Consider the following 461,373-nt stretch of genomic DNA (forward strand, 5'->3'; position numbering starts at 1 on the left):
TGAAAAAATATCAATTCAAGAGATTGCTAACCAATCAGGATATAATCGCAGTACATTTTATCAATACTTTACGGATATCTATGAGTTGTTGGACTGCGTTGAAGAGCGTGTCTTTAAATCCATTAACGAGGAAATGGCAAGCAGAGAGTTTTCTACACATACTTTCCAAGATGCACTTCAATGCTTGGAAAATGCAGAGGAAATTTCAGTTCTTAAAGCCCTCTTGGGCGACTATGGTTCTGTTCATTTTGTTGAACGCCTGAAAAGAGAAATTCCCTTTGAGAGATTGATTGTGGACTTTCCAACAAATGATGTTTTAGCACCATACATAATTGAGTTTTACATATCAACATTAATATCTATGTTTCGCCTTTGGATACGCAACGGCAAAGATCTATCGTCGGAAGAATTGGTCAAGTTGGTAGATAGCCTATTTGCAAATGGGATAACACCATATCATATCTTTGGCACGGTCAATCCGCGGCGCCCTGATTCGAATAAAAAGTAAGGGGACTAGGAGAAAGAGAATGAGGGACTTTAATATCGGCTCATCTTGCCATTTGGCGGGTATCATTGGCGCATTCTTGATATACAGGGCAATGCGGCCTTGATTTTAACTGAACACATGATCGAACAACACTCCTATATTACTGACAATGAAAAAAATACGGTGAGCGGCAGTAAGAAGTTGATTTTATCAATCAAACGGCAAAATAAATAAATAAATTACGAAACCCGCACATGTGGAGCCGGTGGCGTGGATGACTCAAAAAAACTGATGTCAAAAAGGAGCCGGTTAGGCTCCTTTTTGACATCAGGGTTGAAAGATATTGTGTATGCTAATGCTTTCGTTTGAGAACATTTCAACTTTGGTATTCAAGAAAGAACATTATTTCTTAATAACGGGGATCCATATTTCGCTTTTATAGTCAGACGAGCTCTGGTCACCGTTTGAGTACCACTCCACTTCTGGTGCTTCTACGTGTTTATTACCGGATGCTGGAAACCAATCGGTAAAATCCGTCTCCATATCTCTGCCATTGCTGCAGGCAGGGGGGCCGGGTATTTCAAATATTGCCCACCGGCGATTTGCTCGAATGTTTCATCCGGTGTATGCTCCATTCTGTAGTTCATCTCAACAACTCCTACTAGTGATAAAGAGAATGTCATACGAGGATACGCCTTTAAGGATATACCTTTCTTCTCTTGCTTATGACGGTATAAATTGTTATTCCCAATACGGAACACCTGTGAAGAGAAACGATTCATTGTTTACATAGGCATTAATTTCTCTACTGGCTAATTTACTGATATGGTCTGGTAACCACTCCTGCGAGTCGGGCAGACCCAGCCAGAAATTCATGGTCTCAAGCTGTGCTGCAACGAAAAAACCTTCCAATAGCTCAATATAGTTATCCGGTAATGAATGATACTTAGAATATGATTTCAGTAACTGTTCTCTGAATGAAGGATGTATATATGAGAACGTCCAGCCCAGATCAACCAAATAGTAACCAAACCCGCAAGCGCCAAAATCGATGGGCCGCGCCTCTTTTTCATGAAACACAATATTACTTGGAATCAAATCGGCATGAATCATTCCCCAATTACCGGACGTTCTCTCAATAGAGTTCATCATTGTAATTACCTGCCCACCTGCAATCTGAAGAAGTTCGGTATCACTTGTATTAAGCAGACCTGCATTAGCCCGCTCCTTAAGCTTGCCCAGTGATTGTAATATACGGGAACTATCAAAGGCAGGACGTTCAAATAAACTTGGGATTTGCCAGTTAGAGGCTTGCCTATGTAATTTACCGGTCATTTCACCTATATATTTAGCGTCATCTATTGTAAGGATAAAAGGTTTCTGCTCACCTTCCACCCATTGTAGTAAAGTGCAGTTTGTATTGTTTACGGTCGTAATGAATTCTCCGCGGGTATTCTTGTAAGGTGAAGGCAGGGTTAAATCTGTATCTAAGGCTAAGGCGTGAAGCCAGACCATTTCGGAGTGGATCACTTCCTGCTTACTCCAAAAACTTTCAAGAGCGTCACCTTTGGATATATGCAATCGGAGGCTATAACTGTTGTTATCCAGGTCAGTGATTTTGTAGATCGTATTTCCGCTTTGTGCAATGAAATCAATCGATTTACATGTTATGGAGTAGTTACTTAATGCTTTCTTTGCTATACTTAAGTTTTTATCCAATCGCAGATCTCTCCTCGTTATCATTGTATAAAATTACAATATTACATCTATTTTTTGGAAAAAATGTAATGGTTAATTATATTTGTTTTTGACTACTTCCTTCTTGTTAAAAAGGTGAAAACAGCCACATCATAGTTTATTCTACCGTCAGCACTCATCCCATGTGGAGGTTACAGTAAGACTTAAAACAAAGGATAGCAGCCGAATAGACTGTACCTTAGTTGGTAGCGTAAGGATTGGAAAGGTTATAGTGAATCTTAATCCTTTCACCAAGCTTCTGCTGTTCGATAATGTGGGACGAACAGAAAGCGGACGTATGCTTAACGTAACCGCCGCAAATATACGCCCCATTACGCCTGTCGGGTTTGAAGTGCATCCCGCACCAAGCTTGATACGTTCCAGTTGATCGGCGTCTTTTCTTTTCCCGAAATGTCAGGTTCCAATATTGCCCATTTCCCGCTATACTGAAATAACCTTTCGGAAAAGAAGACTTGAACATTCTAGAAGCGAATAGTTGAGGAGAGATTAAATGAAATCACAAATTAAGTGTGTGCTTCTTATGTTTCTGTTAAGTATTTCAATAACTGCGTGTTCCACCAATAAAAGCAGCTCAAACCTGAATAATGACAGTAGCTCAAGTAGTAATAAAATTTCTGACACCAGTGTTCCAACAATTACTTCTTCTGCACATATTACTCCTTCTGAAAGTAAACCTGAGAACAATAAGAGTTTAGCAATGGAAGCATATAAGATAGTATTGCAAAATAAGATTGAATTTTACAGCACAGAAACTAAGAAAAAGGTATATTTGAATGATTTTTTAACTAATAACGAGATTTATGGAACTACATCTAAAATTAAAATAAATCACTTTGCCGTGCTTGATATGGATGGTGACAGAATACCTGAAGTTGTTCTTGGATTAACAGTAGATGAGAATCCAAATTTTGTTGAAGTCCTGCATTATATGAACGGTGAAGTCTATGGCTACTTTTTTGGAAACGACCAGATACGTTTTCTTAAAACTGACGGGACATTTAGATGGTTAAGCGGCGGGTTAACTTACAACGGATATGGAAAATTAAGATTCCAAACCAATTTCTGTGAAATTGACGATTTAGCTTATCATGAATCAAGTGCTACTGATGAATCATCCACCACATTCGCCATAGCATACTACATCAATAATAAACTAGTTACTATAGATTCATATAATGCTTTTGTTAAAGAAGAAGAAGCTAAAAGGGATGTAACGTGGTATGAATTTTCTCAAGAGAATATATCAACAGTGACGTCAAAAACAAGATAGAGATATTACGTGATATATTTTATGCCGTCAGACGCCGAATTTGGCAGTATAGCGTTTCGTGTATTCTCCCGCGCAAAAGAAAAGACGCCGTATTAGGGCGCCTAGAAGTTGTGGGTAAATGCCATTCCATTAGTATTAAAAGCCTGTACTCCCTGTCTACTCGTCACATGTGGAGTGCTGTTCACTGTTGGTCAGGAAAGACGAATAGTTGAGATGTATTGGCGTATACAGCAACGCAGCGGGAGAAATCCCGCTTCTTTTTTTGTCCATAAGTTTAGTTGGGGCGGCTATTGATAGTCGTCCTTTGTAGTATCCCCCACCCAGTGCCTAATGAACAAATTATTGCTTCTGAGCCGATGTTAAGGCTTGTCATACCCGTCTAGCTCCAAAAAGACATTGATAATTACATACATTTTTACAATTACGAACGGTTACAGGCAAAACTAAACGGCCTCAGTCCCAATGAATTCAGGACTAAGGCCGCTTAAGGATCTTTTATTATTTACGCTGTCTATTTGACGGGGTGCAGTTCAAAGTAGGCTTGCACTACTTTTTGAACAGCCTTTTTACTTTAACATCTGTTTTCTATCAAGTCATATCATCCCGAAGCGCATCAATAATATTTTCCTTTTTGATCTTGCTAATGGCATACAGCATTGTAGTGAACACCACAAAGAACACACTGAACACGCTGATTCCGATACTGCCCCACGGGAACACAAAATCGATATTGTCCGCCCCGCCGCCCATCCCTTTGTAAATCAGCCAAGAAGAGATTGCGCCTATGGGAAGCCCGAAGATTAGCGCCCTCATGCCATAAAAGGCACACTCGAAATTCATCATCTTCTGGAAACCGCGTTCAGACATCCCCACAGAGCGGAGCATGGCAAGCTCCCGCCGGCGCAGCTTGATATTCGTGGAAATCGTGTTGAACACATTGGCAACCGCAATCAGCGAAATCATAATGATAAAAGTATAAGCGAACACGTTGGCAATGAATATCATATTGCGGTTCTGATCAAGCATTTCAGAGAAATTGATCAGGGTGTAACTGGATGTAATCCCCACATCCTGAATCATCGTTTTCATTTCAGCCATCGACTGTGTGGGATGCTTTGACCGAAAGGTCAAGCCCTTAATAGCCAGATGGGTATCGGAGGTTTCAAACTTCTCTTTGAGCGAATAGGGGGCCATCACCTTAAAAATGAACGGATTCTTCGACCCGGAGTTTCCTGGGATCGGGGGGCCATCAGGCGGCACGGTATTGACAAACTTAATACTTACGTTTCGCCCCTGTTCCATCTTCGGCTTGCCATTGGTTTCGGGAGCGATGGTAAAATTCATGGAAGAACTCTTGAACATATCTATAAACTCGTCAAGCTCATGCTCCCGATTGGCTTTCATGTGGTTTGTCAGTTTGGCAACGGCGATGATTTTCGCATTTTGCCCGGTATATTCCTCTTCGGGCAAGCCCAAGCCTTTGATAATGTTCAGATAGGCGCTGTCATCAAGAAACTGAACTTCCATTGGCAGATTAACCGTTTCATCTGGCGAATGTGAACCCGCGTCCTCCCAGTAAGCGTCTGAAAGATCGCTTGCTTTGGCAACGCCTGAATACTTCATGAGCGCTTGATAAGAGCTTTCGTAAACCCCGTCGGCGGTTTTTAGTTTGTCGTAAAGCGACAAGATTTCTCTATCGTCCATGTCCTGCGTGGCCAAACTGATGTCAATGTCAGTAGCCACTACTGCCCGCTCTGACGCCTGCTTCAGATCCGTTACAAAAGCACTGGCCGATATAAACAGTACTACGCTTAGAACAAGTGATAGCACAATGCTGCGATAGCGTTTCTTGTTTCTTTTGAAATTCTTTAGGGCAAGGGTTCCCTCCAAACCGTAAATACGCTGAGCCTGTTTTGATGTTTTCACGGCTTTGGATTCAACTTTGACCTCGTTTGACTGGCGAATACTCTCCATTACGGGAGTGTTTGCGGCCTTCCTGGCCGGGATATAGGCCGAAATCAGAATCGTAACCATGCTGACCGCCGCCGCAACGACAATGGCGGGGATGGACACCGTTAAGGTAAAAGGGACGTTGCTGTAGATAATGCTTTCAAAATTCTTGGCTACAACGGAAATCACAAGCCCGATGCTGCCTATGCCAACGATAACGCCAATGGGTATACCGGCCGCACCGATACAAAGCCCCTCAAACAGCACCGAATTTCGCAGCTGCTTTGCTGTGGCTCCCACCGACGAGAGAATCCCGAATTGATGTGTGCGTTCGTTCAGCGAGATGGTGAATGCGTTATAAATCAGAAAAATCGAGCCGATCATGATGATGGCGACCACAATGCCGCCAACCGCGTACAGAAGCGTGTTGAAAATATTATCGTCCGAAAGACCCATGAAGCGCAACACATTATCGTTAAAGACGTAAGCTTGGCTTCCGGCTGTGCTGCTTGAGTAAGCGTGAACACCACGCGGGTTTTTAAGCGTGACAAATAGGCTGAAACTGTCCGCTTTATCTCCAGCATCTGCTTTCGTTATCAAGGTATAGCCTGGCGCGGAAGATTCCTCAAAGTAGGCTTTTTGGTAGATACCGACAACCGTGTAAGTTCTCTTGGCTTTTGGCACAAGAGTTTCTTGCCCCGAAAGGTAAGGGGTGTGTTGACCGAGTGTCTTGTCGCCATTCATGCGGCTTCCAACACCAAGTGAAAGCTTGTCACCCACCGCAAATTTAACGCCGCCCTTTACTTCGACGCTCATCGGAACAAGAATCTCTCCGTTGTTTTCAGGCAGCCTGCCGGACATCAGGTTGATGGGCAAGGTATCAAAGGTTCTCTTGCTAAATCCGGCTATAAAAAGATACGGCTTGTTGGGGCTTTGCCCGTCCTTAAGTGCAGCGTAGCCGATATTTTCAAATGCAGCGGTGTTAGCGACCCCCTTGTCGTGGGTTCGTTCCTGTACGAAAGAAGAATCAACGTCCAAGAACTCAACGTGCCAATCGCCGTATTTCTGGGCCGCGCCGTTTGTCATATAGTTCAGCAGGGAAATGCCAAAGGTGAGTACGCCCGTGATCATAGCAGCGGACAGAACAACTCCGATAATCGTGACAATCGTTCGGGTACGGCTTTTTTTCAAGCTTTGCAGGGTAACTTTGTTTAAAATGTTCATGGCCGTACCCTCTCGTCTCGCACTACTTTGCCGTCTGATATGCCGATAATGCGGTCTGCTTGCAGGGCGATATTTTCGTCATGGGTGACGAGGAGCAGGGTCTGCCCATATTTTTTATTGCTTTCTTTCAGCAGTTTGATGATTTCATGTCCATTTCGGCTGTCCAGACTGCCCGTGGGTTCGTCAGCAAGCATGACCGCCGGAGCGTTCATCAAAGCGCGTCCTATGGAAACACGCTGTTGCTGACCGCCCGAAAGCTGATTGGGTAAATGCGTTTTGCGGTCTTTTAGCCCAAGCATTTCGAGTAGGTCATTCAGCCGTTCCTCGTTGACCTTGCGCTTGTCCATCAGGATAGGCAAGGTGATGTTTTCCACCACATTCAGGGTGGGAATGAGGTTGTGAAACTGGTAAATCAGTCCGACCTGCCGCCTGCGGAAGATGGCGAGTTTTTCATTGTTTTTGGCATATACATCCTGCCCGTCCAAATACACCTTTCCGCCTGTCGGCACATCCACGCCGCCGATGATGTGAAGCAATGTGGATTTGCCGGAGCCGGAGGAGCCGATAATTGCGGTAAACTCCCCCTTTTCGATGGTAAGTGAAACATGATCAAGCGCAGTTACTTGGTTTTCGCCCTTGCCGTAGACCTTGCATAAATTTTCGATTTTTAAAAACTCCATTATGTAAGTCCCCTATCTCATGGTTTACCCACATAGTAGCACCTTCAACTTACATCACTGTGACTTTCAGGTGAGAGATTCGTCACTTTGGGAAACGAATGGCAAAGTTCGCGCCGCCCTGGGGGTGGTTTTTTGCGGTAATCGTCCCTCCTTGACGGGTTATAATCATCCTGCAGAGAGAAAGTCCAATCCCGTAGCCTGTAGCGTTTGGGTTTTTCCCGCGATAGAACCTGTCAAACAGGCAGGGTAAATCTTCTTTGTCAAAGCCCGGGCCGCTGTCGTGGATGGCAATCTCGGTAAACAAGGGGTTGTCCTTACATACAATCTCAATCCTCCCGTTCTCGCCTGCGCTTTCTATGCAATTTTTGAGGATGTTTTGAATGGCTTCCGAAAGCCAACCTGAATCGCCCTGAATAATCATCCCTTTCGGTACATCTATTTGCAAATCAATATCGTGCAGCTCCATTGGGATAAGGAACGGGCGAAGCGCGGCACATACAAGAGCGTTTACATCGGTCTGCCCGCTTTGAAACACCACAATGCCCGCGTCCAGGCGGGATAATTTCAACAGGGAAGTAAGCAGCCAATCCATCTGTACAAGCAGTTTCTCTGTTTCCCGCACAAATGCTTTCCGGTCATTTTCGTCAGGGCTATTCTCTAACAATGACAGAATAAGGTTCACGGATGTGAGAGGGGTGCGGAGTTGGTGGGCTATGTCGGCCAGCGAATCGGCAAGATGTTCTTTTTCTTTTTTCAGTGCGTCGTTTTGCTCCCGAATACGCAGCGTCATTTTTGTTATCTCGCTGTGCAGAATGGAAAGTTCGCCCTCGTCCGATTCACCAATATACAGATGGTCAGCGTTATGAAGCACAAGATCGATTTGATCTGAAATCTGCGCAATGCTTGTATATCGGGCTTTGGTAAACACGAAAAACGCTGTGCCAAAGGCGGCGGCAGAAGCAATGGCAAGGATTCCAGCCGCTGTATTGATTGCAAATCCCAGCGTCACCGTCGCGGCAGCTATTAAGGAGAACCAAATGACAAGCTGCCGAAACTCTCTATTCCGAAGCATACCCGTCCCCCAATCTATATCCTGTCCCGCGGACGGTCAGAATGATTTGCGGGCTGGCCGGGTCGTTCTCTATCTTCTCCCGCAAGCGTTTGATGTACACGGTAAGTGTATTGTCATTGACAAACTCGCCCGCCGCGTCCCACAATTCGTCAAGTAGCTTGCCCCTCGTGATAATACTTTTTGGGTTGCTAATAAACACCAGCAACAAGCGGTATTCTAATGCTGAAAGAAAAACCTCGTTGCCGTTTTTTTTCACAACGCCGCTTGCCGTATCGACATGAAGCCCGCAAATTTCAAAATCCGCCCCGGAACGCCCGCTTTTTCGCAGGGCGGTTCCAATTCGCGCAATCAATTCACGCGGACGAAAGGGCTTGGTGATATAGTCGTCCGCGCCCATGTTCAGCCCGGTAACAACACTCGCCTCATCGCCGGAAGCCGTCAGAAAGATAACGGGAACATCCCCTGTTTCTTTGATTTCCGTGCAAACCGTGAAGCCATTTCCGTCAGGCAAAGAAATATCAATCAACGCCAAGTCAAATTTATTCCCGGCAAGTGCGGCAAGGGCTTCACTCCGCGAAGGGGCGTGGATGACTGTAAATCCCTCCGAGCGGAGCAAAAGTATAAGGTTTCTGGCGATTGCCTTATCGTCCTCAACCAAAAATATCCGTTTCATTTATGTTCACCATCCTTTACTTTATTAAATTTCTTTTGACGGAAATATACAAGTAGAGGTATAAAAGCAATCCGGGAGCGTGAAAAAGAGCGTGGTATGGCTTATAAAAATATAGACGGTGTGCAGGTCTGGGGGGCTGGGGTAATCCCGACCGCTGGCTCAGGCAAAAACGTGCGCTGAAACAGGAAATGTCGTTCAAACCCTGCTCATGGCAGATCATCATAAAGGCTACAGTCAGCCGAAAGGCGGGGATTATGGACGAGGAGTAGGCCCGTGTCAATAATGGAAAGGTCGACCATATCTTTTTGTGTGTGGATTGCCAATCCATTCGGGAGCAGAGGGTTCGGGCTAAAACGGGGAGCGGTGGACCAACCGCTCATACTGCTTGATCTGAGTAGTGAGCTTGGCGATATGTATTACAGAGCAATGAAGCTGGCCGGACGCTACGCCTTTTACATCGGGTCCCGCATCACCTTCCTCAACACTATGCGAAAAGCAGACCTTAAATCTAACTTCTCATATTTTCAAGTGTTCCGAATAGTCCCTGGGAACTTGATTGTAACCACCCCACCAGAATTGCAGTTGCGCAGCTCTAGTTGTCCTGCGTGCGTTTTTGCTACTTGTGCTGCAAACCAAAGGCCAAGGCCATTGTGTCCATCGGCGCCACGCGCTGCATCACCACGCCATAGGCGCTCTGTTGCATGGTGTAACGCCGCCTTGCTAAAGCCGGGGCCTTCATCACACACAGTGACTTGCCAGCCGCCATCTATCATGCTGCCTTCCAAACACACCTTTCCACCCGCCGGTGTATGCTCGATGGCATTCTGCACCACATTACCGAGGGCGCGAAGTAAATGGTCTTTCTGAATGCTCGCAGCACCCTCCAGGCCGTTTTGGGTTTGCAGGCAAACCCTCTTGGCTTCTGCAATGGCCATTGTGCTCTGGCAAAGCTCGTCAAACATGGCGGGCAGGCTGGTGTTTTCAAATGCCTCATCCGCACCGGCGGAGGTTTCCAGCAGGCTGGCAACATACTGCTTGGCCCGGTCGTTGCTTGCCCCAATTGTTTCCACCATTTTGCGGCTGCTCTCAGGCAGTTCTTCATCCAGCAGAAGTTCGGCGTTGCCTCCCACCAGGGTGAGCGGGGTTTTTAAATCATGCGCGAGTGCTGCTATTTCCGCCTCGCGTTCTTGCTGTGCCGCCCATTGGGAGGACAGGGAGCTGTACAATGCCTCCCGCATATGCTCCATAGCACCGAGCGCCTGGTCGTACTCCCGTATGCCCGCGTGGGGAATTGCGAAATCCAGTTCCTGCGCGCCTACCTTCTCGCTCACCTCGCTGAACAGCTTCAGCTTGGCGGCGAGGTGCCGGCGGAGCCACAGGGTGTTAAACAGCAGACAAAGCACTAACGCTACACCAAGTGTGGCCATCCCCAGGTATTCTGCGGGGGGCAGCATGCCGCGCAGCGCAGGGTTGACAAACTCTGCCCTGTAATGCCAGCGAAAGATTACGGTGCTTCCATTCGTGTAGGTGTATCGCGAAACATTTATGCTGTAGGCGTCCCCCTGTAAAAACCCGGCCAGGCCTTCCAGCCTCTTTCCCTCTACGTTGCTTTTCAACACTTCGCCGTTCCGGCCAAACAATGCGTACTCGGCCAGAAAATCGTCACCAGGAGAAACGAAGGTTTTTGGCTCTCCTGCCAGCATTTGCTCCACCTGTTGGTTGGAGACGGCTCCCTGGTAAGTAATGCCGGTCTTTTGAAACCGCACCATGACGACGTACCATGCCAGGCAGCATAACAGCATACAGCCAAGCATAACTATGGCAAAGCGCAAAAGCACAAAGGAAAGGCTTACAGAACGATGTCTTTTCGCCATTTGTAGCCTACCCCCCAAACGGTTTCTATGGGGCTGAGGCCACCCGCCTTCAGCTTGGCGCGGATATTTTTGATGTGCTCCGCAATGGCCGACGAATCACCCTCGGCATCAAGGCCGAAAACCGCTTCGTATAATTGTTCTTTGGTAAACACCTGTCCGGCGCGCAGGGCCAGGTGCTCACAGATGGCGTATTCGCCCTTGGTAAAGGGCAGTGTGTGTTCGCCCGCGATGGCCACCTTTGCCTGCATATCAAAGAGCACACCGCCTCGGCTCAGGGTGCGGGTCTGGCGCACCCTGAGCCGCAGATGGGCGTTTACCCGTGCGCGCAGCTCCGCAATACTGAATGGCTTTTTAATGTAATCATCGGCGCCCAGGCCAAAGCCCTGTACAAGGGCCGCATCTTCCGCCTTGGCGGTTAAGAACAGGATGGGACAATCCACCTCGGCACGGATACGGCTGCAAAGGGAGAAGCCATCCTCACCGGGCATCATCACATCGAGCAGCAGAAGATCGTACAGCTGGCACCGGGCGGGCTGCACGGCAGCGGAATCCGCTTCGGTGTCTACCTGGTGGCCGTCCTTTTCCAGGGCGGCGCGCACCAGGGCCAGCATATCAAGGTCATCATCGACCACCAACAGTTTCGGCATAGTCTATCCTCCTCGTTTTATTCTTGTATGACTTTACCCTCCCATCTGCTAAACCATAGGATTGATAAAACCAGAACAATCGAAGTAATCATGATCAGAGAAATAATTCCAGGAAAAATAGGTGCACTTGAAAAGTCAAAATAATTATCCAAAAACCGAACACCCCATTCCCAAGGAATGATCGGCCAGATTTTATCACCGATCGCATTTTCAAAGTAACCTGCTAAAATTGTACCAGATATCCCTAACAGAACAGAGATACTTGAACCAAACCGAAAAGCAACCGGAACGTGTAATATATATAAAAATAAGTTGCTGAACAAAAATATATAAAATATGACAAGATATGAACCAAAGGGTGTTATGGTGATATCCAGAAAAAAATCGACTCCAATATAGAAACAAAGTCCATATATTATCATACTTATGGCTGAAAGAAACAGTAGAAAGAACAATTTCCCCAGGTATACGCTTCTTCGGGACTCCACTAAACCTAGAGCATTTTGAATATTGTTTATATTCCTATCTAAATGAATGAAAATTGGCACAACGATACTAACAAAAATCGGATAACAGATTTGTAATATAACGAAAAACAACCTCACATCAGGAATAATATGGTATCCGGCATAAGCGTAATAAACTAAAAATAATGCTGTAATCACGATAGGCAGTAACAAATGCAATAAAATAATTGGAGTTCGTTTGATTTTGGTAAAGTTGGAAAGGAACTCTCTTATAATCGTCATTTGCGATACACCTGCCTTCCGTACCAGCGCGAAAACAATGCTGAAAGAACCAGCACAGCAAGCAAGGATATCAATACCAGCAATGAGCTTTCTCCTAAATTTAAAATGTATCTTGAATCTGCTTCGACTAATAATCCGTTTGGCAAAACTCCAAATATTGTAACCATAAACCTCGCAGCCCAGCTATATGGGAAGAACCAAAACAAAGGCGTCAAAGAAAAAAATAAACCACCTGTCGCACTGGCAAACAAATTTATGATCACAGAACCAACAAATCCGGCTTTTTGATCCAAAAATAAACAGAAAGGGATCTGCCATAATAAAGAGAGCCACAATAAGCAGTATCCTAAAAGATAATATCCGCTATGACCAATTGCAACTGAAACACCTGACAATATGCACTCAGAGATAACAGTGATAAACGATAGCAATAATGATATTATCAAAAGATTAAGTGCTATCAAAATTGTTTTAGAAATAAATGTCTTCTTCAAGTCGACGGGCAAACTATAAAGAGTCCGGTATTTGTGTTTTTGATCCTTATTATTCACTAAATGACATAAAAGCATAATGGACAAAGACGCAATAGGCATACACCAATTGCAAACTATAGAGCTTGAAAACCCACCTAAACCAATACCAATAAATATAAATATCATTGATATTAAAATTAAAGCTACTGGAATATATATAATAAGATTTCTAAATAGGGAGCGTCTGAATTTCAAGTTTTCTGCTTTTAAATATGTTCGTAACATCAGGATTCACGCTCCTTTCTGACGATATCCATAAACAGTTGTTCCAGATTTTCATTTGCATCAATTTTATCTTGATACAGGAGCGAACCATTGTATATGATCCCTATGTCATCGGCAACTTGTTGGACCTCGCTTAAAATATGACTTGATATAATTACAGAAATCCCAGACTCCGCAAATGTTCGAATCATTTCCCTTAATTCTTCAATACCAAAAGGGTCTAACCCGTTTGTAGGTTCATCTAAGACTAATAATTTGGGGTTATTTAGCAGCGCTAATGCTATACCCAATCTCTGTTTCATTCCCAATGAAAAATCAGAGGTCTTTTTATTTTTAGTATCCATTAAGTCCATTTTTTGTAAAACTTCATTACATTTATTTGTTGAAATCCCCATAAGAGTCGCCCGCACTTTTAAATTCTCAAATGCCGTTAAATTCTCATACAGTGGAGGTGATTCGATTAATGAACCAATATTCAATAAATCTTTTCGAGTCCAAGGGTAATTGTTGAATAATATTTCACCTGAAGTCGGTCTTATAATTCCTGTAATCATCTTCAATAATGTTGATTTGCCAGCACCATTAGGTCCTAATAAACCGTAGACAGAATTTTTTCTTACAGACATAGATAAATCTTTTATTGCATATGTCTTTTTGAATTTTTTAGAAATATTATTGGTTTTTATTATGTACTCATACATCTTAAATTCCTCCATTTTAAATTCCAGTTTGTACACTATTGATTTGTTACTGCTATGGTAACAGCCATTTTTAAGGATTTTATAAAGAAGCGGGTGTTTACTCGAAAATTCACCACGCCCCCTCCTTTTTTGAATTTTTTGGGATATGTATGCCTTTCTCGGGGTTATGATATACTTTGATTTAACATGCTGTAAGTGAAGAAGAAGTAAAGGCATATACAGGTTAGTTTTACCACTACGGGATAAGGATTTGTCCTGGTATCTATAGAGAGGTTTTTGAGATGACAAATAATTTCTGGCGTGATTTACCACGCCCCTTTTTCATACTGGCACCCATGGAGGATGTGACGGATGTTGTGTTTCGCCATGTCGTAAGTAATGCTGCCAGACCGGATGTGTTTTTTACGGAGTTTGCGAATACAGAGAGTTATTGTCACCCGGAGGGGAAGCATGCTGTGCGCGGGCGTTTGACTTTTACAGAGGATGAACAGCCGATTGTAGCTCATATCTGGGGAGACAAGCCGGAATACTTCCGTCAGATGAGCATCGGTATGGCCGAGGAAGGCTTCAAAGGCATTGATATTAATATGGGTTGTCCTGTATCAAATGTTGCAGAGAATGGGAAGGGAAGCGGCCTGATCTGCCGTCCGGAAACCGCAGCCGAAATCATCCAAGCCGCCAAAGCCGGGGGACTGCCTGTCAGTGTGAAAACAAGACTCGGTTTCAGTGACTTAGACGAATGGCGCGGCTGGTTGACCCATATTTTGCAGCAAGACATTGTGAATCTGTCCATTCATCTGCGCACCAGAGAGGAAATGAGTAAAGTTGATGCTCACTGGGAACTGATTCCGGAGATTAAAAAGCTTCGTGATGAGGTGGCACCCCATACACTGCTGACCATCAACGGGGATATCCCTGACCGTCAGACTGGCCTGAGGCTCGCTGAAGAGTACGGTGTGGATGGAATTATGATTGGTCGCGGTATTTTTCAGAATCCATTTGCTTTTGAGCAGGAGCCGAAGGAGCACAGTAGTGAGGAATTGCTTGATCTGCTGCGGCTGCATCTGGATCTCTATGATAAATACTCCGTACAGGAACCACGTAAGTTCAGCCCTCTTCAACGATTCTTCAAAATATATGTCCGCGGATTTCGCGGGGCAAGTGAATTAAGAAATAACTTAATGAACACTAAGTCCACAAGTGAAGTGCGTGCGCTGCTCGATGAGTTTGGGAGTAGGGAGCAGGACGGGGCGGAGGGACTTGGGGATTAAGCTGCCAAGTAAGAATAGAAAAAGATGTGAAAAGATGGAGGATCGGCTGAATGGGAGGGGATAAACCCGGAGCCAGCAAGCCTTTCCTCTGTTTTTTATATATATTCTCCACAATGATTTGACTTCTAAAATAACTTTGTTTACACTTTGTTTATACATTCTGGGAGGCGGTTCTATGTTTCAGGTTCGAAAATGGGGCAACAGCTTGGGCATTCGCATTCCGAAATCCCTTGCCCTAAAGGTCGGTATTGAGGAAGGCTCCGAAGTCGATCTTGATGTGGAAGATGGACATCTTATTATCAAGCCGAAGTCGGCTACACTGGACGAAATCCTGTCCCAGGTCACCCCGGAAAATCTCCATAATGAGGTCTCTACAGGCGAACAACAAGGACGGGAAGTATGGTAACGGGCGGGTATGTGCCGGATCGAGGCGACTTGGTATGGTTGCAGTTCAACCCGCAAGCGGGGCATGAACAGGCAGGCAAACGTCCGGCCTTGGTCGTGTCTCCTGCTTCCTATAATGGTAAGGTCGGACTTTCCTTGCTCTGTCCGGTAACTTCTAAACAAAAGGGCTACCCGTTTGAAGTAGTCATTCCGCAGGATCTGCCCATCGAAGGGGTTATCCTTGCCGATCAAGTAAAGAGTCTTGATTGGCAATCCCGACAGGCAGCGTTCATCTGTAAAGTACCACAGATCATACTGTCAGATGTCGTTGCCAAACTCGACTTACTGATTCGCTGACCTACAATTGTAGGCAGCAATAAGAGAAGTGGTGCCCAGTAAATGAATAACATAAACTCTCATCATTGTAATCTCAATATATGGTATCATCTACCTGATGAAGTATGGAGTAAAGTTGCTGCTATATATAAGTCTATGCCCGGTTGGATGGGGTATAAAGACGGGATTCCATATTGGTTCGGGCAGGAAGATGATGATGTTTTTATTGAAGCATCCGTTGAGCCGGGCGGATTGTCATTTTATGCCCAGATGAATCAGAGCGATTGGGATTCCTGGATAACAAGGTTTAAATCAGAAGCAACAAAGGTATTAGATTTTGACGTTGGTGAACCTGAAGATGGATTTATGTGAAAGGATTGTAACTTCAAATAAACGATGCGAACCTTTTACGTGTTGCGCTAGGGTTGACTGAGAGTCCGTTTGTTGGGTGATGAAATTAGTGTATACGCTTGAATGTTATTCAGGCTCGGAATTGCCATTCCGAGAGAAATGAAGCTGTGCGCGGGCGTTTGGCTTAAATAGAAATTGAAGCGAAATGATTGAGGATCGGATGATGGAGAGGGGATAAACCCGGAGCCAACAAGCCTTTCCTCTGTTTGTATATGGAGGGGAATTACATGTCCTGGAGCAAATTGAAGCAACAACTGGAGGGTTTTCTCTGTCCTGCGTTAAATGGAAGGGTAGAATACCGCGCACCAGGGTACCGTTATCTGCCTGATAAATCAGGGATTTGTTATATTTCGGTAGATAAAAAGAACGTACTCAATATGAGCGATAAAACGAACGCTATCAGATGGTATCAAACAGAGCTGGAAATTAAGAATAATCCGGATATCCAGATTCCTATTAGCAATGACGACATTGAAGCGGTCAGACAAGCTACCAAGGGGCCAGTGCCGGAGGATCGTCTAATCGTAATGGCCAGAAGCAGAAAAAGTACAGAACATGCCAAAGAGCTAATGTCAGCACAGGCTGCATTAAGTAAATCGAATTTTATCGTTGTCGCTAATAAGTTTCTGACTACTCCTATAGAGGAGAGCTTGGAGAGCAGTGATATGGTATTGAATATACTGGCTTTGGTGGACAGAAGGGTTGGGAAGAAGCGGATCTTGAGCATGGCGGAGAAGATGGAGTTGAAGCATCCGGTTGTGCGGTATTTTTATGAGTTGCGGCGTGGTAGGTTGTAAAATATAAAATTACCCTCTAGTGATCCCTAGATGGGCAAAGGGGAGGAGAGTGATAATCAAGTACCTACTTCTAAATAGCTAATAATTAGAAGTATTAATAATGCCCATTTTTGTTCCGTGAAACAATAGGACATACATTTCCTTATACTTTCTTCTAATATAATCGTTAATAACATTCGCATGAAGTAAACCTTTTCATATTTCGAAAAGATTTTCTGCTTCCATAAACCAAACCAGTCACTTCTGTTTACTTCATATCGAGAATTTCCAATTATTTTTTAGTGAAAATATTTATTTTCAAGAAAATAATCAGCATTGGATTCTAATAAATTAGGTAAGCCATCCAAAACCATGTGTCGCCATTCTAACATTTCGGGACCGCAACCAATTATTCTTTTGTTTCGAGTATCCGTATTTAACCGAAGGAGTTGGAAACTACTGCATTAAGGTGCAGGGGAGATTTATTAGGAAAGAACAATGGCTTTAAGATACTATATCTCAAGAAACGTCGCATCAAAAAGTCTTTTACTCGTCGGGACCGAACGGTTTCTCCTTTTAAAGAAAAAAATCTTTGTTTAATACAGGTTTTGGAATGTATTTTTGGTAAAGTTCCAAATCAATAGTCTTATCCCTTATGATTGAATAGGTAGAATATTAACATTCGTCTTGTCGAAGAACGTAGTATAATTAGGAATAAAGGTTTTATTTAATTTAACCATAACCTAATATTGGGTAATTATGAGAAGAAATGAGAGATAAACAAAAATGAACATACTCCAATATGAATCTAAAATCTGGGCTACGGCTGATCTGCTTCGAGGAAGCGGAATCAAAGAATCTGAGTGGCCGTCTTATATGATGCCTTTTTTTGCACTAACTATGATCGAAAGTAGACTTGTTAGGATGTTTGATAATTTAAAAGCTGAAATTGGTGAAGAAGCTTTTGCCAGTATTAATAAAGACGATCTATATGAAATGATTAAAGATCAAGGACAAGGCTACAACATCTATATTTTTGAGAAGAATCAAACCCTCACTGACATCTGTATGAACGATAAATCCTTTGAAATTGATTTTGACGCCTACCTGCATGGGTTTGACGGCGAAACCAAAGACTTGCTTGGTGTGGACGCAACAGAAGGAGAGAAGTTTCTTGATATTAAAGGAATTATTTCCAAGCTTAAAGCCAAGAAAGTGCTATTGGGTTATACCAAGTTGTGGAGTGAGATCGACCTAAAGCCGTTTAATAACTCGGAGATTACTACACTGGAAGAGCACATCAAGCGCAAATGGGCAGATATTTCGGCGGAAACGGCAGGGGAGCAGTACACTCCAGACGATGTGATTGCGCTAATTGCTGATATCATTGCCTCAAAAATTGAAGAATCCGACAAACTTCTGAAGATATACGATTGTACCTGCGGCGGTGGGAACTTGCTATTCGGGGTGGAAGACCGGATTAATGCCAAATTTAAACGTCTGACACAAACCTATGGACAAGATTGGAATGACGCACTTTACGCTCTTGCTAAGATTGAAAGTCGTTTTCGACCCGATTCAAAGATTGAGCATGGTAATACTTTAGTGGAAGATAAGTTCTATAATGAAGAGTTTGATGTTGTCATTGCCAATCCTCCCTATGGTGTGAGCTGGAAAGGCTATCAGAAGGATATTGAAAATGATAAGACCGATAGGTTTAAATATCTGCCTTCTGTATCCGATGGTCAATTGTTATTCATGCAGCATCTGATATCGAAGCTTGATTCCGTTGGTATGGGTGTAGTGGTACATAATGGATCAACTTTGTTTAGTGGTGAGGCTGGATCTGCTGAAAGTAATATTCGCAAATGGATGCTCGATAGTGACATTGTAGAAGCCGTCATTCAATTGCCGACTGACGAGTTTTTTAACACTGGCATTTACACCTATCTATGGGTATTAAATAAAAACAAACAGCTGCAACACAAAGACAAAGTGATACTAATCAATGCAAGTGAGAAATTCAAGCCACTGAAGAAGAGCAAAGGATCCAAACGTAAAGAAGTGGACGAAGCTAGTCGCTTAGAAATTGTTGATGCAATCACACAATACAAAGATACTGATTACGCTAAGGTATTCGATAAGGAATTTTTCTATTTTAACAAACAAACGATCATGCTTACCAATATAGACGAATACGGAAATAGCTTTGAAGCGAAGCTAAAAGAAGGCAAAACGAGTGAAAAACTCATACCGACTAAACTTAGCGTTGGGGAGCGTGAGCTCACAGAGTTTGTTATTACTAATTTTGATGCTTATCTATTTACCTCATTAGAAGATGTCTATAATCAAGATATTAAGCCCTTTATTGCTTCATTAGATTATAGAGAACAGCCATTGGTGGTTAGCGTCAATTCAGTGAAATATTGGTTTGATTCCGGGCAGGAAACATTGATCAAAGAAGTGAATGGAAAGCAAGAACTACTGGGCTGTGGAAAAATCGCTGTGAAGTCTGTATATAAACGCGCTAACAAAACACAGCCAGAACGAATTGAAATTAGTGTGGAACTTACGCCGGACTATGAGAAGGATTACGAGATTATCCCTTTCTATAGAGACGCGACCGAAAATAAAGAAGCAATTCAAATCTTCATGACCAAATATATTAGCAAGCCATTTGAGTTTTTGGGAAATGTTGTAGGTGTTGAACTAAACTTCAATAAAGTCTTCTATAAGCCGGAAAATTTACGAGCAGTCGTAGATATTTTGGCTGAGATTGAGTTGATTGAGAATGAGTTAAAGGTTTTGGAATTGGGGCTAGTGCTATGAGGGATATCAAGAATATTAATTATAATTGTTATAAAAAAAGTAGCATTACTTTTACGGAATATATACCCTCACATTGGTCTGTCCACCGTATCAAGGATGTAATTCATGGCATTGATCAAGGATGGAGTCCTAATGCTGAGAATAGAATGGTTACAGAGAATGAATGGGGAGTACTTAAACTATCAGCAATTAATAATGGGAAATATTATGAAAACAAGCATAAAGCATTGCCAAGTTACGAAATTCCAAAGCATCAATACTTAGTAAAACGTGGTGATTTTCTTTTGACAAGATCCAACACCCCGATTTTAGTAGGTGATTGTTGTTTGGTTGCGGCAGAGCCTACTCTAAAAATGATGTATTCGGATCTCATTTATAATTTGAAAATTAACAAGAGAATGTCATTGGATAGATACTTGAATTATTTACTTTCCTGTGAATCTTTTAGATGGCTCAAAACTGTTTCTGCTAGGGGTTTAAATGATTCAATGGTGAAAATATCACAAGGGATTATTCGTGGATGGCCGGTATGTTCTCCGCCAGCTTCAGAGCAAAAGAACATTGCCGATTACCTGGACAACAAAACTGAGCAAATTGATCACCAAACAGATCTGCTTACCCAAAAGTTGATACAATACGGTAACCTAAAACAATCCCTAATTAGCGAAACTGTAACTCAGGGTTTAGATAAGAACGTGACGATGAAGAATAGTGGCATTGATTGGCTGGGTAAGGTGCCAGAGAGATGGAAAGTAAAGCGAGTCAAAGATCTTTTTGTAGAATCTAAAAAAAAGAGTACAACTGGTGATGAGGCATTGCTTTCGGTTTCTGAATATAGTGGCGTAACTCTAAAAAAAGATAACATAGAAGAAGAGGAGTTTTTGACAAGAGCCGAAACACTTATTGGATACAAAATTTGTAACATTGGTGAATTGGTTATCAATATTATGCTTGCCTGGAAAAGAGGGCTTGGGATTTCATCCTTTGACGGAATAGTAAGTCCTTCTTATGCAGTATATTCCCCTCGTAAGTCAGTGTATTCACCTTATTTTCATTATTTATTTCGCTCTGAAAGAGCTATAGCGGAATTTAAGCGTAATTCAACAGGAATAATTGAATCGCGATTAAGATTGTATACAGATAGCTTCTTTGCGTTAGAAGTTGCTATTCCTGATTATAAGGAACAAAAGGCCATAGCGGATTTTCTAGATGAGAAAACAGCACATATAGATCGTATCGTCGAAACCATCAACATTCAAATCAATAAGCTCAAAGAACTCCGGAAAACCCTTATTAACGATGTCGTTACAGGAAAAATAAAGGTCACAAAGGAGGAGGTAACAGTATGAACGAACTCCATTTGCAAGATAAATTTCTGTTGCCTTTCTTCCGAGAAGACCTTGGTTATCGCGAAGTGAAAGCCAATACGGTGACAAACGAGCTAATTATAGAAGAAGATTTGCAAGAATTTATCTCTCAGACCGAGTTAAACAAGAAACCCTACGAAGCTTTGCTAAGAAAATATAAAGGCAACAAGAGTAAGTTACTCAAAGATTTGATTGAACTCATCAGGGAACGCAGCACCAGCAGCCGTAATATGGCGTTATTTATCAACGCGAATAAATCGATTACTTTACAGGGAATAAAGCTACACCTCTTCTATACGGGAGATAGTGTAATCCATAACAATACGCTGTTTGAGGAGAATATTTTTTCCGTAGTGCAAGAACTGCCATATAAATTTCATTATGAAGGGACTCAGGTATTCTCCTTCCGTCCAGATCTTGTGCTGTTTGTGAACGGGATATATCTGGGCTACAGCGAACTGAAGTCTAATTACACCAACCAGAGCGCCAGCAAGAACGGCCGTGGCAAGGTAATTAAAGACTATTTCGAAGCGGTCAAAATTTATCATCAGCATATTGATAGTAGTTATATGTTAAGTGATAAGGACAAAGAGTCCATTCGTAAAGACTTTTTGAAAATCTTCGAAAAAGCCATTCATATCACCACGACAGATATTGGAGAAACATTCGTTATACGAACGCTTTCTGACTATTTTGAAGAGATTCTTGCGACTTGCCGCGAAGGTAAGTTTGATCGTGAAGAGATTGAGAAGAAAGCCAAAAGCGTGTTTAAGCCGTATCCACTTCTGAATCCCGATGCAGAAAAGAAAGAGAAATTGAAAGAGTTGTTTACTGCTCTCTACGGGAAGGCACTTATTGAAAAAGAAATTCTCTACTACAATTTTATCGAGCGCGATGTCTACTTTACGAATAATGGCAAAGAGCTAAAGAACGAGCAAGGGGTTTTAATTTCTCCACGGCCCAAGCAGAAATTCGGAACGGATAAAATTATGGCTAAGATTGATGAATTTCTTGCGCATGAACAGGATGATCAATATTTTGAAAAGTTGTTAGAGAAGCAGCTTGTCGGCGTATCTGAAGCCAAGAAGAAAGAATTACTTGAGAAACGAAAAGCGTATTCAAACAATAAAAATGTATACTCCCTGCTGATGCAGTATGCTGCTGGATTCGGTAAATCCAATATTATTGGATGGTCCGCTTTACAGCTGAAAGACTTGCGTAGAGATGGACAATATGTATATGACAAAATCATGATTGTGGTGGACCGCTTACAGCTTCGTGGACAAATTGATTCTAAGATGCTTAACATGAACATCGATAATCGGATGTTCATGGAAGCAAACAACAAAAAAACTTTTTTAGAGGCGTTGGCTTCCGATACTCGCCTAGTTATTGTGAATTTACAGAAGTTTGGTTCTGTACGTGAGATGCTCGATGCTGAGGTTATAAATAAGCTTGCTCATATGCGTATTGTCTTCCTAATTGATGAAATTCATCGATCCAATAGCGGCGACCAGCATGAAGAGATGATAAGTATATTTGATGAGTTACAATCCCCGTTCGATAATCATATGCAGGTAGCCGGGACAACTAAAAAGAAGAATTTGATAATAGGGTTTACAGCTACACCTGATGACCATACGCTTGCGCGTTTTGGAGAATTTAGCGGTTATGCGGAAAGCGAGAAACTGTGGCGACCGTTTGACTCCTATACGATGAAGGAAGCGATTGAGGACGGGTTTATTCTTAATCCGCTCAAGAATATTGTTCCAGTAGCGTCCAAGATGTTGTTTGATCTGCCAAGCAACCTACTGGAAGGCTTTACGGAGAAAGAATATAAAGATGCTCAGAAAAAGCAAGTTTATGAAAATCGTGAACGAATAGATGCAATCGCTAAATATATTGCAGATCTGCTCGTTAAAGACGTATATCGTCAGATCCGTGGAACAGGTAAGGCGATGTTAGCAGTGCATTCCATAAAAGCTGCAATAGCTTATCAGCAAGCAGTGAACAAACATTTTAGTGCCTTGGTTCAAGAAGAAAAATATAAAAAGTATGCCGAAGCTCCGATTCACGTAGTTTATTCTAACAACCAGGATGAACAAAGTGCATCGGGTCTTAATGGAGGCTTAAGTGAAGAAAAGGTATTGGAAAGTTTTGCGCTGAAAAAAAATGGTCTGATGATCGTAGTGGCCAAGCTGCAAACGGGATTCGATGAGAAGAAGCTACATACGCTATTCTTGGATAAAGAGATTAAAGGCATCAGTGCAATTCAGACGATCTCCCGCGTAAACCGGACCGCCAAATATAAGAATGACTGCAAAATTGTTGACTTCTCCTATAACAATGTAAATGTGCAAAATATAAAAGATGCATTCGAGCATTTTTCGGATGTGGTCGTTAGTGATTTCGACCCCTTTGGCGACAAAAAAGTACTAGATATTTTGCTTGTCGAGCTTAGAAAGTCATATACCTATGACAAGTTTTTTACCGTGTTCACCTCGATCTACAAAGATCAAACAAAAAGGGATAATGCTGAGAGCTATTTAGATTTGGAGAGTAGCTTAAAGAAGTACATTGATGCAAACCCTCAGCATACAGCAGATACTAAAGCTAAGGCCGGGCAGTATTTTACAATCCTAAATCGAATTGAATATGTGATTGATCTGGATGCTAAGTATAGCGAGTCCAGTTTCTTATTGTTTTGGCGTAAATTCAATACACTATATAACTTGATGCACCGCAGTAAGGATATTAAAGATCCGATAGAAGTTTATTTTGATAATCAAATCGGCATTATTGAAGTGGAGACTGGAGCACCCAAGGAGAAGAAGAACAAGCCTACCAAAGTAGCTGAAGGTAAGGAGCGTTATGGTCCCCACCAATTTGATATTCTAGCTATCATTGAAGCTCGTAATGAGTTAGAGGCTAAAAAAGGTTCTCTTATTCAAGATTTTGAATCAAAGATAGAGGATTTTTTCCTATATGTACGAAGTGCTAATGAAGGCATACGGTTAATTGTGAAAATCCATTCTCATGTTTCTGAGGAAGAAATCTATCATGACTTTGCAGTAATTTATCGCAGATATAGAGCGCTTAACCGTCAAAGAGTGGGTGACTACTTCTTCAAAGAAATGGATGATTTAGTAGATAAGCTGTGTGATGATTTTGAGAAGGTAATTTCAAAATAATATCCTGTTCATCAAGCATCGCCGAATTGTATTCAACTATGCACTGTTCGACTATACAAAAATAATGGGCTCGTATTTTGATTATAAAAAAAGTAATTATACCTGATTTAAATATGAATGAAAATTAAATACAGCCACACTCTAATCTAGTAAGCCAGTATAAATAGGCTTGTCCCTAAAGGGAAGACGGAACAGTCTATGTTTGTGAGAAATTAGTGTGGAGTGCCCTTTCTTCGATGAAAGGGTATTATTTTGTCATAACAAGGGAAAATGAAATTAGTACTATAATAATTTCATTTGATTCGATTCAGAATTGCAAATAATTCATCTAATGTTTTCTCCACTAACGATCCGTTTTAGGAGCATATTTAACAGAACATCTAGATTTACTATCTTCTTGCTATCACTGCTCCACGATATTCGGAATAGGTTCGGTTCAGATCTGATCACATTTCAGATGAGAATAGTTTTTTTACTTACAAGCCAAGTGGAAAATCATCGTTTCATCACAGAAAGTATGTTCCTTCGAATCCATTTCGTGTGCACCAATAGCGTTGAGGATTGTCTTGTAGCATTCTGTCCTTATATCGTGCTGGGACTGGATATTAATATTATTTTTTAAGTTACTATCGCATCAAATACATAAGTATTATTCATTCTAAAGTAAATGTCCTTATGGCCTTTCCAATTCCAATAAAACATTTCATCATTTTCGTTATAACTTGCAGTAAGTCTGTTGAAATTTAAAGCTTGTGAGAATTCTTTGCGTACTAAATCAAATTGAGATTCTTCGAGCCACTTTTTCCAATGAACGGGTAAAAGATCTTTATGATTGTCAAGTGAATTTGATAATGAATCGGAAAGCATTGATTCATATTTCATTTTTCGATATAAAAATATTTCACCTTCTTTATTAGAAATAATGATTAAAGCATGATCAGAATAAAAGTTAAAGGCTACTATTGTGGTAGAAGTTTCTGTTTTATAGCTGTTAATGTACTGCTGAATTAACAGTTGAGTAATATGATCTTTAATAAAGTTGTCAGGTCTTTCATTAAAAATTTTTTCGTTTACGGAAAGTTCAAGCATGTTATTCCTCCTTAAAAAAAGCCAAAACAAGAACGTTAGTTCCTGTTTTGGCTTAATTATAGCATTGTAATCCATAAATTGGAACTCTATTTTTTTCTTCCTGTCAATTTTTTTGTAATATTAGACGTATCTAAAATAGAATAACTTCTTGCTGCAATTTCTACGTCTTCGAGTTTTTCATCAATATATTTTTTAGTAATTAGGATTTCATCGGTTGAGAAGATAGCAGCTAATTGTTTGTAGAATATATCAGGAACCTTATCTATTTTATTTTTATTATATATAAATTGGTCATATAAATAAGATAGGTCTTTAGAGTTAATAAAAACTGGTTTTGTATAATGGCCATTAGCAATTTCTTTACGGATAAATTTAGCCATAGCTTGTACTTGGCGTTCTCTAAACTTGTTTCCAACAAAAATGTGAGAAGTTAACTCTCTCGAAGAACAGTAATAAGATATATCGACTAATTCATTGAGAAGCTTAATATAATGAAGAGCTTTACGATTTTCAGAAGATCCTAGCTTGTATCCGGATCTATCTAATGTGAATTTGCAGTCGTAGGTAAACCCATGTTTGTTTTCGACAGATATTGCCCCGCTATTTTCTTTGTATTGAATAGTAAAAATCCCCTCTGGGACAGTTGAACCGGAATATTCCTTTCCCCATTTTTCAGAGTTAGGGAATAAGTGTTTAATAAGTGTATAAACGTCATCTTCCAGCATGTCTTCATCATATATTTCTTTAAGTTCAACAGTTTTATCTCCAATAAATGAGAGGCTTTTAGTGGCTTTAGTAGCAGCAGAAACGACTTGATGATGTGTGCGTTTTTCCAAATCATTAAGATACTCCTCAAAAATCTCATGAATTTGTGCCTTCTCTTTATAAATATATAGCTCACCAAAAGTAACTTGTTCAATTGTATCAAGAGCATAACGGTTACTTGTTTGCTTATCAATCCCATAACATACAATAAGTGTGGGAACTAACTTCTTTTCAATCCATTCCAGCGTTTTTTTTGATAATAGGCTATCTGTAACGAGCAATTGATAAGGGTGGTTTTTGTATGAAAATTGCTTAAATGTAAATTCTTTTTTCTTGAATTTTTGTTTGGATATTTTCGCATTTTTAAAATTTTCTTGCTCAATGGTTAAATCATCTACTAGTGAATGAATGAATTTGTTGATATTTTCACTAATCGGATTTAATTCTTTCGTCATTTTTTGGTAAATGGGCTCATCACATTCAGGACATATCGAACTACCTTTATCGTTTTGACCAAGCAATTTAGTATCGTTTGTTGTGAAGCTACAGTGTGAACAACTGTAGGAAATTTCTTCAGTTTCATCTAGTAGCTTTGAGAAGTATAGCTTATCGTAGATTTCTTTGTGATCATTAGTAATTTGGTTAATATTTGCAAATCTAAATATTTGATCCACTTTAAACGCTTCTCCGCCATCAAATTTGTTTTGCACTGGTTGGTCAAGAGGGAATCCAAATTTCATCGAAAATTTCTTTTTAATTGCATTTCTGGTTTGTTCACTTAAACTACTATCGTTAAGTTTGAATATAACACTACCATCTTCAAGGGGAATTGAAAGGATTGATTTTGAATGTTGTTCTGAGCGGAAATTTATCTTTTTAATGTCTTTTAGGTTATAAAGATTAATAATCCCCCTTCTAAATGCATCATTAATACTAGGCCAGATATCGCTGCCTTTAAGTTGTAACTTCACATCTGGGGATTTAATCAGTAATGAATTAGAAAATGTAATAGAGTCAATGGTGAAATCTTCGGGCTCCTCATCTCCTACAGGAGTTCCTTCCTTAAAAAGCTGAACTACATCATCGATTTTGTATTGAACGAATAATTCGTTTTCCATTTTACGCAGTGCAGTATTAAATTGCTGGTCAAAATACTTTTTAATGCCGAAAACGTCATTGTGTGGTGCCTTGACTTCCAAGGATTGTTTTTTTATATCAACAGAAAACATTATCTGATCTCGATCTTTGATGCGCTTGTTCTGATCATACCCAGGCTTCTTGGAATCTTTTAAAAGTTTATACAGAAGATAGATGGTATGTTTTTCACCAACATCACAATGCGCGACAACTCTGTAATCATTGCTATATCCAGAATTCTGGCGCAGAGTGTCTACAAGTTTCAAGTGAAAATTATGGTCCTGGCTCAATTTGTTTCTCATGTCATTTAACTTTTTCTCTGCAATGTAAAGATCACCAGAAGCCTTAGTTCTCCACTCATGAAGGACGAAAATTTCAAACAGCCAGTTAGAATCTGTATAGAATATAATAATAAGTTTTATTAGTGGAGAGACGGATGAGAATGAATAGTCAGGCATCTTTAATTTGAAAATTTCTTCAACGGTTTTTTTCTTTCTTTGTAGAAAATCTTTTAAATATAAAAAGTTAAGGAAATCAGAACGTTCACTTAGGTTTTGTTTCCATTTTTCAGCCTCATCAAAGTTAGAAAGTTGAAACATGGATTGTAAAGCTTCTATATCGATAGTGCTAAGTAAGGAGGTGAAAGCAATTTTGTCTGTTTCAGTATAGTTCTCTTTGATCCTTTCATGACTAACAAGTAGTTCATCCCAGTAAGCTTCTGAAACAGCAGGGTTGTCCTCAAGACTTAATGAGTTCGACATGAATCTCATTCCTCCACAATCAATTTCTCCAAAGTTGCGTTAAAAACTAAGGGGCGTATTTCCTTTATACTATAATTATGTAAAAAAACCAATGATTTTAGTTTCTTAGCTATGCTAAGGCAAATACACTTAGGAATAATAGTTGAAGTTATTGAGCATTGAGTGGAAGAAGCATGTGAACGTTCTACATGTCTTAGCGGCATAATGCACAGTAAAAGTACTGGATGGGTCGCTCCGAGAGACAGGACGTTTAGAGATGCACCGAAGTATGGGATTTACCATGTATGGATAGAGGAAATTACCGATAATACCTTGTTAAGACTGCCTGAGCCGGAAGGGATTCATTTCTCCATATCCTTAGTACGTTAAGTTACGTACATTATTCCTTATTCATAAGTGCCAAATCTCTTACAGCTTCAGGTTCCACCGCCAGCCCCTTCATTTACGCCCCCCCACCTCCAGCAACTCCCGAATCCCAAAACAACCAGCGTTTTTGCAACGACACCTCCTAATCTTGGCAGAATACAAGTAAACTCGATGGGGTGAGGCCCAATCCGGAGGTTTGCAACTTAGCGCAATGTTTTTTTTTTGTAGACGATGAATAGACATTCAAACGTTTATCGATTTTATTTTATTTAAATTCGATATTCGCATTAAAATAACATTTTCATAGTATACAATTTGGCTATAGGTGATACCGAAATAAAGCATCGAAAAGATTCACCAGTGACAAAAAATTCATTGGAGTGGAGTTGTAGCCATTTGAAAGCTTAGCTAATAAAAATAGCTTTGCCAGAAAGGTGAGGATGCAATGCACAATCTGATGCACAAATATGAGGAGGAGAAGCGAAAGCTGAATGAACTGGGGCAGTGGTCACTGGAGCAGGGAATTCCGTTAAGCAGCAATGAGGCGCTTCAAGCTCAGAGTCGTAGAGTGGACGATCTCATTAATCAGATGTATCAAGAAAAAAGTAGACATGCAGTGTCATTTCATATGAACTTCTGTCTTGGAGGTGATGTGGTGAGCTTTCCAGCATGGTTTATAGAAACGATTCAAGGTCGCTTGGTTGAGGTAAGCGCAATGATTGAACATCAGTCCGAGCCTAGACAAGCTTTTGAAGAAGAGCACAAAGCTTTTCAAGTGTTGTTTGCCTCCATGGATATTGCACGTAAGCCAGAGTTTGAGGATTGGGAGGATAAGCTTTCTATAAAGCAATCCGTTCTTTATGAACGTCTATATCTACAAGGACTACAGGATGGAATGCAGCTTGCTAGTGCATTTGCTGCTCCTTCTGTTCTCTCGGATTAAGAGGGAATCCAAGGTATACGTTAACTTTATGTTGGGGCCGTCCATGCGACAGTCCTTTTTTCTTGTGTGCATGTTTGGAAGGAATACATTCCCATATTGTCGAATTACCATACATATTGTAAATCTAGTTGATATCGAGGTTTTGCTATGTTTAAAGCGTTATTATCTCTCTTCAAAAAATCAGACCCTAAGCCGCTCCAAGCTGTGCGTAAGGCACCAACTCCCAAGTCGAAACCGAAGGTTGCCTCCACACGAATTGGAGAGCTAGGCGAGCATAAAATCAATATCCAACTTGACCAGCTACCTAAGGAGTGTAAATCGTTAAGTAATTTATTGCTCGCTAACCCAAAGTCTCGAACAGGTTACACCCAGATTGATCATGTTGTTATTTCTCCGTATTGCTTATTTGTCATTGAGACAAAAAACTACAATGGAGAAATTAAAGGTGGACGAATAGATCAACAATAGACAGTCAGCAACCGTTACAAGATGTACAATCCGCTGAAGCAAAACTATGGACATATAAAGGCCATCGAGAGTCTGATAAAGGATGTAGCTGCAGTAAAGTTTGTTTCTATGATTTCATTTACGATGAGATGTCGGTTCAGTATTGACCCGGAGCTTCGGAAAATCCACTCGGACGAACTGGTTGTCTATGATGTGAAACTAAGTGAGTTTATCTCTAGGAAGCTGATCAGTTTGAAAACGGGAACTCCTGAACCTCCGATATCTGCGGCGCAGGCCCAAACCATATACGATTATTTGGTTCAGGCTAATATCACCGATGCCGAGATTTGTAAGCTTCATGTACAAAGAATAAAGGGAGGTCTACTATGAGAAGTATGTGGCTTGTTCGAGCGGGAGAAAGGGCATATCTTATTGACGAATTTAAAGAAAAGCAAGCTGTGGCGATTGGTTGGGCTCAATTGGGAGATATCGGTGCAATGAACACATTACAAGAGATGAAGAGGCTTTTGAAGGTAACGTACCCTGGATATAAAGAAGGTAAGATCAATATTACTGCAGGCCAGATTTTTCGTTTTGTAAGTGAATTTAGAATAGATGATCAGGTAATCACTTATAATCCTGAAGAACGCCTCTACTACATAGGAAGAATCAATTCCAATTATGAATATAAGCCTAATTATATTACGGATAAGCCTCATATCCGCAGAATAGAGTGGGAGGGAACTGTATCCAGAGATGTTTTGACGGCCAGTGCTCGGAATACACTTGGTTCCATTATGACTATTATTTCTATACCGAATGATGTTCAGAAGGAACTGCTCAAGCAAATGGTAACCGGACAGACAGGAAGTAGCCAATCAAGGATTCAAGTAGAGCTTGTGCAAGCCGAGACGGAGGAAGAAGCTGAAGAATTAGAACTAATCAAGGAAGACGTCATTGAGAAGTCCAATGAATTTATCAAAGATAAGATTGCAAAGTTAGACTGGGAGCAGATGCAGGAACTTGTTGCGGGCATCCTAAGAGGAATGGGCTACAAGACACGAATATCACCCAAAGGGCCGGACCGAGGAAGAGATATTTTTGCATCCCCAGATGGTCTAGGGCTTGAAGAACCCAGAATTATAGTGGAAGTGAAGCATCGTTCAGGACACATGGGAGCTAATGAAATACGTAGTTTTACTGGAGGATTAAGAGTAGGGGATCGGGGCATCTATGTGTCTACTGGTGGATTCACCAAAGAAGCCAAGTATGAAGCGGAAAGATCTAATATTCCTTTATCGTTAATAGACTTGGATCTGCTCGCGGAATTAGTAACGCAACACTATGATCAATTTGATTCAGAGACACGGACATTAATACCGTTAAGAAAAATATATTGGCCGTTATAAGTTTGAATGTTTTTCTATATAGACATTCTTTTGAAGAAGAGAGTAAGGCGTTTCAGGCCTTGTTTGACTCCATGGATATTGCACGCATGCCAGAGTTTGAGCATTGGGAGGATAAGCTTCAATTGAAGCAATCTGTTCTTAATGAACGTCTGTATCTACAAGGCTTAAAAGATGGAATGCAACTTGCTAATGCATTTGCTGCTCCTTCTCTTCTCTCGGATTAAGAAACAATTAAAAAAACGTATACTAATGCCTAGGCTGTCCGTGCGACAGTCTTTTCTTATGTGTTGTGTTAGAAGGGATACATTCCCATATTGTCGAATAACCATACATATTGTAATTCTAGATAGGTAATCATTAATCACCCTGGAGGACTCCATGCCATTACCGGAAACAGTGACACAAATTTTTAAACGTAAGCAAAAATCATATAAGATGGTCCTAATCCTATCCTTAATTGAAGAGCTTAGAGCGTCCAAGCGGGAGCGAGTGTCTTATGATCGCGTTAAAAAGCGGTTCCTTAACTATTTCATAGCTGAACAAGAAAGAGGAAACCGGGTAGATTTGCCACAAGGGCGGAAGTTATGGAGAGAGGCATCTAAAAGTCGGTTGAAAGATATCCTTAACAGTCCTGTTAATGCACTTTCGCATATTTTGTTTGTGGATTTGAAAGATAACACTATTGGGTTTCATAGCCAGATTCATAGACAGCTAGGGGACGAGGGGCTTTCGCAGTTAGAGCGGCTTGCCAACGAAGAGCTCCAATCATATAATGCTGCTTTGCAGCGCTTCTCTTTGCAAGGTTATCTAGAGAAGATTATGAACGAATACACGGCTGCTAAAACGGAAGCCTTCGCGGGCCATTCACTTGGCACATTGTTTCGGCAGACTCTTCCTTCCGAGCTTAAAGCATTACCCTTCATAGATGAGCAATACAAGGTTCAAGGCTCGGTTGGGCAAGGGAATTGGGCAACGGTTCCATGGCTGGCAGTTCTGGATAAACGAATCACCGAAACGACTCAGCATGGGGAATATGTTGTGTATCTGTTTGCCGAGGATATGAGTGCTGTGTATCTTACGTTTAATCAGGGCGTAACGAAACCAATTCAAGAGAAGGGGCGAAGAGACGGCTATGCTTATCTGAGAGACCGCAAAGAAGCGCTTCTAGACCTTCTTGCTCTGACTAATATGAATAAGGATGAGAACATTCGTCTCGTGGATAGCGGTCTAGGACAAGACTATCAGGTATCGACGGTTGCTTACATTAAGTACGAAAGAGGAAACGTCCCGAACGATGAGCAGCTCATTCAAGATCTTGAGAATGTAATCGAAGATTACCGTCTATATGTGGAATCGGTGATTGCTCCCAGTGATGACGAAGCCAATGACGAGGAAGTGGAAATATTGCCACAAGAAGCGGAGCCTTTGAAGGACGAGCAAGTAACAAGTATCCTCCACCAAATCCAATCCCACATCCGCCGCCAAGGCTTCTTTTTCCCTGAGCACCTGATTGAGAACTTCTACCTCTCGTTAAAGGCCAAGCCTTTTGTTATTTTGGCGGGCATATCGGGCACAGGAAAGACTCGGCTAGTGAAGCTCTTTGCGGAGGCGCTTGGAGCAACGAGGGATAATGGTCAGTTTACCTTGATCCCAGTCCGGCCGGATTGGAGTGATCCTGCGGATCTGCTGGGGTACAAGGACCTCTCGGGCAGGTTCCAACCGGGTCCGATTACGAAGGTGTTCGTGGATGCGCGGAAGCTGGAGAATCAGCATAAGCCTTATTTTATCTGCCTGGATGAGATGAATTTGGCACGGGTCGAGCATTATTTCAGTGATCTGTTAAGTGTGCTGGAAACACAGGAGTGGCGGGAGGGAAGGATTACGACGCAGGACCTTATCTCGCCTACCTTGCTGGATACACCTGAGGATCAAGAGGAGTATGGCAGTCTTGGCATCCCGGAGAATGTGTTCTTGATCGGGACGGTGAACATGGACGAGACCACACATCCTTTTAGCAAAAAAGTACTCGACCGCGCCAACACGCTAGAGTTCAATTACATCAATCTAGAGCAGTATCCGGATTTGAGTGAGCAGATAGAGGCTAGTGATAGCTTTGACGCTGCCGAACTGAATCATCTTTTCCTGCGCTCCGATTATTTGCAGCTAGTTGATGCCTATGATGTCAACAAAGAGCTCGTTGTCCGGACGACAGAAAGATTGGTTAAGATCAATGCCTTGCTTGAGGATATTCATGCTCATGTGGGCTTCCGGGTGCGGGATGCGATTTGCTTCTATATGATTTATAACGATCGGTACAAGCTGATGAGTGAGGAAGAAGCCTTTGACTGGCAGCTGCTGCAAAAGATACTACCTCGCATCCAAGGGAGCCACTCCTCGGTTCGCCGAGTCCTGCTGAACTTGATTAAGGGGGCTATTGGTAGTGGTGCTGGCGTGACGGTAAATATTGAAGATCTCATGGAGGACGCTACTCCACTCTATATGAAATGGGCTGCTGGCCAAACTCCGCCTACGGCCAAGCATCCGCAAAGTGCTCGTAAATTGGCTTTTATGCTCAGGAGGCTGGAGGAAGATGGATTCACCTCATTCTGGCTCTCTTAATGGGGCGGCCGAGTTGCTCCGTATCGAAACGGAGCTTTTTACGCTTTATGTGCAGGGGCGGCCTTATCATCCTACTGTAGAGACATTGCAGCTTCATCGTTCCTCTAGTCAGGAGTGGGTGAGTGCACAGCTTGGGCTAGATTGCTCCGAACGGCTGGGTAATGTGCAGATCAAAGTCTTCTCACCTGAGCTGGGCGGGATGGTGGAGTGGCAGCCGGGGGAGTCTGTGTTTCCATGTTTTTATGAGACACAGTCGTATGAATTGGTTATCCAGAATAAGAGCATTGATAGCCTCTCCTTTTATCATGAGAATGTGCTGCTGCGGCAGGCGGTTAAGCCTCTAGGGGACTCTATTCTTGCGGGTGTTCTGAACTTTGGGAATGAGGTTGGTTTGACGGAGTGGGAGGTCCGAAGCGCGGGACAGACTTTACTGCGGGTAGAAATGGAGATTTTCCCCTCCAAGATGGATTACAAGCTGGATTACCAGAATATTTTGAATGAAGTAAACGCACAGATTTATAATTTGGCCTTTGATTTTTTGCGCCGAACCTACCAGCTAACAGGCCTGCGGGAGACGCAGCATCAGAGCCTGACGGAGTTCTTCACCATACTACAGCATGTCTTTAGACAGCTCTTGGATGCGGTTGAGCGGATTAACAAGAATCCTAATTACGCGCTACTCCAGGATCGCCGACTAGTGGATGCCAATCGGGTCAAAAAGGCAGGAAGAGAGAATATCCGCGAGCTCGCGAAGCATCCCGAACGATTGAGAGAAGATACGAACCGGGGATTCATAAAAATCGGCAGCCGAAATTATACAGCTACACATTTAATAGAGACACGTAAACGCCTAGCCTATGATACTAATGAGAATCGGTTCATCCGCTGGATGCTGGAACGTATTCATGGGAAGCTGAAGGAGCTCAAAGGTCGCTGGAAGATGAACAGCCGAACCCCAGATCCATTACTTATCAAAAGGTTAGACGCCATGCTCACTCAGCTAGAGCGGGTGCTCAAGATGGATTTCTTGCGTGAGGCTGGAGTGCTGAAGCAGATGTCCGTTACGCTTGTGCTGCAGATGGCCCCGGGATACCGCGAGGTTTATCGCTGTTATCTGATGCTGCTTAAAGGCCTGTCTATCCAAGGCGACCTGCTCCGCTTATCGATGAAGGATGTTGCTCAGCTCTATGAGTATTGGTGCTTTCTCAAGCTGAATCAGCTTCTGGGTCAGAAGTATAAGCTGGTGAAGCAGGATATTATAAAAGTGAATCGGAACGGTATCTTTGTTACGCTGGATCGCTCGCAGAGCGCTAAGATGGTCTATGAGAATCCAATCAATGGCGAGCAGTTCATCCTGTATTATAATGCGATTCCTGGAACGGACAAGACGCCGACGCTGAGTCAACGCCCGGATAATGTGCTAACCCTGAAGAAGAAGGATGCGGGCACAATCAAAGAGTACAAGTATGTATTTGATGCCAAGTATCGCTTAAACCCTGCTTACGAGGGGACTTCCTATCATCGGACTTATAGACAGCCTGGGCCGGAAGAGGATGACATTAATACGATGCATCGCTATCGGGACGCTATTGTGTACCAGGAAAAAGGCTCAGGGGAATATGAACGAAGCATGTTTGGGGCGTATGTGTTATTTCCGTATCCGGATGAGGAGCGCTACAAGACACACCATTTTTACAAAAGTATTGAGCTATTGAATATCGGCGCGTTACCGTTCCTACCGAATTCTACAAGCTTGGTGGAGCAATTCTTAGATGAGATTATTCAGGATAGTCCGGAAAAAGCTTTTGAGCGCTCCACACGTCCACGGGGGACGAGAGAATACTATGCCAATCAGCTTGCGGGCAAGAATGTGCTGGTCGGTTCTGTTCGCGGACCCGGGCAGGTGGAGGTGTCGTTGCAGAAAGCTTTTTATCATATGCCATTAAAAAACCTTTCAGATGTAAAGATCCTCACTCAGCTCGAATACGTGGCAATGTGCCAATCCAGAAAAAAATTCTATGATCCTGCGAAAACGGGGATTCACTGGGTTGGGAAAGTAGCCGATTGGAAGGTGCTGCGGCGTAAGGAGATCAAGGAGGTTCCTTCTCGCCCGGGTACAGAAGAAGAGCTGTATATACGCTTCACGATTGAGGCCTGGCAGCGGTTAGCGGTGCCTGTCTTGCTGGGAGGACAAGGGATTTATACGGTGCTCTATACCAGTAAGTATATCCTGGACCGGGCCTTGGAGCTTGCAGAGCTCCGTTTAGAAACGGAGGAAGATATTCGCGAATGGCGTGAGAAACGCCGCAGGGGTAAAGTAAAAGTGAAGCTGGATCATGAGCAGTATGTGGATCTAGGGAAGGTTGTGGAGGTTCGGAATATTTGAAGTAACGGGAGGCCAAATCATCATGATAATCAGCAACTTCCTGATTACCGTGATGGCTGCACGTTCCCGTTAATTGTTGTTGTATGTGTTGACTCTGCTTACTCCACACATGTGGAATCGTGTTCAATGTTGGGAGTACATGGAGACTGCAGTTTTTTTGATATTATACGTGCTTATGGGTGGGGGGCCGCTTACAATTATGCTTACAGATCAGTCTCCCCCTAGAGATGAGAAAGAGCGGTGTCCTGATTTTGCTCAGCTGAGCGTTTACACAGGGAAGAATCATTCCCAGCCAAACGCTCAGTTGGGCAATAAGATCTCAATTATCGTGCCTTGCCACACTTTGGATTTTACCTGGATTTCGCCGCTATGCGCTTCCACGATGGTTTTGGCGATGCTCATCCCGAGCCCGGAGCCTTCCGTCGATTCATCGGAATTCGTTCCCCGGTAGTAGCGATTGAACAAATGATGTAGTGTTTCCTCGTCCATCCCTTTGCCATTATCGATTACTCGTATGCATGCCTTGTCGTTCATCCTGCCGACATAGACGTTGACAATCACGCCAGGCGGGTTATGCTTCACGGCGTTGGACAGCAAATTGTCCATCAACCGCATCAGCCAGGTTTCATCGGCCTGTATCAGCAAGGGACAATCCTCCCCAACATAGTGAAACTGATACTCAGACATCATGGCGTCGTTGACGTACTTCAGTACGGAGCAGCGCACCAGCTCAACCAAGTCGATCTCCCGAAACTTCATGATCGAATCGCCCTGCTTGAGCTGATGAATCAATGAGAAGTCGGAGATCAACTCCAGCATATAATCCCCCTTTTCCCGGATCGTCGAGCCCATGATGCGCATCTCCTCCTGGCTCCATTGCTCAGGCAAGCTCTCCCACATATACCCATAACCTTGAATTGTGGCCAGTGGCGTGCGCAGATCGTGGGAAATCCCTGACATCCACTCCGCTTGCGCCTTTTCCAGCCTCTCGCGTTCCTTCTCGATCTGAGCCAATTGATGAGTCATCTGATAGAAGGATTCAATCACTTCCTTATAGAGCCTGTAGCGGATGCGCATCATGCCATTGCGGCGGAATACCTTGCGCATGTCCTTGGCGGTCAGTACCTGGTCGTACTGTCCCCGGCCCATACGTTCGAACCAGCCTGCGAACAGAATCAGCGGCTGACCGTAGCGGTAGCCATGCCAGATGGAGATCGGCAGCGCCAAGAACAGGATCAGAACTGTAATCCGGACGAGTCCACGCGTTGCCTTTTCCATCACAGGATGCTTCAGAGGGGCTCCCGCTGCATGGGGGGTATAGAGAATCCACGTCATTCCGCTCAGCTTGTCCCGATGGGCGACAATATTCGTGTCATAGTTGCTGGGCGATTGCTGGATGGCCAGGATATCCAGCTGTCGATACGCCTTCTGCACGTATGCTCCATCGCCGATGCCCTGTACGATATGGCTCTCGGGGTCGATCACCTGCAGATAGCTGCCGGTTTTGCGCAGTCGCTGGTCCAAGTGGGAAACCGCTTCGCTACGCACGATTCCATGCTGCCCGTAGGCATCAAACCAGGCAACGAGCTGGTCAAGGTCAGGACTAGGATAGCCCAGTATATACAGAAGCGGGTCTTGGAAAGCAAAATTAAGCTGAGTGTGTACGGCGTACGTCCCAAACGTCCGTGTCTCTTGGATATCGAGCAGTTGAGCGATGGAGTAGGAGGCCGGCAGCGTATGATGTGGAGTTGTATTGACGGCGTAGATCACCTCTCCTTCGGCACTGACAATCTGTAGCCACATGCCTTTTTCCTCGATGAGCTTGTCCCACTCGGGGGAGATCTGAATCGTCCCGTCCTTGTAATGAGCTTCTTGAGCGATCTGTTGCAGGACGCCAACCGGAAAGTTCCGGCGTATCTCATTACTCGTCATGTTCTGGAAAAACAAGATGCAGGCAACCAGAGTAATAGCCACCATAAGCAGGGCATAAAAAATCAATTGATACGTGAAGTGGAAGGCCATGCGCTGTTGGATCTTCATCGCTCCTGCGGCTCCTTCACCAGCTTGTAGCCAAGCCCGCGTACGGTAAGCAGCAGCTTCGGATTACCGGGGTCGATCTCGATCCGCTCTCGGATGCGCCGGATATGCACCATTACCGTCGAATCATCGCCCTGTCCGTTGATCCCCCAAACCTTGTCGTAGAGCTGTGTTTTGGAAAATACGATGCCGGGAAACTTACAGAAGTGCAGCAGCAGCTGGAACTCCTGCGCGGGGCAAGGAACTGGCTGTCCCTCCACGATTAGTTCGCCCTCCACCTCGTTGACGGTGAAGCGGCCAAACCGGTAAATCCCCGGATCGGGCCGTTTCGCCGGACTGGACGTCGAGGTTTCTGGCTCCAGTCGGCGTATGCGTGCCTGAATTCTTGCGGCCACCTCCAGAGGATTGAAGGGCTTCGTGATATAATCGTCCCCGCCCATAGCGAAGCCTCGCAGGACATCGAGATCGGAAGCCTTGGCCGTCAGAAACAAAATATGCGGATTCCCGTATTTGCGGAGCTTGGAGCAGAGCTCCAGGCCGCTGCCGTCGGGGAGCATGATGTCGAGCAGGAGGATATCGGGGGCTTCACGCTTCGCTAAATCGAGAGCTTCCGCACAGGTGGAAGCCGTGTACAGCTGATGAAACCCTTCCCTGCGAAGCACCATTTGCAGCATCGTGACAATCGAAGGCTCGTCGTCGACGATTGCGATTTTAAAATCGGATAGATTTGTCATTGTTTTCACCCATTTCCATAGTAGCATAATCACTTTAACAGAACCTAAACGGCGGGAGTGAAATTAAGCTGATGTTTGTCTATCCGTTTAGGTTCTGTTTCATTGGGGCTGGTAGGATAGGGGTGAGAAAGCTATTCGAACATACAAAGGATTGGTTTATGAGAAGATCGTCCATAGTCACCGCCGCTCTTGTTGTATTCATGTCATCCGAAAAAGGCCGGTTGGCGCCTGAAGCGGAAAACAGCAACAAAAGTATTACCCTATAGCCAGGCCAATTGAGGAGGATAAATTATGATTATAACCACTACATCAACTATTGAAGGTTCCCCGATAAGGCAGTATCTGGGCATTGCCACCGGTGAAGTCATTATAGGAGCCAACGTATTCAGAGACTTCAAGGCTTCGATTACCGACCTCGTAGGGGGGCGTTCGGGCGCTTACGAGGGCAAGCTTCAGGAAGCGAGAGATACGGCATTTGCTGAGATGACTCAGAAAGCTTCAGGGATGGGAGCTAATACGATTGTCGGAGTCGACATTGATTATGAAGTCATTCGCGATGGCATGCTGATGGTTGCCGTAAGCGGGACGGCCGTGATCGTTTAACACCACGATGTTTGCCTGTTGTCTGGATGACACGTTGCTTGCCTTTGAGAAACCACGTATGCTGAAGCGCTTGGTAATCGCGGATCATCGACTCATCTTTGAAGAGCAAATGAGCGATTTTCTCGTCCATTCACCTTATTTCAAAGTAGGAAAAGTTACTTCTGTGAAGGCTTGTTGCTTGACTTCATCCACCGCAGCTAGCGTATAGGTGATACGATGGTCTGCTTCAGTTGTTCTTGCTGTTCCTTCGTCAGTCGCAAATATTTATAGACCGTTCGTTCCGTTCTGCCGATAATCTCTGAAATCTCTAGCGTATCAACTTATATACTAAATAAGTCGTTATCTACGCATAACGATGCAAAGAGGTGTACACCCGTGAAAAATGTTCAAAAATTGTCTGAAACTGAAAAGGAACTCATGGAGGTAATTAGCTCTTCCACGTCCACTATGCCCCAAGCCCGACCTGGCTGGCCAGAGACCCTAACTGCACTGGGTCTCTATCTGATCGGCATTGTTATGCTCGGTCTTTGGATGGCGCAAATCCCTGACGAGCAAGCCATCTTGCGAATTAACATCGGGGGTGTAGGCAATGGTCTCGTTGGCCTCGCCTCCTTGTTCGCAGCCTACGCCCTGCGGGTTCGCGATCTGCGCGCTTTCGGTTTCCGGGCGGTCGAACGGAAATGGCTGCTTGTGGGAGCCGGCCTCGGTGTTGTCGCGTTCGGCGGATGCTTCGTTATAGAGGGGGTGTATTTTCACTTCATCACCGAGCTGAACAACCAAGCGGACTTCCAGACGGCGGCGCAAGGCGGTGCGCTCTCACTCTTCGTTCTGCTTATCACTGGCGCTATCCTCACGCCGCTCGGCGAGGAGTTTGTATTCCGTGGCGTTATTGCCAATGCCCTGAACCGTTACGGAGCATGGGCCGGCGTGGTTGGCAGCGCTGCGATCTTCGGCGTCGTTCATGGATTCAACGTCATCCTGTTCGACGCATTCATGGTCGGCATCCTGAATGGTATACTGTTCCGTAAGACGGGTTCCATCTGGCCCGGGGTCGTGGTGCATATCGTGTATAACGGCCTCAATCTTCTCTACTATTCTACGCTATAGATCTAATTTCATGAGACATCGTGGCAGAGACAAACAGCTCGGTCAGCTGCGCGCGACCGTGGCTGTCTATGATCGTAGCGTTTTAGCATAGATGTAGTGCTCATCATCGTCGGGCGTGCTCGCGGAATTCGCGGATGTGGAGAAGCTCAGACAGAATCTTGCACAACTGCATATTTTACAATAGAGAATGCTATAATGATAACAATAGGTAAGGCTATTTTGACTGTTAAGATACATGGAATCATTCTGAATTTACTGGGAGAAATGTGGATGAAATATGAAACATTAATAGAGCTCTTACAGGAAGAAATGAAGATGGGGCTTAAAGGAGGGCTGTACCATCAGACCCAAATTAAGCTTGCCTATAACTCCAACCGGATCGAAGGCAGTCGGTTATCTGAGGATCAGACACGATATATTTTTGAAACCAACACAATAAACGTAGAACCTGAAGAAACAGCAAGTGTTGACGATATTATTGAGACGGTAAACCACTTCGCCTGCTTTGACTATATGTTGAACCTTGCACATGAAGACTTATCCGAAGAAATGATCAAGGAATTCCATAGAATCTTAAAAAGAAATACTTCAGATGAAAGAAAAGACTGGTTCCGCGTGGGGGATTACAAAGTCAGGCCCAATGTGGTAGGAGATATGAAAACAACTGCTCCGGGAAAAGTGGCAAGCGCGATGGGGAAGCTGCTCACCATGTATCACCAAAAACCCGGAATTTCGTTTGAGGACATCGTAGACTTCCATCATGAATTTGAAAGCATCCACCCTTTTCAGGACGGAAACGGTCGTGTCGGCAGGATCATCCTGTTCAAGGAATGTTTGAAAAATGGTATACTCCCCTTTATCATCGACCATGAGTATAAGCTGTTTTATTACCGCGGCCTGAAGGAGTACTCTTCGGAAAAAGGATATTTGCTGGACACCTGCCTGTCGGCACAGGACAGATATGAAGCGGAGGTTGCTTATTTCTTTCCGGAATTGAAGCGTCTTCCGTGATAACCGCTCAAGGCATGTGGAATCCGTTGCGGTATTGGTTATGATACCCGAACTTTTCTAAGTTCGGGTTGTTGTTTATATAGTTCGCCTTTAAGAAGGCTATAATAGCTATTTATTTCCTTAGAAAGCTAAGATACTCATTATACCTTTTAACTATAACCAGATATTACTTTTAAGTGTTATGTAGATAATATTCCTCCATGCTAGAATCTAACCATTAGAGAAAGACATGTGGTTAAATGGAGGAGGATTTTACATGTGCAATAGATTTCAAATCGTAGGCAGCCTGTTGCGTCCGTCGAATTTATTAGAATATAAACATCAGATTGAGCATCGTGATGATATCAGTTATCCTTTTTACCAAGATTTCCAAGGGTATGAGCAGTGTGAAGCTGAGGCGATTGAGGCTGTAGTTGATAAAGAAATTAACAATGGTTTGTCCATTCTTACGGATGGGGAACATTCCAAATCTATGTGGCATTTGGATTTTGTCTGGGGCTTCCAAGGAATTAGCCGCTATATAGCGGATCATGGATATTTTTTCAGAGATACAGATGGGGCTTCAAAATATGAGACCCGAAAAGATATTGGTTTGCGCATCACAGGTGAATTAGGTGGAAAGAACCATCATTTTATTGATGTATTTAAGAAACTTCAAGCCCTAGCGGGCGACCGTGAAACCAAGCTGTGCGTACCTTCTCCATCCCATATTTTTGGTGAGTTATCGTGGTCGGATAACATTGGCGGCACAGAAGCGGTTTATAAGGACAGACATGAGCTTAAAGACGGTCTGGTTAAGGCTTATAAGGAATTCGTTGCGGATTTTGCCGCCGCTGGAGGACAAATCCTGCAATTCGACGATTGCTTATGGGAGCTATTTGCAGATGATAACCCGAACTCTCCATATACTGGCGAGAATATCAATCAAGAGGAAGTACAGGCTCTGGCTACAGAATTTATTGACATTAACAATACAATCATTGATTTTGGTCATAGCTTAGGCCTCAAAATGTGGACTCATAACTGCCGTGGTAACTATGATTCCCGTAATATGGGTGGTGGCTCCTATGCCAAAATTGCTAATCTGTTCTTGAAGCAGCTGAAATACGACCGCTTTTTCCTGGAATGGGATGATGACCGTGCAGGCTCCCTTGAGGCGCTTGCGGTGTTCAAAGATAAGCCTGATACAGAAATTGTACTTGGATTGTTGTCTTCTAAGACCAATACACTCGACGACGAGGCCCGTGTAGTTCAAATGCTTGATGAAGCCTCGAAAATTATTGATAAGGATAGATTATTACTTTCTCATCAATGCGGGTTTGCGTCCTGTGATGGCGGCAATGAATTAACGGAAGATGAACAGTGGGCGAAAATTAAACAAGGACAACAGATTGCCCAGCAATATTGGGGTAATTAATATTTAACTTAGTTAATAAGGGGAGCAGGTCCCCTTCCTTAAGACTGTCGATGGTATTGTCGGCAGTCTTTTTATATTGGATTATCGGAATCGCGAAGGGATACTGTGTAAAAGGAAACATGCTCCTATGGAGCACAATGTCGCATTAATCCGGCTGCAATGTCGCAAAAGTACATGGAAACGGAGTATGTGGATCGATTATACTCGCTTTATATAATATGATAATGAAAATCATTATCATGCAAAAGGGGGAGTCAGCATGAACAGAGCAACAAAGAGGCAGGCAACCGGTAGCAAGATAAACGCCGCCCGAAAATGTGGACCATTAATGGTATGGATGCTGGCACTGGTACTTGTGCTGACGGCTTGCGGCAATGGAGGGGGCACCAATGAAGGCTCAGCCGCACAGTCGTCTGCTGCTGCTTCAGCCGAGCCGTCTCCAGCGTCTGAAACTCAGGCTCAGACATCGCCGGAGGCGCAGGCTGCTGCAGCCTTCCCGGTTACCATCCAGCACATGAAGGGCGAATATACGCTGACCGGGAAGCCGAAGGTGATTGCTACGCTTGATGTGAAATTTGTCGATCAATTGATAGCGATTGGTGAGCACCCGGCAGGCAGCGTTGTGGCTGGAGGGAAGGACGCCAAGTTTCCAGAATATTTAAGCGACCAACTGGGTGAGGTGAAGGTCCTCGGTACACGCGATGAGCCCAATCTTGAGGCTATTGTTGCGTTGAATCCGGATCTTATATTGATGACCGACTTTCAGGAGCAGGTGTATGACAGCGTCAGTAAAATTGCGCCTACCATAGTACTCGACTTCTACGAGGATTGGCAGGATACGTTGGCTACCATCGGTAAGATAACAGGCAAGCAGGCGGAGGCGGAGGTAGTGCGTCAGGCTTACGAGGACAAAATCGTCGGACTGCGGGAGAAATTGTCGGCGAAGCTGGGCGACGAAACGGTAGCGCTGATTCGCCCTAGACCGGAAGGTATTCGTGTACATGGTCCCGGGCATCGGACCGGAAGCATTCTTTATGAGGATTTGGGGTTAAATGTTCCTGCATTCGTTCAGGAGATTAAAGATGACACCTCCGTTGAAATTTCGATGGAGAGAGTCGCTGATATCGGAGCAGATCACTATTTCCTGCTGTCGGATGAATTGTTTGCCAAAGAGGCAGAGGCTCTGGCAAGCAGTCCGGTCTGGAAATCCCTTGATGCAGTCAAGAATAACCGTGCATATAACGTGAATTCAACGCTCTGGATCGCTTACTATGGTCCCATTGCTCTTAACATTATCGTAGATCAGGCCTCGGAAGCGCTGCTGGGATCGCATTGAAATGGACAACTATCTGTCGTCTGTCTCCTGGAAGCAAATAGCGGAAGAATACCGGCTGTGGCTAGGCGAGCCGCCTAAAGGCAGCGTCCGTACTATTGCCCTGAGCCAGTTGCATGAAGAAGCTGCATGCCGTGAATATGTAAGCTGGCTTAAGGATTATATCGGCGCGCCGGATATGCAGGTTGCCGCTTCCATGCTGGCCAAGCGGATCGGCTATCTGTGGATCGCGCCGCTTCTGACAGCTATGACCTTTCATAATCGGGAAGTCTCCTTCCCGATGGAGAACAGCTTCCTTTATCATCCGGCTTCCCCGGCTTTTAAAGTGGATACGCCTTTTCCTTTCCTGGCGCTGAACGGACTTCGGGCTGCATCGCCACCGGAAGACAGGGAAGCGTGGCGGGAAGAGGTCGTAGAGGAGATTTTTGCGGTAAGACTTGCGCCGCTGCTGCAGACGCTTGCCGCCATTGGCCCCGTCTCTATAGCGGTGCTTTGGGAGAATATTATGGTGCGTATTGCTCCGCTGTATTCTCCTGGAGCAGACGAATCCAGACAAGAAAGGCAGCGGATGCATGCAGATTTTACGTTCCTGACCCGGATGGCCCCCGGGCAACTGTTTGGCGAAAGGCGGAATCCGTTTACCCGTTTTACAGAGAACAATGATCGGGTACAGGTTGCGAAGAACAAGCGCATCACCTGCTGCTTTTATTACCGGATGTCAGGAGAATATTGCGTAAAGTGTCCGAAAATTGACAATGAGAATGAATCTCAATTAAAATGACAATAGAAACATTGTCAGGAGATGAGAGGAATGCCGCTGCAAGAGCAGGCAAGTTTATGGAGTGATACGACAATCAAAACGCTTGACGTGCGCAGCGGTACTTTGCCGCCTGGCGGTGTGATGAGCGAAACGGGATTGACAGCCAATCTGCTGCTGCTGGCAGGCGGCGGAGAAGTGGGGCTTGTGATGAATGGTGAAGTTTGCCATATCCGGGCCTCTTTTGCTTGTCATGCTGTCAAGGGATCAGCTTTTACTTTGACTGCCGGATCAGAAAACATTCATTATACCATTATTATCTACAAGGCAATTCCTATGACGGGAGCCGCCCATGTTCTGTTCCCGCAGCGTAATCACCCGCTGCGCACTTCGTTTGTTCATTATCCTGTGCTCCCGGCGGAGCTGCATCAGGCGGCGGACAAGATCGTAGCCAAATGGAGCCGGGGAGAGGGGCTGGAACGTTTCCATGCCAATGCGCTGCTGCAAGGAGTGCTGTATGAGCTTATTATGGAGCATGAACGCGGCCGGGGCGGCGCAGCGCCGGACATGGTGGATGTTGTGTCTGCCTATATAGCGGGGCATTATCGTCAGGAGCTGAAGCTTAAAGAGCTGGCTGCGCTTGCCGGCTGCGGCGCGAGACAGCTGCAGCGGCGGTTCAAACAGGAGAAGCTGCTCGGACCGATGGAATATGTGATCCAGCTGCGGATGGAGAATGCAGAGCGGATGCTGCGTCATACGGACGCTCCCATCGGCGAAATCGCTGAAAGAACAGGCTACCACGACATGTATTACTTCAGCAGAGCGTTCAAGAAATATTATGGAGTTCCCCCACAGCTCTACAGGCGCACTGCCGCTTCCGGGACCGGTGCGCTCTCCGCTTGTTCCGGGCTGCCGGACCGCTTGGCCTGCTCGTACGAGTCGCTGCAGGGACCGGTGATATGCCATATGCGAGGCGAATATTGCGTTACAGCCTCTCCGCGGCGGATCGCCGTACTCGACGTTCAATATGCTGACCATTTGCTTGCGCTTGAGATGCTACCGGCAGGAAGTGTAGGACTAGGCAGTGCGGCGTTAAATTTCCCCCCATATATCAGGGACAGGCTTAAGGCAACGGAAATGCTCGGAACCTATGAGTACCCGGACCTGCAGGCTGTGGAACGGCTGCAGCCGGATTTGATTATCTGTACCGAGGTGCATGATCAGCACTATGAACGCTTAAGCCGGATTGCTCCAACTATAATGTTTAAGCGTAATGAGAGCTGGCAGAGAATTCTGAGCCTGTTCGGCGAACTGACGGGCAAGCGGGCGGAGGCGGAACGTATTATTACGGATTACATTCGCCGGACGGCATTACTGTCAGAAGAACTTGCCCCGGTACTGGCGGGGAAGAGCGTGGCTCTGATCCGCCCGCGTGAGTCAGTGGTTCGGGTACATACTGCCTCTCATCGCACAGGCGCCGTGCTGTACCGGGACCTTGGTCTGCCTGCTCCGCTATTTGTCGCAGACACCTCCGACACGGCTTATCATATTTCAGTCGACAGACTACCGGCTGTGCATGCTAACCACTACTTTTTACTTAGCAACGAGATGATGCAGGAGGGAATATCTGTGACAGAGCAAAGCGTCTGGGGCATGCTGGATGCAGACAGGCGGCAGCATATATATCCGGTGGATGCCGCTACATGGATCGGCTGCTATGGACCGACAGGCATCAATTGCATTGTGGATCAGGTGGCCCGCGCCCTGCTGGCCTGAGCGGCAAGCCAAGGAACCTCAGCTTAGTGCGGAGCCACTGAATAAATTTGTTATTAATTCACAAGCACCTGTCATTGGCAGGTGTTTTGAGCTTTTTACATACGAACATTTGTGCTACAATATCCTTTGTGAATATATGGAAAGCGGTGAGTTTATGACAAAAAGGCAATGGGTCACTAAATTTATGCTGATGCACAAATGGGTACTTGTATGCGGGTTCATAATCACTACATTAATGACGATGATCAATCTGATTTATCCGTTCCTGGGCGGGAAAATCATCAATATCGCATTTTATGATAAAGACATGAGCGCCTTTTTGAATTTGTGCTTAATCTATGCCGGCATACTCATTTTCAATCAGTTTGTCGTTGCGACGTTAAATAATCTCATTTCGTCGCAATTGATGACGGGTTTTGTCTTTGATATACGGCGGGCGCTTTTCAAAAAGATATTACATAAAAAAGGGAAGGACCTTTCCGGGATGTACAGCGGAGATATGATCAGCCGGATGAACCACGACGCCGCGGATATTATGAATCTCATTTTCTGGAGCGGACTTTGGGGATATTCCAACCTTCTGCATATCCTATTCGCTGTCTGCTTTATGTTTTACTACAATATCTTTCTGGGGGCTTTTACGGTCGTGCTGGTTCCCGTCGTATTTTTTACCTCGAAATATTTCAAGGCAAGAGCGCAGAAGGTCAACAAAGATATTGCAGCGGAACAGGGTAAACTATCCTCTTACTTATTTGAGATTGTGAAAAATTTGCGGGAGATAAAAATCCTTAACGCAAGTAAAAAAGTAAGGAGCGTTTATTTAAGAAAAACGACATCCATTAATAAAATGAACGTAGAAAACGGAAGAATCGAAGTGACGACAGAAAGGCTTAATTCGTTCATCACGCTTATCGCACAGCTGCTGATATTTGTGATCTGCGCCTATTTCATCGTTAAAGGCCAAATGCAGCTCGGCGTTTTTGTAGCCGCCATAAGCTATTTCAATATAGCCGTGAACTACTTCAGCTCCATTAACAGCAAAATTGTCGATGTCTGGGGACAGACCGTCTCCTTACAACGTGTCGTGGATATATTGAATGAAGAGGAAGAAGATTATAAAGAAAACCATCCTCCAAAACAAATAAAGGAGGGCAAGATCGAATTTAACAATGTCACCTTTGGATACACCGAAGACAGACCTATTCTGAACGGATTCAATCTCCGCGTGGATGCAGGAAGCACGATTGGCATTGTCGGGAAGAGCGGCGCAGGTAAAACAACGATGGGGAACCTGCTCTACAATTTATATAACGTTGACAGCGGCGAGCTTCTGATCGACGGGATGAATGTCAATGAGTATAACCTGCATAGCTTGCGGAGCCAGGTGGGGATTGTCCATCAGGAGACCATCCTTTACGATAATACCCTGCGTTACAATCTTTCATTTACCAACAACAAGGATAATGATAACGCATTAATGGAAGCTATTAAGAAAGCCGCCCTTTATGATGTTGTCCTGACATTCCCTGACGGACTGGACACGCTGCTTGGGACTGAAGGGCAAGAATTATCCGGCGGGCAGAAGCAGCGTCTGGCTATCGCAAGGATACTAGTCAAGAATCCTAAGATTCTGGTCTTCGACGAAGCCACAGCATTCCTCGACAGCCGGAACGAAGCGCTTATCCGGAACGTGATGAGTGAGTTGTCACAAGACCGGACGCTTATTATCATTGCCCACCGTTTTTCCACCATTAAAAGCTGTGATAAAATCGCGGTTTTAGCGGATGGCGTTGTCAAAGGCTTTGATACTCACGACGTACTGATTAGAAACAATAAAACGTATATAGACTTATTCAGCGAACAGTGTTTAGGAGGTGAGGCTGTATGAAACGCTTGGACACCTTTAAGGCATTAACCCGGGATATAGACGGTATTAACAAGCCGTTGATTGTGCTCGGATTTTTCAAGCTGTGGAACTTAATTTTCGGGCTTATCCCTCTGTTCTTGTATTCGTTTTTGGTTAATCGCGTTTTAGTAGATAAGAATATGAACGAGCTGTGGCCGGTCATCACCGGTTATCTGGCTGTTTTCCTGTTCGCGACAATCGGAGTTGCGGTCAGTAAGCGGTTCTCCAACCGGTTAATACTAAAATATGACCTGAGAATAAAGAATAAATTGCTGAAAAAGTATATCAGCCTTGATAATGATGTATATAGCAAATATAGCATTGGCGACGTTAGAAGCCGGATTGAAAACGATTCTACTGCTGCCGGGAACTTTTTTACGACCCATATATTGGAATTTATCTATGCTGTCGTTTACGCTGCTGCGCTGGCAGTTATTTTATTATGCTACGACTGGCGAATCGCGCTCCTCAGTTTTGTTTTTGTTCCGGTCTCTTTATTTACGGTTAATTTTTTGGGAGTGAAGACGAAGACAACCGGAGAGGAACTATGGAAACTGCAAATAAAATATGAATCCTTCCTACACTCGAATTTTCAAAACTGGAAGGATGTTAAGACCAATAACCTTGAAGACGCACAATTGGATGAATTAAACGGACACTACAAGAAAATAAGGCATATTTGGTTCCTCAACCAGTTCTATTTGCATCTGGGGATTACCTATTCATTCTTCACGAAAAACTTCATTACCCAGCTGTTTATCTACTTTATTGGCGGATTATTTGTAATTAAGGGCTACTCGGAAGTCGGTGTGCTGCTCGTTTTTATCAGCTTTTACGGGCAGTTTTTCGGGTACATAGAAAGCATTAGTAATTCCATGATGAATTATAAGAATGATTCGGTGAATATCGAAAAGGTTATCGGGATATTAAATTTAGAAGCAGGCAATAGACCCTATAAGAAAATTGACGGAACAGATCTAAACGTTGAAAATCTGAAATTTACCTATGAGGGAAACAATTCATTTGCTCTTGACGGTATTTCGTTCTCCGTGAGTAAGGGCGAACATCTGGCCATCGTTGGAGAAAGCGGCAGCGGCAAATCTACAATCGCTAAACTGTTGACCGGGCAGATTAACCCGCAAGGGGGGACTGTACAGATTGGCGGCATTGATATCTATACGGTTAACAGCGAGAGTGTGTCAGAAAAAGTTAGTATAGTTGTGCAGGAACCCGTTCTTTTCAATATGACGATCAGAGAAAACTTATTGCTGGCAAAGGCCGGCGCAACCGATGCGGAATTGATAGAGTGCTGCCGCAGAGCGAGTATTTATGACTTCATTGAAACCTTGCAGAATCAATTGGATACGATAATCGGAGAAAAAGGTGTACAGCTTTCAGGAGGCCAGAGACAGCGCTTATCGATTGCCCGTGCTTTTTTACAGGACAGGGACATCATCATTTTTGACGAAAGTACCAGCGCGCTTGACAACGAAAATGAGAATGACATCATTACAGAACTCAAGAGCCTTTCATCGGGAAAAACCATGATTTCCATTGCTCATCGTTTATCTACTATTCTGGACTGCGACAAGGTAATGGTTCTAAAAGATGGCAGGGTGGTAGCCTTTGATACCCATCAAAACCTATATAACAGAAACGAAACCTATGATTTGCTTTTCCAAAGTCAGTATATGGCAGGTTGATTTAAGGGAAATTGAAGCTTAAGGAATGGAGCGGGCGTATGCTCGCTTCATTTTTTTGAAATATAATTTATATGCTTCACGCTATAAATTATCCTTCTATTTCTCGCTGAAACGGATACCGTTCTTTTGAGGACGGCGAAGCCGTTTCCGCTTGGTTTATTTGTCATTCAAATGATAGATTAGTTGCACAACGCCGGAGGAGAACTTTCTTGTATTAACCATTTTTAAATTCAATCTCTGCTTAATATCAATAAACAACGGTTTTCCTTCTCCCAGAACGACTGGGTGAACAGATAATCTAAACTCATCAACAAGCCCTAAATTGATAAAAGTTGTAATAAGACTTGCTCCACCATATAGCCAGATGTCTTTGCCAGGCGTATTCTTTAATGTATTTACTTCTTCAAGAATATTATCATTTATGAATATTGCTTTATTAGCAGTCCCTTTTTGTGTCCCGGAAAACACGTATTTCTCTTTACTGTGAATTGATTCCCAAATTTCTTTTTCAGCATCATCTTGTTCAATTCCTGGAGTATATTGTCCCCATAAATCATAGCTTGTTCTTCCATACAAAATAGTGTCAATCTGATTTAAGAAATGAATAAATCCCATCTCAGAATCCATAATGCACCAATCAAGTTCCCCGTTTGTCCCTTCAATAAAACCATCTAAAGTAACTGCTAAATCTAAAATTATTTTCCGTTTCATGATTTGTTACTCCTTTCGTTGATCTATTACCCATTATAAACCTCAAATATGTCATCCTATGTCATATTAAAAGAAAGGGTGCGGTATGAATATTATGGCATGTAAAGTTGAAGCATAGGACAAAGGGAGCATTCGGGGTATTTGATTAAATGTGTCTAAATTTAATAATAATTGGCAGACAATTACTATAAAAACCATATATGAGATATAATTGTGTAATACAAAATTTAAGGAGGTTTTTTTGTGGTTTTTATAAGCTTTTTAGAAATAAGGTCATGTATAACTTAGCAGCTGAAATTGTTTCCACAAAGGAATTGCATCGAAAGCTAACTCTGAATAGAAACCTTGAATCTACCAAACAACTTTTCAGTTGACCATCTCATCTGCTAATCGGAAAATAATCATTTCTTTCATATCTTAAAATGAAAAGAGGAAGTGTTTTATGGTTAAAGTGGCGATATGTGATGAAAGTTATTTGTGTGAAATGATAAGGTCTCGTATAGATTTCTTTTTTAAAGGTGAAAATACGAAATATGAAATTAAAGTATATAAAGACAGTTTTGATTTTTTAAAAGATAATCGAAAAAATGATTTTGATGTTTTTTTTGTTAACCTCATTGAATTGGAGAATGTTTTGAAAACGCTAATGGATTTTCAGTATTTTTCAGATAATAAGATTTCAATAATAGCTTTCTCATTAAATAATGATTTCAATGTTGCATTTGAATTTGTTAAAACTGAACATACGCTTGATGGAGTAATAGAATTTCTACTTAATAAGCTAGATACAAATAAAAAATATAAATTTGAATTAAAAGATGGTGTTCAATATGTAAAAGCAGAAGACATTATATATGTTTATAAAGAAGGTAGAAATGTAGCAATTAAATTAAAAAAAGAGGTGTTGATTTTAAAAAGTAGGTCATTGGAGGAAATCTATAAAACACTCTATGGTCATAATTTTGCAATGATTCATAGAGGAATGATTATTAATTTTAATTACGTTAAAAACGTAAAAAAGGTAGAAAGATTATTGAGTGTAGAAATGGAGGATGGACAAGTATTTTTTGTTTCAAGGAATCAATGTGATCCAATTAAAAGATTAATAAAAGACATATAATTTGCTCCCTTATGTGAAAAAATGTACAATTCAGTCCACGAAAAAACCTTTATATGCCAAAAATGAAAAATATACTTTGTTTTGTGCTAAGTTTGAATTAGAAATAACGCCATGAATTATTTAAACATTAGTCTATAGATAGGAGGAAGTAATTGATGAAAGTAAGTTATAACACTAATGGGTTAAGGCATTTAACTATTAAGGAAGCGCTTAAAACAGTTAGAAATCATAATTATGATGGTGTTGAATTATCATTTCATGAAAACCATTTACATCCTTTAATGACTACAAGAAAAGAAGTGGAAGAATTAAAAAACTTCTGCTCAGACCACAATATTATTATTTCTTGTATTTCTGCTGGTGCGGATAATTTATTGGGCGAGATGCCTTTTGAACCATCACTCATAAATCCTAATAAAGCATGCAGATCTATTAGAAAAGACTTTTTAAAGAGATCTATAGAAATTGCTAATAATTTGAATTCACCTTACTTAGTTTTTGCTAGTGGTAAACTGAAAGACAATATAGACAGGGGTATGGCCTATAATTGGCTAATAGAATCGATTGAAGAATTGCTCAGTGAATGTGGCGGTTTAACTATGTTAATTGAACCAGAGCCTGAATTTTTAATTAGCACTAGTACCGGAGCCATTCAATTAATAAAAGATATTAATCATGAACATTTCAAAATGAATCTTGACATAGGGCACGTAAATTGTTGTGAGGACGACTACTTAAATGCCATTGATAAAGCACTCCCCTTCACAAAACACATTCATATTGAAGATATTAAAGATCGTATTCATTATCATGAAATACTAGGACAAGGTCATCTGGATTTCCCACAAATTTTCAGCATTCTTAGTAAACATAACTATGATGGATTTGTAAGTGTTGAACTATATAATCACACAGGTGTTCATCAAAAGGCATTAAAAGAAAGTTATGATTTTATAAATAAACATATTGAATTAGTTCCAAAAGGACAGTTAATTTGATGTTCAATGACAAGATTATATTAATTACGGGTTCGTCAAGGGGCATAGGCAGGGAAGTTGCAATTGAATTTTCTAAAAGAAAAGCAATTGTAATTATGAACTATAAAAATGACACAGCTATGGCACGCGAGACCTTCGAAATTATTAAAGCCTTCTCTCCAAATTCGATTCAAATTCAAGCGGATATATCCGATCCTGAACAAGTTAAGGCAATGTTCGAGAACATTAAAAAGAAGTTTGGGAGAATTGATATTTTAGTCAATAACGCTGGGATTAGTAACGATAAATTATTTATCAATAGTACAGAAGAAGATTGGATTACATGCATAAACACGAATGTTATAGGATTGATGAGTTGTTGTCATGCGGCTATGAAACGAATGATCAGACAAAAGGCTGGGAAAATCATTAATATCTCTTCAGTAAGTATATATGATAGTAAAATAGGTCAAACATACTATGCGGCTTCAAAGGCAGCTGTAGTAGCCTTCTCAAAAGCTTTGGCTAAAGAAGCAGCAAAATGGAAGATTAATGTGAATGTGGTAGTTCCGGGTTTGATTTCTACAGATATGACCGATCAGACTATAAAAGATATGGATTCGGAAATAAAAAAGATACCGCTTGGAAGAATAGGAACTCCTCAAGATGTAACATCGTTAATTCTATTTTTATCCGGTGACCAATCAGACTACATTACAGGAGGGGTGTTTACGGTGGATGGTGGGCTGTCCGCATGAAAAAAATGATTGAAGGGTTTGTGTATGATCCAGGTTACCACTGCATTTCCACAACCTTGCAAAACTATTTTAATTATTGGGGATTTAACTTTACGGAAGCAATGGCATTTGGTTTAGACAGTAGTTTAGGCTTTTGCTATAGAAAGCACGATGTGTTAACCAGCATACCGGCATTCTATACAGGAGGTCGAAATTACACTTGGGTCGATAATATTTGTGAAGTTCTTGAGTTGAGCCACAAAAGACTATTCGAAACGAATGGTGAGAAAGCATGGCAGGAGACAAAGGCTTCAATTAATAATAACATTCCAGTTATTGTTGAACTTGATAAATCTAAGCTTGATTACTGGAAGGGAATATTGAGAGAAGTTCCTTTCCATATGGTGCTTCTCGTAGGGTATGACGATAAGCATGTTTGGCTAGGGGAAGTTTATGACAAAAAAATCAACGACAAAAGACAGTCAAATAATTTACATGTTACCTCAATTGATTGTGTTAAAAAAGCTAGAGGTGCTGATCTATATTGGGGAAATACCCACAATGCACAGCACATAATTGATGTACCTCAAAATTATAAATTGAGACTGAAAGAAGCAATTTATAAAGCGATTAAAAAGAATACTTTGAGTTACTTAAAAGATACAAATGAAGGAAGCTATAGGGAACTTCAATTATTCACCAATGAGTTAGAGAGTTGGCCTGAAATTTTACCACTAAAAAAGTTTGATAGTAATAGACAGTCTTATGTTTCTCCCTTACGAGCACAACTTATTATAACTGGTAAAATGTTTGACGAAGTTGGTACTGGTGGTGGGAATTTTAGATCATTATATTCTAAGTATTTATATGAAGTTTCAAAAATATTCTCAAATGATCACTTGTTATTGAAGGCTGCAAAAATGATGCACCAATCAAGCCTAAATTGGATAGAGATATCAAAATACTTTCATTATTCAAGTCGATTAGATCATTCGGGAATCTTCATACAATTATTGAAGGTTAAAAAGCTGCTTGAAGAGACTGTTGAACTAGAGGCGAAAGCGTTTTATTTACTTGAACAATGGGAGGGAACGTAATGTGAGACAAATAGGCTTAAATAGTAATGAGATTATGAAAGAAATACTTGATATTAGAAAAGCAGATGTACAATGGCCATTTGTTTTTAATTCAATTTGTTCCGAGCCCTTACATATTGGTGTGGAAGCTTTTATTAAGGGACTAGATACTAACTTGGGAGATAATAGAATCTTTAAAGGAACTGCTAAAGTCGAGAATAAAGTAATTGAGCTCTTGAAAGAGGTATTTCACGGGCCAGACATGGTTGGAAATATTGTCTCAGGGGGAACAGAAGCGAATTTTCTAGCTCTCCAAGTTGCAAAAAAGATGCGGCCGGAAGTAGAAAAACCTGAAATTCTGTTTACAGCAACTACTCACTATTCTGTATTAAAAGCGATAGAATTTATGGGCCTAAAATACAAAATTGTTGAGACTGATGAAAATTTCTCAATGGATATTAGTGATTTGATTCACAAAATTGGAAAAGATACGATTGCAATTGTTGTAAATGCCGGGAGTAGTGAGTTGGGTTGCATTGATCCTATAGAGCAAATTGCTGAAATTGCACGCGAAAATAAAATCTATCTTCATGTTGATGCAGCTACAGGCGGTTTCATCATCCCATTTGCCAAAAAATTAGGATATTCATTGCCGGAATTTGATTTTGCTATAGATGGAGTTAGTTCAATCACAGTGGATCCACATAAATATGGACTTGCTCCCATTCCTGCTGGCGGTATTCTCTTTAAGAACAAAGATATCCAAAACTACTTAACTTTTAATTCATATTTTTATGGGACACAAGCACATACAACGTTATCTGGCACTAGAGGTGGGGCTAGTGTACTAGCGGTATATGCAATTTTAGAATATTTGGGAATGGAAGGGTTCATCCAGATAACAAAAAAAAATTATGAAAGTACGGAATATTTGATTAAACGATTAGAACAGTTGGGTTATACACTAGTCTGCACTCCTCAATTAAATATCGTTACCTTTTATGTAGATAATGCACATAATCTGATGAATCAACTAGAAACAAAAGGGTTTATTGTATCCGTTTCAAGAAGATTTAAAAATGCATTAAGAATAGTTATAAATAATCATTTGAGTATAGATTTAATAGATAAGTTTGTAGAGATGCTAATAACAATTGATGTTAAGGAGACGAGTCAATGAAAAAGGAAAACACTATAAAAAGTTATTCCTCTCAAGAACTGGAAAAAGTGATTCATTATTTGGATGGTCCTTTAAGAATCGCTTTAAAGGAAAATGAAGCTGTAATTTTACATGCGGATCTAAAAGAAGGTGATTGTGTCCTTGATATAGGATGTGGAACTGGCTTTTTAAGTTTGATAGCTGCTCAAAAGGTTAATGCAAGCGGGAAAGTGATTGGAATGGATTCGAGACAAGAAATGCTTGATGTAATGCAAAAAAAAGCAGAGAAGCGGGGGCTTGATCATATTATTAAGCCTTGTTTAGGGGATGCTTGTTCTTTGGAGTTTTCTGATAATTGCTTTGATGCTGTAGTTATGTCCTATGTACTTCATGAAAATAGTGAACGTACTGAGGTTATATTAAGAGAAATCTATCGTGTTTTGAAACCTGGAAAAAAACTAGTGATCTCTGATTTTATTAAAGTAGCAGATCCTGAACGTAATAAGGAAATCGAAGCTTGGCATAAAGGAACGGATCCTGAATCAGATGCAGATGAAGTGCACTTGAAATTTTCACTATCCGACTATATTAGCTTATTTGAGAAAAATAATTTTAAAGATGTAAAGGGTGAGGTTTGGATTGAGTTTCAGGGAATTGTTGAAGGGAGAAAATAAGAATGCCAACTGTTGATTCACGTATAGATATGTTGAAATACAGTTTGGAGCTAAAACTGGAAATGATTGAATCATTAGCATCAGGAATTAACGAAAAAAAGAAAACAAACTTTTATGATTTCGAAGCCACATTTTTAGAGAAAATAAATTATTTTATTAACAACTCTGACTTTTATAAAAAATATTATGAACTTGATGCAACTCAGATAGTAAAAATAGAAAATATAAAACAATTTCAAGAACTACCTTTACTTCCTCGAAAGAAACTTGAAGAATCCTACCCTTTAAAGGCATTGTCAGCTAAAGTTTCGGATTTAAGTCACTATTCGGAATCAGTTTCAGCAGATTGCCCTATTTCCTTTTTTTATTCCAGACACAGTTGGTTTCACGATCATATTACCGTTTCAAACGAATTACTGGGTAAAATTACACCCAAAGATATAGTCGTAGTGGCATCACCATATGAACTGTCTATTGCAGCCCAAGAGTTAGAGCGAGTATTTGAGATTTTAGGTGCTACGATAATTTCGTGTGGAATATTTAACGAAGTTTGTCCATGGGATAGGTTTTTTAACTTATTAGCTTCAGTGAAACCTAATGTACTGGTTTGTTCAGCTACTCATTCTTTTATAATAGCGGATGTTGCAACTAAAATGGGGTTTGATCTAAAAAGGGATTTCAATATAAATAAAGTTATTAACGTATCAGAAAATCTATGTAAAGCAAAACGGAATAGAGTTGCGAAGATATGGGATGCAACCATCTTTGATTTGTATTCAATTGATGGGCTTCCTCCATTGGGTGTTTCAGATGAAAATGGAGATATTTTATTGATGGATGAAAAGTTTTATTTTGAGATTATAGATATGTATTCCAATCAAGTGCTAGGTGAAAATCAAGCAGGAGAGCTTGTCATAACCTCTTTAGATAATGAGGCATTGCCTCTAATCAGATATAGAACTGGCGAATTAGCATCTTTATCTTATAAGAAAGATGAATTCGATAATAGTCGGACTGTTCTCAAACGTTATGGTAAATCGAGCAATAAGATCTCGGTCCATAATCAAACGCTCACCTATCAGGAAATTGAAAATATTTTGTTTAGCAGTGAGCTCCAAGACAAGTATTATGATGTTGAATATAACGAAAATAGCCTATCAATTTATATGGATATTATTAATCCAGAGCTGTTCGAAAGTAGTAAAGAGGATATATTATACCGATTCCCAAGCTCATTGAGAGATTGTGTGAAGCTAAAAGCTTATACACAAGAAGAGCGGGAATTAAAGTTAGCAAGTATGCAAAATATTAATTCTAATCAGAAGTCCTTTAATTTTCATAAAATTCATTAAAAGGAGCTTAAAGATGATTAAAGAAATTGTTTTAGAAACGTTTTTGCAGGAGTCAACCCCTATTTATTTAGGTAGTAAGATCTGGGATAGCGTTTTGCCCGAAAAAATGAATGAGTTAAAAACAGATAAGTATTTCTTAATAACAGATTTTAATATACTGAATATTTATGGCCAAACACTTTATGATTTTTTGAGTAAGAATTATCCAGTGGAATTAATTGTTTTGCCTGCAGGTGAAGTAAACAAAAATAATATGACCTGCAATTATTTAATTGAGGAGCTATTTGAAAGAAACATAACTAAAAGTTCAGTTTTGATTGCTTTTGGAGGAGGAGTAATAGGAAATATAGTTGGGTTAGCTGCTGCTTTAATTTTTAGAGGAATAAGATTTTTTCATATTCCTATTACTTTTATGTCACAAACGGATAGTATACTGAGCCGGAAACAAGCTATTAATTCTATGTCTGGGAAAAACATGATTGGATCTTATTACACACCACTTTTTAATTTTGTGGATACTTCCTTTCTGCTTAGTGAGCCTGAGAGACTTGTCAGGGGGGCTTTGGTAGAAACAATTAAGAATGGATTGATATTTAATAGAAATTTCTTTTATGAGATGAAAGAGAGAATAAATAAGGGGCTGGTCTTTAATGAAGAGAACTTATTTGATCTCGTTAAAATAAGTATCTTGTCAAAGTTACCAATTATTAAAAATGATCCATCCGAAAAGGCTCTTGGAATGATACTTGAATACGGCCATACCACAGGGCATGCGATAGAAAGATTATTAAAAGGAAAATACTCCCATGGAGAATGCGTATCTATAGGGATGATAATTGCTGCTCGTATTAGTAATAAATTAGGTCTTTTAAGTCATGATGAAGTAGAAGAGCATCTCGATATATTACAGGCACTGGGAACTCCAACGAAAGTTCCGGATGTGCTTAATGCTGAGACAATAATGAGACGTATGGAACTAGACAATAAAAAGGATATTCATGGTATTAGATTTGTTCTGCTAAATGAAATAGGCTCCTGCATTGAAGGACCGGAACAAAGTTATATGGTAGAGGTAAACCCGGAGATTCAGAAAGAAGCGATCAATGAATCCTTTTAATTTAGGAGGGCGCTCGGCTGATGATTACTAAAAATAGCATAGATCAACTTAAAAGGGAATCTGAATTAAAACTGGACTCCTTAAAAAATCTGGAGGATACACAAGGTTTATCTAAAGAACAAAAAAAATCGTATATTGAGCAGAAGCTGATTAAAGAAATTCATTATGCTGCTGAAAACTCGCATTTTTATTCTAAATTCTACAAAGATAACTTTATTGATATTCAATCTATTCAAAAGGAATCAGATCTGCAAAAATTACCATTCACAACAAAGGAACATTTACGGGAACAATATCCATTTGGATTGTTGGCTTCGAGTCTTGAAAAAGTTAGTCATTACGCGGAAAGCACCGGAACAACGGGTGTTCCGACCTCCGCATATTTTTCTCAGAAAGATTGGTTCCAAAATAATATTTATGTAGCCTACAGACTAATGGATTTATTCTCAGAGGACGATATCGCCATAATTTCAGCACCGTATGAATTATCTGTTCCAGCCCAGGATCTTGAGAAAACATTTGATTTGATAGGAATTACTCAAGTGGCATGTGGTGTACTTAATGAATTTTGTTCATGGGAAAAGACAGTAGATCTTATATATAAAGTTCAGCCTACAATTATGGTGGCTTCAGGAACTAGAGTGCTGCTGCTGTCAGAAGTTGCTCAAAAAATGGGATACTGTGCGAAAAAGGATTTTTCCGTTAAAAAGATTTTAAACATCGGAGAAACAGCGAATCAATCCAAAGCAAAGAAAATTAAAGAAATATGGGGAGCCGATGTTTTTAATGCTTATGGAATGACCGAAACCTGTTCTTTGGCAATTACTTGTCATCATGGAAACATGCATATTATGGATGATAGATATAATTACGAGGTTATTGATGTTCATAGCGGACATAACATAAAAGGTGAGGGCAAAGGAGAACTGGTTATAACTAGTTTGGAAAATGAGGTGATGCCCTTAATTAGATATAAAACAAATGACCAAGTGAGTATTAGCACTCAGCCCTGCGAATGTGGCAACACAGCGGATATTATGGAGCATTATGGGAGGATCGATGATGTAATTCGTATAGGTGAATGGCAGATTTCATATTTGAAATTAGAAGAGCTAATTATGAGTTGTGAGAGCCATAATAAGTTCTATCGTGTGGAATATGATAATAAGCAAATGAACATAACGGTTGATTTAAAAGAAAGCTATAGTGCCGATTTTATATCAGAAGAATTACAAAGTAACTTTCCTGAATCTGTTAGAGACAACATTATAATAAATATCTTCGATAAGGAAGAAAGGGAAGAATATATTGAATACTTGAAAAGAAGTTTAAAACCATTCTCGAAAATGTTTGTGAAGAAGTGAACGAGGTGATGAAATGGTTAATGTTGGAATGGTTCAGTTAAATATTAATACCTACAAACAAGAGGAATTCTTTAATAAATGTGAGATCTATATTGAGGAATGCTCACGGAATAATGTGCAATTAGTATGTTTTCCAGAGTGTTTTAATTATCAGCTTGAATTGGGAAGTTCGCTTAATAATCAATTCGATTCAGAAGATTCAAAGAAGTGCATTGATTTTATCCTTAAAATGGCAAGGGAATACAAATTATATATAGTCTGTGGCACTTTAATTTCAGAAAATAGTAAATTGTACAACACCGCTATTGTAGTATCTCCAGAAGGGGAATTACTCGGTATGCACAAAAAAATCAATCTTACTTTTTTCGAGAAGGAAATTATTACTGCCGGCGAAAATGTACATTGTTATGAGACACATGTTGGAAAAATCGGATTGTTGCTTGGTAATGATATTAATTCATTTACAATATGCCAAAAATTGTTGGATGAAAATGTAGAGGTTCTGATTTGTCTAGTTCAAATTCCATCAGAATTTTCGGACTCGTATTTATCGATAGTAAAAGCAAGGACAATTGATTTAGATTGTTTTATAGTTGTCGCTTCTGGTTGTGGGATAAAAGATAATACAAATTTAACTTTTAAAGGGATAAGCAATGTTTATAGTAATCCGCATCTATCCGGCAATAATAAATTATTTGAAATGGATCATGGAAAAGATGCCTTTTTTGAAGGAGTAGTTTATGGGAGTTATGATTTGGAGTCATTTAGAAATAAAAGAAATCAAGTGTATAGACCAAATAAAATAACGATAAGTTAGGAGAATATAATCCATGCAGAAAAATATGTTTTTTCTAAAAGAACAAGATCTCCCTACTCAATGGTTAAATATAAAATCTGTGCTACCAGACAAACTTCCTCCATTAAAGGAACCGAATGATGACAGAGGGTCAAGGCTGGATGTTATCAAGAAAATAAGAACAAAAGCTATGTTAGATCAGGATAGTACTGAAGAGAAGTGGGTCGACATTCCAGGTGAAGTATTAGATAAATATATACAAGTTGGCAGATCAACTCCGTTAATGAGAGCGGTAGAATTAGAGCAATATTTAGATACCCCAGCAAAAATATATATAAAAAGAGAAGATTTTTTACCTACACATAGTTTTAAATTGAACACGGCAATACCACAAGCATACTACGCAAAAAAAGAGAACGTAAAAGGATTAATAAGCGAGACCGGTGCAGGTCAGTGGGGGTTAGGTCTGTCATATGCATGTAACATGTTTAATATTGAAGCCATTGTGTTCTGGGTGAGAATTTCAATGGAGCAAAAACCATTCCGGAAATACTGGAGTGAAATGCTTGGGGGAAAAATATATCCTTCGCCTAGCAAGTTAACAAGTTCAGGGCGGATTTTGTTGGAAAAAGACCCTGATAGCTATGGTTCTTTAGGGACAGCAATTGGTGATGCAATTAGTTATACGTTGGAGAATGAAGAATACAAATATGCGTCAGGTAGTAATTTAAATCATGTATTACTGCACCAATCTATAATAGGGTTAGAAACCTATAGACAATTGGAGATAGCAGGGGATATGCCTGATACAGTTATTGCTTGCTGTGGCGGGGGCAGTAATCTCGGCGGAATTATGGCTCCATTCATACAGACAAAAGCGGAGAACCCTTCAAATATTAAACTTTTAGCTGTAGAATCGAATGCTTCTCCAAGATTAAGCAAGGGTGAATACAAATACGACTTTTCAGATCCATTAGGAATTACTCCACTAACTCTATCCTATACAATGGGAAATGATTTTATGCCCCCAGCCTCTCATGTAGGCGGATTACGTCAACATAATGGCTCCCCTATGGTAGGTATGCTCAGACATAAGGGAATACTTGATGCGGTTTCTTATGATCAAGAGGAGATCTTTGAAGCTGGAAGGTTATTTACCAAATTGTATGGCAGCATTCCCGCACCTGAAACTTGTCATGCTATTAAAGCAACGATCGACGAGGCACTTTCTGCAAAAGTAAATAATGAAAAAAAGACAATCTTAATGTGTTTTAGCGGGAATGGACTGCTTGACTTAAATGGGTACATTGAGAGTCCGGATAAAAAGCGGTGAGGGGTGATAATATGAATAACCTCTCTTTGGTGATAGAAACCAAACAACAGTTAAAGTGTATAAATAAACCAATTGATGATCATTTACTTCCAGATGAAGTGCTCATCAAAGTTCATTATGTGGCTCTTTGTGGATCAGATATTAAATTATATAAGGGTCAATATACAGCTCCGCATCGATATCCTATAATTTTAGGCCATGAATGGATAGGGGAAGTAGTTGCAACTGGCACAAGTGCAGAATCAAAATGGTGCGAAAAAGATATAGTTACAGGAGACTGCTCAATCTATTGTGGCAGCTGCGAGCAATGTAAAAAAAATAAAAATTTATGTGAAAGAGTTCAAAAGCGGGGAATTACAATAGATGGGGCAGGCTCTCAATATGTTAAGGTTTCATCGAAATATTTATATAAATGTCCTAAAACTGCTGTTACCCTGCCCTATGTTTTAACAGAACCATTGGCGGTGGCCGTTGAAGGAATTAAAAAAATAGGCAGTCAAAAATTATCTGAAGCCAAAGAAGTTCTTATTTTGGGCGCAGGTGGCATTGGTGCACTGAGTGCAATTGCATTAATTGATCAGGGAGTCTCCAATATTACAATCTCAGATGTGGAAGAAGTGAATATTCGTACTATTCAATCAATGGGACTGACAAATGCAACCCCTATTCATGCAGATATGACCAAGAATGTATCGGAGTATGTAAACCACTTTGATCTTATTATTGAAGCATCAGGTAACGAAAATGCTATAGTCTCTTCACTTCACTTATTGAGACCAGGGGGGACTTTGCTATGTCTTGGCCATCAGAATTCTATTCATATAGATTTTGGGATGGTTATAAAAAAGTCCTTAAATATTATTGGAAGTATTGGTGGAACAGGTGGATTTCAAGAAGCTATTAGAATAATTGAACGGAATGAGAAATGTATTACGAAGCTGATCACAAGAATGGTGCCGATAGATTCAGTACAGCATTTCTTTTCAAAGGAACTGGACTTGCAGAAGAATGTTAAAATTGTAATCGAAATGAACTGAGGAGAGGTAGAAATGACAATTCTTGAGTTGTTAAAGAGGGGCGTTGAGACAAAGAAAAATAATCTCGCACTAGTATACAGGGAGCAACATATAACCTATGGTCAACTTTATGAGTCCATTCAACAGACGATCCGGGAGTTCAAAAAATTAGGCCTTAGAAAAGGTGATAAGGTTGTTCTTCTTGTAAACAGTGACTACTCATTCGTGAATTACTTTTTTTCATTAACTTCTATAGGTTGTATAGTTATCCCATTAGATTTAAATATTAGAGAAGAATTGTATTCTATTATTCATGATTCCGAAGCAACGGCAATTGTCATATATGAAGCGCTAGTGGACGAAAGGGTCATTTCCAAGCTTAGTAGTTCCAAGCTTAGATATTTAATCAATGAAAATTATATTCATAGCAACTATAAAGACTATCAGATTTTAGGTAATTTATTATTGACTCCTGATGGTATAGGTGAATCTGAAGAAGTTGTATCGGATGATCTGTTATGTTTTATTTATACATCGGGAACAATTAAAGAACCTAAAGGCGTAATGTTAACACATCATAATTTATTATTTAACATACAAGAGCTCAGAGATGTAATAGATGTAGATGAAAAGGACGTTTTCTTTAATGTATTACCCTTCTTTCACTGCTATGGATTATGTACAAATTTATTATTACCATTATCCATAGGGGCAACAATTGTCCTGCATGAGAATAAAAACTTAAATGATATCGTTAGACATATTCAGAAATGGAATACTACTGTCTTTTCTTGTGTACCTACAATGCTCGAAAAAATAAAAAATATGATTAATCAAGATATGAAGCACATAAAGTTTATCTCTTCCGGTGCTCCATTGCCATATAGTGTTGTGAAATATTATTACGATAAAAATGATATTCAAATTATTAATGCATATGGTTCAAGTGAAACTAATACGATAGCAGTTAACAAAAACTGTTATTACAGTAAGCAACATTCAGTTGGTACGTTGTTACCTTCATTGCAAACGAAGATTGTAGATGAGGATGGAAATGAATTGGCCTATGGTCAAGAAGGCGAAATATTACTGAAAACACCTAAATTAATGAGGGGCTACTATAATTTAACGAAAGAGACTGAAGAAGTATTAAGAGACAACTGGTTTTACACTGGTGATATCGGTTATGTCTTGGAAAGTAGAGAATTATTTATCACCGGCAGAAAAAAAGAAATGTTTTGTGTGGCAGGGAAAAAAGTATTTAAGCACGATGTTGAGGAAATTTTAATGCAGAGTGGATACTTCAAAGATGTATTAGTAGAGGCGGAAAGCAATGTTTCAAGGGGAGACTTAATAATCGCTAAAGTTGTACTTAACGATGAAACAACAATAAATGAGGAACAAATATTAAGGTATTGCCGCAGTAAAATGTCAGCACATAAAGTACCTAAAAAAATTATTATATGTGAACATCTCATCAAAAAAAAGACCTGGAAAATGATGGTTTGAGAAATGGAGTGATGTTTCTGGCATGGAAGAAAATATAACACTCAATTTAATGGAACAAGATGAAATTTTGAAATTGATTCCTCATAGAAGTCCGTTCTTGTTTGTAGATAAAATAGTTGGTTTTACTCAAGAGCAAATTGTATGTGAGAAATTGTTCAGAGGTGATGAACAGTTCTTTATTGGGCACTTTCCTGGTAATCCAATTGTTCCCGGCGTCATTTTAATAGAAACCTTGGCTCAAGCAGCTGCAGTTTTAAATGCGATTCGATGGAACAAAAGCCAAGAGGGATATTTGATGAAGGTAAATCATTTTACATTTAGAAAATTTGTTTTGCCAGATCAGTTACTTCGGATACAAGTAAAGCATGTAAGAAAAATTAGCAAAAGTGATGTTTTTAATGGTGAGATATATCGTAACGAACAATTAGTGGCAGAGGGAAGTATTACTGTTGTAATGAAGGAGGATTAGAAATGGGAAGAGCCGTTGTATCTGGTTTAGGTGTAGTATCTGCTCTTGGGAATGATGCCGATACTTTTTTTTCACGCCTGGCTCAAGGAGTTTCAGGAGTTACAGAGAAATCCATTTCCATTTTAGGAGAAACAAAAACTATCTTGTGCGCAGCAACAGATTCAAATCCTTTAGAGGAGCCTCTTAAAGCATTCAAGCTTGCTGAAAGCGTACTTCAGGATGCACTCAAAATGAGTCATCTACTAGATTCTTACAAGAATGGTGAACGGGTAGGTTTGTTTATTGGTACTGCTACTGGAATTATACCTGTATTAGAAGGTGAAAGGGGATTAATATGTCATACTAATCGTTTGAAGGACAAATCTTTAAAACCATACAATGGCATCGCTGAATACTTAACTGGGAAACTACCCTTTAAACCTATGTTTGTAACTACTTTTACGTCTGCATGCGCATCTAGTACGATTGCCCTTATTGAAGCGGCTAAAATGATCAGGAAAGAAATGTTGGATTGTGTAATAGTGATTGGCACTGAGGCTTTATCCTCCTATGATTTTTTAGGATTCGAATCTTTGGGTATTATTTCCAAAACAAACATTAAACCTTTTGATGACGATCGGGATGGGATAGTTTTAGGGGAGGGTGCTGCGGCCATAATTATTGAGAATGAGGAGAGCGTAAAAAAAAGAAAGATACCTTATCTAGTAGAAATAGCTGGAGGTGGGATAAGTAATGATGCATATCGTTTGGCTACACCGGATCCAGAAGGAACAGGAGCAGCCAAGTGTATGAATGCCGCATTACAACAATCCAATTTGAGTTATGGAGCTATTGACTACATCAACGCGCACGGCACCGGGACAAAATTAAACGATCGGATGGAAACAAAGGCGATTAAACAAGTGTTTAAGGAAAATTCAAAAGAAATTCCAATAAGCTCTTCAAAGTCGATGCTTGGACATACAAGAGGAGCCTCTGGTGCATTAGAAGGGCTGATAAGTATTTTATCAATAGTTAATGAATTTATTCCCCCTACGATTAATTACAACACTCCTGATAAAGAGTGTGACCTTGATTATGTACCTAATATTGGTAGAGCAGCTCCAATTCAACATGTAATGTCAAACTCGTTTGGATTTGGAGGGCATAATAGTAGTGTTATTTTTTCAAAGGTTTAATATGAAGAAGTTGGGAGGATGAATAGGTTGCAGGACGAAAAAATAGTTGTCACAGGTGTCGCTGCAATTACTGCTTCGTACCCTAGTTTGGATGATCTTATAGATTTTTATTTAAATCGGATAGAGAAGAAATCGTTGAAAATATCGGAAGCTATTAATATTGATAATTTGAATATTGATGTTGGCAAATATATAAACAAATTCAAAATAAAAAAAATGAGTAATGCCTCTGTGTTATCCGTTATTGCTGCAGGTCAAGCCATTCATGACGCTAATGTTGAAAAGGAAGTTTTGGAAAATAGCGGTGTTGTATTTAACTCGCTTTTTTCAACTTTTGATAAAGCTATGGAATTTTACGATATGGCTTGTGAAACAAAGTGTGAGAAGGTAAATTCATCAAAGTTTGCAAATTCGACTAGTTGTGCTCCAACCGGTGAAATATCTGCGGAGTGGGGGATGAGAGGTTCAAGTATTATGCTTTCCGGAGATAAGGAATCATCTTTCAGCGCTATTCATCTTGGTTATAATAATTTGAAAGATTGTGAACAAACCCCCTTTTTTTTAGTTGGAGGTGTTGACGTTTATTTTAACAACAAAAGTTATTTCTATTCCAATGAACCCGGCACTGAAAAGAGGGAGGGTGTTGCTGCAATTTTATTAGAGAAAAGTACAAATGCATTTTTAAGAAGTGCAAAAGTATATGGGGAAATTCAGATTATAAATTCGATCCATATTAAGGATAAGATAAATAATGATGACTACTCATATGTAATCAGTAATGATTTCACTCTTAATGAGAAACTGGATACTAATAAATTTATGATGTTGGAGGATTATGAAGGAGCGACGGCAAGTATAGCTGTAGTTATAGCTTGCAAAATCGTTGAGTCAATTAAAGTGAAACGGACGGTAGTTCCAGATAAACCGCTACAAGTTCTAATTCATTTGAAAGAAGGAAATACATGTATTTTAGTTAAAGAGGAGGTAAGGTAATGGAGAAAACGGATGTTATTAGCAAATTAAAACAAATTATTGTGCGGACTCTTGATGTTGATGTGGAGGTGGATGATATAAAAGATGATTCTTTGTTATATGACGAACTGGGGATTGATTCGGTGGACTCATTGGATTTGATCGTCAATGTTGAAGAAGAATTCAAATTAGATCTATCAGAAGAAGGGAATGATTTTTTATATTCTATTGATACTTTTGCTGAAAAGATATTATCCGTTTTGAAACCGGAGTTGTAATGAATGAAGGAGTTAAACAGGAAGGTAATTGAAACCTTTGATAATAAGCCCGGTCAGCATTGTATAAGTACATCACTCAGGGATATTTTTCAATACAATGGTTTTAGTGTCTCAGAAGAAATGATATTTGGATTGGATGGCGGTTTAGGTTTTCATTTATGTGAAGACACCCATAAGTTGGGTTCGCTATTTGTAGGAGGTAAAAGCAATCTCTTTGAAGGTAATATCTGTAATAATCTAGGGATTAAGTTAATACAAAATGAACCTCAGGATGATATGTCTGCTTGGTTAGAGGTAAAAGAATTTATCGATAAGAATACCCCGGTTATGGTATTCGCAGATATGTATTATCTTGATTATTTTCAAAAGAAACAAAATCCCTTTGGTGGACATATGATTGTTATTATTGGGTACGATCTGGAAAAAGAAGAGGTATATGTATCTGAAAGGTTGGATGATCAGCTTATAGAAAAAGATCGGAATGAACTACTATCTATTAGTTTTTCTAATCTACAATTAGCACGTTCTTCAGAAAAAGATTATATAAACAAACCAAACAGAAGATGGTTTGTTTTAGAGTTTCCCCCGGAATTAAACATCAAGTTAGGTATAAAGAAATCTATTAAACAAAATGCCGAACGTTTTCTGAATTCGGAAGAAAATGGTATTAAAAATCTGCACTTATTTCCTTCGAAGCTTAGAATTTGTCTCGATAGAATCTTAGAGAGTAGCCTGTCGTATAAAGAGCTAATCTATGAAACTAAAAAGCAGTTACTGTTCATATATGCTTGTATAGAAAAGAATGGAACAGGTGGAGGACTATTCAGAAAAATGTACTCTGGGTTTCTAAGCGAAATTTATAAGAACTATTATACTGACCCACTCATATATAAAGCATATCATGATTTAGTTGTTGCATCTGAAAAGTGGTCTGAATTAGCTAGTAATATATATAAAGATGTGATGAACTTAAATATTAAAATTCAAAGGGATACGTTAGAAAGTAGAATTAGCTCAATTTGTGAAAGTGCAAATATTCACATACATGATATTGAGAACATCGAGAAGCGAGCTTTCCTCAGTTTAGCACAGTGGATAGGAGGAGATCAATGAAAACAAATCATTCACAATCAAGTTTAATGGAGGTCCTTGGGAATTATAAAACTATTAAAAGCTCCCATTGTATTACTAAATCTTTAGCAGAAATCATGCTGAATTGTTCAAAGCTTATTCCAGAAAAACTATGTAATGATGCTATGATGTTTGGTTTGGATAGCGGTTTGGATTTTGTATATAGAGTTCTCGGAAAAGACAAGTATCCTCCGGTTTTTATAGGGGGGAGATTTTGCAATTGGATAGACAACTTTGCTGACACAACTACAATTAGGATTAATAAAAAATCTACGAATAATAATGCTCAAGCCTGGCAATCACTGAAGAACTCTCTTGATTCAGGAATTCCTGTTATGTTAGAAGTCGATAAATACTGCCTTCAACATTGGAAACAGAAAGTGGGGTATGAAGATTATGGTGGACATTTTGTAGTGGCTGTCTCTTATGAGGAGAATTATGTTTATATTTCTGATGAATGTGGTAAAGAGGAGAAATTTCAGAAGATTCCTCTTGATGAGCTATCAGCAGCGAGAAATTCATCTTTATTCTGGAAGCAGCCTAATAATATATGGTATGAATTCGATTTCCAAAAAGAAATCCCTAGTATAGAAACTATGATTAAAACCAGCATAAAAAAGAATGTTGAAAGAATGTTGAATCCTCCTAGAATAGAAGCACAAACTGGAATAAACGCAATGAGACAGTGTGCAAAGGATTTGTTATCATGGGTGGATTGGTTTGATTTCTCCATATACGTTCATAAAGATAAGATTGAAGTTCCGGCATTAGACTACGAATTATTCAAGATCATGAAAATTATTCATGGCGGGAATATAGGTGGGGGAGGGAATTTTCGCTTCCTTTATGCAAACTTTCTAAAACAATCCGCTGATATTATTCAATCTGATCGGGTTAGAGAAGCTTCGTATGATTTTTCTTTGTCAGGAGAAAATTGGATAAAAATACATGATATGATTAATAGAAATGAAGTTAGACCTCTCTGTTATGAGTATAAGCAAGAGCTGCTTGAGTCCATTAGTCAAGTAATCTTGGAGATTGCAGATATTGAAGAGGGTGCGCTTTGGAAGTTAAATGAAAAAATCTAATTAGGAGGCTTTGCGATGAAGGAAAGAGTTATTGAAACAGTGGATGGTATACAGGAGATTGGTAGTGTTCAAAAGTATAATTTAATGCAGAGAGAAACCAGAGATCATGGGCATATAATGGAAAAAGTAGATCGGTTAGTTAAAAATGGTCTTGTTAGTGGGCATGCATTAGAAATCGGTCCGGGTCCAGGGTATTTCGGATTAGAATGGTTAAAGGTAACCGATAACTCGACGCTAAACGGAATTGAAATTAGTCAGCCGATGATTGCAATGGCTGAAGAAAATGCTGCTGAGTATGGATTGCAAAACAGAGTTAAGTATGTGCATGGAGATGCTAAGCAAATGGAATTTGAAGATGAAACTTTTGATTTAGTTATTTCATGTTTCTCTTTGCATGAATGGGAATATCCAGAGGCTATTATTAAAGAAGCAAGTAGAGTGTTGAAAAAAGGCGGCCATTTCTTTTCTCTGGATTGGAGAAGAGATGTTGATTTAAACGCTATTAGTTTTATACCTAACAGTGTAAAAGATGAAAAAATGCGGGAAGGTTTATTTCGCTCTATAGATGCAAGTTATCATGTTGATGAAATCAAACAGTTCTTCTCGATTGCAGATAATCAAATGAGATTAAAGGTGTATGAAGAATTAATTTATGGAATGTATGTAATTGCTCAAAAAGTATAATCTACCTGTCCAAAATATTAAGGAAGGGGATTTAATATCTATGAAATGGGATTTATTTATAGATAAGGGATGGATTCCTTTGACAGATGAGATTGAACAAACATGGGGCGATATCCTTAATAATCACACCTGCAACATGCAATGCCATATTGACGAAGTAATCAAAGACGTTTTGGGGAAGGTTACTGAAGATATAGCAGGGTTATGGTCAGATGTCAATCACCTCGCTTTTTATATTGGTGATTATTCAGAGAATAGTCAGGTTTATGAATTTGCTTCTTGTCTGAAGAAAAAGAAGGATAAAGGAGAAATTGTTGATTTTGATTATGGAGCCTCTCATTTAGCAGTTAAATATCACGGAACACAGGGTTGGTGGTTTTCAGCTAATGTTGATAATAACATAAAGCTTGAGTTGTTTACTTTTTTAAGATTCGGTGATTGGGCTGAAATCAATCTAAATATGAAAAGCAAACATATTTCACATTTTGCAATCAATGTTTCTAGTAAAGCAAACTTAGATGAAATAATAAACAAATGTAAAGATCCGAATATTGAAATTATTAGTTATGTTATTGATGATGAAATAGGCCATACTTATGCGCACTTTAGAAACATAAATTCAAGTGAATTAATAGAGTTCGTATTTGAACAATAAAAGGAAAAAATATGAATAAGGGGAAAAGTATGGAGATTCGTAAGAAAATTGGTGTTTTGGGTGTAGGGAGGATGGGAAAGTGTATTGTTCAAGCTTTACCCCGATGTGAAAAATTAATTTTAGTCGATAAAATTGTTACCCCGCAGTTACAAACTATAGCTGCAGAAAAAGCAGCTCTTCTTTCTAATGACATTAAGCAATTAGATGAAGTGAATATTCTGATTATTGCCATACCATACAGTGAATTTTCCTATATAAAAGAAGATTTGTTGATGATCTCAAATAATAAACAAATCATAAATATTGCTACTTTGCTGAGAAGGCAAGAGCTAGAGTCGGTATTTCAATTTAATGAAATCTTGAATATCAAAATTATCGGTGAATCAACAGAGATCGAAAATGGAAATAAGGCATTATTAGTTGTTCAGGATATTAATTTAAGTGATGAGCAGAAATTCAATATTGAATGGCTGTTTAAAGATTTCGGTGACATTATATATTCAGAGAATGATTTTGTTTCAGAGATTAATAGTTTCGTAGCAGAGCAAACAATTAAAATGATTCTTCATGTTGAAAAGAAACTTAGCTCTGAAGACATAGAGCCCAAGATAGTGGAAAAGGCAGTCAAGAATGTTATGAAGGGAACATGTGCTACATATCCATGGGCGGCGGATGATGATTTTATCAACCAAATCAAAGCCAGACTACCAAAATGATTTGAACATTAATGAGGTTTTATAGATGAAAATAGTCACCTGTAGCGAGCTATATATGCTCATACAGGTGACTATTAATTTGTGGTATTATCAGCCAAAGATCTTTATTATCCTAAGATATTTGTCTTTTTCTTTATAGGAAAACAAATTTCCGTTAATAAGTTGGCAGCTTCGTTAGCCTCTTCAGGGGAGATATGATAAATATTAAAAGGGGAGCCGTTCAGTTCATAATCATTATCTAATATCCATCGGGCGACTGTTTCATTCACTTCACTAAGTTTGTTATAATTTCCTTCATAGATAAATGAAGCCACGGTTTGCTCCTTTTCTATTTTAATATTTGCTTCTTGCAGATTTTCATAATCCCCTGAAATGCATTTTTGGACTTCAATATCAATCCTTTGATTTTGAACATCCTCTTCGTAAAAAACTGTTATATTAAAATGCGGATAGCTTAGTCGTACATTCTGGCCATGAACGATCCTGGATAGTTTTTTCCATAGCAGAGTTTCATCCTGATACTGCTTGATCTGTGCACGTAAATAAATGACCCGTCGTTGTGGTATTTTCTTTGCCGTTACTGTATATTTTGATGACTCTTTCTGAGCGTTTAGGTGTTTAATCATGGAGTTTATCAACAATATTTTATCTTGCTTCTCATTTATTTCCTCCTGCAATTGTGCCGCTTGCATATTCAAAAACTTCATCAGATGAATATCCTCATCATATTCATATAAAATCTTTTTTATTAGATGCAGACTGAGTCCCATGGTTTTCAACATGTTTATTTTGTTAGCTACTGCTAGCTGATGTTCATAATAATACCGGTAACCCGTACTTTCATCAATAAAGCCTGGAGGAAGTAAATCAATGTCAGCATAATGCCTAAGCATCTTAGTGCTTAACTGCGAAAGAATGGAAAAGTCACTAATTCTAAGCACCGAAATCCTCCCTAACATTATCTAATTTCTGGTTTTCAATAAATGTAAAGCGAGCAGAAATGCCGAAACGCCCAAGATCAGAAATAGTAAGAAAGTACCTAATATAGAGTTCCAGTTGATAGAGTTTTGTAAAATAAGATCCCTTATACTATTTATAACATATGTGAAAGGATTTAACGATACCGGGATTTTGAAAGCGGCCGGGATATATTCATAAGACATCAATGAAGTACTCACAAAAAAGATGGGAAGGGTGAATGTATTAACAATGGCTAAAAAGGAATTTTCCGTTTTGAAAATCATACTAAGAGCATAGGAGAGGCTTGCTACAAAAAAAACGCAAAAGAAAATTAAACAAAGAATGAGTAGGCACCCGAGTATTCCGGTTGCTATTTTGACTGACAGGAAAAAAGAAAAAATAAGGAGTATAAAAACTTCGACAAAAGTTAAAATAGCTGCATCAAAAATATGTCCTAATACAATAGAGCTTCTTTTCACAGGAGAGATGAATATCCGATAGAAAATCCCTTCGGATTTCCAGGAGTAATTTGAAATTCCGCTCATACCGGATGATGTAAGTGTTACGAGAATCAGAATTCCAGGAAGCGTATAAGCCGTATAATTATCTCCAACATACGTTTCCGATTGGAATATCGTCGTAAATAATAGCAGCCAAATTAACGGCTGTATGAGTGTCATAATTATAGTTTCCATATTTTTGAATCGCCATTTTACATTTCTTAAGACAATGCTGAAGGTTCTCATTTTAATTCCTCCCTGTATAATCATTCAAAAGCTCATTTCTTATGGGCTTACTAGTGAATTTCAGGAAAATATCGGACAATGAAGGATTTTGAATTTCTATGGCACAAAAACCAATGTTATTCTCGGTTAATAATAAATTCGTTTTAGCAAAGCCTTCAGAACTGTCATCTACAGAAATATATAATGTCTTTTCCTCGACTCTTATATGTTTGAAAAAATTCTGAGCATTCAAACGTTCTACAATAGCAGCAATGTTTTCAACGGTATTAAGTTCAACTCTAATAACAGGCTCGCTGAAATATTGTCTAAGTTCTTCCATGCTGCCTTGAATTAGAGGTTGACCATCTTTCATGATGCAAATTGTGTTGCTTAATAATTGAGCTTCTTCCAAATAATGGGTTGTCAAAAATATAGTCGTGTTAAACTTCTCTTGAATTGTCTTAATCATTTGCCACAAAATCTGTCTTGATTCTATATCCAAGCCAACGGTCGGCTCATCTAAAAATAAAACTTTTGGATGGGATATCATACTCATTGCAATATCGAGCCGTCTTGCTACCCCTCCTGAATATTCGGATACATTGAAATCACAATATTCTGTTAGGTTGAAGGCTTGTATTAGTTCTTCACTGCGAGCGTGGATGGCGGTAGAATCCAGACCGAACAGTCTGCCTTGAAATTCTAAATTCTCCTTAAGTGACATGTGTTTGTCTATGGATGTATGTTGAGCGACACAGGAGATGCAGTTTCGGATGTTTTGGCTTTCATTCTTTAAATTATGGCCCATAATTGTAATTTCACCGGAAGTTGGTAAGATGAAAGTGGTAAGGATGTTAATCAATGTAGATTTTCCCGCCCCGTTTTGGCCAAGCAGAGAAAAAATTTCTCCTTGAGAGACAGTTAAGTTGAAATTGCTTAAAGCCTTTTTTCCATTTTTAAATATCTTACTCAGTTCCTTTACTATAATGGCTTCCAATTATTCCACTCCCTTACTGGTTATGTAAAGCGATCATAAACTATCCTATAATAGGAAAGTCAAGGGCCTATGAAATGATTTATTTTAAGAAAACGTATGGTAACCAGCCCAAAACAGTATGTTTGGGGAATTTATGTTTCTTTATTCGGGGCCTTTAATGTTGTTAAGTTCACAGACAATCGGCGGCTTATTCCGATATGATGGTGGCCTGAGGAACAACATAGGGTTCGGGAGGGCTAGGATGAAGGGCAGATCGCTTCGAGGCATATGGTTTATGTTTGTCATATTTGTCGTTATCTTTATATTGAATATGGTTGTGATATCGGATATTAATGCAACACAGCGGATGTGGCTTGTAATGGATGTATGGTCGCTGATCTTATCCATTGTACTGCTTTTCCGGCATCGGCTGCCGTCGGCCAAGCAAATCTGTATCTCGTTGATTTTGGGTGGGCTGGTATCCCTGTCCTATCTTCAAGGAAGTGCCTACTCTATAATCAGCAGCTTTCTGGTTACCGTGATGGCTGCACTTGCTGTATTCAGTACATTTGCAATATATCGGGAGAGTCCGGTTCAATTTTTGAGAGTGAATGGAAAGGGCGGGGTGACGGGCAGTATTATATGGGGGCTGCTTTTCGGGCTGGCGTTGGGTGCTGTAAATGTGGGACTGATGCTCTCCAATAATGAACTCGATGTTCAGGTTTCGCTGTCACGCGTTCTCGTATCGCTAAGTCCGGCAGTTCTTGAAGAGATCGCCATGCGAACCTTGTTTTTTGCCTTTTGTCTTAGTCTGCTGCAAGGAAGAATTACTACGAAGGGGCAGCGGTTTGCCTGCTGGTTTATGATGGTCATCCCGCATGTGCTGATTCATACGCCAGAGGCTTTTATGAGCCAAGGAGTGATTTCTGGTCTTGTTTTTGTCATACTGTACACGGTTATTTTCGGACTGCCCTTTGCTTATTTGCAATGGAAGCGGGATGTGACTTCAGCGATGCTTGCGCATGGCGTGGTTGATTTTATCCGGTTCTGCTTGTTCGGTTTGCCGTTCTAAATAGCGTAAAAAGTTATGTTAAGAGCCGCGCGAAATTCAGGGTCACACTCCTGTTTTTCCCCGGCTTTTTCTTGTTGTATAAAAGTTATGACGAGTTGTCACTCGGCTTTATGACAATGCTTCTGTTAGGTTGGGGATGTCCCGGATCAACCCGCAATTCATGAAAAGGAGTGATGTTATTGCCGTTATTACAGCTTGGCGAGCTCACAAAGGAATAGACAGCAAGACGATTGTTGACAAGTCCGGCCCGCTTGCTATTGATAACCGGGTCGGGGGCATAAACGTTCATTCAAAAACAGGAGGCAGTCTAATGCATATTCGTACATTCGTACATCGGAAGGTTATTTTGCCCGTATTAAGCAGTTTGCTCATAGCTTCGTTTGTCCCGCAGCCGCCAGCCTCTGCATCCGCCCTAAAACAACAAGCCACCGGGGTAACGGACGCGAAGGAAGCAGAAGTTTTTGCAGACCAATTCTTCAATCAGCCGAAAATCAAGGAGCAGCTTACAGGGGCTGCCGTTGTTTTGGTCAAGAATGATCAGGTTTTGCTTGAAAAAGGCTATGGCTACGCCGATATCAGCAGTAAGAAGCCCATTGATCCGGAAAAGACTGTTTTCCGTGTTGCTTCCATTTCGAAATTGTTCACCGCAACAGCTGTCATGCAGTTGGCCGAACAGGGAGCCGTTGATTTACAGGCTGATCTCCAAACTTATCTGGGAGACTTGAAAATTGTTAACAAAACCAATAAACCGCTCACCATGGAGCATTTGTTGACTCACACCTCCGGATTTGATTATACGGATAGCGCCGGCGGCTCAGCAAAAGAGGTTCCCAATAGTCAGTTTATCAAGGAAAATGTGCCTACCATTGTCCGGGAGCCCGGTGAAGCTTACCGGTATGATAATTATGCCTTTAATTTGCAGGGATATATCGTGGAGCGGTTGTCCGGTGTTCCGTTTCCCCAATATGTTCAGGAGCATATTTTCAAGCCGCTTGGCATGGGGAACAGCAGCTTTAAGCTGACGCCTGAGCTGCGGAAGTATCTAGCCGTACCTTATACGGCTCAAAAAGAAGCGATACCCGAATACCCATCCAGGCCCGCCGAGTCACCGGATGGCGGCATGTTCTCTACCGGAAGGGACATGGCTAAATTTATGATTGCGCAGTTGAATGGCGGACAACTGGCAGGGGCTCAAATTTTGAGCCGGGATTCGGTCAAGGAGATGCAGCAGATTCACCATCAAATTCATCCGCAGGTTTCTGGCACAGGCTACGGCTTTGAATCCTTTTATCAAAATAGCTACAACGGCCAGCAAGTTATAGGTAAGGGCGGGGATTTGCCTGGGTACCACTCCTGGATGTGGCTTATGCCGGAACAGAAAGTAGGCGGTTTCGTTATTTTTAACGGTGACGGACCGGATTTGCGGGAGGCGTTTTTCAAAGCTTTTATGGATCATTATTATCCCGGAACGCCAACAACTACTTCTACTCCAGACGCATCCCAGGCGGAACTGGACCAGTTGACAGGGATTTATCAGGATCTGCGGCTTCCCTTTTGGATTCTTCAGGTTTCCGTTACGGACGATGGCAAGCTGACAATCAAGGACCCCTATGGCTCGCATATACTCCGGGAAATAGCCCCCTTGTTGTTTGAAGATGAGCTCGGGAATAAGGCGGCCTTTAAAGTCAATTCCCACGGTACCCAATATGCCTTTTACAATAAGATGGATAGCTGGGCGAAAAAAGTTCCTGAACCCAACGTCTATACGGATGTGGGAAATGAGCATCCTTATGCGTCATGGATTCATGAAGCCGATCAGCTCGGTGTATTGACTCCTAAAGGGGGCAGCGCTTTTCATCCGGAGCAAAAAATGACCCGGGCGGAGTTTATTGCGGGGCTTATGCATTTGACAGGGGTGGCCCCTTCAAAAGATACGTCATTAACGATTAAACCGGAAGAGAAGGACTACCTGGGCTATGTGCAGAAAGCCATTGAGCTGGGGCTTGTGCAAGGGCGCGGCCCGAAACAAAGCTTTGCTGTCACTGCGGCCATTACGCGCCAGGAGGCTGCTGTTTTGATGTGGCGGGCGGCGATGATGGCCGGAGTGAATATGAGCAAGTCCTCCGGGTTCAAGCTTGCGGGGGACACGGCGCCTTGGGCCGTAGATGCCGTGCAATATATTGTGAATAATGGCATGTACGGGCCGGAAATTGCGCAGAATTCCGCCGGAACCTTGGACTACCGGTCAAGCGAACCCCTTTTACGGCAGGAAGCTGCCGTTTTGCTGAGCCTATTTTGCAATCGGCTGTCCTTGAAATGAAATTGCGACGTCGGGGTATCCGGGAGCCTTGAAGAGAAGTAATGCGTTGGTGGAGAAGATCACGATTCTCTCACCAGCGCATGTTGTTTTCACCTAAAAAAGTGGGATGAGCATAGAGTAAGTATTGGACTAATGAAATCATAGGTTAATGTCATTAAAAGGCTAATTAAAAAAGCCCAATCTCGTATGGAAAAAGTACTCCATCCCAGTAAGTTCCGTCTTCTAGAGCTTTGGAATCTATACCTGAATACTATTTTGGATAAGTCGCGTGTCGTATATAATTCCAAAAAAATCCTTGAATATGATCTGACTTGATATCTTTTTATCTGGTAATCCAACTGAACATAAAAATTGTATTGTGTCTTCATTAAATTTAAAGTTTCTTAAATCGTCTTGTGTGTACCTTATCAGCTCATTACTCCAAAAAAGTTTGATTTCCCCATTTGAAATGACCAATACATTCGCACTCCTTTAGCCGACGACAATTATGACTTTCCAGATCACTTTTTAATTCTATTTGTACTGCATCTTATCTGAGAAAGTGTAAGTAAGAATATCCCAATTGTGCTATGCTAGTCTGGGATGTTTGAAGATTTGAAGGGGATGTATATGAGAACTGAAAAAGAAATGTTTGATTTAATCCTAGGAGTTGCTCAAAAGGATGAACGAATCCGTGCGGTATACATGAACGGTTCGCGTACCAATCCTAATGCTCCTAAAGATATTTTTCAGGATTATGATATTGTTTACGTAGTAACTGAAACTCCATCTTTTATACAAGACGAGACATGGGTAAATGTATTTGGTGAATTGCTTATGCTGCAGGAGCCTGATAAAAATAACCAGTCTATGGGTATAAATATGGATTTTACTCGGTCCTACGGATATTTAATGCTATTTACAGATGGAAATCGTATAGACCTTCACATAGAAACTAAAGAATCTATGCTTGAAGGGTATGTTAGTGATAAATTGACAGTTTCTCTATTAGATAAGGATAACTGCTTGCCAAGCATTCCTGCCCCCACGGATATCGACTATCATGTTAAAGAGCCTACAGAGCAATTATATTTGGGTTGTTGTAATAATTTTTGGTGGTGCCTGCAGAATGTTGCTAAAGGAATTTGGCGTGATGAATTACCGTATGCGAAACAAATGTTTGAGCACGTTATCAGACCTCTCTTGGACGAAATGATTTCATGGTGGGTGGGTACCAAAAAGGATTTTCAAGTTTCTACAGGGAAAATGGGGAAGTATATGAAAAAGTATCTCCCCCAATCATATTGGGAAATGTATAAGGAAACTTATTCCGACAGTAATTATGAAAATATGTGGCACTCGATATTCGCTTCGTGTGAATTGTTTAGGGTTTTAGCCAAGGATGTCGCTGAGTATTTTGGGTATACTTACAATGCCAAAGATGATGCCAATATGACTAATTATCTTAAGCGTGTTAGGGAATTGCCTATTGATGCAAAAGGTATTCACTGATTGTCATTGAGTCGCTGGATCCACATTATTACTTTATTAATTTATCTGTGGTATAGTAAAGGCAGATAAGGCGTACAATGCAAAGAGAGCCGTGCTGGTAACACGACTCCCCATGCAACAGCCGCTTTTAAGGGCGGTAGGCCTCAACAAACAGGACACGACAAATAGACCGCAGACCTTTGCTGGGAGGGCGGTCTATTTGCGTTTATTGGACAGCAGCGCTACGATAAGCGAACCAAAGGTTAGCATAACCATCATTGCTTCAAACACTGTCACAAGGCATTCCTCCCTTCTTAGAGAGGTAGCCGACCGACCCTTTAAGCCTATTCTATTGCTCACCAAGTATAGCATATTTCGATCTTGGAAATGGAAGTTTTATGGAATTGAGTTTGCAAAAAGAAGGGCTGAGTTAAGTATTGAACTATTTTTGCTGATTTATTTCCTGAAACTTCTAACCCTCACTGTTAAAGCGTATATACGCGATGCAGTGGGGGTTCTTTTGTTAATGCAAACCAGTTTCTTCCTATATATAGTGAAATTAAGAATCTAACTTGCTGTATGGATGAAATTCTTATCTGATACGGTCTGTTTGGATCAGCTACCCCTCTGTTTTAGGTTCTACTTATATCGTAGAGCAGTTAGTTGTACTTTGTGCAGCTATCTTCACTCTTTTTTGCATAGTCGTACACTATAACTGCACTTCGTGCAATTAACTTTACCATTTTTCCGATAACAACGTGATATCTGTAATTATAGTTGTACAAACTGCAACTAGTCGCTAATTTCTTCGCTACAGCACTAAAATAAGTGTATAAAGTGCAACTGCGTAGACCGCACTTACATGTATTCTTTGACGAGCAGACGATCCATTGTTTCTAACGGCTGCTTGTTGATTCGCTTCATCAAGGGACTGACATGAAGCCCAATCTTATATATCTTGTTAGTTTCTCAATTGCGTTCTATATAGATGGATAAGATTCTACTATGGATTTGTTTATTTTTTGCTAGAATGGATGTAACTATGATAGGATTTGGCAACTACGATGGGTTTGACAAATCTCAAGCCGTGCCTTACATTAATAATGAATAACTTATTCACTATTAAGGAGCATCCCTCATGCAGGCCAAAAAAGATGAAGTGAAAAAGGAGATCGAATCCGCCGCTTTGAAGGTGTTTTTCCGAAAAGGCTTTGCGGATGCCAAAATGAACGATATTGCCGATGAGATCCACATTTCCGTCGGAAATATTTATACGTACTTCAAAAATAAAAAAGAGCTGTTTTATTCAGTGGTTCCGCCGTCATTAGTGGACTATTTGAAGAATGTGTTAGTGGAGAGCATTCGTATCGATAACCAGACTTTTTTTGATGATGCCAATAATGATATGAAATCAGCCATCGTACAGGAGCAAATGAACCTGTTAACGCAATATAGCATGCAGATCGTCATTATTTTTGAAAAAAATAAAGGGACCGTCTATAGCAATGCCAAAAACGAGCTGATCGATCTAATGATCGAGACGAAGAAGCCCTACTTAAAAGACCATTATAAAAGATATGAAATCGGAACCGAAGAGAATATGATTCTGCTGAACATCATCGCGAGCAATGTCATTAATATGATTCTGGATTTATTGAAGCGCGAGATGAGCGCCGATAGCCGGAAGCGGATTTTTGAGGCGCTGAGCTTATACTGGCTGCATGGAGTAAAGGGTATAAATGAATAACGCCGATGGGCGTAAATAAAGCTGGAGCTGGAACTGGGGCGCAGCGCAACAATCGGGGATATCCAAGTCAGGGATAGGCACATTGTGCATCTGCAGGAGTCCCTATCTTTTTAAACTAATAATGAATTATTGATTCACTATTGAGCTGCGTATTCACAACAAGGAGGAAGAAACGATGAAGACTGGTTATGCATTTAAGGATTGCAATGTGATTTATGGAGACGCCGAAAGAGGCGTAGATACTCATATGACGATTCTGATCCATGAGAACGGACTGATTCAGGAGATCGGAAAAGCAAGTGAGGTGGCCATCCCAAGCCATTATCAAACGATCGATTGTTTGGGGAAATATGTGATGCCCGGTCTGATCAATGCGCATGTCCATCTTTTTGCTGACGGTAAGCCGTTTACGCTGTCTGCCAGCGAAGGACTGCTGAATTTTGCGTTTCATCATCTTTTGGATACGAGGCTGGGCAGAAGCGTGCTGAAAAAACGGATGAAGCGAAATGCCCTGACCGCACTGCATTCCGGTGTAACCACTATGCGCAGCGTAGGGGAGTTCTTTTATACCGATGTGCAGTTGAGGGATGAAATTAAGGCGAATCAGTTTGTGGGACCCAACCTTCTGGTGTCCGGTTATTTCCTGAGCGTCACGGGCGGTCATGGTGCACCTTATTTGGCCTTGATTGGCGATTCACCCTGGGAAGCGAGAAGAAATGTAAGGATCAACGTGAAAAACGGAGTAGACCTAATCAAAATCTGTGTGACCGGCGGGGTTACCGATGCCAAAGTGGTCGGAGAAGCAGGCCGCTTGCAAATGACAGAGGAAGAGGTTACCGCTATTTGCGAGGAAGCTCATAAAGTCGGCATACGTGTGGCAGCCCATGTGGAAAGTACCGAAGGGGTGAGAATCGCGCTAAAGGGCGGGGTTGATACCATTGAACACGGTGCGGAGATGGATGAGGAGATTATCAGCCTGTACCAGAATAATCCTAGGGCATTAAAGGGTTACACTGCATTGATCCCAACTTTGCAGGCTGCGTATCCCAGTGCAAAATTGGACCTGAGCCTGACGAAAGTCAATGAAACCGTTAAGGAAAATTCCCGGCTTGTGTATGATTCCATGCTGAAGGGGCTGCGGCAGGCTGTAGAACATGATATCAAAATTGGCATTGGAACAGATGCTGCGATGTCCTATGTCACTCACTATGATCTATGGCGGGAGCTGGACCATTACATGAGACAACCGAAGCTGAACTCGAGCCAAGTCATTGAACTGGTAACCAAATCTAATGCGGAAATTCTAGGAATCGATCACCTGACAGGGAGCATAGATATCGGCAAACAGGCGGATTTAATCGTGATGGAGCAGAATCCGCTGGACAACATACAAGCTTTGTCGGATGTAGCTATGGTTATGGTCAAAGGAAATCTTATACGGACACCATCGGTGACCAGAATTCAGGCAGTAGACGAGCTGCTTGATTCGGTTTGGGGCGTTCGGGAGTAAGGTTTTAGCGGACGTGGGCTTGGCCATGAAATATGCGGATCGCTGGCATTGTAATGGCGGAATGTATTGTAGTAGTACTACATTTTTGAAATCAAAGTATTGTATAATGAGTTCAGAAATAGCGTAAAATGCGCAGAGAGCCGTGCTGGTAACACGACTCTCTGCGCAATTGCCGCTTTTAACAGCGGAGGCTTAAAGGGTTTATCCATTGAAATAGGACCGTAACCTTAAGCAGGGCGGATTATTTCTTTTTGTCGCCCATATTAGCCTTCTATCGCTTCTGCTAATATACCATGTTGTTAAGGTAAAGAACGTCTTGATTAGGCGTTCTTTTTTGCATAATAGATCAAATCCCATATTCACCAAAAATACCCGCATACTTCTTTTCAAATATCGCCCAGCGCTTCTCGGCTCCGTATTTCGATTGTAACATATAACCGGAGATGCGAAACCGGAAAAGTGAGCATTACTTGTATTTTGGCCAGCATCTAATGCCCGCTCGTATCTTTTCTTATAACAACGTCTGCACATTGGGTAAGAATATAGTAGATCTGAGAAAGGATGCGTTGATGAATGAAGAAGAATGCCATTGTTCTATTAGTTGTCTTTGTGTTTGCAGCCACTATGGTGCTGTTGATTGGATGGGTCTTGCCTGTAGTCTTACAAATGTATCTACATAACGGTTACATAAGGGGCCTTACTTTGCTGGTGATTTTTACTGGGGTGGTGCTTGGTAAACGGTTTACGTGGAGTAATCATATTGTCTATGTCATCGCTGTAGTTACAGTGGTGGGCATGATGTTTGATACTTCAGGCAACCCCGTGTACAATAAGCCGCTTGAATGGATCGTGTCTCCTATCGGGGAATTGCAGGTCATGCAGGATATAAATAATTATGCACCCGGTGAATATGCCATTTCTGATGACATAGCGATCCTGAAGCAGGATGGAGAGATCATAGAGCTCAGCACGGTATGGCTGTATCTGTACCGCCTTGTGCAGTATTTGGCCCTCTATTCGATTGTCGGGACCATACTTGGGGCGGTTAACAGAAGATTGCCGGAACGGGAGTATAAGCTAATTCAGACGGTAGACGAGACGTTGCCGGCAGAACTGGAGCAGAAAGTAGCCGCTGAACTGAAACGCAGAGAGGAAGCAGCCAGCGCAGGGCGGGTTCTCCCCGATGATATCCAAGCCTCTGTATGGAAATTGAAGCAGGACGGTAAGCTCATTCCGGCAATCAAATTGGTTCGTATGCATACTAATCTGTCTCTGGGCGAAGCGAAGCAATATGTTGAGAAGTTATAGCGGAGCGCTGAATCTCCCGGTAAATGCCTGTGACGATCCGTTACGGGTATTTTGCCAGCTGAAATATATTTAACAAAATCCGTCCTTACCATTTCCCTTCCTTTTCATTTATACTGAATAAAGTCATTACACATCTAAGGAGCCGCCGAACCCATTATGAATAAAAAAGAAGTCGCACACATACGCAAGCAGTTTAAGCTGGATCATGATCTTATGAACATCTACGACATTCTTAACGTGTATATTATGAAGGAAAGCAACGAGATCTATCATTGGGAGCGCCTGCCGTTTGGCCTCGTGGACAGAGAGAAGCAGGAGCTGTATATGGGTAATTTCAAAAAACTGCTAACCGGTGAGCTGGACCATAAGCTGTTCGAGCTGAAGTTTCAGGAGGAAGCGGAGGACCCGACGCGGGTAATGCTTCACCAAGGTCTGGTGACAGGTGATGCTGAAGAATGGCAGGACCTGATGATGCTGCTCGTGGACAAGATGCTGGTAGATGTTAAGTATGAGAAGGATATGGTGATCACTTTTGTCCGCGGGCAGTATTACCGGCCGACTAAGGCCAGGAATGAAGAAGCCGAAGAAAGTGAGAAGGACGAGATGTTCGCGCATCCGTTCATTCTGTGCAGCGTGAATTCCACAGAACAGCAGCGCAAAAACCTTATGTTCGATTATGTGGAGCGGGAATTCAAGTACAATATCATTGTCGATCCGATTATTAAGCTGAGTTCGCCGGAGCAAGGGTTCTTTTTTCCCAGTGTAACGGACAACTATTCTGATGTGAACCGCATTCTGTATTGTACGGGAAAATCGAATTATCCGGATCCTCAGTTCATCGAGCAGGTCCTGAATGCCGAGAGATCTGTAACAGCCTTGGAAGAGAGAAGCTTCTTCGAGGATATCGTGAAGGAATTGACGGGTGAACAGCTCGATACAACCACTCTCGCCCAGGTGTATGAGGAAATCCAACAGGTCATTGAAGATGGTCAAGGGGAGGAAGAACCTCCTAAGCTGGATTACAAGGATGTGGAACGCGTCCTGGCGGTAAGCGGCGTAGAGAACGTGACGGCGGAAAAGGTTGAGCGGGCGTTCGAAACGGTCGTTGACGATAAGTATTATGAAATGAAGGCAAGCAGCGTCATCCCGAAATACACTTCAAAATCGATTAAGATCGAGACGAAGGTAGCCACGATTTCGGTCAGCCCGCAGGATCTAAGATATGTGAAGCAGGTGAATTATCAAGGGAAACGCTGCATCATGATCGAGGTTGACGAGGAAGTCGTGATTGAAGGATTTACGCTCAGTACGGAAACGTTGTAGTTCAAAACCGGAGGCTACCGAATGATCCAGTTGGAATGCATCTACCGGTTAAAGAAAGGTTGCGAGGGTTCAACCTGCTTAGCCGTTCTCTAATGGGTAGGGCTCAGAACGCTTCTTCTACCGTCAGTTAACTCCAGTTAACATCTGCCAATCTCTGTGGTATACTCGACTCAGAAACAGCGTACAATGCAAAGAGAGCCGTGCGACCAACACGACTCTCCGTTTGCAACAGCCGCTTTTAAGGGCGGAGGCTTGGAACAGGTTTAGGCAGAAATAGACCGTCTCCTTTGACCAGGGCGGTCTATTTCTTTTTGAGGTAGTTCAGCAAAGCAATAATGAACATGCCGAACATGAACATCAGTGACAACGCTTGATAAACCTCCATTGCCTCACCTCCCTTCCGGGAGATTAGCCGACCGCCCTTGCAAGCCTTCTATTGCTTCTGCGATTATAGCATGAGACCTCTTTATTTGGAATATTATGTTATCGGAAAGACGCTAGGAATCACCTCCCGGAGCGTCTCTGTTTTCCTTTAGTGAGAATCCGAGCCCATCCCCATCTTCTTACTCTTACCTCAGACCCACCCCGTAAACTCCAATATCGACGCCTTCGCTGACTGCGCTTCGGACTGTGCCCCTTTACGCCATTGTTTGGGCGACTCTCCCATGAGCCTGGAGAAGCAGCGGTTGAAGCTGGAAATAGAACGAAATCCGACCTGCTCAGAGATCGAAAGAATGGAATCATCCGTGCTTTTTAGCTGCTTGCAGGCCTCTTCGATTCGGGTGCTGCTCAGGAAATCGAGAGGTGCCGTTCCCATGATTTCGTGGAATTTTCTGCGGAAATGCGTTGTGCTTAAGTGGCATGAATCCGCCAGGAAATCAATGGTGATGGGGGTCATATAGTTTTTCGTGATATACTCCAGAGCTGGAGAAATAGCGAAATAGCCCTTCATACTATGCTCTGTTTCTTGTTCGGCCAGCGCTTCATTTGTGGAATGAATTCTAAGCAATTCTATATAAAGAGACAACAATAATCCGTAAGCGCTTTCCTGGTAGTAAGGCTTCTGCTCCTTGAGCTCCTCCACGACCGATGTGGCAAGGGAATAGACTTTGGGATATTGCTCCTTGTTCAAAATACAGTTCTTTCCCTGCACTCTCCACAGGTTCGGCTCGAAGCTGCTGTAGGCACTTTTGAAGGAATGCTGAAACAGCTCCTCTGGTGAAAAAAAGAGATAGGACCACAGACTCGCTGTATCCGGCGAACTGTACGTGGTATGGGGCAAGTATCTGGGAAGGAAGGTCACATCTCCGGCTTTAAAGGGGACGTCTTCTCCTTTGATCTCCATGATGCCGCTATCTGAATAGCAAATGCCAATCTCCAAATGGTTATGGAAATGGAGATGTTCGCTTTTGATATCGGAAATCCTCCAGCGGTCCCCGCTTAACAGCAGGACAGGGAAATGGATAGGCAAGCTATAATGGCGGTACTCAATGACAGGCTTCTTTTTTCTGGGCATATTCGCTGCTCCCATTCCATAACGTGAATTTGTGTGGGTTGGAGGTAGGTAACTTCAACTATATAGATTGAATTTATGAATATAAACTTAGGGAAAAGTGGCGGAAGGGAATTTTGGAACTGTAGGAGCGATAGCGTCCGCCTTTAGGTTTGGATTTCTACCGCGAATCGCGGTTAAATTCAGGAAATCCAAACCTAACAGCGGCCGAAAGTCCAAACATTCTCTGGAGTCACTGCCAACCCCAAAGTAGAAAAACCACAAGTTCAATCTTTATACCTCTCTTCAACAAATGGTTGAAATTGCGCAGTTTTGCTGCGAATGTGCTTAGATGTATACCATTATACTGCTTACAATAGAATCTATAAAGCGTTTACAATAAGACGGACGGCTCTAAAGGCGCCTTTGGGGGCGTGTGCGAAGGAGAGGGGAATACAGATGCTTCAAATCAATTATGACAGGAAAGAAATATTAAGCGTTATCGACAAAGTCACCAGAAAAACACTTGCGATGGATTTAACGTGGGAATGGCCTTGCGGGGTGGCATATTATGGGGTATCCAGAGCCTATCAGACCACAGGGAATAAAGAGTATTTGGATATGCTTGTCCAGTGGGCAGATGAATATATCGAGCTGGGCCTGCCGGACTGGACAGTGAACACCTGTGCCATGGGCCACATGCTGATCACCTTGTATGAAGAGACTGGCAACCAGAAATATTGGGATATTGTGATGAGCAAGGTGGATTATCTCCGCAGCAATGCGCTGAGGTTTGGGGACAATGTGCTGCAGCATACCGTATCTGTGTCGAATGATTTTCCGGAACAGGCCTGGGCGGATACGTTGTTTATGGCGGCATTTTTTCTGCTCCGTGTAGGAAGCAAGCTAAATGATCAGGAAATGATCCAGGATGCCCTGAATCAATATTACTGGCATATCAAATACCTGCAGGACCCTAGCAGCGGTTTCTGGTACCACGGCTACAATAACATCAAGCAGGATCACATGTCGGGATTATATTGGGGTAGAGCGAATGCTTGGGGCGCCTACACCATGTCGCAGGTCAAACCGCTTTTGAAGGACTGGTATTTGTACCCTCAGTGTATGGACGTGGAGTGTTCACTCCGGGATCAGCTGGCGGCACTCAAGCTTGTTCAGACGGAGAACGGTTTGTGGCGGACGGTGCTGGATGACGAAGAGTCCTATGAAGAAGTATCCGCCTCTTGCGGGATTGCGGCGGCTATGATCAATAACGGTAATCCGCTGCATACCAAATATGTGCAAAAGGCCCTGAAAGGCATATTGGACAATATCAGCGAAGATGGACGGGTGCTGGGTGTATCGGGCGGAACAGCGGTGATGAAGGACCGGGAAGGGTATCGCAATATCCCCAAAGAATGGATTCAAGGCTGGGGTCAAGGTCTAGCACTCGCTTTTCTATCAGATATGCTTAAATAGGAGGGAACCAGGTTGTCCAATCTAACTAAGGGGGCCTTTACCCTGCCGGGAGAATCCGGTTATGAGGCGCTGACCCTGAAACTCGCTGAACGGTGGGGAGCCGATGTCATCCGTGACAGTGACGGCACACAATTGTCCGATGAGATTATCAATGCAGGGTACGGTATCTACTCTACAATCTGTATCATTAGGGAACATAATGTGTGGGCGTCGCAAAATCCGGATAAGCTGCAGCAGTGTTTTTTAATTACGAATCCAAAGGTGGCTGTACTAGATTATGTATCCATCTATCTGATGGAGGATTTTTTTGCTGAACAATTCAGAGTGAATGATTCCAAAGAGGCGTTTAAGTATTGGCAGGTTGTAGACCGGACGACCGGGGAGGAAGTTCCGAGAGAACAGTGGAATTATGACCGGGAATCGGGAAATGTAGTCCTTACCGGAATTGCACCTTGGCATAAATACACGGTCAGCTTCATGGCCTACCGGATCTGGGAAGAGATCTCCATGTACAATCATACGACGAACAACTGGGATAAAGAGCATTTGATGCAGATTGATCCCATCTATCCGGAAACGCAGGCATATCTGCTGGACTGGATGGAAGACTGGTGTGTACAGCATAAGGAAACAACGGTTGTCCGGTTTACTTCGCTTTTTTATAATTTCGCCTGGATCTGGGGCAGCAATGAGCGCAACCGCCATTTGTTCTCGGACTGGGGTTCATATGATTTCACGGTAAGTTCAAGAGCGCTTGATCTGTTCGCTAAGAGATATGGCTATTCGCTGACGGCCGAGGATTTTGTGAATGGCGGCAACTATCGCGTCAGTCACATCCCGGCTAAGCAGCGCAAGCTCGACTGGATGGCCTTCATCAATGATTTTGTAATCGGATTTGGCAAGCAATTGATTGACATTGTGCATCGGCACGACAAACTGGCGTATGTCTTCTATGATGATAGCTGGGTTGGCGTAGAGCCTTACAATGACCGCTTTCAGGAGTTTGGCTTTGACGGGATGATTAAATGCGTGTTCTCGGGTTATGAGGCACGGCTGTGTTCAGGTGTAAAAGTGGATACACATGAGATCCGGCTGCATCCGTATCTTTTTCCGGTCGGGCTAGGCGGACTTCCTACCTTTATGGAGGGCGGCGACCCCACGCTGGATGCCAAAAAGTACTGGATCAACATCCGGCGCGCGCTCCTGCGGGAGTCTATTGACCGGATCGGACTGGGCGGGTATTTGCATCTGGTAGAGCCTTACCCGGATTTCTGCGATTACATCGAAAAGATTGCGGGTGAATTTAGACAAATTAAAGAGCTGCATCAACAAGGCAAGCCTTATCAAATAAAGACGAGAGTAGCCATTCTGCACAGCTGGGGCAAATTAAGATCGTGGACATTGTCCGGCCATTTCCATGAAACGTATATGCATGATTTGATTCATATTAATGAAGCTTTATCCGGATTGCCGGTTGACGTGCAGTTCATTGATTTTGAGGATATCCGTCAGGGCGTATTGCAGGATTGTGATGTAGTGATCAATGCCGGCTCTGCCGGATCTGCCTGGAGCGGCGGGGACTACTGGAAAGACAACAAGTGTGTGGATATATTGACCCAATGGGTGTATGAGGGCGGTACCTTTATCGGGATTAACCAGCCTTCGGCGGTCGATGGCTATGACAGCTACTTCAGAATGGCACATGTTCTCGGTCTGGATGAGGATACCGGCTCCAGGGTCGCTCATGGCAAATGGGCTTATGAGACCCGGGACGAGCACAGCTTGGTGCCTGAAGGGGCCAGCATAACACCTAAGAATAGCATTTATCTTACCGACGGGTCAGCTGCGGTAGTGGATGAAACGGGCGGCAAGATCACACTGTCTACTCATGCCTTTGGTAAAGGCAAGGGGATCTACCTTCCTTCGTTTGAATTTAGTTTTGCGAATACAAGATTGCTGCTGAATCTAATTCGCTTTGCGGGCAATGAGCTGCATGAAACGAAGTACATTACGGATAACTTATTTACAGAGTGTGCCTATTATCCGGAAAGTAAAATACTTGTTGTGATTAACAATAGTGATCAACTTCAAAGCACTACGATTGATACGGAGTATGGGCAACAAACGATGGAGTTAGCTCCGTATGACACAATTATCTCAACTATTGGCGAATAAATAACATTCAAAAAGCTCAAGCCTGCGGTTATACTGCCGATGCTTGAGCTTTTTGCTGCAATGCAGCGGTTCGCCATCGCTAATAAATAGTAGGGAGGCCCTATGAGAGTGAATTGTGATAGGATAAGGGTACATTATTTTCCCCACGGGGCAAGAAAAGGGAGCAACATGAGAATTATTATTTCGCCTGCCAAAAAGATGAAGCCGGACACGGATGTCTTTACTAGCCGCCAGATGCCGCAGTTTATAAACGAGTCGGAAATTCTGCTGGCCACATTAAAAAAGCTGAACTATGAAGAAGCAAAATCCCTATGGAAATGCAATGATGCTATCACCACGCTGAATGCCCAGCGGATTGAGAATATGGATTTAACCCGCAATTTGGTACCTGCTCTCTTCGCCTACGAAGGGATTCAGTACCAATACATGGCACCGGGGGTGCTACAAACGGAAGAGCTGGAGTATCTTCAGCAGCATTTACGGATCTTGTCAGGGTTCTACGGGATACTCCGGCCGTTTGACGGGGTTGTTCCATACAGACTGGAAATGCAGGCCAAGCTGGCCGGACCGGGCTTCAGTTCGATTTATGGATTTTGGGGCAGAAAACTGGCCGATCAGCTTCTTGCGGAGAGCGGCTGCATTCTGAATTTAGCCTCTAAGGAATACAGCAAATGCATTTCCCCTTATCTGGGCAGAGATGTTCGAATGGTTACTTGTGTATTCGGGCAGCACATCGGTGGTAAGGTGATCGAAAAAGCAACCCTGGTCAAGATGGCCCGGGGTGAAATGGTACGCTTCATTGCTGAACGGCAAATCAGGTGCGTGGAGGATATCAAAGGTTTTACCGGGTTTGATTTCGAATTTGTAGATGAGTTGTCAAATGAGTGCACCTATGTGTTTATACAAAAAGCTACGAAAACTGGTGGTAATAAAGTCCGCACAGGAACAGGAAATTGATTGAAGGAATTAAAACAGTTAAAAAGCTCAAGCCTGCGGCTATATGCCTGGTGCTTGAGCTTTTTGCTGCAATAGCCCCGTTCATTCTCACTTATGTATCAGCACTTATAATGGGTGCAAATAGTGTATAATTTTGGTAATCTGATTTTAGTAAATGATAAATACTTAGATATTGGGGAATTGATAGATGAATAATGACTATTTTAATAGAATTGATAACGTAATTAAATACATTAAGGAAAATAGCAATCAAAAACTCACTCTCGATAACTTGGCCGGCGTTTCAAATTTTTCGAAATATCATTTTGCAAGAATATTTACATCCATAGTCGGTGTGACTCCAGTTGCGTTTGTAAATCAAGAGCGTCTACAAAAGGCTGTTTTTCTTTTAGCTGAAACTAACAAGACTATTTTGGCAATATCGAATCAATGCGGTTTCGAATCGGTATCCACCTTCAATGCTCTCTTTAAGAAGCACTATAGCAAGACCCCAAGTGACGTTAGAAATAGCGTAAAGAAGAATCGCAATATTTCATTATACTTCAGCAATAAGCAAGAAGAGTTCTCCCAGTTTGAGGCTTACAATGGGATTGGGAGAAATCACATTCTGAAGAGGGCGTGGAAAAACGTGATCACAATCAAAGAACTTCCTGAATATGAAGTGGCATATGTTAGGCATGTCGGGAGTTACATGGATACTCATGTTGCATGGGACAAGTTGGGACGTTGGGCAAGCTTGCAGGGACTTACTCCGAACAATCATTATTTTATCGGCATATCGTTGGATGATGGAAATCTCGTAGAAGAATTTGCTTGCCGCTACGATGCTTGTGTCACATTGCCAAATGGATTCGAGAGATCCGGACATACAAAACATGTGGAATTCAAAACATTACCCGGTGGAATGTATGCTGTATATCCATTCTACGACACAATCGATAAATTTGTTCTCGCCTATCAAAATGTATTCAGTCTATGGTTACCGGATAGTGAGTATGATGCCGACGATAGGCCATGCCTAGAATTCTGTATGAATGATCCTGCTAAAGATGTGGAAGGGAAATGCAAAGTTGATTTATATATACCGGTCAAGAAGAGAATATGAATAACCGTATGGAAGGAAGATGATGATTGGGATCTCCTATAGGGATCGTGGATTGGGTAGAAAAAAATGAAAAAATAGAGGAATTATTAAATCAAGAGAATACCTTGACCATACATGCAATGGATCATGGATTTGAAGCTGAAGTCATGAAGATAAGTTCAGATCATGAGAGCTTTGTATTGAAAGTATGGAATAAGAGCTCAAGACCTGATGTTAGTTTTCAATTTCATTTATTGAATGCCCTTTTTGAAAGAGGATTATCAGTCTCTAAGCCATTGGGCTGGGGGGTAAATCCAAATGCAGATAAGGTGCTGTTGACTACCTTTGACGGGATGCCGGTTAACGAACTGAATGAAAAGAAAATGATTGAGATTGCGAATATATTATCAAGGATACATCAAATTCATTTAGAAGAGATTGGAAATATACATCTACCCAAGTACGATTTCATTGATTATTTTTTTCCTGGAGTAAGGGAACATGATGACTTAAATAGCGCATTAATTTCTCTTGTGCATATCAGTCAAATGAAGCTGGATCGGATCATTCATGGTGATTTCCATTTAGGAAATATTCTAGAGGAAAATGACCGATACACCGTAATTGATTGGACGAACGGACAATTAGGGGATTCCAGATATGATTTTGCGTGGTCACTTACTCTACAAAAAATATACATCTCAGAGCGATATGCACATGTGTTTCGTTCCGCTTATCTGTTAGATAATGATATTCAGCAGAATGAGCTTGAAGTTTTTGAGGCGTTGGCTTGTCTTAGGTGGATATTACTTCATAGAAATGGTGGCGTACCCAAAGGGATTAATACGATAGAGAGGGTAAAAGGGTTAATAGCCCAAAATTCATTCTTAAAAGAGCTGGAGTTTAGAGATTTATCAATTATAAAGAAGATATGGAGCGGTGATGGAATGAACATTGAAGCAGTTTATGAGCAGTTTCCTAGCCTGAAGTCAGATAATTTCGTATTGAAGAAGATTGAAGATCATCATTTTAACGAAGTCTTTGAAATCTATAACAATGACAAAGTATTTGAATACTGTGGCATAATACCCAAACACAATAAAGATACTGTGAGAAGCATGATCGGGCATTTCGAGAGAGATTATAATAAAAGATCAAGGGTTAAGTGGGGGATATTTGCCAGCCCTGACCCTGACCGGTTGCTTGGAATTATTGAAGCTGTCGACTTTAATCAAAAGGTAAATGCTGTGACGATTGGCTACTTTTTGTCGGAAGCACATTGGGGCAAAGGTATTGCTAGCGAAGCGGTAAAAATATTAATCGATTTTTTGTTTAGGGATGTCAACGTCAACAGAATTCAGGCTGAAGTGATGCCTCAAAATGAGACTTCAAAAAAGGTATTGTTGAAGAATAGCTTCATCAAAGAAGGAACATTAAGACAAGCGACACTATGGGCAGGTAAAGGAATCGTCGATTTAGAGATATACAGTATTTTAAAAAAAGACTATGTAAAATGATAAAAAGCTTCTCCATTCGGGTTCCATGCCAGTGGAGACAACCGGAAGCACCGGCCTGAAAGGCCGGTGCTTCACTCTGAAGGCCTGAGCCCAATCCCAGGCGGGTTTGACACACTCGGAAGATACCCTTACCATTTTGCAGTATAATAGGATGGAAAATGGAGGGAATGGCGATGAACGATGCGATTTTGATTATAGAAGATGAGGCAGGAATTGCCTGCATGCTGGAACTGCTGCTGTCCAGGGAAGGGTATTCTTCCGTCCTTACCGCTTCTACCGGGGCGGAGGCGATGAGCCTGCTGGACAGCCGGGAACCGGATATAATTTTACTGGATGTGATGCTCCCGGACTGTAACGGCTTCGAGCTGTGTCTGGAGCTGCGCAAAAAAACAAACGCCCCGATCTTATTCCTGACTTCGCGGGCTGCCGATTATGACAAGCTGACCGGATTTGCGATGGGCGGGGACGATTATATTACAAAGCCGTTCAACTCCCTGGAGGTGGTGGCGCGGATCAAAGCCCAGCTTGCCAGAAGAAGACTGTATCAGCAGGAGGCTCCATCTGCCTGTTATACTTTTGCTGATTTTGAAATCAGCAAGGATACCGGAGGGTTGACGGTGCGCGGCCAGCAGCTTCACTGTACGGCTAAGGAGTTTGCGCTGCTGCTGTTTTTTGCCGAGCATCCGAGCCGCCTGTTTACAACGGCCCAGCTCTATGAACAGGTCTGGGGTGAAATGCAGCTGGGCGATGAGAAAACGGTTGTTATTTATATTTCCAAAATCAGAAACAAAATAGAGCAGGACCCGAAGCAGCCCCGTTACATTGTCAACTTCCGTGGATTAGGCTACAAATTTATACCGAACCCTGTACCGGCTGGTCAAATATGAAAGGGGTCGTTCGTGTTGGCCTCCGGCTGCTGCTTTTTTTGCTTGCCCTGGTTATAGGTGTTATCGCCGCCTGGCTTGTTCTGTTTATCCTTTTTATTTTTATGCGGCAAATGGTTCCATGGCTGAAGGGCCTTGAGTACATACAGTTTCAAATCTGGAGTTTCCTGATCGTGTGCCTGGCTGCGCTTGTCTTCTATCTGTGGAGCCTGACGAAATCGATTTTTTATATGCTGACCTGGCTGAAGCGGCTGGCACAAGGTCAATATGACGAACCTTCGCGGAGTAATTGGCGCGGCCGCCCCATTCCCGGAAATCAGCTCAAGCTGCCTTATGCTCTCTTTAAAGAAATCATCGGGCAGTTGTCCACGTTGACCCTTGCACTGCAGCAAACAGAGAAAGAAAGACACGAATTGGATGAGAAACGAAAAAGCTGGATTGCGGGCGTGCGGCATGATCTGAAAACCCCTTTGGCCTATATTCGCGGTTACAGCTCCATGATTGCAGCCGCTGATCAATATGCGTGGTCTACTGCGGAAATAATCCAGTTCGGCTCCTTAATGGAACAAAAGACGATCCAGGTAGAGCAGCTTATTGAAGATATGAATGCTTTCTATCAACTGGACGGCAGCGAGGTTCCGCTCTCGCGGGAATCTACGGAGATGGCAGAATTTATCAGGCAGATCGTTACCGATGTTGCTGATCATCCGCTTGCTGCACAGCATACCTTTGCCTTCAATACGGACGGGGAGAAATACCTTGATATCGATCAACGCATGATTCGGCGGGCGCTGCACAATTTGCTGTGGAATGCCGTGGTTCACAATCCCGCAGGGTGCCATATTGAAACCGGGCTACGCTGGGATCAGTACGGACTGACGGTCGAAATTCGCGACAATGGGACGGGAATCGATGCGGCGGTGCTAGAGCGGCTGAACGCAACAGAGGACAATATGTTGTCGGCGCGGGCCAGATTGGCGGGCTCCGGCCTGGGCATGGCGCTGGCAAAGGGTTTTGTAACAAGGCATGGCGGCAAAATGGCTGTACATAGCAAACCGCAGCAAGGAACGCAAATCACACTTTTTTTTCTTTATTGAATGCAGGCCGGACATCCGCTTTTTGTGGTGTTGGCCTGTTTTTTTACTTAATTTTTACTTTTCTTTACCCCGCTGCTACTTCCAGCGCCTATTATTGTCCCTATATCAAAGATATGAGGTGACAGGAGATGCCACAACTTATAGTGGAGACAAAAGGGCTGACCCGCCGCTTCGGCGAGCAGGTGTCGGTGAATGAGGTAAACCTGGAGGTTCCCGAGGGGAAAATATACGGTTTTCTAGGGCCAAACGGTGCAGGGAAAACTACAACGATCAAAATGCTGCTGGGTTTGCTCTGGGCCGATAGCGGGACGATCCGTATTTTTGGACAAGAGATGCCGGGCAACAGTCAGGACATTTTGCGCAAGGTAGGCTCATTAGTAGAGAACCCATCCTATTACGGGCATTTGACCGGGTACAAAAATTTGAAAATACTAAGCACACTGCTGAAGCTGCCCGACCGGCGCATCGGTGAGGTGCTGGAAATTGTGCGGTTGACGTCCAGTGCAAACCGTAAAGTGAGCGGATATTCCCTTGGTATGAAGCAGCGGCTCGGCATAGCAGCAGCCTTGCTGCGGGATCCGCAGCTGCTGATCCTGGATGAGCCGACCAACGGCCTGGACCCGGCCGGTATCCAAGAAATACGGCATCTGATGCTGTCACTGGCCCATGATCAGGGAATGACGATCATGCTGTCCAGCCATCTGCTGAGCGAGGTGGATACGATTGCAGATGAGATCGGAATAATCAGCAGCGGCAAACTCGTCTATCAGGGAGCACTAGAAATGCTGGAGCGGCGCAGGGGCAAAGTCATGGGATTTGCAGTGGAGCGGCCGGAGGAAGCGCTTCGCACGCTAATGCTGCAAGGATTCGCCGTGGAGCGGGAAGGCAATATGCTGTCAATTTCAGCAGAGAATGTCAGTATGTCGCAGGCAGAATTGTTCAAACTGCTGGGCCCTTACGGGATTATGAATGTACGGGAAAGCAGCAAATCGCTGGAAGAGCTGTTCATGGAGTTGACCGGAAAAGGAGTAAGCTTATGATGTGGCGGGCCCTGCGGGCCGAAGGCATGAGGCTCAAACCTGCGGCCCGCTGGCTGCCGGTTATCAGCGCCGGGCTGTTCATCGCATTTATGTCGCTGGAATGGTATCTCTATTTCAAAGGCCCGGCAGGGGTATACAGCGTATTTAATGTGATGTATTTGTTTCTAGGTTTCGTATTGCTGCTAAACACCGCGTTACTCACGGGTATGATTGCCGGTTTGGAACACGAATCCAATAGTTGGAAGCAACTGCTGACCCTGCCCGTTTCCCGCTCTGTTCTTTATTGGGCCAAGGCGCTGTGGGTTCTTTTTCTGCTGTTGTGTACGGCCTTGCTGATTATTGCCGGCCTGATCCTGCTCTGGATTTGCTACACTTCCGAACCGCTGCCGTTCCAGCTTCTAATCAAGCAAATTATGTACAGCTTTCTCGCATCAACTGCGGTGCTGGGGCTGCAGATGTGGCTGTCTATCCAATTCTCGAACCCGGCCATTCCGATGTCCATCGGCTTCCTGGGCGCTGTTTCTGGCCTATTCATAGCGCGGGACAGCGGAGCAGCATTGTGGACCTGGCTGTGGCCATGGGCCTATCCGACGATGTCCAGTCCGTTCATGGCACATCCCGAGAGGTGGATTGGCATCAGTGCAGGCCTGGGAACGGTGCTGCTAGCCGCCGGGACCTTGCATTTTAAAAACAAACAATTTTAATTAACAGGGGTGTGATTATGGAAAATTTGATGAAAGCCGAACGAATGAAGCTGCAGTATTCCGTCATCTTCATCCTGTTCCTCCTCGGTGCGCTGGGAACTGTGATGCTCGGAATGAACAGTTTAAATTCGGAGAATTTTGTAGGTTTTTTTGAGCGCGGATGGAAAACCTTTTATCTGCATATGGCCAGCTTTCACGGTTTGTTTTTTTATCCGCTTTATGCCGGGGTACTAGCTTCTTTTATCTGCCGTTATGAGCATACAAACGGGGGCTGGAAACAACTGTTTTGTCTGCCCATTCCCCGTTACCGTGTCTATTATGCCAAATTGGGAACGCTGATGCTGCTGATGGGGTTGATTCAACTGCTTTTTGCCGGATCATATCTGCTCGCGGGAGTACTGCTTCAATTGGGGGACGATTTGGATTTTACCGAATTGATCATCGGTACGGTTGGGGGATGGCTGGCCATACTGCCGTTTGCGGCGCTGCAGTTATGGGTGTCCATGCGCTTGAAGTCGTTTGTTTCCTCATTGATTTTATCGGCTTCGATCGTGATAGCCAACATTGTGCTTACCGGGCTTCATGCCTCGATCGGTGCCTGGTTTCCTTCTACAACGGCCTACTACGCGATGTATCCAAGGGGGACGGCTTTGTCGCCCCGGCTGGATGTGATCCCCTTCATTCTCATTGTGGCTGTAACCTCTGCTGTTTACATCTGGGCGGGACGCCGTTCGCTTATGCGCAGGGCCTAGCTTTTTGAACAAGACAAACTCCTGAGTTCCATTAGGAACAAAGGAGTTTGTCTGCGAATAAGGTTTCGTATTAACTGTCTTTGTAAAGCTTATAAAACTTTATCAAAGTGGCGTAAGGAAAATAATTCAATTGCATTTCGCATAAAAATTGCAATTAACGAATATAGCAACACTCTATCAAGACCAATACTAAATTGAATATCGAAGATTGTTGTTATAAAAACTCCAATGCAAATTGCAAAGCCAAGTGCACTATAGTAGTGCATTGCCACGTGGTTCGCCTTATTCTGAACCAATTGCCAACGTTCATCATTTCTATATTCTTTCATTTTTACAGCTTGGAAGCATGGAAGGGCAATAGTGCATATACCTAATACGACCAACACCACTAACATTACGAATTGATAAATCATAATTTTTCATCCTCCTCAAGTACAAATACTTCATTGATAGATACATTAAATGCTTTGGCAATTTTGAAAGCCAACTCCAACGAAGGTGTATATTTATATTTTTCAATGGATATAACTGCTTGTCGTGAAATCCCGACATGTTCTGCCAAATCAGCCTGTGTCCAGTCTCGTTCAGCTCTCAAAACTTTAATACGATTAGTAACCAATGTAATGGACTCCTTCCTATATGTAATCAACCAGTTACATTGTCATTGTAACCACCTAGTTACATATTGTCAATAAAAGGATACGTTATAGATAATAATCTAATGGATTTTTGCCGATGTAAAAGAAAGCATGGTATGAGATTTTTTTAAAGGGTATGGATTGATATATATAGAATAAAGTTTGGATGGAACAAGAACAGGTGAAGGAGGGGACTTATGATTTTCAGAAAAGATCCAATGGATAAAAAAGGTTTGCTTAAAGAATTAGACTCACTAGGTTATTCAGACAGGATCCATAAAATTGTCACACTAGGCCGTGAAAATCATGGATCCACCCAATATTCAAAATTGCTCGCTTCATTACTGAAAGGCGGTGTCTATGAGACACAGCTAGCTTTAATGGGGGCTATTGCCACACAGGATGCAAAGATTATTGTGTCTGCGTTAAAGCATCCTATGGCTACTATTAGAAATCAGGCAGCCGGTCTTTTGGCCAAAGTGGCTTCAGATATTGATATTGAACGTGAACTCCCGGAGCTGTCCCATGATTGCCGCCGCAAAGTACTGCGCAGTATTTCATTTATCCATCGTCAAGAATTAGCGGAGAGGTTACTGCCTGTTGTGTATGCCCGATGGGGGGCGGAGGAGGCCTCTATTCTGCTGCCAGCATGTTCTAAGGAAACGGTCAGTAAATGGCTTGAAGAGCTTGGATATATCATTATCAACTGGAAGAAATTCGCTAGCCGTCATCTTGATGCCGTTGCGGAGTATTTTAAAACAACGTTAGAAGGCACCCCCCTTAGGGAAAAGGGATATGTGTGGTGGAGATTTTCATCAGCTATCGAAGCTTTATGCAAGGTAAAGCCGGATTTCATTCTCGAATGTGCCATGAATCATGGACCCCTGGGTATCATCCATCCTGTACTTAAAAAACATCTGGGTACATTAGTCCGAATCTATCCTGAAGCAGTGTATAAGCTGCTAACCCGGAAGGAGTCGCGAAGTGACCTGCTCTCTCATGGTGTGCCGGATGGCGTTTTAAGAAGGGGGAAATATTTTTCCATAGATCAATGGATTGAATTAGCCAAGCTGCTTGCAGATACCCCCATACATATAGCGAAATTGCTTGAGTGTATGGCTCCTTCAAAGCGTAAAGCGATTTTTGAGTCGGTCTATGAAGAGGACAAACGTAAAGAGCGCATTTTTCCAGAGACATTACTGTATCAGTTACCGCATACATTACGCGACAAGGAAGCAACCCGAATGCTTGGTCTGCGTGAAATCTATGATAGCCGGGACAAAACGATTAGGATTTCAGCTTGCCGTTCTATTCATCATTCAAGAGAGCTGCTTGAAAAAGCGGCATATGCCTCTAATGCAGATGAACGCGCAATGGCACTTGTGCAGCTGATTAAAAGTACTGCGCTATCAAGACAAGGTATGAATGAGACTTTGGTGTATTTAGGCCGCATCAAAAATGATCAGGATCCTGTACGATCTGCAGTGATTAGAGAGCTTGCAAACAGTCCGGCATCTATGTTTACGGATGAGAATGTAAAGGAGCTTACTTTACTCGTTGATAGTGTTATTGAGGCTAGAGATACTTCCTATGCTACAAGGTTTGCCACTCAGGAATTAGCATTTGTGATTATGCGGTTTAATGCAGTAAATCCCGGAAGTGAGATCTTTAAGTTCGCTTTAAGCACGATCGTAAAGTTAGCCAAGCAGAGCGGACAGCTTACACTTCCATCCTTCCAGGAAAATATACCTCGGGGTATAGAAGAGCGAATATTTGAAGTGGTTTATCCGTTAGCTGTGGCGGCAAATCGAAGAGAAGACTACAATTTGGTGATCAGCCTGGCGGACTCCTTTGGCAAAAGAGGCTTTGGCATCTCTAAGCTTCAAAATTTACTAAGCGATGCGGTACAGGAGAAAACAGCTTCTATCGCAGTACGGGCGGCAAGACATTGGCTTGCCCCTCCTAAAACACGGGATGAGAGAGTCAGAGAATTATTAACCCTGGATAAATCGTTTATTACCGTAAACGAAGTGTTCCTGCATCTGCATCGGAAACGTCAAGAATGGCTGGATCCATTTATATCGGGTGAGGTTATTAAAGGCAGGTTCTTAACGGGGAAAACCATTTATGTTGTGCCGGCTGCGGATGGGTTCCATAGGTGGTTGCCGCGTCAGCAACAATCTTTTAGAACCTCAATAGAAAGCATTGCGTCAGATGCCAAACGCAGTTTTTATGAACGTTCAACAGCTATAAAGCTAATGGCAAGAATGCCTGATGTCAGTCCGGATAAGCTGGTAGGGTATTTAAAAGATAAGGAAGTAGCTGTAGTAGAAGCTGCAGTTTATGCACTTTCATTTTTGGAAGAACCTGAAAAGGCACTTCCCGTTCTGCTCGAGAATTTAGATGGAGACAGAGCCCGTGTAGCCATGTACTCGATACCCAGATGCATTCGTAGAGTGAATCCGGCTGTATTGACTTCAATACTTAAAGAACTGTTAAACCGGGACAAGCTTAAAATCACTGTCAGAAAAGAGGCCATCCGGTTACTGGGTGCTTATAGAAGCAGTGACAGCATTCCGCTATTGATGAACGAGTTTGAAAAGCCTAATGCGCATAAGGACGTAATCATTGCCATAGGGCATGCTGCGAGACAGCTTTTAGATGATGAATGCGGATGGAAGATTTTAAGCAAAATGGCCATTTCATCACAAAGTGATATTGCGAAAAGTGTACTATTGCAACAGCCCAATGAACTTCCGGTAAATTATAGATCCCGGTATTTAGAATTAATCATTAGAATAGCCGGTCATGCAGATCCGGATGTTGGAAGATATGCCTTGAATAGTATGGTCCGTTGGACAAATGGACATGAAGAAATCATTGCGGCTGCCGCTGCAAAGGTTATTCTGGATTTAGAAGATAACGCCAGATGGAATATTGCAATGAACACGCTGACAGAAACAAGCCGTGATGGCAAGGTCAATGAGAGGGTAATTGGTGTGTTTAAGGATTTGGCCAGTGTAGAAATAAGAGATGATTGGAATGCTAATGCCAAAAGAGATTTGCCTCACAGGCAACGTCTGTTGAAATTTGCTGACCAACTGACCTCTTTGCCAAAGAACACTCGCGTAAACCTTGTGCCTCTGTATATGGGTATTATTGACTGTCTGGCAGCGGATGAGACCTTAAAGCAGGTTGTAATGAAATTGTATGTAGCCTCAATAGACTGGAATAATGTTCAGGAATCCGTTGCTTACCTAACTAAAATAGTTCATTGCATTTCAAATCAGCCACATCGTTTAGGCGATGCCTATAAGCAGGTTGCGCAAAATTTAAAAGACAGCAAAGGCTACTGGAATCCAGAAACCCTATTAGAAATTGTAGATGTTATAGGGTCGGAAGATAGTTATGAATCTCAGTTTATTGGACTTTCTTTGCTTGAGGTTGCAGGAAATGTTTTATTATGGAGTCCGGAGTGTGCCCGGCTTTTAAGATTATATAGAAATCACACGAACCTTGCGATTCGCTCCCTTGCGTTAGACATTTGGACAGCAATTGATTAATTCTGATAATAGTAAACGGATAAGGCCATGAATTTCTACGTCAGTAGAGTTCATGGCCTATTTGGATATCGTAGTTATCCGCCGGATTGCGCATTGTGCGCGGCTTTATTTTTTCTTTAGATTTATACCGCTTTTTTCTCCATATTGCCGTTGTACCATGGTCCTATAGGGTGTTAATAGAGACAGGAGTGGGAGCATGAGAACAGGGTTATGGATCAAAATAGGGCTGGTGGCGGCGATTTTGGCGCAACCAGTGGCGATGCAGCCGGAGTCTGCGCAGGCACAAGCGGTGAAGGTGCAGCCGAAGGAGGCGCAGTCGCTATCGTCTGCAGCGGCCACCGCGCCGGAGCAGCATGAGGAAGCAGCCGCTTCCGGGGAACGGGAGCGGTATGAACAGCAGACCGATGAATTTATGAAGACAGCAATGGACAAGTACCATGTGCCAGGCGTAACTTTGGCGGTGGTCAAGGATGGCGCTGTCTGGCTGGAGAAGGGCTACGGCTATGCGGATGTGGAGGCCAAGGTGCCGGTAGATCCGCTCAAGACCCGCTTCAGCATCGCTTCGGTCTCCAAGGTTTTTACGGCTACAGCAGCCATGCAGCTGGCGGAGCAGGGGAAGCTGGACTTGGCGGCGGATGTGAACCAGTATTTGCCGGATTCCCTGCAAGTGGCCAACTCGTACAAAACTCCGCTAACCATGAAACATTTGCTGTCCAATACCGGGGGATTCGCCAATGCCGAACAGCGCGAAGGGGCTTGGTCGAACACGGTGCCGGAGCAGCGGGTTCCGCTGGAGCAGACTCTGCAAAAGCTGCTGCCGCCGCTGGTGAGGGCGCCGGGAGATGCGGTGCAGTATAGCAATGAAGGCTTCACCCTCGCCGGATATATTGTGGAAAGAGCAAGCGGCCTGTCCTACGATGATTATATCCGCCAGCATATTTTTGCTCCTCTGCATATGGACAACAGCTTGACCTATCTTACGCCGGAGCGTTTGAACCAGCAATTGGCCCAGGGATATTCTTATGATAAGGGGTTTGTAAAAATGAAGCAGGGGGAGGTTTTGACCTACCCCGCCGGCTCCATCTGGTCAACCGCTGACGACATGAGCAAGTTTGTATTGGCCCATCTGCAGGGTCGGGGCCAAGGGGAAAGCTCGATTTTACAACAAGATACCGCCAAGCAGATGTACTCGCAGCAATATTCCACGCATCCCCTAATGCCCGGTTATGCCTATGGCTTTTTTCAAAACTACAAAAATCCTGCCATTCTGGTTCACCCCGGAGATACTGAGGCTTTTTCCAGTCTGATATCGATCATGCCGTCCAAGGGACTCGGGTTTTTCGTTGGCTGTAACTCCCAATACGAAGGAGACGACGGGACCTTCCGGGATGCCTTTGAGGAACAGTTCTACTCCTTCTTCGGAGTAAGTCTGGATCAGCCGCTGGCCGAATCGACCGGGGAGGCGACAGAGCCCGCTGCAAGTATTCAAGCCTACGCGGGCACATACGCCATGGTGATTAGTGAGGGACTGGGCCCGGGGGTTTCCAAGCTGCGTTACCAGATGGTTACACCAAAAGTGGCCGTCAGTGAGCAAGGGGAGGTTACCCTGAAATCGGCGGGTGAGGAGCTGAACGGGCAATACACGCAGATTGGCAAGCAGATTTTTTACAATAAAAAGGCCAATAAATATCTTGTGCTTAAAGAAGGGGAAGGCGGGAGCAAATATGTCGTGCTGGATACGACAGTGCCCTTCCAGGCGTTTGTTAAGCTGAATCCCTGGGAAGCAGGGGCGGGAGGATTGGCTTGGAAAGTAGCGCTGGCTGGCGCATTGCTGGGTCTTATAGCGGGAATGATTGCCATTTGCAGACGCGAAAAATCGGGACCCCAGCGGATGTGCCTGCGGCACAGGCTTCCTGCCTATCTTATAGCTCCGCTTATTCTTGGTGCGGCGGTAGTTACGATGCTGGGCGTTTTCTCTGAAAGCCGTGCGGTACAGGGCCACTGGCTGCTGGCAGCCAACCTCCTTGCAGCGGGGATCGCAGCAGGCATAGCGTGTTCGGCTGGATTTGCGGTAAAATATGGGCGAAGCAAAAAACTGCATCTCCTTGACGCAACGGTCATACTGGGAATGGGACTGGCCGGAACGAGCGGAATCTTTTACATGTATCTGATGAAGCTGCTGCTTATTGCTTAGAGGAGACAGGGAACGAAAGGCGGCTGGCCGAAATGGGCGCCCGGATTTTAATTGTGGATGATGACCGGACGATTGTGGAATTTTTATCAATATTTTTGGAACGGGAAGGGTACTGCATTTTGTCCTGTTATGATGGGGAAAAGGCGCTGGAATACATTCGGAACGAGGTCTTTCAGCTCATTTTACTAGATATTATGATGCCGGTCATGAATGGTTTTGACCTGATTGGCCGGATTAGGGAAATCTCGGAGGTTCCGGTAATTTTCCTGACCGCCAAGGATCAGCAGGAGGATAAGATCAGGGGATTCATTGCCGGCTGCGATGATTATGTGACGAAACCTTTTGATTTGACGGAGCTTTCCTTGCGAATCTCGGCGATTTTAAAGCGCAGGCCGGCGGCTGCGGAAGAGACGGCTGTAGCCCCGGGGGAACTGCAGATTAAGGATCTCACTCTGTTGCCGGAGGAGCATGCGGTGTCCAAAAATGGCGTGGAAATCAACATGACGCCAAAAGAATATGGGATATTGCTGCTGCTGGCCAGGAACAAGGGCCGGGTGTTTACCTCACGCGATATTTATGAGCTGGTCTGGGAGGATACCTATCTGGAGAGCGACAACACCGTGCTTACCCATATCCGCAATCTGCGGGACAAGCTGGGGGATACCGTCAAAAATTCCAAGTACATCAGAACGGTCTGGGGTGTTGGTTATAAAGTGGACAAAGAAGCTTAAAACAGGGCTAGTCGGAGAACTGGTCCTGATTTTTATTCTGTCACTGGCAGCCACGCTGGTCGCAGTTTCGTTGACAGCCCATTTTCTGAAAGGCTCGGCATTATTTTATCCGGCTCAGACCGATGCGGAGCGGATGATGAGCTACAGGGAGAAGGTTGGCAATCCGCTGGCGGCTTGGCTGGAGGCCCGGGCAGGCGAGGCGGCTATTCCCCATCGGCTGGAGCAGGAGCTGCGGGTCAAGTTTCCCTTGGACTACAATAAAAGCTTTAGGGCTGCAGAGGAAGTAGTCGTGTCTGTGGTAAACGGGCAGGGGGAGCTGCTTCAAGCCAATTCGCATGTTGTCATTGTCCGCTCCGGGGAGACATTGCCGGGGGGAAAGGCGTTGCTGTCTACCGCAGATTATTCCCCTGCGCCGGAGGCTGGAGGTTTCGTGATCGGCAATCCCGAGGAGGAGCAGGTCTACAATATCGTTTTCTTTTCACCAAAGGAAGGCATCAGCATCAGCTATAACAACGGCTCCGGCACGAAATTACAGGAAACGCGGAAGCTCGGAAACGGGCTCTATCTGGTGGCTGCAAGCACGATTACTTATACCGAGAGTCCTGTATCTTTGCTGGGTGTTATTGTGTTTTTGCTGCTTTTTTATCTGGGTGTCCGGGGGAGAATCCGGTATATGCGCACTCTCGAACGGGGCACGCATACGCTGTATGCGACTGATTTTCAGGCTCGTATCCCGTTAAAATACAACAATGAGCTTACCACGATGGCTGCAGCACTGAATGATATGGCCGAGCAAATCGTGGCAAGCCGGAGCAAGGAGAAGGATTTTTTGCTCAATATTTCCCATGACCTGCGCACGCCGTTAACTTCCATCATGGGGTTTCTCAGTTTGCTTAAAGAGAAATCGTATGGCAGTGAGCAGGAAAGGGAGCGGTATGTCGAGGTTCTGGAGGAGCGGACCGGGTACTTAAAGAAGCTGATTGATGAGTTTTTTGAAATTTCGAAGCTGAAATGGAAACTGCCGGTAATAAATAAGAGCAGGGTGAATATGCAGGAGCTGCTGCGCCAGGTTGTGGAGGGGTACCATCCCCAAAGCAGGGACACGCATATTGAGACGGTTCTGCTGCTGCCGGATCAGTCGGTTTATGTGGAGGTGGATGCTGACCTTTTCGTCCGGGTGCTGGAAAATCTGTTGTCCAACGCCTTCAAATACAGCCGCGCAGATACGGAGCTTGTCATCCGCCTCCGGGAACCGGTGGCAGAGAGCCGCCGTCCAATTCCGTTACGGCTGGAATTGTGGAGCACACCGGCTCAAGCGATGGACAGCGGGGAGCTGCAGCGGTTGTTTGAACGATTCTACAAGCGGGATTCGTCGCGGGCCGGCGAAGGTGCGGGGTTGGGCCTGTCCATTGCTGCCGAGATCATAAGGCTGCATGGGGGCAAGCTGGACGCGCGGATCGAGGGTGAACGCCTAGGGATGATTATTGAACTGGAGCGTTCGCCGTGCAACAGCTGAACTACATGAACGCTGGAAGGCGCTCGGGGAATTGCTCCCCGCAGCGTCTTTTTTTTGGATACAAGGCACAATAGGGCTCTGTTAGGCGGGGGACTTCGACCCTTCCGATTTTCATTGAATATTCAGGTTGGGTGTTTATAATACGTCTATGAATCGGGGCAAGAGAATATAAAGCGTTGAACTATTACGCATAGGAGGTTTTCCATGGTAAGGGGAACTCAAAGAATACTGTATATCCTGCTTGCTTTCTGTATAGGACTTTTTATCGCATCCTCCTTTTTTATCCGGGCAAAGTATACCTACTCTGTGTACGGTGATACCACGGTTCTGGAGAAACAACAATGGGTTCTGTTTATCCTGGCGGCTGCGGCCGTTCTGGCTGTAAGCTTTGTGCTGTACAGAATGTGCTTAAAGCTTAACCGGTACAGCAGGAAAATCGTAATTCCGGCTGTGCTGCTGTTTTCGTTTGCGATCCAGCTCGTGATCATTTTCCTGTTCCCCCGGATGCCGACGGATGATTCGCAAACGGTGCTGTCGCTGGCGATGGATATGCTGTATGAGCAGGATTATTCCTCTTTTCAAACGGGGGGATATCTGTATATGTTTCCGTTTAATTTCTCCATGGTCCTGTACCTGAAAACATTACTGTTCTTATTTCCGGATAATTATCTGGTGATCAAAATATTCAACATCCTGTTCTCGCTCGTTACAACGTTAATGGTCTATTTGCTGTATAAAGAGCTTAATGCCCGGTCGAAAGAAAATGATTATGGGGTTTTGATAATTGCTGCAACCTATATTCCTTCCTTGTTCATGAGCAATTTTATATATAACGATGTGATTGCTACAGCTTTACTGACCAGCGCTTTATATTTTGCCGTCAGGTTCCTCCAAAGAATGTCCATGAAGGATATCCTGCTGGCTGCCATTCTGCTGGCTATCGGCAACTATTTCAGAAGCACCGGGATGATCTTTCTGATTGCAGTCCTGATCTGCCTGCTCTTCAGAATCCGGACCCTTGGGCTTAAGAAGGCCTTAGCTTCTATAGGCATAACAGTATTGCTGTTCAATGTACCCGGCTGGACCCAGAATGCTGTACTGCAGGCAACGCATGTCGTAGATGAGCCGGTGAACAAGAATTCCGCTCCCGTCTACATGTGGCTGAATATGGGCATCAATCTGGAGACCCTTGGGTTCTGGGACAATCAGCAGAGCTACAATATATACCAGAGAGAGGCAAACTATAATAAAGTTGACAGCGTAGAGCTGTTCAAGGCATCCATCGGCGATAAGCTCTCTGAGGCCAGTCTGGGTGAACTCGCCGAAATGTATTATAGAAAGCTGGTGTGGACCTGGACAGAAGGGACGTACCAGATGGAGAGATACGGCATTGGAAATGACGGATCGTCCAGAAGCGGAGGGAGAGCCGGATTTGTGATGGACCGCTATAGTTATACTACCTTTGCCACGGATTTGTTTAAAGGAGATTCGAAGTATAGAAGCGGTCTGCTCTGGGTGCTGTATGTCCAGAATTTCCTGATGTATGGCTTTATTCTCATTCGATTGTTTGGCGGCATAAGGGCTAAAAGGTTTGAGGAAACCTCTTTAATTCTGGTGGTTCTGGGTTTTATCGCATTCTATCTGCTGTGGGAAATAAAGTCCCGTTATATCTATCCGGTGTATCCGCTATTGATCGTGCTGTCGTACATGGGATTCAAAGACGTATATGATTATATGTTGAACAGAAAGAGGTGATTGAAGTTGCGAACCAAGAGATACTCAATCTTCTTACTTGCAGCAGTGCTGGGTTGTTCACTGGTGCTCACCTCATGCGAGGCCATAACCGCTCAAAAAATCACAAAAACGGACTCCGGCTCAAGAATGAACGGGTTCCCGGGAGTGAACGGCGGCACGGACCGGGGTGGGGGCGGCCAGGGGATAAATGGTGGGGGTCCGGGAAGAAGCGGCAGTCAAGGGACGGACGGCGGGCAAGGCGGGAGACGGTGAGCACTCCCTGCCTTGTACTGTCCGCTGCGGGAGGCCGCTGAAGTCTCATGCGTAATCCCAAGGCAAGCTATAGGGTTCTTCGGATGTCCTTCTTCTTCAGGCCGTTCTTCTTGGCGGTGGCGTTCCAGAAAGAGTGGGTCGCGGCAAATTTCCAGGCGAAGCGCGGGAAATTTGGACTGAAGAGCATAGATTCATCTTTACTTTGCGATTGTACATTATGAGCCAGGCTTTCCATTGCTTTGCCCAGATTCTTAAGCGGGCCCGTTCCAAGGGGAACCTTCTCGATAAAGTCCATCATTTCACCGGCGCCTTGACCGAGACCCTGCCCGAAAATTAGACCGGAACGGATGCACCAGTTCTGAATGATCTCAAGGGCAATGTGATTCTGCTTCCCTTCAAAAAAACCATTGTTCATCAGGGTATAAACGTAAATATCCTTCTCACGCCGCGTTTTCATGTATTCCTCAAGGGTAACAAGCATTCTGAATAGATGGGACGGGACTCCATCCACATAAAGCGGGAAGGCAATAATCAATATATCCATGCCGCATAGTTCGCTGTATTGCCCGGGGGTCAGCGGTTTTTTGTTAATGTTATAATGGGTGATTTCATGCCCGGTGCTTATGAGCGGTTCCAGTGTCTTCAGCAGGAGGTCTGAATTGCTTTTTCGCAGCTTGGGGCTTCCGTTGATCATTGCAATGTTCATGCCAGTACCTCCTTGACGGCTTGCAGGCCGTTATGAAAATAGACTAAATTCCCTGAGGAATACAAATTTAAGCTATTTGCTGCGACCAGCTTTTGTGCTGTTCCTTTCTCGGCTTCCGTGATGTCTTCACCGTAAAAATGTACGGTCAGGGCAAATTCATGGTCATAACGGTTGCGGTGATGGGTTTCACCATTCTTGGTTACAAAATAAGGAAGCACGTAGGAAATGCTCCGGTTCAACACATTGAGGATGAAAGGGCTGTAGCTTCCATATTCACATTTACTGATAATCATCAGTTCATCGCATTTCGAGAGAAGCTCCCCCATGTTGTTATAGCCGTCCTTCAGAACACAGACTCCAGGCGTCCGGACCCAGCACCCGAAGCAGCCGATACAATGACGGATAGTACCATTGTCGGAGATTACAGTTACGTCGGGGGTGTTGTCTTCAACCAATGCCGCAAATTGTTGCGGATTCAAGTCGTGAATAATCATTTTCATGGGTTATCCTCCTAAAATACAGGTTTGAGCGTAAAGATATCCCGCCAATCTCCGGAATACCGGACCCCGTTATTGGTGAGCAGTGAGGCCATTCCGTGCACCATTGACCATAGGGCAACCAGCTGCTTCGCATATTCTTCTTCCGGCAGGCCAAAGCTCTCAAACAACTGATAGGCTGTTGTGCGGAATAGAGCAAACGGCGGATAATTATCCGAATTATAATGGTCCAGGTCAATGGTGATGTCCGAATGGTAGAAAAGAAATTGAAAATACTGCGGATGGTCAACGAAAAAGTCAATGTAGGCCTGCCCCAGCAAGGAAATCGCCTCCTGAGTGCCCTCCTTTCCGTGAATGGATGTACGCAGTGTGTCCGTGAATTGCGCAGTGACATGCTCGCCCATAGCGTAGATCAATTCGTCAATATTCTTAAAATGGCTGTACGGTGCGGTATGGCTGACACTGCATTTCGCTGCGACCTTGCGCAAGGAAAAGCTCTTCAAACCATCTTCATTAATAAGTGTGATGCCGGCTTCTATAAGCTGATTTCGCAGATTGCCGTGGTGATAGGGTTTGTCTTTCATGTGCTGGATGCATCCTTCCCTTAATCTTAGCGCTGTAAAGATTGTAGCATATAATCTTTACAGTGTTAAGATGCGAAATCAGTTTTAGAATTCAGCTGTGTCAAACTCCGCGTTTAGGTGAGAGGAACATTCTATATCCATAAAAAAATCCCTTCCAGATTCCTGAAAGGGATTTGACAGCTATAGAATAATGTCTAAGTTTGATTTAGTGGCTATGCTTCCATCTTCTGTGCCGTATAAAGCCGGTAATAGTGGCCCTTGCGTGCTATAAGCTCGTCATGCGACCCGCTTTCCGCGATACCTTTGTTTGCGACATACATAATGCGGTCGCAGTTTTTTACGGTGGACAGGCGATGCGCGATAATGAACGAGGTGCGTCCCTTGAGCAGCTCATTGAGGCCCTTCTGGAGCAGACGTTCAGTTTTCGCGTCGATGGAAGAAGTCGCTTCATCCAGGATCAGAATGCGCGGATCAGCCAGCAGCGTTCTGGCGAACGAAATGAGCTGCCGCTGTCCTTGCGAGAGCTTGGAGCCACGTTCATTAACCTCTGTCAGGTAACCCTGATCAAACTCACGGATGAATTCGTCGGCACAAACGGTCTTGGCCGCAGCGATCACTTCTTCCTCGGTAGCATCGAGTTTGCCGTAACGGATATTATCCAGGATGGTCCCGGAGAAAATGAAGCTGTCCTGCAGCATGATCCCCATCTGGCCGCGAAGGGATTTCAGCGTAACCTGCGAGATATCCTGTCCGTCCATAAGAATCCTGCCGCCAGTAAGATTGTAGAAGCGGGAGATCAGATTGACGACCGTTGTTTTGCCTGCGCCTGTCGGTCCCACCAGGGCGATGCTTTGTCCTGCCAGTACATCGAAGGAGATATTCTCCAGAATGTTAAGCCCCGGATCATAGGCGAAGGTTACGTTGTCGAAGGTGACATGGCCCTGTACAGGCGGCAGTGCCTTCGCATCCGGAATATCGCTGACGGTAACCGGCTCATCCAGCGTTTCGAAGATACGCTCCAGGTAGGCGACGGCATTGATAAAGTTATTGTACAGGTTCGAAAGATTCAGAATCGGCTGCCAGAAGCGGGCTGCATAGCTGCTCATGGCAAGAATCACACCAAAGGTGACATTTACAGGGTCCAGTGTCAGGAGACCCACCAGGAAGATCATCGTTGTAACGATGGTGCTCAGGTTGTCAACGCTAAACGGGATCAGCATGTTGAAACGCACTGCTGTTATCCATTCCTTGCGGAAATTGCCGGCCAGACGCGTAAAAATCCCCTCATTGCGCTGTTCCCGGTTGAACATTTGTGTGACGCCGATGCCGCTGATGCTTTCCTGCAGGTAGGCGTTCAGATTGGAGCTTTTGTTGGACACCGCCTGCCATGCCCGGCGCTGCCGGGTTTTGATCAGCAGCATGATGCCGAAGAATACGGGCAGTCCTGCCAGAATAACGAACGAGAGCCGTACATCGACGGCGAACATGAATGCGGCGATAAAGACCAGATTCACGATTTCCAGAACAAAGTTGATAATACCGTTGGACAGCACATCCGAAACCGAATTGACGTAATTCACGACCCGGATCAGGATTTTGCCCTGCGGCCGGTCATCATAATATTTGAAAGGCAAATCCTGCAGATGCTTAAACAAATCCGTGCGGATGTCAAAAATAATGTCCTGTCCGACGCTTGTCATGATGCGTGAGCGATAGGTAGCCAGAATAACACTGACCACGATAGTCACAAGCATCAGCGCGGACCAGCCCAGCAGCGGAAGTTTGGCTTTGGCGGGAATGGTCACGTCGACGACATGCTGCATGATCAGTGGAGCGGACAGTGAAATGGCCGCTGAAATCGCGCTGAGCACAAACGCAAAGATCATGGGCTTTTTCTTCCGTTTGATATACACCATTGCACGACGGAAGTGTTTGATATTAAACGGCGATTCCAGATTCTCATCGACGTCGAATTTATTCCTTGCCATTAGCGGTCACCAGCCTTCCAATACCCTCGTTCTGCAGCATAAACACATCGTAGTAGTAGCCCCGTTTCGCCAGCAGTTCGGCGTGGGTACCCTCTTCAATCAGGCGTCCGCCATCCAGAATGAGAATGCGGTCAGCCTGCGAGGTAGTAGACACCCGCTGCGCGATAATGATCTTCGTGCAGGGATAATCCAGCTCGCGCAGACTTTTCTGAATGTGTTCCTCCGTCTCAAGGTCAACGGCAGAAGTCGTATCGTCCAGAATCAGAATAGGACGGTGGACCGCCAAGGCCCGCGCCAGCGCAATACGCTGCTTTTGCCCTCCGGACAGTCCAACCCCACGTTCCCCGACAACGGTGTCATACCCTTCGGGCATTTTGGAGATGAAATCGTGGGCAGCTGCGAGCCCGGCATAGGACATGGCCTCTTCCTCCGGAAGATCGGGGTCGCCATAGGCGATGTTCCCGTCGATGGTATCGGAGAACAAGAGTACATCCTGGGTTGCCATGCCGATATTGTCGCGGAGCTCATCGAGCTCAAGCTGGCGGACATCCACGCCGTCTACCAGCACACGTCCTGCGGATACGTCGTAGAAGCGGGGGATCAGGTTGATGATTGTCGTTTTTCCCGATCCCGTCGAGCCCATGATCGCTATCGTTTCACCGGGTTCAACTGTAAAGCTGACATCGTCCAGCACGGTAGCGCTATCATATTTGAAACGCACCTGATCGAACTCAATGCGGCCTTCGTAACGGCGTTTCTGTATGGACTTATGTTCGTTTACAATATTAGGCCGGGCATAATAGATGTCGATGATTTTAGTCAAGCTGGCAAAAAAGCGCTGAATGTCGTTGATAATAATCCCAATGTTGCGCATCGGGTTGGATATGGCCCAGATGAGCGAAGAGAAGGCAGCGAATTCACCAAAAGTGATCCGGCCTTCCATAAGGAACAGCCCGCCGGCCAGCATCAGGATGACGTTGAAGCCCTGTGCGAAGGATTCCAGATAAGGAAAGTAATCAAGCCATACCAGGGCAGCCTTTTTGTTAGCTGTTGAATAGTTGACATTCTTCTCTGTGAATTTTTCGATCTCGAACTCCTCGCGGGCAAAAGCCTTGACTACACGGTTGCCTGAAATATTCTCCTGTGTAGTGGTGTTAAGCTGGGACAGCCGCTCGCGCAGGTCAATATACATCGGACGGACGCGTTTGGCGAAAATGAAGGCCACGATAAAAATCGGTGGCGACAGGATAAGCATCCACAGCGTTAACTCCGCATCTATTGTGAAAAAATAGATAACGGCAGCAAGGAAAATCGTTAACGATTCAATGATCGTCTTAAAAATCCATGCCATAGAGTGCCGGACCATGTCCAGATCGCCGGTCATCTTGGTCATGAGGTCGCCGGTGCGGTTATGGTCGTAATATTCCCTGTCTTGTCCCTGGATCTTGTTGTACAAATAAATACGGATGTTGTACATCATGTTCTGCGAGGACTTTTCGTACTGCATGGTTGTCAAATAAGCAAGACCGGTGCGGAGCAGGGAAAAGCCGATCATGCCCAGGCAGAGCGCGATCAAGAGCCCCCGCTCTTGTGTGAGATTCTGCTGCGCATTGTCGCCGGCTATGAACGTGTCGACAATGCGCTGACTGATGTACGGATTCACGATCGTAAGACTTGAGCCTACCACCGAGAGGCAGAGCGCCAGAATGTACCGCGTACGGTTTCCCTCCAGGTTCTGCCACAGCCATTTTAGTTCGAACATCTAATCACCTGTTTCTGAATGTTCTTTCACTCTTGCTGGAAAAAGAATGAATAAATCAAGGTGATTATAACATTATCAAACGGCCAAGTATCGGCTACTGGAATATTTTCTTGTTACAATCGATTGAACTCTTTGGACAGTCATAGAAAAAACAGGAAAATAAAGTTTGTTGACTAGTGTACGCCGCACAGTACTGTGTGGTATTATAGTAGTGTAAGGGGGGATGGCTTTGGATATGTCGGAATGGATTTCTCAGGTGCGCCGGGGGCTGCTGGAATATTGCATCCTGCAGCTGATCAGCAGCCAGCCCCGTTACGGTTATGAGCTGGTAATGGCGCTGGGTCAATGGGAGGTGCTGGCCGTTAATGAAGGGACGCTTTATCCTCTTTTGCGGCGGCTGCTTAAGGAGAATTATTTAGAAGCCTTTTGGAAGGAGTCGGAGACCGGTCCGCGCCGCAAATATTATTCGCTCACCCCGCCTGGACGAGAGCTGCTTGCTTCCATGACAGAGGAATGGAGCAAGGTTGTAGGTGCTATCGGGCAAATTCAGCGGTATTAATTAGGTAATCAGGTTCGGTAAATACATGTTCAGTTGGAGGGAAACACAAATGGAGACAAACTCGAATGATTATCTTCGCAGGTTTTATGAGGCATTGGATTTTTTGCCTGAGGAGGAACGGGTAGATGCTGTCCGGGAAATTGAAAGCAGCATAGCCGACGGCATGGCGAGCGGCCAGCCGGAGGCGGTCATATTGGCTCGACTCGGCAATCCGCGCAAGCTGGCCAAGGCTTACCAAAGTGAATATATGATGGGCCGGGGCGGGGGGCTGTCGCTGAAAACCCTGTGGCAGATGGTGACTTTTTATTGCACTACCGGATTGCTGAGTATCATGATTATTCCGATCCTGGCTACTGTCGCTTATGGCTTTGGCCTTAGCGCAGTATTGATCTTACTGGCAGGGGTGATCCGCAGCTTTGGCGTTTCCTGGATCAATATGAACCTGGGCAACGGATACGATGTTCCCTACGCGTGGAGCATCCCTGTTGCCCTTCTGTTCAGCCTGTTTGTTGGTGGGATTGCCTTCATCAGCCGCAAATACTTGCTGATCTATATGAAGTTTCTCTCCAGACAATACAGCCGGCTCATTCCCCGCAAAAATTAATATGAAAAGGCGGTGTGGTCTAAATGACATATGGGAAGATCATTGGTGAGGGGAATACGGCGACCGTATATGAATGGGAAGAAGGGAAAGTGCTTAAGCTTTTCGCTGCGGGTTACCCCCAAAGTGATGTGGAAACAGAGTTTCAAAACACCAGAATGATCAATGATATGGGCTTTGCCAAAGCAAAGGCCTATGAAATGATTAGCTGCGAAGAGCGCATGGGCATTATATATGAGAAGGTGGATGGCGAATCCCTGTTGGATTGGGTTTTGAGGACAGGCGACCTTCAGAGCTGCGCTGAATATATGGCAAGACTGCATAAGACAATCCTTCAGAACAAAGTCAGTGATGTATTGAATTACAAAGAATTTCTAAAATATCATCTATTAAATGTTCCGTTGTCTAAAAGAATGGATCACGGACAAATATGCGGGATTCTGGATAAACTTAAGGATGGAGACACCCTTTGCCATGGCGATCTTCATCCCGGTAATATATTGCTCGTAAGCGGGCAGCCCGTTGTTATTGACTTCATGAACGTGTGTCATGGAGATTTACTATATGATGTGGCGAGAACAGTGTTTTTGGTACAGTATACTCCGGTCCCCGAAGCTGCTGAAGACCGGGAGATGCTGTTGCGGTTCAAAAAAACACTGGCCGATTTATATCTTAACGAAATGAATATTAGCCGAAGCATGATAGAAGATTATCTGTCCGTTATTATCGCGGCGAGAGCGGGAGAGTGCCCCGACGAATAGCCGGGGGAGCACTCTTCATAGTCTACTGGCGGTCAGGTTCAATGCTAACTCAACTTACCGTTTCGCCCGGTTATTGCCTCTTCTAATTCCTTATATTCACTAGACTGGGGGTCCACATTGCTTCCTGACAGTCTGAGCTTCTTCAAATGAGGGAGGTTCAGGAGTAGGCCGGGATCCGAAAATGAGGTTTTGCATAAATCCAGTGTTTCAAGCCCGGTCAGGGTGGAGATGAATTCCCATGATTTTGGCTTAAGCATAGTCAGATCCAGATTGATTAACGACGACATCCCGGTCAGTGCTTCCAGATTCTTTACTTTGGTTTCCCATATCCAGAGTAGCTCCAAATGGGGGAATTGCTCCCCTATGCCTTCGATGGAATTCAGTTTTGTTTTTTCCAGATACAATGTTTTTAGGTTTGGACAAATCCCCATTTCTTGAAGACTCTCCACAGATGAGCCTCTAAGCCGTATTTCCTCAATGCTGTCATGCTGGTAGAAGGGACTTAGATCACTGGCAGCAGCAAAATTAGCGTCCAGAATCTTCAGTTTCCTTAGCTGTGAAACATATGAAAGATCCACAAGCTTTTTAGGTGCGAGCAATCTGATTTCCTCTACATTTGGAAAAACCCTGAAAGAATCTAGGCTTTCCAGCTGGCAGGTTTGCCCTCCCAAAGAAACCTTCTTCACACCCGCGGCGGGTGCAAAGCCTGGCACAGCCTCAATCTCATCAAAGCTCATACTGATAGTCTCCAGGCTGTCCGGGAGAACGGTTTGACTGTCATAATTATGCTTGGAGAAACTGACCGACTTTAAGGATTTAAGAGGGGACAGTAATTGATCGGGCAGCGTGTGCTGGACATAGAACATTTGCAGAGATTCCAGATGTTCAAGCCGGGAAAGGGTCTCTATATTCTTTTTAATCGTTGTTTTACTTATGAAGCTTAGATGTTCCAGACTCGTGGCGGAGTCCAGGCCGGCAAGATCAGGCAGGGTCAGCCTGGAATTTGTGGTGCCGAATTCAAGCTTCTTGAGATTTGCGAATTCTTTTAAAGGCTCGTAGGTTGTGATCTGTTTGACCTGGAGAAGTTTCAGTGTGTCCAGCTCATAAATGGAACGGGGCTGATGAAACCATGCGTACTTTTTATAGTTCTCGACGTATGAAGCTGCTTCGTCCGCAAGGGCAGCTTTTGACTTGGCGTAATCCATTTCATGGCCTCCTAGCAAAATAAAATGATATAAACAGATATTGCTAACTTAGCATACGGTCTCTCCTATAACAAATCACACGATGCCGGATCGGGGAACCTGCCGAGCCCCGGCGGGCCTCGACTTTGTATTTGTGATAAACTGAAACCATATACAGCCGCACCGGACAGTGTATTGGAATGTACATAGAGTGAAGACTGGGCTTGGTCCGGATAGAGACAGGAGGATGGGCATGAGCTTTGTTGCCGTAAAGGGTGAGTACAAGCGTTATAAGATGGGCGAGAATGTGATTGTCGCCAACGACGGGATTGATTTTGAGATTAATAAAGGTGAATTTGCCGTTATTGTCGGTCCCAGCGGGGCGGGTAAATCGACCGTGCTTAATATTCTTGGCGGAATGGATTCCGCTGACGAAGGCCAGGTCATTGTGGACGGTACGGACATTGCCAAGTTCAGTGCCAGGGAGTTAACAGGCTACCGCCGCAATGACGTGGGTTTTGTGTTTCAGTTCTACAACCTGGTGCCCAATCTGACAACGCTGGAGAATGTCGAGCTTGCTTCGCAGATTTCCCCGCGTGCCTTGGATGCTCGTAAGGTGCTGGAGGATGTAGGACTGGGGGCTCGGCTGGATAATTTTCCGGCTCAGCTGTCCGGCGGCGAGCAGCAACGCGTTGCGATTGCCAGAGCGCTGGCTAAGCAGCCGAAGCTGCTGCTCTGCGACGAGCCGACAGGCGCGCTTGACTACAACACCGGCAAGCAGGTGCTGAAGCTGCTGCAGGATACCTGCCGCAATACCGGAACTACGGTCATCGTAATCACGCATAATCTGGCGATTGCCCCGATGGCAGACCGGGTCATTGAGATCAACAACGCTAAGGTACGGAAGATGGTAACCAATCCTTCGCCGGTATCCGTTGATGATATCGAATGGTAAGGAGAAGGCATCCATGAAAAAACGAGCGCTATGGAAAGATATTTTTCGTGAAATCGGGCACACCAAGGCCCGCTTTATTTCAATATTTGCAATTATTATGCTGGGCGTCAGCTTTTTCTCCGGAATCAAGGCAGCCGGGCCGGATATGCTGGATACCGCCGGAACCTTTTACCGGGAGACGGGGCTGATGGATCTGAAAGTGCAGAGCACCTACGGTTTGACCGAAGACAACCTTAAGCTGCTGAAGGATGTGCCGGGGATCGGTGAGATTCAGCCGGGGTACAGCGCAGATGTGTTCGCCGGCGACAATGCTTTGATCCTTAAGGTCTTTTCCTACAATACAGATACAACGCTTAACCAATACCGCATGATCGAAGGACATCTACCGGAGCATTCCGGAGAAATCGTGCTGGATGACGTGCTGGCCGGAGAATATGCGCTGGGCGACAAGGTAACGTTTAGCGGAAACGGTAAGGATACGGAGCTGTCAGACGACTTCGGGACACTGGATTATACCGTAGTGGGCTTTGTGCGGAGTCCCCAGTTTATTGAGAAGAACAACCGGGGGACCAGTACGATTGGCAAAGGCACGGCGGATGCGTTCGCCGCCATCCCGGAGGCAGACTTTAAGCTGCCGGTTTATACGGAAGCCTATCTGTCCTTTACAGATACTGCCGGGCTGAAGGCTTATTCGCCGAAGTATGAGGCGCTGATCGAACAGCATACCCAAGCGGTAGAGCAGGCGTTATCCGGCGTGCCGGAAGCGCGGCTTGCGGAGCTGCGGGCGGAAGGCGGGAAGGCGTTATCCGGCGGCCCCCTGGAGGTGGCTGCTGCCAAGCAGCAGCTCGCAGAGCTGGAGCTGCCCAAGATCTATGTCACAGACCGGAATGTAAGTCCGGGGTATACCGAATATAAAGACAACGCTGACCGGTTGTCGGCGATTGCGAGCGTGTTTCCGGTGTTCTTTTTCCTGATTGCTGCGCTGGTCAGCTTGACGACCATGACACGGATGGTTGAGGAGCACCGCCTGCAGATCGGAACACTTAAAGCACTTGGTTATGGCAACCGTGACATTATGGCCAAATTCATGGTCTATGGCACGCTTGCCAGTCTGGCGGCTTCGGTAGTTGGGCTTGCCGTGGGCTTCACCCTGTTGCCTACCATTATCTATAATGCGTACAGTTCACTCTATAACCTGCCGGATATCGTCAAGAGCTTCTATCCTTCGTATTCCATCCTCTCCGTTATTGTGGCGCTGATTTGCACTACGCTTACGGCTTGGATCGCTTCCCGGGTAGAGCTGCGCAGCAACGCTTCCGTATTGATGCGTCCGAAGGCGCCGAAGAGCGGGCAGCGGATTATATTGGAGCGGATATCCTTTGTCTGGAAACGGCTGAATTTTGTCCAGAAGGTTACCGCACGGAATCTGTTCCGCTACAAGCAGCGGATGTTCATGACTGTGTTCGGTGTAGCCGGCTGTACGGCGCTGATCCTGACCGGGTTTGGCCTCAAGGACTCGATCGGCAGCATCGCCGGAGAGCAATTCGGCACGATTATGAAATATGATGCGCTTGTAGCGCTGCATAATGATGTGCCTGCCGGTTCACGGGATGCCTATGAGCAGTTGATCACTGGGGAGTCCGCCATTACCGGGACGCTGAATGTGGCGCAGGAAACGATGACCGCACGCGCCAGCGGTGTAAATGACCAGGATGTGAATCTGTTCATACCAGCAGCTGTTGATTCTTTATCCGAATATGTAGAGCTGCGGGACCGGATAAGTGGAGAAGGGCGAAAGCTTACGGACGAGGGGGCTATTGTCTCGGAGAAGCTGGCTAAGCTGTACGGGCTGGAGCCGGGCGGCAAGTTGACCGTCGTGGACAACAAGAACGAAACCTTCAAGATTCAGGTCGCGGGGATTACGGAGAACTATGTGATGCACTATGTGTACATGACACCGGCGTATTATTCTTCTGTATTCGGGAAAGAGCCGGTATTCAACACAGAACTGCTGAACTATGGCGTGCAGGATGCAGCCTGGGAAGACGGACTCAGTGAAAAGCTGACGGCTAGTGAGCGTGTTGCTGCGGTAAGCTTCTCCAGCAGTGTAGGCTCCGCCTTCGACGATACCATGAAGAGCATGGACGTTGTGACCTTGGTGCTCATTGTGTCAGCGGCGGCACTGGCTTTTGTCGTGCTTTACAACTTAACCAATATCAATGTGTCCGAGCGGATCCGCGAGCTGTCGACGATCAAGGTTCTGGGCTTTTATGATAAGGAAGTAACGTTGTATATTTACCGCGAGAATATTCTGCTGAGTGTACTCGGCATTGCGGCCGGTTCCGGCCTCGGCATATTGCTGCATAGCTTCGTTCTAAGGACGGCTGAGCTGGATGCGACGATGTTCGCTCCAGTCATCAAGTGGCCCAGCTATGTGTATGCCGCGCTGTTAACCTTGTTGTTCTCGGGGATTGTTATGGTTTTCATGCATATCAAGCTCAAACGGATTCATATGATTGAGGCGCTCAAGTCAGTGGAATAGCGCTTGATAACAATATGAGCAAAGCCAGCCGATATCGGCTGGCTTTTTGTCAAGTAAGGGACGATAATTTCATATGCAGGATAGGGAAAGGATTTCCCTGCTCATCCAATGCAGACCGGTCAACCACTTGAAATCCCATATGCTCGTAGAACCCTGCAGCTTGGGGATTCTGCTCATTCACGTCCACCTCGTGTACATCCAGTGCTTCAATAACCCGGGCAACCAGCTTTCTGCCGATGCCTTGCCCTATCGCCTCTGGGGCTACGAACAGCATCTCAATCTTATGATCCTGCACCCCTATGAAGCCCAGCAGCTGCTCCTGTTCATCAGTGAACACAAGCAAATGGCCGATTTCCCGGAGTCCTTCAAGAACCACAGGCCGAAGAGCAGCGATAGCCTGTTCGGAGAGAAAAAGATGGGTAAGGCGTACCGATGCTTCCCAAATGCCCAATAGACCGGATAGCAGAGCTTCCGTTCTGGTTGTGATCCGGCGTATGCGTTCCCGGTCTTCCCATGTCATCAGCTTGACGAGGCCGCGGCAGCCGAAGCAGCCGCAGCTACGGTGATTGCAGTCTGCTGGGCAATGATAATGTTGGTAATGCTGGTGGAGAGCACCGTGTTCAGGATACCGTTTTGCACTTCATCCACCGCTTTGAGCGCTGCCAGCGCAGCAGACAGCAGCAGCAGCTCCTGCTCGGTAATCGACCATTTGCCGAACCCCTTTTGCGTGCGGAGAAATTCGAAGGTTCCGGAGACATCGTTCACAATGTCTTCCCTGCTTAGGGGAAGCAGGGACAGCACGCCAAGCGAAGATAGGGTGAATTGTTTGTCCATGTGGATATTCTGTGCAAGGAAGGCATCGCGCAAGGCCAGTACACGGTCCGCCGCCTCCTTGGCTTGATCGCCAAGAACCAGCACTTGTGTCAAACCTTGCACGCTGTTGCCGGACCGGAATTCGGGCTTAAGCGTGGTAAAGAGCTGCTCCATCCGTTCCACGCCGCTTTCGATATCGATATCGGACAGGCCGAGCATGGCGGCGAAGATGTAATCATCCTGCCCCGTAAGGAAACGGTGCTTCGCCTTCATGCTGTCATAAAACCGCTTTGCCCGCTCTACTGTGCGATGATATTGATCCGGCGTTTGATGTGCGGCGATTTGATAAGCCGCCACGACCAGATAATCGGAGCCATAGAATTTGATATCCTTCAACATGTCATATACGGACAGCGTGTTTCTAAGCTGTCCTTCCCTGTCGGCAGAAAGGGAGAGCAGGGCGGAAATGCTGATTGCAGAAGACCCCCTGAATGAAGAGAAGAGGCCGGTGTTTTCCTTGATCAGCTCATAGCTGGCACGGATCGCCCCTTCATCTGCAACCTTATCCTCTGTTGTGTACAGTAATGCCGCTAACCGGCTGACCAGCGCATTTTGCCAAGGGAACTCCTTTTTGATTATCTGTGCGTTTTGTGCGAACAGCACAAGCCTTGCTGTATACGGCTCCTTCATTAGCAACCACCTCTCACTAAACTGTGTTTTATCTCTAATAGATATTTTACTATACCATGCAAAAATGAAGAAAAACAAAAGCTATAGATGACTATATTTAAAGTCTACCTTGCAGGGTGCAGTGCACTCCGTCAATATTGAATTAGTAAAGTAAGCGGTACCCGAGAAAATTGGAGGGCGATGCCAGTAATGAAGGAGTTTGTAATCCGAAATCCGAAAGAAGAAGACGCAGAGCAGATCGGGAGCCTGGATTTTGTTCTTAATATGACCTATCTGTATCATGGCGATCTGGATAAGAGAAATATGTTCTGCGCAGTGAATGGGGAAGATAAAATTATAGCGGTTGCCCACCTGATGGAGCATGAGACCTTTCATGCGGCCGGACATGATGAAGATAAGGATTTCATCCGATATCTAAAGTTTCAAATCCTATTTGCGGACGATGTTGAGGATGAACAGATCAAAGATGCCCTGACGGATGCGTTAATTAGACGGTCCAGAGAAATTAAAGCCGGGCATCCGGACAAGCGCATTGTACTGGCTGAATATTTAGATGCGGATAATCTCAAGGATTTGAGCTACTACCTGGCCCGCGGATTTACCATCCGGGACACGATTGTTGTATTTAAATTCGACCTCAGTCAGGATATTCCCCGCTATCCTTTACCGGAGGGAGTTCAGGTGCTTCCATTTGCACTAGATAACACTCAGGCTTTGGAACAGTATCATCAAGCTGAGCTTGCCTCCTTTGACGGTGTCGCCTGGAGTATGAACCATTTAAGCTGGATGCAGGGATCGCCGGAAATGGTCAATTTTTGTGCGTTTGCTGGCAATCAATTGATCGGCAACACGTCCACATGGCGTATCACGGATGAGCGGAGCGCAACGGAAAGTGTTTTTGTCATACCGGAATGGCAGAAACAAGGCGTCGCCCGGAGCATGATATGCACAGCTCTGGAGCATCTGAAGCAGCAGGGCAAATCAATCGCCACCTTGGGCACACATGGAAACAATCAGAAGGCCATTCGCCTATATACTCAGATTGGCTATGAGCTGTACGGGTTCATCCTGACGATCGGCTATGCAATTGATTAAAATACGCTTCAAAGCGAATTATACAACTAGGATGCTGCCATCGTAAAAGTGGAATTAACCAGGCAGCGTTGTGCTTCGAGCCAAGTTTTTCGTCGGGATCATCACAATTGGTTGTTCAGCTGGATGCGCTGGAATACTTGTGGAGGCTGCGGTTGAAGAAGAGTGTCGCAACTGTAAAAAGGATGACCATAAGCACGGCTCCTGCCGCAAGCATAAGGGGCTCAGCTTTCTGGACAAGTGCTTCAGCCGGAACCGATACAATGAACCCGACAGGCAGCACCCATGTCAAGACCAACCGGAGCGGGCGCGGATAGATGCCGATCGGATACCACCCCGCTTGCAGGATATCTTCCATGATCCACAACATGTATGTCCCTCTATACCAAAAAGCGACAGAGCTCAGAATCAGCATCACGGAATACAGAATTCCGAGAGAAATAACTAGTGCAAGCAGAAACTGAGCAGCAGCTAGGAGGGTTATTTCGCTGTTCATGCCGTCTATCGCGAAAAGGACTACACCTGCGGCAACGGCGATATGCAAAACCGACCAGAGAGACCATTCCCGCACACTGATATAATATTGAGTCGATATGGGTTTCAATAGGGTATAATCAAACGTCCCGCTTTCAATCTCGCCGTCCATGCCGCCAAGCTTATTCATGCTGGGGCCGATCACAACATTTTTCACGGCTTGCACCAGCATGTAAACGCCGAGTACAGCCAGAGTCTCCGGCATCGTCCAGCCGTTAAGGACCTCATTGTTGACGTACAGAATATAAATCCCCCCAATACCGCCTGCCAGACCTAACACCGCACTTAAAAAATTCATAACAAAGTTCAGCCGATATGCTGACTCATTCTGAAACGCCGCCTTCATGAAGGTAAAGATTAGTCTGAAATAACTCATGAATTATCCTCCCACTGCCGAATATTTACGCTGGCCGTACCGGTTTACACCATAACACATAAGCATCAATACAGCAGTCCAAAGCAGCTGCATGGTGAAGCCCCGGATCATGCTCTCACGGTGTAATGTGCCCATAAGCGCCTCCACCGGGAAAGAGATCATGTACCGGTAGGGCAGAAAATGCGTAAGCTGGTTAAGCTGGCCGGGGAACAAGGCAAGCGGAGCCACCTGTCCGCCGAACAGAAAGATGAAGGTATCGTTGACACTGAGCAGTGCCGAGGAATGCTGTGTCCAAAAAGCGAGAAGGGACAGGATGTAGGCGAGCAGAAAGCGAATCATGAGTGCGAGCATAAGGGCCGCAAGGCCGGCAGCTACGGACACTAATGTAAAACTGGCCTGCACGCCCAGCAATAACCCGAGTAGCATAACTACAACCGCAACAAACGGGATGCACACCATTTTGACAGCCGCTTCTTGTCCGACCGCTCCATAAATAAGCGGCAACGGGCGCAGCAGCGCTGAGGATATCGAGCCATTATGTATCGCCTGAGCCGTTGACCAGTGTGTCGTCGGATACGTCATTTGATTGATGAGAATGAGGGACAGATAGTATAGAACAAAGGCATTCCTGTCATATCCCCCGATCGTGCCGGATGACGCAGCCGTCGACCAGACGATCATATAGATCACAGGTCCGATCATCCAGCCGAGTGCAAGCGTCCAGAAGAATCCTTTTTCCGACATGAAATTGAAGAGCTGGCCCCGAATCATCGCTATTCCGCCGCGGATATTCATACAGTGATCCCCTCTGCGTATATAGTGTCAATCACTGATTCAATGGGGGGATCAGCGATTCCGAAATCAATGAGGATATACCTGCTCATCAGCATTCCGCTGGCCCTCACGACATCCTCTTTCTTTACCCGGAGGGTGTACTCATTTCCGCTATTCTCAATCCATTCTGCCGGAATTCCATCTATTTGAAGGCTCTCCGGGCTCAGCGGAGGATTCTCTTCTTCAAGGGTCAGCTTGATGATCCGGTACGGTGTGATCTTGTCCGTCAGGCTGGACAGCTTACCGTCATAGACCAAATGTCCGCCGTTGATCAGCATCACCCTGGAGCAAAGCGAAGTGATATCGGACATATAATGGCTTGTCAGCATAACCGTTGTACCAAATTTCTGGTTATATTCCTTCATATATTGCCGCAGCCTTAATTGCATTGTCACGTCCATCCCAAGCGTCGGCTCATCCAGATACAGGATTTCCGGCTTATGCAGAAGGGTGACTATAAATTCGCATTTGGACCGTTCACCGAGCGAGAGGTTGCGGGCGCGTTTCTGCATAAGCTTACCTACATCGAACATGTCCCCAAGCTCTACAAGATGTCTTTTGAAATCCGCTGTGGGCACTCCGTAGATCTCTTTGAAAATGTGCATCGTATCATACACGGTGTTATTCCACTGCATTTGGCTGCGATTGCCCATGAGCATGCTGATCTTCTTGAGATATTGGGGTTTGCGCTGCCACGGGGTAAACCCCGCAGCCGTTGCACTGCCTGAAGTCGGGTAGAGCAGCCCGGAGAGCATTTTGAGTGTCGTGGTCTTGCCTGCGCCATTCGGCCCGATGAACCCGACCATTTCACCGCGTTCTATGGCAAAGCTCACCTCGTCTACAGCTTTAACTTCATTAAAATGCGGACGGAACAAGCTGCCAAACGCCGAACGAAGGCCGGCCTCCCTAACCGGAATGCGGTATATTTTTGATAATCCGTTTGCTTCGATATGATACGCCATAGATTCATCCTCCTTTGATGACAGGAGTTTATCATGCCGGGGGAGGGGTGGTGCAAAGCTGGAGGGTTCTATTTGATAGCTGTTGTTCTCTGTGGTATAACAGATGTATCTTTTTTCCAGAGGGGGTTGTTGCATGCCGGAACAGTGGGGACACTTCGATATTATCCTTGGGTCAGTCATGAGCAGCAAAGGCATTGACAGCGGGAAGCTGGCTCAGCTTGCGCACGTTCAGAGAAGCCAGCTGAATCTGTATATCACCAATGAAATCAAGCGTCCCGATCTTGGCGTTCTGGCCCGGATTTGCACAGCGCTTGCTTGTGACATTGGAGAGATTATGAAGTTTATCCCCGATGAATCAGCCGCGAAACCCAAGCCGATTCTTAATACATCCGGTGAAGCATTTTATAGGACAGGACAAATCGCTCAGGAGCTGGGCGTACATCCCAATACGATAAGGTTTTATGAAAAAATAGGGCTGATCTCACCGGTAGAACGTACGGAAAACCGCTATCGGCAGTTTACATACAGACATCTTACACAGCTTCGGGTTTGCCGTTTGATCTTTGGTACCCCCTATACCAACCGCACTCTAAGAAACACCGCCTTTTCGGTTGCAGCTGCCCTTAAATCATGGGATGTGGAGCTGGCGTTAACCAATGCTGAAGCCTATCAGCATCTATTGGAGAAGGAATACGCCTCTGCACTGGAAACAGCGTCGCTGCTTAAGAATTGGACCGAGAAAGGTCAGCTGCCCGGCACAGGGAATGTGTATAGCCATAAGGAAGCCGCCTCTTTGTTAGGAGTCACACCGGAAGTGCTGCGCAATTGGGAGCGCAACGGGCTGATCTGTGTTCCGCGGCAGCCTGATCAATCCCGCGTCTATGGAGATGAAGAAATTGCAAGGCTACGTATCATCTATATGCTGAGGCAAAATCATTACAGCATATCCGCTATCCAGCGCAGTATGCTCATTTTCGACAGTGGCAACAGCGCCGGAGCTGTTCTTGCGCTTAACCAGCCAGCGGCGGATTTGGAAATTGAATTTGTCAGTGCAGGCGATCATTGGCTGGACACCCTTGCCAGCCTGACTATAAGCGCAGCTGCAATCAAACAAATTGTAGTGGAGATTAGATAGGAAGGCTCCAATTGTTCACCACCCGATAGCCATCTCAAGATAGCAGCCTTCACTTGCTGCAAATAACTTTATAAAGAGTGACATCAGGGTTGACGAAGCGCAGCAGAAACCCAATCCAACCGGGAACAATAAACAAGCAGGAGCCCAAGGTCTCCTGCTTGTTTTTATCTAAAGATAAGAATTTATATGTTTCACGCTATAAATTATCCTTCTATTTCTCGCTGAAACGGATACCGTCCTTTTGAGGACGGCGAAGCCGTTTCCACTTGACACTATTTATTGGGTATTAATCACAAATTCCACGCCTTCTTTGCGATTTTTTGCATATTCAGCGGTTGCTGTGAATAGTAAGTCGGAAGATGAGTTAAGCGCAGTCTCGAAAGAGTCCTGCAGAACACCGATGATGAAACCTACACCAACGACTTGAATCGCAATATCATTCGGAATGCCGAAGACGCTGCATGCTAGAGGAATCAATAAGAGCGATCCTCCGGCAACACCTGAGGCACCCGCAGCAGATATAGCAGACAGCACGCTAAGAACAAGCGCCATACCAAAATCCACTTCAATGCCGACCGTGTGAACAGCAGCGAGGGTCAAGACAGAGATCGTAACAGCTGCACCCGCCATATTAATCGTAGCACCTAAGGGAATGGACACAGAATACGTATCTGCATCCAGATCGAGCTTTTCACATAATCTCATGTTGATGGGAATGTTTGCGGCTGAGCTGCGAGTAAAGAATGCGGTAATCCCGCTTTCCTTCAGGCAATGGAACACAAGAGGGTAAGGATTTCTACGAATATTCAGATATACAATTAACGGATTAATCACAAGCGCCATGAATAACATACATCCAATGAGAACAAGAAGGAGTTTACCATAATCAAGCAGGGATGAAAGTCCCTTTGCTGTAATAGAATCAAAGACAAGACCCATGATGCCTAATGGTGCCAAGCTGATTACCCACTTGACGATTTGCGAGACAGCATCTGAAAAATTAGTAAGCGTGTCTTTGGTGTTATCATTGGCATTTCTAAGAGCAAAGCCAAGTAATATAGCCCATGTTAGGATACCGATATAGTTGGCATTCATTAGGGCGTTTACCGGGTTATCGACCACATTAAACAGCAAAGCCTTGAGTACTTCTACAATTCCATCAGGTGGAGTCAGGTCGCTCACACCCTTTACAAGTGATAGGCGTACCGGAAACATAAAACTTACGATAACTGCAATCAGTCCTGCCAAAAATGTACTTAAACCATACAGAACAAGAATCGCTTTCATATTCGTTTGTTGGCCTTTTTTATGTTTGGATATGGCCGACATGACTAAGAGCAAGACCAATACAGGTGCGACTGCCTTTAATGCCAGTACAAACAAGGAGCCGAAAATGCTGACTCCAGTTGCATCAGGAATCAATACAGCTAAAATTATACCAATTACAATCCCCACAAGTATTCGTTGTACTAGGCTCACTTGGTTCCACTTGAGCAATGCTGTCTTCATTACTTCCCCCCGGTTTCAATATGGAAATATAACTAAGCCCTGACGCCTGCTTTATTACGGCAGCGTATGTAAGTTTATCACGAAAAATGTCGATTGTGTGCAACTGTAAAAATTTGCACACCGTTATCCGATCCTCCGCTATTTGATAGTGTCCGCTGAAAATGGGCGGCTTGTCAGGTGCAAATGCCATTTAGCCACTTACCCGATTGGGGGGAGTAAACGGGACTCTATGGTCTGTATTTCTTCCACTTTCTGATTTTGGCGCGGAAGTTGGTGAACGGGGCGACTGAATTGATGTGAATCCAGCGGGCCATCGGCCAGTTGTCCTTGCTGCCGGTCCATTTGCGAGTGCCTTGGGTGAACAGCTCTTCTTCGGTTAAAGTACCGATCCATTCCAGCCACTCCTGCTCCCTCTGACGGAATAGGTCTCGCAGCTCGGCGAGGGATAATGCGGCATATTGCTCGTAGAAGGACTGGTAAAGTCCGCCAAGCTGGTTCCATTTATAGCCGGGTGACGGCATATGGACTTCACGGCCTTCCCGTTCATCCTTGTCCCAGCCCATGATGAGCGGAAGCCAGCCAAGCTGGTAGGCGATAATTTCGGCGGGTGTCTTATCCACCTCAGGTATTCTTGCATCCCTCTGGCTGTCGTCGATCCCGTCAAATTCTGCATCCAGCAGCACATATTTGGAATGAATGGTCTCGATTAATTTCTCTTTGGACGAATATTCATAGCTTGCCATAGCAGCGCACCTCGTTTTTATTCTAGTTATACCATAGAGCAGTGACGGCAGTATGTCATATTTAACCAAAGCAGGATCATTGCGAAAATCTATAATCGTATATAATGAAGTTCATATGGAAGGAAGTGACACCATGATTATTGTCCTGGTTATAGCTATTATTTTGTTAATGGCCCAAACTATTTACCTGCTGTATTATAAAAGCCAGATTAGGGATATCGGGAATCAGCTGTCTTTTATTATGGAACATAATTCTTTTAAGTTTATAGGAACACAATTAAAGCCTAAGGAAATCGATAGCTTAATCCACCGCTGCAATGCTTTGTTAAGCCGTCAAAGAGCCCTGGATCAGCAATTCAGCCGGAAAAATGAAGAGATGAATTCTACGATCATCAGCCTGTCGCATGATATCAGAACCCCGCTTACTTCATTAGATGGTTATCTCCAATTAGCTCTGCGCTCAGAACAACTTCAAGACAAGACACAATATGTAACACTAGCCCAATCCAGAATTCAGCAGATCATCAAGTTGGTTGACGAGTTGTTTTTATACACCAAGCTGCAGAATCCGGAATATAGCCTTGAACTTGAATCCGTTGACGTTATGGATGTGCTGAAGCGGAACTTATTTCATTTCATTGATGATTTTTCCCGGGCCGGTGATGAACCCATGCTCAATCTTCCGGAGTTGCCCGTTTCTATCGTAGGGAATGTAAATGCCGTGGAGCGGGTATTTGCGAATATCGTCGGCAACTATTTTATACATGGGGGAGGTTCGTTATCTATTGGTTATGAGGATAAGCAGGATACCGTGTGTATCCATTTCACCAATCTGCTGAAGGCAGGGACCCAGGTCAATATGGAGCGGATTTTCACCCGTTTCTATAAAGAAGATCCTTCACGTACCGTTCATTCCTCCGGTTTGGGTCTATCAATTGTGAAATCACTTATGGAAAAGATGAACGGAGATACGGAGGCCGAATGCATCGGCGATACCTTTTGCCTAAAAACAGAATTTATGAAAACAGCGAAGGAGAATGCAGATGTGCGGGAACGGGAACAATCAGCGGGTCCTGATTATTGAGGATGATGAACATATTAACGGGATTATTTATGACGGTCTTACAGCAGACAAGTTTCATTGCACACAAGCATATTCCGGCAGTGAAGGGAAGATGAATCTGGCTCACCGCGAGTACCAACTCATTGTGCTGGATCTGATGCTGCCCGGTTTATCGGGGGAAGAATTCATGCATTATTTGCGGAAGGATTTAAAGTCTGGGGTCCCGGTGATCATTCTGTCGGCTAAGGACCAGTTGGATCATAAGTTGAACCTGTTCGCTTTGGGAGCAGACGATTATATCACCAAGCCTTTTGAAATAGAAGAGCTGATTGCCCGCATCCATGTCCATATCAAAAGAAACGCGGCAGATGAATCCTCCAAGGAGTACAAGCATAAAAACCTGCTGCTGGACAGCACGGCATACAGTGTCAAAGTAAAGGATAAGACACTTAGTCTGACGAGACAGGAGTATAAAATTGTTGAACTGCTGGTGAGGAACCCAACGCGGGTATTCACGAAGCAGGATTTGTACGAGCTGGCATGGGATGAAATCTATATGGGAGAAGACAAAACGATAACGGTGCATATCAGCAATATCCGCAATAAAATTAAGCGCTATGATAGTGACCCTTATATTGATACGATCTGGGGAATCGGCTTCAGGCTGAGTAAGTGAAACGCTTTGACATTTCTTAACCTTTTATTAGCGATGTCTTAGCCTTCATCCTGTTAACTTATGGTGAAGGAGGGTGCTACCATGTCAGATTGTATTATTGAAATGAGCGGACTTACGAAAAGGTACAAATCAAAAACCGCTGTGCTGAATGCCGATCTCAAAATATTCAAAGGTGAGATTGTGGGATTAATCGGGAAAAACGGGGCGGGGAAATCGACGCTGCTGAAAATGATCGGCGGATTAATTTATCCGACGTCGGGAGAACTTCATTTTTTTAACCGGGCTTCGGGTGAGAATCAGTCTTTCTTCGAGCGGATGGGCGTGCTGATTGAAAATGCCGGACTCTATCCCCATTATTCGGCCTATGAGAACTTGAATCTATTGGCCATGGCTTATGGCCTCAAGGATAGGAACAAGCAGATAGAGAAATTGCTGCAGCTGGTTGGACTAGATCATAAGAATACAGCTAAAGTCAAAAGCTATTCCATGGGGATGAAACAACGGCTCGGCATAGCGATTGCTTTACTCGGAAGTCCGGATGTCCTGATACTCGATGAGCCGATCAACGGGCTTGACCCGGAAGGTATTGTTGAGATTAGACAGTTGATCCTGGAGCTGAACAAAGCCGGCTTAACCATTATCATTTCGAGTCATTTTCTTGAGGAGTTATCCAAAATCGCGACTAAGTATGCAATTATTCATCAGGGTGAGATTGTTGAGGTGATCTCCAGAGAAGAACTGCTGCAGAAATGTGAGGAACGGATTGAGATCGGGGTGGATGAAGCCAAAACGGCCATTCCGGTTTTGGAGCGGGAACTGCAAATCTCAAAGTACAAGGTTGCCTACGGTCAAACGCTGTATGTCTATGACCGGAACATTGAAATCCGGCAAATAACGAAGGTGCTGGTGGATCATGGGGTAGCGGTAGATTCAATTTATAAGCATAAGCAGAGCCTGGAGCAATACTTCCTGGAACGGACGGAAAGTGCGGGTGATCACTATGATTAATATCCTTAAGATGGATTTTCACCGCTTCAGAAATAATAAAATCATGTATTTGCTGCTGCTGCTGTTCTGTGCTTTTCAAATCTTCGGCATCTTTATGATGCAGCAATACTCACAGTCGATTGAAGAGGGAGGCGTTGTGGTCAGCAGCATGAATGAGAGCGAGTTTATCCAATATAATATTTCACAGCCCTCCTCCTGGATGCTGATTTACATTGCGGTCTTCAGTATTTATTTCTATATGAGTGAATATAACTCCGGATTCCACAAAAATTATATCTCGATGAGAAACGCAAGAATCTATTCTGTCTTGTCGAAAATGTTGATCCTGGCCGTGTTTATAATCCTTCTGTTCATCACGCTGCTGATGTCTGACTGGATTGGAAGAAGCCTATTCTTTGGTAATGCCAGCCTTGGTGATCTTGGTTTTTTCGTTAAACTGCTGGTCGGCCAGTTTTTGCTGCATTGGGCATTTTCGATCCTGATTCTCTGTATTGCAATGATCGCCAAAAACCTGCTGGTAAGTTTGACCGCTGGATTTATCCTGGCCCTAAATGTTGTGGGAATGTCGCTGGCTGCACTGGAATCGCTTGTTGAGGGAATTCACCTGTCGAAATACCTGCTTATCAATACGCTGGTCCGCATAAAGGACTTCAATAATACCGGCGAAGTTATGCATACGACTTTTGTTGCGGTTGCAGCTATTGCAGTATTCACGTTCATTGCAGTCCGTTATAAAATTAAGGAAGACCTGAATGTATGAGCAGGCTGAATCGAGTGTCCATTTAAATGCTGAAAGATCCCGATCCGCTCAAAGCGCAGAGAGTTACAGAGGCGACACTTCCAGACTAAATAAGGTAAAATAGAACTGGGTGCAAGCGCGTTTGCGTCTTCAACATAATAGAGTGCAGCCCGCTTGGGGATTGCACGACACAAAGGAGAAGAGTAACGATGACTGAAAGAATCCCGGAAATTGAATTGAACGATGGACTAAAGGTGCCTGCGATTGGATTTGGGACTTACCGCTTGAAGGGTGAGGCTGGTGTGAAAAGTCTTACAACAGCGATTGATGCCGGCTATCGCTTGCTGGATAGCGCCTTTAATTATGAGAATGAAGGAACGATTGGCGAAGCGGTTCGCCAAAGCTCTGTGCCGAGGGATCAGCTGTTCATTACGTCCAAGCTGCCGGGGCGCCATCACGCTTATGACAAAGCGGTGGAAACGATCCAGGAATCCTTATATCGGGCCGGGTTGGACTATTATGATTTCTATCTCATCCATTGGCCGAACCCCAATGTGAATTTATACGTTGAGGCCTGGCAGGCGATGATCGAGGCCAAGAAACAAGGGCTGATCCGTTCCATAGGGGTCTGCAACTTTTTGCCGGAGCATATAGAGCGTTTGATCAAGGAAACCGGAGTTGCGCCAAGCATGAACCAAATCGAGCTGCATCCCTTGTTTAACCAGGAAGAGCAGCGCCGATGGCATAAAGAGCACGGAATCGTGACCGAATCTTGGAGTCCGCTCGGACGCGGCAGCAGTATTCTGGAGAATGACAAGCTTGCTGAAATTGCCGGAAGATATAACAAGTCAATCTCCCAGGTCATCCTGCGCTGGCATGTCCAGCTTGGAGCGGTTCCGATTCCCAAAGCAGGATCTGTAGAGCATCAGCGGGATAACCTGAACGTGTTTGATTTCGCTCTGACTGAAGCGGAAATGGAGACGGTTTCGGGACTAAGCTCAGCATCCGGGCGTATCGCGGATCAAGATCCGGCGACCTATGAGGAATTCTAAACGTACTTAACGCATGTGCATTCACAATGCTATAGATCGGACAACCCTATCCGCAGTAATGGATAGGTTTTTTTTATGTGCAGGCGGGCAAAAGGGTTCGATTCATAATTAAGCGGGCGCGGGCATTTAACCGATAAATAAATATAGTTGAAAGGACACGGAGGATTTATTGAACGTTGAAAAATATACTCAAAGTCGCATCCACGATCATACTGCCGTTTGCACTGCTTGTGCTGGCATACTTCTTTGCCAATAACGCACATACCTTGTCCCAGCCGCAGCTGGAGCTTGTGAGGCTTGCCCCCTATCCCATCTTTCTGATCGGAGGCGTCCTCTCCTGGAAGTTCAACCGCAGCCGGGAGTTTTTCCTGCTCCTTATTTTTACGCTCAGCCTGGCCTCACTGCAATATTTGCGGGAGCTGCCCGGCTCGGGTGGCAAGGTATCGGTGTCCGAGCTGCACTCCGTTCTCTGCCTGGTGATTCCTGTCAATGTCCTAATCTTCTCTTTCTTTAAGGAGCGCGGGATATTCAGTGTGTGGGGGCTTCTGCGCATTGGATTTATATTGGCTCAGGCAGCCGCCGCTGTGTGGTTGTTGAACCCGGACCAAAGCGCCATTCTGCACCGGATCGGCAAGGATCTGCTGCCTTTAACGCTGCGTGATTTCACCCCGCTGTCGCAAGCCTCGCTGATTGCTTTTGTCTTGGCGGGGATAAGACTTATCATCAGGCAAGTTTCCCAGAAGTCATCGCAGGATATTTCTTTCATTGCGGTACTGGCGGGAATGTTATATGTGCTGCACAGCGAGTATGATCCTATCTGGTATGCCATATTATGGGGCGTGTCGGGGATCATTCTGATCACCTCGATCATTCAGGATTCGTATTCGATGGCGTTCTCCGATGAGCTGACCGGACTTCCTTCCAGGCGGGCCTTGAAGCAGGATATGATGAAGCTGGGAATGAATTATGCGATTGCCATGCTGGACATCGATCACTTTAAGAAATTCAATGATACTTATGGCCATGATACGGGGGATGAAGTGCTAAGGCTGGTCGCTTCTACCTTAAGAGAGGTTGCCGGAGGCGGAAGGCCCTTCCGCTATGGCGGTGAGGAATTTACGATCCTGTTCCCGGGTAAAAGCATTCAGGATGCTTTGCCGCATCTGGAAGAGCTGCGCGAGAAAGTGGCTAAGCGTGCTTTTACACTGCGGGGGAAGAGCAGAGGAAAAGGCAAAACAAAGCGCAAATCGAAATCAGCAAGCTCAAGATCAGCCAGGCCCATATACATAACGATAAGCATCGGCGTCGCCCAAAAAAATGAAAAATACAAATCGCCGGATGCGGTCATGAAGTCTGCGGACACCGCCTTATACCGGGCCAAGAAAAAAGGAAGAAACTGTGTAAGTAAGTGAATATTCTATTCCATAAGGCACCAAAGCAACAAAAACATACATAGTATAGCGGTTCTTAGACCAAGCAGAAACGGGGGCGTTCGGTAAGGTTCAATGTTGGAGCAGGCAGGAGTATTCTTAGCAAAATTATAGTCGATGGGGGAAACAACGAATGAAAAAGTTATTTAGTCTGCTGCTTATATTGTTATTGGTTACACCAGCCTTTGGCAGCACAACCTTTGCGGACAATACGGTGAAGGCTAAGGTTGCAGAGAGCAGCACGTTTTTTAATGGAGAAGAGAAGCATTCTAACGGATTCGCGATACTCGGCAATAATTATTACAGCCTGAGGGATATCGCCGAACATTTCTCGGGAACCTCCAGCCAGTTTGATATTACCTGGAATAAGAAAAACAACGCGATTGAGATCATAACCGGACAGGCCTATACGCCTGAGGAGAGCAGAGGCAGTAAATATTACAGCCAGAGCAGCAGCTATAGCGCTACGCTGTCCAATTCCAAGGTGGTGCTTGACGGGCAGTTGCAGTCTATTAAGGCCTACACGATTGACGGCAGGAATTATTTTCAGTTGAGAGATTTGGCCGCCAAGATCCCCTTTGAGCTCGAATACGACAATAAGCTGAACCAGCTGGCGATGTTCTCTAAGGTTCCGGACCATGCGTACCGAGTGAAGACGGGGGCTGCGGTGGAGAGCAATGCCGAATCGTCTAATTTCCCCAGATGGAAAAGTACAGTAGAGTCCTACCTTGTCAACAATAGCGACGGGACAGTAAGCGTTATTGAGGCGGACAAGGAGGTTGCAATTGAAACGTACAATGCCAAATATGAATTGACAGCAACTCAAAAAGTAGCATATGAGCTTCCGCTGTTCGGCGGCTTCTACAGTGGTGTGAAGTACAACTATATTGCGTTCGGACAAGAGAACCGTGAAGAGGATAACAGCAAAGAGGTCATTCGCATTGTCCGTTATGATAAAAGCTTCAACCGTATCGACAGTGTATCCGTTAAAGGCGGGGAGAGCTACACGGTAGTACCTTTTGATGCAGCCTCCGGAAGGATGGCCGAGCAGGGAGATACGCTTGTCTTCCACACCAGCCGTGAAAGATACACGACAGAAGACGGATTAAATCATCAGTCCCAGCTCACAATTATCGTGAACACCGGCACCATGACCGTGACCAATGATATGGGAAGATTTCAGAAAAATCATGTCAGCCACTCCTTCGATCAATATGTGCTGTTCGATGGAAGCAGCCATGTGCTTGTGGATCATGGCGATGCCTATCCCCGTTCAATTGTCCTGAATAAAGGCGACGGCAAGAGTTACAGCGAGGTGGACCTGTTCCAGATTCCGGGGAGAACCGGGGCGAATGCCACCGGGGTTTCGGTTGGCGGATTCGAAATGTCCGCAGGCAATTATATTGTCGCTATGAACAGCATCGACCATTCCTTGGTTAAAGACTACACCTCTTATGAGATGGTTGGGCTGGAGAAGGATCAGCGGGATATTATGCTGAATGTATTGCCCAAGAACAGCCTTGCCAGTGCTTCCGTTAACCATATCACCCTGGCTAAGTATGTAGGCACCGATCGTATTGCCTCCATACCGAAACTGGTGAAGATAGCGGATGACAAATTCATGGTGCTGTGGCAGGAATTTGATAAGGACAATCATCCGGGTGATTTGAAATATGTATTCATCGATGGTTCGGGGCAAGCCGCAGGTGCGATCCAGACGATTAAGCATTTTGTATTATCCGAATGCAATCCGGTCGTCAGCGGGGGCAATATTGTCTGGTACACCAACAGCAACGGCTCTCGGCTGTTCTATACAATTCCGGTGAACTAGGCAGCAAATTATAGCGGGACTGTCTCCCGACCCTAACAGCATCAGGCCGCTTCCTTATTCGTAAGGGCGGCCTTTTTGCTGTGCCTTTTGCTGCGGAATGGAAATAATCTTCCGTTTAGAGAGCCCAGTTCTGGTTACATAAAGAGAAAAGAGCCGAATCATTTTGGACTGAGGAGGAATTTACGATGAGTGATCAATATACGATTCAAGACCCTGTCAAACAATATCAGAAAGCTACGCCGGAGTTCCAGCAGCAGCAGCCCGCTCCGGGACTGGAGAAGGCGATGCATCCGAAGCCGGATGACGGTGCGGAAACTTACCGCGGCACCGGACGGCTTACCGGCCGCAAGGCGATTGTTACCGGAGCGGACAGCGGAATTGGCCGCGCGGTAGCGATTGCTTTTGCCCGCGAAGGTGCTGATATAGTCTTGTCCTACATGCCGGAGGAGGAGGCTGATGCGAAGGAAGTGGTCAAGCTTGTAGAGGAGGCCGGCCGCAAGGCAGTCGCCCTGCCGGGCGATCTCAAGGATGAGGGCTACTGCGAGCAGGTCATTGCCGCCGCTGTCGAACAACTGGGCGGAGTCGATATTCTGGCCAATATTGCGGGCAAGCAGCAATTCGTCACCGATATCGCCGATCTCACCACGGAGCAGTTCGACGCGACTTTTAAGACGAATGTTTATTCCCTGTTCTGGCTCTGCAAGGCGGCGATCAAGCACATGAAGCCGGGCAGCACGATCATCAATACTTCTTCGATTCAGGCGTATCAGCCTGCGCCGATTCTGCTGGACTACGCAACCACCAAGGCTGCGATTAATACATTCAGCAAATCGCTCGCCCAGCAGGTGGCGGGCAAGGGCATCCGGGTGAACGTTGTGGCTCCCGGCCCGGTGTGGACCCCGCTTCAGGTCAGCGGCGGCCAGCCGGAAGAGGTGCTGAAGGACTTCGGGGCGAAGACGCCGCTGAACCGTCCGGGCCAGCCCGCCGAAATGGCTCCGGCCTATGTCTTCCTGGCCAGCCAGGAATCCAGCTACATCAGTGGTGAAACGCTGAATGCCAATGGCGGGATGCCGACGCCGTAAGTAGGATAGTCCAAAAAGCAGACGCCGTTATGTAATCGGCGTCTGCTTTTTTCGTTATTATAGCTATGAATAATGGGGGATTCACGCCCCTCCGTACTCTACACCCCGAACCTTGGCAAATATCATAGTATGTCTTAAAGTACCCGTTACATCACATTTGTTGTTGCGCAGCGTTCCTTCCAAGGTAAAGCCTGAGCGCTCAGCGATTCTTGCACTCTGCACATTGCGGGAATCACAACGGATTTCAATCCGGTTCGCCTGCAGCTCCTGAATCGCGTATTTCGTAATGGCATCTACGGCTTCTGTGATGTACCCCTGTCTAGCGAAAGCGGAATGAACCCAGTATCCAATCTCGAACTTGCGTGATTGCCAATCGATCCGGTGCAGGCCGCTGCTGCCGATAAATTCCCCCGTTTCCTTCAGAAATAAGAGCAGCCTCAGATCTGCACGCTCCAGGAATTCCAGCCGCGAGCGGCGGATGCTTGCTTCCGATTCCTCAACGGTAGGCACCTTGTTTGCCCAAGGCATCCACGGACGCAATTCCTCAATGCTTTCTTTGACGGCCTCGTTTACAGCAAGACCATCTCCCCAATGTGGGGCGCGGATCAGCAGGCGTTCACTTTCAAAGCCTTCAGGTATGGATAACATAATAAGGCTGCTATCTGCGGTGCCCATAGGTCCAACTCCTTGATTAGATTTCACTAGACTATATTCTATCGTAATTGTTCTATACTATGAATTAATGCACTCGGAAAACAAATAGTAACGATAAAATAACTATATAGATTGAACTTAAGGTTTTAGAGTACAGGATCAGTCGCAACTACGGTGAATATTTGGACTTCCGGCCGCTGTTGTCGTAAGAATTTCTTGATTTTAACCGCTATTAGCGGTAGAAATCCGAAGACAAAGGCGGACACTACCGCTCCTCCAGTTCCAAAATCCCCCTCCGTTGCTCCTTTTCCTTATCTCAAGTTTTTAAGTTCATTCTATATAAAATTTTAGATTAGGAGGTATAAACCATGAAGTTATCCAGAGGTATCCCCGATCATCACGGGATATCTTCCAGAAACCTCTTAGATTTCTTCACTGAGATCGAACAACGGGAGCTTGAGGTGAACCAGTTTATGCTGCTGCGGAACGGTGTAGTAACGGCTGAGTTTTCACGGACACCGTATCGCCCGGATTGCCCGCAATTGCTGTATTCGCTGAGCAAAAGCGTCACCTCCACAGCTATAGGCATCGCCTGTGACGAGGGGCTCATGGAACTGGAGGCCCCGGTGATCTCCTTCTTTCCGGACAAGCTGCCGCAGCGGATCTCTGCCAACTTGGCGAAAATGACGGTGCACCATCTTTTATCCATGAACGCAGGCCACCATGATAATATCTATGCTGCTGTGGCCAGGGAGCAGGACTTTGTGCGGGCATTTCTGGCCCAGGACGTTCCGCATGAGCCGGGAAGTTATTATGTGTACAGCACGCATTCCACCTATATGTTGTCTGCCATTATGGAGCAGGTTGCTGGACAGGGCATGGTTGATTTTTTGATGCCAAGATTGTTTGAGCCTTTGGGTATACCCCGCCCATCATGGGAGACTTGTCCGCTGGGCATTACAGCAGGCGGGATGGGATTAAGCTTATCGATTGAAAGTATCGCGAAATTTGGTCAGTTGCTCCTGAATAAAGGACTGTATGCGGGAAAAAGAATTGTGTCTCAGCGCTATATCGAATTAGCCACTATGGAACAAAGTGACAACCGCCGCCTCGCCAGAGCAGACCGGGTCGACTCGGCACAAGGCTACGGATACCAATTTCATCTGTGCCGGCGTAGGGCGTATCGGGGGGACGGCTCTTTTGGCCAGCTCTGTTTTGTGGCTCCTGAACAGCAAATAGTCATTGCCGCCACCTCGGCCTTTGAGAATATGACGAAGCTGCAGCGTCTTTTAGACTTGATTTATGATTACATTATCGATCGATTAGATCAAGGTGGGGTCAAACGGATTTCTATTCACTCTGAGGATACGCTCATGCTGCAGCGCCGGTTGGCTGCTATGGCTTATCCTGTTCCTGCCTTCAAGCCTATACCGGAAAATATACCGAATCTGGTTAACAGATGTTATTTAATCAATGAAAATCCCCACGGTCTCCAAAAAATCATTTTCGAGTGGAAAGACGAACAACTGGAGCTTCATATGTTCTATGGGGATGAGCGGGATAACGTCATTCTGTTTCATTTTTCCAAGCCGCTTCATGGGGCAGATGTGTTCCCTAAAGACTTATCCCAAGAGCGGCAAGAGGTGGTCACGTATGCGCTCTGGGAAAATGCCAGAAAGCTTCAACTCATCCTGTTCTATATCGAAACGCCATACGTGGTCACCTATACAATAGCCTTCCATGACAACAAAATCGACTTTGCGTTCAACATTAATGTATCGCTTGATATACCGAACTATAGGGTTACGGGACGATTCCAGCAATAATACAGCGGATTTAAAGCTTAATGTGCTTGTGAAGATTGCTGTTGTCCCGTAACACAAGCAGTTTATCCTGATACGGCTTCAAGGTTGCGAAAATTTCAGGCCGCTCTTTCCGTTGATGTCCGTAATTCCATGTGTACATTTTTTTCAGCATTTCAAAGGATTGTTTATAATTCCCTTTTTGAAACCCCAGTTTTTGTATGGCGAATCGTTTGAATATGCGGTAATTCCTTTTCCAGATATGCGTGTCCAGATACATAATCATCTCTGCCTGCTCGAAGGATTGCATTACCCATTTATGATGCACGCCTTCAATGATCCACTTGTCAGAGGCAAGGATATTATTCAGTATCTGGTCTCTGTCTTCCACGCTGTTCCTGACATCACCGCCTTCTGTCCGCCTCCATACGATGTTGTCGAGCTCGTAATAAGGAATATCTAATGAGGAGGACAGATTTCTTGCTAAGGTGGATTTGCCGCTGCCGACGGGACCAATGATATGAATCCTGTTTGGCTTTACTCGTTCCATTGTCTGGGTCCGATCACATGGAAAAGTTGCTGGCTGGCGGGATTCAGCGCGTGCAGGATTCTTTGCACTGTGAAATCGCTAATGGGCCGGGGTAGGTCGTCTACAGCACAATATTTGCACTCCACAATCTCCGGCGAGCAGGGCTTAGGTGCTTGATCGGAGTCTTCTTTGCAAGTGAATACAAAATGGTGCATGTCATTACCCGGGTCGTAGTAGACCCCGGTTAAAGACTCTTGAGTGATAGTAAGACCTGTCTCCTCCAGCACTTCGCGCCGCGCGCTTTCCTCTGCCGACTCTTGTGCCTCGGACAACCCTCCGGGCAGTTCCCAATTGTATTTACCATAGCTGTGTTTAACCAGAAGGACATGCCTTTCCAGATTCAGGATGACTGCTGCCGCGCCGATCAGTTTATCTTCAAAAGCCGAAAAGACTCTGACCTCTATAGGCGGAGATGAATCAGCGGTTTTTAAACTATTCAGCGAACATATGTGCTATACTGTAAAAAAATACTACAAAAGGGGGTGTCGCACATGATCGTTCATCAAGCCTATAAATACCGCATCTACCCGAATACCGGGCAACAGCAACTCATTCGTCGAATGTTTGGCTGCTGCCGCTTTGTGTTCAATCATTTCCTGGAAGAGTGGAACCAAACTTATGCCGAGACAGGAAAGGGTTTGTCCTATCAGACCTGTGCGACACAGCTCCCCGTCCTAAAAACCCAATATGACTGGCTCAAAGAAGTCGATGGTATTGCTTTACAGTCCGCCGTTCGGCATGTGGCAGATAGCTTTGACCGCTTTTTCAAAAAGCAAAATCAAGCGCCTCGCTTCAAAAGCCGGAAGCATCCAGTACAAAGCTACACCACGAAATTCACGAACGGAAATATCGCCATTGAAGGCAACCGATTGAAGCTTCCCAAGTTCGGCTGGATGCGTTTCGCCAGCTCTCGGAAGCTGGAGGGTCGTATACTGTCCGCTACGGTACGGCAAAACGCCAGCGATAAGTATTTTGTCTCCCTGGTTTGCGAGGTCGAAAAGACCCCGCTTCCACAAGCAGATGTACATATCGGCATTGACTTGGGGCTTAAGGAATACGCTGTGAGCTCAAGCGGCGAGCATTTTGCCAACCCCAGGTTTTACCGTCAATACGAGAAAAAGCTTGCGCTGTGGCAGCGGCGTTTGGCAAGACGTACACCAGGGGGCTCCAACTGGAAGAAAGCCAAGAAACACATTGCCCGTATTCACGAACACATTGCAAATTCCCGGAACGATTTTCTCCACAAGCTGACAACGAAGCTGATCCGTGAGTGCCAAACGATCAGCATCGAACATCTGCGTGTGGGGAATATGATTCAAAATCCCAAACTCTCCAAGTCCATCGCTGATGCGTCCTGGGGCGAATGGGTGCGTCAACTGACGTATAAAGCATCCTGGTATGGACGAACCCTCCGGGTTGCCGGCACCTTTGAGCCGACCAGTCAGCAGTGCCACGTATGCGGAACGATCCATCCCGAAGTGAAGAACCTCTCGATTCGAGAATGGACATGTGTAGCTTGCGGAACACACCATGATCGGGATGAAAATGCGGCTCATAATATCAAACAGGTAGCGGTATAGCTATTACCTATAAAAATAAAACGTAGAACTGCGGGAACGCAGGGATCGCTTGCCCATAAAAGGAGGCTGCTCCTCTGTTCGCAAGAATCCACCCCTTCAAGCGTCAGCTAAGTGGTGGAGATTCAATTGACACAATAGCCACTCCTTAATCCTTATATTTAGGATGTTGCTTGTCTGGTGGCTGACTGATCAGGTTGCCGATACTATTAATTATAGTAAGCAATGGCCGAACAACAATCAACCGACGGCACTAACTATTCCCGGAAGCAGTAATATCGAACTTACTACCAACGGAGACATGTACTCTCACCGTCCCGGGATCTCTCCTGGACGGTTTTTCTATGTGGAAATAATATCCTGTTGTCCCTCTGACATGCAATCTAGAACCCGTTACGGTCAAAAGTGTTATTTTGTCATACCACAAAAGTCTACTGAGGTCAATACGCTAAAGGATACCTAAAAGTAGTCTTAGGTGCTATTCACAATGAATGGCAATACCGTTATCTTATATATTAAGAAGTGTTCTTTATTAAGAACTATTAAAATATAAACGCTGGAAAACTCCTGCCGGGTTTTAAGAGCCGAGTGGAGATTTTTTATACAGGTGGAGGCCACAAAATGAGCGCAATCGCCGGTATCTGCCAATTGCAGCACCATAATCTTAATCCTGATCAGGGACCGGGTCTTATGCAGCAGCTGAGCCGTTATCCTGCGGATGATGCGAGGGGCTGGCAGGGTCAGGGGATTTTCCTCGGTTGCCGTGCGCAGTGGATTACTCCACAATCCTTGAACGAAAAGCTGCCGTTTTATGATCCCGAGCGGAGGCTGGCAATTACAGCGGATGCCATTATCGACAACCGCAGCGAGCTGTTTGGGCAGCTTCAGGTGCCCTATGAAGACCGGGACACCATACCCGACAGCTTGCTCATCCTGCTCGCCTACGAGAAGTGGGGAGATCAGACACCTGTTCACCTGATAGGAGACTTTGCCTTCATGATTTGGGACGAGCGCAAGCGATCTCTTTTCGGAGCCAGAGATTTCTCCGGCAACCGGACGCTCTATTTTCATAGATCCACTGAAAGTTTCGCTTTTTGCACAGTTATTCATCCGCTGCTGTCTTTGCCGGGTGTAAGCCATAAGCTGAATGAAGAATGGGTCTCAGAGTTTCTGGCTATTCAGAATAGAGTCGATGCCACGGACTGCTTTTCAACGGTATATCAAGCTATTGAACAGCTGCCTCCTTCACATTCCATGACCATCACCGGGGAGAAAATCACATTCTCCCGTTACTTTATATTGCAGGCACCGCCTAAACTGCGTCTTGGCTCCAACGGGGAATACGAGGAAGCCTTCCGCGAAGTATTCGGACAGGCGGTCAAAGACAGGCTTCGGACCCATCTTGCCGCCGGTGCCAACCTGAGCGGGGGGCTTGACTCCGGCTCGGTAGTCAGCTTCGCTGCTGAAGAGCTCCGTCGCCGCGGGAAACCATTGCATACCTTCAGTTATTATCCTGTAGACGGCTTTACCGGTTTTAATCTGGGCAAAAGGGTAGCTGATGAGCGTCCCTTTATTCAGGAGACGATTGATCATGTAGGGAATATTCAGCCGAGCTTTCTGAACTTTCCCGAGCAGAGTCCTTATACCGAGATTGACGAATGGCTGGATATTCTGGAGATGCCCTACAAGTTCATTGAAAATTCTTACTGGCTTAAAGGCATATTTGAACAGGCACAACAGCAGGGACTTGGTGTTCTGCTGAGTGGACAAAGAGGCAATTGGAGTGTTTCCTGGGGACCTGCACTGGATTATCAGGCCAAGCTGATTCGTGAATTCCGGTGGCTCTCTTTCTACCGTGAGAATAAGCAATACAATCAGTCAATGGAAGCGAACCGCAGAAAGGTGCTGCAGATTGTCGGCAAAAAGGCCTTTCCGTCGCTTGAGCGGCTGCTGCCCCGCAAACGGGAGATGCAGCTTGAGCTGATTCATCCCGATTTTGCTAAACGAACGGAGGTCCATGAACGTCTTCGGGAATTCAATATGGACCGTAGGCCCTCTTCGCAGACTGTTTATGATATCCGTCAGAAGCATTTTGAGCAGCCGCATATCTGGAATGTCAACGGAACGGTGGCTACCAAGATGTCGCTGAAGTACCGGGTATGGGACCGTGATCCCACGAATGACTTGCGCGTGATCCGCTTCTGCCTGTCCGTGCCGGAGGGACAGTTTGTCCAGAACGGTGTGGACCGTTCCCTGATTCGCAGGGCTATGGAGGGACGTCTGCCGGATGAGGTCAGAATGAACCGGAAGCAGCGCGGGGTGCAGGGGGCAGACGGGATTCTCCGGATGCTGCCGCAGTGGGATACCTTCCTCGAAGAGCTTCGGGAAATGATTAAGGATCCCCGGACTGAAGCCTACTTGAACAACAATGGGCTTGCGGGATGTTTGGACCGGATTAGTGAGCCTAAACCGGAGATGATTTACAATTCGGAGTTCCGCCTCCTTACACGGGGACTTGTATTTTACCGCTTTCTGAAATCATTATCCTGATAGCAAGACGCCTGAAAGGGGGTGAAAGAATATGAAAAAGGAATACAGCAAGCCTGCTTTGGAAGTGCTCGACGTTAAAATGACTATGGCTGGACCAGGATTTAAACTCGCCGACTCCTTCCAAGATGATCCGGATGAGATCGTGCACTACTCCTAAGACTGCTTTTGGTCGTGCGGCCCTCATCCCCCTATGCTTGCTGAAGGGGGAGAAGGGCTATCTTTTCATCATCAGCTTTTAGAACATGTGAATTTACAGGATGGAGTGAATCGTATGGCGAGTATCGTTCAAGGCTTGGCTTATAAAGCATTTGGCCTGCAAATTCATAGTGAATTTCCCTTGCCGGAGCTTCCTCTTTCGGACCAGCCGGGGTTGATCGGCAGTGTGTCGGTCATTCAAGAAGACTTGTCGGAGCGTTGGCAGGCCATTCCGAAGGTCACACCCAGCCTGGGTGTATCAGGGAACGAAGTTATGTTTGAGGCCAAGGACACCGCTATTTTCTCCATTCGGGACGGCAGTACGATTACAGTGTCACCTGCACCAGGTGCGGACGGCGACTGTGTACGGCTCTTTATTCTGGGAAGCTGCATGGGCGTTCTGCTGATGCAAAAAAAAATTCTCCCTCTTCACGGCAGTGCGCTTGTACTGGACAACAAGGCTTACGCGCTGGTTGGGCGTTCAGGGGCAGGTAAATCGACACTCGCCTCCTATTTGATGGATCAGGGCCACCTGCTGATCAGCGACGACGTTATTCCCGTTATGGTGCAAAATGGACATCCATTAGCAGTTCCAGGCTATCCGCAGCAAAAGCTATGGCAGCAGAGCTTGGACTATTTGGGAATGAATTCGTCCTCTTACCGCCCGTTATTCGAACGTGAAACCAAATTTGCCGTTCCCGTGCATGACCGCTTCCAGGCTGAACCGCTGCCGCTCGCAGGTGTGTTTGAACTGTCGGCGGCCGGAGAAAGCCCGGTAGCTCTACAGGCCATCAGCGGCCTGGAACGGTTCCATACTTTATTTAATCACACTTATCAAAAGGCAATGATTGACCGGATTGGGATCCGCGAATGGCATTTTGGCATGTTGGCCTCTTTCGTTAACCGGCTGCCGATGTACCGGCTTACCCGTCCTGAAGCAGGCTTCAGTGCCCCGGCACAAGCTTCGCTTATATATGAAACGATCCAACATCAAGTGGAGGAGAGATGAACCTATGAGTACTACAAATATTTTGTCCCTCGAAACGGTCCTTGTGCAGCGTGAGGGCAATATCGCCAGTGACATGGACGGCGAGAAAGTCATGCTGAACGTGAAGAATGGCAAGTACTACAATCTGGGTGAGGTTGGCGGAGAGATTTGGTCGGCGCTGGCATCACCGGTTACCGTAACACGGATTGTGGAGACCATTCAGGAGATTTTTGAAGTTTCGGCGGAGCTTGCCGAGCAGGATGTGGTTGCTTTTGTGCAAAGTTTGCTGGATGAGGATCTCGTCGTAATTGTCAGCGGATCATGACAACCCTCCGTCGCATCCGCCTGTTGCTGACCGTTGACAAGGCTGCTGTGGCGCTGATTCCAGAGGCATTATGGAGGCTTTTTCTGGTGAGAATCCAACTTCTTTTTCCGTTTGCAAGAACGGCTCCACGGCTGGGGATACAGTCTCAGGAGACCTCTGCGGTGTCCAATGCAGCCGATATTCCCCGGATTAAGCATATTACGAAAGCGATTCGTGTCATCAGCCGTTATACGCCCTGGAAGAGCACCTGTATGGTCCGTGCAGTGGCTGGACTACAGATGTTAGAGAGACGCGGGATTGAAAGCACACTCTATATGGGGGTTGCCAGAGATAAGCAAGGTCAAATGATCGCCCATGCCTGGCTGCGCAGCGGAGCTCATTATGTCTCCGGCGATGATGCCATGCAGGGTTTTGTAGTTGTGGAGAAGTTTGCCAAAGTGTTACAAGCCGAGTAATCGAGGTGGGACCATGCAAGCCATAATCTATTACATCCGGCAGCTTCAGCGCTTGTCCGGAGTCAAACTGTACCTTAACCTGCTTGGCATGGTCATCAGCGGACTGCTGGAGAGCTCAGCCATTCTGCTGCTTGTACCGATGCTGGGAATGGCCGGTATTCAGCTAGGCGGAACAGGAGCGGGGTACAGTATTCCTATGCTCGGTTTCCTGTCAGAGCTGCCGCAGACGACGGCGCTTGGGATTGTGCTCGGCGGGTATGTCTTTATCGTGCTCTGTCAAAATTTGATTTCGCGTTTCGTCGCCGTCCGTAATGTGGAGATTCAGCAGAGCTACAGCCGGCAGCTGCGGTATGATGTTTACAGCGCACTTTTGCAGTCGGAGTGGGCCTTTTTCCTCAAAAAGCGCACGTCGGACCTTATTAACGTAATGACCACGGAAATGGCGAGGGTGCTCGCTGGAATCAGCTGTTTTCTGCAGTTTCTCACCTCGCTCCTGTTCACACTGGTACAGATCGGCTTCGCCTTCTGGCTGTCCCCTAAGATGACTCTCTCTGTACTGGTATGTGCGGTCCTGCTGTCCTTGTTCTCCCGCAGATTCATCCGCAAAGCCAAGAGGCTGGGCAGTCGCAGCTCTCAGCTCGGCCAGATGTATCTAGCCGGAATCACGGACCAACTGAACGGAATTAAGGATATCAAAAGCAATAATCTGGAGCATTCCCGGTTGGAATGGCTTCATGGGTTTACCGCTGAGGTCAAAAACGAGCAGCTGGACTATACAAGACTGCGCTCGAATTCCCAGCTGCTGTACAAAATGTCGTCGACGCTCCTGATCGCTGCGTTTATCTTCGTGTCTTTCCGGTTTCTGCACGCAGAGGGCCCAGCTTTCCTGTTGGTTATCCTCGTGTTTGCCCGGCTGTGGCCGACCTTTGCTGCCCTTCAGTCGCTGATGGAGCAGCTCGCCTCCGTACTGCCTTCCTTCAAGCAGCTTCAGGCGCTGCAGGAAGAATGCCTGCAGGCTGCTGAACATGGTGCGGAAGGGGAAAGTGCGAAGCAAGTTGCACCTATGGCTTTGAAGCAAAGCCTGGAAGCCCGGAACGTGAACTTCCGTTATGATCCGCAGGAGCCGCAATATTCGCTCCAGGGGGTGAATGTGGTGATTCCGGCTAATAAGATGACGGCGATTGTCGGACGTTCGGGCGCAGGGAAAAGCACGCTAGTCGATCTGCTCATGGGCCTGATGCAGCCGGAAGCGGGCGAGATCTTGGCCGACGGTCAGTCTGTTTCAGGAGACAACCTGCTGTCTTACCGGCGCTCCATCGGTTATGTAGCGCAGGATCCTTTTCTTTACAACGCGACGATCCGCGATAATCTGACGATGATCAAACCGGATGCCAGCGAGGAAGAACTGTGGGAAGCGCTGGAGTTTGCTTCTTCGGCCGATTTTGTCCGCAAGCTGCCGGAAGGACTGGATACGCTGATCGGTGACCGGGGCATCCGCCTGTCCGGCGGCGAAAGGCAGCGTCTGGTGCTGGCACGCGCGATTATCCGCAAGCCTTCCATCCTGGTCCTGGATGAGGCAACAAGCGCGCTCGATACTGAGAACGAGAAGCGGATTCAGGAAGCGCTCGAACGGCTAAAGCATTCCGTTACGGTAATCGTGATCGCCCACCGGTTGTCCACCATCCGGGGAGCCGATCAGATTCTGGTCATCGACCAGGGGCGGGTCATCCAGCAGGGCGTGTTCGGCGGTCTGGCCTCAGAAAAGGGCGGCATGTTCAGCCGGTTGCTCAGCAGTCAGGAAGAGGCGATGTAGGCGACGCACAGTTTCGGTTGAAGCTGGCGAGGCATGTGCTCGGATAGCAGTCTGTTGTATTCCTACACTAGATTTCACAGATATAGCTGCATATCGGCGGTTCTTCGAAATTTGACTGCAAAAAAGTACAGTAGAATCGAATATACCTGCTTTCGGTGGAATTCTGCTGTACAAAGTGCAATCATCTTCAAACACCATACCAAATTGGCTGATAGATAGGATACCAAAAGCCCCTCGCTGCCGATTTTCGGTAGCGAGAGGCCATGCTATTTGTCTATTTGTCTATTCATTCATTCATTCATTCATTCATTCGTCCATTCGTCTACTCATCTATTCGTCCATTCGCCCGTCATCTATCAATCCCTCTAAGATATCCCAGTCGTCCCCGCACTTGCAACGCTCGGCTCATCCTAAAATTAGTTTACCCAACGTTCCGCACACGCAATGCTCGGCTTATCCTAAAATTAGTTTACCCAACATCCCGCACATGCAACGCTCGGCACATCCTAAACTCAGTTTACCCACCCTGCACACGCGATACCCAGCTCACCCAATGCCCCCCACATCCTTCTCCTGTGTCTTCCTCCATTAAGCACACGAAATCATCACTCCGCCGGAATCTCAAGGTTAGCTTATATAGATGAAGGTTTGATTTGGACAGCAGCCGAGTTAGATGTAGTTACTGCAGCTATTTGGTGCGACTTGATGGTCTGAATCAGCCCGGCGCCGAAGTCTGTCGAGTTAGATGTAGTTACTGCAGCTATTTGGTGCGACAGCGGCTGTTTCTGAGAGTTAGATGTAGTCTGTGCAACTAAAAACAGGAATTTGCTCACTTTTAGCCAAATTCCTTAAAATAGATGTAAGGAGTGCAATTATATCCATATCGAACACGAAAAGCTGGAGTATAACTGCACGAAATACAACTAACCAAACAGAGGGGAAACCCCAACTCGCACCAGTACTCGCACCGGCACCCGCACTATGAACCCGCACCCGCACTATGAACTCGCACCCGCACCCGCACTCGCACTCGCACTCGCACCCAAACCCAAACCCAAACCCAAACCCAAACCCAAACCCAAACCCAAACCCAAACCACAGGCGTGTATCTTCAGTCCACGTTGTACAATTGGTTCTGGCCCGCCCTGTAGCAGCTGCCTTATCACAGTTATGTAAATATGTTAATTCTCTTTGCCGGTTAGTTTTCGCCAAGTCCATAAGAAGGGGCGTAGGGGGAAATAAAGAAAATGCAGTGGCTTCGGCAGGGGCAGCGTTTTCTCATCCACCGCGTAAGGATAAAGGAAGCCCGCTGCATACAGGAACTGATGCCACGGCGTAAGAATCGCCGGTTGATAATATTTGTAATGCCGCTCCACCTCGGGCTCCAGGGGCGGATTGTGCAGATTAACCATTCGTGCCACATAGAAAAGTGCAAGCTGTGCCAACCGGCGGGGCTTCGGCTTGTCCGTCAACCCGGACAGACCGGGAGCAATCGGCGCCTCCAGCAAATCCGCCGCGAGGATCAAGGCTTGCCCACCAACGCTGTCGTAATTATAACGCCGGAGCAGCCCGGTCAACACGCCGGCGTCGGGCTCTTGCAGAAGCAGCTGTTTGATATCCAGCAGCCATCGCAGCCTCGACCAGCCATGCCTTGCGCCATGCGCAGCCAGAAACAGGAACAAATCCTCCCTGCCCAAGTAATGGACGTTTTGTCCGAGCTGGCTGCTTGTCCGTGCATGTTTCCAAAGCTCATCAAAATCAGGCTCCTTAGAAGGCCCGGGACTTAATCGCCAATGAACCTCAACCTTGATGTATTTGGCGGGGTGATTGAAGGTGTTGTGATGTTCGCGCCACTTCCAGTCTCCCAATATACTCTCGAATTCCTCTTCTTTCACGTAACCGAGAGACACCAGCAATGCTTCCGTCTCGGTCAGCTGTTCCATCGGCACAATAAAATCGAGGTCACGCGAGGTTCGCAGCGAGATATCACCGTATAAATCCTGTGCAAGCACCGGACCCTTCAGAAACAGAGAACGGATATTCAGCCGGGCCAGCGATTCGCCGATATTCCCCATTTCACCGCTGAGCTGAAGCATCTGGACGGTATTTCTGCGGTACTCCCATTTCAAACGCTGGGTAACCAAAGACGGTACAGCTTCACCTTGCATGCGGCTAAGCTTAGGATATAAAAAAGGATAAACGCGGTGATGCAGCGATAGCCGGATCATCAGCTCCCAGTCGATATCCGCGAACTGCTCCGGATTCTGTTCCGCCATATCATCGATGTTGTCAGCTGTAAGCAGTGCAAGAAGAAGTAATACTTCCTTAGATAAGCTCCTTTTATCAAGGGTATACCGGTCAGTCATAGAGACTCTCCTTAGTGGAATGTGAACAGATCCGTTGGCGGATTTGTTCTATTTAAAGAACGCATTGTGAGCGTAACACCGTCATCCGAAATTTGTCAATTTTTATGTGGAAGATGTGTATTGTCCTTGCATTGGGCATGTCTTTAATTAAACACACAATGTGCAATAGAAGCATGTAAGAAACTCTATGATTGCCCAAATCCACAATGAAAATTCAAACACTGGAAGCAGTCTGTCGGCGTTTTTGCCATTCTCCATCTCTTTATAGAGCACACGGTTGCCTCTTTATGACTGCCGATTTCTTTCCCGGGAAAAGAGGTCTGTTGTACCATTTGCTCCGTTTCTACCGTTTGCCCTAATCCCTTCGATCCATTGTGCTGTATGATCCACGTTCCAGGCGGCAGCTTCTTCGTGCTCTCCCGAGAGATAGCTGATACGGAGCAGGGAGGAACCTGCTTTTCCGGTTTTGCCCAGATGGGTACGCACGGCCTCCACCCTGTTTATCGTTTCAAGGGGAATGGTTAAGCTTTTGGCCGGAAAATACATCTTGAACATCAGGGAATCTTTGGTCAAGGCCAGCCAGCCGTTTCCGCGGAATTGACCTGGGCCCAGTGAAGAAAGACCATAGAAGTTAGCCGAACGCTCAGAAAATATGATCTCACAGGCGCTCATCTGCTTCCGTACCTGTAGGAATCTCAAGACTAGTCCGACCAATGCAAGGACTGCAATGCAGCCTGCTGTAATAACTGCTGGAATGAGTACCACCTTCTCCTGTTTCTTATTTCGAACAGATTAGGGCTGAAGTGAATCCGTCCCGTACAAAGATTTTACCACTTTCATCCATTACAGGGGAATGAGAGCCCCCACTTTCCGGGTGGATAATTCTGGTTTCTGCCAGTCCGTACTGGATTTCCAGTAGCGTCCATTTATGCTAAGATATTGTTGCCTGAACTGGCGGGAAAAATAATTATAAGCAGAAGCTTGTTTGGGGAATCTCTGTCTTCTAGATCTTAAGGGGGAGAGGAAATTGCATGAGGAGCTAAGCGGAATTCACGGGGCAGAATCGTGGACAATCATTGAACCGGTACTTAAGGGCTGGTCGGAGGATAAAAAGTATTATGTTGAGGATGAGGCCGGGCGCAAGCTGCTGCTGAGGATCTCAGGCATTGAAGCCTTCCAGCGGAAGCAGGCAGAGCATCAGGTTCTAAAACTGTTTAATGAGCTTGATTTTCCGATGTCGCGGGTGATTGATTTCGGAACATGCGGCCAAGGCAGGTATACCTATATGCTGCTGACGTGGGTAGAGGGGCGTCCGCTGGAGGAGTGTCTGCTTATGCTAACAGCTAAGGAACAGTATGAGCTTGGCGTGGAGGCGGGAAAGATATTGAAGCTGATGCACTCCATCCCGAATAGCAATGACCTCCCTCAATGGGAAGAACAGATGCAGGCCAAAATTCTGGCCCGCATCAAAGAATATGAAGACTGCCCGTATTATTTGGAGGGTGATGAGCAAGCTATTGCTTATGTAAAAGAAAATATCGGGCTGATCCATAACGTGAAAAAGGTCTACCAGCACGGAGACTTTCACATGGGCAATCTCATCTACACTCCTGAAGGCGGGATTGGAGTTATTGATTTCAACCGCTGGGACAACGGAGATTATGTTGAAGAGTTCTATAAGTTGCAGTTTTTTGACAGAGACCGGAGCGTTCCGTTTGCCGTAGGCAAGCTTGAAGGATATTTCGAAGGAACGCCTCCAGAGGAATTTTGGAACAGGCAGGCACTGTACGTGGCTTACAGCTCACTTTTTTCGATTAAGTGGTCGATCCCCTTTGGGGCAGCCGACATTGAATGCATGATGACACGCGGCAGAATGGCGCTGGAGGACTATGATTATTTCTGTAGAGTCATTCCGCGCTGGTATCAGGCATAAGGCACATCGAAGATGCCTGCAATCTATAGAAGACGAGGGTGATTCTGTAGGATTTTTTTTACGGCGTATTAATGTTTGGCCAAAAGATTGAAATCAAGGAGTGCAGTACGGTAGAATTGCACTATCAGCAGATTTAACCAAGAAGGGGATTGTATCGTTTGAATAATGAAGAAGTGAACCAAGAGCTGCCCGAGAATTACGAGGAGCTGAAGAAAGCCGCCGGCCGTTCGGCGGATTGGAGAGCGCGTCTTGCTGCAGTGGAAGAGCTGGGACAGACGAAGCACAAACAAATTATCGATATTCTGAATCGCCTGATGATTAGCGATCCTGTATATACCGTTCAAGAAGCTGCATATGAGAAGCTGAAAGCCTTCGGTGAAGATGTGAAGGTGCCGTCGAAGAATAAGGCAGAGCTGTTCAGAGGCGTATCCAAGATTGCGCTGCGCATCAAGAAGAGTCTCCCTAAAGACCATTCGTATGAAGAGTTCAAGGAAAAGCTGAAGAAGATGAGAATCGACGTCTACGATGCTTACGAAGGTGAGAAGGGCGAGGATTTCGATCAATGGCTGGAGAAGTTGTGGATTTCAGCGACCAAATAGTTAGTAGTGATATAGCGGGGCCAAGGACTGGACAAGTCCTTGGCTCTTCGTTTTTAGTTCCAGCCGATCACTCCATTGCTAAGCCCGGCGGATATATAGTAAGGTGGCAAGAGGAAGAGAACGGAACATTGCAGCAGTAATCTTTTCCTATATCAATTACACAAAGGATGACAACATGAACACTAACCCATCAACCGAAATGCTCTCTGAGCAATTTCAGGAATTTCTTAAGCTCTCCGGGGAATTGCGCCCCAATTATATTGCCAGCCTGGGAAGCCGTCCGGAAGACAGTAACTCTTCAATCAGCAGCATAGTGCCCGAAGTGCCGGAGCTTCTAGAAGTAATCTACAGCACGGTTTCCGGTACCGGCAGCGATGAGGAAGAACCGAGCCTGATTGAGTTCATACCGGGATACAGACTGATTCATATCAAGGAATATAAGCAGGAAATGCAGGTGCTGGCAGGCATTCTGGAGGAGAAGGGCCACCAGACCGACGGAGTGATTCTTCCGGTTCTGACCAATTATGGCAGCGACTTTATTTGCTACTACCGGTCCACTGACGGAACGGAGCGGATTTGCGACCTGCTGCATGACTACGGCGATCTGGTTGTGATGTATGATTCGCCACAGAAATTTCTGGAGACGTTATGTGAATTCTATGAGCAGGAAGTTTATTTTTTGGATGAGGAGGGGTATCTCGACTGCGATTTGGTCAAAGAAGGCGAGGTAGGTGCTGCCCTCAATCCGGCTGCGGAATATTGGGCGGAATAAACCAAATCTGTTGCAGGGTTTATTCCTTTTTTTACCGTCTAATGGACAGACTGGTAATGGGAAGGTGCAGATCAGATGCAAAATCTATTCAGAAATAAAAACCGCCAAATCAGAGCAGGATGGGAGATACTGCTGCTGACAGCGGCAATATTTGCTATTACAATGATTGTCTCGTTTGGGGTCTCGCTGCGGGTGGATTCCCGGCAATGGTTCGACCAAGACGGCTGGGTGAGGATATTCAAATCAGATGGTCTTTATACGTTTATCACTGTATGGTTCACGATGCGTGTCCTGCATAAACTTCCCTTAACCTCTATCGGATTTTCGCGGCCTGACGGAGCCAGATTCATTCAAGGATTCATTAGCGGTGTGCTACTCTTGACATGTATTGCTCTGCTGCTGTGGGGCCTCGGCTCAGCAACTTTTCAGGGGGAGTGGGCCAATCCTCAATTTATGCGGCTAGATATCGTTGATCTGGTCATCACCGCAATCCTAGCTGGAATCTGCGAAGAAATTCTGTTCAGAGGATTTATTCAGCATCTGCTGGCTAGTCGCGTGGGCCTTTATTGGGCCGTGGCCATCACCTCTGTACTGTTCTCACTGGCGCATATGGCCAATCCGGGCTACAACGGGATCTGCTTTCTTAATATTGTGTTGATAGCCCTTATCTTCTCAACGATGGTCATCCGGACAGGAAACTTATATTTTGCGATAGCTCTGCACATCTCGTGGAATCTGTTTCAAGGGTATGTACTGGGCATCGCAGTCAGCGGAAATATACCACATGGGTTGTATTCGCTGAAATTAACGGGTGCCGATTGGATGACCGGAGGAGAGTTTGGAGTAGAGGGAAGTCTTGTAACAACGCTTGTGCTTGGGTTGGTTTTTGTTTTTATGCTATTGGCCGTCAAACGCGTAGCGGGAATGAGGAATACGATGGGCGGGGGCTTCGGTTCAGTTACTCGTTGATGTCGCTGCTGCTTTAAGCAGTCCGAATGATAAAATTGATACTGTACCCGCAATAAAGAGCAGCCTGAATCCGGGCTGCTCTTTGTTAGGATTGTATACTGATACGATACTTAGCTACTGTCATCTATTACCCCTGCACAGACCGCTTCTCCTGCTCCCGCAGCTCAATTCTCCGTATTTTGCCGGAGGTAGTCTTCGGAAGATCCGTGATGAATTCAATTTTGCGCGGATACTTATAAGGGGCTGTCATTTCCTTGACATGACTCTGCAATTCCTTAATCAGCTCCGGTGTGCCTGCGCTGTTGTCCTTCAGCACGACAAAGGCTTTTACGATCGAGCCGCGGATCTCGTCAGGGCTGGCCACAACTGCGCATTCTTTAACCATGGCATGCTTCATCAGGGCTTCTTCCACTTCAAAAGGACCGATGGTGTAGCCTGAGCTGATGATGATATCGTCTCCCCGGCCTTCAAACCAGAAATAGCCATCCTCATCTTTGCGCGCCCGGTCTCCGGTGACAAAATATTCTCCGTGGGAGCAATTCGCCTTGCGTTCAGGGTCTTTGTAATAGTTCTGGAACAGGGCAGGCATGCTTAAATGCACGGCGATATCGCCGACAACACCCGCAGGAACCGGCTGCCCTTCCTCATTAATCACCTCGACAATGCCCGGCGCGATGGATTGGCCCATAGACCCGACACGGATAGGCTGATCTTTCAGCGCAGCAATGATCAGCGTGCTTTCCGTCTGGCCGTAGCCGTCGCGGATGGTAATGTCAAAATGCTGTTGGAAGGTCCGGATGACCTCCTCGTTCAGAGGTTCGCCGGCGGATACGGCACAGCGCAGTTTTGACAGGTCATATTGCGGCAGTCCTTCAGCCTTGGCCATTAAGCGGTATTCCGTCGGAGTGCAGCATAATACCTGAATGGCTTGATCCTGAAGCAGCTGCAGATACCGGTCCGGATGGAATGGACCATTGTAGACAAAGCCGGTGGCTCCATTGCCGAGCACAGTTAAGAACGGACTCCAGATCCATTTTTGCCAGCCCGGTGCTGCAGTTGCCCAGACGGTATCTGATTCGCGGATGTCCAGCCATAGGGATGAGGTGATCCGCAGGTGCGCATATCCCCAGCCATGTGTATGAACTACGGCTTTAGGGTTGCCGGTAGTGCCGGAGGTATAAGCAAGGATGGCAATATCGTCGCGGCGGCTGGCTACGGCCGGGAAAGTATCCGGCTTGTCCGCCATAAGGCTCTCCAAACTGATCCAGCCTTCACCAAGGTCATCTTCATGTCCGGATACGGAGAGACGGTAATCTAAGGCCGGCAGATCTTCGGCGATTTTGTTAACTTCTGCGGTAACTTCAGACCAGACGATTACAGCTCTCGCTTCCGAATGGCGCAGGCGGTAGGATAAATCCTTCGCCCGGAGCATCTCGGAGGAAGGGATAACGGCGAGCCCGAGCTTCAGGCAGGCGAGATAGATTGCGTAGGCAATAATGCGGCGCGGAACCATGACCAGCACACGGTCACCTTGTTGAAGTCCGAGTTCTTTAAGGCCGCCGGCAAGCCGGTTAGCTTGTCCTAGCAGCTTTCCGTAGGTAATTTCCTCGTACCCGCCATCCTCATGCAACCATTTAAGCGCAATCTTATCGGAAGGATGCTGCTCCATTTCCGAAGTCAGATTGTAGAATTCCGGTGCGATCCAATGCTGATTGTCCAAATGAACCTCTCCTATATAAACGTAATGGTATATCCATACTCTATAGTATAGCACTTTACTTAGTACCAGATGCTAATTTGAGGTGATGTGAAGATGGGTAAGAGAAGGTTCTGTGACTATTTTGTTATAATGCCTATATAAAGGCGTGAGAGTTATTCGCAGATCCGTGCGCTGGTTACCCCTCCTGAGCGAAGCGGAAGCCTGGATTTAGGTGTAACGCCATCCGCAGTTGCAGTACAAGGACATCTGAGAGGGGAAAAATGTAATTTATAGTCATATTTTGAGAAAAATTATCAAAATTTAGACCATTCAAGCTTTGGAAGACTTATAATATATAGATTAAAGAACTTCACGAAAGATAAGGAGACTCCAGCATGCTTTTTAAACCGATCCCTGTTATAACGGGATTCTTAACAATGTCCTGCTTATTGTCAGCCTGCAGTAGCCGGCCTGTGGCTGCCGGTAATCTTTCAGCGGATTCTTCGTCCATTCCGTCACCTTTCGTTTCACAGGGGGCACAAGCTAATCCTGGCGCTTCCGTCATACCGGCTGTTCCCGGACCGTCTAACTCAGCGGCGGAACCAAATGTACTCTCTATTCAATTAAAAGGAATGACTTATTTCTTCCCAGGCCACAATGTTGCGACGAAGCGTTATAATTTTGCAGCCGCAACCTCAACCGGGATCGTCTGGTCACCTGCTCCCCCAATGGAGGGGGAAGGTACTGATCCGGCAGGTATCCCGCTGGAGCCTTTCACCATTTATCTTAGCGATCCGGCGGATATCGAGCTGAATGCTGCGAAGGCCCGTAAGCTTTGGACGCTGGCATTGCCGGAGGCTTCCGATGAATATACAAAGCTCAATAGTCTGCAGGGTGTAGGTGAATATGTAGTCTACCATACGTACACCATGTTCCGGGGAGGCGCACAGGCGTTGAGGAACCAGGCTTGGGCGCTGAAAACCGGCGATCCGGCGGACAATATTGAAATTCTCTCCTTTCGTACCGCAGGCGGTTACTTCTATAGTTGGGGAATCGAGGAACAGGACAAGCTATATGTATCGGTGAGCCAGCTTCCTGATGGCGATGGCAGCTATGAATATGAAGTATATGTATATTCTCTTGAACAGGAACGGAAGACGGAAATGAAACAGTTTATGTTAGATAACAATATGATTAAGTTTCAATATAATGGAAGGTCATATTCCGTTAAGCTGCAGCAGGGCTAGACCTTTTGAACAGCAGTCTAAACGATACACACTTTATCAGAAAGCAGGCAGTTGATTATGGGCCCTACAACCTTTGATGAGATATTTGGTATTATGAAATCTTCTTTTCCAGAGAGTGAAATTAGAACCTACAGCGGGCAGCGATCTTTGCTGCACAACCCTAACTACCGCCTGTTCACTGAGCAGGACGCTAAGGGGAGGACGCTCGCCTTTTTGGCAGCGTGGGAGTTTCCGGCTCTGCGTTTTGTCGAGCATATAGCAGTAGATCCCGGCATCAGGGGAGGAGGACTCGGCAAAAAGCTGATGCTCAATTATATCGGCCGTTCGGACATTCCTATTCTGCTGGAGGTAGAGCCGCCAAGCGGGGAACTGGAGCAGCGGAGAATCGGGTTTTATGAGCGGCTTGGCTTTCACCTCAATGCCTATGAGTATAACCAGCCCCCGCTCCGTACAGGACAGGCTGATCTGCCGCTGCGCATTATGACGTATCCCTGCCCGATAAACCGGGAGGAATTCCATCAGTACAGGGAAATCCTGTACACTGAGGTGTATAAAGTTACAGCACCAGGAGATCGTCCATACTGATTCATTCCATAAACAGCCCGCGCTATCGCAAAGATAGGCGGGCTGTTCTGCTTGGAAATCCTTCTTTACAATCCGGATACAAGTTAGAAACAAGTTCATGATTAAATTGAACTATAGCAAAGGACATAACAAACCAACTCGCAAGGGAGACGATATTCAATGAAAAGCAAAAAAATGATCATAGCAACGATGGTATTCGGTATGGCGGTTACGGGCTCGGCAGGTGTGTACGCAGGAACAAATCTGCAAAAGATTAGTGCCTATCTGAACCATAGCATTGGCTTCCAAGTAAACGGAGCGGATTATACGCCGGTAGACGGTAATGGCAAAACACTGGCTCCTATTACTTATAATAATACGACTTACTTGCCTGTACGTGCGATGGCGGATGTGCTGAAGGTGCCGGTGGCCTTCGACGCCTCATCCAACCAGGTGATCCTGGGTACCAATAACAGCTCAGCTGTTACGTTAGCCGCCGTTCCATACAGCGCTGAGCAAAAACAGGAGATCAACAAGGCATTCGCAAACTTCCAGGGCTTTGAGACTGCTTATGCTCCATTCAAAATGACCAGCGGAGATACTTTCCAGAAAGTTGACGGCAGCGGGGATGGGGTAAGCTTCCTGTTCAAACATATGAGAGTGGTTATTTCTCCCCGCGATTACTCTGATTCGTATGATGGAGCTACAGTGAAGCTGTCGAACGGAACGGAAGGCAAATGGTACACGCCTAGTGATCTTGCAATGATGACCTTCAAAGTAGCTGACCGCTATGTCACCATCAGCTCCCCGGATAAATCGTTAAGTAAAGCACAGTTGGAGAATGTAGCCGTAAGCGTGGCGAAATTGAGCAAATAAGCAACCAGTCCTTCGGATCTAAGGTCCATAAAGGCCTTCGGCAAAAAAGAGGGGATGCCTGGCAAAGCCACCGGCTCTGCAGACATCCCCTTGTCTATTTATTTGTACCATGTTGTTTAGTTGGCAGCGCTGCTTCTGGTGACCCCTTCCCCCGGCGTTTGTTCTTCTCCGCCTTCCGCTGATTTTCTTGAAACTTCTCCACAAATTCATGAGTATTCATGCTGAACCTCCTAAAAGTATTGTAAGCATCCGATTCTCGGGTCCACTTCGTACATAACTCGCTTCGGAAGCATAGGCCTTAACCAAACTGCTGTTTGTTACTGTAACCATATAGGCATCAAATCATTCACATTGAGCGGTAAGTGACTGTTCAACATGCTGCCGGTCTTTTCTGGAGCAATCCAATGGTTGACAAAACATTTAAAATGGAGCAAAGTAAACTAATAGTTTACTTTGAAACACTATAGTGTAATATGGGGGCGGCAAAACCATTGGGAATCGATCAACGCAGGGAGAAGGAAAAACAGATCCGCCGAAATGACATCCTGGAAGCGGCGGAGCATGTCTTTTTTACCAAAGGATACAATCAGGCGACTATGGACGATGTGGCTAAAGCGGCTGAGTTCAGTAAAAGAACCGTATACGTGTATTTCAACAGCAAGGAGCAAATCTATTTTGAAATTATGATTCGGGGCTATAGGCTGATGATCGGTTTGCTGAAGCAGAAAATCCAGAATGCAGGCGCAGTTACAGCTATAGAGAGTCTGAGGCAAATGGGAGATGTTTTTTACAGCTTCAGCAGGCAGCATCCGGAATACTTCAAGGCCATTATTGAATATGAGACCGCAGAGCTCGATTTTGAGAGTGGGGTGACGGACGAGGCAAGGGATGAATGTTATGCCCTGGGTGAAGAAATGACGGAATATTTGGTTGGACTTTTGCGTCAGGGGATGGATGAGGGGGAGATCCGCAAGGACCTGGATGTGGTAAAAACAGCTCTCGTACTTTGGTCTTGTGTAATTGGTGTGCTGAATACTGCGCATAAGAAGGAAAAATACATCCGCCACATGCATTCTACAACATCGGATGAACTGGTTACGGCAGCATTTACTCTCATGCTTGAGTCTATCCGTAACTAAAGGGGGAGAGAACATGACAGGGATAAGGTGGAGAAGTCGGGTGATTCTCATTCTTTCAGCGATTGGCGTTTTGCTTGTCATAACTTTTGCTTCATTAATGTTTATTAGTGGAGTCTTCCGGGAGCAGAAGTATCTGCAGCCTTGGAAGCCGAGCTATTCTGCTGCAATCACGGACCCGAGGGTGCAATTGGCTGCGCATGGGCTTTTGGCTGCCAGCAGCCACAACATGCAGCCTTGGAAGATCAAATTGGACAGCAGCAATCCGCTGAAGTTTGCTCTGTATGCGGATAGTGAACGTTTATCGCCTGCAGTTGATCCATATGCGCGGCAGTTCATGGTTTCGCAGGGGACTTTTTTAGAATATGTCAGGGTTGCTGGAAAAGAACTGGGTTATGAGACAGCGATTGAGCTGTTTCCGGAAGGTGACTATGATGAGAAGAGACTTGTGCAGAGTATGCGTACCAAACCTGTAGCGGTCATCACTCTCACCCGAATGAACTCTGTGAGCCATCCGCTCTACAAGTATTTATTCCTTTCGGACACCAACAGAGGGGCTTACCGATCGGATGCACTGCGTGCCGAGCAGGTGGATGAGCTGCAGGGTCTTCAAGAGAATAAGGATATTTCCTTAAAAATTGTTCAAGATCCGGATAATAAGAAGCGGCTTGCAACATACATAACAGAAGCGTCTATTGTTGAGGCGGGCGTCGATACGGTAATGGAAGAGTCAGCAAGGATATTCCGATCTAATGAAAAAGAGAAGAATAAATATCGTTATGGCTTCTCCGTAGAGGGGCAGGGAACGGATGGACTTATGCGTCATATGCTGCAAGGTCTGGTTACACTGTTTCCTTCGCTGAACAAGGGAGAGGCTGCTTCCAAGCAATTCATCACATCGACTGAAACTTCCGTAAACAACACGCCTGCCTTTGCCATGATTCGTTCTGCCGACAACAGCCGCTTGAGCCAGGTCCGCAGCGGAATGTTATACAGCAGGCTGGTGCTGTCCGCTCACCGTTTGGGGCTTGCCATACAGCCTTTAAGCCAGGTGTTGGAGGAATATCCTGAAATGAGCAGGCTATATAGCGGTATTCACCGCAGTTATGCAGCAGATGGAGAGACTATTCAAATGCTCATGCGTATCGGTATTCCAGTAAAAATAGCGCCTTTAAGCTTGAGAAGAGATGTACACGAATTGCTAATCAGCGAGTCTTCAGAATAATAAAGCTGAAAAGGGGGAATATAAATAAAGTGTTGCAATGTTCTGAAATACATGATATATTCTATTTCTGGCCACGAAACATCAACGCCTGGCTCGGAAAAGAAGTTAAAAAAAAGAGCTTGCATTGATCGGCTGGATGTGATATATTATAAGAGTTGCTGGTGACGAGATAATCGACACTGACAACGAGCTTGATCTTTGAAAACTGAACAACGAGTGAGTATGGAAATCACGCAAGTGAGATCCAAAACTGATGAGTTTCACAGCGTATTTATACGCTTTGGAAATTTCATCGTGAGAATGTAAATTCTCGTCAGATGTTTCAAATTGAGCAATCGCTCTTTCTAAATACCAATTTGGAGAGTTTGATCCTGGCTCAGGACGAACGCTGGCGGCGTGCCTAATACATGCAAGTCGAGCGGAGTTATGAAGGAGCTTGCTCTGGAATAACTTAGCGGCGGACGGGTGAGTAACACGTAGGCAACCTACCTCTTTGACTGGGATAACTACCGGAAACGGTAGCTAATACCGGATAATTCCTTTGTTCACATGGACGAAGGATGAAAGGCGGAGCAATCTGCTACAAGGAGATGGGCCTGCGGCGCATTAGCTAGTTGGTGGGGTAACGGCTCACCAAGGCGACGATGCGTAGCCGACCTGAGAGGGTGAACGGCCACACTGGGACTGAGACACGGCCCAGACTCCTACGGGAGGCAGCAGTAGGGAATCTTCCGCAATGGGCGAAAGCCTGACGGAGCAACGCCGCGTGAGTGATGAAGGTTTTCGGATCGTAAAGCTCTGTTGCCAGGGAAGAACGTCCGGTAGAGTAACTGCTACCGGAGTGACGGTACCTGAGAAGAAAGCCCCGGCTAACTACGTGCCAGCAGCCGCGGTAATACGTAGGGGGCAAGCGTTGTCCGGAATTATTGGGCGTAAAGCGCGCGCAGGCGGCTATTTAAGTCTGGTGTTTAAACCTTGGGCTCAACCTGAGGTCGCACTGGAAACTGGGTGGCTTGAGTACAGAAGAGGAAAGTGGAATTCCACGTGTAGCGGTGAAATGCGTAGATATGTGGAGGAACACCAGTGGCGAAGGCGACTTTCTGGGCTGTAACTGACGCTGAGGCGCGAAAGCGTGGGGAGCAAACAGGATTAGATACCCTGGTAGTCCACGCCGTAAACGATGAGTGCTAGGTGTTAGGGGTTTCGATACCCTTGGTGCCGAAGTTAACACAGTAAGCACTCCGCCTGGGGAGTACGGTCGCAAGACTGAAACTCAAAGGAATTGACGGGGACCCGCACAAGCAGTGGAGTATGTGGTTTAATTCGAAGCAACGCGAAGAACCTTACCAGGTCTTGACATCCCTCTGAATCCACTAGAGATAGTGGCGGCCTTCGGGACAGAGGAGACAGGTGGTGCATGGTTGTCGTCAGCTCGTGTCGTGAGATGTTGGGTTAAGTCCCGCAACGAGCGCAACCCTTGACTTTAGTTGCCAGCAGGTAAGGCTGGGCACTCTAGAGTGACTGCCGGTGACAAACCGGAGGAAGGTGGGGATGACGTCAAATCATCATGCCCCTTATGACCTGGGCTACACACGTACTACAATGGCCGGTACAACGGGAAGCGAAGCCGCGAGGTGGAGCCAATCCCAGCAAAGCCGGTCTCAGTTCGGATTGCAGGCTGCAACTCGCCTGCATGAAGTCGGAATTGCTAGTAATCGCGGATCAGCATGCCGCGGTGAATACGTTCCCGGGTCTTGTACACACCGCCCGTCACACCACGAGAGTTTACAACACCCGAAGTCGGTGGGGTAACCCGCAAGGGAGCCAGCCGCCGAAGGTGGGGTAGATGATTGGGGTGAAGTCGTAACAAGGTAGCCGTATCGGAAGGTGCGGCTGGATCACCTCCTTTCTATGGAGAATCGTTTCCTGCAACGGAAACATTCAAATCGGAAGCTTAGCTTCCAAAACACTCACTCGTTGGTCAGTTTTGAGAGTTTAAGCTCTCAAGTAGTACCTTGATCCTTGAAAACTGGATACCGAAACGAATTTGCGTTTTAGAACATCTTTTAGCTGAAACTTGTGTAAACAAGTTTTAATTATAGCGATGCTAGCGATTTTCCTAACGGAAAACGCATTGGTTAAGCTAATAAGAGCACACGGAGGATGCCTAGGCGCCAGGAGCCGACGAAGGACGTGGCGAACAACGAAACTGCCTCGGGGAGCTGTAAGCAAGCTTTGATCCGGGGGTGTCCGAATGGGGAAACCCAGCTGTGGTAATTCGCAGTTACTTCTCTCTGAATACATAGGAGAGATAGAGGCAGACCAGGGGAACTGAAACATCTAAGTACCCTGAGGAAGAGAAAACAATAGTGATTCCGTCAGTAGCGGCGAGCGAACGCGGAACAGCCTAAACCAAGGGGCTTGCCCCTTGGGGTTGTGGGACGTCTCACATGGAGTTACAAAGGAATATGGTAGGCGAAGAGGTCTGGAAAGGCCCGCGATAGAGGTAAAAGCCCTGTAACCTAAACTGTGTTCTCTCCGAGACGGATCCCGAGTAGTGCGGGGCACGTGAAACCCCGTATGAATCCAGCAGGACCATCTGCTAAGGCTAAATACTACCTGGCGACCGATAGTGAAACAGTACCGTGAGGGAAAGGTGAAAAGCACCCCGGAAGGGGAGTGAAATAGAACCTGAAACCGTGTGCTTACAAAAAGTCAGAGCCCGATCTAGGGGTGATGGCGTGCCTTTTGTAGAATGAACCGGCGAGTTACGTTTAACATGCAAGGTTAAGGTGAGAAGCCGGAGCCGCAGCGAAAGCGAGTCTGAATAGGGCGACTTAAGTATGTGGACGTAGACCCGAAACCGTGTGATCTACCCCTGTCCAGGGTGAAGGTGCGGTAACACGCACTGGAGGCCCGAACCCACGTATGTTGAAAAATGCGGGGATGAGGTGGGGGTAGCGGAGAAATTCCAATCGAACTCGGAGATAGCTGGTTCTCCCCGAAATAGCTTTAGGGCTAGCCTCGGTGAATGGAGTGGTGGAGGTAGAGCACTGATTGGGTGCGGGGCCCGCAAGGGTTACCAAGCTCAGTCAAACTCCGAATGCCATTAACTTCTTGCCGGGAGTCAGACAGTGAGTGCTAAGATCCATTGTCAAAAGGGAAACAGCCCAGACCATCAGCTAAGGTCCCCAAGTGTGTGTTAAGTGGGAAAGGATGTGGAGTTGCACAGACAACCAGGATGTTGGCTTAGAAGCAGCCACCATTGAAAGAGTGCGTAATAGCTCACTGGTCGAGTGACTCTGCGCCGAAAATGTAACGGGGCTAAACACACCACCGAAGCTATGGCTAGATGCTTTGCATCTGGGGTAGGGGAGCGTTGTATGTGGGTTGAAGGTGTACCGTAAGGAGCGCTGGACAGCATACAAGTGAGAATGCCGGTATGAGTAACGAAAAGATCAGTGAGAATCTGATCCGCCGAAAGCCCAAGGTTTCCTGAGGAAGGCTCGTCCGCTCAGGGTAAGTCGGGACCTAAGGCGAGGCCGAAAGGCGTAGTCGAAGGACAACAGTTTGAAATTACTGTACCACCGTAATCCGCTATGAGCGATGGGGTGACGCAGGAGGGTAGTGACGCGGACTGATGGATGTCCGTCTAAGCAGTGAGGCTGGTGTGTAGGCAAATCCGCACACCGTTAAGGCTGGGCTGTGATGGGGAGCGAAAATTACAGTAGCGAAGGTCATGATCTCACACTGCCAAGAAAAGCCTCTAGTCAGGAGAAGGTGCCCGTACCGCAAACCGACACAGGTAGGCGAGAAGAGAATTCTAAGGCGCGCGGAAGAACTCTCGTTAAGGAACTCGGCAAAATGACCCCGTAACTTCGGGAGAAGGGGTGCCTCGGTAGGGTGAATAGCCCGAGGGGGCCGCAGTGAAAAGGCCCAAGCGACTGTTTAGCAAAAACACAGGTCTGTGCGAAGCCGCAAGGCGAAGTATACGGGCTGACGCCTGCCCGGTGCTGGAAGGTTAAGGGGAGCGGTTAGGAGCAATCCGAAGCTGTGAACCGAAGCCCCAGTAAACGGCGGCCGTAACTATAACGGTCCTAAGGTAGCGAAATTCCTTGTCAGGTAAATTCTGACCCGCACGAATGGCGTAACGACTTGGGCGCTGTCTCAACGAGAGATCCGGTGAAATTTTAATACCTGTGAAGATGCAGGTTACCCGCGACAAGACGGAAAGACCCCATGGAGCTTTACTGCAGCTTGATATTGAATTTGGGTACGATCTGTACAGGATAGGTGGGAGCCGTAGAGGCAGGAGCGCAAGCTTCTGCGGAGGCGCCGTTGGGATACCACCCTGATCGTATCTAGGTTCTAACCTGGTGCCCTAATCGGGTACGGGGACCGTGTCAGGCGGGCAGTTTGACTGGGGCGGTCGCCTCCTAAAGAGTAACGGAGGCGTTCAAAGGTTCCCTCAGAATGGTTGGAAATCATTCGAAGAGTGCAAAGGCATAAGGGAGCTTGACTGCGAGACCTACAAGTCGAGCAGGGACGAAAGTCGGACTTAGTGATCCGGTGGTACCGCATGGAAGGGCCATCGCTCAACGGATAAAAGCTACCCTGGGGATAACAGGCTTATCTCCCCCAAGAGTCCACATCGACGGGGAGGTTTGGCACCTCGATGTCGGCTCATCGCATCCTGGGGCTGAAGTAGGTCCCAAGGGTTGGGCTGTTCGCCCATTAAAGCGGTACGCGAGCTGGGTTCAGAACGTCGTGAGACAGTTCGGTCCCTATCTGTCGTGGGCGCAGGAAATTTGAGAGGAGCTGTCCTTAGTACGAGAGGACCGGGATGGACGTACCGCTGGTGCATCAGTTGTTCCGCCAGGAGCATGGCTGAGTAGCTACGTACGGACGGGATAAGCGCTGAAAGCATCTAAGCGTGAAGCCCCCCTCAAGATGAGATTTCCCAATTAGTAAGACCCCTTGAAGACGACGAGGTAGATAGGTTGGAGGTGGAAGTGCAGCAATGCATGGAGCTGACCAATACTAATCGGTCGAGGGCTTATCCAACAAGTAAGACGCAGATTCGTTTCGGATTCAGTTTTCAGGAATCAAGGTTCCTGAAGCATTTACGCTGTAAATGCCCGTTTGGTGGCGATAGCGGAGGGGTTCCACGCGTACCCATCCCGAACACGACCGTTAAGCCCTCCAGCGCCGATGGTACTTGGACCGAAGGGTCCTGGGAGAGTAGGACGCCGCCAAGCGGACAACCACACACACTGTGGTATTTTTTTTGCCCTTAATATTTATATACGGTAGAAGGGCCTTTAGCTCAGCTGGTTAGAGCGCACCCCTGATAAGGGTGAGGTCGGTGGTTCGAGTCCACTAAGGCCCACCATTTTCCCTGATAGCTCAGTTGGTAGAGCACTCGACTGTTAATCGAGTTGTCACAGGTTCGAGTCCTGTTCGGGGAGCCATATGGAGAGGTGTCCGAGTTTGGCCGAAGGAGCACGATTGGAAATCGTGTAGGCGCCACAAGCGTCTCGAGGGTTCGAATCCCTCTCTCTCCGCCACAAATTTTCAACAAGCATGGCCCGTTGGTCAAGGGGTTAAGACACCTCCCTTTCACGGAGGTAACATGGGTTCGAATCCCATACGGGTCATATCATGGAGGCTTAGCTCAGCTGGGAGAGCATCTGCCTTACAAGCAGAGGGTCGGGGGTTCGATCCCCTCAGCCTCCACCATAACATTTCCTTAGAAGCTGTAGCTTCGCATGGATTCCAGGTGTTTTTCTGGGGCCGCAAGGGAACAATAACTTTTACTGACGCGGGGTGGAGCAGCCCGGTAGCTCGTCGGGCTCATAACCCGAAGGCCGCAGGTTCAAATCCTGCCCCCGCAACCAATTTGGAACCGTGGTGTAGTTGGCCTAACATGCCTGCCTGTCACGCAGGAGATCGCGGGTTCGAATCCCGTCGGTTCCGCCATTAGTATGGCATCAGGGATCAGAAGTATATGCTTCGCAAGAATTACTTTGCAATCTCGCAACGAAGTGCAGAGTATCCGCCCTGTTCCGTGTTTTAGCTAATTATAAATATTGGGGATTAGCCAAGCGGTAAGGCAACGGACTTTGACTCCGTCATGCATAGGTTCAAATCCTATATCCCCAGCCATTTTCACGAGAGCCATTAGCTCAGTTGGTAGAGCACCTGACTTTTAATCAGGGTGTCGAAGGTTCGAGTCCTTCATGGCTCACCATTTCTTTAAAGTGTGCGCGTGTGGCGGAATGGCAGACGCACCAGACTTAGGATCTGGCGTTTTACGACGTGGGGGTTCAAGTCCCTTCACGCGCACCATGTTTTTGCGGACGTGGCTCAGCGGTAGAGCATCGCCTTGCCAAGGCGAGGGTCGCGGGTTCGATTCCCGTCGTCCGCTCCATATAGATTTTGCGCCCTTAGCTCAGCTGGATAGAGCGTTTGACTACGAATCAAAAGGCCGGGAGTTCGAATCTCTCAGGGCGCGCCATTTTTAATATTAACGGGATGTAGCTCAGCTTGGTAGAGCACCTGGTTTGGGACCAGGGGGTCGCATGTTCAAATCGTGTCATCCCGATTGTACACCTATGCGGGTGTAGTTCAATGGTAGAACTTCAGCCTTCCAAGCTGATAGCGTGGGTTCGATTCCCATCACCCGCTTAAAGAATAATCCACAAAAGAAGCCTGTGATATGCAAGGCTTTTTTTTGTACTTTGTGCTCAAGAGTCATGCAGCAGCTACAGTCTAGTGAAATTAAAGTTAGAGTGGGACATTACCCAATAAAAAATCTAATCTGGACTGCTTACTTTACTTTATCTGAAAGAGTTGAGAATACATTTGATCAATAGCTAATCGCAAAGGGAAAGCAAACTAATTAATAGTAGCTTGACGAACACGTTGGGAGATAGTTCCTTCGTGTTTTTTTGTTTGCCGGAAAGTGTGTTTCGTGACAGCCAACGGGTCTGTGAAGCTGGTATATTAGATTTACGATATCGGGCTTCAATGATCAGGAAGTATTAAGGAGCAGCTCAAATGACAGATAAAGTAATTCGAATTTTCAGAATTATTAATGCAATTCAATCTAATCCTGGTATTACGGCGACAGATTTGGCTTTCAGATGTGATGTGAACGTGAGAACGATCTACAGGGATCTTGAGATCATCAGCCATTTTGCGCCCGTTACGAATGAGGGTAGAGGCACCGGCTATAAGTTTCTTGGCAAGTTCTTTCTCTATCCGCTTGATTTTTCCGAGCAGGAAGCGTTGGCATTCTCTCTTTTACCTTCTGTACTCAATGAGGACAAAATCCCTCCGGGTTTCCATACAGCTTATGACAAAGTAATGGGTACACATATGAAGGAGAAATCCAGGCAGAATGGGATTCTGGAGAACATTGCCGACATCATTCAGATGGGCACACCCGCCTATCGTAAAGAAAGCCGGAATTTTCTACAGCCGATTATCGGGGCGATTCTGGAGCAGCGGCGGATCCGAGCTGTATATCACTCGCAGTCGCGCGATGCGACAACGGAACGTGAGATCGATCCCTATTATTTGATTCCGCGTGATCAGCGCTTTTACCTCATTGGGTATTGCCACCTTAAAAAGGCCATCCGAACCTTCAGAATCAGCCGTTTTCTGGACGTGGAGGTAATGGAGGCGAGCTTCGACAAGGGGAACTTCAATATTAAGAAATATTTGAAAAATACCTGGTCCATCGACCGCGGCAATAAAAACATAAAGTTCAAGGTGCGGTTCCAGCCGGAGATTGCGCGTTATATAAAGGAAGAGGAACTGTTCGTTCATCCGCGGATGAGCGATGAGCCGGATGGCAGTCTGCTGTTCGAAGTGACTGTGAACAATGAAAAAGAGTTCATGAAGTGGATATTGCAATACGGGCCAAATGCCGAAATCCTGGAGCCGACTTCGGCCAGAGTGGAGCTAAAGCACCGGCTGGAGCATTGGATGAGTATTTATAGGGAATAGGAGTACAGTATCCTCTTGTTCCTGATCTAAACACCGTCATTTTTAGGGCAACAAGAAACCCCGAACCTCAAGGTCCGGGGTTTTGCATATGATTTTATTCAGCTAGAGGTACAGGAAAGCCCAGACCTTCGGCGATGCGCTGACCGAATTCAGGATCGGCTTTGTAAAAGTGGCCGATCTGGCGGATTTTGATCTCGTCGAACTCGACAGGAGTCATGGCACCGACAATATTGCGGACAAGACGCGCACGTTCCTCTTCGCTCAGCAGCCGGTAGAGGTCGCCGGCTTGTGTATAATGATCATCGTGATCATAAGGGACACTGTCTGCCTGACCGGCAACGTTGAATGGAGCTGGTTTATGCTGCGGAGATTCTGTTGCTCCGCCGAAGCTGTTAGGCTCGTAATAGACAGAGCTGCCGCCGTTGCTGCCGGAGTTCATTGCACCGTCACGCTGATTGTTGTTAACCTCGGCAATAGGCCGGTTGACCGGCAATTGGTTATGATTCGCACCTACCCGGTAGCGGTGGGCATCGGCATAGGCAAATAGGCGGCCTTGCAGCATTTTGTCGGGTGATGCTTCAATGCCCGGAACAAAAGAACCAGGAGAGAAGGTAGCCTGCTCTACTTCTGCGAAATAATTCTCCGGATTGCGGTCCAGGACTATACGGCCAACCTCAATTAATGGATAATCCTTCTGCGACCATACCTTGGTCACATCGAATGGGTCGAAACGGTACGTGTCGGCATCCTCTACAGGCATAATCTGCACATGCAGTCTCCATGCCGGGAAATCTCCTTTATCAATTGCGTTGAACAAATCCTCTGTATGATAATCCGGGTTCTCCCCGGCAATTTGCGCCGCCAGGTTTACATCAAGATTTCTTACGCCCTGTTCAGTTTTAAAATGGTATTTCACCCAGACAGCCTTGCCTTCGGCATTCACCCATTTGAAGGTATGGCTGCCGAACCCGTGCATATGACGGAGTGTAGCCGGGATGCCGCGGTCGGACATTAGAATGGTTACCTGATGCAGGGATTCAGGAGATAAAGACCAGAAATCCCAAACAGCGTTCGGATTCTTCAAATGAGTCTGCGGGTGACGTTTCTGGGTATGGATGAAATCCGGGAATTTGATCGCATCGCGAATGAAGAAGACCGGTGTATTGTTGCCGACGAGATCATAATTCCCCTCTTCCGTGTAGAACTTTACTGCAAACCCGCGTGGATCACGGACCGTATCGGAAGAGCCCAACTCTCCGGCAACGGTGGAAAAGCGAATGAACATTGGCGTGCGTTTGCCGACTTCGGACAGGAATGCTGCCTTGGTATATTGTGACAAATCCTGAGTGACTTCAAAATATCCATGAGCACCGGCTCCTTTGGCGTGGACAACACGTTCAGGAACACGCTCCCTGTTAAAGTGGGCCAATTTCTCCAGCAGATGAACATCCTGCAGTAAGGTAGGTCCACGGGAGCCTGCGGTCATTGAGTTCTGGTTGTCTCCGACAGGGGCACCCCAGCTTGTTGTAAGTTTGTTATTGCTCTGACTCATGAATACAATCACCTCGTAATAGGATTTGATATTAGATTTAGTATAAGTTCTATAATAACAAATAAAACGGGAAAAGCAATTCTTTTTTATAATAATTTTAATTAACAATATGCGGAATTGGGTGGAATCATGATAATGGGAAAGGAGGCACGTCCGATGAAAGAAGCTTGAGTTGTAGTCCCTAAGTTAACAAGGGTGTAGTAAAGGATATTTATGAATGTCGTTGAAAAGTAAGGGGAATCTAATTGCAAATAACTCCCATCCGCAGCAGCGGACGGGAGCAGGGGAAAAGGCAGGATAGGCTAAAGTGTCAGAGCAGTAGTATAACTAAAAACTGACGCTAAAAAATACGCTGCTTAGTCTTTGATATACATTCTGCTGTAATATTCATCCAGCATACGTTTGCTCGCGAATTCAACACGGGTGGTCTCGATGCTCTTGCGCATCATTTGTACCCATTTCTCCCGGTTGTCATAGAAGGTAGGGAGTACGCGGTTCAAGAGGGTGTCGTAAAGCGCGTCGCTGTCATGCTTGTCGAGCACTTCGAAATCGGTGGTCTCGAAGCCGTCGCCAATCTGCCAGCCGTTCTCGCCGTCGATGCAGGCTTCCGGCCACCAGCCATCCAGAATCGAGCAGTTGAGGACTCCGTTCATAGCCGCTTTCATCCCGGAGGTGCCGCTGGCTTCCAGCGGTCTGCGCGGATTGTTGAGCCAGATGTCGGAGCCGCGGGTCAGCTGTGCCCCAATGGTCATATCGTAGTTTTCCAGGAAAACGACACTTTTCGGATATTTTTTCATCATCGCCACGAGATTGCTGACAATTTTTTTGCCATTGTCATCCAACGGATGGGCTTTGCCGGAGAAGACGATTTGGATTTTGCCGTCCTTCAGGTAAGGCTCAATGACTTCCGGCTGGGAGAAAATCAGGTCGCTGCGTTTGTAAGGAGCGGCGCGGCGGGAGAAGCCGATGAGCAGATTGTCCGCATTCAGGGCGATGCCGGAGCGTTCTTCAATGAACCCGACCAGCTCATTTTTAATTTCTTTATGCGTGGCCCAAAGATCGCCGTTCTCCTCAAAGGTGCGGGTAATCCGTTCGTCCACCCAGGTAGGGGTATGAATGGCATTGGTAATGCCGATGATCTCTGATCTGCCGGCAACTTCCTTCCACATTTTGTTCGCAGTATCAGCGTGAAGCTGGGCCACTGCATTAGAAATGCGCGACAACCGCAGACCGGCTACGGTCATATTGAAAGGATCTCCACCGATGCGTTCCATTTGATCGCGGGTTAAGCCATTGAATGCGCCCATATACTTGAGGCGGTCGAGCGGATGCGTTTCATTGCCTTCCTTAATGGGTGTATGGGTAGTGAACACAACCTCTTCACGGGTAGCTTTCCAGGCTTCCTCAAAGGTACTGCCGCCGGACATTTTTTCACGGATCAGCTCGATGGCGGCCAGTGCCGCATGTCCTTCATTGAAGTGATAGACATCAATTGGAATTTGCAGTGCACGCATCGCTTTAACGCCGCCAATCCCAAGAACGATTTCCTGAGCGATCCGCTCTTCGCCGAACCAGCCGTACAGTTGGCCTGTAATCCAGGCATCGCTGTTCTCGGGAATATCCGTGTCCAGCAGGTACAGCGGACTGTTGCCAAACTGCTCAGTCTTCCACACTTTACAGACAACATCGATTTTTCTTACTTTAACCGTTACTTTAACCCCTGTATCTTCAAGGAAATCATAAACATAGTTGTGATAGGAGTCATACGGATTGCCGTGGGCATCAATCTTTTGATCCGTGTACCCTTGCTTCCACTTCAGTCCGATTGGAATGATAGGAGCGTTGATATCCTTCGCGCCCTTGATGTAATCTCCGGCCAGGATGCCCAGGCCTCCGGCGTACATTTTGAAATCGGAATGCAGGCCATACTCCATGCTGAAATAAGCAACTGACGGTAATTGGTTCTCGTTCACTTGATAAGCCTCCTAATACGAATTAGATTATAATCTGGTATTGCTGTAGGCTCAATCTAAGGTGCAAACGTTTGCTCAAAATGATGTAGTCTTCCCTGGAAGCGATTGCACATCTATTCTAGCACACTTGCAGTCAAAAAGCATAACGAAGTTTTTGTGAAGAACAAACATAAGGATTCAAGAAAATACTAAACAGAAAAGTTTGATAAAGAGGGCTTCAGGCCATAAGATAAGGAAGGGACAATATCCCCTTTGAAGTGATTATGCTGCTGAAGCGGGCTATATGGATGTAAGAGTGACAGTTTAGCATGGTTCCGGCCGTAAGGATATTCAGGTTCTATACCGAAAGCGGACAAATTATGGCCGCAGCGGCTTAAGATAAGTATAGGTTGTAAATCCCGATTGTTCAAAATAACTATTGGTGGTGTAAAGCTTGAGTATAGTGGTGATCGGAAGTTTGAATATGGATATGGTGGTACGCACCAGCCGCGCCCCCGAAGCCGGGGAGACTTTGTTTGGACAAGGCTTCGCCTTGTCACCGGGAGGGAAAGGCGCCAATCAGGCAGTAGCCGCAGCGCGTCTTGGTGCCGAGGTAGCCATGATCGGAAGTGTCGGCCGGGATGCCTTTGGCAGTGAACTGCTGGAGATTATGCGGCAGGAGCATATTGATGTCCGGCATATTGCCCAGAGTAACTCGCAGGCTACCGGCGTCGCGTCAATTGTGGTCGATGGAGAAGGGGAGAACCGGATTATTGTTGTGCCGGGAGCGAATATTGAACTTGGTCCAGCGGATATTCAGGCGCTTGAGCACGTAATCAGCGGAGCTGAAATGATTGTGATGCAGCTGGAGACGGATCTTCCGATGTGTGAACAGGCGGCTTCTATTGCGCAGCGCCACGGCATTCCGGTCATTCTGAATCCGGCTCCGGCCAGAGAGCTTAGCCAGGAAATGTTGAGACATGTGACATATCTGACCCCGAACGAAACCGAAGCGGGAATCCTGTCCGGCATTGAAGTAAATAATACGGAGACGGCTGAGCAGGCGGCGCGTATTTTGCTGGGGAAAGGGGTGCGGAACGTCATTGTCACTCTGGGTTCCAAGGGGGCGCTGATCGTGAATGAATCCGGCAACGCGCAGCATATTACCGGATTCCCGGTACAGGCGGTCGATACGGTTGCGGCAGGCGATTCCTTTAACGGTGCGCTGGCTTACCAATTGACCCGCGGTGTGGCCTTGGAAGAAGCAGTGAGGTTCGCCAATGCAGTTGGTGCGCTGGCTGTAGGCAAAGAAGGGGCAATTCCGTCGCTGCCGAAGCTGCCGGAGGTCGAGCAGTTCCTGAAAGAAACAGCTGAACGGTAAGCCAGGGATAGATATAGATCGGATAGATGAGGAGCTGAAGTAAATGAGCGGCACTGTAACGGTTAAGAATGTGACTCTGGGCGAGGGAATGCCCAAGATTTGCGTATCGCTGATCGGAGCAACATTGACCGAGCTGAAGGAAGAAGCGGAGGCACTGAAAGCTCTGGCACCGGATGTGGTGGAGTGGCGGAGCGATTTTTTTGCCGGAGTGGACAATATTGAGGCAGTTACGGAAGTACTGGAAATGATCCAGGCGTGTCTTCCGGACCTTCCGCTAATTTTCACGTTCCGCAGCGCCAGAGAAGGCGGGGAGCGGCAGATCGCCACGGAGGATTATATCCGGCTGAATAAGGCTGCAGCCGCGAGTGGACTCGTCGATATCATTGATGTGGAGCTGTTCAATGAGGAAGCTGATGTGCAGGCGCTTATCGCTGCCGCGCATGACTGCGGGGTGTTCGTGATTGTGTCGAACCATGATTTTCAGGGAACACCTCCCGAGGAGGAGATTGTGTCCCGGCTGCGCAAGGCTCAGGAGCTGGGCGGCGATCTGCCGAAGATCGCCGTTATGCCATGCAGCGCGGCAGATGTGCTGACACTGCTGGCTGCGACAAACCGGATGCAGGAATTGTATGCGGACCGTCCGATTATTACGATGTCCATGGCCGGGGAGGGCGTAATCAGCCGCCTAGCCGGGGAAATCTTCGGCTCTGCGCTTACCTTCGGCGCGGCCCATAAGCCATCTGCCCCTGGACAGGTGGCGGTTGCCGAGCTGCGGAAGGTGCTGGAGCTGCTACACCGCAGCCTATAGAACTGTTCATTTATTGTCCGGCAGCAATAGAAACAATTAGAATGGGGTGTTCTAAGCCAGTGAAACGGCGGGAACACCTTTTTATTGGAAATATAAGGATTTATTTGTTTCACGCTATAAATTACCCATCTATTTCTCGCTGAAACGGATAGTTAATAGTTAAACATATATATGGTTCACGCTATAAATCATCTTCAGGGTACAGCAGGGTTTGAATCAGCGCCCGGTTATGCCCTACAATGAAGGCAGCCAAGTAGTTAAATCATCTATTTGCGGAATGAAGAAAGGGAGAACTGCCAATGACGGAATCCATCCTGGTCGTGGAGGATGAAGAAAAAATCGCCCGGCTGCTGCAGATTGAGCTGGAATGTGAGGGCTATCGCGTATTTATTGCGGGCAGCGGCCATCAGGCGCTTGAAATCTATCAGGCACAGCAGCCGGACCTCCTTCTGCTTGATGTGATGCTCCCAGGGTTCAGCGGAATTGAGCTGCTGCGCCGTATCCGGGTCAATGATGCGCTTACCCCTGTACTGATGCTGACTGCCAAAAGCTCGGTGGAAGACAAAGTATCCGGTCTTGACCTTGGGGCAAATGACTATATCACCAAGCCCTTTCAAATTGAGGAGCTTCTGGCGCGTGTCCGCGCTGCGCTGCGGCTTGCGTCTGCCCGAAACATTGAGGAGACAGGCAGCTGGCTTAAAGCGGATGATCTTGAGCTGAACGAATCCACGCGTGAAGTTGTTCGGGCTGGCAGAACGATTGATCTCACCCCGAGGGAGTTCGATCTGCTGGTGTTCTTGCTGAAGAACAAGCGCCAGGTGCTGAATAGAGAACAGATTATGACCGCGGTTTGGGGGTACGATTATTACGGTGATACCAATGTCGTAGATGTGTATATCCGTTATGTCCGTAAAAAACTTACCCAAGGGGATCAGAGCGAGCTTATTCATACCGTCCGGGGCATCGGGTATGTCCTGAAGGACTCCCCATGAAGCTGCGGAGCAAAATTTATCTTTATTCCAGCGTGCTGTTTGCTGTACTCCTTGTCATTATGAACCTCGTCATTTACTTTATGTTCAGCCGGTTGTCGACAGATAATCAGCTGGATCAGGCCGCTGCCGAGACTGCCAAAATCGCTGCCGATATGCGAAGAGTTGGAACCGGTGTGGCTGCCCCTGAGCTGCTCCGGGCGTACGTGCCGATTGAGGGAATGCTCCGGCTGCTGGCTCCGGACGGGAGCGGACCGGCGCCCGTGACTTCGGCGTCGGAACAGGAGATCAGCCGGCTGAAGCCGGTATATTATAAAGACAAGCTTAGTGAGATTATCAAGGTGGATGGCCGTTCCTATGCTTTCGTGACGACTCCGGTCATCTGGATAGACGGGATGGTGATGAATGTCCAAATGACCAAAAGCCTGGAGAGTACGATGAATACGCTCCGCGTGCTGCGGGTTGTGCTGGCGGGGGCAACCGCCTTTGCACTGCTTCCGCTGCTGCTCTCCAGCCGTGTGCTGTCCGGGCTGATTATGCGTCCCATTGTGCAAATGACAGCTACGATGCGGGAGATCAAGGACAGCGGGAAATTCAGCAGACTAACGCTGGAAGACACATCCAGAGATGAGCTGGTTGAAATGGGGCGCACGTTCAACGATATGATTGCTTTGCTGGAGAGTAATTATTTGAAGCAGGAGAAATTCGTGTCCGACGCCTCGCATGAGCTGCGTACTCCGCTGACGGTAATTGAAAGCTACGCCAGTCTGCTCAAAAGGCGGGGACTTACCCATCCTGAATTGTTCAATGAATCCGTTGAAGCCATCCATTCCGAGGCGATTCGGATGAAGGAACTGACCGAGCAACTGCTGCTACTGGCGAAGCACCACGAACAATGGGATCTGTCCATGAAGGTTGTTGATCTGCAAGAGCTGGCCAATGCATCGGCTAAAGTCTTCCGCAATGCATATGGCAGAGAAATCACCGTCAATGCACTGGGGGAGGTCAAGGGATACAGCGATGAAGCGAAGCTGCGACAGCTGCTGTTCATATTTTTGGACAATGCCCGCAAATACAGCGATGAAGCGATAACCATCACGCTTGGAGCCTCCGGGCAGGAGAGCCACATTGTCATTACTGACCGGGGCATCGGGATTCCGAGCGGGGAGCTGCCCAGAGTGTTCGACCGCTTCTACAGAGTAGATGAGGCAAGAAGCCGCCAGGGCGGAGGAGCAGGGCTGGGGTTGTCACTCGCTGCGGAAATTGCCGAAGCCATTGGAGCCAAGCTGTCCATGGAGAGTGTGGAAGGCGCCGGAACATCGGTTATGATCCGAATTGCGGCTGAGAGCAGGGGAAGACAATGAAAATAAAGAAACCTGAGAGCAAAAAAATTATATACAAAGCCGTCACTATTATTGCTGCCGTGCTGCTTCTGTCCAGTGCTGCGTTTAAAATATTCACAAATCAGTCTGCACAGCTGTTGACGAAGGAGCAGGCGAAACAGGCTGTGCTGAAAGAGTATTCCGGCAGCGTAGAGAAACTGACCCTGCAATCCGGGAACTATGTAGCGGAGCTGAAAACCGGCCAGGGCCTCTATGAGCTGGAGCTGGATGGGTCAACAGGTGAGATTATTTCCATTGTCCTGCTGGAGCCACTGGCTTCCGCAGAGATCCGGCCCACACCATTGCCTTCTTCGGCCCCTCCGGCAGGCGGCAGCGCCTTGCCATCCCCTTCCCCGGCTGCTCCGCGTGCAGTGTCGGAAGACGAGGCAGTCAAGCTGGCGCTGCAGGAGGTGCCGGGAGAACTGGATGATGTGGATACCGAAATTAACGAATCAGGAGCCTTTTATCTGGTGGAAGTCAACACAACGGATGGGCGTGAAGCGGTGGTCCAGGTGGACGCGATCTCAGGAAACATTATGTCCGTGGCTTGGGAAGAACCGGATGAGGATCATCCTTAAGCAGAATTCTCATCAATTTCTAATGTTACTGCCGCCTTTCTCTCATTTGGGCCGTGTATATTGAATACATGAGCAGCACAGATTGAACATGAGGAGGCGGCAATAAATGATGAAGATGAAATTATGGAGCAGTGTAGCGGCGGCAGCCATTCTGTTCGGGGGTGCATACAGCATCAGCGAGGTTCAGGGTGCTTCCGCAGGATCGACCGCTTCACAAAGTCAAAGCAAGACACTGATTGGCGTGGACAAGGCGGAGGCGTATGCGCTGAAGTCAGCACAGGGCCGGGTAGAGAGCATTGATCTGAAGGAGAGAATCAGCGGTTCGTATTACGAGGTTGAGATCCGTCATAACAACCAGGAAATAGACGTTCGGGTTGATGCCTACACAGGTAAAATCTTAAGCGTGCGCAAAGAAACCGATGACGATGACGATGATGACAACTACGCGTCAGCCACATCACAAAGCGGAACGATGATCAGCGCAGCTAAAGCGGCAGAAGCGGCTTCTGCCTCCGCAAAGGGTACAGTTACTGAAATTGACCTTGATGGGGACAATGGAAGTTTCGTATATGAAGTGGAGATCAGAAACGGCAAAGTGACGACCGAAGTGGGAGTCGATGCCTATACTGCGAAGGTTCTGTATACGGATGTAGATTCTGATGACGATGATGATTGAATCCATGAAAATGCAGATGAATTAACACTATATAAAAGCGGGGCAGCCGGATATCGGCTGCCCCGCTTTTATATATCATACAACTGCTTTATCACTCCGGGCAAGCGGAGTGGAAGACTACTGCTTTGTACCTGTATAGACGTGCACAGCATCTCTCAGGAACTCGGCCAGACCCGGACGGTGCTTGTCATAATAGGCGGTAAAGCGTTCGTCATCCACATACATTTGTGCTACGTGGGCGTGAGCTTCTTTAGTATAAGTGTCCCAGTAGAAGGTGAGCCACTGGCGGTGCAGCTCAGCGGCCTGCTGCGCCAGCTCGCTGGCGGAATCGCCTTCCTCCATCGCTTGCTCAAGGGCTGCGAACATGTCTGCTTCAAGCTGCTGGATGGCGGCATACTGCTCTTCGGTCATGTTTTTCAGCTTGCGGTTAGACTTCTCAACAGCCTCCTCCCCGTATTTGGTGCGGGCTTCCTGTCCGTACGTACGCTCATTATCTTCAATCAGCTTTTGCTTAAAGCCTGCAAATTTCTCTTCATTGCTCATGGTTATTCTCCCTTCATTTTGGGCCAGTGTTTTTTCGACGTTTGCGATTAATTGATCCAATTGCTCTCTCCGCTGAAGCAGCTGGTCATGGTGCTCCCGCAGTGCCCGGGTGCCATCAAAGGACGGCGCGGTCACGATTTCTTTGATTCCTTCGAGGCTTAAGCCCAGTTCCCGGTAAAAAAGAATCTGCTGCAGCCGGTCGACCTCGGCCTGTCCGTAGATGCGGTATCCCGAGGAGTTGATTCTCGCCGGCTTGAGAATGCCAACCTCATCGTAATAGCGCAATGTCCGCGTACTGATGCCAGCCAAAGCTCCCAGCTTTTGCACCGTGTATTCCATAATAGCTGTACCTCCCATAACTTGTTTCAGCGTAGTATCATTGGACCCAATTGCATACTTGTAAGCTGCGGCTTGCTGCTTACAAGATCACTCTACACCTTCACGCAACGGCAAGGTCAAACACTTTTTTGTGAGGAATATCGCTCAAAAAAAAAGCAGCTCCCCATAGTATGTCCACTAAGGAAACTGCTGCTAACCTTGTATTACACATGAAGCCGGATTATTTCTTGCCGACCTGTGCCGTGAAATATTCCCGCAGCTCTGCCAGCTTCCGGGGATCCGCCAGCGCATCTTCACCCGGGAAGTAATGTTCGGCGACCAGTTCCCAGGTGGGAACGATTTTTTGTGAGATCATTGCCTTGATGGCGATCTTGACTGTCTTGCGTTCTCTGGCGTTGGAGAAGGTGTCCTTGTAATGCTGGGACCGCTCAAAATCCAGGTCGTTAAAGACAGCGCGGAAAATCTCCGCGGTCATCTTGGCATCGTCCAGCGCCCGGTGAGCGGAACCGGAAGGCTCAAGCCCGAACAGGGTCATCGCACCTTCGACGCTGATATCATTGCTGAGGCCGCGGGCACGAAGCACGCCCTTCAAGAGATCAAAATAGGTTGCAGCCATCCAGTAAGAATCATCCATTTTGTGCATCCGGATATCCTGAATGATCCGCTTCATATCCTCACCGCCCCAGGTCAGAAGCAGCACTCCGTCACTGCTCTGATCCAGCCAGGCTCTAAAGGCGGTAATGACCTTGGGAAAACGGTCGGCGACGTCGATATCCTCTTGGGGAATGCCGGTTTTTTTCTTAATGAACGAATTCAGGGTGGAGAAGTATATAGGTTTAATTAAGGCTGAGAACTCATCCTTAACTTGCAATGAAGCGTCTAACCGGACGGCTCCAATCTCAATGACCTCCATAGGATGCTCGCTGGCAAATTTGCGGCCGTTGAATTCGATGTCCAGAATAATATAATCCACAGGTAATGCCTCCGTTTCAGTGACTGGCGCCTTACAGGCTGAAGAATGCGCCGACCCTTCTATTTTAGCAAAAAAAGCGGAGGAATGGGAAATAAGACGGGAAATTGCCGTCCGGGGTGTGCGGCTAAGGCTGTTTTTGTATTGAAGAGTGATGAGGAGCCGTGGTAAACGGGAAGAAGGATAAGGGAGAAGGTTGGAAGAATAAGTAAGCATGATGGCGTGAATTGGGAAATTGTAATTGATATATTTTTGGGGGAGGTCAATGATTAATACTTACGAACAAGTTAAACAGTGGGAGGATCAGTAATGCAGGACCAACAGATTTACTGGATCGGCGGCTCGGCATGTGCCGGCAAAAGCACGCTGGCTAAAATGTACGCTGATAAATATGGGCTGGCGCTGTATGCTTGCGATGAGCACTTTCATGAGCATGTGCAGCAGATTTCGCGGGAGCAGCAGCCTGCAATACACCGGGTCACCAGGCTGACGATGAACGAGGCTTTTTATACAAGGAAAGTTGAGGAGCAACTGAATACATATATCGAATGCTTCCAAGAGGACTTCACATTTGTGCTGCTCGATCTGGCACGTATGGGAGAGAAAGCGGTTGTGGTGGAAGGAAACCAGCTGCTGCCCCGACTCGTAGCTCCACTGATGAAGAATAATCACAAGGCGATCTGGATTGTCCCTACGGAACAGTTCCAATGGGAGCATTACAGCAGGCGGGAGTGGATTCATGACATATTGCAGGAGACTGAGAACTCTGGGATCGCATTCCGCAATTGGATGAAGCGGGACGCCCTGTTTGCAGCGAGGGTGAAGGAGGAGGCTGAAGCACGGAAGCTGAAAGTGCTGGAGGTGGATGGAAGCCTGAGTCTAAAACAGAGCTTTGCCATGTTGGAGCTGTACTTCAGTTCCTGAATGGCTGCTGATGAAACTTAAGGGAAGAGCAAATGCACAGGAGGCAGACGATGAGCGGAAACGGATATAGATTTGTAATTGACGAGGCTACGTTTCAACTGCAGGAGGCCTACTCTTTTGATTGGCTGACCGCAATGGGGCGGGTGTTCCGGGTGTTTGATGAGCAGGATTCCGGAAATATCAGCTTTGGGGTTGAGCAAGACGGATGCAAGGTTTTTGTGAAGTTCGCCGGAGCGAAAACGATGCAATTCCATGGTGATCCTGCGGAAGCGGTTGAAAGATTGATTCAGGCGGTTCCTCTCTATGAGGAGCTGCGGCATCCGTCGCTAATCCAGTTGTTATCTCATGGTCCTGTGGAAACGGGATATGCAGTGGTTTTTGAATGGACGGAAGGCGAGTGCCTGCATTCGCATTGGGCTTTTGGCGGAGCGGCCAAGTATAGTGATCCCGAATCGCCTTTTTACCGCTATAGGGCCTTGTCCACGGAGAAACGGCTGGATTCACTGGAGGTCATCTTTGGCTTTCATGAATACATAGAGTCTAAAGGATATGTAGCTGTAGATTTTTATGACGGAAGCATTCTCTATGATTTCACTAAGGACCGTACAGCAATTTGCGATATTGATTTCTATCAACCTAAGCCCTTCTTCAACGGCATGGGAGAGCAGCTATGGGGTTCCAAACGGTTCAAATCACCGGAAGAATACCTCATGGATGCCCCAATCGACCAAATCACCAATGTATATAATATGGGGGCTGCTGCTTTCGTACTGCTGGGTGGAGAAAGTGACCGTTCCAGGGATAAATGGGAAGCGGGACCGGAGCTGTACGAGGTTGCGCTGCGGGCCGTAGATCCAGAGCGGGCTCAGCGTTACCGGAGTGTCTCGGAGTTCAAGGCGGAATGGGATAAGGCGAGGAAGGAAGCAAACGATGGATAATAAATCTACGCTGAACAAACAGATCTGCGAACGGGAAGAGAAATACCGAATGAGAGCTGCGAATAAATCCACTGCAAAACAAAAATGTTTTTGGCCGGATATTTGGTGGAATGAACGGTGTATTGTAGGGCGAGATTTCCCGGGTACGAATAGTGGCAGAAAGAAGGATTACAGTGCTTGAAAAAAAAGGCTTAGGATACAAGGAACTGAACGCAATGGCCAAGCAGATCTGTGAACTGGAAGAGAAGCTGCTGAACACCGAGGTGCGCACTTCGCCGGATGAACTGTCGCGACTGTTGGCAGACGATTTTTTTGAATTCGGAAGCTCCGGGAAGGTATGGCATAAGCAGGACTTGCTGGGGGAAGAAGGAGCGGGCGAGGTCCGAATGACCCTGAGCGGGTTCGAACTTCATCCGTTATCCGGGGAGGCTTTGCTGGCCACCTACCGGATCATGAACGAAGAGACAGGTGGAGAGACACTGCGCAGTTCAATCTGGAAATTCAGGGATGGGCGGTGGCAGATGTTTTTTCATCAAGGAACCCCGGTGAGAGGATAGGGTTAATTGAAACATATAGGTTGTCCATGCTTAGTCCCGGATCACATGCCCCTGGCCAAGGGTGACTTCCACAAACCCGGCCATCTGCCGGGTTTGATAGCGGATCGGCTTGCCGCTGCCCATGATGATGATATTGCGGATGTCGGCGGTGCCCTCCGAAGGGAGGGCAAAGGCTTTGATATAGGCGAATTCCCCAGCTAAAGTCGTGTGGATGGCCCCTATCAGGCGGTCCTTTTCGCTTCTGCCCATCAGGTTCATGATGATGGAGCCGCGGCTGTTCAGCTTAGAACGGGCCAGGGCGAAGAAATCGCTGGAGACCAGATGCCGGGGAGTGCCGTCAGCGGTGAAGGCATCCAGAAGAAGAAAGTCATAGCGGCGTTCCGGCTCGCCCTCCAGAATGCGCCGTCCGTCCCCGACAATGACATTATCCTGGCTGTAGCCAAAATGCTGCCGGCTTAGCTTCACGACCTCCGCATTCACTTCAGCCACTTTAAAGCGCTTCTCCGCAAAATAACCGGCAATCGTTCCAATCCCATGTCCAATCAGGAATACATCTTCGAAATAAGGTTCGCCAGCCTCCATTAGATGGATCATTGCCCGCGGATATTCAAAGACCACCCGCCGGGGGTGGTCCAGATCAAGGGCACCCTGAATAGCGTCTCCCGAAAACTGCAGCACGCGGAATCTGCCTCTCTCGCCATATAACTCTGTCGTTTCGTACACCTGGATTTCGGGGGTGTTCTTTGAGTTCAGGAACTCTGGATGCAAGGTATCATTCTCCTTATACGAGCGAAATGCGTTTAAATTCGTTCGGCGTAACACCGACAACCTTCTTGAACAGCTTGTTGAAGTAAGCAGGGTCGGGATAGCCGACTTCGGTGCCGATCTCGTGCACCTTCAGATCCGGCGCATTCCTCAGCAGCTGCTTCGCTTTGCGGATGCGGATTTCAATTACATAATCGGTCAGGGTCAGCCCAGTCTCCTGCTTGAACAGCTTGCTTAAATAGCTTGGCGTCAAAAACACCATACCGGCCAGCATGTTCAAATCGGCATGCTGATTATAATGGGCCGCTACCCAGCGCTTGACCGTTTCAATGGCCGTACCGGACATCTCCAGCCGGTGCTTGCGGATTTCGTTCAGCGCGACCAAGAAGGAGGAGGTGAAGAGTTCCTCAATTTCAGCAAAGGCCATGCAGGCTTCGATTTGCTCTTCCAGCCGCTGGCTGCAGTCCTTTCGGTAGACCGCTTCAAATTCCTGCAGCTCCTTGCGGGCAGTATCCTCGACCTGCCGGCAAGTGCGCAGGATCAAGTCGGGATAAGCCTGCTGCAGCTCCAGCACAGAGAATAGCTTGTGCAGTACTTCCAGCACCCCGGCCACATTTAGAATCTGCAGCTCATGGATCAGCGGCTCCCGGAATGGAGGGAATGGATCACCGGCAGCCTGCACTGGTGTCTGGAGCTCTCTAATCGTAACATAATGCAGCGGCAGCGGATTATAAATCCCTGCATCGCAGGCCAGCTTGGCTTCAAGATAGGCTGTTCTAAATTTGCCCGGGTCATCGTAGGAGCGGCTGGCTCCCGCATGGAGACGCTGGTCCTTGCTTGCAACGCCGATAATCTCTCCGATTTGGCGTGATTCTTCAGGGGTGAGCGGCAGCGGGGAATAACAGATCCATGCCCGCAGCCCTTTCTGCACTTCCAGCGTATCGAGGACGAACGCCTTCTCTTGCCGCAAACTGTCTGCAATTCCGCAGACTTTTTCCCGGGAGCTTCCTTTAAGGGCATAGACCGTGAAATAAGGCTGGGGCAAGGTAAGGCCGCTTAAAAGAACGGCAGAGGGGTCCTCGATATGCAGCAGGGAGTGCAGCAGGCCGGTACGCTGGCATTCTTCTTTTTCCCGCAACAGCTTCTGCTCCTTCTCCAGACTATACAGCACTTCGAAGAGCTGTTCTTTGTTGATAGGTTTGAGCAGATAATCTACCGCTGAACTGCGGATAGCTTCCCGGGCATAATTAAATTCAACGAATCCGCTCATCAGCAGGCTGCGAATTCCGGGGTGGTTTGCTTTAAGCTGCCGGATCAGCTCCAGCCCGTCGATTTGCGGCATACGGATATCGGTTATAACAACGTCAATGTGGAGGGAGGGGAGCGCATCAAGCAAATGTTTGCCGTCCGGATAAATACCGGCGACAACGAAGGTGCTGCTCTCTTTGCTGATCATTCGTGCCAGACCTTCGCGAATTAGAACTTCATCATCTACAATCGCAATACGCAGCAAGCCGAGTCCCCCTTTTTGAAATGATATTATTCTTCGCTGTGATCGTCCGAAAGATCCTCGATTCTTAAGGTCACACGGGTTCCTGTGCCAAGTTGACTCTGCACATGTAATCCGAAGGAGCTGCCGTAATGCATACGGATGCGCTCATTCACATTTCGCAGACCGATTCCGAACATTTCACCGTCTGCCCCGCCCATCAGACTGTTGTTCAAAGCGCGCAGGGTATCCTCATCCATACCTATTCCGTCATCCTCGATACAAAATACAGTTTTACCGTCCTCCTCCCAAGCCGTAATGTTCAGTGTGCCCGGTCCCTCCTTAGGTTCAAGCCCGTGAAAAACGGCATTCTCGACAATCGGCTGGAAGACCAGCTTGATCACCGGCAGCGGCAGGAATTCCTCCGGCACATGGATATTGAGCCGGAATTTATCCGGAAAGCGGATTTGCAGCAGATGCAAATAATTACGCACATGATCCAGCTCATGCCGGATCGTAACGGTTTCTTCACTGCGGACAATGCCGTAACGCATCTGCAGTCCGAGCAGATAGGTGAGCTTCGCGACGCGGGGGTCATCACTGCTCTCCGCCAGCATGCGGATGGATTCCAGCGTATTATAAATAAAATGCGGGTTAATCTGGTTCTGCAGCGCCCGCATATCTGCCTTTTGTTTGCGTTTCTCCGTAAGGGAGACCTCCTGAAGCAGATCCTTGACCCGGATAATCATCCGGTTGAAGTGGCTGCCGAGCATCCCGATTTCGTCATTATATTTCGGATGCAGCCAGACATCCAGATTGCCGTGCTGCACCTGCTTCATCAGACGGACCATCGATTTCAGCGGTTTGGTCAGTGCATGGGAAATAAAAGTGGCAACGACGAGCGCGAATGCAATAATCGACAGGGTAGTGAAAATCAGCCGGTTGCGGTTCTTCTCCACCGGGGAGAGGATGCGGTCCAGCGGAATGGAGACAATGGTTGTCCAACCGGTCTTCTGGGATACCCTGTACACTGCAAGAACATCAAGGCCATCCAAAGTGATCTGAAAGTGGCCATTTGGAGCGGTGGCCTTCTGCAGCAGCAACTGTGCGTTTTTTTGCTGTTTCTGGGTCTCTTGGCCGTCCACATGCTCACCGTCATACATTAATTCGCCCTTGTCGTCCACGATTAGCGTATTGCCCTGGGTGACGGCGTTTACAGGATCAACGATCCCCTTGAACAGGTTGTTGATGTCAATGTCGAAGACAAGGATTCCGATATTTTTGAGCGTGCTGACCGAAGTAATGGTGCGCAGAACGCTGAACACCTCTTTGTGGCCGCCGGAATTTACACGGATCGTATGCCTGCCTTGGACTACCGGAGCTGCACCGGCCCCCTCAGTGAGGCTCTGCCACTGCGCCAGCCGTTCCGCCGGGAACAATTCATTGATGCCGGGAGCCCTGTCAAAAAAAACGGAACCGTATTTGTCCACTAAGTATACGGCAATAATCTGTTCTTTCGTATGGTTCAAATAGCTCAGGAACATCGACATGCTGGTGTTCTTTTCCCAATCGGTATTACGCTGCTCCAGGTAGAACTGAACATCGGTATTGTACAGCGGCAGCGCCGTGTACCGCTTGAGATCGGCAACATACCGGTCTATGGTATCCGAAGCGCTGTCTGCCATCTGTCCGGCACTCTTTGTGGAGCTAGACAGCACCGAGTTGAAGGTGGAGCGTGAAGAAAGATAGCTGACGTAAGTGATTGGCAGGGAGATCAGAAAAATAAATACGACAATCAGCTTCCGCTCCATCGGCAGGTTGGCCAGGAACAGCCACATGCTGCGAACAATTCTCCGGATGTAAGAGACCACTATGGTTATTCCTTTCCGTACCCCCTATTTAACGGCGCCGCTGGTTACCCCCTCAAAGATATAACGCTGCAGGAAGAAGTAAAGAATGACTGTCGGCAGCAGGATAAGCAGAATGGCTGCACAGATCAAATTCCAATCGGCCGTATTGACCCCCTGAAAACGCATGAGGACGGTGGTAACGACGCCGAGGCTTTGTTTTGGCATATATAGATAGGGGATGTACATGTCATTGTAGATGCTGATCGTCTTCAAAATAATCAATGTTGCCGTCGCCGGTGACAGCAGCGGGAAGATAATCGAACGGTAGATTTTAAACAGGGATGCACCCTCAACCATCGCATTCTCATCGAGATCAACGGGGATGTTGCGGATGAACTGCAAATACAGGATGATCTGAATGACGTCTGCTCCGATATAGAGTACGATCGGAGCACCCAAGGTGTTGTAGAGGCCCATACTTTTGATGATGCCAAAGGTCGCTACCTGAGTAGTGATGCTTGGAATGATGGTCGCCACAAGATAAGCGCCGAATACAATCGGCTTAAGCTTGAAAGAGAACCGCCCCAGTACATATGCCACCATTGTCCCAAACAGAATGTTCAGGGTCAATGTAATTATGATAATAATCAGTACGTTGCCGAAGCCGCTGAGCAGTCCGCCACGCTGAAACACAGTCACGAAGTTATCGAAGTTGAAGAAACTGCGCGGCAGAGCCATGGAACTGCTGCTGTTGAATTCCTCGGTTGATTTGAAGGCGTTGACCACCACGACATAAGGCGGAAAGAGTACGACGAATACGCCGATAAGCAGCGTGAAGTATTTAAAAATGTCTTTTAGGCTAAGTTTGGAATGTTCCATGGCTACTTATCTCCTCCCCGGTTAAGAACCAATTGCTGCAGCAAGAGCACGACAACGACAATGAAGATCAGGATAACGCTCATCGCTGAGGCCAGGCCGTAGTTATTAAAAGCAAATGCGGTATCTACTACCCGCTGAACATAAGTCTGGCTGGCACCCGCCGGGCCGCCCTTCGTCAGCACAAACGGCAGATCGAATACTTCCAGCGCGCCGGTTACGGTCAGGAATAAATTCAATTGAATGACGGGCTTCATATTTGGCAGTGTAATTCTCCACAGCGTCTGAAACGAGCCTGCACCATCTATTTTGGCTGCTTCATAAATGTCTTTCGGAATCGCCTGCAGGGAGGCAATGTAAATGACCATGTTGTAGCCCATGAACCGCCAAAAACCAGTGGAAGCGAGCGAGTAGTTCACCAATCCTTCAGTACCGAGCCAACTGGTCTGTCCTAGTCCGGTGAGGCCGATGCTGTTCAGGAACATATTGAGTGAACCATTGGTAGTATCAAACACATAGCCGAACATGAAGGCCACGGCTACACCGTTCATGATATAAGGCAGGAAGAGCATAATCCGGAACCCGTTTTTACCCCGCAGCTTGCTGTTCAGCACGACGGCGAAATAAATGGCGACAATATTCTGGACAATCCCCATCGCAAAGTAGGCGAAGTTATGGGTGAACACCTTGAAAATATCAGGATTGCCAAAAACCTCGCGGTAATTGTCCAGACCGACCCAAGGCTTCTCGGGGCTGTACCCGTCCCAGTTGGTAAAGCTGTAATAGACCAGTTTAATGGCCGGATAATAAGTGAATGTCGCCAGCAGGAGCAGGGGAATCAGCAGGAAGGATACAATGATAATGAGCTTTTGTTTGTTATAGGATAATGTTCCGAACATCGCTTAACCTTCTTTCTGAATAGCGCGTTGGTCAATGACGACAAAATGGATTATCCGGAGAAAGCGATAATCCATTTTGCGCCGGTGGATTGCTAGGTTCTAACGTTACTGGTCTTGCTAAAGATCAATAGCCGAGGTCTTTTTTGGCTTTGGCCCAGGCTTTGTTCCATTTGTCGAAGACGGATTGCGGGTCCTTGGCCAGGACGAATTCCTGTACCATAGCCGGCAGGTCGAGTTGTGCCTTGTTAGTAATTTCTGTTACCTTGGCATCATCCACTGTACCCTCTTGCAGGGTTACGCCAGTCGCCTGGAATTCCTTCAGTTGAGTCAGCTTGGATTCTTTGCCCTTCAGCGGGGAGATAAATCCGGCAAAATCCTCATAACCGGAATCCTCGATCATCCATTTCACGAACGCTTTGGCAGCATCCGGATTTTTGCTGTCCTTGGCTACAGCATAGAAGAAGTCAGGGCTGAGCGGTGCAGTAATTTTGCCTGAGTTGTCATAAGGAAGCGGGAAGAAACCTACGTTGTCAGAAGTGGTGCCGGCGCCGATGACTTGATTGATGACCCAATTGCCAAGGAAGTACATGGCGAATTTGCCTGAGGCAATGTCCTTCTTCGATTGTTCCCAGTTGGTAGAGTTGATGTCTTTTTCCAGATAGCCCTTTTCGTTCAGCTCTCTAAGCAGGTTGAGTGATTTTCCGTAGCCGTTGTCCATAGTGAAAGGTGTTTCGGAGGTCAGCTTTTCGTTCGGGAAATCCGGGTTGCCTGCAATCACGCGGGGAACAGAGTACACCCAATCGTTAAGCGGCCATTTGTCCTTAAAGTTGGAAGCGAGCGGAACGACACCTTTGGCTTTAAGCTTTTCGCAGGCAGCTAGGAATTCATCCCAAGTCTTCGGAACCTCGGTGATGCCTGCATCGGCGAAGGCTTTTTTATTGTAGACAATTCCAGTGGTGGAGTTACCTGTGGTAATTCCGTAAAGCTTGCCTTCATAGGATTTGAAATCTTTAAAGGTGATCTGATCATTCAGGCCGAGATCGTCCAGGGAAGAAAAATATTTCGGAAGATCGGAGTTGGGAATAGAAGGAATGAACATCACATCGGGAAGCTCCCCACTGGCCATTCTGACCTTGGCTTGCTGGTTGTAGTCCGTTTGGGAAGCTTCGAACTCGACCTTTATGTTCGGATACTTCTCGTTAAAGCGTTTAACATATTCGTCATACTCTTTGCCGATCATATCGGTTCTGTTGGTCAGGAAGGTGATCTTTCCGCTAATGTCGGAACCGCTTCCAGCCGCCGGCTCAGTAGTTGCGGCACTGCCGGAATTCTCCGGTGCTGTGGTTGCAGCCGGCTCATCTGTAGCTTTAGCTGCGTTGTTATTATTGTTCGAGCCGCAGCCTGTCAGGGATAAAGAGAAGATCATGATGATAACAAAAGATAACGAAAATAACTTGTTTCTCATTGCGTTGCCCCTTTTCGTTTTGATGTTAGCGTTTACATTATTATTATAGCGTCATTGCTTCCGGCGATAAATGTATTCAATTATTATTTATTGTCTTTATTTGTTTTCTTTCTGGGTTTATAATTACTTTGTTGCTAACAATAAGATAACAAAATATAATGAAACAAATGAATTTTGCTGAAATAGGGAGGACTTATGAAACCATATCATCTTGAATTGACAAACTGGGAATTTAGAGCCAGCGGTGACGAAACGTGGCTTCCGGCGGTTGTGCCGGGAACGGTGCACACGGATTTGCTCCGCAATGGACTTATTTCGCAGCCCTTTTATGGAAAGAATGAGCATGAGCTGCAATGGATCGACAAGAAGGACTGGGAGTACAGAAGCAAGCTGCGGCTGGAGGAAGAATGGCAGAGCCTGGCCATTACGGAATTGGTCTTTGCGGGCTTGGACACCTATGCCGATGTTTTTGTGAATAATGTGCATGCGCTTTCAGCAGACAACATGTTCCGGGCCTGGACTGTAAATGTCAAAGGGCTGCTGGTGGCCGGTGACAATGAAATTCTCGTGAAATTCCGTTCCGTAGTTAAGGAAGACCTGCCGAAGCTGACGCAGCTGGGGTATGATCTGCCTGCACCCAATGATCAATCGGAGCTGGGCGGACTGCAAGAGCAGCGGATTAGCGTGTTTGCCCGTAAAGCGCCTTATCATTATGGCTGGGACTGGGGCCCGAGATTTCTTACCAGCGGAATCTGGCGGGAAGCAGTGCTGCAGGGCCGGGATGCCGCAGCCATTACGGATCTCTATATCCGCCAGAATGAAGTCAAGCGGGAAGAAGCGCGGCTTACAGCTGTCGTGGAGATTGAAGCACCGCAAGCTTGCGAGGGAATGCTGCGGATCACGACTGCTAATGGACAGGAATGTATGCAAGCGGTTTCAGCTCCTTCCGGCAAGCACACTGTAGAGATAGATATTGTCGTTGACCAGCCGGAGTTATGGTGGTGCAATGGGCTGGGCACGCCTCATTTAACTACCTTCCGGGCAGAGCTGCTGGATAGCGCTACGGTGTTGTCCAGTGCAGAAGTAACTACCGGGCTGCGTGAGATCAAGCTGATCCGCAAACCTGATGCAAAGGGTGCTTCGTTTAAGTTTGAGCTAAACGGCGTGCCGGTATTCGTAAAGGGCTCCAACCATATTCCGAACGACAGCTTCACCACGGAAATAACGGAGGAACGTTACCGGCACGAGATTGCCACAGCGGTAGAGTCGAACATGAACATGCTGCGGGTGTGGGGCGGCGGGATCTATGAGGAGGAAGTTTTTTACCGGCTGTGCGATGAGTATGGGCTGCTGGTCTGGCAGGATTTCATGTTCGCCTGCAGCATGTACCCGGGAGATGAGCCTTTTCTTGAGAATGTACGGAAGGAAGCAGAATACAACGTGCGCAGATTGCGCAATCATCCCTGCATCGCCCTATGGTGCGGCAATAATGAGATTGACTCCGCCTGGTCGCAATATGAGGATAACATGGGCTGGGGCTGGAAGGAAGGCTACAGCGCTGAGATCCGTGAGACGCTCTGGGGTTATTATGAAGAAATCTTCCACCGGATTCTGCCGGAAGCGGTAGCGGCTTATCATCCAGGTGCTGATTACTGGCCATCCTCCCCGCTTCGTGAACTTACTACTGATCAAGATCAGCATGCGACGCGAATCATGGGTGAGGGCGATATTCATTACTGGGGGGTGTGGCACGGGATTGAGCCTTTTGAGAACTATAACGTCAAGGTAGGCCGCTTCATGAGCGAATACGGCTTCCAGTCCTTCCCTGAGCTGAAATCGGTGCTGAGCTACGCGGAGGAAGAGGATATGGAGCTGGAATCGGAAGTGATGCTGGCCCACCAGAAGAACGGGCGGGGCAACCTGATCATTAAAGAGTATATGGACATCTACCTGCCGCAGCCGAAGGACTTCAGGTCATTCCTGTATATGAGTCAGATTCTTCAGGCAGAGGCGATGAGAATTGCTATTGAAAGCCACAGAAGAAACAAGCCGTATTGCATGGGAACGCTGTACTGGCAGATGAACGACTGCTGGCCGGTGGCTTCCTGGGCTGGCATGGATTACTACGGCCGCTGGAAGGCGCTGCAATATACGGTGCGCAAAAGCTTCCAGGAACTTCTGCTCTCTATTGAAGAAATGGATGGGGAGAACCTGCAAGTGCATGCCGTTTCAGATCTTCAACAGGCACTGGCTGGTGAACTGGTACTCCGGCTGTATGATTTCAGCGGCTCGCTATTGCGTGAATGGACACAGCCGGTTCAACTGGAGGCCGATTCGGCGGCGGTGATCTTCGCGGTGCCGACTGCGGAACTGCTGCAGGGCAACGATCCGAAGCAGGTGGTATTGGTGGCTTCTCTGCTGGCGGACGGCTCCCTACTGGAGCGTAAGGAGCATTACTTTGCTGCGGCCAAGGACAGCAAGCTGAACCGGCCGGTTCTTACGGTGTCCGAGATTCCGGGCAGCCTGGACTTTACGGTCAGCAGCGACGTGCTGGCCAGAGGGGTGTACCTGACGGCGGAAGAGGAAGGCATCTTCTCGGACAACTTCTTCGATCTGCTTCCGGGTGAGCCGAAGACGGTGCAGTTTATGCTGCGGGGCAATGGAGAACGTGACTTCATTCCGGCTGCGCCAAAAGGGCTTGAGATTCATTCCATGGCTGATTACGTGAAGGAAGATTACCTGGGGTAAAAAACTGCGCCAGGACGGCAACCTGGGTGGTCTGCCGCATCTCGGGACGGCCCCGGCCTGGACCGGCTTCCACAGGAATATCCCCAGTACGGTACGGGAGATTTCCGTGTGCCGGCTTATCAGGCCAAGCTTGCGGACGGCACGCGGATTACTGAGCTGCAGTACACCGGATACCGTGTACTGCAGGGCAAGCCAACGCTCGCCGGACTTCCTTCCGTGTATGTGGAGTCCCCTGAAGAAGCAGATACGCTGGAATTACGCTGCGTGATGATTACTCGTCGCTGAACGTCATTTTACGCTATACCGTATATCGTGACACGGATGTGATTGCCCGCTCGGTAGGATTTGTTAATGACGGCCAGGCGCCGCTTGACCTGCTGCGCGCTGAGCGCTTCCGTCGATTTCCCGGAGGACGGCCAATTCGATCTGATCTATCTTTCCGGCGGCTGGTCGCGGGAAGCCAACCTGACCCGCAGACGGCTGGAACAGGGCACTACCGCACTCCAGTCCCGCCGTGGAATGAGCAGCCATCAGCACAATCCGTTTGCCGCGCTGGCCAAGCCGGGTACAGATGAGCACCAGGGCGAGGTATACGGCTTTCCTATTTCAATTTCAATGCCGACAAGCTGGTGGAGATCGCCGCCAAAGGCTCGAAGCTGGGCATCGAGCTGTTTGTGCTCGATGACGGCTGGTTCGGCAAGCCCGCCTCGCCGCAGTCTGCTGCTTAGCGGCCTGAACCCCGACTATGACTACACGCTTACAGACAGCGGTGAAGTCTTCGGCGGTGACCGGTTGATGCAGGCCGGGCTGGCGCTGCCGGACATCCAGCAGGACTATGTGAGCGGATGTTTCCGCTTAAGGGCACAACCGTAATTAGCATTTGGGAGAACAGGAGAAGCCAGGGGGACTTGGCTTCTTTTGTTTTGTTTGGGGGACCATTGAGAGGTAAAAGTGCATCTGAATTTGGCGTAGGCGGGCAATATGGGGAAATGAGAGGTAGAAGTGCATCTGAATTTGGTGTAGGCGGGTTGTATAGCGGAATCAGAGGTGAAAGTGCGTCTGAAATCGGAGCACTTTTCTAAACATTGGCCTGCTGAAAACCCTAATTGTTCGTGTTTAATGTAACTTTCATGTAAGTTATTGCTTTTTTGTTGCTGAAAATGCGATATTTATGTATAATAACAATTGCTATCGAAGGAATTGTACGATATTCTGTTTTCAAAGGTGGTTTCATGGTAGAACTGGAAAACAGCGAGCAGAAGAAGAAAATGTGCCAGATCTACAATGAGATCTCTAAGGATTTGTTTGGTTTCGGGACGACCCTGCTCCGCGTTACTGTCGATCAGCGGGTCATTACCTTTCACGCCAAGCACCGCAGATCTCCCCGGTCGACCGCCCTGGAAGGCGAAGCGCCTGAACTTAAGCAGGAAGTGGATTTTCGGATGTCACTGCTGTTTAAGAAGAGGTTCAAGGAAAGACTTGAAGCAGAGATGGGACTAACGATTGAGGTTCTGCTCAGGGATTATGACGCACCGACGGGGTGGGCCTTTACGAATATGATATTGGCCGGAGAATGACAGATTCAACATGATATCTGCGGATTTTCGTTTTTGATCTATCTTAAGCGAAGACCGTCCTTCTATTACGGGTAGCTCTTTGCTTTGTTTATACAAAGAAAAGTGTTCTTGTTCCTACAAGAATGCTTTTCTTTTTTTTATGAAAAAATAAGGGGAATCAAGCTTTTACTACCAGCAGGAGGTGCTGCCAAACCGTTTTCCGCCAGAAGCTCACTGGAATGAAGAGAACTGAAATTGCCGCAACTATAGGATGAAGACTGGATTTGTACAGCATATTACACTTGGGAGGTTATTCTAATGAAAAAAATAATGAATGCGGGCCTTGCCCTTACACTGACTGCTGTGCTTGCTGCTTGCGGCAACAATACCTCGACGAACAACACAGGAACAAATAACGCAGCTGCACCGGAAACGGCACAATCGGGCGAGCCTACGGAACTGGTTGTCTCCACCTGGGGTTTTTCGGAAGATTTCTTCAAGGCATCGGTCTATGCGCCGTTTGAGAAAGAGCACAATGTGAAAATCGTGGTGGAAATCGGCAACAACGCCGAGCGTCTGAACAAAATCCGTCAAGGCAGCTCCGATGTGGATGTCATTTATCTGTCGGACTATTATGCGCAGCAGGCAATTAATGAAGGTTTATTCGAAACGATCGACAGCAGCAAGATTCCGAATCTCCAGAACCTTTATGATATCGCCAAAGCCCCGCTGGGTGCAGAATATGGTCCTGCGTATACGATCGGACGCCTGGGAATTGCCTATAATCCGGCACTGGTTAAAGATGACGTAACCGGCTGGAGCGATCTGTGGACGAAGTTTGATAAAAACCTGGCGATGCCGGCAATTACAGCTACAGCAGGTCCAATGGTTGTAGATGCGGCATCTCTTGCGGCGGGCAATGCGGACTTCAACGAGGATACAGCATTCACGAAGCTGAAGGAGCTGGACAGTAAGGTTGTTAAATACTATGGCCAGACTTCCGAGTATGTGAACATGTTCGGCCAGGAGGAAATTGCCGGTGGTCCGATTATGGAAATGTACTTCAAGGATCTGCAGGCTGCTGTGCCTGACGCCAAATTTATCGCACCGTCTGAAGGTGCTTATGCCGTAATGAATACAGTCAACGTTGTCAAAGGCAGCAACAATAAAGAGCTTGCCGAAGAGTTCATCAACTGGCAGCTGAGCGATGAAGTGCAGGCGGCATCCGCCAAAGCAAAGGTCGATTCCCCTGTCAATATGAACGTAAAGCTGACACCTGAAGAAGCTGTGGGCGTAACGTACGGTCCGGATGTTATCGGCAAGCTGCGCAAGCTGGATATGTCCTTCGTGAACGAGCACATTACAGAGTGGACGGACCGCTTCAACCGTGAGATTGGCGGCTAAGGATGACGGGGCGTAAAAAAGTCATTCTGGACGTAGATACAGGGGTGGATGACGCGCTGGCGATTATGCTGGCGGTGACGAGCGGACAGCTTGACATTCTCGGCATCACCACAGTCAGCGGCAATGTCTCGCTGGATCAGGCAACCCTGAACACCTGCAAAATTCTCCAGCTGCTCGGCGTGTCCGGGCAGATTCCGGTATACCGCGGAGCGGACAAGCCGCTGGCCCGTGAAGCGATTTTTGAGCACCGTGTGCACGGTGCGGATGGCATCGGCGGTGCATTGGGGGATATGCCGGTAACAAAGCAGGCTGAAGCAGAGCCTGCGGAGGACTTCATCATCCGCCAGGTGCTGGCGCAGCCCGGCGAGGTCACGCTGATCATGACCGCGCCGCTGGCCAATCTGGCGCGCGCACTGCAGAAATGCCCGGAGCTTACCCAGCATGCCGCTGAGGTAATCATCATGGGCGGCGTGGTGCAGGGCTTCGGCAATATCACGCCGACGGCGGAATACAACATGTACGTCGATCCGGAGGCCGCGAAGCAGGTACTGGCTGCCGGATTCCCCCGGCTGACGCTGGTCGGGCTGGATGTGACCCGCCGTGCGCTGCTTAGCGCGGAGGACATTGCGAAGCTGCGCATTCCGGCGATCCGCGATTATGTGGAGCAGAGCACCTCCGGCTACCGGGAGCGTTATTATGAGCGCAACGGTGTGCAGGCCTGTGCCCTGCATGATCCGCTGGCGGTTGGCGTGGCCCTGAACCGCGGGTTCGTCACCGTGCACGATTATTATGTGGATGTGGAGACCCGAAGCGAGCTGTGCGACGGCCAGACCGTCTGCGATTTTCAGAACCGGCTGGGCAAGCCGGTAAATGCCGCTGTCTGCCTGGAGGTGGACGCGGCCGCTTTTCTGGAGTGTTTCATTGATAGCTTGAACCAAGAGCCGAAGAAGGACGGGAGTCATTAGAAAATGAAGAACAAGAACAAAAGAGCAATGTATCTGCTGCTGCCGGGCCTCTTGTTCCTGGCGGCCTTCATGCTGGTCCCGATCACGCTGACCATTGCCTCCACTTTCGTGCAGGATGGGAAGCTGACTCTGGAAGGGTATCTGCATTTTTTCCGCGACGGGTACTTTAACCGCATCCTGCTGACTACGCTCCGGGTAAGTGTCGTGACCACGCTGGTCTGCATGCTGCTCGGGTATCCGGCGGCTTATTATATTTCGCGGGCAAGCGCGCGGAAGAAGAGCCTTCTGCTGGCGCTGTCGATCTTCCCGCTGCTGACCAGTCCCGTTGTGCGTTCCTTCAGCTGGATGATTATTCTCGGCAAAAAGGGGCTGATCAACTCCTTCCTGGTCAACACCGGGCTGATCGGGAAACCCCTGGATATTCTCTATACGCCTACGGCAATGATGATCGGGCTGGTGCATTTATTCCTGCCGCTGATCATCATCACACTGCTGGGGGTCATGGAGAATCTGGACCATGAGCTGGTCCGGGCGGCGCGCAGTCTGGGCGCTTCCCCGTTTGCGGCGTTCCGCAAAATCACCTTCCCGCTGACAGTGCCGGGGCTGATCATCGGCGGAATTCTCGTCTTCGTCGGCAGTCTGACGGCCTATACCACGCCGGCGCTGCTCGGCGGTAAGGAACGGGTGGTCTCCACCTTCCTGTACCAGAATGCCATGACGCTGAATGACTGGCAGTCGGCCTCGGTTATTGCCGTAATTATGATCGTCATTACATTTGTGGTCGTGGGGCTGATGAACGTCTGGGCCAACCGATTAAATCCGAAGGGGTGAGAACATGAAGGAAGGAAACCGCGCGCTGTCGCTGTATACGCTGCTGGTCTTTATTTTTCTGCTGGGTCCGCTCATCATCATTTCCGTTACTTCCTTTGAGCCGGGCACAGTCCTGAAATTCCCCCCTGAGGGCTTTTCATTGAAGTGGTACAAAAATATCTTCGAGGTCAGCGCGTTCATGGAGACCTTCAAGACCTCGATTGTGATCTCGCTGCTCGGCAATTTGCTGGCGCTTCTCCTGGGTGTGCCTGCGGCCTACGCGCTGAGCAGATACCGGTTCCGCGGCCGGGATACGCTGAATGCGATTTTTCTGTCCCCCGTCCTGATTCCCGGCATTGTTCTGGGCTTCACGCTGCTGCGCTACCTGATTGTAGTGTACGGGCTGCCGATTGTAGCCGGACTGTTAATCGGACATACGGTAATCATGCTCCCTTTTATTATCCGGGTGATTGCCTCGAGTCTGGAGAACTTCGATTTCGCCGTGGAAGAAGCGGCACAGAGCCTGGGGGCTTCCAGATTGTACACGTTCTTTAAAGTGGTCCTGCCCAATATCCGTTCCGGTATTCTGGCGGCCATTCTGATTGCTTTTCTGGAATCCTTCAACAATGTGGACATTTCCGTGTTCATGACCGGCCCGGGGATTAGTACCCTGCCGATTCAAATGCTGACTTATGTGCAAAATTACTTCGATCCCACGATTGCCGCGATTTCAGTCATTCTGATGGTGCTGACGGCGGCGCTGATGTTCGTCATTGAACGTCTGATGGGATTCGCTTATTTTACCAAACGATAAACGGAGGCATAACGCAATGTCACTATTAAGTCTTGATCATGTATCGGTTGCGTATGACAACCGTTTGATCCTGGAGGATTTCAATCTGTCGCTGGCCAAGGGGCAGCTTCTCTCGCTGCTCGGCCCCAGCGGCTGCGGCAAAACGACCACACTGCGGCTGATCGCCGGTTTTCTGAACGCGGAATCAGGAGCATTCATGTTCGGCGGGAAGGACTATACCAAGATCCCCGTGGAAAAGCGGAATTTCGGTTTTGTGTTTCAGAGCTACGCGCTGTTCCCGCATCTGTCAGTCTATGACAATGTAGCGTTCGGCCTCCGGCTGCGCAAGCTGAAGGAAGCGGAGGTTAAGAAGCGTGTTACCCGGATGCTGGAAATTGTCAGCCTGGGCGGCTTTGAGAAAAGACTGCCCGCTGCCCTTTCCGGCGGACAACGCCAACGGGTAGCGATTGCCAGAGCGCTGGTCATCGAGCCGGACCTGCTGCTGTTCGACGAGCCGCTCAGTAATCTTGATGCCAATCTGCGGGTGAACATGCGGGTGGAAATCCGCCGCATTCAGCAGGAGCTGGGCATTACGACCGTCTATGTCTCCCATGACCAGGAGGAGTGCTTCTCCATCTCCGATCAGGTAGCCGTGATGAATAATGGCAAGATCGAGCAGCTCGACAAGCCATCGGCGATCTTCAAGTATCCGGCCAGTGAATTTGTGGCCCGGTTCATCGGGTTCGGGAACTTCATTTCCTTTGAGGGCAGGAATGACGAGGGAGCGGATATCGAGCTCAGCCGGGGAGCGCTGAAGTTCCTGGCGGCCAAACGGCCGGGCGGGGAAGGCAATACCGGATTACTTGGTGCCATCCGTCCTGACGATCTGCAGCTGCTCGGCACTGCGCCTGATCCAAACGCCGCCGGCAACACACTGCCTGGCACGGTGCAGATCAGCACGTATCTCGGCCGCAGCTATCAATACCAGGTAGAGACGGAGCTGGGTGTATTCACTGTTAATCAGGAAATGGAGCAGCCTTTCATTCAAGGACAGCAGGTTACGGTTTATTTTCCAAAAGAGAAGCTGGTGCTGGTGCAGTAGCGCGTCATTAAGGAGCATACATGATGATTACAGATCAACTTATACTGAACGCTAAAGTGTACAACAGTTACTATAAACGGTTCGAGACGGCAAATGTCGCCGTGAAAGAGGGGCGTTTCCTCTATGTGGGGGCGCTCGGCGCGGAGACGTTCACAACTGGGGAAGTCATTCAGGCGGAAGGCCGATATATGGTGCCAGGCCTGATTGATATCCATCTGCATATCGAGAGCACAATGATTACGCCGGAGACCTTCTCCTACGGTATTCTGCAGCATGGGGTCACTACAATTGTTCCAGAACCGCATGAAATGGCCAATGTATTCGGTGTAGAGGGTGTACATGAGATGATCCGGGCCAGCCGGGACTGTCAGGTGGATATGTTCTACGCGATTCCAAGCTCGGTGCCGGCGACTCCGCTGGAGACAACGGGCGGGTCGATTGAAGTTGCTGATATCGACGAGCTGATGGAGACGGAGCAGATGATCTGTCTGGGCGAAGTGATGAATTATGTTGATGTCATCCGCGACCCTGATTGCAAAAGCAACCGCATCATCCAGCATGTCCGCAGCCGTTATCCCGGTCTTGTCATCGAGGGGCATACGCCGAAGCTGCTGGACCTTGATCTGCACCGCCTGATCTATGCCGGGATTGATTCAGATCACACCCACCAGAGCATCGAAGGGCTGACCGCCCGGATTGCAGCGGGGATGTTCATCGAGATTCAGGAGAAATCGATGACCCCGGATGTGATGGAGTATCTGATCAGCCATGCGGTCAGCGAGCATTTCTGCTTCGTGACCGATGATGTGATGACCGATTCCCTGGTGCAGACCGGACACCTTGATCATCTGGTACGCAAAGCCATCGCCATGGGCATGGCACCGGAGGACGCAGTCTATGCGGCCACCTTCACCCCGGCCCGGCGGATGAAGATGGCTGACCGCGGCGTGATCGCCCCGAACAAAGCCGCCGATTATGTGCTGCTGTCGGATCTGGGCAGCTTCGCGGTCGAAAAGGTCTACAAACGGGGCGTCCAGGTCTACGACCGCATGCAGCCGCTGCCTCAGGTGGAGCGGGGGCCGCGGTTCCCGGCCCATTTCTACCGCAGCGTGCAGTTGGCTCCATTGGCTGCAAGTGACTTCGCGGTGTCATCGGAGCTGGCGGACGGCCGCTATGGCTGCCGGGTGATGATGGTCAACAACGTGTCCACGTTTACCGAAGAGAAACACGCTGAGGCCGAGGTTAAGGACGGCCAGCTGCAGTGGCAGGAAAGCGGCTATGGCCTGATTGCCACCTTTGAGCGTTATGGCAAAAACGGAAACCGCGCCTACGGCCTGATCGGCGGTGACACGATTAAACGCGGCGCCATTGCGACTACGTATTCGCATGACAATCACAATCTGCTAGTTGTAGGCCATAACCCTGAGGACATGGTCCTGGCGGCGAATACAGTGATAGCTGCACAAGGCGGCTTCTGCGTCGTATGTGATGGCGAGGTGCTCGCATTGCTGGAGCTGCCGGTTGGCGGTATTTTGACCGAAGCGCCGCTTGCAGAGACGGCTGAGCGCGTGCTCGCGCTGCGTACGGCAATGGAATCGCTGGGTTATAATCATTACAACCCGATTATGTCGATCAGCACCCATTCGCTCCCTGTCAGTCCTGCACTCAAAATCACGGACCACGGCCTGATTGATGTCGGCGCCGGACGGGTGGTACCGCTGCTGTTTCCGCTTGGAGAAGAGTAGCCGCTGCTAGATGCAGCGGTAAAATCATTGAGACAAGAAGACGGGGTATCCCAGCAGGGGATGCCCCGTCTTCTTGTGAATACTGAATCTAACGTCTGTATGCTGCAACGAGGTATCTTTGCTGATATAGCTCCTAGCTCATAATAGCTCAAAACCGGCGGCTGCTCACCAGCGCCAAGCTCACAGAAGTACATAATTGCATTTACTGCAATTAAAAAGAGCTTCAGCGGTCTATTTTCAGCGATAATTGCATTTCGTACACTTAAAAAGGACAGTAAGCTTACTTTTCCTGGTATCGGCGATATTAACTGTACAAAGTGCAATTATATTTTGATTAACGCTGATATGCGCCTTTTTAGTTGCACGAAGTGCAGTTATGATGTGGCAAGGTTCTAATTCTTCTATGGAGCAACAGCCGTACCAGCTCAACAAGCAACCTTTCAGGCAGAAACGCGGACTCAGCAAAAATGGTTTTAGCATAAGCATATGCTGGCTACTCGCACCGGCCTGTTCCCATAAGATTCGGCTTTTGCGATTGACTTGCGTATGACACGACCCTATGATGATTAATAATATAAAATATAAGCGGAACTGGAAGAGGAGAGAGCGAACAGCATGGCTATGGAAATTGAACGCAAGTTTCTGCTGCCGGAATATCCGGAGCGGCTTATAGAGGACGGACAGCTTACGGTACTCACCCGGCACAGCATAGATCAGACCTATCTCGCGATTGAAGACGGGCAGGAACTGCGGGTGCGCAAAATTACCGATTTGGACTCAGGAGAGGTTACCTTTACACATACCTTTAAGGATGGCAAGGGGATCAGCCGCCAGGAGATTGAATATTACATCTCGGAAGGAATCTATAATCAGATGATTGATGCGGTTAAGGCTATTCCGCTGGTCAAAACCCGGATTACCGGCGTATGGAACGGTACTACAGTGGAAATTGATCTCTACACCCAGCTGGAGCTTACGGTGCTTGAGGTTGAATTTGATTCGCTGGAGGAAGCGGAAAGCTTCGCCGCCCCGGACTGGTTCGGTGAGGATGTCAGCGTAGAGAAGCAATACAGCAACAAGACCGTCTGGAAGCAGCTGCAGAATAAATAGTGCAGCCGGGGGTTCCGGGATGGGTGATCGCCGTGCCAAACTGCCGGTTGAATAGCTGAATAGCTGAATAGCTGAATAGCTGAATAGGCTGTGCTCTGTAGGGTCGTGCTTTTATCGCAAGGGTTGACACATAAATAACGGACTTTAACACTTAAACGTGTTACTATATAGGTTAAATAAAGAGGGGTTCAGGAGGATGAGACAGGTATGGAGTATATAAGCACAAGAGGAAATGTGGAAGCCAGAGGCTTTATTGATACGGTTCTGATGGGGCTTGCGGATGATGGAGGGCTGATGGTCCCTTTTAAGATCCCGGTAATTTCCCCGGAAACGCTGGAAGAGTGGAGAAGCCTCAGCTTCCAGGAGCTGTTCCTGGAGATTTTCTCCTACTATACCAACGACGAAATTCCCTATGACGATCTAAAAGAAATGGTATACACCAGCTACGGAAATTTCCGTGCGCCGGAGGTTACGCCACTACGCAAAATTAACGATTCGCTACATGTGCTGGAGCTGTTTCATGGTCCTACGTTTGCTTTCAAGGATGTGGCGCTGCAGTTTATGGGTGAGCTGTATTCCTATATCTCCAAGGTGCGGGGCGAGATCATCCATATCCTCGGCGCAACCTCGGGCGATACCGGAGCGGCAGCCATTCAGGGCGTTCGCGGCAAGGAAGGGATCAAGATCTGCATCCTGCATCCGCATGGCAAAGTAAGCAAGGTACAGGAGCTGCAAATGACGACGGTGGATGACAGCAATGTGCTGAACCTGTCCGTGGAAGGCAACTTCGACGATTGCCAGAAGGTCATTAAGGAGCTGTTTGCGGATTTGGATTTCAAGGGGCGTTATCATCTGCGGGCGATTAACTCCATTAACTTTGTGCGTATCCTGGCCCAGACCGTTTATTATTTCTATGCCTATCTGCAAATTGAAGGCAGCGACGTGAAGAAGATCAATATCAGCGTGCCTTCCGGCAACTTCGGCAACATCTTTTCAGGCTATTTGGCTAAAAAGATGGGCCTGCCGATCAACAAGCTGATTATCGCCACCAACGAAAACAACATTCTCGAACGGTTCGTACTGACCGGCGAATACAAGCCAGGCAGTTTTACGGGCACTTACAGTCCGTCGATGGACATACAGGTGGCGAGCAATTTTGAACGTTATCTGTATTATCTGTTGGACGAGGATACAGTGAAGCTGTCTGCATATATGTCGCAGCTGCAAACAGACGGCAAAATTACGGTGGACGGGGAGCTGTTCAACCAGGTGCAGGCTGATTTTGCCGCGCTTGGGGTCAAGAACCGGCAATGCCTCGATACCATCGGCAAATACGAGCAGGAATATGGCTATCTGCTGGATCCGCATACAGCCTGCGGCATCGCGGCTTATGAGGCCTTCAGCGGTCCAGGCGAAACGGCCATTAGCTTCGCAACGGCGCATCCGGCCAAATTCGACGAGGCGATTGCCCTGACCGGTATCAAGCAGGACTTCCCGGTGCAGATTTCGGCCTTGTTTGAGAAGCCGCAGCATATGACGGTAGTCGAGTATGACAAGGCGGAGATTGTACGGCAGCTGCAGGCTTTTTACGGATAAACAAGCCAGCTGCTGGCTGAACTAGACACCTTTGATTCATAGAACGCCAAGAGCCCCCTTCTTCTGGTGAAGAAAGGGGCTCTTGGCGTTCTTAAAATATAAAAATTTATATGCTTCACGCTATAAATTATCCTTCTATTTCCCGCTGAAACGGATATCGTCCTATTGAGGACGGCGAAGCCGTTTCCGCTTGGCGAAGTACACATAAGGCTGTGTTCTGCTCATGCTGCGGTTTACGTTTATACGCCACGCACCGCTGCCAACTGCTGTTCCCTGGCTTTCTCGCAGAAATCAGCGACTTTGTAGGAGACGTAATAGGCGAGCATTTTTTCCGAATCGGAGAAATCGGTATCCAGCAGTCTCGCGATATGATCCAATTTATATCTGAGTGTATTCCGGTGGACATACAGCTCGTCGGAAGCGAGCTGCATGTTCCGGTTGTTTTTGAGATAAACAAAGAAGGTATGGTACAGGGTGGACTGATGAGCGGCATCGTATTCCTGCAGCTTGAGCAGCTCCGGATGACGGTACACCTGCTCCTCGCCGGACATCACCTCGGCAGAAAGCAGCTCATAGAGCTGGACATCGGCATAGTAGGTCAACTGCTGCCCGGGGCAGAGAATCCGGCCGATGCGGATTGCGCTTAAGGCTTGCAGATAGTGCGTCCTGCACTGGGTCAGACTGGAGAACATGCTGCTGAAACCTATGGTGATTCCAGTCTGGTCCAGAAATTGCTGCAGCTGCCTGCTGCGGGCAAGCTCTTTGGAGAGGTTTCCGTCATGGATCATCACGATCCGGCCCTCGTAATAGCTGCAAGGACTGCCTGGGAAAAGCTGTTGTAAACGCTCTCTTAAATAATCGTCATAACGGCCCGATCCCTCATAGCGGGTTAGATCGAACAGCAGCACAAGCAGTTGTGTACCGAACTTTAGGCCTGCCGATAACATCCGGTCCCGGATAGTGCCGGGGTCCTGAGGCTGCTGATCCAGCAGTCCGCAGATGAAATCCTCCACCTTTATATTTTTGGCGTTGCGGTAGTAGCTGCTCTTGCCCATTTCTTCCGCAAGGATGGTGGCGGCAATCGCCAGCAGTTCGGGATCTCTGGGCCGGAAAGGAGTCTTGCAGCCGAGCAGCAGCACGTTGCCGACTTGCTTGCCGCCTACTTTTATTTTGGAGATCAGCTTGGTATTGGCAGTCTCCTCGCAGTGAACTTCATACGCAGCATCCGTTTGTTTGCCCCGCCTAACACTTTCCATCCGGTTCACAGCCGCAATGAAGTCATAAGAGCAGTAGCCCTTGCGGATATTCTCGTTCCACAGATAATCGTCGATATCTTCCTGGCCGGAGTGGGCCACAATCTTGAAGCTTGCGTCAAACACAATCACGGGATTTCCCAGCAGCCCTGCGGCTGTGTTCACAATTGCCGAAAGGCCTGCGCCAGAAATGTATGCTGTGAACAAAGATGCAGTATAGTGCTCAACTTCGATTGTTTCACGCTGCAGCTCATTTAAGGTAACATCCATTGGTATCGCCCCCTAATAATCATAGTGCAATTTGCACTATAAAGAAGTGATTTTTGGTGCTTGTAAATATATTCACAAAGTAACTGGAGCCTTACACTATAGGTGGAGGTGCTAAGCAGATGAAATATGAGAAACTGTTTGCAGCAGGAAAAATAGGACGTCTTACCCTGAAGAACCGGATTGTAATGCCGGCGATGGGCACGTCACTGGCAGCGGCCAGCGGCGAAGCCTCGGACGAAATGATTGCCTTCTATGAAGAACGTGCCGCCGGCGGCTGCGGCCTGATTATTACAGAGATTACGCGGGTGGACAACGAAACGGGTGTGGGAACCCCCAACCAGCTGAATGCAAGTGATCTGTTGTTCGTTCCGCGGCTGGAGAAGCTGGCCAGAGCCGTACACCGCCATGACAGCAAAATCTTTCTCCAGCTGCAGCATCCCGGACGGCAGAATCACGGGCGGCTGATCGGCGGCAAGCAGATTGTGGCACCTAGCGCAGTCATGTCATCAGCCATTGGCGAAATGCCCCGGGAGCTGATTACGGAAGAGGTTGAAGGGCTGGTGCGCAAATTCGTATTCGGCGCGGTTATCGCCCAGACTGCAGGGATCGACGGTGTGGAAATCCATGGTGCCCACGGGTACCTGATCGGGCAGTTTCTAAGCCCGCTGACCAACCTGCGGACCGACAAATACGGCGGTTCACTGGAAGGCAGAATGCGGTTCCTGAGTGAGATCGTTCAAGGAATCAAGCAGACCTGCGGGGCCGGATTCCCGGTATCCGTGCGGATCGACGGGGATGAATTTGTGCCCGGGGGCATTACGCTGGAAGAAGCGCTGCTCACAGCGAAACATCTGGAACAGCTCGGTGTGGACTGCATAAATGTAAGCGCTGGCACCTATGAGTCGTCAAATACGATCATTGAGCCGATCTCCTATCCGCAGGGGTGGAAAAAACATCTTGCTGCGGCCATGAAGCAGGCCGTTCAGATTCCGGTGATCGCTTGTGATGTAATCCGCAAACCGGAGTTTGCCGAGAGCCTGCTCCAGGAAGGAAATACGGATTTCGTGGCGCTCGGCAGAGCCCAGCTGGCCGATCCGGAGTGGGGGAACAAGGCGGCAGAAGGCCGCGAAGCAGAGATCAGAACCTGCATCTCCTGCCTGTACTGTATCCAGGAAGTAATGGAGTGCAAGGTCATTAAGTGCGCCGTCAATGCGCGGGTAGGGCGGGAGCTTGAATTCGCCGAGCCGCCGCGGGATGGCGGCGGCAAGGTTGTGGCCGTGATCGGCGGCGGTCCGGCAGGCATGGAGGCTGCGCGGATTCTGGCGCTGCGGGAGTTCAAGCCGGTACTGTTCGAAGCGCGGGATGTGCTGGGAGGCAGCGTGGAGCTGGGAAGCCGCCCGCCGCTTAAGGAGAAGCTGAACTGGTTCATCGACAATATGCAGCATCAGCTGGAGCAGCTGAATGTGGATGTCCGGCTCATGGCGAAGCCTACGCTGGAGCAGCTGAAGTCGCTGAATCCGTATGCGGTATTTATCGCAGCCGGGGCGCAGCCGATTGTGCCTGCTATTCCGGGAGTGGATAAGGCAGCGGTCTGCACGGTTGTCGACGTGTTAAGCGGAGCTGCTGTAATCAAGAACAAGCGGGCGGTAGTGATCGGCTCGGGCATGACTGGACTGGAGACGGCGGAATATCTGGCCGGCCTCGGCAATCAGGTCACGGTAGTGGAAATGCAGCCGCGGGTTGGCCCGGATGCGTATCTTCCGAACCTGATCGACATTGTCACCCGGCTGAAAAAGAGCGGCGTGGAGCTGCTGGCTTCGACGAAGCTGGTAGAAGTGCGGGACGGGGCCATTGTGCTGGAGAACAGCGCCACGGGTGAAACCTCAGTGAGGGAAGCGGATGCGGTAGTGCTGTCCATTGGAGTTGCACCTGAGCGTTCATTCATGGAAGAGCTCAAGCTGGCTCTGCCGAAGGTGAAGGTGATTGGCGATGCCGGCAAGCCCGGCAGAATCGGGCAGGCGATTCAGTCCGGCTTCGAGACAGCGTTTGTACTGAATTGATACTAAATAAAGGAGGAATCAATGATGGGGAGTTTTGTGAAAAGTTTTGCGGATATCAAGAAGTATGGAGGCAGACCGACTACCTTCTATGATGCAGAGATGCTTACAGTGTATTGGGAGACGAAACCGGAGATTATCGAACGCCTGCTGCCGAAGCCGCTGAAGCCAGCCAGCCGTCCGCTCGTCAATGCGTTTGTGGCTGATTATCCGGCAACGAACTTCTGCCCGCCTTACCGTGAAGCCGGATTATTCGTGCTGGCCGACTACAACGGACAGCTGGGCAACTACTGTCTGTCTATGCCGATTACAAGCGATATCGGTATGGCGATGGGCCGCGAGGTCTGCGGCCTGCCTAAGAAGATGGCCGATATCCGCATGAACAGTTCGGAACGTACCTTCGAAGGGGCAATCAGCCGGCATGGCGTTGACTTCTTCAACATAAAGGCCACTATGGAGGACCGCTTCAATGACGGCAAGGCCGGAGGGATTCTGGAGGAGTATTACGGCAAGGACATTCCTTTATATAACATCAAGTATGCCAATGCGGTTGACGGAAGCGGCTTTGATCTGATGCCTACGCTGGTGACCCAGCGGCTGGTCAGTGACGTCAAGGTGTATAAGGCTGCCGAAGCTTCGATTACCTTCCATGAGTCTGAGCATGATCCATGGAGCGAGCTTGAAGTCGTGAACATGCTGGGAGCGGTCTATACCGTCAGCACAAATGTGCTGGAAAAAGGCAAGGTGCTGGAACAACTCAATCCGATGGAGTTCCTGCCCTATTGCTATCTCCGCTGGGATTGGTGGGAGAACAAGCTGCAGCCGGAACATACCCCATCGTCCATATAAGTCGAGTACACGGCATTATCAGAGCAGGCTTACAAAACTATTAGGAGGGTTTACGATGAACAATCTTTTTGACTTAACGGGGAAAACGGCAATCGTGTCGGGCGCATCCAGCGGGATTGGTGTGGAGTTTGCGGAAATGCTCGCGGATCAAGGGGCTGATGTGGCGATATTGGCCAGAAGATATGACAAGCTGAAAGCGGTGGCTGATAAGATCACGGCGAAGTATCCGGAACGCCGGATTATCCCGATCGAATGTGATGTAACCAAAGAAAACCAGATTATTGCTGCGGTTCAAAAGGTGATGGCCGAGTTCGGCAAAATTGATATCCTGCTGAACAACGCCGGTATCGTCGATTCCGTGCCGATTGAAGCGCTGGAGGAGGAGGCCTGGGACCGGGTGCTTGATACCGATCTGAAGGGCGTGTTCCTGATGTCCAAACATGTTATCCGCCATATGAAGGAACGGAAATACGGCCGGATTGTCAATACTGCCTCCATGCTGGGGCTTACCGCTTCGGCGTCTATCCCTACCCATTCCTACAACGCGGCTAAGGGCGGAGTGATTCACCTGACCCGGGGTGTGGCAGCAACGTATGCGAAGCACGGAATTACAGTCAATGCGATTGGACCGAGCTTGTTCAAGAGTGAAATGACGGAGAATACGCTCTTTTCGGAGCAGGCTTTGAAAATGTACAACGCCGTATGCCCGATGGGCCGTCCCGGAAATCCCGGTGAGCTGAATGGAGCCGTGCTGTATTTTGCCTCGGATGCCTGCAGCTACACTACCGGGCAAACGTTGTTCGTTGACGGAGGCTGGACGATTATATAATTTAAAAGTGTTGTGAGAAGAAGCGCCTGCATTTATGCAGGTGCTTTTTTTCACATAGTGATCCTATCAGAATTTGTCGGAAATTACCCGTTAAAAGTGGACATGACTACCCTGACAGTGAGAAAATAGCATATAGAGCTTAGTGAGAACAAAAAAAGGACGGGATCATCATGACAATTCGATTCGGGGTCGTAGGCACCAACTGGATTACAGACCGCTTTGTTCAGGCCGGACTGGAAAATGAGGAATTTCTCCTTACAGCCGTATATTCCCGCACAGAAGAGAAGGGCCGCGCTTTTGCCGCCAAATATGCGGGAGCCGCCATTTACACCGATCTGGAGGAGATGGTCTCCAGCGGCGAAGTGGACGCCATATATATCGCCAGTCCCAATTCCATGCATGCCGAACAGGCGCTGGTATGCATGAACCATGGCAAGCATGTGATATGTGAGAAACCTGCCGCTTCCAACAGCACGGAGCTGCGGGCGATGATTGAAGCTGCGAACAGCAATGATGTGCTGCTGATGGAAGCGATGAAGTCAACCTTCATGCCGAATTTCGGCGTTATTAGAGACAACCTCTACAAGCTGGGTCAAGTGCGGCGGTATTTCGCCAGTTATTGTCAATATTCGTCGAGATATGATGCATACCGTCAGGGAACGGTGCTGAATGCTTTTAATCCGGAATATTCGAACGGCTCGCTGATGGATCTGGGCATTTATTGTCTGTATCCGCTGGTGGCGTTGTTTGGCAAGCCGGATTCGATTAAGGCTACGGGTATAATGCTCTCTTCCGGAGTGGACGGGGAGGGGAGTATGGTTATGCGCTATGCCGATATGGATGCGGTTGTCATGCATTCGAAGATTACCGATTCCTATTTGCCTGCCGAGATTCAGGGGGAGAACGGAACGATGGTGATTGACAAGATCAACCAGCCCTATCAGGTTAAGATTCATTACCGTGACGGTACGGTCGAAGAGCTTACGCTGCCGCAGGTATTCGAACCGATGTATTATGAGGTGAAGGAATTCATCCATCTGCTGAGGAATGGACACCGCGAGAGCAACACCAACAGCCATGCCAATTCGCTCGCGGTTGCGGAGGTTATGGAGGAAGCCAGAGCACAGATCGGCCTCCGCTACGCCTCGGATCTATAGTTGAAACGGCTGGGATTACAGAGGGAAAAGGGGAGCAGAACTTGAAGACTTTCAAAAAGGTGTACATCGAGATTACAAGCGTCTGCAACCTGTCCTGCAGCTTCTGTCCGCCCACGGAGCGGCAGAAGAATTTCATGAAGCTCGACACCTTTAATACGATTCTGGACGAGATCAAGCCGCATAGCAGTCATATCTATCTTCATGTCAAAGGCGAGCCGCTGCTGCATCCGAAGATCGGCGAGCTGCTGGATGCTGCCCACGCCAAAGGCTTCAAGGTCAACATTACGACCAACGGCACACTGATCCGTAAGGCGGGGCCGAAGATTCTCGGCAAGCCGGCGCTTAGGCAGATGAACTTCTCGCTGCACAGCTTCGACGGACATGCTGGCTCAGAGAACCGTGAGGGCTATCTCCGGGAGATCATTTCGTTCGTGCGGGAGGTTTCTGCGCAGGGTGTGATTATCTCCTTCCGGCTATGGAATTTGACGGAGGATAACCTGACCAATCTGGAACGAAGCCGCAACCGCGAGACATTAGCTGTGCTGGAGGAGGCGTTTCAGCTGGATTTCAAGATTGAGGAGAAGGTTATGCCGGGCACTGGCGTCAAAATCGCCCCGCGCATCTATCTAAACCAGGACCATGAGTTCAGATGGCCTGCCCTGCACGAGCCGGAGGACGACGGGAAAGGCTTCTGCCATGCGCTGCGCAGCCAGGCGGCGGTGCTGGTTGACGGCACGGTCGTGCCGTGCTGTCTTGATGGCGAGGGTGTCATCAACCTCGGCAACATCCATGAGAAGCCTTTCTCCGAGATTGTCGAGGGCGAGCGGGCGAACAACCTGTTCTACGGCTTCTCCCGCAGGGAAGCCGTAGAGGAGCTGTGCCGCAAATGCGGGTACCGGCAGCGGTTTGGAACCTAGCAGGCGGCGACATTTGGGTGGAAGTGAACCGGCCGGGGCACAAGCATCATTGTCACCCTGCCAATCACAACACTGGCCGGTAAGTCAGGTTCATGTAATGCCGCAGCATTTTCTTGGCTTGTTCATACTCCGTTCATATTGCCGTCATGGGGAGTACATCTTCATTGTATAAGCTTTTCTTAGCAGTTCGTTAAGGCAGCTCAATAAACCAATGAGGTCAGGTGTATGTATGAAAAAAACACTTAGGATTATACTTAAATCAATAGGCGCATTAATTATTGCAATAGGGCTGTTTTTGGCCATAGTTTTTGTAGTGAATATCATCAGCAACAAATCGGAGCAAGGAAAAATAGAACCCTATGGTCAGTTAGTGCCTGTAGACGGGAAAAATATGAATGTTCTGATTCAAGGAACAGGCGAGGAAACAGTTGTGCTGCTGCCGGGTCATGGAACGGGTGCGCCTGCACTTGATTTTAAGCCGCTGGTAGATGAGCTGTCTTCATTTTATAAAGTAGTGGTGGTTGAGCCGTTTGGTTATGGACTAAGTGATGGAACCGACAAAGAAAGAAGCACAGAGAACATTGTAAGTGAAATTCATGAAGCGTTACATCAGCTTAATATTGACCGGTACATGCTGATGGGCCATTCTATAGCGGGCATTTACGGACTGGATTATGTGAACAAGTACACAGACGAAGTGAGTGCATTTATCGGAATTGACAGCAGTGTTCCAACACAAGGCGGCATGGATGATGAATCACCCATCGGGACCTTTAAATTCCTCGATAAATCAGGTCTCATGAGATTGCTCAAGAAACTGGGCGGTGACCCCTATGCCGGACTGGCGTTTGATGATCAAATTAAGGAACAAATGAGAATGATTTCGAATAAAAACTACGGTAATGCCGCTACCATGAATGAAATGAAACATATTCAGACCAATTTTAAAGCAGCCCAAGCTTTGTCATTCCCCAAGGATCTTCCTCTCCTTCTCTTTGTACAAGCGAATAATACAGAGGTTGAGGGCTGGCTGCCGCTGCATGAAGAGCAGATCAAAAATTCTGTACATGGAAAAGTCCTGGCACTTGAAGGCGGGCATTATTTGCACCATACCAGATCCAAAGAGATCGTCCAGAATTTAAGGGAATTCATGGGGAAAGTGAAATAAAGCAAGCTATAGGCCTTTGAATATAGAAACAGCGGCAACCCCGGACGGTAAGAGAAGTCCAGGATTGCCGCTGTTTGTCGTTTGTCCGGTTAGTGAAATTCGTAAGTGAACTCACTGGTGCATTTTGGCTTATCTTCGTTAGTCCCTAATGATAACATCTGCCTGTATAAGTATCTTTTCATAACTCGTGCCTGGATTGAGGATTCTCCAGAGCAGCTGATCTACAGCTCTTGTACCTAGCAGCTCCTTATTGACATTAACGGTCGCCAGGAACGATAGGGAAGGGTGCGTATTATCAAAACCGGTAAACACCAAAGTGTCAGGTATAGCCATGCCCATAAATTCGATCGTTTCCATGGCGAACAAGGCGTAAGTATCGTTTGCGCATACAAAGACCTCGGGCAGTCCATGTTCAGTAATGGCAGCCGCAAAGGTTTCTCTGAAGTTATCAATTTCGGGTCCGTTAAGTGAGGGGATCTGCTTAAGTTCGATATCGTTATCTTCGAGTGCTGCCCGAAAGACAAGGAATCGTTCGTAAAAACTCTGGGCATCACGTATGTTCCCAAGGAACTGATAGTCCCGGTAGCCTTTATTAATGACAAAGTTCATCATTTCTTTCATGCATGACAGATTATCGGTAAAGATGGAATCGCACTGAAAGCTGGGGTCGGAGTGATCTACCATCATGACCGGAATGCCCAGACTACGGATCTCTACCAGAATAGGTGTTGAAATGGAACCTACCGTAATCACACCCATGATCGCTTCAGGGTTAAGAAGAGAGAACATAGAGTCATCTTTAGGCTCCGTTAATGTTAATACGTTAATGCCCCTCTGATTCAATCTGGAAGAGATACCGCTAAATACCGGTCCCCAATACAAAGATTCCGGGTTCTGGTAGCGGATGTTTGGAAATAAAACCAGAACTGTGCCGGACCATTTGCGGGCATCCAGATCAACCAGCTCGCCTGGCGTTTGTGCAGACTTAGAGTCTTTAAAGTAACCTAACTGTCCGGCGGCCTTGAATATCGTATCTCTCGTCTGTGAACTGACTCCCGGTTTGCCGGATAATGCCCTTGACACTGCAAATTTCGACAGCCCCGTAAAATCAGCTATGGATTGTATAGTTACTTTACGTCGCATACAAATCATCCTACTTTAATCAGATTATTTTGTAATTCCCGAAGACAATTACATTACAATTTTACATGAAGAATGAGGGACTAACACTTGTTTTTTTGAATTTGCTGAGTTTCTTCAAGTGAGAAGAATTATGTTATCTTTTTATTGCTTTGATTTTGTTATATGTTTTTATTTATGTTATTTATGTTATGTGAAAGATAACATTATTATTTAAAGTGTACAAGTTAATGACTTATTTAAGATATAACTCGTCCTATTTTGTGGAATAAATGAGATTTTGGGTAAAAAATGATTGACCGTTTTCTTGGATGATGGTAACATTTGTTATGTTAAGAAAAACAAAAGATAATAACAAATAAAGGTGGTGTTCCAAACAAACGAAGGCAATTGTGCTTCTGTTATTTTTTTATGCAATAGTGTAAGCGCTTTATTGGGAAGGGGACAGCACTAACGTATTCATATCATTAACGGGAGGTTTGACGAATGAGAAAAATAAAGGGGTATTCAGTTTTATTATTATGCCTTGTTTTTTTACTTACAGCCTGCAGTGGCGGAAACAATGCTGCCAACAATACAAAAGCAAATGCGACTACTGAGCCTGCAGCTACAGAAGCAGCAGTAGAAGCAACCGCAGAAGCAACGGCAGCACCGGTTGACATGGGCGGACGTGTAATTAAGGTAGCGGCTTGGTGGGATCTGAAGCCTGCAGGCAATTCTGCTTCCGAGAAGGAACGGCTTGCCAAAATTGCTGAAGTAGAGAAAAAGTATAACTGCAAGTTCGAATTTGTAAACGTTCCCTTTGAAGAGTTTATGCCTAAATTCACGGCTACCGCACTTACGGGTGAACCTTTTGCCGATATCGTTATTATGGAATACAACTCGGCATGGCCTGCAATTCTCAAGGGACAGCTGCTGAAAGTAAGCGAATATACTACAGCTGCCTCGAATATCAACAATGAAGCCAAACTATTAGTTAAGGCACCTCAAATTGCCAACGAGTACTATGCCTTCGCTGAACCCGGCACCGGCGGTGCGGGCCTCCATTACAACCGCGATTTGTTCAAAAAACTGGGACTTCCCGATTTGCAGGAGCTTTATGCCAATGGACAATGGAATTGGGATAAATTCATTGAAGTTGCCAAACAAGCTACTAAGGATACGGATAATGACGGTAAAATCGACACTTATGGATTCTCGGGCTGGGCTATCGATATCCTGCGTAACTTCTCCGCAGCTAATGGTGGAAAGATTGTGGACGAAGCCACAGGTACACAAGGTCTGACTGATCCCAAAGTCATTGAAACCGCTGAATTTATAAACCGTTTGTACAACGTTGAGAACGTTGTCAAAGTCAAAGGATCAGACAAAGTTGGCTATGACGAATTCAATACCTTCAAAGATGGCGATGTAGCGATGTTCCCGGCTCCGATTTGGAATCTGGGAGATTTGACTTTCGATTTCGGTGTTGTTCCGTTCCCGAATGGACCCTCAGGCTCTCCTGAGCTTACCTATGCTGATAACGGCAAGAATGCATTTTTCATTCCAAAAGGTGTAAAAGATCCACAGGCTGTCTACCAGGCTTTCGAAGATACCTATGATATTACGCAAACCGGAGATTTCCCGAGCCAAGAGTGGCTGGAAAGCATCTACACTCATGAAGAAGATGTAGCTATGATGCATGAGCACATCAACAATACAGGCCAGATTCTTTTGGAAACCGCTTACCCGGAATTCCCGACCACCAATTTCATGAAGGACATTATTGTAAACAATCAATCGGTTACAGCAACAGCCGAGAAATATAAGCCAGAGGCGGAGGCTTCCATTGCCAAGCTAGGCAAGTAACAGAAGCGGTTCGTAGCGTCATAAGAACAGGGGGATGTCTTGACGACTCCCCCTGTTGTATGAATATAAGATTTCACCACAGCACGTAAGCTCTCCCCTAAAAGGGGATAACTGCTTGCGCTTGTAAGGAGGACTTCTGGTGATAGGTAAAATGCGTCAATCCAAAATGGCCAAGAATATAACGCTTGCTGCAATGGCATTATTGATCACGCTTCCGGCAGGCTTAAATGTACAGGCAGATGCAAGCGCGCAAGCAACGTCCGCAGTGGAGCAAGTACCCAATGAAACAACGGCTACAGCGGAGACGGCAGCTTTTAATGAGCATAAATACGTATCCTACTTAACCGAACATGAGGGGGCCCCCAGACCTGATCAAGAAATTGTACTGGAGGCAGCTAATTATAGTCATGTTGAGGGCAGTGGCTTCGAGAAGCTGCCGGATTACGAAGGCATGGCAGGCCAATCACTATTAACGGGTGAATCCGGCAAGGTGGAATGGAATGTTCAAATCGCGGAAGAGGGTTTCTACAATTTATCCATGCTGTATTATCCCGTTGAAGGGAAAAGCTCAGCGATTGAGCGCGCCTTATATATTGACGGCAAGCTCCCTTTTCAGGAAGCAGCCTTCTTGCAGTTTGACCGTATTTGGGTTGACCAATTGGATCAGCTGGTTCAGGACAATCAGGGCAATGATCTGAGGCCTAGACAGATTGAGAAACCGGGCTGGAGCGAGAAAGCGTTCCAAGACTCTAATGGTTATGAGAATGAGCCCTTTTTATTTTATTTCTCTAAAGGCTCACATACGTTAACTTTGGAATCTTCCAGAGAACCTGTCGTGCTTAAACAGTTGAAGCTGTTTAAGCAAGCTGCGCCGCTACCTTATGAGGAAGTAAAGAAGCAATTGGATGCCGATGGTGTTCAGGCCTCCAGCGGTCAGCTCCTGAGGATCGAGGGAGAGGATGCGGCTGCCAAATCATCGCCGACCTTGTACCCGCTTAGCGAGCGTTCCAGTGCCGCGGTTCATCCCTACAGTTCTTCCAAGATCAAGATCAATACCATAGGCGGGCTGAATTGGCGAATACCCGGCCAGTGGATTGAATGGGAAATTGATGTCCCTGAGAGCGGATTATATAAAATGGCCTTTAAGACACAGCAGAATTATGTCAGGGGGATTTATTCCACCCGGAAGCTGACCATAGACGGAGTAGTGCCGTTTGAGGAAATGGCAAAGGTTCCTTTTCGATATAAAAGCTCCTACCGGTTGGACATTATGGGTGGGGACGAACCCTATTTATACAAGCTGGAAAAGGGCAAACATGTTGTGAGGCTTGAGGTAAGCCTTGGCGAGTTCGCCCCTTTAATTCGCGAGGTGGAGGACAGCCTGTACAATCTCAATTCCATGTACCGCAAGATCCTGATGATTACGGGAACCAAGCCGGATGAATACCGTGATTACCAGCTGGATAAAAAAGTGCCTGACATGCTTGAGGTGTTTGGTGCCGAACGGGACAGATTAACCGGGATTGCCAAGCAATTGGTCCGGTTGTCAGGACAATCGAGTGATCAGGAAGCGCTGCTCAAAACAATGGCACAGCAGTTGGGCGAATTAATGGATGATCCGGACACCATCCCAAGGAGACTGGCTGCATATAAGACGAATACCGGGGGACTTGGAACATGGGTACAGACAGCGAGAGAGCAGCCGCTTGAAATAGATGCGCTTTACTTAGCTTCTCCCGATAAGAAGTTTCCCAAGAAAGGGATGGGGTTTGGCTCGAAGTTTAAGCATGAGACCGCTACCTTCTTCGCTTCCTTCTTTACCGATTACAATCAAATCGGAAATGTGTCGGAAGAGGATGACCAGAAATCAGTAACCGTCTGGATCGGAAGCGGACGGGATCAGGCGAATACGATGAAAGCCATGATTGATGAGACATTCACATCCGCCACAGGCATTAATGTCAACCTGAAGCTCGTCAACATGACGACATTGCTTCCAGCTACCTTAGCCGGGCAAGGGCCCGATGTGGCTATGCAAATCGGCAATGATCTGCCTGTTAACTTTGCAATGCGCAATGCGGCGGCAGATCTGACACAGTTTGCAGACTTTGATGAAGTGAGCAGCCGTTTCCGGGAAAGCGCAGTTGTACCTTACAGATATGACAGCGGAGTGTATGCCTTACCTGAGACTCAGACCTTTAATATGCTCTTTTACCGGAAGGACATTGTGGAGGAGCTTCATCTGCAAGTACCTCAGACTTGGGATGAGGTATCCACTTTACTTGCTGTGCTCAGCAAGAATCATATGCAGTTTGGATTGCCGGTTGTGGTTCAATCCGCAGTCCAAGGGCAGAACATCCCGCCTAACTCGATGTACGCCGCTCTCTTATTTCAGAATGGCGGACAATTTTACCGGGATGGCGGACAGGAGTCAGATCTCGATTCGCGGACCGGGATGGAAACGTTCAAGCAATGGACGGAGTTTTACACCGATTACAAGCTTGAACGTGAATATGACTTTGCCAATCGGTTCCGCACAGGAGAAATGCCTTTCGGGATAGCCGATTACACACTGTATAACCAGCTTTCTGTATTTGCTCCGGAGATTCGGGGGATGTGGGGCTTCGTGCCGATTCCGGGAACCGTGCAAACAGATGGCACCTTGGACCGTACGGTATCCAGCGGGGGAAGTGCTGTCGTGATGATGGATAAGGCCAAAGACAAAGAGGCATCTTGGGAATTTATGAAATGGTGGACGAGTGAAGAGACGCAAACGGTGTTCGGACGTGAGATGGAAGGGTTGATGGGGGCAGCAGCCCGTTATCCGACCGCTAACATCAAAGCGTTGGACAGCTTGCCTTGGCCCGTTGCCGATTATGAAAATTTGAAAGCCCAGTTCGAGTGGGCTGAAGGTGTTCCTGAAGTTCCGGGCGGGTATTTCACGGGCAGACATTTATTTAATGCTTTCTACAAAACGGTAGTCGGCGGCGTGGAAGCACGGGAATCCATTATGGACTATGTCCAATATATTCAGGACGAAATCACCACCAAACGGAAAGAGTTTGGTCTATAGCGGTAAGGAGGAGGGTCAAGCGTGCAAAATTGGTGGAGCCTGAAGTGGCGGGAAATGAGAGCCAATAAGCATTCGTATATTTTGATGGCGCCGTATATGATATTGTTCGCCGTATTTACGGTCTTACCTGTCTTGGTCTCGATCGTGCTTAGCTTCACATACTTCAATATGTTGGAGTTTCCGAAGTTTATAGGCTGGCAGAACTATACCCGCTTATTTCTGGAAGATGACGTCTTTCTGATTGCCCTCAAAAACACACTTTTATTCGCAGTGATCACAGGGCCGATTAGTTATATCGCCTGTTTTGTGTTTGCCTGGATCATTAATGAGCTGTCTCCAAAGCTTAGAGCTGTAATGACGCTCGTCTTCTATGCGCCTTCCATTTCGGGAAATGTCTATTTCATTTGGCTCATGATCTTCTCCGGAGACCGGTATGGAATCATAAACGGATTATTGCTGAAGTTTGGCTTTATCCTGGAGCCGATCCAATGGCTCAAAACGGAAGGCTACATCATGCCTATCATCATCCTTGTTCAATTATGGCTGAGTCTCGGAACAGGGTTCCTCACGTTCATTGCAGGCCTGCAGACCGTTGATGGAACGTTATATGAAGCGGGAGCTGTGGACGGGATCAAAAATCGCTGGCAGGAGCTGTGGTACATTACCTTGCCTTCGATGCGCCCGCAATTGATGTTCGGTGCCGTTATCCAGATCACAACCGCCTTTGCTGTAGCTGATGTCTCGATTGCGCTGGCAGGGTTCCCAAGCGTGAACTATGCGGCGGAAACCATCGTCACGCATTTGATTGATTTCGGTACGACCCGCTTTGAAATGGGCTACGCTTCAGCTATTGCCACCGTGTTGTTCCTGATCATGGTTGGATCGAACCTGATTGTTCAAAAACTGCTTAGAAAGGTGGGTGAATAGAGGCATGAATATCCCCTTTCAAATGAATGCAAAACAACGGTTAAGCCGGACGATCCGGATGCCGAAAAAGCGGGTGAACCGTTCAGCATGGGGCACTTTATCTTTATTCGCCCTGCTCACCGTATTTGGAGCATTTATGATTCTGCCGCTTGTCTACGCTATTAATAATGCGTTCAAGCCGCTGGATGAAATCTTTATCTTCCCGCCGACGTTATTTGTCCGCCATCCAACGATGAACAACTTTATAGATCTGTTTAATCTGCTTGGAGATTCCTGGGTTCCGTTCTCGCGGTATATTTTCAATACGGTGTTTATTACCGGCACGGGTATTGTCGGTCACGTATTGCTGGCCTCGGCAGCTGCGTACCCTCTCGCTAAACATCATTTTCCCGGCAAAAAGATCTTGTTCAGCATCGTTGTCTTGTCGCTTATGTTTACGCCGGCTGTAACCGCGATGCCAAACTATATGATCATGTCCTGGCTGGGGCTCATTGATACTTACTGGGCAGTCATTATCCCGGCGTTTGCTTATTCACTGGGTTTATATTTAATGAAGCAATTTATGGAACAGATTCCGGATGTGCTGCTGGAAGCCGCTAAGATCGACGGGGCAAGCGAATACCGCATTTTTTGGTCCATCGTCATGCCTAACGTAAAGCCGGCTTGGCTAACGCTCATCATTCTATTATTCCAAATTCTATGGGGCAGTGACGGGAACGGGTTCATTTACAGTGAACAGCTGAAGTCACTTCACTTTGCGGCGGGCCAAGTGGTGGCCGGGGGGATTGCCCGTTCCGGTGCAGCGGCGGCGGTAGCTCTCATTTTAATGAGCGTACCCATTACGCTGTTTGTTTTTTCGCAAAGCCGGATTATAGAGACGATGGCTACTTCGGGAATGAAGGACTAAGGGGGGAGACAGTTGATAGCAAAAAAATGGTTGCCCGCGGTTATTACAGCATCCCTGCTGTTAGGTTATGCAGCTCCTGCGCCGGCGTCTGCTGAATCTACGCCCTATGAGAGCTACAACTATAATTACTGGGAAGAAGCGGTACCTGCTCCTGCTGCTTATGTACCTGACCGTACCCTATCCGGAAAGGATCTTGGTGTGGGCAATTTTCTGGATCCCGGCGATATGGTCGTTGCGGCAAACGGACTGATCTATATTGCTGATAGCGGGAACGGACGGATTATTTGTCTGGATAGCGACAGGAAGGTCAATAAGGTCATTAGCGGCTTTGATAACAAGGGCAAAGCGGAAAAATTCAAGAATCCAAGCGGATTATACGTTAATCAGGAAGGCAATCTGTATATTGCCGATACGGATAACGGGCGGATTGTTGTTCTGTCCCCGGGCGGGGATCTGCTCCGGATGATAGAGCAGCCGAAGTCCGATATTTTACCGGCTGACTTCAAGTTTATTCCTGTTAAAGTGACCGTAGACCAGGCGGAACGTGTCTATGTCATCGCTAAAGGGATATTCGAAGGGATCATGCAGTTTGATAAAAACGGCGACTTTATCGGTTATGTCGGTACAAACAAGGTAAAGCGTGACTATACCGAATATTTATGGCGGTTACTCTCCACCAAGGCGCAGAAAGCGCAGATGGCATTGTTTGTGCCTACAGAGTTTTCCAATATTGATGTTGATTCTAAAGGGTTTCTGTATGCCACGAATATTGATCCGGGCTCGAAGGAACCGATAAAACGGCTGAATCCATCCGGTGAGGATGTGCTGAAGCGATTCGGATACTTTGATGTTAAAGGTGATATCAGGTTCCGCATCTCTATAGGACCTTCTAAGTTCACAGATATTAAAGTTCTTGCCAACGGGATGTACAGTGCTCTTGATGCTAACCAGGGCAAAGTGTTCACGTACAACGATGAAGGTGACCTTCTTTATGTGTACGGCGGTAAAGGCAACCAGGTCGGAACCTTCAAAATACCGGCAGCCATAGAATTCTCTGGCGGGAACCAGCTTGTACTTGACCGCGGCAAAGGAAACATAGTCATCTTCAAGCCAACCCGGTTTGGCACAAGCGTTAATCAAGCGGTAGGGTATCACTATAATGGCGAGGATGCCCGGGCTGTCCCGGTGTGGAAGGAAGTTCTGAAGCTGAATTCCAACTATGATATCGCTTATATCGGCATTGGCAAATCCTTGCTGATGGATAAAAGCAATAAAGAGGCGCTGAAATACTTCAAGCTCGGAATGGACCGCGACGGTTATTCCGTAGCATTCAAACGGTACCGCAGGGAAGTCATGCAGGAGCATTTCGGAACATTTCTAACCGTGATAATGATCCTGGTGTCAGGATGGCTTGCTTTCAAGCTCTTTCGCTTCTGGAGAAGAAAGCGGCTGTCAGGAAGATCCCGGCAGACTTCGCAAAACCTTAAGGAGGGTAAAGCCCATGAGGCAGGATTTCATTAAATTCCCACTGCACCTCATTGTGCATCCGTTTGATAGCTTTTGGGATATGAAGTATGAGAGAAAAGGTAAAATCCGGGTAACGTTAACGATTCTACTGCTTGTTGTCATTTCAATGATTTTAAAAAATCAGTTTGCAGGATTTCTTGTCAATTATAAAGATCCGCGTCATCTGAATAGTATCACACAATTATTTACGGTTGTATTTCCCTTCTTTCTGTGGTGTTTATCGAACTGGGCGATCACAACTTTAATGGATGGGGAAGGGAAATTCAAAGAAATTATGATGGCTACAGGTTATGCGCTTGTTCCCATCGTGATCATTTATACGCCGATGATTATTGCAAGCCGGTTTATGGCGGAGGAAGAAACGGCCTTTTATTATTTGATGATGTCGATCTCCTCCATATGGTTTGTAGCTCTTTTATTCGTCGGCATCATGACCGTCCATCAATATACTGTGCTCAAAACAATGGTAACGATGCTGCTCACGGTTGTTGTCATGGGAATTGTCATATTTTTGGGAACGCTCGTATTAAGTATGCTCCAGCAAATCATCGAGTTCTTCGTTAACATTTATCGGGAATTAACTTTCCGTACGTAAAGGAGGCCGCACCTGTGAAAAATCGTAAAATGCTGGTTGCGGTACTCGCCTGTGCCGCAGCTATTCTAATCTTTGCCGGTTCTGCCCTGTTCTTCACATCCCGCGGAGTAAAGGCTGTTGAAGCCTCCTCTTATATGGAAGTAACTACTGAACTGGAAGCCGGAAGCGAGCTAACTGCACTGCCTGATTCGTCCAAGGGTGTACCGGGAATGCAACTGGTAGCCGACGATACGGAGCTGTCTTTATACTACAATCCTGAAACCACGGAAGTAGCAGTTAAGGATAAACGCCAAGGTCATATCTGGTACAGCAATCCTGTCAACCGCGAAGAGGATGTTCTGGCTTCGGGGTTCGAGAAAGAGCTGCTGTCATCGCAGTTAACAGTGCTATTCCGTGACGCTGTAGGCACACTGGAATCCTATACCAACTTCGCCCAGAGCATCAGCAGCAAACAGTTTACTGCCGAAAGCATTAAGAATGGACTTCGTATTGTGTATACGATTGGAGATACGTCGATAGGAATCGACGCACTGCCTAAGTATATTAGCAAGACGAGAATGGAAGAAAAGGTTCTGTCCAAGCTCGATAAGCCCACGGCAAAATACGTAGGGCTCCGCTACTACCCGAAAGAGGGCGACCCGGAGGTGCTGGAGCGCATAGATGCACAAGTCTCCAAACCGCTGGTGCTGAGCAAAATGACAGCTGCCTTTACCAAGTCCGGTTATTCTGCAGAAGACCTGGCGTTCGATAATCAGGAGAATGGAGCGGGGGCCGGGGCCGGAACGGCCAAGCCGAATTTTGTTGTTCCGCTGGAATACCGGTTAGACGGGGGAACTCTGGTTGTATCCGTCCCTGTGAACCAGATTAAGGAAAGCGGGGATTATCAGATTCGCAGCCTTGAGGTGCTCAATATGTTCGGTGCTGCCGATCAGCAGACCGATGGCTATATGCTCGTTCCTGACGGTTCCGGCAGCCTGATCCATTTGAATAATGGCAAAGTGAAGGAAGAGCAGTATGTACAGCGTGTGTATGGCCTGGACCCGAATGATAACAGCTATAGACGCGGGCAAGTCAGTGAGAATGCCAGAATGCCGGTGTTTGGATTAAAGGCTGGTGATGCTGCCTGGTTCGCCGTGATCGAAAAAGGAGATGCCATAGCCAGCATAGCCGCCGATATCAGCGGCAAGAAGAACTCGTACAATTTCATTCACAGCAGCTACACCTTACGGGGTGAGGATGAGCTTGAGCTGTACACCGGATCTACCATTCAGGAAATACAACTCCTGAATGAGGAGATTTACAAAGGCGATATTCAAGTTCGTTACAGCTTCCTGAACAATGACGAGGCCAGCTATTCAGGAATGGCTGAGCTGTACCGGAATAAGCTGGTGACGGAGAAATCACTGCAGCCTTTAGAGGAGGGACAGGGCATTCCCTTTTATCTGGATATGCTGGGGGCTGTCGACAAACAAAAGTCATTTCTTGGCGTACCTTACCGGTCCGAGGTGGCAATGACCTCCTTTGAGCAGGCAACGCAGATTGCCAGTCAATTGAAGCAGGACGGCATTGACCGGCTGCTTATGCGCTATACAGGCTGGTCTTCCAAAGGTGTAAATCATGCTACACCCAATAAGCTGAAGACTGAAGATGTGCTGGGAAGCAAGTCGGAGCTCCTTACATTAACGGAAAAGTTGGAGCAATCAGGCGGGATGTTATTCCCCGATGTGGCCTTCCAGCAGATTTACCATAATGATAGCAGTTTTACACCTTCCTCTGATGCATCCAGATTCGTGACAAGGGAAGAGGCTGAGCTCTATCCATATAATCGGGCATACAACGGGATGGATATAACGCTCGGAAGCTACTATTTATTGTCCCCTGCCAAGCTGCCTTATTACGTTGACGAGTTTATGAACAAGTATAAATCCTTCGGGATGAAAGGCGTATCTCTGCGGGATCTCGGCAATATACTCAGCTCGGATTTCCGGGTAAGCCGTGTCATACAGCGGGAAACGGCTAAACAAATCGTGGAAGAGCAGCTCAATAAACTCGGCCGGAACATCGATCAAACCATGATCGCAGGGGGGAATGCCTACGCATGGCCTTACTCCGATCATCTGATCAATGTACCGACATCCTCCAGCGGATTCTTGCTGACCGATGAAGAGATCCCTTTCTATGAAATGGTTGTTCATGGCTTTATCAACTATGCAGGGACTCCGGTCAATCTGAGTGATGAGCAGGATATCAAGCAGCAGATGCTTCGCTCAATTGAGCTGGGTGCAGCACCCTATTTCTCGTGGTCCTATGAACCCTCCTCCAAGCTGAAGTTCACTCATTTTGACAGCAAGTATGCAACCTATTACAAAGATTGGTACGATCAGGCGGTTTCGATGTATAAGGAAGTCAATAAAGTACTCTCCCCCGTACAGAATGCGCAAATCGTGAACCATATACGCCATCAGGAGGGTGTTGTGGAGGTGCGGTACAGTAATGGGATTTCGATTTATGTGAATCACACGGATAAGGATGTCACCGTCCATGGATTCGCAATCGGAGCCGGACAATATGGGATAGAAGGTGAGCAGTCATGAGAGGAAGTAAGCTCAGCTTAAATCACAAGCGCTCTTTTCTGGGAATAGCCTTTATTGCGCCATGGCTGCTTGGGTTCGTGTTCATGTTCGCGACTCCGCTCATTCAGTCCATCAAATTCAGCTTCAGTAAATTAACTGTAGATCCGTCAGGCTTCTCCTTAGATTGGGTAGGCTGGTCCAACTTCAACAATGCTTTGTTCGTAGATCCAACCTTTAACCGGATATTAACCGAATCTGTCAGGGATATGGTGCTTAACGTTCCGATGATCCTATTTTTCAGTCTCTTCTCGGCAACGCTGCTGAATCAGAAGTTTCGGGGGAGAATTCTGGCCCGGGCCATATTTTTTCTGCCGGTCATTCTGGCCTCCAACGCGATATCGGCGGCAGAAGCGTCCGGACTGATCAATCTGGTTGGTGATGCTACGGCTGTCAACGAATTGGGCCAATCGGGCTCACAGTACAATGTTATGTCGATGGTTATGATTCTCCGTGATATCGGGTTGCCGCTGTCGTTCGTGGATTATATTGTAGACGCGATCCTGCGGATCTATGAGATTATTACGAGTTCGGGCGTACAAATTCTGATCTTTCTGGCCGCGCTGCAGTCTGTTCCCGGGGCGATGTATGAGGTGGCGAAGATTGAAGGGGCAACGGCCTATGAATCCTTTTGGAAAATCACATTCCCGCTAGTGAGCCCGCTCATCTTGACCAACGTTATTTATACCATTATCGACTCCTTCTCGGGTAGCAGCGTGACCCAAATGATATTCTCAACCGCATTCACCACACAAAACTTCGGTCTCAGTGCGGCGATGTCCTGGATTTATACGCTAATTATCAGCCTAGTCCTGATTATCGTTGGTTACGTACTGTCTAAAAGAGTGCATTACAACTGATTAATAGCAAAGGAGGGTACGGCTATGCAAGCTCCTCAACCCGTTCACAGAGAAGCGAATCACTATAGAGTTCAGAAGGTCAGAGGTAAGGCAGTTGATATTTTGTATGCATTGTTCCGGTACGCGCTTGTCATCGGGATTTCATTTATTATTATTTACCCGCTGCTTATGAAATTCTCCATCGCCTTCAAGGATAAAGCAGATATTTATAACCCGACAATTTATATGATACCGGTCCACTTTACGCTGGATAACATCAAGATGGCGATGCAGATTCTGGACTATTTCCCGCTGCTGGGGAATACCTTGCTCTTCGTCGTAGTGACAACGCTGCTGACTACGGCTTCCTGCGCCTTGGCGGGTTATGGCTTTGCCCGGTTCAACTTTCCGGGAAGCAACATCCTGTTCGCGCTCGTCATTCTAACCTTGCTTGTACCTACCAGCACGCTGATGGTGCCTATGTACCTGCATTTCAGAAGCTTTGATATTCTGGGGATTATTCATCTGATCACAGGCAAAGAAGGCATCAACCTGCTCAATACGTATTGGCCTTCCATTATTACATCAGCAACAGCGATCGGATTAAAAGCAGGCTTGTTCATCTATATTTTCCGCCAATTCTTCAAAGGAATGCCGAAAGAAATTGAGGAAGCCGCTTTGATTGACGGTGCGGGAGGCGTTAAAACATTCCTGCGAATCATGCTGCCAAATGCAGTCTCCCCGATGATCACAGTCATTTTGTTCTGTTTTGTCTGGCAGTATAACGATACCTTCTTTACCTCGCTCTTCATGAGTGAAGTGGCGCTTATGCCTACAAAGGTAAGTTCGCTGGCGGCTCAGGCCAATGCCTTGCTTCCGGGGTTGCTTGGGATAGGTGCAGGCGGGTCTAGTATTAAGGCAGATCCAAACCATGTGGCTATGATTATTGATACCGGCATCTTGCTGGCCATTATCCCGCTGATCCTGCTGTATATGGTGGTGCAGCGTTATTTCGTAGAGAGTGTTGAGCGCAGCGGTATTATTGGTTAACAGAATACATTGCTTCATGGAGAAATGAAATGCTGGAGACCCGCGTAATGTGCCTCCAGCATTTTTTATTAGGAAGGGAGCCGGATCATGAAGCCTAAACGTTTGTTCGTCATGATTTGTATGTTGCTGCTGGCCGTGACGGTGACGGCTCTGCCTGCGCATGCAGAAACCAAAGAAAAGAAGAGTGCCATGCAAGCTTACGTCGAAGCCATCGGACCGGGCTGGAATCTAGGAAACACCTTCGAGGCTACGGGTGAGGAAACTTCATGGGGAAACCCGAGTACAACCCGGGCATTTATTAAGCAAATTGCTGCCGAAGGCTACAAAAGCATCCGCATCCCCATTACCTGGAAGCACCGGATGGGTGACGCTCCTGATTATGTGATCCAAAAAGAATTTATGGCACGGATTCAAGAAGTCGTCGACTGGTCGCTGGCTGCGGATCTTCATGTCATGATTAACCTGCATCACGATACGGGCTGGGTCCTGAACATGGAGACGGAGCATGATGATGTGGTTGCCAGATTCAATGCGGCCTGGACGCAGATTGCGGGGCATTTCAAGGATTATCCGGACACGCTGATGTTTGAGAGCCTGAATGAACCGCGTTTTTCGGAGGATTGGAGCAAGGACACCCCTGGATATTTTGCGATGCTGGATGAACTGAATGTTTCTTTTCATGCTATCGTTCGTCATTCCGGCGGGAATAACAATAAGCGTCCGCTTGTACTTTCTACTCTAACGGCTGCTCCAACCCAGGCCAGACTGGATGAGTTAGCCAAAACCATTACGAAATTAAACGACGATAGGTTGATTGCAACGTTCCACTACTATGGATATTATGCGTTCAGTGTGAACCTTGGGGGTTCGACCACGTTCGATAACACGGCCAGGGAGGATCTGATTCAGGCCTTCGACCGGGCTTACGACACCTTCACCGCCAAAGGGATTCCTGTTATCGTGGGGGAATTTGGTCTGCTTGGGTTCGATAAATCGCTGGATACTGTTCAGCATGGCGAAATTTTGAAGTTTTTTGAATACATCACCTACTATGCTCGGGAAAAAAAGATGCCGCTGATGCTGTGGGATAATGGCCAACATTTCGATAGGCGCACCCTCAAGTGGGTGGATGAGGAGCTTCATCAGGTGATGAAGCAGGGCTGGAAGGGCCGCTCCTCCAACGCGGAAACGGATTCGGTCTATATTCTTAAAGATTCGGAAATTAAGGATCTGGTCATTCCCCTGAATTTGAACGGGAATACCTTCACCGCTCTGCTTAATCAGGAAAATGCGTTAGTGAAGGGTACGGATTATGAGCTTGACGGAGAAAACTTAATCCTCAAATCTGCATTGCTGCAAAGGCTAGTCACGAAGAAGTATGGAATGAATGCAACCTTAACCGCTACGTTCAGTGCGGGTGCCGACTGGAAAATGAAGATTATTTATTATGACACGCCCAGCCTGATTAGTGCGCAAGCCCCGGAGGGGATATTCACGATCCCGACCTGGTTCAACGGGGACAGCCTGACGACACTGGAAGCCGTCTATACGGCTGGCGGCAATGCCGGTCCCAATGATTGGACTCCCTTCAAGGAGTACAAACGTACCTTCTATCCGGACTATACCACTGGAGAGATCAAGTTCACGGACGAATTCTGGAAGGAAGTGAAGGATGGAGAAGTGCAGCTGAAGCTGCATTTCTGGAGCGGCGCAGTGATCCCGTATACGATTACAAAAGCAAGCGGGAAGATCGTAGGGGGTTCCGCAGAGGAAGCGAAGGAGAAAGCAGCAGTAGAACAACAAGCAGCCGAAACACCGGCAGACACACCGGCAAACACACCGGCAGACTCTGGCGATTCAGCAGCAGCAGCCTTTTCAGCACAGCTCTCCGGCGATGACTCTTCATCAGATGAAGAAAATCATATCCTAAGCATCCCGGTGGCGGTAGCTTCACTCCTGGTCTTGGCAGGTGCGGGAATGTACTGTTGGAGAGCAAAAAGGCGATAAAATTATGAATGAAATTTCGCTATATGAATTGAACTTGATAACTACACAAAAGGGCAAAAGTAACGGAGGGGAATTTTGGAACTGTAGGAGCGATAGCGACCGCCTTTGTCACCGGATTTCCACCGCATATAGCGGGTCAAATCAAGAAATCTGGGGACAACAGCGGCCGGAAGTCCAAATATTCACCGCAGTTACGTCCTCGCCCAAAATGGGGGAATCTTAAATTGGAGACCACTTGAACATTTGGATACAGCACAAACATGTCTTCTTGCCAGGTTTTACTCTGGCAGGTTAGAATACGATTATCCTGCAGAGCCAGTAAAAATAAACGATACGACAAGCAGCAGGCCTCTCTTTGGAAGCTTGCTGTTTGTTGTATCGGCAAATTCTTCGGGAGAATTTGAAGGGTGGTCCGAAATGGCGAATACCATAACAAGATCAGACGCAGAGACGGATCAGGAGATTAGGTGTTCAAACGGCTTATTTTCCGTAGTGATATCCGTACTTGCACTGAGTGGATCGCGGATTGCAAGAACATCAGATGAGAAGGATTTCATTATATGGCTGGCCGAGTTTTAGACACAACCATTGAGGGGGCCATCCGCTGCTTGGGATGGGGCATGCTCGATTATACGCCCAATGTAACCATGCTCGAACCCGCACTTAATCAGTTTAGGACGCTTGTAAACGAATTGCAGGAGACGGAAATCGATTTTGCTGTTGGCCAGTTGTGGCGGGAGGAGCAAGAAGCGGAACGGACCCTTCCGGGTGAGAACGCCGGAATACTTCCTGCCGATTTTGATTCAAATGGCCGGTAGCAGGGCTATGGTATAGAAAGAGTTGTTCAATTACATAGGGAGGCATACACATGCTGAAATCATTGCAAGCGATTGAATCGTACCGTGAAGGGGAAAAGTTGCCCGCAGAGGCATTTCCCTGGCTGAAATATATTGTTCAGGCGGAGCAAGCCATAGTCAATCTGGAACGGGTGGATTCACTGCGCGAACTGGATGAACAGAATCCTGTGCTGGATTATGTGGAGCGGAGCTTACGCCTGCTGGATAGCCTGCCATTGTCCTACTGGATCAAGGAACTGGCAGAGGAGACACTGGTCTGGTCGGAGACGGCAAAAGGCGGAACTTCCCGCCAGCGCCGGTTGTGGCAGCTGGAGGGCATTAATTGTTTCGTACATAATATCGGTTCAGCGCAGCTGTACTCACGGCATGCCGGAGGAGATCCGGCAACAGAGCATAAGACGCAAGCGAGCCAGCTCACGGCGGCAGGGGTAGCAGATGCAGAGAAGACGATGATCGTACACCGGCTGATCGAAACTCACGGCCTGATCGGGCAGCAGATTCGCGGCGAGGTTCCGCCTTCTGCTAACCGTCCATTGTCGGCTATGGTGGAGGAAGGGCTTCTGACTGCAGATGAGCTGGAACGGCTGCTGTTCGCGCTGAACCATTGCATCATTTCCGCCGTTTCCCCCGAGCTGTGGCAGGAGGTGCGCGCGGAGGTTATGGAGCTGATTGCGGCAATCGCATCAGGCGCTCTGGATGTCCCGCTGCCGATGAAGGAACGGCTGGAGCGTATGCGATCGGGGCCGATTGCCAAAGGGGAGGATTTCGGCAGCGAATGGAGCAGGCTGGAGTCCGAAGGATTTCAACCGTACTTGCTGGAACCGCTGGAGCCCCTAACCTTCTGGTATGTGGAGTCGGCACTCCAGACCTTCTCGCTGGAGCAATTCCTGAAAGTGATAGCTTTGACCGCCTGCGGCGCCGAACTTTCCGGTCTGAATCATATCAGCTTTGAGGCTGTCATGAATTCGCTCCATTATGACTATAAAGGCGTGAAGAAGATCAATGTGTACAAGAAGCGGATTATCGAGAAGTATTTGTCGGAATTAACCTGGCAGGATATCACGAGCGGAACCATGTCTTCCGGTAATCCGCATCTTGCCCACCGGCTCCGTAGGCAGGCTCACTTGCCGGATACGGTGTTCTTTGATTTTGAATTTTCACCTGCTGCGGAGAAGCTGATCGAATTCTGTATGGAAGCCGAGAAGTCAGCCTTGTATGAACGGGCAGTACTGCTGCTGTTCGACTTGTTCGATCTGCGCCGCGATGCCTTTGACCGGTTCCATAACGAGGACAGCTATTTGAGCCAGATGAATGATACAGGTGATTATAAAGCAGTGATTCTGGAGTATGTCACCGGCAGCAAAGTGCTGGATATCGGACCCGGCGGAGGTGTGCTGCTGGATTTGATTGAAGCGCGTATGCCGGATGTCATTCCGGTCGGCATTGATATTTCCAGCAATGTGATTGAAGCGCTGCGGCAGCGCAAGCAGCGGGAAGGGCACCGCTGGGAGGTACTGCAGGGCGATGCGCTGAATCTGAAGGATTTCGTGGACACGGGCAGCGTAGACACCGTCATTTTCTCATCAATACTGCATGAGCTGTATTCGTATGTACCACTGGATGGCGTCAAATTCAATCACGGGACAGTGGCCGCAGCTCTGCGCAGTGCCTTTGATGTGCTGTCGGCCGGTGGTGTGATCATCATCCGCGACGGGATTATGAGCGAGCCGGAGAGTGATCAGCGCCGCGTACGCTTTCTGGAGGAGGACGGAATGGCCTGGCTTGCACGTTACGCCAAGGATTTTGCCGGACGTCAAATTCAGTATGCGGTGACCGGTGAACAAGAGGTGCTGATGCCTGTAAATGATGCCATGGAATTTCTGTACACCTACACTTGGGGTGAAGAAGCGTATATCCATGAGGTCCAGGAACAGTTCGGCTATTTCACTCCCGGCCAGTATGCCGATTTTATAAAGCGCAGTCTGGGCGAACCGGCGAAGGTTGAAGTGTTCCGGCACTATTTGCAGGAGGGTTATACGGAGGCGCTGCAGGGCAGGGTGGTCGTTATGGACGAAAGCGGTCAAGAGGTGGCGTTGCCGGACAGTACCTGCTTTATTGTGATCCGGAAAGCATAAGGGCATTGATCTCAGGAAGGCTGAAGCAGCGTGTGCAGCGTGTAGAAATGATGCGGGACGAATTGCCTCGCAGTGATGATCAACTTTACAGATGATGTATTCAGATAGTATTATAATCAGCGTATTGTTGTGATGATCATGACCGGTGAAGGAGACTGTGTATATGGGCAAGCAGAACCAAGCGCAAATTGCATACGACAGCATTCTTCGGGATATCAAAGAGAACCAGCTAACCCAAGGCCAGCCCATTATAGAAGAAGAATACGCCAAGAAGCTGGATATGAGCCGGACTCCGGTAAGAGAAGCGATCAGACTGTTGTCCGTAGAAGGATTTGTGACCGTGTACCCTCGAAAAGGTGCGTATGTCAGTGTGCTGACAGCAGAAGATGTAAAGGAATGTTACGAAATGATGGAAGCCGTTGAGGGGATGATCGCTTATCTGGCTGCACAACAGCCTTCTTCTGAGCATGTTAACCAGCTTACGGAGCTGATCGGCAGAATGAATGAGCAAAAAAGTCTGTCTAACTTCCATCAGTGGAAGGAATATGATATCGAATTTCACCGGACCCTGCACCGCATGTGCCCTAATAAGCTACTCATTTATCATGTGGAAAAGCTGTTCCACAAAACCTACCAAATTCAGACCCGGTTTGTGGCGGGAGTCAATTTGGAGAAGGCGACAGAGGAGCATCAATTCATACTCGATGCAATCATCGCTAAAGATTCCGAGAAAGCCAGGCATTATACACAGCAGAATTGGAACAGAGCCAGAAATGAACTGGTGAACTACGGATACAACGATAAGCTGTAGGTAGACTGAAAGGTTCATTTTGCAGCTTACAACGTATTGATATCGTATGGACAAGCCATTTGTTGCGCCCACGCTGGGGCGTAAACGAGTGGTTTTTTTGTTGTGCGTCATGTTATATTACATTTAGTCCGATAAAAATATCTTTTCATCCCCCTAATGTAACTTTTGTTGACAAGGATCATCCTTGTACGTATTATTGTATACAATAACAAAAACAATTTGTTTACAAAAGATTAAGGGGGATTACCATGACGATTGATATCAGCCGCTTGCCCATCATTGACGACCATTGTCATCCATTCATGCCGACCAGAGAGAAGAAGAGTTTCGATAATTGCTTCACCCTCTCATTGATCCCCCCCAAGAGCCGCGACACCCGAAACACTCTGTTATTCAAAATTGTCCGTAAAGAGATAATCCAGCTGCTTGGGCTTGATCCCCGCGTGACGGATGACGAACTAATCCTGCAGCGTAATCAGCGTTATCGAGCCAATCCCAAAGAATATGTAGACATGCTTTTCAAGGATGTAGGATTGGAATCACTGCTGGTGGACTACGGTTTCCCGGTTATGGGGTCGCGGTTGGCCCAGGATGAGCTTGACTGGTTCCATCAGACCTCGTCATCCATTCCGACCCGCCGTATTCACCGGGTGGAAGCTACCTATCACCGGCTGTTCGAGGAGAAGGTACCCTTCGGGGAATTGGAAGAGACCTACCTCCGGGAGCTGCGGGACGAGGTGGAGAATCGGGGGACTATTGCTTTTAAGACCGTAATTGCCTACCATACCGGACTGAAAATAAACAAGATCAGCAAGAGCCGGGCCGCAGCCAGCTACAGCCGGTTCCTGGAATCGCCGGACAATACTGAAGCCGAAAAAGATGTCCGTGACTATCTCGTACTGCTCGCGTTCGAGCTGTGCATGGAATATGACATTCCAATTCAGATGCATTCGGGAGCAGGGGATGCCCCGCTGCTGGATGTGAAGCTCGCAAGTCCGCTGCTGATGCACAGCATTGTCAGTGATCCGCACTATCAGGCTGTAAAGATTATTTTCATTCATACCGCATATCCGTTTGTTGAAGAAGCCGGTTACCTGGTCAATCAGTATCATAATGTGTATCTCGACTTGTCCTCCATGATTCCCTTCAGCAGCATAGGCGTGCAGCCGAAGCTGCGGCAAATCTTTGAAATGGCTCCTTTTACGAAAGTGATGTACGGCTCCGACGGTTTTACGATTCCCGAAGTCAGCTGGCTGGGTGGCCGGATGATCAAGAAAGAGCTGGGTAAAATGCTAACGGATCTGGTGACAGATGGAATTATTGATGAAGAATATGCTTATACTGCGGCTGGCCTGGTTCTCTCGGAAAATGCACGCAATCTGTATATCCGCAACTGGGGCGAAAGATCAAACGGCTAAACCAAAGGAATATACCATCATCTGAACGATAAGGGGATATGTGTGATGCGGAAATGGTTCTATGGAAAAGCTGCGGCAGGTATACTGACACTTCTGATTACGGCGACAGCCTGCAGTTCAGGTAAGGATGCTCCAGCGGCGGCAGCCACGGACAAGCCTTCCGGCGGCAAGCTGGTGGTCACCTCTTTCGGCGGAGCGATTGAAGAAACCCAGCGTGCCTACATCAAACAATTTGAAGAGGAGTACAATGCCGAGGTTGAAGTCGTAACGTTGTATTCGGCAGATGCGCTGGCCAAGATTCGTGCGGAGAAGAACAATCAAACCATTGATGTGGTGCTGTTCTCAGGCGGACAGGAGCAGATTGCAGCCAAAGAGGATCTGATTATGAAGCTCGACCCGGAGCAGATGGAGAACCTGGACCAGCTGTACCCGGAAGCGCGCAGTGCTGAAGGCTATGGACCTACCTTCGGCTATGAAGCTCTTGGCATGATTTATAACCGTGATGCAATCCCAACTCCTCCAGCCTCGTGGAATGATCTGTGGAAGGAAGAATATAAAGGACAAGTCGGTTTGGTTGATATCTCCAACACCTACGGCAATCAGTTCCTGGTAGCCCTCGCCAAGATGAACGGCGGCGGAGAAGATAATATTCAGCCCGGACTTGATGCAATCAAGACTTTGCTGCCCAATGCCGCGGCAATTGTGAAATCCAGTCCCGAAGTCGGCAATTTGTTCGCCCAGGATGAGGCGGTTATAGCCCCGTTCGATTCTGGTTATGCCTATACGTTTGGCAAACAGGGAATTCCCATTAACTTTGCGATTCCCAAGGAGGGAGCCGTTGGCATCTATATTACTGCCCAAGTGGTGAAAGGCAGCCCGAACCCTGAGCTTGCCCGGAAATATATAGACTTCCTGCTGCGTCCGGAGATTCAGAAGCTGACTGCTGAGGGTGGCGGCTATTCCCCGACCAATAGCCAGACAGAGTTGTCCGATGATCTGAAAGGCATTCTTCCGAATGGCGAAGATACGTTTAACGGCCTGATTCATCTTGATTTGGCGCAGGTGAACAACAACAAGGCAGATTGGATGGAGAAGTGGAGCAAATTGATTTCACAGTAGCACTGCATCATTACTATTTGAAGGGAGCTGCAATGCCATGCTGAAACGCATTCCCCCTTACTGGATTCTGCTGGCTCCCGGGCTGATAATTTTCCTGCTGGTGTTTGTCCTCCCGCTTGCCCGGCTGCTGATGCTCAGCTTTTATCAAACGGACTCATCCGGAGCCATGGAAGCGGCGTTCGTCTGGCAGCAATACGGAAGATTCTTCACAGATCCGTTTTATCTGCAAATGCTCTGGCGTTCGGTGTATATCGGCGTTGCCGTAAGCTTCATCTGTCTGATTCTGGGATACTGCCTCGCGTATGGGGTATCCCGGGCTCAGCCCAAACACCGTTTTCTGCTGCTCATCTTAATCGCGCTCCCTCTGTTGACAAGCGCCGTGATCCGCAACTTCGGCTGGATTATTATTCTGGGCCGCAAAGGAATTCTGAATCAATTCCTGCTCGGAATAGGGTTGATCCAGGAACCGCTTGAGCTATTGTATACGCCTGCGGGTGTGATTATTGCTTTGGTGCATGTCATGCTTCCTTATATGGTGCTCGTTCTTTACTCGGTGCTGGAAGGCATGGACCGCAATCTCGAAAGTGCGGCCGCTAATCTGGGTGCATCGAAAACAAAGGTATTCTGGTTCGTCACCCTGCCGCTCTCCAAACAGGGGATTATTGCTGGAACATTGCTTGTTTTCTCAATTACATTAAGCTTTTTCGTCACCCCGTCCCTGATCGGGGGGGCCAAGGTGAAGCTGATGGCTACAGAAATCTACAACCAGACAATTAACCTGCTTAACTGGCCTTATGCTTCTGCTATGGGCGTCATTTTACTGCTGACCATGCTTGGGGTAACCAGTCTCTACAGACGGATGCTTAGCGGCAGGAAGCCGGGAGGAGTCGTTTGATATGAGAAGGAAATTTCCGCTCCTTACTATAGTAAATACTCTAATCTATCTATTTATTATGGCACCGCTGCTTGTCATCCTCATTTCATCCTTTAATTCCGGTGAGTTTCTGGTGTTTCCTCCCAAAGGCTTCTCCCTGCGATGGTATGAAGAGGTGCTGACAGGCGGGAGGTACACCGGACCTTTCCTGACCAGCATCAAGCTGGCTGTTTTGACTACGCTGTTTGCGCTGCCGCTTGGGACGATGATCGCCTACGCCATACAGCGGTTTGAATTTCGGCTGAAGAATGCGCTGCAGGGGCTGTTTCTGTCCCCTCTGGTTATTCCGACGCTGCTGTTCGGCATCGGCCTGCTGATTTTCTTCAGCTATCTGGGCATACGGATGTTCTTCCTGAGATTGCTGCTCGCCCATATCATCTTAATTATTCCTTATGTCGTGCGGACCATGCTGGCCGGATTCTCGCGGATGGAACGGTCGGTGGAAGAGGCTTCGATCATTCTTGGCGCTTCGCCGCTAAAAACCTTCTTCCTGGTGACACTTCCGTTTGCCAGACCCTCGCTGCTCGCGAGTGCGTTCCTTAGTCTAGTGCTTTCCTTTGATGAACTGGTTATCGCCTTATTCCTTACGGGTCCTGGCATTAACACGCTGCCGATGACCATTTATTCGGACATTCAGTTCAATCTGTCACCTTCGCTGGCTGCGGTATCTTCCATTATTATTACAGGCACGATTCTGATTGGGCTGCTGGGGATCGGCATTATGCGGTGGGGCAAAAAAACATAGCGGGGAGGCACACCATGAGCCAACTGATCATCGAAAATCTCGTAAAAAAATACGGGCAAAAACCCGTAGTCAACAATCTGAATGTTACTGTAGAGAGCGGTGAGATGCTGTCGCTTCTCGGACCGAGCGGGTGCGGGAAAACGACAACCCTGCGCATGATTGCAGGCATGCATGATCCGACCTCGGGCTCAATCCGGCTGGATGGCAGGGAACTCACAAACATTGCTCCGCATAAAAGGAACATTGGACTCGTCTTCCAGAATTATGCCCTTTTCCCCCACTTAAGCGTTTTTGAAAATGTAGCTTTTGGACTGAAGCGTCACGGTGTGCCGAAACCGGAAATCAGAGAACGCGTGGAGGCGGCTCTGCATTCCGTGCGGCTGAACGATTTTGCAGAACGGTTCCCCGCGCAAATGTCCGGCGGACAGCAGCAGCGGGTTGCGCTGGCGCGGACTCTTGTGCTTAAACCGCCGCTTGTATTGTTCGATGAGCCGCTCAGTAATCTAGATGCCAAGCTGCGTCAGGCGCTGGGAATTGAAATCCGCGTGCTGCAGCGGGAGTATGGTTTTACCGGGATTTTTGTTACTCATGACCAGGAGGAAGCGATGGTTATCTCTGACCGAATTGCCGTAATGAACGGTGGGAATATTGTGCAGACCGGAACGCCGCAGCAGATTTATATGCACCCAGCGGACCCGTTCGTGGCCGATTTTGTGGGAGAATCGAACTTGTTTCCGATCACCAATGTCATGGAATCAGAAGGCATGTGGCGTTTCGAACTGACGAAGGGGAACCCCATTTCTGCGGAGAAAACCGGGAACGGGAGCGCTCCGACATATGTTATGGTCCGGCCGGAGGCTGTTTCTGTGCGGCGTCAAAGCCCGGAACCCCATCCGGTACCCGGGCATGGGCTTAATATGCTGGCGGGTGAAGTGGCCTTTATCAACTACTCCGGTTCTTCCTATCTCATCGGAGTTGTAATCAATTCGCTGGACCAGCAATTTATTATCCGGCTGCAGAACACGAGAAGAGAGCTTGATCTGCGGGTAGGCGAAGAAGCGGTGGTCGAGTGGCCGGTGCACGAAACGCTTACCTTCTGATATGTCAGGAAGGGACCCGTATACCGCATGGCTCTGTAACCCTTCATCAAGGCTTATTCATCTTACGGATACAGCTGCGACTGCCCGGCTCCCTGTACTGCCCCTTTGCGGAACTCTGAAGGCGAACATTTCATCGCCTTGCGGAACACCTTAATGAAATAGCTGACATTATCGAATCCGACATCCATGGCGATGTCGGATATTTTGCGGTCGCTTTGCTGCAGCAGATCCGCGGCCTGGCGGATCCGGTAGGAATTGATGTAATCCACCGGCGTCTTGCGGGTCATTGCCTTGAAGAAGCGGCAGAACTGTCCTTCGCTCATGGGTATAAGCTCGGACAAATCGCGGGTTCGTATCGGTTCCTGGTAGTTGTCCTGGATGTAGAGGATGACCTTCTTCAGCCGGTTGATCTTGGTTGTATCCGCACCCTCCGACTGGGTATGGTTCACGGAGCGGCCCTCAATCGCGATCTGCGAGAGCATGATAAGCAAAGTCCCTTTCATAAAGGACTCAAATCCGGGCATTTTATTAGCATATGCCTCCATCAAACGTTCGAGATGGTGGAGCAATTCCTGCTGCCAGGCAATCTCCGGTGTAAGATGTCTGGGGAAGCTTTGGCGTTTCTCCTGCAGCGGCAGAATCACTGTATGCTGAATGGCATCATACTGGGCGCTGGCGAGCAGATCGGGGTGAAAGACAAGTGCACAGAACCTGCAAGGGCCTTCCTTCAGCACATAGGCGGCATGAATATCGCCGGATTCGATGAATACGGCCTCCCCGGCCCGGAGAGGGAAATAATCGGTATCGACCTGAAACAGAATCTCGCCTTCCAGCAGCATAAAGAACTCTGCCTCCTCATGCCAGTGCGTATCCAGGACATGGGTTCCGGCCGGAAGCTCGATCCAATAGGCGGCTAGCGGGAACATAACATCACCATGCACACGGTCTTCTTTAAGCAAACGTTGTGATGTGCGGTCCATAATTGGGCTCCTTTCGATAAAAAACATCAGAATAGTGTTATAAATGAGCTATATTATATTAGTTTTGTATTTTTATTATCGTTATAATGCAACTATAAACACCAAATTGAAGGGTGGCAAGTTACAGATGAAATTTACAGACGGCCTCTGGCTGGTTCGCGACGGAATCAACATCAACGGCGCAGTTCAAAACTATGTAGTGGAAAAAACTTCTGAGGGTTTGACGGCAATTACCCAAACCACTCCAATTACAGGACGCGCAGCAACCCTTAACTCCACGCTGCTGACCGTAAAATTCCATTCTCCGCTTCCGGGTGTGGTAGGCGTGAAGATCATTCATAATGACGGCGTAATTGATCGCGGTCCGGCTTTCGAATTGACCAAAGGAACCGGCGACCACGTACAGATTGAAGAAACTGATTCGGAAACCGTGTTGATCAGCGGCGGGCTGCGCGTAGTCATCCGCAAGGGCGAGCAATGGGCAGTGGATTTCTACCGCGGCGGCGAGCGCATTACAGGCAGCGGTTACAAATCCATGGCTTACATCACAGATCAGGACGGCAACACCTTCATGCGTGAAGAACTGGATATCGGCGTAGGTGAATTCGTCTATGGTCTGGGTGAGCGCTTTACTGCTTTTGTCAAAAACGGACAGGTTGTTGATATCTGGAACAAAGACGGCGGTACAAGCTCCGAGCAGGCGTACAAGAACATTCCGTTCTATGTAACAAGCAAAGGCTACGGCGTATTTGTGAATCAGCCTGAGCTGGTTTCGTATGAAATTGGTTCGGAAAAAGTGAAAAAGGCCCAATTCAGTGTAGCCGGCGAAAGCCTGGAATACTTCGTTATCGAGGGACCTACGATCAAAGAGGTCATCAGCAAATATACTTCCCTAACCGGCAAGCCAGCGCTTCCTCCGGCATGGACCTTCGGCCTGTGGCTGACCACTTCGTTCACTACCGACTATGATGAAGCAACCGTTAACTCCTTCGTAGAAGGCATGGCGGAGCGTGATCTTCCGCTGCATGTTTTCCATTTCGACTGCTTCTGGATGCGTGAATATCAATGGACCGATTTCCAGTGGGACTCCCGTGTATTCCCGGACCCGGTTGGCATGCTGAAACGTCTGAAGGAAAAAGGTCTGAAAATCTGCGTCTGGATCAACTCTTATATCGGACAACGTTCACCGCTGTTTGAAGAAGGCAAAAAGAACGGTTATCTGATCAAAAAAGCAAACGGCGATGTCTACCAGACTGACCTGTGGCAAGCAGGCATGGGACTTGTGGACTTCACGAACCCTGCGGCTTGTGAGTGGTATGCCGGATACCTGCGTGACCTGGTGGATATGGGCGTAGACAGCTTCAAGACCGACTTCGGCGAACGGATTCCGACGGATGTTGTGTACTTCGACGGCTCCGACCCGCAGAAAATGCACAACTACTACACTCAGCTGTACAACAAGGTTGTCTTCGATGTATTGGAAGAGAAGCTTGGTAAGAATGAAGCGGCAGTATTCGCACGTTCGGCAACCGCCGGCGGGCAGCAGTTCCCGGTTCACTGGGGCGGCGACTGCTATGCAGATTATGAATCAATGGCAGAAAGCCTTCGCGGCGGCTTGTCCCTCGGTCTGTCCGGCTTTGGCTTCTGGAGTCATGATATCGGCGGCTTCGAGAACACGGCTCCGGCGCATGTCTTCAAACGCTGGCTGGCGTTCGGCCTCCTGTCCAGCCACAGCCGTCTGCACGGCAGCACCTCGTACCGTGTGCCTTGGGCTTACGACGATGAAGCAGTTGATGTTACCCGCTTCTTCACCAAGCTCAAATGCAGCTTGATGCCTTACCTGTATGATGTGGCCGGTCAGGCGCATGAAGAAGGCTGGGCTTCGATGCGGGCGATGGTGATGGAATTCCCGGAAGATCCGACTTGCGAAGTGCTGGACCGTCAATACATGCTGGGTGATTCCCTGCTGGTGGCTCCAATCTTCCAGGAGAACGGCGAAGTGAAATATTATCTGCCTGCTGGACGCTGGACACACCTGCTTAGCGGTGAAACGGTACAGGGCGGATCATGGCGCAAGGAAACACATGATTTCTTCAGTCTGCCGCTGTTCGTCCGTCAGAACTCGCTGCTTGCAACAGGCAGTGTGGATACCCGTCCGGATTATGATTTTGCCGATGGCGTGAAATTCGGACTGTACTCGCTGGAAGACGGAGTGGCAACGACTGCAACCGTCCGTGACATCAAGGGCGCACCTGAGCTGACCGTGAAGGCTGAACGCAAAGGCAATACAGTAACGGTAGCTGCTGAAGGCAGCGGCAAAGCATTCATGCTGGCAGTGAAGGATCTGGGCACTATCGCTTCCGTAGAAGGTGCAGACCAAGCGGATGAGACTACAGTGAAGGTAAACGCCGGAAGCAAATCCGTATCGTTCACCATTACACTGAAATAGGTTTATACAGCATATAATTTAAGCTCTCTGATGACAGGGGACCTCCGTCCCCGATTTCATCAGAGAGCTTTTTGGATGCTTAGGGGTACGTGATCAATGATGTGAAAGATAGGATAAATGCTGTGAAGATAGGTTGATAGGTTGAATGCTGTGAACACACGGTAATTAATTTAAGATGATCTAAGATATGCTTAAATAATGGAGGATTACATATGACAAGGATAATAGAAGACAATGGAGTGTACAGTCAGCCGGACTACTCTTCAGCTACAGCAATATCGAGCGCGGCCAACTATATCATGAACTCACCGGAGCCGTTCACCCATACCTTCCGGACATACATCCGTTTACGGGAGAATGGCAGCCTGACGCTTAAATTTTGGCACAGTAACAGCGTGGATTCGACTTGGGATCTGGGGCAGGATGCAAACGGAAGCGAGCCGGGTGGGGAATGGAGCATTGAAGCGGCATATGTCTCAGACGGAGGAAGCGTTCCGGATGGAGCGGTAACCGCCGGGACTTCGGTACCGCTAACCTTTGCGGGCAGCCGCACGAAGCAGGTTGAAGCTGGAGAAACGTTCTGGAGCGATGAAGCGAGCCTGGAACTGCCGGAGGGACATTATTTGGCGTTCACCTGGACGATTAAGACATCATCCCCCGGCAAAACACTGCCCTACAACGTGGAGGGAATTCTGGTCTCAGCCTATGACGGGCCGGGGAATCTGGCCGGGCAGGAATCGGCAGAGGCGTTTAGCTTGTCGGACAAGCTGCTGGTACTGCCAAGCTATATCGGCTACAAGAAACAAGTAGCGAAGAAGCTGGTGTTCCTGGGCGATTCGATCACTCAGGGGGTACGGACAGAGAAGGATCAATACAGCTATTGGGCTGCGCGGATTGCCGAGGGGCTGGGAACGGATTACGGACTGTGGAATATCGGCTCCGGCTGGGGCCGGGCTTATGATGTAGCCGCAGATGGCCCGTGGATGAACAAAGCAAAGCAGGGGGATGAGGTGCTGATCGTGCTCGGGGTCAATGATCTTGATATCGGCCAGCGTTCGGCAGAAGAGCTGCTCAGGGATTTAAGCGATATTATTGCCAAGATCAAAGAGGCGAATGGAGGGGCGGAGATTATTCTGAGCACCGTGCCGCCATTCAACTTTGCGGAAGAGCGGGAGCAGGCTTGGCGTAAGGTCAATATGGCAATCCTCACGAATCCGCCTGCAGGTGTCAGCCGCGTGTTTGACATCGCCTCCGTGCTGGCTATGCCGGCCCCGGCTGAGCACAGAATCAGAGCGGAGTACATGAGCGGCGAATATGACCCGCATCCGAACGGCGCCGCCGGGAAGGCCGTTGCTGAAGCCTTTTTGGCATGGTATTGAAGCTGGAATCGGAGTAACCGGTCAGCGTTGTCCGCCGGCGTAGCGTAGACGAAAGATAGTGACTACGGGTGAGGATCGCAGGTGACGGGTGGCTGCGCTGTGACTATAGGCGGTGGTTTCGAGGTAGGGTGCCGCCGATGAGTATGGCCTCAGACGGCACAAGTTGGCCGCCAGATGTGACGGTGAACGGAACACGTAAGCGTCGCTGCGGGTAGGGTGCTGATCGCACGTATTGCGGGAATAGCACCCGCTATTTCTTTGACTATGAGGTCAACTCGAAGCGGAACAGGAATTTCTCCCGCTAAATTTGCTGATTCGGCGTAACTCAGGCAAACTGCTGGAAAATACCGGGATAAATTCCCACTAATGTTCCTGGAAGGTGGATTTCGGGCAAATTACCGGGGAGATTTCCCGCTAAGTATAATCGTGTTGCCCGTTTTCCTTAGGGACCGCTATTTCGTGGTCTCCGAATCTCACCGGAAACTCACCAGGAACTCACCGGGTACTCATTGGGAACTCACCAGGAACTCACCGGGTACTCACCGGGAACTCACCGGGAACTCACCGGGAACTCACCGGGTACTCATTGGGAACTCACTGGAATCTCACCGGAAACTCACCAGGAACTCACCGGAATCTCACGGCAATCTTACAAGACCTGGCGAGGTCTTACAGTTTCTCACGGTGTAATCCGGTTTGCATATTCCTGTTAGAACGTCTGAGTACCGCACCGGTGGATGGACGGTTAGCCTCCGGAATCGTGTAAATGCTCCCAGTTACTACGGATTACTGCGAGCTACATAGAGAAACATAGAGCTACAAAGAGCTACAAAGAACTACAAAGAGCTACAGAGAACTACATAGAGAAACATAGAACTACATAGAACTACAGAGAGCAATAGAGATCTATTAGAGAGCTACAGAGACCTTCTACGAGAATTCCCGCAAGCTTAAATGTTTTTCTGGATACGGTAGTCCTTCGGGGAGCTGCCGACCTGCTTCTTGAATACCTTGCTGAAATATTTCACATCATGGAAACCGACCATTTCCGAGATTTGCGACAGCTTCAGGTTGGGATTCTGCAGTAGCAGCTTGGCCTTCTCAATGCGGACGTTGCCGATATAGTCAGAGAAGTTGATGCCGTATTCCTGTTTGAATTTGCGGGAGACATATTCACGGCTAACGTAGAATTTGCCGGCTACCTCCTGCAGGGAGAGGTCGGAAGCATAGTTCTGCTCGACGTACCGGACGATGTCTGACATCGGATTGCTCTCTTTGACCTGTCTGGCCGAGAGCTCCTGCGACAGGCGCTGCATCAGGGCAAAGGACCAATCGCGCCAGGCAAACAGGGAGAAGGAATATCCGTTGGTATAAGGAGCCGGGTTCAACTGGTCGGCATGCTCCAGCTCTGCCAGAGCGGCGTCTGCCCGTACGCCCAAAGCGTCCCGCACCAGCCGGGTACGGAACAGCAGGACATCGGCCTTCCAGGCATTCAGCATTTCGGGAGTAATGACACCTCCGCGGCTTAGTTCATGGGTCCAATGCTGCGCCGCGTCTGACAGCGCTTCGTTGTTTCCGCTGATCACAGCCAATTTCCAATCCTCCTGAACATGGACGAAGATGACGGGAGATCCGTGGCTGGCACTGCCATCCCCGGAGGGACTAACGGTCTTGCCGTGTGCATTGGTTGAAGAAGGAAAATGGCAATAATCCTCATGACTTAACAAATTCCGCCGGAGCAATGCTTCGGCGGCTTCTGTGCGTTGTATCGGCAGCCGGTGCGGCAGGCTTCCTGTATTGCTGATGCCAAAGTGCATCCGGAACTGCAGGGTACGGTAAATGCCCTGATTGATCCGGCTGATCAGCTCCACTACAGATTCCTGCACATCCCACAGAATGATTGCGATCTCCGGAGGGCCGCCCCAATAGCGAAAGGCGATGCCCTTGTTTTGCGGGTGCAGGAATTCATTGCAGATGTTCACAATGGCGTAATAGAGCAGCTCGCTGTCACCGCCGAACCGTTTCAGCAGCGGATTGTTCCCGCTGTCTGTCTGTACCAGGATCAGCCGGGAGGATTCGGCATTCCCCGGAATAACCCCCTCGCTTACCAGTCTGCGCAGCGAAGCTTCGGAATTGATGGGATCGTCTATCAGTGCCGAAAGCAGCTTCTCCCCGTAAATTGGTTTGATTTCATTCAGCCGGATGCTCTGCTGCTGCCGCTGGCTGCGTTCCTCTTCCTCGGACCGCCAGGCGGCTACCGCCTTGGAGACCGCAGTATTGATCGCTTCAGCTTCAATCGGCTTGAGGATATAATCGATGCCGCCGTTGCGGACAGTCTGGCGTACGAAGTCAAAATCATTATGCCCGCTGACCACAATGAATTTGGTGTTTCCGGCGAATTCATTGACCCAGGTCATCAGCTCAACTCCGTTGCCCGATTCCATCATCATATCCATGATGACTAGAGCCGGTTTCGCCTCACGAATGGCTTCAATCGCTTCATTGCCGTTTCCCGCCTCCAGAATCTCATCAATGTGATGGACGTCCCAGTCGACCAGGAGCCTTACCGCTTTTCTGACTCTTGCTTCATCATCTACTATAAGCGCCTTCATATCCGTTCACTCTCCACTAGTATTTCAATTTCCAGTCTGACTATAACTCCGCCTGTTTCCAGATTGTCCACGGTCAGGACTGCGTCATCCCCGCATACCAGCCGCAGCCGCGCCAGCACGTTCCCCAGGCCGATGCCTGCACCCGGAGCATCACGTTTGCTGTCGCTGCTTTTCAGTGTGGCGACGTCCAGTGAACCGGGCTGCTGAAGCTCCTTGCGGAGCATGTCCAGCCGGGCCGGCGGGATGGAGTGGCCATTATTCTGAATATTAATCTCCATTCGCCCAGACTCCAGCTTCGTTGCTGTGATCTCAATGAATCCGTCACTGCGGGACAGATTAAAGCCGTGTTTGAAATAATTCTCCACAATCGGCTGCAGAATCATCTTCGGCATCAGGGCATGGAGCAGCGATTCTTCCATATCGTAGCGGAAACTGAACTTATTTTCAAAACGTTCCTTCTGCAGCTCAATATAAGCTTTGACATGGTCCAGCTCATTCTGGATGGTCACGATCTTCTCATCATTATACATGCTGTACCGCATCATTTTGGCCAAGGCCGAGAGCAGGCCATAGATTTGCGGCACCTTCAGTTCAAGCGCAAGCGTGCCGATAATCTGCAGCGTATTGTTCAGGAAATGCGGGTTGATCTGTGCCTGCAGTGCCCTCAGCTCATTGGTTTTATTGGACAGCTCCAGCCGGTATTCCCGCAAAATCAGGTTGTTGATCGTATCCATCATATTGCGGAAATGTTCAGTCACCACGCCGATCTCATCCTTGCCTGTTGGGCGGATGTCAATCTCCAGATTACCGGTCTGAACTTGGGCCATATACCGGCTGAGCTGCTTGATTGGAGCCGTGATCCTGAAAGAGATGAGAATCGTCAAGGCAATAATCATAATCATCAGCAGGACCAGCAGGAGGATATTGATTTGCGCCGCCTCCTTGGCTTCACGGAACAGGTAGGATACCGGAATTTGCTTCACCAGTGTCCAGCTAAGACCGGGACTTTCGATTTTTTGATAAATAAATACAGCCCCTCCTTCTTCAAAATACCCTTGATCTTCGTCATTCGCTGCAATCTGCTTATTATACCAGGTAGCATTCAGAGGTTTGCCAAGAGCGGCGGTATCGTGGCTGTAGACCAGCGTTCCGCTGTCATCCACCAGATAGATGTTCTCCTGATTCTGCTCATACAATTGATCCACAATGTCGGTAAGTGCAGACAGTCTCACATCCACCGACAAATAGCCGAGGACCTTGGAGGACGGGATTCTCTCAATTCTTCTATGCATCGTGAACACCGGCTCTGAAGTGAACTGCGGAAACGGTGAAGTCACACCGTAGGCGGTGCTCATGTGAGTGCTTTGCACAGCTACCTGGGAGACGCCGGTGTTTTGGGAATCAGCATAAGGAGCGGTTGCCTGCCAGCGTTTGGGTGTCGTATTTTGTGTCACCAGTGTTGCCTTTCCGTCTTTGACGCCGTACAGATACACCTGTGAAATATCAGGCATGGAGGTCGAGATGTAATTGAGCGAGGAATAGATCGAAAAATCGGCAGTCAAGTCGTCGTATCCGGCTTCAAGCAAGCGGTAGAAGTCAGAATCCGAATAGGCGATCAGAGACAGCCGGCTCACTTCCTGGATCAGACTATTAATATTTTTGTAGCCTTGATACAGCAGATTCTTATTCTCATCCACGGCCCGGGTCCTTAAGGACTCTGTCGTATAAGAATAGCTGATATACATCGTAGCCATAATACAGACTAATGTTGGCAGGAGTAAAAAAACGATCAGCTTGGTGCGGATATTATTCCATTTCATCAATTCTTGTCACTTCCGATCAATATTTTACACCTCAAAGATCACTTGCGTAGGTGTAAGGAGTCCGCAAAAAAACGGATAATATGTTTAGATCATAAACAAGTAAGTGAGTAAAAGAAAGGGGGACGGGTAAATGCGCGGCAATAAGTTGTCCCAATTTGGTCAACAGCTTTTTTTCGTCGGACCGGCCTTATTGTTCTTTACCCTGATTACGATTATTCCATTTCTAATGGGGATGTATTATTCCTTTACAGACTGGAACGGCGTATCTGGTAATGTAAGCTGGGTTGGCTTTGATAACTTTAAAGCGATTTTTACAAATGATCCGGATTTCTGGTCGTCCTTCTGGTTTACAGTAAGATTTACTGTGCTGGGGGTTATATTGACCAATGTAGTGGGCTTTTTCCTGGCCTATCTGCTAACCAAACCTTTAAAAACACGTAATATGCTCCGTACCATTTTCTTCATGCCGAATGTTATCGGGGGATTGTTGCTTGGTTTTATATGGCAGTTTATCTTCATCAAAGGGTTCTCAACACTCGGGGGTATGACTGGCTGGTCCTTCTTCAATCTTCCATGGCTCGGTGATGCAACAACCGGCTTCTGGGCGATTGTGATGGTCTTTGTCTGGCAGTCTTCCGGTTATCTGATGGTAATCTACATCGCTTCACTCAGCAATGTGTCCAAAGAGGTGCTGGAGGCGGCTGAGATTGACGGGGCTTCCCGGATGCAGGTACTGCGCAACATTGTAGTGCCGCTGATCATGCCTGCTGTAACCATCGGTTTGTTCCTGGCGATTTCCTGGTCTTTCAAAATGTTCGACCTTAACCTTTCCCTGACGAAAGGCGGACCATTCAAATCAACGGAATCCGTGGCAATGAATATTTATAATGAAGCCTTCCTGAACAACCGTTACGGTCTGGGTACTGCAAAAGCGCTGCTGTTCTTCGTAATTGTGGCGATTATTACTGTGATTCAGGTCCGTGTTACGAAGAGCAAGGAGGTCGAAGCTTAATGAATGCAAAGTCAAAAGGCAGATGGAATATCGGGATTGAAGTATTCATGATCCTGCTGGCACTGCTCTTCCTGTCTCCGTTTTATTTCTTGCTGGCGAACTCGGTGAAATCGTTCGGGGAAATCCTAAGCGACGCGGCAAGCTGGCCGGAAGTCTTCATGTGGTCCAACTATTCCAATGCGTGGAAATTGGCCCGCTTCTCTGAAGCATTCCGCAATTCGATCATAGTTACAGTAATCAGTGTTGTCTTTATCTCGCTGTTCAGCGCTATGGCTGCCTATCGCATGGTTCGCGCCAACACGCGGTTCAATCAGATTCTGCTGCTTCTGTTCGTAGCGGCAATGGTGGTTCCTTTCCAGACAATTATGATTCCGATCCTGAAAGTCGTTAATATTATTGGAGTTAATAACTCCTTCGCCGGACTCATTATTACTAATCTGGGAATCAGTGTTCCGATGGCGATCTTCCTGTTCCATGGTTTCATCAAATCGGTGCCTCTTGAGATTGAAGAAGCGGCAACCGTGGATGGCTGTAATCCGATCAGTGCTTTCTTCCGGATTGTGCTTCCGCTGCTGAAACCGATGCTAATGACGACGATCGTCTTGAATGCACTCGGTATCTGGAATGACTATCTGCTCCCGTCCCTGATTCTTCAGGCACCGGAACTTCGGACCATTCCGCTGGCAACCTTCTCGTTCTTCGGCCAGTACACGAAGCAATGGGATATGGCGCTTCCGGCGCTTGCGCTTGGTGTAGCTCCAATCGTAGTATTCTACCTGTTTATGCAGCGTTACATTGTTGAAGGAATAGCGGCTGGCTCGGTGAAAGGTTAACACCGGGCCCCCGTTCCAAATATAAAGGCTAGTAAATTTATTCAAGGGGGAAACTAGAATGATGAAGAAACGTTCTGCACTGATGATGTCCAGCGTCCTGCTGATGTCTGTTGTGCTCGCGGCATGCGGTGGCAACAATAATAATACGGCTTCAAATACTGCTCAAAATGGAAGCGCTGGCAATAAAGGCGGCGAAACTAAAACGGTTAAGATCTTCCAATTCAAGACTGAAATCGTTGAAGGCCTCAATGAGCTGAAGGTTGAATTTGAAAAAGAAAATCCTAACATCAAGCTGGATATCCAAACTGTCGGCGGTGGCGCAGACTATGCAGCAGCGCTGAAGACCAAATTCGCTTCCGGCGATGCACCTGACATCTTCTCCAACGGCGGTTATGCCGAAATGGATCTGTGGGGCGATAAATTGGAAGATCTGTCCGACCAGCCTTGGGTGAAGGATCTGATTCCTTTGGCGGCTGAACCAATGACCAAAGACGGCAAAACCTACGGTATGCCAATGAACCTTGAAGGTATCGGTTATGTGTACAACAAAGATCTGTTCGAAAAAGCTGGCATTACTGAAACTCCAAAAACAATCACTGAGCTTGAAGAAGCAGCTAAGAAATTGCAGGCTATCGATGTTATTCCTTTCGGCAACGCGTATCAAGAGTGGTGGCTGCTGGGTAACCAGGGCATCAGCGTAGCTTTTGCACAACAAGACAATGTAGATGAATTCATCAGCGGACTTAACGCAGGTACCTCCACGATCGTGGGCAACCCAGTATTCAAAGATTGGAGCAACCTGCTTAAGCTGACTGTGAAATACGGACAAAAGAACCCATTGACTACTGATGCCAACACTCACCTGGCGATGTTCGCTAACGGCGAAACCGCTATGATGCAGGAAGGTAACTGGGCACAAACACTTGTAGACAACATTACACCTGACATGAACATCGGTATGTTCCCTATGCCGATCAATGATGATGCTGCGAAAAATGACAAGCTGACTGTTGGGATTCCTGCCAATCTGGTTGTGAACAAAGAATCCGGCTCGAAAGAAGAAGCTAAGACATTCCTGAACTGGCTGGTAACTTCCGATATGGGTAAAGAATATATCACTAAAAAGTGGAAATTCATCCCTGCCTTGTCCACAATCGAAGCTACTCCGGAAGACATCGGTCTGCTGGGTTCGGATGTATGGAAATATGTACAGGATGGCAAAGTGTACGGTCTGCAATCCTCTAAATTCCCTGATGGCGTAACACAGGAATTCGCAAGTGTCATTCAACAGCTGATTGCCGATAAAGTCGACGAAGCCGGCTGGGAAAAAGGCATGCAGGCTGCTTGGGACAAGCTGAAGAAATAACGTCTTACCGTAAACAGAGAGTCCTATAAGGGCCGTAATTGGATAAAATGGATTGCCGGACGTCCCCGTCCTACTCATCATTGATGTGAAGCGGGGGCGTCTTTTTGATAGGATGAAAGTGGAAATGGATGGATAAGAGTGAGAGGAGAGGGAGATATGACACTGAATAGTTATAACACAGTGCAAGTCGGCGTCGATTATTACCCGGAACATTGGGATGAATCCTTGTGGGCAGCGGATATTCAGCTGATGAAGGAAACCGGGGTCAAGGTGGTCCGGGTTGCTGAATTCGCCTGGAGCCGTTTGGAGCCAAGGGAAGGAACCTTTGATTTTGCCTGGCTGGACCGGGCTATTGAGCTGTTCCATCAGTACGGATTGCGGGTTGTGATCGGAACACCAACTGCCACTCCGCCGCGCTGGCTGACCACCACCTATCCGGATGTACTTCCGGTCTTTGCCGATGGGCAGACGTTCCATCCTGGCGTACGCGGGCACCGCTGTTATAACAGCGCTTCCCTGCGGGAATATGGCAGCCGGATTATTGAAAACCTGGCCCGCCATTACAGCGGTCATCCTGCTGTGATCGGCTGGCAGACCGACAATGAATTCGGCATGATCGACTGCCACTGCGGGACCTGCAATGAAGCCTTCCGCAGCTGGGTTAGGCAAAAGTACGGCACGCTGGAGAACGTGAACGCAGCATGGGGAACGGTGGTCTGGAGCGGGGAGTACAGTGACTGGAACGAGCTGACGGTACCGCTGGGCGGCTCGCCGTTCCAGAATCCGTCGTTCCTGCTGGATTTTCAGCGTTTTCAATGGGATTCGGTTGTCCGGTTCCAGAAGACGCAGATTGATGCACTGCGGAGGATTTGCCCGGAGCATTTTATTACCCATAACTTTCACAGCTATCCGCAGCGGCTGGATATGTATTCGGTGGGCTCTGACCTCGATGTGGCGGCATTCGACTATTATCCGAACACCTCACCGGACAAGCAAGAGACAACGCCCTATAGCGGAGCGCTGTCTCTTGACGTCACCCGCGGGATCAAACGGCAGAACTTCTGGATCATGGAGCAGCTCAGCGGCTCACCGGGCTGCTGGATGCCGATGTGGCGGGCTCCGTATCCGGGTTTTATCCGCGCCTATGCCTGGCAGGCGATTGCCAGAGGTGCGGATACGATCGTGCATTTCCGCTGGAGAAGTGCTGTCGCCGGGGCCGAGCAATATTGGCATGGCCTGATTGACCACAGCAATGTGCCGGGCCGCCGGTTCGCCGAGTTCAGCCAGCTCTGCGGAGAAGTAAACGGCCTCAGCGGCAGGCTGCAGGGTACTGTGCTGAAGCATGAAGTGGCGATTCTGCATTCTCATGAGCAGAAGGCCGCAATGGACATCCAGCCACAGGCCGGGGGTCTGGACTATTACGGGAACATCAAGCAGGTTCACCGGGCACTTACGAAGCTCGGGATTGGCTGTGATGTAATCCGTGCCGGGGAACCGCTGGACGGTTATAAGGTCGTCATTGCGCCAAGTTTGTACGTGCTGGGCGAGAAGCTTACGGAGCAGCTTGAAGCTTATGCGGCGGCAGGCGGCGTACTCCTTCTGACGAACCGCAGCGGCGTTAAGGACAAGAGCAACATCTGCGTCATGCAGCCGCTGCCGGGATTGTTAAGCCATGCAGCAGGTGTCCGGGTTGACGAATATGATCCCGTCGGCCTGGAAGTCCATACCCTAGTGGACCCTGAAGGGAACTCCTTCGAATGCAGCCAGTGGTGCGATCTGCTGACGCCGGTCACTGCGGTGCCTGTCGCCTGGTACGGCGATGATTTCTACGCTGGAATTCCGGCTGTCACTGTCAACAGCTTCGGGAAAGGGCAGGTGTATTACTTCGGAACCCATGCCGAAGAACGATACTGGTCACTGCTGCTGGCCGATTTGGCCGGCAAGTATGGAGTAACCTGCTTTGCCGGTCTGCCGGATGGCGTGCAGGCCACGATCCGCAGCGGAGAGAATGGCAGCTTCCTATTCCTGCTGAATTTGAACCGGATACCGCAAAGCGTGCCGCTGCCGGGCAGTTATCCTAGCGTGCTCTATAACGGTGAGATCCGCTCGGGCGAGCTGCGGATGGAGGCTTACGGGGTGGAGATTCTGGAGCTGGGTGAATAGCGGGAAAGGTGAAAGCAACAGACTGATTGAACGTTAGGATAAGGGGAGTCGATCAAAAGACTATTTTGGGTCCAATTCTGCTGAATCTGCCGCATGAAATGCAGTAGATTCAGCATAAAGGCCAAATCGGGCCGGATCTGCTGCACTTTGTGCAGCAGAAGTAATTATGGGCGGAGTGAGAGATAGGATTCATGAAGATAGCAGCGGCTGAAAAAGTCAGACGTTCCTCGGAGTGACTAAAAATCTCCTCCCACGCCTCACCAGTTTACCCATAGCACTACGTGCCTGTTAGCTGTTAGTGGAGCTTCCTAAATTGCTCCGGTGTAGTCGCCGACTGCTTGCGGAAGGTGGCCACGAAGTGGCTGACATCGCGGAAGCCAACCAGCTTTGAGATGGCTTTTACCGTCAGGTCAGGCTGGGTGACGAGCAGTTCCTTGCTTTTGCGGATGCGCAGGCGGACGAAATAGGCGTAGGGAGACAGGCCAAAGGTCTGCAGAAACAGGCTGTTGAGATAACGGCCGGACACCTCAAGCTGGGACGCGAGATCATAAAGTCCGATGCCGGGATCGCCATAATGGACATCCATCCATTTCAGCAGCGGCTGCAGCTTGTCCACATTGCGGGAAATGGAAGTATTGTTATGCAGCCGGCCGTATTTGCTCAAGGTAAGCAGGAAGCGGTAAGCGTCGGTGGAGACGCCCAGGCTGAACATGTCGCCCGAAGCGTCATGGCGGTCAAGCATCTCCTTCAGCATATGAGGAAGCGGGGCTTCGCTTTCCCACCTGTAGAAGGAATTGGCGCCCATGCCCAGCGACTCTAGGATGTGCCGGGCTGAGCTGCCGCCGAAGGTGAGATAATAGGTGCACCATAGATGTGGAGTGAGCGATTCATAGCGGTGCGGAGTTCCGGGCAGCAGCAGAACGCCGCTGCCTTCGGAGAGCGTGATTTTTTTGTTCTCAAAATATATAATGCCTTCACCCTGGGCCGTCTGAAGCCAGTGATAGGTGTCGTAGCCTTCGGGGCGGGATACTTTTTCCTGATCGGGGTTAAAGCCCATGCTGTCCAGAGTTATGGGCAGCTGCTGCCCGCCCTCCTGGGCAAACACAATTCTGCGTACCGCTGTCGCTGGCACAATCATCATCTCCCGTAGTTCCATATTATTATATGTATGGACCTTATTTTTATATATAAAGCGACACGTTAACCGTTTAGAATAAATATATACTTATACTATAAAGGATGTGCGAAGTGTGATCAACGATAAATTGCCAAAGATTTGGTACGGTGGAGATTACAATCCCGAGCAGTGGGATGCCCCGGTATGGGCTGAGGATGAACGGATGTTCAAACTCGCGGGAATTGATGTCGCCACAATTAATGTATTCTCCTGGGCACTGATTCAGCCGTCGGAAGACACTTATGATTTCTCCGGCCTGGATGAATTAATGGACCGCTTATATAAGAATGGAACCTATGTATGTCTGGCAACAGGAACCGGGGCACATCCGGCCTGGATGGCTCACCGTTATCCCGAAGTGACCCGTGTCGATGTACAGGGCAGAAAACGCAAGTTCGGCGGCCGTCATAACTCCAATCCGAACAGTGCGGTATACCGCAAATATGCGGCTAAACTGGCAGGCAAGCTGGCAGAGCGCTATAAGGATCATCCGGGTCTTGTCGCATGGCATATTTCCAACGAATATAGCGGCTATGACTATTCCGAGCAGTCCGCCGCTGCGTTCCGTGTCTGGCTGAAGGAACGCTACGGTTCCCTGGATGGCGTGAACAAAGCCTGGAATACCCGTTTCTGGGGTCATACCTTCTATGACTGGGAAGAAATTGTCGTTCCGAACGAACTCAGCGAAGAATGGAACGGCAACCGCACCAACTTCCAGGGGATTTCCCTCGATTACCGCAGATTTATGTCGTATAGTCTGCTGGAATGCTACAAGATTGAATACGATGCCATCAAGGAGCATAGCACCAACATTCCTGTTACTACCAACCTGATGGGCTTCTATCCGGAACTCGATTATTTCGAATGGGCCAAACATCTGGACGTGATCTCATGGGACAACTATCCATCACTGGATACACCGGTCAGCCACACGGCCATGACGCATGACCTGATGCGCGGCCTCAAGAACGGCCAGCCCTTCATGCTGATGGAGCAAACGCCAAGCCAGCAGAACTGGCAGCCGTACAACTCCCTGAAGCGCCCGGGCGTAATGCGCCTTTGGAGCTATCAGGCTGTAGCGCGCGGTGCTGACACTGTCCTGTTCTTCCAGCTCCGCCGGTCCATCGGCGCTTGCGAGAAGTATCATGGCGCGGTTATCGAGCATGTGGGACATGAGCATACCCGGGTCTTCCGCGAATGCGCTGAGCTTGGCAAAGAGCTGGAGCAGCTTGGCGATCAACTGCTGGATGCACGCAGCCAGGCGCAGATCGGGATTATTTATGACTGGGAAAACCGCTGGGCGCTTGATCTATCGAGCGGACCATCCGTAGCGCTGGACTATGTTAACGAAGTGCACAAATATTATGACGCACTGTATCAGCAGAATATCGAAGCCGATATGATTGGCGTTGAAGAGAACCTTTCCAAATATAAGATTGTAATTGCACCGGTACTTTATATGATCAAGCCGGGATTTGCCGAGAAGGTTGAGGCCTTTGTTAAGGCTGGCGGCACGTTTATTACCACTTATTTCAGCGGCATCGTGAACGAAAATGATCTGGTTACGGTTGGCGGCTATCCTGGAGAGCTGCGCAAGGTGCTCGGCATCTGGGCAGAGGAAATTGATGCCCTTCTGCCGGGCATGAGCAATGAAATCGTCATGAACAAGGAATGGGGAACGTTAAACGGTTCCTACAAATGCGATCTGCTATGCGATCTGATTCACTCGGAAGGTGCCGAGGTACTGGCTCAGTATGGCTCGGACTTCTACAAAGGCATGCCCGTATTGACGGTGAACAGCTTTGGTGAAGGCAAGGCCTATTATGTGGCCAGCAGTCCAGAAGTTGGATTCCTGCAAGGACTCCTTGCCAATCTCTGCAAGGAGAACGGCATTAAGCCGCTAGTAAACGCACCTGAGGGTATTGAATCCGTTCAGCGTGTGAAAGATGGCGTGTCCTATCTGTTCCTGCTGAACCACAAAGAAGGCGATCTCAGTGCAGACATCGGCGCAGCTGAACGCACCGACCTGCTGACCGGTAAGACCTTCAGCGGCTCAGTTGTTGTTCCAGGCCGCGGCGTACTGATTTTGTCTGACAAGAACTAAACGAGAGTGCAATAAGGGCTGTCTCCAAAGTGGACACTTCTACGCATGCGGCAGTCCTGGTCATTTTCACACTATAAAAACAGCAGAGCAGCAGTTCACCCATCAGGGAGAATCGCTGCTCTGCTGTTTTTGCCTATACCGGCTTGCTTTAGCTTATTGAACTACCAAATTCACTCGGCATATGAGCCGAAATCCGTTATTTTCAAGTCATATTTGAAATTCACCTTCGACCGGCTGAACGTCTCGTCCCAATGCTCCTTAACCTTTTTCCATTCCCCGGGATGCTGGATGCTGAGCGTGTCGCCGAAACTGGCAACATCGACTTTATAATCATTTTGCAGCTTCTGCATTAACGTTTGCATCATTTGCGCCAGCTTCTCCTGAAATACGCGGCCAACTTTTTCCGAATATTGAGCTGAAGTAGAATAACTTTTATTGTTCCAGGTTTCTGTCAGCCGGCCCTCAGTGCTAATTGAGACTTCAAATGAAATGTCATCCCCGTCTACAATGGCCTTGATCTTGCTCTTCAGTGTCTTCATTTCGTAGGTCATCGGCTGATTATCCCGATCATAGGCTTTAATCGCACCGCTTTTGCCTTTATTGGTCAGCCAGGATAGGCACTCCGTATCTTCCTGTGACAAGGCTCCAATCAAGTGGCCTGTATCTCCTTTAATAATTCCAGCACCTGAAAACACGGTATCTCCATCTGCTGTAATGAGGTTTTGCAGAGCATAACTTTTTTTGGCATGCATGAGTGAATCCAGTTGTGACAAAATGACTGGATGCAGCACCTTGCTTGTCCTGAATTGATTGTTGATCATTTCTTTGATGTGAAAGGAAGGAATTTCATCGGTTCGCTTGGAGATGAGCGTGTCATCTGCGCGGCCTTCACTGATGAAAACCATCGTACTCGGACGAATGTCATTGTCGCGGAGTACAAGATCCATAAGCTGCTCCATCTTCTGCCGTTTGAGCAGCTCAGCCGATACTATAATGACCTTGAGATGATGCCCGATAATCGGCCGTTCGTTGCGAATCGAGAATTGGCGGAAAATCTCAAGCACGGAGTCGCCGGTTCCCGATACATTGACATAGGGGGCGGTCTGCTGGCTCCCCTGTTTTTCCATTGTACCTGTCGATTTAACCGGAACAATCTGTAATGTTACCGTAATCAAGTTCTTCTTGGAATAGGTACCGCCTTTCTCCTCCAGCACTTGTTCCGTGGGAGTGAGCTTGCCTATGTCTAAAGCAAGGCCGGAATACAGGGCCAGGTCTTCAATCTCTCTGCTGCTCCAGCACCCTGTCAGCGTAAGCAGAAGCAGGAGCATGCAGAGGAAGAGGGGGGATGTCCGCTTACACATGCTGTTTCAATCCTTTCGTGCGAATAAGCCAAATTACTGAGAGCAGTACCGGCAGCAAAAGGAACAGTATGATTCCCATTTTACCGATAGCATCGCCAAGGTTAAACAGATCACTAATGGACTTAGGCACCATAGCGGAAATGAAAATGACCGGAACGAGCAAAAAAATCACCGGATGGATGGAAAGCCGGAAGATTTGGGAGATGCCCAGAGAGGCCTGGAAAAAGAAGCTGCTGAAGTTGCAGAACATTTGCATCAGCCAGATCACCATGAGCGGAAACTCCATGCGCTCGAAGAAAAATCCCGGGATTTCAAAACTTCGAATGAGATCAATAGTGGGCCAAGCGCTTGTAATGGCAGAATCTATCGAGAGGCCTCCGATGACCATAACTACCGTCAGAAGATACAGGCAGAGCGGGATGCCGATTCCCACCAGCATAGCTTTCAGTGCCTGCCGGGGATTCTGCATGAACGCAACGAGTGTCATGACGACTTCACAGCCGGTATAGACAAGAACTGTTGACCTCAGGCCGCTGAGCACGGGAAGAATGCCACTGCCGAGAACCGGACGCAAATGATTGATATCAAAAAGCTGCAGGCTGAAACCGTAAGAAATGAGCAGAATCATGATGCTGATCGGAAACACCACTTGGAAGACTCTGGAAATTGAATTGATACCGCCATACACGAGATAGGTGCCGACCCATATAAAGGGAAGGATCACTGCCCATATCGGTGTGCCTTCCAGGAGAAAAAACAGCGTGACCTCGGCGAGCGAGCGGATCTCAAATCCTGCGATGATTAAGAAATACATAATCAGAAGAATACACAGAATACCTCCAGGAACCCGGCCAATGATTTTCCCGGCATATTGAAAAACCGTTTTACCGGGAAATTGCTGGCTGATCTTCACCATTAGAACAATTACCGCCATAACAATCACACCCCCCAGCAGCACGGACAGCCAGGAATCCGGGGTCTTCACACTTTGACTCACACTCCGCGGCAGCGTAAGTATACCCGCGCCAAGCACGGTATTGTTCAGGAACACAGCAGCCTGTGAAGCGGTGATTTTATCGTCTGAACGAGTAAACATAGTGCAGCCCCCTCTTGCATGTGATTATGACCTCCGTTTCGGTTTCTGTGTTTTCATCATGGCAGGTCTGCGTTTCATCAGTGTAAGCGGCGCACGGAAGAACAAATCCTTCCAATCCCTTGGGCGAAACGGCGATACCGGCGTCAGGTAGGGTACTCCAAAGCTCTTAAGCCTGGTAAGATGGCTGCAGATCAGCAGGAAAAACAGGATCGTGCCAAACATGCCGAGAACCGCAGCAAACATCATCCCGGCGAAACGGAGAAGCCGCAGGGTAATCCCGGCGCTGTACATCGGAATGGAGAAGGATGAAATGGCGGTGACGGCAACAACGATAACCAAAAAGGGACTAACGATACCTGCCTGCACCGCCGCATCCCCGATAATCAAACCGCCGACGATGCCCATAGCCGGTCCAATGGGCTTGGGCAGCCTGATTCCGGCCTCCCGTAAAATCTCAATCGATACCTCCAAAATCAGCACCTCGATCAGTGACGGAAAAGGTACACCTTGCCGGGTCTTGATAATCGAGATCGCCAGCTCTGTTGGTATAAGCCCCGGATGAAATGAAATGAAGGAAATGTAAAGGGATGGAGCCATAAGTGCCAGAAAGGCGGCGGAGAAACGCAGTATCCGCAGAAGTGATCCCGGCAACCACCGGTCATAATAGTCCTCCGGAGATTGCAGCAGCATACTGAAAGTGACCGGTACAATCAGCGCGAAGGGCGTCCCGTCCAGAAGAATGGCGATGCGGCCTTCCAACAGGGCGGTTATAACTCTGTCAGGTCGCTCTGTACTCTGGGCCTGTTGGAAAGGACTTAGGTAGTTGTCTTCAATCAACTGCTCGATATACCCCGATTCCGCGAGAAAGTCGATGTCTATTTTGGAAATACGGGTCTGTACTTCCTCCAGCAGCTCCGGATTGACAATATCCTTGATGTAGGCAACGACCAAATCTCTTTGAACGCTGCTGCCGGCCCGGTACATCTTCATTTCAAGCTGGTCGCTGAAGCCCTGACGGCGCAGCATGGAGGTGTTCTCGCTCAGCACCTCCGAGAAGCCGAGCCGTGGACCACGAAGCAGCGCTTCTGAGACAGGTTCTGTTATCGAACGGTTAGCACCTCCCGGAAGTTGGATCAGCAATCCCTTCGGCATTCCTTCAATCAGCAGTGCGGCATGCCCGAACAGGACGGATTTGTTGAAATCATTCAGATCGCTGGCTTCGTTCAAACTGCTGAAGGGCAGCAGATGTTCGGCAATGCCGGAGGCGGACAGAGAATCCGCGGTGGCCTCAAACATTAGAAATTGCATAATCTTCATATTAAGCAGCCTGTCGTTTTGCATGCCGTCCACATACATAAGGACTCCTTGGGCCTGTAGCTTCGTTAATGTGAACTCCCTGAAGTGGAGATCACTGTTTCCGCCGATAGCCTCCTTAATAGAGTGAAGGTCAGCAGCGAAATTTCCGCTGAAAGCCGCTGCGGGAGGGGCTGTCTGCGGCAGGGCGGTATCTGATTGTGCTCTGCGGTTAGACACATTCCCGTTGCCTGAAGACTGCGGTCCTCTTCCGCTGCCTACATAGGAATGCAAGGTTTTGTATAGACTGCTGGCAACTAGGGGGACCAGCAGAGCAACTCCAGCCTGACAAAAAACTCCCCAGCCCGGGATATAGGATAAGATCGATGCGAGCAATGAAATCAACCCCAGCTTTAAGAGTAAACAACTATGTAAATGAAGTTTTCCAAAGTTTGCTGCGGTTTAGTCATTTCTGTAAAAATATTATTCAACAAGGAATATTCAACTAGCTGTTCGCCAGTACATTTCCGGCAAGGAATTAGCGGAGGAGAATGTTGTATAATGCATAATAAAGAGGAGCATCAAGATTACCCGTTCAGGAAAGAGGCAGCAGATGAAAACCCTACTGGTAACAGGGTACCGTGCGCATGAGCTCGGTATTTTTGACAGCAAACATCAAGGCATTCCCTATATCAAAAAAGCACTTGCAGGCAGGTTAATTCCCCTCATTGAAGAGGGGCTGGAATGGATCATTACGCCCGGACAATACGGGGTGGATCTTTGGGCATGTGAGGTGGTGCTTGAGCTGAAGGCGCAGTATCCCGGACTGAAGCTGGGCATTATTACAGCCCATGCCGCACCAGAGGAGAAATGGAAGGAGGAGAAGCAGAATGAATACCGGCGGATCATTGCCGGAGCGGATTACTACGGGGCTGTAAGCAATGCTCCTTATGACGGAAGCTGGCAATTCCGGGCCAGGGATGATCTGCTGTTCCGCAAAAGCGACGGCATTCTGCTCTTCTATGATGAGGATGCTGCTGAGGGAAGCCCGAAGTATTTTAAGGAGCGGGCATTGAAGCTGCATGCGGAGGGGGAGTATGGCCTGTTTCTGATGCATGCCGAGGAAATCCAGAATATCGCAGATGAAGAAAATCAACGTGAATATGAATGAGGAGGCAATGCCAATGAATTCTGTATATGAGGAGGATATTTGTTATGTCATTCTGTTAAGTCCGACTGAACAGGACCGCAGGGATATGGAAATTATACGGGGTCATGTGCGTCATCTGCAGGAGCTGGAACGCAGCGGGCAGCTCGTGATGTGCGGTCCGTTCAGCGATGCTCCTGGCGGGATGGTCATTATCCGCGCGGAATCGCGCGAAGAAGCAGTGGCCATTGCCGAACGTGACCCTTACATCCTCTCGGGCGTCCGCAGCTACGAGCTGCGCACCTGGGACCTGTCTCATGAAGGCAACAAGCATATGGGCATAGCTGCGGATTAACGGAAGTGCCGGTTAGATAAAGCTGCGCAGCGAAGGCGCTTTACGGATCTTGTAATTCTGCTCGTACGCATATGCCAGCTTGATCAGCATAGGCTCCTGGTAGGCCTGCGCCGAGAAGGTAACGCCGAAGGGGGCGCCGGCCGATGTATAGCCGGAAGGTACGACAATGGACGGATATCCAGCTCTTGAGGTAATCCGCGCACCGAAGTCGGCCGGGAACAGCAGAGCATCCAGCCGGTGCCCGCTCATGGTGGCGTCGATGCCCTGTTCCTTACAGAGTTTAAGGTCAGTGGCGCGGTCGCGCAGGTATTGCGGTTCCGTCAAGGTGCCGGAAGAGGTGAATTCAGCATCAATCAGCGTGGCTTGCCCGAACTTTAGCGTCTCGACCGGATGGGCATGATTGAAGTCGATAATGTCCTTCAGTGTGCGCATCGGAGCGCCTGGACCCAGGCGGGCAAGATAGGCATTGATGGAGGTTTTGAATTCATTCAGCACAACGGAGGAATATTTGATCTCGCGTGCGGTCTTAATCTCAGCCGGGTCGATAATTGTCGCTCCAAGCTCACGCATTCTCTCCACGGAAGCGTTGAACAATGCCAGTTGCTCTTCCGTTAATTCTTCGAAATAATAATCGCGCGGAATCCCAATGCGCGCACCCTGCAGCCCGTTTGGGTCAAGGAAGGCGGTATAATCTTCATGCAGTCTGCCCGCGCTTGTTCCCATGGCGGCATCGCCGCTGTCCTTGCCGAGCATTGCATTCAGCAGCAGTACGGCGTCGCGGACGGTTCTTGCCATAGGTCCAGCAGTATCCTGTGTATTGGACAGCGGGAGGATGCCGGAGCGGCTGATCATGCCTACGGTCGGCTTAATCCCGATGATTGAGCCGAGATTACCGGGGTTGAGGATGGAGCCGGAGGTCTCCGTTCCTACGGACACTGTGCAGAAGCTGCAGGCTACCGCAACCGCAGAACCGGCGCTGGAGCCGCCTGTCGGTGTGGATATGTTATAAGGGTTCAGTACCTGTCCGCCCCGGGAGCTGTAGCCCGAAGGCATACCGTTCGTCATGAAATTGGCGAATTCGGTCATGTTGGCTTTTCCCAGAATAACAGCCCCGGCTTCGCGCAGTTTAGTAACGATATAGGCATCCTCCCCGGCAAAAGAATCCGCCAAAGCCAGCGATCCCGCACTGGTATGCATTTTATCCCCTGTATTGATATTGTCCTTCAGTAAGACCGGTATGCCGTGCATCGGCCCCCGGGGACCCTGCTGCGAACGTTCTACATCCAGAGATTCTGCGATGAACAGTGCATCCGGATTGATCTCCAGCACGGAGTTGATCGTCAGGCCATTTTTGTCATGGTCGGCAATGCGTTCAAGATACATGAGCACCAGCTGTTTCGAAGTGATCTCTCCGGCAGCTAGCGCAGTTTGAATCTCCGTTATTGTAGCCTCTACGATTTCAAAACTCATACAGGTTCACGCTTCTTTCTCTCTTTGGTTTGTCATTCTCCTTCATCTAACCATAGTTTGCCGTGTCTTGACAGCGTTCTTTTTACGACTTCAGGGGCATGCGGATTCCGGGTTGTTTTTGATAGTGTGATTAGAGGGTTCCATATGTTGGGTAATAGTTCAAATACATCTATGGCAAATACTTCCGAAGTAAGTTTTGTACAAAGTAGAACAGGAAGCAGAAGTTAACAAAACTAGGTCTATGCTTTCGAAGCGATTTTTGTCGAAGCCAATTCAGTGAAGTAACGCTAACAAAAATTTAGGAGGACAACATCTTGAGAAAATGGACAACATTCGTACTAGGAGTAACGCTGGCAGTCAGCCTGTCGGCCTGTGGCAACAATGAGGCTGCTGAAAAATCAACGAATGCTGCCGAAGCATCCGCCACTGCTGCTCCGGCACCGGAAACAACAGAGAAGGCGGCTGCGGAGCAAACTGCAAATGAGGGGACTCCCACTGTAGAAGAGCTTATTCAGAAGACGGCAGATGCAAGCCAGGAACTGAAGAGCTTTGCGATGGAATCGCAGATTTCACAGAAGATGAGCATGACCCAAGGGGAGACGACCCAGGATCAAAACGTTGAAATGACCATGAAATCAGAATATATGAAGGACCCGCTGCAAATGCATCAGCTGATCCAGATAAATCTGGCGGGGCAGGAAGAGCAAAAGATGGAGCAGTACATTACTGATGCCGGTTCTTTTAGCCTGGTCAATGGACAGTGGATAAAAATGCCTGCTGAAATGACTCAGCAAGTAATGTCTGCTATGCAGCAATCGGCCAGTCCGGAGAAGCAACTGGAACAATTTAAGTCCATCACAGAATTTACGAAGGTCACCGAGAAGGGCGAGGATTACGTTCTAACCGCTGAGGTATCAGGGGACAATGTGAAGGAACTGGCGAAAAGCTATATGAACCAGAGCGGCAGCGCGGACCCGCAAATGACGGCTTTGATGGATCAGATGGACATTAAGAGTATGACAATCGTCTATGGAGTTAATCAAAAAACATACCTGCCCACCCACACGGATGTGGATATGGTCATGGATATGACCACCGACAGCCAGAAAATCAGCATAGATATGAAGATGAAAAATGAGATCGGGCAGCATAATGAAATCAAGGCGATTGAGGTCCCGAAGGAAGCTTTGCAGGCAAAGGAAATACAGACGCCTTCAGCAACAGCAGCAGCAAAGTAACAACCGCGGCTGCAACAGAGTAAATAATAACAATCGCAAGACAAAACAAAGCCCGGCAAAGGTCATAAGAACCTTTCCGGGCTTTGCTTTATTTTGATTAAATAGGGGCGAATATATATCTATTCCGCCGGGACAGGGACAAAACCTTCTTCCGCCAGATACTCTTCAGCTTCCTGGATTGTCTCGAAAGCCATCTCAAGCTGAAGCCCGGCGTAGAGGTACCAGAGATCTTCTTCCAGCTTCAGGCTTAAGGTATGTCCGTCTCCATTAACCCAAAGGGTATCGGCAACTGTGGCAGTTTTCTTTTTTCTTTTGCCTGGTGCAGGGACTTCCGGGATATACATGGACAAAGAGGTGATCGACGCATCCAGCAGCTCGCGCAGCTCAGACTCCGTATAGTCGCGGATATTCACAAGACCTTTGTCATCACTTTCGTAGCCCCGCAGGAGCCCGGCGAACACGTAGCCGTTGCCGTTAGGATGCAGGTGGGAAGCGACAGTCTTCTTCTCATGGCGGCTCTGCTCGAAGTGATAATTCACCCGCCCAAGCGATACATTGCGCCGTTCAAGCTGGGGGTAGGATTCAAGAATAGCTAATTTCTGTTCAAAAGTAAGCATATACAGCCTCCGGTTCACGGTTTATTGTAAGTGATTATAACATGTGGAGGAGCGCCGGACTACTTCTTGCACAGGCTCGTGTCAGGGTGTCAGGGCGCCAGCGGCAGGGTCAGTACGAAGCGGCAGCCTTGTTCCCGGCCGCTGCCCAGCACCAGTGTTCCGCCCATCGCTTCGGCGAGCAAACGGCTGAAGGTCAGACCGAGGCCCAGTCCGCGCAGCGTGCTTTGCTTGTCGCTGCTGCGGAAGAAGGCTTCGAAGACCTTGTCTCTGTTATCCGGTGTAATCCCTATTCCATTGTCCGCCACAGTAATCTCAGCGTGTCCGGCTGGAGCCAATAGGAGGCTGATGGTGAGCTGGAGGCTGCTTCCCGGTTTCTTGGCCTGCACGCTGTTATTCAATAAATTGACGATAATCTGCTGGATGCGCAGCGGATCACCCCGCAGGAACAGGGATTTCTCCGGCATGTGCAGCAGAGGTTCGTTGACATCTGCGCTCTGTGTCAGCTTCCATTGATAGATAATTTCCTCGAGCAGCGGAACTGCATCCAGCCTGTCGTGGCGGACGGCGACAATACCGGCAGCCAGGGCGTTATAGTCGAGCAGGTCAGCGACCATACGCTGCAATCGGCTTGCCTCCAGCAAAGCGATATCAAGGAATTCCCCGGCTTCCTCCCCTTCGACCACACCTTCACGGACGGCATGGACCAGCCCTTTGATCGAAGTGACCGGTGTCTTCAGCTCATGGGAGACTCCGGCCAGCATGACTGCTCGCGACTGCTCGAATTGCTGCAGCTTTCCCGCCATCTCCTGAAAGGACATCAGCAGCTCGTGAATCTCCCGTTCCTTAGCCCCTGTCTCCAGAACAATGTTATACTGGCCGCCGCTGATTTGCGCGGCGGCGGCAGCCACTTTCTGGATAGGTTTGGCCAGCTTGCTGGACAGGAGATAGATGGTCAGCCAGCTTAAGATGATCAGAAAGACGACGAGAATCAAGAAGAAGGTAATCTCTTCCTTCGGGATATGGCGCAGGGAACGTTTGGACTGCAGGACAATGACCTGCCCCAGCGCTTCACCGTCTCCTTGGATTTGGGCGACAGCAGCCTTGAACTCCGGGCTGCGGGAATCGTTTAACGTATCATTAAGCTTATGCCGCATCGCTTCCTCACTGAGCGGCGGCTCGGAGAACAGCAGCTGTCCCTCCTTATCTGTGATGATCACACACATTTCGACCGTTAATTTGAAGAAGCGCTTGCGGTCCTCAACGAGCTTGCTCAGAGTCGGACTGATGTTCATGTTTCCGTTCGTGCCGACACTGCGGTCGGCGATCTCCTGGGCCAGCAGACCGGTGGTCTGCATGCGGTTGTTCATCGCTTCCTGCTGAATCCACCAGAAAGTGACGAGCGCGGTGAGCAGCAATCCGATGCTGATAATCAGCAGGTAGCGGACAGTCCAATAGAAGAGGATGGAGGTGCGTTTCTTCAGGTTATCCATAATTGATACCCCGTTCCTCTGAGCGTGCGAATCTCCCCTTCATCCGCCGGCCAGTGCGAGAGTGCCTGGCGCAGTCTTTTGATCGACAGATCTACGGCACGGTCGCTGCCCTCATAGTCCATTTCCCAGACCTGCTCAATCAGCTGTTCTCTAGTGCAAATTTGATTCGGGCGTTCAGCCAAAAATAACATCACCGACATATCGCGCGGGCTGAGGCTGACCTCGGCACCGTTCAGGAAGAGGCTGCGTGCCGAAAAGTCGATGAACAGACTGCCGAAATGGCGTTTACGGCTGCCGTCAGACCACTGGGAAGGGCGGCGCAGCACTGCGTTTACGCGGGCCACTACTTCTTCCGGGATAAAGGGCTTGGACATATAATCGTCGGCGCCGCCGTCCAGTCCGGCCAGCCGGTCATTGATACCGTCCCGGGCTGTCAGCATGATGACAGGGCAGCTGCTCTTCTCGCGGATCAGGCCAAGCAGCTCGAAGCCGTCCATGTTCGGCAGCATAATGTCGAGCAGGATCAGAGCGGGAGGAGAAACTTCAAAGGCTTCCAGCGCGGCGCGTCCGTCGGCGGCGCGGGTTACGTGGAAGCCGGCTTTTTTGAGATAGGCACTAAGCACCCGGGCAATGGCTTCCTCATCTTCAACAATTAGAATCGACTTCATATCTAGTGCCTCCTTGAACATGTCCGGCAGGTTGACTGCCATACGGACAGCGGCTGCAGTTTAATTAAAATTTACGACAAGTTTACCACATTGCGCAGGCATGTGCTTTGACTTATTCCCGACATATTGCTTTGTTAGAATGGGAAACAAGCCTAACAGGGCGCTTAGAAAATGGATGGAGGGAATAAGGATGAAGAAAAAAACATGGGTCTGGATTGCCACAGGAGTCGTTATCATCGGAGCAGTAACGGCCTTTGCCTTCTTGAACAACAGCTTGGGCAATAACGTTGAAATCGAGTCTGTTATTCCTGCACAGGAACAGGGAACGAATAGTGCGGGCACGGCTGCCGCAAATGCAAATGCGAGTGCGAGTGGAGAAACAGCTTCCGGTGCTGCTGTTACAGCGGAACTATTGAACGGTGCCTGGAGTATTGCCGACACTTCCAAAGTCTATTGGTCGGTGACGACCTCCAAAGAGACTGTGAATTTTGTGAATGAAAAGGTTCAGGGAACCTGGAATGTGAATCTTGAGGATGCCGCCGCAATGACCGGGGAAGGGACTCTGGAGATGAGCGCGCTGGATTCCGAAAACGCTCAAAGAGATGAGCATGTCAAAAGCGATGATTACCTCGCGGTAACGCAGTTCCCGCAGTCGACCTTCACCGTGAAGTCGTTCTCCGAACTGCCGGCAGAATGGACGGAAGGCACCGCAGTACCCGTGGAGATGCAAGGGACACTTACGGTCAAAGGGATTGAGAAGGACGTGACTTTCCAGTCACAGGCCGTATACAGCGGAGGACAGCTTCTGCTGTCGGGAACAACAACCGTAACGTTTGAGGATTTCGGCATGGTAAGTCCACATTCCATCGTACTGGATACGGAGAATAATCTCGAAGTACGCCTGGAACTTACACTTACTAAATAGAATATACAGAGTCTATCACGACTGTTTGTGCCTATCGCTTTTATAAGTGGAAGTCCACTTCGGTGCAGGACTGTAAAATGAAAAGAGCAGGGCTTCTCCCGTTATTGGAGAAACCCTGCTCTTTGTTTGTGGTTTAAACACATTAGCTTTAAGAAGAGGAGAGGCTCGAACAGGTTGTCAAACTTCGAGAGTCACTTATTCTATCCCGGAATTGTGCATCGTCTGAAGCGACGAACACAGGAGCCTGGCGTGCAGCTTCCCAGCGGTATGCAGGTCGGGTCATCAGCGCTGGTCCCGCCCGATCAAAGGCATATCTGCCTTTGAATCGGTCCTACCGTGCGGATCCCGCCTAATCAAGTGCATATCTGCCTTTGAATTGGCCCAACCGTGCAGATCCCGCCTAATCAAGTGCATATCTGCCTTTGAATTGGCCCAACCGTGCAGATCCCGCCTAATCAAGTGCATATCTGCCTTTGAATCGGCCCAACCGTGCGGATCCCGCCTAATCAAGTGCATATCTACCTTTGAATCGGTTCATCAGCGCGGATCCCGCTCAATCAAAGGTATTGCTACCTTTGAATCGGTCCTACCGGCCCGGCAAGCACGTTACGGATGTCAGGCCGGGCTGCTCTGACTAATGCCCGTCTTCCGCTGCTTCTCCATCGCCGGTGGTCTTGTCATCCGCATCTTCCTTAGGGGGAATGCTCTTCTTCGGTGTGCCGTCCAGGCCATATTCCCAATCGTACGCATCAAAAATTTTGCGGGCGACTGGTGCGGCACTGTTCGAGCCGAATCCCCCTTCGGGGATGACTACAGCTACTGCCAGCTTCGGATTCTCGCGTGGGGCAAAGGCAATAAATACCCCGTTGTCTACTGTAAACTTCGTATTGACTCCATTGACCTTTCTGTAGTATTCCTGCTGGGAGGTTCCGGTTTTGCGTGCAAAGTCATAGGGGAAACCCTCAAATGCTTTAACGTCAGTATTCATTCCTTTAATAACTTCCCGCCAGTAGGACTTGTCGAACTTCACCTCGTTCAGCACTTCCCTCCCGAACGTCTTTACGGTTTTGCCCGCCGAATCTGTGACTTTACTGACCAGCTGGGGTTTGATCCGTACCCCCTGGTTTGCCAAGGTAGAAGCATATTGTGCTAACTGCAGCGCGGTGTAACGCCCCTGCTGTCCGAAGGAGGCGAATACCAGGGCTGATTGCGGACTGCCATTCTTAGCTTCGTCAAAATAATCGATGATGCCCTTGTGTTCTCCCGGCAGTCCGCTACCCGGAACTTCACCAAGTCCAAAATCTCTCATATATCTATCCCAGACCTTGACACCCTCTTCATGGTATTTCTCATAAAGCTTTTTGCCGATCATATCGATCATAAATACGTTGGAGGATTTCTCAATTGCCTTGGCAGGGGAACTAAAGTATCCATAAGGATGACCTCCGGCATTGCGCACGGTTGTTTCGTGTCCTTCTCTGCCGAAGGTCGTGCTGCCTTTGTCCGTGTAGGTCGTGCTTGTCGTAATGAAACCTTCGTTCAGGCCGATCAATACGGTCAGCGGTTTGATGACAGAACCCAGGAAAACTGCCGATTCGAAGTTGTGGCCGGACCGCCCGGAAGAAATAGGTGTAATAGTACCGTTCATATAATTTAGCATCAATTCGTTCCATACCGATGGCGGAAGGGTACCCTTGGTCCACAGATTGGTGTCATAGTCCTCCATACTGGCCATAGCTACAATATTACCGGTATCGACTTCCATGGCAACAGCGTAGCCGGTCTTGGCGTCGGGATGAACCTTTCCCTGTACCGGATTTCTGTGCACCCATTCAATCTGATCCAGGATAGCCTGCTCAGTCTTCAGTTGAACATTTTTGTTGATCGTGGTCCACAGGTCATTGCCTTTGACGGGCGGAACCACTTTCTCAATGCCTTCGGCTATGTTCTGTGCATTAACGCCTACCATCAGATATCCGTTGCGTCCGCGCAGCTCCCTTTGATACTGGAGTTCAAGACCGTCGTACCCGACGAACTCATCGTCCCTGTAAGCCAGACCGGGGTCGCCCTCGTTTTTCATCGCCGCCAGGATGTTTCTATAAATATCCATGTCCGTTTTTTTGAACGGCTTAATATATCCAATCGTTTGTGAAGCTACCGTATCCTTGTCATAATGACGTTCATCCTCTTCACTTACCGTGAGATTGGGGTATTTGTCCTTGTGCTCCATGAAGTAGGCCACTTCTTTATTTGTCAGACCGCGTTTGATCGGACGCAGCATAAAGCCGGAATAAACTTTGGAATCCAGGTCCATGGCTTTCAGCACTGCTTCTTTGGTTAGTACTTCATCTTTAGGTACCTTAGCCCCATGTGTTGCGAAATCAGCTGCAAGCTCAGTTGCAAGAAGGCCGGCCTTGGCGACGGCCTCTGGAGTACGGGCAGTTTTTTTAGTCTTCTTGTCCTTCGAGGTTTCGGAATATTCTTTTGTTAAAGTAAAATATAAGGTCTGCACCGAAGTCGAATAGGCCAATTTCTCTCCAGCCTGAGCATAAATAGTCCCTCTAATTGAAGCAAGCGGAACACTTTTCGTATCCCGGCTTGTCTCTGCCTCTTTGAGCGTAGGTCCTTCGACAAACTGTAGAATGGCAAGACGGACAATAATAATGCAGAATATAATAAACGTGCTGAAGAAAAACACATTGATGCGCAGACTAAGCGACTGGTTCGTTTTTTGGTCATCAGATAAAGAATTTGATTTGAAAATAGACTTCACATGCAGCCTCCCCTACAGAGTGAATCGATCCTGTTTGCAGATAGATTATTGAATGAAAATAAGACTTTACCATATTGTACCACAATATACCATCTAGTTTAAAAACGGATAACTATAGGAGGAAAAACGATGATTGAAGTAGCAGCGGCCATTATTCATAATAAAGAAGGGCAGATATTGATTGCCCGCAGGCGGCAGGGCAAGCCGCAGGCCGGACTGTGGGAATTTCCCGGCGGCAAGCTGGAGGCCGGCGAAGATGTCCCGCAGTGTCTGCGGAGAGAGCTGATGGAGGAGTTGAATATCACCATACGTCCCACCGGGGCTTACGGGGTCAATGAACATAACTATGGCAGTGTGCAGATCCTGCTGATTGCCTGGAAAGCGGAGTTTCTGGAAGGGGAGATCATTCTCAGTGATCATGATGAGTACAGTTGGGTGCTGCCTGCTGAACTCGAGAGTTTTGTTTTTGCTCCGGCTGATGTTCCTTTTGTAGAAAGATTGCTGGAAGAGTCCTAGCCGATATATAAACTTAAAGGAGCTGTTTGATTTTGGCTGAATATCCGAAGCTTGTGCGTGACGGCATTCCGGGGCTGATAGCTTCTCAGGGGCGAGCCTGTACTTCCCGAATACTGGAACCCGAAGAATACATAGAATATTTGCGCGCGAAGTTGCGCGAAGAAACGGCGGAGTACTTCAAGGCCGAGAGCGATGAGCATGCTCTGGAGGAGCTGGCCGATATGCTGGAGGTCATCCGCGCTTTGGCACAAACTCATGGAGCGGACAGCGAAGTGCTGGAGAACATTCGTGCAGAGAAGGCGGAGCGCCGCGGAGCATTTAAGGAACGGATTTTGCTGCTGCAGCTGGAGGAAGCACACTAGCGGACAATGAGGGAGTTGCCGCATGATTTTTGGTGAGGAGGTACATCCCATGTTCAAAAAGAAAGTGACTTTTACGCTATGCATTATTTCGGCAATTATACCCATTGTGTTATACATCTACCTTTACCCGCGGATGCCGGATTTTGTGCCAATTCACTATGATGGGGATGTAGTTGACCGGTTTGTAGACAAAGGGAGCTACGAGGTGCTGTTGATCAGTTTGTTCGGCTGGTGCGGTTTTGTGTTTATCCGGCTATTGCATTGGCTGCTGCGAAAAGTGTTCATGCGCAGCTATATTGAGAATCTCGCTGTTGTGCACCGGACCTGGAATGCGGCAACGCTGCTTGTGACAGTAGGGTGCTCCGCGACCAGTATATGTGCGCTGCTTGCTATGGCATAGGCGCAACCCTAACTCTTTTACAGGAGAGGCGCAGTTTGATAGAATCAAAGGGACTAGCAATAGTCCCAAGGAGGAGGTATTAGTGTCATTGGATAACGCTTACAAAGTAAAATGGGGCATTCTCAGCACGGGCTGGATTGCCCACCAGTTTGCTACAGACCTGGCTCATGCCAGTAACGGGACCGCTTATGCTGTGGGATCACGTACGCAGGAAAGCGCTGATGAATTCGCCAAAAATCACGGCATCCCGGTGGCCTATGCCACTTACGAAGATTTGGTGAGCGATCCGGAAGTGGACGCCATCTATATTGGCACACCTCATCCGTTCCATAAGGATAATGTGCTGCTTGCGCTGCGCGCCGGCAAGGCCGTGCTGTGCGAGAAACCGTTCACCGTGAACAGCAGCGAATTGGAAGAAATTGTGGCGTATGCCCGCGAGCAGAAGCTATTCCTGATGGAGGCTATGTGGAGCCGTTACATTCCTGCGAACGTCAAGGTCAGAGAATGGCTATCTTCCGGAAGGATCGGTGATGTTCGTCTGGTGAAGGCAGATCTCGGCTTTCGTTCCAACTGGAATCCGGAGGGACGTCTGCTGAACCCGGTGCTCGGCGGCGGTGCGCTGTTGGATGTCGGCATCTATCCGATTTCATTTGCTTCAATGGTCTTTGGGCCTCATCCAGAAACCATCTCCAGCACCGTACATATTGGTGATACCGGGGTGGATGAGCATTTCTCGCTGCTGCTGTCCTATGGCGACGGCAAAAGTGCTTCGCTGAATGGCGGTATCCGTCTCAAGATGGTGGAGGAAGCCCATGTATTCGGGACAGAAGGCTATATCCTTGTCAAAGGAACACTGGTGAATCCTAAGTCAGCTGAGCTTTACATCGGCGGTGAGCTGGTCGAGACCTTTGAGGATGACCGTACCTCGATCGGATATTCCTTTGAAGCCGAGGAAGTGGGACGTTGTCTCCAGGCGGGACTTACGGAAAGCCCGGTGATGACCCTCGATGAGTCCGTAGCCATCATGAAGCTGCTGGATCAGGTTCGTGGACAATGGGGACTTAAGTATCCTGGTGAATAAGAGAATCAATACTGTTATAACAGATTGGCGGCCCCCGGAGAATGTTCACATCACTCCGGGGGCCGCTGTATATCGGGAGGCGGATAGGATCTTCCCTATATACGGAAAGATTATCGGCAAATATACTTTTTGACATCCCGCACCTTCAGTACCTTCACATTTCCCTTGAGCAAAGATCTATCACTTATTATCCACGTATGATCTTTGGAGTCCCTTCTGCGGATCGCCAAGAAATTGTAAGGACTTCCCGCGTAGATTTTAAACCCTTTGCTGAGGCAGCGGGAGCAGAATTTCACGCATTCATTCCGGTTTAGATCTGGAAAATCCACCTGCTCCAAAACAGCACGCTTGATGAGTAAAGTTGCCCCTTGTACTAGAGAAACATATTGATCAGCCCGTTTGGGATAACGGAGCAGGAGCAGTTTTTTACCGTTCAGGTACATGAAGTGGGCGCGTTTGCCGACAATATCGGCATGGGTATCCACCATGCTGCGGCGGCTGCCGGACAGATAGCCAGGGGCGTAATAATCATCATCGTCAAATTTGGCAATCAGCCCGTATCTGGCCATTTTCACGCCATAATTCAGGCAGGAGCCCAGCGAGACATGCCCGGGCAGGCTATACACCCTCACATTAGGATATGGCAACGCGGCCCTGATATAATCGCTTAGCTTCAGGCTTGGATGATTCAAGATCACGATCAGCTCTTTATTCCTGTAATTCTGTCTGTCGTAATTGTGGAAAAGGGTGTCCATATTTTGTCTCCGTCTGGTGCACGTAATGATCGAAACCGCATCCTTCTCGTAAGCAAGATATGGGGAAATCATGAGCGGATATCCTTGGGCTTTTTCTGCACAAACTTTTTGTAATTCTTTACAGACGGAATTGTTTTATGATGAGCAATCAGTTCTTTATCGCTGATGATCCAGGTATGATTGGAGGAGTTTTTCCGGCGGATGGCGACAAAGTTGTATTTACCTGCGGAATACACCTTATAGCCCATTTTTTTGCTCCTGATGCAAAATAGATCGTCTTCCCCAACGTTTCGATCCGGAAATTTCACTTTGCTTAATACGTTGCGCTTAATCAAAAGAGTAGCTCCCGGGAGTTTGCTTACGGGCCGGTTCTCATCATGTGGAAAACGGAGAATCAGTGTTTTGGAGCCCTGCAGATACATATAATGCGACCGCTTGCCAATTACGTCGGCTTTTGTTCTGCGCAAGGCCTGCAAACTATCCGTCAAATAATAGGGGGCGTAATAATCATCATCATCAAATTTGGCAATATAGCTGTATTTCGCCTTCCGCACAGCGAAGTTTAGACAAGCGCCGAGAGAGGTAGAGGCAGGGATCCGAAAAATGTGTACATTGCGGAGCTTTTTGGCCTGCTTATAGTAGGAATCAAGCGGAATCTTATTGTTGTTCACGATGATGATAAGTTCTTTTGTCCGGTATTTCTGTCTATTGAAATTATTAAACAAGTTACGCAAATAACCTTGGCGGTTCGTGCAGGTGATAATGGAAACTCCCTGCTTGTTTAAAGAGCCTGCGGCACCGGCTTCCATTACATCGCTCCCTTTATCCGTGATCTTCCTTTACTATATATATGTGCACGGACAATGGCGGTAACGGCAGATGACGCGACAATGTACAGCCTATTAGGCATAACGTTAATATTTAGGAAATCATGCAAAGGAGGTACTGCTATGGGATTAGATATGGATCGTTATCAAGGCTGTCTGCAAGGGTTGGCGGTTGGAGATGCACTGGGGACCACAGTGGAATTCAAGGCCCCCGGCACGTTTGTGCCTATGGAGGATATCATGGGGGGCGGCGTGTTTGAACTGCTGCCCGGACAATGGACAGACGATACTTCGATGGCGCTCTGCCTGGCGGAAAGTCTGCTGGCGAAGCAGGGCTTTGACGCTGCTGACCAGATGCAGCGTTATACAGAGTGGTTCCGCAAGGGTTATCTGAGCAGCACGGGGGAATGCTTCGATATTGGCAACGCTACGCGCGCGGCACTGCAGCATTTCGAGGACACGGGTGAAGCTTACAGCGGATCGGAGGATCCCCGTTCAGCCGGGAACGGCTCGATCATGCGGCTTGCTCCGGTGGTCATGTACTATGCGCAGCATCCGGCAGATGCCATAGACTTTGCGGCACACAGTTCAAGGACAACCCATGCCGCAGGGGAGTGTCTGAGTGCATGCCGCTTGATGGCCGCCTACATCCTCGCCGGGCTGCATGGCTGGCGCAAGGAAGAAATGCTGGCCCCTGATGCATTTGCCGAATGGCTTCAGCAGGACCTGCTGACACCGCATCTTGCCGACATTTATTCCGGTTCTTATAAGCGGAAGGAACCTCCGCAGATTCAAGGTACAGGTTATGTCGTTGAATCGCTGGAAGCGGCACTGTGGGCTTTTCACAAATCGGCAAGCTTCGCCGAAGGTGCACTGCTCGCCGTCAATCTGGGGAATGACGCCGATACTACCGGCGCAGTCTACGGCCAAATTGCCGGAGCCTATTATGGTCTAAGCGGCATCCCGGCGGGCTGGACCGGCAAGCTGGCGATGCAGGCGCTGATTAGCGGCTACGCCGGGCGGCTGTTTACAGAGCGCACGGGGAGATAAGCGGGATGGCAGGAAGTAGGGGAGCCTTTGGCGTGGAAAAACGCCCCCCTGTCAGAAGAGCAGGGGGGCATACGCATACCTATCGGCATGGGTACTAGACTAATTGGTCAATCTGGCTGCCTGGAGGGACTTTTTCCTTATTTGCTTCTGCGTAGATCTGTATTTCCGGTGTGGATAAAGCGCCTTCGGTTGCCGGATTCTTCTTGTCTTGCACATCTGCAGGAGATTCGTTCGGACTAACTGGCGAAGGGGCTGATTGTACAGCTTCTGTCATTTTATCCTGGGCGCTTTTAGCAATGTTCATGAGTTTCTGATCCAGATTGGAAGCTCTTTGGAATAGTCTTGCAGACTTCACAGGGTTACTGTTTTCCAAGGATTTCGCTTCAGTACGCAAAGTGATTTGCGCCATTCTCACAGAACCGCTTTGCTTTAAATCATTATGGGCGGATATAACGCCGTTCAAGGTGTACGTTGTATAGGCAAGCTGCTGTTCCTCAGGCGTTTGTTTGTCCGGGCTCCACGATTTTTGGGAAAGCTCCTCCTCCTTCTTTTGTTTAGTGTCTTCATCCAAACCCTGTGTCTTGCGCTGGTTTTCGAGAGAATTTATTCGAATTTGCTCGTCCAGCTGCTGAATTTGCTCATCCAGGGAAGCGAGCTCGGCCTGAACCGCTTCGGGACTATCCCCTCTTTTAAGGGCGTTGCCCACATACTCGGAACGTCTGTCGATCAGGGACTGCTTTTGCTCGTTCAATTGATTAATTAGCTTTGTCTGCGGATTTGCTGGAATCTTCATGTCTGGACCGGGCTTCTGTTCTGCCCCCTTTCGCTCTAGCCGACCGTGATCGACTAATGGAAGGGGCGAACGCTGAATAGAACGCGATACATTCATACGGAACCTCCAATTTGTAGATGTATATACTAAATAAAGTTAAAGATATGTATATATATCGGTCTTATCAGCTGTTTTGTTAATTAGTAAAGGGGGCTTATAATGAAAGTAGCAGTTCAGGAATAATAGGAATCATAATGGCTTAAGCAGGGGATGAGAGGGCATAAAGTGAAAACAATATTGCTGAAGTATCTGACCAGATTCACATCTCTTAATGAAGAAGAGCAACAGGCAATTGTTGAGGAAATTCATATTGAGGAATACAAAAAAGGGACAACGCTCCTTAGACAAGGAGATGTCCCCACTAAATGTTATTTTGTGATGAAGGGCTGTGTGAGACAGTACTCCATAGATCAGGCGGGAAAAGAGTTCACATCTAATTTCTACACAGAAGAACAAGGCATTTCAAGCTTCAATCGTCATAAACATGATAAGTCATCCGAGTATTCTTTAACATGTCTGGAAGACTCCATATTGGTCGTTGGTGATCTTGATACCGAACAGGACATGTATCATAAACACTCCCAATTGGAGTCCATGACACGCAGGATGGTAGAGGCCAACTTTGGTGAAGTCCAAGAGGAATTCGCTGCATTTATCGGTTCTACACCTGAAGAACGCTACAAGACACTTTTACTGAAACGGCCATATTTAGTCGATCGTGTACCCCAGCATCAGTTGGCGAGTTATCTTGGGGTTACCCCAGAGTCACTAAGCAGAATAAAAAAGCGGATTAATCAGGATAAGCTTTAGGTAGAGATCATGCTTTCTTCGGGACTTTTCCGCCTTTGATCATCAGCCATATTCCAAACCCCAGTTCTCCAACAATCATTGGCACATTAAATACAAATTCAAGGATCGTAATGATCTCATTGTATTGTGGAAGAAACGAGTTGCAGAAGTGAATGATAATGTATCCTGCTGCAGCAATCAACAATAAGATGCCAATGACTTTAGGGATGGTGTCAGACCGGAAAGCGACATAACCCACAATCATTAGATGCCCGCCAAAAATGATCAAACCGACTGACCAGATCAATTCAAAAGCTTCCAAGAACAGCATCACATATCCCTGTAGTTGACCGGCTGTAAATAATGATAAATAGTCTGCGCCGCTCGAGAGAAGCATCACTAATAGCAAACTCAGTATGGCAATTCCCAATATAGCCGAATAGATAAGACGGAACCATGCACCGAGCAAGGACAGCTTTTTATCAATGGGCTTCAGGATAAGATAGAACGCCCAGGCAACTACGATGTCACAGATCAGGATGAGAAGCCAGCCAAAGATTTCAGCCCTGAAAAGCATATTGGATGACCTGAGATTGTTCAATGTAGCACTGGGATCGCCTTGTACAACCAGACTTCCATGAACATAACCATAGGAAAAATATGCTGCAATCGCCATGATGATAAGTGATATGCCGGCAGTTAGTGCTGTTTTCCGCAGTTCCAATCCTTCTTTAACTGGGGTAGTCATAATTTAACCTCCTTGTTTACATTGTTAATTTCATTGTAAACGGCTAATTATGACGGAGCATTGACTTAAATCAAGAGCTTAATGGAACTGCCTAATCACAACATTTTTAAAGACCGCGGTTCCGCCTTCTGAGAATAAGGTTACGCCTTGATCATTTAATTCCGGGAAAATGAGACTGGAATGCACGATGATACCCTCATCAATAAAGACTTCGACGCTTGTCTTATCGACAAAAATTTTCAGATGAACCTTCTTCTGGCTGGCATCGAATGGAGACGTGCTTTCCAGATATTGTCCACTCGTGTCAGGATTTCCTGTATAAGCCCGATTGACGTAGGTGTAACCGCCCTCTACAGAAACTCCGACATCTGCATGACGGCTTTTATCGGTGGATTCCCGGAGTCTAAATCCTATATTGTTGAGCTCAGACCAGGAAATACCGGCCTCAAGCTCATACGAGTTTCCTGTGAACGGAAGGGTTGTAGAGCCATTTACTTGAATTTCTTTATAGGAGACGGTTGAATCCGCCGCCTTACTTAGAGCTTCAAGCGGTTGCGAGGCCAGATGATAAGTCCCGTCGCCAGTCAGTTTGAGTTCAATTTGACGAACAATAGAGTCCATTCCGTTAAATCCTTCGTGCAGCGTCGGCGTATTATGGGGATATTCCCAATTGTTCATCCAGGCTAAAGCATAACGGTGAGCAGGGGGACCGCTGTTAGTCCCGTCTTCAAAGGTTACAGCGCCATACCAATCAAAGCCATAGTCCAGCCACTGCGGTTCCTGCCGATCAGGGACAAATGTCTTTCCGTCAAAAGCTCCTGTCCAGTAAGCGTAGGTGTTCGGCTTCCCTGATGATTTCCCGTTGGCGCTGGCCCCAAGCACCCATTTAGAGGTCCCGTCGTCCGCAAGCATTACGTAGAGATCGGGACATTCCACAAGCCCGATATTCTCCGTTACAAAACCGCTTGTATAGTGCCAGTCTATTAAGTTGGGAGACTCGTAAAAACCTATTTTTGTACCTTCTGCCAAAGTCATGATCCATTTGCGGGAATGCTCATTCCACATGATTTTCGGGTCTCTAAAATCAGCAGTCCCCGGATTCGGCAGAACAGGAGTGTTGCTGTAAGCCTTAAATGATTTTCCCCGGTCGGTGCTATACCATAAATACTGCTCTTGTTCTCCCCCTTCGGCGGAGGGTTGTGTCACAATCGCGACAAGTGCGCCTTTTCCGAAACCTGAGGTTCCTGCCTCGTCCACAACAACCGAACCTGACCAGACATCGCCATTCGGATTACTATATTTGGGAATGGCGATGCCTTCGTCCTTCCAATACACCAGATCTGTGGATGTGGCATGCCGCCATTCCGTGCCATTCCCACTCGGATAATCACCGTTATACAAATAATAGTAATGGTAGGCTCCATCGTAATAAATGGGCCTTTGCGGGTCGTTTTTCCACTTGTCTGGCGTTGTGAAATGATAGCTGGCCCGTAAGGCTGGTTTTGGATCAGAATCCTCGTCTTGCTTCAGCGGATTGCTTTTTGCCCAATAATAACCCGCTAATCCCAGAGTGATCACAAAGCTTAAACCAATGATCCCTATAACGAGCTGTCGGGTAAACGTCCGCTTATGGCTGCTCAAATGGATACCTCTTAGTTAACCGTTAATTGTCCTTGTTCCAGAACGCTGTCTTTAACTACTGAGGTCTTCGAGCCTTTAATGTTCAACAGGAAGCTTGGGGCGAAAGTGGACTGCTGGTCCTCATACAAACCTCTGTTAGTCATATAGCTTGTGATTACCACGTTATTTCCTTTCGCTTGCGGGATCGCGAAGTGAGAGTAAGTCCAGGTAACATCACTAGGATCAAGGTCCATATGCAGCACAAGCCCGCTTTTGTTCAACGGTTGGTAAGGACCCGTCAATGAATCTGCTACATAACCGAGCATATATACATCATTAGCGCCGATTCCATCAATGGTCATTTTGGAGCCTCTGGAATCGGTGAACAAATACCATTTGTTATTCATTTCAAATACGTTCGCGCGTTCAATTTCATCCGTTACGGTATTGGAGGCAATCAGCGGCTTCATCACTTTTTTGAGCGAGTAATCATCATTCAACTCAATAATACCCAGTGCGCCGTTCGCTAAGGTCGCAAGAGATTTCTTAGGACTGGACAACAATTTATTTTTTTCAGCTTCGAAGAAGGGTTTGTTGCCTCCATAATAAGTTCTGATGTCTAGCGATTGTTCTCCCTGATAACCCGTTTCCGTTCCGGTATTGGCTTCAAAAACAAGATATTTATGACCGTTATCTTCCACATAGTGTGGGTCTCTTAACGTGTGGTTATCGTCATAGTTACCTTCACCGAATGCTTGATCCACATTTTGATAGAACTTGCTGTCTCCGTCAAAGATTGATTTGAGATCTTCCACGCCATCCACTTTCAGCGTATCCGCATCGGGCTTAGACACATTCACTTGAGCAGTCGTCAAGGTTTGCTTGCCGAAAAAGTTATTCGCCGGATCCCAGCCTTGGCGGTTGGTATAGAACAAGCGGACTTTGCCTTCCTTGGTCAAGGTTGCTGAACCGGACCATTCTTCGGCTTGGTTATTTAGAATCGGATCGTTTGAAACGTATTTATCACTATTTTTAAATACTCTGCCGGCATTTTTCCAGCTATCAATCGAGGTGTCGCCTACTTTTTGATAGAACATGTATACAAAGGTGTCCCATCCTTTTTCAGGATCTCCCGCTAAAGCGAACACGATATGATAGCCATTATATTCGGCAACGGTTCCGTCTGCGTTCTGAAGCGGCCAGCTGTCCCAAACATCCAGATCAAGGGCATTGCCAGACTCATCCACTATTTTTGCAGTAGGAATGTTTTTGATGGTGGAAGCATCAAACGAAGGGATTTGAAAATTCTCGCTTTTTTGTTGCTCCGGTATTTTCATCATGTCAGCGCGGGTAATGTGGGAAAAACCAAAGTCTTCTTTGTAATTCTTGCTGTTATCTTCTTTGGCCAAAGCTGAAGCCCCGCCACCTGTAAGTAAAGCTGCTGTAAAGGTTACTGCTGTTGCTTGTCTTACCATCTTTTTGATATTCATTCTCCCGGTCTCCTTTTGGTTGCGAATTTTTGTTGTTTTTAAACAGAAAAAAAGACCTAAAAATACCATTGGGGATACGTAAAACGCATCGATTCCCAAACGGATTTTTAGGTCTTGCCTGCTTAACAGTAACAATCCCGACATATTTTGTTGTCGCGTTAATTCTATAATTTTATAACGGAAAATGGCTATAGACTGAAACTCCTATTTTTTCGAGGATAATACTAGGGGTATTTGATATTGTTTCGATATCAAGAGTCTAAAGTCCTATATTATTTGATTTCGATATATTACCATTCGTCGACCGTGTACAGATCCGATCAATTTCCATGGCGATAAATACCAGCTGGCTGTCGATGAAAGTATACCCGTAATCTTCTTCAACCTGATCGCCAACCTCCCTGGCCTGCAAGTAGGCCCGGGCGTAACGTTCTTTGGCAATTCGTACAATTTCAGGGTTCAACTCATTGAGAAGCTTGCCGGTTTCATCGGATTTCAGAATGTTCTCAAGCTGTGTCACCAGACGCTCGTAATTGGCGGAGCCTCGCTTAAGCGTAACGCGGGCAGCCTGTTCCACACCTTCAGCAATATCACGGATCATTGCCGCCATTTCGGCATCTGTTCCGTGAGCTCCGGCGTTTTTCCAGGCAGTATGGATATGCATGGCGATGTATCCGACCTCGTCCTCGGGAATTTCGACCTGCAGGGTTTCATGGATAATGTTTTTAGCCTGTTGTCCAATCTGGAACTCTCTCGGATATAAAATGCGGATTTCATCCAGCAGCGTATTCTGGATCATCGTTCCTTTCGCGATCCGCTCCAAAGCGAAGGAGAGGTGATCTGTCAGTGCAATATGAATATGCTCATTAAACGTCACTTCCAGTTCACGTTCAGCATACGAAATAATTTGTTCGGACGCGGTAATCTCTTCTTCAGGCAGTGTCCGCAGCATTTCCTGCAAATGGCCGTATTGATCCGGGTCATCCATAATGAACACTTTTTCAATAAGGGACGGATCTATAATATCGTTTTTCCCTTTTTGAAAAGCAATACCGGAACCCATGACAATCTTTTCCGCTCCAAGGTCGTTTACCACAACCGCGTTGTTGTTCAGAATTTTTTTGATTTTCATGTTATTCTCCTATGCTTGTTTGTTCCTTAAGAAGTCGCTTGTCAACCCCAAGAATCCAGGTGGCTGTAAAGGCTGTTATTGCTGCCAGTAGAAAACCAATCAAATAATGGATAAGATTCAGCTGCCCGAGCTGGACGGTAAAGGCGATCATTGGAATCCCGGTTAAGCCGAACGAATCAGCTGCGACCTGATAATAAGCTACATAAGCCCCTCCGGCGGCACCTCCCAAAGCAGCGCCCAGGAAAGGGCGGCCAAGCTTCAGGTTGACGCCGAAGGTGACCGGTTCGGTGATGCCGAGAAAGGCGGTGATTGACGCGGGCAGGGCTATTTTTTTCAATGCTTTGTCACGGGTTCTGGCATACACGGCCAGTCCGGCCGCAGCTTGGCCGATATTCGCCATAGACCAGATGGGAAGCAGGAAATTGACGCCGACCTCCGGATTGGTGATCAATCCGATTTCAATTGCCTGAATGCCATGATGCAGACCGCTCACGACAACAGAACTGTAGATTCCGCCAAGCAGCAGACCGAACAACGAACTGCCGTATCTGAACACCACTTCCAGCAAGCTGCTAAGAGAGCTGCTCAGTTCGTAGGTGAGTGGACCAATGACCAGAATCGCAATGCTGCCCCCGGCGGCAAGGCTTAAAAAGGGGATCAGCATAACTGCAGTCGATGGCGGAAGGAGCCGGCGCAGCCACTTCTCAATTAGACTCATTAGCAATACCGCAAGAATCGTAGGAATTACGGCTCCTGGATACCCGAACTGCGGCGTTAATAATAAATTCCCGGAACGTATCGGTGCTCCTCCGAATCCGGTGACCTGCAATAGATCAGGACGGGTCATGACAACGCCGATTGCAGCACCGAGCGCAGGGGTGCCTCCAAACCGCTTGGCCGTGTGATAACCGAACATCACAGCCAAAATCTGAAATGCCGAACCTGTCAATAATGACAGGGTTCGGAACGGGACACTCTCCGGCTGCGCCCAGCCGAAGGCTTCCATCATACTAAGCAGGCCCAGCAGCAGGCCGACCCCGACAAAGAGTGGAATCATGGGCACGACGATATCGGAAAAAAAGCTTACCGCATCGACAATCTGTCTGAACGCACAAGGAAGTAGAGCCCGCTTGGACCCGGAAGTGCTATCCGGGCTTATGGATTCAGAGGGTCCGGCAGACTGAACCTCTTCCTGCTGTGTTGGCCCGCCGTCTTGAAGGATGCGGACAACCTGGCGGTGCACCTTGAAGACGTTGGCCGAGCCCAGTATAATTTGCAGCTGTTCGGCTCGAAAGAACACGCCCTGAACCTCCTGCATGCCGGAAAGGCCGGCTTCGTCCACTAGGGAACTGTCCCGCAGTCTAAGGCGCAGCCGGGTTGTACAGTGGATGGCTTCTAATACATTGCCGAATCCTCCAGACAGCCTAATCAGATGTTCAGCCAGTTCCCTTGCCGAACCGCGGGCCTCCTTCGCAGTCTCTCCAGCCTGTTCCGGGCGAATATTCCCTTGCGTCATTACTGTGCCTCCCAACCATTTTGTTCAGCCGCTATCTTAGGAATCTAATTGTGACAATGATCGATTCTAAAATCAATGGTCAGGAATTACCACCTTATCAAGTAAAAACAGGTATTCCGCCTTAGTTTCCAGAACAAAAGGATATAACTTTAGCAGCCCGAATACGTTTCAGCACATGAATAGGGCTCCCTGCTATCAGCGCTGCTTCTCCATACACTGCTCCCGCCACCTCATAAGCCAATCATGCTGCTCCTCGCAAAATTCGATGGTACGTCCGGATAGCACCCTTAAGAGATCCGGATAATATGGGGAAAAGGAATTATTATATTACTGCCCGCTTACATTCCCCGTGTTCCCGGCTGCCCATGCAGTGGATGGAAATGTGTCCAGCTATTTATTTTAGCTCCACAGCGAATGCAACCGTGGAGTTGCTTGAAACGGAATAGGTTCCTGCTGCACTCAGTAAGCCAGCGAATTATGTATCCATCACAAACTATGGCGCGGCAGCTCGGTTTTCAATAACAATAGGGTTACCGGAGCGCCTTCAGGTAAGTTCATGAATACTTCCACAAGCTTAACCGTTTCAGGAACGGGAAATAACTGGTGAGCAGTTAAGCTGATGAAAAGGTAGAGCAGATGAGGCTATCCTTTGCAGGGGAAGGTCTCTTCTGCTTGTTGACAGATATCCAGCATCTGGATACGATAGACTGAAATACAGCAATTCGAAAAGAGGCTTATGTATGTCACGAGGTTTTCGTTTCATCAAGTTGAGATAAGAAGACGCCTATCAATTTTTTGATGAATCCTGCAGCCGAGGATTTATTTGATTTGCCGTTTTTCAATCAACTGGTGAGATGGAGGCCTTTTTATGCCCGGATTTAGCGGCAGGGGACAGCTTTGCCTTGTTATATGCAGATGCCCAAGCACCGGACGGCGGATTTTGCCCGTCTGTGGTTTGGGCTGTTTGGTTTGCCCTTATACCTCCGTCTCATCTGATTTCTATTTCTATGGAGGTACACTCGTATGAGAACGAAAGGTTCCTTTACCCATCAAATGCTTGAAATCGCAGCCAGTCGTTACAGTATGAGCAGCGGCCAGCTCCGTTACCTTGGAGGCAGCCAGAATATGGTTTATGAGGCCCAGCAGGATAGCCATGACCGCATATTGAGAATCACTCCAAGCTCTAACCGTTCTAAGAACCTGATCCTCGGGGAGCTGGACTGGATTTTGTTTCTGGCGAATGAAGGGGTTTCTGTCTCTGCACCCCTATTGTCCAGGAACGGTGAATTAGTGGAAGTTATTGAGCAAAGAGATGGATCTTATAGCTGCGTTTGCTTCGAAAAAGCCCGTGGCAGAACAATCAGCTACCCGGAATGTCTTCAAAATCCTCTGCTGTATGAAAAACTGGGGCAACTGACTGGCAAACTGCATGCCTTGTCCAAAAACTATCAGCCACAAGATCCTCAGAACCAAAGACAGGATTGGAGCAGGAATTGGTTCCTGCAAAATATAGACCTGATTCCTTCATCCCAGGCAGGCGTGCGGGAGAGCGGCTTCAAATTACTGGAGACCCTTCGCGGCTTGTCCAAAGACCCCAATTCATACGGACTTATTCATGGGGACATTCATACCGGAAACTTTATGGTGGATGAACATGGGGAAATCACCCTTTCTATTGGATAGCCCAAATCCCGCTATTTCTAATGCTGAGAGAATTGATCGTATATATCGGTGTTTTCCGCAATTACGACGGGGATGAATCCTTCAGCAGCTTAAATAATCAGTGGCTTAAGGACTGGATCGCGGAGAGTAAACAGAGGATTGAACAATCCATTCCCATTGTGGACATTTGGAACAGAGGAGAGAATACGAAATGAAATTGAACAACAAAAAACTTATTATTATTGATGGCATGCCGGGTTCCGGGAAAACGACCTGCGCGACGATGCTTTCGAATCAATTGTCTGCGTGGAATGTATCTAACCGGTGTATTCTGGAGCTTGAAGACAACCATCCTTTGTTCATACAGGGCTACAAATTCAGCTCCTTTGAGGATGATGCACAGGCAGATCTATTCATAGAAGGGCTGCAAGCCCTGTTCAGGGCTTTTGTTCAGGAAAGGCTGGCCAGTACGCAAGATATCACGATTATTGAAAGTGTATTGTTTCAGGATGCCGTTAACTGCGCGTATCATATGGGCATGAATCATGATAAATTGCTCAATTTCTCGTCGGAACTGCAGGAGATAATATCACCACTGCAACCGCTGCTCATCTACTTTTACCAAGTGAATGTTGAAGGGCAATGGCGGTTTATTTGCAGTGTGCGCGGGAACCAATGGGGGCCGGTGGCTCTGCATACGGATGATGATTTTAAGCAAGCCGCTGAGTTGTGGGGCGGGAGCCAGGCGTTTGTAAGAGCAATTGTTGACTCTTGGGACATCCCGAAATTAATTATTGAGAATCAGGATTATTTATGGGATGAATATGCTGACCGCATTAATCAATTTATAAGGGATTACCTAAGTTAGCATTAGCACGTTTCTACCGCGCGGAGGGATCGCGGAACCGGACTCAGTGTTAATGATTTTTTTTCAGGATTTGAGTACAGACCTCAAGGAGCCTTCTCAGGATGAGAGGGCTCCTGCCTTTATGGGGCGGCATGTCTTAACTATGCCGGCTTTGATTGAACTTTATTTTCCTCCAAAAACTGCCTTGTTTCTTCTTGGGATTCAGATGGAAGTAATCCGCGTATCACATTATCCTTTGTATGTATCTCCAGCAACAAACGATTTGTGAACGTATTCAATTTGCCGAATTCGTAATAGCTGATCATTTCCCAAGGGATCACGTCCCCCTCTTGGGAGATACCATATTCTCCGATGTACATAAGCACTCGGTCATGGTTGGCGACAACAGGAAGAACCAGCATAAAAACATAGGAGAACCAGTGATCCTCGATCACATTGCTGACCTTGAACATGTACAACAGCCACAGAACCACAACTGCGCTCGCGTACAGCAGAGTGACCACACGCAATAATTTATGTGGATTAAGTCTGGCTGGATCATAGATGCGAATTTGCCCGGCTGCCGACCGGTTGGCCTTGTATTGTCTATAGCATAGTAGAGAAACCACGGGATGATTACACAATAAGTCAAATTTAGCACCATTATAAATATGGACTGAATCGTCATACTACCGCCCCGTTCATCGGAATCCTGTCTGTTTAAGCTCTGAATTTCCCCATCCAGTCTGTGGCCCAGTCGACCAGAGGTCTTTGTTCTAGCAACCGGATTTCGGCATTGCCGATGTGATGAATCTTGAGATTGATTTCCTGCTCATATTCATTCCCTAACGTGACAAAATCACTGTCATCCACCGCCTGGGTCGAATAAGTGAGCCACTCCCGCCTGCCGTCCACCAGAACTGCGCTGCTCTCGTCTACCATGTGCTTACCGGGGAAATCAGCCCGGGCTTCGGCCAGATGCAGGGATGTATTCCTGTCGTGGCCGACGCCAACCAAAAGGACATAACCATTTAGCTGATAAATTTTGTCCAGTGGCGATCCGGTACCAAAAATATTGCTCAAATCATGGTCCGCCGTAATATAGGCTGCATGTCTGCCTACTGCTGCTATGGAGCGGGCGGGGTGATCCGATCTTTGGGCTCCCGGCCATTTGCGGAGCATTTCAGCCGCGGCACCCATGCCGATGGCCGGAGTAACCTCTTTATCATAGGCAGGCCAATGCTCCCGTATCACGGGCCACCATTCTGCCGGTTCCTGCCAGTGGACGCCTGTTGAAGGATCGAGGTTTTTCCAAGTTTGCGAAGGCATGACCAAAGTGCCATCTTCCCCCACTATCTCCAGCAATGCCCGGATTAAGGTCTCCGCACCTCCCACGACGAAACCCAGCTTGCTTAGCGAGGCATGAACAAACAGGGTTTGCCCTTTTGCCACTCCGCAGCCTTTAAACTGATGGATCAGGTCTTCCTTTGTTAAAATGGCTCTTGTTTCCTGCAGCTCAGTCATAGATAATTCCACCTTTATACAAAAATAACCCCGCATAAGCTGCGGGGTTGTCTCCGGATGCTTCCGGAAAGCAGTGCCCTTGAATTCGGAAATTTACTAAATTATACCACGGAAGTGCCAGCTGGGAACAGCGGCTATTGGGTAAAAGCCAACATGGTAAGTTAAAAGGAATAGATTATTCCATACATTGCCAGGCAGTGGTCTGTATGCTAGAATTATATTACCAAGATTATGAAAAAGGTTCCTATAATCAATTGGAAAGGTGAAATACTATGAGCGATAATGCGATCAAAATTGGTGTCTCCAACAAAGACGGTCAACTCGGTTTCTTGTCTGGAAGAGGCGGTCTCCGGGAGGGTGCGGGCAGGAAAGGCATCGGGGTCACCAAAAAGGTATCCCTGACGTTGCCGGAGGAGCTGTGGAACAAGCTTGAAGCAGATTGTACAGCTACAGCATTATCCCGCTCGGAAATGATCCGGAATATTATTACTGCTTATTATTCATAATCATTCACTACAAGGGACAGGTGAGGGCAATGCTGGTCAATGTGACAAAGGAATCACTGCTTCATGCTCTGCAGCATGTCCTTAAGGCTGTTGTTGCGAATAGCCCAAATCCAATTCTGTCAGGATTACATATTCAGGCTTATGAGAAGGCTCTGGTGTTCACGGCAAGCAATACAAGTATGACCATCCAGTACAGGGTTCCCGAGGATAAGGACTCGATGAATGTGCAAAGAACCGGCGGAATTGTGGTGCCGGCCCGTTATTTAATTGAGATCATCCGCAGGCTTCATGCCGGGTGGATAGCTTTTGAGAGCGAAGAACCTTTTATTCTAAGCATCACTTCAGGCGATTCGCATGTCCGGTTATGCGGTTTGGACCCTGCGGAATTCCCGCCTGTACATTCCCTTTCCACTGATGCTGAGCCTGCGTGTAAGTTTCAAATCCAGAATGACGTATTGCGATCGGCGATAAGACAGGTGTGCGTGGCTGCCTCCACATCCGATTCCAGACCGGTACTGACGGGAGTTTCTTTTGAATTTACCGGGGAATATCTCAACCTGATGGCAACGGACGGAATCCGTTTTGCTTCCCGAACGCTGCATACCGGGTATAACATAAGCAACGGAACGAATGTTATTGTGCCTGCTAAAAATATAAATGAAATCGTAAAGATGCTTAGCGAAGACAATGCTGCAACGGAAATTGCAGTGAGCCGACATCAAATCAGCTTCACGGCAAAAGAGCTGCATGTACAGTCCGTCCTCATTGAGGGGGTCTTCCCCTCAGCCGTAAAAAATGTGATTCCACAATCCTGCAAATCCGAACTGCTCATTGGCCCCTATGGTTTCCTGCAAGCGGTTGAAAGGGTGTCCATACTGGCAGGCGGAAACATCATTCGGCTTACAGCGGCTTCCGGCAAGCTGGTTTTATTATCCGGTACGGCTGACATAGGAGAGGTCCGGGACGAAATTAGCCTGGAAAACATGGAGGGGGATGACTTCACCATTGCGCTGAACGGCAGGTTCTTGCTGGATATCCTGCGCTGCCTGGATAGCGGGAACCTCAGAGTAAGATACACAGGGAAAGAAAGTCCGGTGGTCATCCTGACTTCAGACCCGCTTTCGCCCGCGCTGTTCCTGATCACTCCTGTAAGAACCCATGATTGAGCTGCGTGCATAAACTTCATATCGCTGGCACCTTGACCGTGACGTATACTTCAAGGTTTATGCTTTATCCGCAATCGTTGTGGTTCTGGAAGCCGCAGCAGGAATTCTCTTTATGAAAAGAGACCGCCGGCTGAATTTTGATCAAGAGTACCCGTAAAGAGAATGTAATTAGCAGATAAAACTGAGAAGGCAGGGGGGAGCAGTCATGGAGGGCATGACACGCGGAGAGCTGGCGAAATTATCCGGGGTAAGCATGGCAACCATTCGCTATTACGAGGATAGTGGTATCCTGCCTGTCCCCGGGCGGGTAGCAAATGGTTACCGGATGTATACGGAGGATTATCTGGTGAAGATCAAGTTCATCAGGAATGCCAAATCCATGGGGTATTCGCTGAAAGAAATCCGTGAAGTGCTGGGAATGCTCGGTCAAAAGATGGATGCCGAGACGCTGAAGGAACGGGTCCGCAATAAAATACTGGAAATAGATGAAAGAATTGCCGCAATGCGCTCCATTCAAAGCATGCTTGCAGGCCTGCTTGAGACGTCTCAGGAGGATATCCACAATTATTTGCAGTCGTTTCGCATTCACGATAAGGAATAGTTACTTGGACAGCAGCTCGTCAATCGTCACCGGGAATAATGCTTTCACAATCTCAAGTACAGCTTTGGCATAGTCCTGTATTTCCTTCTGGGCGTCATGCTCCAGCCGCTGATTCAGGAAATGCGCTACGGATTGCAGCGAAGCCGTCCAATACCAGCGGACATAGAGTCCATAGGCAGGCAGAAACAGCCTTGCCTGTTCCGCGCAGATTCCGTCTGCCAGCGCAGCCTCATATTTCTGAATCCCCAACTCCACATAGTTCATGAGCTCCCGGGTATATTTCTCTCCAAGCTCCCAGGCTACGATATCGCCGCTGCCTTGTTTGGAGTTCGCGGGTGCGCTTCGCCATTGCCCGGCAGCAGGGGTATAAAAGGCGGGTTCTTCCGTAATATACCTGCGGCTTGATTCATTCCAGGCCTCCAGGCTGTCACCGGTTCCTTCATAATGGGCCGAACCAATGACGTATTTCCACCACTGTCTGGCGACCATAAGCGGAGCGTAGATTTCATATTGGATCACGGCATGGCGGAAGGGGGAAGTATGTCCTTCTCTGGCCAGAAATTGAATGAGCCGCAGATCTTTTTCCGTGAGTGCATCCGACTGTTTGGCATAGGATACCCGCGCCGCATTAACAACGGTGAGATCGGAACCCATATGATTCACCAGCCGGACATAACCTTTATCGAGAACTTCAATATTCAAGAGCAATTACCTCCAATTTTTTTCTCTTATTCTTATTCCTCTGTGCAGGTGGCATTTCCTGCAAACAAGGCACCCTTAGGGTGTCTTTTGTGTTGCGTTCGAGCGTTATCTTTTAATCTGAAATCACTATAGATACATTCTCCATTGATTTGAAGTCCAAGTTGCTGGTATGGTGAGAATGAGTATGTAAATATATGGAGTGCGAGGATACTCTTCAAATAACGCATGAATCAGGGAGTGGTTCTGGAGGATGTACAAAATAGTGTTTTTTGATGTGGATGGCACGCTCTTAAGTGATGTTGACGGAGGTATGCCGTCCAGCACCAAAGAAGCGCTTGGAACGCTGACTGCAAAAGGAATAAAGGTCGTGGTCTCTACAGGAAGGCCGTACAGTCTGTGCGAAGAGTTCAGAGGGCTTGGTGTCGGAAGAAATATATTGCATGTGCCTATATGAGGATGAACATGAAGCCCAGAAGTACTTATTTAGGGGAGAGATGATGGTGCGGCTTAGACCAATGGCAGTAGCTTTCTTATTTAATGATAAACAGGAGGTGCTGCTTCTGCAAAAGCGGTCTGGCAGCTCTTTTCTACCCGGTTATCTAGTTCCCGTCGGCGGGCATATGGACGCCCATGAAATCAATGATCCAAGGCAGGCCTGCTTACGGGAGATTGAGGAAGAAACAGGATTGACAGAACAGTTGATGGACAGCCTGGACCTCAGATACATTATTCATAGAATCAAGGATGATAAAGAAATTCGGATACAGTACATATACACCGGAAACGTCCGGGCAGATAGCCGATTAATTGAAAGTGAAGAGGGCCGGCTCTTGTGGGTGGATCGCCGTACAATTGCTGAACGGCATGTAACCGCCTCAACGCAAGAAGTGATGCGGCATTACCTGGAGACAGGGATTCATAACAACCATGTTTATGTAGGCTCGATGCACTCCTTCCATGGAGAACCTGCGATGGGCTGGAATGTGCTGGAGGACTGGGAGGGAAAGTGATTTATGAACGATATCGTTTCGATTCTAGGTGTTCCACGGAATATGACCTGCTGCTCAGGATGCTGAAGAAGGGCAATGAGCTGGTCTGGAGCTTTTATTTCCTGGGAACCGATGAAATCACCAGCAGACAGGCGGTAGAGAAGATTAACACCACCTATCCGCAGGTGAAGATTGCCGGCAGGCATCATGGATTTTTTAATGCAGCAGAGGAGCAGGGGATACTTGCAGACATTCAGCGCAGCAAGCCGGATGTTCTCATTCTTGCCATGGGCGCGCCGTATTCGGATAAATGGCTGTATAAGCATAAGCAGGAGCTGACTGGCGTTAAGCTTGTTTTTGGAGTTGGCGGCAGCCTGGATGTAATCTCGGGAAAAGTGAAGCCGGCACCGGTGATCTGGAAGAAGCTAAACCTGGAATGGGCGCACCGGTTGTTGTTCGCTCCCGTTGCCAAAGGACAGAAATCCCGCTGGCGCAGGCAGTCCGCGTTACCCAAATTTGTGTACCGGACAATGCTCAGAAAGTGACAGGGATTCGTAACGACAACAGATTGTGAGGGCGAAGGAAGATGGATAAGGCGGAATGGAGCAAGATACTGCAGCTGATTTCAATGATTTCGACGGGAGCGGAAGGTTATGTCAGGGCTGCTTTTGCCGATGGGGCTGTGTCTGTTATGTACTATGGGGAATCAGGTCCCAATCAAGGTGTCTTCTGTCTGGTGGAGGGAGCAGATTGCGTCATTGCCTACGCAGTGTTCAGGCAGTGCAGTCAGCCCGATGTATTATTGGAAGTGATGGAGAGCAAGATTAATCCCTATTTACAGGCAAGCGAAGAGAGGGAGATCTGCTTTAATGTATACGGGAGAAATACGGAGATCGTTCAGTTCGTGAGAGGGCTGGGGTTTTCACCTGACATCGAAGGTTATCAGCTTAGGTATGCCGGGAACCATCCGGTTGAAGCGGAGCCCGCTTCTTTATTGCAGGAACGGGGATTTACGCCGGAGATGCTGGATTCCTTCATTGCCTTGTTTGATGGGGCGTATGAGCAGTTGAATAGAGATAACGGTTGGGACACGGACCAGTACCGGCGGGAGCCGGAAGCCTTTTTGGTGACTCTTGCCGGTTACGAAGCGGAGTCCCGGGTCCGTTCGTTTTGGATACGAGACTCTTTAGTGGGTGCTTATATTACGGAAGGGGAATATATTCGCGATATTGTTGTAGCGCCGGAGTACCAGAACCGCGGGTATGGCGGAATTATTCTGAATCACTGCATCAACCGTATGAGAGAGCAGGGTGACGGGAATATTTTTTTGCGGGTGGCCGGAAGTAATGCCGGAGCCAAGAGACTCTATGAGCGAAATTACTTCGCTGAAACCGCCTGTTTTGCCGAGCATACCTACCGCCGCTAGAAAGAGCTTTTGTTCATGATTATCGCTATTGTATACGTTGTAAAGGAAGATGACCTATGAGCACAGATAACAGCAAATTGACCGAACTGATAAAAGATACAATATACTGCTTCATTTCCCCGGATATTCAAGTACTGGGTATTGAGAATATTCCTGTAGGCGCGGGATCACAAGCAGTTGGATTGTCGCGGCATAAAATAAATTGGAAAATAACAGCTGAAAATGAAACCGATCCCACTGGAACAACAACAACTATCTCTCTTGAGGTACCGGGCATCTACCTGTATTCCAAGCAAGCCACCTTTATTGAGCGGTCGGCACTGTCCAGATTATATTCACAGGCGGCGAATGTGCCGTACAGCTTGTCGAACCATCCGCTGAACGAGGGCCGCAGTTTGCTGGTTATTCAGGACGTGGACGTTGATACGGATTACGCCAGGCTGGATATTACACCAATTCAGGACAGAGAAATGTTAGCGCTGGCCTATATTCATCGGGCCAATATGGGATGCAGGGAAGATTTGCCGTGGCTGCCTATGGTTGATGAGGCCTATATTGCAGAAATAATCAATGAACAATGGAGATATTCGTGGAATATCGCTAAGGACAATCCGGCATTTGAGAGGACGTTTGGGTTGGATATCATCTCCGGAATAGAGGAAGCCGCCGATGGTATCGTTGAGGAGATGTCTGCTGTGATCAATGATGCAAGTACTCATACGATGATCCACAATGATCTTAATCCCGGTAATGTATTGGTGTATAACAATGAGAACGTATTTTTTATTGACTGGGAGGAAGCCCGCTATGGCTCACTGTTCATGGACATTCCGATGCGGTGCGGCAGCCTGCAGCAGGCCGGTGCTTACCGGACCTATCTGGGTAATTTCGGCTTAGACATTCCAGAGCCACGTTATGCAGAGCTGTTCTCCATAGCTTCCCGATACCTGGGGCTTCGTTTTATGTGCTGGAACCTTGGGGTGTGGGAGCATAATGAACAGGCAAAAGCGGATTTGCTAAAATACATAAAGATGGTGACTCAGCCTTTATTCAGTTCATAAGCAGCAGGCGGTGAATCCTCCTTAACCGTTCTGGGTAAGTATTACTTATATAGATTGAACTTGAGAATTGTATTTAGGGAAAAGTGGCGGAGGGGAATTTTGGAACTGGAGGAGCGATAGCGTCCGCCTTTAGGTTTGGATTTCTACCGCGATTCGCGGTTAAATTCAGGAAATCCAAACCTAACAGCGGCCGGAAGTCCAAACATTCTCTGGAGTCACGCCAATCCAAAATAGAAGAATTATAAGTTCAATTTATATAGAGGGAAATTAGGAGGGATACGTTTGGGTAATCCGCTGAAAGAACTTAAAGAAAGTATCAACGGCTTGAGGCAGTCGCTGGATGGTGTCAAACATTCGGTGGATGGCTTAAAGGAGCCGGTGGATGAGATCAAGGCCAATATTCAGGAGACTATGGATGAGGCGAAAATGCGGTCAGATCGCGTGAAATCCGAGGTGCAGCGGATAAAGGCATCCGTAGAGGAGACCACAGAGGTGCTCGGCGAGGTTAAGGAAACGATTACGTCGGCCGCCGATGTTCTGTATACGCAGAAGCGTTATAAACGTCTGCTGAACCGGAAAAGAAAAGTAGGAAGCGGGAGCGCAGCACGCCGTAAGAAGGCTGCATCTGTTTGGCGATCATAGAATTTTTTGAACAATCCCCGAAAAAGAAGACGTAAGAGACTAACGGCAATCCTCCGTTACTTTCTTACGTCTTTTTAATAGAAATATTTTTCGCAGCTTAAGGGAGGATTATGCTCATGCTTCCCAAGGAGTCTGCCACGAACACGGGCAAGTATTGCATTCCTGTATCAGTCTCCACGTATTCGAAACTGTTCAGGAACTGACCGCTCACCAGGGCTAGCCCCGTTATGGAGCCGGTATTTCCCTGAAGGACAATAAGACGTCCATTGGAGTTAGCTAATGATCTGCCTGAAGAATCAATATAGATGTCGCAATTCAGAGAAACCTTCTCAAACAGATGAAGCTCCAGCTCGGCGGCAGAAATCAGTGGATACTCCTGTTCCTGATGAATCTCGGAGAACTGGTAGACGCCCTCTGTTAATCGGTATACCGCGGTCAGGCCGTCTCCACCATTTTCTACAACTGCATTTTCAACGAAAATAGCATCATCATCAGGCTGCAGCGTATAGCTGCTTCCGGCAAACGAGAAGAGCTGGGAGATTCCCTCCGGCTTGATCAGATAGGCGGTAAAAGAGGTGCGCCCATCCTTACGGCTGCTCTCGGCGACGACCACAGGCACTTCGGAGAGGGCTGACAGCGTATCATCAAAAGCAAGACTGCGGAGATTCTCGAAGCCCGCGATGACTTCACCGGTCCTTGTCGAGACAATCCCGTCCTCGCTCATATCCGCAAAGTAGAGGACTCCGCTGCTGTCTGTTCCGGCTACGGCGACTTTGGCTCTGTATCTTCCGGTGACGGAGACAACATGGGAATATTTACCTTGCTCCTCACCGCCCGGCAGCAGGCGGACAGGCTCCGCAGCATTCCAGGCGATCCTGGCGGCGGCAATGTCTTCTGTAGTGTCCTGAAGTCCGGTGAGGTCGCTGTACAGCTGGATCGCTTCAGCATATTGGCCGCCGCGGACCAAACGTGCGGCGCTCTTCATCAGCTTCGCTAAGCTGCTGTCTATTAACGTAAGCACCTTGGATGAATCAATACCGGCAGAGGCAGCATATTTGCGGTAGCTTACGGCATGCCCGGTAAAGGCGGCATAGGAATCTCTGTCCAGATCGCCGCCGAGCATCTTCTTTGCACTGGCCTCAGCTTGCTCATGTACCCATGAGGCATTATAAGTGTGGCTCTTGTAGGCATCCATCATGGACAAGGCGGAATCCAGCAGAGCATCGAAGCTTCCGGCCGCCGCCAGCTCCTTGAGCTTAACCGTATCATGAGTTTGGAAGGACCCGGCCAGCAGCTTCTCCTTGGCTGCGCTCCCTCCATAAAAGGCATCGGGAATCCGCAGCAGATTCCACTTGAAGCTGTCCCCGCTGTCTTCATTGCCGCTGCCGCTTTGACTGGCCTCCAGTTCGGTAAGAAACTGGCTCTTGAACTGCTGGAACCCGGCTGAGAACTGGCCGGAAAGGCCTGAATCCGCCGACAACTGGCGATAATAGGATTCATAAGACCCTCCCGGCTGCATATACTCAGTTTTTAGGCTAAGCAAAGCAGCATAACTCTCCATGAATCCGGTGAAATCCTTTGTATCCAGCTGCTGTGACACTTTTAATACCAGTGTCTTGAGCCCGCTGCGAATCGCTGTTATGGGAGCCAGCTCCTTGAGCTTCGCTGCAACCTCTTCTTCCTTATAGAGGATAGAAGGATTCGCGGCTGCCAGGCGGTACTGGTTCTCTGCGGCGATCAGATCGCCGGCGGCATACAGCCGGTCGCCTTCATTCACGGCCTGAATCTTGTCTTCGATTCTAAATGCCTTCTGTCCAAGCAGAACAAGGATGAATGTACACAAAATGATCAATATATTCCGCAGGGATATGGCTTGTTTAAACGTCATATTATAGTAGCCCCTTTCTCGCGGAGCCGGTACCATCCTGACTTTGGACGGTGCAGCCGCTTCTTCTTGTTTAAAGTACTATTAAATATTGCAGTACTTTACTCAAGATTCAGGGTCCCACCGGTATTTGGCTTCACGGACTTCCGCGACCTTAAGATCCAGGCCGTTCCAGGCTTCGTAGGGGCTGGCGGAGATCAGCCTGGATAAACGCAGGAAACGGTCCTTGGGCAGATCCTGTATGTATCTTCCGATCATTCCGGAGTAGAGCAGCGCATAACGCTTCAGGCGTACAGCCGCTCCGGCGACACCGGCCAGGATGGCTGCACCTTTATCCATTTCAAGAATCTGAGCTTCATAATTCTTCACATAGCGCAGCGTACGGTCTTTGATAAGGTCAGGCCGGACCTTGGCGATTTCGCCGATATATTCTGCGAGCAGCGGCTCAAAGTCCTTTAGCAGCAGCTGTTCAAGCTCCAGGTACATATCTTTACGCAGCTGGAAGCCGTGCAGCAGGGCAATACGCTGGCGGGCAATCCGGTCACCGCGCAGCAGGATGGAAATTTCGCGCAGCTTCTCGTAGGCCAGCACATCATTCTCGCGCAGTACGGATACAGCCTCCTGGCGGTTGATTTCCAGGCCCTCCTTGATGTTAATGATATTTCGTCCCAGCAGTTCATTGAGGGCATAAAGATTCTGGTTCTGCCTTACCTTCCGCTGCGTATAGAATAGAAGTCCGGCTAGAACGACTCCTCCGGCAGCGCACAGCACCATCTGCTGCAAGCTCTCGCCGAAATAGACCGAGACCAGGGTGAGCAGCAGGATGAGCAGCAGGCGGGTGTGCATTTTCCGTCCGGCGATGGAGGTGGCCTGCTTCTCCACCGGAGTCAGGGCGGCACGTCCGCATTTGCCGCAGCGCTCTTCGCCCAGTGCGGTATAACGGCCGCAATGGCGGCAGACACGCAGGTTGTCATGCGCATAACGCGGAGCTTTGAAAGGCCGGAATGTTACGGGTTTCTTCTTATTCACGGGCAGGATCGCCTCCATTCAGTGCGGCCAGCAGCTTCTCGTCAATGTCGTCACGGGTAAGCGGTTTGCGCTGGCGTGAAGCATACAAGGAGATCTGAATTACGGCATATAGAAACATAATCCCGAGAATGACGTATGAAATCATGGAACTCTTCCTTTCTTCTTGGAAGCATAGCGGTCCGGAGGGGCGGATAGAATGACGATTCTATGCATCCGGTTGCCGGTCCTGCGGTCCTAAAGTTGAAGTTTACAAGGTTTAATTATATCATAATGGCATACTATTTACAGATTTTAGCTATACCGTTACCCTGCCGCATAACCCGAATATAACACAAGAGGAGCCATCTTTATGCTTCGTACACATCATCACCCTAGAACAAGCCCAACGATGCTGCAGCGTATTGTACCTTTACTGCTGCTGATTCTGTTCATGGCCGCTGCGCCCTTTGCGTCATTGCAGGCCAGCGCTGCAACATCTGCCGCGCCATCTCATATTGACGCTGTACTGCTGATTGATGTCAGCAACTCCATGAATAAGAGTGACAAGAACAAGATCGCGAACGAAGCGATGAAAATGTTTATAGATATGCTGTCTGCCCAAGGCGACAAGGTTGGTATCGTAGCCTACACTGATAAGGTGCAGCGGGAGAAGGCGCTGCTGCAAATCAGCTCTGCCGGTGATAAGCAGGACCTCAAGGATTTCATCGACGGTTTAAGCCGCGGACCATATACGGATATCGCCGTAGGGATGGAAGAGGCCGTCAAGGTGCTGGAGAACGGCAGCGACCCGGGTCATGAGCCAATGATCGTCATGCTGGCTGACGGCAACAATGATCTGGATGAGTCGAGCGGCCGGACCCAGAGCCAGTCGGATCAGGAACTGGATGCAGCCATAGAAACAGCCAAGCAGAAAGGATACCCGGTTTATACTATAGGGCTCAATGCTGATGGCAAGCTGAATAAAGAAATTCTGGCAGGCCTGTCTGACAAGACAGGCGGCAAGGCATTCACAACGGATTCGGCCGATGATCTGCCGCAGATCCTGAGTGAAATTTTTGCCAGCCATTTGAAGCTGAAGGTCGTGCCTGTACAGTCGATTACGGCGAACGGGAGCTATCAGGTTGTTACGGTCAATGTTCCTAACAGCAGTGTGCTGGAAGCGAATATCTCCATTATGTCCTCCCAGCCGGTTACTGCGAAGCTGACGGATCCTTCGGGAAAATCTATAGCTATCCCGTCGGACGATGTCCTGCTGTCCAAATCGAGCAGCTATAGCCTGATCAAGCTGATCTCACCGGAGCAGGGGGATTGGAAGCTCCAGGTGAAGGGTGTGCCGAAGGATAAGATCGATATCAATCTCGTATTCAACTATGATCTGGAGCTTAAGATCGATGCGCTGCCTTCCGCCGCAACTTACAAGAAGGGCGATAAAGTTGAGATTTCCTCGCACCTGTTCAGCAATGGTGCTCAGGTAACGCTCAGTAATTTGTATCAAGATATGAAGGCGGTACTGCTCGCCACGGATCTGGATACAGGCGATGTGCAGGAGATTCCGCTGGATAACTCCGCAGCGGTCTTCAAAGGCACCTTTGAACTCAAGGACAGCCATGAGTATGAGCTGAAGGTCCGGGCGGAGGAGAGCAGCTTCTACCGTGAGAGCGACGTGCTCAAGATCAACGCCAAAACGGGGACGGTTGCTACAAACACACCGGCAGCGGGAACAAAGCCGGGTGGGGAAGAACCTGCTCTGGAGAAGTCTCCCTCAAAGACGCTGTATTTAATCATTGGGGGCGTCGTGCTGCTGCTCGCTGCGGCTGTTGCATTCTGGCTGTTGCGCAAGAATTCGACCCGAGGTTTTGTAGGGCAGATGGTGGTAGAGGTACTCGACGGGAATACCGGAGAGAAGACCTATCCACAGTATAAGAAGCTGTCGGCGTTCCGGGGGAAATTCAGCCTTCACCAATTGCTGCAGCTGGCACCTGAGCTGAAGGAGAGCGAGAAGCTCGTCTTCACACCGGGCAAGAATGACCGCCTGCTGCTGCGCGGCGGGGAAGGCATATCCGTGGAAAGATCGGGGCGTGTGGCCGATACCTCGCGCGGACTAGAATTGAAGAGCGGCGACCGTATTTCCGTGGCGCTGCAGACGGTAGATAAGACGATTTTGCTGGAGTATTTAATATAAGGCTGAGAAGTTAGTGGTATGGGGAGTTCCTGTAACTGGAATTTTGCAAATTGACTAGGGGGAAAACCTATGAAACCGGTAGTGAGAGAGCATATTCAGCAATTGGATGTATCGCTTGGCGGAGGGATCGTCAGCGACAAAATCAGAGTAGACACGATCGATAATCCGATCCTGATCATCGGCCTCGGCGGCACGGGCATTGATGCCCTGCTGCGCTTGAAATACCAGATCAACCGCCGTTTTAAGCTGCCGGAAGATCCGCTCTCCAAGAAGAAACGCGACAAGCCGGACAATGTGGAGTTTTTGGCATTTGAGACCAATGAGCAGGACCGCGGTAAAAAATACAAAGGCATCGGCCTCGATCCGCAGAATGAATTTGTGCTGCTGGCCAATGCGGAGATCGGCGGACTGCTGCAGAACCGCAGCATTCTCGACCCGTATATTACAGAATGGCTGTCACCGGAGCTGAGCATTACCGATGGAATGAACGGTGCCGCAGGAGTACGCCAGGCTGGACGGCTGCTGCTGTTTACGAAGATCAACCAGGTTGTGGGCGCCATCGACAAGAAGATCAAGACGCTGTCCGTCGGCACCAGCAAGAAGCTGATGGTATTCCTGCTCACCGGTCTGTCCGGGGGAACAGGAAGCGGCTCGTTCCTTGATATTGCTTATATCGTGCGCGGGATTATAGAACGCGACTACGGCGCGGCCGGTGTTGACCGGGTGAACACACTGGGATATCTGTTCACGCCGGACGTGAACCTGGCAAACAAGAGCCTCAGCGAGCATACACGCGAATATATCCGCAAGAACGGGTATGCGGCGCTCAAAGAGCTGGATTACTGGATGAATGTGGACAGCCGGGGTGAACGGTTCCGCCAGCAATACGGCAATATACTGACGGTCAATTCGCCGCTGCCTCCGTTCAATCTGTGCCATCTGATCTCGGCGACTAACACCGAAGGCAAGCTGCTGGAGAACGCCTACGATTATTGCATGAATGTAACCGCGGAGAATATCACGAACTTTATGGCCAGCGAGGAAAAGCAGTCGGGTGAGGAATTTGCGATCCACGACTATATCAGCAACATCCGCACGAACATTGCGCAGATGAACAAGACCTATCCGGCCAACTATGAATACAACATCATCGGGGCCTCTTCCGCCGTTCTGCCGATTGAGGAAATGACCACCTATCTGGCTTTCCGCCTGTTTGACAAGATGGACAAGATGTTCCAGCAGGCACCGGGGCAGGAGGATGTGGAGAAGCTGGCCCGCAAGCTGGGCATCGACCTCGACACCATGATCAAAACCTTTGAATCTCGCGTACCCGAGCCGCTGCCCGGTTACCAGAACAGTGAACGTCTGGGCCATGCCAATGTGATCAAGAACCAGGTCGTCGATATGGATACGGAGCTGGAGCAGAACTTCCTGTCCCGGGCGCGTGAAGAATATATCAAGGCCAAGAAGCAGCTGCCGGGCGAAATCACCGGACGTTTCGGTGAGGAGCTGGAGCGTATCTTCCTTCATCCTGAGCAGGGACCGTTTTATGTCTCTCGCCTGCTTTATACCGAGAAGGGCTTCTGTATTCTGAAGCTGATCCAGTCCTATATCGAAGCGCTGCGCGAGAGCCTGCTGAGACTTCCGCGCGATATCGAGACGGCGCAGGAGAGTGCGGAGGAGAAGCTGGGCGATGCGCGGAGCGCTTTTGTCTCCAAGGAAAAGAAGAAAAACGCCTATATCGAAGCCAAAATCAACGAGTACTGGCTGCATGCCGATGTGGAACGCACGGAGCAGATGATCGAATTCTACGAGGACCTGTTTGAGCTTCTGAATGAAGAAAACAACCGGATTTACGGCGTGTTTACGGAGATTCTCAGTGCGCTCAGCACGATCTTTGAGAAAAACGGCGATATTTTGATTAACGGTGAAGAGCAGGCCGACCATAAAGGCAACAAAACTTACTATTGGAATATCGTCAATGTGCCGGATATTTCGGCGACGATCTCGAAGGTAATGGACCAGAAGGACGGCGATGACCTGATCCGTGACTTCACGCGGGAAATGCTGAAGCATTCCGGCCGCTGGGTCAAAGAGCAGGAGATCGACATTGTGCGTTCCATCTCCGAATTCCTGAGCGATAAGTTCGGCGATCTCATTACCCGTTCGATGGAGGACTTCCTGGTTATGAAATACGGCCGCGAGGAGCCGCTGGATAAGTTCGTGGAGCGGATTATCGCCGGACGCCTGGATGAGGACGCCGTGCCGATTTTCCATCTCAGCAACAGCTCCGGCAGCCTGCACTTCCCGTCGTGGGGATTCGTATCTGTGCCGGTTAAGGCACCGGGCATCCTGAAGGGAATCCGCAATTATCAGAATAATGCGCTGGGCAAATCGCAGTTTACGATCAAGGAAAGCCAGGTGAAGAACCGGATTTTCTGGCTGAATACGCGCAATGGGGTACCGCTGTTTGTGTATACGCCGCTGCGGGTGTTCGAGGAGAACTATGAGCGGACCATTCTCGACAAGGAAGGCATCGGCCGCCACCTGGTGATGACTGACAAGAACAACTGGACCTACCTGCCGTCCCCGATTCCGGAAAAATCATGGGGCGATACCTATGTCAACGCCCGTGTGCGTGATTACAACGCCAGAGTCCGCGCGGATTTCGCGAAAGCACTGGAGAGCGGAGTTGTTATCGAAAAAGGGCTGGATGAAAATACGAGCAGCCGGTTTTCGGTCGTGTTCACCAAGCCGTTCGACTTGGCTAAATTCCTGAGCGGCTATGATCTGCAGCTTGACTCCTCGCGTCCGAATCTCGGTGAAGTGAAGAAGGCAACCGATGAGCTGAAGGCGCTGCGCCAGAATGGGCTGGAGCGCGAAGGGATCAAGGATATTTTTGGCAGCATTAATAAAGAACTGGCCCAGGAGAATCTGATCCGTTCCCCGCAGCTGATTACCCGTGTGCGTGAAGAGCTGGCGAAGTACGAGGCGCTGACCGCGAAGGCGGCTGAGCTTGAGGCACTGCTGCATCAATATATCGACGAAGACAAATGGCTGGATCAGTTCATCGAAGCCCTGTACACCGACACGATCACCAAAAAAGGCGCGCTTTACGTCTATGACCGTGACGAGGACGAAGATGCCTGGGAACCCTTCGCCAACTTAATGAAGGAACGCAGCTATGTGGAGTATGCGGTATACCGCCATTTCCGCTCGCTGGATGAGAAGAGCCGCAGTCTGCTGCTGCGCAAGGCGGCCCGCCGCGCCGGTGAAATGACCGCTGCGGAGGATGTCACCCCGCTGCTCTACAAGCTGGAAGGCATGTATGTCTCCTTCCTGGAGGCGCGTGACAGTCTGGAATATGAGCGGGTGGAGCATGCAGACGGCGATGAAATGTACAGCTTCTACAAGAGCCTGACCGGCAAGCTTGGCAGCATCCGCAGAAAGCTGAAGTAAGCCTATGATTAAAGCACAAGCATTAAGTTATGCCCAGCAATATGCGGCGCAGGAAGAGGCGCAGCGCAGCAAAGGGGATGGACGCAGCAGCATCCATTACCCGGCCTTGTTTCTGTTCCTGGGCGACAAGGTATCACCGGCCATCGGACCGGTGCTGGACAGCTGCGAACGGAAATGGGATAATGCCGGCGGCGTAATGGCACTGCATGCAGCGCCTGCAGGCGGCAAGGAACAGGACCACAGTCAAATGCAGGGTGGTGAAGGCGAAAGGGAACGGGTGATGAGCATGGCCCTGCCGGAAACGGCGGGGCGCGATCCCCGCACGGTCCGCCATGACATCTACCGCGAATTTCACGAAGACAGCCGTTATTTGGCTGGGATGAACCGGACCCTCCGGCAGCTCGGCAACAGCATAGCGGATTATGGGCGGCTGTATTCTTCCTTTGACGTCATCCATTTGTCCATCATTACGCGGGTCGATGACCCGCTTAATGTGCTGCTGCCGGAAGTTGCCCTGCTGGCCCGCGCAGTGCTCGGGCAGTCGTTCAAGTCGGTGCAGACCGATCTTTACGCCCTGATCAACGAGCGGGAGCAGGGGGAGAATTTCGGTTATTCCAGTTCGGTAGGGCTGGCTTTTCTGCGTGAGCTGGACGGGATGCAGCTTACGGATTATACGTTCAAAGCGCCGCTGCTTGTAACCGAAGAAGGGCTGTCCATTCCGGTCGCCCATGGCCCCTCCGCCTTGTTCGATCTCGTCTATCTGCTCTCTGACAAGAACGAGCGGGGGATGATGTCCCCACATGGCATGGACGATAATTATGAGATTATCGCCCATATCAGCCTGCTGAAGAACCGGGTGCGACCCTCCACGGACCATGCCACCGGACATGGCGGCTATAACAATATGACCTTTAAGAGCGGCATCAGGGGCAGTACGGGAAGGCAGGGGTATGCGTCCGCCGGCTTTTCCGCCGTTCGCAGACCCAATAAGCAGATTGCGCTGACGGTGCTGTACCACGCTTTCCGCTATCTTGCGGACGAACTGCGCGGAGGCGGCGCTGCATGGAGTCTGCGTGAGCGGCAGTCGCTGCTTGGGCTAAACCCGGAGGCCTTGCGTGAACGTGCGGCGGCACTGCTGCCGGATGAAGCCGGAATTGCGGAAATGACCGGGCTGATGAGCCACGGACGACCGTCCTTCAGCGAACTGAAGCAGCTCTCGCTGCGCGAAGCGGAGGACCTGCTCTTCGGTGACGGCGGGCAGTCTTATTTCCGCCGCAACTTTGCGGAGGTATCCGCCGGGCGCACAGCCGCCGTAAATCCTGCCCGTGAATGGGCCGCTGTTCTGGCGGCCCAGGAGACGGCTGTTCCGCCAGTGACGTTCTATCAGCTGGCGGAATGGACCGCCGGGCAGGGCGAAGCCGGCGGCAGTGTGCTGCATGCGCTGCGCCAGCATATGAACGGCCTGCGCTCGGCGTTATCCTCCGCACAGGAGGAGCTGGAGCGGCTCTACGCGGAAAGCGTGGAGCGCCAGCCGTTCCAGCGGGTGCCGCTGCTGGACAAACGGACGGTGCGCAATTTCATTCATTATTTATTTGAACGGGTCTATGGCGGACAGTATGAGATTCTGCGTCTCGAGAGCGAGCTTGCGCTCTGCCTCCGATATGATGCCGCGCTGGAACAGCTGCACCTGGAGAGCAAGGCTAAGGTGCAGACGATGGAGGCGCTGGAGGAAGAGCTGCGCAGTCTTGCGCTGAATAGTATCGGCCGCAGCAACGAGACGGTGGACCGGAACATTATGGAGTATTACCGTACCGTCACGGAAGAGGTCATGAAGGACATGGAAGCGCGCCGTGGTGCCGGCATTTTCTTCAGCGAGCGCTTTATAGGCAGCCTCTCGGAATTGCTCAAGCAAGGCGGAGCGGCAGTCGCGGAACGGCTGATTGAGATCTGCCGTAGGGAACTGCTGGCGGCAGAGCCGTTCGCGCTGCCTTTTGAGGAAGAGCTGCTGAGGCGGGCCAATGTCGCGGCGGCTTATGAGAACCGCGAGATCGTGTCCAAGGAGGAGCTGTTCAAGCGGCTGTACCGGAGCCTGGAAGAGGAGGCGAACATCAATGTCCGCCTGTTCGAATATACGCAGGAGCACCGGCATGAGGAGAAATATTTCTTCGGCGACAGTGGATCCGAGTTCCTGCGCTACGCCTTCGGTGCAGACGAGACGACCCGCATCTACCGGCTCGGCTTTGTGCATGAGCAGCGCCGGAGCGGAGTCGAGAAGCTGAACCTGATGGGCGGTTTCCATCTGGAGGACCTGCTCTATTACCGCAATGGCAAGGTCTACTATGAGACCTACGCCACAAGCGGCTACCGGCTCCATGGCGTTGAAGCTGAGCAGCTCCCGGAGTTGCGATAAGGTACAGGCACAGAATGGACGGCTGTGTGCGAAGGTAGAGGTTGGAGAGGGGCCCGGATGCCGTGACGGTCTGCTGATTGCCGCGGTCCCTCCGTCAGTGTAATTGCTGGCTCAGACTACTGAAGCTGAACCGGTGGCTGTAATTAATTGCTTGGATAGGCTCTACCGGGGAGAATCCCCAATTCGCGCGGAATGAAATTTCTCGCTGAGACGGATACCGTCCTTTTGAGGACGGCGAAGCCGTTTCCACTTACTAATACTGTAATTTCATAGCCAGGCTCATTGAGTATCATTACAATAAACAAAGGGAGTTCCTTCGCCGCCGTTTTTGCCATGGATTAGAATGCCAACAGCATGACCGGCTGGCTGCTCCGGTAATTATAAATATCAAATTTTAAGTGTTCCCGGAAAGGATGAATAACGATGCAGCGAAAAATCAATCTGCTCCTGTTCTTCTTCAGCCTGCTGGGCGGTGGAGTGGCCTTTGTTCTCGGTGAGCTGCTGCTTAGCCGCAGGCCCTATGACCTGCCGTCGATTGTGCTTGTCGGAATCTATTTTGCCATTGTGGCGCTTGGGGTTGGGCTTGGCTGTCTGATTGCGGAGATGATCTCTCCAAGGCTGAACGGCTTGTCCTGGAAGCAGCGTTATCTGGGCTTGTCCTGGAAGCTGCTCCCGCTGACGCTCGTTCTGATGCTTGGGGTAGGCGTGTTAACAGAGTTTGTGTACGAACTGAACTTCGGCGGAATCAAGCCGATCAAAAATGTCGTAATGGTCATCGATGACTCCGGCAGTATGATGCAGAGTGATCCAGACAACAGCCGCTATGCGGCTGCGGATACGCTGGTGCGGCAGATGGACGAAGATAATCAGGTAGCTGTAGTAACTTTCAGCGACGAGTCTTCGGTTGTTCAGCCGTTGATTTCACTCTCCAGTTCAGCGAACCGTGAGAAAGTATCGGCTGTAATCAGCAGTTTGCAGACGACGGAGGGCGGGACGAATATCAGCGGTGCACTTACAGAAGCTATGAATGTTATTAACAGTGACGACAAAGCCGGCCGCGGAGCAATGGTAATCCTGCTGTCCGACGGATTCAGTCAGTTCAATACCGCTACGGAACTCAACGAGTACGTGGAGCGCGGCATCGCGGTTAATACTATTGGACTGGCGCTGGACGATACATCCGGCTCCAATTTGTTGCTAGACATCGCCTCCGTCACCGGAGGGCAATATTATGATGTTACCGATGCGAATCGGCTGGGTGATGTGTTCCAGCAAATTTATGACCGCTTGGGAGACCGGACCTTGCTCACTGAGCGCAGTGATGCGACCGCCGACAGTCCGTATTATGCAGTGGTTCGTATTTTGGCACTTATGCTGATCGGCATAACTCTGGGCGTTGGCCTTGGTATTGTGTTCGATAACCGCCACCTCGCTAAAAGCTTCGGAGTAGGTGGCGCAGTGTCCGGTCTATCCGCCGGACTGATCCTTGAATTCGGCCTCAGCGGGCATTCTTACTGGGATGCAATCATCCGTCTGATCGCCCTGCTTGTTCTGGCTGCGATTATCTCCTTGTTCACCTTTGTTGTGCCGGTTGGGGAGGGACGATTATCCCGCAGAGGTGAAAGAAATGCTGCAGCCTCAGCACCGTCATCGGAGAGCTTCCAATCACCGCGCAGAAACAGGGGCAGCAAGGGATTCTAAAAGTATGGACAGCAGGGTAGTGAACATGCCAAACGATAGGGATAGTGAAAGGAGTTTACAGTCATGAGGTACGCCGAGGCTCATTCCTCCACGCCGGTTATTGCGGATGTGGTTTCCCGGGTGGAGGACCGGTTCTGTACGCTGCGATGGCGCTGGCCGGATGGCGTGCAGGCGGTCTGTATTCACAAGGCGTCTACAGAAGCGCCGGATAGCGGAGAGCTTCCGCCCTCCGGCATGAAGCTGTATACGCGCGAGGAGTACAAAGCGAATAATGGATACCGCGACAGGCTGGATGATATCGGCCAGGTGGTGTATACCATATTTGTCCGGCTCACCGAGAACGGAGAGACGCTGCTGGTGCGCCAGCCGGATGGCGAGAACCGTGCCTTGGTCAGTGCAGGCAAGGCGCGGATTTATTATTCCATCCAGCAGAAAAAAGCACTGTTCGGCAAGCTGAAAACAGTACATATGACGATTTCCGCCGAAGTGCCGGTGGCGAAGGATGTACTGTGCTATGTCAAGAAACGGGGCGGGCATCCGGCTTCTAAAGAGGACGGCATCCTATTTCCGTTTGTGCAGGATTTCCCCGCCGGGAGAAGCGTTCTTCCGCCGATTGAAATCGGCAAGGAGGATTTTGTACGCATCTTTTTCACGGATGGCCGCAAGTACGGGTTGTATTATGAGCTGGTGCCTGAGTAATCCGGTGTTGAGCTTGTAATTATGAGTCCGCAGCTTGCTTGGATTATAAGCATCATTAGGTGTAAGCTTCGTACGTCTGGTGCGCGTATTTGTTGGATCGTAAGTATCTTGAGATCTTGAGGTAAAAGCTTCGTATGTCTGTGGTGCGTGCGTTTGTTAGATTATAAGTAAGTCTGAACGGCCTGCTTTTTGGAGTCTGAAGTGGCAGTAATTGCATTTCGTGCAACTAAAACGATCGATTTCTTCTACTAGGCAGGTTTAATTGTATTTTGTACATCTATATTTCGGGAAAGCTGATAAAGTATGCCATTCGCTCTTCCATAATTGCACAAAGTGCAGGTAAAGCTGGAGCGGTGGGCCTGAGCGTTGATATAGCTGTACAAAGTGCAGTTATCATTAAGCTGCATGCGGACGCAGAGCGAGACAGAGAAGTGTAGAGAAGTGAAGTGAAGTGAAGTGAAGTGAAGTGAAGAGAAGTGAAGTGAAGAGCAGAGCAGAGAATAGAAGAGTAGAGTAGAGTAGAGTAGAGTAAAGCGAAGCAGTTACAGTAGATTAGACTACATCAGGTCATAGCAGATCAAATTGTTGGAACTTAGTTTTGTAGGCACTTACTAACAAGTGATGCAGACAGAACTTTTAGGAGGATGAGAGATGTCTTTTTTCAGCCGATTTAAGAAGAAAAATCAGCCGCAGGCGCGGCCGCTTTTTTATGATATTGTCTGTCCGTACTGCTTCACCAAGTTTTCGCCGGAGGACGTTGTTTTTCGGGCCATGCACAGCCGTGAGGATGATGAGAATTATGCGCTCGGCGAAGATGATGCACTGAATAAATACCGTGAGCGTTTCGGCCTCGATACTGTCGATGATATGGAGGCTGTGCTTAATCCGGCTGATATTCCCGAGGAATATCACCACTATACTGATCATGTGCTGACCGGTCTCACCGACCGCTATGGTGTGCTTACGCGCAGACGGCTGTGCCCGTCCTGCCATAACGAGCTCCCCGTGACCGCCGGCAAGGTGCCAAGCAACATTATCTCGATCATCGGCGCCTCCCAGGTCGGGAAGTCGGTGTACATGACCTCGCTGATCCATACACTGCAGCATACGACTGCTGGGCATTTCGACGCGGCCTGCATGCCATTGAATGCTGAAATCAGCCGCAAGTTCCGCACCCTGTACGAAGAACCGCTGTTTGAGCGCGGCGATTTGCTGGCCTCAACACAGAAGGAGAAGATGCAGGAGCCGTTTATTTTTCAATTTGTGTTCAAGGATGAAGAGAAGCCGCCGCTGACACTGGTGTTCTTCGATGTTGCCGGTGAAGGCATGGTCGATCAGGATTACCTTGGGCTGCATGGCCAGCATATCAAGAACTCCGCGGGAATCCTGTTCATGGTCGATCCCTTGCAGATCCGCTCTATCCGGGAGAAGATCAAGATTAATTACGGCGATCGTCCCGGGGAATGGGTCTCGCAGTATGATGAGCCGCGTGATGTGGTGCTGACGATGTTCGGCGATTTCATCGCCTACCAGGAGAAGAGCAAGACCGATATCCCGACGGCCGTCGTGCTTGCCAAAAGCGACATGCTGCATTCGCTGAAGGATGAAGATGGCGACTACATCAAGTCCAACAGCAATGTATTCAACAACTATGTGCACCGCAACACGCTGAACCTGGATGAATTCCAGAACATCGACGGTGAAATCCGCCGCTTTATCGGCAAGGTAGACCGTCCGTTCAAAGATACGATGGATGTGTATTTTGCCAATACGGGGTATTTTGCCGTCTCCGCGCTGGGCAGCAATCCGGTCAACCAAAAGATAGAGGGTGTCGTCAGCCCGATCCGTGTGGACGAGCCGTTTATCTGGTTGCTGCATAAGCTGAACTATATTGAGGGGAGCGACGGGCCGTGAACAGATTCTCAGGGTCCAGGATCACCCAGCAAATGTATACCCGCGAGCGGCGGGGCGTATACCGGGCAACCGAAGGATTCGATACTGTAGCGAAGTCGGAGAGCCTGGACAATAATTTTGTCAAAAAAATCATTCATCCTTTCTGCCTTTATGATGCCCCGGCTGAGCTGGCGGCGCGCGGCGAAAAAAATGAGGAGCTGTATCCGGCCGCGCTGCATTTATTCCATACGGAAACAAACGACACGGTGATCGGGCAAAGCCGCTATCAGGCGACTGATTTTACCGGGCAGCGGAGTGCTTTTTTTGCCCATAACTTTGTAGTGCCTCCGACACGCGCCGAGGAAATTATTCAGAGCTATGGGGATTGGCTGCATGCTGATTTTGCCGGGAGCTATGAAGGAGAGCTTGGAGGAACCTTGCCGGAGCTGGCCGATATTCCGGCCCTACAGCGTGAAGGACAGGCTGATCCGCTAACGGTGCTGCGCAGTCTCGGGTTCAGCGAAGTATTGTTCAAGGCACTGCTGCAGGCGGTCATGATCTCTGTGGCAAGCAAGAAAAAAAGTTATGTTGCCCTCGATGTTCCCATCGCAGAGCTGTCGCAGCGGGCGCTGGAGCTTACGGAGATTATTTACGGGGCTTTGCCGTATGATTTCCGCCGCAGGCTAGGGGTACTCACCTATGCAAACGAGCCAAAAAGCCGCAAATATATCGATCTTACCTTTGTAGAAAAAGGCTCGCTCCGTCCCGGGGACCGCAGTATCGAGAAGGATTTTATCTTCGATCTGGCTTCGGGCCGGACCCTGAATGCCGATTTCGCTGACTCGCAGCAGCCTTATGCCGATCTGGTATGGAAAACGCTGAAGAACAAGGGCAGCTTAGATGACTTTGCCCGGTTTGCTGATTCGCTGCTGCCCGGTGAGAACGTGGACCGCAAGCTGCAGTTGGCGCTCTATAATGAGCTGGCGGTTTTTTATGAGATTGAGCAGGGCAATGAAAGCTTGTACACGGACAACAAAAATGCTGTGCTCAGCGGCCTGCTGTCTTACCTCAAGCCAGAGGGGGCGCTGGAGTCCCGGGTACGGCTGAACGATATGTTCCTGGAGCGCTTCGACCGTGAGTATGACCTGATCCGCAAAAAGGGGATTCCTCAGCCGGAGATTATGGAGCGTTTTATGGAGTATTTTGTGCTGAAGGGCCATAATTACCGGGTCAAAGTGGTCGATTATTTCATCAACGGTATGCTGAATGCCCGGTCTGCGGACCGGGATGATACATTGGCGGCGGCTTACACTATCATCGAGAGCAATGACGAGCTGAGTGCAGCTTTCTTTAAAAGAGTGCTGGCCCAGCCTATTTTCCGCAAGGCGCTGCTGGAACCGTATATGGAATCCCGGTTGGCTGCTGCAGCGCAATCGTCTGACATTTTACGGTTTGTCGCCCATTGGGGCCGGTTTCTTCCAGAGGCGCTGCAGCAGTCGTTTGTCCGTGATACAATCAGCGATTATTTGCTGGAGAAGCTGCAGCGTGACAAAGATCCGGTTGCGGCGGTGGCCTCGATTCATGACTCTGTAGAGAAGGCGGAAAAAGAGCGCCGCAGAGGCAGCGGGTTCAACCCTGAGGCGCTTTCGCTGCTGAAGGAGCTGATGGCGGCAGCGGACCGCTTCCTGCTGAACCGTGTATCGCTCAGCGAGCTGACACAGGAGCAGCTGCTGGAGATTTCGTTCCTGCGCTACCGGGATACGGCGGATTGGCAGCCGCCGCTTGATTCCATCAGCAGGCAAAAATCCAATGCGCTACGCGCTGCCTACCGCTGGTTCGGGGAGGAGAGTCCTGATGAGGAACTTTTTGCCGGATTGTCACCAAAGGAGCTGGATGATGTACAGCTGCTCGGACGGCGGTGGCTGAAGGAATCACGAAGTGTGGAGCCGTTCGAACGCTTGCCGCTCGCTTTCTATCACAATAGTGACCGCGAGAGCGGCCCGCTGGATTATGATGCGCTGCTGGATCTGGTGAAGCGCAAAGCGGACGGCGACAAAGAAACGGTATACCGTTTCCTGGCCTGGTCACAGAACAACCGGCTGTTCACGGTGTCGAAGAAGAAGCTATACCCGGGCTACCGCCGGGCGATTCTAAAGTATTTCCTGAACAGCGACCGCGAAGCCTTCAAGAGCAGGGATTTCCGCAAAAGCTATGTCTCCGCTGCTGGGCCTGCTCTGCAAAATGTATATAACGAAGCCCGCTCCCAGCTGGCTTCGCCGCTGGCGCGGTGGGTTAGCCGCAGCCGATTTCAACTCCTGATCTCCGGCTCCATTCTGGGGATCGTACTGATTGGCGTTATTATCGCCATCAGCCTGCTGCGGCCGGACAGCCCGGACACGGCTCTGCCGGAGGGCAGCGCAGCACCGGACGGCGGCCACCCGCCTGCTGCCGTGTATCTTAGCGGCAGCGGAGAAGGCGCGGGCAGCAGACTGGTATTCACCTTTGCTGACGCTGAAGAATGCACCGCCTTTACTCCGGCGGAGATCAGTGTAGCAGCCTCCGGTGGGGATCCGGAGGTCTACAAGGTCACGGCGACGTCGAGCCGGTGTCTCGCTCCGTCGCCGGATGCGGGGGCCGCCGGCATGAACGGCGGCAGTGGAACGGCAACGCCGGATGCGTCAGCCGGAACGGAAGCCGGCGCGACCGGGAACGCGAACGCCGGAACGGAAGTCGACGCGACAGGGACCGCGAACACCGAAACAGAGGCCGGCGCGACAGGGACCGCGAACGCCGGAACAGAAGCCGGCGCGACCGGGAACGCGAACACCGAAACAGAGGCCGGCGCGACCGGGAACGCGAACGCCGGAACGGAAGCCGGCGCGACAGGGAACGCGAACGCCGGAACAGAAGCCGGCGCGTCCCCGGCTGTGTCATCCGCGCCTTCGCCGGGAGAGACCGGGGGAGCTTCGTACCAAGTCACTGTGGATCTGGAACCGGGGGCTAAGCTGGCCGAGGGCAACATGATCATCGCGGGCGATTATAAGCTGACTCTGCAGTCGGATCCAGCACTTACGGCAACCCCTACACCGAGTGCCCAGCCTACTGCAACTGCGACTGCAACTGCAACGCCTACGGATGATGGCGGAGCAGCAACCGAGGCTCCTGAGTAAAGTGATATAAACAGACAAAAATCCTGAACCGCATGTTTTGCCCGGAGAGAGCAGGGCAGATGCGTGTTCAGGATTTTTCTTCTTTCACAGAGCTCCGGCGTTGGTTATGACGGATCACCCTGTAAAGGGATTCTCTCCCTCTAATGTGGACTGTATATTGAAAATAAGTTGTATAAGACGATATACTACCGCTAAATTATCCGGTTGAGCCTTATGTGGCGTTTTACGAAATAATAGCGGGTGTAAATCCGCCTAATCCTTATTAATGAGGGAGTAGCCAAAACTTAGCGGGCATTTTTTCCGCTACTAATGATGAACTGCGTGCAGACAGGTTGGGATCAACGAAGAGTGTGTTTGATGCTTTCGAAAAGGGCTCAGCCGGCAACGGGCGGCATTGGAACAGCTTTTCTATAGACATACAAGGGAATAGTGGATATGATTATGAATATTAAAATTTGATAGTCTAGTGAAAAGGGTGCAGATTCTATCCAGTAGAATTTGCTTAAAAGGGAAGTCCGGTGCAAGTCCGGCGCGGTCCCGCCACTGTAAATGCGGAGCGACTCTTAAGGGTGCCACTGTCCTGTGAAGCAAGGACGGGAAGGCGGAGGGAAGCTGTGAAGCATAAGCCAGGAGACCTGCCTTTTTCTTGAACGTTTCTATTCTTCGTGGGGTAAGAATGCGGAACATTACAAATGGATGTGGTGGCGGAGCTTGAGCACCCCCGTGCTTCATTTGTATTCTTCCGAGGCCGCCCTTAGCAGGGGCGGTTTTTTTGAGGGATGAGGATGAAGTATAAGCCGGTGCTGTATGTTATCCTTCTCTCTCGCAGAAACGGCCCCGTCCTTTTGAAATGGACAGCATAGCCGTTTCTTCTTGTTGTCCGCTGCTTCACTATTTTATTCACGGAAAGAGGTTAACGATGAAGACTCTTCTCTCTGCCAAGTCCTTTATGCTTGGCCTGGCTTTATTGCTGGTTATTTCGATTCTGGGAACAGCGCTTGTTCCTTCAGGGCAAGTGTTTGCCGGGGCGGTCTCCGCTACCGCGTCCGGAGGAACGGAAAGTGTTACTGCTGCTGTGTATGCAGCAGACGAGTCTGGCGCAGAGCCGGCTGCGGCTGCATTAACAGCGAAGCAGCAGATTACCGTTGCCGGAGCGACCTATGCGGCTGCCGAGTATATGCTCAGCAGCGGCGTGACGTCAGAATGGCAGGCGGTTGGCCTCGCACAGGCGGGCTACAAAGTACCGGAAAGTTATGTCCGGCTGCTGGAGCAAAAGGTGCGGACAGCCAGCGGCAGCTTTGCCGCAGTCACGGATTATGCACGGATTGTGCTCGCGGTACAAGCCGTGGGGGCTGATCCGGCGAATTTTGCCGGAAACGGCTCTGAGCCGGGTTTTAATCTGGTTGAGCGTATCTATAACAGCGACAAAATGAGCGGCCAGACGCTGAACAATCCGGTCTATGCGCTGCTGGCACTGGATTCAGGCAATTATACTATTGGGGCGGATGCCAAATGGAGCAAAGCGGCGCTGCTCAGCGAGATCCTGTCCAAGCAAAATGCAGACGGCGGGTTCGCCTTGACTTCCGGGGCAAGCGAGCCGGATATGACGGCGATGGCTTTAACGGCCCTTGCTGCGCATAAGAGTGATCCGGCGGTTGCAACTGCCGGGCAAAAAGCAGTAGCCTGGCTGTCTGCTGCGCAGGACAGCAACGGTGGCTTTGGAGGCAGCAGCGAAAGCGCGGCACAGGTCATTATCGGCCTTGCCTCCTTCGGGGTAGACCCGGAAGGAGCAGAATTCACCAAGGGTGAAGCAGATCTGATAAGCAGACTGCTCAGCTTCAGTGTAGAGGGCGGCGGGTTTGCCCATAATCAGGGCGGAAATGTAAATGCTTTTGCTACAGAGCAGGGGCTGCAGGCGCTGGTGGCCTACACCCTGTACAGCGGGGGCGGAAACGGCAAGCTGTATGACTTCACTAAGCCTGCGGTTCCGAATCCGTTAGTGTATGTGCCCCTTGTAATTGAAGGGCCGCAGAACACGCTGGGAGAAGGGATGGCATATGCAGGCAATGTCCTCGAGGTGCTGGAGAAAGTGGCCGCCCAGAAGGGCCTTCCGGTTAAGAATGAATCGGGCAGCTATGTAACGGGAATCGGCAGTATCCAAGCCGGAATCTACGGCGGCTGGGATGGCTGGAAATATGCTGTGTCCCGGGACGGGGCATGGATTGATCCCGATGTAGGAATGAAGGATTTTAAACTTAAGGAAGCAGACCGGGTTCTCGTTTATTATGCGGGCAACGATACGCAGCTGGTGAATTCGCTGACGCTGTCCGCGTTGCAGCCGGGTGAGGAGGAGCCTTTCTCAGTCACGGTTACCCAGATAAAATGGGTATGGGACAATGCCACAAATATTTCGAGTCCTGTAACCTCAAGTGCATCTGGTGTGGAAGTGGCAATCGGAGACCGGAAGGCAACAACCGGTGAAGACGGCAAAGCGGTCTTTGCCGAAGGTGTTCCGGCAGGAGACTATACGCTAACCGTAACCGGTTATGTTGCGGACAATGCACCAACTATCGCTAAATATTCGCAAGCTGTAAAGGTAATCTCCAAGAATGTACCAGTTCATCTGTCGGTTGAAGGACCTGAGGGGCCGGTCGCTGAGGGAGCGCTGCAAGCATCCAACGCGCTGGCGGCATTGAAGAAACTTACGGCATCCGGAAATATTCCGCTGGAGATTACGGAGTCCTCCTACGGCAGCTATGTGTCGGGCATTAATGGGATTAAGAACGGAACCCATGACGGCTATTGGAACTTCCTGGTGTCGCGCGGCGGGAAATGGATCTACCCAAGCGAAGGCATGGGTGACTTCAAGCTGCAGGCACAGGACAAGGTGCTTGTCTATTTTGCCGGTGCCAACACGCAGGCAGTAAATTCCGTTACAGTATCTCCACCGCAGCCAAAACCGGGGGAAACGTTTAAAGTGACTGTTACCGGGGTGGAGTGGGTATGGAATAACACGACATTTGCTTCCGAACCGGTTGTTTCACCGGCAGCCGGAGTGAAGATAACCATTGGCGGTAAATCAGTCACTACGGACAGCCAAGGCGTTGCAGTTTTTGAAGGAGGCTTGTCCGGCAAAATATACACGCTGGCTGTAACCGGTTATGTTGCGGAAGCCACACCAAACATTGCCCGCTATACGGATTCGCTGAAGGTGGCTCCGGGCAATGTAACCTCCTATCTGTCCATTGAAGGGCCACGGGGTCCGGTAGCTGAAGGCGCGCTGGAAGCATATAACGCGTTTGATGCGCTACAGCAGCTGGCAGCTGCGAACAACATTCCTCTAAAGGTTACGGAATCTTCCTTCGGCATCTTTGTAGGGGGCATTAATGGAATCGAGAACGGAGCCTATAACAATCAGGGTTACTGGGCTTTTGCCGTATCGCGCGGCGGGGCGTGGATTTATCCGGATGTGGGCTTAAATGATTATATTCTGCAGACTTCCGACAAAGTGCTTGTCTACTATGCCGGAGAAAATACGCAGGTAGTAGATTCGGTACAGATTTCGCCTGCGCAGCCGAAGCAGGGTGAGGCATTCACCGCTACGGTCACGCAGAAGAAATGGGTCTGGAATAATGACACGTATACTTCTGATCCGGTGACTTCACCGGCTGCAGGAGTGCAGGTCACTGTTGGCGATAAAACCATCACTGCTAATGAGCAAGGGCTCGCAACCTTTGAGGGTGGCCTGCCTGCCAAAACATACACGCTGGCCGTGACCGGTTATGTCGAAGGCGGGACGCCTAAGATTGCCCGCTACACGCAGCCGTTGACTGTTACAGCTTCGGTAGAAGTGCCTGAGACGGCATCGGCCACGCTCACAGTCATTGGAGACACTACTAAGGGAACCATTCTGGCTGGTACCAAGATGACGCTGAACGAGGGAGAGACCGCATACAGCTTGCTAATCCGCCAGCTTGGAAGCAAGGTTGTCAGCGGCGGAAGCGGAGACAGTGTATACATTAAAGCAATTGATGGCTTAGCAGAAAGGGACCGCGGTGAGAAAAGCGGCTGGATGTACTCCGTAAACGGTGTCTACCCGGATTACAGCTCCGGAAGTTATAAGCTGAGCAGCGGCGACGCCGTAGCCTGGCGTTATACGCTTAATGGCGGAGATGATCTGAAGGGATCGGCTGGAGGTTCCTCCGGCACTGGAGGTGCAGCAGCAGGTACGGGCGGCAGTATGGTGAATGTGGGTATCACCCCGGATAATACCCTTCCGCTGAATCAAGTAGGACAGACGACAGCTGTTTCGAACCTGAGCACCAAAATGACCCCGGCAGCAGCGGCTGCCCTTAAGCAAAAGCTGGCGGCAAACGTGGCTGTCTTCGAGCAGGAGGTCACTTCGGGTGCGGCGGCAACCTTGCAGGACAGCGGCGGTGAAGTGAAGCTGCAGCTGCCAGCCGGTTCCGTGTCCGGCAATTTGAAGATCAGCGTACGCGAGACTACTTCAGAACGCGCTGAGCTGGTATCGGGACTCTATGATTTCAAACCGGATGGTACGAAATTTGTGAAGCCGGTGGATCTTTCGATTACAGTTCCGGTTACGGCGGTAAACCCTGCCAATCTGGCTTTGGCATGGCTTGACGAAAGCACCGGCCGCTGGATTCCGGTTCCCGCTGCGCTGGATGCGCAAAGTGGGGTGATCACCGGAAAGGTCAGTCACTTCACGTCCTTTGCCGTAGTGGACCGCAGTAAATGGGAGCCGCAGCCGCAGCAGTTGAAGAGCGATATTGCAGCTACTGCCAAGGCAATTCAGGCAGCCGAAGAGATCAGCGATTGGCAGGCGATTGGACTCGCCCGTTCCGGCCACACAGTACCGGCTGCTTATTTGAACGGAGTGAAGGAGCAGCTTGCCGCGAATAAAGGGGAGTTCCGCAAGGTTACGGATTATGAACGTTTGGCGCTGGCTGTTGCCGCTGCCGGCGGTGATCCGCAGAGTATTGGCGGGTATAATCTGATTGAGCAAATTTATAACAATGACCATATGGTAAGCCAGGGCAGCAACGGCCTCATTTTTGCCCTGATTGCGCTGGACAGCGGTTCTTATGCTGTACCTGCGAATGCGCAGTGGACTAAGGAACGGCTGATCAAGTCCATCCTGGAACTGCAAAGCAAAGACGGCGGATTCCCGCTGACAGCTGGCAGTACCGATGATGTGGACATTACCGCTATGGCAGTTACTGCACTCTCATCCCATAATGACCAGGCGGAAGTAAAAGCGGCTGCGGATAAAGCGATCGCCTGGCTGTCGCAGCAGCAGCTTGAAGGCGGCGGCTTCAAGCTCTCGGGAGCAGAAAACAGTGAGAGCACCTCACAGGTCATCATTGCCCTGAGTGCTGCCGGAGTTGGTCCTAATGACTCCAGATTTATTAAAGCTAAGGGCGGACTTCTCAGCCACCTGGCTTCATTCAGACAAAGCACTGGCGGCTATGCTCATTCGGCTGGCCAGCCCGGGAACAGCCTGGCTACCGAACAGGCATTACTGGCACTGGCTGCGTACGACCTGTTCCTGGCCGGAGAGGCGAAGCTGTTCAGCATCTCGCCAGCCGCTTCCGGCAGTGTGTCCTTTGCCGATGAGAGTAAAATTTCATCCTGGGCGCTGGACTCCGTTCACAAAGCCTATGAGCAAAAGCTGATGGAAGGAGTCAGCGGATCTAGCCTGATTTTTGCACCGAAGCAGAATATTACCCGTGCCGAATTCGCTGCGCTGCTGCTGAGACTGACAGATCAGACACCTGCTGCAGCTTCGGCTGCACCAGTATTCAGCGACGTAAAGGCCGGCACATGGTATTATGGAGCTGTGCTTAAAGCGAAAGAGCTCGGATGGGTAGGTGGAGTTACGGATACAACCTTTAATCCGAATGGCTGGATTACCCGCGAGGATATGGCTGTGATGATTTCCAGAGCGTTCAAGCTGGAGAACGGTTCTGCGGCTACGGCGCAGACTGCGAAGTTCACAGACGAGCGCCGGATCAGCAGCTATGCGCTGTCAGCGGTCCATGCGGTAACGGAGTCCGGTTATATGACCGGCTTCAGTGGAGGATTTGACCCATCAAGTGCCGTAACCAGAGAAATGGCGGCGGTCGTAGCCGTAAGATTGCCTTAAGTGTAATCCATCTTTAAGAAGGCGATTGAGCAGAGTAACAGGCTCATCGGACTGAAGCTTCAAAAGAAAACATAGAGTATAGGAACGGAACGGGGGAGCAGCAGGACAGCCTCCGTTCCTTTCCCTTTTTTCGGAGGTGTGAAAATTAATGTCCAAGCAATCCAAACGATGGTTGTTTTATCCCTTGCTTCTTCTCTTGGCGGTGGTGCTACTGACCGGCTGTTCTTCCGGTGAGCGGCAGTCTGCCGGTTCTGATCTGAACAGTGTAGCAGATACCACCGCTACACAAAGCTCAGCCCCTGATAACGCCGCGTCTCCGCAAACCGGAGACGCAGCAAACACGGCCCCGCCGTCAGAACCGGCGGGCGCTGCCGCTTCGCCTTCCGCGGAGGCGTCGGCGGCTCTTGAAGGAGCGGCGGCACCTGCGCCGCCTGACCCCGCTTCCGGCACGGTGACGAGTCCCGTGCCTGCAGGCACTAAGGCGCCGGCTGCGCATAGCAAGGCAGCCGGTTCCGCCGGAGCTGCCACCGCAAAGGCGTCAGCGGCGCCCGGCGCAGCAGGCGGCGCCAGTGCGGGCCCGGCAGAGTCCTCTGCCAAGCCCGCAGCCACCGCGCGTCCATCTGCCGGCACGAATAAGCCGGCAGCGACCGCGCGGCCAGCGGCTGCCGTTACGCAGCCGCCGTCCGAAACGGCAGCGCCTGCGAAGCCCGCCGCTGCGGAGAGCACAGCTACCGTCTCCATCACAGGGGACGAGGAGTACGGCGTGATTTTGGCTCCGGCCGCCTTTGAAATTGAGAAGGGCGAAAGTGCGCTGGAGCTGTTGAAACGGATTACCCGCAAGAACAAAATACAGATGGAATACCAGGGCTCCAAGGGTTTCGCCTATGTGGAGGGAATAGACAATCTGTATGAATTCGACCATGGCGCAGAGAGCGGCTGGATGTACAAGGTGAACGGGGAGTTTCCGGGCAAAGGTGCCGGAAGCTATACCGTACAGCCCGGAGATGTAATTGAGTGGCTGTATACACTGGATCTGGGCAAAGATCTGGGAGCCAAGGCGCCATGAACAGCGGCTTCCGCTCCATGCATCCTTCGGTAGCCCTGCTATACTATGCAGGGCTGCTGCTGTTCGCTGCCCTGTTGTTTCATCCGCTGTTTCTGGTAACGGAAATTGCCGGCTTGCTTGGCCTTCTGCTTCTGCAGGGACAGGGACGGAAGCTGCTGCGGGGGCTGCCTTTTTACCTGCTGATGGCCGGCTCGGTGGCCGTGATTAATCCTTTGTTCTCGCACCGGGGCTCGCACATCCTGTTTTATTTTATGGATCAGCCGATTACGTTGGAAGCGGTGTTCTACGGACTGATGATGATGACCGTGCTGCTGACGATTTTTATATTGTTCATTTCTTACAACTACACGGTAACGGCGGATAAATTCATGTACCTGTTCGCCGGGGCGGCACCTAAGACGGCCCTGCTGACGCTGATGACGATCCGTTTTGTGCCATTGTTTCAGCGGCGGCTGCGGCAAATCTCCCTGATTCAGCAGATCAGAGGCATTGATGTAAGCAAGGGAAAGCTGCGCAAAAGAATGCGGGACGGCATGACCCTGCTCAAGGTGCTTCTAACCTGGTCGCTGGAGGAGGCGCTGCAGACGGCTGATTCGATGAAAGCACGCGGCTACGGCATCCGCAAACGCAGTGTGTACGGGATTTACAGGCTTGACCGTCAGGACAAGACTGTCTTGGCTCTGCTCTCGCTCAGCGGCTTAATTCCAGTGCTTGGCTGGGTGCAGGGGTACGGCATCTTTGAGATATATCCGCGCATGAAACCTATGGCTTGGGGCTCAGGCGAGGCGGTCATGTATGCCGGCTTCTGCCTGTTCGTAGGAATCCCCCTCTGGCTGGAAGGAAAGGAGAAATGGTTATGGCGATCATCGCGGCGGAAGGATTTTCCTTCCGGTATCCCGATGCAGAGAGAGACACGCTCCATGAGCTCTCATTTAAGATAGAGGAGGGCGAGTTCGTTGTGCTTCTCGGCCCTTCAGGCTGCGGTAAAACAACACTTCTGCGTCATCTGAAACGGGAGCTTGCTCCGGTGGGATTGCACAGCGGGTCCATCAGCTACCGAGGGAAGCCGCTGGCGGAATTGCCTGCGGAGACAGCAGCCGGGGATATCGGGATTGTATTCCAGAATCCGGATGCACAGATTGTGATGGATACCGTGTGGCATGAGCTGGCTTTTGCGATGGAAAATATGGGCTACCCGCCATCGGTCATGCGCAGCAGGCTGGCGGAAATCGCCGGGCTGTTCGGGCTGGAGCCGCTGCTGTACAAATCAGTGCATGAGCTCTCAGGTGGACAAAAGCAGCTGCTGAATCTGGCCTCCGTGCTGCTCCTTCAGCCCAAGCTGCTGCTGCTGGACGAACCGACCTCACAGCTTGATCCTGTCGCTGCCCGCGAGTTTATCCAGACCTTGCAGCGGCTGAATGAGGAGCTGTCGATGACGGTCATCATCAGCGAGCACAGGCTGGAGGAGGTGCTGCCGCTGGCCGACCGGGTGCTGATGCTGGAGGATGGCGTTCTCCAGGCCCAGGACACTCCCCGCGGATTCGTGCGGGGAGCCGGGAAGGGCCTGGACGTAAGTCATCAGGCCTACCTGCCGACAGCGTCGCGGTTATTCCTCGCCCTGTCACCGGAGGCCTCATCCGTTCCGCTGGAATCCATTCCGCTGACGGTGCGTGAGGGCAAACGCTGGTTGCATTCACATGCAGCAGCAGCGCCTGCTGGAGCTACGGCTACCAGCGGCTCACCCCCCGCTGCGGGCGCCCATCCAGCCGTGGAAGCAGGCCGTGCCGCAGCATCACAAGCCTGTGCAGCTTCACGCTTCACAGGCGAAGCCAATGCCGCAGTACCCCTGCTCAGCTGCCGGGAAGTCACCTTCCGTTATGAGAAGGACGGCCCGGAGGTGCTGCGTAAGCTGACGTTGTCCCTGCACCGGGGAGAGCTGCTGGCTATCATGGGCGGGAATGGTGCGGGGAAATCGACCCTGCTGCATGTTCTGGGCGGGCTGGCGAAGCCGCAGCGCGGCAAGGTCGAGTGTGCCAAAGGGCTGAAGTCCGGACTTCTGGCCCAGAACCCGCTGCTCTATTTCAGCTATGACACGGTAGCGGAAGAACTGCGGCATATGGCCCGTTATGCAGGCATGTCTCCTGAGGAGGAGAAACGGGAGATAGAAGCCCTGCTGGATGTATTTCAGCTTCATCAAGTGCTGGACAGCCATCCGCATGATATCAGCGGCGGCCAGCAGCAGAAGCTGGCGCTGGCTATGGTAATGCTGCTGAAGCCAGGCGTTCTGCTGCTGGATGAGCCGACCAAGGGGCTGGACCCCGGGGCGAAGGAAAGACTGGCAGCTTTGCTATGGCAGCTGTTGGAGCAAGGCATAAGCATTATTATCGTGACGCATGATGTGGAGTTCGCGGCAAAATACGCGACCCGCTGCGCGATGCTGTTTGACGGAAGCATTACCGCAGAGGGAGCTCCGGCGGAGTTTTTCAGCAGCAACTATTTCTATACAACGGTGGTAAACCGCATGGTGCGGGATTTGCTGCCGCAAGCATTGACTCTTGAGGATGTGATCAGAACATGGCGAGATTCCGGCTTCCGCTGTTAATTGCTTTAGGTGTATTTCTGGCCGGTCTGGCATTTACGTCAGCGCTGAAGGACCGTCATTATATGCTGCTCAGCCTCGTGCTGCTTGCAGCGGCATTGCTGCCGCTGTTTATCCGGCTGGAGCGGCGTCCGCTGGAATCGCGGGAGCTGGTGCTGCTGGCCGTGCTGTCAGCAATCGCTGCAGTCAGCCGGGTTCCTTTTGCCGCGTTGCCGAGTGTGAAGCCAGTGTCTGCTATTGTCATTTTATCCGCTTATGTCTTTGGGGCTGAGGCTGGCTTTATCATCGGGGCGGTAGCCGCGCTTGTATCCAATATTTATTTCGGGCAAGGTCCATGGACGCCCTGGCAGATGTTTGCCTGGGGGATGGCGGGCCTGACGGCGGGCTGGCTGAGGAGTACCTGGTGGATGAAGAAACGAGGAGGCTTGCTTCTCTTCGGCTTCATCTGGGGGTTTCTGTTCGGCTGGATTATGAATATCTGGTACATTATCAGCCTGCCGGATGCGTTTAGCTGGGCGCTTGTGTTATCCGCATACGTCTCGAGCTTTTACTTCGATCTGGCCCATGCCCTGTCCAATGTATTTTTCCTGGCAATTCTGGCCGGTGGCTGGACCAGGGTGCTGGAGCGGTTCCGCAGGAAATACGGGCTGCTGCAGGAATGATTAGGCCGCTGATATCATGGATTCTGCTGTGTGAAACTACATTGGAATGTTATTTTAGACATTAAGCAGTCCGAGTGTTCTCAAATTAGAATATTTTTCTGTTTTTTTCGACATTTTTCGTGTTAAATCATCATTATTTCGACCTTTTTCGCCGATGAATAAGATAACAGCAAGATACAAAAAGGCGGGAATGGGACATGAGACATCTGAAAGTGAAATATAAAATGGCGCTATTCGTGGCAATTGTCGTTGCTATGCTGATTGGTCTGGGTACGATTGGTATCAGCTTCACCCAAAAAATGGCCAAGCGATCCCAAGAGACCTATAGCGGGAATTTGCAGCCAATTTACCTGGTTACTGAGCTGCGGGCCAACAACCGGGCGATTGAATCTTTTTTGCTGGAAGCTTTACTTACCAAGGAAACCGTCAAGAGCAAAGAGCTGACCGAGGGGATTCAACAAAACATTTCCAAGAATAATGAGCTGTTGGAGCAATTGAAATTAATTGCCTTCCAGGATGCTGAAATCGGCAATAAAATCAATGAGTACCTGTCGTTGCTGCCGGATTACCGGACACAGCGCGATAATATCATTCAGCTTGCCAACCAGAATCTTAATACTGAAGGCTATCAAATCTTCTCGGGTGTGTCCTTTAGCGAGTCCAGGAAACTGATGGTCGGTCTGCTTGATGATACATCCCGGTTGCTGGTTGAGGATGCGACTAAGCATAATGAGCTTGCTTTAGCCGACGCCAAGACCTCATCAACCATGAGCACGATTCTGATTACTGCCGCCTTGATTCTCTGTATTCTGATCAGTATTATAATCACCCGGCTGATTACGAAGCCGCTCAAAGAATTGCAGGGATTGATGAAGCGGGCAGAAGAGGGCGATTTGACCGTAGCTGCATCCTATACAGCCAAGGATGAAATCGGCCAGATCAACCGTTCCTTCAATTCGATGCTGAATAGTCTGAAGGTGATGATGCAAGGGGTCTCGGAAAGTGCGGAGATGCTGTCGGCCTCGTCGGAGGAAATGAGTGCCAGTGCAGAACAGACCGCACGCGCTTCGCAGATGATCGCCGAAACCTCGAATGAAATAGCCGTGGGTTTTGATGTCCAGGTTGAGAACATCAGCCGCACGACAGCATCCGTGCAGAACATGACGGAGGATATTGCTGCCGTCGAGCGCAGCGGCAATGAGATGGCTGAACTGATGGCCGGGGCTGCTGTCTCGACAGACCGCGGCGCAGAAGCTGTTGAGCGAATCCTTGCGCAAATGAAAGAAATTGACTCTAGTGTTGCATCGAGTCAGAGAATAGTCAGCAATCTGGGCAATCTGTCCGGGGAGATCAGTACAATTATCACAACCATTAATGCAGTCGCCACCCAGACGAATCTGCTTTCGCTGAATGCGTCAATCGAAGCGGCCAGAGCCGGGGAACATGGCCGGGGCTTCGCTGTTGTTGCCGGAGAGATCCGCAAGCTGGCGGAGGCTACAGGAAGCAGCTCGCTGCAGATTACCGGAATTATAACTGACATTCAGCAGCAAACCGCCAGTGCGGTAGATTCAATGGCACTGGGAACACAACTGGTATCACAAGGTCTTGCGCAGAGTGAAGTGGTCTCGCAGGCGTTTGAGGAAATACAGCATTCAATTAATGATGCCGTCCGGCAGACGGAGGGTATCAGAGAGGCTGTCGGGCATGTCTCACAGGAATCGCAGGCCGTATCACAGGCCATGGAGCACGCCAATGAGATTTCCCGCAAAGGCGCGGGGGAAGTGCAGGATACAAGCGCTGCCAGTGAGGAACAATTGTCTGCGATGGGGGAAATGTCGCTTTCTGCCCAGTATCTTGCCACACTTGCCGAGGACCTGCAGAAGGAACTGGCCAAGTTCAAACTCTAAATACAGAGCTGCAGCAGCAGATATAGGCTACATAAGGAGAGGCCACCGGAACTTTCATTCCGGTGGTCTCTTCTTTTTATATATGGCGGTATGTTCATTTCTTCGCCGGAGCCACTCACCAGCGCTAACTGAAAGACATCTGAGATTGCGATTAATGTTTTGAACATCCTGCAAAACAAAAAAAAGGTCCGCCCCGGATCGGATGACCGGAGTGGACCTGAAATATGTTGTCCAGCTTATCTAGTTCTTAAGCGTACCAGCCCCATACGAAGATGAACAGGGTTCCGAAGATGGTAACCAATCCAACGAACAAAGCGTAAGCGATATTGATATAAAGCTCTTTCTTGGTATCCGCGGATTCCCCGATGTGCATGAATACGAAGAGCTGCAGAGAAGCCTGGATAAGGGCTGTAATCAGCAGAACCGCCATATTTGCCCCATCGGACAGATCACCATAGATGACAACCAGCGCAGCGGCAGAAAGGACCAGAGAGGCCAGATAACCCATCACATGGCGAATTGGGAACAGTTGCTTCATCATGTCACATCAGTCCTTTCAGGTAGACGAAGCTGAAGATAAAGATCCAGACAACGTCCAGGAAATGCCAGAACAGCGAGAAGATAAAGGCTTTATTGGCGGTAGCCGGATTAATGCCCTGACGCCAGATCTGGATCATAATCGCTGCGCCCCACAGAAAGCCGAAGCTGACGTGCGCACCGTGCGTGCCGAGCAATACGAAGAGACTGGATAGGAATCCACTGGTTTGCAGTGTAGCCCCTTCATGAACATAGGTGAAGAATTCATCAATTTCAATGCCGATAAAGCCGAGGCCCATCAGCAGGGTGATTGCCATAAAGACCATCATGGCCTTCTTGTAGCCGTGACGCATAGCATGGATCGCAAGCCCGATCGTGAACGAACTCGACAGGAGCAGGAAGGTTTCAATCAGCACCGGGCCGATTTCAAACAGCTCGCTTCCGCTTGGTCCGCTGGCGAAACGGTTGACCATTACTAAATAAACGGTGAATAAAGTGGCGAAGAGCGGAATTTCAGCTCCGAGAAATACCCAGAAACCGAAAATCTTGTTGCTGTTCTCCTCTGTTGAATATTCCAGCGGCTTGGACGCATCTATTTTCATACAGTCTCACCCCGCAGTTTCTTTTCAGTAGCAATAACTTCTTCAGCTGAAACGTAGAAGCCGTGATCCCGGTCAAAAGACATGGCAGCCAGCATGATGATGATGCCTATTCCGGCCACGATGGCAGGAATCCACATGCTGAATACTAGGAAGAAGCCCAGGAAGAAGAAGATGACACCCAGGATAAATGGCTTCCCGGTATTGTTTGGTAAATGGATTTTAGTAATTTTATCTTCAAAGAGCGGAATATTATCCTGCTTCGCGGACCAGAAGGCATCACGCGTCTGAACTTTTGGCACAATTGCAAAGTTATAAGCAGGAATCGGACTTGGTGTAGCCCATTCCAGTGTACGGCCATCCCATGGATCGCTTGTTGTGTCTCTTGGCATGTAGCGTGTGCTCCAGTAGATGTTGTAGACCAGAATAACAAATCCGATCGCCAGGCCGACAGCACCGGCGAAGGAGAGCATATTCAGCGGACCAAAGCCGGTCTCTTCTGAGTAGGTGTACATCCGACGGGTCATACCCATTAGTCCCAGGAAGAACAGTGGGAAGAAGGTGACATTGAAGGATATAATAATCCACCAGAAGGCATGCTTGCCCAGACGTTCATTCAGGCGGAAGCCGAATACTTTAGGGAACCAGTAATGGAACCCGGCGATAACGGCGAACACGGCGCCCGGAATCAGCACGTAGTGGAAATGCGCAACCAGGAACATCGTATTATGATACTGGTAATCGGCACTGGCCATCGCCAGCATAACGCCGGTAACCCCGCCGATAGTGAAGATCGGGATAAAAGCCAATGTGTACAGCATCGGGGTCGTAAAGGTTATTCGCCCTTTTCGGAGGGTGAACAGCCAGTTGAATATTTTAACCCCGGTAGGCACAGCTATCGCCATAGTAGTTATGGAGAAGAAGCTGTTGACCATAACCCCTTGGCCCATGGTATAGAAATGGTGAGCCCATACCAGGAAGGACAGCAGGGAGATGAGCAGCATACTGACAACCATGGAAGTGTAGCCGTACAGATTCTTTTTGGAGAAGGTGGCAATAATTTCGCTGTAAATACCGAATGCCGGCAAAATAACGATATATACCTCCGGATGTCCCCACACCCAGAACAGGTTGGCCCAGAGCATATCCATCCCGCCGTTGGCCATCGTGAAGAATTGAGAACCAAACAGCCGGTCGAACATCATCAGGGCAAGTGCCACAGTCAGCACAGGGAAGGCAAATACGATAATAATGTTTGTAATCAGTACGGACCAGGTGAACATTGGCATCTTCATCAGTGTCATGCCTGGTGCACGCATTTTAAGAATCGTCACGATGAAGTTAACGCCTGTGATCAGTGTCCCGATACCGGAAATCTGCAGCGCCAGAGAGTAATAGTTATTACCGACCGTAGGGCTGAATTCCAGACTCGCCAGCGGGAAGTAAGCCGACCATCCGGCATCCGGCGAACCGCCGATTACGAACGAAATGTTAAGCAGCATAGCTCCCATGAAGAAGAGCCAGAAGCTGACCGCGTTCAGCCGCGGGAAGGCCACATCTCGCGCGCCGATCTGCAGTGGGATAATTACGTTCATTAAACCGATGATAAACGGCATGGCCATGAACAGAATCATGATCAGACCATGGGTGGTAAAGACCTCGTTATAGTGCTGGGCATCGAGGAATTTCATTTCCGGCGCTGCCGTTTGCAGACGCATCATCATGGCGTCAACGCCACCGCGGAACAGCATAAGCAGTGCGGCCAGGATATACATAACCCCGATCTTCTTATGGTCTACAGTTGTAAGCCATTCGCGCCAGAGGTATCCCCATTTCTTGAAATAGGTAAGCCCAACGAGAATCCCGATGGTCGCAAGAGCGATACTGATCATTGCTCCGTATATCAGGGGTTCGCCGTGAACCTTAAATTTGTCTAAATCCATTAGGGTAGCTCCTTTCAGGTTGTTACATTAAACTGTGAACGAGTTAGTGGCCCTCGTGTGTGTGTTCTTCTACAGGTGAGCTTGGAAGCGGCTCATTCACCTCTGGGTTGGGCTCGCTGTCAAATTCGGTCTGGCTGGACGGTTCAGGGGAAGGGTGGATGTCCTTGTTATCCTGATGATCCATATTTCCGTTATCCATATCCATTTCCGTACCATCCCCGCTCATATGCTCGCTATGGTCTCCCGGCGGCGGGCTGAACTCCAAGTGGGTGGAGGAATAGGTTTTGCGTCCAAGATGTTCGGCAGCCAGCAGGCCTTTGAATTCATCCTCTGTAAGCTTAGGCGCGGTATCCTTAACCTCTTTGACCCATTCGGCATATTCCTTGTCGCTCATCACAAGCGCCTCGAATTCCATGTGGGCGAAGCCTTTACCGCTGAAGTTCGAGTTCTTGCCGATAAATGAACCTGCAGTGTCAGCGGAGAGATTAAGTTCTGTAAGCATGTCGCTCATCGCATACTTCTGTCCGGCAAGCTGTGGAATCCAGAAGCTGGTGATGGTACCGAAAGAGTACAGTCTGAACTCTACTGCACGGTGAATCGGGAAATTGACGTAGTTTACGGTTTCAATTCCCTCCTCAGGATAGCTGAAATGCCATTTCCAGTTGGAAGAAGAGGCGTAAATAACCAATGGTTTCTGGTCCTTGTATTCCTCTGCAACATTTTCAACCGCATGGGTTGATTTTACAGTCACCACTGACAAAAAGGTTACGATGATAATCGGGATAATAATCCAGATGGCTTCGAGAACCTTGTTGCCCTCCTCATGTTCTGGAATGTAACCTTCGTTGCTTTTTTTCGCCCGGTATTTCACCAGTACGAATATATATAAGATGTAGACAACTGCCAGGACCCCGATCATCACCAGAATGGACAGGATGATGGTGTCAGATAAAGTGCGTGCGGCCGGACCCTTCGGATTCAGAACGGTGAGCGAACTGCATCCCGGCAGAAGAAGGATTAGGCTGAGGAACAAAGCGTATAACGGACCCTTTTTTTTCATATAGAACTCCTTCCTTCAAAACTTCTTTTCATTGCCGTTCATTAGCCAATAAAGATTAACCTGTATCTATAGTAAGAACTACTTACCCATAATGCAAAATACAAATTTTTACAATAAAGCCACATAAGACCTTAATAATGGCGAACAAGTTAAATATGTGTGATCGAATTGTTACAAATGTCGTAAGGTATGACAAAGATCACTGTAGTGGTGCGGTTTAAGGTAATTTTAAGGTTGTTCAAATTTTGTTCACTTTTTCACAAATGTTACTAATTTCGTCACAATTAATTTGTGTAATAAACTCTGATTTTAACCGCTTTTTGCGGCCGCGACAGGTTTCGACGATTGTTGCGATTTTTTGATAAATATTAAGAATATGTCTTTTGTCACTGTGAAAAAGTAACAAGATATTCTTTGGGCGGTTACAATCTCTCAAATTCAAATCTATCTATGTGTGATAAAGTATAGATAAATATACATAGATAGGAGATTACTGCTTGTGCGAATGAAAAAAACAATGCTGTTATTCATGTCTTTATTCTTATGTTTCGGTATTCTACAGAATACGGCAATCGCAGCCGGAACGAATCCCTCATTACGTCTTGGTGTGAACGACACACTGACGGAAATAGAAGCTGTTTCTGTAAAAGGTAACTATTATGTTCCAGTACGCGCTTTGGCGCAGAAGCTGAAGTGGAACATTTCCATGCTTCAGGACGGGGTTCAGATCGCCGGAGGCGGCAAATCCCTTTTACTGCTCAAAGATGACGGAGGTGCCAAACTCCAGAATGATACTATTGTTCAAATAAGTAGCTTTGTGCAGAATGGATCGCTGATGGTTCCGTTGCGGATAAGTACTTATCTTGGGTATATGATAACCTTTGAGCCGGATAAATATTTACTAAGAGTGCGGGATACATCGGCAGCTTTGGATGATGTCGCGTTCGTAAGCCAATTCAAGAGCGAATTAAAGCCGATTGTCAGCGCAAAGCCGGCTCCGGAGACAACCCCGGGCAAGCAAGGAAGGATAGTGTATCTTACCTTTGACGACGGACCATCGGCAACGACTTCGCAACTGCTGGATATTCTGGGTAAAAATGAGGTAAAGGCGACCTTTTTTATGCTTGGACCCAATATGAACCGGTATCCATCGGCAGTAAAACGAATTGAAGAGGAAAGCCACGGACTCGCACTCCACGGTATGACTCACCGCAAAGAGAAGTTTTATGCTTCTCCGGGTGCAGCACTTGCCGAAATGTCAGCTGATAATGCGGTGCTGAAGAAGATCACCGGCTCCAGCACAACGCTGATCCGTCCGCCATACGGAAGCAAACCTTATTTCACCAAATCCTACAGGGACAGAGTGCTTAGCCAAGGGTTCCATCTATGGGATTGGAATGTGGACTCAAACGACTGGAGATACAAGGAGAACAGCGCCAGGATCTATAATACGGTTATGGAACAGGTCCATAAACTGCAAAAGTCCAACAGCAATCCTGTTATCCTGATGCATGATCAGAAAGCTACACTGAAAGTGCTGCCGGACGTACTCGAAACACTGAAGAAGGAAGGCTATACCTTTGAGATTATTACGAAGGATATGGAGCCGCTGAATTTCTGGAAGGATAAGCGCTGATCGTCCGCGTTTACGGCAAGAGGTAGAAAGAGTGTAATAAGCGGCTTAAGCAGATTGTTTTCTGCTTAAGCCGCTTTTTTTGTGCTGCGAGTTGGTTGTCCGTACCGACAGCATAGCCCCGTCATTTGTACAAATACCCTACGAGCATATTGACAAGCTCCGATTTCAGCCTTTCGATCGAAATACGGTGCGGCGAAAATGCAATCACGTCCACAATGGCGTTGATCGATTCAAACACGAGGATTGCAGCAGCTTCCAGATCGTTAATTTTAAGCTCATCCTTGCCAATTTGAAGATATTGAAGTGTTCTGACGCGGCCGACCTCATACTGGGCATCCATCAGTTGCGTAATATCGTCATCGCTAAGATACATAATGGAGAGCTCCTTATTGAATCCGATGTAAACCTCGTGAGAGAGCAGTAGGCTGTCTACCAAATGGGTGAGCAGCGCGTGTTTATCTGGATTATGGAAGTTGATCTCTGACATATAGGCATCAATCCGAGCCTGCAAGGTTTCGTTATAGTCCTTGAGCACATCAATAAATACGGCCCTTTTATCTATGAAATAGGAATAGAAGCTGCCGGTGGATACGCCCGCTGCCGCAGCAATCTGCTTCGTATTGGTCTGATGGTAGCCCTTCTCCGAGAAAAGCCTCATGGCGGCTTGAACGATGGCTTCCTTGGTCTTGATGCTGCGGTCCTGCCGCGGTGTTCTTGTCTTGTCTTCCATTTCACTCATGGTTAAAGCCCCTCCTTATAACCGATTGTAGAGGAGCGAAATTTTACTGTCAACAAAAGTTGAACAAAAGTTCAATTTATTATTGACAAACATGAACTATAGTTCATATAATTCAAACATGAACTTAAGTTCACATATAAGGAGAGATGAAATTGAGCATCAGAATGCGTAGGGCTTTTTCTTTTACGGCAATTGTTCTGGGTTTCTTCATGGCGCTGCTGGATACGACGATTATTAATATTGCCTTGCCTGAAATGACGAGGCAATTTGGCGGCAGCGTATCGCAAATTTCTTGGGTGATGAATGGTTATAATCTGGCGTTTGCCGTATTCATTCTCACGGCTTCAAGACTGGCTGACCAATTCGGACGGAAGAAAATATTTATCGCCGGTGTGGTGCTGTTTACTGTGACCTCGCTGCTCGCGGGCTTTGCTACATCACTTGGGATGCTCATTGGATTAAGGGTCCTTCAGGGACTTGCGGGGGCAATCATTGTTCCGGTTACCATTCCGCTGACAACCACAACCTTTCCAAAGGAGATGCACGGCTTGATCATCGGCATATGGGGGGCCGTTTCAGGCGTTGCGGCTGCGAGCGGGCCGGCACTTGGCGGGATTATTACGCAAAATCTGAACTGGCAATGGATCTTTTTTGTCAATGTGCCGCTGGGGGTGCTGAGCGTGGTGCTTACTTGTCTGTTTATACAGGAATCCAGAGATGAGACCGCAGGCCGATCCATTGATTATGGCGGAACATTGGGGATAACCGGGGCGATGTTTTTTATTACCTATGCGCTGATTAAAGTTCAGGATTATGGCTGGAACTCCCGGATGACGCTGCTACTGCTGGCTGCAGGGGTTCTGTTTCTCGTCTTCTTTTTCCTCACACAGTGGAAAGGGAAGGAGCCGATGCTCCCGTTGTCGCTGCTGAGAATTCCCCCGTTTAACGGTGCAACGTTAACTATGCTGTTTGTTGGTGCGGGGCTGATGAATATCTCTCTGCTGACCTCTTTCTTCCTGACCCGGATGATGGGGATGACCGAACTGCGGGCCGGGCTTGTACTTTCCATGCTTGCGGTGGGCTCGATCGTCAGCTCAGCCCTATCCGGGCCGTTGTCCAATAAATACGGCAGCCAGCTGTTTGGGGCGGTTGGAATGATTATGATGGCCGGAGCGATGTATTCATTAAGCGGACTGCATGCAGACTCAACGCTTCCGGAAGTATTGATCCGTCTGGTTGTGGCCGGTATCGGCACCGGCTTCACCATGGCACCAGTGATGTCTTCAGCCGTGCGCAACGTGCCAGAGGAAAAGGTGGGAATCTCATCGGGGATTACGAATATGGCAAAATCACTGGGGGGTGTGATCGGGGTAGCTATTATCGTTACTGTGCTGCAGCAAAATACCAGCGACGGGCTGCATGCGGCTTCCGTCCGCGCGGTGAAAGCAGTGGAGAAGGATGCTGTGCTCCAGCCCTTTCTCAAAACAGTGATTGCGGATGCGGCGGGTTCATTGGCCAATGGGGAAAGCTCACCGGCTGAAACCTCCGGGAAGGTATTGAAGGAGGCGGAGCTTGCTGCTGCCCGGCTTGCCCCTTCGGATCAGCAGGCATTTGCCGCCGACCGGAGCCGGCAAACCCGGGAGATGGAGCTCGTCCTGACGCGTGCAGGAGAAGACATGAAACATGCAGCTGAACAGGCATACAGCAGAACTTACGTTTTAGCCAGCCTTATTATGCTTCCGGGTGCTGTATTCGCATTGTTCAGCGACAAACGCCGGAAACGGAAGGGGGCCGGGGTTCCTGGGGAACTTGCATTGCCGCAGCAATAGAGTTCTCCGTATATATCGTGCATATATAGAAGAAAAACCCTTGGGGCTTTATAAGATTAGGTCAGCCGGTAATTTGTGGTTGGCCTAATTTAATTTGTTTGGAGGGTTGACATGTATATCTAACTGTACTAATAATAGTAGTACAGTTAATACACCTAGGCACAGTTTGTGATACAACATCAGAAAGGAGAACTGTCATGTTCGAATTGGATGTCCGCAGCCGCAAGCCGATTTACGAGCAGCTGACCGGCAAGATCAAAGAAATGATTATGCATGGTATTTTGCGGGCAGATGAACAGCTTCCCTCGGTGAGGATCTTATCCTCGCAGCTCACCGTAAATCCGAATACGATTCAGAAAGCCTACCGGGAGCTGGAGCGGGAAGGCTACATTTATTCCTTACAGGGCAAGGGGAGTTTCGTGGCTCCGCTTCAGCAGGGACTGAACGAAAGCAAGAGGGCGGAAGTGCGGAATGAGCTGCTGCGCCTGATGGCGTCAGCCGTCTACCTTGGATTTACCGAAAGCGAGATAGGTGCGCTGTACCGCCAGGTGCTGGATCAGAGAGAGGGGGAGAAACATGATTGAAATTCGCGGCGTCAGCAAAATTTTTCAGGGAGAAAAAGCAGTTGACGGCATTTCGCTGACTGTACATAAAGGAGCCATTTACGGACTGCTCGGATCGAACGGTGCGGGTAAAACAACACTGCTGAAGACGCTCGCCGGTATTTACCGGCCGGAAGAGGGCACGGTTAAGTTTGAAGGGAAGCCGGTCTTTGAAAACCCCGGGGTGAAGCAAAGGATCATTTTCATGCCGGACAGTCCTTATTTCTTCCCGCAGGCATCAATCAAGAGCATGGCCGCCTTTTACCGCTCTATTTATCCGGGGTGGAATGAGGCACACTTTCAGGAGCTTGGGAAAATGTTCCGGCTCGATACAGGCCGCAAGCTCAGCCGGTTCTCCAAGGGTATGCAGCGCCAGGCGTCCTTCTGGCTCGCTCTAAGCTGCTCGCCGGATGTGCTTATCATGGATGAGCCGATTGACGGGCTTGACCCGGTCATGCGGCGGCAGATCAAGAATCTGCTGTTCCAGGAGGTGGCCGAACGGGGGATGACCGTCATCATCTCCTCGCATAACCTGCGGGAAATTGAGGATCTATGCGATCATGTCGGCATTATGCACGGCGGCAAAATGCTGGTGGAGAAGGATCTGGACGATCTCAAAGCGGACACGCATAAAGTGCAGGTGGCGTTCCGGGATGAACGGCATGCATCGGTACTGACAGCCAAGCTGCAGATTCTTCATCAGGAACAGCGTGGCAGCGTTAATCTCTATATTGTAAAAGGGGACCGCGAGCGGATCGGGCAGGCTTTTCGGGTGTACGATCCGTATGTACTCGACCTATTGCCGCTGACACTTGAGGAAATCTTTATATATGAAATGGGGGATGCCGGTTATGACGCGCAGCCGATTCTTCTTTAACAGCAGTGTGATCCGCCAAAACTTGCGCCAGCATGGCTGGATTGGGATTATCTACATGCTAGGTCTCATGTTCTTTCTTCCAGTCCAGATGTTCTTGAACGGCAATCCGAATGCGGAGCCTGAGAAAGTCGAGGGTTTGTTCCGTATCGGTGGTGATATGCAAGTGGTCTTTATCGCTACGCTTCCAGTGGTAGCAGGCCTATTCCTCTTCCGCTTTCTGCAGGCCAAGCCTTCATCGGATCTGTGGCACAGCCTGCCGCTGCGCCGGGAGCATTTACTTGCTGCCCATACATGTAGCGGCCTGATTCTTCTGCTTCTTCCGGTCTGGCTGACTGCCGCAGTTGCCGCAATCGTGGCACCGCTGGACGGCAATATGTACATTTACCAAGGAGCGGACGTCTGGGAGTGGTGCCTGACGGTTACCATCCTCACCTTGTTCCTGTTCGTTTTCACTGCCTTCGTCGGAATATGTACAGGCCAAACTGTTCTCCAGGGGGTTGTTGTTTATATCCTGCTTGTTCTTCCGTCCGCGCTGTTAATGCTGACCAGCATGCATCTTAATAGGTATTTGTACGGGTATTCAGGCGGTTATAATGAGGAGTATAGAATGGTCAATTGGTCGCCGGTTCTGCAGATTGTGAAACTCGAAAATGAATACGATCAATTCAGTACAGGAGAGAAATGGATATATTTCGTGATCACTCTCTTAGTAATTATGCTGTCTTTTGTGCTTTACCGCAAACGGCATAGCGAAAAGGCTGGGCAGGCAATTGCTTTTACCTATTTCAATCCATTGTTCAAAGCCGGGGTAATGTTCTGTGCCATGCTGGTTTCCGTGTCTTATTTCGGCAATGTGAAGCCGCAGCAGACAGGCTGGCTTATTGGCGGCTGTATTGCCGGAGCACTCATTGGCTATATTGTAGCTGAAATGATTATTCGCAAGACGTGGCAGATCATGACCCGCAGGGTATTCGCCGAGTTCGCTGCCTATGCCATACTGCTGGGACTCCTGCTCTATGTTCCGGTCACTGGAATTACCGGCTATGAGAGCAGGGTGCCGGCAGCGGACAAGGTCACAGCAGTGTATACCGGAAGCAATTTCTGGACGTTAACCGAACCAGAGCAAGGCCCGATGGGAGTTCAGAACCGTCCCTATGAAGAGAAGGAAGTCTTCAATGAAGACAAAAGCTATATTGAGGCTGTGCGCAAGCTGCATCAGGCACTTGTCACTGTGCGTCCTGGAGAGGAGGAACGCTCTATGGGCAGTTCTATCGGCAGCAGGCAGTTCAGCATTGCTTACCAGTTGAAGAATGGGCGGCAGATGCTGCGGTCTTACTGGATACCATCAGCCGGCTTCGAACCGGAGCTGAAGGCGATCATGGAGAACAAGGAGTTCAAGCGCAACGAATATATGCTCTCCCGGCTGAACGATAATGTGGATAGTCTGAGAATCAGCAACAAAAACAAAAATAAAGCGATTTCGATCTCCGATCCCCAAGAGGTTAAAGAATTCAAGGAAATTCTGAAACGGGAGATATTGAACATGTCCTATGAAGATCAGATGGACAATAGGATTTCAAAGGCTTCTATTCAAGCAATAGGCAAGCCGGATGAAGTGGGGTACCAGCTCTATTATCGCTATGAGTGGAAAACCTCCTATCACGAGCTTGAAGGCTGGCTGGCCGAAAAGGGATACGCGGATAAAATTCGTACCCAGGCACGGGATGTGGAATCCGCCGAAATTATAAAGGATGTGTATACTGACAAGCTTGACGCGGCAAGCAGGAATGATGTGTATACTGACAAGCTTGGCGCGGCAAGCAGGAATACTGTCCAGCGGCATTTTGATCTGGCGCGCAGCGAAGGTCTTGCGGCGGTCACCAAGGATAAGAAGATTATCGGCGATATTCTGGGAAAAGAGCGCTATTATAGCGGAAGAACCGGTGAATATGTAGTGAAGATGAAGTATAAGTACGGAGAAGTAACTTATATATCGCTGAGGAAACAAGACCTTACGCCCGCTATAAAATCACTGCTTCCTTAAGATTCTGGTTTTAGCTTCAGCGGGTTGACAGAAACTGGATGAGTGGATTATGCTTTTGGAAAATACAAGAACGGCAGGAGGTCTGGACAGATGATTGAACAAGGGAATAATCTACACTCGCATTATGCTATTATCTATCTTCCATTCATCTGTCCGCCTTGGGTTACTGTTCAGCTTTAGCAGCGTTTAGTTATTTCCGGTCAGCAGCCTGTAAGGCGGTTGCCGGGGATACTCTAACTGTGGTTCTGCTATATGATAGTGCCAGGCCATGGACGAATGGAGTCCATGGCTTTTTTGTATTTCGGCAAAGTCCGAAAGGAGAATGAAGCATGTCTGAAATTCATCAATCGATCCTCCGCCAGCTGCGTGGCATTGAGGCGGAGGAGAATGTACGCATTCTGTATGCCTGTGAGTCGGGCAGCCGCGCTTGGGGGTTTCCGTCCAAGGACAGTGATTATGATGTCCGCTTTCTGTATTTGCGCCGCCCCGAGGCGTATCTCTCGATTTTTGAGCAGCGGGATGTGATTGAACGGCCGATCAGCGAGTTGCTCGATATTAACGGCTGGGATCTGAAGAAAGGATTGACTCTCTTCCGCAAATCCAATCCGCCGCTGCTGGAATGGCTGCAATCCCCCATCCGGTATGAGCAAAATTACACGGTGGCGGACAATATCCGCAAGCTATCACCGCTCAGCTTCTCGCCCAAATCCTGTATCTATCATTATCTGAACATGGCCCGGGGGAATTACCGTACCTATCTGCAAGGCAGCGAGGTCAAGATTAAGAAATATTTCTACGTTCTCCGTCCGCTGCTCGCGTGTGCCTGGATCGAGAAATACCAGGAGGTACCGCCACTGGATTTCAATGTGCTGGCCCTGGATCTGATTCCTGAAGGAACCGAGCTTAGAGAGGCTGTACTGGAGCTTCTACACCGTAAAATGTCCGGCGAGGAGCTTGACCTGGAGCCGCGTCTGGAAGTCATTAACGTTTATCTGGAGCAGCAGATCGCGCATTTCGAGCTTGCGGCTTCGCAATTTCGAAGCATGGGCGGTGTAGCGGATGCTGCTCTGGATGAACTGTTCCGGGCCGCGCTGCTGGAAGTATGGGGAGAAGACAGCCGCTGGACTTCAGGCGGGGGAAATCAAAGCGAATCCTAAGGAGAGATCAACCTTATGCATTTAATCATCAAGGCGACAGGGACAGGAGCAGGAATGCTCTCTCATCTGCTCGCCAAAAAGAGCCGCTGGAGCGGATTCATGAATGCGTGCTTGCTGCTTTGGCACTGGAATCTGAGCCGGTGGATCCGCGGTTGTAAGCTATAGGGATGGAATCCAAATACGAAATTAATTCTACGAAAGTGGTTTTAAGAGGTGCAACTTATGTTAAACCATACCGTTGAAGTTTCGCTCAGCAAATTTATGACCAAGCTGCTTCGGCACACGCCGCAGCAGTATGGACTATTTCTTGATCCGGAGGACGGTTCCTGTCTGCTGGAGGAACTGCTCGCAGTGATAAATGCAATCCCAAAGTGGTCTCATATTACAGAAGAAGATATCCGCCAAACGGTCACGAACAGTGAGAAGCAGCGGTTCGCCATTGAGGGGGACCGGATTAAAGCAAGATACGGACACAGCCACACCAAAGTTGCCTATGAACCGGGAACACCGCCGTCCGTGCTCTATCATGGCACTCACCAGAATGCGCTGCCGGCGATTGTAAAAGAGGGGCTGCAGCCGATGGGCAGGCAATACGTGCATTTATCGGAGGGGCTCCATTTCGCTACCCTGGCCGGAAGCCGCAGGGGCAAGCTTGTTTTGCTCGCCGTGGATACGGTTAAGGCTGTAGAGTCTGGTGTAACCTTCTATTATGCCGGAAATGAGGTATGGCTGGCTGAGCCGGTTCCGGCTGCCTGCATAACGCCATTAAGTGCCCCGGAAGAACAGTAGCACCAAATCTCCACAACAGGAGGAATGTGATATGGAAGAGGTGCCGGATCACCTGGATCACGGATTGCAGATCGTCTTCATTGGATTCAATCCAAGTCTACGCTCGGGCGAGCTGGGGCATCATTATGCGAATCCGCGCAATAATTTCTGGCGGATTCTTGAGAAGTCAGGGCTGACTCCGCGCCTTTATGATGCCTCGGAGGACGGTGAACTGCTGAAGCTCGGCTACGGCTTTACCAATATTGTAGCCCGTCCGACCCGCGGGGCCGAGGATATTACCCGCGAGGAGTATGCCGAGGGGCGGGAATTGCTTCGTGCCAAGCTGACGCTCTACCGGCCGGAGGTAGCCTGCTTTGTAGGCAAGGGCGTCTACACTGAATTCAGCCGTAAACCAAAAGCAGATTGGGGATTTCAGGAGCATATAGAACCGGTAGTGGATGGCGTGCGCGAGTTCGTCGCCCCGTCGTCGAGCGGACTCGTCCGGATGCCGATGCCGGAGATTGTGGCTATTTACCGGAGACTATATGATTTCACCCATAAGGATGACTGACTTAGAGTTTGTTTGATAGGACACGGGGATTGAGGATGGATGGAGAAGCGGAGGGTGGACGTAGGAAGGATGATAGGCGGAGTACACCCCAAAAAGTAGGAGTTCTAGGATAACTGCATTCTATACAGCTAAATAAGGGGATTTTGGCATATGCCGAGAGTTAGTTGTATTCCGTGCATTTATAACAGAGAATATTTGCCCGTAATTGACAAACTTGCGATTATAGTTGCAGGAAGTACAACTAAACCGTGACGAGAGCTGATTTCTGCCTATTTAGTTGTACGAAGTACAATTATGAGCCCGGATTCTAAGCTGAACCCCAGTTGCAGCAGTCAGCACCAACCCGGAAAGCAGCCGCAGTTACCAATACCAACTGGCCCGCCACCACGGGGGGGACTCAGTGAATAAAAAAACACCCTGTAGGTTATGGGTGTCTCAATTGTAGACAAAAAGGGGTTTGAAACGAATTATTTCTGTTTCAAAACCCTATTTGCTTTGTCAAATTTATTGTGAATCTGTTTTAAATCACACTATATTCCCTCCATTCGTGTATTGGTTATTTAATCAATTATATTTTGACAATGTTGAAATAGAAACAAAAATATACTATATTATATTGTTAATGCACTGAGCGGGGGGGAGGACAGGCCATGAACAAAGAAGAACAGGTCATAATGGGCTTCAGGGACGTATATAACAAGATGGTTTGGCTCAATAAGGATAAGATGGAAGACAGTCTTAAAGGTTATAAGTCTTCTGAAGTACATTGCATCGAATACATTGAAAAAAATGTGGATTCCAACGTGACTAAACTTGCGGAGTCCTTTTATATGACTCGCGGTGCCATAAGTAAAATGACTAAGAAGCTCATAAAAAAGGGCCTTATCGAAAGCTACCAGAAGCAGGATAACAAGAAAGAAATCTATTTTAGGCTTACTGAGCAAGGGAAAGTAATTTATAAAATCCATGAGGACCTGCACAAAGAGTTTCAAGAGCGGGATAAAGCCGTATTTGAGCAGGTAACCGAGGAGCAATTCGACAGTATGCTTAGCTTCGTGGAAAAGTATAGTAGGCATTTGGATGCAGAAATAAAAAAACTGGGTATAGATTTTAAGCCGGAATAACTTTGAATAATGAAAATGAAACCACAGGCAGCCGGGTTCTATTGAGAACGGGCTGCTCTTTTTTGCTATTTAATTTGTTGACAAGGAAACAAAACGGAGATATTATTTTGTTGACAAGGAAACGAAATAACGGTTTTTGAGGAGAGAATTTAAATGTCCATATTTAGATCACACAATGAACAGAACACAGAACAAGCCGTAGATAAACACGCTTTAATATTCGGTCTTATCTCTGTGTTTCTTTGCGGAATAGGCTTCAGTATCATAATGCCTGTCGTCCCATTCTTAGTGCAGCCTTATACAAGCAATCCGGGAGAACAAGCTATAGTTGTTACGCTGCTGACCTCTGTTTATGCCCTCTGCGTGTTTTTTGCGGCTCCCGTACTTGGGGTTTTGAGCGACAAATACGGCCGTCGTCCATTGCTCTTAGTATGCCTTTTGGGTTCCGCGATCGGTTACTTCATTTTTGGCATAGGTGGAGCTCTATGGGTACTATTTGCCGGGCGCATAATAGAAGGTATAACAGGCGGGAGTGTAAGCACGATCTTCGCATATTTTGCAGACATCATTCCTCCAGAGCAGAGAACCAAATACTTTGGATGGGTGAGTGCGGTTGTAGGTGTAGGCACCGTTATTGGCCCAACTCTAGGCGGAGTACTTGCCAAGTTTGGTTATGCTGTACCCATGTATTTTGGAGCAATAATAACTTTATTGAATGTTGTTTATGGATTCTTTTTTATGCCTGAGAGCCTTGGCAGGAATAATAGACTAAAGGAGATTACCTTTGTAAGACTGAATCCATTTACACAGCTTGCAAGCCTGCTTTCCACGAAAAACTTAAAAAGGCTACTTGTCTCGGCGTTCTTACTTTGGATACCTAACGGATCTTTACAGGCAGTTTTATCCCAATTTACAGTGGATACTTTCAGTTGGAAGCCTGCACTAATCGGACTTGTGTTTTCAATTATGGGCGCTCAAGACATCATTTCACAAGGTTTCATAATGCCAAAGCTTTTGACAAAACTTAGTGATAAACAGATAGCAGTTCTTGGAATGGTTTCAGAGATTATAGGCTACAGTCTTATTGCGCTATCTGCTTTGTTCTCATTCTATCCTCTTTTTATCGCTGGCATGTTTATATTTGGTTTTGGTGATTCGATCTTTGGGCCTTCATTTAATGGGATGCTCTCCAAGTCTGTCGATTCTAGTGAACAAGGAAGGATTCAAGGGGGGAGCCAATCTATTCAGGCTTTAGCAAGAATGATTGGGCCTGTCATAGGAGGTCAAATCTATGTATCACTTGGGTCTGCCGCACCCGCTTTTATGGGTATGATCCTTATAGCAGCGGCAATACCAGTTTTATATAAGAGAACGCAGGTAAATATGTAAAAACCAAATAATAATAGGGTTTCAGAACTCAGGGACAAGTTCTGAAACCCTATGGGTCTACAGTCTGAAACACCCTGCATGTTAAGAGTGTTTTTCTTATTTCTGCGCTCATACAAGTCCGGCAGTTTGAGTATACGCAGTCTGTTAAGTCTCGATCAGCAACAGGATGATCGAGGACAGCGACAGGCACACGCTGACCAGATAAAGCACGGCAACAACCTGCTTCTGGTTAAGACCGGCCTTGAGCAGGCGGTAATGCACCTGGGTGGCGTCGGCCTGATAGATCGATTTGCCTTGGATGAAGCGTTTGATGACGACAAAGATATTATCGAAAATCGGCACGCCAAGCGCTAATATCGGGATGAACAAAGACAGCACTGTTGCCTGCTTGAACGCGCCGTCCAGCGCGATCACAGCCAGAATGAAGCCGAGGAACGTGGCGCCTGCGTCACCCATGAAGATTTTGGCTGGTGCCTTGTTGTAGCGCAGATAGGCAAGTGTAACTCCGACAAGAGCAATAGCCATGATTGCGGAAGTAGATTGCCCTTTGGTCACAGCGACAATAAACAGGGTGACTGCCGAAATGGCCGTGAGTCCCCCGGCTAATCCGTCCATGCCGTCAGAGAAGTTAATGACAGTAGTTACGCCGAAGATCCAGATGATCGTCAGCACGAACTGCAGAATAACCGGCAGGGAGATGTAATCACCGGAGAACGGATTAATGAACCCGGTAAAGGCATTACCCGAGAGAAAAACAAGGATCGCCGCTGCAATCTGTACGATAAACTTGGGCAGTGCCGGGAAATCCTTACCCTTGGTTTTGTACCAGTCATCAATGGTGCCTATAGTCAACAGCAGCACACCGCCGATGAACAGGGCTAGTGTCTCCAGTGAGAAGTCACGGGCAAACAGCAGATATGTAATGAAAAATCCGATAAATATGGCATAGCTGGCTGTCAGAGGGATGGGCTCCCTATGTATTTTGCGTTCGACATCCTGACGGGGCTTGTCCACAAAATCAAGCCGGAAAGCCAGTTTGCTAAGCGGAGGAATCAGCCAATAGACGATGAAAAATGACACCAGAAACGATAAAACGTATAAAATGACAATCACCACCGTTGATTTTTTTAAGCAGGTCTGTCTAAATTATATCGCAGAAGCAGAACGTTTGTCGACGAAACATAAAACTGGAGGGGAATTATGAAATACGAGGTTATTTTATTCGATGCCGATGATACGCTGTTTGACTATGGAATGGCGGAAGGACAGGCTTTTCTAAATGTGTTTGCCCATTTCGGGCTGCCGACGGGGGCGGAGGAATATGCGGTCAGCTACCGCGAAATCAATCAGGCGCTGTGGAAGGATCTGGAGCAGGGGCGGATTACCTCGGCGGCGCTCAGGGTGGAACGGTTCAACCGGTTGTTTTCGCGCCACAAACTCGAATACAGTCCGGAGGCCTTCAGCGAAGTCTACTTGCGCTTTTTGGGTGAGGGGACCTATTTGATTCAGGGGGCGGTGGAACTGTGCGGCGGGCTTACCGGCTGCAGACTTGCGATTATCACGAATGGAATCAAAGATGTGCAGTTGTCCAGAATTCAAGGTTCGCCACTCTGCAATACGTTTGAGCAGATTATTATTTCCGAGGAGGCAGGCTCGCAGAAGCCGGAGCCCGGGATTTTCGATTATGCTTTTGCCAAACTTGGGATTACGGATAAGAGCAAAGTATTGATTGTGGGCGATTCATTGACATCGGATATTCAAGGCGGGAAGAATTACGGGATCGACACCTGCTGGTTCAATCCGTTGGAGAAAGCCAATGAAGCGGGGATTAAGCCTACATATGAAATCCGGGATCTGTCCGAGCTTCTTAGAATTATCGCCTGAAGTTGGAGGCTTAACAGGTTGAAATGCTCTCCCGGTGTTAAATTATAGTAAGACGCTGAATTCAAATCCACATCATTCAATATACGGGAGAGGATTGCTATGAATAAAAAATGGCTGATTGCCACAATTGTAGCCGGCATGGCCGTAACCGGTTCTGCTGGCGTATACGCAGGAAGTAAATTGCAGCAGATCAAGGCTTACTTGAACCATGGACTCGGTATTGTCGTAGATGGCACTCCCTACTGGCTGAAGGATGCCAACGGCAAAACCTTGGCTCCGATCACCTATGAGGGGACGACATATTTGCCGATTCGCTCCATCTCAGATGCCCTGGATGTGCCTGTTGCCTATGATGCGGTTAATGCCAAAGTGAGAATTGGCAGCGGGTCCGAAACTGGAGCAGCGTCAGGAAGCACTGGAAGCTCTGGAAGCACCGGAGGTACTGCGGGTTCCGGAAACTCCGGCAGCGGTACAAGCACCCCGGCGGCAGGTGTGAAGCGGCCTGCTAATCTGCCGAAGGATTTCCCGATTCCGGCAGATGCCGTGGTTACACCAACTTTGGATACGGATTCGGGCGGAGTCATGAAGGCCTCCTTTACCTATATGACCCAGGAGACTTTGGCTACGATGGGTTTCGTGTATAGTGAATATGCCCGGATTAAACGGTCGGAGAATGCCTCAGAGACAGTAACTGCAACAGCTGTGAAGATTACCGGCAAACTGGGCGGAATCAGCCCGGTCTCCATCTGGGGCCGAGCTTCGACAGCACAGCCCGGCTATAACGTTTTCACCGTTACCTGGTCGGAAATCTAAATATCCAGCTGCAGAATTCAGCAGTACGAACAAAGCCGCATTCACAGAGAATGCGGCTTTTTAATATAAGAGGCATGCTTCAGTATCTAGAACTAAGAGACAGCCGGATTAAGACTGCTGGCGGGTATCAAGCGGCTTCAGATGGGCTTCAATCTGTGCGCGCTTCGCTTCCAGAAACGGCGGCAGGGCAAGTGATTCACCCAGGTGCTCAAGCGGTTCGTCCGTGGCAAAGCCCGGACCGTCCGTAGCCAGCTCGAACAATATGCCGTTAGGCTCGCGGAAGTAGAGGGAGCGGAAGTAGAAGCGGTCAACGAACCCGGAATTGGGCAGCTGTACTGTGCGGATACGCTCGATCCATTGCTTTAATTCCTCTTCGTTATCCACGCGGAAGGCCACATGATGAACACCGCCCCGTCCGAGATGTTCCTGGGAAAGGTCATTGCGTTCCTCCAGATGCACCTCTGTGCCGGAACCGCCTTCTCCGGTTTCGTATACAATGATGTCCGGCTGCCCGGCCGCGGGCGAAGGATAGCTGCCTTTGCGGCGGAAGCCAAGCAGATCTTCCAGCACCAAGGCGGTGTGTTCTGCTGTTTCGACGGTTAAGTGTGCGGGGCCCAGACCGACAATGGCATACTCTACCGGAACAGGACTCTTATCCCAAGGTTTGCCGCCGGGCACGCCCTGGTTGTTCTCGTCCGAGACCAGATTGAAACGCTGTCCCTCAGGATCACGGAAGGCCAATGTCATGCGGCCGCCCCGCTCAGTGATTTCATCATGCTCTACGCTGAACCCGGTTAAGCGATGTTTCCAATAATCAAGCGCCTTATCATCCGGCACACGCAGTGAAAGGGCAGAGATGCTGTTATTGCCGTCCCGGTTGCGTCCAGCATTCGGAAGCTCGAAGAAAGTCAATTCTGTCCCCGGATTGCCCAGCTCATCCCCGTAGAACAAATGATACACGGAGATATCATCTTGGTTTACGGTCTTTTTAATCAGGCGCAGACCAAGCACTTGGGTATAAAATTTGAAATTTTCCGGTGCGTTCTTTGTAATCGCGGATACGTGGTGGAGTCCTTTTAATGTTAAACTCATGGTATATTACCTCCTGTTAGTTACCTAAGCATGTATTGGAATCGTTCGGTTCATATGGAAATCGGATAGAACACAACGGCGAGTATACAGATTTGAACTTTTGTGAATATTGTTAAGTAACTATAATTTTATCAGTTAATAACCTAATTTGCAATAAAGGATTTATGATCCGTACAATTTCGTGAAGGAGAGAAACAAAATGCACACCAAAACAGGCTTGTTTGAACAGTTGAAGGCACTTGAAATCAACCCGTCGGGGACACTCCTCGTTCATTCTTCGTTAAAAAGCATCGGTGAGGTGCAGGGAGGCGCGGACACGGTACTGGATGTGCTCAGTGAGTATATGAAGGACGGGCTGCTTGTGCTGCCGACACACACCTGGTCGTATATTAATGCCACTAATCCGCGATTTGATGTACTAAACTCCCCTGTCTGCGTCGGGATTTTGCCGGAATTGTTCCGCCGCCGTCCGGGAGTGATCCGTTCCTGGCATCCGACCCATTCCGTGGCCGCCCTGGGCAAGGATGCGCAGGCGTTCATTGCCGGAGAGGAAAGCCGGGATACGCCTTGCTCACGGGATTCAGTCTATGGTAAGCTGCTCGACCGCAAAGCCGACATTATGCTGCTTGGCGTCGATTTACGGCGGAATACGTTCATCCATGGCATCGAGGAATGGGTGGATATTCCCGGCAGAATGACCGATGACCACGAGCTGCTATACACGGTTACGCCCGAAGGCGAAGAAATCGCCGTACCTTCCCGCAGACATTGCGGACTGTCCTGGTCGCAGCATTTTTGGAAGGTGGAGCAGGTGCTTCAAGAGGGCGGTGCTTTACGCAAGGGCAGCTTTGGGGATGCCGTGGCAATGATCTGCGGCACAGTAGAAACGACTGAAATCCTAAGCCGGATGCTGGCTGTGAATCCCGATCTCTTCTCGGATAACGAACCGCTGAACGGCGAAGCAGTGCCAGAGGCGCTTCCGAAGACCAAACGTCAGATACCTTGATGACTGCCGGTGCTGGTGCACTGTAAAGGGGCGCTGAAGGTGGGCACGGAGGAAGAGATCATCGTCAACCACCGTTCCCTGGAGACGATTCTGGATGAATGCCCGCAAGCCTATAGGAATTTAGCTTTATTAATGAGGTACTTACAAATTATAATAGATTTGGGTATTTACCATCTGCGTGCTTAGCGGGGATTTCTGATGATCCCGCAGTGCCCGCCATTGTATGACCGGGTATACTGCAGAGCAGATCCGGGACTTATCCTCCTTCGGGGTTCGAATCCCCATCGCCTTTTAAGCGACTTTGGTAAAATTTGAGCATTGCACATGAGTAGACCTTTGCCGGAGATTCTCGGCCTGACCTTCGGGCAGGCGCCGGAAGCGCTGCTATGCAGCCGGCGGATACCGGAGCCGGGAACGGGCACGGATAGAGGGTCAGGCATTGCATAACTTTTCAGGCTGCAGGCGGGCCAAGATGTTATGCCGTGAACCTTTCCTTCGAGAACTTGCCTCTCCCCGCTCCTTAAGACCGGTTCCGCAGCCGCAGCCGGGAGAATCTCCTTGCCGGGGTCGACGATCAGATGAACCGCCTCAAGTCAGAGAATCAAGGCGGATTCGGGAGGAACTAATGTTAAATAAAATCACGATTGCTGCCGATGAACGCGGACTACTGTTCAAGAAAGGCAGCTACGACAAATATTTAGAGCCCGGTACATACTGGTTGACAGGCTTTACGGATCAGAAAATCGAAAAGTTGAAATTAAGCGAGCCGTTCAGCGTCCCCGGCAAAGCGTTGAAAGTTTTCATGCAGGACGTAGCGCTGCTGCGCGACCTAGAGATTGTGAATGTAACGGATTATGAATATGTGCTGCATTATGAGGACGAAAGGTTCAGAAGCTTGCTTCCTCCTGGCCAGCATGCTTTCTGGACGAAGCTCAGCACGCACCGGTTCATCCGCGCCGATAGCCGCCAGCCGGAGATTCCGGCGGAGATTGACCGCTCCATCCTGCCGTGTTTTCCATATGCGATTCAGAGCTTTGAGGTAGCCGCACATGAAATCGGCATTCTTTATTTCAATAATGTGCTGCAGCGGGAGCTGCCTCCGGGCAAATATGATTTCTGGAGAGGTCCGGTGAAGGTGGCGGTAAAAACCGTTGACCTGCGCCAGCAGCAAATGGATATGACCGGTCAGGAGATGCTGACAGAGGATAAGGTTAGCCTCAGGCTCAACTTTGTCTGCCAGTATTCGATTGTGAATCCGCAGCGGACGCTGGCGATCAAATCGGTGGAGGAACAAATGTATATCAGCCTGCAGCTGGTGCTCCGTGAATACGTCGGCAGCCTGAAGCTTGATGATCTGCTGCGGATGAAGCAGGAGGTGGGGGTTTTTGTACTCTCCCGTCTGCAGGAGCAGAGTGAAGGGTATGGCGTACAGTTCCACTCCGCCGGAGTGAAGGATATTATTCTACCGGGAGAGATCAAGGATATTCTCAATACCGTGCTGCTGGCAGAGAAGAAGGCACAGGCCAATCTGATCACCCGGCGCGAAGAAACAGCCTCCACCCGCAGTCTGCTGAACACGGCAAAGCTGATGGACGAGAACAAAACGCTATACCGTCTGAAGGAGCTTGAGTTTCTGGAGAAAATCAGTGAGCGGATCGGCAATGTTTCTTTGGTCGGCGGAGGTACGCTGGCAGAAAGGCTCGGCCAGCTGCTGATCCATGACGGTGACGGGAAGCAATAGTACGGCGTTTTTATTCTGCATTTTTATTTCCCTGACTGGCGGATAAATGGTGGCCTCAAACTTAAGTTCTGCCGCACAATCTGGCTAGTCCCTATCAATGTATGGTATATTATTCTCACAAAAAACAAAGTAAGGAGATTGGAAATGGAAAAAACATTGATCTTTGGACACAAAAATCCGGATACGGATACGATTTGTTCAGCAATTGCTTATGCGGCACTGAAAAAAGAACTGGGCTGGGATGCCGAGCCGGTTCGTCTGGGAGAAGTAAGCGGCGAGACGCAATTTGCGCTCGATCAATTTGGAGTGGCAGCTCCGCGTCTGGTAGAGAATGTGGCTGGCGAAGTTAAACAGGTCATTCTGGTTGACCATAATGAACGGCAGCAAAGCGCAAATGATATTGATCAGGTGCGGGTTGTTGAGGTTATCGACCATCACCGGATCGCCAACTTTGAAACGGCTCATCCGCTGTACTACCGTGCCGAGCCGGTTGGCTGCACAGCAACAATCCTGAACAAGCTGTACAAAGAAAACGGAGTAGCGATTCCGAAGGAAATCGCCGGTCTGATGTTGTCCGCCATTATTTCCGATTCTTTGCTGTTCAAATCGCCAACCTGCACCGGAGAAGATGTGGCAGCAGCGCGTGAGCTGGCTGAAATTGCCGGTGTGGATGCAGACAGCTACGGACTTTCCATGCTTAAAGCTGGAGCAGACCTCAGCGACAAGAGCATTGCACAGCTGATTTCCCTGGATGCCAAGGAATTCAAAATGGGTGAATACAAAGTAGAAATTGCCCAGGTAAATGCGGTGGATGTGAACGATGTACTCTCCAAGCAGGTAGAGCTGGAAGCTGCGCTGAACACGATCATTGCTGACAAAGGACTTGATCTGTTTCTGTTCGTTGTTACAGATATCCTGAACAACGATTCCGTAGGATTGGCTCTGGGCCGCGTTGCAGGTGCTGTAGAGCAGGCTTATAATGTAAAGCTGGATGATAACAAAGCCATTCTGAAGGGTGTAGTTTCCCGCAAATCGCAAATCGTGCCAGTGCTTACTGAAACGATTGCCAAGCTGTAACAATTGCATGGAAGACTGGACGTTGTCCTGTTCCTAATCATATGATTTCAGAGAAACCGGCTGTGCCATCCTTAACAGGACGGGGGCAGCCGGTTTTTTTGGCAATGCACATCTGCCGCCGTTTGGATCTACCAAATGTTCGGCTATACTGTTTTCTAATATTATGCAACTAATTGCCCTCGGAAGGGTATAAACAGCATAGTCACAGAGAGGGGGAGCAAGAATGGGGAAGATAAAAAAGAAGGTTTTGGCAGCCGTTTGTATAACGATGATTTCAGGCGGAACCATGCTTTATGCTGCGCCCGGCAAACCGGATATAGCGGTCTATTTGAACAATGTGCTGCAAAAACAAGCAGGATTATCAGTTGATGGAGAGACCTATCTGCCGGCCCAGCAGCTGATTGGGGGGCTGCAGGCGCTTATGTTCTGGGACGAATCCGCCAAGGCTATCCGTGTCTATAAGCCGAATGTTAACATAGCGTTGCTTGATGATCAGGGGAAGATCTTTGGAAAGGTCAGAAGCGGTGTCAGCAATAAATTTTCGGTTCTGGTGCAGGTGGACAGCCTGAAGACGGAGATATCCGATTTGAAAATAATCATCAGCGATCCGGAGGGCAAAACAGAAAATATTGATGCCGCGCCGGTCAAGGACAAGAAGGACAGCTTCTGGTTCAAATCCGCTGAGTTCTCCAGCACCTTTAGTGAAAAGGGAAATTATAAGATCCAGGTGTATCTGAAGGATACTACTTCCAAGGAATGGGCGGTTGTTTCTGAAATCCAAATCTCTACAATCTAAACGGAATATACGGATATCAAGAAATTTGCAGTTCCGCGAACGGCCAAGCTCTCCCGAGATCGTATTGCGATGCCGGCAGGGCTTTCTCTTTGCCAAAATTGGGGATGGGCTCTATACTAAGCTTACATGAATGTACCGAAAGGAGCGGGAATAATGACAAAAACACGAAACAGCGGAGCTCTTCAATATAAATCGTTTGGACTGGTATTGCAGGCGCTTGTGATCCTGGCGAAAAAGGGCGACACCTGTTCAAGCTGTGAGATCGCCGAGCTTCTCTCGTCGGAGGCAACGCTGTTGAGACGCACGATGGCGAAGCTGACCAGAGAGCATATCCTGGTGACCCGGGAAGGCAGGGATGGCGGATATTTGCTGAACCGTGCCCCGGAGGAGCTGACGCTCGCGGAAATATACCTGGCGCTGGAAGTGGGGGAATCCCGCAATAAAGCGGTAAAAGATACGATGTGCATCAATGCTTTCGGAGAGCAGATGAAGGCGGCCTGCGGAGATGTTTTGGAGGAAATGGATCGCAGTGTGCTTGGCGTGCTGGAGCAGTACACGCTTGCCGATATGGTACGCAAAGCAGGTTGTTGACAGGATTCATTTATTTGAATTATACTGTGCATATTAAAATACAGTTAAACACGTCATGATGAGTTGCCGCAGGGAGAGTATATTTTTTTGTTTTTAACTGTGTGTTAATAAACACAGAATATAAACCGGATTAGGAAGAGGAGGAGTAGTGTGATGTCAACGGAATTGAAAACGGAAGTGGAATTTAACAAGGTGATCCGCGAACGGCATTCGGTGCGCAAATATGATCCATCCTGGAAGATTTCCGAGGAGGAGATCAAGGAGATTCTAGGAGAGGCGGTTCTGGCACCATCCTCCTCCAATCTGCAGCCATGGCGGTTCATCGTCATTACGGATCAGGAGCTGAAGGCACAGCTGCTGCCTATCGCCAACAACCAGCAGCAGACGGTAGAAGCTTCTGCCATTATCGCCGTGCTTGGTGATTCCGAGGCATACCGCAATGCAGAGACTATTTATGAGTACGCGGAGGCTGCCGGATATGTGACTCCGGAAGTGGGAGCTGCCATGGCGAAGAGAAGCCGGGATGGATATTCCAGCATGCCGGTTGAGGTGCTGAACAACATCGCTCGTGTTGACGGCGGACTGGTATCCATGCAGCTTATGCTTGCAGCCAAAGCGAAAGGTTATGACACTGTTCCTATGGGCGGCTTCAACCCCGATGGCTTCAGAGAGCTGTTCCAGATCCCTGAGCGTTATATAACAGTGATGCTGATTGCTCTAGGCAAGGCAGCGGTAGAAGGACGGCCAACCGTCAGATTGCCGCTGGAGCAGGTTACCCATTGGAACGGATTTCTGGGTTAAATAGCTTCACCTGTCAAGGGAAGCAGGGGCTGGTCAGCGTAAGCTGGCCGGTTTTTTTGTTTTGCGGTGCTTTCTGCTAAAATATTGTTAGCAGATGCTTTCGAAGTCAGTTTTGTTCGAAGAGCTTTGAAGGAATGCTCACAAAACTTTCAGGAGGGGATCATATGATTCAAGTTTATCCGGCACAATCCGCCCACCGTTTTGATCACGGCTGGCTGCAGGGCAGCCACAGCTTCTCGTTCGGTGATTTCTATGATCCCGGTAATATCTCGTTTGGTCCGATGCGCGTCTGCAACGATGATACCATCGCACCGGGCAGGGGCTTCGGCGCCCATCCGCACAGCGACATGGAGATCGTCTCCATCGTGCTGTCCGGCAGGCTGCGCCATGAAGATAATTTGGGTAATGTAGCAGAAACAACCTTCGGCGGCATTCAGCGCATGTCGGCTGGAACCGGCGCTATTCATACGGAGCATAATCCCTCGGACAGTGAGCCGGTACGGCTGCTGCAGCTCTGGTTCATGCCGCGTACCCGCGGAACGGCACCTTCTTACAGCACCGGCCGATATGATCCGGCGAAGCTTGAAGGAAAACTGCTGCCTGTGGACGGTCCGACCTATACGTTTGATCCGCAAGGCACATTGACGGTAATTACGATCTGCGGGGTAGCTTCCGATAAAGGGGCAGCAGTGGTGGAGCTGAAGTCCGAGCTCAATGTGTTCCGTTTCGAGGAGCCTGCGGAGGGGCCGGTTATCAAACATTGGTATTATGTAGGCGATAATGCGGTAGATTACAACGCGTCTTCAGGATGTCTAACGATAGCGGTCCAGTCCGAGATTGAGTACCGGCCCGACCAATACTGGGAGTAGCAGAGTCAATCTGATATTTCTTTGACTAATATCACATCAAAGGTGAAGTTAGTGTCTGGTAAAGTCAGTTTTTTCAAAAAATCCACGGAGAGAGGACAAATGATATTGACAATCCGCTCCTGGTGTACTAGCTTTGTTATGAAACGTAACACGACCAAAGAGATGAGATAGGGGAAATGAACAAAATGGAATTGTTTGCAGCAATGCAGCAGGACGATTACGAAGAGCTGTTGTTTTGTCAGGATAAGGCATCAGGGTTAAAGGCGATCATTGCGATTCATGACACAACACTGGGGCCCGCACTGGGCGGAACAAGAATGTGGACTTATGCTTCCGAGGAAGCAGCGATTGTCGATGCGCTGCGGCTGGCCAAAGGCATGACGTACAAGAATGCTGTAGCGGGACTAAATCTCGGCGGCGGGAAGACGGTGATTATCGGCGACCCCAAAAAAGACAAAAACGAGGCGATGTTCCGGGCCTTCGGCAGATACATACAAGGTTTGAACGGCCGTTATATCACAGCGGAGGATGTAGGCACCACAGAAGAGGATATGGATATTATTCATCAGGAGACGGATTATGTTACCGGGATTTCGGCCACTTACGGTTCCTCCGGCAATCCTTCACCGGCTACTGCTTTCGGAGTGTATCAAGGGATGAAGGCCGCAGCCAAAGCGGCTTTTGGCAGTGATTCGCTGGCTGGCAAGACGGTGGCAGTACAAGGTGTAGGCAACGTGTCCTTTACACTGTGCAAATATCTTCACGAAGAGGGAGCACAGCTTGTTGTAACGGATATTAACAAGGAAGCTGTGGCCCGGGCAGTGGAGGCCTATGGGGCCAAAGCAGTTGATCCTGCGGACATCCTCTCGGTAGCTTGCGATATTTATGCTCCTTGCGCACTCGGTGCAACCATTAATGATGAATCGTTGCCGCTGCTTAAGGCGAAGGTTGTCGCAGGTGCGGCCAACAATCAGCTGAAGGAGCCGCGTCATGGTGATGCCCTGCACGCCAAGGGTATCGTTTACGCACCGGACTATGTCATTAACGCAGGTGGCGTAATCAACGTTGCCGACGAATTGAACGGCTATAATAAAGAACGGGCTTTTAAGAAAATTGCCAAGATCTATGGCAGCATTACCCGTGTGCTGGAGATTTCACAGGCCAATGGAATACCGGCTTATGCCGCTGCAGACCGGTTGGCAGAAGAGCGGATTGCTCTGCTGCGCACAAGCCGCAGCACGTTCCTGCGGAATGAGCATCACGCCATCAGCAGAAGATAGCGTTTCTTCTATATAAATAAGTCAAAAGCCCATTTCCGGTTAAGCGGAAATGGGCTTTTGACTTTCAGAGCAGATGAAACATCAAAGGCTACTGTACCTTCTGCGGTTCCGGATAAGTGACACCGAGTGTATCTACGGTAACCTTCTTCATCACCGGAGGCGCTTCCGGGCGGTCCGAATCGTCACGCGGCAGGTTGACGATGGATTCCACTACCTCAAGACCCTCTGTAACCTTGCCGAAAGCTGCGTAGCTTCCGTCCAGGCTCGGATAAGCGGCTGCCATAATAAAAAATTGTGATCCGGCAGAGTTGACATCCTGGCTTCTGGCCATCGAAAGAACTCCCTCTGTGTGCAGCAGGTTGTTGGTGAACCCGTTGCCGGAGAATTCGCCGGAAATGCTGTAATCCGGGCCGCCCATACCTGTACCATCAGGATCGCCGCCCTGAATCATGAAGCCGGGAATCACGCGATGGAATATGGTTCCGTCGTAAAATCCCTTTTTAATGAGGGAGATGAAATTATTGACGGTATTTGGAGCGACTTCCGGATAGAGCTCTGCTTTGATAATGCCGCCGTTATCCATCTCTATAGTTACGACCGGGTGGCTGGCTGTTGCAGAAGGGACGCCTTCGGTAGCCGCAGCAGCGTCTTCTTTTTGCGGAGCGGGGCTGGCCTCACTGTTTGCAGTATTGCCTGACGTTTTGTTGTTGCCGGAATTAACCGCTTCATTGCCGTTAGCCGGTTTGTTGCCGCATCCGGATACAATGATCAGCAGCAGTGTCATCATCATCAGAAGGATGACGGGTTTTTTTCTTGTTAGCTTCACGTTCGTAATCTCTCCTTTTTCCTTGTTCATCTCATGTTCTTCTTCATTATCATACCTTCTTTGTCCCACTTCTTGCAAAGTGAGGTACATGGGCCGGGATTGGCACAAGTTCAAAAGAGGGGTAGAATAGGTAGATGCTTCCAAGGTATAACAGAAGGGATGTGTGCTTCATGCAGTTTTCGTGGAAGCGGAACCTGATCGTGCTTTGGGTGGGTGTTTTCTTTTGCAGTACGGCTTATTCGATCTCGATTCCGTTCCTTTCCATTTTTTTGAGTGACCAATTAGGGGTCACGAGTCATTTGGAGATTTGGTCGGGGGTCAGCTTCGGCATCACCTTCCTGGCCAGTGCGCTGATTTCACCTTATTGGGGTTCACTGGCTGATAAATATGGCCGCAAACCGATGCTGATCCGCTCGGGCTTCAGTCTGGCGGCCTTATACTTAATTAATTTCTTCGTCCATGACCCATATGTATTTCTGATCGTACGGATTTTTCAGGGGCTGCTGGCAGGCTTTGTTCCGGGCAGCCATCGCCATGGTGGCCACCAATACGCCCGAGGATAAGACCGGTTATGCGCTGAGCATCATGTCGACTGCGGGAGCTACCGGCAGTATCATCGGACCGCTCATTGGTGGCATAGTGAGTTATTATACCAGCAACCGCAGCGCCTTTTTGTTCTCGGCGGCGATCGTTCTAGTCTCGGCTCTAATCGCTACTTTCTTCGCCAAAGAGGAGAACTACGACCGCTCTGCACCCAGATCACGGGTCAGGGATGACATCCGGGAGGCAAGAAACAACCGCGCCTTTATTACCCTGCTGTCGCTGGCAGGCATCAGTACTTTTTCGGTAATGATCCTTGAACCGCTGCTGCCGATTTATTTACTTGATATGGGCATTTCCAAAAGCACCGCTACACTAAGCTCGGGAATTGTATTCTCCGCCGTAGGGATTGCTACTGTGATTATGGCACCGCAATGGGGGAGAATAGGCAGCCGCAAAGGCTTCGGACTTGTCCTGTTTATTGGCCTGATCGGCGGGGGGATTGGGAACATCCTTCAGTATTTTGTCTCAGGTTATGTAGAGTTTGCGGTACTGCGTTTTGCCTATGGCCTGTTCTATGCCGGAGTGCTTCCTTCGGTTAACGCAATGATAGTCCAGACCATTGAACCGGGATTCCGCGGGCGGGCATTCGGACTGAATCAGGCGGCTTCGCAGCTGGCAACGATGGCCGGTCCGATTATGGGCGGCTTGCTCGGCGCGTTCATTCCCATCCGCTGGGTGTTTGTCATCAACGGTGTGATGCTGCTGGTAGCGGCGATGCTGGTGAAGACCCGTAAGCTGGAGGCGAAAGTCATCGCAGCCCGTCATGCTGGAGAACTGGCAGCGATGCAGAAATAACAGGCGGATTACGCTGCCGTAAGGTTCGGATTAGGATAAGCTGTCGGCTTGGTCCATTTTAATGGAAAAGCGCCGCCGGAATAACTTCCGGCGGCGCTTGGCGTCAGTCCTACATTATTCTTCTTCTCCGTTCGATCCGTTCAGGACATCGGTCCCGGGCATTACATCCAGGGGAGGTGAGGCAGGGTCCACAGCGGTTCCGGGCTGAAGCTCGTCGGCGTCGGGAATATCCTCAAGTGGCAGATCCTCTTCCTCATCGTCCAGGATTTCGTCGTCACCGGCATAATCAATGACGCTGCCCGTCAGTCCTGCAGCCCTGGCGGCGAAGACGGCATCGGATTCAAGCAGCTCATCCCGCCCGGTTCCCGGTGAAGCGGCTATCTCTCCGTGCCGTTCAGCCCGCGGACGAAGAGCGGGTTCAGGTGCACTGAGGCCGATGTCAGCAGCCAGAATGTGGTCTTCTACGAGCGCCGGATCGGCACCGTCATCCACTACGCCATCGAAATCAATGGGAGCGGCACCGACGGGTTCGTGGCTGGTAAATGCAGATTCGAGCGGCCGTCTGTCTTCCTGATCCGTGCCGCTGCCGCTTGTGCTCTGTTCGGTAATCGTGCCGAGCGGGCGCAGTTCTTCCAGCGGAATATCCTGCTCCGGGGAGCGTTCTCCCATCTTTGTATAACGCTCATATGCAAAATCGGCTTCAGTTTTATTAAATTCATTACCCATAGCCGTTCAACTCCTTTGCTTAAGTCTGTCCCTTTTTAGGAACAGCATGGTCAATTGCTGCTTGCTGGTCGTCGTCCGGCAGGGCGCCGGGAAATGACCCTTCCTGAAACAGGCCGAACTGTTCATCGATATCCCGCTCGGTTACCAGCCCATCTTCGTCAGAGGGTTGGTCTGCGGTGATGTTCTCCTTCTTGTCCATAGCCTATCCTCCTCGACTTCTATATTAGTTCTTTACCCGTTTATCCGGCGCCGAATCTGTACACCCCGGCGCAGCCTGTCCATTAGTAATCAGAACGGGTATAGAGGAGATTCTTAGCCTGATCTTAATATATTCAATTCAGGCGCCATTTAACCCCGTGTAACCAAGGGTAAACTACTTAATTCGAGGTTTTTTGCAAGATTAGGCAGGTATAGTGCGAAGGTTGTCGAAAATAAGAATCATATGAACTATATAAATACCACTAATGATTTATTGAGGAGCCAAGATGAAGTTGCCATCATCAAAGAGAGTAGTTGCGATATTTATGCTGCTGCTTTTGATCGCTATTGTGCCTATCGGTATCGTCATGGAGTGGGACGAGCGGTCAGGCGTTGCCTTGCCGGAATGGGAGCTGAAGTGGGGAAGTTCAAATATACAGGATGTTGAAGAGGCTGCGTCTGCACCTGATGAGGATTGGACAAAGCAGACAGAAAGTTCATCCAGGCCGCTCACCAATGAAGGGATGACAGGAGCCTGGATACGCTTTACTTTACCTCCGACAGCTGCAAATTCGGCACTGCTTATAGATAAGGTGTATGGAAATACGCTTAAAGCTTTCAAGAATAACGTTCTTATTTACGATTCGGCAGATATGGTCAATTATAATGGCAGTAAAGTGCTGATTCCTTTGTCAGCAGAAGATAAAAGCGTCCAGCTTTATTTGTGGAGCAGCGGCGGCAGCAAAGGTTTCGGTATAGAAGGCGGCATCAGGGTAGGAAATTATGATAAGCTCCTTGCCCATTATGTTAAACAGGATCTGATCGATCTTGTTATCGGTGCGGCCCTAATATTTATGGCTGTTGCGCTGTTGATGTGCCTGCTGTTTTTCAGGCTGGAATTTTTCTCGGGCGGCTTATGGCTTGTGCTTGTTATAGCTTCCTTCGGTATGCTGCTGATCACCTACTCACCTTTTCTGCAGCTCGTCTTGCACGGCCATGACCAATGGATTGAAGTTTGTTTTGATCTGGCATTACTCACACTGCTGCCGGCATTCACCTTGTATTTTGAACGGATATTCGGACGTGGAAAAAGCCTGTGGCTGGTCCGGTTTCGTAATTTTCAATTGGTTTATTCGGGATTCTGTCTCGGCTTTCTGCTGTTGAATACATTACTTTCCTACCGCTTGGACCACCTGTATAGACTGATGAGTGTTCAAGTGACCGGTATCATGATGATCCTGCAATTCTTTTACTTGCTGGTCCTTGCGGTTATTCATGCACTTAGAGGCAACCGGGAAGCTCTTATCTTCACGATAGGCTTTGTTATTTTCGCGGTTCCTTCGCTTAGTGAGCTGATCCTGTACTTTTCATCCACACATAGATACCATTTGTATTGGTGGAAATGGGGAGTGGTTGGGTTCCTCCTTTCTCTGATCATTATCCTCGGGAGAAGGCTGGCCCGGAATTATGAACAGACCGTGGAATACTCCCGGGATCTGGAGAAATTTAATAACGATCTGCAGCGCTCGGAGAAGATGGAGATCATCAGTGAGCTCGCCGCTTCGGTTGCCCACGAGGTTCGCAATCCGCTGCAGGTAACCCGGGGATTTCTGCAGATTCTGGGTGAACGCTCCGGAAAGAAGGAAAAGGAGTACCTGAAAATGGCCATGGAGGAGCTGGACCGGGCTTCCTTGATTATTACGGATTTTCTGACCTTCGCCAAACCGGGGCAGGAAACCGTGGATGTATTTGAGGTTTCGGAGGAACTGAAGCATGTGTCCGGCATTTTGATGCCGCTGGCTAATCTGCAGGGGGGTGAGATAGAGCTCCGCCTGCAAAGCGATCTTCAAGTGAAGGGCAGCGCCTCCAAGTTTAAACAGGCTTTTATCAATTTGATCAAGAACAGCATTGAATCGCTTCAGGAGGATGGGGTGATTCAAGTAACCGCCTGGAAATCAGGTCAGTATATTATTATCAGTGTGCAGGATAACGGGGAAGGCATGAGGGTTAGCGAACTTGCCCGGCTGGGAGAGCCGTACTATTCGAACAAAACCAAGGGAACAGGGCTCGGGCTCATGGTTACCTTCCGTATTATAGAAGCGATGGACGGTTCCATTCAATTTCACAGTACAAAAGATGAAGGTACCGAAGTGATTGTTAAATTGCCATCAGCCGGAAAAATTTAGAATTTTTTTGGTGAATTTCGTTTTTATGAAGGGATAGGCAACGGCCAGCGCGAAATAATACCAATACAGAACACTTTGTTTCTGAAACTTTCTTCTGAGGTGCTTACATGCGCTTGATCGTCAAAAGTTTACATATAGCAGCAGCATTTTTTTTACTTTTTATGATCTGCGGTTCGCTCACGGTATCAGCGGAAAGTCATTATGCTTCTAAAGAAATCACAAATTGGCAAATCAAATGGGGCAACAAGGCAGGGGACAAAGGGTATATGGTTCCTGTTTCGGTTAAAGAAGGGTGGCTGAGTGCCGGGTCCGGCGGGAAAACAACGGAGCTTCCAGACGGCATCTCTTCTATATGGACACGAATTAAGCTTCCTGAATTCAAATATGTCTCACCTTCAGTCTATATCGATACGTTATATGCACTGCATGTTAAAGTGTACGTGGAGGATCGCCTCATATTTGAAGCTGACCGCAGTTATATTAAGGATAATTATTCACTGCTCGTGCCCCTAAGCAGCGGGGACAACGGGAAGAATCTGTACATATGGACTGAAACGCTTAAGGATCGGATCGGAATCAAGGATCAAGTGGTCATTGGGGAACACGGAGTTCTGATTAAGGACTATATCAAAAACGGGCTTATCGACGTTATTCTGGGCGGTGCCTTTTTGTTTGTGGCGATAGTCCTGTTTGTGTGCGCGTTTTATCTCAACAAGGATTACTTTTCGATAGCGGCCTCTTTATCTATCGTCATTGCCTCCACCGGAGTGCTGTCGATCACGTATTCCCCGTTTATTTATACCTTTTACAGCTATTTAGGTCCGGTGAGCATAGTCTTTCTGGATTTGGCGTTACTGTCGCTTCTGCCTGCGCTGACCTATCTGTTTGAGAAAATATTCGGCGGCGGAAGGTTTGGCATCATCCGTAAGTTCCGCAAATTCCAGACAGCATATTCTTTATTCTGTATCGTTTGTCTAGTGATCAATGGACTGTCGGATAACCGCTTTGTTGAGCTGTACTATTTTGTATCCGTCACTATCATCGGATTTCTAATGATCCTTCAATTCATACTCCTCATTGCCTGTGTCATTATCTATTCTTTGAAGGGGAATAAGGATGCGATCATTTTTGCCGTCGGCTTCGGAACTGCAGCCTTTACTGGAGTAGCCGAGCTGGTGTGGTATTATATCCGCCAAGGCAATTATGATCTGTTCTACTGGAAATGGGCGCTGGTTGTGTTCATTCTCTCGCTCATTATTATTCTCGGCCGCAGGCTGGCTCTGAACCATCAGCAGGTGGTCAAATATTCCCGGGAGCTGGAGCTGTTCAACAATGAACTGCAGCGTTCGGAAAAAATGGAAATTATCAGCGAGCTTGCTGCATCCGTAGCACATGAAGTCCGCAATCCGCTTCAGGTGACGCGAGGATTTTTGCAGCTGCTGATGGAGAAATCGAACGGAGATGAGCAGAGATTTCTGTTCATGGCCCTTAGCGAGCTGGACCGCGCAGCGAACATCATTACGGATTTCCTGACCTTTGCCAAACCGGAATTCGAGCAGGTCTCGATTCTTAATGTTCATGATGAATTCAAGCATATCGAGAGCATCCTGCTTCCGCTTTGCCATTTGAACGGGGGAAAGATGGTGCTGGACGTGAAGGAACATTGTTGGGTGAAAGGCAACTCCTCCAAATTCAAGCAGGCTTTTATTAATATCATCAAGAATAGTATCGAGTCTCTCGGGGAGGAAGGGATCATCCATATGTCGGTATATGCCAAAGGGGACAGGGTGTATATTCATGTGAAGGATAACGGGGAGGGAATGGAACCGGGCGTATTGAACCGGCTTGGCGAGCCGTATTTCTCGAACAAGTCGAAGGGCACAGGCCTGGGACTTATGGTCACTTTCCGCATCATTGAGGCCATGAATGGTGAAGTCCGCATAATAAGCAAAAAAGGAGCAGGAACCGAATCCATCATCATTCTGCCGCTGGCAGAAGCTCCGGATGATTCCAACTCCTTATGAACTCTTAAGCCTGATGTTCTACCAAGAACCGAGTGTAGTAACGTCGGTCTTCAGTATGCCTGAAGAAGGACTGGGGGGAATAACCAGATAGAACTCATTGGAGCCTTCCTCTACCGTCTTGAGCGTAATATGGTCGGGAAGATTGATGCCTAGTGCCTCTTTTAGGGCTGCTTTTGGATCTGTGAGCAGTTTCTGCTTGAAACTTGGATCTTCCCATGCCTTCTGGATCACTTGATTTCTAAGAATTGCTTCTGACAAAATAATCACCCTTCCCCAAATGGTTATATTTACCTCATGAGCATAACATAGGATTATATATAAATCTATTGCTATTTCAATGACATAATAGAGTTGGTATTTATTATGTATTCCTATTCTTGGATAACCAGTAGCTGAGTCCTCCTCCCTGCAAAAGCTGTTTCTCCGCTTCGATAGCTGCTGCGATATGCTGGAGATTCTGGACCAGCACATGGTGGAAAGCTACCAGATGGGGAGCCTTCAGCCGGTATTCTGTGAGTTTGCTGTGGTTAGCGAGCGCTGTTTCAGCATAGGACGCCAGCCCGCCTTCCGTAAAGATGAAATCTTTGACCTTACCCGCTGTAAGCGGCCCTTGACCCTCCTGAAGCTGGCAACGGGCCAGAGACAGCAGGCAATTATAGCTGCCCTCCGCCAAATCCTGCTCCCAATCCTCGTAATCATCAAGCATTTGCAGTGTAATCAGTACCTTGTGCAGCATCTCTTCCGAATCCGCAATCAGAAAAGCATGATCCGAAAGCAGCAGGACGGCTGTACTGCAGAGCTTAAGCGGACTGGCTTTATGGGCGATTTTGACACGGTCGTTCAGGAAATAGTCACTGCTGGCCTCGCCTGCCACACTGTCTGCCCATTCAAAAAGATAACGTTTGAAATAGGACCAGAACGAGGAGTCCGGGGCGAAAAGAGGCCGGTAAATATGGAGGAATTCCACGTACAGCAGGTTAGCAAGCGGCAGCTGCTCTGCGGCGGCCGGCTCTTTGCTGTCCATCAGATCATCCTGCAGGAAGAAATAGAGCATAATTAAGACGTTCCCCAGCGACATCTGATGCGCTTGCTCTGACGTAAGACCGTATTCTGAGCGCAGCCAGAACGGGAGTAAATAACATATGTAGTTTTTGTGGCTTCCTGCTTTAAATACGTTAAACTGATGAAGATAGGCCAAACCTTGTGTACGAAGCGGTTCCGGAAATCCTGTGATGATGACACTGGCATCGCTGAATACCGCACGGAGCTCCTCATCGTACTCATGAAGCCAATCCATAGGCTGCTCTCCTGTCAATATTATATTTTTTCAGGAAAAATGTGGTTATCCGTCATGATTATAGTCCTACTAACCTGGGATTTCAATGACAATTTATGGGGTGATATAGTAATGGAGTACTATAATTCATCTTATCCACGGATCGAGAATTGTTAAAGGGGAATGGACATGGAGAAGATTGTGTTTGTGCTGGCCGGCGGCGGCTGGCGGGCGGAGTTCTATTTGCGTATTGCACACGGACATCACGGAATCAGCCTCATCCGGCAGCTGCTGGGCATCGGCTTCGAGAATGCAATTATTCGTGCACATAATTTTCGTTCTTCTATTATAAAAGGACCGCAGCAAAGTGGACCTCCGGTTGCCGAGGTGAGGGTCAGACCGGGCAGACGCTGGCCACTTTGGATTTGGAAACCGGCTAGGCGGTTCGATTTCAGCCGGGCATGGCGGAAACCTGGGATGCCAGAATCAGTATTTGCACTGCTGCTGGAGCAGGCGGCGGCGGGCGGAGAAATGGTGTCTTCCCATAGCCAGCCGTGGTCAGAGCTGGGCTGAAGCAGCGGATGAAATTCAAAAGCACGGCTGGGCGGTGATGTTTCCCGCCTGCCGTGCTTTTTGGGTATATGATCGTACGAGCTTACAGCGGCTGCGAACCGGATAGTTGTGCAGCTAATTGTGCATACTCGCCGCGCAGCCGGAGAAGTTTCGCCACACTCTTCTCCAAACCGCCGAGCCGGTTGCGCCGGGTCCATAATTGCCGGTATTGATGCAGCAGGAGGTCGAGATCATGGATCTGGTGGTCCACCAGTACCGGATCAATCCCGGCAGGTTCTGCAGCCAGCAGCTGTTTGATGCGGCCAAGCTGCACGGCATGCTTTACAAAATGAATGCCGTTCTCAAGCTCTTGGATGACAAGTTCGGCATCCTTACATTCCAGCGCAAGATCTTCAAGCTGATCCTCAATACGGCTGATGTACTGCTCCAGATTATCGAAATGCTCAGCGGTGAGTTTATTTACGATCCCCATGTTATCCAGATTACTGCGCATCAGCATGGACATTTCTGAATCATTGGGGCGGGAAATGCCGGATTCAAGCTTGTAGTAATTTCCAAGATCGAGCAGCAATTGCCCAATCTTCCCCGAACGGTCGTGAAAGACCGAGGTATTCAGATATTCTGCAACATCGGCATCAAGATTGTTCTCGACATTCCAGGACAGCGCAGCGCCGTAGACAAATCCGGCATAACTCACCGGAAGATGCTGCCAATGGCCGAAATCACCCCAGTCCGTAATGAGGTAGCCAAGAGCCCCGTTGTTCTTGCCGTGTTCAGCGGCGTTATGCAGGTTGGCGAGCATATTGTCGGTACGTCCGGTAAGGGAATTCCAGGAGCTGGTTCCCGGGCAGACATAGAACGGGATTTGCGCTTCGCGGAATTTCAGTGTGTCCGCTTCGAACGGGTGGTCTGCACTGTAACCCCATTCCATGGCAATAATATTTTTGGGCAGCTGGGGGATCAGCTCAGGATGCTGGATGATAATATCACCCCAGAACTGCATCGTTTTTCCCCGCTGCACAACGAGCTCTTGAATCTTCTGCAGAAATGACAAGTAGAGCGTGGCTTTGCCTGCTGCATCTGCCGCGGCTTTGCTTTTGCCAAGTCCCAGTTCATAAGTCTCGTCGCAGCCAACGTTGAACTGATTCGAGGTGAAATAAGGAAGAAGGTCATCATACATTGTGCCCAGCAGCTCAAGTACTTTAGGGTCTTCAGTATCGAAGGTTCCCGGCTCCATGAAAAGCCCATCCGGATATAAATCACTGTCATACATATGGTCTGGCAGCATGAACCCCTCAGGACTTTCGGCCAGTGCGTTGAATTCCGGCCGGGTCAGCCATGCTTCCATATGGCCGAAGCTGTTCTGGTTGGGTACCAGCTCGATATAATGTTCGCGGCAGTAGGCATCTAGCAGCAGAATTTCTTCACCGGTTATAGGTGTTTCGAGCTCCCAAACCTGGGGAAACGACTCATAGGCAAAAGGAGAACCTTCTATATATAACTGCAATTGGTTCAGCTTCAGATCGGCCATAAGATCAACGATCCCGTAAAGGGTTTCGAGTTTGGGCGTTTTGTTGCGGCTGATATCAATCATCAGTCCTCTTGCGGCAAAGTCCGGTTCATCCCGGATATGCAGACAGGGCATGTTTCTGCCGGATTGTTCCAGAATCTGTTTCAGGGTTGCCACTGCATAATAGGCCCCTTCAGGAGAGCTGTAAGTAATGGAGATTCCATGCTCTCCGATGACAAGCTCATAACCTCCTGCAGGCAGCAGACGGTTGTAGCTAAAATTGCATGCGGAGGAAACGGCTGGGCGTGTACCTACTGACAAAGGCAGGCTGAGCTGAAGAACTTGAGAAATGACAAGCTGAAGCTTACGGGCTGCAGGCAGAACGGAACGGTTCGCCTCACCGGAGAGGACAATGCTTGCTTTGGCCGGAAGGCGGAAGTAGCCTTCAGAGCGCGTGATTATCCGTGGATGGGGAAGCAGCTGTAAAGTACGAATTTCAGGCATAGTGTGGACACCTCTTATTCATGTAGAATATGATCATCTTCCTAACAACCATATCACTCCTAAACAGAGGAAGGAATGCAAAGTATGTCCAAGGTCATGGATTATATAATCAGTCCTTACCCAGTCAATACGTCGATCGCAAGGTGAGACGATAGAGGGACTTTTGGCCTCATTCGCAAGTGGATTTGCTGCTAAACGCTCCCTATAGTAAAAGGTAATATATGGTATGGCGCATTATAATAATCGTTTTTTTATTTCTCAGCAATTCTACAGTCTCTCTATATAAGACGACATATTTCTTCTTTTGTTGCGGACGAATGTCGGATCATGCAGCTTTATGTTGACACTCACGAAAATCAAATGCTATTATTTAGATAATATTAGTAATTTTTATGATAGTTCTTAAAGACTATGTTATGCCGGAGATGAAGCCATGAGAGAATTTTACTGCATCAGTTGCCGCATTCTCCATAAGGTGGACGTACAAAAAAACCGCTCCGTACGCATTTTGTCCACCGGGTATCATATCGTTGGCGAACAGCGCTATCAAATTTGTATCTGTAATCTAACTGAGTTGCATACATCCTTCCCAGCTGCAGTCGAATCTAATGCGGAATGACTGGTCTAATAATGCACCTGATTCATATATCAGCCGAACAACCTGTCCACTGAGCGGACAGGTTGTTTAACGTGCCCGTCCACCCAATTTCGAAAGTGAATACGCTATCTTTTGGAAATATGGATATCTCTGAGTGAAACTTCGAAAAAAAATGAATGATATTCTGTTATTTATTTAAAAAGAAAACGCTGTCAGTAAATAGTGAAACTTGTTATTGTGATTTTTCTCATGTATGATGCTTTTATCAAAGCTTAAATAAGCTCGAATTTTCCAAAAAATGGAGAATAGGGTGGTGGGATGAAAATCAAAACAACTGCGGAAGACAAGATGATAGCATTTTACAGATACTTTTCTTTGTCCCTCACATCTCTGATGTACCTCCTGGACTACGCGGGGCCTTCCGTAATTAATAAATCCCTTTTAATAATAATTTTGTTCTTATTTGCCCAACTATTCACTATGTATTACCGGAGGTTCCGGAATAAACCGCGTGTCCTTATGGTAGCTGTAAGTGTAGAGATGGCGGGTATTATTGCACTGACGCTGTTAACCGGTGCCTATGACAGCTCCTTCAGACTGTACGTGCTTAACCCTGTGCTGATCGCTGCAGGTTCGTTATCCATCTATTTCGGATGGAGTTTGCTGCTTGGATACATTGGTATATTCGCTGTATTTTGTTATGTTTTTCTTAATTCTGCCGGAAAAACTTTAGCTCAAGCAGCACTTGCAAATGGCAACCTGTTTCTAGCACTGGTACTTACGGTTATAATTATGCAGATGGTTAACAGGATCAAGCGGCAGCGGGAAGAAGCAAACGCGCGGACCAACGAAACCATGGAGCACATTAAATCGCTCTATCATATCGTAGAAACATCAAGCCAGCATGACTTCATGAACATAGGCCAGGTTATTACGGATTATGTGGTAAAGCTTACCAAACTTGACAAAGCCTTGTTCTGGTTCGCCAAGAAGAGCGGTGAGCCTGCACCGCAGAGCCGGCAGACCGGCTGGCAGCAGGAAGAGGAACGTTTTCTTTTCTCGGAGCTGGAGAAGCATGAGCATGAATGGAGATTACAGCGCGAGCCTGTATTCAAGAGCCTGCCGGGGCTCGGAGATTTTTTGCTGATGCCGGTTAGAATGAGCACCCGCTTTGTTGGCATGATCGGCGTGAAGCTGGAGTCCTCGGAAGGCCTTGAAGGCCGCCGGTGGTATATCCAGCAGTTGATGTTTCTGTCGGAGCTTAGTGCAATTATTCTTGAACGCCATGAGCTGGGGGTCATCGAGAACCGGCTGATCATCACGAATGAGCAGAACCGGATTGCGGATGAAATGCATGATAGTGTCTCACAGAGTTTATTCGGCATCGTCTATGCCACTCACTCGCTAAAGCAGACCTGGCCGAAAATGTCTGATTCCGAGCTGGAGGAGCAGATAGAGCTTATCCATGATTCGGCGACCAAGGTGGCCAAGGAGCTGAGAATTACAATCTACAGTCTTAGCTCCAAGAAGAGCGGCGGTCCAACCTGGCTGGGTATGGTAAGGTCTCATCTGAAGAGCTTGTCCAGACTGAATGATGTGGAGATTGAACTAAAGATCACGGGTGATGACTTCAGTCTCCCGTATCCCTACCACAAGGCGCTTTTCCGGATTATCTCTGAAGCGACCGGCAATGCCATTCGTCATGGAGCGGCCAGCAAGGTGGATGTTGAACTGTCACTTAAGCCAAAATGGATAAGATTATCCATAATCGATGATGGTGTAGGTTTTGATACGAGTCTGCTGTTGACGGAGTCTGAGGATAACACAGGCGGACTGGGGATGAAGAATATGCAATATCTGGCGCAGTCTCTTGGGGGCGATTTTCAATTGTCCAGCAGTGAGAATGCAGGCACGAAAATTTTAATTTCGATACCTGTCGGTGTGGCTGAATTAAAAAATGCATAAATTTTAGGCAGGAGGTCGTTCTAGTGAAAATCGTCATTGTTGATGATCATCCTTTGGTGAGAAGAGGATTGGCAGCTGTGATTTCAATGCAGCCCAATTTGCATTTTGCCGGCGAGGCAACGAATGGCCAAGAAGCTCTTCTTGTAATTGAGGAGACACAGCCTGATCTTGTGCTGATTGATCTGAAGCTTGCCGATGAATCGGGACTGGACGTAATCAAAGCAGCGCGTGCGCACGGTTTGACCAGCAAGTTTATTCTGCTGACCTCATCGGCAAGCCGGGAGGATTTCCTGAAGGCAGAAGAAGTGCTGGTTGATGGATATGTGCTGAAAGAAGCACTGCCGGAGGAATTGCTGTTTGCGATTCAACTGGTCCATAAGGGCAGGAAGTATTATGACCCCGGCCTAATGGAAGATAAAATGCGGATGAGCGGCAGCAGTCCGACAGATGAATTGACACCGAAAGAGAAGGAAGTACTGATTGAGCTGGGTCAGGGTGCCTGCAACAGGGAAATCGCTTCGCGACTGTTCATCAGCGAATTTACGGTCAAAAAGCATGTGAGCCAAATTCTGGCAAAGCTGCAGGTTGCCGACCGGACGCAAGCAGCATTGTATGCCAACGCAGTCGGGCTGACCAAATATGAAATGTCATATGATTAAGATAACCTATGATGGCTTAAAGAATGGAGCACGGACTTAGAGGTCCGTGTTTTTTTGTGCGAATTATTATTTTCCAGGTTCCGGGCTGCAGAGGAACCGGGATACTTTACACGGAAACGGCTGTGCCTTCCTTTTGAAAAGGACGGTGAGGCCGTTTTTTCTTGGATGCTTTCAGCAAATTTGGTGACTTGGTGTAGGGGTTCCTTCCATAAGTTGTTACAATTTACCAAGCGTGTACTACTAAAGTATACCATAGAGGTACACTTAAGTGCCAATAGGACTCACACGAAAGTGAAGATTAAAGTGATGGTATGACCCATGTGGCAAGTCGTATGGATTGATAGAATAAAAGTAAGATATCTGAAACTTTCATGATTGCTTTCAGAATTAATGCGGAAGGAGGGTTACTGTGGAAAAGACGATTTTGGATTACATTAACCTGATAAAGAAAAGGTTATGGTTAATCATGGTGTTTGTATTAATCTCCTGCGCCACCACCTTCTACGTCAGCAAGAACTTCGTCGTACCCGTCTACTCCGCCTCCGGACAGCTGCTGGTCAATAACACCGCAAATGTACCCGAGAGCAACAATCTAAACAATCTAAACTTCAGCCTTAACCTCATCGAGAGCTATAAGGAAATCATGAAATCCCCCACGATTATGAAGAATGTTGTAGCGGATCACCCGGAATTCAATCTGACGGAAGACCAGCTGGCATCGAAGCTGCAGGTGAAATCTTCAGAGAAAAGCTCGGTCATCAATATCAGCGTGCAGGACGAAAGCTACAGCAAGGCAGCCGGGATAGTAAACGCGGTTTCACAGTCGTTCATCCGCAGCTTGCCGACACTGATGAAGCTTGATAATGTAACATTCCTGACGCCTGCTGACCCAACTGATGTTCCCGGACCGATCAACGGTGGCGTCAACATGAATATCATCATCAGTTTTGTAGTTTCGCTGATGGCTGCAATAGGGATCATCCTGCTGATGGAAACACTCAATGGAACGCTCCGGAGTGAGAAGGAAGCCGAATTAGACCTGGGTCTGCCGGTCATTGCAAGCATTCCTGCCATCCGCAAACGTGATTTGGGTAAAGCAGCAAATGCTAATTCGAGAGTAGGGGAGGGCGCTTATGTTGCGGCTGAATAAAAGTTTGATCACGGACTTGAATCCGTCCTCGCATATCTCCGAATCCTTCCGCTCGCTGCGCACCTATATCCGCCAGCTGGGACTGCTTGGCGGAGACGCAGGCAAAGTGCTGCTCTTCACTTCAGCGGAAGGCGGAGAAGGCAAGACGACGCTACTGGCCAATCTGGCGGTTTCTTTCGTTCAGGATGGCAAGAGGGTTGCCGTTGTGGATTGCAACCTGAGACATCCCGGACTGCATTCCGTGTTTGAAGTGGAAGGCAGCCATGGGCTTGCCGCTTATCTGGGCGGCACTGAAGAAACCAAAGATGTCGCAGTTTACGGAAATTTGGCGAATCTGGCCGTGATCCCTGCCGGTATTACCGCTGTCAGTCCGCCGGATCTGCTGGGTAACGACAAGATGACAGCTCTGCTGGAAGAGCTGAAAACAAGCTTCGATCTTATCCTGCTCGACTCGCCGCAGGCAGTAGAGTTCAGTGATGCAAGAATCCTGGCCCCGCTGACGGACGGTGTCATCATTGTGGCAAAGCACGGCAAATCGAAGCGTGAAGCGCTCCGCAAGCTGAAGACGCTCATGGATCAGACCGGAACCAAAATTCTTGGCATTGCCATGAATCATAGTAAATGAGCTCACAAAACTTTTAGGAGGTAAGTGCGATGAAAAAGGTAAAAAAGGTAATTATCCCTGCTGCTGGGCTAGGAACGCGCTTCCTTCCCGCGACGAAAGCAATGCCTAAGGAAATGCTGCCGATCATCAACAAGCCAACTATTCAATACATCGTAGAGGAAGCCATCGCTTCCGGTATCGAGGATATCATTATCGTTACCGGTAAAGGTAAACGTGCAATTGAGGACCATTTCGACAATGCGTTCGAACTGGAATCCCGGCTGCTGGAGGACGGCAAGCTGGAACTGCTTAAAGAGGTTCAGCGTTCCTCTAAAGTAGAAATACACTATATCCGCCAAAAGGAACCAAAGGGATTGGGCCATGCAGTATGGTGCGCAAGACGTTTTATCGGAGACGAGCCCTTTGGCGTTATGCTCGGTGATGACATCGTAACCGGACAGGTTCCTTGCCTGAAGCAACTGATCGACCAATATGAAGAAACGCAGAACTCAGTGATTGGTGTTCAGGAAATTCCGGATGAATTCACTAACCGTTACGGGATTATTGAACCGGATCTGCAGGATGGAAGACTTTACCGGGTTAACAACTTCGTCGAGAAGCCAGCCCTGGGTACAGCGCCTTCCAATCTGGCCATTATGGGCCGTTATGTGTTCACTCCTAAGATCTTCAAATACCTGGACCTGCAGGAAAAAGGTGCGGGCGGCGAGATTCAGCTCACGGATGCGATCCAGAAGCTCAATCAAAGCGAGCGGGTATATGCCTATAACTTTGATGGTACGAGATATGATGTCGGCGAACGCCTTGGATATATTTTAACCACATTGGAATTTGCCCTGCAGAGTGAGGACTTGCGCTATCCGGTAATGGATGCCATGTCGGAATGGCTCAGCAAGGCCGGACAAACCACGCTTAGCTAAAAATGAGGAGCACCACAAAACCTTTAGGAGGAATGAGGAGAAATGAGCATGCAAAAACTGCCGGAAGACTATGAGGCCGTCCTGCCGAAACTTTACATGCTGCATGCCAAAGAAGGAAATAAAGGGATGGATTCCTATCTGGTGATGAAGCGGATTATCGACATTTTTTTCTCCGCTCTTGGCCTTCTCGTACTGCTGCCGCTATTCACTCTTGTTGCTGTCCTGATCAAGCTGGAGGATCCGAAAGGCAAAGTGTTCTTCCGGCAAACCCGGGTAGGCAAAGAAGAGAAGCTCTTCCCGATGTATAAGTTCAGATCTATGGTGTCTAATGCTGAGGAGCTGAAGGCGAATCTGATGGCTTATAACGAAGTGAGCGGCGCAATGTTCAAAATCAAGAATGATCCCCGGATTACACGGACGGGAAGATTTCTGCGCAAGACGAGCATTGATGAACTGCCTCAGCTCTGGAACGTGCTGATGGGCCATATGAGTCTGGTCGGCCCCCGTCCTCCGCTCGTTGAAGAGGTGGCGCAGTATTCGGAATACGACAAGCAGCGGCTTATAGTTACACCGGGCTGCACAGGTTATTGGCAGGTAAATGCCAGAAACAGCGTCGGCTTCGACGAGATGGTGCAGCTGGATTTAACCTACATCCAGATCCGGAGCACGATGCTGGATCTCAAAATCATTGCGAAAACCGCCCTAATGCTGCTCGGGTCCAAAAATGCTTATTAAAAATATGGAAATTGGGTGATTGCCGATGCTTGAATACGGAGATGTACCTAAGATTTCCATCATTATCTGCACCTATAACCGATCGGTTTTGCTAGTCAAGACCCTTCAATCGCTGCTGTCATTGGAGAATCTGCATCAGGCAGAAATTATCGTGGTGGATAACCACTCCAAGGATGATACGGCGTCCGTCACCAAACGCTTTATGGAGACGGAAGGAGCAGAGATGGATATCCGTTATCTTCTGGAACCGGTACAGGGGTTGTCGGCAGCCCGAAATACGGGGATTCTGGCTTCCAAGTCGCCAATCATCGCCTTTCTTGATGATGATGCGATTCCTTGCCGAACCTGGATAACAACGATTGTTGACAGTTTTGAACAACATCCGGAAGTGATGGCCATGGGCGGAAAGATCGCTCCGATCTTTGAAAGTAAGCGGCCTGAATGGCTCATTAAGCCGTTTGAACTGCCTTACACGATTGTTGATCTGGGTGACCGGGTGAGGGAATATCCGAAACGGCTGCATCCCTGCGGAGCCAACATGGCTATGCGTAAGCTTGTATTTGACATCAGCCTGTTTCCTCTGGAGCTCGGAAGAAAGGGAGATTCACTTCTCTCCGGTGAAGAGACCTGGTTATTCGGTCAAATACAGGGAGAAGGACATTCTATTCTCTATCATCCTCAGATGGCGGTTGATCATTTCGTACCGGCAGGCCGTCTGACTGAAGATTGGATTATGAAAAGGTATTACAGTCAAGGCATATCCAACGCTATGAAAAGCGAAGGTGTGAAGGGCAATCTGATCCTGCTGGTCAAGACGGCCGCCAAAGTAGTCTATATCATGGCGGATTCGATCCTCTCCAGAAGCAAGGGAAGAAAGCTTCTGAACAGATGCCGGCTGGAGAGCATTCGGGGAACTCTTCATATGATTTGGAACCGGAAGAGGCAATCTGCAGCGGGGTGAGGGAAGACAATGACTAATTTTGGGTGGGGCTCAAAAATCAACGCTTTGCCATACGGAATGCTCTACCTGGTGTCTGCCCTGTTCCTCGGAACAGCGGTCATTTACCAGCCGGCAATTGCGGTAGCTGCCGTACTCCTGATTATATTGCTGGTTGTCTCTCTCTCTCGTCCTGAACTGATCAGTTATTTCGTTCTGTTGACGACGGCGATTTCCATTAACTTCTTGTATAACGGCAGCATGTTCGGGATTGAAATTCTTTCCCTCTACAAGCTGGTTATCCTGATGCTTCTGGTGCCGTGCATTCTGGTCAATGGCCTGAAGTTCCGTCTCAGTCCTCCGCTCTGGGCCATGGTGGCACTGGTGTTCATCACCTTTGGCTTCTCGATCTGGCTGCCGGAGATGAGCTCATCCATTGCCATAAAAGCCTTTATCGGTCTGTCGCTTCCCTTCGTATTTCTCCTGATCAACTGGAAGAAAGAAGTGGCTGAGAAGCAAATCCGCATCATCACCTTGCTGCCGCTGGTCAGCGTGCTGGCTGGAGTGGTGCTGCAGGCGGCTCATATCCATTCATTTCTCGATATCGAGTTCACGGGCGCTATACGGATACAGGGGGCGAACATTCCAGCGCATCTGGCTATGCTGGCTTTTATGGGAGTGGGCATCGCATTTATTGAGGTGAAACGGAGCCCGCAGCATATCAAGTTTTTCTACACCATGCTGGCGCTGAACTTTCTAATCCTGATCGGAACAGGGACGCGGGGACCGATATTAGCTCTGGTTTTGATGGTTCTCTACTATTTTTACGACATTTCCCGTCAGTACTTAAAGGGGAGAACGCAATATCTGATTCCGCTGCTGTGTTCGTTTCTCCTGATTGTCTCGGCTGTCTATCTACAGCTGGACAACATCAAGAAGCGCTCCTTCGAACGGACGACCGAAACGGGTGTTGATTTGTCGGGACGGGCGGAGGCCTGGGAATATTTCCTGCACAAAGCGGAGGATTCGCCCCTTGCGGGCAGAGGACTCGGCGCAGTGACTGTAGCCAATGACGGGTCGCTGTACAAAGGCTTTGTGGTTCCGCACAACGAGTATATCCGGTTCTACTTCGATGGAGGATATGTCGGCGCCATCCTGCTGTTGCTTTCCTTATTGGCTGTGTTTCTTCTGGTTTACAGAGCTTTGGCACCGCCGGTCAAACCTTACTATCTGCTCTTTATTGCAGCGTTTCTAATTTATTCTTTCTCCGACAACACGCTGTCGACGGTCCAATCTATTATTCCGTTCTGTTGGTACCTGAACTGCCTGTATCGATCTTCACAGCCAACCGATTCCCCACAAAAAGAAGTGATACGATGAACCAAGTGAATATGTTCGATGTCAATTTCGATAACTATGATTTCATGGATCTGCTTGAATACATCGACAAGACCATTAAGGAAAGGAATCAATCCTACATCCTGACCTGCAATGTCGATCATGTGATCAAGCTTCGCAAGGACAAAGAGTTTAGGGCAGTGTATTCCGAAGCAGGTGCCGTAGTGGCGGATGGAATGCCGCTGATCTGGGCTTCGAAGATGCTGGGCAAGCCGCTGAAGCAGAAGGTCTCCGGATCAGATCTCTTCAGCCGCCTGGGTGACGCCTTCGAGCAAAGAAAGTACCGGCTGTTCTTTCTGGGCTCGGCGGAAGGTGTGCCTGAGCGGGCGACAAAGAATTTAAAGGCGGCTTATCCCGGCATGAACATTGTCGGCTGTTATTCTCCCTCCTACGGTTTTGAGCACAACGAGGAAGAGAATCAGCGTATTATCCAAATGCTGACCGAAACCCGGCCGGATATTGTATTCGTCGGTGTGGGCGCACCGAAGCAGGAGAAATGGATCTACCGGCATTACACCTCCTACCGGGCGCCGATTTCCATCGGCGTGGGAGCGACGTTTGATTTCCTCTCGGGCTCCGTCAAACGGGCGCCGGACTTTATGCAGAAAACAGGGCTTGAATGGTTCTGGCGGCTGAGCCAGGAGCCGGGACGCCTGTGGAAAAGATATCTTGTAGATGATGCCCAGTTCCTGGTCCTGCTGCTCAAAGAGCTGCGCAAGCGGGATAAGATCAAGGGCGGGAGATTTGAGTAAACATACGAAATTTGGATGGCCATAGGGCGGAGGTGGGGAAATGAAGAGGATGAGCCAGAATGAAAGCAACCTGATATTGCCATCCCTCACTTCGGTGAAGTCAGGCGTCATGATGACGCTGATCTGCGCTATGTGCTTGGGGCTTCCGCTGCTGATCGGCTTCGCCAGTGCGAAGCTCAGCTCTTCCAGCAGTCTGCAGGGGGTCATTCTGGCAGGGATTCTATTCCCCGCCTTCCTGCTGGCGCTGCTGAAGCCGAAACACCTGATCGCCTATACTCTGCTGATCTGGGCGGTGGCCCCGGAGCTGCGGCGTATCGCCGACTGGTACGAAGGGGTCTACCACTCGGTATCCCTGCTCAGTCTGGCGCCTCTGCTGACGGGAGCAACACTTGCGATTCCGGTGCTGAAGGAAATCCACAGAATCCGGAAATCCTCCACACGGATCATCCTGCTGTTCTCGGTAGCGTTGGCCTACGGCGCATTGATCGGACTGGCGAAGAACGGCATAGGCTCGGTATACGATTTGGCTAACTACATCGTACCGCTGCTGTTGATTCCGTTCTTCGCGGTAACGCGTTTCAAGCCTAAGGATATTGACCGGCTGCTGTACGCTTTTGCCAATATTGCAGTCCTGGTGGCGATCTACGGTATCATCCAATATCTGACGGTTCCTCCCTGGGACGCTTTCTGGATGAGGAATGCGGATATGATGTCCATCGGAACACCGTATCCTTTGGAAATCCGCGTCTTTTCCACTCTGAATTCTCCCGGACCGGCGGCGACCTTCCTGGTATTCGCCCTCGTCCCGATGATTCTGGAGAAAAGATGGCAAGGCACGCTGCGCTGGATCGGTGTCCTGCTCGTTGTGGTCTGTCTGCTGACCACGCTGGTGCGTTCCGCCTGGCTGGTCCTGCTGGTTATGCTGCTGGTGTACATCGCCTCTTCTCCCTCCAAAGGGAAGTGGAAAACCCTGCTTCAGCTGGGTTTTGTCGCTGTAGCGCTGATCTGGATCGTTCCCAAGCTGCCGGGGGCAGAGGGGCTGGTGGCACGCATGGAGACACTTACCTCCGTGCAGGAAGACCACTCCTATAATGAACGGCTCAGCTTATGGCAGAACATGCTGCCGATGGTAGCCGCTAATCCGGTTGGCCAAGGAATAGGCAGTGTAGGCCAGGGAACAAAGATTGGCAACGGCGGGGAGCTTGGAGAGTACGGCAACATGGACAACGGCGTTATCGCACTGCTGCTTACCTTTGGAATACTGGGCGCCTTATTCTTCTTCGGCGCACTTGGGGCCGTTATTAAACAGATTGTGGTCAGAGTCACCAGCAAGGACAGTCTTCAGCCCTATGCCCGGCTATCGCTGGCAGCATGGATGGGGGCGGTAGTCAGCCTGGTGTCAGACAACGGATTCCCCGGACTCAAGGGATATCTGATATGGATGCTGATCGGCCTTGGGCTAGGCGCCAAAGAGATTATTGAGAGCAGAAAGAAGGGAACACCACATGCAGCAGTTGAACGCGAAATCACTTCCCACTAGCACAGTCTGGTCCTCGCTCAAGAAATTCACGAAGAGCAAGGACAACAGCTCGGCAGCCGTAAAAACCATGTTCGTCAGCGTGCTGATTCTGCTGGTTAATATGCTGACGGGTGTGCTGACTGCCCGCTATCTCGGGCCGACAGGCCGCGGGGAACAGACAGCTATGGTGAACTGGTCCCAGTTTCTGGCGTTCAGTATGAGCTTCGGTATTCCCTCGGCGCTGATCTACAATGCCAAGAAGAATCCGGATGAGGCCGGGGTGCTCTACCGGGTGGCGCTGATGATCGGCCTTGGGTTTGGCATGGTGGCCATGACAGTGGGAATCTTTGTCCTTCCTTACTGGCTGGATTCCTTCAGTCCGGAGGTGGTGGTTTTTGCACAATGGTCGATGATCCTGTGTCCGCTGATTGTGATCTCGCAGATTAACAACGCGGCATTTCAGTTCAGAGGGGATTACAAGACCTTTAACTGGATGCGTTATCTGGTTCCTTTGCTGACGCTCGCGGCCATTGGCATTCTGATCCTCACGGATCATATGAATCCATTTACTACGGCCCTGGCTTACTTGGTTCCATCCGTACCGCTGTTTATCGGAATGACAATCTTGCTGCTCCGCACATACAGGGTGAAGCTGAAGGATGCATACCTGAATTTCAAAAGATTATTCACGTATGGCCTCGGTTCTTACGGAAATGACCTGCTCGGCCAATTCTCCGGCTATATCGACCAGATCATTATTGCCGGTCTGCTGCGGCCAGCCGATTTGGGACTGTACGCAGTAGCAGTGAGCTTGTCGCGGATGGTTAACTTCTTCTCAAACTCGATCACCGTGGTGCTTTTTCCAAAGGCTTCTGAGCTCTCGAAGGAGGAGGCGATCGCCCTTACCTTCAAAGCATTCCGGATCAGTACGACCTGCACCCTGCTCGGCGCAGTGTTCCTGATGCTGGTGGCCCCCTTCGTTATTCCGTTGCTGTACGGGAAGGATTTCAATACGGCGCTGACCGTATTCCGCCTGCTGCTGCTGGAAGTTACGATCAGCGGAGGCACACTGATTCTGGCTCAGGTCTTTATGGCGCTTGGCAAACCGAAATTCGTATCCATTCTTCAGGGAGTAGGCTTAATCCTGGTGATCCCGATGCTCTTCCTGCTGGTGCCGAAGTTCGGATTGTTCGGAGCAGGGGTGGCGATGCTGTCATCGGCTGTACTGCGGTTCTTGTTCATTATTCTCAATATTAAATACAACCTGAAGGTCAAGCTGCCGCGGCTGCTGATCAACGGGGACGACATTAAGTGGATGAAGACGACGATGAATTCCTATATCCATAAAAAACCCGCGGATACCCAAGGTTAAAAAGAAATATTTGGTTTGGCCTACCCTTATTGAAGGCTTAAGGCAGATTAGCGGAGAGGACGGAATGACCTGGAAAAGCGAAGCGGTCGCCTTTGTCTTCAGATTTCAACCGCGAACAGCGGTCTAATCAAAGAAATCGGAAGACAACAGCGATTGGAAGGACATCCGTCATCGCAGCGGTTCTGCGGCAACCAGCCTGAAATAGAATGTAAGCCAATAACATACAGACAAAGGAGGAAACCTTCATGGATTCAGTGACAAGCGTGCTTGGCGGCCCGGGGAGTTACCCGATATCTGCTGTCATCATTGCGCAGGATGATGAAATTCGAATATCCAAAGCAATTCAATCCTGCCGACTTTTCGCCGACGAGGTGGTTGTAATCGACGGAGGAAGCAAAGACGGGACGGTGCAATTGGCCGAAAGCCTGGATTGCCGGGTATACGTCAACCCATGGCCCGGATACGCGAAGCAAAGAGAATTCGGAGTGGAACGCGCCGTCCATGATTGGGTCTTCCTGATTGATACCGATGAAGTGGTCAGCGATGAGCTGGCCAAGGATATTCTTGAGCGCAAGCCGGCGCTGACGGACCGGGGCGTAGCTTACTCGCTATACCGGATCGGTGATTTTCTGGGCAGATGGCTGGACAAGGGCGAATATCTGGTGCGGCTGTACAACCGCAAGGAGTACGGCATCCGCAACTCCCTGGTGCATGAAATGCCCGAGGTGTTGGAGGAACGGACGGTTCGCTTGAACGGAACGCTCTGGCATCAGGGCTTCCGCAGCATCAATGACCATGTAACCCGGTTTAATAAATACACCGACCTGGAAGCGCAGAGCGCTTATGCGAGCGGCAAGCCGTTTAAGCTGAGAAATCTGCTGCTGCGGCCGCCGGCACGGTTCCTGCAGAAATATTTTCTGCACGGTTTGTTCAAGAAAGGCATTGCAGGGTTCGCGGTATCCGTATTTTGGGTGATGTATGAATTCATGGTCGGCTTCAAGCATTACGAATTGAACAGCTCCGGCAAGCTGGCCCAGCACAACGCACAGGGGCAGGCCGAGAAAGAAAAGAAAGGGGAGAGAAGCTATGCCGTACAGTGACGGATTAAACATTATGACGACAGGCCTTAGTTGGCCCTCGTTACAGCCCGGCGGGCTTAACACTTATTTTAAATCCGTTTGCGAGCAGCTCTCCTCACGCAACCAGGTGCATGCGCTGATCTGCAGTCAGGAGACGCCGTCCACCTCGAAGGAACTGATTATTCATAACGCCGGAGATCCCAAGGAAACCATCTGGAAGCGTAAGGATGCTTTTCAGCGTAAAGCTGCAGATTTGATGGGCAGCGGGAGCGGGCGCATTGATATCCTATATACCCACTTCGCACCTTACGGGGTTGGGCCGGCAATGGAAGCGAAGAAGCGGGGGATTCCGGTGGTCATGACTTTTCATGGCCCATGGAATGAAGAGATGAAGATCGAAGGCCAGGGCATTAAGCACCGGGTCAAAACAACGATTGCCAAATCTATTGAACGCAAGGCCTACAAGCTGGCCGACCAGTTCATTGTACTTAGCGAGTATTTCCGCGACATGCTGCACAGTCTGCATGGTGTGCCGCTGCACAAAATCATCGTGATCCCGGGTGCGGCCAATGTGGAGCGGTTCATCCCTGCCAGCAACCGGCTGGCTGTCCGCCGGACGCTGAATTTGCCGGAGGGAGCAACGACGGTACTGACGGTCCGGCGGCTGATGAACCGGATGGGGCTGCTGCAGCTTTTGGAAGCCTGGAAGCAGGTATCCGAGCGGTTCCCGAACGCGATTCTGCTGATCGGAGGCAAAGGTCCGCTGCGCGGAGAGCTGGAAGAAAAAATCTCTGATTACGGTCTCAGTAACAAAGTCAGGCTGCTTGGCTACATTCCCGATCATGAACTGGCTTCCTACTACCAGGCTGCTGACATGTTCGTGGTTCCTTCACAGGCACTCGAGGGCTTTGGACTTATCACCGTTGAAGCACTGGCTTCCGGGCTTCCGGTTATGGCTACTCCGGTCGGAGGCAACAAAGAGATCCTGCAGGGCTTCCGCCCGGAGCTGCTGTTCAAGGGTTCGACCAGTGAGGATATGGCGGAAGGCATGATTCATATGCTCAGCAACCGCAAGCTGCTTCCCGGCCGTGACGAATGCAGAAACCATGTGCTGGAGAAATACACCTGGCAGCATGTGGGCGATCAAGTGGAATCGGTATTCCTTCAAACATTGGGAAAGGGTGTGGCTGCAGGATGCTAAAGGTCGCTTATATTGATCACACCGCCAAGTGGAGCGGAGGAGAGGTTGCGCTGTTCAACATCCTCACCAACATCGGCAAAGAGATTCAGCCGCTGGTCATTCTGGCTGAAGAAGGGGCACTGGCTGAACGTCTGCGGGAAAAAGGTATCGACGTCCGGATCATCCCGCTTGATGAGAGCATCCGCAGCCGCGGCAGAAATGCCGTCAATCTCGGTGCTCCGGCTGCGGCGTTCAAGCTGCTGGCTTACGGCCGCAAGCTGGCGCCGCTGCTCAAACAGGAAAAGGTGGATTGTGTGCACACCAACTCCCTGAAATCGGCCTTCTACGGTGCAGTTGCCGCGAAGAAAGCGGGAGTGCCGCTGATCTGGCATATCCGGGACCATATCGGTGCCCCGTACCTAAAGCCGGTTGTCGCCAAGGCGATCCGGCTGCTGTCACGCCTGCTTCCCAATGGCGTGATTGCCAATTCCCATTCCACGCTGAATGCGCTGGAGCTGCCGCGTTCGAAGAAGACACTGGTGGTCTACTCCGCTTTTGCCAAAGCAATCGGCGAAAGCATCGGCAGACGGGACCAGAAGAATTTCAACGTCCTGCTGGTGGGCCGGCTGGCGCACTGGAAAGGCCAGCATATCGTGCTGGAGGCCGCCAAAGCGTTCAAGGATGACAGTCGTGTCCAGTTCTGGCTGGCCGGTGATGCTCTGTTCGGGGAAGAGGAATATAAACAGGAATTAATTCAGAAGATGCAGCAGGATGGGCTTACCAACGTCAAACTGCTGGGTCATGTGGATGACATACAAGGCCTTATGAAAACTGCTGATTTGCTGATTCACACTTCGATTACCCCCGAGCCATTCGGCCAGGTTATCGTCGAAGGCATGGCGGCTGGACTGCCGGTAATCGCCTCCAATGAAGGCGGCCCGGTAGAGATTGTGGTTCCCGGTGTAACGGGGCTGCTGATCCAGCCTGGAGACCCAGTCGTACTTGCAGATTCCATCACCTGGATGCTGAACCATCCCGAAGAGCGAAGAAGGATGGCCGAAAGTGGAATGAAGCGGGTAAAAGAGCATTTTGTCATCGAGAATACGGTAAAGGACATCGTCGCTTATTACAAAGGATTGCTCGCCGCAACCTGAGCTGTTTTTCCGGACAATGCTAAAGCTTAAGGGCACCGTTCCTTCCATGCATTCACTACTTGATGATGCTGCTCCATAAAACTTTGAGGATGATTTACATGAAAATTGCGATAGCGCACGATTACTTAATCCAAATGGGCGGAGCGGAAAGAGTTGTGGAGGTCTTTCACCACATGTATCCGGAGGCTCCGATCTTCACGACGGTGTTTAACGGAAGCCGCCTGACCGACAACCTCAAAGATGCGGATATCCGGGCCTCCTGGCTGCAGAAGATCCCGGGAGTGAAGGCCAATTTTAAAGGGGTATTGCCACTTTATCCGATGGCCATTCGTGATTTGGACTTTAGCGGGTACGATATCGTCCTGAGCTCCAGCAGTGCTTTTATGAAAAGCATAAAGGTTCCTGAATCCACGTTTCATCTATGCTACTGTCATACGCCAATGCGCTTTGCCTGGGATTATGACACGTACATGGAGCGGCAATCGAATTCCGGACTGTTCAAAAGACTGCTCAAGGTCTATATGCAGCGGCTCAAGACCTGGGATCAGCGGACATCCAAAAATGTAAACCAGTTCGTGGCCAACTCTTCCGTAGTGAAGACGCGGATTCAGAACTATTACCATAGGGATGCCGATGTGATCTTCCCGCCGATCAATACAGCCCGCTTCACAAGTTCCAGTTCTATCGGCGACTATTACCTGATCGTCTCGCGGCTTGTATCCTACAAACGGATCGACCTGGCAGTGGAGGCTTTTAGCCGGAATGGCCTTAAGCTCTATATCGTCGGCGACGGGCCGGACCGTAAGCGTCTGGAGGGAATGGCCAAAGATAATGTCACTTTTCTGGGCCGGCTGGAGGATGAAGAGGTTACGGGCCTGATGTCGAAATGCCGGGCGTTTATTTTTCCGGGAGAAGAAGATTTCGGAATCACGCCCCTGGAGGCGAATGCCGCAGGAAGACCGGTCATTGCTTATCAGGCCGGAGGGGCGCTGGATACCATAGTTCCTTATGTCAATGGCGTATTCTTTCAGAATCAGGAAGTGGATGATCTGCTGAAGGCTATCCACGAAGTGGAGTCCTATGCGTGGGACATCAGCAAGATTATGGGGCATGCGCATAAATTCGATGAACAGACGTTTATGGTTCAGTTCAAGCAGTATGTGGAACAGGCCTACGTTAATTTTCTTAAAGGAGGATGATTATATGAAGCTGGCAGTAATCGGTACCGGCTATGTCGGTCTTGTATCTGGCGTATGTTTTACACTTAACGGGAATCATGTCATCTGTGTCGATAAGGATGAGGAAAAAATCAAAAAGTTGAACCGGATGGAATCCCCCATCTATGAACCGGGTATTGAGGCATTGATCGAAATGAATCTCCGTGAGGGCAGATTATCCTTTTCGGCGGATTTGCAGGAATCGGTGCGCCTTTCTGATATCGTCATCCTTGCTGTTGGAACGCCTTCCCTGCCGGGCGGCGAAGCGGATTTAACGTATATCGAGGGAGCAGCCAAAGAAATTGCGCAAGCAATGGAAGGCTATAAAATCATCATGACCAAGTCGACTGTACCGGTTGGCACAAATGAGAAAATCCGCAATCTGATTGCTTCCCACACGAATCATCCCTTCGATATCGTCTCCGCTCCTGAATTCCTGCGTGAAGGCTCGGCGATCCGCGATACGCTTCATCCTGACCGGATTGTGATTGGTCTGGATAATCCGCTTTTGGAGCCAACGATGCGCCAGCTTCATCAAGGCTTCACTGAAAATATTTTCGTAACGGATATCCGCAGTGCGGAAATGATTAAATATGCATCGAACGCGTTCCTGGCAACCAAAATCTCCTTTATCAACGAAATTGCCAACATCTGTGAAAAAGTGGGAGCTGATGTAACCGAAGTGGCGGAAGGCATGGGGATGGACCGGAGAATCGGCTCAAGCTTCCTGCAGGCCGGAATCGGTTATGGAGGCTCCTGTTTCCCGAAAGATACCAATGCACTGATCCAGATCGCCGGCAACGTGGACTATGAGTTCAAGCTGCTGAAATCGGTGGTTGAGGTGAATAAAGGGCAGCGGTTTATGATTATTTCCAAACTTCATGAGTCGCTTGGCAGCCTGCGCGGCGCGGTTATCGGAATTTGGGGGTTAGCCTTCAAGCCGAATACCGATGATGTACGCGAGGCACCTGCCCGGGAAATCGTCGAAGCGCTGGTAGCGGAGGGAGCTACAGTGAAGCTCTATGATCCGATTGCCGCCGATAACTTCAAAATGCAATACGATCATCCGCAGCTCCGCTGGTGCGGCCTGCCGGAAGAGGCGGCAGAAGGCAGCGATGCCGTATGCCTGCTGACCGACTGGAGCCAGTTCAAGGATATCGACCTGCATCGCTTGGCGGGCAGTATGCGCCGCCAGGTTCTGATCGACGGCCGCAACGTCTACTCCAAGGAGCAGATCGAAGGCACCGGCCTGGAGTACCATTCCGTCGGACGCCCGCAAATGGGCGGACTGAGCGGGTATTCGGCCAGCGTGGCTGGTGCGGTCTAAGCCTCAAGCTTGCTCTGCTAAGTTCTCAGCTCTGTAAAGCACTTCGCTCTTACCTGCCGCCAACCAAGCGGCAATGCCGGATCTTTAGCAGGGAGCTTCGCCTGCGGGTGCAAGCCGCGGGCGTGAATGTCTTGCTAGGGCGCATAGCCCAGCTGGAATCCATCTAAGGAAGCTGTTATGGAATGGAACGGAGAGGAATTTTGGAACTGTAGGAGCGAATGCGTCCGCCTTTGTCTGCGGATTTCCACCGCGGACAGCGGTATAAATCAAGAAATCTGCAGACAACAGCGGCCGAAAGTCCAAACATTCCTTGCAGTGACTCCCGTAACAGTTGTATCTGAAGGCTATCGCGCAGCAACAGCGCGCTATAAACATTCTAGCATCTCGAGGTTGCTGTTTAGCTCGTAGCTCACAATAACAATCCGATATTTTTGCGTCAACACATAATGAGGAGGGTTCCATATGAAACTGGTACTTCTATCAGGCGGTTCAGGTAAACGTCTCTGGCCATTGTCTAACGATTCACGTTCGAAGCAATTTCTGAAGGTACTTGAGAGCCCAACGGGGGAACCGGAATCCATGGTGCAACGGGTATGGCGGCAGCTGGAGGAAGCTAATATGTCGGGTTCGGCTTATCTGGCTACCGGCCGCAGCCAGGTGGAAATGATTCAGAGCCAGCTTGGCAGCGAGGTGCCTATCATCGTTGAGCCGGAACGCCGCGATACGTTTCCGGCGATTGCCCTGACAGCAGCCTACCTGTATTCCATGGAAGGCGTTTCGCCAAGCGAGACCGTGGCCATCCTCCCGGTCGATCCTTATGTGGAAGCCGCCTTCTTCGATACAGTAGTGCAGCTTGAGCAAACGATGCAGGAGAGCGGAGCGAACCTGGCGCTAATGGGTGTAGTACCCGAACATGCTTCAGAAAAATACGGATACATCATTCCTACCAGCGCTGAGGCGGGAGCAAGCGGCTATCTGCAGGTAAGCCACTTCCAGGAGAAACCTGACCGTGAGCAGGCCGAGGAACTGATCAGCCGGAATGCCCTCTGGAACTGCGGCGTGTTCGCGTTCCGCCTGGGTTATCTGCTTGATATTCTGCAGCGTAAGGGATTGCCGCTGAACTATGAGGAACTGCAGAAGCAGTACAAACTGCTTGCTTCCATCAGCTTTGACTATGAAGTGGTGGAAAAAGAGGAGAAAATCGTAGTTCAGCCTTATGCCGGGTTCTGGAAGGATCTGGGAACCTGGAACACGCTAACTGAAGAAATGAACAGCAATCATGTAGGCAAAGGGTTCGTGACGGCGGATTCCGAAGGCACATGCCTGATTAATGAGCTGGATATTCCGATTACGGTGATCGGTGCGAAGGATCTGATTATCGCTGCCAGCCCGGACGGGATTTTGGTTACCCATAAAGCGGAGAGTCCGAGAATCAAGGAAGTGCTGAAGTCTTTTGAACAAAGACCGATGTACGAAGAACGCCGCTGGGGCCATTATAAAGTCATAGATTATGTGAAATACGATGAGGGAAATGAAGTGCTGACCAAACGGATTTTTATCGAAGAGGGTAAAAATATCAGTTACCAGCTGCACCATAAACGCAGTGAAATTTGGACATTTGTCAGCGGTGAAGCAAGCATTGTGATTAATGAGAAGATGCATAATGTCAAGGCAGGAGATGTGGTTCGTATACCGGAAGGCACCAAACATGCGATCCTTGCGCTGACGGATGTAGAGTTTATTGAGGTACAGACCGGTTCGGAACTGGTAGAAGAGGATAACATCCGCATCACCTTGGATTGGGAAGATATAGCTTTGCAACAGTTTATCTCGTAGGCCTAAATAATCTATTTAACCAATTGTTGCAAATCTAAAACAGGCATTTAGAACCATTTATTAATCTATTTTTATTAATGCTCTAAATAAAAACTTCATAGGGACGATACTTACGGTAAGAGGGATAAATCCTTCCAAAACGACAAGGCAAACCTAATCGAAAGATAGGGACGCAAAGCCATAGGGCCTTCGCAAGAGTGGCAGCCTGGCTACCGAAAGGAAGATAATTTTGAAAACTTACCGTAAGTCTCGTCTGCTGTCCACATTGTTGTCTCTTGCCATATTGTTAACCACTGTGCCTTTAGGGTTTGGGCTGTCGCCTTCAACCGCAGAAGCCTCATCAAGCACAGCAGTGCCGGTTAATCCGGACGCTTCAGCCGAAGCTGTCAAGCTGCTTAGTAACCTCTATTCCATTACCGGAAAAGGGATTATCACTGGACAGCACGATTATTTGGAGAGCCCGGATGAATTCAGCAACAAGCTGAAGGGAACAAGCGGAGAATATGCTGCTCTTCACGGATATGAGCTTGGCGTAATTAGCGGCCAGTCGGAGAGTACGGCTGCTTCGCAGCGCAAGAATGTGGTGAACAGCGCGATCAACTGGTACAAGAACGGCGGCATTGTCACAATGACCTTTCATCAGAATCTGCCGGGGACGGCGTACCTCTGGTCCAATGTGCAGAAGCCGCTCACCCAAGCGGAATTTAACAGGTATGTAACGCCGGGCACGACAGAATACGCCAGCCTGATCACGGATCTGGATAAAGTGGCGGTGTCTCTTAAAAGCTTGCGGGATGCGGGCGTTCCTGTACTTTGGAGACCTTATCATGAAATGAACGGCAACTGGTTCTGGTGGGGGAAGAAAAGTAATTTTGCTGAACTGTGGAATATTATGTATGACCGTTTCGTGAACGTTCATCAATTAAACAATCTGTTGTGGGTATGGAACCCTAATGCACCGAATGCCTGGTCCGATCCTTATGCGCTGACCTATCCGGGCGCTAGCAAAGTGGATGTTCTTGCAGCAGATATATATGATAACGATTATATGAATAAGTACTATGACAGTTTGCTTAGTCTGGCTGCCGGTAAACCGATAGGTATTGGTGAGAACGGTGAGATGCCCAGCACAGCCAAACTGAAGCTCTCCCAGAAAAATTTCGTTTTCATGATGAACTGGGGAAAAATGCTCTATGAGAAAAACAGCACAACTACGATTAAGAGTTTCATGAGCGATAGCTATACACTGACCCGGGATCAATATAAGAGTTGGAGTGCACCGGCCACTGCGCCAACACCGACGGCAACACCGACAGCAACGGCAACGGCAACACCGACGCCAACGCCAACGGCAACATCGACGCCAACACCAACGGCAACATCTACGGCAACGCCAACACCTAAGGTTACGCCAGCACCTGTACCAACGCCTGACTCTAATGATTCAGTGGAAGCGCCTGTGGTGAGCGGACTTAAGGGAGAGTACTTCAAAAACATGACGCTTTCCGGTACGCCCGCCTTGGTGCGCAATGATGCATTGCTTAATTTTAACTGGCGCCAGGGTTCGCCGGATCCTTCAATCGGTATAGATTCCTTCTCCGTCCGCTGGACCGGTCAAATCAAGCCAACGTATAGTGAGACTTATCAGTTTTTTACCACTTCGGATGACGGTATCCGCGTTTATATTAACGGTAAAGCTGTCATTGACAGCTGGATGAAACAGAGCGGAGCCGAGCGTACCGGAAGCATCGCTTTAACAGGCGGTCAGTTGTACGACATCAAGGTTGAGTATTACGAGAATGCCGGCGATGCGAATATCCGCTTAATGTGGCAAAGTCAAAGCCAAGCCAAAGTGACGGTTCCGGCCAGCGCATTGTTTGTGAATGCCGGGGCAGCTGCTGCCAGCCAGACAGAATTGGACAGTACACTCAGCCTGATTGCAAAACCGGCTTTAGCGGCGACAGCAGCACCAGCCTCAACGGCAACGGCAGCACCAACACCGGTGCCAACACCGACAGCAACGCCAACACCGGTGCCAACGGCAACACCAACACCGACGCCAGCACCAACGCCAACACCGACGCCAGCACCAATGCCAACGGCAGCACCAACACCGATGCCAGCTCCAACGCCAACACCGGTGCAAACGACAGCAGCACCAACACCAGTGCCAACACCGACAGCAGCACCTGCTGAGAATGGACTAAAGGCAGAATATTTCAATAATATGCTGCTGTCAGGCACTCCGGCACTTGTACGTAACGACGCCATTCTTGATTTCAATTGGCGTCAAGGCACCCCGGATGCTGCAATCGGCATCGATTTCTTCTCCGTACGCTGGAGCGGCAAGATTAAGCCGCTCTACAGTGAAACGTACACAATCTATACTACTTCAGATGACGGCATCCGCGTTTGGGTCAATGACAGTCTTGTGATTGACAGCTGGATGAAACAGAGTGGAACCGAACGCATGGGAAGCATCAGCCTGAATGCCGGGCAGCTATATGATATTAAAGTGGAGTATTACGAGAATCAAGGGGATGCCAGAGCGCGTCTAATGTGGGAAAGCCCAAGCCAAGTGAAGGGTACTGTTCCTGCGAGCGCCCTGTTTCTTCCTTCCGCTTCCTAAGCAGAGCGACTGGTTAGCTTCTGTATTCACCGGCGGGTGCTGGTTAAGACGTTACAATTATAATTCCTAAAGTCCACTCTTAGTGGCCCTGCTTATCAGCAGGGCTACTAAGCTATAGCCCCCATTTGGCCTCGGGATGTATGAATCTGCATAGGAACGCATCCTGTGTGCCGTGGCGGTAGTTCCCTGGAGAAAGGAGATTACGATTTGAACACTTACCGCAAGTACCGCCTGTTTAATACGATTTTACCGCTTATATTAATATTTTCCCTGCTGCCTTGGTCAGAAGCGAGGAGTCTTCCGGTTCCCCGGACGATAGTTACACCTGCTGCTGCCATCACTCCTATCAATCCCTCAGCTTCGGAGGAGGCTGCCGGTCTGCTCAGCTATCTGGTTGATCTTGGAGGCAAGGGAATGATATCCGGGCAGCATGACTATTTGGAGACCCCGGATGAATTCAACAATAAGCTGAAGCATGCAAGCGGACAATATGCCGTATTACATGGTTATGAGCTGGGAGCGATTAACAACCAGCCGGAGTACACCATCGTGAAGCAGCGCCAGAATGTCGTGAAGAGTGCGATCAAATGGCATCAAGGCGGTGGAATTGTGGCGATGACCTTCCATCAGAATTTGCCGGGTACCTCCCCGGAATGGGCTAATGTGCATATGAGCCTGAGCCAAGAGGATTTTAATGCTTATGTTACGCCGGGTACCCCACAGTATAAGAACCTGATCGCTGAGCTTGATGAGGTGGCCGAATATTTGGGAGACCTGCGCGATGCGGGAGTGCCTGTCTTATGGCGCCCTTATCATGAGATGAACGGCAACTGGTTCTGGTGGGGGCAGAAGGACAACTTCACCGAACTTTGGGACATTATGTATAACCGTCTGGCGAATGTTCACAAGCTGGATAATCTCCTTTGGGTATGGAATCCGAATGCGCCCAATGAGTGGTCCGATAGCTATGAGCCGTATTATCCGGGTGCCGGGAAGGTTGACGTTCTGGCGGCGGATATTTATAACAATGACTACAGACAGTCTTATTATGAGAAGCTGCTGAAGCTGGCTGACGGCAAGCCGATCGGGATCGGTGAAAGCGGAGAACTGCCAGACCCGGTCATATTGTCCCGAACGCAGAGTAAATGGGTATATACCATGACATGGGGAAAAATGCTGACTGAGAAAAATAACCTCGAGCAGATTAAGAGCTTTATGAGCAATAATTATACCGTGTCGCGGGATGATTATAAGTTAACGCTGGTCGGTAAAAACAATAACCCGGTCCAACCATCCCGAAATGGATTAACGGGAGAATATTTCAACAATATGGAGCTGACGGGCAAAGCCGTCCTGGTCCGCAACGACAATAAGATCGACTTCAACTGGCATGGAGATTCACCGTCTTCAGGAATTGGCAAGGATGCTTTCTCGGTGCGCTGGAGCGGCAAAATCAAGCCGGTTTACAATGAGAAATATACTTTCATAGCCTCCTCGGATGACGGGGTACGTGTATGGATCGACGGCAAACTGGTCATCGACAGCTGGAAGAAGCAAAGCGGTGTTAGCCGTGAGGGAAGCATAGTCCTGGAAGCGGGAAGCCCGTACGACATCAAGGTTGAATATTACGAGAACAGTGGAGATGCCAGTATTCGCCTTATGTGGAAGAGCCCAAGCCAGAAGCAGGCGGTTATTCCCAAAGGCGCGTTGACTTCCAAATAATGAAATGAAAGTAATAAGTCATTGTGAGGCAGGCACCCCGGAAGAAAGCGAGGACAAGGAATGAGGACTAGAACTAAGAAGAACAAGAATAAACCTCTACATCTACTGTTAAAATTCGCAGCTTTAACCCTCTTGTTTCTATTGTCTGTTTCTATCTTCGGAGATGACGGGACGAAGAGGGCCGAGGTGGAGGTTGACATGTCCAAATTGTCCGCAGCGAAAGATGCAGGACCCGCATTGCCGGACGGAACTGTGTTGTGGCAGCTGGGCAAGCATGACGGAACAGCTGGTGAATTTGCGGCTGCCGGCACTTCGGCCGCTAAGGAGGCATTTAAGGTTGCCTCCGTTTCGGCCAAGACTGCGGAGCTCCAAAGTGTGCCCTCCGGTCTTAGAGGCGACACTAATCCTGAGCTAAGGATTATGTATAAGCTGGATAAGATCCCGGTCAACGGGGTCTTATTTCGCGTAAGCATCATAGATGCCTATAAATCCATTCCGCAAATGAGCGTGTTCTCCAACCGGCAGCTGTCGGGGATTATCCAGATTGCTGGTGTTGCCGGTACAGACAGCAAATATTCGTTCCGCAAAACGTATGAGCTATATATCCCGAAAGAGCAGCTGGTGGCTGGAACCAACGAACTAAAGCTGCAGGCGGCCCGCGGGATCTATTCCTCCGATTTGGAGGATAAGTACAACTGGTGGACCTGGGATGACCTCAGCCTGGAGTCGCTGAATGCCCCAATCAAGGAGCCGATTCATGGCAGCTACACACTGACGGGCACCATGGTGAACAATAAGCAATTTTATTTTGACGAAGGTGCAGTTACGCATCTGCCTTATATTATGAAGTGGCTTGGAGTAGCTTACAGCGGCAATATTATGCGCACCAGCTGTGCCAGCGATGTCGGCCGCTCCTGTTCGAATATGGAGGAGTACTACAAGGTGCTCAAGGATTACAACATGCAGGCCGTTGCGCTGTATTTGTATACCGGTGATATTAAGCTTAAGGCGGATGGCTCACTGCCGGATGACGCCGAAAAGAAACTGACTGAATATTTCCAGAAGTACAGCCCGTACTTCCAATATTATGAGGTGGACAATGAACCCGGCCTGTTCAATCGTTCGAAGGCAGTGAACCTGGCGATTGCCAACTGGCTGAACGAGAAGGGCAAAACTATAGCTCCCCATCTGCAAACCGTGGCACCGGGTTGGGCCTATTGGCCGAGTTATAGTGCGGATTCCTGCGGCAGCCAGAAAGGTACGCTTAAACAGTGCGGCGATCCGGACGGTTGGGAGCGTGATTCGGAGCAACGCAACGAGCTGGAGGAAGTGACGGATTTAACGAATGGACATTCTTATGGCGAATCCTATATTTTCAGCCATGGAGGAAGCTTTACCGAGAATCTGAAAACCTTTGGCGGAACTGCGGACGGCCTCGGCAAAAAAATGCTGACGACGGAGTTCGGCACTTCAGACACACATGTAGATGCCTACCAATATGGGGCAGCCGAACGGACAGCGGCGGTCTTCGACCGGATTATGCGCGGTCATATCGGCTACGCGGATATGTTCATCCAGCATGCCGCCTTCTTCAAGAATTTCAGTCTGTTCAAGTACGGATTCAATCTGGAAGAGCATGATCCGGCCAAAACAGAGATCTACTATACCAAAGAAGGCGAGGATTCCCGGGTCAGCATTATGAGAAGGCTCAGTCTGGCTTATGCTACCCACGGAGCCCCGTTAAGTTATGAAATTACCAATAAGGATGATCTAGCCGACAAGCTGCTATATGTACGTGCTGTTGACACCTCAACACTTGAGCCTCAACCCGGAAGCAAAGCCACCTCCAACAAGGTGCTGGTTAATTTCGTCAACTTTGAGGATACACCGCAGACGGTTCATGTGAAAGTAAATATGCCGAAGAAAACCGTGTATGAAGGTGAACGGTTCGGCAGCGGTGATTCATACGAGGCGGCACGCAGCTATGTATCCGGCAAAAGCGCTACACCTGTCCTGGAGTTTACCGAGACCTTAGCTCCGGGCGAAGCGGTGCAGTATATCCTGCAGCCATCCTCCGAGGTGGCGGATACTGCACCGCAGAGTTTTAAAGCTGCTGCAGTCAAAGGTTTGTACGTAAAATTGAACTGGCTGGAGGCCCCTGGAGCAAGCTATGAAGTGCTCCGGGCCGACGGCTCAGGCACAGACCTGAAGGTTATCGCAACGGGGATAAAGGATACGGAATACACCGACGGTAAGCTGCAGGAAGGAACATTATATACGTATGCGGTTAGGGTACCCGGTTCCAGCATCATGTCGGAGAAGACACAGATTACAGCAACAGGACTGGTTCCTTTGGACCGTTCGCAGTGGAAGGTATCCTCCAATATCAATAACGAGGTGTCATATCCCGGAAATGCGATTGACGGGGACCGGCGAACACGGTGGGATACGGGTAAACATCAAGCCTCCGGAGAGTATTTGCAGGTAGATCTCGGGAAGGAACATAGTATAGAAGCGGTGGAAATGGATTACACATTATCTTCTTATGATTATCCACGGGGATATGAGCTTTATGTATCGGATGACGCCAGCAATTGGAAGCGCATAGCTTCCGGAAAAGGGAAGCTGGAGAAGACCAAGATAGAGTTTGCCAAGGTGAATGCGCGGTACATCAAGATTCTGCAGACCGGCTCGGGAGGAAATTACTGGTCCATACAGGAGCTGCAGATTTTTTCAAGAGAATAGAGATGTTGGGACTGGGCTGGCTGGCCGCATTTTTAAAAGAACTGATGAGGGCATGAAGTTATAAGAAATTTATAAGGATACCGAGGATTGCCCTGTTCCGTTCTTATCGAAATTGCGGCAAAGATTTATAAATTCACTTTCAGAGATATGTCCGTGTTTATACAACGCGTGGAAGCTTTCTTTTAGGTCTATTGTGCCTTCATGCTTCATTCCTAACTGGTTTAGCAAGCTGCGAATAGAAAATTCTAATCTCATCAACTAAGCTCCTCCGCGAATATCTAAAATTAGGTAATTCATGTAAGCCTACTTTACTACTATTTCAAAAAAAAGAATGTCACTATGTGTCGGTGATAAAACTAATATTTTAAGTACTTTTGACTCATTTTACTCATTTTTGACTAGGCTGCAGAGGAATATGTTGAAATGTATTCAGCAGACTAGAGAAGTATACATAAGAATTGCAAGAGGAGCAGGAATAAAAAATAATCACGACAGCTCCCTTAACTAGCGGAACCGCCGTGATTATGATGGATATTGATTTTGATTCATTGTTGACCATTGTCGCCAGAACCGGCGGCCGCCCTGTTCTGAACTACCCGCTCCAGCAGCATGCGCACAAGCTCCAAATCCTGCTCTTCCAAAGGAACACCGTCCCAATGCAGCTGATGCTGGTTCAGGATCTCTCTGGCATTGTTCGTGATTTCCATGGGGTCGGGGTTATCGGTAAGGCCGATGAGATAATCTGAGGTAGTGTGAAGCTTTTTGGCAATCAGTTGAGTATTTTCAAGGGTGGGCTGACGGTATCCGGATTCATACCCGGCATACGTACTTTTGGCGACGCCAACCGCTTCAGCAACCTCCTGCATGGAGAATTTTCTTGTTTTTCGTAGCTGTTTCAACCGTTTAGCAAACATCTGCATGCCTCCAATTGCGGGTTCCAACATGATTGGATATAGGCGTAATTCGTATTGAATCATTTTTGGATATTATACCATAAACATAACTGAACGAACATCCATCCCTTTTCCAGCTGCCAATCCGCCTAGGAAACTTCCCCCGCACATCCCCCGGTACTTTACGAGTGTTCTATTTTCAAGGGAGAAATATAGAATTAACAGTGGTCACCTGTTTGGTTACGGTTTTGCTCTGGAACGTGGAATTGTATACGGTGATTGTTCCCCCCACAGGCAAGTCGGTATTATAGATAGCCAATTTGCTGTATCCAACGGTAGAGGCCATGAATTTGCTATTGTACACTTTTACCTTTGCATTCGACAATACCGCGATATCCGCTTTGGGATCACCGGTATAATTGGCGGAGCCGTTATTCTTAAAGATTGAATTGATAATTGTTACCTCCGCATAATCTTCAACATGAATACCTTGTCCGCGGATATGAATAAAGCTGGAGTTTTTGATGACAATGTTTTTTGCGGACAAGGCAACGCCTACTCCAAATCCCGCCCATCGGGAAGCGCTGGTGTTGGTATCAAATACACAGTTCTCGATGACCCAGTCACGGCTTGGAGCATTGATTTCAATCCCGTCACCTTTGAGATTCACAAACCGGGTATTCAGGATCTTAACCCCGTAGCTCGGATTTATATTCGACAGAATGCCATAGCCGGAATTTTCGAACAGACTGTTAAATACAGTTAGCCGGTTGACTGTTACCGCATTCTGAATCCCTTGAACGCTGCATTCGAATCTGACGTCGATAATGTTGATGTCGTCCCCGTTCGGCATAATGCCAATGCGGGCTTTAATCCCGATGCCTTGAACACTCTGATTGCCGAGCAGGCGCAGGGCGGCTTCATCCTTGTTATCATTGCGGATCAAGGTAGCCTCTCTTCTGCCTGCACCTAGAACGGATATATTTTGAGGAATATGAATAGAGTTGATTAGATAAGTCCCTCTGTCGAAATAAATCATGCCGCCCCCCGAATTCTGCGCAGCCTTTACAGCCTTGGCGATACTCGCCGTATCATTGGTGACTCCGTCCCCTACGGCCCCGTAGTCCTTCACATTAAACATCGGAATGGCAAAATCCTGAACACTTCCTGCGCCCGTATCGCTGCTCCAGGCTTTTTCCGGAGCCTTATTCCAAATGAGTCCCACAGCCAGAGCTGCAGTAAGGACGGCAACCAGGGGCAAAGCTATTCTCCAGCGCATCATGAATCCCTCTCCTTAACGAAATGGTTTATGAGTAACTTTGAAAAACTTTTTTTCCTGAAAAGAAAACATTAATTGTTTACAAAGTTATTCTAAATGAATATAATAATTTTGACAAATACTCCTAATGAATAATATATGACGATAATCATTCGATGTCAGAATATGTGAAGAATGAAAGGGAACATGAAAGGAAATGGGATATGCGCTTATAAATAGAGATTAGGCAAGGAATATTTTTTTTAGTTATTTGGTCGCGATATGAATAACTTTATTTGAATTATTAAACATTTATTCTCGATGAGAACCATGAGAGGGAGGCCAGTCCTCTTTAGAGCGGCAGACGTCAACCTTCATTAGCATATGTGCCCCGCGAACTGTTGGTGCGGCAGTAATAGCGGACAAACGCTGAGATTCGTATATCATTACCTGCATTTATTCGCAGGATCAAAGGTAATGCCTCCTGTACCTATATCACTGGAGACACTCGGTCATGCTGTGGGTGCTGATACCTTAGACGTTAATCGTCAAGGGTGTGACGTGAGGAAGGGTTAAATGCCCGCTTATTGCAAGAATTCAGTTCGTCAATAAAGAAACAAGGGATGTGTTCGGGATGAAAAAGGTAAGAAAGGCTATTATTCCAGCAGCTGGGCTTGGAACCAGGTTTCTTCCCGCTACCAAAGCAATGCCGAAGGAAATGCTTCCGATCGTAGACAAGCCGACCATTCAATATATCGTGGAAGAGGCGATTGCTGCGGGCATTGAGGACATTATCATCGTTACCGGAAAAGGAAAACGCGCCATAGAGGATCATTTTGATATCGCGTTTGAGCTTGAGCATACCTTGTTTGAGAAAGGGAAGCTGGAGCTGCTGGAAGAGGTGCGGCGTTCCTCCCAGGTGACACTTCACTATATCCGGCAGAAGGAAGCCAAGGGGCTGGGGCATGCTGTATGGTGTGCGCGCAACTTTATTGGAGATGAGCCGTTTGCCGTGCTGCTGGGAGACGATATTGTGCAAAGCGACGTTCCGTGCACCAGACAGCTGATTGAACAGTACGAAAGACTTGGGAGATCAGTCATAGGCGTCCAGACGGTACCTGCCGATCAAACGAACCGTTACGGTATTGTAGATCCGCTGCGGGCCAGAGGGCGGCTGTACGAGGTGGACCGTTTTGTGGAAAAGCCGGCTTTAGGCCAGGCGCCTTCCAATCTGGCGATTATGGGACGGTATGTGCTTACGCCGGACATCTTTGATTTCCTGGAGAGCCAGGAGACCGGAGCGGGCGGTGAAATTCAGTTAACGGATGCCATTCAAAGGCTCAACACGGAGCAGGGTGTGTATGCCTATGACTTCCAGGGAGTACGGTACGATGTGGGCGAGAAGCTCGGGTTTATTCTGACGACGATTGATTTTGCCTTGAGAAGACAGGATCTGAGGCATGATCTGTTAAGTGCTCTCGGGGAAATTGTGGATAGAGAACACACCAGTACGTATGCAAAGTCAAGAGGTGAATAATAGATGATACCTTCCAGTCAAAGAGAAGAGGAAGCGGCCCTGTATGCTAAAAGGTACTATCCGGCAGTAAGGCGTACCGGAGGTAAGCCGGAGACATTATATCTATTTATTAAACGGGTCTTTGACATTGCGGCATCTGCGGCAGCACTCCTTGCACTGTCCCCCCTTTTCCTTATTCTTGCGCTGGTTATCAAGCTGGAAGATCCCCGCGGCTCCGTATTTTTCGGTCAAACCAGGGTCGGGAAGGCAGGGCGTTTGTTCCGGATTTACAAATTCCGCTCCATGATTGCTGATGCGGAAGCGCTTCTGCCGAACCTGTTGAACCAAAATGAAATGAGCGGCCCCATGTTCAAAATGAGAAATGATCCGCGGGTGACCCGGGTAGGCAGATTTATCCGCAGAACGAGCATTGATGAGCTTCCCCAGCTGGTAAATGTGCTTAAGGGTGACATGTCACTTGTCGGCCCAAGGCCGTCGCTTCCACGGGAAGTGGAGAAGTACTCGGAATACGACCGGCTTCGTCTATCGGTCACACCGGGATGTACAGGGCTTTGGCAGGTGAGCGGGCGGAGCGGACTGAATTTTAAGCAAATGGTGGAGCTCGATCTGCTCTACATTGAGCAGAGAACACTGGGCCTGGATCTCAAGATTATGTTTATGACGGCCTGGCAGCTGGTGAGATCGAAAAATGCATTCTAAATCATTTATAACGGGGTGAAGCGTATGGATCGCCATTCGAGAATATATGTAGCTGGGCATCGCGGTCTGGTCGGTTCGGCCATCGTCCGCGCACTGGGGAAGCAGGGCTTTCATAATCTTGTCCTCCGTTCCAGAACAGAACTGGATTTGCGCAACGGCGCTGAGGTGGACCGTTTTTTTGAGGACCAGGAGATTGAGTATGTATTCCTTGCTGCGGCCAAGGTGGGTGGAATTGCGGCTAACAACGAACAACCTGCGGAATTTATCCGCGACAATCTGCTCATTCAGACCCATGTCATTGATGCGGCTTACCGGAACGGGGTGAGCAAGCTGATGTTTCTGGGATCAACCTGCATTTATCCAAAGCTGGCTCCGCAGCCGCTCAAAGAAGAATATCTGCTGACCGGAGAGCTGGAGCCGACTAATGCGCCCTACGCAGTGGCCAAAATTGCCGGCATCAACATGTGCCAGTCTTATAACAGGCAGTACGGCACCCGGTTCATTTCTGTGATGCCGACGAACATATACGGGCCGAATGACAATTTTGATCTGTATTCGTCCCATGTACTGCCCGCGCTGCTGCGCAAATTCCATGAAGCCAAGGAACAGGGCAGCCCGTCGGTGGAAGTGTGGGGCACCGGCAATCCGAAACGTGAATTCCTGCATGCGGATGATCTGGCGGAAGCCTGTCTCTATCTGATGGAGCACTATGAGGGCAATGATATCGTGAACATCGGTGTAGGGGATGACATTGCGATCAGAGACCTTGCACTGCTGATTAAGAAGGTTACCGGCTACGAAGGGGAAATCACCTTCAACACATCCGTTGCGGACGGTACCCCAAGGAAACTGGTGGATGTGTCCAGAATCAATGCCCTTGGATGGAAAGCAAGAATTGGGCTCGAAGACGGGCTGCATGATGTGTACGCTGATTTTCAACATACGTATGCTGTGAAAAAATAATGATGCGGGGGAATTCATCAATGAAGAGAGCTTTAATTACGGGCGTTACAGGGCAAGACGGGTCCTATCTGGCGGAATTTCTTCTCTCCAAGGATTATGAGGTATTCGGACTGCGGAGAAGAACGAGCACGCCCAACTATGAAAATGTGTACTCTATTAAAGATCGCATTCATTGGATTTCCGGAGATTTGACTGATTTGGCTTCCCTGATTGAAGCGGTGAGAATCGCGGATCCGGATGAGGTATACAACCTGGGGGCGCAGTCGTTCGTAGCCGCATCGTGGCCGCAGCCCTTGCTGACGAGTCAGATCACCGCCGTTTCCGTTACCAATATGCTGGAGGCGGTCAAGATTGTGAAGCCGACGGCCAGATTCTATCAGGCTTCGAGCAGTGAGATGTTCGGCAAGGTCGTAGAAACTCCGCAGCGGGAGACTACCCCTTTTTATCCGCGCAGTCCTTATGGTGTAGCCAAGGTGTACGGCCACTGGATTACCGTCAATTACCGGGAGAGCTTTGACATGTTCGCCTGCTCGGGGATTCTCTTCAATCATGAATCGCCAAGACGCGGACTGGAGTTTGTCACCCGCAAGGTGACCGACGCCGTTGCCCGTATCAAGCATGGGCTGCAAAGTGAGCTGCGGATGGGCAATCTGGATTCCCTGCGGGATTGGGGGTTTGCCGGGGATTATGTCAAGGCGATGTGGCTGATGCTCCAGCAGGAGGAGCCGGATGATTATGTTATTTCGACAGGTGAAATGCACACGGTCCGCGAGCTGCTTCAGGTGGCTTTTTCGTATGCCGGACTCGATTATGAGCAGTATGTGGTGATTGATCCTGAATTTGTCCGTCCGGCTGAGGTCGACCTGCTGCTGGGCGATTCCTCCAAGGCGCAAACCAAGCTGGACTGGAAGCTGGAAGTCGGCTTCCATGAGCTGATTCATATGATGGTGGATGAAGATATGAAGCGTGTCGCTGCTGAGATCCGCTACCACGATGCCTTTATTTTAGTGAACTAATATTTCGATACAGCATAGGTGATCTAACAGGGGACGGCGCTGCCGTCCTTTATTCAAATATAAGACTCCCATGCCGCTGCGCGGCACCACTGAGGAATGAAAATATGCTTCAAGCTATAAATTATCCTTCTATTTCTTGCTGGAATGGATACCGCCCTTTTGAGGACGGCGAAGCCGTTTCCACTTGTGAAGGCCGAAAGCGGGTGAGTGCTCTGTGACCGCACTGAGATTGAGGCTGGCAGGGTTGAGACGCAATCGCGATTTCAATAACGTCATTTACAGCCTGCTTTCTTATTGTATTACTCCTGTCGTTCTGTTTATTTCAACACCGCTGCTGCTCAGGCATCTGGGTGATCAGCAGTACGGGCTGTGGATTCTTATCCAATCGGTGCTTAATGTGCTGGCGGTATCGAACTTCGGTCTTGGCAATGCGCTGATCAAACTGGGCTCCGAGAGTGACAGCGAAGAGAGATTTAATGCCCTCTTCCGGGTAACGCTTACGCTGTCGGTCATTCTGGCGGTGTCGGCGAGTCTTTTTCTTCTTCTGTTCGGCACTTATATTTTTCCTTTGCTGGTGAAGGCGGGAGGGCTGGATACCGTGCTGTCCGTCTCCTATTTTCTTAGCGGAATCATCGGCATTCGGATCATCAACGGCATTCTTTCCGGTGCCTACATGGCTAAGCAGCGTTACGATCTGAACAGCAAGGTGAATATCGTATTCAACCTGGCGAGCTCGATTGGCTTCACCATACTGGCCGTCATGTATGGAGACTTGTATCTGCTGGTGCAGTGGATGTTCGTGTTTACGGTATTGCTGGCGGTATGCAATGTCTTCGTCACACGCAAGGCGCTTCCCGGACTTCGATTTGCTCCCTATTTCGAGCGGGACAGCTTCAGAAGGCTGTTTCATTACGGGATTTATTCCTGGGGCCAAATGTTGATCAGCACGCTGAATGCCCAGATGGACAAATTGATTATCGGGGGATTTCTGGGTGCCAAAGTACTGGGGTACTACACGGTTTGCATGCAGGTGGTAGTGAAAATCCATGAAATTCCCGCTGCGGCCGGAGGATATTTACTGCCTAAATTCAGTTCACTTTCCAAGAGTGATGACCGCCGGGAAATCAGGAGGACCTATCATCAGTCACTGGTCATTGCCATTTCATTCGTAGGAGCTGCGGGTTTGGCAGCCTTTGTGCTGGCCAAGCCGATTCTGTCCCTATGGATTAGCCCGGAGTTTGCTGAAGCCCATTATGTGCTGTTCCAGGTGCTGGTATTGTCGGTATCTCTGGGTGCACTTGGTGTAGTCCCCTATTATTGTCTGAATGGAACCGGGTACGTCAGGCTTAATACTGCCATTTCACTTCTCACCACGCTGGTGACAATGGGTCTGTTTGTTCTATTGATCCCGAGATATGGTGCCATAGGCATCGGCCTGGGCAAATTTGTCGGCATACCGCTGGTTGTCTTCTCCCTGTATTACGTGGAGAAGGTGGTTCTGAATGGCAGCGGTCAAAGGAGGGAACCGGTTCGTGAAGGGACGATGGAAAGCATCTGAAGAGAATCATCAGAAGAAGTACCTGTTCTTTGATTTGCTGAATACCGGACATCATTATCAATATAATCTGGCTGTGATGAAGGGGGTATTGAAGGGGGCGCCCTCCAGTGAAGTCACGTACTATTCCAGTAGACTGGAAGAGAGCAGGCAGTCGGAGCTTGAGGCAGCAGGGATTAGTTATCAGCGGGCGGTGGAAAGGCGGTATCACCGTTATATGCCGTCCATGCTGGTCCGTGCGCTGCTTCTGCTGCAGGTGCTGCGTTTTGCTTACAAGCATAAGTCCGTTCTGCATCTGTTATATCTGGATACGCTGATTATTCCGCTGGTGCTTCTGATTCCTGCGCTGAGGGGAATGAAAATAACAGCGACGCTTCACTGGTATCCGCCAAGAGAGAGCAAGCGCAGGCTGCTGAGGAATCTGCTGCGGCGTCAACATCTCGATAAGCTTATTGTCCACGGGGATTATCTGCGGAAGCAGGTGCTGGAACTAACCAGCGTGGAGCAGTCAAGGGTAAGCTCTATCGTGTATCCCAACCTGCATCCTGCTGTGGTGCAGGAAACTGTTCAAGCGCCCGGCACCCATGCCAGCCAAGGCGCTGCGGAGGCCGTGCCGACCTTACTCTGCTTCGGCGGCCTGCGGTATGACAAGGGAATCGACCTGCTATTGGAAGCAGCCGGGAGACTAACCGGCCAGCCGTTCACTATCCTCATCGCAGGCAGGGAACAGGATTTCACCCGCAGCGATTTGGAGCAGATCATCCGCGGCAAGGGACTGGAGCACAAGGTAGAGCTATGTTTGGAATATATTCCCGATCATGAGGTGCCGTTATATTTCGAGCGGGCGGACATCATTGTGCTGCCTTACCGCAAAATGTTCTCCGGACAAAGCGGGCCGCTGACCGAAGCGGCGGCCAGAGGTAAGGTGATTATTGGACCGAGCCACGGGGAGATCGGGTACTGTATTGAGCGTTATGGACTGGGGGTCAGCTTCCGGGCGGAGGATATCAGCGATCTTGGCGACAAAATCGTCTATGCCATACATAACATGGATGAACTCCGCCGGAAATCACAAAGCTCGGAGTATAAGGCGCTCCTGTCGCCGGGTATTTTTGAACAGCGGTATTTCGAGGAGCTTGCCGGGTAGGAGGGAGGATAATGTAAATGGCGTTCGTTTTAAAAATCGGATTCCTGCTGGTGACCGCCTTTTTGATCAAGCCCACGGCTTTGGGAGAGAACTACTCCATGCTGGGAATCGCGGCGGCCATGCTTGCCTTTTTGTTTCATCTCATTGATTGCCGGGTGCATCCCATGAAGAAAATATCCATTCAGGGCCCTCATCGGCTTGTGCTGTTTCTGGTACTGCTGCTGTTCAGCTATCTGCTGGGCCACGCCATGCTGATGAACTCCATCTTCCTGCTGAATGTGCTGAAAGCTACAGTGCTGAACTGCACCGTAGTTCTCGTCGCGGCCTTCATCCTTAGCGAGGCGAGGGCCAACTATATTTTCTTTCGCAGCATGGTGATCATTTTTATTGGATTCATTGTGTCCTACTATGTGACCATCGCGCTGGCTGTATTTGTGACTCACCTGGAGCAGCTGGAGTTATTCCGGATTCAAATCGGGGACTATCCCTCCTCGGGGATGACCTATTTCCCCTTCACCGTCATGTACGGCGTTTACACCGTAGATGGTATCCGGTTTCCGCGGCTGCTGGGGCTGTTCAGGGAGTCGGGCATTCTGCAGATGTTCCTGATCTGGTCATTGTTCAATCTGAAGTCCATCCGGCTGAACCGGTTATGGATTAAAGGAACACTGCTGCTGGGGATTATCGCTTCGTTCTCAACAGCAGGGCTTGCGATTCTCTTCGCCAACCTTGTGCTGTATCTCTTTATGAATAAAAAAGTGATGAGAGGCGTCGTCTTGCTCTGCTTCACCTATGTGGTGATCATGTACGCCCCGTTTATCGGGATCAACGACAAGACGGAAACGCATGGCGCTTCCATCTCGGACCGTACCATGGCTACAGAAGCAGGGCTGGAAGCGCTCGGGAACAATCCGTTTGGTGAAGGCATGTACAACACCCGTATTCCCAACGCGGGGATCAACCTGGTAGCAGCTTCTTCCATGATCGGCGTGGCCGGCGTGCTGCTCGCGATGCTTGTCTATCTGGTACCTGCGCTTGCCGCCGGGAACCGCAGGCGCTATTTACTCGCAGTCATTCCCATTATTCTGACTTCGCTGATCTCACAACCGCTGCTGGATGCCCCGCTGCTCTATCTGCTGCTGATGGCCCCGTACAAGGGCGAAGAGGAACCACAACCCGAAGGGGCGGCATTACTTGTTCAACCCGCTTTGGAATACATCCGTTAGGATCAAGAAAAGGTAGGGTCTTATGATAAAAACACTATTGATAGCCTATCAGATCGCCCCGTACCGTATCCCGGTCTATAACACGATCGACGCATCGGAGGATATCGATCTTACGGTTTGGTTTCTGGAGGAGAAGGAAGCCAACCGGGAATGGAATATTGATTATCAGGATATGCGATTCCGGTACAGCTGCCTGCGCGGGTTCCATTTGTTCATTCAGCGTATGGATTTCGGAGTGCATATCAACCCGGGTTTATTCTTTAAGCTGGTACGCCTGAATCCCGATGTGATTATCACCACGAGTTATGACGCGATTGGCTATTGGGTCAGCTTGTTCTACGCCAAGCTCTTCCGTAAAAAGTTCGTCGTCTGGTGGGGCAGCACGCTGGAGAGCAGCAGAGTGAAGAACCGGGCGATGAATGCAGTGCGCGGATTGTATTTCCGTTCGGCAGATTCCTTTGTAACCTATGGCTCGGACTCAGCCAGATGCCTGAACCACTACGGCATTCCGGATGAGAAAATGGCTGTCGGCTTCAATACGGTGGATATCCGCTATTACTACCGGAAACGCCTGGCGGTTAAGCCTCATAAGGAAGAGGAGGGGCTGCTAAATCTCCTGTTTGTCGGTCAGCTGATCAAGCGGAAGGGCCTGGAGGAGACCATCCAGTCCTTGGCCCGGCTGAACCATGAGAACTGGAGACTGCGGATTATCGGCACGGGACCGGATGAGAAGAAGCTGAAGGAAATGGTCCGGCGGTATGGCATGGAAGAGAAGGTGCTATTCGAGGGCTACAAGCAGAAGGAGGAGCTGACCGGCTATTTGGCGGCAGCCGACTGCCTGCTGGTCCCTTCGCTGATTGAGGTGTGGGGGCTTGTGGTCAACGAAGCGCTTGTCTCCAACACCTTCGTGCTGGCTTCCAAATATGCCGGCGTGACGAGTGATCTGATTGTCGATAAGGAGAACGGGATCATCGCCGATCCTCTGGACCCGGCCAGTATGGATGAAGCGATGCAGTGGCTGTTCGACAATGTATCCTATTTAAAAGCAGACCGGAAGATCAAGCTGAGCATGTGGAAGAAGCTGCATCCCACGACCTATGCCAAATCAGTGGTCCGGGCCATCCGGATGGCGAGCCGGCCCAGCCATTAAAAGGAGCGCTCTCCGGTAGAGCGGGCGGTTCAGAGATTATTTCGAGAGAGGTGCAAGGCTATGAAGCCGAAAATTGTGTTCGTGATCAATTATTTTTACCCGGATTATGCTTCCACCGGCCAACTGCTGACCGAGCTATGCCTGCATCTTCAGAATGACTTCCAAATTACCGTCATTGCTTCGCAGCCCGGCTATTCCGGGGAGGCGAACACAGAGAAGAGAAGATTCATTACCGGTCACCTGGAGAATATTGAAATTATCCGTATCCGTCTTCCTGTCGTCAATAAGCTGAATAAATGGAGTAGGCTGCGATATATCGTAACCTACTTTTTTTATGCCATTGTTGCCGTGCTGAAGCAAAGAAACGTGGATTTTATCTATACGATCTCACAGCCGCCGATCCTCGGCGGGCTGATCGGAACGATCGGCAAGCTGCTGAAACGGTCGAAGCATATTTATAATATCCAGGATTTCAACCCGGAGCAGGCGAAGGCGGTCGGCTTCATGCAGAATGCCAGGCTGATGAAGCTGGCCCAGTGGGTCGACACCCTGAACTGCAAGCTGGCGGATCACATTATTACGGTAGGCCAGGATATGCAGGAGACCCTGCTGAGACGGTTTGCCAACAAGAAAGTGACAGACAATACCGTCATTAACAATTGGACCAATGAACAGGAGATTATTCCTTTAAGCAGGGAGCATCCGCAGGTCCAGGGCTTCCTCGAGAAGCATGGCCTGCAGAATAAATTCATTGTGATGTATTCCGGGAACCTCGGGCTCTATTACGATCTGGAGAACCTGATCAAGCAGACGGCAGCCTTCCGTCATCTCGATGATCTCGCTTTCGTCTTTATCGGAGAGGGAGCAGTGAAAGCCAAAATGCAGGAATATGTGGCGGACCACGAACTCTCGCAGGTCTACTTTCTGCCTTACCAGCCGAAAGAGGATCTGGTGTACTCCCTGAACGCTGCCCATGTACATCTGGTAGTTAATCAGAAGGGAATCAAGGGTGTCTCCGTTCCCAGTAAAATTTACGGGGTTATGGCTGCAGGCAAGCCGGTGCTTGGTGTCCTTGAGAACGGAAGTGAGGCGTACCGGCTGATACGGGAAAGCAATTGCGGTCTTCTCGTCGAGCCTCACAGTTATGAGGAGGTTGTCCGCAGCGTGCTGGCTTTTTATGAATGGGATCGTGAAGAGCTGGAGGCCTGCGGGATGCGGGGAAGAGCCTATTTGGAACAGTATTTAAGAAGAGAACTGTCTCTTGAACGTTATAGAGAGCTGCTGCTGTCTTTAAAAATCTCATAAAAAAGGTGGGGGAATTCATGAAGCTGGTGTTATTGTCCGGGGGTTCCGGAAAAAGATTGTGGCCGTTATCCAACGATTCCCGCTCCAAGCAGTTTCTCAAAGTACTGGAGAATGAAGAGAAGGAAATGGTCTCCATGGTCCAGCGGGTATGGGGGCAGATCGAGCGCAGCGGACTGGGTGCATCCACGTTTGTAGCTACGGGGAAATCGCAGATTGAAATGATGCACAGCCAGCTCGGCCAGCATGTGCCTCTGATCATCGAGCCGGAACGCAGGGATACCTTCCCGGCCATCGCGCTTACAGCGGCCTATCTGTATTCCTTCATCGGAGTAGATCCGGATGAAGTGATCGCCATTCTGCCGGTGGACCCTTTTGTGGAAAACCGCTTTTTTGATACCGTCAAGCAGTTGGAAGAGGTTGTGTCGGCAACGGGAGCGGATCTTGCACTGATCGGCGTGCAGCCCACGTATCCCTCTTCCAAATACGGCTATATCATCCCTGAAAGTTGTGCGGATTCCTCCGGCGGCAGCCTGAAAGTCAGCCATTTCCGTGAGAAACCGCAGGAAGAGGAGGCTAAAAACCTGATTGCCCAGGGCGCCCTGTGGAACTGCGGAGTGTTTGCCTTTAGGCTCGGCTATCTTATCGATATATTGAGCAGGCAAGGCTTGCCTGTGAACTATGAGGAGCTGTCGGAGCAATATGACCAGCTGCCCAAGATCAGCTTTGATTATGAAGTGGTAGAGAAGGCAGCCCATATCACTGTGGTTCCCTATGAAGGCTACTGGAAGGATCTCGGGACGTGGAACACTCTTACAGAAGAGATGAAGAACAAACAAATTGGCAGAGGGACGATCAGCGGGGATTGCAGCAACACCCATTTGATCAATGAGATTGATATCCCTGTATCCATTATTGGTTTATCCGATATTGTCGTGGCGGTGAGCCCGGACGGGATTCTGGTCACAGACAAGAGCGAAAGCCCGAGAATCAAGGACTACATTGATTATAATCAGGGACCGATGTATGAAGAGCGTCAATGGGGCTGGGTGAGAATACTGGATGACCAGTCGTATGAGGACGGACGCTGTGCCGTTACCAAACGGGTATGCATTCTTGGCGGCAAAAGCCTCAGTTACCGGATGCACACCAGCCGGGAAGAGGTTTGGACCATTATTAAGGGAGAGGCAGAGTTTGTGCAGAACGGGAATTTCATGCTTATCGGCCCGGGCAATGTTCTGCATATTCCGATGAAGACATTGCATACGCTCAGAGCTTCTGCCGACCTGGAGATGATAGTGGTCCAAAGCGGGCAGGTACGGGAACCTAACCGGATGCTCGAGCTGTACCCTACATGGGATGAGATGTCACAGCACTGCTTCAAAACCTCCTGAATAGCCGAATCATCCTAACCCAAAGGAGGCCAACACATGCATGCAATCGCCGATCAGCTGGAGGAAATCGTTCAGAGGCGTTATAACCGCTGGAAAAATGCAGAGCTGCCCGCTTATCTCAGCAAAGAGCTGAATGAGCTGAAGTCTGCGGAAATTATCGACCGCTTCTATCAGGATTTGCAGCTTGAGGATCACGGCATTTACGGAATTACCGGGGTTGGAACGAACCGGATGAATATATTTACGATCCGCCGCGTCTGCCGGGGACTGGCTGAGGAGATTAAGAGCCGCGGTTTTGCCGCCGGGCAGAGAGGCATAGCCATCGGCTATGATTCAACTTCCTTTTCCAAAGGGCTTGCGGAGCAGGCGGCGCTCGTTCTGGCGAATCATGAGGTGAAATGTTATCTGTTCCGCCAGCCTTCTCCCGCAGGTGAACTGGCCTTCGCCGTACGGTATTTACATGCTGCCGGAGGTCTGCTCATGTCGAGCGGGGGGGAGGCCTCTAGCTACAGCGGCTGTACCCTTTATGATGAGCATGGAATGCCGGTAGAGACAGAAACCAATCTGCGCTTGGCCCGTTACATGGAGCAGTGGGAGGATGGGCTTCATATCGGATTGATGAATGTAGAGGAGGCGGCCCGTACGGGCCGCCTCGTCTTTACCGGGGAGGAAGTCGCCAGCGCCTATCTGGAAGATGTGGACCGGATTCCGGTCTCCCGGGAAATCAATCAAATCATGGGCGCTTCTGTGCGTATCCTTTATATCCAGCCGGGGCAGGGGGAGGCAGGACTGCTGCGCAGCACGCTTCTGCGTTCCGGCTTTACCTCTGTACATGTCGTTCAGGACCCGAGGCTGCAGAGCGCGAAGTCGTCCTCCCAATACTTTGAGCTGTACGATTGGCGGCTGGCGAATGAGGCGGCTGCGGAGATGAATGCAGATATGATTCTGGCGTTCAACCCGCAGTATAGTGAGCTGGCCTTGTCCATTAAGACGGAAATGGGCAAGTATCTTGTATTAAGCCACAGTGAAACGGCGGCGCTTCTTCTCCACTATCTTTTGCGGCAAAAGAACAACAGGGGGGGAAGCACTGCCGGTGGAGTGCTGCTTAAGTCTTTTTTTACAAGTGATCTTGCCTCGGCTGTTGCCCGAAAAGAGGGGATTAAGACGATCAATGTTACCGGAGGTTTTGGCGGAGGGGCATCGCTGGGGAAATTTTGCCGCTCGGGCAATCTCCCTTTTCTGTTCGGTTACGATGAGGACGGCGGATTTGCGGTCGGGGGCTCCATTGCTGGCAGTGATGCCATTCAGTATGCTGTGCTGATTGCCGAGATGTCAGCCTATTTTAAGTCCAGGGGCAGAACACTTGGCAAAGAGCTGCTGGAATTGTATGCGGAGCACGGCTGGTTCGCAGATGACAGGATAGAGCTTACATACCGGGGGCTTGAAGGCCGGCAGAGGGTAAGCTTTATCATGGGGCGGCTGAGCAAGGATGCGTTAAGAGTAGTGGGCGGATTAAAGGTTGAGCAGTTGTACGACTTCCGGGCCCGGGAGCATATCCAACTGGCCAAAGGCAAACATTTAGCGCTGGATATGCCGCGGTATGACGCGCTCAAATTTATAATGGAGGACGGGTCCTGGTATGGTCTGCGGCCGGTATCTGCACAGCCGGGCATTCAGCTCTTCCTCGGCAGCCATGCTTCTGACAGCCTTACCAGCAGGCGGAAGCTTGCAGCCATACGATCCGACGTACTGTTCATGCTTGAAAGCATGCTGTAAAACTGAAAATTTTTATTTGTTTACAATGTTATTCGAAACGAATATAATTGAGTCGACAAATACTCTTATTGAAGTTTTTCTTGAGGGCCTTAAGGACTGTCTGAAATTGCGGAATGTTGAAAATGGGCATGTAAAGAGGCGTGGAAACGGGTTAAAGCAATAGTTTATGTTTTTCGGGTCGCGTATTGAATAATTATTATTTGTTTATTCGCTCTAATAATTCGAATGGAGGAATTTGAGTGGAGTTAAAACAGTATTGGACCGTAATCCGAAAGCGATTATGGCTGCTGGTCCTGCTTGTTGTTGTGATTACTACCGCCACGGGAATATACACGTATGAATACACCGAGAAGCAGTATACGGCGTCAACGAAGCTTATTGTAACCCCCAAGCAGGAGGTTGAGCTGCTTGGCGGCAAGCTGGATCTAAGCACCATCAACTCCAACATCCGGCTGATAGCGACCTACAAGGAGATCATCATGTCGCCGAGGATCATGAATCTGGTCGTCCAGCAGTATCCTCAGCTTGGCCTCACATCCGATGAAATGCTGAAGAAGGTAACTGTATCCGCCGTCGAGGAATCCCAGGTGATGTCCCTGGAGACAGTGGATACTTCTTACGCTCAGGCAGCTGCAATTGTGAATGCAGTGGCTGCCATATTCCAGTCAGAAGTGCCCAAGGTGATGAAAATAGATAATATCAGCGTCCTCAGTGAAGCCAATCCGGCGGATACTCCAGATCCTACATCACCACAGCCTCTGCTCAATATGATTATCGGGCTCGTCCTGTCCCTGATGATCGGAACGGGACTTATGTTCTTGCTCGATTACCTGGACGATACGATCAAGACGGAAGCGGATATCCGCGATGTGCTGGGTCTCTCTACGTATTCGGCAGTCCCGGCGATTACCCAGCGGGACCGGGTGGCAGCCCCGAGAAATACAGCCAAGCCGACGAGGAGGAAGAAGAATGTCACGTTCGAAGTCTAAGCATTATCTGATTGCGGATCCCAGTCTGGATTCCCCGGCTGCCGAGGCCTACCGCAAACTGCGGACTACTCTTGATTATTCGCACCAGGATGAAGGCATCCGGACGCTCATGATTACTTCGGCATTAAGCGGCGAGGGCAAAAGCACGACTGCCGCCAACCTGTCGATGGCTTACGCGCAGTGCCGGAAAAAAGTGCTGCTGATTGATGCGGACCTGCGCAGCCCGTCCCAGCACTCCATATTTAATGTAGAGCAAAACCCGGGAATCAGCGCGGTTCTAAATGGCCAGGCTCTGCTGGAGGATGTGCTTGTGCCCGTGCTTGACGGAACATTGGCGCTGCTCCCGGCCGGCCCCCTCTCAGGCAACCCAGCGGAGCTGCTGACCTCGCCGCGGATGAAAGATTTGCTGGCTGAGCTTAGCGGGAAGTTCGATCTTATCCTGATTGATACCCCTGCACTGCTGACCTACAGCGATGCCCAGATCATTGCGGCCCAGTGTGACGGCGTCCTGCTGGTAGTCAAGCCGGGCAAGGTGAAGAATGGCGCTGCGCTTAAGGCCAGAGAGAGTCTGGCGCTGGTTAAGGCCCGGGTTCTTGGGGCCGTTCTGAGCAACGTCAACCGCAGAAATGCCGGCCGCTTTATCTACTAGAAGAAGAGTACAGGAGAATAGCTATGAATGCTTTCATTTATCTCGCTTTTGCATTGCTCCCGCTGGACAATTTCCCCTATATGTTCGGCGGAGCATACAAGCCGGTTTCTCTGATTTTTATCGTGCTGTATTGTGTACTCAAGATTCCGGTACTGATCCGGATGAAGTTCCAGAGAAAGGAGATCTGGATCTTTATCGTTCTGGTATCGGCAGTCCTGATCTCCGCAATCCTGGGCCTGCAGAACAATTACTCCTTTGCGGGGCTTCAGGATGCAGTGGTTTCTCTGGCCGCCGGCATCATCATCTATCTGAGCTTCAGAATATATGTGCATTCGAGCGAACACCGCAAGGATTCATTCCTGACCTTGTTCCGCTGGATGTTCAGAGGATATTGGCTGGCCGTCATAATCGGTCTGCTCCAGCTTGTATATATGTATGCCTTTCATAGCGGCGCGCTAAGCAGTGTAATCGGTTTTTTCGTCCAGAGGGATTCTTACGTCACCGCAGGACGGCTGCATTTTACATTCTCGGAGCCATCCTACATCGGGCTTCATACCAATCTGCTGCTGTTCCCGGCCTATCTTATCCTGAAGAAATACAATTATTTAACGAAATCCGACAAAGTGCTGTTATGGATCTTTATCCCGTTATCGCTGCTCTCCTTGTCTATCCGTTACTATTTGGATCTGCTGTTTTTTGTGGTCGTGTATGTCATTATTACCAGCAAGCCCGAAAAGTTCCTGATGTTATTCATGAAGTTTATGATGTACCTTGCGGCTGCTGCTGTTCTGCTGAATATCGTCTTTGTTAACAATCTCTTTCAATTAAAATCCGATCATTACTATCGTATTCTGCATATCTACGAGGATCCTGCCAGTATTACGGAAGATAATTCATTCAGCATCAGAAGCACTTACTCCAGCCTGGGTTTTCGATCCTTTCTCGATAAGCCGTGGTTCGGGTATGGAATGGGGAATTACTATTACGGCTTTATGCATAATTTGGACCATATTCCCGTTGACACCCTTGAAGAGAACGAGGAGCTTAGGGAAGCTAAATACAATCTGACCCTCCCGCAATATAACATGTACACCCGGCTGCTGTCGGAGTTCGGCCTGCTGGGGATTATGCTGATTTTTTTATTGCTCTCTTTAGTAAGGCTCAGCCACAAGGGCAATTTCCCGAAGCTGATGGTCGTCCTGCTGTTGTATTCGCTTCTGCAATTTGATTCTTTTGCCTTCATCCAGGTGCTCTTTTGGGTGGCTATTCTGCAGAGCGAGGAGGTGTCCCGGCTGCGGATTGGCAAGGCAGAGAGCACAGAGAATAAAAGAAAGATGGCTAAGATGCATTCGGGCCCGTGGGTCCAGCTGCGGAGGTCAGAACATTATCCCAAGTGACAATGAAGGTGATCATAATGAAGAAAATCTGCATTATCGGCCAATTTCCCCCGCCTGTGCACGGATTGTCCAAAGCACTCGAGACACTTCTGAATTCCCGGCTTTTTAACGAAAAATACGAACTTACCCATGTGGATATCAAGGACAATAAGAAAGTTGCTGCTCATATGAGCATGATCAACCGCCAGGACACAGATATTTTTTACTTTACCATTTCACAATCCAAGTGGGGCAATCTGCGGGATATGTTTATTCTGGCCAATCTGTTCAGGAAGGGCAAAAAAGTGGTCATTCATTATCACGGCGGCTACTTCAGACAGCTGTACAGCCAGTTTAATCCCCTGCAGCGGGCCATCAACAAGAAGCTGCTCGCGAAAGTGGATGTGATGATTGTCCTCAGCAAAAGTCTGGAATGCCTGTTTGCCGGGATTGTCGATGCCGGGAAAATCAGAATTTGCGAGAACTGCATTGAGGACAGCCAGCTCTTAACCTCATGGGAATACGAGAGCAAAATCTTCAGGCTGATGGAAACCGGTAAGCCGCTTGAGGTGGTATACCTGAGCAATTTCATTAAGAGCAAGGGATACTTCGATCTGTTGATGGCAGCGGAACGGCTGAAGGACCGGGACATTCATTTTCATTTTGCCGGCAGCTTCTTCAATCGGGAGGATGAGGAGGAGTTCCTGGCCTACATTCAGCAGAACGGGCTGCAGGATAAAGTGTCTTATCATGGCGTGGTAACCGGGGAGCGCAAGAAACGGCTGCTGGAGCGCTGCGATATCTTTGCGCTTCCAACCTATTATCCCAATGAAGGGCAGCCGATCTCCATAATTGAGGCAATGGGCAACGGACTGGCCATTATCTCGACGAAACATGCCGGTATTCCCGACATCGTATCCGAGGAGAACGGCTTTCTGATCGAACCGCAGTCGCCGGAGGCGATTGCCGGAGTTATCGCCGGACTGCTTCAGGACCGGAGCGGAATGAAGCAAATGGCTGATGAGAACCGGAGTAAGATTCTACGCAGGTATAAGGAAGCAGACTATCTAAAACGGTTGGAACTAATTATGGATGAGGTCTGAACAATGAAGATGAACTTAGCGAAGTATGATCAATCCTGGTTCGTTAGAGGGAGAAGCGGCGCAGTAGTCATGCTGTGGTGGCTGATACAGGCAACCGTGTTCAGAGTGTCGCTGCACAATATGCACGGCTTCCGCAGCGCTTTGCTGCGTCTGTTCGGCGCACAGGTAGGCAAAGGGGTAAGGATAAGGCCTTCGGCGAAGTTCACGTATCCCTGGAAGGTCAAGATCGGTGATTATTCCTGGATTGGAGACCATGCGGAGCTGTACAGTCTGGACAGCATCGTGATCGGCGACCATTGTGTGATCTCCCAGAACGCCTATTTGTGTACAGGCAGCCATAAGCTGAATGATCCCCATTTCGGTCTCATTACGAAACCGATAGAGCTGAAAGACGGAGCATGGGTGGCTAGCCATGTCTTTGTATACCCCGGAGTAACAATCTATGAAATGGGGGTCGCAGGGGCAAGGAGCACCGTGATGAAAGATATTCCCGCGAACCAGGTTCATGTCGGATTTCCCGCCGTGTATTTCAAAGAACGATTCACGAGCTGAAAGGCTGCACCATTAAAGGAGAGTAGCAATGAGAATGATGAAGAAGGCCTCCGGCAAAAACTTTTCGTGGCTGTTCACCGGAAATTTAATTTATTCGTTATCCCAATGGGGGATGGTGGTTTTGCTGGCGAAGCTCGGAAGCCCGGCCATGGTCGGCCAGTATGTGCTGGCTCTGTCAATTACGGCTCCGGTCATTCTGTTTGCAAATTTCCAGCTTCGTGATTTCCAGGCTACCGATGCCAACAACCAGTATTCCTTCCAGCAATATTTAACACTCAGGCTGCTGTCGATGACGGCCGTATTCCTCCTCATTCTCGCTGTTACTGCATTCATTCCGCTATCCCTGAATACACTTCTTGTAGTCTGGTTCGTCTGCGCAGCCAAAATGGTCGAATCCGTCTCGGATATTTATTTCGGATTATTCCAGCGGAATGAAAAGATGGAGTATGTCGGGAAATCCATGATTCTAAAAGGGTTGTCCTCTGTCCTTGTGCTTGGGATAAGCGTCTATCTGACCCAAAGCATTGCCGCCGGAGCTTTAGCGCTTGCGCTTGCCTGGCTAGGGATACTCTTGTTCTACGACATGAAGAACGGAGCGGCTGTGCTGGGGATCAGGGTGGCAGCGCGAACAGCAAATGGCCGCCTGTCCAGCTTCAGGAGCGTTCTGGGAAGAGGGGAGCGGGCCACTCTGAAAGGCCTGCTCCTGCTTGTACTGCCGCTGGGCATTACCGCGGCGCTGGATTTCCTGAACAGCAGTATCCCCCGCTATTTTCTCCAGCATATCGGCGGTGAGGAAGCCCTGGGCTACTATTCTGCGATCGCCTACATCATGATGGCGGGAGGCACCTTTGTCAATGCAATGACGCAGGCGTCGAGTCCGAGGCTGTCGCGCTACTTCCGGGACAACCTGCAAGGGTTCAAAAGGCTGCTACTGCAGATCATGGGCCTGTGTCTGCTGCTCGGACTTGCGGGTCTTTCCGCTGCCTATTTCATGGGAGAGTTTCTGCTCAGCCTGCTATACAGCTCCGATTATGCCGCGTATAACAATGTCTTCATTATTATTATGCTGGCAAGTACGATCTGGTATATGACAGGCTGCCTCAGTGCAGCTTTAACCGTCTCCCGTTATATTAAACTGCAAATCCCGGTATTTCTGCTGACCTGTATAACGGTTCTGGCAGGTTCCATCCTGCTGATTCCCGGGTATGGAGCGGCAGGAGCAGCATGGAGTATTTGCATCGGGATGGGGACAAGATTTGTCTGCAGCTTTGCGCTGGTTCTTCATGCCTTGTCCAGGCAGGCGGCACTTGCCAAACAGGCGGAGCAGCGGGAGGCGAGGATCGCTCTCGGCGATATCGCCAGGGGATAAGTTCTTCTATTTAAGCTCACAAAACTTTGATGAGGAGCAGAGACATGAACATTACTGTGATAGGAACAGGGTATGTCGGTTTGGTGTCAGGTGTATGCTATGCAGAGCTTGGGCATCAGGTGTATTGTGTTGATAAGGATGCGGAGAAAATTGAGCTGCTTCTGAGTGGCGGCATTCCGATTTATGAGCCGGGGCTTGGGGAGATGTCCTGCACCAATATGGATGCGGGCCGGCTCCGCTTCACGACTGACCTGTCCGGTGCAGTGTCCGATGCAGAGCTGGTGATTATAGCAGTAGGAACGCCTTCGCTGCCGAGCGGTGAAGCAGATCTGCGGTTCGTCGATGCGGCCGTAAGGGAGATCGGCGCGGCCATGAACGGTTATAAAGTAGTCTGCGTGAAGAGCACCGTGCCGGTAGGCACCAATGACAGAGTCCGTGAGCTGCTGAGCGAGTTATACGAAGGGCCGTTCGATATTGCTTCGCTTCCGGAATTCCTGCGTGAAGGAACGGCTATCCGGGATACGCTGGCTCCGGACCGTATTATTATCGGGACGGACAGCCAGCGTGCTTCCAAGCTGCTGAGCGGACTGCATGAGCCGCTGAACACCAGAATATTGATCACAGACATCCGCAGTGCGGAGATGATTAAATACGCCTCCAATGCTTTTCTGGCTACCAAAATTTCATTTATCAACGAGATCGCCAACATTTGCGAGAAGGTAAAGGCAGATGTCACGGAGGTAGCCAAGGGAATGGGACTGGATACACGAATCGGGCCCTCGTTTCTGGGAGCGGGTATTGGCTATGGCGGCTCCTGCTTCCCCAAGGATACAACGGCGCTGATCCAAATCGCAGGCAATGTGCATTATGATTTCAAGCTGCTGAAATCAGTAGTGGAAGTCAATAAAGAACAGCGCTATAGTGTCATCAGCAAGCTACATCAGGCACTGGGCAGCCTGGAAGGCAGAACCATTGCGCTGTGGGGGCTGGCCTTCAAGCCAGAAACCGATGATGTCCGGGAGGCTCCTGCACTGGAGATCGTCGACAGGCTCATTCAGCTTGGCGCCACTCCTAAGGTATACGACCCGGTGGCTATGGATAATTTCCGGCGGCTGCGGAATCATTCCGGGATTCAGTGGTGCAGCTCGGCGCTGGAAGCTGCGAAGGACAGCGACGCGTTGTGCCTGCTGACAGAGTGGAAGCAGTTTAAAGAGATCAATCTGGCCGGGGTAAAAGCAGCCATGAGCGGCACCGTCCTCATTGATGGCAGAAACGCCTTCTCGGAACAGCAGGTAAGCGGACTGGGCTTCGGGTATTACCCGGTAGGCCGGCCTTCGCTCCAGGAGCCGTTTGAAATTCCGGAAGTCGTGTAGCTTTGCAAGGGGCGTTCCAGCCGGATCACGAAATGAATCCCTGCCGTAGGTGTGGCGGGGATTTTTTTGTGTTTCCATATCCCTTCTTATTTAGCCTGGGAATGGAAATTGGATTAATTTATTGTAACCAGTAAATCGAGAAACTTTTAGACCGGTTGATGCGTCAAAGGGATAGTCAAGAAAATGGAATTTTATTTATTATCCAGGAGGGTGAGCTTGTGAAGAAGTTATGGATTTCGATTTTAGCGGGGTTGCTGGTGTTTCCGATGCTGCTGCAGTCCCCGGCTCAGGCAGCTGCACCTATCAAAATTGTGATTGACGGTGTTCCCTTACCTACTGATCAACCCCCTATATCGGTGCGTGGACGAACGCTGGTGCCGTTACGGGCCATTTTTGAAGCCTTTGATGCCACCACCACGTGGAATAAGCAGACAAAAACAGTAACAGCAACCAAAGAGGGTACAACGATTATATTGAAGCTTGGCTCGACACTTGCCACGATTAACAATAAGTCTGTTATCCTCGATGTGCCTGGTCAAAGTTTGAAGGGCAGAACGCTGGTTCCGACACGGTTCGTCAGCGAAGCTCTGGGTCAGGAAGTGGTATGGAATTCCAAAGCAAGGACCGTGTCCATAACGACTTCCGGAGGTAAAGGTGGAACCGTAAGTCCGGCATCCAATGTAGTCCTGCAGGATGTGAGTGATAGCGGTGACGGACGTGATCTGCAGGTCAGCTTCGTCCGGGCGGCAGATGAGTCCATTGTTGATCATTACAGGGTATTGATTGTGAAAGCGGGGAACACATTAAACTTGTCATCCGCCCAACAGATCGCACCGTCCAATTATTCTACTGTATTGTCTACCGGAGCTAATCCTGCGTTTAAACTGAACGCTGGGTCGAGGGATATCAGCGGTGAATTAATTAAAGTCAATCAGCCGTATATTGCTTATGTTTTGGCAGTAGGCAAAGGGAATAATATCAGTGCCCTTTCGAATAGTTCAGCAACACTTACGTTGGTGAATAATATTGTATCCGCACCAACCAACATACAAGTGAATGATGTCGGGGATAATGGGGATGGACGGGATTTGTCTGTCAGCTTCAACAAGTTGCCGGATGAATCGAAGGTCAATTCCTACCGGATATTTGTAGTCAAAGCAGCGAACTATACCAATTTCAATGTGGCGGCAGCAAACGCAGTTTCCAGTTCTAACTACACCCAAGTCAGCAAGACGGGAAATAATCTTTCTCAGGTCTTGGCTTCAGGATCCAGGGATGTCGATGGAGCCCTTATAAAGCCGGGTGTGAGCTACCGGGTGTTTGTTATGGCGGTAGATAGCAGGAATGCGGCCAATCAAGTACTGTCTCCTGCGTCATCTGCGATTACGTTGTCCACTACAGGAATCTCTAGCTTCATCGTTAGTGATGTTAATGACTATGGAGACGGCCGGGATATGAAAGTGTCCTTTGTCCATCCCACAGCCGAAGCTAATATTAACCAGTATCGGATTATGGTCGTACCTACGGCTTATTACAGCGGCTTCAGCGTATCTGAAGCGAATAATGTATCCAGCTCCAATTATACAGCGGTGAGTACATCAGGAAGCAGCACCAATCAAATCCTGACCTCATCAACCAGAGACGTACGGGGTAATTTGATCAAAAATGGAACGGGTTATCAAGTATACGTGTTATCGGTTGGAAGCAACTTAAGTGCAAATGTGCTTTCCAGCGCTTCATCGGTTATTACGCTGCTGACTGACTTCAGTATGGGAGCCGTTTCTAATCTAACCGTAAGCGACGTTAGTGACAATGGTGATGGCCGGGATATGAAAGTATCCTTTAATCATGCTGCGGACGAAAGGTACATCAGCAAATATCTGATCATGGTGGTGCCAACCTCATATTACAGCAACTTCAGCGTATCCGAAGCCAATCGTATATCCAGCTCCAACTATACAGCGGTGAGCACATCTGATAATAGCACCAGTCAAATTTTAAATTCATCCTCCAGAGATGTGCGCGGCAATTGGATTAAAGAGGGAACCACTTATAAAGTGTATGTATTATCTGTTGGCAGTGGGAATTATTCAGGTTCTAATGTCTTGTCCCAGGCATCCTCGGACATTACGTTGTCGTCCAAAACCCCTGTGGTTTCCGTAACCAACGTCACGTATCAAGTGAATGACAGCAGAATACTGGCCCGCTTCAACAAATCGTCCAATGAGACCAATATTTCTGAATACCGGGTATTAGTAGTTCCGGCCAAGCAGGGTTTTGGCTTGGGTGATGCACTTGGGGTGACCTCTTCCTCTTACAAGTCCATCATTCCTAACGGGACGAATCCGGTAATTACAGCATCAACAACAGACGTCAACGGTAGTCCCATCATTAAAGGCAAAAAATATAAACTGTATATTCTTGCCGTGGCAAATAACAAGGGGATGCAGAATGGCGGCCTTTCAGATTCAACGGAGGAGTTTGAAATATAATAGTTAATGTTAAATGAGTCGTAAGCCTGACCTTCCATGGTCAGGCTTTTGTTATGTAGATAATAGAAGAAATGTATGATGTGCAGCCGTTTGAGCATTATAAATTCAGTGTGGAAGTGTAGATGACCAGAGCAGGGCACCCGGCAGTCTTTACCGCAGCTGACTCAAGAAAAGACTTTTGAGGTTAATAACGTAAATAACACAAGGAGCGGTAACGTCTGCTTGATTTCAATATCAGAAGGGTGCGAAGTAAACGATGACTCATCTTGCAGATCAGATTATTATGCTGCTGGCGGTGCTGCTGCTTGTAGGAGTGCTTTCCACAAAATTCTCTACACGGTTCGGCATGCCGGCGCTCGTATTATTTATTGCAGTGGGGATGGTACTCAGCCATTTTGTCTATTTTAACAATGCATCCCTGACCCAGATTGCCGGCATTTTTGCACTGGTCGTGATTCTGTTTGAAGGCGGGATGCAGACCAGCATGAAGGATATCCGGCCGATAATGGCGCCGGCGCTGTCCTTGGCTACGGTGGGCGTGCTGCTGACTACAGCCATAGTAGGCGTTTTTGCCAAATTCATACTGGGAGTGCCTTGGGCGGAAAGCCTGCTGTTCGGAGCGATTGTCGGTTCAACGGACGCAGCCGCCGTATTCTCTGTTCTGGGCGGCAAAAATATCGACAAAAGGTTGACCTCCACACTGGAGGCTGAGTCTGGGAGCAATGATCCGATGGCCGTATTTCTGACCGTATCACTAATCGAATGGATTCAGCATCCCGATACAGCCATCTGGAGCCTGCTGCTGTCCTTTGTATGGGAAATGGGGATTGGCCTGCTGCTGGGGATCATTATCGGCAAGCTGGCCGTATATCTGATCAACAGAATCAACTTGGATTCCACCGGTCTGTATCCGGTAATGGCTATAGGGTTTGCCGTACTGACTTATGGCCTTACAGCCATGGTTCACGGCAGCGGACTGCTTGCCGTCTATGTAATTGGCCTGACGCTGGGGAATTCCGAACTGATGTATCACCGAACCATCATGAATTTCAATCACGGCTTTGCCTGGATGATGCAGATTGCTATGTTCATTCTGCTGGGGCTGCTGGTGTTCCCGCAGGAGCTTGCAAATATCGCTTGGGACGGGCTGCTGCTGTCTGTCATCCTAATGGTAATTGCCCGGCCGGTCGGGGTATTTATAAGCCTGCTCTTTGCCAAATTCTCTTTCCGGGAAAAAACACTGATCTCGTGGGCTGGTCTTCGCGGCGCCGTGCCGATTGTACTGGCCACCTATCCGCTGCTGGCGGGTCTTCCGCAGGGAAGGCTGTTCTTTAATGTCGTCTTCTTCGTCGTCCTTACATCGGCTGTTATTCAGGGGACGACGATTTCACCGCTCGCTTCCAGACTGAAGCTGGTCGGGCGGGAAGAAGCGGGGCAACCTTCTCTCATGGAACTTGTAGCCCTTGGCAAGACGGACTCGGAATTCAATCATATTGGAATACAGCCTTCTATGCCGATTGCCGGGATGCAGATTACAGAGCTGGGGCTGCCTGATGATATTCTCTTCACGGCGATCATACGGGATAAGAATATCGTCACTCCGCATGGCAATACCGTCATTCAGGCAGGAGATACAGTCTACGTGCTTAGTCCGAAGTCTAAACGCGACGAGATGCGGGCGATCTTCCGGAGCGGAAAAGGCAAGGCGGCGCAAGCGGAAACTACCTAGGTTTAACCTTTGTATTTCATGTGATTTTTTATGCCGTAACGATGTGATTTGTGTCAATATAGGTGCTTATGCTCCAATGTGACACAAATAATAGGAGTATAACAGAAAGTTATGCTAGAATTTGCAGCAACAAAATCGTCGTAATCGTTGCAAAAAGCATAAATTCATGTTATATTGTATATAGATTTAGAACAAGTCTAAATACAATAACATATATACAAACTATAGGAGGCTATTAGAATGAGTACACAAGTAAAGAGCCAGACTGAACTGCACGCTGCTTTGAATCGCCAAACTGCGAACTGGACCCTGCTCGGAGTGAAACTGCATCATTACCACTGGTATGTGAGCGGACCGCAATTCTTCACGCTGCATGCCAAATTCGAAGAACTGTACAATGAAGCTGCAGGTTATGTGGATGAGCTGGCTGAACGCCTGCTCGCTATCGGCGGACAACCGGCCTCTACTATGACCCAATATCTGGCCCTTTCCGAGCTCAAGGAAGCCGTCGGCGGCGAAAGCGCCAAAGAAATGGTTACCCAACTTGTAAAAGATTTTGCCCTTGTTGCAGAAGAGCTGAAGCATTCCATCGCGGCAGCAGAAGAGCTGAGCGATCAACCGACTGCTGATCTGCTGATTGGTATCAGAAGCAGTGTTGAGAAGAGCGCCTGGATGCTGAATGCTTACCTGGCATAAGACCAAGTGACCAAGTGACCAAGTGACCAAGTAGCAACAATCAGGAACCGCCCATGATTCCGGGTATAGAAGCTGTTGCCGGGTTTATGGGTTGTGTGCATTGTCTGTAAACTAAAGAGTGCCCTTGCGTGATACGCACGGGCACTCTTTTTGCTAAATAAGATTTATATATATTCCTACTTAATAAACACTCCGCCGAATGGCAGAGCCTCACGGAGAAACCGTTTGATAATCCCGTCCTCATTATTGTCGCGTTCAAAGCGCCGGCTCTGGCGGCCGGCTTGGAACAGCACGGGTCCGTGGCCTGTCATCTTCCAATGATAGCTCATATGCTGGCTGGCCAGATGATTGCCGTAGACGGTCAGCTCAAGCTTGGCATTCTCGGGGTAGGCAATGACGCTTCCGGCATCCACATACAACGGGTCGAAGGGATGCAGCTCCGCTTCGCATACCGTTCCCTCAGTTAAGATGCCGATGCTGCCCCTGCCAGAGAACTTCACCTTGATGACATCGCGCGTCACGAGCATATTCTTCATGCTGAGCACCCGGGTCTGCATCGTAACCCCCTTACTATAGAAGAACAGATGCCTGAAATCATAGAGCAGATCGCTTTTTCCATCAAGCTGCAGCGTTTTGATCCGATAACCGGGAGGGAGTGCGGCAACGAACCGGCAGGGCCCGGACAGATCCGAGCGGATCAGCTTGCGCTTGCGGTACATGCCCTTGACATCCATCAACCGGTCCGCCCGGCCTGAAGAGGGACCTTGATAGGCAATAATCTGCTGCGGGTGCAGCACATGAACCTCTTCATTCTCTCCAACAGTAAAGGCAACGGCTTGTCCGCTGCCGCTGTCGCCTTCATCCTGGACATCAACGTTCATAGCTTACACTTCCTTGTTCCTGTGACTTCTTGTTTCTGTGGGTGACGCTCTCCTTGCGGACTACCGCAGCCGGTCGCTTCTTCTGGACCGGTAGCGCATCGCGAAGCGAAGCAGCCGGGTGAGCAGGAAATAACCGAATATAAGGGCAACCCCGGTAATGACCGTAACTTTAATCCGGTTATAGTAGTTTTCCCGGGCCGTACGGTCGTTTTTCAATTCCTCTACCACCAGGCTTAATTGGCGGTTCTGCTCCTGAAGAGCCTCATTCTGGGTACGGTACGTCTCCATCTCCTGCAGCGTCTGTCCCAAGGCTTGGGTCGTTTCGCCCAGCTCATTTTTGGTCTGCTGGAGCTCATCCACCGTTTGCTGGTAGCTTTCCTGCAATTGATTAACTTCACCGGGCAATTCCGAGAAATTCTGCAATCCTTTATATATATCGCTGAAGTAATTGGCCTGAGCCGCAGGAGCCGGCAGGGCTGCCGTTATCCCAAGCAGCAGCAGGGCCGAACTTAAGAGCTTGATCAATTTGCTCATTACATGTTTTTTCATTACATATCACCACCTGGTATAGGCTAATATTACTTTTATTTTAACATAGCCTGACAACTTCCGGGTACCTTACAGGGGAAGCTTGGCATCATTTGGCGGATAAAGCACATTTTTGTCCCGAGTTTTGGATATAAAGGGACAAACAGATACCATCCTTTTGAGAACGTCGCAGCCGTTTCCACTTGCACTGGGGCCTGCGGCAATAACCATAAAAGTAATACAGCATTAAAGACACTCAGGTTTCGGTTTTGCTACCACAGGTGTACAAATTATCGTATACTTTGAACGGAAAGGGGCTGATGTGATGAATAAATGGCTTAAGACGCTATTGTTTCTGGCAGGTTCTGCTTTTTTAACGCGGTTAATCCCGTTCTCTTCCTTGTTCCGCAATCTGGATACGATGGTTCACGAGTTCGGCCATGCGCTCATGACCCTGTTGCTCTCGGGAAGTGTGCTGCGCATTGAGTTGTACGCCGATCACAGCGGGGTCACTTATTCGGCCATTGGTGCGGGAGCACAAGCGATACTGGTGTCGCTGGCCGGATATACGCTGGCTTCGTTATTCTCTTTGCTGCTGTTCTATTTATATAGAAGAAACCGGCTGCAATGGGGGCTGATTTTGTCCACCGCCATAGCACTCATTATGCTGGTTTTATATGTACGGGGCGGATTCGGCATGATGTGGCTGACCGGCTTTATTGCGCTGAATCTGGCGATGATGTTTCTCTGGCCTAAGATCAGCAAATATTATTACTTGTTTCTGGCGTTTCTCACGCTTGAGGAATCCGTAATGGGTACACTTTTTCTGGTATCGTCTGCGGCATTTACACCCTCCCGTGCAGGGGATGCAGCCAATCTGGCGAGGTTGACTCCTTTGCCGGCCATCTTTTGGGCAGTGCTGTTTCTTCTATTCTCATTGCTATGCGCCAAAGGAGCACTGGGTTTCTTATTCAAGGAAGAGCGCCGGAACAGCAAGCTGGGGAATAGGTGAAATTACACAAATTTTTCGTCATCTTTAGACAAAAGAACGATCTTTCGCAAAGAGGCAATCCACTTTATAGTGGAGTGGCTCTTTTTTTGTCGATATTCTAGGTCCGAACATATATTCCATGACAAGGAGTTGTCCGCCATTATTGGTACATTAATAGAAGATCCAAAAAAAGAAAGAGGTGGAAATATGCAAGCAAGTATCCAGCCCATATTTACATGGAGTCAAAACCGGATTTTTGCAGGAGCTGCTCGAGATGTAGTTTTGCTAGTCGAGTGGGAAGGCATGGTCCAAGGTGTGGAAACGCAGAAGAAAAGCCGCAAAGTCGTTGCCCGTGAAATTGAACTGAGAGTATGGCTTGAAGCGCATGTAAGTCTGAAGGCATGTTATGGATGTGTAGTGGAGGCAGGGGAAGGAAGATCGCTGCTGCTTAAGCTTGGCAAAATACATGCGGGAGGGAGGAAATATATAGCGCTGGAATTCACTATGGCGGCGATGCCAGCGGGAAATCATGAAGCACTCTGGCTGCAGTGGCAATATAAACAACCCCCGGTGGAACGCATCCGCGAGCTGCCCTTGCATAAGCTAAGCCTAGAGTATACCCACCATACCGATGTGCTCGGCACGGCCAGCTGCTTTCATGTAGCCAAGCATTTGGAGCTGCTCAAGACAGCGATGGTAATGGAAGAAGCAGTGGCCTTACGTTCTAAGACATCCGACCCAGCTTCCTACGATAGGTTGCGCAGACAGGCGGATGATCTGCTGCTGCTGGCAACCCAATCTGGAGACATGCAGCTGGTTAAAGAGGCGGAGGCTGTGTACAAACAGTTGGCCGTGGGGATTCAGGTCTGGTGACTCTAGGAATACACAGTTTATGATCCATCAACCGGTAACTAGGGCATATACATAACTGCACTATTTCGCTGAGTGCAAACCAGAATAGCTGACAGATAGAGCGATATATAAATGTGGTAATATAGTAAAATAGTTCTATTATATTTTTGTAACGAGGTTATTAATTCCCTGTTTTTAGATATATATAACTAATTTATTTAAAATAATGGGTCTATTTTACCATAAATCAAGGGGAACTGAAAATGACAGACCGATTAATCCGGCTGATGCGCATCATTACGCTAGTTCAGGCCAAACCGGGAATTTTAGCCCGTGAGCTGGCGGAACGCTGCGGCAACAGTGAGAGAACGATATACCGGGATATGGATGCGCTAAGTGCCATGCATATCCCTATTACCCACCTGGGGCACGGGAAGGGATATGCTTTTATCGGGAACTTTGCACTCTATCCTTTAGATTTGTCGGAAGAAGAATCGGCCGCATTTTCACAGCTCCGCGGCATTATGAATGACATTAAGCCTCTGTTGCCTGCACATTTTGAAGACGCCTACGAAAAAATCATGGCTGCAGAATATAAGCAGAAGGCGGAAAGGGAAGAGAAGATGGAAAGCGTAAAAAAAGAAGCCTGGCAGCATTGGACAGAGAGGGGAACTTCACAGGGAGAGCCTTCGCCTTTTCTGACGGAAATTCTGCTGGCTATAATGAAACAGCGAAGCTTTCAGGCGGATTACAGTGAAAATGCCTATGAAGAGAAGGAGATACAGATCGATCCATACTGCCTGGTTCCGCTGGAGAACCGCTATCATTTAATCGGTTTCTGCCACCGCTTTGGCATGATCCGGGCTTTTCACATCAACGGGTTTTCGAGTGTCAGGCCGTTGAATCGTTTTTTTTCCAAGGAGCAATTTGATTTGCAGTCTTTTATGAAGCAGAAGTGGCATTTGGACCAAGACAGTCTGGAGATCGAATTTAAGGTGAAATTTTCGGAACGGATGATGGATTGGATCAAATATGAGGAGTTGTTTGTAAAGCCGAGCAAGGTGGACCGCCAGAGCCGCTTTCTCCACTTTAAGGTAGCTGTTGAACAGGATATAGGATTTGTTCGTTGGATCATGAAATTCGAAGAGGAAGCGGAGATAGTGGAGCCGTTTTACTATAGGGATATGATGAGGGTTCAACTGGAAAGGTGGCTATTGCTCTACAAATAGAGCAGGATCTTTTTGTTTTGTCATTAATTATACCCTTAAACCCTATGAGGTTAGTTAATCTTGTAAATTTTTCTTGTCTATCATGGTTTTATATAGTAGTGTTATACAATAAATAACAACTATGTCGATTAAATCCTATTAACTAACTTATTATGTAAGGTGTTCACGGTAGAATCTCTCTTTTAGAGAGATTTTCTTGTCTGTCATTTGACCTTTGTTCAATTTTTAATAGAAGAGAGGGTTCATTTTGATCCAGCCAATTCTGGAAATTGAGGATTTGCATACTCATTTTTTTACGGATCGTGGAGAGGTTCCTGCTGTGGACGGCGTCGATTTGTATATTGATCCGGGCGAAATTCTTGGAGTGGTTGGTGAATCGGGCTGCGGCAAGAGCGTCACTTCATTGTCCATCCTGAAGCTGGTTCCGAATCCTCCCGGCCGGATTGTCGGCGGCCGCATTCTATTAAAAGGGCAGGATCTTGTGCCGCTTAGGGAAAAAGAAATGCGAAAGATCCGCGGAGACTCGGTATCGATGATCTTCCAGGAGCCAATGACTTCGCTTAACCCGCTGTTTACGGCAGGTCAGCAGATTATCGAAACTGTGCGGCTTCACCGCGGCTTATCGAAAAGAGAAGCGCGGGAGCATGCGGCCGGGATGCTCCGCAAAGTAGGAATACCGCGGCCGGAAGCGATCATTGATGAGTATCCTCACCAGTTGTCGGGCGGCATGCGCCAGCGGGTGATGATCGCGATGTCGATCTCCTGCAGTCCGGAGCTGCTCATTGCCGATGAACCCACAACGGCGCTGGATGTAACGATTCAGGCGCAGATTCTGGATTTGATCCGGCGGTTGAATGAAGAACAAGGCACTGCGGTCATGCTGATTACCCATGATCTTGGAGTTGTGGCGGAGATGTGCCACCGGGTGGCTGTTATGTATGCCGGCAAGATCGTAGAGGAAGGCTCTGTGCGCGATATTTTTAAAAATCCGTTTCATCCTTACACGAGGGGGCTTATACAGTCTGTGCCAAGAATGAACGAGGTCCGGGAACGGCTGTATTCCATTCCCGGCAATGTGCCGATTCTCAGTAAAGATATGCAGGGCTGCCGGTTTGCACCCCGCTGTCCGAATATGATGGACATCTGCCGTGAGTCGCTTCCTGAGCTGTCACTGCAGGAAGACCGGCACAGCTGCAGATGCTGGCTGCATGACAGCCAACAGGAGGATGCTGTATGAGCGAGAACCTGCTCGAGGTTATTGGCCTCAAGAAGTATTATCCGATTTATAAAGGCTTCTTCAACAAGGTGCAAGGGGCCGTCAAGGCCGTGGACGATATTTCCTTCTCCGTAAGCAAAGGCGAGACCTTTGGACTGGTGGGGGAAAGCGGCTGCGGCAAATCGACAACCGGGCGTACGCTGCTGCGGCTGATCGAGCCTACAGCAGGGGAGGTCTGGTTCGAAGGCCAGGATATCACCAGGCTCACTCTGGAAGAAATGCGCAAGCGCCGGCGGGAGATGCAGATTGTCTTTCAGGACCCGTTCTCTTCCCTTGACCCGCGGAATACGGTGCAGCGTATTCTGGAAGAGCCGATGATTGTACATGGTGTAGGCGATGCCAGGCAACGGAGGGATACTGTCGAGCGGCTGGCTGATGTGGTCGGCTTGGCGAAGGCACATCTCCAGCGTTATCCGCATCAATTCTCCGGCGGGCAACGGCAGCGGATTGGAATCGCCCGGGCGCTTGCCCTGCAGCCGAAGCTGATTATAGCGGATGAGCCTGTGTCCGCACTGGATGTATCCATCCAGTCTCAGGTCATTAATCTGATGCAGGATTTACAGAAGGAATTTGCACTTACCTACATATTTATAGCCCATGATCTCAGTGTGGTGAAGCATATCTGTGACCGTGTCGCCGTAATGTACCTGGGACGGATTGTAGAGATTACCGATAAGTACAAGCTTTATGCCGAACCGCAGCACCCGTATACACAGGCGCTGCTGTCGGCTGTTCCCGAACCCGATCCCGATATCCGCAAGAAACGGGTTATTCTGCAGGGTGAAGTGCCGAGTCCGGCCAATGCGCCTGTCGGTTGTGCCTTTAATACCCGTTGTCCCCGGGTGATGGACGTGTGCCGCAATGTAAGACCGCCGTTGAACGAGACCGGGCCAGGGCATCTAACCGCATGCCATTTATATGATGATGCTGACACCCGGCTGGCTTAACAAGACTTGACGACATCTTAGAAAGACTCCGGCAGGAGTTATCCTTAGTATTCAGAGCGAGCAACCATTCATGAATGCAATTAGTGGACTTGGTATATGGCAGCGCTTTGGCGCAGCTCCATATAGACGCTTTAATACTTTTAATGAAGGAAGGGAGTTTTCTAGAGATGAAGAAATGGAGTAGTCTTGCACTGGCAGTGACGCTGGGGGCGGTATTAATGTTAAGCGGCTGCGGAGGCAACAATAACGCAAGCACGGAGTCAACTGCGGGGGGCAATACAGCGGCAACTGCCGCACCGGATAGCTCTCCTGATTCGGCGGCAACGTCACAGGATACACTGATATTGGGGCGCGGCGGTGATTCGGCTTCGCTGGACCCGGCAATCGTAACCGATGGTGAATCTTTGAAGATTGCCCATCAGGTATTTGACTCTCTGCTGGAATACAAACCGGGAACCTCCGAGGTACAGGCTTCACTTGCAGACAGCTGGGAAGTCTCAGCCGACGGCTTAATCTACATCTTCAAGCTGCATCCGGGTGTGAAGTTCCATGATGGATCAGACTTTGATGCCGAGGCTGTCGTGTTCAACTTCACGCGCTGGAGTGATCCGGCAAGTGAATACAAATTCGAAGGCGATTCCTTTGACTACTATGACTCCATGTTCGGTCCGGACGGAAGCCGTGTCATTAAAGAGGTGAAGGCTGTTGATGCCACAACCGTGCAATTTGTGCTTAATCAGCCGCAGGCCCCTTTCCTGCAGAATATCGCCATGACCTCCTTCGGGATTGCCAGCCCTACAGCCATTAAGGAGAAGAAGGAAAACTTCAAGAATGAGCCGGTAGGCACAGGTCCGTTTGTGTTCACCGAATGGAAGCACAATGATTCCATTACGCTGGACAAGAATCCGGGCTACTGGAAAGAAGGGCTTCCTAAGCTGAACAAAGTTATCGTCCGCTCCATTCCGGATAACTCTGCGCGCTTTACTGCTCTGCAGAACGGTGAGATCGACCTGATGGAGGACCTTAGCCCTGATGATCTGTCCACACTGGAAGGCAACACCGGGCTGCAAAAGATTGAACGCCCGCCGTTTAATGTCTCGTACCTCGGCTTCAACTTCAATAAGAAACCTTTTGACAACGTGAAGGTAAGACAAGCGCTGAACCATGCGGTGAATAAGCAGGCTATTATCGAAGCGTTCTTCTCAGGTCAGGCAACGGCCGCCGTTAACCCGATACCCCCATCCCTATGGGGCTATAACGATGCTGTGAATGATTATGAATACGATCTGGAGAAAGCAAAAGCGCTGCTTTCTGAGGCCGGATATCCTGAAGGTCTGCCGGATCCGGTAACTTTGTATGCTATGCCGGTCTCCCGTCCTTATATGCCTGATGGCAAGAAGGTAGCCGAGGCGATTCAAGCCGATTGGGAAAAAATTGGCGTGAAGACGGTGATCGAGTCCCCTGAATGGGCTACTTACCTTGACGACACAAAAGTCGGAGAAAAAGATGATATCTACATGCTCGGCTGGACCGGTGACAACGGTGACCCGGATAACTTCCTGTATACGCTCCTTGATAAAGATGCGATTCCGGGCAACAACCGTTCCTTCTATATTAATGAAGAATTGCATACCGTTCTGATCAATGCACAGAAGGAAACGGACCAAGCCAAACGCTCCGACCTGTACAAGCAGGCGCAGGAAATCATCAAAGCGGATGCGCCTTGGATTCCGCTTGTGCACACGACTCCGTTGCTGGCTGCCAAAACCAATCTCAAGGGTTTTGTTCCAGGTCCGACAGGTACGGAATATTACAGCGAAATCTACTTCGAATAGTAGGTGAGCTGATTTGAACTCCTACCTATTAAAACGTGTAATGGTATTAATCCCGGTTCTGATTGGGATGACAATCATTGTCTTCTCTATTATCCATGCGATTCCGGGAGATCCGGCAGAGACGATTCTGGGACAAAAGGCAACGGAGCAGTCCAAGCAGGCGCTGCGGGGACAACTGGGTCTCGACAAGCCGTGGCTGCAGCAGTATTTCAATTATATGGGCGATTTGCTGCAAGGCGATTTGGGTACCTCGATCCGTACCAAAACGCCAATCGCCAAAGAAATTATGCCTTATCTGGCCGCTACCCTGGAACTTACGGCGGCGAGTATGCTGTTCGCCACTGTTGTGGGAGTCAATGCCGGTATTCTAAGCGCCTGGCGGCAAAATTCATGGTTTGATTATGCCGCAATGATTATAGCGCTCATTGGTGTGTCCATGCCGATTTTCTGGCTTGGTCTGATGGAGCAGCTGTTATTCTCGCTGAAATTACATTGGCTGCCCTCCATAGGCAGGATGGACCAGCGCAATCCGGTGGAGAGCATCACCAGTCTCTACGTGATTGATACGATACTGGCAGGCCGCTGGGACCAGTTGTGGACGGTTGTTAAACATCTGATCCTGCCAAGCATTGCACTGGGTACGATTCCGATGGCGATTATCGCCCGGATGACCCGCTCCAGCATGCTGGAGGTAATGAATTCGGACTACATCCGTACGGCAAAAGCCAAAGGGTTATCGCAATTTCTCGTAGTATACAAGCATGCGCTCAAAAATGCGCTGATTCCTGTATTGACTGTGGTGGGGCTGCAGACAGGAGCTCTGCTCGGCGGAGCGGTGCTGACAGAGACGATCTTTGCTTGGCCGGGTGTGGGAAGATATATATTTGAGGCGATCAGCTCGCGTGACTATCCTGTCATTCAGACCGGTATTCTGATTATTGCTTTTATTTTCGTAATCATTAATCTGCTTGTGGATCTGCTCTATGCCGTCGTTGATCCACGCATCAATTACAAGTGAGGGGTGAATCTGTGGCACAGGCAACAGTTAATGTAACGCCCCCAAAGGTACGTGCCGAAAAGGGCTCCGGACCTTGGCATGATGCGTGGAGGGCATTCCGCAAGAACAAGACGGCTATGCTCGGGCTCTGTATTATTTTGTTTTTCGTGCTGATTGCGCTGTTTGCCCCGCTTATCGCGCCGTATACCTTCAAGGAGCAGGAGCTGGTGAACCGGCTGAAGGCACCGTCGGCTGACCATTGGTTCGGCACGGACGATCTGGGAAGAGATTTGTTCAGCCGGGTCCTGTACGGTGCCCGTATCTCGCTTTGGGTCGGGTTCTCCTCAGTGATCGGTTCTATTATTGTCGGTACATTTCTGGGGGTTCTGGCCGGATTCTATGGCAAGTGGGTAGACATGCTGATCTCCAGAATGTTTGATATCCTCTTGGCTTTTCCGAGTATTCTGCTCGCGATTGCAATTGTGGCCATACTCGGACCCTCTCTGCGGAATGCGCTGCTCGCCATTGCGATTGTTAACATCCCGACCTATGGAAGACTCGTTCGGGCCAAGGTGCTCAGTTTGAAGTCGAAGGAATACATCACGGCGGCAAGAGCGATCGGGATGACGAATGCGCGTATTCTGCTGACTCATATTCTGCCGAACAGCCTGACACCGATCATTGTACAAGGGACGCTGGGCATCGCAACCGCCATTATCGAAGCGGCAGCCCTCGGCTTCCTTGGCCTTGGTGCGCAGCCGCCTGATCCGGAATGGGGCAAGATACTCTCCGATTCGCGCCAGTTCATTCAGAAGGCGCCGTGGACGGTCATTTTTCCGGGGATGTCAATCATGTTGACTGTACTCGGATTCAACCTGATGGGAGACGGACTACGCGATGTGCTTGATCCGCGGATGAAGAGTTAAAACAATGAGATCCAGGGAAGCCCTTAGGTGTTTACACGCCTGGGGGCTTTTTTGCTATGAAGCCCATTATAAATAGAAATGTATGTTAAGGTGTAATCTGTATTAATCATAACTGAATATAAGCAAACATAACCAAACGTATAGAAAAACGAAAAAAGATATGCTAGAATATCATCTAAATATACAAGATATATAAATGGGAGGAATGGAAATGGTCAAGAAATTAGCGTTGGTTGTCATGACTGTAATGCTTGCTGTGGGCTTGTCGGCAATACCTGAGAAACAGGCAGAGGCGGCGAAGAAGAAAACCGAAATCATTGTATCTGCCGCAGCCAGCCTGCAGGACAGTCTTGACAAGATTGCCGTTCTTTATGAGAAGCAGCATCCTGATATTGACCTCGTCTTTAACTATGGCGCTTCCGGTACATTACAGAAGCAGATTGAACAAGGCGCTCCGGCCGATCTGTTCTTCTCAGCAGGAGATAAGCAAATGACAGCGCTGGTGGATGGCAAACTCATTTCAGGCCATACGGAACTTCTAAAGAATCGGCTGGTTCTCATTGTGCCTTCCGATTCCAAAGCTAAGATTACAACAATCACACAGCTTACAGATAAAACATTCAAGAAGGTCGCTGTCGGACAACCGGAATCGGTGCCGGCGGGCCAATATGCGCAGCAGTCATTGACCGCGAAGAATGTATGGGATACGCTGCAGAGCAAACTGGTATTCGCCAAGGATGTCCGCCAGGTGCTCTCCTACGTGGAAACAGGCAATGCTGATGCCGGATTTGTGTATAAGACAGATGCCCTAACCTCCAACAAGGTGAAGATCGCCCTTACTGTAGGGGCACAGGTGCACAAAGCAATCAATTATCCGGTCGGGATCGTTAAGGATTCCAAACATCAGGCAGAGGCCAGAGCCTTCTATAACTACGTGCAAACCAAGGCGGCGGGCGATATTTTTACCGGCTACGGCTTTCAGCTTGCCAAGTAATTCTAATCGAACTTAAGCGGGGTGAAAGCGGATGGAGATCAATTGGACTGATTTTTTCGCCCCGGTCTGGCTTTCCGTCAAAATCTCTGTAATCACGAGCATCATCGTATTCCTTCTGGCAACCTTCGCAGCTAAGAAGATGGCGGGCCGGAGGTTCCCCGGATACAGTCTGGTCGAGACCATTCTGCTGCTGCCGCTTGTACTGCCCCCTACCGTAGTCGGCTTTGTGCTTCTAGTAATTCTGGGACGGCGGAGCTGGATTGGCAGGCTGTATGAGCAGTTCACAGAGCATACCATCCTCTTTACCTGGGGGGCTGCCGTTATTGCTGCGGTGGTTGTGGCCTTTCCGCTGGTCTACCGGACCGTTAAGGCCGGGTTTGAGGATGTCGAAAAGGATCTTGAGGATGCGGCGCGTGCACAGGGTGCCAGTGAACTGCAGGTGCTGCGTTATGTAACGTTGCCGCTTGCCAGCCGTTCTCTGGCTGCAGGGTATGTGCTCGGCTTTGCCCGCGGGCTTGGCGAATTTGGAGCTACGATCATGGTAGCAGGCAATATTCCCGGCCGTACGCAGACGGTGCCCACCGCCATATATGTGGCCGTCGACGGCGGCGACATGACGCTGGCCTGGATGTGGGTATGCTCGATAATCGTAATCTCAGCCGTTATGCTAATGTTTGTTAATCGCCGTTCTTGAATCGAAGTATGCGGATAACCTCCGGTTTTGCCATCAAGCATCATGGCAAGACCGGAGGTTATTTACTATGATCATAGAGAGAACAGAACATTTGAGGACGGCTAATAAATGATTATGTGAAATTTCGAACAAAGCCTGGAGTTCATTCGTAATGTTAATTGAAAGGGTGGGCGGGGGCACATGATTACCGATAAACAACTCATTGAAGGGTGCCGGTCCGGCCGCCGTGAAATGCTGGGACTGCTCGTCGACAGATACAAAGATGATTTGTACCGGTTTTGCCGCCACCTTACCCTGAATGCCCAGGATGCCGAGGACCTGTTTCAGGAGGTGTGGGTCCGGGTCATCCGCAAGCTGGAGAAATATGATTGCGAGCGTTCCTTTAAAGCCTGGCTGTTTCAAGTTACGCTCAATCTGCATAGGGACCGCTACCGCAGATGGAAAAAACTCCAGCGCCGTTTTCTGGGTGAGGCGTCTTTCCAGGCGGACTTCCTGAACATCCGGGATTCGTCGCCTCTCACGGAAGAAGCTTTGCTGCGGAATGAACGGAACGCCGAGCTGGAGCAGGGGCTGCGTGCGTTGTCCAAACGGTATTTGGCGCCGCTGGTTCTCTACTATTACAACGAATTCAGCTATGAGGAGATTGCGGAGATGCTTGGCATTCCCGTGGGAACGGTCAAGTCAAGGCTCAATCAAGGGAAGAAGCTGCTGCAAACCTCCATGCAGCATGTAAAGGAGGAAGCATGATGAATGAAGAGGAAGCGCAGGAACAACTGCTAAGCCGATATTTTAATGAACCGGCCCTGGCTTCTCCCCGGCTTGTTGCGGATACTCTCCGGAAAATAACGGCTGCAGAAAGATTGGGAAGAAACTTTATCGCTGTCGTGGTGATTCAAGTTATTGTGCTAATGCTGCTGGGAGCCTGCGTGCTGACTGGTCCTCTTCCCCTGCTATGGAAGCTGGTCCTGCTGCTGGCCTTTGGTCTCGTTCAGACATCTGCCGCCGCAGCACTGCTGTTCTGCCTGTCCGGCAGATCGGGCGCAGCAGCCCGGGCATGACTTTTCAGGTATATGGGGCAGGCGGACACCAGACATCCGCATTATTCTCAAAGGAGGACGGCATATGAAGAGACATAAGCCGCTTGGCAAATTGCTTTTTTGGGTTCTTACAACGGGCTTCTTGCTTACTCTGGCCTTAATGGGATATTGGATGTTTCCCTATATGTCGGATGTCCTTAGTGAGGAACGTGGCTGGTTTTTGTTTATGGGGCTGGCCGTGCTGCTGCTCATTGGTTTGAATGGAGCTATAGCCGTATTCATCTACAGGGATGCTTCGCGTATGGGGATGAACACATGGTTGTGGATGACTGCTGTCATCTACATTCCCAATTTAATCGGGCTGCTGATCTACTTTGTGGTCAGACAGCAGCACAAAAGAGACGGCGGCGTGAGTGCTAAAGAGGAATATTGCCCGCACTGCGGGCACATGATTAGAACCGGGGAGTGAATGAAGTGAACAAAAAGTGGAGCCTGCTGATACTCGTAGTACTGACATCTGCTTTGCTGCTTACGGGCTGCGAAAAAAGGCTGATGTTCGTTGGATCAAGCAGTGGTAAACAAATTAAGGCATCCTACAAGCTGCTGTCAGGTACGGAAACAAAGACGCTGAAGCTCAAAGAAGGGCAAACTCTGCTTCTGGACTATACCTCCAAAGTGGATAAAGGCAAGCTGTCCATGAAGCTGTATGATCCCGATCACGAGCTTGTGAAAGAGCTTCGTACGAATGAGGCCGGAGAAGAGCAGGTGGAGATTAAAAAGGACGGTAAATACAAGCTCGAAATTGTCGGTACCGGGACCAAAGGAAGTTATAAAATCAAATATTCCACTGAAGCCGAGTAGGGATTACTGGCTGGCTGCTTTCCGCTTAAGTCTCGTAAATGAGCCTTCCGGTATCGGTAAGGTCATAGCCGTGAATGGAGCTGAGTTCGTTTTTGAATGCAGATGACCGTAAAATGTCGATGACAGTCCCGATCCATTGCTCATGCTCCGGCTTCTTGATCATTACAAGATCATAACGCTCCTGAATGAGCGGAATGAATTCAATGCCGTCAATAATCTTGGCGGCTTTTTCTGTGCCGATGCCGACGTCAGCCTCACCCCGTGCCACCATCCCGGCTACGGCCAAATGACTGTTCTCTATAGTGTCATAACCGCTTAACTGGGCGGACTGGATACCGTGCAGGCGCAGCTGCTCGTCCAGCAGCACCCGCGCACCGGAGCCGCGCTCGCGGTTAATCAGCCGGAGGCCCTTCTGCTGGAGATCCGACCAGTCACGGATGCCCTTCGGATTGCCCTTTAGCACGTAAAATCCTGCACTTCGCGCCAGCATATGCACCACTACATAGGAGAAGCCGACAAGCAGCTTGCGGATATAGGGCAGGTTATATTCTCCTGTATCGCCGTCCAGCAGGTGGGTGCTGACAATGTCAGACTCCCCATGATACATCGCAATCAGGCTGTCCAGACTACCGGCATAGGAACGAAGCGGCCGGGAGGAGGGCTGGCTGCGCTCCAGGTGGGTAGCCAGAATGTCCAGCGACATATCCTGCCCGGTAATGACCACATTGACTCCGGCCGATTTACCGGTAAATGCAGGCGGCTGGGAAAAGTGAAGCGGTGCTGCAAAAGTGGCTGGCGGCAGTGCAAAGGGAGTATGGGGAAGTGCGGCTGCATCGCCAGCAGGCGGACCGGCCGAAGCTCCGCTGCGCGAATTCTGCTTGTAGGCCTCCAGATCGGAGAGGTCGACACGCATTTGTTTACCGACACGGTAAGAGGGCAGCTCGCCCTTTTTGATCAAATCATAAACCTTCAGCTTGGATATCTTCAATAACCGGGCGATTTCCTCGGTAGTATAGGAAGTGTTCTCAGACATGGATAAAGCCTCCTAAAGGATGGACTGCAGCAGCGATCATAAAGTCATAATAATAGCTCAAGACTACCTTATTTTGAGGTCAATCGCAATTAAAGAGCCACGGAAAGGCCGGCAAAAGTATTCAAAAAGCAAAATGCCGGCCATGCTTCACCTGCTCTGCATCGGATAATTCAATCAGTTCGGAAACGGTGACGAACCGGAAGCCCCGTTTTGCAAGCTCGGGCAGGATGATTTTGAGCGCTTCACCCGTCTGCGACTGCCCGTGTACATAATCATGGAACAGTACGATATCGCCGTTTTTTGCATTACGGATGACTTTGCTGTAGATATTCCACACACCAGGACGGTTCCAGTCGCGGGTATCCTGATGCCAGGACCACAGCACCGGCTTGAGGCCCATATTGTTGGATACATCAATCAGTGTATCATCGTACATGCCGCCAGGCGGTCTGAACAGGCTGCTGTGTTTGCCTGAGATCTTTACGATTTCCTTTTCGGTCAACTCCAGCTCCTGCAGAATCTGCTGCTCGGAAATAGGCTTCTTGAAATACACATGATTGTAAGTATGGTTAGCCAGTTCATGCCCCTCGGCAATCACCTGCTTGGCTACCTCGGGATAGGCGGCAATTTTTTTGCCGATAGCAAAAAAGGTGCATTTGGCATGGTATTGATGCAGCACATTCAGAATCTGCGTGGTCTCGGAAGGATCGGGTCCGTCGTCGAAGGTCAGTGCTATTACTTTTTGACTGGTGGGGACCTCCCAGATCATGGCCCCGCTCTGCTCATAATAATAGCGGTTTTTAATATTTGGACTGGCTAGCGCGCTGTTAGTAAGCCCAAGCAAAAGCATGAATGCTGTTATTGTGGTATAGGTTATTCTGCAGCCTGTTTTCATAAGATTCATCTTTCACTCCATACATGACCCGTGGCAAAGTAAACGGGTTATTTTGCTTTAGAATGCTCCATGCACCTTACAAACTATTCACTGCGGCCGGGGAGTTGCTCAACTTTCTATTTTAGAGTGAAAGTTCTGCTGAAAATGACTTATAATGAAATACTAAATACAGATCAATGGATAGGGGCAGCGGATATGACACTTATTGAGAAAAGAGAGCATCGGCAATATCCGGAGATTACCCGGCTGGAAACCTCTAGAGCTGCATATGAACGCGATTATTCGCGCCTGATTCATTCGCCGACTTTTCGCCGGCTGCAAGGCAAATCACAGGTGTTTGGCGCCGGTACCGGCGATTATTACCGTACGCGCCTGACTCATTCCCTGGAAGTGGCACAAATTGCCCGTGAAGCCGCCAAGAGCCTGCTTCGCTCTTACCCGGAGGTGGAAACAGGGCAGGCGGACAACCCGGGTCTTGTAATCGATCCCGAAGTGGTGGAATGCGCTGCTATCGCGCATGATTTCGGCCACCCGCCATTCGGCCACAAAGGGGAAGAAGTGCTCGATAATATTTTGGAGCAGCTTGTGGCTAAAAAGACTGAGGAAGAAGCGCTGAAATCCGGCGCGGGTCCGCTGCAAAAGCAGACGATCCACGAAAATCTGAAACGGCAATATGAGCATTTTGAGGGCAATGCCCATAATTTCCGGCTGATCATGTTTCTGGAGAAGCGCGAGAACATCGACGGCCTGAACCTTTCCGACGCAGTGCTGCTGGGGATCAACAAGTATCCTTTTCCCGGCACGGTACTCAAGAAAGGCATGTATCTTCATGAATGGGATTATATCAGGGAAGTCCGCAAGGAATGGGGGGTGCCGGAAGGCAAGAAGACGCTGGAAGCCCAGCTTATGGACCTCTGCGACGACATCGCCTATTCCGCCCATGATTTGGAGGATGGCATAAAGGCCGGCAAGATTGAGGTCCATGAGCACTTTATGCATGATGCCTATATCCAGCAGCTGATCGTCGAGAAGATTACCACGCTGGAGGATTTGTTCTGGGAAGGCTGGAAGTCAGAGGCTATCCATGCGAAAGTTGAAGAGGTACTGAGCTCATTCCTGCGGGTATGGATGGAGAAAATGCCCACCTGCGAAAATGATTACTCCCGCACCCGGCGTGAGGTTAAAGCCTACTGGGTCAGCACCTTTGTCGCCAGCTTAGGCGTGATTCACGACGGAAACTGGAAGAAGGTCACCTTTATCAAGGAGGGCAAAGAAGATGAGGACATGCTGCGGACGGTCAGTGTGCTCAAAAGCTTCGCCTGGGTCACGATGATTCGCGACCTGCGTGTGCAGCGGCTGCAGAAACGCAGTGAGTGGATTTTGCGGCGGCTTTGGGGCGCATTCCTTGATCCTGAAACGTCAAAGGCGATTATTCCGAGCGACTGGCTGCAGCGCTTTGAGAAGGATCAGCGGTCGCAGAGGCCGATCTGGACGTGGGAGCATATGGTGATTGATTATATTGCCGGAATGACAGATGCTTTTGCCGAGAAAATCTACAATGAGCTTTATGGTCTGAAGGTCGGTTCTATTTACGATCTGGACTAGGACAAGCAAAAGGAACGGCGAAGTTGTATCTACAGGAAGTGATGCTTGCCGCAGCCGGGCCGGACATTGATTAACAGGTTTCAAGTGAGTATGGCTAAAGACTCAGGGTGAAAGCCAGCAGACTCAGTGGCGTTATAAAAAACCCGAAGCCCCTATACGGTGCGCTTTGGGTCTTTTGGTATGTTCTAAAGAGACAGGAATGAATATCTTACATTATATAAATTTCTCATTTCAATCTGCCGAAATATAAGGTAGATCTGTTTTTTGCCCATTCTTGAAAATGAAATGTAACAGATTGGAATTACATGTTTGGTTTTCGGAAAAGTTTGAGGAGGATGCGCAAATGAGAAAGGATCTGGGGCTTAAGGGATCTGTACACAAATTCGTTAATGGGACATTGAAGGGGGTAACATCCAGGGGGAAGCAAAGCATCGGCTTCAAAATAGCTTCCGGGTACGTTGTTTTGGCTTTGCTGGTCTTGATTATCGGAGGAACCTCTCTTTATTTAATGAACGGTATGCAAAAGAATACCGGAAATATTGTTGAACAAATGGTCCCTGCGCTGGAAGAAATACATAATGTCAATTATTACACTGAACATATCATGGCGGTCAGTATGCAGCATATTTTAAGCACCGATGCTGCACAGAAAAAAAAGCTGGAAGCGGAACGTGACCAATTTATCCGTAAAGTGGCCGAATCTATGAAAAACTATAGAAATACGCTGCGGAATAAGGATCAGAAGGAGCTGTTGCAGTCACTGAATCATAAATGGGATGAATTTATGACTATTAACAACCAGGCGATCAAGCAGAGCGGTGCAGGCGACGAAGAACTGGCACTGGAGGTCTCGCAAAAAGGGATTACGGCGTTTAATTCGATGCAGACCGATATGGATGCTCTGGTTGATCACAGCGAGAAAGCCGCGTCTGAAGAGGGCGAGCGTTCCGTTGAGATTTTTCATACTTCTATTATTGTGAATCTGATTACTGTAGTGGTAGTGCTGGTTGTGATCGGTCTGATTAATATGGTTATCCGGCGCACAATCATCAATCCGCTGAAGCAGGTAACCGTTCATTTGCAACAAATATCAGGCGGTGATTTGACGTCAGAGGATACCTTGATTGCAAATCAGGATGAAATCGGTTTGCTTGCCAGGACGGTAAACGATACGAACCGGACATTGCTGGAGATTGTGAGTCAGATCCGTAGTGTTTCCAGTATTATCGCGAGGCAGGGGGATGAGCTGGTCCGCAATATTTCCGATACAAAGGAGGGCAGCCAGCAGATTGCCCTTACTATGGAGGAGTTGGCCAAAGCTTCTGGAAGCCAGGCGGAGGCAGCCGTAGAAGCATCCAAAGCGATAGAGGATCTGAATATACTGATTGAGGCTTTTGCAGTCAAAGGTATGGATCTGTCGCTTCATTCCGGGCAGGTACGGACAAAGGGTGACAGAGGCAAGCAATTAATGGAGAGCTCAGTGGCACAAATGGGGCAAATCGCCGAAGCAGTATCACAATCCATGGAAACGGTGGAGGAGCTGAACCGCAAGAATGAGGGGATCTTCCGGCTGGTTGGCTCGATCCGCAGCATTTCCGAACAGACGCATCTCTTGGCAATCAACGCTGCGATTGAAGCAGCCAGAGCCGGAGACAGCGGGCGCGGATTTGCGGTTGTGGCGCAAGAGGTGCGGAAGCTTTCGGAGGAAGTGCAGCGGACGGTATCGGAAATTACCGGGATTACGCAAGGCATTCAGCTGGACTCCAAAGAGGTGGTCGAGCATTTGCGCATGGGGGTCATGAGGACAGAAGAAGGCAGCCGGCAAATTGCTGAGACAGGCGAAGCTTTGGATGACATCAATAAATCGGTGGATGTTATGTCCGGCACTATTGAAGAGATGGGCGATAATCTTCAGCAGATGACCGCAGCAAGCGAAACGATGAACGAGTTCAGCCAGCATATTTCAGCCCTTGCCCAGCAATCGGCGGCAGGTGTGGAAGAAACCTCAGCTTCGGCCCACGAGCAGCTCAGCGCCACCAATGAAGTTGCAGCTGGCATAGGGCAGCTAAAAACACTGCTGACCGAGCTTAGTGAATCGGTAACTCGTTTTCAGGTATAAGAGGAAAGCCCCTCACGGGTTCATTTACGCAAGGAGTAAATGTGACTGTGAGGGGCTGTTTGTGCTTGTTATAAACGTGACGGCAGAAGCTTGCTGCACGTTGCTTGGCCGCCAGTCAATAGAGTGGGCTGCAGTCAGTACTGGCGGCTATAGTCAACCCTGTTGCGCGAAGGGGCGCCATCTTGCAGATAGGACTGCAGGTTGTCTGTGAAAATATTAACAACGCGGTCGGCATATCGGTCTGTAGTGCCGGCACAATGCGGGGTAATTACCACCTGCTCCATTTCCCATAGCGGATGATCCTGCGGCAGGGGTTCGGTCTCAAAGACATCCAGCCCCGCTCCGGCCAACTGGCCACTCTTCAGCGCGGCTATCAAGTCTTCGGTATGGGTGGTGGCTCCCCGGCCGATGTTGATATAATAAGCGCCTTGCTTGCAGTTGGAGAAGATTTCCGCATTAAACAACCCTTGTGTTTCGTCGGTGAGCGGCAGCGTATTGATCACGAAATCGCCTTGGCGGATTGCGTCAGGCAGCTCGTCAGTGGTGTAGACCTGATCAAAATCGGCAACCGTTTTACCGGAACGGCTTATGCCGATGGTCTTCATCCGGAAAGCCTTGGCGATTCTTGCCGTTTCACTGCCGATGGAGCCGGTACCGGCAATGACAGCTGTCTTGCCGGTTAATTCACTTTCATTGCCTTCCGAATGCCAGCGGCGGTTCTGCTGGTTGCGTACGGCTGTATGCAAATTACGGGTGAAGAGCAGCATAAAGCCAAAGATTACAGCTGTGATCGGCTCGGCGTGAACGCCACTGGCGTTCGTGAGCAGGATTCCGCGCTCCTCCAATCGACCAAGCGGGAGTTTCTCTACACCAGCCGACCAAGTCTGAACCCAACGCAGCGGTGAATCCGGCTGCAGTAGCGTGTCGCTGATGCCCTTACCCCAGCCGATTACAATTTCTGCATTGGCCAGAAGCTCCAAATCCGGGCTTTTGGCGTTTCCCAGTGTGAGGGTATAACCTGGGGCGGCGTCGAGAATGAGCTTCTGCTGCTGGGATGTAAGGGGCTGTAAACAAACAATGGACTTCGTCATGATGGTTCCCTCCCGTTATACTTTTTTATAGGATTGGCTGATAATGTATAGAATAAGGATAACAAATCTGTCTGGAAAGGTGAAATTTTATGGAACTTAATAGGTCTGAGCGAGAGATTGAGCGCTTGTTTATTGCCGTAAAAGTCCCTTCAAACCTGAGTGAATTACTGGAAAAAGAGTCTAAAAAATGCTCCGCAAAGCTGAAATTTGCAAAATGGACACATTCTGAAGATTATCATATTACCCTGCAGTTTCTCGGTGACACACCCAGGAAAGAAATTCCTGCACTTCTTAAAGCGCTTGAGGAAATATCCGGAAAGAGCAAGCCGTTTCGATTAAGCTTGGAGAACTGGGGGACTTTTGGTCTTCCGCATGCGCCTAAGGTGCTCTGGGCAGGGGTTTCCGGCGAGCTTGCGAGACTTGGGGAACTGCAGCGGGACGTGGTTAATGCGACTTCTGGCCTCGGTTTTAAAGCCGAAACAAGGGAGTACAATCCCCATATTACCCTGGCCCGGAAATACCGGGGGGAGCAGCCCTTCAGCGCCGAGGAGCTGCCGGATTTACGTGACTGTGGAGAAAAAAAGGAGAACAATTGTTCGGAAAAGGACTGGACGGTAGATGCTTTTGTGGTGTATGCTACTAGAATGCATGCCATTCCTATGTATGAAATGATTGAAAAATTGACATTTTTCTAAATAAAAATCGACAAGAAAGTTTTCAAAGCTTCCATTTTCGGTTACATACAATAGGAATGTGCCGTAAAATAGGAGGTAAAAAATGGTTATTTTCAAACAAAATCGCTGTATTGCGCTGCTCGTTGGCGTTATTCTAGTGTGTTTCTCTTCAATAAGCCTGATGAACTCCGAGCGTGTATCAGAGGGCAAAAATACAGTATCAATGAATAAATTACAGACAACCCATGCATCTGCCGCATCTGTCCTGTCGTATCCTGCCACAACCGGCGCCAAGAGGATAACCGAAACACCCAAACCCATACTCTACACCACAGTTGCCGATCTGAGGCTTAACTGGAACAGCAATCCAGCCGTGAATTGGTTCACTCCCGATAAGCTGAAGCCGCAAAGCGCAGCCAAGAAGGTAACCATTCAGACTAAGGCTACTGTGGTGAAGGCACCGCCGGCAACAGCGCAGAAAGCGCTCGGACAGGCGGCAGCCAAGGGGAGCCAGACCGTAAAACAAGCGAAAACGGCATCTCAGCAACATCCCCCCGCTAAATTGTTCTTCTCCCGGACGCAGTTATTAAGCCAGGAACAGCAAGCGCAAGCAACCTGGAGCTACGCCGTATCCGATGAAGACCTGCTACTGCTGCAAAAAATCGTTATGGCAGAAGCAGAAGGCGAACCGTACCAGGGCAAGGTGGCAGTTGCCAACGTTGTTCTGAACCGGCTGCGGTCAGCCAATTTTCCCGACACCATTTATAAGGTCATTTATCAGAAAAGCCAGTTCAGTCCTGTGGCAAACGGGCGTCTTAAACGTGTCAAACCTAATAAGGACAGCATTAAAGCGGTAAATGCTGCGCTCTCTGGAGTTAAAGAGGTGACGGATGATACGTATTTCTTCCTGTCGCTGAAGCTGGCACAGGATCTGACGGTCCACCATTCGCAGGAGTACGCCAAGACCATCGGCAATCATACCTTTTATAAATAATTTGATTTCAATGAACGAGAAGCATAATTCCGCAAAACTTAGCGAATGCTTTCGAAGCCAGTTTTGCTGCACAGCCATTCCAAGAAGTACAATTCCGCAAAACTTTTAGGAGGATCTCTCTATGAAAATCACCTATTACGGTCATTCGGCGCTGCTTGTTGAGACGGAGGAAGTCAAGGTTATTATTGACCCTTTTTTGTCGGGAAATCCGAATTCGGGGATCTCACCCGATGAGCTTTCGGTCGACGCGGTTCTGCTCACCCACGGACATTCCGATCATTTTGGAGATGCGCTGGAGATTGCCGCGAAGAATGACTGTCCGGTCTTTGCTGTCTATGAACTGGCAGAATATTGCCGCATCAAAGGTGCGCAGGTCAAACACATGAATACCGGCGGCAGCCATTCCTATAAAGGAATTACCGTGAAATATACCCAGGCCTTTCATTCCTCCTCCATTACAGAAGGGGATACCTGGATTTATGCCGGACAACCGGCGGGCATTCTGCTCACTATCGGAGGCAAAACCTTATTTCATGCCGGAGACACGGCGTTGTTCGGAGATATGCGTCTGATCGGAGAACGAAACGCCATTGATATAGCGGCGCTGCCTATCGGGGACATGCTTACGATGGGGCCTGACGATGCACTGCTGGCGGCAAGATGGCTTCGTGCGGACAAAGTGATTCCGCTGCATTACAATACATTTCCGGCGATTGCCCAGAATGGCGCAGAGTTCTGTGACCGGCTGCGGCAGGAGGGGATTCAGGGCTATCCGCTGCAAGCAGGGGAAAGTTTGGAAATCTAACTGACGCTGGCGGTATAATAAAAGAACCTCCAATCCATACTTTAATGGATTGGAGGTTCTTTTGGTTGTGCAGTTCAGGCAGAACTGGCGGCAAACATTCGAGCTTAAGGGGTAACATAGACGGCCTCTTCATTGCGGGCCGGTGTCCGCGCTCCCCGCAAATCGGTTCTTCCATCAGCCGGTTTGCCCAGCAGCAGCTGCAGCACCGTAGAGGCGCAATTATGCGGTTGCTGGCGCTCGGGAGCCAGCCGGCGCTTCCGCAGCTCCTCCAGTCCGGCATATTCACGCAGCAGGAGGGAGAACCATTTGTCCACGACACTCGGATCCAGCACCTCGGCCAAGCCAAGCTCCACGAAATACTGGCAATTCTTCTCTTCCTGGCCGGGAATGGCGCTGTAGAAGAGCATCGGTATTCCTTTGGCCTGCCCTTCCGTGCAGGTCATTCCACCGGGCTTTGTAATCAGCAGATCGGAGGCATCCATCAGCTTATTGATTTCACTGCTGTAACCAAGTATCCTCACGTTGGGATGGTTCAACAGGGGATTGGCATGCATCTTGGCTACAAGCTTGTCGTTGCTGCCCATGCAGAAAATCAGCTGGATATCATCCATTCGGGCCGTGAGTGAGTCCATAACATCCTTGCCGAACATGAGTCCCCAGCCTCCGCCCATAATGAGCACGGTAGGAATATCGGCTAGCCCGAGTTCCTTGCGGAGCTGCGTCTTGTTGGAACGCTCCCAGAACTTCGGATGCACCGGTATGCCGGTGACCGTCACAAGCTCAGGAGATACTCCGCGGCCGGTCAGAATTGATTTTACCCGCGGAGTAGAGACTAGATACCGGTCAGCTTCAGCATTGACCCAGGTGGCGTGTGCGTCATAATCCGTTATGAGTGTAAAGAGCGGGACATTCAGCCCTTGCCGCTTCAACCTCGAAATGACGGCTGCGGGAATGGGATGTGTGCAAATAATTAAATCCGGTTTAAGCTGCTCGATAACCTGTAAGGCATGCGTATAAAAAACCCGGTGAAGCGCCAGCTTCGTCAACCGGTTCAGTGATTTATTGTATTGGGTCTTATACATCATGCCAACCAGCTTGGGCTGGCTGCTGACTGTTTTACGGTAAGCGGAAAGAATCCAAGGAGCAACCGTAGGATTCAGGAATTTCCCCAGCTCGATGACCCGGCATTGTACATCCGGATTCAACAGCTTTATTCCTTCGGCGAGAGCATAGGCTGCCCCTGTATGGCCCGTGCCGAAGCCTTCCGAAAACAGCAGTACTCTTTTCTTTCGCATAAGTTCACCTGCTACTTTCCTTCATAGGTAGAATTGCGGGTTCTCTTCTTTGGCGGATTGGAGATACCTCTAAATAATCATCTCTTCTATTATACAGCGAAATTAGCTGTTAATCTCATAATATAAGACTATGTGTGTCCGGCCATTCTATTCTTCCATTTCCCGCAGGGAAACCGCCCTTTTTCAAAGACGAGACAGACGTTTCTTCTTACATTATACAGATAAGACGTAAATAGAAAGTTAAATCACTGCAATAAATTAAAAAAATATACATTGGTTAAAGTATTGCAAACGCGGAGGCATCATGTTAAAGTAAGTAATGACCGAATGACCGGATTAGTAAAATGGTCAAAATGCGGTAGCAGCGATATTTCCGAGGAAAGGGAGTGTACGGGTGGCAGTGGTAGATCGAAGGCAGCAGGTGCTTAAAGCCGCGACGAAATGTTTTTCATTATTTGGCTATAAGGCAACTACAATGGATCAGGTCGCCAAGATTGCGAATGTTGGAAAAGGAACGATTTATACCTTTTTCACGAATAAGGAGCAGCTGTTCGATGAAATCCTGCGTGATGTCATTGTCGAAATGAAAAAAATCGCCGAGCGGGAAATCAAAAAAGATAAGCCTTTTTTTGATAATCTGCACAGGGTTCTGGATGCTTTGCTGGAATTTCGAAGCGAACACGAGCTGTTCATTAAGCTTTCCCAGGAAAGTCGCGATTTCGGAACGCCGCAGGCTGGTGAAGGACTCGACAAGATCGAGAGTGTTGTGCTTGACTATTTGAAACGGGAGGTGGAACAGGCGATTCGTCAAGGCGAAATCAAACCTTGCGACCCCAAGATCGTATCTGTTGTAATGTTTAGACTTTACATTGTGCTGACTGCTGAACTTAACAAGGTGCATGTGCCTTTGAACAAAGAGCAAATCAAACATTATTTTCACTTGTTCTTGTCCGAAGGACTGGCAACAGCAAAGTAAGGTTTGGAGCTGGAATAGGGATGGCATCGTCAACCGTCTGCTTTCCCTGGATGTTCTTTTACTTAGGCGGCAGTGGTAACAAAAACCGAATAGGTTTTTTTTTACCCCGGACTGACCAATTGGGGAAAACAGTCATATGGTATTACTGTAACTTTCAACACAATAGCAAGAGTTGAAGATTCATAGCATTTTAAAAGAGAGCAAACGATTATAAGGAGAGAACCAGAATGAAATCTTTATCCGTGTTTTTCAAGGACCTTGGGGCAGTGCTGAAGAATCCTAAAGTGCTGATCCCAATGTTTGTTGTTCTATTCGTTCCGGTGCTGTACAGCGGGTTGTTCCTGAAAGCATTCTGGGATCCCTACGGTAAAATGAATGAACTGCCGGTCGCTGTCGTAAATGAAGATAAAGGTGCCGACTACGAAGGCTCAAAGCTAACTGCCGGGAATGACCTGATAGAAGAACTTAAGAAAACCGACGGGTTCGAATGGAATTTCGTAACCCGTGACCAGGCAGAAGCAGGACTTGATGACAGTACTTATTATATGGCGATCATTGTGCCTGAAGATTTTTCAGCAAATGCAACAACCTTGCTGGGTACTGATCCCCAGCCGGCCAAAATTATTTATGAACCGAACGAAGGCTTCAATTTCCTTGCCGGCCAAATTGGCGGAACTGCGGTAAAGGATATTAAGACAAAAGTATCGGCCAAAATAACGGAAGCTTATACAGAATCCGTATTCGATAAAATTACGGAGATTGCCAGCGGGCTTGGCGACGCCGGAGACGGCGCAACAAAAATTGCCGATGGCGCAAGCAAGCTGGATGACGGCGCGCTGAAGCTGAAGGATAATCTGGTAGTACTGACCGAGGGCACTGGTAAACTGCTCGATGGTGTAGCGCCGCTTACGAAAGGTGTGAGCGATCTGAATACGGGTGCCGCCGCCATACAGAACGGCAGCAGTACTCTGGCAGGCGGACTCCAGCAATTGTCTGCTGCACACAAGAAACTGCAGGCTGGTGTATCACAGACTGCAGCAGGCAGCAAGCAACTGAGTGAAGGCCTTAAGAAGACGGAAACCGGAGCAGCTTCACTTCAGGCTGGTACAGCATCAGCTGTAGAAGGTACGACTAAGCTTCAGGCCGGCACGAAGTCGGTTGTCGATGGCAGTGCTAAGCTGGAAGCGGGACTTACTTCTTCCGTCGAAGGCAGTGCCAAGCTGGAAGCCGGTCTGAAGGCTTCCAAGGATGGCAGCGCGAAAGTGAGCGCGGGAGCCAAAGCAGTGGCCGATGGCCTGCAGCAGCTGGCCAAAACAAATCCTCAGCTTGCAGCCAGCCCTGATGTGCAAAAGCTGCTGGCCGCAAGTACGGCAGTCGCTCAAGGCAGCGCGCAGCTGGATCAAAGTCAGCAGCAGCTCGTGGAAGGCGCATCTGCGCTCCACAGCGGACAGGAGCAGCTTGTGCAGGGTGCAGGACAGCTGCATACCGGTTCTGAGCAGTTGGATGCTGGAGTCAGTCAGCTGCATGACGGAGCGCAGCAGCTGAATGCCGGCAGCACGCAGCTGCTGGAAGGACAAAAACAGCTCGTGGCGGGTGCAACGAAGCTGGAAACCGGCGGCACTACACTTGCCGCAGGAATGAAGCAGTTCGGCGCGAAGCTGGACGAAGCTGCAGCTGGCGGTGCGAAGCTGGCCGATGGCGGCAAGGCGCTGGAAGCCGGAACTTCGAAACTGTTGAATGGAGCAGGACAGCTGAGCAGCGGTCTGACTTCTGTCGCCGATGGCTCGAAGAAGCTAAGCGATGGAGCAGGTCAGCTGAAGGATGGTCTTGATGATCTGAAGGCCGGTTCAGGAGAACTTGCAACGAAGCTTGGGGATGCCGCATCACAGACCAGTTCGGTGAATAAGACCGATGCGTTGGTATCGATGTTCGCCCAGCCGGTGGAGATTGAAGAAGTTAAAGTCAATGCCGTGCCAAACTACGGCACAGGCTTTGCGCCTTACTTCCTGTCCCTTGGACTGTTTGTAGGTGCACTGATCAGCACGATTATTATTCCAATGCGTGATTCCGAAGTGATCGGTGCCAGCCGGTTCAACCGGTTTGTCAGCCGTACGCTTACATTCACAATGATGAGTGTGCTTCAGGCGCTGCTCGCTGCAGTTATTGTTCTGTACGGATTGGGTCTTGAAGTGCAGAATGTACCGCTCTTCTATGCATTTATCTTCATTACCAGTCTTGCCTTCATGTGGATGATCCAGGCGATTGTAACCTGGATGGATCAACCGGGACGTTTTGTGGCTATTGTCATCCTTATCTTCCAATTGACGACAAGTGCAGGTACGTTCCCGCTTGAATTGATTCCGAACTGGATGAAATTCTTCAATCCGCTTCTTCCTATGACCTACAGCGTCAGAGGATTCAAGGCAGTAATTTCCACGGGAGATACGGGTGTAATGTGGAACGATGCAGGCTTGCTTGCGATCTACGGCATTGTATTCCTGGCCCTTACGTTCACCTATTTCATGACCCGCAGTCGTGAAAGTGAAGCTGCTATAAAAAGTGAACAAGTTTTGACTGTATAATCGTTTAATAGCAATAATATAACAATAAGCAGAGGACGCTCCTTTAGGGGCGTTCTTTGCTTATTGCGGAAATGATATGCGCCATTAAAATGACATGTTATGGAAAGAAAACAAAATAAGCGTTTTCATTGCATAAGAACATATTCGGTTTTAATGCATAATTATGCATCGTAAAGATTTTTTACGCTTTTATTCACTAAAGCTGTACCGCAAAAGCAATTGTTAATCAAACTCATAAAAAAGTTTAAATTGCGCTCATGTCAGGTCGATGATAAAATAATATAACCAATCTGCCCTGAATAATTATTAAGATTTTTCTCTGAAATATTTTCCTGTAAATATAATGTAAGTAGAGCTTGCGCTTTACTTTTCCCTTATATTTTTTGTGAAAGTGATGCCGCCGTTATGCAGATCGGCAAGCGGGTTCTTCCGATGATAACTTCTACTTTATTATAGAAAGGTTGCGTACAATGAGACACACTGAACTGCCCGGCAAACAGGGCCTTTATGATCCCCAGTTCGAAAAAGATGCATGCGGCATGGGATTTGTTGCCCATATTAAAGGCACACCGTCCCATGATATTGTAAGTAACGCTTTGACTATGCTCTTCAATATGGAGCATCGGGGGGGCCAGGGTAGCGAGCCGAACTCCGGTGACGGAGCCGGCATCATGCTGCAAATTCCGCACCGTTTCTTTGCAGGGGAAGCCGCTAAGCTTGGCTTTGAACTGCCGGAGCAGGGCCGCTATGGCGTGGGTATGATCTTTCTGTCTCATAACGAGGAGATCCGTGCCCGCCACGAGGCGCTATTGAGCGACATTATTGCAGAAGAAGGCCAAGAGGTGCTTGGCTATCGCGATGTGCCTACCTTTGACGAAATGCTGGGCAAAACTGCCAAGGCAGCGAAGCCTTATGTCCGTCAGGTATTCATCGGCCGTTCCGCAGGCGTCAAGGATGAATTGGCTTTTGAACGCAAGCTGTATGTAATCCGCAAACGCGCAGAACTTGCAATCCGCTATGGCGGTACCGAAGAGGGTGAGTCCTTCTACGTGCCAAGTATGTCCTGTCGTAAGATCGTATATAAAGGCATGCTCACAACTGAGCAGGTAGGCCAGTTCTATCTGGATCTGCAGAACAAAGAGCTGGAATCCGCGATTGCGCTTGTCCACTCCCGGTTCAGCACCAATACGTTCCCGAGCTGGGAGCGTGCCCATCCCTACCGTTTCATGATCCACAATGGGGAGATCAACACCCTGCGGGGGAATGTGAACTGGATGCACGCCCGCCAGTCGCTGTTCAAGAGTGAAGTATTCGGAGAAGACCTCAGCAAGATCAAGCCGGTTGTTAATCCGGACGGTTCCGACACCGCCATGTTCGACAATACGTTCGAGTTCCTGTATCTCAGCGGACGTTCCTTGCCGCATGTGGCCATGATGATGGTACCTGAGCCTTGGAGCAACCATGACAGCATGGATGAGCAGAAGAAGGCATTCTATGAATACCACAGCACCTTGATGGAGCCGTGGGACGGGCCTGCCGCGATGGGCTTCACCGACGGTGTGCAAATCGGAGCCATTCTTGACCGTAACGGTCTGCGTCCTGCCCGTTATTATGTAACCAAAGATGATATGATTATTTTATCCTCTGAAGCAGGAGTTCTTGATATTCCGGCAGAGAATGTACTATATAAAGACCGCCTGAGACCAGGCCGGATGCTGCTCGTGGATACGAAGCAGGGCCGGATTATTTCTGACGAAGAAGTGAAAGCATCCATTGCTTCCGAGCAGCCTTACCGCCAATGGCTGGATGAGCATCTGATCGGACTTGACGAGCTTCCGGATGCACCTGAACTGCCGAACCCGAAACATGACAATGTGCAGCAGCTGCAGCAATCCTTCGGCTACACCTTTGAGGATTTGCGCAAGGTGCTGGAGCCTATGGCTTCAACCGGCGCCGAAGCTGTCGGCTCTATGGGCTATGATGCTCCGCTGGCTGTGCTGTCGGATCGTCCGCAGAGACTTTACAACTACTTTAAACAAATGTTCGCACAGGTAACCAATCCGCCGATTGATGCAATTCGTGAAGAACTGGTAACGTCAACCGCTACGACAATCGGACCGGAACGCAACCTGCTGAAACCAGAACCGGAGAGCTGTCGACAGATCTCGCTGGAATCGCCGATTTTATCGAATGAGGATTTCGCCAAGATCCGCCATGTCCGCCGGGCGGGCTTCAAATCGATGTCTATTCCGATTCTGTTCCCGGCTGAGCTTGGAGCGGAAGGACTGCGTATCGCACTGGAGCGCATGAATGAGGCTGCTGACCGCGTAATGGCCAAAGGTCATAATATTCTTATTCTGTCCGACCGCGGTGTGGACCGCGAGAATGCGGCCATCCCGGCTCTGCTGGCTGTATCCAGCCTGCATCACCATCTGATCCGCTCGGGAACACGTACGAAGGTCAGCATTTTGCTGGAGTCCGGCGAACCCCGTGAAGTCCATCATTATGCGCTTCTTCTGGGCTATGGCGTAAGTGCGGTCAATCCGTATCTGGCCTTCGAAAGTCTGGATGACATGATCAGCCAGGGCCTGCTGCGCGGAATTTCGCATGAGAAGGCTGTGAAGAACTACATTAAGGCTGCGACAAAGAGCGTAGTGAAAATACTGTCCAAAATGGGTATCTCTACTATTCAATCGTACCGTGGCGCACAGATCTTTGAAGCTGTTGGACTGAATTCAGAATTTGTCGACCGTTACTTTACCTGGACGCCTTCCCGTATTGGCGGTATCGGCCTTGAAGAAGTGGCGGCAGAAGCGCTGATTCATCATAACCGCGCCTTCACCGACAAAGACGGCAACGATAAAGTGCTTGATTCCGGCGGCGAGTACCAATGGCGCAGCGACGGGGAAGAGCATCTGTTCAACCCGCAGACCATTCATCTGCTTCAGCACTCCGTGCGGAGCGGCGATTACAATATGTACAAGAAATATGCAGCACTTGTTCAGGGGGAAAGCGAGAAACATCAGACGCTGCGCTCCATGCTGCAATTCAAATCGGCAAATCAGCCAGTTCCGCTGGAAGAGGTGGAATCGGCAGAATCAATTATGAAACGGTTCAAGACCGGTGCGATGTCCTTTGGTTCGATCAGTAAGGAAGCACATGAGACGCTGGCAATCGCCATGAACCGCATCGGCGGCAAGAGCAACACCGGTGAGGGCGGCGAAGATCCGGCACGCTTTATTCCGGACAGCAACGGTGATTCCCGCCGCAGCGCAATTAAACAGGTGGCATCGGGACGTTTCGGGGTGACTTCGAACTATCTCGTGAATGCGGATGAAATTCAGATCAAAATGGCACAGGGGGCTAAACCTGGTGAAGGCGGACAGCTGCCGGGCCGCAAGGTATATCCATGGGTGGCAGAAGTGCGCGGCTCCACAGCAGGCGTAGGTCTGATCTCACCGCCGCCGCATCATGATATTTATTCCATTGAGGATTTGGCAGAGCTGATCTACGATCTGAAGAATGCCAATCCGCGTGCCAGCATTAACGTAAAGCTGGTGTCTGAGGTAGGCGTTGGAACCATCGCTGCCGGTGTAGCCAAAGGCCGTGCTGATATCATTCTGATCAGCGGTTATGACGGAGGAACCGGCGCATCGCCGATGAACTCTATCCGCCATGCCGGTCTGCCTTGGGAGCTGGGTCTCGCTGAGACCCATCAGACACTGATGCTGAATAACCTCCGCGACCGTGTCGTGCTCGAGACAGACGGCAAAATGCTTAGTGGCCGTGACCTGGCAGTAGCAGTATTGCTGGGTGCTGAAGAATATGGATTCGCTACTGCACCGCTTGTAGCCGTAGGCTGCATCATGATGCGGGTGTGCCAGATGGATACCTGTCCGGTCGGTGTTGCAACACAGAATCCGGAGTTGCGTAAGAACTTTACAGGCGATCCACAGCATGTTGTTAACTTCATGACGTTCGTGGCGCAGGATCTGCGTGAGATTATGGCTGAGCTTGGTTTCCGCACCATTGAAGAAATGGTTGGACGCACCGATTGCCTCGACGCTGTACGCGCTTCGAGTCATTGGAAGAAGAAAGGTGTCGATCTGAGCAGCTTGCTTCATACTCCGGCAATGCCGGAAGGAAGCACACGTTTCCGCAGCAAACGCCAGAACCATGGTCTTGAAGAAACGCTCGACGTTTCGAAGCTGCTGGAGCTGGCTGCACCTGCACTGGAATTCGGTACGGTGGTTGAAGCCTCGCTGCCAATCACGAACGTGAACCGTGCGGTAGGAACGATTCTGGGCAGCGAACTGACGCGCAAATATGGAGCGGCAGGCCTGCCTGATGATACGATCCGCCTGCATTTCAGCGGATCTGCCGGACAAAGTCTTGGCGCGTTCATGCCGAAAGGGATTACGATTACGGTCGAAGGCGACTCCAATGACTATGTGGGCAAAGGGCTGTCCGGCGGCAAGCTGATTATTAAGCCATCGCCGAAGGCAACCTTTGCCGCTGAGGACAATATTATTATCGGGAATACGGCGCTTTACGGAGCGACCGGCGGCGAAGCTTACATCAGCGGCATCGCCGGCGAACGGTTCGCCGTCCGCAACTCCGGTGCGAATGTCGTCGTTGAAGGCGTGGGCGACCATGGCTGTGAATATATGACCGGTGGACGCGTCGTTGTGCTCGGTGAAACCGGCCGCAACTTTGCAGCAGGGATGTCCGGTGGTATCGCTTATGTATACGATCCGAACAACAACTTCATCAAACGCTGCAACCTGGAAATGGTGCTCCTGGAGCGGGTCGAAGAACCGGACGAAATCGCTGAACTGCACAGTCTGATTGCCCGTCACACGGAGCTTACTGACAGTGCCGCGGGAAGACGGATTCTGGATGGCTGGGAAGCGGCTCTGCCGAGTTTTGCCCGAGTAATTCCAAAGGATTACAAACGGATGATGGAGCAAATCCGCAAAGTTGAGCAAACAGGCTTGACCGGCGAAGCTGCACTAATGGCAGCCTTTGAAGCCAACATGCGTGAGCTTGCCCGTGTCGGTGGCTAATCTTTAAGCAATTGTCGAAGAACAAGGGACCGTCTCCTTCTGTAATGAAAGGAGACGGTCCCTTTATAATGTAATGTATTTTTCCTGATTTTCATGAAAAAGGTAAGTTGTGGTAGTATAGAAAGATAACTGACGAAAGGGAGTGAAATAATGCCAAATATGGCAGAAGTGTTGAATCCTGTAGCCAGCATTAAGGGCGTCACCAAAAAAATAGGCTCCAAAGCGCTGGTCAGTAATTTAACGCTGGACATTCCGTCCGGTCAAATATTTGGGTTTCTTGGACCAAACGGCGCCGGGAAAACAACGACAATTCGCATGATGGTAGGGCTTATTTCGATTAGCGAGGGAGACATTCTGATCTGCGGCCGCAGCATCAAGGATCAATTCGAAGAAGCGGTAGCCAATATCGGGGCCATTGTAGAGAATCCGGAGATGTACAAGTTCCTGACCGGATACCAGAATTTGCGTCAGTATGCGCGCATGGTGCCGGGTGTAAACAAGCAGCGGATCAATGAGGTTGTGGAGCTCGTCGGGCTTGGACAGAGAATTCATGATAAAGTAAAAACCTATTCTCTGGGCATGCGCCAGCGGCTTGGTGTCGCTCAGGCCCTGCTGCATCGGCCGAAGCTGCTGATTCTGGATGAGCCGACAAACGGGCTTGATCCGCAAGGGATCCGTGAGCTTCGCGATTATTTGCGCCGTCTTTGCCAAGATGAGGGAACAACGGTGTTTGTCTCCAGCCATTTGTTGTCCGAAATGGAGCTGATGTGCGACAGCGTCGCCATTATCCAGAATGGCCGGCTCGTAGATGTGAAACAGCTGAAGACAGTGGGAGACGCAGTGATGCCAGCTGGGGAAACACTGTTTGAGGTGAGCAATCCGGAAGCGGCGTTTAGCCTGATTGGCCGTGGAGTATTGAGAGAAGGCGGTCTGGCCGTCGTGGCGGGCCGTGAGGAAGTGGCCGAACTGAATGCGAAGCTGGTGGCAGGCGGCATCAAGGTCTACAGCATCAAAGCGCTGTCCCGCTCACTGGAAGATCAATTCTTGGAAATTACAGGAGGTGAAGGCATTGGGTGAGTTCGCTGCTCTCATACATAATGAGAATATCAAGATTTACAGCCGTGTACGTACATGGATTATGTTGTTCATTCTGGCCTTAATGAGTGCGCTGTTTCCAGCACTGTTCTATTTCACCAGCAGTGGTGATATGTCCAGGATGGGACTATGGCAGAGCTTTCAGACGACCGTGAGCATTGCCTTTTTCCTGAATACGATCTTCACGGTTGTGGTTGCATCCGACTCCGTGGCGGGCGAATTTTCCTGGGGAACAATCAAGCTTTTGCTGATTCGCCCGTGGAGCCGCTCCAAAATACTGCTCTCAAAATATATTTCCATGATCCTCTTCAGTCTGCTCAGCACAGCAATATTAATTGCTTTCGCTTATGGTTCGTCATTGATCTTCTCCCCTTCAGCGGAAGCGGGAGCGTTCAACTTCGGAAATTGGAGTCCGGTTGAATACTCCTTCCTCGACGTGCTCTGCCGTTATGTTGAGCTGTTTCTAACCGCTGCGCTTGCCTTTATGGTTTCCAGTGTATTCCGGGCAAGCGGACTGGCGATCGGTCTGTCTTTGTTTATTATGTTTACCAAAAATTTATTTATCGCCATCTTTAGCCCGGAAAGGTATGAGTGGGCTAAGTATCTGATCTTTACCCACATGGATTTGCGGGGATATATATTGAGCGATGCGGGTCCTGGCGGTGTAACCCTTGGGTTCTCTGCCGCCGTGCTGGCTGTATATTATCTGCTGTTTCTGGCGGTTTCCTGGATCGTATTCCGTAAAAGGGATGTCGCCGCTTAAGACCGTACGTAAATGGAATGTGAGGCGGGTGCATGTGGGAAGCTGCGGGAATGAGCCCAGACAGGTTCAAACCGTTTAGCCGGCTTCCAGTTTGCTCTGCGCCTTGGAGGCACGTTTACCTGCCTTGTCCTTATTCTTATCTTCCTGAAGTCCGCCCGCTTTCTCCGGGGCGGGCTGTTCTGTCATGCCTATGGAACCGTTAAGCACACTTCCCTCCATAATGCTGAGCGTCCCTGCAAGGATGTTGCCGTGGAGTTGTCCGGTTCCAGTCATGGTGAGGCGGCGGTCGGCGGTAACATCACCGAACACTTTGCCGGCTATAATGATCTCCTGAGCTTTAATGCTGGAACGGACCGTTCCTTGTTCACCTACGGTCACTGTCCCCTGGCACTGAATTTCCCCGCTGAAATTGCCTTCAATCCGCAAATTAGTATCACACTGCACCTTGCCCTCCAGTGTACCTCCAAGACCAATCAGCGAGTCAGTAGACTTAAAGGATGCCTGCTGCTTTGGTTTATTCCACACTTTTGATTCCTCCTTAGGGTTTTACATAATTGAGCGGATTTACCGCCTTGTTCTGTTTTACCACCTGAAAATGAAGATGGGGACCTGTACTGCGCCCCGTATTGCCCAGCATTCCGATTTGCTCGCCTTTGTTCACCTTGTCACCAGCTTTGACGGTCATTCCGTTCAAATGCATGTACCAGGTCTCCAGACCGTTTGTATGCTCGATAATAATGTATTTTCCTCTTGCACCCATCTGATCGGAGGCGGTGACCACACCAGCCATTGCTGCATAGACAGGATCACCGATATCACCGGCAATATCAATGCCGGAATGATAGGCGGAAACGCCCTTGAAAGGGTCGGAGCGGTAACCGAAGCTTGAGGTGATCACATTGGAGTGGGTGGGCCAGATCACGGCCGGTGCCAAGCGGGCTTTTTCGGCGAGCGCTTTTTTGGCCTGAAGGTTGGCTTGAACGCTGTTTGCCCTCTCGGCCTGGGTAATCGTGGTGGAGATGCTGTTCACCATCTCTTCAAGCATGCTGCGGATTTCTGCATAATCATCTTTAGTTTGCCGGACCAGCTCCAAGGGATCCTCCTGATAGACCGCGATATATTCACCGCCTACCTGTGGGGTTACCTTACTGCCCAGTACCGATGAAAGCGCCCCGATCCGGTAGCTTACACCGGACAGCGAAGAAGAATTGGAAACCGCTGCAGCCGTGTAATTTACACCATTTATCACTGTTGTAACGGCTGGAGCAGATCCGTCTATGGTGTCCAGTGAAGCTGTGGCATGAGAGAGCGTCCCTGATGACGCATTGGAGGAGGATGTCTTTTCGGTATCGGAGTCTGTGCCTGTACCCTTACCTTTACCTGGGTCTGTTCCAGTGGTGGACCCGCTCTCCTTGTCAATCAGCGACTGGAGCTGCGCTTCCAGCTCACTGACACTTTTTAGCTTGTCTTTGATGTTCTCGGCCTCCTCCGACAGCTCAGTCACCTGACTGCGGAGCTGCTGGAGTGTCTGGTCCTTATCGGCGACCTTCATTTCCATTCGAAGATTAGTCAGGGATAGCGCCGCTGCTTCCGATTCCAGCTCCGCAATCGAGCGGGAGGCATGAAAATGCATGGAGGTGACCAGACTGGAGATAGACAGAGCGGCTGCGGCCGGGAGGGCCAGGGCAAGCGGCCTCGATAGCTGAAGTTGTCTGACCGGACGTCCGGCTTCGCGGACGACGAGCAGTGTAATCTTGTTATGATCGGGCTGACTCTTCATAGCTACTCCTTTCTGCGGCTTGTGCAGCCGCCTCGTGGTAACTAAAACTCCGTGCCTGCGAGTGTTAGCTATTAAATGGGCTCATCCGAATTGTCCTACTACTCTATGTATTCCAGGCCTTTGGCGAACATGACAACGGTTTGGTTGAATAAAGAAGGAGAGTTACGGCAAAACCTGTTGTACGAAGCTCAGGCAGGAGACAGCTATTCTAGACTTTCAGGAGGTGTGCGCCTTGAGAATATTTGCAATTATTTTATGCCTTTTTATTCTGCAGATTGCCGTAATACTGATGCTGGA

At 48.5% G+C, this 461,373-nt stretch carries 385 protein-coding genes, 14 tRNA genes, 3 rRNA genes, 6 pseudogenes and 2 riboswitches (2 of these 410 cut by a window edge); of the genes and pseudogenes, 302 read left to right on the forward strand and 106 right to left on the reverse strand.

Annotated features, from left to right (window positions below):
* A protein-coding gene (locus NST07_RS03430) for a TetR/AcrR family transcriptional regulator (RefSeq protein WP_038585744.1) crosses the window boundary here: on the forward strand, positions 1–508 show its 3' portion. 83 nt of this gene lie to the left of the window's left edge; only the last 508 of its 591 coding nucleotides appear in the window; its start codon lies off the left edge, out of view; its stop codon occupies positions 506–508.
* 381 nt (positions 509–889) lie between these two features.
* Here the strand turns inward: NST07_RS03430 and NST07_RS03435 are convergent, their stop codons facing one another.
* From NST07_RS03435 to NST07_RS03445, 3 genes are all read right to left on the reverse strand, one after another.
* Positions 890–1,030, reverse strand: coding sequence for a GyrI-like domain-containing protein (locus NST07_RS03435; RefSeq protein WP_342481043.1), 141 nt, complete (start codon positions 1,028–1,030; stop codon positions 890–892).
* Positions 979–1,134: a hypothetical protein gene (locus NST07_RS03440; RefSeq protein WP_342482007.1), complete on the reverse strand. Its 156-nt coding sequence runs from the start codon at positions 1,132–1,134 to the stop codon at positions 979–981. The genes NST07_RS03435 and NST07_RS03440 overlap by 52 nt, the downstream gene beginning before the upstream one ends.
* Before the next feature lie 94 nt (positions 1,135–1,228).
* On the reverse strand, positions 1,229–2,206 hold the full coding sequence (locus tag NST07_RS03445; protein WP_341377246.1) for a phosphotransferase: 978 nt from the start codon (positions 2,204–2,206) through the stop codon (positions 1,229–1,231).
* Between the two features lie 529 nt (positions 2,207–2,735).
* Between NST07_RS03445 and NST07_RS03450 the strand changes: the two genes are divergently transcribed.
* A complete protein-coding gene (locus NST07_RS03450) occupies positions 2,736–3,515 on the forward strand; it encodes a hypothetical protein (RefSeq protein WP_341089716.1) in 780 nt (259 codons plus the stop codon).
* A 383-nt stretch (positions 3,516–3,898) separates the two neighbouring features.
* Positions 3,899–4,003 (forward strand): annotated as a pseudogene (locus NST07_RS03455) (IS3 family transposase); the annotation flags it as partial.
* 100 nt (positions 4,004–4,103) lie between these two features.
* On the opposite strand, the gene NST07_RS03460 reads toward NST07_RS03455, so the two are convergent.
* The 9 genes from NST07_RS03460 to NST07_RS03500 form a co-directional block, all read right to left on the reverse strand.
* Entirely contained in the window at positions 4,104–6,689 is a 2,586-nt protein-coding gene (locus NST07_RS03460; RefSeq protein WP_342481044.1) for an FtsX-like permease family protein, read from the reverse strand.
* Complete coding sequence (locus NST07_RS03465) at positions 6,686–7,369, reverse strand: ABC transporter ATP-binding protein (RefSeq protein ID WP_342481045.1); 684 nt, start codon at positions 7,367–7,369, stop codon at positions 6,686–6,688. The genes NST07_RS03460 and NST07_RS03465 overlap by 4 nt, the downstream gene beginning before the upstream one ends.
* A gap of 82 nt (positions 7,370–7,451) precedes the next feature.
* Positions 7,452–8,378: a HAMP domain-containing sensor histidine kinase gene (locus NST07_RS03470; RefSeq protein ID WP_342481046.1), complete on the reverse strand. Its 927-nt coding sequence runs from the start codon at positions 8,376–8,378 to the stop codon at positions 7,452–7,454.
* Between the two features lie 49 nt (positions 8,379–8,427).
* On the reverse strand, positions 8,428–9,114 hold the full coding sequence (locus NST07_RS03475; protein WP_341089721.1) for a response regulator transcription factor: 687 nt from the start codon (positions 9,112–9,114) through the stop codon (positions 8,428–8,430).
* 524 nt (positions 9,115–9,638) lie between these two features.
* Positions 9,639–10,988: an ATP-binding protein gene (locus NST07_RS03480; protein ID WP_341089722.1), complete on the reverse strand. Its 1,350-nt coding sequence runs from the start codon at positions 10,986–10,988 to the stop codon at positions 9,639–9,641.
* Entirely contained in the window at positions 10,964–11,635 is a 672-nt protein-coding gene (locus NST07_RS03485) for a response regulator transcription factor (RefSeq protein ID WP_341377251.1), read from the reverse strand. Before NST07_RS03485 ends, NST07_RS03480 begins: the two co-directional genes overlap by 25 nt.
* A gap of 17 nt (positions 11,636–11,652) precedes the next feature.
* On the reverse strand, positions 11,653–12,384 hold the full coding sequence (locus NST07_RS03490) for a lantibiotic immunity ABC transporter MutG family permease subunit (protein WP_342481047.1): 732 nt from the start codon (positions 12,382–12,384) through the stop codon (positions 11,653–11,655).
* Positions 12,381–13,142 (reverse strand): lantibiotic immunity ABC transporter MutE/EpiE family permease subunit, encoded by a 762-nt coding sequence (locus NST07_RS03495; protein WP_342481048.1) that lies wholly within the window; start codon positions 13,140–13,142, stop codon positions 12,381–12,383. Before NST07_RS03495 ends, NST07_RS03490 begins: the two co-directional genes overlap by 4 nt.
* Positions 13,142–13,843, reverse strand: coding sequence for a lantibiotic protection ABC transporter ATP-binding protein (locus NST07_RS03500; RefSeq protein WP_341377255.1), 702 nt, complete (start codon positions 13,841–13,843; stop codon positions 13,142–13,144). The genes NST07_RS03495 and NST07_RS03500 overlap by 1 nt, the downstream gene beginning before the upstream one ends.
* 281 nt (positions 13,844–14,124) lie before the next feature.
* Here NST07_RS03500 and NST07_RS03505 point away from each other — a divergent pair, with 281 nt between their 5' ends.
* From NST07_RS03505 to NST07_RS03540, 8 genes are all read left to right on the forward strand, one after another.
* The gene (locus NST07_RS03505; RefSeq protein WP_342481049.1) at positions 14,125–15,114 is read left to right on the forward strand and encodes a tRNA-dihydrouridine synthase; all 990 of its coding nucleotides are present in this window, start codon (positions 14,125–14,127) and stop codon (positions 15,112–15,114) included.
* 175 nt (positions 15,115–15,289) lie between these two features.
* Positions 15,290–15,520 carry an AbrB/MazE/SpoVT family DNA-binding domain-containing protein gene (locus NST07_RS03510; RefSeq protein WP_038585771.1) on the forward strand — a complete coding sequence of 77 codons (231 nt, stop codon included), beginning with the start codon at positions 15,290–15,292 and terminating at the stop codon, positions 15,518–15,520.
* The gene (gene mazF, locus NST07_RS03515; RefSeq protein WP_342481050.1) at positions 15,514–15,855 is read left to right on the forward strand and encodes an endoribonuclease MazF; all 342 of its coding nucleotides are present in this window, start codon (positions 15,514–15,516) and stop codon (positions 15,853–15,855) included. Before NST07_RS03510 ends, mazF begins: the two co-directional genes overlap by 7 nt.
* Before the next feature lie 42 nt (positions 15,856–15,897).
* Positions 15,898–16,206 (forward strand): hypothetical protein, encoded by a 309-nt coding sequence (locus NST07_RS03520; protein WP_341377258.1) that lies wholly within the window; start codon positions 15,898–15,900, stop codon positions 16,204–16,206.
* 266 nt (positions 16,207–16,472) lie between these two features.
* Positions 16,473–17,042 (forward strand): hypothetical protein, encoded by a 570-nt coding sequence (locus NST07_RS03525; RefSeq protein ID WP_342481051.1) that lies wholly within the window; start codon positions 16,473–16,475, stop codon positions 17,040–17,042.
* 765 nt (positions 17,043–17,807) lie between these two features.
* Positions 17,808–19,850: an N-6 DNA methylase gene (locus tag NST07_RS03530; RefSeq protein WP_342481052.1), complete on the forward strand. Its 2,043-nt coding sequence runs from the start codon at positions 17,808–17,810 to the stop codon at positions 19,848–19,850.
* A complete protein-coding gene (locus tag NST07_RS03535) occupies positions 19,847–21,199 on the forward strand; it encodes a restriction endonuclease subunit S (RefSeq protein ID WP_342481053.1) in 1,353 nt (450 codons plus the stop codon). The genes NST07_RS03530 and NST07_RS03535 overlap by 4 nt, the downstream gene beginning before the upstream one ends.
* Positions 21,196–24,408 carry a DEAD/DEAH box helicase family protein gene (locus NST07_RS03540; protein ID WP_342481054.1) on the forward strand — a complete coding sequence of 1,071 codons (3,213 nt, stop codon included), beginning with the start codon at positions 21,196–21,198 and terminating at the stop codon, positions 24,406–24,408. The genes NST07_RS03535 and NST07_RS03540 overlap by 4 nt, the downstream gene beginning before the upstream one ends.
* A 618-nt stretch (positions 24,409–25,026) precedes the next feature.
* On the opposite strand, the gene NST07_RS03545 is transcribed toward NST07_RS03540, so the two are convergent.
* On the reverse strand, positions 25,027–25,497 hold the full coding sequence (locus tag NST07_RS03545) for a hypothetical protein (RefSeq protein ID WP_342481055.1): 471 nt from the start codon (positions 25,495–25,497) through the stop codon (positions 25,027–25,029).
* Between the two features lie 86 nt (positions 25,498–25,583).
* On the reverse strand, positions 25,584–28,160 hold the full coding sequence (locus NST07_RS03550; protein WP_342481056.1) for a hypothetical protein: 2,577 nt from the start codon (positions 28,158–28,160) through the stop codon (positions 25,584–25,586).
* A gap of 811 nt (positions 28,161–28,971) precedes the next feature.
* Between NST07_RS03550 and NST07_RS03555 the strand changes: the two genes are divergently transcribed.
* The 6 genes from NST07_RS03555 to NST07_RS03580 all read left to right on the forward strand — a co-directional run bounded on the left by NST07_RS03555 (position 28,972) and on the right by NST07_RS03580 (position 36,330).
* Positions 28,972–29,469: a hypothetical protein gene (locus NST07_RS03555; protein WP_342481057.1), complete on the forward strand. Its 498-nt coding sequence runs from the start codon at positions 28,972–28,974 to the stop codon at positions 29,467–29,469.
* 147 nt (positions 29,470–29,616) lie between these two features.
* Positions 29,617–29,937 carry a nuclease-related domain-containing protein gene (locus tag NST07_RS03560; RefSeq protein WP_342481058.1) on the forward strand — a complete coding sequence of 107 codons (321 nt, stop codon included), beginning with the start codon at positions 29,617–29,619 and terminating at the stop codon, positions 29,935–29,937.
* A gap of 365 nt (positions 29,938–30,302) precedes the next feature.
* Complete coding sequence (locus tag NST07_RS03565; RefSeq protein ID WP_342481059.1) at positions 30,303–31,325, forward strand: restriction endonuclease; 1,023 nt, start codon at positions 30,303–30,305, stop codon at positions 31,323–31,325.
* A 71-nt stretch (positions 31,326–31,396) separates the two neighbouring features.
* A complete protein-coding gene (locus tag NST07_RS03570) occupies positions 31,397–31,549 on the forward strand; it encodes a hypothetical protein (protein WP_342481060.1) in 153 nt (50 codons plus the stop codon).
* 385 nt (positions 31,550–31,934) lie between these two features.
* Positions 31,935–33,944 (forward strand): DUF3578 domain-containing protein, encoded by a 2,010-nt coding sequence (locus NST07_RS03575; protein ID WP_342481061.1) that lies wholly within the window; start codon positions 31,935–31,937, stop codon positions 33,942–33,944.
* Positions 33,916–36,330: a restriction endonuclease-like protein gene (locus tag NST07_RS03580; RefSeq protein WP_342481062.1), complete on the forward strand. Its 2,415-nt coding sequence runs from the start codon at positions 33,916–33,918 to the stop codon at positions 36,328–36,330. The genes NST07_RS03575 and NST07_RS03580 overlap by 29 nt, the downstream gene beginning before the upstream one ends.
* Before the next feature lie 300 nt (positions 36,331–36,630).
* On the opposite strand, the gene NST07_RS03585 is transcribed toward NST07_RS03580, so the two are convergent.
* Both NST07_RS03585 and NST07_RS03590 read right to left on the reverse strand, forming a co-directional pair.
* Complete coding sequence (locus tag NST07_RS03585) at positions 36,631–38,370, reverse strand: HAMP domain-containing sensor histidine kinase (RefSeq protein WP_342481063.1); 1,740 nt, start codon at positions 38,368–38,370, stop codon at positions 36,631–36,633.
* The gene (locus NST07_RS03590; RefSeq protein ID WP_340894897.1) at positions 38,367–39,101 is read right to left on the reverse strand and encodes a response regulator transcription factor; all 735 of its coding nucleotides are present in this window, start codon (positions 39,099–39,101) and stop codon (positions 38,367–38,369) included. The genes NST07_RS03585 and NST07_RS03590 overlap by 4 nt, the downstream gene beginning before the upstream one ends.
* A gap of 291 nt (positions 39,102–39,392) precedes the next feature.
* On the opposite strand from NST07_RS03590, the gene NST07_RS03595 reads away from it, so the two are divergent.
* A complete protein-coding gene (locus NST07_RS03595; RefSeq protein ID WP_038585821.1) occupies positions 39,393–39,704 on the forward strand; it encodes a YbjQ family protein in 312 nt (103 codons plus the stop codon).
* On the opposite strand, the pseudogene NST07_RS03600 reads toward NST07_RS03595, so the two are convergent.
* Positions 39,700–39,920: pseudogene (locus NST07_RS03600) on the reverse strand (IS630 family transposase); the annotation flags it as partial. The gene NST07_RS03595 and the pseudogene NST07_RS03600 sit on opposite strands and share 5 nt — an antisense overlap.
* 159 nt (positions 39,921–40,079) lie before the next feature.
* Between NST07_RS03600 and NST07_RS03605 the strand changes: the two are divergent.
* The 8 genes from NST07_RS03605 to NST07_RS03640 all read left to right on the forward strand — a co-directional run bounded on the left by NST07_RS03605 (position 40,080) and on the right by NST07_RS03640 (position 50,714).
* Positions 40,080–40,811 (forward strand): type II CAAX endopeptidase family protein, encoded by a 732-nt coding sequence (locus tag NST07_RS03605; protein ID WP_342481064.1) that lies wholly within the window; start codon positions 40,080–40,082, stop codon positions 40,809–40,811.
* Between the two features lie 96 nt (positions 40,812–40,907).
* Positions 40,908–41,822, forward strand: coding sequence for a Fic family protein (locus NST07_RS03610; RefSeq protein ID WP_341089747.1), 915 nt, complete (start codon positions 40,908–40,910; stop codon positions 41,820–41,822).
* Positions 41,823–42,078: 256 nt separating this feature from the next.
* On the forward strand, positions 42,079–43,239 hold the full coding sequence (locus NST07_RS03615; protein ID WP_342481065.1) for a cobalamin-independent methionine synthase II family protein: 1,161 nt from the start codon (positions 42,079–42,081) through the stop codon (positions 43,237–43,239).
* Between the two features lie 259 nt (positions 43,240–43,498).
* Positions 43,499–44,575 carry an iron-siderophore ABC transporter substrate-binding protein gene (locus NST07_RS03620; protein WP_342481066.1) on the forward strand — a complete coding sequence of 359 codons (1,077 nt, stop codon included), beginning with the start codon at positions 43,499–43,501 and terminating at the stop codon, positions 44,573–44,575.
* 1 nt (position 44,576) lies between these two features.
* Positions 44,577–45,353 carry an IucA/IucC family C-terminal-domain containing protein gene (locus NST07_RS03625; RefSeq protein ID WP_341089750.1) on the forward strand — a complete coding sequence of 259 codons (777 nt, stop codon included), beginning with the start codon at positions 44,577–44,579 and terminating at the stop codon, positions 45,351–45,353.
* A 30-nt stretch (positions 45,354–45,383) separates the two neighbouring features.
* Entirely contained in the window at positions 45,384–47,105 is a 1,722-nt protein-coding gene (locus NST07_RS03630) for a helix-turn-helix domain-containing protein (RefSeq protein ID WP_341089751.1), read from the forward strand.
* A gap of 154 nt (positions 47,106–47,259) precedes the next feature.
* Entirely contained in the window at positions 47,260–48,993 is a 1,734-nt protein-coding gene (locus NST07_RS03635) for an ABC transporter ATP-binding protein (protein WP_342481067.1), read from the forward strand.
* Positions 48,990–50,714: an ABC transporter ATP-binding protein gene (locus NST07_RS03640; RefSeq protein ID WP_342481068.1), complete on the forward strand. Its 1,725-nt coding sequence runs from the start codon at positions 48,990–48,992 to the stop codon at positions 50,712–50,714. The genes NST07_RS03635 and NST07_RS03640 overlap by 4 nt, the downstream gene beginning before the upstream one ends.
* Before the next feature lie 156 nt (positions 50,715–50,870).
* Here NST07_RS03640 and NST07_RS03645 read toward each other — a convergent pair whose 3' ends face one another.
* Positions 50,871–51,425: a dihydrofolate reductase family protein gene (locus NST07_RS03645; RefSeq protein ID WP_342481069.1), complete on the reverse strand. Its 555-nt coding sequence runs from the start codon at positions 51,423–51,425 to the stop codon at positions 50,871–50,873.
* 442 nt (positions 51,426–51,867) lie between these two features.
* Between NST07_RS03645 and NST07_RS03650 the strand changes: the two genes are divergently transcribed.
* The 22 genes from NST07_RS03650 (at position 51,868) to NST07_RS03755 (ending at position 72,826) form a co-directional block, all read left to right on the forward strand.
* The gene (locus NST07_RS03650) at positions 51,868–52,545 is read left to right on the forward strand and encodes a LytTR family DNA-binding domain-containing protein (RefSeq protein WP_342481070.1); all 678 of its coding nucleotides are present in this window, start codon (positions 51,868–51,870) and stop codon (positions 52,543–52,545) included.
* A gap of 155 nt (positions 52,546–52,700) precedes the next feature.
* Complete coding sequence (locus NST07_RS03655; RefSeq protein ID WP_342481071.1) at positions 52,701–53,543, forward strand: sugar phosphate isomerase/epimerase family protein; 843 nt, start codon at positions 52,701–52,703, stop codon at positions 53,541–53,543.
* Positions 53,543–54,280 (forward strand): 3-oxoacyl-ACP reductase FabG, encoded by a 738-nt coding sequence (gene fabG / locus NST07_RS03660; RefSeq protein ID WP_342481072.1) that lies wholly within the window; start codon positions 53,543–53,545, stop codon positions 54,278–54,280. Before NST07_RS03655 ends, fabG begins: the two co-directional genes overlap by 1 nt.
* Entirely contained in the window at positions 54,277–55,356 is a 1,080-nt protein-coding gene (locus tag NST07_RS03665; protein WP_342481073.1) for a BtrH N-terminal domain-containing protein, read from the forward strand. Before fabG ends, NST07_RS03665 begins: the two co-directional genes overlap by 4 nt.
* A gap of 1 nt (position 55,357) precedes the next feature.
* The gene (gene mfnA / locus NST07_RS03670) at positions 55,358–56,515 is read left to right on the forward strand and encodes a tyrosine decarboxylase MfnA (protein ID WP_342481074.1); all 1,158 of its coding nucleotides are present in this window, start codon (positions 55,358–55,360) and stop codon (positions 56,513–56,515) included.
* Entirely contained in the window at positions 56,512–57,168 is a 657-nt protein-coding gene (locus tag NST07_RS03675) for a methyltransferase domain-containing protein (protein ID WP_342481075.1), read from the forward strand. The genes mfnA and NST07_RS03675 overlap by 4 nt, the downstream gene beginning before the upstream one ends.
* Positions 57,169–57,170: 2 nt before the next feature.
* The gene (locus NST07_RS03680) at positions 57,171–58,520 is read left to right on the forward strand and encodes a hypothetical protein (RefSeq protein WP_342481076.1); all 1,350 of its coding nucleotides are present in this window, start codon (positions 57,171–57,173) and stop codon (positions 58,518–58,520) included.
* 13 nt (positions 58,521–58,533) lie between these two features.
* Positions 58,534–59,637, forward strand: coding sequence for a 2-deoxy-scyllo-inosose synthase (locus NST07_RS03685; protein WP_342481077.1), 1,104 nt, complete (start codon positions 58,534–58,536; stop codon positions 59,635–59,637).
* A gap of 20 nt (positions 59,638–59,657) precedes the next feature.
* Positions 59,658–61,001 (forward strand): AMP-binding protein, encoded by a 1,344-nt coding sequence (locus NST07_RS03690; protein ID WP_342481078.1) that lies wholly within the window; start codon positions 59,658–59,660, stop codon positions 60,999–61,001.
* Between the two features lie 13 nt (positions 61,002–61,014).
* Positions 61,015–61,818 carry a carbon-nitrogen hydrolase family protein gene (locus NST07_RS03695; RefSeq protein WP_342481079.1) on the forward strand — a complete coding sequence of 268 codons (804 nt, stop codon included), beginning with the start codon at positions 61,015–61,017 and terminating at the stop codon, positions 61,816–61,818.
* A 13-nt stretch (positions 61,819–61,831) separates the two neighbouring features.
* Positions 61,832–63,130 carry a TrpB-like pyridoxal phosphate-dependent enzyme gene (locus NST07_RS03700; protein ID WP_342481080.1) on the forward strand — a complete coding sequence of 433 codons (1,299 nt, stop codon included), beginning with the start codon at positions 61,832–61,834 and terminating at the stop codon, positions 63,128–63,130.
* Between the two features lie 11 nt (positions 63,131–63,141).
* Positions 63,142–64,167, forward strand: coding sequence for an alcohol dehydrogenase catalytic domain-containing protein (locus NST07_RS03705; protein ID WP_342481081.1), 1,026 nt, complete (start codon positions 63,142–63,144; stop codon positions 64,165–64,167).
* 12 nt (positions 64,168–64,179) lie between these two features.
* Positions 64,180–65,655: an AMP-binding protein gene (locus NST07_RS03710; protein WP_342481082.1), complete on the forward strand. Its 1,476-nt coding sequence runs from the start codon at positions 64,180–64,182 to the stop codon at positions 65,653–65,655.
* Positions 65,656–65,677: 22 nt separating this feature from the next.
* The gene (locus tag NST07_RS03715; protein ID WP_342481083.1) at positions 65,678–66,124 is read left to right on the forward strand and encodes a 3-hydroxyacyl-ACP dehydratase FabZ family protein; all 447 of its coding nucleotides are present in this window, start codon (positions 65,678–65,680) and stop codon (positions 66,122–66,124) included.
* 2 nt (positions 66,125–66,126) lie between these two features.
* Positions 66,127–67,302 carry a beta-ketoacyl-[acyl-carrier-protein] synthase family protein gene (locus tag NST07_RS03720; RefSeq protein WP_342481084.1) on the forward strand — a complete coding sequence of 392 codons (1,176 nt, stop codon included), beginning with the start codon at positions 66,127–66,129 and terminating at the stop codon, positions 67,300–67,302.
* Between the two features lie 27 nt (positions 67,303–67,329).
* Positions 67,330–68,295 carry a beta-ketoacyl synthase N-terminal-like domain-containing protein gene (locus NST07_RS03725; RefSeq protein ID WP_342481085.1) on the forward strand — a complete coding sequence of 322 codons (966 nt, stop codon included), beginning with the start codon at positions 67,330–67,332 and terminating at the stop codon, positions 68,293–68,295.
* On the forward strand, positions 68,295–68,552 hold the full coding sequence (locus NST07_RS03730; protein WP_342481086.1) for an acyl carrier protein: 258 nt from the start codon (positions 68,295–68,297) through the stop codon (positions 68,550–68,552). Before NST07_RS03725 ends, NST07_RS03730 begins: the two co-directional genes overlap by 1 nt.
* Before the next feature lie 3 nt (positions 68,553–68,555).
* Positions 68,556–69,665: a BtrH N-terminal domain-containing protein gene (locus tag NST07_RS03735; protein WP_342481087.1), complete on the forward strand. Its 1,110-nt coding sequence runs from the start codon at positions 68,556–68,558 to the stop codon at positions 69,663–69,665.
* Positions 69,662–70,771 carry a DUF4872 domain-containing protein gene (locus NST07_RS03740; RefSeq protein ID WP_342481088.1) on the forward strand — a complete coding sequence of 370 codons (1,110 nt, stop codon included), beginning with the start codon at positions 69,662–69,664 and terminating at the stop codon, positions 70,769–70,771. The genes NST07_RS03735 and NST07_RS03740 overlap by 4 nt, the downstream gene beginning before the upstream one ends.
* A gap of 15 nt (positions 70,772–70,786) precedes the next feature.
* A complete protein-coding gene (locus tag NST07_RS03745; RefSeq protein ID WP_342481089.1) occupies positions 70,787–71,455 on the forward strand; it encodes a methyltransferase domain-containing protein in 669 nt (222 codons plus the stop codon).
* Between the two features lie 40 nt (positions 71,456–71,495).
* Positions 71,496–72,110 (forward strand): hypothetical protein, encoded by a 615-nt coding sequence (locus tag NST07_RS03750; protein ID WP_342481090.1) that lies wholly within the window; start codon positions 71,496–71,498, stop codon positions 72,108–72,110.
* Positions 72,111–72,139: 29 nt separating this feature from the next.
* Complete coding sequence (locus NST07_RS03755) at positions 72,140–72,826, forward strand: hypothetical protein (RefSeq protein WP_342481091.1); 687 nt, start codon at positions 72,140–72,142, stop codon at positions 72,824–72,826.
* 107 nt (positions 72,827–72,933) lie between these two features.
* Here the strand turns inward: NST07_RS03755 and NST07_RS03760 are convergent, their stop codons facing one another.
* The 3 genes from NST07_RS03760 to NST07_RS03770 are packed head-to-tail and all read right to left on the reverse strand — an operon-like array spanning position 72,934 to position 75,508.
* The gene (locus tag NST07_RS03760; protein WP_342481092.1) at positions 72,934–73,767 is read right to left on the reverse strand and encodes a MerR family transcriptional regulator; all 834 of its coding nucleotides are present in this window, start codon (positions 73,765–73,767) and stop codon (positions 72,934–72,936) included.
* Positions 73,768–73,788: 21 nt separating this feature from the next.
* On the reverse strand, positions 73,789–74,532 hold the full coding sequence (locus NST07_RS03765; protein WP_342481093.1) for an ABC transporter permease: 744 nt from the start codon (positions 74,530–74,532) through the stop codon (positions 73,789–73,791).
* A gap of 1 nt (position 74,533) precedes the next feature.
* Positions 74,534–75,508, reverse strand: coding sequence for an ABC transporter ATP-binding protein (locus NST07_RS03770; RefSeq protein ID WP_342481094.1), 975 nt, complete (start codon positions 75,506–75,508; stop codon positions 74,534–74,536).
* Between the two features lie 241 nt (positions 75,509–75,749).
* On the opposite strand from NST07_RS03770, the gene NST07_RS03775 reads away from it, so the two are divergent.
* The 7 genes from NST07_RS03775 to NST07_RS03805 all read left to right on the forward strand — a co-directional run bounded on the left by NST07_RS03775 (position 75,750) and on the right by NST07_RS03805 (position 86,237).
* Entirely contained in the window at positions 75,750–76,559 is an 810-nt protein-coding gene (locus tag NST07_RS03775) for a hypothetical protein (RefSeq protein ID WP_342481095.1), read from the forward strand.
* Between the two features lie 310 nt (positions 76,560–76,869).
* Positions 76,870–78,879, forward strand: coding sequence for a serine hydrolase (locus tag NST07_RS03780; protein WP_342481096.1), 2,010 nt, complete (start codon positions 76,870–76,872; stop codon positions 78,877–78,879).
* A gap of 609 nt (positions 78,880–79,488) precedes the next feature.
* Positions 79,489–80,370, forward strand: a complete 882-nt coding sequence (locus NST07_RS03785; RefSeq protein WP_342481097.1) for an aminoglycoside 6-adenylyltransferase — start codon at positions 79,489–79,491, stop codon at positions 80,368–80,370.
* Positions 80,371–81,487: 1,117 nt separating this feature from the next.
* Entirely contained in the window at positions 81,488–82,096 is a 609-nt protein-coding gene (locus NST07_RS03790; protein WP_342481098.1) for a TetR/AcrR family transcriptional regulator, read from the forward strand.
* Between the two features lie 175 nt (positions 82,097–82,271).
* A complete protein-coding gene (locus tag NST07_RS03795; RefSeq protein ID WP_342481099.1) occupies positions 82,272–83,606 on the forward strand; it encodes an amidohydrolase family protein in 1,335 nt (444 codons plus the stop codon).
* Between the two features lie 573 nt (positions 83,607–84,179).
* Positions 84,180–84,914, forward strand: a complete 735-nt coding sequence (locus tag NST07_RS03800) for a hypothetical protein (RefSeq protein ID WP_342481100.1) — start codon at positions 84,180–84,182, stop codon at positions 84,912–84,914.
* Between the two features lie 156 nt (positions 84,915–85,070).
* The gene (locus tag NST07_RS03805; RefSeq protein ID WP_342481101.1) at positions 85,071–86,237 is read left to right on the forward strand and encodes a DUF4317 domain-containing protein; all 1,167 of its coding nucleotides are present in this window, start codon (positions 85,071–85,073) and stop codon (positions 86,235–86,237) included.
* A gap of 301 nt (positions 86,238–86,538) precedes the next feature.
* On the opposite strand, the gene NST07_RS03810 is transcribed toward NST07_RS03805, so the two are convergent.
* On the reverse strand, positions 86,539–86,622 hold the full coding sequence (locus NST07_RS03810; RefSeq protein WP_219214875.1) for a putative holin-like toxin: 84 nt from the start codon (positions 86,620–86,622) through the stop codon (positions 86,539–86,541).
* A gap of 189 nt (positions 86,623–86,811) precedes the next feature.
* Positions 86,812–87,753, reverse strand: a complete 942-nt coding sequence (locus NST07_RS03815; RefSeq protein WP_341089769.1) for an AraC family transcriptional regulator — start codon at positions 87,751–87,753, stop codon at positions 86,812–86,814.
* A 435-nt stretch (positions 87,754–88,188) separates the two neighbouring features.
* Here NST07_RS03815 and NST07_RS03820 point away from each other — a divergent pair, with 435 nt between their 5' ends.
* From NST07_RS03820 to NST07_RS03870, 11 genes and pseudogenes are all read left to right on the forward strand, one after another.
* Positions 88,189–89,208: a glycoside hydrolase family 88 protein gene (locus tag NST07_RS03820; RefSeq protein WP_341089771.1), complete on the forward strand. Its 1,020-nt coding sequence runs from the start codon at positions 88,189–88,191 to the stop codon at positions 89,206–89,208.
* Between the two features lie 12 nt (positions 89,209–89,220).
* Positions 89,221–91,383, forward strand: coding sequence for a 1,3-beta-galactosyl-N-acetylhexosamine phosphorylase (gene gnpA / locus NST07_RS03825; RefSeq protein WP_342481102.1), 2,163 nt, complete (start codon positions 89,221–89,223; stop codon positions 91,381–91,383).
* 168 nt (positions 91,384–91,551) lie between these two features.
* On the forward strand, positions 91,552–92,340 hold the full coding sequence (yaaA, locus tag NST07_RS03830) for a peroxide stress protein YaaA (RefSeq protein ID WP_341089773.1): 789 nt from the start codon (positions 91,552–91,554) through the stop codon (positions 92,338–92,340).
* A 187-nt stretch (positions 92,341–92,527) separates the two neighbouring features.
* On the forward strand, positions 92,528–93,445 hold the full coding sequence (locus tag NST07_RS03835) for an AraC family transcriptional regulator (protein ID WP_342481103.1): 918 nt from the start codon (positions 92,528–92,530) through the stop codon (positions 93,443–93,445).
* A 119-nt stretch (positions 93,446–93,564) separates the two neighbouring features.
* A pseudogene (locus NST07_RS03840) lies at positions 93,565–94,152 on the forward strand (aminoglycoside phosphotransferase family protein); the annotation flags it as partial.
* 219 nt (positions 94,153–94,371) lie between these two features.
* Positions 94,372–94,941 carry a GNAT family protein gene (locus NST07_RS03845; protein WP_342481921.1) on the forward strand — a complete coding sequence of 190 codons (570 nt, stop codon included), beginning with the start codon at positions 94,372–94,374 and terminating at the stop codon, positions 94,939–94,941.
* Positions 94,942–95,114: 173 nt separating this feature from the next.
* Positions 95,115–95,828, forward strand: coding sequence for a response regulator transcription factor (locus tag NST07_RS03850; protein ID WP_341089788.1), 714 nt, complete (start codon positions 95,115–95,117; stop codon positions 95,826–95,828).
* Positions 95,825–96,922: a HAMP domain-containing sensor histidine kinase gene (locus tag NST07_RS03855; RefSeq protein WP_342481104.1), complete on the forward strand. Its 1,098-nt coding sequence runs from the start codon at positions 95,825–95,827 to the stop codon at positions 96,920–96,922. The genes NST07_RS03850 and NST07_RS03855 overlap by 4 nt, the downstream gene beginning before the upstream one ends.
* Positions 96,923–97,050: 128 nt before the next feature.
* Positions 97,051–97,962: an ABC transporter ATP-binding protein gene (locus NST07_RS03860; RefSeq protein ID WP_342481105.1), complete on the forward strand. Its 912-nt coding sequence runs from the start codon at positions 97,051–97,053 to the stop codon at positions 97,960–97,962.
* On the forward strand, positions 97,959–98,666 hold the full coding sequence (locus tag NST07_RS03865) for an ABC transporter permease (protein ID WP_342481106.1): 708 nt from the start codon (positions 97,959–97,961) through the stop codon (positions 98,664–98,666). Before NST07_RS03860 ends, NST07_RS03865 begins: the two co-directional genes overlap by 4 nt.
* A 17-nt stretch (positions 98,667–98,683) precedes the next feature.
* Positions 98,684–99,418 carry an ABC transporter permease gene (locus tag NST07_RS03870; protein ID WP_341377299.1) on the forward strand — a complete coding sequence of 245 codons (735 nt, stop codon included), beginning with the start codon at positions 98,684–98,686 and terminating at the stop codon, positions 99,416–99,418.
* Positions 99,419–99,507: 89 nt separating this feature from the next.
* On the opposite strand, the gene NST07_RS03875 is transcribed toward NST07_RS03870, so the two are convergent.
* Positions 99,508–99,831 (reverse strand): DUF2178 domain-containing protein, encoded by a 324-nt coding sequence (locus NST07_RS03875; RefSeq protein WP_341089793.1) that lies wholly within the window; start codon positions 99,829–99,831, stop codon positions 99,508–99,510.
* Positions 99,828–100,037, reverse strand: coding sequence for a helix-turn-helix transcriptional regulator (locus NST07_RS03880; RefSeq protein ID WP_341089795.1), 210 nt, complete (start codon positions 100,035–100,037; stop codon positions 99,828–99,830). The genes NST07_RS03875 and NST07_RS03880 overlap by 4 nt, the downstream gene beginning before the upstream one ends.
* Positions 100,038–100,253: 216 nt before the next feature.
* Here NST07_RS03880 and NST07_RS03885 point away from each other — a divergent pair, with 216 nt between their 5' ends.
* From NST07_RS03885 to NST07_RS03910, 6 genes are all read left to right on the forward strand, one after another.
* Positions 100,254–103,619, forward strand: a complete 3,366-nt coding sequence (locus NST07_RS03885; protein ID WP_342481107.1) for a HEAT repeat domain-containing protein — start codon at positions 100,254–100,256, stop codon at positions 103,617–103,619.
* A gap of 196 nt (positions 103,620–103,815) precedes the next feature.
* Positions 103,816–105,813 (forward strand): serine hydrolase domain-containing protein, encoded by a 1,998-nt coding sequence (locus NST07_RS03890; protein WP_342481108.1) that lies wholly within the window; start codon positions 103,816–103,818, stop codon positions 105,811–105,813.
* A gap of 32 nt (positions 105,814–105,845) precedes the next feature.
* Positions 105,846–106,544, forward strand: coding sequence for a response regulator transcription factor (locus NST07_RS03895; protein ID WP_341089798.1), 699 nt, complete (start codon positions 105,846–105,848; stop codon positions 106,542–106,544).
* Positions 106,513–108,060: a HAMP domain-containing sensor histidine kinase gene (locus tag NST07_RS03900; protein ID WP_341089799.1), complete on the forward strand. Its 1,548-nt coding sequence runs from the start codon at positions 106,513–106,515 to the stop codon at positions 108,058–108,060. The genes NST07_RS03895 and NST07_RS03900 overlap by 32 nt, the downstream gene beginning before the upstream one ends.
* Before the next feature lie 204 nt (positions 108,061–108,264).
* Positions 108,265–109,815: a glycosyltransferase family 39 protein gene (locus NST07_RS03905; protein ID WP_341377303.1), complete on the forward strand. Its 1,551-nt coding sequence runs from the start codon at positions 108,265–108,267 to the stop codon at positions 109,813–109,815.
* 6 nt (positions 109,816–109,821) lie between these two features.
* Positions 109,822–110,067, forward strand: coding sequence for a hypothetical protein (locus tag NST07_RS03910; RefSeq protein WP_341377305.1), 246 nt, complete (start codon positions 109,822–109,824; stop codon positions 110,065–110,067).
* A gap of 67 nt (positions 110,068–110,134) precedes the next feature.
* Here NST07_RS03910 and NST07_RS03915 read toward each other — a convergent pair whose 3' ends face one another.
* The 5 genes from NST07_RS03915 to NST07_RS03935 form a co-directional block, all read right to left on the reverse strand.
* Positions 110,135–110,773, reverse strand: a complete 639-nt coding sequence (locus NST07_RS03915; RefSeq protein ID WP_341377306.1) for a hypothetical protein — start codon at positions 110,771–110,773, stop codon at positions 110,135–110,137.
* Complete coding sequence (locus NST07_RS03920) at positions 110,770–111,273, reverse strand: flavodoxin family protein (protein WP_341089804.1); 504 nt, start codon at positions 111,271–111,273, stop codon at positions 110,770–110,772. The genes NST07_RS03915 and NST07_RS03920 overlap by 4 nt, the downstream gene beginning before the upstream one ends.
* Positions 111,274–111,284: 11 nt before the next feature.
* Positions 111,285–111,854: a TetR/AcrR family transcriptional regulator gene (locus tag NST07_RS03925; protein ID WP_038585932.1), complete on the reverse strand. Its 570-nt coding sequence runs from the start codon at positions 111,852–111,854 to the stop codon at positions 111,285–111,287.
* A 212-nt stretch (positions 111,855–112,066) separates the two neighbouring features.
* Positions 112,067–113,842 carry an ABC transporter ATP-binding protein gene (locus NST07_RS03930; protein WP_341377307.1) on the reverse strand — a complete coding sequence of 592 codons (1,776 nt, stop codon included), beginning with the start codon at positions 113,840–113,842 and terminating at the stop codon, positions 112,067–112,069.
* Positions 113,829–115,604 carry an ABC transporter ATP-binding protein gene (locus NST07_RS03935; RefSeq protein ID WP_341089806.1) on the reverse strand — a complete coding sequence of 592 codons (1,776 nt, stop codon included), beginning with the start codon at positions 115,602–115,604 and terminating at the stop codon, positions 113,829–113,831. The genes NST07_RS03930 and NST07_RS03935 overlap by 14 nt, the downstream gene beginning before the upstream one ends.
* Before the next feature lie 235 nt (positions 115,605–115,839).
* Here NST07_RS03935 and NST07_RS03940 point away from each other — a divergent pair, with 235 nt between their 5' ends.
* The 3 genes from NST07_RS03940 to NST07_RS03950 are packed head-to-tail and all read left to right on the forward strand — an operon-like array spanning position 115,840 to position 117,525.
* A complete protein-coding gene (locus NST07_RS03940) occupies positions 115,840–116,163 on the forward strand; it encodes a helix-turn-helix transcriptional regulator (RefSeq protein WP_341097542.1) in 324 nt (107 codons plus the stop codon).
* A 49-nt stretch (positions 116,164–116,212) separates the two neighbouring features.
* On the forward strand, positions 116,213–116,767 hold the full coding sequence (locus tag NST07_RS03945; RefSeq protein WP_341089807.1) for a DUF1700 domain-containing protein: 555 nt from the start codon (positions 116,213–116,215) through the stop codon (positions 116,765–116,767).
* A gap of 23 nt (positions 116,768–116,790) precedes the next feature.
* Positions 116,791–117,525: an aminoglycoside phosphotransferase family protein gene (locus tag NST07_RS03950; protein ID WP_341089808.1), complete on the forward strand. Its 735-nt coding sequence runs from the start codon at positions 116,791–116,793 to the stop codon at positions 117,523–117,525.
* 44 nt (positions 117,526–117,569) lie between these two features.
* On the opposite strand, the gene NST07_RS03955 is transcribed toward NST07_RS03950, so the two are convergent.
* Positions 117,570–118,730 (reverse strand): hypothetical protein, encoded by a 1,161-nt coding sequence (locus NST07_RS03955; RefSeq protein WP_341089810.1) that lies wholly within the window; start codon positions 118,728–118,730, stop codon positions 117,570–117,572.
* 232 nt (positions 118,731–118,962) lie between these two features.
* Here NST07_RS03955 and NST07_RS03960 point away from each other — a divergent pair, with 232 nt between their 5' ends.
* Together NST07_RS03960 and NST07_RS03965 are read left to right on the forward strand one after the other, a co-directional pair.
* Positions 118,963–119,664 carry an ABC transporter ATP-binding protein gene (locus NST07_RS03960; RefSeq protein WP_341089812.1) on the forward strand — a complete coding sequence of 234 codons (702 nt, stop codon included), beginning with the start codon at positions 118,963–118,965 and terminating at the stop codon, positions 119,662–119,664.
* A 13-nt stretch (positions 119,665–119,677) separates the two neighbouring features.
* A complete protein-coding gene (locus NST07_RS03965) occupies positions 119,678–122,206 on the forward strand; it encodes an ABC transporter permease (protein ID WP_341089814.1) in 2,529 nt (842 codons plus the stop codon).
* Between the two features lie 49 nt (positions 122,207–122,255).
* Here the strand turns inward: NST07_RS03965 and NST07_RS03970 are convergent, their stop codons facing one another.
* The gene (locus NST07_RS03970) at positions 122,256–122,726 is read right to left on the reverse strand and encodes a GNAT family N-acetyltransferase (RefSeq protein WP_341089816.1); all 471 of its coding nucleotides are present in this window, start codon (positions 122,724–122,726) and stop codon (positions 122,256–122,258) included.
* Positions 122,726–123,709, reverse strand: coding sequence for a DUF4003 family protein (locus NST07_RS03975; protein WP_341377308.1), 984 nt, complete (start codon positions 123,707–123,709; stop codon positions 122,726–122,728). The genes NST07_RS03970 and NST07_RS03975 overlap by 1 nt, the downstream gene beginning before the upstream one ends.
* A gap of 189 nt (positions 123,710–123,898) precedes the next feature.
* Here NST07_RS03975 and NST07_RS03980 point away from each other — a divergent pair, with 189 nt between their 5' ends.
* A complete protein-coding gene (locus NST07_RS03980) occupies positions 123,899–124,804 on the forward strand; it encodes a GNAT family N-acetyltransferase (protein WP_341089819.1) in 906 nt (301 codons plus the stop codon).
* Between the two features lie 115 nt (positions 124,805–124,919).
* On the opposite strand, the gene NST07_RS03985 is transcribed toward NST07_RS03980, so the two are convergent.
* The 3 genes from NST07_RS03985 to NST07_RS03995 are packed head-to-tail and all read right to left on the reverse strand — an operon-like array spanning position 124,920 to position 127,507.
* Positions 124,920–125,711, reverse strand: coding sequence for an ABC-2 family transporter protein (locus tag NST07_RS03985; protein WP_342481109.1), 792 nt, complete (start codon positions 125,709–125,711; stop codon positions 124,920–124,922).
* Positions 125,712–125,714: 3 nt separating this feature from the next.
* Positions 125,715–126,506 carry an ABC-2 family transporter protein gene (locus NST07_RS03990; protein WP_341089822.1) on the reverse strand — a complete coding sequence of 264 codons (792 nt, stop codon included), beginning with the start codon at positions 126,504–126,506 and terminating at the stop codon, positions 125,715–125,717.
* A complete protein-coding gene (locus tag NST07_RS03995) occupies positions 126,503–127,507 on the reverse strand; it encodes an ATP-binding cassette domain-containing protein (RefSeq protein ID WP_341089824.1) in 1,005 nt (334 codons plus the stop codon). Before NST07_RS03995 ends, NST07_RS03990 begins: the two co-directional genes overlap by 4 nt.
* Positions 127,508–127,640: 133 nt before the next feature.
* Between NST07_RS03995 and NST07_RS04000 the strand changes: the two genes are divergently transcribed.
* On the forward strand, positions 127,641–128,642 hold the full coding sequence (locus NST07_RS04000) for a MerR family transcriptional regulator (protein ID WP_341089826.1): 1,002 nt from the start codon (positions 127,641–127,643) through the stop codon (positions 128,640–128,642).
* A 276-nt stretch (positions 128,643–128,918) separates the two neighbouring features.
* On the opposite strand, the gene sstT is transcribed toward NST07_RS04000, so the two are convergent.
* Together sstT and NST07_RS04010 are read right to left on the reverse strand one after the other, a co-directional pair.
* Positions 128,919–130,151, reverse strand: coding sequence for a serine/threonine transporter SstT (gene sstT, locus NST07_RS04005; RefSeq protein WP_341089828.1), 1,233 nt, complete (start codon positions 130,149–130,151; stop codon positions 128,919–128,921).
* Between the two features lie 227 nt (positions 130,152–130,378).
* Positions 130,379–130,894: a ClbS/DfsB family four-helix bundle protein gene (locus tag NST07_RS04010; RefSeq protein ID WP_341089829.1), complete on the reverse strand. Its 516-nt coding sequence runs from the start codon at positions 130,892–130,894 to the stop codon at positions 130,379–130,381.
* 133 nt (positions 130,895–131,027) lie between these two features.
* Between NST07_RS04010 and NST07_RS04015 the strand changes: the two genes are divergently transcribed.
* From NST07_RS04015 to NST07_RS04050, 8 genes are all read left to right on the forward strand, one after another.
* Complete coding sequence (locus NST07_RS04015) at positions 131,028–131,978, forward strand: HAMP domain-containing sensor histidine kinase (RefSeq protein WP_341089830.1); 951 nt, start codon at positions 131,028–131,030, stop codon at positions 131,976–131,978.
* Positions 131,938–132,633 carry a response regulator transcription factor gene (locus NST07_RS04020; RefSeq protein ID WP_341089832.1) on the forward strand — a complete coding sequence of 232 codons (696 nt, stop codon included), beginning with the start codon at positions 131,938–131,940 and terminating at the stop codon, positions 132,631–132,633. The genes NST07_RS04015 and NST07_RS04020 overlap by 41 nt, the downstream gene beginning before the upstream one ends.
* Positions 132,634–132,714: 81 nt before the next feature.
* On the forward strand, positions 132,715–133,641 hold the full coding sequence (locus NST07_RS04025) for an ATP-binding cassette domain-containing protein (RefSeq protein WP_341089833.1): 927 nt from the start codon (positions 132,715–132,717) through the stop codon (positions 133,639–133,641).
* Positions 133,634–134,401: an ABC transporter permease gene (locus NST07_RS04030; protein ID WP_341377316.1), complete on the forward strand. Its 768-nt coding sequence runs from the start codon at positions 133,634–133,636 to the stop codon at positions 134,399–134,401. Before NST07_RS04025 ends, NST07_RS04030 begins: the two co-directional genes overlap by 8 nt.
* Before the next feature lie 188 nt (positions 134,402–134,589).
* Positions 134,590–135,432 carry an aldo/keto reductase gene (locus NST07_RS04035; protein ID WP_341377317.1) on the forward strand — a complete coding sequence of 281 codons (843 nt, stop codon included), beginning with the start codon at positions 134,590–134,592 and terminating at the stop codon, positions 135,430–135,432.
* Positions 135,433–135,608: 176 nt separating this feature from the next.
* Positions 135,609–136,844: a GGDEF domain-containing protein gene (locus tag NST07_RS04040; RefSeq protein ID WP_341089836.1), complete on the forward strand. Its 1,236-nt coding sequence runs from the start codon at positions 135,609–135,611 to the stop codon at positions 136,842–136,844.
* A 151-nt stretch (positions 136,845–136,995) separates the two neighbouring features.
* Entirely contained in the window at positions 136,996–138,693 is a 1,698-nt protein-coding gene (locus tag NST07_RS04045; protein WP_341089838.1) for a hypothetical protein, read from the forward strand.
* A gap of 185 nt (positions 138,694–138,878) precedes the next feature.
* Positions 138,879–139,775, forward strand: coding sequence for an SDR family oxidoreductase (locus NST07_RS04050; protein ID WP_341089839.1), 897 nt, complete (start codon positions 138,879–138,881; stop codon positions 139,773–139,775).
* 81 nt (positions 139,776–139,856) lie between these two features.
* Here NST07_RS04050 and NST07_RS04055 read toward each other — a convergent pair whose 3' ends face one another.
* Positions 139,857–140,450: a GNAT family N-acetyltransferase gene (locus NST07_RS04055; protein WP_341089840.1), complete on the reverse strand. Its 594-nt coding sequence runs from the start codon at positions 140,448–140,450 to the stop codon at positions 139,857–139,859.
* Positions 140,451–140,797: 347 nt separating this feature from the next.
* Here NST07_RS04055 and NST07_RS04060 point away from each other — a divergent pair, with 347 nt between their 5' ends.
* Entirely contained in the window at positions 140,798–142,255 is a 1,458-nt protein-coding gene (locus tag NST07_RS04060) for a serine hydrolase (RefSeq protein WP_342481110.1), read from the forward strand.
* A 10-nt stretch (positions 142,256–142,265) separates the two neighbouring features.
* Here the strand turns inward: NST07_RS04060 and NST07_RS04065 are convergent, their stop codons facing one another.
* Entirely contained in the window at positions 142,266–142,781 is a 516-nt protein-coding gene (locus NST07_RS04065) for an AAA family ATPase (RefSeq protein ID WP_341377320.1), read from the reverse strand.
* A complete protein-coding gene (locus NST07_RS04070) occupies positions 142,769–143,269 on the reverse strand; it encodes an NUDIX domain-containing protein (RefSeq protein ID WP_341380316.1) in 501 nt (166 codons plus the stop codon). Before NST07_RS04070 ends, NST07_RS04065 begins: the two co-directional genes overlap by 13 nt.
* Before the next feature lie 42 nt (positions 143,270–143,311).
* Between NST07_RS04070 and tnpB the strand changes: the two genes are divergently transcribed.
* From tnpB to NST07_RS04105, 7 genes are all read left to right on the forward strand, one after another.
* Positions 143,312–144,400: an IS200/IS605 family element RNA-guided endonuclease TnpB gene (tnpB, locus tag NST07_RS04075; protein WP_342481111.1), complete on the forward strand. Its 1,089-nt coding sequence runs from the start codon at positions 143,312–143,314 to the stop codon at positions 144,398–144,400.
* Positions 144,401–145,018: 618 nt separating this feature from the next.
* Complete coding sequence (locus NST07_RS04080) at positions 145,019–146,947, forward strand: asparagine synthase-related protein (protein WP_342481112.1); 1,929 nt, start codon at positions 145,019–145,021, stop codon at positions 146,945–146,947.
* A gap of 31 nt (positions 146,948–146,978) precedes the next feature.
* Positions 146,979–147,104 (forward strand): paeninodin family lasso peptide, encoded by a 126-nt coding sequence (locus tag NST07_RS04085; protein WP_038586022.1) that lies wholly within the window; start codon positions 146,979–146,981, stop codon positions 147,102–147,104.
* Between the two features lie 114 nt (positions 147,105–147,218).
* Entirely contained in the window at positions 147,219–148,151 is a 933-nt protein-coding gene (locus tag NST07_RS04090) for an aldolase (protein WP_342481113.1), read from the forward strand.
* 4 nt (positions 148,152–148,155) lie between these two features.
* Positions 148,156–148,455: a lasso peptide biosynthesis PqqD family chaperone gene (locus NST07_RS04095; RefSeq protein ID WP_341089848.1), complete on the forward strand. Its 300-nt coding sequence runs from the start codon at positions 148,156–148,158 to the stop codon at positions 148,453–148,455.
* Positions 148,452–148,910 carry a lasso peptide biosynthesis B2 protein gene (locus NST07_RS04100; RefSeq protein WP_342438396.1) on the forward strand — a complete coding sequence of 153 codons (459 nt, stop codon included), beginning with the start codon at positions 148,452–148,454 and terminating at the stop codon, positions 148,908–148,910. Before NST07_RS04095 ends, NST07_RS04100 begins: the two co-directional genes overlap by 4 nt.
* Positions 148,911–148,923: 13 nt before the next feature.
* Entirely contained in the window at positions 148,924–150,723 is a 1,800-nt protein-coding gene (locus tag NST07_RS04105) for an ABC transporter ATP-binding protein (RefSeq protein ID WP_341377325.1), read from the forward strand.
* 1,181 nt (positions 150,724–151,904) lie between these two features.
* Here NST07_RS04105 and NST07_RS04110 read toward each other — a convergent pair.
* Both NST07_RS04110 and NST07_RS04115 read right to left on the reverse strand, forming a co-directional pair.
* A complete protein-coding gene (locus tag NST07_RS04110) occupies positions 151,905–153,089 on the reverse strand; it encodes a nucleotidyltransferase family protein (protein WP_341089854.1) in 1,185 nt (394 codons plus the stop codon).
* Positions 153,090–153,374: 285 nt separating this feature from the next.
* Positions 153,375–153,761, reverse strand: coding sequence for a hypothetical protein (locus NST07_RS04115; RefSeq protein WP_341089855.1), 387 nt, complete (start codon positions 153,759–153,761; stop codon positions 153,375–153,377).
* A gap of 355 nt (positions 153,762–154,116) precedes the next feature.
* Here NST07_RS04115 and NST07_RS04120 point away from each other — a divergent pair, with 355 nt between their 5' ends.
* The 4 genes from NST07_RS04120 (at position 154,117) to NST07_RS04135 (ending at position 157,362) form a co-directional block, all read left to right on the forward strand.
* On the forward strand, positions 154,117–155,022 hold the full coding sequence (locus NST07_RS04120; protein ID WP_342481114.1) for a phosphotransferase: 906 nt from the start codon (positions 154,117–154,119) through the stop codon (positions 155,020–155,022).
* A 158-nt stretch (positions 155,023–155,180) separates the two neighbouring features.
* On the forward strand, positions 155,181–155,621 hold the full coding sequence (locus NST07_RS04125; protein WP_038586039.1) for a HEAT repeat domain-containing protein: 441 nt from the start codon (positions 155,181–155,183) through the stop codon (positions 155,619–155,621).
* Positions 155,622–155,796: 175 nt separating this feature from the next.
* Positions 155,797–156,393 (forward strand): hypothetical protein, encoded by a 597-nt coding sequence (locus NST07_RS04130; protein WP_341089857.1) that lies wholly within the window; start codon positions 155,797–155,799, stop codon positions 156,391–156,393.
* 75 nt (positions 156,394–156,468) lie between these two features.
* On the forward strand, positions 156,469–157,362 hold the full coding sequence (locus NST07_RS04135; RefSeq protein WP_341089858.1) for a CPBP family intramembrane glutamic endopeptidase: 894 nt from the start codon (positions 156,469–156,471) through the stop codon (positions 157,360–157,362).
* Positions 157,363–157,489: 127 nt separating this feature from the next.
* Here the strand turns inward: NST07_RS04135 and NST07_RS04140 are convergent, their stop codons facing one another.
* Positions 157,490–159,031, reverse strand: a complete 1,542-nt coding sequence (locus NST07_RS04140; protein ID WP_341380317.1) for an AMP-binding protein — start codon at positions 159,029–159,031, stop codon at positions 157,490–157,492.
* 425 nt (positions 159,032–159,456) lie between these two features.
* On the opposite strand from NST07_RS04140, the gene NST07_RS04145 reads away from it, so the two are divergent.
* From NST07_RS04145 to NST07_RS04155, 3 genes are all read left to right on the forward strand, one after another.
* Positions 159,457–160,308 (forward strand): hypothetical protein, encoded by an 852-nt coding sequence (locus tag NST07_RS04145; protein ID WP_342481115.1) that lies wholly within the window; start codon positions 159,457–159,459, stop codon positions 160,306–160,308.
* 57 nt (positions 160,309–160,365) lie between these two features.
* Positions 160,366–160,893 (forward strand): GNAT family N-acetyltransferase, encoded by a 528-nt coding sequence (locus tag NST07_RS04150; protein ID WP_342481116.1) that lies wholly within the window; start codon positions 160,366–160,368, stop codon positions 160,891–160,893.
* 159 nt (positions 160,894–161,052) lie between these two features.
* Positions 161,053–161,748, forward strand: a complete 696-nt coding sequence (locus NST07_RS04155; protein ID WP_342481117.1) for a hypothetical protein — start codon at positions 161,053–161,055, stop codon at positions 161,746–161,748.
* Between the two features lie 94 nt (positions 161,749–161,842).
* Here the strand turns inward: NST07_RS04155 and NST07_RS04160 are convergent, their stop codons facing one another.
* Positions 161,843–161,968 (reverse strand): DUF4023 family protein, encoded by a 126-nt coding sequence (locus tag NST07_RS04160; RefSeq protein WP_341089863.1) that lies wholly within the window; start codon positions 161,966–161,968, stop codon positions 161,843–161,845.
* Positions 161,969–162,239: 271 nt separating this feature from the next.
* Between NST07_RS04160 and NST07_RS04165 the strand changes: the two genes are divergently transcribed.
* The 20 genes from NST07_RS04165 (at position 162,240) to NST07_RS04260 (ending at position 172,122) form a co-directional block, all read left to right on the forward strand.
* Positions 162,240–162,887, forward strand: coding sequence for a TetR/AcrR family transcriptional regulator (locus NST07_RS04165; RefSeq protein ID WP_341089867.1), 648 nt, complete (start codon positions 162,240–162,242; stop codon positions 162,885–162,887).
* A 13-nt stretch (positions 162,888–162,900) separates the two neighbouring features.
* Positions 162,901–164,109 carry a hypothetical protein gene (locus NST07_RS04170; RefSeq protein WP_342481118.1) on the forward strand — a complete coding sequence of 403 codons (1,209 nt, stop codon included), beginning with the start codon at positions 162,901–162,903 and terminating at the stop codon, positions 164,107–164,109.
* 353 nt (positions 164,110–164,462) lie between these two features.
* Positions 164,463–166,018: ribosomal RNA gene (locus NST07_RS04175) — 16S ribosomal RNA — on the forward strand.
* A 227-nt stretch (positions 166,019–166,245) separates the two neighbouring features.
* Positions 166,246–169,173 (forward strand): 23S ribosomal RNA (locus tag NST07_RS04180).
* Between the two features lie 77 nt (positions 169,174–169,250).
* Positions 169,251–169,367: ribosomal RNA gene (gene rrf, locus NST07_RS04185) — 5S ribosomal RNA — on the forward strand.
* Together the 16S, 23S and 5S rRNA genes with 14 tRNA genes alongside form the textbook arrangement of a ribosomal RNA operon.
* Before the next feature lie 57 nt (positions 169,368–169,424).
* Positions 169,425–169,501 (forward strand) — tRNA-Ile (locus tag NST07_RS04190).
* 3 nt (positions 169,502–169,504) lie between these two features.
* A tRNA-Asn gene (locus tag NST07_RS04195) sits at positions 169,505–169,580 on the forward strand.
* 3 nt (positions 169,581–169,583) lie between these two features.
* Positions 169,584–169,676: transfer RNA gene (locus tag NST07_RS04200), tRNA-Ser, on the forward strand.
* An 18-nt stretch (positions 169,677–169,694) separates the two neighbouring features.
* Positions 169,695–169,766 (forward strand) — tRNA-Glu (locus tag NST07_RS04205).
* A 6-nt stretch (positions 169,767–169,772) separates the two neighbouring features.
* A tRNA-Val gene (locus tag NST07_RS04210) sits at positions 169,773–169,848 on the forward strand.
* An 81-nt stretch (positions 169,849–169,929) separates the two neighbouring features.
* Positions 169,930–170,006: transfer RNA gene (locus NST07_RS04215), tRNA-Met, on the forward strand.
* A 4-nt stretch (positions 170,007–170,010) separates the two neighbouring features.
* Positions 170,011–170,088, forward strand: a tRNA-Asp gene (locus NST07_RS04220).
* 111 nt (positions 170,089–170,199) lie between these two features.
* A tRNA-Gln gene (locus NST07_RS04225) sits at positions 170,200–170,274 on the forward strand.
* Positions 170,275–170,283: 9 nt separating this feature from the next.
* Positions 170,284–170,359: transfer RNA gene (locus tag NST07_RS04230), tRNA-Lys, on the forward strand.
* 14 nt (positions 170,360–170,373) lie between these two features.
* Positions 170,374–170,457: transfer RNA gene (locus tag NST07_RS04235), tRNA-Leu, on the forward strand.
* 7 nt (positions 170,458–170,464) lie between these two features.
* Positions 170,465–170,539: transfer RNA gene (locus NST07_RS04240), tRNA-Gly, on the forward strand.
* A gap of 10 nt (positions 170,540–170,549) precedes the next feature.
* Positions 170,550–170,626 (forward strand) — tRNA-Arg (locus NST07_RS04245).
* A 13-nt stretch (positions 170,627–170,639) separates the two neighbouring features.
* A tRNA-Pro gene (locus tag NST07_RS04250) sits at positions 170,640–170,713 on the forward strand.
* Positions 170,714–170,725: 12 nt separating this feature from the next.
* Positions 170,726–170,796 (forward strand) — tRNA-Gly (locus NST07_RS04255).
* Positions 170,797–171,168: 372 nt separating this feature from the next.
* Positions 171,169–172,122 carry a WYL domain-containing protein gene (locus tag NST07_RS04260; protein ID WP_341089869.1) on the forward strand — a complete coding sequence of 318 codons (954 nt, stop codon included), beginning with the start codon at positions 171,169–171,171 and terminating at the stop codon, positions 172,120–172,122.
* A 94-nt stretch (positions 172,123–172,216) separates the two neighbouring features.
* Here NST07_RS04260 and katA read toward each other — a convergent pair whose 3' ends face one another.
* Both katA and glgP read right to left on the reverse strand, forming a co-directional pair.
* Positions 172,217–173,674 carry a catalase KatA gene (gene katA, locus NST07_RS04265; protein ID WP_342481119.1) on the reverse strand — a complete coding sequence of 486 codons (1,458 nt, stop codon included), beginning with the start codon at positions 173,672–173,674 and terminating at the stop codon, positions 172,217–172,219.
* A 356-nt stretch (positions 173,675–174,030) separates the two neighbouring features.
* On the reverse strand, positions 174,031–175,647 hold the full coding sequence (gene glgP, locus NST07_RS04270; RefSeq protein ID WP_342481120.1) for an alpha-glucan family phosphorylase: 1,617 nt from the start codon (positions 175,645–175,647) through the stop codon (positions 174,031–174,033).
* Between the two features lie 442 nt (positions 175,648–176,089).
* Between glgP and rbsK the strand changes: the two genes are divergently transcribed.
* The 6 genes from rbsK (at position 176,090) to NST07_RS04300 (ending at position 181,440) form a co-directional block, all read left to right on the forward strand.
* Entirely contained in the window at positions 176,090–177,007 is a 918-nt protein-coding gene (rbsK, locus tag NST07_RS04275; RefSeq protein WP_341380318.1) for a ribokinase, read from the forward strand.
* A 43-nt stretch (positions 177,008–177,050) separates the two neighbouring features.
* On the forward strand, positions 177,051–177,815 hold the full coding sequence (gene aroD, locus NST07_RS04280; protein WP_342481121.1) for a type I 3-dehydroquinate dehydratase: 765 nt from the start codon (positions 177,051–177,053) through the stop codon (positions 177,813–177,815).
* A gap of 299 nt (positions 177,816–178,114) precedes the next feature.
* Positions 178,115–178,807 carry a response regulator transcription factor gene (locus NST07_RS04285; protein ID WP_342481122.1) on the forward strand — a complete coding sequence of 231 codons (693 nt, stop codon included), beginning with the start codon at positions 178,115–178,117 and terminating at the stop codon, positions 178,805–178,807.
* The gene (locus NST07_RS04290) at positions 178,804–180,168 is read left to right on the forward strand and encodes a HAMP domain-containing sensor histidine kinase (RefSeq protein WP_342481123.1); all 1,365 of its coding nucleotides are present in this window, start codon (positions 178,804–178,806) and stop codon (positions 180,166–180,168) included. Before NST07_RS04285 ends, NST07_RS04290 begins: the two co-directional genes overlap by 4 nt.
* Positions 180,165–180,764, forward strand: a complete 600-nt coding sequence (locus NST07_RS04295; protein WP_342481124.1) for a PepSY domain-containing protein — start codon at positions 180,165–180,167, stop codon at positions 180,762–180,764. The genes NST07_RS04290 and NST07_RS04295 overlap by 4 nt, the downstream gene beginning before the upstream one ends.
* A gap of 106 nt (positions 180,765–180,870) precedes the next feature.
* Positions 180,871–181,440, forward strand: coding sequence for a PepSY domain-containing protein (locus NST07_RS04300; protein ID WP_341089879.1), 570 nt, complete (start codon positions 180,871–180,873; stop codon positions 181,438–181,440).
* Between the two features lie 117 nt (positions 181,441–181,557).
* Here NST07_RS04300 and NST07_RS04305 read toward each other — a convergent pair whose 3' ends face one another.
* Both NST07_RS04305 and NST07_RS04310 read right to left on the reverse strand, forming a co-directional pair.
* Positions 181,558–182,322, reverse strand: coding sequence for a MerR family transcriptional regulator (locus tag NST07_RS04305; RefSeq protein WP_341089881.1), 765 nt, complete (start codon positions 182,320–182,322; stop codon positions 181,558–181,560).
* Between the two features lie 220 nt (positions 182,323–182,542).
* Entirely contained in the window at positions 182,543–183,295 is a 753-nt protein-coding gene (locus tag NST07_RS04310; protein WP_341089882.1) for a 3'-5' exonuclease, read from the reverse strand.
* 306 nt (positions 183,296–183,601) lie between these two features.
* Between NST07_RS04310 and NST07_RS04315 the strand changes: the two genes are divergently transcribed.
* From NST07_RS04315 to NST07_RS04325, 3 genes are all read left to right on the forward strand, one after another.
* Positions 183,602–184,216, forward strand: a complete 615-nt coding sequence (locus NST07_RS04315; protein ID WP_341377336.1) for a hypothetical protein — start codon at positions 183,602–183,604, stop codon at positions 184,214–184,216.
* 50 nt (positions 184,217–184,266) lie between these two features.
* A complete protein-coding gene (locus NST07_RS04320) occupies positions 184,267–185,154 on the forward strand; it encodes a serine/threonine protein kinase (RefSeq protein WP_341089884.1) in 888 nt (295 codons plus the stop codon).
* 215 nt (positions 185,155–185,369) lie between these two features.
* Positions 185,370–185,711: a DUF4440 domain-containing protein gene (locus NST07_RS04325; protein WP_341097547.1), complete on the forward strand. Its 342-nt coding sequence runs from the start codon at positions 185,370–185,372 to the stop codon at positions 185,709–185,711.
* 30 nt (positions 185,712–185,741) lie between these two features.
* Here the strand turns inward: NST07_RS04325 and NST07_RS04330 are convergent, their stop codons facing one another.
* The 6 genes from NST07_RS04330 to NST07_RS04355 all read right to left on the reverse strand — a co-directional run bounded on the left by NST07_RS04330 (position 185,742) and on the right by NST07_RS04355 (position 193,055).
* Complete coding sequence (locus NST07_RS04330) at positions 185,742–186,479, reverse strand: fused MFS/spermidine synthase (RefSeq protein WP_341089886.1); 738 nt, start codon at positions 186,477–186,479, stop codon at positions 185,742–185,744.
* Positions 186,480–186,492: 13 nt separating this feature from the next.
* Complete coding sequence (locus tag NST07_RS04335; protein ID WP_342481125.1) at positions 186,493–187,989, reverse strand: response regulator; 1,497 nt, start codon at positions 187,987–187,989, stop codon at positions 186,493–186,495.
* A gap of 26 nt (positions 187,990–188,015) precedes the next feature.
* Positions 188,016–189,803 carry a sensor histidine kinase gene (locus NST07_RS04340; protein ID WP_342481126.1) on the reverse strand — a complete coding sequence of 596 codons (1,788 nt, stop codon included), beginning with the start codon at positions 189,801–189,803 and terminating at the stop codon, positions 188,016–188,018.
* 57 nt (positions 189,804–189,860) lie between these two features.
* On the reverse strand, positions 189,861–190,694 hold the full coding sequence (locus NST07_RS04345) for a carbohydrate ABC transporter permease (protein ID WP_038586116.1): 834 nt from the start codon (positions 190,692–190,694) through the stop codon (positions 189,861–189,863).
* Between the two features lie 2 nt (positions 190,695–190,696).
* Positions 190,697–191,590 (reverse strand): sugar ABC transporter permease, encoded by an 894-nt coding sequence (locus NST07_RS04350; protein ID WP_038586119.1) that lies wholly within the window; start codon positions 191,588–191,590, stop codon positions 190,697–190,699.
* 124 nt (positions 191,591–191,714) lie between these two features.
* Entirely contained in the window at positions 191,715–193,055 is a 1,341-nt protein-coding gene (locus NST07_RS04355; protein WP_342481127.1) for an extracellular solute-binding protein, read from the reverse strand.
* A gap of 195 nt (positions 193,056–193,250) precedes the next feature.
* Between NST07_RS04355 and NST07_RS04360 the strand changes: the two genes are divergently transcribed.
* The 12 genes and pseudogenes from NST07_RS04360 (at position 193,251) to thrC (ending at position 206,884) form a co-directional block, all read left to right on the forward strand.
* Positions 193,251–195,803 carry a glycoside hydrolase family 2 protein gene (locus NST07_RS04360; protein WP_342481128.1) on the forward strand — a complete coding sequence of 851 codons (2,553 nt, stop codon included), beginning with the start codon at positions 193,251–193,253 and terminating at the stop codon, positions 195,801–195,803.
* Positions 195,804–195,857: 54 nt separating this feature from the next.
* Positions 195,858–196,504 (forward strand): annotated as a pseudogene (locus tag NST07_RS04365) (glycoside hydrolase family 36 N-terminal domain-containing protein); the annotation flags it as partial.
* Complete coding sequence (locus tag NST07_RS04370; RefSeq protein ID WP_341089891.1) at positions 196,485–196,676, forward strand: GH36 C-terminal domain-containing protein; 192 nt, start codon at positions 196,485–196,487, stop codon at positions 196,674–196,676. The pseudogene NST07_RS04365 and the gene NST07_RS04370, both read left to right, overlap by 20 nt.
* A gap of 359 nt (positions 196,677–197,035) precedes the next feature.
* Positions 197,036–197,380, forward strand: a complete 345-nt coding sequence (locus NST07_RS04375; RefSeq protein WP_342481129.1) for a DUF2294 domain-containing protein — start codon at positions 197,036–197,038, stop codon at positions 197,378–197,380.
* A 297-nt stretch (positions 197,381–197,677) separates the two neighbouring features.
* Positions 197,678–198,763, forward strand: a complete 1,086-nt coding sequence (locus NST07_RS04380; RefSeq protein WP_342481130.1) for an ABC transporter substrate-binding protein — start codon at positions 197,678–197,680, stop codon at positions 198,761–198,763.
* Between the two features lie 2 nt (positions 198,764–198,765).
* Entirely contained in the window at positions 198,766–199,728 is a 963-nt protein-coding gene (locus NST07_RS04385; RefSeq protein WP_341089895.1) for a nucleoside hydrolase, read from the forward strand.
* Between the two features lie 3 nt (positions 199,729–199,731).
* Positions 199,732–200,559, forward strand: coding sequence for an ABC transporter permease (locus tag NST07_RS04390; RefSeq protein WP_341089896.1), 828 nt, complete (start codon positions 199,732–199,734; stop codon positions 200,557–200,559).
* A 4-nt stretch (positions 200,560–200,563) separates the two neighbouring features.
* A complete protein-coding gene (locus tag NST07_RS04395) occupies positions 200,564–201,352 on the forward strand; it encodes an ABC transporter permease (RefSeq protein ID WP_038586142.1) in 789 nt (262 codons plus the stop codon).
* 16 nt (positions 201,353–201,368) lie between these two features.
* On the forward strand, positions 201,369–202,433 hold the full coding sequence (locus NST07_RS04400) for an ABC transporter ATP-binding protein (RefSeq protein WP_341089897.1): 1,065 nt from the start codon (positions 201,369–201,371) through the stop codon (positions 202,431–202,433).
* Between the two features lie 23 nt (positions 202,434–202,456).
* Positions 202,457–204,178, forward strand: coding sequence for an adenine deaminase C-terminal domain-containing protein (locus tag NST07_RS04405; RefSeq protein WP_342481131.1), 1,722 nt, complete (start codon positions 202,457–202,459; stop codon positions 204,176–204,178).
* Between the two features lie 615 nt (positions 204,179–204,793).
* A complete protein-coding gene (locus NST07_RS04410) occupies positions 204,794–205,288 on the forward strand; it encodes a CYTH domain-containing protein (protein WP_341089899.1) in 495 nt (164 codons plus the stop codon).
* A gap of 207 nt (positions 205,289–205,495) precedes the next feature.
* A complete protein-coding gene (thrC, locus tag NST07_RS04415; protein ID WP_342481132.1) occupies positions 205,496–206,884 on the forward strand; it encodes a threonine synthase in 1,389 nt (462 codons plus the stop codon).
* Between the two features lie 239 nt (positions 206,885–207,123).
* On the opposite strand, the gene NST07_RS04420 is transcribed toward thrC, so the two are convergent.
* Positions 207,124–208,407 (reverse strand): helix-turn-helix domain-containing protein, encoded by a 1,284-nt coding sequence (locus NST07_RS04420; RefSeq protein ID WP_341089902.1) that lies wholly within the window; start codon positions 208,405–208,407, stop codon positions 207,124–207,126.
* 119 nt (positions 208,408–208,526) lie between these two features.
* On the opposite strand from NST07_RS04420, the gene NST07_RS04425 reads away from it, so the two are divergent.
* The 6 genes from NST07_RS04425 to NST07_RS04450 all read left to right on the forward strand — a co-directional run bounded on the left by NST07_RS04425 (position 208,527) and on the right by NST07_RS04450 (position 215,384).
* Positions 208,527–210,467 carry an NAD(P)/FAD-dependent oxidoreductase gene (locus NST07_RS04425; RefSeq protein ID WP_342481133.1) on the forward strand — a complete coding sequence of 647 codons (1,941 nt, stop codon included), beginning with the start codon at positions 208,527–208,529 and terminating at the stop codon, positions 210,465–210,467.
* Positions 210,468–210,491: 24 nt separating this feature from the next.
* On the forward strand, positions 210,492–211,313 hold the full coding sequence (locus NST07_RS04430; protein ID WP_341089904.1) for an acetoacetate decarboxylase family protein: 822 nt from the start codon (positions 210,492–210,494) through the stop codon (positions 211,311–211,313).
* A 55-nt stretch (positions 211,314–211,368) separates the two neighbouring features.
* Positions 211,369–212,142, forward strand: a complete 774-nt coding sequence (locus NST07_RS04435; protein ID WP_341089905.1) for a glucose 1-dehydrogenase — start codon at positions 211,369–211,371, stop codon at positions 212,140–212,142.
* 170 nt (positions 212,143–212,312) lie between these two features.
* On the forward strand, positions 212,313–213,299 hold the full coding sequence (locus tag NST07_RS04440; RefSeq protein WP_341089907.1) for a Gfo/Idh/MocA family oxidoreductase: 987 nt from the start codon (positions 212,313–212,315) through the stop codon (positions 213,297–213,299).
* Between the two features lie 41 nt (positions 213,300–213,340).
* Entirely contained in the window at positions 213,341–214,216 is an 876-nt protein-coding gene (locus tag NST07_RS04445) for a radical SAM/SPASM domain-containing protein (RefSeq protein ID WP_341089908.1), read from the forward strand.
* 211 nt (positions 214,217–214,427) lie between these two features.
* Positions 214,428–215,384, forward strand: coding sequence for an alpha/beta hydrolase (locus tag NST07_RS04450; protein WP_341089909.1), 957 nt, complete (start codon positions 214,428–214,430; stop codon positions 215,382–215,384).
* Between the two features lie 138 nt (positions 215,385–215,522).
* Here the strand turns inward: NST07_RS04450 and NST07_RS04455 are convergent, their stop codons facing one another.
* Complete coding sequence (locus NST07_RS04455) at positions 215,523–216,527, reverse strand: LacI family DNA-binding transcriptional regulator (protein WP_341089910.1); 1,005 nt, start codon at positions 216,525–216,527, stop codon at positions 215,523–215,525.
* A 483-nt stretch (positions 216,528–217,010) separates the two neighbouring features.
* Here NST07_RS04455 and NST07_RS04460 point away from each other — a divergent pair, with 483 nt between their 5' ends.
* The 19 genes from NST07_RS04460 (at position 217,011) to NST07_RS04550 (ending at position 241,046) form a co-directional block, all read left to right on the forward strand.
* Positions 217,011–218,372 (forward strand): extracellular solute-binding protein, encoded by a 1,362-nt coding sequence (locus tag NST07_RS04460; RefSeq protein WP_341089911.1) that lies wholly within the window; start codon positions 217,011–217,013, stop codon positions 218,370–218,372.
* Between the two features lie 151 nt (positions 218,373–218,523).
* The gene (locus tag NST07_RS04465; RefSeq protein ID WP_341380320.1) at positions 218,524–221,445 is read left to right on the forward strand and encodes an extracellular solute-binding protein; all 2,922 of its coding nucleotides are present in this window, start codon (positions 218,524–218,526) and stop codon (positions 221,443–221,445) included.
* Positions 221,446–221,499: 54 nt separating this feature from the next.
* Complete coding sequence (locus tag NST07_RS04470) at positions 221,500–222,372, forward strand: sugar ABC transporter permease (RefSeq protein WP_341097551.1); 873 nt, start codon at positions 221,500–221,502, stop codon at positions 222,370–222,372.
* Between the two features lie 22 nt (positions 222,373–222,394).
* Positions 222,395–223,279, forward strand: coding sequence for a carbohydrate ABC transporter permease (locus NST07_RS04475; RefSeq protein ID WP_342481134.1), 885 nt, complete (start codon positions 222,395–222,397; stop codon positions 223,277–223,279).
* 12 nt (positions 223,280–223,291) lie between these two features.
* Positions 223,292–224,800: an NHL repeat-containing protein gene (locus NST07_RS04480; RefSeq protein ID WP_342481135.1), complete on the forward strand. Its 1,509-nt coding sequence runs from the start codon at positions 223,292–223,294 to the stop codon at positions 224,798–224,800.
* Entirely contained in the window at positions 224,781–225,401 is a 621-nt protein-coding gene (locus NST07_RS04485; protein ID WP_342481136.1) for a Yip1 family protein, read from the forward strand. Before NST07_RS04480 ends, NST07_RS04485 begins: the two co-directional genes overlap by 20 nt.
* 14 nt (positions 225,402–225,415) lie before the next feature.
* On the forward strand, positions 225,416–227,995 hold the full coding sequence (locus NST07_RS04490) for a DUF5696 domain-containing protein (protein ID WP_342481137.1): 2,580 nt from the start codon (positions 225,416–225,418) through the stop codon (positions 227,993–227,995).
* Positions 227,992–228,891 (forward strand): sugar ABC transporter permease, encoded by a 900-nt coding sequence (locus tag NST07_RS04495; RefSeq protein WP_341089918.1) that lies wholly within the window; start codon positions 227,992–227,994, stop codon positions 228,889–228,891. Before NST07_RS04490 ends, NST07_RS04495 begins: the two co-directional genes overlap by 4 nt.
* Positions 228,892–228,915: 24 nt before the next feature.
* Positions 228,916–229,920, forward strand: a complete 1,005-nt coding sequence (locus tag NST07_RS04500; RefSeq protein WP_341089919.1) for a carbohydrate ABC transporter permease — start codon at positions 228,916–228,918, stop codon at positions 229,918–229,920.
* An 87-nt stretch (positions 229,921–230,007) separates the two neighbouring features.
* Positions 230,008–231,927, forward strand: a complete 1,920-nt coding sequence (locus NST07_RS04505; protein WP_341089920.1) for a cellulase family glycosylhydrolase — start codon at positions 230,008–230,010, stop codon at positions 231,925–231,927.
* Positions 231,928–232,170: 243 nt separating this feature from the next.
* Complete coding sequence (locus NST07_RS04510; protein ID WP_341089921.1) at positions 232,171–232,506, forward strand: hypothetical protein; 336 nt, start codon at positions 232,171–232,173, stop codon at positions 232,504–232,506.
* Positions 232,488–232,745 carry a hypothetical protein gene (locus NST07_RS04515; RefSeq protein WP_341089922.1) on the forward strand — a complete coding sequence of 86 codons (258 nt, stop codon included), beginning with the start codon at positions 232,488–232,490 and terminating at the stop codon, positions 232,743–232,745. The genes NST07_RS04510 and NST07_RS04515 overlap by 19 nt, the downstream gene beginning before the upstream one ends.
* A gap of 50 nt (positions 232,746–232,795) precedes the next feature.
* The gene (locus tag NST07_RS04520) at positions 232,796–234,919 is read left to right on the forward strand and encodes a class I SAM-dependent methyltransferase (RefSeq protein WP_342481138.1); all 2,124 of its coding nucleotides are present in this window, start codon (positions 232,796–232,798) and stop codon (positions 234,917–234,919) included.
* 163 nt (positions 234,920–235,082) lie between these two features.
* Positions 235,083–235,730: a GntR family transcriptional regulator gene (locus tag NST07_RS04525; RefSeq protein WP_341089924.1), complete on the forward strand. Its 648-nt coding sequence runs from the start codon at positions 235,083–235,085 to the stop codon at positions 235,728–235,730.
* Positions 235,731–235,978: 248 nt separating this feature from the next.
* Entirely contained in the window at positions 235,979–237,148 is a 1,170-nt protein-coding gene (locus NST07_RS04530; RefSeq protein ID WP_342481139.1) for an amidohydrolase family protein, read from the forward strand.
* 45 nt (positions 237,149–237,193) lie between these two features.
* Positions 237,194–238,267 carry an ABC transporter substrate-binding protein gene (locus tag NST07_RS04535; protein WP_342481140.1) on the forward strand — a complete coding sequence of 358 codons (1,074 nt, stop codon included), beginning with the start codon at positions 237,194–237,196 and terminating at the stop codon, positions 238,265–238,267.
* A 37-nt stretch (positions 238,268–238,304) separates the two neighbouring features.
* Positions 238,305–239,162, forward strand: a complete 858-nt coding sequence (locus tag NST07_RS04540) for an ABC transporter permease (RefSeq protein ID WP_038586199.1) — start codon at positions 238,305–238,307, stop codon at positions 239,160–239,162.
* A 1-nt stretch (position 239,163) separates the two neighbouring features.
* Positions 239,164–239,946, forward strand: a complete 783-nt coding sequence (locus NST07_RS04545; protein ID WP_038586204.1) for an ABC transporter permease — start codon at positions 239,164–239,166, stop codon at positions 239,944–239,946.
* Between the two features lie 14 nt (positions 239,947–239,960).
* Entirely contained in the window at positions 239,961–241,046 is a 1,086-nt protein-coding gene (locus NST07_RS04550; protein WP_342481141.1) for an ABC transporter ATP-binding protein, read from the forward strand.
* A 62-nt stretch (positions 241,047–241,108) separates the two neighbouring features.
* Here NST07_RS04550 and NST07_RS04555 read toward each other — a convergent pair whose 3' ends face one another.
* Positions 241,109–242,026, reverse strand: a complete 918-nt coding sequence (locus NST07_RS04555) for an AraC family transcriptional regulator (RefSeq protein WP_038586210.1) — start codon at positions 242,024–242,026, stop codon at positions 241,109–241,111.
* 127 nt (positions 242,027–242,153) lie between these two features.
* On the opposite strand from NST07_RS04555, the gene yicI reads away from it, so the two are divergent.
* Complete coding sequence (gene yicI, locus NST07_RS04560; protein WP_342481142.1) at positions 242,154–244,475, forward strand: alpha-xylosidase; 2,322 nt, start codon at positions 242,154–242,156, stop codon at positions 244,473–244,475.
* A gap of 212 nt (positions 244,476–244,687) precedes the next feature.
* Positions 244,688–245,854 carry an SGNH/GDSL hydrolase family protein gene (locus NST07_RS04565; RefSeq protein WP_342481143.1) on the forward strand — a complete coding sequence of 389 codons (1,167 nt, stop codon included), beginning with the start codon at positions 244,688–244,690 and terminating at the stop codon, positions 245,852–245,854.
* A 950-nt stretch (positions 245,855–246,804) separates the two neighbouring features.
* Here the strand turns inward: NST07_RS04565 and NST07_RS04570 are convergent.
* Positions 246,805–248,466 (reverse strand): helix-turn-helix domain-containing protein, encoded by a 1,662-nt coding sequence (locus NST07_RS04570; protein WP_341377361.1) that lies wholly within the window; start codon positions 248,464–248,466, stop codon positions 246,805–246,807.
* Entirely contained in the window at positions 248,463–250,286 is a 1,824-nt protein-coding gene (locus NST07_RS04575) for a histidine kinase (protein WP_342481144.1), read from the reverse strand. The genes NST07_RS04570 and NST07_RS04575 overlap by 4 nt, the downstream gene beginning before the upstream one ends.
* Positions 250,287–250,419: 133 nt before the next feature.
* Between NST07_RS04575 and NST07_RS04580 the strand changes: the two genes are divergently transcribed.
* The 4 genes from NST07_RS04580 to NST07_RS04595 all read left to right on the forward strand — a co-directional run bounded on the left by NST07_RS04580 (position 250,420) and on the right by NST07_RS04595 (position 255,663).
* A complete protein-coding gene (locus NST07_RS04580; protein WP_038586228.1) occupies positions 250,420–251,301 on the forward strand; it encodes a sugar ABC transporter permease in 882 nt (293 codons plus the stop codon).
* Positions 251,301–252,134: a carbohydrate ABC transporter permease gene (locus tag NST07_RS04585; protein ID WP_038586231.1), complete on the forward strand. Its 834-nt coding sequence runs from the start codon at positions 251,301–251,303 to the stop codon at positions 252,132–252,134. The genes NST07_RS04580 and NST07_RS04585 overlap by 1 nt, the downstream gene beginning before the upstream one ends.
* 58 nt (positions 252,135–252,192) lie before the next feature.
* Positions 252,193–253,500 carry an ABC transporter substrate-binding protein gene (locus NST07_RS04590; RefSeq protein ID WP_341089933.1) on the forward strand — a complete coding sequence of 436 codons (1,308 nt, stop codon included), beginning with the start codon at positions 252,193–252,195 and terminating at the stop codon, positions 253,498–253,500.
* 156 nt (positions 253,501–253,656) lie between these two features.
* Complete coding sequence (locus tag NST07_RS04595; RefSeq protein ID WP_341377363.1) at positions 253,657–255,663, forward strand: beta-galactosidase; 2,007 nt, start codon at positions 253,657–253,659, stop codon at positions 255,661–255,663.
* A gap of 295 nt (positions 255,664–255,958) precedes the next feature.
* Here NST07_RS04595 and NST07_RS04600 read toward each other — a convergent pair whose 3' ends face one another.
* Complete coding sequence (locus NST07_RS04600; protein ID WP_342481145.1) at positions 255,959–256,819, reverse strand: AraC family transcriptional regulator; 861 nt, start codon at positions 256,817–256,819, stop codon at positions 255,959–255,961.
* A gap of 94 nt (positions 256,820–256,913) precedes the next feature.
* Here NST07_RS04600 and NST07_RS04605 point away from each other — a divergent pair, with 94 nt between their 5' ends.
* Positions 256,914–258,944: a beta-galactosidase gene (locus NST07_RS04605; RefSeq protein ID WP_341089935.1), complete on the forward strand. Its 2,031-nt coding sequence runs from the start codon at positions 256,914–256,916 to the stop codon at positions 258,942–258,944.
* Positions 258,945–259,114: 170 nt separating this feature from the next.
* Here NST07_RS04605 and NST07_RS04610 read toward each other — a convergent pair whose 3' ends face one another.
* From NST07_RS04610 to NST07_RS04620, 3 genes are read right to left on the reverse strand one after another with little or no spacing between them, the layout of a single operon-like run.
* On the reverse strand, positions 259,115–260,305 hold the full coding sequence (locus tag NST07_RS04610; RefSeq protein ID WP_341089936.1) for a Ger(x)C family spore germination protein: 1,191 nt from the start codon (positions 260,303–260,305) through the stop codon (positions 259,115–259,117).
* The gene (locus NST07_RS04615) at positions 260,298–261,401 is read right to left on the reverse strand and encodes a GerAB/ArcD/ProY family transporter (RefSeq protein ID WP_341089937.1); all 1,104 of its coding nucleotides are present in this window, start codon (positions 261,399–261,401) and stop codon (positions 260,298–260,300) included. The genes NST07_RS04610 and NST07_RS04615 overlap by 8 nt, the downstream gene beginning before the upstream one ends.
* A gap of 24 nt (positions 261,402–261,425) precedes the next feature.
* The gene (locus NST07_RS04620) at positions 261,426–263,090 is read right to left on the reverse strand and encodes a spore germination protein (protein WP_341089938.1); all 1,665 of its coding nucleotides are present in this window, start codon (positions 263,088–263,090) and stop codon (positions 261,426–261,428) included.
* 217 nt (positions 263,091–263,307) lie between these two features.
* On the opposite strand from NST07_RS04620, the gene NST07_RS04625 reads away from it, so the two are divergent.
* Entirely contained in the window at positions 263,308–263,865 is a 558-nt protein-coding gene (locus NST07_RS04625; protein WP_341377366.1) for a DUF1273 domain-containing protein, read from the forward strand.
* Between the two features lie 13 nt (positions 263,866–263,878).
* Positions 263,879–264,196, forward strand: coding sequence for a YciI family protein (locus NST07_RS04630; RefSeq protein ID WP_081965684.1), 318 nt, complete (start codon positions 263,879–263,881; stop codon positions 264,194–264,196).
* Between the two features lie 12 nt (positions 264,197–264,208).
* Here NST07_RS04630 and NST07_RS04635 read toward each other — a convergent pair whose 3' ends face one another.
* Positions 264,209–265,666, reverse strand: coding sequence for an amidase family protein (locus tag NST07_RS04635; protein WP_342481146.1), 1,458 nt, complete (start codon positions 265,664–265,666; stop codon positions 264,209–264,211).
* Between the two features lie 314 nt (positions 265,667–265,980).
* On the opposite strand from NST07_RS04635, the gene NST07_RS04640 reads away from it, so the two are divergent.
* A complete protein-coding gene (locus NST07_RS04640; protein ID WP_341089943.1) occupies positions 265,981–266,904 on the forward strand; it encodes a DUF6612 family protein in 924 nt (307 codons plus the stop codon).
* Positions 266,905–267,023: 119 nt separating this feature from the next.
* On the opposite strand, the gene NST07_RS04645 is transcribed toward NST07_RS04640, so the two are convergent.
* The 3 genes from NST07_RS04645 to NST07_RS04655 form a co-directional block, all read right to left on the reverse strand.
* A complete protein-coding gene (locus tag NST07_RS04645; RefSeq protein WP_341089944.1) occupies positions 267,024–267,521 on the reverse strand; it encodes a hypothetical protein in 498 nt (165 codons plus the stop codon).
* 89 nt (positions 267,522–267,610) lie between these two features.
* Positions 267,611–269,011, reverse strand: a complete 1,401-nt coding sequence (locus NST07_RS04650; RefSeq protein WP_341089946.1) for a HAMP domain-containing sensor histidine kinase — start codon at positions 269,009–269,011, stop codon at positions 267,611–267,613.
* Positions 268,999–269,679, reverse strand: a complete 681-nt coding sequence (locus NST07_RS04655; protein WP_341089948.1) for a response regulator transcription factor — start codon at positions 269,677–269,679, stop codon at positions 268,999–269,001. The genes NST07_RS04650 and NST07_RS04655 overlap by 13 nt, the downstream gene beginning before the upstream one ends.
* 190 nt (positions 269,680–269,869) lie before the next feature.
* Here NST07_RS04655 and NST07_RS04660 point away from each other — a divergent pair, with 190 nt between their 5' ends.
* Positions 269,870–270,604 carry a YceI family protein gene (locus NST07_RS04660; protein ID WP_341089950.1) on the forward strand — a complete coding sequence of 245 codons (735 nt, stop codon included), beginning with the start codon at positions 269,870–269,872 and terminating at the stop codon, positions 270,602–270,604.
* Positions 270,605–271,238: 634 nt separating this feature from the next.
* Here NST07_RS04660 and NST07_RS04665 read toward each other — a convergent pair.
* The gene (locus NST07_RS04665; RefSeq protein ID WP_341089952.1) at positions 271,239–273,377 is read right to left on the reverse strand and encodes a penicillin-binding protein 2; all 2,139 of its coding nucleotides are present in this window, start codon (positions 273,375–273,377) and stop codon (positions 271,239–271,241) included.
* Positions 273,378–273,506: 129 nt separating this feature from the next.
* Here NST07_RS04665 and NST07_RS04670 point away from each other — a divergent pair, with 129 nt between their 5' ends.
* The 4 genes from NST07_RS04670 (at position 273,507) to NST07_RS04685 (ending at position 275,736) form a co-directional block, all read left to right on the forward strand.
* On the forward strand, positions 273,507–273,893 hold the full coding sequence (locus NST07_RS04670; RefSeq protein WP_341377371.1) for a (deoxy)nucleoside triphosphate pyrophosphohydrolase: 387 nt from the start codon (positions 273,507–273,509) through the stop codon (positions 273,891–273,893).
* 32 nt (positions 273,894–273,925) lie between these two features.
* Complete coding sequence (locus tag NST07_RS04675) at positions 273,926–274,255, forward strand: nucleoside triphosphate pyrophosphohydrolase (protein ID WP_341089954.1); 330 nt, start codon at positions 273,926–273,928, stop codon at positions 274,253–274,255.
* A 49-nt stretch (positions 274,256–274,304) separates the two neighbouring features.
* On the forward strand, positions 274,305–274,655 hold the full coding sequence (locus NST07_RS04680) for a DUF1648 domain-containing protein (RefSeq protein WP_341089955.1): 351 nt from the start codon (positions 274,305–274,307) through the stop codon (positions 274,653–274,655).
* Positions 274,656–274,737: 82 nt separating this feature from the next.
* A complete protein-coding gene (locus NST07_RS04685; protein ID WP_341377372.1) occupies positions 274,738–275,736 on the forward strand; it encodes a Gfo/Idh/MocA family oxidoreductase in 999 nt (332 codons plus the stop codon).
* A 110-nt stretch (positions 275,737–275,846) separates the two neighbouring features.
* Here the strand turns inward: NST07_RS04685 and NST07_RS04690 are convergent, their stop codons facing one another.
* Both NST07_RS04690 and NST07_RS04695 read right to left on the reverse strand, forming a co-directional pair.
* On the reverse strand, positions 275,847–276,563 hold the full coding sequence (locus tag NST07_RS04690; RefSeq protein WP_341089958.1) for a glycosyltransferase family A protein: 717 nt from the start codon (positions 276,561–276,563) through the stop codon (positions 275,847–275,849).
* Positions 276,560–277,300, reverse strand: a complete 741-nt coding sequence (locus NST07_RS04695) for a glycosyltransferase (protein ID WP_342481147.1) — start codon at positions 277,298–277,300, stop codon at positions 276,560–276,562. Before NST07_RS04695 ends, NST07_RS04690 begins: the two co-directional genes overlap by 4 nt.
* Positions 277,301–277,441: 141 nt before the next feature.
* On the opposite strand from NST07_RS04695, the gene NST07_RS04700 reads away from it, so the two are divergent.
* Positions 277,442–278,368: an ADP-ribosylglycohydrolase family protein gene (locus NST07_RS04700; RefSeq protein ID WP_342481148.1), complete on the forward strand. Its 927-nt coding sequence runs from the start codon at positions 277,442–277,444 to the stop codon at positions 278,366–278,368.
* A gap of 94 nt (positions 278,369–278,462) precedes the next feature.
* Here the strand turns inward: NST07_RS04700 and NST07_RS04705 are convergent, their stop codons facing one another.
* Entirely contained in the window at positions 278,463–279,161 is a 699-nt protein-coding gene (locus NST07_RS04705) for a muscle M-line assembly protein unc-89 Uncoordinated protein 89 (protein WP_342481149.1), read from the reverse strand.
* A gap of 264 nt (positions 279,162–279,425) precedes the next feature.
* Between NST07_RS04705 and NST07_RS04710 the strand changes: the two genes are divergently transcribed.
* Positions 279,426–280,010 carry a Crp/Fnr family transcriptional regulator gene (locus tag NST07_RS04710; protein WP_341089962.1) on the forward strand — a complete coding sequence of 195 codons (585 nt, stop codon included), beginning with the start codon at positions 279,426–279,428 and terminating at the stop codon, positions 280,008–280,010.
* 7 nt (positions 280,011–280,017) lie between these two features.
* Here the strand turns inward: NST07_RS04710 and NST07_RS04715 are convergent, their stop codons facing one another.
* The 5 genes from NST07_RS04715 to NST07_RS04735 all read right to left on the reverse strand — a co-directional run bounded on the left by NST07_RS04715 (position 280,018) and on the right by NST07_RS04735 (position 286,495).
* Entirely contained in the window at positions 280,018–280,713 is a 696-nt protein-coding gene (locus NST07_RS04715) for a DUF4386 domain-containing protein (protein WP_341097555.1), read from the reverse strand.
* A gap of 102 nt (positions 280,714–280,815) precedes the next feature.
* Complete coding sequence (locus NST07_RS04720; RefSeq protein ID WP_341377378.1) at positions 280,816–282,378, reverse strand: glycoside hydrolase family 32 protein; 1,563 nt, start codon at positions 282,376–282,378, stop codon at positions 280,816–280,818.
* Between the two features lie 11 nt (positions 282,379–282,389).
* Positions 282,390–283,847: a glycoside hydrolase family 68 protein gene (locus NST07_RS04725; protein ID WP_341097556.1), complete on the reverse strand. Its 1,458-nt coding sequence runs from the start codon at positions 283,845–283,847 to the stop codon at positions 282,390–282,392.
* A 259-nt stretch (positions 283,848–284,106) separates the two neighbouring features.
* Entirely contained in the window at positions 284,107–284,979 is an 873-nt protein-coding gene (locus NST07_RS04730; RefSeq protein ID WP_341377379.1) for a PRD domain-containing protein, read from the reverse strand.
* Between the two features lies 1 nt (position 284,980).
* Complete coding sequence (locus NST07_RS04735) at positions 284,981–286,495, reverse strand: PTS transporter subunit EIIC (RefSeq protein ID WP_341377380.1); 1,515 nt, start codon at positions 286,493–286,495, stop codon at positions 284,981–284,983.
* Positions 286,496–287,518: 1,023 nt separating this feature from the next.
* Between NST07_RS04735 and NST07_RS04740 the strand changes: the two genes are divergently transcribed.
* From NST07_RS04740 to NST07_RS04750, 3 genes are read left to right on the forward strand one after another with little or no spacing between them, the layout of a single operon-like run.
* Complete coding sequence (locus NST07_RS04740) at positions 287,519–288,178, forward strand: phosphotransferase (RefSeq protein ID WP_341089966.1); 660 nt, start codon at positions 287,519–287,521, stop codon at positions 288,176–288,178.
* Between the two features lie 20 nt (positions 288,179–288,198).
* Positions 288,199–288,372: a hypothetical protein gene (locus NST07_RS04745; RefSeq protein ID WP_341089968.1), complete on the forward strand. Its 174-nt coding sequence runs from the start codon at positions 288,199–288,201 to the stop codon at positions 288,370–288,372.
* Positions 288,369–289,025, forward strand: coding sequence for a hypothetical protein (locus tag NST07_RS04750; RefSeq protein ID WP_342481150.1), 657 nt, complete (start codon positions 288,369–288,371; stop codon positions 289,023–289,025). Before NST07_RS04745 ends, NST07_RS04750 begins: the two co-directional genes overlap by 4 nt.
* 140 nt (positions 289,026–289,165) lie before the next feature.
* Here the strand turns inward: NST07_RS04750 and NST07_RS04755 are convergent, their stop codons facing one another.
* A complete protein-coding gene (locus tag NST07_RS04755) occupies positions 289,166–289,633 on the reverse strand; it encodes a hypothetical protein (RefSeq protein WP_342481151.1) in 468 nt (155 codons plus the stop codon).
* 91 nt (positions 289,634–289,724) lie between these two features.
* The gene (locus NST07_RS04760) at positions 289,725–290,528 is read right to left on the reverse strand and encodes an AAC(3) family N-acetyltransferase (protein ID WP_342481152.1); all 804 of its coding nucleotides are present in this window, start codon (positions 290,526–290,528) and stop codon (positions 289,725–289,727) included.
* A 272-nt stretch (positions 290,529–290,800) separates the two neighbouring features.
* On the opposite strand from NST07_RS04760, the gene NST07_RS04765 reads away from it, so the two are divergent.
* The 3 genes from NST07_RS04765 to NST07_RS04775 all read left to right on the forward strand — a co-directional run bounded on the left by NST07_RS04765 (position 290,801) and on the right by NST07_RS04775 (position 292,801).
* Positions 290,801–291,034 carry a CopG family transcriptional regulator gene (locus NST07_RS04765; protein ID WP_341089973.1) on the forward strand — a complete coding sequence of 78 codons (234 nt, stop codon included), beginning with the start codon at positions 290,801–290,803 and terminating at the stop codon, positions 291,032–291,034.
* Between the two features lie 41 nt (positions 291,035–291,075).
* Positions 291,076–292,200 (forward strand): DNA polymerase III subunit beta, encoded by a 1,125-nt coding sequence (dnaN, locus tag NST07_RS04770; RefSeq protein ID WP_342481153.1) that lies wholly within the window; start codon positions 291,076–291,078, stop codon positions 292,198–292,200.
* Positions 292,201–292,405: 205 nt separating this feature from the next.
* Entirely contained in the window at positions 292,406–292,801 is a 396-nt protein-coding gene (locus NST07_RS04775) for a MerR family transcriptional regulator (protein WP_341089977.1), read from the forward strand.
* Here the strand turns inward: NST07_RS04775 and thyX are convergent, their stop codons facing one another.
* Positions 292,802–293,509 (reverse strand): FAD-dependent thymidylate synthase, encoded by a 708-nt coding sequence (gene thyX / locus NST07_RS04780; RefSeq protein WP_341089978.1) that lies wholly within the window; start codon positions 293,507–293,509, stop codon positions 292,802–292,804.
* Between the two features lie 244 nt (positions 293,510–293,753).
* Between thyX and NST07_RS04785 the strand changes: the two are divergent.
* From NST07_RS04785 to NST07_RS04810, 6 genes and pseudogenes are all read left to right on the forward strand, one after another.
* Positions 293,754–293,927 (forward strand): annotated as a pseudogene (locus NST07_RS04785) (HAD hydrolase family protein); the annotation flags it as partial.
* Between the two features lie 91 nt (positions 293,928–294,018).
* A complete protein-coding gene (locus NST07_RS04790; RefSeq protein ID WP_341089979.1) occupies positions 294,019–294,513 on the forward strand; it encodes an NUDIX domain-containing protein in 495 nt (164 codons plus the stop codon).
* Positions 294,510–295,037, forward strand: a complete 528-nt coding sequence (locus NST07_RS04795; protein WP_342481154.1) for a WecB/TagA/CpsF family glycosyltransferase — start codon at positions 294,510–294,512, stop codon at positions 295,035–295,037. Before NST07_RS04790 ends, NST07_RS04795 begins: the two co-directional genes overlap by 4 nt.
* 41 nt (positions 295,038–295,078) lie before the next feature.
* Positions 295,079–295,918: a GNAT family N-acetyltransferase gene (locus NST07_RS04800; protein ID WP_341089981.1), complete on the forward strand. Its 840-nt coding sequence runs from the start codon at positions 295,079–295,081 to the stop codon at positions 295,916–295,918.
* 56 nt (positions 295,919–295,974) lie between these two features.
* Positions 295,975–296,979, forward strand: coding sequence for a phosphotransferase (locus tag NST07_RS04805; RefSeq protein WP_341089982.1), 1,005 nt, complete (start codon positions 295,975–295,977; stop codon positions 296,977–296,979).
* A 282-nt stretch (positions 296,980–297,261) separates the two neighbouring features.
* On the forward strand, positions 297,262–297,621 hold the full coding sequence (locus NST07_RS04810) for a DUF6468 domain-containing protein (RefSeq protein ID WP_341089985.1): 360 nt from the start codon (positions 297,262–297,264) through the stop codon (positions 297,619–297,621).
* Between the two features lie 97 nt (positions 297,622–297,718).
* Here NST07_RS04810 and NST07_RS04815 read toward each other — a convergent pair whose 3' ends face one another.
* The 3 genes from NST07_RS04815 to NST07_RS04825 all read right to left on the reverse strand — a co-directional run bounded on the left by NST07_RS04815 (position 297,719) and on the right by NST07_RS04825 (position 300,680).
* Positions 297,719–299,509 (reverse strand): hypothetical protein, encoded by a 1,791-nt coding sequence (locus tag NST07_RS04815; RefSeq protein ID WP_342481155.1) that lies wholly within the window; start codon positions 299,507–299,509, stop codon positions 297,719–297,721.
* Between the two features lie 102 nt (positions 299,510–299,611).
* Positions 299,612–300,535, reverse strand: a complete 924-nt coding sequence (locus NST07_RS04820; RefSeq protein WP_341377391.1) for a hypothetical protein — start codon at positions 300,533–300,535, stop codon at positions 299,612–299,614.
* A complete protein-coding gene (locus NST07_RS04825) occupies positions 300,528–300,680 on the reverse strand; it encodes a hypothetical protein (protein ID WP_341089989.1) in 153 nt (50 codons plus the stop codon). The genes NST07_RS04820 and NST07_RS04825 overlap by 8 nt, the downstream gene beginning before the upstream one ends.
* A 285-nt stretch (positions 300,681–300,965) precedes the next feature.
* Here NST07_RS04825 and NST07_RS04830 point away from each other — a divergent pair, with 285 nt between their 5' ends.
* From NST07_RS04830 to NST07_RS04890, 13 genes are all read left to right on the forward strand, one after another.
* Positions 300,966–302,717, forward strand: coding sequence for a vWA domain-containing protein (locus NST07_RS04830; protein WP_342481922.1), 1,752 nt, complete (start codon positions 300,966–300,968; stop codon positions 302,715–302,717).
* Between the two features lie 69 nt (positions 302,718–302,786).
* Entirely contained in the window at positions 302,787–306,176 is a 3,390-nt protein-coding gene (locus NST07_RS04835) for a tubulin-like doman-containing protein (RefSeq protein ID WP_341377392.1), read from the forward strand.
* A 4-nt stretch (positions 306,177–306,180) separates the two neighbouring features.
* Positions 306,181–308,586, forward strand: a complete 2,406-nt coding sequence (locus tag NST07_RS04840; RefSeq protein WP_342481156.1) for a transcription initiation factor TFIID — start codon at positions 306,181–306,183, stop codon at positions 308,584–308,586.
* A gap of 423 nt (positions 308,587–309,009) precedes the next feature.
* On the forward strand, positions 309,010–310,287 hold the full coding sequence (locus NST07_RS04845; protein WP_341377394.1) for a vWA domain-containing protein: 1,278 nt from the start codon (positions 309,010–309,012) through the stop codon (positions 310,285–310,287).
* A gap of 63 nt (positions 310,288–310,350) precedes the next feature.
* On the forward strand, positions 310,351–310,986 hold the full coding sequence (locus NST07_RS04850) for a beta-mannanase (protein WP_342481157.1): 636 nt from the start codon (positions 310,351–310,353) through the stop codon (positions 310,984–310,986).
* A 651-nt stretch (positions 310,987–311,637) separates the two neighbouring features.
* On the forward strand, positions 311,638–312,900 hold the full coding sequence (locus NST07_RS04855; RefSeq protein ID WP_038586374.1) for a hypothetical protein: 1,263 nt from the start codon (positions 311,638–311,640) through the stop codon (positions 312,898–312,900).
* Positions 312,897–316,049, forward strand: coding sequence for a glycosyltransferase (locus NST07_RS04860; RefSeq protein ID WP_342481158.1), 3,153 nt, complete (start codon positions 312,897–312,899; stop codon positions 316,047–316,049). Before NST07_RS04855 ends, NST07_RS04860 begins: the two co-directional genes overlap by 4 nt.
* A gap of 456 nt (positions 316,050–316,505) precedes the next feature.
* Positions 316,506–316,707: riboswitch (cobalamin riboswitch) on the forward strand.
* A gap of 261 nt (positions 316,708–316,968) precedes the next feature.
* Positions 316,969–322,215, forward strand: coding sequence for a DUF4430 domain-containing protein (locus NST07_RS04865; protein ID WP_341089999.1), 5,247 nt, complete (start codon positions 316,969–316,971; stop codon positions 322,213–322,215).
* A gap of 148 nt (positions 322,216–322,363) precedes the next feature.
* The gene (locus NST07_RS04870) at positions 322,364–323,281 is read left to right on the forward strand and encodes a DUF4430 domain-containing protein (protein ID WP_341090000.1); all 918 of its coding nucleotides are present in this window, start codon (positions 322,364–322,366) and stop codon (positions 323,279–323,281) included.
* The gene (locus tag NST07_RS04875; protein WP_341090001.1) at positions 323,278–324,222 is read left to right on the forward strand and encodes an energy-coupling factor transporter transmembrane component T; all 945 of its coding nucleotides are present in this window, start codon (positions 323,278–323,280) and stop codon (positions 324,220–324,222) included. The genes NST07_RS04870 and NST07_RS04875 overlap by 4 nt, the downstream gene beginning before the upstream one ends.
* Entirely contained in the window at positions 324,138–325,883 is a 1,746-nt protein-coding gene (locus tag NST07_RS04880; protein ID WP_341090003.1) for an ABC transporter ATP-binding protein, read from the forward strand. The genes NST07_RS04875 and NST07_RS04880 overlap by 85 nt, the downstream gene beginning before the upstream one ends.
* Entirely contained in the window at positions 325,856–326,542 is a 687-nt protein-coding gene (locus tag NST07_RS04885; protein ID WP_341090004.1) for an ECF transporter S component, read from the forward strand. Before NST07_RS04880 ends, NST07_RS04885 begins: the two co-directional genes overlap by 28 nt.
* Positions 326,543–326,739: 197 nt before the next feature.
* Positions 326,740–328,449 (forward strand): methyl-accepting chemotaxis protein, encoded by a 1,710-nt coding sequence (locus tag NST07_RS04890; RefSeq protein ID WP_341090005.1) that lies wholly within the window; start codon positions 326,740–326,742, stop codon positions 328,447–328,449.
* A gap of 247 nt (positions 328,450–328,696) precedes the next feature.
* On the opposite strand, the gene qoxD is transcribed toward NST07_RS04890, so the two are convergent.
* The 4 genes from qoxD to qoxA are packed head-to-tail and all read right to left on the reverse strand — an operon-like array spanning position 328,697 to position 332,588.
* Positions 328,697–328,990: a cytochrome aa3 quinol oxidase subunit IV gene (gene qoxD, locus NST07_RS04895; protein WP_081965692.1), complete on the reverse strand. Its 294-nt coding sequence runs from the start codon at positions 328,988–328,990 to the stop codon at positions 328,697–328,699.
* 1 nt (position 328,991) lies between these two features.
* The gene (gene qoxC / locus NST07_RS04900; RefSeq protein WP_341090006.1) at positions 328,992–329,588 is read right to left on the reverse strand and encodes a cytochrome aa3 quinol oxidase subunit III; all 597 of its coding nucleotides are present in this window, start codon (positions 329,586–329,588) and stop codon (positions 328,992–328,994) included.
* The gene (gene qoxB, locus NST07_RS04905; RefSeq protein WP_038586390.1) at positions 329,585–331,528 is read right to left on the reverse strand and encodes a cytochrome aa3 quinol oxidase subunit I; all 1,944 of its coding nucleotides are present in this window, start codon (positions 331,526–331,528) and stop codon (positions 329,585–329,587) included. The genes qoxC and qoxB overlap by 4 nt, the downstream gene beginning before the upstream one ends.
* Before the next feature lie 43 nt (positions 331,529–331,571).
* Positions 331,572–332,588: a cytochrome aa3 quinol oxidase subunit II gene (qoxA, locus tag NST07_RS04910; RefSeq protein WP_341090007.1), complete on the reverse strand. Its 1,017-nt coding sequence runs from the start codon at positions 332,586–332,588 to the stop codon at positions 331,572–331,574.
* 505 nt (positions 332,589–333,093) lie between these two features.
* Between qoxA and NST07_RS04915 the strand changes: the two genes are divergently transcribed.
* Entirely contained in the window at positions 333,094–334,224 is a 1,131-nt protein-coding gene (locus tag NST07_RS04915; protein ID WP_341380323.1) for a polysaccharide deacetylase family protein, read from the forward strand.
* Positions 334,225–334,345: 121 nt separating this feature from the next.
* Here the strand turns inward: NST07_RS04915 and NST07_RS04920 are convergent, their stop codons facing one another.
* Entirely contained in the window at positions 334,346–334,963 is a 618-nt protein-coding gene (locus NST07_RS04920) for a TetR/AcrR family transcriptional regulator (protein WP_341090009.1), read from the reverse strand.
* 152 nt (positions 334,964–335,115) lie between these two features.
* On the opposite strand from NST07_RS04920, the gene NST07_RS04925 reads away from it, so the two are divergent.
* From NST07_RS04925 to NST07_RS04970, 10 genes are all read left to right on the forward strand, one after another.
* A complete protein-coding gene (locus NST07_RS04925) occupies positions 335,116–336,792 on the forward strand; it encodes an MFS transporter (protein ID WP_341090010.1) in 1,677 nt (558 codons plus the stop codon).
* Positions 336,793–336,989: 197 nt separating this feature from the next.
* Positions 336,990–337,376, forward strand: coding sequence for a GntR family transcriptional regulator (locus tag NST07_RS04930; RefSeq protein ID WP_341090011.1), 387 nt, complete (start codon positions 336,990–336,992; stop codon positions 337,374–337,376).
* Positions 337,369–338,271 carry an ABC transporter ATP-binding protein gene (locus NST07_RS04935; RefSeq protein WP_341090012.1) on the forward strand — a complete coding sequence of 301 codons (903 nt, stop codon included), beginning with the start codon at positions 337,369–337,371 and terminating at the stop codon, positions 338,269–338,271. The genes NST07_RS04930 and NST07_RS04935 overlap by 8 nt, the downstream gene beginning before the upstream one ends.
* Positions 338,225–340,315, forward strand: a complete 2,091-nt coding sequence (locus tag NST07_RS04940) for a DUF6449 domain-containing protein (RefSeq protein WP_341090013.1) — start codon at positions 338,225–338,227, stop codon at positions 340,313–340,315. The genes NST07_RS04935 and NST07_RS04940 overlap by 47 nt, the downstream gene beginning before the upstream one ends.
* 329 nt (positions 340,316–340,644) lie before the next feature.
* A complete protein-coding gene (locus tag NST07_RS04945; RefSeq protein WP_342481159.1) occupies positions 340,645–341,472 on the forward strand; it encodes a nucleotidyltransferase domain-containing protein in 828 nt (275 codons plus the stop codon).
* Positions 341,473–341,487: 15 nt separating this feature from the next.
* Complete coding sequence (locus NST07_RS04950; RefSeq protein WP_342481160.1) at positions 341,488–341,637, forward strand: hypothetical protein; 150 nt, start codon at positions 341,488–341,490, stop codon at positions 341,635–341,637.
* A 57-nt stretch (positions 341,638–341,694) separates the two neighbouring features.
* A complete protein-coding gene (locus tag NST07_RS04955; RefSeq protein ID WP_342481161.1) occupies positions 341,695–342,261 on the forward strand; it encodes an RNA 2'-phosphotransferase in 567 nt (188 codons plus the stop codon).
* Between the two features lie 31 nt (positions 342,262–342,292).
* Positions 342,293–342,811, forward strand: coding sequence for a mismatch-specific DNA-glycosylase (locus tag NST07_RS04960; protein ID WP_342481162.1), 519 nt, complete (start codon positions 342,293–342,295; stop codon positions 342,809–342,811).
* Positions 342,812–343,461: 650 nt separating this feature from the next.
* Complete coding sequence (locus NST07_RS04965) at positions 343,462–343,935, forward strand: MarR family transcriptional regulator (RefSeq protein ID WP_341090018.1); 474 nt, start codon at positions 343,462–343,464, stop codon at positions 343,933–343,935.
* A 153-nt stretch (positions 343,936–344,088) separates the two neighbouring features.
* Positions 344,089–345,324: an MFS transporter gene (locus tag NST07_RS04970; protein WP_341090019.1), complete on the forward strand. Its 1,236-nt coding sequence runs from the start codon at positions 344,089–344,091 to the stop codon at positions 345,322–345,324.
* Positions 345,325–345,468: 144 nt separating this feature from the next.
* On the opposite strand, the gene NST07_RS04975 is transcribed toward NST07_RS04970, so the two are convergent.
* Positions 345,469–346,428, reverse strand: a complete 960-nt coding sequence (locus tag NST07_RS04975) for an MraY family glycosyltransferase (RefSeq protein WP_341097558.1) — start codon at positions 346,426–346,428, stop codon at positions 345,469–345,471.
* 96 nt (positions 346,429–346,524) lie between these two features.
* On the opposite strand from NST07_RS04975, the gene NST07_RS04980 reads away from it, so the two are divergent.
* Together NST07_RS04980 and NST07_RS04985 are read left to right on the forward strand one after the other, a co-directional pair.
* On the forward strand, positions 346,525–347,208 hold the full coding sequence (locus NST07_RS04980; RefSeq protein WP_341377412.1) for a YjjG family noncanonical pyrimidine nucleotidase: 684 nt from the start codon (positions 346,525–346,527) through the stop codon (positions 347,206–347,208).
* A gap of 99 nt (positions 347,209–347,307) precedes the next feature.
* On the forward strand, positions 347,308–348,021 hold the full coding sequence (locus NST07_RS04985) for a hypothetical protein (RefSeq protein WP_341090021.1): 714 nt from the start codon (positions 347,308–347,310) through the stop codon (positions 348,019–348,021).
* 108 nt (positions 348,022–348,129) lie between these two features.
* Here the strand turns inward: NST07_RS04985 and NST07_RS04990 are convergent, their stop codons facing one another.
* Entirely contained in the window at positions 348,130–349,113 is a 984-nt protein-coding gene (locus NST07_RS04990; protein WP_342481163.1) for a ring-cleaving dioxygenase, read from the reverse strand.
* Positions 349,114–349,312: 199 nt separating this feature from the next.
* Here NST07_RS04990 and NST07_RS04995 point away from each other — a divergent pair, with 199 nt between their 5' ends.
* From NST07_RS04995 to NST07_RS05035, 9 genes are all read left to right on the forward strand, one after another.
* A complete protein-coding gene (locus tag NST07_RS04995; protein WP_342481164.1) occupies positions 349,313–350,119 on the forward strand; it encodes an AAC(3) family N-acetyltransferase in 807 nt (268 codons plus the stop codon).
* Positions 350,120–350,443: 324 nt separating this feature from the next.
* Positions 350,444–350,566: a hypothetical protein gene (locus tag NST07_RS05000; RefSeq protein WP_341377415.1), complete on the forward strand. Its 123-nt coding sequence runs from the start codon at positions 350,444–350,446 to the stop codon at positions 350,564–350,566.
* Positions 350,567–350,744: 178 nt separating this feature from the next.
* Positions 350,745–351,860 carry a slipin family protein gene (locus NST07_RS05005; protein WP_341377417.1) on the forward strand — a complete coding sequence of 372 codons (1,116 nt, stop codon included), beginning with the start codon at positions 350,745–350,747 and terminating at the stop codon, positions 351,858–351,860.
* A 144-nt stretch (positions 351,861–352,004) separates the two neighbouring features.
* Positions 352,005–352,937 carry a manganese-dependent inorganic pyrophosphatase gene (locus NST07_RS05010; RefSeq protein ID WP_341377419.1) on the forward strand — a complete coding sequence of 311 codons (933 nt, stop codon included), beginning with the start codon at positions 352,005–352,007 and terminating at the stop codon, positions 352,935–352,937.
* A 223-nt stretch (positions 352,938–353,160) separates the two neighbouring features.
* Entirely contained in the window at positions 353,161–353,733 is a 573-nt protein-coding gene (locus NST07_RS05015; RefSeq protein WP_341090027.1) for a hypothetical protein, read from the forward strand.
* Between the two features lie 153 nt (positions 353,734–353,886).
* On the forward strand, positions 353,887–354,324 hold the full coding sequence (locus tag NST07_RS05020; RefSeq protein ID WP_038586441.1) for an Rrf2 family transcriptional regulator: 438 nt from the start codon (positions 353,887–353,889) through the stop codon (positions 354,322–354,324).
* A gap of 153 nt (positions 354,325–354,477) precedes the next feature.
* Complete coding sequence (locus NST07_RS05025) at positions 354,478–355,125, forward strand: nitroreductase family protein (RefSeq protein ID WP_342481165.1); 648 nt, start codon at positions 354,478–354,480, stop codon at positions 355,123–355,125.
* A 164-nt stretch (positions 355,126–355,289) separates the two neighbouring features.
* Positions 355,290–355,994, forward strand: a complete 705-nt coding sequence (locus tag NST07_RS05030) for a pirin family protein (protein WP_342481166.1) — start codon at positions 355,290–355,292, stop codon at positions 355,992–355,994.
* A gap of 185 nt (positions 355,995–356,179) precedes the next feature.
* Positions 356,180–357,274, forward strand: coding sequence for a Glu/Leu/Phe/Val dehydrogenase (locus NST07_RS05035; protein ID WP_342481923.1), 1,095 nt, complete (start codon positions 356,180–356,182; stop codon positions 357,272–357,274).
* Positions 357,275–357,362: 88 nt separating this feature from the next.
* On the opposite strand, the gene NST07_RS05040 is transcribed toward NST07_RS05035, so the two are convergent.
* Positions 357,363–358,130 carry a peptidylprolyl isomerase gene (locus NST07_RS05040; protein ID WP_341090031.1) on the reverse strand — a complete coding sequence of 256 codons (768 nt, stop codon included), beginning with the start codon at positions 358,128–358,130 and terminating at the stop codon, positions 357,363–357,365.
* A gap of 140 nt (positions 358,131–358,270) precedes the next feature.
* Here NST07_RS05040 and NST07_RS05045 point away from each other — a divergent pair.
* A pseudogene (locus NST07_RS05045) lies at positions 358,271–359,498 on the forward strand (MFS transporter).
* Between the two features lie 114 nt (positions 359,499–359,612).
* On the opposite strand, the gene NST07_RS05050 reads toward NST07_RS05045, so the two are convergent.
* Both NST07_RS05050 and NST07_RS05055 read right to left on the reverse strand, forming a co-directional pair.
* Positions 359,613–360,224: a hypothetical protein gene (locus NST07_RS05050; RefSeq protein ID WP_341090033.1), complete on the reverse strand. Its 612-nt coding sequence runs from the start codon at positions 360,222–360,224 to the stop codon at positions 359,613–359,615.
* A 19-nt stretch (positions 360,225–360,243) separates the two neighbouring features.
* Positions 360,244–360,423 (reverse strand): hypothetical protein, encoded by a 180-nt coding sequence (locus NST07_RS05055; protein WP_341090034.1) that lies wholly within the window; start codon positions 360,421–360,423, stop codon positions 360,244–360,246.
* A 325-nt stretch (positions 360,424–360,748) separates the two neighbouring features.
* Between NST07_RS05055 and NST07_RS05060 the strand changes: the two genes are divergently transcribed.
* Together NST07_RS05060 and NST07_RS05065 are read left to right on the forward strand one after the other, a co-directional pair.
* Positions 360,749–362,608: an ATP-binding protein gene (locus NST07_RS05060; protein ID WP_342481167.1), complete on the forward strand. Its 1,860-nt coding sequence runs from the start codon at positions 360,749–360,751 to the stop codon at positions 362,606–362,608.
* A 161-nt stretch (positions 362,609–362,769) separates the two neighbouring features.
* On the forward strand, positions 362,770–364,632 hold the full coding sequence (locus NST07_RS05065; RefSeq protein ID WP_342481168.1) for a HAMP domain-containing sensor histidine kinase: 1,863 nt from the start codon (positions 362,770–362,772) through the stop codon (positions 364,630–364,632).
* 18 nt (positions 364,633–364,650) lie between these two features.
* Here the strand turns inward: NST07_RS05065 and NST07_RS05070 are convergent, their stop codons facing one another.
* Positions 364,651–364,893, reverse strand: coding sequence for an NHLP leader peptide family RiPP precursor (locus tag NST07_RS05070; RefSeq protein ID WP_341097560.1), 243 nt, complete (start codon positions 364,891–364,893; stop codon positions 364,651–364,653).
* Positions 364,894–364,993: 100 nt separating this feature from the next.
* Positions 364,994–365,929, reverse strand: a complete 936-nt coding sequence (locus tag NST07_RS05075) for a hypothetical protein (RefSeq protein ID WP_342481169.1) — start codon at positions 365,927–365,929, stop codon at positions 364,994–364,996.
* 168 nt (positions 365,930–366,097) lie between these two features.
* On the opposite strand from NST07_RS05075, the gene NST07_RS05080 reads away from it, so the two are divergent.
* Positions 366,098–366,481, forward strand: a complete 384-nt coding sequence (locus tag NST07_RS05080) for a hypothetical protein (protein WP_341090038.1) — start codon at positions 366,098–366,100, stop codon at positions 366,479–366,481.
* Between the two features lie 82 nt (positions 366,482–366,563).
* On the opposite strand, the gene NST07_RS05085 is transcribed toward NST07_RS05080, so the two are convergent.
* Entirely contained in the window at positions 366,564–368,495 is a 1,932-nt protein-coding gene (locus NST07_RS05085; protein WP_341090039.1) for a glycoside hydrolase family 20 zincin-like fold domain-containing protein, read from the reverse strand.
* Positions 368,496–369,612: 1,117 nt separating this feature from the next.
* Here NST07_RS05085 and NST07_RS05090 point away from each other — a divergent pair.
* The 20 genes from NST07_RS05090 (at position 369,613) to NST07_RS05185 (ending at position 396,011) form a co-directional block, all read left to right on the forward strand.
* Positions 369,613–371,058: an ATP-binding protein gene (locus tag NST07_RS05090; protein ID WP_342481170.1), complete on the forward strand. Its 1,446-nt coding sequence runs from the start codon at positions 369,613–369,615 to the stop codon at positions 371,056–371,058.
* Positions 371,059–371,081: 23 nt separating this feature from the next.
* The gene (locus NST07_RS05095; protein WP_038586479.1) at positions 371,082–371,717 is read left to right on the forward strand and encodes a response regulator transcription factor; all 636 of its coding nucleotides are present in this window, start codon (positions 371,082–371,084) and stop codon (positions 371,715–371,717) included.
* 409 nt (positions 371,718–372,126) lie between these two features.
* Positions 372,127–372,867, forward strand: coding sequence for a Wzz/FepE/Etk N-terminal domain-containing protein (locus NST07_RS05100; protein ID WP_341090041.1), 741 nt, complete (start codon positions 372,127–372,129; stop codon positions 372,865–372,867).
* Positions 372,851–373,492 carry a CpsD/CapB family tyrosine-protein kinase gene (locus NST07_RS05105; protein WP_341090042.1) on the forward strand — a complete coding sequence of 214 codons (642 nt, stop codon included), beginning with the start codon at positions 372,851–372,853 and terminating at the stop codon, positions 373,490–373,492. Before NST07_RS05100 ends, NST07_RS05105 begins: the two co-directional genes overlap by 17 nt.
* 29 nt (positions 373,493–373,521) lie before the next feature.
* Positions 373,522–374,409 (forward strand): UTP--glucose-1-phosphate uridylyltransferase GalU, encoded by an 888-nt coding sequence (gene galU, locus NST07_RS05110; RefSeq protein ID WP_038586488.1) that lies wholly within the window; start codon positions 373,522–373,524, stop codon positions 374,407–374,409.
* A gap of 42 nt (positions 374,410–374,451) precedes the next feature.
* Entirely contained in the window at positions 374,452–375,144 is a 693-nt protein-coding gene (locus NST07_RS05115) for a sugar transferase (protein ID WP_038586491.1), read from the forward strand.
* A gap of 25 nt (positions 375,145–375,169) precedes the next feature.
* Positions 375,170–376,105, forward strand: coding sequence for a glycosyltransferase (locus NST07_RS05120; protein ID WP_038598671.1), 936 nt, complete (start codon positions 375,170–375,172; stop codon positions 376,103–376,105).
* Positions 376,106–376,114: 9 nt separating this feature from the next.
* Positions 376,115–377,461, forward strand: a complete 1,347-nt coding sequence (locus NST07_RS05125) for an O-antigen ligase family protein (RefSeq protein WP_342481171.1) — start codon at positions 376,115–376,117, stop codon at positions 377,459–377,461.
* On the forward strand, positions 377,458–378,231 hold the full coding sequence (locus tag NST07_RS05130) for a WecB/TagA/CpsF family glycosyltransferase (protein WP_341090045.1): 774 nt from the start codon (positions 377,458–377,460) through the stop codon (positions 378,229–378,231). Before NST07_RS05125 ends, NST07_RS05130 begins: the two co-directional genes overlap by 4 nt.
* A gap of 109 nt (positions 378,232–378,340) precedes the next feature.
* A complete protein-coding gene (locus NST07_RS05135; protein WP_341097562.1) occupies positions 378,341–379,771 on the forward strand; it encodes an O-antigen ligase family protein in 1,431 nt (476 codons plus the stop codon).
* On the forward strand, positions 379,737–381,122 hold the full coding sequence (locus NST07_RS05140) for an oligosaccharide flippase family protein (RefSeq protein WP_341090046.1): 1,386 nt from the start codon (positions 379,737–379,739) through the stop codon (positions 381,120–381,122). The genes NST07_RS05135 and NST07_RS05140 overlap by 35 nt, the downstream gene beginning before the upstream one ends.
* A 245-nt stretch (positions 381,123–381,367) precedes the next feature.
* The gene (locus tag NST07_RS05145) at positions 381,368–382,222 is read left to right on the forward strand and encodes a glycosyltransferase family 2 protein (RefSeq protein WP_038586505.1); all 855 of its coding nucleotides are present in this window, start codon (positions 381,368–381,370) and stop codon (positions 382,220–382,222) included.
* Entirely contained in the window at positions 382,209–383,402 is a 1,194-nt protein-coding gene (locus tag NST07_RS05150; protein WP_341090047.1) for a glycosyltransferase family 4 protein, read from the forward strand. The genes NST07_RS05145 and NST07_RS05150 overlap by 14 nt, the downstream gene beginning before the upstream one ends.
* Positions 383,396–384,535 (forward strand): glycosyltransferase family 4 protein, encoded by a 1,140-nt coding sequence (locus NST07_RS05155; RefSeq protein ID WP_341090049.1) that lies wholly within the window; start codon positions 383,396–383,398, stop codon positions 384,533–384,535. The genes NST07_RS05150 and NST07_RS05155 overlap by 7 nt, the downstream gene beginning before the upstream one ends.
* 98 nt (positions 384,536–384,633) lie before the next feature.
* The gene (locus tag NST07_RS05160) at positions 384,634–385,734 is read left to right on the forward strand and encodes a glycosyltransferase (protein ID WP_038586514.1); all 1,101 of its coding nucleotides are present in this window, start codon (positions 384,634–384,636) and stop codon (positions 385,732–385,734) included.
* Between the two features lie 4 nt (positions 385,735–385,738).
* The gene (locus NST07_RS05165; protein WP_341090050.1) at positions 385,739–387,079 is read left to right on the forward strand and encodes a UDP-glucose/GDP-mannose dehydrogenase family protein; all 1,341 of its coding nucleotides are present in this window, start codon (positions 385,739–385,741) and stop codon (positions 387,077–387,079) included.
* A gap of 462 nt (positions 387,080–387,541) precedes the next feature.
* Entirely contained in the window at positions 387,542–388,915 is a 1,374-nt protein-coding gene (locus tag NST07_RS05170; protein WP_341090052.1) for a sugar phosphate nucleotidyltransferase, read from the forward strand.
* A gap of 136 nt (positions 388,916–389,051) precedes the next feature.
* Positions 389,052–389,132: riboswitch (cyclic di-GMP riboswitch) on the forward strand.
* A 12-nt stretch (positions 389,133–389,144) separates the two neighbouring features.
* Complete coding sequence (locus tag NST07_RS05175; RefSeq protein ID WP_342481172.1) at positions 389,145–391,544, forward strand: PA14 domain-containing protein; 2,400 nt, start codon at positions 389,145–389,147, stop codon at positions 391,542–391,544.
* A 207-nt stretch (positions 391,545–391,751) separates the two neighbouring features.
* On the forward strand, positions 391,752–393,266 hold the full coding sequence (locus NST07_RS05180; RefSeq protein ID WP_341377430.1) for a glycosyl hydrolase: 1,515 nt from the start codon (positions 391,752–391,754) through the stop codon (positions 393,264–393,266).
* A gap of 198 nt (positions 393,267–393,464) precedes the next feature.
* Positions 393,465–396,011, forward strand: coding sequence for a discoidin domain-containing protein (locus NST07_RS05185; RefSeq protein ID WP_341090055.1), 2,547 nt, complete (start codon positions 393,465–393,467; stop codon positions 396,009–396,011).
* A gap of 545 nt (positions 396,012–396,556) precedes the next feature.
* On the opposite strand, the gene NST07_RS05190 is transcribed toward NST07_RS05185, so the two are convergent.
* The gene (locus tag NST07_RS05190; protein ID WP_076109989.1) at positions 396,557–396,925 is read right to left on the reverse strand and encodes a helix-turn-helix transcriptional regulator; all 369 of its coding nucleotides are present in this window, start codon (positions 396,923–396,925) and stop codon (positions 396,557–396,559) included.
* A 178-nt stretch (positions 396,926–397,103) separates the two neighbouring features.
* Positions 397,104–398,186: a glycosyl hydrolase family 28-related protein gene (locus NST07_RS05195; RefSeq protein ID WP_341090057.1), complete on the reverse strand. Its 1,083-nt coding sequence runs from the start codon at positions 398,184–398,186 to the stop codon at positions 397,104–397,106.
* A 610-nt stretch (positions 398,187–398,796) separates the two neighbouring features.
* Here NST07_RS05195 and galU (NST07_RS05200) point away from each other — a divergent pair.
* The 21 genes from galU (NST07_RS05200) to NST07_RS05300 all read left to right on the forward strand — a co-directional run bounded on the left by galU (NST07_RS05200) (position 398,797) and on the right by NST07_RS05300 (position 424,255).
* The gene (gene galU, locus NST07_RS05200) at positions 398,797–399,699 is read left to right on the forward strand and encodes a UTP--glucose-1-phosphate uridylyltransferase GalU (RefSeq protein ID WP_341090059.1); all 903 of its coding nucleotides are present in this window, start codon (positions 398,797–398,799) and stop codon (positions 399,697–399,699) included.
* A 3-nt stretch (positions 399,700–399,702) separates the two neighbouring features.
* A complete protein-coding gene (locus NST07_RS05205) occupies positions 399,703–400,398 on the forward strand; it encodes a sugar transferase (RefSeq protein WP_341090061.1) in 696 nt (231 codons plus the stop codon).
* A 24-nt stretch (positions 400,399–400,422) separates the two neighbouring features.
* Positions 400,423–401,361, forward strand: coding sequence for a GDP-L-fucose synthase (locus NST07_RS05210; protein ID WP_342481924.1), 939 nt, complete (start codon positions 400,423–400,425; stop codon positions 401,359–401,361).
* 20 nt (positions 401,362–401,381) lie between these two features.
* Entirely contained in the window at positions 401,382–402,377 is a 996-nt protein-coding gene (gene gmd, locus NST07_RS05215; protein WP_342481173.1) for a GDP-mannose 4,6-dehydratase, read from the forward strand.
* 214 nt (positions 402,378–402,591) lie between these two features.
* A complete protein-coding gene (locus tag NST07_RS05220; protein WP_342481174.1) occupies positions 402,592–403,935 on the forward strand; it encodes an oligosaccharide flippase family protein in 1,344 nt (447 codons plus the stop codon).
* Positions 403,910–405,079: a glycosyltransferase family 4 protein gene (locus NST07_RS05225; protein ID WP_341090065.1), complete on the forward strand. Its 1,170-nt coding sequence runs from the start codon at positions 403,910–403,912 to the stop codon at positions 405,077–405,079. The genes NST07_RS05220 and NST07_RS05225 overlap by 26 nt, the downstream gene beginning before the upstream one ends.
* Before the next feature lie 17 nt (positions 405,080–405,096).
* Positions 405,097–406,305, forward strand: coding sequence for a hypothetical protein (locus tag NST07_RS05230; protein WP_341090066.1), 1,209 nt, complete (start codon positions 405,097–405,099; stop codon positions 406,303–406,305).
* 22 nt (positions 406,306–406,327) lie between these two features.
* Positions 406,328–407,455 (forward strand): glycosyltransferase family 4 protein, encoded by a 1,128-nt coding sequence (locus NST07_RS05235; protein WP_038586547.1) that lies wholly within the window; start codon positions 406,328–406,330, stop codon positions 407,453–407,455.
* Between the two features lie 60 nt (positions 407,456–407,515).
* Positions 407,516–408,760 (forward strand): glycosyltransferase family 4 protein, encoded by a 1,245-nt coding sequence (locus NST07_RS05240; protein ID WP_341090068.1) that lies wholly within the window; start codon positions 407,516–407,518, stop codon positions 408,758–408,760.
* Positions 408,761–408,777: 17 nt separating this feature from the next.
* Entirely contained in the window at positions 408,778–410,151 is a 1,374-nt protein-coding gene (locus NST07_RS05245) for a sugar phosphate nucleotidyltransferase (RefSeq protein ID WP_342481175.1), read from the forward strand.
* Between the two features lie 36 nt (positions 410,152–410,187).
* Complete coding sequence (locus tag NST07_RS05250) at positions 410,188–411,927, forward strand: hypothetical protein (protein WP_342481176.1); 1,740 nt, start codon at positions 410,188–410,190, stop codon at positions 411,925–411,927.
* 239 nt (positions 411,928–412,166) lie between these two features.
* Positions 412,167–412,916 (forward strand): Wzz/FepE/Etk N-terminal domain-containing protein, encoded by a 750-nt coding sequence (locus NST07_RS05255; RefSeq protein ID WP_038586558.1) that lies wholly within the window; start codon positions 412,167–412,169, stop codon positions 412,914–412,916.
* Complete coding sequence (locus NST07_RS05260; protein WP_341090072.1) at positions 412,897–413,565, forward strand: CpsD/CapB family tyrosine-protein kinase; 669 nt, start codon at positions 412,897–412,899, stop codon at positions 413,563–413,565. Before NST07_RS05255 ends, NST07_RS05260 begins: the two co-directional genes overlap by 20 nt.
* Before the next feature lie 23 nt (positions 413,566–413,588).
* The gene (locus NST07_RS05265; protein WP_341090073.1) at positions 413,589–414,962 is read left to right on the forward strand and encodes an O-antigen ligase family protein; all 1,374 of its coding nucleotides are present in this window, start codon (positions 413,589–413,591) and stop codon (positions 414,960–414,962) included.
* 17 nt (positions 414,963–414,979) lie between these two features.
* The gene (locus NST07_RS05270) at positions 414,980–416,044 is read left to right on the forward strand and encodes a glycosyltransferase family 4 protein (protein WP_342481177.1); all 1,065 of its coding nucleotides are present in this window, start codon (positions 414,980–414,982) and stop codon (positions 416,042–416,044) included.
* Positions 416,045–416,047: 3 nt separating this feature from the next.
* Entirely contained in the window at positions 416,048–416,596 is a 549-nt protein-coding gene (locus tag NST07_RS05275) for a WcaF family extracellular polysaccharide biosynthesis acetyltransferase (RefSeq protein ID WP_038586568.1), read from the forward strand.
* Between the two features lie 28 nt (positions 416,597–416,624).
* On the forward strand, positions 416,625–417,965 hold the full coding sequence (locus NST07_RS05280) for an oligosaccharide flippase family protein (protein ID WP_341377440.1): 1,341 nt from the start codon (positions 416,625–416,627) through the stop codon (positions 417,963–417,965).
* 44 nt (positions 417,966–418,009) lie between these two features.
* The gene (locus NST07_RS05285) at positions 418,010–419,338 is read left to right on the forward strand and encodes a UDP-glucose/GDP-mannose dehydrogenase family protein (protein WP_341090079.1); all 1,329 of its coding nucleotides are present in this window, start codon (positions 418,010–418,012) and stop codon (positions 419,336–419,338) included.
* Positions 419,339–419,556: 218 nt separating this feature from the next.
* Complete coding sequence (locus NST07_RS05290; RefSeq protein WP_342481178.1) at positions 419,557–421,830, forward strand: copper amine oxidase N-terminal domain-containing protein; 2,274 nt, start codon at positions 419,557–419,559, stop codon at positions 421,828–421,830.
* 256 nt (positions 421,831–422,086) lie between these two features.
* Entirely contained in the window at positions 422,087–423,559 is a 1,473-nt protein-coding gene (locus tag NST07_RS05295; RefSeq protein ID WP_342481179.1) for a potassium/proton antiporter, read from the forward strand.
* A gap of 240 nt (positions 423,560–423,799) precedes the next feature.
* Positions 423,800–424,255: a DNA starvation/stationary phase protection protein gene (locus tag NST07_RS05300; protein ID WP_341090084.1), complete on the forward strand. Its 456-nt coding sequence runs from the start codon at positions 423,800–423,802 to the stop codon at positions 424,253–424,255.
* A gap of 176 nt (positions 424,256–424,431) precedes the next feature.
* Here the strand turns inward: NST07_RS05300 and NST07_RS05305 are convergent, their stop codons facing one another.
* Both NST07_RS05305 and NST07_RS05310 read right to left on the reverse strand, forming a co-directional pair.
* Positions 424,432–425,136 (reverse strand): AIM24 family protein, encoded by a 705-nt coding sequence (locus NST07_RS05305; protein ID WP_038586581.1) that lies wholly within the window; start codon positions 425,134–425,136, stop codon positions 424,432–424,434.
* Between the two features lie 60 nt (positions 425,137–425,196).
* Positions 425,197–425,685: a hypothetical protein gene (locus NST07_RS05310; protein ID WP_341090085.1), complete on the reverse strand. Its 489-nt coding sequence runs from the start codon at positions 425,683–425,685 to the stop codon at positions 425,197–425,199.
* Positions 425,686–425,989: 304 nt separating this feature from the next.
* On the opposite strand from NST07_RS05310, the gene NST07_RS05315 reads away from it, so the two are divergent.
* From NST07_RS05315 to NST07_RS05380, 14 genes are all read left to right on the forward strand, one after another.
* A complete protein-coding gene (locus NST07_RS05315; RefSeq protein ID WP_341090089.1) occupies positions 425,990–426,676 on the forward strand; it encodes a M50 family metallopeptidase in 687 nt (228 codons plus the stop codon).
* Positions 426,677–426,862: 186 nt separating this feature from the next.
* Entirely contained in the window at positions 426,863–427,528 is a 666-nt protein-coding gene (locus NST07_RS05320) for a hypothetical protein (protein ID WP_342481180.1), read from the forward strand.
* A 242-nt stretch (positions 427,529–427,770) separates the two neighbouring features.
* Positions 427,771–428,736 carry a WYL domain-containing protein gene (locus NST07_RS05325; protein ID WP_341090094.1) on the forward strand — a complete coding sequence of 322 codons (966 nt, stop codon included), beginning with the start codon at positions 427,771–427,773 and terminating at the stop codon, positions 428,734–428,736.
* Positions 428,737–428,983: 247 nt separating this feature from the next.
* Positions 428,984–429,973, forward strand: coding sequence for an ABC transporter ATP-binding protein (locus NST07_RS05330; RefSeq protein ID WP_341377444.1), 990 nt, complete (start codon positions 428,984–428,986; stop codon positions 429,971–429,973).
* A complete protein-coding gene (locus NST07_RS05335; protein WP_341090098.1) occupies positions 429,970–430,959 on the forward strand; it encodes a dipeptide ABC transporter ATP-binding protein in 990 nt (329 codons plus the stop codon). The genes NST07_RS05330 and NST07_RS05335 overlap by 4 nt, the downstream gene beginning before the upstream one ends.
* 167 nt (positions 430,960–431,126) lie before the next feature.
* On the forward strand, positions 431,127–432,794 hold the full coding sequence (locus tag NST07_RS05340) for an ABC transporter substrate-binding protein (RefSeq protein WP_341090100.1): 1,668 nt from the start codon (positions 431,127–431,129) through the stop codon (positions 432,792–432,794).
* Between the two features lie 13 nt (positions 432,795–432,807).
* Positions 432,808–433,812, forward strand: coding sequence for an ABC transporter permease (locus NST07_RS05345; RefSeq protein WP_341090102.1), 1,005 nt, complete (start codon positions 432,808–432,810; stop codon positions 433,810–433,812).
* 11 nt (positions 433,813–433,823) lie between these two features.
* The gene (gene nikC / locus NST07_RS05350) at positions 433,824–434,717 is read left to right on the forward strand and encodes a nickel transporter permease (protein WP_342481181.1); all 894 of its coding nucleotides are present in this window, start codon (positions 433,824–433,826) and stop codon (positions 434,715–434,717) included.
* Positions 434,718–434,928: 211 nt separating this feature from the next.
* Entirely contained in the window at positions 434,929–435,711 is a 783-nt protein-coding gene (modA, locus tag NST07_RS05355; protein ID WP_342481182.1) for a molybdate ABC transporter substrate-binding protein, read from the forward strand.
* Between the two features lie 31 nt (positions 435,712–435,742).
* Complete coding sequence (gene modB, locus NST07_RS05360) at positions 435,743–436,405, forward strand: molybdate ABC transporter permease subunit (protein ID WP_038586608.1); 663 nt, start codon at positions 435,743–435,745, stop codon at positions 436,403–436,405.
* Between the two features lie 180 nt (positions 436,406–436,585).
* The gene (locus tag NST07_RS05365) at positions 436,586–437,152 is read left to right on the forward strand and encodes an RNA polymerase sigma factor (protein ID WP_341090109.1); all 567 of its coding nucleotides are present in this window, start codon (positions 436,586–436,588) and stop codon (positions 437,150–437,152) included.
* Positions 437,152–437,463, forward strand: a complete 312-nt coding sequence (locus NST07_RS05370) for a hypothetical protein (RefSeq protein WP_341090111.1) — start codon at positions 437,152–437,154, stop codon at positions 437,461–437,463. Before NST07_RS05365 ends, NST07_RS05370 begins: the two co-directional genes overlap by 1 nt.
* Positions 437,464–437,527: 64 nt before the next feature.
* Positions 437,528–437,911 carry a hypothetical protein gene (locus NST07_RS05375; protein WP_038586617.1) on the forward strand — a complete coding sequence of 128 codons (384 nt, stop codon included), beginning with the start codon at positions 437,528–437,530 and terminating at the stop codon, positions 437,909–437,911.
* A gap of 5 nt (positions 437,912–437,916) precedes the next feature.
* Positions 437,917–438,303 carry a hypothetical protein gene (locus NST07_RS05380; RefSeq protein ID WP_342481183.1) on the forward strand — a complete coding sequence of 129 codons (387 nt, stop codon included), beginning with the start codon at positions 437,917–437,919 and terminating at the stop codon, positions 438,301–438,303.
* A 25-nt stretch (positions 438,304–438,328) separates the two neighbouring features.
* Here NST07_RS05380 and NST07_RS05385 read toward each other — a convergent pair whose 3' ends face one another.
* Entirely contained in the window at positions 438,329–439,336 is a 1,008-nt protein-coding gene (locus NST07_RS05385; RefSeq protein WP_341090115.1) for a helix-turn-helix transcriptional regulator, read from the reverse strand.
* A gap of 121 nt (positions 439,337–439,457) precedes the next feature.
* A complete protein-coding gene (locus NST07_RS05390) occupies positions 439,458–440,240 on the reverse strand; it encodes a polysaccharide deacetylase family protein (protein ID WP_341377446.1) in 783 nt (260 codons plus the stop codon).
* Between the two features lie 186 nt (positions 440,241–440,426).
* Between NST07_RS05390 and dgt the strand changes: the two genes are divergently transcribed.
* Positions 440,427–441,836: a dGTP triphosphohydrolase gene (dgt, locus tag NST07_RS05395; protein ID WP_341090120.1), complete on the forward strand. Its 1,410-nt coding sequence runs from the start codon at positions 440,427–440,429 to the stop codon at positions 441,834–441,836.
* Positions 441,837–442,179: 343 nt separating this feature from the next.
* On the forward strand, positions 442,180–443,955 hold the full coding sequence (locus NST07_RS05400; protein ID WP_342481184.1) for a HAMP domain-containing methyl-accepting chemotaxis protein: 1,776 nt from the start codon (positions 442,180–442,182) through the stop codon (positions 443,953–443,955).
* A gap of 134 nt (positions 443,956–444,089) precedes the next feature.
* On the opposite strand, the gene NST07_RS05405 is transcribed toward NST07_RS05400, so the two are convergent.
* On the reverse strand, positions 444,090–445,046 hold the full coding sequence (locus NST07_RS05405; protein ID WP_341377448.1) for a D-2-hydroxyacid dehydrogenase: 957 nt from the start codon (positions 445,044–445,046) through the stop codon (positions 444,090–444,092).
* An 89-nt stretch (positions 445,047–445,135) separates the two neighbouring features.
* Here NST07_RS05405 and thpR point away from each other — a divergent pair, with 89 nt between their 5' ends.
* The 3 genes from thpR (at position 445,136) to NST07_RS05420 (ending at position 447,519) form a co-directional block, all read left to right on the forward strand.
* The gene (gene thpR, locus NST07_RS05410; RefSeq protein ID WP_341090124.1) at positions 445,136–445,741 is read left to right on the forward strand and encodes an RNA 2',3'-cyclic phosphodiesterase; all 606 of its coding nucleotides are present in this window, start codon (positions 445,136–445,138) and stop codon (positions 445,739–445,741) included.
* A gap of 82 nt (positions 445,742–445,823) precedes the next feature.
* A complete protein-coding gene (locus NST07_RS05415) occupies positions 445,824–446,714 on the forward strand; it encodes a cell wall hydrolase (RefSeq protein ID WP_341377449.1) in 891 nt (296 codons plus the stop codon).
* Between the two features lie 121 nt (positions 446,715–446,835).
* Entirely contained in the window at positions 446,836–447,519 is a 684-nt protein-coding gene (locus tag NST07_RS05420) for a metal-dependent hydrolase (RefSeq protein ID WP_341377450.1), read from the forward strand.
* 104 nt (positions 447,520–447,623) lie between these two features.
* Here NST07_RS05420 and NST07_RS05425 read toward each other — a convergent pair whose 3' ends face one another.
* Entirely contained in the window at positions 447,624–448,814 is a 1,191-nt protein-coding gene (locus NST07_RS05425; RefSeq protein WP_341377451.1) for a glycosyltransferase, read from the reverse strand.
* A gap of 394 nt (positions 448,815–449,208) precedes the next feature.
* Between NST07_RS05425 and NST07_RS05430 the strand changes: the two genes are divergently transcribed.
* The 5 genes from NST07_RS05430 (at position 449,209) to NST07_RS05450 (ending at position 459,296) form a co-directional block, all read left to right on the forward strand.
* Positions 449,209–449,790, forward strand: coding sequence for a TetR/AcrR family transcriptional regulator (locus NST07_RS05430; protein WP_038586643.1), 582 nt, complete (start codon positions 449,209–449,211; stop codon positions 449,788–449,790).
* 227 nt (positions 449,791–450,017) lie between these two features.
* Positions 450,018–452,372 (forward strand): YhgE/Pip domain-containing protein, encoded by a 2,355-nt coding sequence (locus tag NST07_RS05435; RefSeq protein WP_341090128.1) that lies wholly within the window; start codon positions 450,018–450,020, stop codon positions 452,370–452,372.
* Positions 452,373–452,842: 470 nt separating this feature from the next.
* Positions 452,843–457,438, forward strand: coding sequence for a glutamate synthase large subunit (gene gltB / locus NST07_RS05440; RefSeq protein ID WP_341090129.1), 4,596 nt, complete (start codon positions 452,843–452,845; stop codon positions 457,436–457,438).
* A gap of 159 nt (positions 457,439–457,597) precedes the next feature.
* Positions 457,598–458,515: an ABC transporter ATP-binding protein gene (locus tag NST07_RS05445; protein ID WP_342481925.1), complete on the forward strand. Its 918-nt coding sequence runs from the start codon at positions 457,598–457,600 to the stop codon at positions 458,513–458,515.
* On the forward strand, positions 458,508–459,296 hold the full coding sequence (locus NST07_RS05450; RefSeq protein ID WP_341090130.1) for a DUF2705 family protein: 789 nt from the start codon (positions 458,508–458,510) through the stop codon (positions 459,294–459,296). The genes NST07_RS05445 and NST07_RS05450 overlap by 8 nt, the downstream gene beginning before the upstream one ends.
* A 75-nt stretch (positions 459,297–459,371) precedes the next feature.
* On the opposite strand, the gene NST07_RS05455 is transcribed toward NST07_RS05450, so the two are convergent.
* A complete protein-coding gene (locus NST07_RS05455) occupies positions 459,372–459,821 on the reverse strand; it encodes a polymer-forming cytoskeletal protein (protein ID WP_341090132.1) in 450 nt (149 codons plus the stop codon).
* A gap of 13 nt (positions 459,822–459,834) precedes the next feature.
* Positions 459,835–461,076: a peptidoglycan DD-metalloendopeptidase family protein gene (locus NST07_RS05460; protein ID WP_342481185.1), complete on the reverse strand. Its 1,242-nt coding sequence runs from the start codon at positions 461,074–461,076 to the stop codon at positions 459,835–459,837.
* Positions 461,077–461,308: 232 nt separating this feature from the next.
* Between NST07_RS05460 and cls the strand changes: the two genes are divergently transcribed.
* Positions 461,309–461,373, forward strand: the start of a protein-coding gene (gene cls, locus NST07_RS05465) for a cardiolipin synthase (RefSeq protein ID WP_341090135.1). Its footprint extends 1,366 nt past the window's final position; 65 of the gene's 1,431 nt are visible here — the first part of the coding sequence; its start codon is at positions 461,309–461,311; the stop codon falls past the right edge of the window.

Source organism: Paenibacillus sp. FSL L8-0340 (assembly GCF_038593145.1).
Classification (GTDB): domain Bacteria; phylum Bacillota; class Bacilli; order Paenibacillales; family Paenibacillaceae; genus Paenibacillus_AQ.

Coding starts and splice junctions, on each gene's coding strand:
- NST07_RS04450 (WP_341089909.1), top strand. CDS start 214,428: ATGAGGTCAGGTGTATGTATGAAAAAAACACTTAGGATTATACTTAAA.
- NST07_RS05040 (WP_341090031.1), bottom strand. CDS start 358,130: ATGAACAAGGAAAAAGGAGAGATTACGAACGTGAAGCTAACAAGAAAA.
- NST07_RS03485 (WP_341377251.1), bottom strand. CDS start 11,635: ATGCCGAAACTGTTGGTGGTCGATGATGACCTTGATATGCTGGCCCTG.
- yicI (WP_342481142.1), top strand. CDS start 242,154: ATGAAATTTACAGACGGCCTCTGGCTGGTTCGCGACGGAATCAACATC.
- NST07_RS03555 (WP_342481057.1), top strand. CDS start 28,972: ATGCACAATCTGATGCACAAATATGAGGAGGAGAAGCGAAAGCTGAAT.
- NST07_RS04160 (WP_341089863.1), bottom strand. CDS start 161,968: ATGAATACTCATGAATTTGTGGAGAAGTTTCAAGAAAATCAGCGGAAG.
- NST07_RS04940 (WP_341090013.1), top strand. CDS start 338,225: ATGAAATGGGGGATGCCGGTTATGACGCGCAGCCGATTCTTCTTTAAC.
- NST07_RS05120 (WP_038598671.1), top strand. CDS start 375,170: ATGCTTGAATACGGAGATGTACCTAAGATTTCCATCATTATCTGCACC.
- NST07_RS05010 (WP_341377419.1), top strand. CDS start 352,005: ATGGAAAAAACATTGATCTTTGGACACAAAAATCCGGATACGGATACG.
- NST07_RS04590 (WP_341089933.1), top strand. CDS start 252,193: ATGATGAAGAAACGTTCTGCACTGATGATGTCCAGCGTCCTGCTGATG.
- NST07_RS05150 (WP_341090047.1), top strand. CDS start 382,209: ATGCCGTACAGTGACGGATTAAACATTATGACGACAGGCCTTAGTTGG.
- NST07_RS04405 (WP_342481131.1), top strand. CDS start 202,457: ATGATTACAGATCAACTTATACTGAACGCTAAAGTGTACAACAGTTAC.
- NST07_RS03650 (WP_342481070.1), top strand. CDS start 51,868: ATGGTTAAAGTGGCGATATGTGATGAAAGTTATTTGTGTGAAATGATA.
- NST07_RS03565 (WP_342481059.1), top strand. CDS start 30,303: ATGAGAAGTATGTGGCTTGTTCGAGCGGGAGAAAGGGCATATCTTATT.
- NST07_RS04345 (WP_038586116.1), bottom strand. CDS start 190,694: ATGGAACATTCCAAACTTAGCCTAAAAGACATTTTTAAATACTTCACG.
- qoxC (WP_341090006.1), bottom strand. CDS start 329,588: ATGAAAATAGATGCGTCCAAGCCGCTGGAATATTCAACAGAGGAGAAC.
- NST07_RS05445 (WP_342481925.1), top strand. CDS start 457,598: ATGGCAGAAGTGTTGAATCCTGTAGCCAGCATTAAGGGCGTCACCAAA.
- NST07_RS05025 (WP_342481165.1), top strand. CDS start 354,478: ATGTCAACGGAATTGAAAACGGAAGTGGAATTTAACAAGGTGATCCGC.
- NST07_RS05335 (WP_341090098.1), top strand. CDS start 429,970: ATGAGCGAGAACCTGCTCGAGGTTATTGGCCTCAAGAAGTATTATCCG.
- NST07_RS05320 (WP_342481180.1), top strand. CDS start 426,863: ATGCAAGCAAGTATCCAGCCCATATTTACATGGAGTCAAAACCGGATT.
- NST07_RS03940 (WP_341097542.1), top strand. CDS start 115,840: ATGTCGGAATGGATTTCTCAGGTGCGCCGGGGGCTGCTGGAATATTGC.
- NST07_RS03980 (WP_341089819.1), top strand. CDS start 123,899: ATGAAGGAGTTTGTAATCCGAAATCCGAAAGAAGAAGACGCAGAGCAG.
- NST07_RS04425 (WP_342481133.1), top strand. CDS start 208,527: ATGAAATATGAGAAACTGTTTGCAGCAGGAAAAATAGGACGTCTTACC.
- NST07_RS04580 (WP_038586228.1), top strand. CDS start 250,420: ATGCGCGGCAATAAGTTGTCCCAATTTGGTCAACAGCTTTTTTTCGTC.
- NST07_RS03845 (WP_342481921.1), top strand. CDS start 94,372: ATGAACATTGAAGCAGTTTATGAGCAGTTTCCTAGCCTGAAGTCAGAT.
- NST07_RS03985 (WP_342481109.1), bottom strand. CDS start 125,711: ATGAGTTATTTCAGACTAATCTTTACCTTCATGAAGGCGGCGTTTCAG.
- NST07_RS05065 (WP_342481168.1), top strand. CDS start 362,770: ATGATCTGCGGTTCGCTCACGGTATCAGCGGAAAGTCATTATGCTTCT.
- NST07_RS03935 (WP_341089806.1), bottom strand. CDS start 115,604: ATGTTCGAACTAAAATGGCTGTGGCAGAACCTGGAGGGAAACCGTACG.
- NST07_RS04950 (WP_342481160.1), top strand. CDS start 341,488: ATGCATTTAATCATCAAGGCGACAGGGACAGGAGCAGGAATGCTCTCT.
- NST07_RS05390 (WP_341377446.1), bottom strand. CDS start 440,240: ATGAATCTTATGAAAACAGGCTGCAGAATAACCTATACCACAATAACA.
- NST07_RS03810 (WP_219214875.1), bottom strand. CDS start 86,622: ATGGAGGTTTATCAAGCGTTGTCACTGATGTTCATGTTCGGCATGTTC.
- NST07_RS04565 (WP_342481143.1), top strand. CDS start 244,688: ATGACAAGGATAATAGAAGACAATGGAGTGTACAGTCAGCCGGACTAC.
- NST07_RS03955 (WP_341089810.1), bottom strand. CDS start 118,730: ATGGATTACGCCAAGTCAAAAGCTGCCCTTGCGGACGAAGCAGCTTCA.
- NST07_RS05295 (WP_342481179.1), top strand. CDS start 422,087: ATGACTCATCTTGCAGATCAGATTATTATGCTGCTGGCGGTGCTGCTG.
- NST07_RS05190 (WP_076109989.1), bottom strand. CDS start 396,925: ATGTTTGCTAAACGGTTGAAACAGCTACGAAAAACAAGAAAATTCTCC.
- NST07_RS03990 (WP_341089822.1), bottom strand. CDS start 126,506: ATGAATATCCGCGGCGGAATAGCGATGATTCGGGGCCAGCTCTTCAAT.
- NST07_RS04695 (WP_342481147.1), bottom strand. CDS start 277,300: ATGGAAGCCGGTGCCGCAGGCTCTTTAAACAAGCAGGGAGTTTCCATT.
- NST07_RS03645 (WP_342481069.1), bottom strand. CDS start 51,425: ATGAAACGGAAAATAATTTTAGATTTAGCAGTTACTTTAGATGGTTTT.
- NST07_RS04115 (WP_341089855.1), bottom strand. CDS start 153,761: ATGAGCGCCTGTGAGATCATATTTTCTGAGCGTTCGGCTAACTTCTAT.
- NST07_RS03480 (WP_341089722.1), bottom strand. CDS start 10,988: ATGGCGAAAAGACATCGTTCTGTAAGCCTTTCCTTTGTGCTTTTGCGC.
- NST07_RS04410 (WP_341089899.1), top strand. CDS start 204,794: ATGGCTATGGAAATTGAACGCAAGTTTCTGCTGCCGGAATATCCGGAG.
- NST07_RS04305 (WP_341089881.1), bottom strand. CDS start 182,322: ATGGAATACACGGTGCAAAAGCTGGGAGCTTTGGCTGGCATCAGTACG.
- NST07_RS04630 (WP_081965684.1), top strand. CDS start 263,879: ATGAATTCTGTATATGAGGAGGATATTTGTTATGTCATTCTGTTAAGT.
- NST07_RS05060 (WP_342481167.1), top strand. CDS start 360,749: ATGCTGCTGCTTTTGATCGCTATTGTGCCTATCGGTATCGTCATGGAG.
- NST07_RS05310 (WP_341090085.1), bottom strand. CDS start 425,685: ATGAAAAAACATGTAATGAGCAAATTGATCAAGCTCTTAAGTTCGGCC.
- NST07_RS04530 (WP_342481139.1), top strand. CDS start 235,979: ATGACGATTGATATCAGCCGCTTGCCCATCATTGACGACCATTGTCAT.
- NST07_RS04970 (WP_341090019.1), top strand. CDS start 344,089: ATGTCCATATTTAGATCACACAATGAACAGAACACAGAACAAGCCGTA.
- NST07_RS04930 (WP_341090011.1), top strand. CDS start 336,990: ATGTTCGAATTGGATGTCCGCAGCCGCAAGCCGATTTACGAGCAGCTG.
- NST07_RS04315 (WP_341377336.1), top strand. CDS start 183,602: ATGCAGGACCAACAGATTTACTGGATCGGCGGCTCGGCATGTGCCGGC.
- NST07_RS03945 (WP_341089807.1), top strand. CDS start 116,213: ATGGAGACAAACTCGAATGATTATCTTCGCAGGTTTTATGAGGCATTG.
- NST07_RS04830 (WP_342481922.1), top strand. CDS start 300,966: ATGGCCGCTGCGCCCTTTGCGTCATTGCAGGCCAGCGCTGCAACATCT.
- NST07_RS03720 (WP_342481084.1), top strand. CDS start 66,127: ATGGGAAGAGCCGTTGTATCTGGTTTAGGTGTAGTATCTGCTCTTGGG.
- NST07_RS05325 (WP_341090094.1), top strand. CDS start 427,771: ATGACAGACCGATTAATCCGGCTGATGCGCATCATTACGCTAGTTCAG.
- NST07_RS04955 (WP_342481161.1), top strand. CDS start 341,695: ATGTTAAACCATACCGTTGAAGTTTCGCTCAGCAAATTTATGACCAAG.
- gltB (WP_341090129.1), top strand. CDS start 452,843: ATGAGACACACTGAACTGCCCGGCAAACAGGGCCTTTATGATCCCCAG.
- NST07_RS04035 (WP_341377317.1), top strand. CDS start 134,590: ATGACTGAAAGAATCCCGGAAATTGAATTGAACGATGGACTAAAGGTG.
- NST07_RS03675 (WP_342481075.1), top strand. CDS start 56,512: ATGAAAAAGGAAAACACTATAAAAAGTTATTCCTCTCAAGAACTGGAA.
- NST07_RS04090 (WP_342481113.1), top strand. CDS start 147,219: ATGGCGAGTATCGTTCAAGGCTTGGCTTATAAAGCATTTGGCCTGCAA.
- NST07_RS05305 (WP_038586581.1), bottom strand. CDS start 425,136: ATGAACGTTGATGTCCAGGATGAAGGCGACAGCGGCAGCGGACAAGCC.
- NST07_RS03640 (WP_342481068.1), top strand. CDS start 48,990: ATGAAACGCTTGGACACCTTTAAGGCATTAACCCGGGATATAGACGGT.
- NST07_RS03975 (WP_341377308.1), bottom strand. CDS start 123,709: ATGAAGGAGCCGTATACAGCAAGGCTTGTGCTGTTCGCACAAAACGCA.
- NST07_RS04745 (WP_341089968.1), top strand. CDS start 288,199: ATGCTGAGAGAATTGATCGTATATATCGGTGTTTTCCGCAATTACGAC.
- NST07_RS05300 (WP_341090084.1), top strand. CDS start 423,800: ATGAGTACACAAGTAAAGAGCCAGACTGAACTGCACGCTGCTTTGAAT.
- NST07_RS04545 (WP_038586204.1), top strand. CDS start 239,164: ATGAGAAGGAAATTTCCGCTCCTTACTATAGTAAATACTCTAATCTAT.
- NST07_RS03490 (WP_342481047.1), bottom strand. CDS start 12,384: ATGACGATTATAAGAGAGTTCCTTTCCAACTTTACCAAAATCAAACGA.
- NST07_RS05405 (WP_341377448.1), bottom strand. CDS start 445,046: ATGACGAAGTCCATTGTTTGTTTACAGCCCCTTACATCCCAGCAGCAG.
- NST07_RS04015 (WP_341089830.1), top strand. CDS start 131,028: ATGATTATTGTCCTGGTTATAGCTATTATTTTGTTAATGGCCCAAACT.
- NST07_RS04840 (WP_342481156.1), top strand. CDS start 306,181: ATGATTAAAGCACAAGCATTAAGTTATGCCCAGCAATATGCGGCGCAG.
- NST07_RS04110 (WP_341089854.1), bottom strand. CDS start 153,089: ATGACTGACCGGTATACCCTTGATAAAAGGAGCTTATCTAAGGAAGTA.
- NST07_RS05005 (WP_341377417.1), top strand. CDS start 350,745: ATGTTAAATAAAATCACGATTGCTGCCGATGAACGCGGACTACTGTTC.
- NST07_RS04555 (WP_038586210.1), bottom strand. CDS start 242,026: ATGGACCGCACATCACAACGTTTGCTTAAAGAAGACCGTGTGCATGGT.
- NST07_RS04030 (WP_341377316.1), top strand. CDS start 133,634: ATGATTAATATCCTTAAGATGGATTTTCACCGCTTCAGAAATAATAAA.
- NST07_RS03440 (WP_342482007.1), bottom strand. CDS start 1,134: ATGAACTACAGAATGGAGCATACACCGGATGAAACATTCGAGCAAATC.
- NST07_RS03500 (WP_341377255.1), bottom strand. CDS start 13,843: ATGTATGAGTACATAATAAAAACCAATAATATTTCTAAAAAATTCAAA.
- NST07_RS03815 (WP_341089769.1), bottom strand. CDS start 87,753: ATGCCCAGAAAAAAGAAGCCTGTCATTGAGTACCGCCATTATAGCTTG.
- NST07_RS03790 (WP_342481098.1), top strand. CDS start 81,488: ATGCAGGCCAAAAAAGATGAAGTGAAAAAGGAGATCGAATCCGCCGCT.
- NST07_RS04595 (WP_341377363.1), top strand. CDS start 253,657: ATGACACTGAATAGTTATAACACAGTGCAAGTCGGCGTCGATTATTAC.
- NST07_RS04985 (WP_341090021.1), top strand. CDS start 347,308: ATGAATAAAAAATGGCTGATTGCCACAATTGTAGCCGGCATGGCCGTA.
- modB (WP_038586608.1), top strand. CDS start 435,743: ATGGAGATCAATTGGACTGATTTTTTCGCCCCGGTCTGGCTTTCCGTC.
- NST07_RS04870 (WP_341090000.1), top strand. CDS start 322,364: ATGTCCAAGCAATCCAAACGATGGTTGTTTTATCCCTTGCTTCTTCTC.
- NST07_RS05370 (WP_341090111.1), top strand. CDS start 437,152: ATGAATGAAGAGGAAGCGCAGGAACAACTGCTAAGCCGATATTTTAAT.
- NST07_RS04850 (WP_342481157.1), top strand. CDS start 310,351: ATGAGGTACGCCGAGGCTCATTCCTCCACGCCGGTTATTGCGGATGTG.
- NST07_RS05420 (WP_341377450.1), top strand. CDS start 446,836: ATGAAAATCACCTATTACGGTCATTCGGCGCTGCTTGTTGAGACGGAG.
- NST07_RS03865 (WP_342481106.1), top strand. CDS start 97,959: ATGATGTGGCGGGCCCTGCGGGCCGAAGGCATGAGGCTCAAACCTGCG.
- NST07_RS04995 (WP_342481164.1), top strand. CDS start 349,313: ATGCACACCAAAACAGGCTTGTTTGAACAGTTGAAGGCACTTGAAATC.
- NST07_RS03960 (WP_341089812.1), top strand. CDS start 118,963: ATGAGCTTTGTTGCCGTAAAGGGTGAGTACAAGCGTTATAAGATGGGC.
- NST07_RS04130 (WP_341089857.1), top strand. CDS start 155,797: ATGAACACTAACCCATCAACCGAAATGCTCTCTGAGCAATTTCAGGAA.
- NST07_RS04585 (WP_038586231.1), top strand. CDS start 251,301: ATGAATGCAAAGTCAAAAGGCAGATGGAATATCGGGATTGAAGTATTC.
- NST07_RS04485 (WP_342481136.1), top strand. CDS start 224,781: ATGAGGCAGGATTTCATTAAATTCCCACTGCACCTCATTGTGCATCCG.
- NST07_RS04680 (WP_341089955.1), top strand. CDS start 274,305: ATGTTCAAAAAGAAAGTGACTTTTACGCTATGCATTATTTCGGCAATT.
- NST07_RS04150 (WP_342481116.1), top strand. CDS start 160,366: ATGGGCCCTACAACCTTTGATGAGATATTTGGTATTATGAAATCTTCT.
- NST07_RS03530 (WP_342481052.1), top strand. CDS start 17,808: ATGAACATACTCCAATATGAATCTAAAATCTGGGCTACGGCTGATCTG.
- NST07_RS04140 (WP_341380317.1), bottom strand. CDS start 159,031: ATGGAGCAGCATCCTTCCGATAAGATTGCGCTTAAATGGTTGCATGAG.
- NST07_RS05130 (WP_341090045.1), top strand. CDS start 377,458: ATGAACCAAGTGAATATGTTCGATGTCAATTTCGATAACTATGATTTC.
- NST07_RS04960 (WP_342481162.1), top strand. CDS start 342,293: ATGGAAGAGGTGCCGGATCACCTGGATCACGGATTGCAGATCGTCTTC.
- NST07_RS04790 (WP_341089979.1), top strand. CDS start 294,019: ATGGCAGTAGCTTTCTTATTTAATGATAAACAGGAGGTGCTGCTTCTG.
- NST07_RS04540 (WP_038586199.1), top strand. CDS start 238,305: ATGCTGAAACGCATTCCCCCTTACTGGATTCTGCTGGCTCCCGGGCTG.
- NST07_RS03570 (WP_342481060.1), top strand. CDS start 31,397: ATGGATATTGCACGCATGCCAGAGTTTGAGCATTGGGAGGATAAGCTT.
- NST07_RS04010 (WP_341089829.1), bottom strand. CDS start 130,894: ATGGCAAGCTATGAATATTCGTCCAAAGAGAAATTAATCGAGACCATT.
- NST07_RS05400 (WP_342481184.1), top strand. CDS start 442,180: ATGAGAAAGGATCTGGGGCTTAAGGGATCTGTACACAAATTCGTTAAT.
- NST07_RS03620 (WP_342481066.1), top strand. CDS start 43,499: ATGAACAGAGCAACAAAGAGGCAGGCAACCGGTAGCAAGATAAACGCC.
- NST07_RS05280 (WP_341377440.1), top strand. CDS start 416,625: ATGAGAATGATGAAGAAGGCCTCCGGCAAAAACTTTTCGTGGCTGTTC.
- NST07_RS04980 (WP_341377412.1), top strand. CDS start 346,525: ATGAAATACGAGGTTATTTTATTCGATGCCGATGATACGCTGTTTGAC.
- NST07_RS03560 (WP_342481058.1), top strand. CDS start 29,617: ATGTTTAAAGCGTTATTATCTCTCTTCAAAAAATCAGACCCTAAGCCG.
- mazF (WP_342481050.1), top strand. CDS start 15,514: ATGGTAACGGGCGGGTATGTGCCGGATCGAGGCGACTTGGTATGGTTG.
- qoxD (WP_081965692.1), bottom strand. CDS start 328,990: ATGATGAAGCAACTGTTCCCAATTCGCCATGTGATGGGTTATCTGGCC.
- NST07_RS04025 (WP_341089833.1), top strand. CDS start 132,715: ATGTCAGATTGTATTATTGAAATGAGCGGACTTACGAAAAGGTACAAA.
- NST07_RS04135 (WP_341089858.1), top strand. CDS start 156,469: ATGCAAAATCTATTCAGAAATAAAAACCGCCAAATCAGAGCAGGATGG.
- NST07_RS04400 (WP_341089897.1), top strand. CDS start 201,369: ATGTCACTATTAAGTCTTGATCATGTATCGGTTGCGTATGACAACCGT.
- NST07_RS05365 (WP_341090109.1), top strand. CDS start 436,586: ATGATTACCGATAAACAACTCATTGAAGGGTGCCGGTCCGGCCGCCGT.
- NST07_RS03450 (WP_341089716.1), top strand. CDS start 2,736: ATGAAATCACAAATTAAGTGTGTGCTTCTTATGTTTCTGTTAAGTATT.
- NST07_RS04660 (WP_341089950.1), top strand. CDS start 269,870: ATGAAGAAAAAAACATGGGTCTGGATTGCCACAGGAGTCGTTATCATC.
- NST07_RS05245 (WP_342481175.1), top strand. CDS start 408,778: ATGAAGCTGGTGTTATTGTCCGGGGGTTCCGGAAAAAGATTGTGGCCG.
- NST07_RS04100 (WP_342438396.1), top strand. CDS start 148,452: ATGACAACCCTCCGTCGCATCCGCCTGTTGCTGACCGTTGACAAGGCT.
- NST07_RS03580 (WP_342481062.1), top strand. CDS start 33,916: ATGGATTCACCTCATTCTGGCTCTCTTAATGGGGCGGCCGAGTTGCTC.
- NST07_RS03855 (WP_342481104.1), top strand. CDS start 95,825: ATGAAAGGGGTCGTTCGTGTTGGCCTCCGGCTGCTGCTTTTTTTGCTT.
- NST07_RS04615 (WP_341089937.1), bottom strand. CDS start 261,401: ATGTTTACTCGTTCAGACGATAAAATCACCGCTTCACAGGCTGCTGTG.
- NST07_RS05170 (WP_341090052.1), top strand. CDS start 387,542: ATGAAACTGGTACTTCTATCAGGCGGTTCAGGTAAACGTCTCTGGCCA.
- NST07_RS03740 (WP_342481088.1), top strand. CDS start 69,662: ATGAAAACAAATCATTCACAATCAAGTTTAATGGAGGTCCTTGGGAAT.
- NST07_RS03460 (WP_342481044.1), bottom strand. CDS start 6,689: ATGAACATTTTAAACAAAGTTACCCTGCAAAGCTTGAAAAAAAGCCGT.
- NST07_RS04845 (WP_341377394.1), top strand. CDS start 309,010: ATGCAGCGAAAAATCAATCTGCTCCTGTTCTTCTTCAGCCTGCTGGGC.
- NST07_RS03965 (WP_341089814.1), top strand. CDS start 119,678: ATGAAAAAACGAGCGCTATGGAAAGATATTTTTCGTGAAATCGGGCAC.
- NST07_RS04000 (WP_341089826.1), top strand. CDS start 127,641: ATGCCGGAACAGTGGGGACACTTCGATATTATCCTTGGGTCAGTCATG.
- NST07_RS03950 (WP_341089808.1), top strand. CDS start 116,791: ATGACATATGGGAAGATCATTGGTGAGGGGAATACGGCGACCGTATAT.
- NST07_RS04765 (WP_341089973.1), top strand. CDS start 290,801: ATGAGCGATAATGCGATCAAAATTGGTGTCTCCAACAAAGACGGTCAA.
- dgt (WP_341090120.1), top strand. CDS start 440,427: ATGACACTTATTGAGAAAAGAGAGCATCGGCAATATCCGGAGATTACC.
- NST07_RS04355 (WP_342481127.1), bottom strand. CDS start 193,055: ATGAGAAACAAGTTATTTTCGTTATCTTTTGTTATCATCATGATCTTC.
- NST07_RS03890 (WP_342481108.1), top strand. CDS start 103,816: ATGAGAACAGGGTTATGGATCAAAATAGGGCTGGTGGCGGCGATTTTG.
- NST07_RS05265 (WP_341090073.1), top strand. CDS start 413,589: ATGAATGCTTTCATTTATCTCGCTTTTGCATTGCTCCCGCTGGACAAT.
- NST07_RS04385 (WP_341089895.1), top strand. CDS start 198,766: ATGACGGGGCGTAAAAAAGTCATTCTGGACGTAGATACAGGGGTGGAT.
- NST07_RS04880 (WP_341090003.1), top strand. CDS start 324,138: ATGGCGATCATCGCGGCGGAAGGATTTTCCTTCCGGTATCCCGATGCA.
- NST07_RS04965 (WP_341090018.1), top strand. CDS start 343,462: ATGAACAAAGAAGAACAGGTCATAATGGGCTTCAGGGACGTATATAAC.
- NST07_RS03465 (WP_342481045.1), bottom strand. CDS start 7,369: ATGGAGTTTTTAAAAATCGAAAATTTATGCAAGGTCTACGGCAAGGGC.
- NST07_RS05230 (WP_341090066.1), top strand. CDS start 405,097: ATGGCGTTCGTTTTAAAAATCGGATTCCTGCTGGTGACCGCCTTTTTG.
- NST07_RS05435 (WP_341090128.1), top strand. CDS start 450,018: ATGAAATCTTTATCCGTGTTTTTCAAGGACCTTGGGGCAGTGCTGAAG.
- NST07_RS04500 (WP_341089919.1), top strand. CDS start 228,916: ATGCAAGCTCCTCAACCCGTTCACAGAGAAGCGAATCACTATAGAGTT.
- NST07_RS03850 (WP_341089788.1), top strand. CDS start 95,115: ATGAACGATGCGATTTTGATTATAGAAGATGAGGCAGGAATTGCCTGC.
- NST07_RS03615 (WP_342481065.1), top strand. CDS start 42,079: ATGTGCAATAGATTTCAAATCGTAGGCAGCCTGTTGCGTCCGTCGAAT.
- NST07_RS03710 (WP_342481082.1), top strand. CDS start 64,180: ATGACAATTCTTGAGTTGTTAAAGAGGGGCGTTGAGACAAAGAAAAAT.
- NST07_RS05185 (WP_341090055.1), top strand. CDS start 393,465: ATGTCCAAATTGTCCGCAGCGAAAGATGCAGGACCCGCATTGCCGGAC.
- NST07_RS05460 (WP_342481185.1), bottom strand. CDS start 461,076: ATGAAGAGTCAGCCCGATCATAACAAGATTACACTGCTCGTCGTCCGC.
- NST07_RS03535 (WP_342481053.1), top strand. CDS start 19,847: ATGAGGGATATCAAGAATATTAATTATAATTGTTATAAAAAAAGTAGC.
- NST07_RS04805 (WP_341089982.1), top strand. CDS start 295,975: ATGAGCACAGATAACAGCAAATTGACCGAACTGATAAAAGATACAATA.
- NST07_RS04525 (WP_341089924.1), top strand. CDS start 235,083: ATGGGCAAGCAGAACCAAGCGCAAATTGCATACGACAGCATTCTTCGG.
- NST07_RS03680 (WP_342481076.1), top strand. CDS start 57,171: ATGCCAACTGTTGATTCACGTATAGATATGTTGAAATACAGTTTGGAG.
- NST07_RS04600 (WP_342481145.1), bottom strand. CDS start 256,819: ATGGAACTACGGGAGATGATGATTGTGCCAGCGACAGCGGTACGCAGA.
- NST07_RS03520 (WP_341377258.1), top strand. CDS start 15,898: ATGAATAACATAAACTCTCATCATTGTAATCTCAATATATGGTATCAT.
- NST07_RS03695 (WP_342481079.1), top strand. CDS start 61,015: ATGGTTAATGTTGGAATGGTTCAGTTAAATATTAATACCTACAAACAA.
- NST07_RS03590 (WP_340894897.1), bottom strand. CDS start 39,101: ATGACAAATCTATCCGATTTTAAAATCGCAATCGTCGACGACGAGCCT.
- NST07_RS05035 (WP_342481923.1), top strand. CDS start 356,180: ATGGAATTGTTTGCAGCAATGCAGCAGGACGATTACGAAGAGCTGTTG.
- NST07_RS04740 (WP_341089966.1), top strand. CDS start 287,519: ATGAGAACGAAAGGTTCCTTTACCCATCAAATGCTTGAAATCGCAGCC.
- NST07_RS03495 (WP_342481048.1), bottom strand. CDS start 13,142: ATGTTACGAACATATTTAAAAGCAGAAAACTTGAAATTCAGACGCTCC.
- NST07_RS03775 (WP_342481095.1), top strand. CDS start 75,750: ATGAAGGGCAGATCGCTTCGAGGCATATGGTTTATGTTTGTCATATTT.
- NST07_RS05260 (WP_341090072.1), top strand. CDS start 412,897: ATGTCACGTTCGAAGTCTAAGCATTATCTGATTGCGGATCCCAGTCTG.
- NST07_RS04390 (WP_341089896.1), top strand. CDS start 199,732: ATGAAGAACAAGAACAAAAGAGCAATGTATCTGCTGCTGCCGGGCCTC.
- NST07_RS03540 (WP_342481054.1), top strand. CDS start 21,196: ATGAACGAACTCCATTTGCAAGATAAATTTCTGTTGCCTTTCTTCCGA.
- NST07_RS05340 (WP_341090100.1), top strand. CDS start 431,127: ATGAAGAAATGGAGTAGTCTTGCACTGGCAGTGACGCTGGGGGCGGTA.
- NST07_RS05080 (WP_341090038.1), top strand. CDS start 366,098: ATGGAGAAGATTGTGTTTGTGCTGGCCGGCGGCGGCTGGCGGGCGGAG.
- NST07_RS03730 (WP_342481086.1), top strand. CDS start 68,295: ATGGAGAAAACGGATGTTATTAGCAAATTAAAACAAATTATTGTGCGG.
- NST07_RS04920 (WP_341090009.1), bottom strand. CDS start 334,963: ATGAGTGAAATGGAAGACAAGACAAGAACACCGCGGCAGGACCGCAGC.
- NST07_RS04915 (WP_341380323.1), top strand. CDS start 333,094: ATGAAAAAAACAATGCTGTTATTCATGTCTTTATTCTTATGTTTCGGT.
- galU (WP_038586488.1), top strand. CDS start 373,522: ATGAAAAAGGTAAAAAAGGTAATTATCCCTGCTGCTGGGCTAGGAACG.
- NST07_RS04610 (WP_341089936.1), bottom strand. CDS start 260,305: ATGTGTAAGCGGACATCCCCCCTCTTCCTCTGCATGCTCCTGCTTCTG.
- NST07_RS04815 (WP_342481155.1), bottom strand. CDS start 299,509: ATGACGTTTAAACAAGCCATATCCCTGCGGAATATATTGATCATTTTG.
- NST07_RS05135 (WP_341097562.1), top strand. CDS start 378,341: ATGATGACGCTGATCTGCGCTATGTGCTTGGGGCTTCCGCTGCTGATC.
- NST07_RS04145 (WP_342481115.1), top strand. CDS start 159,457: ATGCTTTTTAAACCGATCCCTGTTATAACGGGATTCTTAACAATGTCC.
- NST07_RS04155 (WP_342481117.1), top strand. CDS start 161,053: ATGAAAAGCAAAAAAATGATCATAGCAACGATGGTATTCGGTATGGCG.
- NST07_RS04295 (WP_342481124.1), top strand. CDS start 180,165: ATGAAAATAAAGAAACCTGAGAGCAAAAAAATTATATACAAAGCCGTC.
- NST07_RS04435 (WP_341089905.1), top strand. CDS start 211,369: ATGAACAATCTTTTTGACTTAACGGGGAAAACGGCAATCGTGTCGGGC.
- NST07_RS03435 (WP_342481043.1), bottom strand. CDS start 1,030: ATGGAGACGGATTTTACCGATTGGTTTCCAGCATCCGGTAATAAACAC.
- NST07_RS05140 (WP_341090046.1), top strand. CDS start 379,737: ATGCAGCAGTTGAACGCGAAATCACTTCCCACTAGCACAGTCTGGTCC.
- NST07_RS04885 (WP_341090004.1), top strand. CDS start 325,856: ATGGCGAGATTCCGGCTTCCGCTGTTAATTGCTTTAGGTGTATTTCTG.
- NST07_RS04800 (WP_341089981.1), top strand. CDS start 295,079: ATGGATAAGGCGGAATGGAGCAAGATACTGCAGCTGATTTCAATGATT.
- NST07_RS03715 (WP_342481083.1), top strand. CDS start 65,678: ATGGAAGAAAATATAACACTCAATTTAATGGAACAAGATGAAATTTTG.
- NST07_RS04645 (WP_341089944.1), bottom strand. CDS start 267,521: ATGCTTACTTTTGAACAGAAATTAGCTATTCTTGAATCCTACCCCCAG.
- NST07_RS04650 (WP_341089946.1), bottom strand. CDS start 269,011: ATGGATAACCTGAAGAAACGCACCTCCATCCTCTTCTATTGGACTGTC.
- NST07_RS04395 (WP_038586142.1), top strand. CDS start 200,564: ATGAAGGAAGGAAACCGCGCGCTGTCGCTGTATACGCTGCTGGTCTTT.
- thrC (WP_342481132.1), top strand. CDS start 205,496: ATGGAGTATATAAGCACAAGAGGAAATGTGGAAGCCAGAGGCTTTATT.
- NST07_RS04325 (WP_341097547.1), top strand. CDS start 185,370: ATGGCCAAGCAGATCTGTGAACTGGAAGAGAAGCTGCTGAACACCGAG.
- thpR (WP_341090124.1), top strand. CDS start 445,136: ATGGAACTTAATAGGTCTGAGCGAGAGATTGAGCGCTTGTTTATTGCC.
- NST07_RS04515 (WP_341089922.1), top strand. CDS start 232,488: ATGGCTGGCCGAGTTTTAGACACAACCATTGAGGGGGCCATCCGCTGC.
- NST07_RS03920 (WP_341089804.1), bottom strand. CDS start 111,273: ATGAAAATGATTATTCACGACTTGAATCCGCAACAATTTGCGGCATTG.
- NST07_RS04085 (WP_038586022.1), top strand. CDS start 146,979: ATGAAAAAGGAATACAGCAAGCCTGCTTTGGAAGTGCTCGACGTTAAA.
- NST07_RS03475 (WP_341089721.1), bottom strand. CDS start 9,114: ATGAAACGGATATTTTTGGTTGAGGACGATAAGGCAATCGCCAGAAAC.
- NST07_RS03635 (WP_342481067.1), top strand. CDS start 47,260: ATGACAAAAAGGCAATGGGTCACTAAATTTATGCTGATGCACAAATGG.
- NST07_RS04370 (WP_341089891.1), top strand. CDS start 196,485: ATGACGGCTGGTTCGGCAAGCCCGCCTCGCCGCAGTCTGCTGCTTAGC.
- NST07_RS04170 (WP_342481118.1), top strand. CDS start 162,901: ATGACAGGGATAAGGTGGAGAAGTCGGGTGATTCTCATTCTTTCAGCG.
- NST07_RS05235 (WP_038586547.1), top strand. CDS start 406,328: ATGATAAAAACACTATTGATAGCCTATCAGATCGCCCCGTACCGTATC.
- NST07_RS03595 (WP_038585821.1), top strand. CDS start 39,393: ATGATTATAACCACTACATCAACTATTGAAGGTTCCCCGATAAGGCAG.
- NST07_RS05250 (WP_342481176.1), top strand. CDS start 410,188: ATGCATGCAATCGCCGATCAGCTGGAGGAAATCGTTCAGAGGCGTTAT.
- NST07_RS04475 (WP_342481134.1), top strand. CDS start 222,395: ATGAATGCAAAACAACGGTTAAGCCGGACGATCCGGATGCCGAAAAAG.
- NST07_RS04735 (WP_341377380.1), bottom strand. CDS start 286,495: ATGACGCAAGGGAATATTCGCCCGGAACAGGCTGGAGAGACTGCGAAG.
- NST07_RS03765 (WP_342481093.1), bottom strand. CDS start 74,532: ATGAGAACCTTCAGCATTGTCTTAAGAAATGTAAAATGGCGATTCAAA.
- NST07_RS05085 (WP_341090039.1), bottom strand. CDS start 368,495: ATGCCTGAAATTCGTACTTTACAGCTGCTTCCCCATCCACGGATAATC.
- NST07_RS03875 (WP_341089793.1), bottom strand. CDS start 99,831: ATGATTTATCAATTCGTAATGTTAGTGGTGTTGGTCGTATTAGGTATA.
- NST07_RS04020 (WP_341089832.1), top strand. CDS start 131,938: ATGTGCGGGAACGGGAACAATCAGCGGGTCCTGATTATTGAGGATGAT.
- NST07_RS04050 (WP_341089839.1), top strand. CDS start 138,879: ATGAGTGATCAATATACGATTCAAGACCCTGTCAAACAATATCAGAAA.
- NST07_RS04760 (WP_342481152.1), bottom strand. CDS start 290,528: ATGACTGAGCTGCAGGAAACAAGAGCCATTTTAACAAAGGAAGACCTG.
- NST07_RS05050 (WP_341090033.1), bottom strand. CDS start 360,224: ATGGGTAATGAATTTAATAAAACTGAAGCCGATTTTGCATATGAGCGT.
- yaaA (WP_341089773.1), top strand. CDS start 91,552: ATGAGAATTATTATTTCGCCTGCCAAAAAGATGAAGCCGGACACGGAT.
- NST07_RS03870 (WP_341377299.1), top strand. CDS start 98,684: ATGGAAAATTTGATGAAAGCCGAACGAATGAAGCTGCAGTATTCCGTC.
- NST07_RS04430 (WP_341089904.1), top strand. CDS start 210,492: ATGGGGAGTTTTGTGAAAAGTTTTGCGGATATCAAGAAGTATGGAGGC.
- NST07_RS04470 (WP_341097551.1), top strand. CDS start 221,500: ATGAGAGCCAATAAGCATTCGTATATTTTGATGGCGCCGTATATGATA.
- NST07_RS04080 (WP_342481112.1), top strand. CDS start 145,019: ATGAGCGCAATCGCCGGTATCTGCCAATTGCAGCACCATAATCTTAAT.
- NST07_RS04095 (WP_341089848.1), top strand. CDS start 148,156: ATGAGTACTACAAATATTTTGTCCCTCGAAACGGTCCTTGTGCAGCGT.
- NST07_RS04520 (WP_342481138.1), top strand. CDS start 232,796: ATGCTGAAATCATTGCAAGCGATTGAATCGTACCGTGAAGGGGAAAAG.
- NST07_RS03795 (WP_342481099.1), top strand. CDS start 82,272: ATGAAGACTGGTTATGCATTTAAGGATTGCAATGTGATTTATGGAGAC.
- NST07_RS03655 (WP_342481071.1), top strand. CDS start 52,701: ATGAAAGTAAGTTATAACACTAATGGGTTAAGGCATTTAACTATTAAG.
- NST07_RS04495 (WP_341089918.1), top strand. CDS start 227,992: ATGAGAGGAAGTAAGCTCAGCTTAAATCACAAGCGCTCTTTTCTGGGA.
- fabG (WP_342481072.1), top strand. CDS start 53,543: ATGTTCAATGACAAGATTATATTAATTACGGGTTCGTCAAGGGGCATA.
- NST07_RS05155 (WP_341090049.1), top strand. CDS start 383,396: ATGCTAAAGGTCGCTTATATTGATCACACCGCCAAGTGGAGCGGAGGA.
- NST07_RS04825 (WP_341089989.1), bottom strand. CDS start 300,680: ATGATTTCATACGTCATTCTCGGGATTATGTTTCTATATGCCGTAATT.
- NST07_RS03995 (WP_341089824.1), bottom strand. CDS start 127,507: ATGGCGTATCATATCGAAGCAAACGGATTATCAAAAATATACCGCATT.
- NST07_RS05165 (WP_341090050.1), top strand. CDS start 385,739: ATGAAGCTGGCAGTAATCGGTACCGGCTATGTCGGTCTTGTATCTGGC.
- NST07_RS04065 (WP_341377320.1), bottom strand. CDS start 142,781: ATGGAACGAGTAAAGCCAAACAGGATTCATATCATTGGTCCCGTCGGC.
- NST07_RS04440 (WP_341089907.1), top strand. CDS start 212,313: ATGACAATTCGATTCGGGGTCGTAGGCACCAACTGGATTACAGACCGC.
- NST07_RS04945 (WP_342481159.1), top strand. CDS start 340,645: ATGTCTGAAATTCATCAATCGATCCTCCGCCAGCTGCGTGGCATTGAG.
- NST07_RS04465 (WP_341380320.1), top strand. CDS start 218,524: ATGCGTCAATCCAAAATGGCCAAGAATATAACGCTTGCTGCAATGGCA.
- NST07_RS04300 (WP_341089879.1), top strand. CDS start 180,871: ATGATGAAGATGAAATTATGGAGCAGTGTAGCGGCGGCAGCCATTCTG.
- NST07_RS05210 (WP_342481924.1), top strand. CDS start 400,423: ATGGATCGCCATTCGAGAATATATGTAGCTGGGCATCGCGGTCTGGTC.
- NST07_RS04360 (WP_342481128.1), top strand. CDS start 193,251: ATGAAACCATATCATCTTGAATTGACAAACTGGGAATTTAGAGCCAGC.
- NST07_RS04865 (WP_341089999.1), top strand. CDS start 316,969: ATGAAGACTCTTCTCTCTGCCAAGTCCTTTATGCTTGGCCTGGCTTTA.
- NST07_RS04260 (WP_341089869.1), top strand. CDS start 171,169: ATGACAGATAAAGTAATTCGAATTTTCAGAATTATTAATGCAATTCAA.
- NST07_RS05275 (WP_038586568.1), top strand. CDS start 416,048: ATGAAGATGAACTTAGCGAAGTATGATCAATCCTGGTTCGTTAGAGGG.
- NST07_RS03745 (WP_342481089.1), top strand. CDS start 70,787: ATGAAGGAAAGAGTTATTGAAACAGTGGATGGTATACAGGAGATTGGT.
- NST07_RS04550 (WP_342481141.1), top strand. CDS start 239,961: ATGAGCCAACTGATCATCGAAAATCTCGTAAAAAAATACGGGCAAAAA.
- NST07_RS03735 (WP_342481087.1), top strand. CDS start 68,556: ATGAAGGAGTTAAACAGGAAGGTAATTGAAACCTTTGATAATAAGCCC.
- NST07_RS03835 (WP_342481103.1), top strand. CDS start 92,528: ATGAATAATGACTATTTTAATAGAATTGATAACGTAATTAAATACATT.
- NST07_RS03705 (WP_342481081.1), top strand. CDS start 63,142: ATGAATAACCTCTCTTTGGTGATAGAAACCAAACAACAGTTAAAGTGT.
- NST07_RS05415 (WP_341377449.1), top strand. CDS start 445,824: ATGGTTATTTTCAAACAAAATCGCTGTATTGCGCTGCTCGTTGGCGTT.
- NST07_RS04505 (WP_341089920.1), top strand. CDS start 230,008: ATGAAGCCTAAACGTTTGTTCGTCATGATTTGTATGTTGCTGCTGGCC.
- NST07_RS05000 (WP_341377415.1), top strand. CDS start 350,444: ATGAGTAGACCTTTGCCGGAGATTCTCGGCCTGACCTTCGGGCAGGCG.
- NST07_RS04700 (WP_342481148.1), top strand. CDS start 277,442: ATGGGATTAGATATGGATCGTTATCAAGGCTGTCTGCAAGGGTTGGCG.
- NST07_RS04290 (WP_342481123.1), top strand. CDS start 178,804: ATGAAGCTGCGGAGCAAAATTTATCTTTATTCCAGCGTGCTGTTTGCT.
- NST07_RS05160 (WP_038586514.1), top strand. CDS start 384,634: ATGAAAATTGCGATAGCGCACGATTACTTAATCCAAATGGGCGGAGCG.
- NST07_RS03800 (WP_342481100.1), top strand. CDS start 84,180: ATGAAGAAGAATGCCATTGTTCTATTAGTTGTCTTTGTGTTTGCAGCC.
- qoxA (WP_341090007.1), bottom strand. CDS start 332,588: ATGAAAAAAAAGGGTCCGTTATACGCTTTGTTCCTCAGCCTAATCCTT.
- NST07_RS04725 (WP_341097556.1), bottom strand. CDS start 283,847: ATGAATATCAAAAAGATGGTAAGACAAGCAACAGCAGTAACCTTTACA.
- NST07_RS03925 (WP_038585932.1), bottom strand. CDS start 111,854: ATGAAAGACAAACCCTATCACCACGGCAATCTGCGAAATCAGCTTATA.
- NST07_RS04670 (WP_341377371.1), top strand. CDS start 273,507: ATGATTGAAGTAGCAGCGGCCATTATTCATAATAAAGAAGGGCAGATA.
- NST07_RS05090 (WP_342481170.1), top strand. CDS start 369,613: ATGGTAGCTGTAAGTGTAGAGATGGCGGGTATTATTGCACTGACGCTG.
- NST07_RS05015 (WP_341090027.1), top strand. CDS start 353,161: ATGGGGAAGATAAAAAAGAAGGTTTTGGCAGCCGTTTGTATAACGATG.
- NST07_RS03780 (WP_342481096.1), top strand. CDS start 76,870: ATGCATATTCGTACATTCGTACATCGGAAGGTTATTTTGCCCGTATTA.
- NST07_RS05075 (WP_342481169.1), bottom strand. CDS start 365,929: ATGGATTGGCTTCATGAGTACGATGAGGAGCTCCGTGCGGTATTCAGC.
- NST07_RS04990 (WP_342481163.1), bottom strand. CDS start 349,113: ATGAGTTTAACATTAAAAGGACTCCACCACGTATCCGCGATTACAAAG.
- tnpB (WP_342481111.1), top strand. CDS start 143,312: ATGATCGTTCATCAAGCCTATAAATACCGCATCTACCCGAATACCGGG.
- NST07_RS03630 (WP_341089751.1), top strand. CDS start 45,384: ATGCCGCTGCAAGAGCAGGCAAGTTTATGGAGTGATACGACAATCAAA.
- NST07_RS05270 (WP_342481177.1), top strand. CDS start 414,980: ATGAAGAAAATCTGCATTATCGGCCAATTTCCCCCGCCTGTGCACGGA.
- NST07_RS03525 (WP_342481051.1), top strand. CDS start 16,473: ATGTCCTGGAGCAAATTGAAGCAACAACTGGAGGGTTTTCTCTGTCCT.
- NST07_RS04535 (WP_342481140.1), top strand. CDS start 237,194: ATGCGGAAATGGTTCTATGGAAAAGCTGCGGCAGGTATACTGACACTT.
- NST07_RS05115 (WP_038586491.1), top strand. CDS start 374,452: ATGAGCATGCAAAAACTGCCGGAAGACTATGAGGCCGTCCTGCCGAAA.
- NST07_RS04890 (WP_341090005.1), top strand. CDS start 326,740: ATGAGACATCTGAAAGTGAAATATAAAATGGCGCTATTCGTGGCAATT.
- NST07_RS05315 (WP_341090089.1), top strand. CDS start 425,990: ATGAATAAATGGCTTAAGACGCTATTGTTTCTGGCAGGTTCTGCTTTT.
- NST07_RS04320 (WP_341089884.1), top strand. CDS start 184,267: ATGAGCGGAAACGGATATAGATTTGTAATTGACGAGGCTACGTTTCAA.
- NST07_RS05385 (WP_341090115.1), bottom strand. CDS start 439,336: ATGTCTGAGAACACTTCCTATACTACCGAGGAAATCGCCCGGTTATTG.
- NST07_RS03685 (WP_342481077.1), top strand. CDS start 58,534: ATGATTAAAGAAATTGTTTTAGAAACGTTTTTGCAGGAGTCAACCCCT.
- NST07_RS04045 (WP_341089838.1), top strand. CDS start 136,996: ATGAAAAAGTTATTTAGTCTGCTGCTTATATTGTTATTGGTTACACCA.
- NST07_RS04690 (WP_341089958.1), bottom strand. CDS start 276,563: ATGATTTCCCCATATCTTGCTTACGAGAAGGATGCGGTTTCGATCATT.
- NST07_RS05145 (WP_038586505.1), top strand. CDS start 381,368: ATGGATTCAGTGACAAGCGTGCTTGGCGGCCCGGGGAGTTACCCGATA.
- NST07_RS05030 (WP_342481166.1), top strand. CDS start 355,290: ATGATTCAAGTTTATCCGGCACAATCCGCCCACCGTTTTGATCACGGC.
- katA (WP_342481119.1), bottom strand. CDS start 173,674: ATGAGTCAGAGCAATAACAAACTTACAACAAGCTGGGGTGCCCCTGTC.
- NST07_RS05125 (WP_342481171.1), top strand. CDS start 376,115: ATGACTAATTTTGGGTGGGGCTCAAAAATCAACGCTTTGCCATACGGA.
- NST07_RS03665 (WP_342481073.1), top strand. CDS start 54,277: ATGAAAAAAATGATTGAAGGGTTTGTGTATGATCCAGGTTACCACTGC.
- qoxB (WP_038586390.1), bottom strand. CDS start 331,528: ATGGATTTAGACAAATTTAAGGTTCACGGCGAACCCCTGATATACGGA.
- NST07_RS03930 (WP_341377307.1), bottom strand. CDS start 113,842: ATGGCAAGGAATAAATTCGACGTCGATGAGAATCTGGAATCGCCGTTT.
- modA (WP_342481182.1), top strand. CDS start 434,929: ATGGTCAAGAAATTAGCGTTGGTTGTCATGACTGTAATGCTTGCTGTG.
- NST07_RS03510 (WP_038585771.1), top strand. CDS start 15,290: ATGTTTCAGGTTCGAAAATGGGGCAACAGCTTGGGCATTCGCATTCCG.
- NST07_RS04855 (WP_038586374.1), top strand. CDS start 311,638: ATGTCTTTTTTCAGCCGATTTAAGAAGAAAAATCAGCCGCAGGCGCGG.
- NST07_RS05375 (WP_038586617.1), top strand. CDS start 437,528: ATGAAGAGACATAAGCCGCTTGGCAAATTGCTTTTTTGGGTTCTTACA.
- NST07_RS03585 (WP_342481063.1), bottom strand. CDS start 38,370: ATGAAGATCCAACAGCGCATGGCCTTCCACTTCACGTATCAATTGATT.
- NST07_RS04750 (WP_342481150.1), top strand. CDS start 288,369: ATGAAATTGAACAACAAAAAACTTATTATTATTGATGGCATGCCGGGT.
- NST07_RS05205 (WP_341090061.1), top strand. CDS start 399,703: ATGATACCTTCCAGTCAAAGAGAAGAGGAAGCGGCCCTGTATGCTAAA.
- NST07_RS04635 (WP_342481146.1), bottom strand. CDS start 265,666: ATGAGTTTTGAAATCGTAGAGGCTACAATAACGGAGATTCAAACTGCG.
- NST07_RS03755 (WP_342481091.1), top strand. CDS start 72,140: ATGGAGATTCGTAAGAAAATTGGTGTTTTGGGTGTAGGGAGGATGGGA.
- NST07_RS04570 (WP_341377361.1), bottom strand. CDS start 248,466: ATGAAGGCGCTTATAGTAGATGATGAAGCAAGAGTCAGAAAAGCGGTA.
- NST07_RS03785 (WP_342481097.1), top strand. CDS start 79,489: ATGAGAACTGAAAAAGAAATGTTTGATTTAATCCTAGGAGTTGCTCAA.
- NST07_RS03700 (WP_342481080.1), top strand. CDS start 61,832: ATGCAGAAAAATATGTTTTTTCTAAAAGAACAAGATCTCCCTACTCAA.
- NST07_RS03625 (WP_341089750.1), top strand. CDS start 44,577: ATGGACAACTATCTGTCGTCTGTCTCCTGGAAGCAAATAGCGGAAGAA.
- NST07_RS04460 (WP_341089911.1), top strand. CDS start 217,011: ATGAGAAAAATAAAGGGGTATTCAGTTTTATTATTATGCCTTGTTTTT.
- NST07_RS03970 (WP_341089816.1), bottom strand. CDS start 122,726: ATGACATGGGAAGACCGGGAACGCATACGCCGGATCACAACCAGAACG.
- NST07_RS04775 (WP_341089977.1), top strand. CDS start 292,406: ATGGAGGGCATGACACGCGGAGAGCTGGCGAAATTATCCGGGGTAAGC.
- NST07_RS04060 (WP_342481110.1), top strand. CDS start 140,798: ATGAAGTTATCCAGAGGTATCCCCGATCATCACGGGATATCTTCCAGA.
- sstT (WP_341089828.1), bottom strand. CDS start 130,151: ATGAAGACAGCATTGCTCAAGTGGAACCAAGTGAGCCTAGTACAACGA.
- NST07_RS04105 (WP_341377325.1), top strand. CDS start 148,924: ATGCAAGCCATAATCTATTACATCCGGCAGCTTCAGCGCTTGTCCGGA.
- NST07_RS04625 (WP_341377366.1), top strand. CDS start 263,308: ATGAAAACCCTACTGGTAACAGGGTACCGTGCGCATGAGCTCGGTATT.
- aroD (WP_342481121.1), top strand. CDS start 177,051: ATGAGCGGCACTGTAACGGTTAAGAATGTGACTCTGGGCGAGGGAATG.
- NST07_RS05020 (WP_038586441.1), top strand. CDS start 353,887: ATGACAAAAACACGAAACAGCGGAGCTCTTCAATATAAATCGTTTGGA.
- NST07_RS04455 (WP_341089910.1), bottom strand. CDS start 216,527: ATGCGACGTAAAGTAACTATACAATCCATAGCTGATTTTACGGGGCTG.
- NST07_RS04340 (WP_342481126.1), bottom strand. CDS start 189,803: ATGTGGCTGTTCCTGGCCAACCTGCCGATGGAGCGGAAGCTGATTGTC.
- NST07_RS04835 (WP_341377392.1), top strand. CDS start 302,787: ATGAAACCGGTAGTGAGAGAGCATATTCAGCAATTGGATGTATCGCTT.
- NST07_RS03545 (WP_342481055.1), bottom strand. CDS start 25,497: ATGCTTGAACTTTCCGTAAACGAAAAAATTTTTAATGAAAGACCTGAC.
- NST07_RS05105 (WP_341090042.1), top strand. CDS start 372,851: ATGTTGCGGCTGAATAAAAGTTTGATCACGGACTTGAATCCGTCCTCG.
- NST07_RS03905 (WP_341377303.1), top strand. CDS start 108,265: ATGGTAAGGGGAACTCAAAGAATACTGTATATCCTGCTTGCTTTCTGT.
- NST07_RS04730 (WP_341377379.1), bottom strand. CDS start 284,979: ATGAAAATCAAAAAAATTCTGAACAACAACGCGGTTGTGGTAAACGAC.
- NST07_RS04350 (WP_038586119.1), bottom strand. CDS start 191,590: ATGTTCGGAACATTATCCTATAACAAACAAAAGCTCATTATCATTGTA.
- NST07_RS04875 (WP_341090001.1), top strand. CDS start 323,278: ATGAACAGCGGCTTCCGCTCCATGCATCCTTCGGTAGCCCTGCTATAC.
- NST07_RS05195 (WP_341090057.1), bottom strand. CDS start 398,186: ATGATGCGCTGGAGAATAGCTTTGCCCCTGGTTGCCGTCCTTACTGCA.
- galU (WP_341090059.1), top strand. CDS start 398,797: ATGAAAAAGGTAAGAAAGGCTATTATTCCAGCAGCTGGGCTTGGAACC.
- NST07_RS05425 (WP_341377451.1), bottom strand. CDS start 448,814: ATGCGAAAGAAAAGAGTACTGCTGTTTTCGGAAGGCTTCGGCACGGGC.
- NST07_RS04655 (WP_341089948.1), bottom strand. CDS start 269,679: ATGAAGTCGATTCTAATTGTTGAAGATGAGGAAGCCATTGCCCGGGTG.
- NST07_RS05055 (WP_341090034.1), bottom strand. CDS start 360,423: ATGGACAAGAAGGAGAACATCACCGCAGACCAACCCTCTGACGAAGAT.
- NST07_RS05240 (WP_341090068.1), top strand. CDS start 407,516: ATGAAGCCGAAAATTGTGTTCGTGATCAATTATTTTTACCCGGATTAT.
- NST07_RS03915 (WP_341377306.1), bottom strand. CDS start 110,773: ATGAACATTGCAATGATCAACGGAAGCCCCAAGCTGCGAAAAAGCAAT.
- NST07_RS03895 (WP_341089798.1), top strand. CDS start 105,846: ATGGGCGCCCGGATTTTAATTGTGGATGATGACCGGACGATTGTGGAA.
- NST07_RS04285 (WP_342481122.1), top strand. CDS start 178,115: ATGACGGAATCCATCCTGGTCGTGGAGGATGAAGAAAAAATCGCCCGG.
- NST07_RS03885 (WP_342481107.1), top strand. CDS start 100,254: ATGATTTTCAGAAAAGATCCAATGGATAAAAAAGGTTTGCTTAAAGAA.
- NST07_RS04575 (WP_342481144.1), bottom strand. CDS start 250,286: ATGAAATGGAATAATATCCGCACCAAGCTGATCGTTTTTTTACTCCTG.
- gmd (WP_342481173.1), top strand. CDS start 401,382: ATGAAGAGAGCTTTAATTACGGGCGTTACAGGGCAAGACGGGTCCTAT.
- NST07_RS03860 (WP_342481105.1), top strand. CDS start 97,051: ATGCCACAACTTATAGTGGAGACAAAAGGGCTGACCCGCCGCTTCGGC.
- NST07_RS03805 (WP_342481101.1), top strand. CDS start 85,071: ATGAATAAAAAAGAAGTCGCACACATACGCAAGCAGTTTAAGCTGGAT.
- NST07_RS03550 (WP_342481056.1), bottom strand. CDS start 28,160: ATGTCGAACTCATTAAGTCTTGAGGACAACCCTGCTGTTTCAGAAGCT.
- NST07_RS03750 (WP_342481090.1), top strand. CDS start 71,496: ATGAAATGGGATTTATTTATAGATAAGGGATGGATTCCTTTGACAGAT.
- NST07_RS04055 (WP_341089840.1), bottom strand. CDS start 140,450: ATGGGCACCGCAGATAGCAGCCTTATTATGTTATCCATACCTGAAGGC.
- NST07_RS04705 (WP_342481149.1), bottom strand. CDS start 279,161: ATGAAGATTCCAGCAAATCCGCAGACAAAGCTAATTAATCAATTGAAC.
- NST07_RS03820 (WP_341089771.1), top strand. CDS start 88,189: ATGCTTCAAATCAATTATGACAGGAAAGAAATATTAAGCGTTATCGAC.
- NST07_RS04935 (WP_341090012.1), top strand. CDS start 337,369: ATGATTGAAATTCGCGGCGTCAGCAAAATTTTTCAGGGAGAAAAAGCA.
- NST07_RS04380 (WP_342481130.1), top strand. CDS start 197,678: ATGAAAAAAATAATGAATGCGGGCCTTGCCCTTACACTGACTGCTGTG.
- NST07_RS04420 (WP_341089902.1), bottom strand. CDS start 208,407: ATGGATGTTACCTTAAATGAGCTGCAGCGTGAAACAATCGAAGTTGAG.
- NST07_RS03505 (WP_342481049.1), top strand. CDS start 14,125: ATGACAAATAATTTCTGGCGTGATTTACCACGCCCCTTTTTCATACTG.
- NST07_RS03690 (WP_342481078.1), top strand. CDS start 59,658: ATGATTACTAAAAATAGCATAGATCAACTTAAAAGGGAATCTGAATTA.
- NST07_RS05285 (WP_341090079.1), top strand. CDS start 418,010: ATGAACATTACTGTGATAGGAACAGGGTATGTCGGTTTGGTGTCAGGT.
- NST07_RS04375 (WP_342481129.1), top strand. CDS start 197,036: ATGGTAGAACTGGAAAACAGCGAGCAGAAGAAGAAAATGTGCCAGATC.